General features: G+C 37.2%; 419 protein-coding genes, 4 tRNA genes, 13 pseudogenes, 1 riboswitch and 2 other annotated features (2 of these 439 only partly in view). Of the genes and pseudogenes, 107 read left to right on the plus strand and 329 right to left on the minus strand.

Going from position 1 to position 461,373, the window contains the following annotated elements:
* From SCSC_RS03995 to SCSC_RS04060, 14 genes are all read left to right on the plus strand, one after another.
* On the plus strand, positions 1 to 336 hold the 3' portion of the coding sequence (locus SCSC_RS03995) for a DUF805 domain-containing protein (RefSeq protein WP_006269494.1). It extends 153 nt beyond the left edge of the window; the window shows 336 of its 489 coding nt (coding positions 154–489); its start codon lies off the left edge, out of view; the stop codon is at positions 334 to 336.
* Between the two features lie 21 nt (positions 337 to 357).
* On the plus strand, positions 358 to 567 hold the full coding sequence (locus SCSC_RS04000; protein WP_022524619.1) for a hypothetical protein: 210 nt from the start codon (positions 358 to 360) through the stop codon (positions 565 to 567).
* A gap of 444 nt (positions 568 to 1,011) precedes the next feature.
* Positions 1,012 to 1,998, plus strand: a complete 987-nt coding sequence (locus SCSC_RS04005) for a Gfo/Idh/MocA family protein (RefSeq protein WP_006269544.1) — start codon at positions 1,012 to 1,014, stop codon at positions 1,996 to 1,998.
* Positions 1,999 to 2,022: 24 nt separating this feature from the next.
* Entirely contained in the window at positions 2,023 to 2,676 is a 654-nt protein-coding gene (locus SCSC_RS04010) for a uracil-DNA glycosylase (protein ID WP_006269516.1), read from the plus strand.
* An 8-nt stretch (positions 2,677 to 2,684) separates the two neighbouring features.
* On the plus strand, positions 2,685 to 3,155 hold the full coding sequence (locus SCSC_RS04015; protein ID WP_006269550.1) for an NUDIX hydrolase: 471 nt from the start codon (positions 2,685 to 2,687) through the stop codon (positions 3,153 to 3,155).
* 11 nt (positions 3,156 to 3,166) lie between these two features.
* The gene (locus tag SCSC_RS04020) at positions 3,167 to 4,441 is read left to right on the plus strand and encodes a dihydroorotase (RefSeq protein WP_006269592.1); all 1,275 of its coding nucleotides are present in this window, start codon (positions 3,167 to 3,169) and stop codon (positions 4,439 to 4,441) included.
* 267 nt (positions 4,442 to 4,708) lie between these two features.
* Positions 4,709 to 5,902 (plus strand): methionine adenosyltransferase, encoded by a 1,194-nt coding sequence (gene metK, locus SCSC_RS04025; protein WP_003069208.1) that lies wholly within the window; start codon positions 4,709 to 4,711, stop codon positions 5,900 to 5,902.
* 357 nt (positions 5,903 to 6,259) lie between these two features.
* Entirely contained in the window at positions 6,260 to 7,519 is a 1,260-nt protein-coding gene (gene murA / locus SCSC_RS04030; protein ID WP_003042302.1) for a UDP-N-acetylglucosamine 1-carboxyvinyltransferase, read from the plus strand.
* 76 nt (positions 7,520 to 7,595) lie between these two features.
* Complete coding sequence (locus SCSC_RS04035) at positions 7,596 to 8,147, plus strand: GNAT family N-acetyltransferase (RefSeq protein ID WP_003069207.1); 552 nt, start codon at positions 7,596 to 7,598, stop codon at positions 8,145 to 8,147.
* Positions 8,140 to 9,417 carry a CBS-HotDog domain-containing transcription factor SpxR gene (gene spxR, locus SCSC_RS04040; protein WP_003069205.1) on the plus strand — a complete coding sequence of 426 codons (1,278 nt, stop codon included), beginning with the start codon at positions 8,140 to 8,142 and terminating at the stop codon, positions 9,415 to 9,417. Before SCSC_RS04035 ends, spxR begins: the two co-directional genes overlap by 8 nt.
* A gap of 24 nt (positions 9,418 to 9,441) precedes the next feature.
* Positions 9,442 to 10,299: a methionyl aminopeptidase gene (locus tag SCSC_RS04045; protein WP_003034526.1), complete on the plus strand. Its 858-nt coding sequence runs from the start codon at positions 9,442 to 9,444 to the stop codon at positions 10,297 to 10,299.
* A 51-nt stretch (positions 10,300 to 10,350) separates the two neighbouring features.
* Positions 10,351 to 11,253, plus strand: coding sequence for a YihY/virulence factor BrkB family protein (locus tag SCSC_RS04050; protein ID WP_003034397.1), 903 nt, complete (start codon positions 10,351 to 10,353; stop codon positions 11,251 to 11,253).
* An 87-nt stretch (positions 11,254 to 11,340) separates the two neighbouring features.
* Entirely contained in the window at positions 11,341 to 11,802 is a 462-nt protein-coding gene (locus SCSC_RS04055) for a MarR family winged helix-turn-helix transcriptional regulator (RefSeq protein WP_006269510.1), read from the plus strand.
* On the plus strand, positions 11,802 to 12,509 hold the full coding sequence (locus SCSC_RS04060; protein WP_022524617.1) for a B3/B4 domain-containing protein: 708 nt from the start codon (positions 11,802 to 11,804) through the stop codon (positions 12,507 to 12,509). Before SCSC_RS04055 ends, SCSC_RS04060 begins: the two co-directional genes overlap by 1 nt.
* Before the next feature lie 68 nt (positions 12,510 to 12,577).
* On the opposite strand, the gene SCSC_RS04065 is transcribed toward SCSC_RS04060, so the two are convergent.
* The gene (locus SCSC_RS04065) at positions 12,578 to 13,021 is read right to left on the minus strand and encodes a GtrA family protein (RefSeq protein WP_003034433.1); all 444 of its coding nucleotides are present in this window, start codon (positions 13,019 to 13,021) and stop codon (positions 12,578 to 12,580) included.
* 28 nt (positions 13,022 to 13,049) lie between these two features.
* A riboswitch (PreQ1 riboswitch) is annotated at positions 13,050 to 13,159 on the plus strand.
* On the opposite strand from SCSC_RS04065, the gene SCSC_RS04070 reads away from it, so the two are divergent.
* Positions 13,157 to 13,666, plus strand: coding sequence for a QueT transporter family protein (locus tag SCSC_RS04070; protein ID WP_006269477.1), 510 nt, complete (start codon positions 13,157 to 13,159; stop codon positions 13,664 to 13,666). Its footprint overlaps the riboswitch before it by 3 nt.
* 55 nt (positions 13,667 to 13,721) lie before the next feature.
* Here SCSC_RS04070 and SCSC_RS04075 read toward each other — a convergent pair whose 3' ends face one another.
* Both SCSC_RS04075 and SCSC_RS04080 read right to left on the minus strand, forming a co-directional pair.
* Entirely contained in the window at positions 13,722 to 14,771 is a 1,050-nt protein-coding gene (locus SCSC_RS04075; RefSeq protein ID WP_003029822.1) for a PTS sugar transporter subunit IIC, read from the minus strand.
* 24 nt (positions 14,772 to 14,795) lie between these two features.
* Positions 14,796 to 15,743 carry a 2-dehydropantoate 2-reductase gene (locus SCSC_RS04080; protein ID WP_003069195.1) on the minus strand — a complete coding sequence of 316 codons (948 nt, stop codon included), beginning with the start codon at positions 15,741 to 15,743 and terminating at the stop codon, positions 14,796 to 14,798.
* A 316-nt stretch (positions 15,744 to 16,059) separates the two neighbouring features.
* Between SCSC_RS04080 and ligA the strand changes: the two genes are divergently transcribed.
* The 5 genes from ligA to kphA all read left to right on the plus strand — a co-directional run bounded on the left by ligA (position 16,060) and on the right by kphA (position 21,947).
* Complete coding sequence (gene ligA / locus SCSC_RS04085; protein WP_022524662.1) at positions 16,060 to 18,018, plus strand: NAD-dependent DNA ligase LigA; 1,959 nt, start codon at positions 16,060 to 16,062, stop codon at positions 18,016 to 18,018.
* Positions 18,019 to 18,026: 8 nt separating this feature from the next.
* On the plus strand, positions 18,027 to 18,998 hold the full coding sequence (locus SCSC_RS04090; RefSeq protein WP_006269514.1) for a diacylglycerol kinase family lipid kinase: 972 nt from the start codon (positions 18,027 to 18,029) through the stop codon (positions 18,996 to 18,998).
* Positions 18,999 to 21,299, plus strand: a complete 2,301-nt coding sequence (pulA, locus tag SCSC_RS04095) for a type I pullulanase (RefSeq protein WP_006269531.1) — start codon at positions 18,999 to 19,001, stop codon at positions 21,297 to 21,299. It abuts the gene before it with no gap.
* Positions 21,300 to 21,415: 116 nt separating this feature from the next.
* Positions 21,416 to 21,688 carry a 30S ribosomal protein S16 gene (gene rpsP / locus SCSC_RS04100; protein ID WP_006269499.1) on the plus strand — a complete coding sequence of 91 codons (273 nt, stop codon included), beginning with the start codon at positions 21,416 to 21,418 and terminating at the stop codon, positions 21,686 to 21,688.
* Between the two features lie 19 nt (positions 21,689 to 21,707).
* Positions 21,708 to 21,947: an RNA-binding protein KphA gene (kphA, locus tag SCSC_RS04105; protein WP_003001620.1), complete on the plus strand. Its 240-nt coding sequence runs from the start codon at positions 21,708 to 21,710 to the stop codon at positions 21,945 to 21,947.
* A gap of 59 nt (positions 21,948 to 22,006) precedes the next feature.
* Here kphA and SCSC_RS04110 read toward each other — a convergent pair whose 3' ends face one another.
* Together SCSC_RS04110 and SCSC_RS04115 are read right to left on the minus strand one after the other, a co-directional pair.
* Positions 22,007 to 22,516: a transcription repressor NadR gene (locus SCSC_RS04110; protein WP_006269552.1), complete on the minus strand. Its 510-nt coding sequence runs from the start codon at positions 22,514 to 22,516 to the stop codon at positions 22,007 to 22,009.
* Positions 22,517 to 22,554: 38 nt separating this feature from the next.
* On the minus strand, positions 22,555 to 23,079 hold the full coding sequence (locus SCSC_RS04115; RefSeq protein ID WP_003034468.1) for an ECF transporter S component: 525 nt from the start codon (positions 23,077 to 23,079) through the stop codon (positions 22,555 to 22,557).
* A 140-nt stretch (positions 23,080 to 23,219) separates the two neighbouring features.
* Here SCSC_RS04115 and SCSC_RS04120 point away from each other — a divergent pair, with 140 nt between their 5' ends.
* From SCSC_RS04120 to SCSC_RS04140, 5 genes are all read left to right on the plus strand, one after another.
* On the plus strand, positions 23,220 to 24,083 hold the full coding sequence (locus SCSC_RS04120) for a GNAT family N-acetyltransferase (protein ID WP_006269519.1): 864 nt from the start codon (positions 23,220 to 23,222) through the stop codon (positions 24,081 to 24,083).
* Positions 24,084 to 24,138: 55 nt separating this feature from the next.
* Positions 24,139 to 24,771: a copper homeostasis protein CutC gene (locus SCSC_RS04125; protein ID WP_006269549.1), complete on the plus strand. Its 633-nt coding sequence runs from the start codon at positions 24,139 to 24,141 to the stop codon at positions 24,769 to 24,771.
* A 12-nt stretch (positions 24,772 to 24,783) separates the two neighbouring features.
* Positions 24,784 to 25,455: an MmcQ/YjbR family DNA-binding protein gene (locus SCSC_RS04130; protein WP_003069177.1), complete on the plus strand. Its 672-nt coding sequence runs from the start codon at positions 24,784 to 24,786 to the stop codon at positions 25,453 to 25,455.
* Between the two features lie 95 nt (positions 25,456 to 25,550).
* Positions 25,551 to 27,293, plus strand: coding sequence for an ABC transporter ATP-binding protein (locus SCSC_RS04135; protein ID WP_006269492.1), 1,743 nt, complete (start codon positions 25,551 to 25,553; stop codon positions 27,291 to 27,293).
* The gene (locus SCSC_RS04140; RefSeq protein WP_006269561.1) at positions 27,293 to 29,035 is read left to right on the plus strand and encodes an ABC transporter ATP-binding protein; all 1,743 of its coding nucleotides are present in this window, start codon (positions 27,293 to 27,295) and stop codon (positions 29,033 to 29,035) included. The genes SCSC_RS04135 and SCSC_RS04140 overlap by 1 nt, the downstream gene beginning before the upstream one ends.
* Positions 29,036 to 29,065: 30 nt before the next feature.
* Here SCSC_RS04140 and SCSC_RS04145 read toward each other — a convergent pair whose 3' ends face one another.
* Positions 29,066 to 30,337: an aminotransferase-like domain-containing protein gene (locus tag SCSC_RS04145; RefSeq protein WP_006269545.1), complete on the minus strand. Its 1,272-nt coding sequence runs from the start codon at positions 30,335 to 30,337 to the stop codon at positions 29,066 to 29,068.
* Between the two features lie 236 nt (positions 30,338 to 30,573).
* On the opposite strand from SCSC_RS04145, the gene SCSC_RS04150 reads away from it, so the two are divergent.
* The 3 genes from SCSC_RS04150 to rpsU all read left to right on the plus strand — a co-directional run bounded on the left by SCSC_RS04150 (position 30,574) and on the right by rpsU (position 33,819).
* Entirely contained in the window at positions 30,574 to 32,877 is a 2,304-nt protein-coding gene (locus SCSC_RS04150) for a CAP domain-containing protein (RefSeq protein ID WP_006269528.1), read from the plus strand.
* Between the two features lie 265 nt (positions 32,878 to 33,142).
* The gene (locus tag SCSC_RS04155) at positions 33,143 to 33,481 is read left to right on the plus strand and encodes an ATP cone domain-containing protein (protein WP_003069168.1); all 339 of its coding nucleotides are present in this window, start codon (positions 33,143 to 33,145) and stop codon (positions 33,479 to 33,481) included.
* 161 nt (positions 33,482 to 33,642) lie between these two features.
* A complete protein-coding gene (gene rpsU / locus SCSC_RS04160) occupies positions 33,643 to 33,819 on the plus strand; it encodes a 30S ribosomal protein S21 (RefSeq protein ID WP_000048054.1) in 177 nt (58 codons plus the stop codon).
* A 113-nt stretch (positions 33,820 to 33,932) separates the two neighbouring features.
* Here the strand turns inward: rpsU and mscL are convergent, their stop codons facing one another.
* On the minus strand, positions 33,933 to 34,310 hold the full coding sequence (gene mscL / locus SCSC_RS04165; protein WP_006269480.1) for a large conductance mechanosensitive channel protein MscL: 378 nt from the start codon (positions 34,308 to 34,310) through the stop codon (positions 33,933 to 33,935).
* Positions 34,311 to 34,464: 154 nt separating this feature from the next.
* Here mscL and dnaG point away from each other — a divergent pair, with 154 nt between their 5' ends.
* The 9 genes from dnaG to SCSC_RS04210 all read left to right on the plus strand — a co-directional run bounded on the left by dnaG (position 34,465) and on the right by SCSC_RS04210 (position 44,249).
* Positions 34,465 to 36,240 (plus strand): DNA primase, encoded by a 1,776-nt coding sequence (gene dnaG / locus SCSC_RS04170; protein WP_006269558.1) that lies wholly within the window; start codon positions 34,465 to 34,467, stop codon positions 36,238 to 36,240.
* 2 nt (positions 36,241 to 36,242) lie between these two features.
* Positions 36,243 to 37,355, plus strand: coding sequence for an RNA polymerase sigma factor RpoD (rpoD, locus tag SCSC_RS04175; protein WP_003031450.1), 1,113 nt, complete (start codon positions 36,243 to 36,245; stop codon positions 37,353 to 37,355).
* 18 nt (positions 37,356 to 37,373) lie between these two features.
* Positions 37,374 to 37,703: a metal-sulfur cluster assembly factor gene (locus SCSC_RS04180; RefSeq protein ID WP_003069160.1), complete on the plus strand. Its 330-nt coding sequence runs from the start codon at positions 37,374 to 37,376 to the stop codon at positions 37,701 to 37,703.
* Positions 37,704 to 37,845: 142 nt separating this feature from the next.
* The gene (gene brnQ, locus SCSC_RS04185; protein WP_006269526.1) at positions 37,846 to 39,174 is read left to right on the plus strand and encodes a branched-chain amino acid transport system II carrier protein; all 1,329 of its coding nucleotides are present in this window, start codon (positions 37,846 to 37,848) and stop codon (positions 39,172 to 39,174) included.
* A gap of 140 nt (positions 39,175 to 39,314) precedes the next feature.
* Positions 39,315 to 40,025: a thiol-disulfide oxidoreductase-associated membrane protein CcdA2 gene (gene ccdA2, locus SCSC_RS04190; RefSeq protein ID WP_003069152.1), complete on the plus strand. Its 711-nt coding sequence runs from the start codon at positions 39,315 to 39,317 to the stop codon at positions 40,023 to 40,025.
* A 16-nt stretch (positions 40,026 to 40,041) separates the two neighbouring features.
* Positions 40,042 to 40,626, plus strand: a complete 585-nt coding sequence (locus SCSC_RS04195) for a redoxin family protein (RefSeq protein ID WP_006269481.1) — start codon at positions 40,042 to 40,044, stop codon at positions 40,624 to 40,626.
* A gap of 12 nt (positions 40,627 to 40,638) precedes the next feature.
* Entirely contained in the window at positions 40,639 to 41,748 is a 1,110-nt protein-coding gene (gene msrB, locus SCSC_RS04200) for a peptide-methionine (R)-S-oxide reductase MsrB (RefSeq protein ID WP_006269564.1), read from the plus strand.
* A 57-nt stretch (positions 41,749 to 41,805) separates the two neighbouring features.
* On the plus strand, positions 41,806 to 42,540 hold the full coding sequence (locus tag SCSC_RS04205) for a response regulator transcription factor (protein ID WP_006269551.1): 735 nt from the start codon (positions 41,806 to 41,808) through the stop codon (positions 42,538 to 42,540).
* Positions 42,537 to 44,249: a cache domain-containing sensor histidine kinase gene (locus SCSC_RS04210; RefSeq protein WP_006269559.1), complete on the plus strand. Its 1,713-nt coding sequence runs from the start codon at positions 42,537 to 42,539 to the stop codon at positions 44,247 to 44,249. The genes SCSC_RS04205 and SCSC_RS04210 overlap by 4 nt, the downstream gene beginning before the upstream one ends.
* A 27-nt stretch (positions 44,250 to 44,276) precedes the next feature.
* Here SCSC_RS04210 and SCSC_RS04215 read toward each other — a convergent pair whose 3' ends face one another.
* From SCSC_RS04215 to SCSC_RS04225, 3 genes are read right to left on the minus strand one after another with little or no spacing between them, the layout of a single operon-like run.
* The gene (locus SCSC_RS04215) at positions 44,277 to 45,056 is read right to left on the minus strand and encodes an ABC transporter permease (RefSeq protein ID WP_006269586.1); all 780 of its coding nucleotides are present in this window, start codon (positions 45,054 to 45,056) and stop codon (positions 44,277 to 44,279) included.
* Positions 45,057 to 45,058: 2 nt separating this feature from the next.
* Positions 45,059 to 45,838, minus strand: a complete 780-nt coding sequence (locus SCSC_RS04220; RefSeq protein WP_006269473.1) for an ABC transporter permease — start codon at positions 45,836 to 45,838, stop codon at positions 45,059 to 45,061.
* Positions 45,831 to 46,814 (minus strand): ABC transporter ATP-binding protein, encoded by a 984-nt coding sequence (locus SCSC_RS04225; RefSeq protein WP_006269571.1) that lies wholly within the window; start codon positions 46,812 to 46,814, stop codon positions 45,831 to 45,833. Before SCSC_RS04225 ends, SCSC_RS04220 begins: the two co-directional genes overlap by 8 nt.
* A gap of 544 nt (positions 46,815 to 47,358) precedes the next feature.
* Here SCSC_RS04225 and nox point away from each other — a divergent pair.
* From nox to SCSC_RS04245, 4 genes are all read left to right on the plus strand, one after another.
* Entirely contained in the window at positions 47,359 to 48,732 is a 1,374-nt protein-coding gene (gene nox, locus SCSC_RS04230; protein WP_006269524.1) for a H2O-forming NADH oxidase, read from the plus strand.
* Positions 48,733 to 48,878: 146 nt separating this feature from the next.
* Positions 48,879 to 50,435: a ClC family H(+)/Cl(-) exchange transporter gene (locus SCSC_RS04235; RefSeq protein ID WP_006269587.1), complete on the plus strand. Its 1,557-nt coding sequence runs from the start codon at positions 48,879 to 48,881 to the stop codon at positions 50,433 to 50,435.
* A gap of 184 nt (positions 50,436 to 50,619) precedes the next feature.
* Complete coding sequence (gene guaC / locus SCSC_RS04240) at positions 50,620 to 51,603, plus strand: GMP reductase (protein WP_115342914.1); 984 nt, start codon at positions 50,620 to 50,622, stop codon at positions 51,601 to 51,603.
* Positions 51,604 to 51,784: 181 nt separating this feature from the next.
* A complete protein-coding gene (locus tag SCSC_RS04245; RefSeq protein WP_006269498.1) occupies positions 51,785 to 53,122 on the plus strand; it encodes an MATE family efflux transporter in 1,338 nt (445 codons plus the stop codon).
* 75 nt (positions 53,123 to 53,197) lie between these two features.
* Here the strand turns inward: SCSC_RS04245 and SCSC_RS04250 are convergent, their stop codons facing one another.
* Positions 53,198 to 53,398 (minus strand): 4-oxalocrotonate tautomerase, encoded by a 201-nt coding sequence (locus tag SCSC_RS04250; protein ID WP_255313457.1) that lies wholly within the window; start codon positions 53,396 to 53,398, stop codon positions 53,198 to 53,200.
* Positions 53,399 to 53,501: 103 nt separating this feature from the next.
* Here SCSC_RS04250 and SCSC_RS04255 point away from each other — a divergent pair, with 103 nt between their 5' ends.
* From SCSC_RS04255 to SCSC_RS04290, 8 genes are all read left to right on the plus strand, one after another.
* Positions 53,502 to 54,107, plus strand: coding sequence for a thymidine kinase (locus SCSC_RS04255; RefSeq protein ID WP_006267725.1), 606 nt, complete (start codon positions 53,502 to 53,504; stop codon positions 54,105 to 54,107).
* Positions 54,104 to 55,183, plus strand: a complete 1,080-nt coding sequence (prfA, locus tag SCSC_RS04260; RefSeq protein ID WP_006269585.1) for a peptide chain release factor 1 — start codon at positions 54,104 to 54,106, stop codon at positions 55,181 to 55,183. The genes SCSC_RS04255 and prfA overlap by 4 nt, the downstream gene beginning before the upstream one ends.
* Positions 55,183 to 56,013: a peptide chain release factor N(5)-glutamine methyltransferase gene (gene prmC, locus SCSC_RS04265; RefSeq protein ID WP_006269589.1), complete on the plus strand. Its 831-nt coding sequence runs from the start codon at positions 55,183 to 55,185 to the stop codon at positions 56,011 to 56,013. The genes prfA and prmC overlap by 1 nt, the downstream gene beginning before the upstream one ends.
* A complete protein-coding gene (locus tag SCSC_RS04270; protein WP_006269485.1) occupies positions 56,006 to 56,608 on the plus strand; it encodes an L-threonylcarbamoyladenylate synthase in 603 nt (200 codons plus the stop codon). Before prmC ends, SCSC_RS04270 begins: the two co-directional genes overlap by 8 nt.
* Positions 56,609 to 56,644: 36 nt before the next feature.
* The gene (gene glyA, locus SCSC_RS04275) at positions 56,645 to 57,901 is read left to right on the plus strand and encodes a serine hydroxymethyltransferase (protein WP_006269534.1); all 1,257 of its coding nucleotides are present in this window, start codon (positions 56,645 to 56,647) and stop codon (positions 57,899 to 57,901) included.
* Between the two features lies 1 nt (position 57,902).
* Positions 57,903 to 58,877, plus strand: a complete 975-nt coding sequence (locus SCSC_RS04280) for a nucleoid-associated protein (RefSeq protein WP_006269542.1) — start codon at positions 57,903 to 57,905, stop codon at positions 58,875 to 58,877.
* Positions 58,877 to 59,479 carry a lysozyme family protein gene (locus SCSC_RS04285; protein ID WP_006269474.1) on the plus strand — a complete coding sequence of 201 codons (603 nt, stop codon included), beginning with the start codon at positions 58,877 to 58,879 and terminating at the stop codon, positions 59,477 to 59,479. The genes SCSC_RS04280 and SCSC_RS04285 overlap by 1 nt, the downstream gene beginning before the upstream one ends.
* A 111-nt stretch (positions 59,480 to 59,590) precedes the next feature.
* Complete coding sequence (locus tag SCSC_RS04290; RefSeq protein ID WP_006269538.1) at positions 59,591 to 60,436, plus strand: alpha/beta hydrolase; 846 nt, start codon at positions 59,591 to 59,593, stop codon at positions 60,434 to 60,436.
* 56 nt (positions 60,437 to 60,492) lie between these two features.
* Here SCSC_RS04290 and guaA read toward each other — a convergent pair whose 3' ends face one another.
* Positions 60,493 to 62,052 (minus strand): glutamine-hydrolyzing GMP synthase, encoded by a 1,560-nt coding sequence (guaA, locus tag SCSC_RS04295; protein ID WP_006269476.1) that lies wholly within the window; start codon positions 62,050 to 62,052, stop codon positions 60,493 to 60,495.
* 141 nt (positions 62,053 to 62,193) lie between these two features.
* Here guaA and SCSC_RS04300 point away from each other — a divergent pair, with 141 nt between their 5' ends.
* From SCSC_RS04300 to xerS, 4 genes are all read left to right on the plus strand, one after another.
* Entirely contained in the window at positions 62,194 to 62,892 is a 699-nt protein-coding gene (locus tag SCSC_RS04300; RefSeq protein ID WP_006269535.1) for a GntR family transcriptional regulator, read from the plus strand.
* A gap of 118 nt (positions 62,893 to 63,010) precedes the next feature.
* On the plus strand, positions 63,011 to 63,343 hold the full coding sequence (locus tag SCSC_RS04305) for a putative DNA-binding protein (protein ID WP_003069097.1): 333 nt from the start codon (positions 63,011 to 63,013) through the stop codon (positions 63,341 to 63,343).
* A 60-nt stretch (positions 63,344 to 63,403) separates the two neighbouring features.
* The gene (gene ffh / locus SCSC_RS04310; protein WP_006269548.1) at positions 63,404 to 64,978 is read left to right on the plus strand and encodes a signal recognition particle protein; all 1,575 of its coding nucleotides are present in this window, start codon (positions 63,404 to 63,406) and stop codon (positions 64,976 to 64,978) included.
* A gap of 195 nt (positions 64,979 to 65,173) precedes the next feature.
* A complete protein-coding gene (gene xerS / locus SCSC_RS04315) occupies positions 65,174 to 66,244 on the plus strand; it encodes a tyrosine recombinase XerS (protein ID WP_003069090.1) in 1,071 nt (356 codons plus the stop codon).
* Between the two features lie 61 nt (positions 66,245 to 66,305).
* On the opposite strand, the gene ucpA is transcribed toward xerS, so the two are convergent.
* The 26 genes and pseudogenes from ucpA to fadE all read right to left on the minus strand — a co-directional run bounded on the left by ucpA (position 66,306) and on the right by fadE (position 93,126).
* Positions 66,306 to 67,103 carry an SDR family oxidoreductase UcpA gene (gene ucpA, locus SCSC_RS04320; RefSeq protein ID WP_006269588.1) on the minus strand — a complete coding sequence of 266 codons (798 nt, stop codon included), beginning with the start codon at positions 67,101 to 67,103 and terminating at the stop codon, positions 66,306 to 66,308.
* A 352-nt stretch (positions 67,104 to 67,455) separates the two neighbouring features.
* Positions 67,456 to 68,445 (minus strand): lipoate--protein ligase, encoded by a 990-nt coding sequence (gene lplA, locus SCSC_RS04325; RefSeq protein WP_006269515.1) that lies wholly within the window; start codon positions 68,443 to 68,445, stop codon positions 67,456 to 67,458.
* Between the two features lie 14 nt (positions 68,446 to 68,459).
* Complete coding sequence (gene lpdA, locus SCSC_RS04330; RefSeq protein WP_006269569.1) at positions 68,460 to 70,163, minus strand: dihydrolipoyl dehydrogenase; 1,704 nt, start codon at positions 70,161 to 70,163, stop codon at positions 68,460 to 68,462.
* A 31-nt stretch (positions 70,164 to 70,194) separates the two neighbouring features.
* A complete protein-coding gene (locus SCSC_RS04335; RefSeq protein ID WP_006269553.1) occupies positions 70,195 to 71,238 on the minus strand; it encodes a dihydrolipoamide acetyltransferase in 1,044 nt (347 codons plus the stop codon).
* A gap of 155 nt (positions 71,239 to 71,393) precedes the next feature.
* A complete protein-coding gene (locus SCSC_RS04340; RefSeq protein ID WP_006269486.1) occupies positions 71,394 to 72,386 on the minus strand; it encodes an alpha-ketoacid dehydrogenase subunit beta in 993 nt (330 codons plus the stop codon).
* Between the two features lie 20 nt (positions 72,387 to 72,406).
* Complete coding sequence (locus SCSC_RS04345; protein ID WP_115342915.1) at positions 72,407 to 73,375, minus strand: thiamine pyrophosphate-dependent dehydrogenase E1 component subunit alpha; 969 nt, start codon at positions 73,373 to 73,375, stop codon at positions 72,407 to 72,409.
* Between the two features lie 161 nt (positions 73,376 to 73,536).
* On the minus strand, positions 73,537 to 74,697 hold the full coding sequence (locus SCSC_RS04350; RefSeq protein ID WP_006269479.1) for an ATP-grasp domain-containing protein: 1,161 nt from the start codon (positions 74,695 to 74,697) through the stop codon (positions 73,537 to 73,539).
* A gap of 19 nt (positions 74,698 to 74,716) precedes the next feature.
* A complete protein-coding gene (locus tag SCSC_RS04355; protein ID WP_006269493.1) occupies positions 74,717 to 75,457 on the minus strand; it encodes an esterase family protein in 741 nt (246 codons plus the stop codon).
* A gap of 34 nt (positions 75,458 to 75,491) precedes the next feature.
* A complete protein-coding gene (locus SCSC_RS04360; RefSeq protein WP_006269503.1) occupies positions 75,492 to 76,316 on the minus strand; it encodes an alpha/beta hydrolase in 825 nt (274 codons plus the stop codon).
* A gap of 131 nt (positions 76,317 to 76,447) precedes the next feature.
* Positions 76,448 to 77,782 (minus strand): methylenetetrahydrofolate--tRNA-(uracil(54)-C(5))-methyltransferase (FADH(2)-oxidizing) TrmFO, encoded by a 1,335-nt coding sequence (gene trmFO / locus SCSC_RS04365; protein ID WP_006269568.1) that lies wholly within the window; start codon positions 77,780 to 77,782, stop codon positions 76,448 to 76,450.
* Positions 77,783 to 77,916: 134 nt separating this feature from the next.
* Entirely contained in the window at positions 77,917 to 78,414 is a 498-nt protein-coding gene (locus SCSC_RS04370; protein WP_003069067.1) for a phosphoribosylanthranilate isomerase, read from the minus strand.
* A gap of 61 nt (positions 78,415 to 78,475) precedes the next feature.
* Complete coding sequence (gene topA, locus SCSC_RS04375; protein WP_100207678.1) at positions 78,476 to 80,569, minus strand: type I DNA topoisomerase; 2,094 nt, start codon at positions 80,567 to 80,569, stop codon at positions 78,476 to 78,478.
* Positions 80,570 to 80,654: 85 nt separating this feature from the next.
* The gene (gene dprA / locus SCSC_RS04380) at positions 80,655 to 81,497 is read right to left on the minus strand and encodes a DNA-processing protein DprA (protein WP_006269575.1); all 843 of its coding nucleotides are present in this window, start codon (positions 81,495 to 81,497) and stop codon (positions 80,655 to 80,657) included.
* A gap of 82 nt (positions 81,498 to 81,579) precedes the next feature.
* The gene (locus tag SCSC_RS04385) at positions 81,580 to 82,137 is read right to left on the minus strand and encodes a sugar O-acetyltransferase (protein WP_006269506.1); all 558 of its coding nucleotides are present in this window, start codon (positions 82,135 to 82,137) and stop codon (positions 81,580 to 81,582) included.
* Between the two features lie 65 nt (positions 82,138 to 82,202).
* A pseudogene (locus tag SCSC_RS04390) lies at positions 82,203 to 82,416 on the minus strand (CAT RNA binding domain-containing protein); the annotation flags it as partial.
* Positions 82,413 to 83,195 carry a ribonuclease HII gene (locus tag SCSC_RS04395; RefSeq protein ID WP_006269488.1) on the minus strand — a complete coding sequence of 261 codons (783 nt, stop codon included), beginning with the start codon at positions 83,193 to 83,195 and terminating at the stop codon, positions 82,413 to 82,415. The gene SCSC_RS04395 and the pseudogene SCSC_RS04390, both read right to left, overlap by 4 nt.
* Positions 83,182 to 84,033, minus strand: a complete 852-nt coding sequence (ylqF, locus tag SCSC_RS04400) for a ribosome biogenesis GTPase YlqF (RefSeq protein WP_006269502.1) — start codon at positions 84,031 to 84,033, stop codon at positions 83,182 to 83,184. Before ylqF ends, SCSC_RS04395 begins: the two co-directional genes overlap by 14 nt.
* A 119-nt stretch (positions 84,034 to 84,152) precedes the next feature.
* Positions 84,153 to 85,070 carry an MBL fold metallo-hydrolase gene (locus tag SCSC_RS04405; RefSeq protein ID WP_006269577.1) on the minus strand — a complete coding sequence of 306 codons (918 nt, stop codon included), beginning with the start codon at positions 85,068 to 85,070 and terminating at the stop codon, positions 84,153 to 84,155.
* Positions 85,071 to 85,073: 3 nt separating this feature from the next.
* Positions 85,074 to 86,186 carry an acyl-CoA dehydrogenase family protein gene (locus SCSC_RS04410; protein WP_006269540.1) on the minus strand — a complete coding sequence of 371 codons (1,113 nt, stop codon included), beginning with the start codon at positions 86,184 to 86,186 and terminating at the stop codon, positions 85,074 to 85,076.
* A gap of 22 nt (positions 86,187 to 86,208) precedes the next feature.
* A complete protein-coding gene (locus SCSC_RS04415; protein WP_006269593.1) occupies positions 86,209 to 87,117 on the minus strand; it encodes a LysR family transcriptional regulator in 909 nt (302 codons plus the stop codon).
* A 190-nt stretch (positions 87,118 to 87,307) separates the two neighbouring features.
* Positions 87,308 to 87,961, minus strand: a complete 654-nt coding sequence (locus SCSC_RS04420) for a 3-oxoacid CoA-transferase subunit B (RefSeq protein WP_003069053.1) — start codon at positions 87,959 to 87,961, stop codon at positions 87,308 to 87,310.
* Between the two features lies 1 nt (position 87,962).
* Complete coding sequence (locus tag SCSC_RS04425) at positions 87,963 to 88,685, minus strand: CoA transferase subunit A (RefSeq protein WP_003069052.1); 723 nt, start codon at positions 88,683 to 88,685, stop codon at positions 87,963 to 87,965.
* A gap of 17 nt (positions 88,686 to 88,702) precedes the next feature.
* Complete coding sequence (locus tag SCSC_RS04430; RefSeq protein WP_006269504.1) at positions 88,703 to 89,482, minus strand: enoyl-CoA hydratase/isomerase family protein; 780 nt, start codon at positions 89,480 to 89,482, stop codon at positions 88,703 to 88,705.
* A gap of 299 nt (positions 89,483 to 89,781) precedes the next feature.
* Positions 89,782 to 90,960 (minus strand): acetyl-CoA C-acetyltransferase, encoded by a 1,179-nt coding sequence (locus tag SCSC_RS04435; protein ID WP_003069049.1) that lies wholly within the window; start codon positions 90,958 to 90,960, stop codon positions 89,782 to 89,784.
* 17 nt (positions 90,961 to 90,977) lie between these two features.
* A complete protein-coding gene (locus SCSC_RS04440) occupies positions 90,978 to 91,826 on the minus strand; it encodes a 3-hydroxybutyryl-CoA dehydrogenase (protein ID WP_006269489.1) in 849 nt (282 codons plus the stop codon).
* Between the two features lie 91 nt (positions 91,827 to 91,917).
* Entirely contained in the window at positions 91,918 to 93,126 is a 1,209-nt protein-coding gene (gene fadE / locus SCSC_RS04445) for an acyl-CoA dehydrogenase FadE (RefSeq protein ID WP_006269555.1), read from the minus strand.
* Between the two features lie 346 nt (positions 93,127 to 93,472).
* Here fadE and SCSC_RS04450 point away from each other — a divergent pair, with 346 nt between their 5' ends.
* Positions 93,473 to 94,789 (plus strand): FAD-containing oxidoreductase, encoded by a 1,317-nt coding sequence (locus SCSC_RS04450; protein WP_006269582.1) that lies wholly within the window; start codon positions 93,473 to 93,475, stop codon positions 94,787 to 94,789.
* A 195-nt stretch (positions 94,790 to 94,984) separates the two neighbouring features.
* Here the strand turns inward: SCSC_RS04450 and SCSC_RS04455 are convergent, their stop codons facing one another.
* Both SCSC_RS04455 and gyrA read right to left on the minus strand, forming a co-directional pair.
* A complete protein-coding gene (locus SCSC_RS04455; protein WP_006269590.1) occupies positions 94,985 to 95,728 on the minus strand; it encodes a class A sortase in 744 nt (247 codons plus the stop codon).
* Between the two features lie 23 nt (positions 95,729 to 95,751).
* Positions 95,752 to 98,196, minus strand: coding sequence for a DNA gyrase subunit A (gyrA, locus tag SCSC_RS04460; RefSeq protein ID WP_006269557.1), 2,445 nt, complete (start codon positions 98,194 to 98,196; stop codon positions 95,752 to 95,754).
* Between the two features lie 199 nt (positions 98,197 to 98,395).
* Here gyrA and SCSC_RS04465 point away from each other — a divergent pair, with 199 nt between their 5' ends.
* Complete coding sequence (locus tag SCSC_RS04465) at positions 98,396 to 99,379, plus strand: L-lactate dehydrogenase (protein ID WP_003069027.1); 984 nt, start codon at positions 98,396 to 98,398, stop codon at positions 99,377 to 99,379.
* 237 nt (positions 99,380 to 99,616) lie between these two features.
* Here SCSC_RS04465 and SCSC_RS04470 read toward each other — a convergent pair whose 3' ends face one another.
* From SCSC_RS04470 to parE, 12 genes and pseudogenes are all read right to left on the minus strand, one after another.
* A complete protein-coding gene (locus SCSC_RS04470) occupies positions 99,617 to 100,024 on the minus strand; it encodes an NUDIX hydrolase (protein ID WP_003069025.1) in 408 nt (135 codons plus the stop codon).
* Between the two features lie 65 nt (positions 100,025 to 100,089).
* Positions 100,090 to 100,161 (minus strand) — tRNA-Arg (locus tag SCSC_RS04475).
* Between the two features lie 82 nt (positions 100,162 to 100,243).
* Positions 100,244 to 101,443: a 30S ribosomal protein S1 gene (rpsA, locus tag SCSC_RS04480; RefSeq protein ID WP_006269521.1), complete on the minus strand. Its 1,200-nt coding sequence runs from the start codon at positions 101,441 to 101,443 to the stop codon at positions 100,244 to 100,246.
* Positions 101,444 to 101,605: 162 nt separating this feature from the next.
* Positions 101,606 to 101,677 (minus strand) — tRNA-Gln (locus SCSC_RS04485).
* A 41-nt stretch (positions 101,678 to 101,718) separates the two neighbouring features.
* A tRNA-Tyr gene (locus SCSC_RS04490) sits at positions 101,719 to 101,799 on the minus strand.
* Between the two features lie 52 nt (positions 101,800 to 101,851).
* On the minus strand, positions 101,852 to 102,082 hold the full coding sequence (locus SCSC_RS04495) for a DUF2969 domain-containing protein (protein ID WP_003024423.1): 231 nt from the start codon (positions 102,080 to 102,082) through the stop codon (positions 101,852 to 101,854).
* A 103-nt stretch (positions 102,083 to 102,185) separates the two neighbouring features.
* Positions 102,186 to 103,208: pseudogene (locus tag SCSC_RS04500) on the minus strand (branched-chain amino acid aminotransferase); the annotation flags it as partial.
* Positions 103,209 to 103,345: 137 nt separating this feature from the next.
* Entirely contained in the window at positions 103,346 to 105,802 is a 2,457-nt protein-coding gene (gene parC / locus SCSC_RS04505) for a DNA topoisomerase IV subunit A (protein WP_037565548.1), read from the minus strand.
* A gap of 212 nt (positions 105,803 to 106,014) precedes the next feature.
* Positions 106,015 to 106,836, minus strand: coding sequence for an aminoglycoside 6-adenylyltransferase (locus SCSC_RS04510; protein WP_006269482.1), 822 nt, complete (start codon positions 106,834 to 106,836; stop codon positions 106,015 to 106,017).
* Positions 106,837 to 106,855: 19 nt separating this feature from the next.
* The gene (locus tag SCSC_RS04515) at positions 106,856 to 107,590 is read right to left on the minus strand and encodes a DUF6261 family protein (RefSeq protein WP_006269556.1); all 735 of its coding nucleotides are present in this window, start codon (positions 107,588 to 107,590) and stop codon (positions 106,856 to 106,858) included.
* A 194-nt stretch (positions 107,591 to 107,784) separates the two neighbouring features.
* The gene (locus SCSC_RS04520; protein ID WP_006269475.1) at positions 107,785 to 108,612 is read right to left on the minus strand and encodes a hypothetical protein; all 828 of its coding nucleotides are present in this window, start codon (positions 108,610 to 108,612) and stop codon (positions 107,785 to 107,787) included.
* A gap of 9 nt (positions 108,613 to 108,621) precedes the next feature.
* Positions 108,622 to 110,565, minus strand: coding sequence for a DNA topoisomerase IV subunit B (gene parE, locus SCSC_RS04525; protein ID WP_006269547.1), 1,944 nt, complete (start codon positions 110,563 to 110,565; stop codon positions 108,622 to 108,624).
* A gap of 181 nt (positions 110,566 to 110,746) precedes the next feature.
* Here parE and plsY point away from each other — a divergent pair, with 181 nt between their 5' ends.
* The gene (gene plsY / locus SCSC_RS04530) at positions 110,747 to 111,394 is read left to right on the plus strand and encodes a glycerol-3-phosphate 1-O-acyltransferase PlsY (RefSeq protein ID WP_006269574.1); all 648 of its coding nucleotides are present in this window, start codon (positions 110,747 to 110,749) and stop codon (positions 111,392 to 111,394) included.
* 494 nt (positions 111,395 to 111,888) lie between these two features.
* Here the strand turns inward: plsY and SCSC_RS04535 are convergent, their stop codons facing one another.
* From SCSC_RS04535 to SCSC_RS04545, 3 genes are read right to left on the minus strand one after another with little or no spacing between them, the layout of a single operon-like run.
* A complete protein-coding gene (locus tag SCSC_RS04535; protein ID WP_003068994.1) occupies positions 111,889 to 112,506 on the minus strand; it encodes a hypothetical protein in 618 nt (205 codons plus the stop codon).
* A gap of 47 nt (positions 112,507 to 112,553) precedes the next feature.
* On the minus strand, positions 112,554 to 113,021 hold the full coding sequence (locus SCSC_RS04540; RefSeq protein ID WP_006267890.1) for a deoxycytidylate deaminase: 468 nt from the start codon (positions 113,019 to 113,021) through the stop codon (positions 112,554 to 112,556).
* Positions 113,022 to 113,037: 16 nt separating this feature from the next.
* Positions 113,038 to 113,622 (minus strand): TetR/AcrR family transcriptional regulator, encoded by a 585-nt coding sequence (locus SCSC_RS04545; protein ID WP_003068989.1) that lies wholly within the window; start codon positions 113,620 to 113,622, stop codon positions 113,038 to 113,040.
* A gap of 134 nt (positions 113,623 to 113,756) precedes the next feature.
* Here SCSC_RS04545 and SCSC_RS04550 point away from each other — a divergent pair, with 134 nt between their 5' ends.
* The gene (locus tag SCSC_RS04550; protein ID WP_006269543.1) at positions 113,757 to 114,602 is read left to right on the plus strand and encodes a DegV family protein; all 846 of its coding nucleotides are present in this window, start codon (positions 113,757 to 113,759) and stop codon (positions 114,600 to 114,602) included.
* 270 nt (positions 114,603 to 114,872) lie between these two features.
* Here the strand turns inward: SCSC_RS04550 and SCSC_RS04555 are convergent, their stop codons facing one another.
* The 5 genes and pseudogenes from SCSC_RS04555 to eno all read right to left on the minus strand — a co-directional run bounded on the left by SCSC_RS04555 (position 114,873) and on the right by eno (position 119,579).
* The gene (locus SCSC_RS04555) at positions 114,873 to 115,805 is read right to left on the minus strand and encodes an IS30 family transposase (protein WP_115342916.1); all 933 of its coding nucleotides are present in this window, start codon (positions 115,803 to 115,805) and stop codon (positions 114,873 to 114,875) included.
* A gap of 90 nt (positions 115,806 to 115,895) precedes the next feature.
* Positions 115,896 to 116,627 (minus strand): DUF3307 domain-containing protein, encoded by a 732-nt coding sequence (locus SCSC_RS04560; RefSeq protein ID WP_006269369.1) that lies wholly within the window; start codon positions 116,625 to 116,627, stop codon positions 115,896 to 115,898.
* On the minus strand, positions 116,620 to 117,297 hold the full coding sequence (locus tag SCSC_RS04565) for a SatD family protein (RefSeq protein WP_022524577.1): 678 nt from the start codon (positions 117,295 to 117,297) through the stop codon (positions 116,620 to 116,622). The genes SCSC_RS04560 and SCSC_RS04565 overlap by 8 nt, the downstream gene beginning before the upstream one ends.
* A 151-nt stretch (positions 117,298 to 117,448) precedes the next feature.
* Positions 117,449 to 118,197 (minus strand): annotated as a pseudogene (locus SCSC_RS04570) (NAD-dependent protein deacylase).
* A gap of 77 nt (positions 118,198 to 118,274) precedes the next feature.
* Positions 118,275 to 119,579, minus strand: coding sequence for a surface-displayed alpha-enolase (eno, locus tag SCSC_RS04575; protein WP_006269397.1), 1,305 nt, complete (start codon positions 119,577 to 119,579; stop codon positions 118,275 to 118,277).
* A gap of 174 nt (positions 119,580 to 119,753) precedes the next feature.
* On the opposite strand from eno, the gene SCSC_RS04580 reads away from it, so the two are divergent.
* Both SCSC_RS04580 and SCSC_RS04585 read left to right on the plus strand, forming a co-directional pair.
* Positions 119,754 to 120,206, plus strand: a complete 453-nt coding sequence (locus SCSC_RS04580; RefSeq protein WP_006269378.1) for a DUF1694 domain-containing protein — start codon at positions 119,754 to 119,756, stop codon at positions 120,204 to 120,206.
* An 11-nt stretch (positions 120,207 to 120,217) separates the two neighbouring features.
* Positions 120,218 to 120,541, plus strand: a pseudogene (locus tag SCSC_RS04585) (nuclear transport factor 2-like protein).
* 55 nt (positions 120,542 to 120,596) lie between these two features.
* On the opposite strand, the gene SCSC_RS04590 reads toward SCSC_RS04585, so the two are convergent.
* From SCSC_RS04590 to SCSC_RS04615, 6 genes and pseudogenes are all read right to left on the minus strand, one after another.
* On the minus strand, positions 120,597 to 121,346 hold the full coding sequence (locus SCSC_RS04590) for a PHP domain-containing protein (RefSeq protein WP_006269398.1): 750 nt from the start codon (positions 121,344 to 121,346) through the stop codon (positions 120,597 to 120,599).
* Between the two features lie 213 nt (positions 121,347 to 121,559).
* Positions 121,560 to 122,753, minus strand: a complete 1,194-nt coding sequence (locus tag SCSC_RS04595; protein WP_232565270.1) for an MFS transporter — start codon at positions 122,751 to 122,753, stop codon at positions 121,560 to 121,562.
* A gap of 115 nt (positions 122,754 to 122,868) precedes the next feature.
* A complete protein-coding gene (gene asnS / locus SCSC_RS04600; protein ID WP_006269416.1) occupies positions 122,869 to 124,215 on the minus strand; it encodes an asparagine--tRNA ligase in 1,347 nt (448 codons plus the stop codon).
* A gap of 78 nt (positions 124,216 to 124,293) precedes the next feature.
* Positions 124,294 to 124,610 (minus strand): annotated as a pseudogene (locus SCSC_RS04605) (VOC family protein).
* 2 nt (positions 124,611 to 124,612) lie between these two features.
* Positions 124,613 to 125,791, minus strand: a complete 1,179-nt coding sequence (locus SCSC_RS04610; protein ID WP_006269371.1) for a pyridoxal phosphate-dependent aminotransferase — start codon at positions 125,789 to 125,791, stop codon at positions 124,613 to 124,615.
* Positions 125,788 to 126,276 (minus strand): cell wall elongation regulator TseB-like domain-containing protein, encoded by a 489-nt coding sequence (locus tag SCSC_RS04615; RefSeq protein WP_006269373.1) that lies wholly within the window; start codon positions 126,274 to 126,276, stop codon positions 125,788 to 125,790. Before SCSC_RS04615 ends, SCSC_RS04610 begins: the two co-directional genes overlap by 4 nt.
* An 84-nt stretch (positions 126,277 to 126,360) precedes the next feature.
* On the opposite strand from SCSC_RS04615, the gene SCSC_RS04620 reads away from it, so the two are divergent.
* Together SCSC_RS04620 and SCSC_RS04625 are read left to right on the plus strand one after the other, a co-directional pair.
* On the plus strand, positions 126,361 to 126,807 hold the full coding sequence (locus tag SCSC_RS04620; protein WP_006269391.1) for a MarR family winged helix-turn-helix transcriptional regulator: 447 nt from the start codon (positions 126,361 to 126,363) through the stop codon (positions 126,805 to 126,807).
* Between the two features lie 66 nt (positions 126,808 to 126,873).
* Entirely contained in the window at positions 126,874 to 127,425 is a 552-nt protein-coding gene (locus SCSC_RS04625; protein WP_006269408.1) for an NADPH-dependent FMN reductase, read from the plus strand.
* Positions 127,426 to 127,456: 31 nt separating this feature from the next.
* Here SCSC_RS04625 and yaaA read toward each other — a convergent pair whose 3' ends face one another.
* Positions 127,457 to 128,200, minus strand: a complete 744-nt coding sequence (gene yaaA, locus SCSC_RS04630) for a peroxide stress protein YaaA (protein WP_006269374.1) — start codon at positions 128,198 to 128,200, stop codon at positions 127,457 to 127,459.
* Between the two features lie 113 nt (positions 128,201 to 128,313).
* Between yaaA and SCSC_RS04635 the strand changes: the two genes are divergently transcribed.
* Both SCSC_RS04635 and trhA read left to right on the plus strand, forming a co-directional pair.
* Positions 128,314 to 128,772 (plus strand): DUF1836 domain-containing protein, encoded by a 459-nt coding sequence (locus SCSC_RS04635; protein ID WP_006267836.1) that lies wholly within the window; start codon positions 128,314 to 128,316, stop codon positions 128,770 to 128,772.
* Complete coding sequence (gene trhA / locus SCSC_RS04640; RefSeq protein WP_003068940.1) at positions 128,756 to 129,403, plus strand: PAQR family membrane homeostasis protein TrhA; 648 nt, start codon at positions 128,756 to 128,758, stop codon at positions 129,401 to 129,403. The genes SCSC_RS04635 and trhA overlap by 17 nt, the downstream gene beginning before the upstream one ends.
* 110 nt (positions 129,404 to 129,513) lie before the next feature.
* Here the strand turns inward: trhA and SCSC_RS04645 are convergent, their stop codons facing one another.
* The 8 genes from SCSC_RS04645 to SCSC_RS04680 form a co-directional block, all read right to left on the minus strand.
* Positions 129,514 to 130,470, minus strand: coding sequence for an ABC transporter permease (locus SCSC_RS04645; RefSeq protein ID WP_003068938.1), 957 nt, complete (start codon positions 130,468 to 130,470; stop codon positions 129,514 to 129,516).
* A 1-nt stretch (position 130,471) separates the two neighbouring features.
* Entirely contained in the window at positions 130,472 to 131,536 is a 1,065-nt protein-coding gene (locus SCSC_RS04650; RefSeq protein WP_006269380.1) for an ABC transporter permease, read from the minus strand.
* Positions 131,529 to 133,064 carry an ABC transporter ATP-binding protein gene (locus SCSC_RS04655; RefSeq protein WP_006269415.1) on the minus strand — a complete coding sequence of 512 codons (1,536 nt, stop codon included), beginning with the start codon at positions 133,062 to 133,064 and terminating at the stop codon, positions 131,529 to 131,531. The genes SCSC_RS04650 and SCSC_RS04655 overlap by 8 nt, the downstream gene beginning before the upstream one ends.
* Positions 133,065 to 133,194: 130 nt before the next feature.
* Positions 133,195 to 134,253, minus strand: a complete 1,059-nt coding sequence (locus SCSC_RS04660; protein ID WP_006269420.1) for a BMP family lipoprotein — start codon at positions 134,251 to 134,253, stop codon at positions 133,195 to 133,197.
* 72 nt (positions 134,254 to 134,325) lie between these two features.
* Entirely contained in the window at positions 134,326 to 134,715 is a 390-nt protein-coding gene (locus tag SCSC_RS04665; protein WP_006269381.1) for a cytidine deaminase, read from the minus strand.
* On the minus strand, positions 134,702 to 135,364 hold the full coding sequence (gene deoC, locus SCSC_RS04670) for a deoxyribose-phosphate aldolase (protein WP_006267712.1): 663 nt from the start codon (positions 135,362 to 135,364) through the stop codon (positions 134,702 to 134,704). Before deoC ends, SCSC_RS04665 begins: the two co-directional genes overlap by 14 nt.
* An 18-nt stretch (positions 135,365 to 135,382) precedes the next feature.
* Positions 135,383 to 136,660: a pyrimidine-nucleoside phosphorylase gene (locus SCSC_RS04675; RefSeq protein ID WP_006269411.1), complete on the minus strand. Its 1,278-nt coding sequence runs from the start codon at positions 136,658 to 136,660 to the stop codon at positions 135,383 to 135,385.
* Complete coding sequence (locus SCSC_RS04680; protein ID WP_003068923.1) at positions 136,657 to 137,250, minus strand: class I SAM-dependent methyltransferase; 594 nt, start codon at positions 137,248 to 137,250, stop codon at positions 136,657 to 136,659. Before SCSC_RS04680 ends, SCSC_RS04675 begins: the two co-directional genes overlap by 4 nt.
* Before the next feature lie 95 nt (positions 137,251 to 137,345).
* Here SCSC_RS04680 and coaA point away from each other — a divergent pair, with 95 nt between their 5' ends.
* The 3 genes from coaA to SCSC_RS04695 all read left to right on the plus strand — a co-directional run bounded on the left by coaA (position 137,346) and on the right by SCSC_RS04695 (position 139,145).
* Positions 137,346 to 138,266 (plus strand): type I pantothenate kinase, encoded by a 921-nt coding sequence (gene coaA / locus SCSC_RS04685; RefSeq protein WP_006269389.1) that lies wholly within the window; start codon positions 137,346 to 137,348, stop codon positions 138,264 to 138,266.
* A gap of 68 nt (positions 138,267 to 138,334) precedes the next feature.
* Positions 138,335 to 138,571, plus strand: a complete 237-nt coding sequence (rpsT, locus tag SCSC_RS04690) for a 30S ribosomal protein S20 (RefSeq protein ID WP_006269392.1) — start codon at positions 138,335 to 138,337, stop codon at positions 138,569 to 138,571.
* 64 nt (positions 138,572 to 138,635) lie between these two features.
* Positions 138,636 to 139,145, plus strand: coding sequence for a DNA topology modulation protein (locus tag SCSC_RS04695; RefSeq protein ID WP_037565509.1), 510 nt, complete (start codon positions 138,636 to 138,638; stop codon positions 139,143 to 139,145).
* Between the two features lie 25 nt (positions 139,146 to 139,170).
* Here the strand turns inward: SCSC_RS04695 and SCSC_RS04700 are convergent, their stop codons facing one another.
* Entirely contained in the window at positions 139,171 to 140,799 is a 1,629-nt protein-coding gene (locus tag SCSC_RS04700) for a M20/M25/M40 family metallo-hydrolase (protein ID WP_006269388.1), read from the minus strand.
* Between the two features lie 177 nt (positions 140,800 to 140,976).
* Here SCSC_RS04700 and SCSC_RS04705 point away from each other — a divergent pair, with 177 nt between their 5' ends.
* A complete protein-coding gene (locus SCSC_RS04705; protein WP_006269401.1) occupies positions 140,977 to 142,425 on the plus strand; it encodes an alpha-amylase in 1,449 nt (482 codons plus the stop codon).
* Positions 142,426 to 142,895: 470 nt separating this feature from the next.
* Here SCSC_RS04705 and SCSC_RS04710 read toward each other — a convergent pair whose 3' ends face one another.
* The 25 genes from SCSC_RS04710 to uvrB all read right to left on the minus strand — a co-directional run bounded on the left by SCSC_RS04710 (position 142,896) and on the right by uvrB (position 167,692).
* A complete protein-coding gene (locus tag SCSC_RS04710) occupies positions 142,896 to 144,242 on the minus strand; it encodes a sensor histidine kinase (RefSeq protein ID WP_006269417.1) in 1,347 nt (448 codons plus the stop codon).
* Positions 144,232 to 144,906 carry a response regulator transcription factor gene (locus SCSC_RS04715; protein ID WP_003068917.1) on the minus strand — a complete coding sequence of 225 codons (675 nt, stop codon included), beginning with the start codon at positions 144,904 to 144,906 and terminating at the stop codon, positions 144,232 to 144,234. The genes SCSC_RS04710 and SCSC_RS04715 overlap by 11 nt, the downstream gene beginning before the upstream one ends.
* A 263-nt stretch (positions 144,907 to 145,169) precedes the next feature.
* Positions 145,170 to 145,613 carry a hypothetical protein gene (locus tag SCSC_RS04720; RefSeq protein ID WP_006269399.1) on the minus strand — a complete coding sequence of 148 codons (444 nt, stop codon included), beginning with the start codon at positions 145,611 to 145,613 and terminating at the stop codon, positions 145,170 to 145,172.
* Between the two features lie 327 nt (positions 145,614 to 145,940).
* Positions 145,941 to 146,699 (minus strand): alpha/beta hydrolase, encoded by a 759-nt coding sequence (locus SCSC_RS04725; RefSeq protein ID WP_006269377.1) that lies wholly within the window; start codon positions 146,697 to 146,699, stop codon positions 145,941 to 145,943.
* A 133-nt stretch (positions 146,700 to 146,832) separates the two neighbouring features.
* Positions 146,833 to 146,904: transfer RNA gene (locus SCSC_RS04730), tRNA-Arg, on the minus strand.
* Between the two features lie 39 nt (positions 146,905 to 146,943).
* Positions 146,944 to 147,291 carry a 50S ribosomal protein L19 gene (gene rplS / locus SCSC_RS04735; protein ID WP_003024326.1) on the minus strand — a complete coding sequence of 116 codons (348 nt, stop codon included), beginning with the start codon at positions 147,289 to 147,291 and terminating at the stop codon, positions 146,944 to 146,946.
* A gap of 149 nt (positions 147,292 to 147,440) precedes the next feature.
* Entirely contained in the window at positions 147,441 to 148,400 is a 960-nt protein-coding gene (locus SCSC_RS04740; protein WP_006269422.1) for an ROK family glucokinase, read from the minus strand.
* A 95-nt stretch (positions 148,401 to 148,495) separates the two neighbouring features.
* Positions 148,496 to 151,675, minus strand: a complete 3,180-nt coding sequence (gene carB / locus SCSC_RS04745) for a carbamoyl-phosphate synthase large subunit (RefSeq protein WP_006269412.1) — start codon at positions 151,673 to 151,675, stop codon at positions 148,496 to 148,498.
* A gap of 179 nt (positions 151,676 to 151,854) precedes the next feature.
* Complete coding sequence (locus tag SCSC_RS04750; RefSeq protein WP_006269370.1) at positions 151,855 to 152,943, minus strand: carbamoyl phosphate synthase small subunit; 1,089 nt, start codon at positions 152,941 to 152,943, stop codon at positions 151,855 to 151,857.
* Positions 152,944 to 152,981: 38 nt separating this feature from the next.
* Positions 152,982 to 153,905, minus strand: a complete 924-nt coding sequence (locus SCSC_RS04755; protein WP_003068909.1) for an aspartate carbamoyltransferase catalytic subunit — start codon at positions 153,903 to 153,905, stop codon at positions 152,982 to 152,984.
* 61 nt (positions 153,906 to 153,966) lie between these two features.
* A complete protein-coding gene (locus SCSC_RS04760; protein WP_006269390.1) occupies positions 153,967 to 155,235 on the minus strand; it encodes a uracil-xanthine permease family protein in 1,269 nt (422 codons plus the stop codon).
* A gap of 4 nt (positions 155,236 to 155,239) precedes the next feature.
* Positions 155,240 to 155,761: a bifunctional pyr operon transcriptional regulator/uracil phosphoribosyltransferase PyrR gene (gene pyrR, locus SCSC_RS04765; RefSeq protein ID WP_003072874.1), complete on the minus strand. Its 522-nt coding sequence runs from the start codon at positions 155,759 to 155,761 to the stop codon at positions 155,240 to 155,242.
* A gap of 272 nt (positions 155,762 to 156,033) precedes the next feature.
* Entirely contained in the window at positions 156,034 to 156,945 is a 912-nt protein-coding gene (gene whiA, locus SCSC_RS04770; protein WP_006269423.1) for a DNA-binding protein WhiA, read from the minus strand.
* A complete protein-coding gene (locus tag SCSC_RS04775) occupies positions 156,942 to 157,919 on the minus strand; it encodes a YvcK family protein (RefSeq protein ID WP_003068902.1) in 978 nt (325 codons plus the stop codon). Before SCSC_RS04775 ends, whiA begins: the two co-directional genes overlap by 4 nt.
* Positions 157,916 to 158,806 carry an RNase adapter RapZ gene (gene rapZ, locus SCSC_RS04780; protein ID WP_003068901.1) on the minus strand — a complete coding sequence of 297 codons (891 nt, stop codon included), beginning with the start codon at positions 158,804 to 158,806 and terminating at the stop codon, positions 157,916 to 157,918. The genes SCSC_RS04775 and rapZ overlap by 4 nt, the downstream gene beginning before the upstream one ends.
* Before the next feature lie 154 nt (positions 158,807 to 158,960).
* Positions 158,961 to 159,383 carry a nucleoside-diphosphate kinase gene (ndk, locus tag SCSC_RS04785; RefSeq protein WP_003068898.1) on the minus strand — a complete coding sequence of 141 codons (423 nt, stop codon included), beginning with the start codon at positions 159,381 to 159,383 and terminating at the stop codon, positions 158,961 to 158,963.
* Between the two features lie 77 nt (positions 159,384 to 159,460).
* Positions 159,461 to 160,411, minus strand: coding sequence for a CPBP family intramembrane glutamic endopeptidase (locus SCSC_RS04790; RefSeq protein WP_006269379.1), 951 nt, complete (start codon positions 160,409 to 160,411; stop codon positions 159,461 to 159,463).
* Positions 160,411 to 161,049, minus strand: coding sequence for a TIGR01906 family membrane protein (locus SCSC_RS04795; protein WP_006269404.1), 639 nt, complete (start codon positions 161,047 to 161,049; stop codon positions 160,411 to 160,413). Before SCSC_RS04795 ends, SCSC_RS04790 begins: the two co-directional genes overlap by 1 nt.
* Complete coding sequence (locus tag SCSC_RS04800; protein WP_006269396.1) at positions 161,039 to 161,812, minus strand: TIGR01457 family HAD-type hydrolase; 774 nt, start codon at positions 161,810 to 161,812, stop codon at positions 161,039 to 161,041. Before SCSC_RS04800 ends, SCSC_RS04795 begins: the two co-directional genes overlap by 11 nt.
* Positions 161,813 to 161,905: 93 nt before the next feature.
* Positions 161,906 to 162,532: an NUDIX hydrolase N-terminal domain-containing protein gene (locus tag SCSC_RS04805; RefSeq protein ID WP_003068892.1), complete on the minus strand. Its 627-nt coding sequence runs from the start codon at positions 162,530 to 162,532 to the stop codon at positions 161,906 to 161,908.
* Positions 162,519 to 163,259, minus strand: a complete 741-nt coding sequence (locus tag SCSC_RS04810; RefSeq protein ID WP_003068891.1) for an acyl-[acyl-carrier-protein] thioesterase — start codon at positions 163,257 to 163,259, stop codon at positions 162,519 to 162,521. The genes SCSC_RS04805 and SCSC_RS04810 overlap by 14 nt, the downstream gene beginning before the upstream one ends.
* Positions 163,260 to 163,262: 3 nt before the next feature.
* Complete coding sequence (gene hemW / locus SCSC_RS04815) at positions 163,263 to 164,393, minus strand: radical SAM family heme chaperone HemW (RefSeq protein WP_006269387.1); 1,131 nt, start codon at positions 164,391 to 164,393, stop codon at positions 163,263 to 163,265.
* A 202-nt stretch (positions 164,394 to 164,595) separates the two neighbouring features.
* A complete protein-coding gene (locus SCSC_RS04820) occupies positions 164,596 to 165,147 on the minus strand; it encodes a DUF1697 domain-containing protein (protein WP_006269424.1) in 552 nt (183 codons plus the stop codon).
* A gap of 36 nt (positions 165,148 to 165,183) precedes the next feature.
* Positions 165,184 to 165,681, minus strand: a complete 498-nt coding sequence (locus SCSC_RS04825) for a GNAT family N-acetyltransferase (RefSeq protein ID WP_006269385.1) — start codon at positions 165,679 to 165,681, stop codon at positions 165,184 to 165,186.
* Between the two features lie 22 nt (positions 165,682 to 165,703).
* A complete protein-coding gene (uvrB, locus tag SCSC_RS04830) occupies positions 165,704 to 167,692 on the minus strand; it encodes an excinuclease ABC subunit UvrB (protein WP_006269418.1) in 1,989 nt (662 codons plus the stop codon).
* 193 nt (positions 167,693 to 167,885) lie between these two features.
* Here uvrB and SCSC_RS04835 point away from each other — a divergent pair, with 193 nt between their 5' ends.
* The 3 genes from SCSC_RS04835 (at position 167,886) to SCSC_RS04845 (ending at position 172,713) form a co-directional block, all read left to right on the plus strand.
* Positions 167,886 to 170,063 (plus strand): ABC transporter substrate-binding protein/permease, encoded by a 2,178-nt coding sequence (locus SCSC_RS04835; RefSeq protein ID WP_006269406.1) that lies wholly within the window; start codon positions 167,886 to 167,888, stop codon positions 170,061 to 170,063.
* Positions 170,063 to 170,803 carry an amino acid ABC transporter ATP-binding protein gene (locus SCSC_RS04840; RefSeq protein WP_006269402.1) on the plus strand — a complete coding sequence of 247 codons (741 nt, stop codon included), beginning with the start codon at positions 170,063 to 170,065 and terminating at the stop codon, positions 170,801 to 170,803. Before SCSC_RS04835 ends, SCSC_RS04840 begins: the two co-directional genes overlap by 1 nt.
* Before the next feature lie 374 nt (positions 170,804 to 171,177).
* The gene (locus SCSC_RS04845) at positions 171,178 to 172,713 is read left to right on the plus strand and encodes an ATP-binding cassette domain-containing protein (protein WP_006269421.1); all 1,536 of its coding nucleotides are present in this window, start codon (positions 171,178 to 171,180) and stop codon (positions 172,711 to 172,713) included.
* Between the two features lie 118 nt (positions 172,714 to 172,831).
* Here the strand turns inward: SCSC_RS04845 and SCSC_RS04850 are convergent, their stop codons facing one another.
* The 12 genes from SCSC_RS04850 to SCSC_RS04905 form a co-directional block, all read right to left on the minus strand.
* Complete coding sequence (locus tag SCSC_RS04850) at positions 172,832 to 174,580, minus strand: ABC transporter ATP-binding protein (protein WP_006269410.1); 1,749 nt, start codon at positions 174,578 to 174,580, stop codon at positions 172,832 to 172,834.
* On the minus strand, positions 174,561 to 176,306 hold the full coding sequence (locus tag SCSC_RS04855) for an ABC transporter ATP-binding protein (RefSeq protein WP_006269393.1): 1,746 nt from the start codon (positions 176,304 to 176,306) through the stop codon (positions 174,561 to 174,563). Before SCSC_RS04855 ends, SCSC_RS04850 begins: the two co-directional genes overlap by 20 nt.
* Before the next feature lie 213 nt (positions 176,307 to 176,519).
* Positions 176,520 to 177,317, minus strand: coding sequence for a formate/nitrite transporter family protein (locus tag SCSC_RS04860; protein WP_006269368.1), 798 nt, complete (start codon positions 177,315 to 177,317; stop codon positions 176,520 to 176,522).
* Between the two features lie 175 nt (positions 177,318 to 177,492).
* On the minus strand, positions 177,493 to 178,200 hold the full coding sequence (locus SCSC_RS04865; RefSeq protein WP_003068871.1) for a glucosaminidase domain-containing protein: 708 nt from the start codon (positions 178,198 to 178,200) through the stop codon (positions 177,493 to 177,495).
* A 324-nt stretch (positions 178,201 to 178,524) separates the two neighbouring features.
* On the minus strand, positions 178,525 to 179,112 hold the full coding sequence (gene yihA / locus SCSC_RS04870) for a ribosome biogenesis GTP-binding protein YihA/YsxC (protein ID WP_006269383.1): 588 nt from the start codon (positions 179,110 to 179,112) through the stop codon (positions 178,525 to 178,527).
* A 12-nt stretch (positions 179,113 to 179,124) separates the two neighbouring features.
* Entirely contained in the window at positions 179,125 to 180,357 is a 1,233-nt protein-coding gene (gene clpX / locus SCSC_RS04875) for an ATP-dependent Clp protease ATP-binding subunit ClpX (RefSeq protein ID WP_003068865.1), read from the minus strand.
* 53 nt (positions 180,358 to 180,410) lie between these two features.
* Positions 180,411 to 180,584 carry a hypothetical protein gene (locus SCSC_RS04880; protein WP_003024903.1) on the minus strand — a complete coding sequence of 58 codons (174 nt, stop codon included), beginning with the start codon at positions 180,582 to 180,584 and terminating at the stop codon, positions 180,411 to 180,413.
* Entirely contained in the window at positions 180,584 to 181,096 is a 513-nt protein-coding gene (locus SCSC_RS04885; protein WP_003068862.1) for a dihydrofolate reductase, read from the minus strand. Before SCSC_RS04885 ends, SCSC_RS04880 begins: the two co-directional genes overlap by 1 nt.
* Before the next feature lie 285 nt (positions 181,097 to 181,381).
* On the minus strand, positions 181,382 to 182,221 hold the full coding sequence (locus SCSC_RS04890; RefSeq protein WP_003068859.1) for a thymidylate synthase: 840 nt from the start codon (positions 182,219 to 182,221) through the stop codon (positions 181,382 to 181,384).
* A gap of 85 nt (positions 182,222 to 182,306) precedes the next feature.
* Positions 182,307 to 183,524 carry a chloride channel protein gene (locus SCSC_RS04895; protein WP_006269384.1) on the minus strand — a complete coding sequence of 406 codons (1,218 nt, stop codon included), beginning with the start codon at positions 183,522 to 183,524 and terminating at the stop codon, positions 182,307 to 182,309.
* 15 nt (positions 183,525 to 183,539) lie between these two features.
* Entirely contained in the window at positions 183,540 to 183,803 is a 264-nt protein-coding gene (locus tag SCSC_RS04900) for a chorismate mutase (RefSeq protein WP_006267865.1), read from the minus strand.
* Between the two features lie 38 nt (positions 183,804 to 183,841).
* Positions 183,842 to 184,684 (minus strand): hypothetical protein, encoded by an 843-nt coding sequence (locus tag SCSC_RS04905; protein ID WP_006269382.1) that lies wholly within the window; start codon positions 184,682 to 184,684, stop codon positions 183,842 to 183,844.
* Between the two features lie 307 nt (positions 184,685 to 184,991).
* Here SCSC_RS04905 and SCSC_RS04910 point away from each other — a divergent pair, with 307 nt between their 5' ends.
* Positions 184,992 to 186,506, plus strand: coding sequence for a helix-turn-helix domain-containing protein (locus SCSC_RS04910; protein WP_003068847.1), 1,515 nt, complete (start codon positions 184,992 to 184,994; stop codon positions 186,504 to 186,506).
* 171 nt (positions 186,507 to 186,677) lie between these two features.
* Here SCSC_RS04910 and SCSC_RS04915 read toward each other — a convergent pair whose 3' ends face one another.
* The 7 genes from SCSC_RS04915 to SCSC_RS04945 form a co-directional block, all read right to left on the minus strand.
* Positions 186,678 to 187,313: a Pr6Pr family membrane protein gene (locus tag SCSC_RS04915; RefSeq protein ID WP_006269395.1), complete on the minus strand. Its 636-nt coding sequence runs from the start codon at positions 187,311 to 187,313 to the stop codon at positions 186,678 to 186,680.
* A gap of 8 nt (positions 187,314 to 187,321) precedes the next feature.
* Positions 187,322 to 187,660 carry a zinc ribbon domain-containing protein YjdM gene (locus SCSC_RS04920; protein WP_006269403.1) on the minus strand — a complete coding sequence of 113 codons (339 nt, stop codon included), beginning with the start codon at positions 187,658 to 187,660 and terminating at the stop codon, positions 187,322 to 187,324.
* 139 nt (positions 187,661 to 187,799) lie between these two features.
* Positions 187,800 to 188,696 carry an RluA family pseudouridine synthase gene (locus SCSC_RS04925; protein WP_006269400.1) on the minus strand — a complete coding sequence of 299 codons (897 nt, stop codon included), beginning with the start codon at positions 188,694 to 188,696 and terminating at the stop codon, positions 187,800 to 187,802.
* Positions 188,686 to 189,147, minus strand: coding sequence for a signal peptidase II (lspA, locus tag SCSC_RS04930; protein WP_006269376.1), 462 nt, complete (start codon positions 189,145 to 189,147; stop codon positions 188,686 to 188,688). The genes SCSC_RS04925 and lspA overlap by 11 nt, the downstream gene beginning before the upstream one ends.
* Positions 189,144 to 190,052 (minus strand): LysR family transcriptional regulator, encoded by a 909-nt coding sequence (locus SCSC_RS04935; protein WP_006269372.1) that lies wholly within the window; start codon positions 190,050 to 190,052, stop codon positions 189,144 to 189,146. The genes lspA and SCSC_RS04935 overlap by 4 nt, the downstream gene beginning before the upstream one ends.
* 136 nt (positions 190,053 to 190,188) lie before the next feature.
* A complete protein-coding gene (locus tag SCSC_RS04940) occupies positions 190,189 to 191,058 on the minus strand; it encodes a GNAT family N-acetyltransferase (protein WP_236587535.1) in 870 nt (289 codons plus the stop codon).
* Positions 191,059 to 191,994, minus strand: a complete 936-nt coding sequence (locus SCSC_RS04945) for an IS30 family transposase (protein WP_006269888.1) — start codon at positions 191,992 to 191,994, stop codon at positions 191,059 to 191,061.
* Between the two features lie 216 nt (positions 191,995 to 192,210).
* On the opposite strand from SCSC_RS04945, the gene SCSC_RS04950 reads away from it, so the two are divergent.
* A complete protein-coding gene (locus tag SCSC_RS04950) occupies positions 192,211 to 192,468 on the plus strand; it encodes a metal-sensitive transcriptional regulator (RefSeq protein ID WP_003068825.1) in 258 nt (85 codons plus the stop codon).
* A 435-nt stretch (positions 192,469 to 192,903) separates the two neighbouring features.
* Positions 192,904 to 193,392: a prolyl-tRNA synthetase associated domain-containing protein gene (locus tag SCSC_RS04955; protein ID WP_006269905.1), complete on the plus strand. Its 489-nt coding sequence runs from the start codon at positions 192,904 to 192,906 to the stop codon at positions 193,390 to 193,392.
* A 135-nt stretch (positions 193,393 to 193,527) separates the two neighbouring features.
* Here SCSC_RS04955 and SCSC_RS04960 read toward each other — a convergent pair whose 3' ends face one another.
* The 12 genes from SCSC_RS04960 to SCSC_RS05015 form a co-directional block, all read right to left on the minus strand.
* Positions 193,528 to 193,824, minus strand: coding sequence for a rhodanese-like domain-containing protein (locus tag SCSC_RS04960; RefSeq protein WP_003024965.1), 297 nt, complete (start codon positions 193,822 to 193,824; stop codon positions 193,528 to 193,530).
* Complete coding sequence (locus SCSC_RS04965) at positions 193,814 to 195,469, minus strand: FAD-dependent oxidoreductase (protein WP_003024967.1); 1,656 nt, start codon at positions 195,467 to 195,469, stop codon at positions 193,814 to 193,816. The genes SCSC_RS04960 and SCSC_RS04965 overlap by 11 nt, the downstream gene beginning before the upstream one ends.
* 22 nt (positions 195,470 to 195,491) lie before the next feature.
* The gene (locus SCSC_RS04970) at positions 195,492 to 195,797 is read right to left on the minus strand and encodes a rhodanese-like domain-containing protein (protein WP_006269897.1); all 306 of its coding nucleotides are present in this window, start codon (positions 195,795 to 195,797) and stop codon (positions 195,492 to 195,494) included.
* Between the two features lie 192 nt (positions 195,798 to 195,989).
* Positions 195,990 to 198,884 (minus strand): GbpC/Spa domain-containing protein, encoded by a 2,895-nt coding sequence (locus tag SCSC_RS04975; RefSeq protein WP_006269906.1) that lies wholly within the window; start codon positions 198,882 to 198,884, stop codon positions 195,990 to 195,992.
* A 348-nt stretch (positions 198,885 to 199,232) separates the two neighbouring features.
* Complete coding sequence (gene rpmA, locus SCSC_RS04980; RefSeq protein WP_003024983.1) at positions 199,233 to 199,526, minus strand: 50S ribosomal protein L27; 294 nt, start codon at positions 199,524 to 199,526, stop codon at positions 199,233 to 199,235.
* 17 nt (positions 199,527 to 199,543) lie between these two features.
* Positions 199,544 to 199,888 (minus strand): ribosomal-processing cysteine protease Prp, encoded by a 345-nt coding sequence (locus SCSC_RS04985; RefSeq protein WP_003040403.1) that lies wholly within the window; start codon positions 199,886 to 199,888, stop codon positions 199,544 to 199,546.
* 16 nt (positions 199,889 to 199,904) lie between these two features.
* Positions 199,905 to 200,219, minus strand: coding sequence for a 50S ribosomal protein L21 (rplU, locus tag SCSC_RS04990; protein WP_003035040.1), 315 nt, complete (start codon positions 200,217 to 200,219; stop codon positions 199,905 to 199,907).
* A gap of 34 nt (positions 200,220 to 200,253) precedes the next feature.
* Positions 200,254 to 200,325 (minus strand) — a sequence feature (ribosomal protein L21 leader region).
* A gap of 125 nt (positions 200,326 to 200,450) precedes the next feature.
* On the minus strand, positions 200,451 to 201,665 hold the full coding sequence (gene thiI, locus SCSC_RS04995) for a tRNA uracil 4-sulfurtransferase ThiI (protein WP_006269896.1): 1,215 nt from the start codon (positions 201,663 to 201,665) through the stop codon (positions 200,451 to 200,453).
* A 3-nt stretch (positions 201,666 to 201,668) separates the two neighbouring features.
* Entirely contained in the window at positions 201,669 to 202,811 is a 1,143-nt protein-coding gene (locus SCSC_RS05000; RefSeq protein ID WP_006269895.1) for a cysteine desulfurase family protein, read from the minus strand.
* Between the two features lie 123 nt (positions 202,812 to 202,934).
* Positions 202,935 to 204,857 carry a fructose-bisphosphatase class III gene (locus SCSC_RS05005; RefSeq protein ID WP_006269894.1) on the minus strand — a complete coding sequence of 641 codons (1,923 nt, stop codon included), beginning with the start codon at positions 204,855 to 204,857 and terminating at the stop codon, positions 202,935 to 202,937.
* Positions 204,858 to 204,888: 31 nt separating this feature from the next.
* The gene (locus tag SCSC_RS05010) at positions 204,889 to 205,713 is read right to left on the minus strand and encodes a pyruvate, water dikinase regulatory protein (RefSeq protein ID WP_003068798.1); all 825 of its coding nucleotides are present in this window, start codon (positions 205,711 to 205,713) and stop codon (positions 204,889 to 204,891) included.
* Positions 205,714 to 205,726: 13 nt separating this feature from the next.
* The gene (locus tag SCSC_RS05015; protein WP_006269891.1) at positions 205,727 to 206,356 is read right to left on the minus strand and encodes a CBS domain-containing protein; all 630 of its coding nucleotides are present in this window, start codon (positions 206,354 to 206,356) and stop codon (positions 205,727 to 205,729) included.
* 181 nt (positions 206,357 to 206,537) lie between these two features.
* Here SCSC_RS05015 and ppdK point away from each other — a divergent pair, with 181 nt between their 5' ends.
* The gene (gene ppdK / locus SCSC_RS05020) at positions 206,538 to 209,147 is read left to right on the plus strand and encodes a pyruvate, phosphate dikinase (RefSeq protein WP_006269892.1); all 2,610 of its coding nucleotides are present in this window, start codon (positions 206,538 to 206,540) and stop codon (positions 209,145 to 209,147) included.
* Positions 209,148 to 209,348: 201 nt separating this feature from the next.
* Positions 209,349 to 209,771, plus strand: coding sequence for a DUF6556 family protein (locus tag SCSC_RS05025; RefSeq protein ID WP_006269904.1), 423 nt, complete (start codon positions 209,349 to 209,351; stop codon positions 209,769 to 209,771).
* A gap of 406 nt (positions 209,772 to 210,177) precedes the next feature.
* On the opposite strand, the gene SCSC_RS05030 is transcribed toward SCSC_RS05025, so the two are convergent.
* The 6 genes from SCSC_RS05030 to SCSC_RS05055 all read right to left on the minus strand — a co-directional run bounded on the left by SCSC_RS05030 (position 210,178) and on the right by SCSC_RS05055 (position 215,835).
* The gene (locus SCSC_RS05030; RefSeq protein ID WP_006269903.1) at positions 210,178 to 211,248 is read right to left on the minus strand and encodes an ABC transporter substrate-binding protein; all 1,071 of its coding nucleotides are present in this window, start codon (positions 211,246 to 211,248) and stop codon (positions 210,178 to 210,180) included.
* The gene (locus SCSC_RS05035; protein WP_006269893.1) at positions 211,245 to 212,018 is read right to left on the minus strand and encodes an ABC transporter permease; all 774 of its coding nucleotides are present in this window, start codon (positions 212,016 to 212,018) and stop codon (positions 211,245 to 211,247) included. Before SCSC_RS05035 ends, SCSC_RS05030 begins: the two co-directional genes overlap by 4 nt.
* Positions 212,015 to 212,821, minus strand: coding sequence for an ABC transporter permease (locus SCSC_RS05040; RefSeq protein WP_006269900.1), 807 nt, complete (start codon positions 212,819 to 212,821; stop codon positions 212,015 to 212,017). The genes SCSC_RS05035 and SCSC_RS05040 overlap by 4 nt, the downstream gene beginning before the upstream one ends.
* Positions 212,802 to 213,959, minus strand: coding sequence for an ABC transporter ATP-binding protein (locus SCSC_RS05045; RefSeq protein WP_006269898.1), 1,158 nt, complete (start codon positions 213,957 to 213,959; stop codon positions 212,802 to 212,804). Before SCSC_RS05045 ends, SCSC_RS05040 begins: the two co-directional genes overlap by 20 nt.
* A gap of 96 nt (positions 213,960 to 214,055) precedes the next feature.
* On the minus strand, positions 214,056 to 214,958 hold the full coding sequence (murB, locus tag SCSC_RS05050; RefSeq protein ID WP_006269901.1) for a UDP-N-acetylmuramate dehydrogenase: 903 nt from the start codon (positions 214,956 to 214,958) through the stop codon (positions 214,056 to 214,058).
* 247 nt (positions 214,959 to 215,205) lie between these two features.
* Positions 215,206 to 215,835: a hypothetical protein gene (locus tag SCSC_RS05055; protein WP_006269899.1), complete on the minus strand. Its 630-nt coding sequence runs from the start codon at positions 215,833 to 215,835 to the stop codon at positions 215,206 to 215,208.
* A gap of 196 nt (positions 215,836 to 216,031) precedes the next feature.
* Between SCSC_RS05055 and SCSC_RS05060 the strand changes: the two genes are divergently transcribed.
* Positions 216,032 to 217,558, plus strand: coding sequence for an IS1182 family transposase (locus SCSC_RS05060; protein ID WP_115342907.1), 1,527 nt, complete (start codon positions 216,032 to 216,034; stop codon positions 217,556 to 217,558).
* A gap of 166 nt (positions 217,559 to 217,724) precedes the next feature.
* Here the strand turns inward: SCSC_RS05060 and lepA are convergent, their stop codons facing one another.
* Positions 217,725 to 219,548: a translation elongation factor 4 gene (lepA, locus tag SCSC_RS05065; RefSeq protein ID WP_006270703.1), complete on the minus strand. Its 1,824-nt coding sequence runs from the start codon at positions 219,546 to 219,548 to the stop codon at positions 217,725 to 217,727.
* 136 nt (positions 219,549 to 219,684) lie between these two features.
* Between lepA and SCSC_RS05070 the strand changes: the two genes are divergently transcribed.
* Positions 219,685 to 220,500 (plus strand): Cof-type HAD-IIB family hydrolase, encoded by an 816-nt coding sequence (locus SCSC_RS05070; protein ID WP_006270695.1) that lies wholly within the window; start codon positions 219,685 to 219,687, stop codon positions 220,498 to 220,500.
* A gap of 136 nt (positions 220,501 to 220,636) precedes the next feature.
* On the plus strand, positions 220,637 to 221,860 hold the full coding sequence (pepT, locus tag SCSC_RS05075; RefSeq protein WP_006270704.1) for a peptidase T: 1,224 nt from the start codon (positions 220,637 to 220,639) through the stop codon (positions 221,858 to 221,860).
* 53 nt (positions 221,861 to 221,913) lie between these two features.
* Here the strand turns inward: pepT and SCSC_RS05080 are convergent, their stop codons facing one another.
* Together SCSC_RS05080 and udk are read right to left on the minus strand one after the other, a co-directional pair.
* Positions 221,914 to 222,594: a YoaK family protein gene (locus SCSC_RS05080; RefSeq protein ID WP_006270713.1), complete on the minus strand. Its 681-nt coding sequence runs from the start codon at positions 222,592 to 222,594 to the stop codon at positions 221,914 to 221,916.
* Between the two features lie 39 nt (positions 222,595 to 222,633).
* Entirely contained in the window at positions 222,634 to 223,269 is a 636-nt protein-coding gene (udk, locus tag SCSC_RS05085; protein ID WP_003068781.1) for a uridine kinase, read from the minus strand.
* A gap of 104 nt (positions 223,270 to 223,373) precedes the next feature.
* On the opposite strand from udk, the gene SCSC_RS05090 reads away from it, so the two are divergent.
* Positions 223,374 to 224,363, plus strand: a complete 990-nt coding sequence (locus SCSC_RS05090) for a Gfo/Idh/MocA family protein (RefSeq protein ID WP_006270683.1) — start codon at positions 223,374 to 223,376, stop codon at positions 224,361 to 224,363.
* Positions 224,350 to 225,435, plus strand: coding sequence for a DEAD/DEAH box helicase (locus SCSC_RS05095; protein WP_006270671.1), 1,086 nt, complete (start codon positions 224,350 to 224,352; stop codon positions 225,433 to 225,435). Before SCSC_RS05090 ends, SCSC_RS05095 begins: the two co-directional genes overlap by 14 nt.
* 474 nt (positions 225,436 to 225,909) lie before the next feature.
* On the opposite strand, the gene rplT is transcribed toward SCSC_RS05095, so the two are convergent.
* The 5 genes from rplT to SCSC_RS05120 form a co-directional block, all read right to left on the minus strand.
* Positions 225,910 to 226,269 (minus strand): 50S ribosomal protein L20, encoded by a 360-nt coding sequence (rplT, locus tag SCSC_RS05100; protein ID WP_000124830.1) that lies wholly within the window; start codon positions 226,267 to 226,269, stop codon positions 225,910 to 225,912.
* 46 nt (positions 226,270 to 226,315) lie between these two features.
* On the minus strand, positions 226,316 to 226,516 hold the full coding sequence (gene rpmI, locus SCSC_RS05105; RefSeq protein WP_003025048.1) for a 50S ribosomal protein L35: 201 nt from the start codon (positions 226,514 to 226,516) through the stop codon (positions 226,316 to 226,318).
* A gap of 33 nt (positions 226,517 to 226,549) precedes the next feature.
* Positions 226,550 to 227,080 (minus strand): translation initiation factor IF-3, encoded by a 531-nt coding sequence (gene infC, locus SCSC_RS05110; RefSeq protein WP_003025051.1) that lies wholly within the window; start codon positions 227,078 to 227,080, stop codon positions 226,550 to 226,552.
* A 15-nt stretch (positions 227,081 to 227,095) separates the two neighbouring features.
* Positions 227,096 to 227,225, minus strand: a sequence feature (ribosomal protein L20 leader region).
* A 26-nt stretch (positions 227,226 to 227,251) separates the two neighbouring features.
* On the minus strand, positions 227,252 to 227,929 hold the full coding sequence (cmk, locus tag SCSC_RS05115; protein ID WP_006270676.1) for a (d)CMP kinase: 678 nt from the start codon (positions 227,927 to 227,929) through the stop codon (positions 227,252 to 227,254).
* 9 nt (positions 227,930 to 227,938) lie between these two features.
* Positions 227,939 to 228,391, minus strand: a complete 453-nt coding sequence (locus tag SCSC_RS05120; RefSeq protein ID WP_006270719.1) for an SAG1386/EF1546 family surface-associated protein — start codon at positions 228,389 to 228,391, stop codon at positions 227,939 to 227,941.
* Between the two features lie 45 nt (positions 228,392 to 228,436).
* Here SCSC_RS05120 and SCSC_RS05125 point away from each other — a divergent pair, with 45 nt between their 5' ends.
* On the plus strand, positions 228,437 to 228,634 hold the full coding sequence (locus tag SCSC_RS05125) for a ferredoxin (RefSeq protein WP_006270679.1): 198 nt from the start codon (positions 228,437 to 228,439) through the stop codon (positions 228,632 to 228,634).
* Here the strand turns inward: SCSC_RS05125 and SCSC_RS05130 are convergent.
* From SCSC_RS05130 to cdaA, 6 genes are all read right to left on the minus strand, one after another.
* Positions 228,621 to 229,115: an EbsA family protein gene (locus SCSC_RS05130; RefSeq protein ID WP_006270717.1), complete on the minus strand. Its 495-nt coding sequence runs from the start codon at positions 229,113 to 229,115 to the stop codon at positions 228,621 to 228,623. The two genes, SCSC_RS05125 and SCSC_RS05130, sit on opposite strands and share 14 nt — an antisense overlap.
* A 187-nt stretch (positions 229,116 to 229,302) precedes the next feature.
* Positions 229,303 to 230,415 carry a glycerate kinase gene (locus tag SCSC_RS05135; protein WP_006270677.1) on the minus strand — a complete coding sequence of 371 codons (1,113 nt, stop codon included), beginning with the start codon at positions 230,413 to 230,415 and terminating at the stop codon, positions 229,303 to 229,305.
* 3 nt (positions 230,416 to 230,418) lie between these two features.
* Positions 230,419 to 231,069 (minus strand): phosphoserine phosphatase SerB, encoded by a 651-nt coding sequence (serB, locus tag SCSC_RS05140; RefSeq protein ID WP_006270668.1) that lies wholly within the window; start codon positions 231,067 to 231,069, stop codon positions 230,419 to 230,421.
* 106 nt (positions 231,070 to 231,175) lie between these two features.
* On the minus strand, positions 231,176 to 232,528 hold the full coding sequence (gene glmM / locus SCSC_RS05145; RefSeq protein ID WP_006270661.1) for a phosphoglucosamine mutase: 1,353 nt from the start codon (positions 232,526 to 232,528) through the stop codon (positions 231,176 to 231,178).
* Between the two features lie 24 nt (positions 232,529 to 232,552).
* Positions 232,553 to 233,281, minus strand: a complete 729-nt coding sequence (locus SCSC_RS05150) for a CdaR family protein (RefSeq protein WP_006270688.1) — start codon at positions 233,279 to 233,281, stop codon at positions 232,553 to 232,555.
* Positions 233,268 to 234,125, minus strand: coding sequence for a diadenylate cyclase CdaA (cdaA, locus tag SCSC_RS05155; RefSeq protein WP_003068760.1), 858 nt, complete (start codon positions 234,123 to 234,125; stop codon positions 233,268 to 233,270). Before cdaA ends, SCSC_RS05150 begins: the two co-directional genes overlap by 14 nt.
* A 106-nt stretch (positions 234,126 to 234,231) precedes the next feature.
* Here cdaA and murT point away from each other — a divergent pair, with 106 nt between their 5' ends.
* From murT to SCSC_RS05170, 3 genes are read left to right on the plus strand one after another with little or no spacing between them, the layout of a single operon-like run.
* Positions 234,232 to 235,575 (plus strand): lipid II isoglutaminyl synthase subunit MurT, encoded by a 1,344-nt coding sequence (gene murT / locus SCSC_RS05160; RefSeq protein WP_006270708.1) that lies wholly within the window; start codon positions 234,232 to 234,234, stop codon positions 235,573 to 235,575.
* Positions 235,575 to 236,360 carry a lipid II isoglutaminyl synthase subunit GatD gene (gene gatD / locus SCSC_RS05165; protein ID WP_006270691.1) on the plus strand — a complete coding sequence of 262 codons (786 nt, stop codon included), beginning with the start codon at positions 235,575 to 235,577 and terminating at the stop codon, positions 236,358 to 236,360. Before murT ends, gatD begins: the two co-directional genes overlap by 1 nt.
* A 17-nt stretch (positions 236,361 to 236,377) precedes the next feature.
* Positions 236,378 to 236,635, plus strand: coding sequence for a LapA family protein (locus SCSC_RS05170; RefSeq protein WP_006267878.1), 258 nt, complete (start codon positions 236,378 to 236,380; stop codon positions 236,633 to 236,635).
* Between the two features lie 17 nt (positions 236,636 to 236,652).
* Here the strand turns inward: SCSC_RS05170 and SCSC_RS05175 are convergent.
* The 8 genes and pseudogenes from SCSC_RS05175 to SCSC_RS05210 form a co-directional block, all read right to left on the minus strand.
* Positions 236,653 to 236,829 (minus strand): annotated as a pseudogene (locus SCSC_RS05175) (MFS transporter); the annotation flags it as partial.
* 493 nt (positions 236,830 to 237,322) lie between these two features.
* Entirely contained in the window at positions 237,323 to 239,218 is a 1,896-nt protein-coding gene (locus SCSC_RS05180) for an ABC-F family ATP-binding cassette domain-containing protein (RefSeq protein ID WP_006270706.1), read from the minus strand.
* Positions 239,219 to 239,291: 73 nt separating this feature from the next.
* A complete protein-coding gene (locus SCSC_RS05185) occupies positions 239,292 to 239,657 on the minus strand; it encodes a hypothetical protein (protein WP_006270699.1) in 366 nt (121 codons plus the stop codon).
* 1 nt (position 239,658) lies between these two features.
* Positions 239,659 to 240,363 (minus strand): matrixin family metalloprotease, encoded by a 705-nt coding sequence (locus SCSC_RS05190; RefSeq protein WP_006270701.1) that lies wholly within the window; start codon positions 240,361 to 240,363, stop codon positions 239,659 to 239,661.
* A gap of 144 nt (positions 240,364 to 240,507) precedes the next feature.
* Positions 240,508 to 241,299 carry an alpha/beta hydrolase gene (locus SCSC_RS05195; protein WP_006270685.1) on the minus strand — a complete coding sequence of 264 codons (792 nt, stop codon included), beginning with the start codon at positions 241,297 to 241,299 and terminating at the stop codon, positions 240,508 to 240,510.
* Positions 241,300 to 241,394: 95 nt separating this feature from the next.
* Positions 241,395 to 243,056, minus strand: coding sequence for a ribonuclease J (locus tag SCSC_RS05200; protein ID WP_006270681.1), 1,662 nt, complete (start codon positions 243,054 to 243,056; stop codon positions 241,395 to 241,397).
* Between the two features lie 697 nt (positions 243,057 to 243,753).
* The gene (locus SCSC_RS05205; RefSeq protein WP_006270660.1) at positions 243,754 to 245,040 is read right to left on the minus strand and encodes a peptidase U32 family protein; all 1,287 of its coding nucleotides are present in this window, start codon (positions 245,038 to 245,040) and stop codon (positions 243,754 to 243,756) included.
* 128 nt (positions 245,041 to 245,168) lie between these two features.
* Positions 245,169 to 246,098 carry a peptidase U32 family protein gene (locus SCSC_RS05210; protein WP_037566276.1) on the minus strand — a complete coding sequence of 310 codons (930 nt, stop codon included), beginning with the start codon at positions 246,096 to 246,098 and terminating at the stop codon, positions 245,169 to 245,171.
* Between the two features lie 138 nt (positions 246,099 to 246,236).
* On the opposite strand from SCSC_RS05210, the gene SCSC_RS05215 reads away from it, so the two are divergent.
* Positions 246,237 to 246,524 carry a DUF3270 domain-containing protein gene (locus SCSC_RS05215; RefSeq protein WP_006270666.1) on the plus strand — a complete coding sequence of 96 codons (288 nt, stop codon included), beginning with the start codon at positions 246,237 to 246,239 and terminating at the stop codon, positions 246,522 to 246,524.
* Positions 246,525 to 246,613: 89 nt separating this feature from the next.
* Here the strand turns inward: SCSC_RS05215 and SCSC_RS05220 are convergent, their stop codons facing one another.
* The 8 genes from SCSC_RS05220 to SCSC_RS05255 form a co-directional block, all read right to left on the minus strand.
* On the minus strand, positions 246,614 to 247,087 hold the full coding sequence (locus SCSC_RS05220) for a YtxH domain-containing protein (RefSeq protein WP_006270707.1): 474 nt from the start codon (positions 247,085 to 247,087) through the stop codon (positions 246,614 to 246,616).
* A gap of 15 nt (positions 247,088 to 247,102) precedes the next feature.
* A complete protein-coding gene (locus tag SCSC_RS05225; RefSeq protein WP_006270690.1) occupies positions 247,103 to 247,486 on the minus strand; it encodes a DUF948 domain-containing protein in 384 nt (127 codons plus the stop codon).
* A 17-nt stretch (positions 247,487 to 247,503) separates the two neighbouring features.
* Positions 247,504 to 248,277 carry a prolipoprotein diacylglyceryl transferase gene (lgt, locus tag SCSC_RS05230; RefSeq protein WP_006270687.1) on the minus strand — a complete coding sequence of 258 codons (774 nt, stop codon included), beginning with the start codon at positions 248,275 to 248,277 and terminating at the stop codon, positions 247,504 to 247,506.
* Complete coding sequence (hprK, locus tag SCSC_RS05235) at positions 248,270 to 249,202, minus strand: HPr(Ser) kinase/phosphatase (protein ID WP_006270696.1); 933 nt, start codon at positions 249,200 to 249,202, stop codon at positions 248,270 to 248,272. Before hprK ends, lgt begins: the two co-directional genes overlap by 8 nt.
* A gap of 110 nt (positions 249,203 to 249,312) precedes the next feature.
* A complete protein-coding gene (locus SCSC_RS05240; RefSeq protein WP_022524549.1) occupies positions 249,313 to 249,834 on the minus strand; it encodes an NUDIX hydrolase in 522 nt (173 codons plus the stop codon).
* 49 nt (positions 249,835 to 249,883) lie between these two features.
* The gene (locus SCSC_RS05245) at positions 249,884 to 250,156 is read right to left on the minus strand and encodes a PspC domain-containing protein (RefSeq protein ID WP_037566279.1); all 273 of its coding nucleotides are present in this window, start codon (positions 250,154 to 250,156) and stop codon (positions 249,884 to 249,886) included.
* Between the two features lie 104 nt (positions 250,157 to 250,260).
* Positions 250,261 to 250,710 (minus strand): SprT family protein, encoded by a 450-nt coding sequence (locus tag SCSC_RS05250; protein ID WP_006270655.1) that lies wholly within the window; start codon positions 250,708 to 250,710, stop codon positions 250,261 to 250,263.
* Positions 250,697 to 252,826, minus strand: a complete 2,130-nt coding sequence (locus tag SCSC_RS05255; protein WP_006270724.1) for a Tex family protein — start codon at positions 252,824 to 252,826, stop codon at positions 250,697 to 250,699. Before SCSC_RS05255 ends, SCSC_RS05250 begins: the two co-directional genes overlap by 14 nt.
* Before the next feature lie 119 nt (positions 252,827 to 252,945).
* Here SCSC_RS05255 and SCSC_RS05260 point away from each other — a divergent pair, with 119 nt between their 5' ends.
* From SCSC_RS05260 to zwf, 5 genes are all read left to right on the plus strand, one after another.
* Positions 252,946 to 253,086, plus strand: coding sequence for an SPJ_0845 family protein (locus SCSC_RS05260; protein WP_006270662.1), 141 nt, complete (start codon positions 252,946 to 252,948; stop codon positions 253,084 to 253,086).
* Positions 253,083 to 253,988 (plus strand): permease, encoded by a 906-nt coding sequence (locus SCSC_RS05265; RefSeq protein WP_003025126.1) that lies wholly within the window; start codon positions 253,083 to 253,085, stop codon positions 253,986 to 253,988. Before SCSC_RS05260 ends, SCSC_RS05265 begins: the two co-directional genes overlap by 4 nt.
* A complete protein-coding gene (locus SCSC_RS05270; RefSeq protein ID WP_006268763.1) occupies positions 253,985 to 254,800 on the plus strand; it encodes a TIGR03943 family putative permease subunit in 816 nt (271 codons plus the stop codon). The genes SCSC_RS05265 and SCSC_RS05270 overlap by 4 nt, the downstream gene beginning before the upstream one ends.
* Before the next feature lie 114 nt (positions 254,801 to 254,914).
* Positions 254,915 to 256,279 (plus strand): MFS transporter, encoded by a 1,365-nt coding sequence (locus SCSC_RS05275; protein ID WP_006270697.1) that lies wholly within the window; start codon positions 254,915 to 254,917, stop codon positions 256,277 to 256,279.
* 47 nt (positions 256,280 to 256,326) lie between these two features.
* A complete protein-coding gene (gene zwf, locus SCSC_RS05280) occupies positions 256,327 to 257,814 on the plus strand; it encodes a glucose-6-phosphate dehydrogenase (protein WP_006270712.1) in 1,488 nt (495 codons plus the stop codon).
* A gap of 52 nt (positions 257,815 to 257,866) precedes the next feature.
* Here the strand turns inward: zwf and ftsY are convergent, their stop codons facing one another.
* The 13 genes and pseudogenes from ftsY to ccpA all read right to left on the minus strand — a co-directional run bounded on the left by ftsY (position 257,867) and on the right by ccpA (position 272,612).
* Positions 257,867 to 259,366 carry a signal recognition particle-docking protein FtsY gene (gene ftsY / locus SCSC_RS05285; RefSeq protein ID WP_006270664.1) on the minus strand — a complete coding sequence of 500 codons (1,500 nt, stop codon included), beginning with the start codon at positions 259,364 to 259,366 and terminating at the stop codon, positions 257,867 to 257,869.
* Positions 259,367 to 259,378: 12 nt separating this feature from the next.
* Positions 259,379 to 260,191, minus strand: coding sequence for a Cof-type HAD-IIB family hydrolase (locus SCSC_RS05290; protein ID WP_006270725.1), 813 nt, complete (start codon positions 260,189 to 260,191; stop codon positions 259,379 to 259,381).
* Positions 260,191 to 260,985, minus strand: a complete 795-nt coding sequence (locus SCSC_RS05295; RefSeq protein ID WP_006270673.1) for a Cof-type HAD-IIB family hydrolase — start codon at positions 260,983 to 260,985, stop codon at positions 260,191 to 260,193. The genes SCSC_RS05290 and SCSC_RS05295 overlap by 1 nt, the downstream gene beginning before the upstream one ends.
* Position 260,986: 1 nt before the next feature.
* Positions 260,987 to 264,520 carry a chromosome segregation protein SMC gene (smc, locus tag SCSC_RS05300; RefSeq protein ID WP_006270675.1) on the minus strand — a complete coding sequence of 1,178 codons (3,534 nt, stop codon included), beginning with the start codon at positions 264,518 to 264,520 and terminating at the stop codon, positions 260,987 to 260,989.
* The gene (rnc, locus tag SCSC_RS05305) at positions 264,511 to 265,209 is read right to left on the minus strand and encodes a ribonuclease III (RefSeq protein WP_006270710.1); all 699 of its coding nucleotides are present in this window, start codon (positions 265,207 to 265,209) and stop codon (positions 264,511 to 264,513) included. Before rnc ends, smc begins: the two co-directional genes overlap by 10 nt.
* Positions 265,210 to 265,344: 135 nt before the next feature.
* A pseudogene (locus tag SCSC_RS05310) lies at positions 265,345 to 265,658 on the minus strand (DUF454 family protein).
* 33 nt (positions 265,659 to 265,691) lie between these two features.
* Positions 265,692 to 266,495, minus strand: a complete 804-nt coding sequence (locus tag SCSC_RS05315; RefSeq protein WP_006270665.1) for an MBL fold metallo-hydrolase — start codon at positions 266,493 to 266,495, stop codon at positions 265,692 to 265,694.
* A gap of 1 nt (position 266,496) precedes the next feature.
* Positions 266,497 to 267,849, minus strand: coding sequence for a cell wall metabolism sensor histidine kinase VicK (gene vicK, locus SCSC_RS05320; protein WP_006270686.1), 1,353 nt, complete (start codon positions 267,847 to 267,849; stop codon positions 266,497 to 266,499).
* Positions 267,842 to 268,543: a response regulator YycF gene (gene yycF / locus SCSC_RS05325; protein ID WP_003035055.1), complete on the minus strand. Its 702-nt coding sequence runs from the start codon at positions 268,541 to 268,543 to the stop codon at positions 267,842 to 267,844. Before yycF ends, vicK begins: the two co-directional genes overlap by 8 nt.
* 300 nt (positions 268,544 to 268,843) lie before the next feature.
* Positions 268,844 to 269,176, minus strand: coding sequence for a hypothetical protein (locus SCSC_RS05330; RefSeq protein WP_006268722.1), 333 nt, complete (start codon positions 269,174 to 269,176; stop codon positions 268,844 to 268,846).
* Between the two features lie 26 nt (positions 269,177 to 269,202).
* Positions 269,203 to 270,516, minus strand: a complete 1,314-nt coding sequence (locus SCSC_RS05335) for a glycosyltransferase family 4 protein (protein ID WP_006268747.1) — start codon at positions 270,514 to 270,516, stop codon at positions 269,203 to 269,205.
* 1 nt (position 270,517) lies between these two features.
* The gene (locus SCSC_RS05340) at positions 270,518 to 271,516 is read right to left on the minus strand and encodes an LTA glycolipid anchor biosynthesis glycosyltransferase, IagA/BgsA family (RefSeq protein ID WP_003068685.1); all 999 of its coding nucleotides are present in this window, start codon (positions 271,514 to 271,516) and stop codon (positions 270,518 to 270,520) included.
* 91 nt (positions 271,517 to 271,607) lie between these two features.
* Entirely contained in the window at positions 271,608 to 272,612 is a 1,005-nt protein-coding gene (gene ccpA, locus SCSC_RS05345) for a catabolite control protein A (RefSeq protein ID WP_006270669.1), read from the minus strand.
* Positions 272,613 to 272,876: 264 nt separating this feature from the next.
* Here ccpA and SCSC_RS05350 point away from each other — a divergent pair, with 264 nt between their 5' ends.
* Entirely contained in the window at positions 272,877 to 273,959 is a 1,083-nt protein-coding gene (locus SCSC_RS05350; RefSeq protein ID WP_006270659.1) for a M24 family metallopeptidase, read from the plus strand.
* A gap of 522 nt (positions 273,960 to 274,481) precedes the next feature.
* On the opposite strand, the gene SCSC_RS05355 is transcribed toward SCSC_RS05350, so the two are convergent.
* The 29 genes from SCSC_RS05355 to SCSC_RS09425 all read right to left on the minus strand — a co-directional run bounded on the left by SCSC_RS05355 (position 274,482) and on the right by SCSC_RS09425 (position 306,136).
* Positions 274,482 to 275,063, minus strand: coding sequence for a class I SAM-dependent methyltransferase (locus tag SCSC_RS05355; protein WP_006270715.1), 582 nt, complete (start codon positions 275,061 to 275,063; stop codon positions 274,482 to 274,484).
* Between the two features lie 258 nt (positions 275,064 to 275,321).
* Positions 275,322 to 276,341: a UDP-glucose 4-epimerase GalE gene (galE, locus tag SCSC_RS05360; RefSeq protein WP_006270663.1), complete on the minus strand. Its 1,020-nt coding sequence runs from the start codon at positions 276,339 to 276,341 to the stop codon at positions 275,322 to 275,324.
* A gap of 34 nt (positions 276,342 to 276,375) precedes the next feature.
* On the minus strand, positions 276,376 to 277,422 hold the full coding sequence (rfbB, locus tag SCSC_RS05365) for a dTDP-glucose 4,6-dehydratase (RefSeq protein WP_006270678.1): 1,047 nt from the start codon (positions 277,420 to 277,422) through the stop codon (positions 276,376 to 276,378).
* 31 nt (positions 277,423 to 277,453) lie between these two features.
* On the minus strand, positions 277,454 to 278,047 hold the full coding sequence (locus SCSC_RS05370) for a dTDP-4-dehydrorhamnose 3,5-epimerase family protein (protein ID WP_006270667.1): 594 nt from the start codon (positions 278,045 to 278,047) through the stop codon (positions 277,454 to 277,456).
* Positions 278,048 to 278,050: 3 nt separating this feature from the next.
* Positions 278,051 to 278,920: a glucose-1-phosphate thymidylyltransferase RfbA gene (rfbA, locus tag SCSC_RS05375; RefSeq protein WP_006268635.1), complete on the minus strand. Its 870-nt coding sequence runs from the start codon at positions 278,918 to 278,920 to the stop codon at positions 278,051 to 278,053.
* Positions 278,921 to 279,062: 142 nt separating this feature from the next.
* A complete protein-coding gene (locus SCSC_RS05380; RefSeq protein ID WP_006270651.1) occupies positions 279,063 to 279,533 on the minus strand; it encodes an 8-oxo-dGTP diphosphatase in 471 nt (156 codons plus the stop codon).
* Positions 279,534 to 280,631, minus strand: a complete 1,098-nt coding sequence (locus SCSC_RS05385; protein WP_006270698.1) for an NAD(P)/FAD-dependent oxidoreductase — start codon at positions 280,629 to 280,631, stop codon at positions 279,534 to 279,536.
* Between the two features lie 12 nt (positions 280,632 to 280,643).
* Positions 280,644 to 281,441 carry a Nif3-like dinuclear metal center hexameric protein gene (locus SCSC_RS05390; protein ID WP_006270711.1) on the minus strand — a complete coding sequence of 266 codons (798 nt, stop codon included), beginning with the start codon at positions 281,439 to 281,441 and terminating at the stop codon, positions 280,644 to 280,646.
* Entirely contained in the window at positions 281,428 to 282,117 is a 690-nt protein-coding gene (locus tag SCSC_RS05395) for a tRNA (adenine(22)-N(1))-methyltransferase (RefSeq protein WP_006270709.1), read from the minus strand. Before SCSC_RS05395 ends, SCSC_RS05390 begins: the two co-directional genes overlap by 14 nt.
* Before the next feature lie 342 nt (positions 282,118 to 282,459).
* Positions 282,460 to 284,925, minus strand: a complete 2,466-nt coding sequence (locus SCSC_RS05400) for an LTA synthase family protein (RefSeq protein WP_006270674.1) — start codon at positions 284,923 to 284,925, stop codon at positions 282,460 to 282,462.
* Positions 284,925 to 286,592 (minus strand): rhamnan synthesis F family protein, encoded by a 1,668-nt coding sequence (locus SCSC_RS05405; protein WP_006270682.1) that lies wholly within the window; start codon positions 286,590 to 286,592, stop codon positions 284,925 to 284,927. The genes SCSC_RS05400 and SCSC_RS05405 overlap by 1 nt, the downstream gene beginning before the upstream one ends.
* Positions 286,593 to 286,606: 14 nt before the next feature.
* Positions 286,607 to 287,809 carry an ABC transporter ATP-binding protein gene (locus SCSC_RS05410; protein WP_006270670.1) on the minus strand — a complete coding sequence of 401 codons (1,203 nt, stop codon included), beginning with the start codon at positions 287,807 to 287,809 and terminating at the stop codon, positions 286,607 to 286,609.
* Positions 287,809 to 288,615, minus strand: a complete 807-nt coding sequence (locus SCSC_RS05415; RefSeq protein ID WP_006270692.1) for an ABC transporter permease — start codon at positions 288,613 to 288,615, stop codon at positions 287,809 to 287,811. The genes SCSC_RS05410 and SCSC_RS05415 overlap by 1 nt, the downstream gene beginning before the upstream one ends.
* 2 nt (positions 288,616 to 288,617) lie before the next feature.
* A complete protein-coding gene (locus SCSC_RS05420; RefSeq protein ID WP_006270702.1) occupies positions 288,618 to 289,553 on the minus strand; it encodes a glycosyltransferase family 2 protein in 936 nt (311 codons plus the stop codon).
* Entirely contained in the window at positions 289,550 to 290,698 is a 1,149-nt protein-coding gene (gene cps2T / locus SCSC_RS05425; protein WP_006270705.1) for a beta 1-4 rhamnosyltransferase Cps2T, read from the minus strand. Before cps2T ends, SCSC_RS05420 begins: the two co-directional genes overlap by 4 nt.
* A gap of 188 nt (positions 290,699 to 290,886) precedes the next feature.
* The gene (locus SCSC_RS05430; RefSeq protein WP_006270680.1) at positions 290,887 to 292,131 is read right to left on the minus strand and encodes a glycosyltransferase family 4 protein; all 1,245 of its coding nucleotides are present in this window, start codon (positions 292,129 to 292,131) and stop codon (positions 290,887 to 290,889) included.
* A gap of 3 nt (positions 292,132 to 292,134) precedes the next feature.
* On the minus strand, positions 292,135 to 293,442 hold the full coding sequence (locus tag SCSC_RS05435; protein WP_037566263.1) for a DUF2142 domain-containing protein: 1,308 nt from the start codon (positions 293,440 to 293,442) through the stop codon (positions 292,135 to 292,137).
* Positions 293,414 to 296,401: a rhamnan synthesis F family protein gene (locus SCSC_RS05440; protein WP_006270684.1), complete on the minus strand. Its 2,988-nt coding sequence runs from the start codon at positions 296,399 to 296,401 to the stop codon at positions 293,414 to 293,416. Before SCSC_RS05440 ends, SCSC_RS05435 begins: the two co-directional genes overlap by 29 nt.
* 23 nt (positions 296,402 to 296,424) lie before the next feature.
* The gene (locus tag SCSC_RS05445; protein ID WP_006270716.1) at positions 296,425 to 297,207 is read right to left on the minus strand and encodes a glycosyltransferase family 2 protein; all 783 of its coding nucleotides are present in this window, start codon (positions 297,205 to 297,207) and stop codon (positions 296,425 to 296,427) included.
* Entirely contained in the window at positions 297,197 to 297,556 is a 360-nt protein-coding gene (locus tag SCSC_RS05450; RefSeq protein WP_006270722.1) for a DUF2304 domain-containing protein, read from the minus strand. The genes SCSC_RS05445 and SCSC_RS05450 overlap by 11 nt, the downstream gene beginning before the upstream one ends.
* A complete protein-coding gene (locus SCSC_RS05455; protein WP_006270700.1) occupies positions 297,556 to 298,272 on the minus strand; it encodes a glycosyltransferase family 2 protein in 717 nt (238 codons plus the stop codon). The genes SCSC_RS05450 and SCSC_RS05455 overlap by 1 nt, the downstream gene beginning before the upstream one ends.
* Complete coding sequence (locus tag SCSC_RS05460; RefSeq protein WP_006270694.1) at positions 298,269 to 299,240, minus strand: glycosyltransferase family 2 protein; 972 nt, start codon at positions 299,238 to 299,240, stop codon at positions 298,269 to 298,271. The genes SCSC_RS05455 and SCSC_RS05460 overlap by 4 nt, the downstream gene beginning before the upstream one ends.
* A gap of 26 nt (positions 299,241 to 299,266) precedes the next feature.
* Entirely contained in the window at positions 299,267 to 300,214 is a 948-nt protein-coding gene (locus SCSC_RS05465; RefSeq protein WP_006270721.1) for a glycosyltransferase family 2 protein, read from the minus strand.
* A 6-nt stretch (positions 300,215 to 300,220) separates the two neighbouring features.
* Positions 300,221 to 301,495, minus strand: coding sequence for a lipopolysaccharide biosynthesis protein (locus SCSC_RS05470; protein WP_037566280.1), 1,275 nt, complete (start codon positions 301,493 to 301,495; stop codon positions 300,221 to 300,223).
* Positions 301,496 to 301,566: 71 nt separating this feature from the next.
* Positions 301,567 to 302,421, minus strand: coding sequence for a dTDP-4-dehydrorhamnose reductase (gene rfbD, locus SCSC_RS05475; protein WP_006270689.1), 855 nt, complete (start codon positions 302,419 to 302,421; stop codon positions 301,567 to 301,569).
* Positions 302,422 to 302,541: 120 nt separating this feature from the next.
* Positions 302,542 to 303,753, minus strand: a complete 1,212-nt coding sequence (locus SCSC_RS05480; RefSeq protein WP_006270654.1) for a hypothetical protein — start codon at positions 303,751 to 303,753, stop codon at positions 302,542 to 302,544.
* Positions 303,754 to 303,795: 42 nt separating this feature from the next.
* The gene (locus SCSC_RS05485) at positions 303,796 to 304,725 is read right to left on the minus strand and encodes a glycosyltransferase family 2 protein (protein WP_037566268.1); all 930 of its coding nucleotides are present in this window, start codon (positions 304,723 to 304,725) and stop codon (positions 303,796 to 303,798) included.
* A 347-nt stretch (positions 304,726 to 305,072) separates the two neighbouring features.
* Positions 305,073 to 305,558, minus strand: coding sequence for a thioesterase family protein (locus SCSC_RS05490; RefSeq protein ID WP_003068625.1), 486 nt, complete (start codon positions 305,556 to 305,558; stop codon positions 305,073 to 305,075).
* Positions 305,559 to 306,013: 455 nt separating this feature from the next.
* Positions 306,014 to 306,136 (minus strand): hypothetical protein, encoded by a 123-nt coding sequence (locus tag SCSC_RS09425; protein WP_006270720.1) that lies wholly within the window; start codon positions 306,134 to 306,136, stop codon positions 306,014 to 306,016.
* 389 nt (positions 306,137 to 306,525) lie between these two features.
* Here SCSC_RS09425 and SCSC_RS05495 point away from each other — a divergent pair, with 389 nt between their 5' ends.
* On the plus strand, positions 306,526 to 307,446 hold the full coding sequence (locus SCSC_RS05495) for an IS30 family transposase (protein WP_022524552.1): 921 nt from the start codon (positions 306,526 to 306,528) through the stop codon (positions 307,444 to 307,446).
* Positions 307,447 to 307,521: 75 nt separating this feature from the next.
* Positions 307,522 to 307,740, plus strand: a complete 219-nt coding sequence (locus SCSC_RS05500; protein WP_236587540.1) for a hypothetical protein — start codon at positions 307,522 to 307,524, stop codon at positions 307,738 to 307,740.
* A 40-nt stretch (positions 307,741 to 307,780) separates the two neighbouring features.
* Here the strand turns inward: SCSC_RS05500 and SCSC_RS05505 are convergent, their stop codons facing one another.
* From SCSC_RS05505 to SCSC_RS09470, 12 genes and pseudogenes are all read right to left on the minus strand, one after another.
* Positions 307,781 to 309,157 (minus strand): DNA cytosine methyltransferase, encoded by a 1,377-nt coding sequence (locus SCSC_RS05505; protein WP_006270446.1) that lies wholly within the window; start codon positions 309,155 to 309,157, stop codon positions 307,781 to 307,783.
* A gap of 76 nt (positions 309,158 to 309,233) precedes the next feature.
* Positions 309,234 to 309,698, minus strand: a complete 465-nt coding sequence (locus tag SCSC_RS05510; RefSeq protein ID WP_006270426.1) for a hypothetical protein — start codon at positions 309,696 to 309,698, stop codon at positions 309,234 to 309,236.
* A gap of 201 nt (positions 309,699 to 309,899) precedes the next feature.
* Positions 309,900 to 311,582 carry a recombinase family protein gene (locus tag SCSC_RS05515; RefSeq protein ID WP_006270433.1) on the minus strand — a complete coding sequence of 561 codons (1,683 nt, stop codon included), beginning with the start codon at positions 311,580 to 311,582 and terminating at the stop codon, positions 309,900 to 309,902.
* Between the two features lie 83 nt (positions 311,583 to 311,665).
* Positions 311,666 to 311,833 (minus strand): hypothetical protein, encoded by a 168-nt coding sequence (locus tag SCSC_RS05520; protein ID WP_006270451.1) that lies wholly within the window; start codon positions 311,831 to 311,833, stop codon positions 311,666 to 311,668.
* Between the two features lie 489 nt (positions 311,834 to 312,322).
* Positions 312,323 to 312,733, minus strand: coding sequence for a sigma-70 RNA polymerase sigma factor region 4 domain-containing protein (locus tag SCSC_RS05525; protein WP_006270427.1), 411 nt, complete (start codon positions 312,731 to 312,733; stop codon positions 312,323 to 312,325).
* A gap of 232 nt (positions 312,734 to 312,965) precedes the next feature.
* A complete protein-coding gene (locus SCSC_RS05530) occupies positions 312,966 to 314,714 on the minus strand; it encodes an ABC transporter ATP-binding protein (protein WP_006270455.1) in 1,749 nt (582 codons plus the stop codon).
* Positions 314,714 to 316,483, minus strand: coding sequence for an ABC transporter ATP-binding protein (locus tag SCSC_RS05535; protein WP_006270438.1), 1,770 nt, complete (start codon positions 316,481 to 316,483; stop codon positions 314,714 to 314,716). The genes SCSC_RS05530 and SCSC_RS05535 overlap by 1 nt, the downstream gene beginning before the upstream one ends.
* Before the next feature lie 96 nt (positions 316,484 to 316,579).
* The gene (locus tag SCSC_RS05540) at positions 316,580 to 317,536 is read right to left on the minus strand and encodes a helix-turn-helix domain-containing protein (RefSeq protein WP_006270430.1); all 957 of its coding nucleotides are present in this window, start codon (positions 317,534 to 317,536) and stop codon (positions 316,580 to 316,582) included.
* A gap of 2 nt (positions 317,537 to 317,538) precedes the next feature.
* The gene (locus SCSC_RS05545; RefSeq protein ID WP_006270441.1) at positions 317,539 to 319,011 is read right to left on the minus strand and encodes an ABC transporter ATP-binding protein; all 1,473 of its coding nucleotides are present in this window, start codon (positions 319,009 to 319,011) and stop codon (positions 317,539 to 317,541) included.
* A gap of 9 nt (positions 319,012 to 319,020) precedes the next feature.
* The gene (locus SCSC_RS05550) at positions 319,021 to 319,737 is read right to left on the minus strand and encodes an energy-coupling factor transporter transmembrane component T (RefSeq protein ID WP_006270439.1); all 717 of its coding nucleotides are present in this window, start codon (positions 319,735 to 319,737) and stop codon (positions 319,021 to 319,023) included.
* Positions 319,737 to 320,174: pseudogene (locus SCSC_RS05555) on the minus strand (MptD family putative ECF transporter S component); the annotation flags it as partial. The gene SCSC_RS05550 and the pseudogene SCSC_RS05555, both read right to left, overlap by 1 nt.
* Positions 320,146 to 320,343 (minus strand): MptD family putative ECF transporter S component, encoded by a 198-nt coding sequence (locus SCSC_RS09470; protein WP_306302101.1) that lies wholly within the window; start codon positions 320,341 to 320,343, stop codon positions 320,146 to 320,148. The pseudogene SCSC_RS05555 and the gene SCSC_RS09470, both read right to left, overlap by 29 nt.
* Positions 320,344 to 320,692: 349 nt before the next feature.
* On the opposite strand from SCSC_RS09470, the gene SCSC_RS05560 reads away from it, so the two are divergent.
* Positions 320,693 to 321,043: a plasmid mobilization protein gene (locus SCSC_RS05560; protein ID WP_006270454.1), complete on the plus strand. Its 351-nt coding sequence runs from the start codon at positions 320,693 to 320,695 to the stop codon at positions 321,041 to 321,043.
* A 5-nt stretch (positions 321,044 to 321,048) separates the two neighbouring features.
* Positions 321,049 to 322,380 (plus strand): relaxase/mobilization nuclease domain-containing protein, encoded by a 1,332-nt coding sequence (locus SCSC_RS05565; RefSeq protein ID WP_006270436.1) that lies wholly within the window; start codon positions 321,049 to 321,051, stop codon positions 322,378 to 322,380.
* 24 nt (positions 322,381 to 322,404) lie between these two features.
* On the opposite strand, the gene SCSC_RS05570 is transcribed toward SCSC_RS05565, so the two are convergent.
* The 29 genes and pseudogenes from SCSC_RS05570 to SCSC_RS05710 form a co-directional block, all read right to left on the minus strand.
* Positions 322,405 to 323,142: a TatD family hydrolase gene (locus SCSC_RS05570; RefSeq protein ID WP_006270449.1), complete on the minus strand. Its 738-nt coding sequence runs from the start codon at positions 323,140 to 323,142 to the stop codon at positions 322,405 to 322,407.
* Positions 323,135 to 324,421 carry a Qat anti-phage system QueC-like protein QatC gene (qatC, locus tag SCSC_RS05575; RefSeq protein ID WP_006270448.1) on the minus strand — a complete coding sequence of 429 codons (1,287 nt, stop codon included), beginning with the start codon at positions 324,419 to 324,421 and terminating at the stop codon, positions 323,135 to 323,137. The genes SCSC_RS05570 and qatC overlap by 8 nt, the downstream gene beginning before the upstream one ends.
* Before the next feature lie 2 nt (positions 324,422 to 324,423).
* The gene (locus tag SCSC_RS05580; RefSeq protein WP_006270445.1) at positions 324,424 to 325,209 is read right to left on the minus strand and encodes a Qat anti-phage system associated protein QatB; all 786 of its coding nucleotides are present in this window, start codon (positions 325,207 to 325,209) and stop codon (positions 324,424 to 324,426) included.
* A 10-nt stretch (positions 325,210 to 325,219) separates the two neighbouring features.
* Complete coding sequence (locus SCSC_RS05585; RefSeq protein ID WP_006270453.1) at positions 325,220 to 327,040, minus strand: KAP family P-loop NTPase fold protein; 1,821 nt, start codon at positions 327,038 to 327,040, stop codon at positions 325,220 to 325,222.
* Between the two features lie 4 nt (positions 327,041 to 327,044).
* Positions 327,045 to 327,254 (minus strand): helix-turn-helix domain-containing protein, encoded by a 210-nt coding sequence (locus tag SCSC_RS05590; protein WP_006270432.1) that lies wholly within the window; start codon positions 327,252 to 327,254, stop codon positions 327,045 to 327,047.
* Positions 327,255 to 327,394: 140 nt separating this feature from the next.
* Positions 327,395 to 328,054: a hypothetical protein gene (locus SCSC_RS05595; RefSeq protein WP_006270421.1), complete on the minus strand. Its 660-nt coding sequence runs from the start codon at positions 328,052 to 328,054 to the stop codon at positions 327,395 to 327,397.
* 42 nt (positions 328,055 to 328,096) lie between these two features.
* Positions 328,097 to 336,817 (minus strand): helicase-like domain-containing protein, encoded by an 8,721-nt coding sequence (locus SCSC_RS05600; protein WP_006270425.1) that lies wholly within the window; start codon positions 336,815 to 336,817, stop codon positions 328,097 to 328,099.
* A 69-nt stretch (positions 336,818 to 336,886) separates the two neighbouring features.
* The gene (locus SCSC_RS05605) at positions 336,887 to 337,894 is read right to left on the minus strand and encodes a nucleotidyl transferase AbiEii/AbiGii toxin family protein (RefSeq protein ID WP_006270429.1); all 1,008 of its coding nucleotides are present in this window, start codon (positions 337,892 to 337,894) and stop codon (positions 336,887 to 336,889) included.
* Positions 337,887 to 338,492: a DUF6088 family protein gene (locus tag SCSC_RS05610; RefSeq protein WP_000612353.1), complete on the minus strand. Its 606-nt coding sequence runs from the start codon at positions 338,490 to 338,492 to the stop codon at positions 337,887 to 337,889. The genes SCSC_RS05605 and SCSC_RS05610 overlap by 8 nt, the downstream gene beginning before the upstream one ends.
* 88 nt (positions 338,493 to 338,580) lie before the next feature.
* Positions 338,581 to 340,284, minus strand: coding sequence for a DNA topoisomerase 3 (locus tag SCSC_RS05615; RefSeq protein ID WP_006270428.1), 1,704 nt, complete (start codon positions 340,282 to 340,284; stop codon positions 338,581 to 338,583).
* A gap of 87 nt (positions 340,285 to 340,371) precedes the next feature.
* Entirely contained in the window at positions 340,372 to 343,428 is a 3,057-nt protein-coding gene (locus SCSC_RS05620; protein ID WP_006270423.1) for a VaFE repeat-containing surface-anchored protein, read from the minus strand.
* 96 nt (positions 343,429 to 343,524) lie between these two features.
* Positions 343,525 to 345,054, minus strand: a complete 1,530-nt coding sequence (locus SCSC_RS05625) for a CD1107 family mobile element protein (protein WP_006270456.1) — start codon at positions 345,052 to 345,054, stop codon at positions 343,525 to 343,527.
* Positions 345,029 to 345,268, minus strand: coding sequence for a hypothetical protein (locus tag SCSC_RS05630; protein WP_006270422.1), 240 nt, complete (start codon positions 345,266 to 345,268; stop codon positions 345,029 to 345,031). The genes SCSC_RS05625 and SCSC_RS05630 overlap by 26 nt, the downstream gene beginning before the upstream one ends.
* Positions 345,269 to 345,280: 12 nt before the next feature.
* Positions 345,281 to 347,413: a CHAP domain-containing protein gene (locus tag SCSC_RS05635; protein WP_006270452.1), complete on the minus strand. Its 2,133-nt coding sequence runs from the start codon at positions 347,411 to 347,413 to the stop codon at positions 345,281 to 345,283.
* Positions 347,414 to 347,416: 3 nt separating this feature from the next.
* Positions 347,417 to 349,846 carry a VirB4-like conjugal transfer ATPase, CD1110 family gene (locus tag SCSC_RS05640; protein WP_006270443.1) on the minus strand — a complete coding sequence of 810 codons (2,430 nt, stop codon included), beginning with the start codon at positions 349,844 to 349,846 and terminating at the stop codon, positions 347,417 to 347,419.
* Positions 349,758 to 350,147, minus strand: coding sequence for a PrgI family protein (locus tag SCSC_RS05645; RefSeq protein WP_022524555.1), 390 nt, complete (start codon positions 350,145 to 350,147; stop codon positions 349,758 to 349,760). Before SCSC_RS05645 ends, SCSC_RS05640 begins: the two co-directional genes overlap by 89 nt.
* A 3-nt stretch (positions 350,148 to 350,150) precedes the next feature.
* Positions 350,151 to 350,414, minus strand: coding sequence for a hypothetical protein (locus SCSC_RS05650; RefSeq protein WP_006270447.1), 264 nt, complete (start codon positions 350,412 to 350,414; stop codon positions 350,151 to 350,153).
* 17 nt (positions 350,415 to 350,431) lie between these two features.
* Entirely contained in the window at positions 350,432 to 351,295 is an 864-nt protein-coding gene (locus SCSC_RS05655; protein ID WP_000466908.1) for a VirB6/TrbL-like conjugal transfer protein, CD1112 family, read from the minus strand.
* Between the two features lie 19 nt (positions 351,296 to 351,314).
* Positions 351,315 to 351,530 carry a Maff2 family mobile element protein gene (locus SCSC_RS05660; protein WP_000863833.1) on the minus strand — a complete coding sequence of 72 codons (216 nt, stop codon included), beginning with the start codon at positions 351,528 to 351,530 and terminating at the stop codon, positions 351,315 to 351,317.
* 3 nt (positions 351,531 to 351,533) lie between these two features.
* Positions 351,534 to 351,845 carry a hypothetical protein gene (locus SCSC_RS05665; protein WP_006270424.1) on the minus strand — a complete coding sequence of 104 codons (312 nt, stop codon included), beginning with the start codon at positions 351,843 to 351,845 and terminating at the stop codon, positions 351,534 to 351,536.
* A gap of 163 nt (positions 351,846 to 352,008) precedes the next feature.
* Complete coding sequence (locus tag SCSC_RS05670; protein ID WP_006270444.1) at positions 352,009 to 353,793, minus strand: VirD4-like conjugal transfer protein, CD1115 family; 1,785 nt, start codon at positions 353,791 to 353,793, stop codon at positions 352,009 to 352,011.
* Positions 353,790 to 354,275, minus strand: coding sequence for a PcfB family protein (locus SCSC_RS05675; RefSeq protein ID WP_006270437.1), 486 nt, complete (start codon positions 354,273 to 354,275; stop codon positions 353,790 to 353,792). Before SCSC_RS05675 ends, SCSC_RS05670 begins: the two co-directional genes overlap by 4 nt.
* Positions 354,272 to 355,123: an ATP-binding protein gene (locus tag SCSC_RS05680; RefSeq protein WP_006270434.1), complete on the minus strand. Its 852-nt coding sequence runs from the start codon at positions 355,121 to 355,123 to the stop codon at positions 354,272 to 354,274. Before SCSC_RS05680 ends, SCSC_RS05675 begins: the two co-directional genes overlap by 4 nt.
* A pseudogene (locus SCSC_RS05685) lies at positions 355,120 to 355,877 on the minus strand (replication initiator protein A). Before SCSC_RS05685 ends, SCSC_RS05680 begins: the two are co-directional and overlap by 4 nt.
* A gap of 86 nt (positions 355,878 to 355,963) precedes the next feature.
* A complete protein-coding gene (locus SCSC_RS05690) occupies positions 355,964 to 356,245 on the minus strand; it encodes a CD1845 family protein (protein ID WP_115342918.1) in 282 nt (93 codons plus the stop codon).
* Between the two features lie 405 nt (positions 356,246 to 356,650).
* Positions 356,651 to 357,733 carry an acyltransferase family protein gene (locus tag SCSC_RS05695; RefSeq protein ID WP_115342919.1) on the minus strand — a complete coding sequence of 361 codons (1,083 nt, stop codon included), beginning with the start codon at positions 357,731 to 357,733 and terminating at the stop codon, positions 356,651 to 356,653.
* Positions 357,734 to 357,746: 13 nt separating this feature from the next.
* Positions 357,747 to 359,690: an alkyl/aryl-sulfatase gene (locus SCSC_RS05700; RefSeq protein WP_006270015.1), complete on the minus strand. Its 1,944-nt coding sequence runs from the start codon at positions 359,688 to 359,690 to the stop codon at positions 357,747 to 357,749.
* Between the two features lie 61 nt (positions 359,691 to 359,751).
* Positions 359,752 to 361,077: a DUF1254 domain-containing protein gene (locus SCSC_RS05705; protein ID WP_006270017.1), complete on the minus strand. Its 1,326-nt coding sequence runs from the start codon at positions 361,075 to 361,077 to the stop codon at positions 359,752 to 359,754.
* A 23-nt stretch (positions 361,078 to 361,100) separates the two neighbouring features.
* A complete protein-coding gene (locus tag SCSC_RS05710) occupies positions 361,101 to 361,739 on the minus strand; it encodes a TetR/AcrR family transcriptional regulator (RefSeq protein ID WP_006270012.1) in 639 nt (212 codons plus the stop codon).
* 337 nt (positions 361,740 to 362,076) lie between these two features.
* Here SCSC_RS05710 and SCSC_RS05715 point away from each other — a divergent pair, with 337 nt between their 5' ends.
* Positions 362,077 to 362,709 carry a hypothetical protein gene (locus SCSC_RS05715; RefSeq protein WP_006270010.1) on the plus strand — a complete coding sequence of 211 codons (633 nt, stop codon included), beginning with the start codon at positions 362,077 to 362,079 and terminating at the stop codon, positions 362,707 to 362,709.
* Between the two features lie 437 nt (positions 362,710 to 363,146).
* Here SCSC_RS05715 and SCSC_RS05720 read toward each other — a convergent pair.
* The 12 genes and pseudogenes from SCSC_RS05720 to SCSC_RS05780 all read right to left on the minus strand — a co-directional run.
* Positions 363,147 to 363,464, minus strand: a pseudogene (locus SCSC_RS05720) (23S rRNA (uracil(1939)-C(5))-methyltransferase RlmD); the annotation flags it as partial.
* Entirely contained in the window at positions 363,415 to 365,217 is a 1,803-nt protein-coding gene (locus SCSC_RS05725; protein WP_006269674.1) for a recombinase family protein, read from the minus strand. The pseudogene SCSC_RS05720 and the gene SCSC_RS05725, both read right to left, overlap by 50 nt.
* A gap of 64 nt (positions 365,218 to 365,281) precedes the next feature.
* Entirely contained in the window at positions 365,282 to 365,425 is a 144-nt protein-coding gene (locus SCSC_RS05730; RefSeq protein WP_002989497.1) for an SHOCT domain-containing protein, read from the minus strand.
* Positions 365,426 to 365,881: 456 nt separating this feature from the next.
* Entirely contained in the window at positions 365,882 to 366,292 is a 411-nt protein-coding gene (locus SCSC_RS05735; RefSeq protein ID WP_002989494.1) for a sigma-70 RNA polymerase sigma factor region 4 domain-containing protein, read from the minus strand.
* A gap of 343 nt (positions 366,293 to 366,635) precedes the next feature.
* On the minus strand, positions 366,636 to 367,994 hold the full coding sequence (locus SCSC_RS05740; RefSeq protein WP_002989491.1) for an MATE family efflux transporter: 1,359 nt from the start codon (positions 367,992 to 367,994) through the stop codon (positions 366,636 to 366,638).
* A gap of 35 nt (positions 367,995 to 368,029) precedes the next feature.
* Positions 368,030 to 369,763 (minus strand): ABC transporter ATP-binding protein, encoded by a 1,734-nt coding sequence (locus tag SCSC_RS05745; RefSeq protein WP_006269672.1) that lies wholly within the window; start codon positions 369,761 to 369,763, stop codon positions 368,030 to 368,032.
* The gene (locus SCSC_RS05750; protein ID WP_002989485.1) at positions 369,757 to 371,502 is read right to left on the minus strand and encodes an ABC transporter ATP-binding protein; all 1,746 of its coding nucleotides are present in this window, start codon (positions 371,500 to 371,502) and stop codon (positions 369,757 to 369,759) included. Before SCSC_RS05750 ends, SCSC_RS05745 begins: the two co-directional genes overlap by 7 nt.
* A 33-nt stretch (positions 371,503 to 371,535) precedes the next feature.
* Positions 371,536 to 372,330 (minus strand): ATP-binding cassette domain-containing protein, encoded by a 795-nt coding sequence (locus SCSC_RS05755; RefSeq protein WP_002989482.1) that lies wholly within the window; start codon positions 372,328 to 372,330, stop codon positions 371,536 to 371,538.
* A gap of 228 nt (positions 372,331 to 372,558) precedes the next feature.
* Positions 372,559 to 373,776 (minus strand): tyrosine-type recombinase/integrase, encoded by a 1,218-nt coding sequence (locus SCSC_RS05760; RefSeq protein ID WP_001291561.1) that lies wholly within the window; start codon positions 373,774 to 373,776, stop codon positions 372,559 to 372,561.
* A gap of 81 nt (positions 373,777 to 373,857) precedes the next feature.
* Positions 373,858 to 374,061, minus strand: coding sequence for an excisionase (locus SCSC_RS05765; protein WP_000814511.1), 204 nt, complete (start codon positions 374,059 to 374,061; stop codon positions 373,858 to 373,860).
* Positions 374,062 to 374,521: 460 nt separating this feature from the next.
* Positions 374,522 to 374,752 (minus strand): helix-turn-helix domain-containing protein, encoded by a 231-nt coding sequence (locus tag SCSC_RS05775; RefSeq protein ID WP_022524489.1) that lies wholly within the window; start codon positions 374,750 to 374,752, stop codon positions 374,522 to 374,524.
* Positions 374,749 to 375,171, minus strand: coding sequence for a sigma-70 family RNA polymerase sigma factor (locus SCSC_RS05780; RefSeq protein ID WP_000804885.1), 423 nt, complete (start codon positions 375,169 to 375,171; stop codon positions 374,749 to 374,751). Before SCSC_RS05780 ends, SCSC_RS05775 begins: the two co-directional genes overlap by 4 nt.
* A gap of 504 nt (positions 375,172 to 375,675) precedes the next feature.
* Between SCSC_RS05780 and SCSC_RS05785 the strand changes: the two genes are divergently transcribed.
* A complete protein-coding gene (locus SCSC_RS05785) occupies positions 375,676 to 376,029 on the plus strand; it encodes a helix-turn-helix transcriptional regulator (RefSeq protein WP_001227347.1) in 354 nt (117 codons plus the stop codon).
* A 59-nt stretch (positions 376,030 to 376,088) separates the two neighbouring features.
* On the opposite strand, the gene SCSC_RS05790 is transcribed toward SCSC_RS05785, so the two are convergent.
* The 18 genes and pseudogenes from SCSC_RS05790 to SCSC_RS05880 form a co-directional block, all read right to left on the minus strand.
* Complete coding sequence (locus SCSC_RS05790; protein WP_000336323.1) at positions 376,089 to 376,256, minus strand: cysteine-rich KTR domain-containing protein; 168 nt, start codon at positions 376,254 to 376,256, stop codon at positions 376,089 to 376,091.
* A gap of 118 nt (positions 376,257 to 376,374) precedes the next feature.
* Entirely contained in the window at positions 376,375 to 378,294 is a 1,920-nt protein-coding gene (tet(M), locus tag SCSC_RS05795) for a tetracycline resistance ribosomal protection protein Tet(M) (RefSeq protein ID WP_002989474.1), read from the minus strand.
* Between the two features lie 15 nt (positions 378,295 to 378,309).
* Positions 378,310 to 378,357, minus strand: a pseudogene (locus tag SCSC_RS09520) (hypothetical protein); the annotation flags it as partial.
* Positions 378,358 to 378,670: 313 nt separating this feature from the next.
* On the minus strand, positions 378,671 to 379,603 hold the full coding sequence (locus SCSC_RS05805; protein WP_001224318.1) for a conjugal transfer protein: 933 nt from the start codon (positions 379,601 to 379,603) through the stop codon (positions 378,671 to 378,673).
* Positions 379,600 to 380,601 carry a bifunctional lytic transglycosylase/C40 family peptidase gene (locus SCSC_RS05810; RefSeq protein ID WP_000769868.1) on the minus strand — a complete coding sequence of 334 codons (1,002 nt, stop codon included), beginning with the start codon at positions 380,599 to 380,601 and terminating at the stop codon, positions 379,600 to 379,602. The genes SCSC_RS05805 and SCSC_RS05810 overlap by 4 nt, the downstream gene beginning before the upstream one ends.
* Positions 380,598 to 382,775 (minus strand): CD3337/EF1877 family mobilome membrane protein, encoded by a 2,178-nt coding sequence (locus SCSC_RS05815; RefSeq protein WP_000804748.1) that lies wholly within the window; start codon positions 382,773 to 382,775, stop codon positions 380,598 to 380,600. The genes SCSC_RS05810 and SCSC_RS05815 overlap by 4 nt, the downstream gene beginning before the upstream one ends.
* Positions 382,776 to 382,777: 2 nt before the next feature.
* The gene (gene tcpF, locus SCSC_RS05820) at positions 382,778 to 385,225 is read right to left on the minus strand and encodes a conjugal transfer ATPase TcpF (protein WP_000331160.1); all 2,448 of its coding nucleotides are present in this window, start codon (positions 385,223 to 385,225) and stop codon (positions 382,778 to 382,780) included.
* Positions 385,209 to 385,601, minus strand: a complete 393-nt coding sequence (locus tag SCSC_RS05825; protein ID WP_000723888.1) for a conjugal transfer protein — start codon at positions 385,599 to 385,601, stop codon at positions 385,209 to 385,211. The genes tcpF and SCSC_RS05825 overlap by 17 nt, the downstream gene beginning before the upstream one ends.
* An 88-nt stretch (positions 385,602 to 385,689) precedes the next feature.
* Positions 385,690 to 386,187, minus strand: coding sequence for an antirestriction protein ArdA (locus SCSC_RS05830; RefSeq protein ID WP_000342539.1), 498 nt, complete (start codon positions 386,185 to 386,187; stop codon positions 385,690 to 385,692).
* Positions 386,188 to 386,303: 116 nt separating this feature from the next.
* On the minus strand, positions 386,304 to 386,525 hold the full coding sequence (locus tag SCSC_RS05835) for a hypothetical protein (RefSeq protein ID WP_001009056.1): 222 nt from the start codon (positions 386,523 to 386,525) through the stop codon (positions 386,304 to 386,306).
* Positions 386,526 to 386,567: 42 nt separating this feature from the next.
* On the minus strand, positions 386,568 to 387,773 hold the full coding sequence (gene mobT / locus SCSC_RS05840) for a MobT family relaxase (protein ID WP_000398284.1): 1,206 nt from the start codon (positions 387,771 to 387,773) through the stop codon (positions 386,568 to 386,570).
* Between the two features lie 177 nt (positions 387,774 to 387,950).
* Entirely contained in the window at positions 387,951 to 389,336 is a 1,386-nt protein-coding gene (locus tag SCSC_RS05850; RefSeq protein ID WP_000813488.1) for an FtsK/SpoIIIE domain-containing protein, read from the minus strand.
* A gap of 28 nt (positions 389,337 to 389,364) precedes the next feature.
* Entirely contained in the window at positions 389,365 to 389,751 is a 387-nt protein-coding gene (locus SCSC_RS05855; protein WP_000985015.1) for a YdcP family protein, read from the minus strand.
* A gap of 15 nt (positions 389,752 to 389,766) precedes the next feature.
* Entirely contained in the window at positions 389,767 to 390,081 is a 315-nt protein-coding gene (locus tag SCSC_RS05860) for a YdcP family protein (RefSeq protein ID WP_000420682.1), read from the minus strand.
* Between the two features lie 323 nt (positions 390,082 to 390,404).
* Complete coding sequence (locus SCSC_RS05865; RefSeq protein ID WP_002989380.1) at positions 390,405 to 390,971, minus strand: ABC transporter ATP-binding protein; 567 nt, start codon at positions 390,969 to 390,971, stop codon at positions 390,405 to 390,407.
* The gene (locus SCSC_RS05870; RefSeq protein ID WP_002989377.1) at positions 390,964 to 391,665 is read right to left on the minus strand and encodes an energy-coupling factor transporter transmembrane component T; all 702 of its coding nucleotides are present in this window, start codon (positions 391,663 to 391,665) and stop codon (positions 390,964 to 390,966) included. Before SCSC_RS05870 ends, SCSC_RS05865 begins: the two co-directional genes overlap by 8 nt.
* A gap of 20 nt (positions 391,666 to 391,685) precedes the next feature.
* The gene (locus tag SCSC_RS05875) at positions 391,686 to 392,273 is read right to left on the minus strand and encodes an MptD family putative ECF transporter S component (protein ID WP_002989374.1); all 588 of its coding nucleotides are present in this window, start codon (positions 392,271 to 392,273) and stop codon (positions 391,686 to 391,688) included.
* A gap of 11 nt (positions 392,274 to 392,284) precedes the next feature.
* On the minus strand, positions 392,285 to 392,875 hold the full coding sequence (locus tag SCSC_RS05880; protein ID WP_002989371.1) for a TetR/AcrR family transcriptional regulator: 591 nt from the start codon (positions 392,873 to 392,875) through the stop codon (positions 392,285 to 392,287).
* Positions 392,876 to 393,214: 339 nt separating this feature from the next.
* Between SCSC_RS05880 and SCSC_RS05885 the strand changes: the two genes are divergently transcribed.
* Positions 393,215 to 393,565 carry a plasmid mobilization protein gene (locus SCSC_RS05885; RefSeq protein WP_002989369.1) on the plus strand — a complete coding sequence of 117 codons (351 nt, stop codon included), beginning with the start codon at positions 393,215 to 393,217 and terminating at the stop codon, positions 393,563 to 393,565.
* Positions 393,566 to 393,570: 5 nt separating this feature from the next.
* Positions 393,571 to 394,902, plus strand: coding sequence for a relaxase/mobilization nuclease domain-containing protein (locus tag SCSC_RS05890; RefSeq protein ID WP_006269600.1), 1,332 nt, complete (start codon positions 393,571 to 393,573; stop codon positions 394,900 to 394,902).
* Positions 394,903 to 394,975: 73 nt separating this feature from the next.
* Here the strand turns inward: SCSC_RS05890 and SCSC_RS05895 are convergent, their stop codons facing one another.
* The 36 genes and pseudogenes from SCSC_RS05895 to SCSC_RS06065 all read right to left on the minus strand — a co-directional run bounded on the left by SCSC_RS05895 (position 394,976) and on the right by SCSC_RS06065 (position 437,390).
* Positions 394,976 to 395,635, minus strand: coding sequence for a hypothetical protein (locus SCSC_RS05895; RefSeq protein WP_002989364.1), 660 nt, complete (start codon positions 395,633 to 395,635; stop codon positions 394,976 to 394,978).
* A 42-nt stretch (positions 395,636 to 395,677) separates the two neighbouring features.
* A pseudogene (locus tag SCSC_RS05900) lies at positions 395,678 to 397,180 on the minus strand (helicase-related protein); the annotation flags it as partial.
* A 118-nt stretch (positions 397,181 to 397,298) separates the two neighbouring features.
* Positions 397,299 to 398,933, minus strand: a complete 1,635-nt coding sequence (gene ltrA, locus SCSC_RS05905) for a group II intron reverse transcriptase/maturase (protein ID WP_006269687.1) — start codon at positions 398,931 to 398,933, stop codon at positions 397,299 to 397,301.
* Positions 398,934 to 399,200: 267 nt separating this feature from the next.
* Positions 399,201 to 399,329, minus strand: coding sequence for a hypothetical protein (locus SCSC_RS09435; RefSeq protein WP_255313455.1), 129 nt, complete (start codon positions 399,327 to 399,329; stop codon positions 399,201 to 399,203).
* 218 nt (positions 399,330 to 399,547) lie between these two features.
* A pseudogene (locus SCSC_RS05910) lies at positions 399,548 to 406,801 on the minus strand (Eco57I restriction-modification methylase domain-containing protein); the annotation flags it as partial.
* Between the two features lie 86 nt (positions 406,802 to 406,887).
* Positions 406,888 to 408,315, minus strand: coding sequence for an AlbA family DNA-binding domain-containing protein (locus SCSC_RS05915; RefSeq protein WP_006269676.1), 1,428 nt, complete (start codon positions 408,313 to 408,315; stop codon positions 406,888 to 406,890).
* Positions 408,316 to 408,334: 19 nt separating this feature from the next.
* Positions 408,335 to 408,514 carry an AbrB/MazE/SpoVT family DNA-binding domain-containing protein gene (locus SCSC_RS05920; protein ID WP_000655431.1) on the minus strand — a complete coding sequence of 60 codons (180 nt, stop codon included), beginning with the start codon at positions 408,512 to 408,514 and terminating at the stop codon, positions 408,335 to 408,337.
* A gap of 83 nt (positions 408,515 to 408,597) precedes the next feature.
* Complete coding sequence (locus SCSC_RS05925; RefSeq protein WP_002989354.1) at positions 408,598 to 410,304, minus strand: DNA topoisomerase 3; 1,707 nt, start codon at positions 410,302 to 410,304, stop codon at positions 408,598 to 408,600.
* Positions 410,305 to 410,401: 97 nt separating this feature from the next.
* Complete coding sequence (locus tag SCSC_RS05930) at positions 410,402 to 412,588, minus strand: CD1107 family mobile element protein (protein WP_002989351.1); 2,187 nt, start codon at positions 412,586 to 412,588, stop codon at positions 410,402 to 410,404.
* Positions 412,566 to 412,802 (minus strand): hypothetical protein, encoded by a 237-nt coding sequence (locus SCSC_RS05935; protein ID WP_000711923.1) that lies wholly within the window; start codon positions 412,800 to 412,802, stop codon positions 412,566 to 412,568. Before SCSC_RS05935 ends, SCSC_RS05930 begins: the two co-directional genes overlap by 23 nt.
* A gap of 12 nt (positions 412,803 to 412,814) precedes the next feature.
* Positions 412,815 to 414,947 carry a CHAP domain-containing protein gene (locus tag SCSC_RS05940; RefSeq protein ID WP_006269601.1) on the minus strand — a complete coding sequence of 711 codons (2,133 nt, stop codon included), beginning with the start codon at positions 414,945 to 414,947 and terminating at the stop codon, positions 412,815 to 412,817.
* Between the two features lie 4 nt (positions 414,948 to 414,951).
* Positions 414,952 to 417,381 carry a VirB4-like conjugal transfer ATPase, CD1110 family gene (locus tag SCSC_RS05945; RefSeq protein WP_006269596.1) on the minus strand — a complete coding sequence of 810 codons (2,430 nt, stop codon included), beginning with the start codon at positions 417,379 to 417,381 and terminating at the stop codon, positions 414,952 to 414,954.
* Positions 417,293 to 417,682 carry a PrgI family protein gene (locus tag SCSC_RS05950; RefSeq protein ID WP_000332198.1) on the minus strand — a complete coding sequence of 130 codons (390 nt, stop codon included), beginning with the start codon at positions 417,680 to 417,682 and terminating at the stop codon, positions 417,293 to 417,295. Before SCSC_RS05950 ends, SCSC_RS05945 begins: the two co-directional genes overlap by 89 nt.
* Before the next feature lie 3 nt (positions 417,683 to 417,685).
* Positions 417,686 to 417,949, minus strand: a complete 264-nt coding sequence (locus SCSC_RS05955; RefSeq protein WP_002989333.1) for a hypothetical protein — start codon at positions 417,947 to 417,949, stop codon at positions 417,686 to 417,688.
* 17 nt (positions 417,950 to 417,966) lie between these two features.
* On the minus strand, positions 417,967 to 418,830 hold the full coding sequence (locus tag SCSC_RS05960; protein WP_000466901.1) for a VirB6/TrbL-like conjugal transfer protein, CD1112 family: 864 nt from the start codon (positions 418,828 to 418,830) through the stop codon (positions 417,967 to 417,969).
* 19 nt (positions 418,831 to 418,849) lie between these two features.
* The gene (locus SCSC_RS05965; protein WP_000394208.1) at positions 418,850 to 419,065 is read right to left on the minus strand and encodes a Maff2 family mobile element protein; all 216 of its coding nucleotides are present in this window, start codon (positions 419,063 to 419,065) and stop codon (positions 418,850 to 418,852) included.
* Positions 419,066 to 419,068: 3 nt separating this feature from the next.
* Complete coding sequence (locus SCSC_RS05970) at positions 419,069 to 419,380, minus strand: single-stranded DNA-binding protein (RefSeq protein WP_000807042.1); 312 nt, start codon at positions 419,378 to 419,380, stop codon at positions 419,069 to 419,071.
* A 165-nt stretch (positions 419,381 to 419,545) separates the two neighbouring features.
* Positions 419,546 to 421,330, minus strand: coding sequence for a VirD4-like conjugal transfer protein, CD1115 family (locus SCSC_RS05975; protein WP_002989328.1), 1,785 nt, complete (start codon positions 421,328 to 421,330; stop codon positions 419,546 to 419,548).
* The gene (locus SCSC_RS05980; RefSeq protein WP_002989326.1) at positions 421,327 to 421,812 is read right to left on the minus strand and encodes a PcfB family protein; all 486 of its coding nucleotides are present in this window, start codon (positions 421,810 to 421,812) and stop codon (positions 421,327 to 421,329) included. The genes SCSC_RS05975 and SCSC_RS05980 overlap by 4 nt, the downstream gene beginning before the upstream one ends.
* The gene (locus SCSC_RS05985; RefSeq protein WP_002989323.1) at positions 421,809 to 422,660 is read right to left on the minus strand and encodes an ATP-binding protein; all 852 of its coding nucleotides are present in this window, start codon (positions 422,658 to 422,660) and stop codon (positions 421,809 to 421,811) included. The genes SCSC_RS05980 and SCSC_RS05985 overlap by 4 nt, the downstream gene beginning before the upstream one ends.
* Positions 422,657 to 423,427, minus strand: a complete 771-nt coding sequence (locus tag SCSC_RS05990; protein WP_002989320.1) for a replication initiator protein A — start codon at positions 423,425 to 423,427, stop codon at positions 422,657 to 422,659. The genes SCSC_RS05985 and SCSC_RS05990 overlap by 4 nt, the downstream gene beginning before the upstream one ends.
* A gap of 90 nt (positions 423,428 to 423,517) precedes the next feature.
* Positions 423,518 to 423,799 (minus strand): CD1845 family protein, encoded by a 282-nt coding sequence (locus tag SCSC_RS05995; RefSeq protein ID WP_001267198.1) that lies wholly within the window; start codon positions 423,797 to 423,799, stop codon positions 423,518 to 423,520.
* 164 nt (positions 423,800 to 423,963) lie between these two features.
* A complete protein-coding gene (gene rlmD, locus SCSC_RS06000; protein WP_022524495.1) occupies positions 423,964 to 425,322 on the minus strand; it encodes a 23S rRNA (uracil(1939)-C(5))-methyltransferase RlmD in 1,359 nt (452 codons plus the stop codon).
* Between the two features lie 73 nt (positions 425,323 to 425,395).
* On the minus strand, positions 425,396 to 426,730 hold the full coding sequence (locus SCSC_RS06005) for an LCP family protein (RefSeq protein WP_006269688.1): 1,335 nt from the start codon (positions 426,728 to 426,730) through the stop codon (positions 425,396 to 425,398).
* Between the two features lie 12 nt (positions 426,731 to 426,742).
* Entirely contained in the window at positions 426,743 to 427,576 is an 834-nt protein-coding gene (pheA, locus tag SCSC_RS06010; protein ID WP_003068585.1) for a prephenate dehydratase, read from the minus strand.
* Positions 427,573 to 428,049, minus strand: coding sequence for a shikimate kinase (locus tag SCSC_RS06015; RefSeq protein ID WP_003068583.1), 477 nt, complete (start codon positions 428,047 to 428,049; stop codon positions 427,573 to 427,575). Before SCSC_RS06015 ends, pheA begins: the two co-directional genes overlap by 4 nt.
* Positions 428,042 to 429,325, minus strand: a complete 1,284-nt coding sequence (aroA, locus tag SCSC_RS06020; protein WP_006268480.1) for a 3-phosphoshikimate 1-carboxyvinyltransferase — start codon at positions 429,323 to 429,325, stop codon at positions 428,042 to 428,044. The genes SCSC_RS06015 and aroA overlap by 8 nt, the downstream gene beginning before the upstream one ends.
* Positions 429,326 to 429,750: 425 nt before the next feature.
* Positions 429,751 to 430,089, minus strand: coding sequence for a YlbF/YmcA family competence regulator (locus SCSC_RS06025; protein WP_003073067.1), 339 nt, complete (start codon positions 430,087 to 430,089; stop codon positions 429,751 to 429,753).
* Positions 430,090 to 430,100: 11 nt separating this feature from the next.
* On the minus strand, positions 430,101 to 431,207 hold the full coding sequence (locus SCSC_RS06030; protein WP_006269693.1) for a prephenate dehydrogenase: 1,107 nt from the start codon (positions 431,205 to 431,207) through the stop codon (positions 430,101 to 430,103).
* Between the two features lie 10 nt (positions 431,208 to 431,217).
* Positions 431,218 to 431,598, minus strand: coding sequence for a DUF1634 domain-containing protein (locus tag SCSC_RS06035; protein WP_003068576.1), 381 nt, complete (start codon positions 431,596 to 431,598; stop codon positions 431,218 to 431,220).
* Entirely contained in the window at positions 431,595 to 432,431 is an 837-nt protein-coding gene (locus SCSC_RS06040; RefSeq protein ID WP_006269624.1) for a sulfite exporter TauE/SafE family protein, read from the minus strand. Before SCSC_RS06040 ends, SCSC_RS06035 begins: the two co-directional genes overlap by 4 nt.
* The gene (aroC, locus tag SCSC_RS06045; protein ID WP_006269609.1) at positions 432,431 to 433,597 is read right to left on the minus strand and encodes a chorismate synthase; all 1,167 of its coding nucleotides are present in this window, start codon (positions 433,595 to 433,597) and stop codon (positions 432,431 to 432,433) included. The genes SCSC_RS06040 and aroC overlap by 1 nt, the downstream gene beginning before the upstream one ends.
* 33 nt (positions 433,598 to 433,630) lie before the next feature.
* On the minus strand, positions 433,631 to 434,698 hold the full coding sequence (gene aroB / locus SCSC_RS06050) for a 3-dehydroquinate synthase (RefSeq protein ID WP_003068568.1): 1,068 nt from the start codon (positions 434,696 to 434,698) through the stop codon (positions 433,631 to 433,633).
* A gap of 10 nt (positions 434,699 to 434,708) precedes the next feature.
* Positions 434,709 to 435,563 (minus strand): shikimate dehydrogenase, encoded by an 855-nt coding sequence (locus tag SCSC_RS06055; protein ID WP_006269679.1) that lies wholly within the window; start codon positions 435,561 to 435,563, stop codon positions 434,709 to 434,711.
* Positions 435,553 to 436,230 carry a type I 3-dehydroquinate dehydratase gene (gene aroD / locus SCSC_RS06060; protein WP_006269671.1) on the minus strand — a complete coding sequence of 226 codons (678 nt, stop codon included), beginning with the start codon at positions 436,228 to 436,230 and terminating at the stop codon, positions 435,553 to 435,555. Before aroD ends, SCSC_RS06055 begins: the two co-directional genes overlap by 11 nt.
* Positions 436,227 to 437,390: a class I SAM-dependent rRNA methyltransferase gene (locus SCSC_RS06065; protein WP_006269646.1), complete on the minus strand. Its 1,164-nt coding sequence runs from the start codon at positions 437,388 to 437,390 to the stop codon at positions 436,227 to 436,229. Before SCSC_RS06065 ends, aroD begins: the two co-directional genes overlap by 4 nt.
* 245 nt (positions 437,391 to 437,635) lie before the next feature.
* Here SCSC_RS06065 and SCSC_RS06070 point away from each other — a divergent pair, with 245 nt between their 5' ends.
* On the plus strand, positions 437,636 to 439,807 hold the full coding sequence (locus SCSC_RS06070; protein WP_020997944.1) for an LTA synthase family protein: 2,172 nt from the start codon (positions 437,636 to 437,638) through the stop codon (positions 439,805 to 439,807).
* A 61-nt stretch (positions 439,808 to 439,868) separates the two neighbouring features.
* Here SCSC_RS06070 and SCSC_RS06075 read toward each other — a convergent pair whose 3' ends face one another.
* From SCSC_RS06075 to rpiA, 4 genes are all read right to left on the minus strand, one after another.
* The gene (locus SCSC_RS06075) at positions 439,869 to 440,624 is read right to left on the minus strand and encodes a hypothetical protein (RefSeq protein WP_006269655.1); all 756 of its coding nucleotides are present in this window, start codon (positions 440,622 to 440,624) and stop codon (positions 439,869 to 439,871) included.
* A complete protein-coding gene (deoD, locus tag SCSC_RS06080) occupies positions 440,624 to 441,334 on the minus strand; it encodes a purine-nucleoside phosphorylase (RefSeq protein WP_006269621.1) in 711 nt (236 codons plus the stop codon). The genes SCSC_RS06075 and deoD overlap by 1 nt, the downstream gene beginning before the upstream one ends.
* A gap of 185 nt (positions 441,335 to 441,519) precedes the next feature.
* Positions 441,520 to 442,329 carry a purine-nucleoside phosphorylase gene (locus SCSC_RS06085; RefSeq protein WP_006269683.1) on the minus strand — a complete coding sequence of 270 codons (810 nt, stop codon included), beginning with the start codon at positions 442,327 to 442,329 and terminating at the stop codon, positions 441,520 to 441,522.
* 222 nt (positions 442,330 to 442,551) lie between these two features.
* Complete coding sequence (gene rpiA / locus SCSC_RS06090; RefSeq protein ID WP_003068551.1) at positions 442,552 to 443,235, minus strand: ribose-5-phosphate isomerase RpiA; 684 nt, start codon at positions 443,233 to 443,235, stop codon at positions 442,552 to 442,554.
* Positions 443,236 to 443,582: 347 nt separating this feature from the next.
* Between rpiA and mnmE the strand changes: the two genes are divergently transcribed.
* The 3 genes from mnmE (at position 443,583) to SCSC_RS09525 (ending at position 445,535) form a co-directional block, all read left to right on the plus strand.
* Complete coding sequence (gene mnmE / locus SCSC_RS06095) at positions 443,583 to 444,956, plus strand: tRNA uridine-5-carboxymethylaminomethyl(34) synthesis GTPase MnmE (protein ID WP_006269661.1); 1,374 nt, start codon at positions 443,583 to 443,585, stop codon at positions 444,954 to 444,956.
* Positions 444,957 to 445,130: 174 nt separating this feature from the next.
* On the plus strand, positions 445,131 to 445,340 hold the full coding sequence (locus SCSC_RS06100; RefSeq protein ID WP_425329025.1) for a transposase: 210 nt from the start codon (positions 445,131 to 445,133) through the stop codon (positions 445,338 to 445,340).
* 36 nt (positions 445,341 to 445,376) lie between these two features.
* Positions 445,377 to 445,535 carry a helix-turn-helix domain-containing protein gene (locus SCSC_RS09525; protein WP_022524501.1) on the plus strand — a complete coding sequence of 53 codons (159 nt, stop codon included), beginning with the start codon at positions 445,377 to 445,379 and terminating at the stop codon, positions 445,533 to 445,535.
* 17 nt (positions 445,536 to 445,552) lie between these two features.
* Here SCSC_RS09525 and SCSC_RS06105 read toward each other — a convergent pair whose 3' ends face one another.
* The 8 genes from SCSC_RS06105 to ftsW all read right to left on the minus strand — a co-directional run bounded on the left by SCSC_RS06105 (position 445,553) and on the right by ftsW (position 458,241).
* Complete coding sequence (locus tag SCSC_RS06105; RefSeq protein WP_006269648.1) at positions 445,553 to 446,404, minus strand: CPBP family intramembrane glutamic endopeptidase; 852 nt, start codon at positions 446,402 to 446,404, stop codon at positions 445,553 to 445,555.
* 165 nt (positions 446,405 to 446,569) lie between these two features.
* Positions 446,570 to 450,322, minus strand: a complete 3,753-nt coding sequence (locus SCSC_RS06110; protein WP_006269680.1) for a GBS Bsp-like repeat-containing protein — start codon at positions 450,320 to 450,322, stop codon at positions 446,570 to 446,572.
* A 66-nt stretch (positions 450,323 to 450,388) separates the two neighbouring features.
* The gene (gene tpiA / locus SCSC_RS06115; protein WP_006268363.1) at positions 450,389 to 451,147 is read right to left on the minus strand and encodes a triose-phosphate isomerase; all 759 of its coding nucleotides are present in this window, start codon (positions 451,145 to 451,147) and stop codon (positions 450,389 to 450,391) included.
* Between the two features lie 156 nt (positions 451,148 to 451,303).
* On the minus strand, positions 451,304 to 452,500 hold the full coding sequence (gene tuf / locus SCSC_RS06120) for an elongation factor Tu (protein ID WP_003023932.1): 1,197 nt from the start codon (positions 452,498 to 452,500) through the stop codon (positions 451,304 to 451,306).
* Positions 452,501 to 452,623: 123 nt separating this feature from the next.
* Positions 452,624 to 453,688 carry an anti sigma factor C-terminal domain-containing protein gene (locus SCSC_RS06125; RefSeq protein ID WP_003068539.1) on the minus strand — a complete coding sequence of 355 codons (1,065 nt, stop codon included), beginning with the start codon at positions 453,686 to 453,688 and terminating at the stop codon, positions 452,624 to 452,626.
* Positions 453,675 to 454,145, minus strand: coding sequence for an RNA polymerase sigma factor (locus SCSC_RS06130; RefSeq protein WP_003073113.1), 471 nt, complete (start codon positions 454,143 to 454,145; stop codon positions 453,675 to 453,677). The genes SCSC_RS06125 and SCSC_RS06130 overlap by 14 nt, the downstream gene beginning before the upstream one ends.
* Before the next feature lie 125 nt (positions 454,146 to 454,270).
* On the minus strand, positions 454,271 to 456,970 hold the full coding sequence (ppc, locus tag SCSC_RS06135) for a phosphoenolpyruvate carboxylase (RefSeq protein ID WP_006269685.1): 2,700 nt from the start codon (positions 456,968 to 456,970) through the stop codon (positions 454,271 to 454,273).
* Between the two features lie 38 nt (positions 456,971 to 457,008).
* Entirely contained in the window at positions 457,009 to 458,241 is a 1,233-nt protein-coding gene (gene ftsW / locus SCSC_RS06140) for a cell division peptidoglycan polymerase FtsW (RefSeq protein WP_006269675.1), read from the minus strand.
* 299 nt (positions 458,242 to 458,540) lie between these two features.
* Between ftsW and SCSC_RS06145 the strand changes: the two genes are divergently transcribed.
* The 4 genes from SCSC_RS06145 to SCSC_RS06160 form a co-directional block, all read left to right on the plus strand.
* Positions 458,541 to 459,380 carry a glycoside hydrolase family 25 protein gene (locus tag SCSC_RS06145; RefSeq protein WP_006269642.1) on the plus strand — a complete coding sequence of 280 codons (840 nt, stop codon included), beginning with the start codon at positions 458,541 to 458,543 and terminating at the stop codon, positions 459,378 to 459,380.
* 126 nt (positions 459,381 to 459,506) lie between these two features.
* Positions 459,507 to 460,349, plus strand: coding sequence for a DUF368 domain-containing protein (locus SCSC_RS06150; RefSeq protein WP_006269690.1), 843 nt, complete (start codon positions 459,507 to 459,509; stop codon positions 460,347 to 460,349).
* Positions 460,349 to 460,825, plus strand: coding sequence for an aminoacyl-tRNA deacylase (locus SCSC_RS06155; RefSeq protein WP_003068525.1), 477 nt, complete (start codon positions 460,349 to 460,351; stop codon positions 460,823 to 460,825). Before SCSC_RS06150 ends, SCSC_RS06155 begins: the two co-directional genes overlap by 1 nt.
* 24 nt (positions 460,826 to 460,849) lie before the next feature.
* On the plus strand, positions 460,850 to 461,373 hold the 5' portion of the coding sequence (locus SCSC_RS06160; RefSeq protein WP_006268068.1) for a histidine phosphatase family protein. 118 nt of this gene lie beyond the right edge of the window; only the first 524 of its 642 coding nucleotides appear in the window; its start codon is at positions 460,850 to 460,852; the stop codon falls past the right edge of the window.

Here is a 461,373-nt window from a genome sequence, read left to right on the forward strand (position 1 = left end):
AACATTGTGCAACAAGCAGTTTACTATCGGGAAGAACTTGGTGAATTTGATCCAAGTGTTTTTATAGCTAGCTTAGGTTCTACATTTATTATCATTATTTTATTGAGTATTTTCTGGATAGCAACTTTAGTTCCAAATTTAGCAATTATTGTGCGTCGCTTGCGCGATGCTGGCTATCATTGGGCATTCATCTTTTTATATGTAGCTCCTGTACTTTTGATGTGGGTTCCACTTTTAAATATCTTAGCTGTTTTAGCTATGCTACCATGTTCTATCGCTTTGATTATCTTACTTTGTATGCCGACTAAAGAAGCGCAAACATCTACTGTTGATTAAGGACAATTTACGACACAACAAATGCAATCTCAACAACCTGTTCAAACGCAACAATTTACTCAACCGCAAGAATCAGCACAATCTCAAGCGATGAAAACAGAAGTAACATCAGTTCAACAAGAAACGAAAGTGACAGAAATAACTGATCAAGCTATTCAATCGGAAGAGGAAACTTTAGCCTCAGCTATCACGGAAAATGAACAATTTAAAAAAGATGAACTCGGCCAATAGACGACATTTTACAGTTAAATAATTACATATAAAGAAAAGCCCATTGAATGGGCTTTTTAAGTTTACAATATTAAATAAGGATAGCAACTAGTTTTTATTAGGATCGTTATGAAAATCAATTATGAGGCAAATTATTGCAATAGCAAAAATAAATAATATGATTCCGATGATGATTTTTATCATCATATTTGAAAAGTAAAATAAGGCAATAAACAAGAGTAAAAATAAAATAAACCAAGACCACATAAGGTTGCTCCTTTTTCAGTTTATTATAACATAAAGAAATGCTCTGATTTTATGCGATTGTTTATATAGAAAAGTATGTGTGTCCTTACAGTTTGATTTTAGAAGATTTTGATACAGGTAATATCTCTACATAAAAAGTCAGCTAAATGAAGGAAAATTTGGTATGATAAGATTAATCATGTAGCTAGGAGAAAGACTATGGAAAACAAAGTACGTTACAATTGGGCAACTTTAGGTACAGGTGTGATTGCTAATGAATTGGCACAAGCTTTGGAGAAATTGGGAGGGAAGCTTTATTCGGTTGCTAATCGAACATATCAAAAAGGCTTGGAGTTTGCACAAAAATACGGTATTGAAAAAGTCTACGACCAGATAGATGACGTATTTAGTGACGAAAATGTGGATATTATTTACATTTCCACGCCACACAATACGCATATTGATTTTTTACGAAAAGCACTAAAAAATGGAAAACATGTTCTATGCGAGAAGTCTATTACACTTAATTCTGAAGAATTAGAAGAAGCTATCTTCCTAGCGGAACAGCATCATGTTGTTTTAGCTGAAGCTATGACCATTTATCATATGCCGATTTATCGTCAATTAAGTAAAGTAATTTCTAGCGGGCGATTAGGCGACTTAAAAGTGATTCAAATGAACTTTGGTAGTTATAAAGAATATGATATGACAAATCGTTTCTTTAATCGTCAGCTTGCAGGCGGAGCCCTTTTAGATATTGGTGTATATGCCTTATCATTTGTTCGCTGGTTTATGACATCTCGACCCAATCAAATTCTTTCACAAGTGAAATTTGCACCAACGGGCGTTGATGAGCAGGCGGGGATTCTTCTGACGAATGCTGAAGGAGAAATGGCAACTTTGACCTTGAGTCTCCACGCTAAACAGCCTAAGCGAGGAACAATTGCTTATGATAAAGGCTATATTGAAATATATGAATATCCTCGAGGACAAAAGGCGGTTATTACCTATACGGAAGACGGGCATCAAGAAATCATTGAAGCTGGAAAGACGAGTGATGCTTTAATGTATGAAATTCTTGATATGGAAGAAGCAGTAGCTGGTGACAAAGATGAGATGTACTTGCATTATAGTCGTGATGTCATGAAAATCATGACAGATTTACGAAAAGAATGGGGAATGACCTATCCTGAGGAAGAAAAGTAATTGAGTATAGAAGAGGAGAAAACAATGGAACACTCAGCTTGGCATAGTTTGATTAAGCAACAATTGCCTGATGGTTATTTTGGTAAAATTAATTATTTTTTAAATCAGGTTTATTCATCAGGCACAATCTATCCACCGCGTGAAAAAGTATTTAATGCGATACAAACGACTGATTTAGTAGATGTAAAGGTGGTAATTTTAGGGCAGGATCCTTATCATGGTCCGCGTCAAGCACAGGGGTTGAGTTTCTCAGTACCAGATGATATTCCAGCGCCACCTTCTCTTCAAAATATTTTGAAAGAGTTGGCAGATGACATTGGAATGAAAGAATCTCATGATTTGACATCTTGGGCGCGTCAAGGAGTACTGTTGCTAAATGCGAGTTTGACTGTTCCTGCTGGTCAAGCAAATGGGCATGCTGGTCAAATTTGGGAACCGTTTACGGATGCCGTTATTAAGGTTGTCAATGAAAAAGATACACCTGTTGTTTTTATTCTCTGGGGTTCTTATGCACGCAAGAAAAAAGCATTGATTACCAATCCAAAACATCTCATTTTGGAATCTCCTCATCCGAGTCCTTTATCGGCTCATCGAGGTTTTTTTGGAAGTAGACCTTTTTCTAAGACAAATGAATTTTTAAAAAATCAAGGATTAGAACCCGTTGACTGGTTAGTTTAGGAGGAGAAATGGTTAAATTAGCAACGATTTGTTACATTGACAATGGAAAAGAAATTTTACTACTTCATCGCAATAAAAAGCCTAATGATATTCATGCTGGCAAGTGGATTGGTGTTGGTGGTAAATTAGAAAAAGGTGAAACACCGCAAGAGTGTGCGGTGCGAGAAATCTTTGAAGAGACGGGATTACAAGTAAATAAGCCAGTACTAAAAGGTATTATCACTTTTCCGGATTTCACGCCTCACCATGACTGGTACACTTATGTATTTAAAGTGACAGAATTTACAGGTGAGCTGATTGACTGCGACGAAGGTACTTTGGAATGGGTACCTTATGAACAAGTTCTATCTAGACCGACTTGGGAGGGAGATCACATCTTTGTATCGTGGCTTTTAGAAAATAAACCGTTTTTCTCGGCCAAATTTTCTTACAAAGGAGAGACGTTAGTGGAGAGCCATGTTGATTTTTATGAAGATTAAGGAGAAAATTTATGTTGTTAATTAAAAATGGTCGACTCATGGATCCTAAATCTGGTTTAAATCAGATTTGTGATATCTTGATGAAGGATAAAAGAATTCTTCAAATTGGTCAAGATTTGAAAGTAGAAAATGCTCAGGTAATTGATGCGACTGGATTGGTGGTAGCACCAGGATTGATTGATATCCATGTTCATTTTCGTGAGCCTGGTCAGACACATAAGGAAGACATTCATACAGGTGCTTTAGCAGCGGCAGAGGGCGGATTTACAACGGTTGTCATGATGGCAAATACCACTCCGACGATTTCAACAGTAGAGACACTAAAGGAAGTATTAGCATCTGCCGATCGTGAAAAAATTCATATTAAAGCTGTTGCAACTATTACAAAGAATTTTGATGGACAACATTTGACAGATTTTAAAGGGCTTTTAGCAGCGGGAGCTATTGGTTTTTCAGATGACGGAATTCCATTAAAAAGTACGAAAATGGTACGCGAAGCTTTAGAAGAAGCTGACAAACATGGTGCATTTATTTGTCTTCATGAAGAGGATCCAGAACTGAACGGTATACTCGGTTTCAATGAGCAGATTGCCAAAGAACATTTTGGATTCTGCGGTGCGACAGGTGTTGCTGAATATAGTATGATTGCGCGTGACGTCATGATTGCTCATGCAACCAATACTCATATTCATATTCAGCATTTATCAAAAGCAGAAAGCGTGAAAGTCGTGGAATTTGCTCAGCGATTGGGCACTCATGTGACAGCAGAAGCAGCACCCCAGCATTTTTCTAAAACAGAAGAGCTATTGTTGCTCAGAGGTAGCAATGCTAAGATGAATCCACCCCTTCGTTTGGAATCAGATCGTTTAGCTGTCATTGAAGGGCTTAAATCAGGAGTGATTTCGGTTATTGCGACAGACCATGCACCTCACCATGTCGATGAAAAAAATGTAAAAGATATCACCCAAGCACCGTCTGGTATGACAGGTTTAGAGACATCGCTTTCACTTGGCTTGACGTATTTGGTAGACGCAGGTCATTTGACCCTCATGCAGTTGCTGGAAAAAATGACGATTAACCCCGCACAGCTTTATGGTTTTGACGCGGGTTATCTTGCTGAGAACGGTCCAGCCGATCTCACGATTTTTGATGCAAATGCCGAACGCATGATAACAGAAGATTTCGCCTCAAAATCAATTAATTCGCCATTTATTGGCGAAAAATTGAAAGGTGTTGTTTGTTATACTATCTGTGATGGACAAATCGTGTATGAAGGTAAATCGTGATAAGAACATAAGGTTGGAAATATTTTTCAACCTTTTTATATTCTTAATTTCTTCTAATTTTTATCAAATTGTCTGTTTATTTTAATAAAAAATGATACAATAGAGAAGTTAAAAGAGTCCCGAAAAGGTAGTCAAAGGTTAAATATTGACCGTAGAGACTAGTGCTTTGTAACTTTTTAACGTAAGTCTGTTTACAGATTTTCAAGTAACTTCCTAGCAATAATAGAATTTCTAGGGACAATATTTCATTAAAAGGGGGACATGAATATGTCAGAGCGTAAACTTTTCACGTCTGAATCTGTATCTGAAGGACATCCAGATAAGATTGCAGACCAAATTTCAGATGCTATTTTAGATGCTATTTTGGAGCAGGATCCAGAAGCTCATGTAGCTGCTGAGACAGCTGTCTATACAGGTTCCGTCCATGTTTTTGGAGAAATCTCTACAAATGCTTATGTGGATATTAACCGCATAGTTCGTGATACGATTGCAGAGATTGGCTACACAAATGCTGAATATGGTTTTTCTGCAGAAACGGTTGGAGTGCATCCGTCGCTTGTTGAGCAGTCGTCAGACATTGCTCAAGGGGTGAATGAGGCCTTAGAAATTCGTGGGAATGTTGATCAAGATCCACTTGATTTGATTGGCGCTGGAGATCAAGGTCTTATGTTTGGCTTTGCCGTAGATGAAACGCCTGAACTAATGCCACTGCCTATTTCTTTAAGTCATAAATTAGTCCGTCGTTTAGCAGAGCTTCGCAAATCTGGAGAAATTTCCTATCTTCGTCCGGATGCAAAATCTCAGGTAACGGTTGAATACGATGAAAACGACCAAGCAGTCCGTGTTGATACTGTAGTTATTTCCACTCAACATGACCCAGAAGTAAGCAATGAGCAGATTCATCAAGATGTAATTGAAAAGGTCATTAAAGAAGTTGTTCCAGCAGAATATTTAGATGAAGAAAGCAAGTTTTTCATCAATCCAACTGGTCGCTTTGTTATTGGTGGTCCTCAAGGAGATTCCGGTTTAACTGGACGTAAGATTATCGTTGATACTTATGGCGGGTATGCACGCCACGGAGGAGGAGCTTTCTCTGGTAAAGACGCTACAAAGGTCGATCGTTCCGCTTCCTATGCTGCTCGTTACATTGCCAAAAATATTGTCGCTGCTGGCTTGGCCAAGAAAGCTGAAGTCCAGCTAGCCTATGCTATTGGGGTCGCACATCCAGTATCAGTTCGCATTGATACTTTTGGTACAGGTGTAGTTTCAGAAAGCAATCTTCAAGAAGCGGTTCGACAAATCTTTGACCTTCGTCCAGCTGGTATTATTCAAATGCTTGATTTGAAACGCCCAATTTACCGTCAGACTGCTGCCTATGGGCACATGGGACGTACGGATATTGACTTGCCGTGGGAAAAACTTGATAAAGTAGATGCTTTAAAAGCAGTTGTTGCAAAATAAAGAAGAAGTTAGGATACAAGTCTCTTGTTTATAAATTTTTTATGTGGCATTTTACAATCAGTCGCAGTTGCAATCTGACTTAAAACGTATTTATTTGTGCCGATTATATTAGTGTTATCTGCAAACTCCAGCAGTTCCCTAGATTGTCGGATCTAGTTATCATTTTGAGGAGCGGGACAAAATTGATTTTTGTCCCGCTCTTTTTAGAATGCCACCAAAATAAAAGAGTTTTGTAATCGTTATATAACAAGAATGACAAGTTAAAAGAGATTTCTTTAAAAGGATAGGATTTTCACAGAAACTGTGTTATAATAAAGTGCAGTATATTTGATTATAAATTCCTTGAAAGAGCTAAAAATGAAAAAAATTGTAATTAATGGTGGTCGCCCCTTAAAGGGAGAGGTGACCATTAGCGGTGCTAAAAATAGCGTGGTTGCTTTAATTCCAGCGATAATTTTATCTGATGAAATTGTAACATTGGATTGTGTGCCAGATATTTCCGATGTTGTGAGTTTGATTGACATCATGGAAGCTATGGGAGCAAGCGTTGAGCGTCAAGACGATACGCTGAAAATTGATCCTCGTGGGATAAAAAATATGCCTATGCCTTATGGTAAAATCAATAGCTTGCGTGCTTCTTATTACTTTTATGGTAGTTTGCTTGGACGCTATGGCGAAGCAACAGTTGGCTTGCCTGGTGGCTGTGATTTGGGGCCTCGACCGATTGATTTGCATATCAAAGCTTTTGAAGCTATGGGGGCTACTATGACCTATGAGGGAAATTCCATGAACCTTTCGACAGGTGGCGAGCGGCTTCATGGAGCTAGTATTTACATGGATACAGTAAGTGTCGGAGCGACTATTAATACCATGCTTGCAGCGGTAAAGGCAAAAGGGCGTACTGTTATTGAAAATGCGGCTCGTGAGCCTGAAATCATTGATGTAGCGACACTTTTAAATAATATGGGAGCCCACATCCGAGGGGCTGGTACTGACATTATTATCATTGAAGGTGTTGATAAGCTCCATGGAACTCGTCACCAAGTTATTCCGGATCGAATTGAAGCAGGAACTTATATCTCAATGGCAGCGGCAATTGGTGAAGGAGTGCAAATCAATAATGTCCTTTATGAACACTTAGAGAGCTTTATTGCGAAATTAGAAGAAATGGGAGTCCGCATGACTGTTTCTGAAGATAGCGTGTATGTCGAAAAGCAGCATAATTTGAAAGCAATCAACATTAAGACTGCTCCTTATCCAGGCTTTGCTACAGACTTGCAACAGCCTATTACGCCGCTTTTATTAACGGCTAAGGGACGTGGTTTGATTATTGATACGATTTATGAAAAGCGAGTAAATCATGTCGCTGAATTAGCAAAAATGACCGGTAAGATTTCAACAAGTGCCAATCATATTGCTTATGAAGGACCTAATCAATTGCAAGGGGCAGTCGTCAAAGCAACTGATTTGCGAGCAGGAGCAGCTCTTGTAATCGCAGGATTGCTAGCTCACGGAAAAACTGAGATTACAAATGTAGAATTTATTTTGCGTGGCTATTCAAATATTATTGAAAAGTTGACTAATTTAGGAGCAGATATTCAGCTGGTTGAAGAATAACTTTGAATAGTGTTGGCATGATGAAGTGGGATAGCTCAGTTGGTACGCCAGCTGAGCTTTATCTTCGAGGTAAGGTATGAATTTGTGGACAAAATTGGCAGAATTTGCCTTTATAGAAACAGAACATTTAGTATTGCGTCCCTTTTCCTTTATGGATAGTGAAGATTTTTATAAAATTGCCTCCAATCCTGAAAATCTACATTTCATTTTTCCTGCACAGGCTAATTTGCAAGAAAGTCAACATGTATTGGCTAATTATTTCATGAAATATCCTCTTGGAATTTGGGCGATCTGTGATAAAGATTCTGGGCAAATGATTGGTTCTGTTAAATTTGAAAAAATGGATGAAATCAGAGGCGAAGCAGAATTAGGTTATTTTCTTCACCAAGCTTATTGGGGACGCGGTTTGATGACTGAATGTGTCAAAAATATTATTTATCTTTCTTTTACACAATTTGGGTTTAAGAAGTTACGAATTGTCACTCATCTGGAAAATAAAGCTAGTCAACGAGTTGCTCAAAAGTCTGGTTTTCGGTTTGGTCGTCAATTTAGGGGAAGCGATCGTTATACACGTAAAATGCAGGATTATTTAGAGTTTTGCTATGAAAAAGGAGACTTTCATGAGTAAGCATCAAGAAATTATCACTTATTTAGAAGAATTACCAGTAGGAAAGCGTGTCAGTGTACGCAGTATCTCTAATTTTTTAGGAGTAAGTGAGGGAACTGCTTACCGTGCAATTAAAGAAGCAGAAAACCGTGGATTGGTTGAAACGCGTCCTCGTAGTGGCACGATTCGTGTAAAATCTCCTAGGGTGGAGCTAGAACATTTAACATATAAGGAAATTGCAGAAATTACAGGTTCTGAAGTCTTGGCTGGTCAGGATGGACTTGAAAAGGAATTCAGTAAATTCTCAATCGGAGCAATGACCGAAAAGAATCTCTTACGCTACTTAACGGAAGGAGGTCTCTTGATTATTGGAGACCGCACCCGTATTCAGTTATTAGCCTTGAAGCATGAAAATGCTGTGTTAGTGACAGGTGGTTTGGAAGTAAGCCGCGATGTTTTAAAATTAGCGAATCGCTTAAGCATTCCTGTTCTAAGATCACAACATGATACCTTTACAGTTGCGACAATCATCAATCGTGCATTGTCTAATATGCAGATTAAAACAGATATTTTAACAGTGGAGCAAGTGTATCGGGGGAGTCATGAATATGGATTCTTGAAAGATACTGATACCGTTCGTGGTTTTATGGATTTGGTCCGGAAAAATCGCAACAGTCGTTTTCCTGTCGTTAATCAGCACAATATGGTAGTTGGTGTGGTAACAATGCGTGATGCTAGCGATAAATCACCTCACACTATTTTGGATAAAGTGATGACGAAAAATATCTATGCCGTCACTTTAAATACTAGTATTGCCAATGTTAGTCAGCGTATGATTACAGAAGATTTTGAAATGGTGCCAGTTATTCGCAACGATCAAACTCTGCTTGGAGTCATCACGCGTCGTGATGTCATGGAAAAAATGAGTCGCGACCAAGTCTCCAGCCTGCCCACTTTCAGCGATCAAGTCTCTCAAAAACTGCGTCACATTAATGATGAATTTACTTTTGTTGTAGAACCCTTTATGTTAGAAAATAACGGTGTCTTATCTAATGGTATTTTGACAGAAATTTTAACGACAGCAACGCATCAGTATGTGACATCTGGCAAGAAAAATATTGTCATTGAGCAAATGACAATTTATTTCTTGCAAGCTGTTCAGATTGATGAAAGTTTGACACTTCGTCCAAGAATAGTTCGACAAACAAGGCATTCTGCCATTTTAGATTACGATATTTATTTAAAACTTCAATTGGTTGCAAAAGCGACCATTACAGTAAAGATAAACTAATACCTCAGATATTAAGGAGAAAGAATGATAACTTTAAAATCACAACGTGAAATTGATTTAATGGAAAAAAGCGGCGCATTTCTCGCCAGTATTCATATTGGTTTAAGGGATTTGATTAAGCCGGGCATTGACATGTGGGAAATTGAAGAATATGTCCGCAGACGTTGTAAGGAGGATAATGCTCTTCCGCTTCAGATTGGTGTGGAAGGCAGCATCATGGATTACCCTTATGCCACTTGCTGCTCATTGAATGATGAAGTGGCACATGCTTTTCCACGTCACAAAAAATTAGTTGAAGGTGACTTAATCAAAGTAGATATGGTCGTTGGCTTGGTTGATAAAGCTGAGTTAGATGTTTCTAAACTTGATTTCAATAATGTGGAACAAATGAAACACTATACGGAAAATTTCCGTGGAGGTGTGGCGGATTCTTGCTGGGCTTATGCAGTTGGTCAAGTGAGTGAAGAAGTACAACAATTGATGGAGGTTACAAAAGAATGCCTTTATCGTGGAATTGAAGCTGCTCAAGTTGGCAATCGGATTGGTGACATTGGTGCAGCGATTCAAGAATATGCGGAAAGTCATGGTTATGGTGTTGTTCGTGACTTAGTAGGACATGGTGTTGGACCAACTATGCACGAAGAGCCAATGGTGCCTCATTACGGACGTGCTGGACGTGGTTTACGTCTTCGTGAAGGAATGGTCTTGACAATTGAGCCGATGATTTCAACAGGCACTTGGGAGATTGACACAGATTTTGAGACGGGGTGGGCTCATAAAACGCTGGACGGTGGACTTTCTTGTCAATACGAACATCAATTTGTGATTACCAAAGATGGTCCTGTTATCTTGACCAGTCAAGGGGAAGAAGGAACGTATTAAAACTAGAAGTAGAATTAGGGGCTTTTTGCTCCTTCTTCTATAGGGGATGAGATGAAGAAGTTGGTTTCTAGGATCGGACATAATCCATTTTTACAAGCTTTTTTTAAATTTTATCAGGCATCTGAGATTGATTTGACCAGCATTGCAGTGGCTTATTATTTGTTGATTTCAATTTTTCCATTGCTGTTAATTGTTGTGAATATATTGCCTTATTTTCAAATTCCAATAGCAGAATTTTTAGAAGCGATAGAAGATGTTCTGCCAGAGTCACTTTATGAAGTGATTGCAAAGGTCATTCGTAATGTATTAACCCAACCGTCTTCTGGATTGTTGAGCTTCTCCATTCTTTCGGCTTTATGGGCTTTTTCACAATCAATGTCTTTCTTGCAAAAAGCTTTTAATAAAGCTTATGGTGTCGCCAAAGATAGAGGACTCATTTCGCACAGATTGTTTAGTATAGTGATGAGTTTAGGATTACAGTTGCTCTTTGCTCTTTCTCTTTTGCTGACAATGTTTGGGCGAATGTCTCTTCGTCTGCTCCATAGTTTTTGGGGATTTGATAACCAGCTTTATACTAGTCTACAAAAGATGACGCAGCCAACCATTTACACTTTACTTTTTCTTTCTTTATTGATGTTGTATTACTTTTTACCTAATGTCAAAATCAAGAAAATTCGCTATGTACTACCAGGAACGGTTTTTGTAGTTCTTACAATTGGTGTATTGCTAAATTTGTTTTCCGTTTATTTGGACACTTATGTAAATCACTTAATGGATGTTCGATTTTTCAGTTCCATTTTTGTTGTGGTAGTGATGATTTGGTTTACTCTCATTGCTCAAATACTTATTATTGGCGCGATTCTAAATGCAAGTTATCAAAGTTGTCACGAAAGTTCATTTGAAACAAGGCATAAACAATTGACCACACGACTCATTCAAAAAACAAAAAAATGAAAAAAGAAGATAAAACTTCTTTTTTTTAATATTATTTTATTGCATTTACAACAAAAATAGTTTATAATAATTGGCGAAGGAGGGAATATGACTATTTTGCGGGAAATTGGAATTATTGCTCGAGCGCTGGATTCGATTGCGAATATTGAATTTCGTGATATTGATTTGGCACGTGGACAGTATTTGTATTTAGTCCGAATTGCTGAAAATCCAGGGATTATTCAGGAAGAGTTATCTGAACTTTTAAAAGTAGATCGTTCAACGGTTGCCCGTTCTGTGAAGAAATTGGAGAAAAAAGGATTTTTAGAACAGAAGTTAGCACCTGATAACCGAAAAAACAAAGAATGGTTTGTTACAAAAAAAGGCGCGGCTCTCTATCCATTTATTTTAGCTGAAAATCAATATTCTGAGCAAACTTCATTGCAGGGTTTTTCGATAGCAGAAGCAAAGCAGTTGGAGGAAATGTTGATTCGAGTTCGCGAAAATATCACAGGTGATTGGGATTCAGTAAAAAAAGGACAAAAAAGAAATTACGAAAGAGGTAGATGATGAAAGTTACAGTTGAAAATGAATTTTGGGAGTTATTTCCTCAAGCACAAATTAGTATTATGGTAGCTAAAGGATTGGATAATAGTGTTGATGAAAGTAAGGACCTTTATTTTAAATCCCTGTTAGACAAGGGAAGCAAACGAGCAGAAGATTTTATTTCTGATGAACCATTTACGCAAAATGAGGTTATTCAGGAATGGCGGCAGGCTTTTACCAAATTTAAAACTAAAAAAGGAGCCCGTTCTTCCATTGAAGCACTTTTAAAAAGAGTGAGTCAAGGTCGTGAGTTCAATCCAATCAATCCATTGGTGGATATTTATAATAGTGTTTCACTTTCTTATGCTGTGCCTTGTGGTGGTGAAGATATTGACAAAATTGAGGGAGGACTACATTTAGCTAAAGCGCAAGGTGGAGAACCTTTCTTTCCGCTTGGAGCAGAGACGGATGCACCAGCTCTTCCAGAAGAAATCATCTACCATGATGATGAAGGAGCTGTTTGTCGTTGTCTCAACTGGCGCGAAGCTAAGCGAACTATGCTGACAGAAGAAACCAGAAATGCAGTGCTAGTTATTGAAGCTGTCAATGAAGAACAAGCAAAACGTGCACAAGCTGCTATGCAAGAATTGCAATATTTAGTAGAAGATTATTTTGGTGTAAAAGGAGAAATCACTCACTTGACAATGGAGCGTCCAAGTGTAGAAATTTAAGAATAAAAAAGAGCTTCAAAGCTCTTTGGGATTAAAAACAAGCCACCATTTTGAGCAGATTTGTTTTTTTATTTTTTTGATTTATTTTTAAATACGAAAATTTTGCTAAAAACATAATTGAGCACAATAATAATAATTTGAGCAAGCAAAGTTTCAATAGTGTTGACCGTTTTAATGTCATTGTGGACAAATTGACCAATAATAGCAGGAAAAGTAGTAACGAAAACGAGTGTGAGTCCCATATCCAATAAAAAGGTAGAGAGTCGCGCAACAACAAACTTGATAAAACGAGAGAACCAACCCTTTCTTTCTTGTTTAAAAACAATCGTATCGTTTGTTACAAAAGCAAAGAGGATACCAGCGATATTTCCTAAGGCGGTCGCCAATAGTTCGTTGTTACTCAATGCATAATAGAGTATGCGTGTGATGATAGCAACAATCGTGGTAGCCAATCCAAAAAACAGGTAAGATAAAATTTCATTGTCAAAGAAAGATTTTATACATTTTTTCATACGTTCAGTCTATCATAATTTCTAAAATTGTGCTATACTTGAAAAGCTGTATTAATGTTCTCAATGCAGCCCTTGGCGCTTAGTTTCCTTTCGCCAAGCATATTATACGCGGTTATAGCCGCCAAAGGAGAAAACATGGAAAAATTTACTATTCGCGATATGGCTCAGATTGCTCTCGTTGCTGCGATTTATGTCGCTCTAACAATGACACCGCCCCTGAATGCTATTAGCTATGGTGCCTACCAATTTCGGATTTCTGAGATGATGAACTTTATGGCTTTTTATAAACCCAAGTACATCATTGGGGTCACACTGGGCTGTATGATTGCTAATTTGTTTAGTTTTGGAATCGTTGATGTCTTTGTTGGTGGCGGATCAACCTTGGTCTTTTTGAGCTTGGGTGTGTATTTCTTTAGAAAATACATGAACGAATATTTGTTTAACGGATTGATCAATAAAGCTTTCTTTTATTTTGCGATTTTCTTTTCATTTTCAATGATTACAATTGCTGCAGAGTTATATTTTGTTGCGAAAGCCCCGTTTCTTTTTACATGGTTTACAACGGCAATTGGAGAGTTTGTTTCACTCATTATTGGTGGAATTTTAATGGACAAGCTAAATAAGCGGATTGACTTGGGGAAATAAATGCTTTGAATAGCAGACTAATAAAAAATCTGTCGAAGATTCGACAGATTTTTTATTAGTCTTGGAATTTAAATACAACAGAAGAGTCATATAGTTTCAAGATTTTTTCAAAAACAATTTTACTTGCAAGGGCTGCAAGAATTGGAACAATGAGCCATACAACGACTGCTAAAGCTATATTTAATCCTGCATCAATAGAGGCTAATGGTCCAACCAAACCTACGAGGCCAAAACCTGCTGACTGAGCTGTTCCACTGACTGAGAAAAGAGCTACCGGGATAGCGGATATAACGGCTGTTGTCAAACACGGAACTAAAATAATTGGATATTTAAAGACATTCGGCATCATCAATTTCATAGCTCCCAAAGCAATAGCTAAAGTCACCCCTGAATTATTCACTTTCCAAGAGTGAACAACTAAAGCAACGGCTGTAGCTGCCACGCCCATTGCTGAAGCTCCGGCTGAAATTCCATTTAATTGAATGGCTAAACCAATGGCAACGGTTGAGATTGGAGAAATGATAATAAAGGCAAATGAACAACAAATTAAAATAGACATCAATAGCGGTTGTAAGTGTGTAAATTCATTGATAACCACTCCAATGCCAGTTGTAATTTGTTTAACAAATGGCAAGAGCAGTAAGCCAATCAAGGCTGCACCTACCCCGACGACAATTGGCATAGCTACCACAGCTGTTGAACCAAATCGATCTTTGATTAACATAAGCATGCCAACTGCGATAGCTGCTGTTAACATGGTGTTAATTAGGTCTCCTGTGCCAGCTCCGACATATTTTCCAAGTTCAGTATTGAAAGTGACGACACCTGAAGCTACAAAAGCAGCTCCTGCAGTGACCATCATCTGCATGGGTTTAAATCCAAATTGCAAAGCGATTAACCCACCGATAATCAATGGTGTAGCTAATTGGAAGATAACAGCGATATGAATAATGGTCTGTGCAATTGGCACGGTGCTGAAATATTTTAAAATAGCTGATAAAACAGCGTTTGGAATTAAACCAATAATAACTCCTAATGCCGTTCCCGACAATACTTTATTGACAAAAATTTTTGCCGTCATCTTTTCTTGTGCTTGTGTTTCCATCTAATTTCCCTTTCTGTTTCCAAACTATTTAGCGCCTAATATTTGTTCTTTGCAGTGAACCAATTCTGTCAAGAAGGAGCAATATGGAGTTTGTATACCATACTTTTGACCTTTTCGTACGACAGCTCCGTTGATATAATCAATTTCTGTCAGACGATTATGCTCGTTCAAATCTTGATACATTGATGGGTGATGTAATCCGATTGTATCTCGATTGTAGCAATTTTTTTCGATGTAATCTACAGTTTCCTCAACATTCAAATCGACATTTTCATATTTTGCAACCGCCGCAAATTCGCTGACAATGCGCTCAACAATTGTATGGGCGGGAGTGGTGTCACCGAAATCTGCCATATTAGAAAGTAAAATAGTGCATAAACCATTCATTGTCCCGTTTACACAGGCTTTTTTATAAATGGCGTGCAAGATATTTTCAGAATACTGTGCGTTCAATCCAGCAGAATTTAAGATTTCTACAATGTGATCAGCTGCTTGTTTCGCTTTTGAATCTGAAACGAGATTCTTCAGTGCAACAGTTCCGTTTCCGAATAACTTCACTCGACCTGGTCCTTCCATACCTGCTGTCCACATAGTATTTCCGATCATGATATGCTCTTTTGGAACATATTTTTCAATGATTTCTTCATGTCCAATTCCATTCAATAAACAAAGAACATTTGTGTGCTCTTTTATCAATGGCTGAATGTCTGTTAGCATTGCTTCTAACTGCATTGCTTTAGTAAATAGAATGATTAAATCACTGGACAAAGTTGGTTCTACTTCGTTTTGAAGATAAATTGGCAATTTCGCAACAAGCTCCTCGCCATTAAAATTAGCCTGCAAGCCATTTTTTTGGATAGCTTTTACATGGTCTGCCCAACCATCTACTAAAATGACCTTATGACCCGCTTGATGCAACATGAGACCAAACCGGCTACCCATTGCACCTGCACCTGCAATTGTAATATTCACAATAAGATTCCTCCTCTATATTGTTTGGATTATTTCTTTATTAAAAGAAAATGACCTATATATATTTTACTTCTTTTATCTTTTTTTATCAATTAAATTTTGAATTTATAATTTTTGAAGTTGTAGGCTGGCTCTAGCTTTTTAACCAAAAAATTCATTAAATTATTTGTAAAAATACAGCAGATTTTAGCTAGTAAATACTTATAATATTTAGACATCATTGTTTTTACGCTGTTTTATTTGATATGTCTAAATTTTTTATGATATTAACAGTAATAATCCTGTAGAATCGTATGTTTTATGATAAAATAGAAATATGAAAGACAGAATGTTAGAACTGGTGAATCTACTAAATCAATATGCGCATGAATATTATACAACTGATAATCCAAGCGTATCGGATAGTGAATATGATAGGTTATATCATGAATTGTTAGATTTAGAACAGCAATACCCAGAGCTCGTTCAGGCTGATAGCCCAACTCATCGTGTGGGTGGTAAGGTTTTAGAAGGGTTTGAAAAATACCAACATCAGTATCCGCTATATAGTTTGCAGGATGCTTTTTCACGTGAAGAGTTAGAGGCATTTGATGTACGGATTCGCAAAGATTTTCCAAAGGTGAGTTATCTGTGTGAGTTAAAAATTGATGGTCTCTCTATTTCTCTTATGTATGAAAATGGTATTTTGGTTGCAGGAGCCACTCGGGGAGATGGCTCCGTCGGAGAAAATATCACAGAAAATTTAAAAAGGGTGAAAGATATTCCGCTAACTTTGCCAACTGCTGTAAATTTGACAGTTCGTGGTGAATGTTACATGCCACGTAGTTCTTTTGACGCAGTGAATCAACTGCGTCAAGAAAATGGAGAGCCAGAATTTGCAAATCCGAGAAATGCAGCGGCAGGAACGCTGCGTCAGTTGGATACTGCAATTGTTGCCAAGCGAAATCTAGCAACTTTTCTTTATCAAGAAGCCAGTCCAACAGATGTGTCAACTCAAGAAGCTGTTTTAAATAAGTTATCTAAAAATGGATTTAGCGTAAATGAACGGCATATTTTGGCATATTCGATGGATGAAGTATGGCGATTTATAGAGCAAATCAATCACGAACGTGCGCAATTGCCTTATGATATTGACGGTGTTGTCATCAAGGTAAATGATTTATCTGTTCAAGAAGAGCTCGGTTTTACCGTAAAAGCTCCTAAATGGGCGATTGCTTATAAATTTCCGGCGGAAGAAAAAGAAGCACAGCTTTTATCGGTTGATTGGACGGTTGGGCGAACTGGAGTGGTTACACCGACCGCTAATCTTACACCTGTGAAATTAGCAGGGACAACCGTCAGTCGAGCAACTCTGCACAATGTCGATTACATTGCTGAAAAAGATATTCGTAAAGACGATACAGTTATCGTTTATAAGGCGGGTGATATCATTCCAGCTGTTTTGCGAGTGGTTGAAAACAGGCGCCAATCAGAAGAGCAACTAGAGATTCCAACGAACTGTCCAAGTTGCAACAGCGAGCTGATTCACTTTGAAGATGAGGTGGCTTTGCGCTGTATCAATCCGCGCTGTCCTGCACAAATTAAGGAGGGGTTGATTCATTTCGCGAGCCGTGATGCCATGAATATCACAGGGCTTGGACCAGCAGTGGTGGAGAAATTATTTGCTCAGGAATTGGTGAAAGATGTGGCTGGCATTTACCACTTGACTGTCGAAGATTTGTTGCAATTGGAGAATATTAAGGAAAAATCAGCTAACAAGTTGTACTCTGCTATTCAAGCTTCTAAAGAAAATTCAGCAGAGAAATTACTATTTGGGCTGGGCATTCGCCATGTTGGAAGCAAAGCGAGTCAGATTTTGTTAGAGCATTTTCATGATTTGGAACAATTAGCAAAAGCAGAAAGAGAAGAAATTGTTGCACTGGATAGTCTAGGAATGGTGATTGCTGAAAGTTTGACTAGTTATTTTGCTCAGGAAGGATCGCAGATTCTACTGAGAGAATTGAAAGAAGCAGGGCTTAATCTAGCTTACTTAGGTGAAAAAGTTGCAGCAAACGCAGTTCTTTCTGGATTGACCGTTGTCTTAACAGGAAAATTAGAACGATTGAATCGTTCAGAAGCAAAAGTAAAATTAGAAAGTTTAGGTGCAAAGGTGACGAGCTCTGTTTCTAAAAAAACGAGTTTAGTCGTTGCTGGAGCAGATGCAGGAAGTAAATTAATAAAAGCTCAAGAGTTAGGCATTGACATTCGTGATGAATCTTGGCTTGAGAGCTTGTAGAGGTTTGTATGGAAACAGCTAGAAAAAGAGCACGATTGATTTATAATCCGACCTCTGGTCAGGAAATTATTAAAAAAAATATCGCAGAAGTTTTAGACGTTTTAGAAGATGTGGGTTATGAAACAAGTGCTTATCAGACAACACCCGCTCCTTTATCAGCTCAAAATGAAGCAGAGAGAGCGGCTAAAGCAGGATTTGATTTAATTGTGGCAGCTGGTGGCGATGGAACAATTAACGAAGTGGTTAATGGCGTGGCACCGTTGGAAAACCGTCCTAAGTTGGCGTTTATTCCTACTGGTACAACCAATGATTATGCGCGTGCTCTCAAAATTCCAATGGGAGATCCAGTAGCAGCTGCTCGGATTATTGAAAAAGATCAAACCATAAAAATGGATATTGGTCAGGCTTATGGGAAAAAATATTTCATCAATATCGCTGCGGCAGGGACTTTGACAGAATTAACATATAGTGTTCCAAGTGAAGTAAAATCGCGCCTTGGTTATCTTGCTTATGTAGCCAAGGGAGCGGAAATGCTGCCAAAATCTAAATTACGTAAAGTACATATTGAGCACGACCACGGTGTATTTGAAGGCAAGGTCTCTTTAATCTTTGTTGCCTTAACCAATTCAATCGGTGGTTTTGAAAAATTAGCGCCAGATACGGTGTTAGATGATGGAAATTTCACCTTGATTTTAGTGAAAACTGCTCGCTTATTTGATATGCTGGGCTTAATGATTCAAGCCATCAATGGCGGACAGCATGTGACTGATGCGAATGTAGAATATTTAAAAACAAGTAAATTAAAATTAGAAGTTTTAGATAAAAAAGCACCATTTATGTTGAATTTGGATGGTGAATATGGTGGAGACACTCCTGTTGAGTTAGAAGTTCTTCATAACCATTTAGAATTTTTTGCAAATATTGATGAGATTAGCGATAGCGCTTTGTCATTAGAAAATAAAAATAATCAGGAGAATTAGATGTTAGACTATCGTGTCTTAATTCATTACCACAATCAGTTAGACAATTATGCTGCTTACAATATGTGGAAGTGGCAAATGAATCAATGGGGAGAGGAGGCTTCTTTTTTTCAGAGAGATGACTTTGGCATTCAAGGGAATTTATCGTATAAGAGTAATCAGGCTTTGGGATATGTACATGTCATTGTAAAAACAATCGATTGGTCTCACCAGTCGGTTGATTATTCCATTCAGTTATTACCTCCTCATCTGGTGACGGAAATTTGGATTATTGAAGGAGACAGTCAAGTTTATTATTCCCGACAAGCTGCTATGACTAGTCCGTATTATGCAAAGCAAGATCCTCATGCTTTTGATATGGCATTAGATAGCAAACGTTTTGATCAGCATTGGGGCTATCAAGGTTGGCTAGGTTGTCGGTATGATGGTAAAAAAGCTGAATTTAAACTTTGGGCACCAACTGCAAAAAAAGTTCAATTAGTGGTGTATAAGAATGGTAGTAACCACTCGAAAATCTGGAAAGTTTATGACTTACAAAGAGGGAAAATTTTTTCAAAAGATCATTCTGAAAATACAATCGGAATTTGGTCTCGAGTGATTTCAGATGATCTAGCAGATAGAGCTTATCAGTATCAATTAGAGTTTGAACATCACAAAACATTGACGCGTGACCCATACGCCGAAGCAACAACTGAAGACGGGAAACGCTCTGTCATTTTGTCACCTACAGAGCGAAATCCAAAACATTTTCAAGTGAAACAAGGCCAACAAGCGACTTGGCGTTTGGATAATCCTTGTCAGGCAGTTATTTATGAAATGCATGTGCGAGATTTGACAAAGTCTAGTAGTTCTGGTGTATCTAAAAAATACCGAGGTACCTTTTTAGGTGCTTGTCAAAAAGGAACTAAAAATCGATCTGGTCAAGCGACGGGATTTGATTATATCCAATCTTTAGGTATCAATGTTGTACAATTGCAGCCAATCTCTGATCGACACAAAGAGTATGATTGGCATGGAAATGTGACCTACAATTGGGGGTATGATCCACAAAATTACAATGCTCCAGAAACGAGTTTTTCAACAAATCCAACAAAGCCATCTCAAGGCATGCGGGACTTAAAAACAATGATTCAAGCCTATCACGATGCAGACATTTCCGTGGTAATAGACGTTGTCTACAACCATATTTATTCTACCTATGATTCTCCTTTTCAAGCCACAATGCCCGATTATTATTATCGAATGAATCCAGATGGCTCTTTCCAAAACGGAACAGGTGTAGGGAGCGAGACAGCTAGTGAGCACGAGATGTTTCGGAAATATATGATTGATTCGCTCCTTTATTGGGTAAAAGAGTATAATATTGACGGTTTTCGTTTTGATTTGATGGGAATTCATGACATTGAAACCATGCGTCAGATTCGAGAAGCGTTAGATGAGATTGATCCGAGAATCCTGACTTATGGAGAAGGATGGGACATGGGAACAGGATTGCTTCCTCTTGATAAAGCTAAGAAAGATAATGCTTTTGAATTATCAAATATCGGATTTTTCAATGATACTGAACGTGATGCGATTAAAGGAGCAGAGGTCTACGGTGGCTTAAAAGCTGGTTTTGTCAGTGGAGAGGCAACAGAGGCTATTATTGCGAAAGCAATATTAGGAAGCAATGAGTTAGGGACTTATCTGACGCCAAACCAAGTTGTGAACTATGTAGAAGCGCATGATAATTATAATTTGCATGACTTGTTAGTGGAACTACACCCAGATGATGATGACTTGACTCGTACTAAACGGATTGAATTAGCGACTGCGATGAATCTGCTGTTGCAAGGTATGAGTTTTATGGAACTAGGACAGGAATTTTCACGTAGCAAGCTAATAGCAACTGGAGAAAATGGTCAAACTATTCAGGAAGATCATGAGCGTGCTATGAATAGTTATAACGCTCCTGACACTGTCAATCAGGTGGATTGGGATTTGATAGCTGATCACCAAGAAAGTATTGACTACATCAAAAAGATTATCCATTTAAAAACTATGACAAAAGAATTTTCTTATCAACATTACGAAGACATTTACCAGCACGTCTTTGTGCACTCAGCTCATTCAGGAAGTGGGATTGTTATTTTTGAGGTAAAAGATGAGAAATATTATCTCGTTATTTTCAATGCAAGTGGTCAAAGTTACAACATTGAAGATATTGGCAATTTGAGACTTGTAGCTGGAAATAGTCGTCAAGTTAGTGATTCTTTTGTTGAAGATTTGACAGCGACAGTCTTTGAAGTTGTAGAGTGGTAAATTTAAAGATGTCAAGTTTTTTTCTTGACACCTATTCTTACTTGTGATATGATAGAGTACGTTGGTAATAGCTTTGCTATACCTAAAAATAAAAAGAGAAAAGAGATATTTTAAAAATGGCAGTAAAAATCCGTTTGACTCGTATGGGTTCTAAGAAAAAACCTTTCTACCGTATCAACGTTGCAGACTCACGTTCACCACGTGATGGACGTTTCATTGAAACAATCGGAACTTATAATCCACTTGTTGCTGAAAACCAAGTGACCTTGAAAGAAGATCGTGTTCTTGACTGGTTGTCGAAAGGTGCTCAACCTTCTGATACAGTTCGCAACATCCTTTCAAAAGAAGGCGTATTGAAGAAATTCCACGATTCAAAATACTCTAAATAATAGAAGTGCAGGTTGATATATGGACACGATTGAAAATCTCATTATTGCGATAGTGAAACCTTTGATTTCACAGCCAGATGCCTTAACTATCAAGATTGAAGATACACCTGAGTTTTTAGAGTATCATCTTGATCTTGATCCAAGTGATGTTGGACGTGTAATCGGTCGTAAAGGTCGCACAATTTCTGCGATAAGAACGATTGTTTACTCTGTTCCAACCGAAGATAAAAAAGTTAGAATTGTTATTGATGAAAAATAAAATAGAGCCACTCGGGCTCTATTTTTGGAAATCTATACTTAAAATGACTTGTGTATGTTTTACATTAGAAAACCTAAGTTTTCTAATGCTTTTTCGATATAATCTAAATCTTGCTGCGAATCGGCTTCAACCAAATGATAATGAATGCCATCTGTCAATTCAGATAAACCTCGAAAATTACTTTCATGAATTTGTTGGATAAAATGTTGGACATCTCTGCGACAAGTTAATTTCAGATACGTTTGGATTTCCCCATAAACGGGATGCTCCACCATAATATTTTGGACTCGTCCGCCATTGTCTACGATTGCTAACAATTCTGTTTCGATATCTTCAATTGTGTGCTTGACTTTAAAAAGCTGGTGGTAATATTTAACAGTATCGTTCATTTTGTAAATATAACCCCGATTTGTGCTAATAATAGGAGCACCATCAGCTCGAAGAACGGCAATATCTTGAACAATAATTTGGCGCGTAACATTGAATTTTTCTGCTAGAATTTGACCATTTAAAGGAGTTTCCGCATTTTTTAAAAGTTGTAATAAATCAGTTCTTCTTTTTTTTATCATAAATTCATTGTAGAATAAATCCGTTAAATATTCAAGGTTTAACGGATTTTTTGTAGAGTCTTATAAATAAATTGTGCAATGATAAAGTCAACGATGCTATGAATAATTGTTCCAACACCTACGAGAATGAAGAGAAGGTAAAACATATTTTCTGGAAAAGAAGTAGAGGCGTAAAAGATGAGACAAGCAAGAACTTCAGCAATCGCGTGAACGAAAGCAAGAATAATATTTAGTATCCAAGTTTGAATTGGTTTATCTAAAGTTTTAGGATATTTTCTAAGGTAAAGAGCACCTAACAATCCGAAGAAGAGATGAGATAAGGCACGAAGAACAATAACAATAGGATAACCAGCTGCTAAGAATCCAAAGGTGGAACCTAGAATAACGACTAAAGTCATCAAAGGAGAGATAAACATGGCTAAAAAGATAGGGACATGGCTTGCTAACGTATAAGAAGCGGGTGGAATAATAATTTTTACAGGCATAATCATAGGAATGACAATAGCTAGCGCTGTCAAAAGAGCTGTGAGAGTTATAAATTGGTTTTTTGTTTTTGGTTTCATAATCCCCTCCATTTACTGTATACACATAAGTATATTTTACTGTTTTTACAGATAATGTCAAGAGAAATTTCGATAAAGTAAACAAAATTCTTAAATAGTAGGTACTATGTTTGTTAGAATATTAATAAGAGGAGAAAACTATGATAGATATGTTGGAACAGCCAGAGTATATTGCTATTCATTCTTCCTTACGTTTGCGAAAGTATGATGGACAAGCTCATCTAGCTTTTTCTTGGTATCAGAATCCTGATGTAATCCGTTTGATTGATGGTAGTAGAGAGCCTTATACACTTCAGCGAATCAAGAAAATGTATGACTATCTTACTCAGCATGGAGAAGTGTATTTTATTGAGATTCTGATAAATGAAAATTGGATGCCAATTGGTGATGTAAGTTTTTGGCAAGAGGATATGCCTATTGTTATTGGTAACTCAGATTATCGTGGTCATGGAATCGGGAAGACCGTTGTTCAAGCATTAATTGAACGTGGACGTCAGCTGGGCTATGAACGTTTGTATGTTCGAGAAATTTATGATTACAATACTGCTTCTAAAAAGATGTTTGAATCGGTAGGATTTTATCCCATAGAAAAGACTAAAAAAGGACATCGCTATGCTTTGGATTTACTGCTTCCTTTATCAGCTATTCAACCAAGTCAATTTTATCTTTCAGAAGAGAAACTAAAGCAGGTTCAGACATGGTTTGATACAAAGAACATAAGTAGTTTAAAACCCTTGCCAATTAAGCGCTTCCAAGACAAAATCTTTTTTACTGATGGACACAGTAGAGCATTTATAGCTTATCAAGCTGGTTTTGAAGAGATTCCAGTTTATGCAGAAAAAGACGATTTGAATTGGGAGTTCTATTCCTATTGTCTTCAAGTTTGTGACAAAATAGGTATTGCTACAATAAAAGATTTAGAAAATCGGATTTTGTCTGTGTCGGATTACAAGAAAAATTGGTTAGATTGGTGTCAACGAGTCGCAAAGAAGTTTGAGGAATAAATAAAGATTGTGTTATAATGGTCAAGAAAACTGTTTCATATAGAAGAGGTCAAAAATGATTTATGAATTTTGTGCAGAAAACGTGACTGATTTGGAAAAAGCCATGCAAACAGGTGCTCGGAGGGTTGAGCTTTGTGATAATCTGGCGGTGGGTGGAACGACGCCTAGCTATGGTGTCATAAAAGCAGCTGTAGAGTTAGTGAGTCCTTATCATACAACTGTTATAACGATGATTCGTCCACGTGGAGGAGATTTTGTATACAATGATTTAGAAATGAAAATCATGTTAGAGGATATTCAAATGGCTCGCAAAGCTGGTACACATGGTGTAGTGTTTGGTGCATTGACAGTTGCTAATGAAATTGATTATCTAAAAATGGAAAAGTTGGTAGAAGCTGCTCAAGGATTAGAAATCGTCTTTCACATGGCTTTTGATGCTATTCCAAAGGAACAGCAGTTCAGTACAATAGATTGGTTAATCGAACATGGTGTGAGTAGAATCTTAACTCATGGAGGAGTAGCTACAGAGCCGATTCAAAATCATTTTCTCTGGTTAAATACTTTGATAAAGCATGCAGCTGGTCGAATTGAAATTTTACCAGGAGGTGGTATTACGGTTAATAATCGTGATGAAATTATCGCAAATCTTGGCGTGAACCAACTTCATGGCACCAAAATTGTATTTTAGAAAGTAAAAATCATGTTAGACTTATTTGAGAAATACCAAGCAAATCCAGAAAAATTACAAGCCTTTGGTTTTGAAAAAAGAGGAGTAGAGTTTGTTTATTCTCAGGAAATAATGAAGGGCGACTTTTTATTACAACTAAAATTACAGGGTGAGAAGCTGGACTACCAAGTGCTTGATCAAGAAACAGGCGATGAATACGTGCAGGTCAAAATGGAGCAGATGATGGGTGAATTTGTCGGACAGGTTCGTGAAGCTTGTCAAGAGATTTTCCTGATGATTCGAGCTAACTGTTTTGACGAAGTTGGCTTTCTTTATAAACAGAGTAGCCGTTTGCAAGATTATGTTGCAAAAACCTATGATGGAAAGCTAGAATACCTCTGGGAAAAGTCTTCCAGGAAGAGTTCTACCAAAGCTGGAGTTTTCCGTCATCAGGACAGTAAAAAATGGTATGGGGCCTTTCTGACTACAGATTGGTCTAAGTTTGAAGCAGATCGAAGTGGTATTATTGAGATACTTAATATTAAGAATGAACATGTGGTAGAGCTAATTCAGAGAAAGGGGATCTACCCAGCCTTTCACATGAACAAAAAATATTGGCTTAGCCTGCCCTTGGATGATACTTTAACAGATATAGAACTTTTTGCTCTTTTGGACGAAAGTTTTACATTAACCAAAAAGAAATGAGAAACACAGTTAGCTTGCACTGACTGTGTTTTATTTTTACGAGTGATTGTACAAAATAGTGTATAATGGTAATCAGCAATAATTGAGGAGAGAATATGAATCTTATCAGAAAATTAGGTTGGTTTTTCAAGCTAGAGAGAAAGCGGTATATAATTGGAATTCTAGCCTTGTCTTTGGTTAGTGTTTTTAATTTAATCCCCCCTAGAGTAATTGGTGTGGTAGTTGACCGTATTGCTAGTCGAAATCTAACATCAAACCAATTAGTTTTAAATCTTTCGGTTTTGCTTGCTTCAGCTTTTATCATGTATGGACTGCGTTATCTTTGGCGGCTATATATTTTTGGTACAGCAAATCATTTGGGAAGACTGTTGCGTTCTCGGCTTTTTGAGCATTTTACTAAAATGTCTCCGTCTTTTTATCAAAAATATCGAACAGGAGACTTGATGGCGCATGCAACAAATGATATTAATGCAGTTGTGAGCGTGGCAGGTGGAGGCGTTATGTCGGCAGTAGATGCCACTATCACAGCTCTGGTAACGCTGTTGACTATGTTTTTTGTTTTAGACTGGCGCCTGACTTTGATTGCCACTTTACCATTGCCATTTCTTTCTTGGGGAACGAGTCTAATTGGGCGAAAAAATCATGAGAGTTTTAAGGCAGCCCAAGAAGCTTTTTCTGATTTGAACAATAAGGTGCAGGAAAGTGTTTCGGGAATTAAAGTGACTAAATCATTTGGCTATCAAACAGCAGAAAGTCAATCTTTTGCAAAAATAAATCAGGATGTCTATGAAAAAAATATTCTAGCTGCAAAATACAATTCTCTCTTTGATCCTATGGTGTTGATTTTCATCGGCTTATCTTATGCTTTAACCTTGATTTTTGGTGGACTGTTCATCTCTAGAGGACAATTTACAGTTGGAGAATTAGTAACATTTATCACTTATCTGGATATGTTAGTGTGGCCTTTGCAGGCAATGGGTTATCTTTTTAATATTAGCCAGAGGGGGGCAGTTTCTTATGAGCGGATTGAGCGACTACTAGTAGAAAATACTGATGTTAAAGAGGTAAAAAATCCCGTTTCCCCTATCCAAAACGGTCGTTTGGTCTATAACATTAAATGTTTTTCTTATGAGGAAACAGCAACTTTGTCCAATATTCATTTTTCATTAGAAAAAGGGCAAACGCTAGGAATCGTCGGACAAACAGGTTCTGGTAAGACAACACTTTTGCGCTTACTGATGAGAGAACAAGATATTCAGGAAGGTGATATTTATCTGAATGATCATGATATTCGAGAGTATAGATTAAAGGATTTGCGGAGTTTGATTGGTTATGTACCGCAGGAGCAGGTTCTTTTTGCAATGTCAATTATAGATAATATTCGATTTGCAAATCCAAGTCTATCAGATGATGAAGTGATTCAAAGTAGTAAGCTGTGTGGTCTTTATGAAGATATTGTTGCCATGCCAGCAGGTTTTCATACGATTGTTGGTGAGAGAGGTGTGTCTCTTTCAGGGGGACAAAAGCAACGTTTAGCAATAAGTCGAGCACTTGTTCTTAAACCAGATATTTTAATATTGGACGACTCTTTATCTGCTGTTGATGCTAAAACAGAACGCTTGATTTTGAAAAACCTCAAAACAGAAAGAGACGACAAAACAACTATTATTACCGCCCACAGACTGTCAGCAGTTGTTCATGCTGATTTGATTTTAGTGATGGAAAATGGACGAATTAAAGAACGGGGTACTCACCAAGAATTATTAACTCAAAATGGTTGGTATGCACAAACTTATCATAAACAACAATTGGCAGAAAATCTAAAGGAGGATCAATAATGAGAAAACAAGTAACCTTTTATCGCCTTCTAACTTATATGTGGCGTTATAAATGGATTAGCATTTTGGCGCTCGTTTTCATCTTTGCGACAACCTTGGTAACGACAACTTTGCCACTTTTAGCTCGCTATTTCATTGACCATTTTATTAGTCGTTATCAGATTATGATAGGTTTTTATGTTCTGATTATGTACTATGCTCTTTTTCTTTTGCGAGTGTTTTTTACTTTCTTGGGACAATATTCTTTTGCGCGTGTGGCACATAGCATTGTACGTGATTTGCGTCAGGAAAGTTTTGAAAATATTGAACATTTAGGGATGGTCTATTTTGATCAGACCCCAGCAGGAGCGATTGTCTCCCGTTTGACAAATGATACACAAGCGGTTGCAGATATGTTTAGTAGTATTTTTTCAAGTTTTTTAAGCTCTATTTTTATTCTTGTTGTAACATTGGTGACGATGTTTAGCTTGAATTGGCGATTGACAGGTCTTATTGTACTCTTTTTACCAGTCATATTAGGTTCCATTTTGCTTTATCAACGCTTATCTCATCGTCTCCTCAAGCTTGTCAGAAGTAAACTAAGCGATTTGAATGTTAAACTTTCTGAAAGTATTGAGGGAATGCGTATTATTCAGGCATTTGGTCAGGAAAATCGATTAATAAAGGAATTTGAAACTATTAACGGTGAGCATTTGGATTATACAGTTCGCTATCTTAATATTAATAGCCTTTTTCTGCGGCCAGCCATGTCTTTGTTGAAAATTTTAGCTTATGCGGTCATTTTAGCTTATTTTGGTTTTACTTGGCAAATTGCAGGAGTAACAGCCGGAGTTATGTATGCCTTTGTCCAATATATCAATCAGCTTTTTAATCCTTTGATTGATTTGATGCAGAATTATTCTGTTTTGCAAACATCTATGGTAGCTGCAGACCGCGTTTTTGAAATCATGGACTGTAAAGATTATGAACCTAAGCAAACCAATTTACGGCTAGAGATTACAGATGGAAAGATTGAATTTCGGCATGTTTCCTTTTCATATGATGGCAAGCATGATATTCTTAAGGATATCTCATTTTCAGTCAAACAAGGGGAGACAATTGCTTTTGTCGGTGCAACGGGCTCAGGCAAGTCTTCTATCATCAATCTCTTTCTGCATTTTTATGAATTTGAAAGAGGAGAAATTTTAATTGATAATCAAAACATTAAGGATTACGGCCAAGCTGAACTGCGTCGCAATGTTGGATTAGTTCTTCAAGACCCATTCCTTTATCATGGTACCATTGCTTCTAATATCAAAATGTATCAAGAAAATCTAGGACGAGAAGAGATTATAGAAGCTGCTAAATTTGTTGACGCGCACGACTTTATCAGTCGGCTACCTGCAAACTACGATAGCCCGGTGACAGAGAGAGGGGCGACTTTTTCGAGTGGTCAAAGACAATTGCTAGCTTTCGCTAGAACAATTGCAAGCAAACCTAAAATCTTAATTTTGGATGAAGCAACCGCCAATATTGATTCAGAGACTGAGGAACTGATTCAGGCTTCGCTGAGAAAAATGCGTCAAGGACGAACGACTATTGCCATCGCTCACCGCCTGTCCACTATTCAGGATGCTAACTGTATTTATGTGATGGAGCAAGGACGAATTATCGAATCAGGCACTCACGAGGAACTCTTAACTCTCAACGGTACTTATTATAAAATGTACCAACTTCAAGCAGGTATGATGGGAGAGGAGTGATTTCTTAGAAAAAAGGAGCTTCGGCTCCTTTTATAAATATTTATTTAAATGTTGTAAGGTTTTTTCTAGATTTTCATATCTAATTTTTGCGTATTGATAAGGACAATCGTGTATATAGCTTGCTTCAAAAAAATCCAATGGTAGATTGCTATGTTTGAGGGTGCTGACAGATTTAAGTCCACGTAGATCCAGTAAGATAGCATCTCTATTTAGAAAGTAGGGAAGTTTGAGTTGATTTTCACTTAAAAGTTTTTTAGCTCTCATTACTTCTTTTTCTTGTTTATTGAGAAGAAAAAGACGATTTTTCTCAAACATAAGATTATCAATGTAAAGAGATAAGGCTTTTTGCATGATGAGATTGCTATCGTAGTCTACTGCTTTCTTATAAGCAATGAAAGCCGATTGAATATCCGATGGCAATAGTAGAGCTGCTATTCGTAAGGCGGGAAAAAGACTGGCAGAAAAAGATTTGATATAGATGACATGCTGGCTATCATCCAAGTAATGGAAAGTCAGTTCGCACTTGCTGTCAAAGTCAGCCAAATAATCATCTTCTACGATATAAACATCATAAAGCTGAGCAAGACGAATGATTTCCTCTTTTTCTTTTCGGTTGTAAGAATGTCCTAAGGGGTAGTGAAAGCGTGGAATGGTATAGAAAAACTTGATATGACCCGTTCGGAAAATCCACTCTAACTTTTTTAGATTGATTCCTTCTGGAGTCCGTTCAATCGTTTGATAAGGAAGTTTTTGGGCAGTTAGCAAATCGTTTATTCGATGATAAGTCGGCTGCTCAACTAAAATTTCATGTTTTTCGTTTGGAAAGACAATTTGCGACAGAATATAAAGAGCTTGCTGGGTACCAGAGGTTAGAACCAGTTTGTCGGCAGATGTGTAAACAGCTGAATCGAGAAGCAGTTGCTGAACCGACTGACGCAAGTCCTCCAACCCTTCCTGCTGTGAATAGTAGTTAAAAAGATAATTTTCTCGTCCAATCAGTGTTTCATTGAGACAAATTCGAAAATCTTCATAAATTTGGTGGCGGTCATCCCTGACAGATAATTCCATATCTTGCTGATCTTCCAGACTATTTTCTAAGACATAGTAGCCACTCTTGGGAACAGCATAGATGTATTTTTGATATTTTAATTCCATTAGTGCCTTCTGGGCTGTATCTTTGCTGCAATGATACTTATCTGCTAACTTACGAATAGAAGGAATCTTCTGCCCCTTGAGCAATTTCCCATTTTGAATATCTTGACGAATCCGATCTACGATACATTGATATTTAGATTTTGGCATCTTAACTGTCCCCGTACAGAAGAAATTTTCTTTATTGTAGCGTATTTTGAAATCTTTTACAATCAGGAAATGATAGTTTGTGTTGTATAAGATTGTCCTGTGGATTACTCTCCACTAAATAATCAGTGTAAAAGAAATTTAATGAAATAGTTATCTGCGTAATACATTAGTGGAATTGTAATTTGGGTTGAAATGGTTTATAATAAAAAATAGCAAGTATATTAGGAGGTCCTCTAATGGAGAGAAAACTAAAAAAGTCAGTCGTTGCGACCGGTTTAGCTGCAACAACAATTATTTCGGGTAGTTTATCACATCAAGTAAGCGCCGAAGAAGTAAAACCACAATCTACTGAACCAAAGACATCTGAAAAAATTACCAAACCAGTTACAGAATCTGACGTTCAATCAGCAAAATTGGAAGCAAATGCTGCGAAAGTTCAGAAAGATACACAACAGAAAGTTGTAGATAAAGTAAAAGAGGATGTAAATACTTCAAAGGAAGCGGTCGTAAATAGACAGAAAGCCGTAGCAGATGCAGAAACAGAAAAAAATGCAGCAACTTCAGAAGTGATTGAAGCTGCAAAAGAAAAAGTAAAAACAGCAGAGGACACCGTTGTAACAGAGGAGAAGAAGGTTCAAGAAGCAAAGTGTTCGGAAGAAAAGGCAAAAGAAGCTGTTAAAAATCAAGAAAATATTGTAGCGGGGCAGCAATCACTTGTTGATGTTGCACAACGTGAATTAGACACAGCTAAAGCTCCAGTTGCCAATGAGGAACACGATCTTAACCGCGCAAAAGAAGAAGAAAAACAAGCGGAAAAGAATTTGGCAGAAAAGCAAAAAAATCTTGCTACAGTGAAAGAAGAAATCGCTAATCTTCCTAAAGAAATCAATGCAGCTACTGAACAAGTCAAGCAAAGTGAGCAAAAAGTTGCAGAAAATCAAGCGGCTATTGATCAAAAAGCTGCTGAAGTAACCCGCGCTGAACAATCAGTTGCTAATAGAAGAAATGTTGACTTGAGTAAAGCAGCCTATGGTGAATTTTTGCAACATGCTAAAACAAATGGAGCCAACCAAGCGATTCGTAATGCAGCTGCTGAAGCTCTAGCGACTTATGAAAGAGCTAAACATGAAGACGGTATTACAGTTGGTTCTGATTCAACAAGTCCAGCAACTTTAGAAAATAATTTAAAAGCGATTGAATTGGTTAGGGCAATCAATGCTTACCGTAGACAAGCTGGATTAAAAGAACTGTTGATTGATCCTTACAAGAATCCAGCCAGCCAAGTCCAAACTCTTTATTTTAGAAGAGCAAATTGGCATATGGGCAAATATTTTGGCAATGAAAACGTGGCCATTAATAGCTCTGTAAGAGGAGCGGTTGACTATTGGTATAAAGAAAAAGCCTTATATATGGCTGAGGCAGCTAAGTATGGGCTAACAACAAATGAGCGAGACATTGATTCCAATAAAATTTATACTACTCTTTACAAGCGAGGTCAGCTTGATTTCTTCTACAAAGTTGGTCACTATCTTCAAATGATGGATAAAAACTTTAATTCGATTTCAGCAGCATATTATAGTAATCCAAATCCATATAATAATTTATATGAAGTTGGTTTCCACACAGCATCTAATGAACGCTTCAATAACGGTACTCTTCTTAGCGCAGATGCTTATGAGCAAGCAATCCGTAATTTTGCTGGTGCTGCAAAAGCCGCAAATGCACAAGCGACAGCAGCCAAGAATCAATTAGGTGTGTTGCGAGCTCAAAGAACGGGTTATGTATCTACTTTAAATATCCAAAAGGCAAAATTAGCAGACCTTCAAAAATTAGCTGCGAATCGTTCGGCTGCTCTTGCTACTGCGAATGCTGGAGTGATTACAGCCGAAGCAGCTTTGACAAAAGCGAAACAAAATGTTGTGACAAAAGAAGCAGCTTTGAAGCGTGCAACTGCAGCTATTGCATCCAAGTTGGCGCCAAAACAAGCAGCGTTAGCAAAAGAACAAGGATTACTGGAAACCGCTAAAAATAAGTTAGCAGAACTAAAGAAAGCCTTAATTACAGCAGAATTGAATGTTGCTAAAGCAAAAGATGCTTTGCAAACTAGTCAAACTGCACTAAAAGTAGCACAAGATAACTTGGTAAAATTACAAAATGCACCACAAGCACTTGAAGCAGCTCAAAAGGCTTTTCAAGCTGCACAAGCTGATTATGCTGCTAAGGTTAAAATGTTAAATGAGGAAGAAACAAAACTGGCTATTTCTCGTTCAATTTATACCAAGTTACAAGAAAACTACGAACAATTGCAAAGTCAACTTCCTACGAAGGCTCAAAAAGAAACAGGTGTAGAAGTACAAAGATTACACTTATCTAGAACTTACCAACCAAAACCATTGCTAGTTAGACAACAACAAAATAGCAGTCAAAAAGTTCTGCCTGCTACTGGTACCAAAACCAATCAGGTTGCTGCATTAGGACTGCTACTTGGTTTGGGAACTTTATCCAGTGCTCGCCGTCGTAAAAGAAATAACGAAGATTAAATAGCTGAAGATTTTAGAAAAGTCTAATCTTTTGACCCAAAGACAAACAACTCTATTTTTAAGTGTTTGTCTTTTTTAGATTGAGAGATTAAAAACTAACATTGAAGAATGAAAATGTTTGTAAATAAAATCAGGCTTGAGAAAGCGTAATTTTCATCTACTAAACTTCTCAAAATATCTATCGTTTTGAGAATTAGTGAAAAAATAGTATAATATTTTTACTGTACTAAGTACACGAAACTAACTAATTTTAAAGGAGTTTCTCATGCAAGTCATCAAACGTAATGGAGAAGTTACTGATTTTAATCCAGATAAAATTTATCAAGCTATTCTGAAAGCAGCACAAACAGTCTATGTCTTGACAGATGATCTACGTCAAAATTTAGCACTTGTAACCAAAAAGGTAGTGCTAGATTTGGAAGAAGCGAGGGTTGAGCGAGCTACTATTAGTATGATCCAATCTATGGTAGAAAATCGTCTGTTAGGTGCTGGTTATATTACGATTGCTGAGCATTACATTTCCTATCGCTTGCAACGTGATTTAGATCGGAATGGCTATGGCGATCATATCGCAGTTCATTTGCATTTTGAACAAATCCGATAAATTTGTAGCCTAGATTACAGAATGAGGTAGTTATCAGATGCTCAATCAATTTTTTCATTTTCTCCCAAAAACAGACACATTCCACATTCTCATGGGACTTGACAAGTGTATTTCAATATGATAAAATTTAAAGGATTTTAAGCTTGAAGGGAGTGAAAAAAATGTCAAAAACAGTAGTACGTAAGAATGAATCCCTTGACGATGCTCTTCGTCGTTTTAAACGTGCGGTTACTAAAGCTGGTACTCTTCAAGAAACACGCAAACGTGAATTCTATGAAAAACCTTCTGTAAAACGCAAACGCAAATCAGAAGCAGCTCGTAAACGTAAAAAATTCTAATATTAGAAAAAGCAGGATTGAAATCCTGTTTTTTTGTTTCTATTTCAAAAGAAAAGAGTCTGAGATAAAAATTTTCTCAAACTCCTACAATGTTTTATTTTTCTCCCAAATCTCTATTTCTTTTCGAGCAAGGCTTTGATTTCTTGAAGAACTTCTAATTCAGTTGGTCCTGCGGATTCTTCTACAGTATCTTCTTTTTTAGTAAGGTTTTGTGCTTTTTCAACAGACTTAACGATGAAGAAGAGGACTGTTCCAATGACGAGGAAATTGATAATAGCACTCAAGAAGCTGCCGTATGCAATTCCATTCCATTTTAGACCAGCAATTTGTTCTACACCAGCAGCTTTTATAGCTGGATTGAGAAACAAAGGAGTAATAACGTCTTCAATCAATGATTTGACGATGGCTCCAAAAGCATTAGCGATGACGACACCGACCGCTAGGTCAATCACGTTACCGCGAAGAAGAAAGTTTTTTAATTCCTTTAACATTTTCTTTTTCCTTTCAAAATACTAAACTATATTATATCTAAAAAAAGGGGAAAGTCAATAAAATGTCTAAAAAATATAGTGAATATTTTACTTTTTGGTAAATTTATTATAAAATGTAAGTTGTTATTCTATGATAAATTGGGGGTGTTGTCTATTGATTGATAAAGAAATCATTTCTGATATTAAAAATAGCGTCAATATCGTCGAAATCATAGGAGAAGTCGTTGCTCTAACAAAGGCCGGAAGGAATTATCTGGGGCTTTGTCCTTTTCATGGGGAAAAAACTCCATCATTCAATGTAGTAGAAGAAAAACAATTTTATCACTGTTTTGGCTGTGGGAAGTCAGGTGATGTCTTTAAATTTATTGAAGATTATCGCGGCGTTTCTTTTATGGACGCTATACAAATTGTTGCCGATCGTGCAGGGTTTCCGTTAGAAATAGAGCATAGTAGAACAGAACAGTCAACTCATACTAATCCTCATCAAGCACTTTATGACATTCACACGGAAGCTGCAAGGTTTTATCATGCAGTATTGATGACAACAAAGATAGGAGAAGAAGCACGTTCTTATCTTTATGAGCGTGGCTTGACAGATGAGGTGATAAAGCATTTTCAAATCGGCTTAGCGCCTAATGAAAACAACTATCTTTATAGAAGTGTTAGTGGGAAATTTGACGAACACGTCATTATGAATTCAGGTTTATTTAACTTGGCTGATAATAATCTGGTTTATGATGCTTTTCAAAATCGGATTATGTTTCCGTTGACAAATGATACAGGGCAAGTTATTGCTTTTTCGGGTCGTGTTTGGCAGGCTAATGATATAGAGCAGAAAGTTGCTAAATATAAAAATAGCCGCAGCACACCAATTTTCAATAAAAGTTATGAGTTGTATCATCTAGACAAAGCTAAAGCGACTATCAAGAGAAGTCATGAAGTTTACTTAATGGAAGGCTTTATGGATGTTATTGCAGCTTATCGCGCTGGAATTGAAAATGCTGTGGCTTCTATGGGGACAGCTTTGACGCATGAGCATGTAGAGCATCTTCGTAAGTTCACAAAGAAAGTCATTTTAACATACGATGGTGATAAAGCGGGACAGGCAGCAACACAAAAAGCACTGGATGAATTACATAATTTGTCAGTTGAAATTGTTAGGATTCCCGATAATATGGATCCAGATGAGTTTATCAAAAAAAATTCTGCTGACGATTTACAAAATTTACTTATCAAAACACGAATTAGTGATATAGAATTTCTTTTAAACTATCTGAAGCCAGATAATGTAGAAAACTTGCAAGCTCAGCTAGAATTTGTGGAGCGAATGTCGCCTTTGATTGCACAAGTCAAGTCGATTACTGCACAGAATTCATATATTTATATGTTAGCTGAGCTGTTACCTGATTTTGACTATCAGCAGGTGGAGCAAGCTGTTAATAATCATCGCCTGGTCAATAGAAAAGAACAGCAACAGCAAGTTCGTCAGCAGGTGACACGATTTGATATTCCAATAACGAAGCAAGTATCGCGATTGATTAAAGCTGAAAGTCATCTCTTGCAACGTATGATTGAGAATCCTGTCATCTTAAATGATTATCGTTTAAGAGAAGATTTTCATTTTGCAACAGCAGAATTGCAAACTTTGTATAATATTTTAAAAACGAATGGTGAAGTTACGCCACAAGATTTATCTGAACAAAATGACTCAGTACAGCAATCCTGGTATCGGGTTTTAGAAGAGAATCTGCCCAAAGAGGTATCTGAGCAGGAGCTAGTCGAAGTGGAACAGACTCGAGATAAAGAATTGCTTCGAAAAGAAAATCAATTGATTGGCAAAAAAGTTCGTGAAGCATCTCACAATGGTGATGCAGATACGGCATTAACAGAGTTAGAGCGATTTATTGCTCAAAAAAGGAGAATGGAGTAAGAATGGCTACAAAACAAAAAGAAGTAACAACTTTTGATGTTCAAGTTGCAGAATTTATTCGCAACCATAAAAAAACTGGTACAGCAACCGATGATGAGATCAATGATCAATTAGTCATTCCATTTACTTTAAATGCTGATGGTATTGAGGATCTTCTTCAACGAATTCAGGACGCAGGGATTGCTATTACGGATAAAGAGGGCAACCCAAGTGAACGGGTCTTAAATACAGAGGAAGAAGAAGCTGAATTAACAGATGAGGAGTTGCTTGGTAGCAATTCTGCTAAAGTAAACGACCCTGTCCGTATGTATTTAAAGGAAATTGGTGTTGTTCCGCTGTTGACCAATGAAGAAGAGCAAGAATTAGCTGTTCTCGTGGAACAAGGCGATTTAGAAGCCAAGCAACGTTTGGCGGAAGCTAATTTGCGGTTGGTCGTTTCCATCGCTAAGCGCTATGTTGGGCGTGGCATGCAGTTTCTTGACTTGATTCAAGAAGGAAATATGGGATTGATGAAAGCTGTTGATAAGTTTGACTATACTAAAGGTTTCAAATTTTCAACATATGCTACTTGGTGGATTCGTCAAGCGATTACTCGTGCGATTGCCGATCAAGCTCGTACAATTCGAATTCCGGTTCATATGGTCGAAACAATCAATAAATTAGTACGGGAACAACGCAATCTTTTGCAGGAATTGGGGCAAGATCCAACGCCAGAGCAAATTGCAGAGCGGATGGACATGACGCCTGATAAAGTCCGTGAAATTTTGAAGATTGCACAAGAACCTGTTTCTCTTGAAACACCAATTGGAGAGGAAGATGATAGTCATTTGGGTGATTTCATTGAGGATGAGGTTATTGAAAATCCAGTTGATTATACAACGCGTATCGTTTTGCGTGAGCAATTAGATGAAGTTCTTGATACATTAACAGACCGTGAAGAAAATGTGCTGCGTCTGCGTTTTGGGCTAGATGATGGGAAAATGCGTACACTGGAAGATGTTGGAAAAGTATTTAACGTAACTCGTGAACGGATTCGACAAATTGAGGCTAAAGCCCTGCGCAAATTGCGTCATCCAAGTCGTAGCAAACCGCTTCGTGACTTTATTGAGGATTAGTAGATAAAAGGAGACACCATGACATACACAAATGAACAAATTGATGATATTAAAAATCGTATCTTGGAAAGTTTGGAACAAGTTATTGATCCTGAATTAGGAATTGATATTGTTAATCTTGGTTTGGTCTATGAAATTCGTTTCAATGACGAAAATGGTGAAACGCAGATTGATATGACTTTAACTACTATGGGATGTCCGTTGGCTGATTTCTTGACTGATCAAATCCGTGACGTGATGACCGATGTGCCAGAAGTTAGCAAAGTAGACGTGAGATTAGTATGGTATCCGGCATGGACTGTAGATAAAATGAGTCGCTATGCACGTATTGCTTTAGGAATTAAATAAAGCAAAAAAAGCAGTGCAATCTATTTTGTTGTGCTGCTTTTAATTTTAATCTAAATATTCAGAATTCATAAAATATTTAAAATTATATCGGAGTTTTTTGAATTATAAAAAATGAATCTATCAAAATTTTTAAGGAGATAAGATGATAAAAAAAGGAGCATTAACAGGATTACTCTTGTTCGGAATATTTTTCGGCGCAGGTAATTTAATTTTTCCGCCAACTTTAGGAGCCATGTCAGGTAAGAATTTTTGGCCAGCAATTTCTGGATTTGTACTTTCGGGAGTTGGAATTGCTATTTTGACATTGATTATTGGTGCATTAAATCCAAAAGGTTATGTTTATGAGATTTCTAAAAAGATTTCTCCGTGGTTTGCAACGAGTTACTTAGTGGCTCTTTATTTAGCAATTGGTCCTTTTTTTGCCATACCACGGACAGCAACTACCTCCTATGAAGTTGGGATTGCACCATTGCTTCCGAGTAATATGACTGGTTTGGGACTCATTATTTTTACAATTTTATATTTTGTATCTGCTTATCTGATTTCATTAAATCCTTCTAAAATTTTGGATCGGATTGGTCGTATTTTGACCCCTGTCTTTGCCATCTTGATTATCATTTTAATCATTTTAGGAGTCATTAAATATGGGGCTACCGTACCACAAATAGCTAGTGCAGAATACGCAAAGGCAGCTTTTGGATCCGGCTTTCTTGAAGGGTATAATACGCTTGACGCACTTGCTTCTGTTGCCTTTAGTGTTATTGCTGTCCAAACATTGAACCAACTTGGTTTTGCCAATAAAAAAGAATATATTTCGACTATTTGGATTGTTGGAGTGGTTGTGGCACTTGGGTTTAGTGCGTTGTATATTGGATTGGCTTTCTTAGGGAATCATTTCCCAATTCCTGCTGATGTAATGGCGTCTGATGCCAATAAAGGGGTCTATGTCTTGTCCCGAGCTACACAGGCTATTTTTGGACCAACAGCGCAAATTTTCCTTGCTGTAATGGTGATAGTGACTTGTTTTACCACAACGGTCGGTTTGATTGTCTCAACATCTGAATTTTTCAATAAAACGTTTCCTGCGATTGCTTACAAAACTTATGCGACAGTCTTTACATTGATTGGATTTGCAATTGCAAATCTTGGCTTGGAAACAATTATTCAGTATTCTGTGCCAGTTTTACAAATTCTTTATCCAATTACTATTGCAATCGTAATGATTGTGATGGTCAATAAATTTGTTGCCTTATCTAAAGTAGGGATGCAATTGACAGTAGCCGTTGTGACAGCTATCGCCTTTGCAAGTATTATTGGACAACAATTTAAATTAACTGCTCTTATAAGTATAATCAACACCCTACCGCTTGCCCAAGCATCTATTCCTTGGCTAATACCAACAGTTATTGGAATTATAGTCTCTTTGTTTTTACCAAACAAGCAAAAAAGCGATACTTTTGAAATGGAATAATCTCAAGAAGTCTATCACGAAAGTGGTAGATTTTTTTATGACCATATTAAATTCAAGTTTTTTCAAATCGTCGTCTCTATTTTTTTTTGCTCATCACATATATACTAGCTATATAAAGAAAATTAGTAAGGAGAAAAGGTATGGCATCAACCGTATTTTCAATTTCTGTATTTTTGGCCGGTATCTTATCTTTCTTCTCGCCGTGTATTTTACCTCTCTTACCGGTGTATGTTGGAATTTTGTTAGATACAGACGAGCCGAGGACAGTGACTGTTTTGGGAAAGAAAATCTCTTGGTATGGCATTGTAAAAACACTATTTTTCATTGCTGGTTTATCAGTTGTATTTCTAATTCTTGGATATGGAGCAGGATTTTTAGGAAAAATCTTGAACGCTGATTGGTTTCGTTATGTACTGGGGGCTATTGTCATTCTACTTGGTATTCATCAAATGGAGTTGATAAATTTCAAGGTATTACAACGACAAAAAAGTCTCCAATTAAAGCAAAATAAGAATAGGAATGATTTTTACAATGCTTTCTTATTAGGTGTAACTTTTAGTTTTGGTTGGACACCTTGTGTTGGCCCAGTCCTTAGTTCAGTATTAGCTATTGCTGCTTCTGGTGGAAATGGAGCTTGGCAAGGTGGATTGCTCATGTTGGTTTATACCCTAGGATTAGCTATCCCATTTCTTATTTTAGCTTTTGCTTCTTCAATTGTATTGCGCCATTTTGGGAAAATTAAACCTTATATGAGCACATTGAAGAAGATTGGAGGGGCTCTCATTATTTTAATGGGAATCTTACTCATGCTAGGAAATTTCAACGTTCTGGCTTCAATATTTGGTGGATAAAAAAGGAGGAAATCCCATGAAAAAATCAATGTTAGTTGTTACGAGTTTGTTATGTGCTACCTTTTTAGGTGCATGTGCAAATCAAAAAACAAATTCTTCAGCAAATGATACAAATAAAACTGAACAAGGACAAGTAGCTAACAAGAACAATGAGGTTACTGCTACAAAAGCAAATCAAGGAGAAGCTGTTCCTGATTTTAATCTAAAAGGAGTCGATGGCAAGACTTATAAACTATCAGATTTTAAAGGAAAGAAAGTTTATTTGAAATTCTGGGCATCATGGTGCTCAATCTGTCTATCCACGCTGAAACACACGGATGAATTGGCGAAAGAAAATGGCAAAGACTACGTTATTTTATCAGTCGTTTCTCCAGGTCATAAGGGTGAAAAATCAGAAGCAGATTTCAAAAAGTGGTATTCAAAACTAGATTATAAAAACTTACCTGTTTTGATTGATTCAAGCGGAAAATTACTAGAGCAATATGGAGTTCGTTCTTATCCAACAGCCGCATTTATTGATAGTAATGGAAAATTAGTTAAAACTCGTCCAGGTTTTATCAAAAAGTCTGAAATTGAATCAACTCTGAAAAGTATCAAATAGGAGGTAATGACAATGGATCACAAAATGAAATTGCTTTTACTCCTCGGATCCATTTTACTTATCCTTGGTACAATTGTTTTAGGTGGGCGTTTTATGACAACGAAGTCTTCTATTGACAAAATAAAAGAAGCGTCCGTTAGCCAAACGACACCCGTCAACAACAAGAAACCTGATTTGAAAAATGCTAATTTAAAACATATTTATCTTGCAGGTGGCTGTTTCTGGGGGGTGGAAGAATATTTCTCTCGTGTAAATGGTGTAGTAGACGCAGTTTCTGGCTATGCGAACGGAAATAGCGAAACAACGAATTATGAACTAATCTCACAAACTAAACACGCTGAAACGGTTCATGTGACTTATGATGCCAATAAAATTTCTTTAAGAGAAATCTTGCTGCATTACTTTAGAATTATCGATCCAACCAGCAAAAATAAACAAGGAAATGACCGTGGCGTACAATATCGCACAGGAGTATATTACAAAGATCAAGCTGATGTTGAAACGATTAACAAGGTTTTTGAAGAACAAAGCAAAAAATTTAAAACAACTTTGGCGGTTGAAAAAGAGCCGCTCAAACATTTTATCAAAGCTGAAGAATACCATCAAGATTATTTGAAGAAAAATCCAAACGGATATTGTCATATCAATGTTAAACAGGCTGCCTATCCAGTCATTGATGCTTCTAAATATAAAAAACCGTCAGATGCTGAAATTAAGAAAAAACTGACAGAGGAAGAGTATGCAGTGACTCAAAAAGATGATACAGAGCGCGCTTTTTCAAATCGTTATTGGGATAAATTTGATGCAGGAATCTATGTCGATGTTGTAACAGGTGAGCCATTATTCTCATCAAAAGATAAATTTGAATCAGGCTGTGGCTGGCCAAGCTTTACACGTCCGATTAGCCCGGATGTCGCAAACTATAAAGAAGACCATAGCTTTAATATGACTCGGACAGAAGTTCGAAGTCGCGTTGGAAATTCCCATCTGGGGCATGTTTTTACAGATGGTCCTAAAGATAAAGGTGGACTTCGTTATTGTATTAATAGCTTGTCTATCAAGTTTATTCCTAAAGACCAAATGGAAAGCAAAGGTTATGGATATTTATTGAACTATGTCTAACAGCATTTTAAGAAAAAATTTGCTATAATGAGTTTAGTAAATGGTAGGAGCGCGCTCGTGTATTCAATTATGATTGTAGAAGATGAATACCTTGTTCGACAAGGTATTTCGTCTTTAGTAGACTTTAAAAAATTTAACATGCAAGTGATAGGTGAGGCTGAAAATGGTTTAGAGGCTTGGGAAAAGATTCAAGCAGAATGCCCAGATATTATCCTGACTGATATTAATATGCCTCAGATGAATGGTATTAAATTAGCCCAATTAGCAAGAGAACAGTATCCGCAATTACATATTATTTTTCTGACGGGGTATGACGATTTTGATTATGCTCTTTCGGCTGTTAAATTGGGTGCAGATGATTATTTGCTGAAGCCATTTTCGAGAGAAGATGTTGAAGCTATGTTGATAAAAGTAAAAGAAAAATTGGATAAGGAAAAGAAACAGCAACAAGTGCATGAGTTAGTGGAGAAAGCAGAGTTTTCGGACTTGGAGCAAGCGATTCATGACCGATTAGCTGACACAGAATTATCCTTGAAATCTTTATCATTTCAATTGGGCTTCAATTCTTCCTATTTAAGTGTATTGATTAAAAAAGAGCTAGGCTTGCCATTCCAAGATTATTTAATTCAGGAACGAATGAAGCGAGCTAAATTACTATTGCTGACGACGGATTTAAAAGTGTATGAAATAGCAGAGCAAGTTGGATTTGAGGATATGAATTATTTTTCTCAACGCTTTAAGCAAATCGTTGGAGTGACACCTCGGCAATTTAAAAAAGGAGACAGTAAATGAAACGTTATTCGCTGCTGATTCAGTTAGTGATTTATGTTTTTGTGATGATATTAGTTCTTTTAGGAATTGTTGGAGGGTTGTACTATCAAACTAGCTCGGCGGCTATTCGACAAACGACGGAGCAAACGACGCGTAATACCATTCAACAAAGTGGACAATTTATCACTTCTTATTTACAAAAGCTAAAAGAAACTACCAGCAGTTTAGCTGAAAGCGATAAAGTAAAAGCGTATGCTCAAAAGCCCGATGCGGATAATGCTGAACAGCTTCGTCAGTTGATGGGAATGATTTTAAAGACAGATTCAGATTTGGTATCCGCTGTTTTGGTAACAAAAAATGGCAATCTCATCTCAACTGATCCCAATTTAACAGTGAAAACATCTAATGATATGATGCAAGAACGTTGGTATCAGGATGCCATTCACAAAGGGACTATGCCTGTCTTAACACCAGCGCGCAAAACTGTTGATAAGGTAGAAGCTGCTGAAAAATGGGTTGTGTCCATTACACAAGAGGTAGTGGATAAAGATGGGAAAAATCTAGGAGTTGTTCGACTTGATATTGGTTACAAGACGTTGGAAGCCTATCTAGATCGCCTGCAACTGGGGAAAGACGGTTTTACCTTCATTGTGAATGACAAACATGATTTTGTCTATCATCCAAAGAAAACAGTTTATTCATCCGCTACTGAAATGCGTGCGATGGCGCCCTATATTGCTGCAAAAAATGGTTATGTAAAATCAAAGCAGGCCTACGTATCTCAGTACAAAATTCCACATAGTGACTGGACCTTGATTGGTGTGTCTTCTATGGAGCAACTGCATGCTGTGCAAAAACAAATTCTTTGGTCTTTTATCGGAACAGGATTATTAGCTTTAGGTATTTGTCTTATTGGCATTTGGTTTATCTTGCGTTTATGGATTAAGCCCTTGCATGAGTTGCAAGAGACCATTTTAGCTATCGGATCTGGGAATGCGCACTTGCGAGCTGTTGAAAAAGGATCCCCTGAGTTGATTGATTTGGCCAAGCAGTTTAATACAATGCTCAATCAGATTGACAAATTGATGATGGCTGTCAAAGAAGAAGAGCAAAATGTCAGAAAGTATGAATTACAGGCACTTTCCAGTCAAATTAACCCTCATTTTTTGTACAATACATTAGATACCATTGTTTGGATGGCAGAATTTAACGATAGCAAACGTGTTGTAGAAGTCACAAAATCACTGGCTAAGTATTTCCGTTTGGCACTTAATCAAGGTCATGAACAAATTTCTCTCAAGGATGAAATTGATCATGTTCGACAATATTTGTTCATTCAAAAACAGCGGTATGGAGAGAAATTACAGTATGAAATTGAAGAGTTAAGTGCTTATGATAATTATCAGATTCCAAAATTAATTTTGCAGCCTTTGGTTGAAAATGCGATTTATCATGGTATCAAGGAAATGAATCGTCAAGGGATGATTCGAGTTAGTGTTTATGAAAATAGTCATCAACTAATTCTTTCCATTTACGATAATGGCCGAGGATTTGTCACTCATGATACAGCTGATACCCTCCTGATGCACCTAGGTGGTGTCGGTTTGAAGAATGTTAATCAGCGTTTACAATTACAATTTGGTAAATCCTATCACATGGAAATTAAATCTGAAGAAAATACTTATACGGAGATTCGTCTCTATTTTCCAAAGACAAATAAAACCAACTGATGAAAGATTTCAGTTGGTTTTTAATATTTAATTCCCAACACTGGAGAATTTTTTCATGCCGTATTTGAATAGAGCATAGTTGATAGTAAAAATAACAAGTAGGACTAAAGGAAGTAGCAAACCAATCCAGCTTAGATTTAAAAAATAAAGAGCTGGAAAAAAAGAAGTAAAAGCATAAGGAAATACAAAAATTAGTATCAATTGGATAAAGGTTGGGTAAATTTTGATAGGGTATTGTGCCATTTGATTGAGGGAGAAAATCCCCATTGTGATAGGGAAAGATTCGACAATCCAAAAAGCAAGAGCAGTAGGTCCTAATTGAATAGCAGCATAGAGTAAACCAATACAAATACAGATAAAGACAAAGAGAAGTAGATGAAAAATGTTCCAGTGCAGTCCGAGTAAATGATAGGCTTGATAAGTTGCAATAGCTCCCATCAGTGTTGTGCCAAATCCTTGTAGCTGCACGCGTTCACAAATTAGCTGAAAAAGAGGATTGATGGGCATGATAAGCAGGCGTTCAAACTCACCTTTGCGAATATAGCGGCTTCCAAACATCCAAAGATTGTCAAAGAAAATCAGGTGAATTGAACGTCCGATAGTTGCCATTCCATAAATAAATAGCATTTGTCCATAGTTGAATCCAGCAATTTCCTTGATATTTGCAAATAATACATTTAAAAAGATTAAATAAACAATCTGTTCAATCAAAGAAGAAATAAGTCCAATAAAGAAGTCCATCCTATAAGACATACTAGCAATCAAGTAAGCTTTGAGGTTATAAAAATAAATGCTGATGTATTTCATCTTCAACCTCCTAAAATAACTAAACGACGTTTAGCTTGATACCAAAGAAAAGTAATGAAAGCTGAAAGTATCGGAATCCAAGCCAATTGAATCCAGAAGAGTTCAAAATTAACCTGTCTTTTCAAAAGGATATTGACCGGAAAATTAACAGCAAAGCTATAAGGTAATAGTTTCAAAATGTTTGCAATATTTTCTGGATAAAAACTTAGTGGCAAAAGCGCTCCTGAAGCGAGTGAAAAAAGCCCGTTTCTGAGAATCAAAATTCCCCAAGTATTTGCCGTGAAGAAGGCTGTTAAGCTAAATCCTAAATCTAACAGGAGGATGATAAACATTCCTAATAAACTAGAAAATAGGAAAAGCAATCCTGTCTGCCAATTTGGAAGATAAAGCTGTCCTTGAAGCAAAGGGATAACTAATAAAATTGGAATGAATTTGACAATTTCAACGATTTTGACAGCAAAGTCTTGGAAAAAGAGAGAAGTAATGAGGGAATAAGGATAGAGTAGCTCGCCAGTAATATTCCCATCAACAATCATTATAGACAAATCCCGTCCAATGCTGAAACTATTTAGATTTCCCAGTAGATTTGCAAAGATAATATAGGTTGTGAACGTTTCTAAAGTATAACCATTGACTTGAGATTGGGTGAAAAAAATGGTTTTCCAAACGAAAATAGAGACCAGCACTTGTATGAAAGTACGAATCAGGGTCGCGACAAAGAAAGATTTATATTGAAGTTGCGTAATAAGAGCTAATCGTGTGATATGAATATATTTACTCATCAAGCCCCTCCTCATAAATTTGTTTGACGATATTTTCAATTGTCAATTCTTTGATAGCTAGGTCTTCGATTGAATAATGCTCAAAAATCTGATTGATAACTTGGGCATTAGTATAAATATCCGTCTGATAATGAATATTGAAATGATAAGAGTCAATTTTCTCAAAACGAAAACCATTGATTTGGAACAGCTCTTCTATTGGCGTTTGCGTTTTGAAAGAAATGGTTTTAATTGTTGAAAACTTTTCTCTTAATTGCGTCAGACTTCCGTCATAAACCTTTTTGCCCTTATCAATAATGAAAATTCGTTCGCAGAGCGACTCAATATCCTGCATATCATGAGACGTAATGAGGAAAGTTGTCTGATACTCTTTATTCATAAAGCGAATGAAAGAGCGGATGGTTTCTTTTACACTGGCATCAAGACCGATTGTAGGTTCATCCAAGAAAACAACGGCAGGTTGATGAATGAATATAGCAGCAAATTCGCAGCGAACTCGTTGCCCGAGCGAAAGATTACGAACAGGCTGGTGAATAAAATCTCCTAGCTGCAACAGCTCAATTAATTGCTCCAAGCGTTCCTCAAAAACTTTATCAGGAACGTCATAGATCTTCGCATGTAAAATAAAAGATTCCAGCACAGGGATATCCCAACGTAAATGTGATTTTTGTCCGAACAAAACGCCAATTTGCTTATTGACTGCTGTGCGATGTTTCTGTGGGGTAAGTCCATTAATTTTAACACTGCCTCGATCTGGATAAAGAACACCCGTCAGCATTTTTATAGTCGTGGATTTTCCGCTTCCATTCGAACCGATATAACCAATAATTTCACCTTTTTGAACCGTTAATGAAATATTCTGTACAGCATGAATTTGTTTTTTCTTAGGGCGAAAAAAGGCTTTGATAGAACCTTTAAGACCTAATTCTTTCTCGACAATACTATATGTCTTATATAATTGATTTGCTTCAATCATCATTATCTCCTTGTGGCAGAAAACGTTTGCGTATATTCATTATTATAGCAAGTTCACGAAATCTGCGCAAGTGAGTCTTATGGAATAATCTTTTGCACAGAAAAAAGGATGAGACAAGATTTCTCAACCTTTTCTTTAGATCAATGACTGGAAACAGCAGAAGTAGCATCTCCTTCACCTGCACCGTCACTGTGGCTACCTGCATCCGAAGCGCCAGAAGTAGTGTCGACACTGGCTTGACCACCTACAAGACGTCATCAATACCTTTTATTATATCTTTATTGTAACAGATAAATAGTACTTTCATAAAGTTTTTCTAAATAATTTTATGATAATGACAAAGGAACTATCTACCTCAAACAGAATAATACCGTCTGGAGGGAGCTTACATACATTGAGATTAGAAATGAAATCATTCATGAAAAGTTCTATTAAATTGATAAGAAATGTAATATTTTTCAGTTTTATGAACAAATATATTGTAAACGTTCACACGAGATGTTATAATAAGTCTGTAAATTAAAATTAAGGTAGGAATTGCTCTATGAGTAAAATTGTCGTTATCGGTGCCAATCATGCCGGCACAGCTTGTATCAATACGATGCTTGACAACTTTGGAAATGAAAATGAAATTGTTGTGTTTGATCAAAATTCAAATATTTCATTTTTAGGATGTGGAATGGCACTTTGGATTGGAAAACAAATTGATGGTCCAGAAGGTTTGTTCTATTCAGATAAAGAAAAGCTTGAAGCTAAAGGTGCTAAAGTTTATATGGAAAGTCCTGTTTTGTCCGTTGATTACGACAAAAAAGAAGTGACTGCACTTGTAAATGGGCAAAAGCATGTAGAATCTTATGAAAAATTGATTTTTGCAACAGGTTCACAACCAATTATTCCAGCAATAAAAGGCGTAGAAATTGTTGAAGGTAATCGCGAATTTAAAGCAACTCTTGAAAATATTCAATTTGTAAAATTGTATCAAAATTCTGCCGAAGTGATTGAAAAGCTGAAAAACAACGAAGGTATTAATCGTGTTGCTGTTGTGGGAGCTGGTTACATTGGTGTTGAACTGGCAGAAGCTTTCGAACGTCTCGGAAAAGAAGTGACCTTGATTGATGTGGCAGACACTTGTCTTGCTGGTTACTACGATCGTGAATTGTCTGACTTGATGAGTAAAAACTTGGCAGATCATGGCATTAAACTTGCCTATGGTCAAACTGTGCAAGCGGTTGAAGGTGAAGGCAAAGTTGAACGGATTGTAACGGATAAAGAAACGTTTGATGTTGACATGGTCATTATGGCTGTTGGCTTCCGTCCAAACACGGCTCTTGGCGCTGGCAAAATTAAGCTTTTCCATAACGGTGCTTTCCTTGTTGATAAAAAACAAGAAACAAGCATTCCAGGAGTTTATGCAGTTGGTGACTGTGCAACGATTTATGACAATGCTCTAGATGATATGAGTTATATCGCCCTTGCTTCAAATGCTGTTCGTTCAGGTATTGTCGGAGCTTACAACGCTACTGGTCATGAGTTAGAAGGCATTGGTGTGCAAGGTTCAAACGGTATCAACATTTACGACCTTAAAATGGTTTCAACTGGTTTGACCTTAGAAAAAGCAAAAGCTGCTGGTTACAATGCCGTCGAAACTGGCTTTAACGACCTTCAAAAGCCAGAATTTATCAAACACGATAACTATGAAGTAGCTATTCGTATCGTATTTGATAAAGATACACGTGTTATCCTTGGAGCACAAATGGCTTCGCACGAAGATATTTCAATGGGCATTCATCTCTTCTCACTCGCAATCCAAGAAAAAGTGACCATTGATAAATTGGCATTGACAGATATTTTCTTCCTGCCACACTTTAACAAGCCTTATAACTACATTACAATGGCAGCTTTGACAGCTGAAAAATAAGGATAAGATATTGAGTTTACAAACCAGTTTCGTATGAGGCTGGTTTGATTTTTTATCTAGATTTCATTCTCCAAAACAATTTCCGCAAGCAATAAAAAATGAAAAATTATGCTAAAATAGAAAGAGAACATATTCGGGAGGCAATGATGTCTGTTCAGACAGAAAAAGGAGTATCAAATACTAAGAAAGAATTCGCATTTACATCTAGTTCAATCATTCTGCAAGTTTCAAGAGGAATTTTAGTCGGAATCATCGTGGGTGCAATTGTTGGTTCTTTTCGTTTTTTGATTGAAAAAGGATTTCATATTGTTCAACATTTCTATCAACAAGGCCATGGCAATACCATTTGGTTTGTTTTCATTCTGCTGTTTTATGCTTGTGTCATTTGGATTAGTGCAAAATTAACGCTTTCAGAAAAGAATATTAAAGGTTCTGGAATTCCGCAAGTAGAAGCGGAATTGAAAGGACTGATGAGCTTGTCATGGTGGAGCGTCCTCTGGAAAAAGTATATTCTTGGGGTTTTAGCCATTGCAAGCGGCTTGATGTTAGGGCGTGAAGGTCCAAGTATTCAGCTTGGAGCAATGGGAGGAAAGGGGATTGCCAAATATCTTCATTTAAGCCCTGTGGAAGAACGTTCTTTGATTGCGAGCGGAGCAGCAGCAGGCTTAGCAGCGGCTTTTAATGCTCCGATTGCAGGGTTACTATTTGTTATTGAGGAAGTCTATCATCATTTTTCGCGTTTCTTTTGGGTCTCGTCTTTGGCGGCAAGTTTGACGGCGAATTTTGTTTCACTCATGATTTTTGGGCTGACTCCTGTATTAAATATACCTGATAATATTCCTCTGATGGGACTAGGGCAATATTGGCTGTATCTGTTGTTGGGAGTTTTTCTTGGTTTTTTTGGATTTTTATATGAAAAAGTCGTCTTAGCTATGCCTCGTATTTACGATGCGCTCGGAAAACATCTTCACCTTTCTTTGCAATACTATCCCATTATAGCTTTCACTTTCATTCTTCCAATAGGGTATATCTTTCCGCAGCTTTTAGGCGGTGGCAATCAGCTGGTTCTTTCTTTGACCAGTCAGCATTATTTGCTGCTGACATTGGTGATGTTTTTCATCATCCGCTTTATTTGGAGTATGCTCAGCTACGGCAGCGGGCTGCCTGGTGGTATTTTTCTACCTATTTTAGCTCTTGGCTCTCTTTTGGGAGCGATTGCTGGTGTTGTTTGTGTACAATTAGGCTTTGCAACACAAGAGCAATTTCCTATTTTTATTATTTTAGGCATGAGCGGCTACTTTGGTGCAATTTCTAAAGCTCCGTTGACAGCAATCATTTTGGTGACCGAGATGGTTGGAGATATACGGAATCTTATGCCTCTTGGTTTAGTAACTTTAGTGGCCTATGTTGTAATGGATTTATTGGGCGGAGCACCTGTGTATGAAGCTATGTTAGAGCGAATGCTTCCAGATAGTGTAGCAGATGACGGAGAGACAACACTTATCGAAATTCCTGTCTCTGAAAAAATAGCCGGCAAGCAAGTTCACGAATTAGAACTTCCAAGAGATCTTTTGATTACCATGCAGCATCATAATGGAAAGAATCAAACAGTGAATGGCAGCACGCGTCTTTATCTAGGAGATATGATTTATGTAGTTGTGAAGAAATCAGATATTGGTCGGATGAAGGATTTATTACTATAAAAGAAGAGGGTATTTTTTCCTCGCAAAATAAGAATTTTGCATTTAATTCCGAACGAAAAATATCGCTTTGTGTTAATTTATTTTAATTTCTGTACTTTATGTTATAATACTAAAGGAAACGTCAGGAAAGGCGTAGCGATGCGAAAGCATAGGTAGGTCAATTTAATTATAAGGAGTCCTTTTTATGCTAAATGAATTTCCTATCTTTGACTACGAAGATGTTCAATTGATTCCTAATAAATGTGTCATCAAAAGCCGCTCAGAAGCAGACACGACAGTTACTTTTGGAAATCATACTTTTAAACTTCCTGTTGTCCCAGCCAATATGCAGACCATTCTTGATGAAGATGTAGCAGAAAAATTGGCTAAAAGTGGGTATTTTTATATCATGCATCGTTTTGATGAAGCGGGGCGCATTCCGTTTATTAAACGCATGCATGAACAAGGATTAATCGCTTCCATTTCAGTTGGTGTGAAAGATTATGAATACGATTTCGTTAGTCAGCTGAAAGCAGACGCCCCTGAATATATCACGATTGATATTGCACATGGGCACTCAGACAGTGTGATTGACATGATTCAACACATTAAAAAGGAATTGCCAACTACTTTTGTGATTGCAGGAAATGTTGGAACGCCAGAAGCAGTGCGTGAGTTGGAAAATGCAGGTGCCGATGCGACCAAGGTCGGTATTGGTCCAGGAAAAGTCTGCATTACGAAAGTTAAAACAGGGTTTGGAACAGGTGGTTGGCAGTTAGCAGCTCTTCGTTGGTGTGCGAAAGCCGCTCGAAAGCCAGTTATTGCAGATGGTGGTATTCGTACGCATGGCGATATTGCTAAGTCTATCCGCTTTGGGGCTACAATGGTAATGATTGGCTCCTTGTTTGCAGGTCATGTTGAGAGTCCTGGAAAAACAGTCGAAGTAGACAGTGAACAATTCAAAGAATATTATGGATCGGCTTCTGAATACCAAAAAGGAGCTTATAAAAATGTTGAAGGAAAGAAAATTCTTTTACCGGTTAAAGGGCGTTTAGCTGATACGTTGGTTGAAATGGAGCAAGATTTGCAAAGTGCCATTTCCTATGCTGGCGGAAAGAATTTAGCTGGTCTCAAACATGTGGATTATGTCATTGTAAAAAATTCCATTTGGAATGGTGATGCGCATTGATAATAGAAACACTATCTGTTTATATTCCAATTCGATGTAATAGTTCTTGATTTTATGAGAAGAGATAAGTTAGTCAAGAACAGAAACAAGATAAGACTAGGAGGATTTTCTCCTAGCCTTTTTGACTATTCCAATTGCTTATAGTATAGTTAAGAGAGAAAGAACTATTTGAGGAGATTTTATGTACCAAACTCGCAATTTAAAAGAACGAATGATATTATTCGTCTCAATTTTTTTGCCAATTTTGATTTATCAACTTGCCAATTTTTCAGCCTCTTTTGTGGACACAACAATGACGGGACATTACCATACTTTACATCTAGCTGGAGTTTCAATGGCAACTAGTTTATGGAATCCTTTCTTTACTTTTCTGACCGGCATTGTCTCAGCTTTGGTTCCAATTATTGGGCATCATTTAGGACAAAATCGAGAAGAAAAAGTCGCTTCTGATTTTTATCAGTTTATTTATTTATCTCTTGGCTTGTCTCTTCTCTTGTTCGGCCTCGTTTTTTTAGGTGGACCGCTGGTTTTGTCCAACATGAACTTAGAACCTTTAGTAGCAAAAGTTGCTATACATTATCTCTGGTATTTAGCGTTTGGAATTATCCCATTACTTTTATTTAGTGTTGTTCGCTCTATATTAGATGCTTTAGGTTTGACAAGACTATCTATGTATCTAATGTTACTTCTGTTGCCATTGAATGCTAGCTTTAACTATATTCTAATTTATGGTGCTTTTGGATTTCCGGAAATGGGTGGAGCAGGAGCAGGGTTAGGCACTTCATTGGCCTACTGGGTACTGCTAATTCTTTCAATAGTCGTTGCAAAAAGACACTCTAAAATCAAAAAATATCAATTATGGAAAATTCGTCCTTTAGACAAAAAAGGGTTGCTGGAAGGTATGCGCCTAGGTTTTCCTATTGGAGGGACCGTTTTTGCAGAAGTTGTGATATTTTCAGTTGTCGGTTTACTCATGGCAAAATTTTCTTCATTAGTCATTGCCAGTCACCAATCTGCTATTAATTTTTCAAATCTTATGTATGCTTTCCCCATGAGTATTTCTAATGCAATGGCGATTATCGTATCTTACGAAATTGGTGCTCAACGACTGGATGTTGTGAGAAAATATTGTACTCTTGGGAGAGTGACCGCACTGGGATTTGCTATGTTCACACTGATATTTTTATATCTTTTTCGTCATCAAGTCGCTTCATTGTATGGAACGAACAAAGAATTCATTCGTCTGACATCGGTTTTCTTAACTTATAGTTTGTTTTTTCAATTAGCAGATACTTTCGCAGCGCCTCTTCAAGGAATTTTACGCGGTTATAAGGATACAAAAGTTCCATTTTATTTGGGATTGATTGGTTATTGGGGGGTGGCGTTACCAGTTGGACTACTATTAGATCATATCACAAATTTAGGTCCCTTTGCTTATTGGTTTGGCTTAATTGTCAGTCTGGTTGTTAGTGGCATTTTATATCAACTCCGACTTAACCATATTCAAAAAAGAAATTAGGTTATATACCACACATGCATTCTTACTATTTTGAAACAAAAAGAATCTCAGATTTTTATCCAAGATTCTTTTTTGTTATTTTGTACGCATTTCTCCTTGTGGGAAATAACTTCCTTCTGGCATATCATTAATAATGACATGAACAGCAGATTGTGGTGCGCCAGTATTTTTCACGACAGCAGCAGTAATTTCTTTTGCAAGAGCTTTCTTTTGCTCTAAAGTGCGTCCTTCAAACAAATCAATTCTAACAAATGGCATGTTATATCTCCTTTTTATCTTTGATATTTTTATTTTATCACAAATTAGGTTTTAAAGCGTGTCAGAATATGGTAAAATAAGAAGTATTAAAAATTGGAGAATTTGAAACGAATTAAAGAAAATGGCTCAATTGTATTATAAATATGGCACGATGAATTCGGGCAAGACCATTGAAATTTTAAAAGTGGCACACAATTACGAAGAACAGGGCAAAGGTGTTGTTATCATGACGAGTGCACTTGATACACGTGATGGTTTCGGTGTTGTTTCTAGTCGTATCGGCATGAAACGAAAAGCAATGGCAATAGCAGAAGATACTGATATTTTCCGCTTCATTCAAGAAATGCCTGAAAAGCCTTATTGCGTATTGATTGATGAAGCTCAGTTTCTTTCTCGTCATCATGTCTATGATTTGGCAAGAGTAGTTGATGAATTAAATGTACCAGTTATGGCTTTTGGTTTGAAAAATGATTTTCGCAATGAGTTGTTTGAAGGCTCCAAATATCTCCTGCTTCTAGCAGATAAAATTGATGAGATTAAAACGATTTGTCAATTTTGCTCAAAAAAGGCAACTATGGTATTAAGAACAACAAATGGTCAGCCAGTTTATGAAGGTGAGCAGATTCAAATCGGTGGGAATGAAACATACATTCCTGTCTGTCGGAAACATTATTTTCAGCCAGAAATAGAGGAAATGAGAATCGAAGGAGAGAATAGCAAACGATGAATATTTATGAACAACTACAAGCCGTTGAGGATCGTTATGAAGAGTTGGGCGAACTTCTGAGTGATCCAGATGTTGTCAGTGACACCAAGCGTTTTATGGAATTTTCCAAAGAAGAAGCAAGCATGCGCGATACGGTAACAACTTATCGTGAATATAAAAGGGTTCTTCAAAATATTACAGATGCGGAAGAAATGATTAAAGATGCTACTGGCGACGCTGATTTGGAAGAAATGGCAAAGCAAGAACTCAAAGATGCGAAAACTGAAAAAGAAGAATATGAGGAAAAATTAAAAATTCTTCTTTTGCCAAAAGATCCAAATGATGACAAAAACATTATCTTAGAAATCCGTGGAGCAGCAGGAGGTGACGAGGCTTCACTCTTTGCCGGCGACCTTCTGACAATGTATCAAAAATATGCGGAATCGCAAGGGTGGAAATTTGAGGTTATGGAAGCCTCTATGAATGGAGTAGGTGGCTTTAAAGAAGTAGTAGCTATGGTTTCGGGTCAATCTGTTTATTCCAAATTAAAATACGAATCAGGCGCTCACCGTGTACAGCGTGTCCCAGTGACAGAAAGCCAAGGACGAGTTCACACTTCGACAGCAACAGTTTTAGTCATGCCTGAAATCGAAGAAGTGGAATATGATATTGATCCAAAAGATCTTCGGATTGATATTTATCATGCTTCTGGTGCTGGTGGTCAGAATGTCAATAAAGTTGCAACGGCCGTTCGGATCGTTCACTTGCCAACAAATATCAAAGTTGAAATGCAGGAAGAACGGACCCAGCAAAAGAATCGTGACAAAGCTATGAAGATTATCCGTGCACGCGTAGCTGACCATTTTGCGCAAATCGCACAAGACGAGCAAGATGCCGAGCGAAAATCGACCATCGGGACTGGGGATCGCTCAGAACGGATTCGTACCTATAATTTCCCACAAAATCGTGTGACAGACCACCGTATTGGTTTGACACTGCAAAAATTAGATACGATTTTAGCTGGAAAATTAGATGAAATCGTAGATGCCTTGGTATTGTATGATCAAACGCAAAAATTAGAAGAACTGAATAAATAATGAAATTAGCTCAAATTCTTGCTGAAATGGAAATCGAGCTTGAAGCAATTGGCGAAGAAGCTGAAAGCCTCTCCTTTACTTTTCGAGTTCTGAGAAACTTATCTTTCACCAAGTTTGTGTTGAAAATGCAAGCAGAAGCAACCGCAGATGATATAGAATTGCTGAAAGAAATTCAATCTCAATTATTAGTTCATAGGCCTGCTCAATACATTATTGGGAGTGCAGAATTTCATGGTCATTCGTTCAAAGTAGATGAACGAGTGTTGATTCCCCGTCCAGAAACAGAAGAATTAGTTGACCTTATCTTGTCTGAAAATCCTAATACTAATATAAAGGTTTTAGATATTGGAACTGGTAGCGGAGCAATTGCTTTATCTTTGGCTATTGATCGTGATAATTGGCAAGTTACAGCTTCCGACATTTCCTCAAATGCTCTGGAATTAGCGCAAGAAAATGCGGAAGTTATTGATGTAGCGATTGATTTTGTTCAGTCTGATTGCTTTCAAGAAATTACAGGAAAGTATGATATTATTGTATCCAACCCACCTTATATTTCAGAGACGGATAGAGAGGAAGTGGGGCTAAATGTCCTTACTTCAGAACCCCATCTTGCTCTTTTTGCCGTGGAAGACGGCTATGCCGTTTATCGAAAAATTGCTGAGAACGCCCAAAAACATTTAACAGAAAAAGGAAAAATCTATCTCGAAATTGGCTACAAACAAGGGGAATATGTAAAAAAGCTATTTGAGTCTGCATTTCCCAAAATGAGAATTCGTGTCTTGCAAGATCAATTCGGAAAAGATAGAATGGTAGTGGTAGATCGTGGATAAAATTGAAGAAACGTTGAGTAGCGGAGGAGCAGTCGTATTGCCAACAGAAACGGTATATGGTTTATTTTGTAAGGCATTGGACGAGCAGGCTGTCAATCATGTCTATGATTTAAAAGATAGACCTCGCAACAAAGCTTTGAATTTAAATGTTTCAAGTTTAGAAGATATTTATCAATTTTCCAAACATCAGCCTCAGTATCTAGAAAGGCTTTACCGATCTTTTCTACCCGGTCCTTTAACTATTATTTTACAAGCTAATGAACAAGTTCCAACTTGGGTAAATTCAGGTATGAAAACAATTGGTTTTCGTGTTCCTAGTCATCCTAAAACCTTGGACTTGATTAGAAAATTCGGACCTCTCATTGGTCCGTCTGCAAATTTATCTGGAAAGAGTAGTGGAGTAAACTTTCAGCAAATTATGATAGAGTTCAACCATGAAGTTCTTGGTATAGAAGATGATACTTTTCTAACAGGCCAGGATTCAACTATTTTGGATTTATCTGGGGAAGCAGCACATATTCTACGCCAAGGGTCTGTTACTCGTGCAGAAATCCTTGCTAAAATTCCAGAAATCGGCTTTCAAAACATGAACTAGTAGGTTTTGAACCATTTTGATCGAAGGGAGACTCTTATGATTTTTGACCATAAAGACTATAAAGAATATGACGGCGAGCTCTGGGAAGCTATTACTGCAGAAGAAAAACGTCAGCAAAACAATATTGAATTAATAGCTTCAGAAAATGTTGTTTCAAAAGCGGTTATGGCAGCACAAGGCTCTATTTTAACCAACAAATATGCAGAAGGTTATCCAGGTCATCGTTATTATGGTGGTACAAATGTTGTAGATGTGATTGAAACGTTAGCGATTGAACGTGCCAAGAAAATATTTGGAGCACGATTCGCCAATGTTCAACCCCACTCAGGCAGTCAGGCGAATTGTGCGGCTTATATGGCCTTAATTGAGCCGGGTGATACAGTAATGGGAATGGATCTTGCAGCAGGCGGACATTTGACACATGGCGCAGCTGTTAGCTTCTCTGGGAAAACCTATAACTTTGTGCCTTATAATGTCGATCCTGAAACGGAACTTTTAGATTTTGATGCTATTTTGGCGCAGGCTAAAGAAGTCAAACCTAAATTGATTGTTGCAGGTGCTTCTGCCTATTCACATATTATTGATTTTGCTAAATTCCGTGAAATTGCAGATACTGTCGGAGCCAAACTCATGGTAGACATGGCTCATATTGCCGGTTTAGTTGCTGCTGGTTTGCATCCAAGTCCAGTACCGTATGCACATATTACGACAACTACCACTCATAAAACCCTTCGAGGACCTCGTGGCGGCTTAATTTTGACCAACGATGAAGAATTGGCGAAAAAGATTAATTCCGCAATCTTCCCAGGAATTCAAGGAGGACCGCTAGAGCATGTCGTAGCAGCTAAAGCAGCTGCTTTCAAAGAAGTATTGGATTCAGATTTCAAAGTTTATGCTCAGCAGATTTTAGATAATGCTAAGGCAATGGTTCAAGTATTCCAACAACATGGTAATTTCCGTGTCATTTCAGGCGGTACGGAGAATCATCTTTTCCTTGTGGATGTGACCAAAGTCGTTGAAAATGGAAAAGTCGCTCAGAACCTTTTGGATGATGTCCATATCACTCTCAACAAAAACTCTATCCCTTATGAAACCTTATCTCCATTTAAAACAAGTGGCATTCGGATCGGAACTGCAGCTATTGCAGCTCGTGGCTTTGGGGTAGCTGAAAGTACTAAAGTAGCAGAATTGATCATCAAAACTTTAGAAAATGCAGAGAATGAAGCTGTTTTACAGCAGGTTCGTGCAGAAGTTAAAGAATTGACCGATGCCTTTCCACTATATGAGGACTGAAATGGACATTTACGTAAAAAAAGCTATTATTCATCAATTTAGTCCATCAGACACCGACCTTCTTTTAGCAGATAAATATCTTAATATTACTCCAAAAATTGAAGAATATCTTCGCAAGAAGATTGAACGTGTCTATTCAGATGAGGCCAAAACAGGTATTTTTACCGAAGATAATGTCTTTTTATCACATATGACAAAAGACCTTTTAGAAACTTCTATAACGATTGCCAATCTCTGGAAAGAGGAGTTTTCGGTGAGCGAAAATCAGAAAACCAATGATTTGATTTTTGTTCAATTTGACAAGGAAGGAGTAGAGCATCTTGCTTTTTTGCGCATTGCTCTGCGGGAAACCCTCACCCACTTAGGTGGAGAAGTAGATAATCCTATCAAGATTACCCAGAACAACTTGCCGGGATTTGGTACAGGCGCTGATGAAGCCTTGGTCATCAATCTTCAATCGCGTAAATACCATTTGATTGAAAAACGGATTAAATACAATGGTGCTTTTCTCAATTATTTTTCTGATAATCTATTACAAGTCCATCCTGAAATTTCTCCCAAGAAATCTATTAAAGCCTTAGAAAAAACGGCTCAAAAAGTTGCAGAAAGTTTTAATCAGGATGATTTTCAATTTCAATCCAAGGTTAAATCATCTATTTTCAAAAATTTAGAAGAAAATGATGAATTATCACCAGAAAAATTAGCAGATGACTTGTTCGATAACAATCTTACAGCTCGCTTGACTTTCATTGATCAAGTTAAGGAAGTCATTCCAGAAACTATTAAATTCGATGAAATTGATAGTAGCCGTCAGAAGAAAAAATTTGAAAATCAAAAGCTCTCTCTTTCAAATGGGATTGAACTCATTGTCCCCAATAACATCTATCAAGATGCAGAATCTGTAGAATTCATACAAAACGATAATGGAACCTATTCCATTCTCATCAAAAACATAGAAGATATCCAAAGTAAATAATGTTTAAAATTTTTAGAAAACTGATTTTTCTTATCCTTTTAATCCTTGTCTGTTATAAGTTTATCCAAGTTCATCATGATGTTAAGCAGGTGATGAACTACCGTAGCTTAGTGCGAGAAGTACTAGATGAGCAGGATACTGTAGCCAATGAAGAACTTGTCCTTGCTATGATTTATACTGAAACAAAAGGAAAGGTTTCTGATGTCATGCAATCTAGCGAGAGTGCGACAGGTCAGAAAAACTCTATTTTAGATAATAAAGAAAGCATTCGCCAAGGTGTTCAAACGTTATCCACTAATTTAAATGTAGCTCAAGAAAAGAAAGTAGATGTTTGGACCGCTGTACAAGCCTATAACTTTGGTCGAGCTTACATTGATTACATTGCAAAACACGGTGGAGAAAATACTATTGATTTAGCAAAAAAATACTCTAAAGATGTTGTCGCACCAAGTTTAGGAAACGTAACTGGAAAGACATATGCTTATTACCATCCCATTGCACTCTTACATGGTTCTAAACTCTATATCAATGGAGGAAATTTCTATTACTCTCGTCAAGTTCGGATGAATATGTATATCATGAAAGTGATGAATTGGTTTTAATGTACTAAACTTAGTGGTCTGAGGCTACTAAGTTTTTTCAATCAGATAAATTGTTATTTATATTGTTCCATGCTATACTTAAATAAATATCTTATAGAAAGAGACGGTGGAATGATGAAGAAAATAGTTCTAATTACAGGGATTTTAACGATTTTAATCGCTATATCTGCTGTATTTTTTTATCGTGTCAATGCTGAAGGAAAACTAAATAAACAAAAGTATATACAATCGACTACACCAACGCTTTTCTTTCATGGTTATGGAAGCAGTGCTAATGCCGAACGACACATGACAAATGCTGCTAAGAAAGCTGGAGTGACCAATACTATCATTCGCGCAAATGTAGATAGAAACGGTCAAGTGACTTTGAAAGGAAAAATCCCTAAAGGAGCTATTAATCCGATCGTAGAAGTGAACTATGAGGATAACCGCAATCCAAATAAGGTCAGCCAATATGCAAAAGCAGTGGTTACTAAACTGCAGCAAACCTATGGCTTTAAGAAAATGAATATGGTTGGTCATTCTCTTGGAAATATGTCCATTCTCTATTACCTTTTAGAATATGGACAAGATGAAAGTTTGCCACAGTTACAAAAGCAAGTCAATATCGCAAATTTCGCAGCTGGTTTACAGGTGATGGGAGTTTCTTCTGATTTAAAAGTTGATGAAAAAACTGGTAAGCCAAATCAAACAAGTGCGATTTTTCAAAAATTATTAGGTTTACGCGAAATTTTTCCTCAAAAACAAATTGATGTTTTGAATATCTACGGGGATTACAAAAACGGGTCAGATGGCTCCGTTTTAAATGCAGCATCTCGTGCTTTAAAATATCTCGTAGCGGATAATGCCAAATCATATCAAGAAAAGAAGATTACCGGCGCTTTGGCTCAGCATAGCAAATTACACGAAAACCCAGAAGTAGATAAAATACTGATTCAATTTTTGTGGGGAAAATAAAGTAACAAATTAAAAAAGCTAAACTTTAAGAAATAAGAAGTTTAGCTTTTCTGTTTCTATTCCCACTCAACCGTTGCTGGTGGCTTGCTGGTAATATCGTAGACAATACGATTAACATGATCTACTTCATTGACGATACGAACGGAGATTTTTTGCAATACTTCCCAAGGAATTTTAGCAAAATCTGCAGTCATTCCGTCAATAGAAGTAATAGCACGAATTGCAATAGTGTAGTCATAAGTTCGACCATCTCCCATGACACCTACCGAACGAACACCAGTATTCACAGTGAAGTATTGCCAAATATCACGATCGAGTCCAGCTTTCACGATTTCTTCGCGAAGAATGGCATCAGATTCACGAACAGTTGTGAGTTTTTCTTCGGTAATCTCGCCCATAATACGAATGGCAAGTCCTGGACCTGGGAATGGCTGACGCCAAACAATTTCATCTGGCATACCAAGTTCTGTACCAAGCGCACGAACTTCGTCTTTATAAAGTGTATTGAGAGGTTCAATCAGTTTGAACTGCATGTCTTCGGGAAGTCCACCGACGTTGTGGTGCGATTTGATTGTTTGGGCAGTATCAGTACCAGATTCAATCACATCTGTGTATAGTGTTCCTTGTGCGAGGAATTTTACATCTTTTAACTTGCTAGCTTCATCGTCAAAAACATAAACAAACTCATTACCAATGATTTTACGCTTTTGTTCTGGATCAGATACACCAGCTAATTTATCAAGGAAACGCTTGGCAGCATCTGCTTTGATGATATTCAGACCAAATTTCCCGCCAAGAGAATCCATAACTTGCTCCGCCTCTCCCTTACGGAGCAATCCATGATCTACAAAGATGCAGATAAGCTGGTCTCCGATAGCTTTTTGAAGGAGAACACCAACAACTGATGAATCGACACCACCCGATAGACCAAGAAGAACGCGTTTATCTCCAACAGTTTTTCGAATTTGCTTAATTTGCATATCAATAAAATTATCCATTGACCAATCACCTTTAGCGCCACAAATATCAAGAGCAAAGTTGCGAAGAATATCGTAGCCAAACTCAGAATGACGAACTTCAGGGTGGAATTGGATGCCATAGATTTTCTTGGATGTATTTTCAATAGCTGCAAATGGACAATCGGCAGAAGTTCCGGTTCGTACAAACCCTTGAGGAATTTCTGTAACAGCGTCTCCATGACTCATAAGAACAATTTGTTGTTCAGGAGTGCTTGCAAACAGTTGCGAATCCGTATGAATGAGTTCTGACTGACCGTACTCACGATTTCCAGCGTTTCCTGCGGGTACAACTTTTCCACCTAATTTGTGAGTTAAAAGCTGCATTCCATAACAAATTCCTAAAATCGGAATGCCCAATTCCAAAATTTCAGGGTCAAGATCAAATGAACCTTCTTCATAAACAGAATTTGGCCCACCAGACAGGATAATTCCGACTGGATTTATTTCACGAACTTCAGCAGCTGTAATTTTATTACTTTTTAGTTCAGAAAAAACACCAATCTCGCGTATACGGCGTGAGATGAGCTGATTATATTGACTGCCATAGTCCAATACAATGATTCTTTCAACATCTTGCAATTCAGTTGTAATTGTCATTTCTTCCCTTTCTCAAATGAAATTTCTTTGTTTATTCTAACACAAAATAGAGACTTTTTCCAATCTCATTGAGTGAGAATTGACTTTTATTTCAATTGATAATACAATAAAAAGAGGAAATTTGTCTTGAAAGAGGTTACTATGCTTCCAGCTTATATGAAAATTCACGATCAAATAAAAAAAGAAATCGACGAAGAAATTTGGAAAATCGGACAACGCTTGCCAAGTGAGCGTGATTTAGCCGAACAATTTGAGGTTAGCCGCATGACACTTCGTCAGGCCATCACTCTTTTAGTAGAAGAAGGAGTACTGGAACGTCGTATGGGAAGTGGTACATTTGTAGCTAGTACACGGGTTCAGGAAAAGATGCGTGGCACAACTAGCTTTACTGAAATTATCAAAGCCCAAGGAAAGACACCTTCGAGTCAGCTTATTTCTTATCGTCGAACATTACCAAGTAAAGAAGAAGTCGAAAAATTAGAAATCGAAAAGACTGAAAACGTCATTCGTATGGAACGAGTACGATATGCTAATCACATTCCTGTAGTTTATGAAGTCGCTTCAATTCCAGAAAAATTTATTAAAAATTTTAACAAAGAAGAAATTACTAGGCATTTTTTCCAAACATTACAAAAACACGGCTATAAAATTGGGAAATCCCAACAAACCATTTATGCACGTCTTGCCAAAGAAAGGATTGCGCATTACCTGGAAATTCCTAAAGGTCATGCGATTCTTGGTTTGACACAGATTTCTTATTTTGACAATGGAACGGCTTTTGAATATGTCAAAAGTCAATATGTCGGCGAACGATTTGAATTTTATTTAGAAAACAATTAATTTATATTACCTAATTTAAGATATGTAAACACTGTCGCTGATGTGGGAGTGTTTTTAGTTAGGTAAATCTCTTCGCTAGTAGTAGAGTTTTACTGTATTTTTTGGTATAATAAATCTTATGGAAATTGAAAAAACCAATCGAATGAATGCTCTATTTGAATTTTATGCAGCACTTCTAACAGATAAACAAATGAATTATATTGAACTTTATTATGCAGATGATTACAGTCTCGCTGAGATTGCTGAAGAGTTTCAAGTTAGCCGTCAAGCTGTTTATGATAACATCAAACGGACTGAGAAGATTTTAGAAGACTATGAAATGAAACTTCACATGTATTCAGATTATATCGTTAGAAGTCAAATTTTCGATCAAATAATAGAGAAATATGCTGACGATACCTATTTGCAAAAGCAAATTGCAACCTTATCTAGTATTGACAATCGAGAATAGTGAATTGTCAGTAAAAAAATACGCACAAATCAATATCATTAACTAGGAGAAATACATTTTATGGCATTTGAAAGTTTAACCGAACGTTTACAAAACGTCTTTAAAAATCTACGAAGAAAAGGAAAAATTTCAGAGAGTGATGTCCAAGAAGCGACCAAAGAAATTCGTATGGCACTCTTGGAAGCCGATGTAGCTTTACCAGTTGTCAAAGACTTTATCAAAAAAGTTCGCGAGCGCGCTGTCGGACACGAAGTTATTGATACGTTAAATCCTGCTCAACAAATTATCAAGATTGTTGACGAAGAATTGACCACTGTATTGGGTTCTGATACAGCAGAAATTATCAAATCCCCTAAAATTCCGACCATTATCATGATGGTCGGTCTCCAAGGGGCTGGTAAAACTACATTTGCAGGAAAATTAGCCAATAAACTTAAGAAAGAAGAAGCTGCTCGGCCTTTGATGATTGCTGCTGATATTTATCGTCCGGCAGCCATTGACCAGCTCAAAACTCTTGGTCAGCAAATTGATGTACCAGTATTTTCGTTAGGAACAGAAGTACCAGCAGTCGAGATTGTCCGTCAAGGTCTGGAGCAGGCCAAGGCTAATCACAATGACTATGTGCTGATTGATACAGCTGGTCGTCTGCAAATCGATGAGAAACTCATGAATGAGCTGCGTGATGTCAAAGTACTTGCTCAACCAAATGAAATTCTCTTGGTTGTCGATGCCATGATTGGGCAAGAAGCTGCCAATGTAGCTCGTGAATTTAATGCTCAGTTAGAAGTAACTGGGGTTATTCTGACTAAGATTGATGGCGATACACGTGGTGGTGCCGCTTTATCCGTCCGCCAAATTACTGGTAAACCGATTAAGTTTACTGGTACTGGGGAAAAAATTACAGACATTGAAACTTTCCACCCAGATCGAATGTCTAGTCGGATTTTAGGCATGGGAGACATGCTGACTCTGATTGAAAAAGCCTCTCAAGAATACGATGAGCAAAAATCACTTGAGATGGCTGAAAAAATGCGAGAAAATACCTTTGATTTTAATGATTTCATTGACCAACTAGATCAGGTTCAAAATATGGGTTCAATGGAGGATCTACTAAAGATGATTCCTGGTATGGCCAATAATCCTGCCATGAAGAATTTTAAGGTAGATGAAAATGAAATTGCTCGCAAACGTGCCATTGTATCATCCATGACACCAGCTGAACGAGAAAATCCCAATCTTCTCAACCCAAGTCGCCGCCGTCGGATTGCTGCAGGTTCTGGTAATAGCTTCGTCGAAGTTAATAAATTTATCAAGGACTTTAATCAGGCTAAATCTGTCATGCAGGGTGTCATGTCTGGTGATATGAATAAGATGATGAAGCAAATGGGACTAAACCCCAACAATATGCCTAAGAACATGCCTGGCGGAGGAGGAATACCAGATATGACAGCTCTAGAAGGTATGATGGGGCAAGGTGGCATGCCAGATATGTCAAGTTTAGGAGGGGCCGGCATGCCGGATATGAGCCAAATGTTTGGTGGTGGACTTAAAGGAAAAATTGGTGAATTTGCAACTAAACAAGCTATGAAACGCATGGCAAATAAAATGAAAAAAGCAAAGAAAAAGCGGAAATAATCAAATATAAAAAATAAGCCGTTCAATAAATCGCGCACCGGCTTATTTTTTATATATTCTAGCAACAATTTTGGAATGATTGTTTTCTATGCAATCCCCCTAATATCTTTCCGAAAAACTATAATTTTCTTGAAAAAAATATAGAGCTATGCTATACTTCTTATAGAGAATAAAATAAAATAATGGAGATCCTTTATGAAGCGTGAACTACTTTTAGAAAGAATTGAAAAACTAAAGACTATTCTACCCTGGTATGTTTTGGAATATTATCAATCTAAATTAACTGTTCCATACAGTTTTACAACCTTATATGAATATCTTAAAGAATACAATCGTTTTTTTCAGTGGATTTTAGACTCTGGAATTGCTGATGTCTCACAAATTGCAGAAATTCCTTTATCGGTGTTGGAAAATATGACTAAAAAAGATATGGAATCATTTATCCTTTACCTACGGGAACGACCGTTGCTTAATGCTAATACCACGCAAAATGGAGTATCTCAAACAACTATTAACCGCACTCTTTCAGCTCTCTCTAGCCTTTATAAATATTTAACTGAAGAGGTGGAAAATGAGAATGGAGAGCCTTATTTTTATCGTAATGTTATGAAAAAAGTGTCCACTAAGAAAAAGAAAGAAACTTTAGCTGCACGAGCTGAAAATATTAAACAAAAGCTCTTTTTAGGCACGGAAACTGAACAATTTTTGAATTATATTGATGAAGAATATCCTAAAAGTTTATCTAATCGCGCCCTCTCCTCTTTCGACAAAAATAAAGAGCGAGATTTGGCAATTATAGCATTGCTTCTTGCATCTGGTATTCGCCTATCCGAGGCGGTCAATCTTGATTTGAAGGACCTTAACCTAAAAATGATGGTCATTGAAGTGACTCGTAAGGGCGGAAAAAGAGATTCTGTCAATGTTGCAGCTTTTGCCAAACCCTACTTGGAAGCCTATCTTGAGATTCGGGCCAAACGCTATAAAGCTGAAAAATCAGACACTGCCCTATTTTTGACAGAATATAGAGGTGTTCCTAACCGGATTGATGCTTCTAGTGTAGAAAAGATGGTTGCTAAGTATTCTGAAGATTTCAAAGTTCGAGTGACACCTCACAAACTCCGCCATACGCTGGCTACTCGACTTTATGATGCTACTAAATCTCAAGTTTTGGTCAGTCATCAGCTAGGACATGCCAGTACTCAAGTTACAGACCTCTACACCCATATTGTTAATGACGAACAAAAAAATGCATTGGATAATTTATAAAATAAAAAGTTTGCATAATTTAAGGTATGCAAACTTTTTATTTGAATTGAGCTAAATGCTGCTAGTTTGTGCCCATGCTCATAGTTTCTGGTAGGGTACTACCGCCGTCAATGACAATTTGAGATCCTGTAAGATAGGAGGATTCGTCACTACCTAAAAAGGCAAAGAGTTCCCCTACTTCTTGCGGTTTAGCTAATCTTTTCATTGGGACAGCGGCCGCAATATCTTGAATAGGAACTTCTGGATGTTCTGGGTTGGATTCCAGGGCCATTTTTTCGACCATCGGTGTCCGAGCATAGCCTAGCTGGCTGCAGTTAACTCGGATATTGCGATCGGCATATTCTACTGCCAAGGCCTTGGTTAAGCCGACCAGAGCTGCCTTGGTCATCGCATAAGCTGCTTCTCCAGCATCAGCAACAAAATCGCCTGTCACAGATGATGCGATGACGATAGCGCCTGCTCTCTGTTTCAACATGGGCTTGATGGTTGCCTGACAAGTGTTCCAAACGCCCTTGATATTGACATTAATATGTTGATCCCGTATCTGGTCTGTCATTTCTTCAAAGGGCGCCAGCTTGCAGATACCAGCATTACAGCAGGCAATATCAAGATGCCCAAAGGCTTGGATAGTCTGAGAGACGGCCGCTTCCAAATCTTCTAGACGACTGACATCACCGATATAGCTGATAATATCTATTTGGTAGCTGTCACGAAGTTCTTGAGCAGTTGCTTCTACTTGAGGGTCTTGATCGAAAAGGCAGAGCTTGGCGCCATATTTGGCATAGACTGAGGCAATGCCCTGACCCAGACCGACAGCAGCTCCAGTAATCAAAGCAACTTTTCCATCTAATTTAGCCATAGTAACCATCCTTTCTAAAACGAAGAAGTTTGACAGATTTTTGTGACATTTTATGATATATTTCTAACTTTAGTCTAGTACTTTTCTAGTTGCTTGTCAATATAATAATGAAGGAAAACCTCGCATTTGCTATGATGTTTCGTCCTCTTTATAAAAATTCTATCCAATAATTTCTGTAGGGTTCGATAATAAGGAACTTGCTCCAAAGCGGATATTCTCCAAGCGATTATTGGCTGTGGTGTATCCCAGAAGCATCTGAACATCCTGATAACCAGCTTCTTCAAACAATAGAGAAAACATCCTTAGTTAAATAAACGTAAGGATGTTTTCTCTATTGTTATAGTCTTGTGATTTAGCCGACCACTGCTTCTGTAATTTCTTCTTGGCTAATTCCAGCGAAATAGCGAGAAATATCCAGGTTTTCAAGAGCATTTAAAACATCTTCTCTTTCATATTTAACACCCTTGAGGACTTCTTCTACTGCTGCTACATCTTCGATTCCAAAGAAATCTCCGTAAATTTTGATGTTTTCGATTTTTGACTGAACAACATTGGCAAAGATTTCGACTTTACCACTAGTAAACTTGGTACCACGACGAACATTGTATGCTGGCGATTTGCCATAGTTCCAATCCCAAGTAGCAAATTTAGTTTCCTTGATATGGTTGATTTCAGCTAGTTCATCATTAGAAAAGGCATATTCTGTCATTTCTGGATGTTCTTTCTTCATATAGTCTAGCAGGAGGTCGCGAAATTGCTCGACAGTAATTTTTTCAGGCAATTCATCAACGATATTGGTTACACGAGCTCGAACAGATTTGACTCCTTTGGACTCAAACTTATCTTTGGAAACTTTTAAGGCATTCGCTAAGACGGATAATTCTACGTCAAAAAGCAGGCAGCCGTGGTGCATAATTCGACCATTGATGTAGGCTTGTGCATTGCCACAGAATTTTTTCCCGTCAATTTCCAGATCGTTGCGTCCTGTAAATTCTGCTTTTACACCTAATTCTTCCAAAGTCTTGATGACTGGGATAGAGAAACTCTTAAAATCAAAGGCTTTGTTTTCAGATTCTTTGGAAATGATGGTATAGTTGAGATTGTTATAGTCATGATAAACAGCTCCACCTCCACTGATACGACGAACAACCTCAATGCCATGCTCTCGGACATAGTCACGATTGATTTCTTCAATAGTATTCTGATGACGTCCGACAATGATAGAGGGTTTATTGATCCAAAGCAAGAAAATCATATCTTCATCAAGGAGATGCTTGAAAGCATATTCCTCAAGTGCGATATTAAAAGCTGTATCATTACTGTTGTTAATAATGTATTTCATCTCAATAGTGCCTTTTATTTTTTCTTTGGAGCATGAATAGCCATGCCGAGTACGTCTGCAAATGCTTCGTACATAACTTCTGAGAATGTCGGATGACCGTGAATGGTCTTGAGCATCTCTTCCACCGTGATTTCCATTTCGATGATAGTAGAGGCTTCATTGATTAACTCGGCTGCAGCGGGACCGATGATGTGAACACCGAGAACTTCTCCGTATTTCTTATCAGCAATTACTTTGACAAATCCTTGAGCAGCATCAGATGCAATTGCTCGTCCGTTTGCTGCGAAGTTGAATTCGCCGATAGCTATATCATATTTTTCTCGAGCTTGTTCTTCTGTCAGACCGACTGCCGCAACTTCTGGCAAAGTGTAGATGGCTGCTGGAGTTAGATTTAATTTAGCAACTACGTGATTGCCTTTGAGAGCATTCTCTGCAGCTACTTCTCCCATACGAAAGGCTGCATGCGCCAACATCTTGGTACCGTTAATATCTCCAGGCGCGTAAATTCCTGAAACAGAAGTTTCCATATATTCATTGACCTTGATACGACCTCGGTCTAGTTCAAAGTCAACCTCGCCAATTCCCTCCAAATCAGGCACTCGTCCGATAGAAAGCAAAGCTTTATCAGCTATGATATCTTCCTTTCCTGCAACTTTGATGCGGAGCTTGCCATTTTCTTCGACAATTTCTTCCAACTTGGTCTTTGTCAAAATGGTCATGCCCTTGCGGTCAAGAATGAGTCGAAGGTTTTTAGAGACTTCTGCATCCATAGCTGGAACAATCCGATTCATCATTTCAACAACCGTCACCTTGCTACCAAAGGTCATGAAAGCCTGTCCTAGCTCAATACCAACAACGCCACCACCGATGATTACTAAACTTTCTGGAACTTCCTTCATATCCAGAATATCATCGCTAGTCATAACAAGTGATGATTCCATGCCTGGAACGTTAATCTTGCTGACTTTTGATCCACCAGCTAAGATAATCTTCTTGGTCTCAAGAAGTTCAGCACCATTCACCAAGACATTCTTATCTTTGGTAATGGTACCAATTCCTTTGTAAACATCAACGCCGTAGCTGCGAAGCAGACCTGCAACGCCTCCGACAAGTGTATTGACAACCTTGTTTTTGGTTTCCAAAACTTTATCCATATTGACAGTAAAGTTTGGATTTTCAATGATAATACCACGGTTTGCTGCATGGGCTAGACTTTCAATAATTTCCGCATTGTGAAGATAGGTCTTAGTCGGGATACAGCCACGGTTGAGGCAGGTTCCACCTAGTTCAGATTTTTCAACAAGGGCAATCTTGCCTCCTAATTGAGCTGCTTTAATCGCTGCCACATAGCCAGCTGGTCCGCCACCAATAACCACAATATCATAAGCATCATCACTCTTATTATCATCGTTAGAAGTTGTGGTTGCAGTTGGTGTTGAACTAGCATCTGAAGCAGCCACAGTAGTCGGAATATTTTCTCCTTCTTCGCCCAGATAACCGATAACTTCCGTTACAGGAACAGTCTCACCGTCTCCTTTCAAGATAGCAATCAAGTAGCCATCTTCCTCTGCTTCTAACTCCATGCTGACTTTATCTGTCATGATTTCCAGAAGGATTTCTCCTTCTTTTACAAATTCGCCAACTTTTTTATTCCATTGAACAATCTGTCCTTCTGTCATATCAACGCCGGCTTTTGGCATAATTACTTCTAAGGCCATGTTTTTATTTTCCTCTCATTTAAACTTTCTCTTATACCAACATTGAAATTGGGTCTTCAATCAGTTCTTTTAGGTCTTTCATGAATTTAGCACCTGCCATACCGTCCACGACTCGGTGGTCAATGGTTAATCCAAGACTCATAATTGGTCGAATCACAATTTCTCCGTTTACTACGACTGGTTTTTCAATGGTTGAGCTAACTCCCAAAATCGCAGAGTTAGGCTGATTGATAATCGGGCCAAAGGATTGGACACCAAACATGCCCAGATTGCTGATGGTGAAGGTAGAATTTTGCAGCTCGCTCGGTGCCAGCTTGCCATCCAGGGTCCGGCCGATGATATCCTTGAAGGCCACAACTAGCTCAGACAGACTCATCTTCTCAGCGTTGTAGACTACAGGTGTCATGAGACCATTATCCATACCGACAGCCATGGCCAGATTGACATAGTTGTGGGTGATGATGGTCTTGCCGTCCTCGGTCAGGGAGGAATTGAGATAAGGGTGCTTCATCAGGGTCTTAACCACAGCCAACGACAGCAAATCTGTGACCGTCACCTTCTTGCCGGTCGCTTCCATGATTGGATCTATAACCTTCTTGCGTAGGGCCAGCATTTCCGTCATATCCACATCATAGTTGAGGGTAAAGGTCGGCGCCGTCAGATAGGAATCCACCATCCGTTGGGCGATAACCTTGCGCATCGGTGTCATTGGAATACGCTCAATCTCACCGTAAGGCGTGATATTATCTGGTACTTCTTCAACCTTTTCAATAACAGCCGGCGACTTGATGCTGTCACTTTCGACATTTTCAGGCAGGAAGGCCAGGACATCCTTCTTCATAATCTTGCCGCGGTGCCCAGTTCCCTGAATCTCATTCCAGGCGATATTGTGCTCCTCGGCAATGCGCTTGGCCAGCGGTGAAATCCGAACCGCATGGGTATCTTGATAGGTTTCCACGTCTTCCTTGTGGACGCGACCGTTTGAGCCTGAACCGGAAACATCGTAAAGATTGATTCCCAGATCGTCTGCCAGCTTTCTAGCTGCAGGGGTCGCTCTTAATTTTTTGTCATCCATGATCTCTCTCATTCTTAAATAATTCATTGGTCGAGGCAACATTTGCCCTTATTTTTGTTTTTATTCTAGTAATATTAGCAAAAATCAGATTTTTATTCTCAGTTATTTATACATAATTTAAATTACGTAAATGTTAATCATTGTTTATCTACACCTTACTCTTTATGATAAGTCTTACGGATAGTGTCTTTGATGGATTCTACTGTCGGAATCATGGCATTTTCAAGATTTTGAGCATAAGGCATCGGCACGTCTTCTCCAGCACAGCGACGAATCGGTGCATCCAGATAGTCAAAGGCTTCAGACTCAGATATAATAGCCGAAATTTCTCCGATATAGCCGCTGGTCTTATGGGCATCGTTGACCAGAACGACTTTTCCTGTTTTTTTAACTGAGTTAATAATAATATCTTTATCAAGTGGTACCAAGGTACGAGGATCGACTACTTCTACTGAAATGCCTTCTTCTGTCAATTCTTCAGCTGCTTGCATAACTCTGCGGAGCATTTTTCCATAAGTCACAACTGTTACGTCCATTCCTTCTTTTTTGATGTCACCAACACCGAGAGGGATTGTATAATCAGGGTCAAGTGGAACTTCGCCTTTTTGGTTGAATTCTGATTTATACTCAAGGATAATAACAGGATTGTTGTCGCGAATTGAAGATTTCAACAATCCCTTCATATCTGCGGGAGTTCCAGGTGCTACGACTTTGAGACCGGGAATATGGGTAAACCAAGATTCTAAAGATTGCGAGTGTTGAGCAGCTGATCCGACACCATTTCCAGCTGCGCAACGAATTGTTAGCGGAACTTGTCCTTTACCACCAAACATATAACGTGTTTTAGCAGCCTGGTTGACAATCGCATCCATGGCAATGACAGAAAAGTCCATGAAAGTCATATCTACAATAGGACGAAGGCCTGTCATGGCAGCTCCTGCTGCAGCTCCTGAAATAGCTGCTTCAGAAATTGGACAATCACGTACTCGTTCTGGACCGAATTCTTCTAACATTCCGACGGATGTTCCGAAATCTCCTCCGAAAATGCCGACATCTTCTCCCATTAACAACACATTTTCATCAAGACGCATTTCCTCAGACATGGCAAGGATAATGGTGTCACGGAAAGACATTGTTTTTGTTTCCATTATTGTTCAATCTCCTCTCTTTAATCTGCATAAATATCTTCAAAAGCTGATTCAAGCGGTGGGAATGGACTTTCTGCCGCGAATTTTACAGATGCTTCTACTGCTTCTTTAACCTCTGCTTGAATAGCCTCTAACTCTTCATCGCTTGCAATCTGATTTGCGAGTAAATATTTACGAAGATTTTCGATTGGATCTTTTTTCTTCCATTCTTCTACTTCTTCACGAGTACGGTATTTACCTGGGTCAGAAGATGAATGTCCCAACCAACGATAGGTCACACTCTCAATTAAGACAGGTCCTTTACCACTGCGAACATGCTCTACAGCTTTTTGGAAACCTTCATAGACATCCAAAACATTATTGCCATCTTCGATGAACATACCTGGAACGCCATAAGCTGCGCTGCGCTCGTGAATATGCTCTATATTGGTCATTTTCTTAATATCCGCAGAAATACCATAGCCATTATTGATACAATAGAAAATCACTGGCAAATTCCAAATAGAGGCCATATTAACCGCTTCATGAAAAACACCTTCGTTCGTTGCTCCGTCACCAAAGAAACAGACAACGATCTTTCCTGTATGATGCATTTGCTGAGTAAGGGCTGCACCGACTGCGATTCCTATACCTCCGCCAACAATACCATTTGCTCCTAAATTTCCAGCATCCAAATCAGCAATGTGCATGGAGCCACCTTTTCCTTTGCAGGTTCCATTGTATTTGCCCATGATTTCTGCCATCATGCCATTCAGGTCAATTCCTTTAGCAATCGCCTGACCATGCCCACGATGGTTAGATGTAATCAAATCATCAGGATTGAGGGCCAACATAGCTCCAACGCTTGCTGCTTCTTCTCCAACTGAAAAGTGAGTCATACCTGGAACTTTCCCCTTTTTCACGAGTTGAGCAATTTTTAGGTCCATCCGACGAATTTCTTCCATCTTCCGAAACATCTCTAACAAGAGATTTTTATCTAACATTGCCATATTTTTTACCTTTCTAAACTTGGTTTCTACAATCACATTCTAACCAATCCTAAAAAAACTGTCAAAATTTATGCTTGCAGAATTTCACAAAGAAAAATCAGCTAACCTTGCTGGCAAGCTGATTTGAATTGACAAAATAAAAATTTCACAAATAGATTTTTCTACTTTTTTCCAAAATCTTCTATCATTTGATTGATTTCTGAACGATTTGGTGTTGTTAAGATATAATGAATATCTCCTTGTAAATCAGCAAAAGCCTGTGGCATAATTTTTACTGCTTTTAACTTATCACCGTATTTTTCACGCAACTCTTCTTCTGAATATACATAATTTGAGGTTGAACGACGAGCAGTCACCAAGCCATATTGTGTTTCTACTTGAGACTGTGGGAAAGGTTCACCGTTTACAACAGCTGCATATCCACGATAAAGGTCAATGGAATGAGCAAAGTTATACAAATCAATAGTGAAAGCGCCCGCTGGACGATTATTGTATTCTATGGCGATATAATCATCTCCATTATGGAAAAATTCAATATGGAAGAAACGTTCTTTCATGCCGAACGTTTTAATGATAGCTTCCCCATATTGACGTAATTTAGGATCCATATCTTTTATAATATAGTATGAGTTTTCGTAATGATTTAATATTAAATCTAAAGGAGTATAAGCATAGTCGAAAGTTGTTGAAAACACAATATTTCCCTTTGAATCTAGTAGCCCGTCAAATGTACAAATTTGTCCAGAATCAACAAATTTTTCAAAGAAATAAACGGTTTGCTTATCCCATTCTTGCCTAAACTGTTCAACATCTTCACTGCTTTCAAGTTTATAAGTTCCCGCTGCGCCAACTCCATTATCTGGTTTCACAATCAATGGAAGACCAATTTTACTTACCGCCATGTCAACTGCCTGCAAGGTTTTTACAATTTGACCAGGAACGACAGGAACTCCGGCCTTTTTAAAAAGTTTCTTCATTTCAGATTTGAATTTTGTCTTTTTCAAGTCTTTTGGTTTTGGTCCTACAACATTGAACTGTTCACGCAATTTTGCATCTTGATCTAACCAATATTCATTGTGTGACTCAATGCGGTCAATTGGTCCGTGCTTGTAAAAAAGGAAGGCTACAGCACGTTTCACTTCATCAAGATTTTCTAAATTTTCCACACGAAAATATTCTGTTAAAGCATTTTTCAACGGTTGATCTAGTTGATCATAAGGTTCCTGCCCGATGCCCAAAACAGTAATTCCTTTATTTGCAAGTTCAACAGTAAATTGTTGAAAATTTTGCGGATAATAAGGTGAAATAACGATATAGTTCATAATAGTGTTTCCTTTCTAATCATAGGTTTAATTGATTGAGAAAATAAGGCATTTGCTTGCGCCACCAAATCCAGTCATGCGAAACATCATATCCCCATTCAGCAAACCATGCCGGAATGTTCTTATGTTCAAAGGCTTCTTTTAAGGTGTAGAAAGAAGGTAGTCCGTCCTGTTCCCATGCACCAAGTCCTGTACAGACAATAATATCAGCATTGCGACAGCGATCAATAAACCAGCCATCATTTTGATTCCAAATATAATCTGCCGGTGAATTTTGATAAATTATTTCATCCTCTAAACAATCACCAACAAAATAGCGCGCATCATAAACTCCGCTCAGTGCAATGACTTTATTGAAGACATCGGGGTGCTGGAGAAAGAAATTAACAGCGTGATAGGCTCCCATGGAACAACCTGTCGTCATCATTGGATCAAACCAACCTGTTTTATGCTTGATAAAAGGAATGGCTTCCTCAATGACATAGCGCTCATAGGCTCGGTGCATTTCTGCTCGGTCGTGAGGAGATTTCCAATCAGCCAGCCAGCTTTCACTATCTACACTACTCAAAGTGAAAAATTGGATTTTTCCTGTTTCGATAAACCATGAGCAAGCCTCAATCATACTAAAATCTGCATATTCATTATGACTGCCTCCTGATGAAGCAAAAACGATTACAGGCATTCCAGCGTGTCCATAACGATTCACACACATTTCACGGCTTAAATTACCGCTCCAATGACTTAAAAATTCAACATGCATATAAATTCTCTTCTCATATTCTTAATTGATTTATTTACCATTTTTCACTAAAGAAGCGAAGGCAATCAGGTAAATGCTCAGCCCAAGCCATTTCATTGTGTTCTGCACCGGCTTGGATATAAAACAATAGATTTTCCAAATCTAAACCACCTGCAATTAACTGACGAAAGTAGGTTAATGACGAATCAATATAAGCTTGCTTGATATTGCCAGCCATCAAGGTTTTATCTGTATCATCTGCTTCTTCTGTTCCAACATAAATATAAATATGCTGATCTGCTAATAAGTTATGACGTTCTATATAACGATTGAATGCTTCTTGGTGCAGCCAGTTCGCAGATGAGAAAACCCCCAAGCAACCGATTTGCTCTTGGTATTCAATTCCCATAAACTGCGTAATATTTCCACCCAAAGAAGAACCAACCATGCCCGTGTGTGCTCGGTCTGACTTAGTACGATAATGCTCGTCAACAAAGGGTTTGACAACTTCCATGACAAACTCAGCATACTCTGTCCCTTTGCCTCCAAATTCTATACCTGGAATAGTTGACTCTTGGTATTTCCAAGCAGAATACTCATTCATTCGATTAAAACCGTCGTTGTCAATAGCTACCACAATCATTTTTTCAATGTCCGGATTTCGCTTAATTGTTGGAATAATCTTCCAAGAATGACCGCTAAAAGACTCCTTACTATAAAGGACATTTTGACCGTCATGAAAATAAACTACAGGATAAGATTTCTTAGTATTTTGCTCATAATTTCTAGGAAGGAGCACCCGAACACGACGCTTTTGTTTAGTATAAGGTACTTCTAATTCATGTGTTCTAACTTCAAGGTAAAAATAGGAATGGTTCATTATCAGAAAACTTTCTATTTTCAAAATTTTTATCTATTATATCATAAAATATGCAAAAAAGTTAGGAATTCCTAACTTTTTTAATACTTTTACAACTTATCGTCATTATTTCCATTTTTTCAGAAAGAAAATTAGAGATTTTGATAGCTTTCGATAGCTTGTAGAGCTCGTTTTGCTATTTTTTCATAGCGTTCTTTCTTGTCTCGAATTCGAGGACCGTCCAATTCTTTGATAATTCCAAAGTTGATATTCATCGGCTGGAAATGTTTGCTGTCAGCGTGCGTGATATAATGAGGTAAGCTTCCAATAGCAGTTGTTTCTGGAAAGATCACAGCTTCTGCTCTATTGAAAAGACGAACTGCATTGATACTAGCTACGAGTCCAGATGCAGCGGATTCCACATATCCCTCTACACCAGTCATCTGACCCGCAAAGAAGATATTCTGTTGTTTTTTAGACTGAAAAGTTTGAGTCAGAAGATTCGGTGAATCCATGTAAGAATTACGGTGCATCACGCCATAGCGAACAAACTCTGCATTTTCCAAACCTGGAATCATCCGAAAAACGCGCTTCTGTTCGCCCCATTTAAGATGTGTCTGAAATCCAACGATATTATAAAGGCTCCCAGCTGCATTGTCTTGACGAAGCTGAACGACTGCGTATGGCGTCTTAAATTCTCCATCACGAGGACCTTGATAGTCATCTGGGTATTCCAAGCCGACCGGTTTCATAGGACCGTAGAGCATGGTTTTTATCCCTCTCTTAGCCATCACCTCAATCGGCATGCAGCCTTCAAAATATTTTTCTTTTTCAAAAGCATTGAGAGGCGCTTCCTCAGCATTGATTAAAGCATCGTGAAAAGCTATAAATTCACTTTTAGTCATGGGAGCATTTAGATAAGCAGCTTCTCCCTTGTCATAGCGAGACTTGAGATAAACTTTTTCCATATCAATCGTATTGACATCTACAATTGGTGCTGCAGCATCATAAAAGTAAAATCCAATTCCACCATTTAGCGCATGGATTTTTTTGGCAAGTGCATCACTTGTCAAAGGACCTGTCGCAATAACAGTAATCGTATCGTCAGGGATTTCTGTTATTTCCTCACGAATAACCTCAATGAAAGGATGATTATTTAGCTCATCGGTGACTGATTTTGAAAAGCTCTCTCTATCAACCGCTAACGCTCCTCCGGCCGGTACACGCGTAGCTTCTGCTGCTCGCATAATGATTGAATCCAAACGGCGCATTTCTTCTTTTAGCAGACCAACTGCGTTTGTCAGTGAATCTCCCCGCAGAGAATTAGAACAGACTAGTTCTGCAAAATCACTAGTCTTATGCTGAGGAGTGGATTTCATTCCGCGCATTTCGTACAGTTTAACAGGAATACCGCGTTTAGCAATCTGATAAGCTGCTTCGCTGCCAGCCAGACCAGCTCCTATGACATTGATGTAAGATTGAGACATACAACGAATACCTCTTTGGGAGGGTTACTCCCACAAATCTTTCTAATTATTCTTTATCATTATAACAAAAAAAGCCTCTACTGACGAGTGAGACTTTCTAGAGAAAATTAATAAAAAAATGATTGGTCATGTATCTATTTCTTTAACATTTTTTCCAGATAAGCAATTTTAACAAAATCCTTATCATTATTTTGGTCATTTCGATAGGAATCTTGCGAAGATGCTGTGTAAATCCTAAGATATTGTTCAGCATCAGGAAGAAAATAAATTACCCCTGCTGTTTCATGTTTTACCAATTCATCTAAAGGAATCCCAGCAAAGTTTTCCAAAGTATTCATGCTACCAAACTCAACCGATAGATTTCCTTTTTGAAATTCGTGCTCGTGCAAATCTACTAATTGGTAGCCAAGCCGGTTCATAATCGTTTCAATCTTTTTAAAATCATAAATTCGTACCTCATCAGGTGCGTCCCATCCCCTAGGATCTCCTGGAACATGGATATCAATATCTCGTGCTTGCCAGTCTTGACCAGTTACCTGTTCAAGACCTAGCGAGCCCATAAGAAAAGGAATAATTCCGATTTTATTTAATTCCTCGGAAATTTTTAAAAACTCATGAAACTTCTCTTTCATATAATCTCCTTTTGTGGATGCGAAAATTATTTGCATAAGTTAAATTATGTAAAATATTGAATTATTTTACTTTTTCTTCTTCGTAATCCCCGTTGCTGCAGACAACTTGTTTGCCACCACCGCGAACTTTCTTTTCTACAAGATACTGACCGCATTTCGGACAAGAGCGACCAACCGGTTTATCCCAAGAGGTGAAGTCACAATCTGGATAGCGATTGCAACCATAAAAAAGCCGATTGCGCTTGGTTTTGCGCTCAATGATTTGTCCTTGATGACATTTAGGACACTCTACGCCTATTTCTTTGACAATTGCTTGGGTGTGACGACAATCGGGGAAGTTGCTACAAGCATAGAATTTACCATAACGTCCTAACTTGATAACCATAGGACTTCCACAAACTTCACAATCAAAACCAGCCGGTTCGTCTTTAATTTGAATTTTCTCCATTTCAGTTTCTGCTTTAGAAACTTCTTTTTCAAATGGTTTATAAAATTCGTCAATGACCTTTTTCCACTGCTCTTTTCCGACTTCTACATCATCCAATTTGGCTTCCATATCAGCGGTAAACTTCACATTGACAATATCTGGGAAGAATTCAACAATCAATGAATTCACAATTTCTCCCAATTCGGTTGGTTCAAAGCGTTTGGAAACTAATTTTACATAGTAGCGTTTTTGAATAGTTTCAATCGTTGGTGCATAAGTTGATGGACGCCCAACGCCATTCTCCTCCAAGGTCTTAATTAAAGTTGCTTCTGAATAACGTGCTGGTGGTTGAGTAAAATGCTGCTCAGGATTGGTGTTGATACACTTAACCAAATCACCTTTTTTCATGTCTGGCAGCATTTTGTTTTTATCAGAGTCGTTATAAATAGCTAGATAACCATCAAATTTAACCTGACTACCATTTGCAGCAAATTGAACACCATTTTGCTCTAACTTCACACTCATCGTGTCAAATACCGCAGCAGTCATTTGACTCGCCACGAAACGATTCCAAATCAACGTATACAATTTCAATTGATCTTTATCTAGATATTTTGCGATATTGTCAGGTGTATTAAATACACTTGACGGACGAATCGCTTCATGAGCATCTTGTGCGCCAGAAGTATTTCGGACTCTACTGCCATGTTTAGAATATTTTTCGCCAAAACGATCTGTAATGAAAGTTGCAGCTTCGTTTTGAGCTACTGGGCTAATACGAGTAGAATCTGTACGCATATAGGTAATCAAACCTTGCACACCAGAACCGATATTGATTCCTTCGTAGAGTTGTTGAGCGACCATCATAGTTTTGCGAGTTCGGAAATTGATTTTATTAGCAGCGTCTTGCTGCATAGATGATGTAGTATAAGGTAACGGAGCATGACGCTTGCGTTCCTTTTTCTCAACACTTTCCACGGTAAATTCATCATTCTTGATTTGAGAAAGAACATTTTTGACATCATCGTTGATAGCAAGTTTCATTTTCTTGCCATTTATACCATAAAAGCTTGCTTGAAATTGCCGAGCACCTTTCTTGAACGTTCCATCAATCGTCCAATATTCTTCTGGCTTAAAAGCATTAATTTCGTTTTCACGATCAATGATGAGCTTCAAAGCAACAGATTGCACACGTCCAGCAGATAATCCTTTTTTGACCTTTTTCCAGAGAATTGGAGAGATAGAGTACCCCACAATACGGTCAAGGACACGACGCGCTTGTTGAGCATCTACCAAATCCATGTCAATCTGGCGCGGTTCTTTAAAAGCATTTTTTACTGCATCTTTCGTGATTTCGTTGAAAACAACACGATTTTTATCTGTCTCGTCTAGATTTAAGATATGAGCCAAATGCCAAGAAATAGCTTCTCCTTCACGGTCCGGGTCACTTGCAAGATAAACTTGTTTAGCCTTTTTAGCTTCTTTTTTCAAATCATTGATAAGAGGCCCTTTCCCGCGAATATTGATATATTCTGGCTCATAGTTGTTTTCAAAATCAACGGACATCGTAGACTTTTTCAAATCTCGAATATGACCTACGCTGGCTAAAACCTTGTAGTTCCGTCCTAAATATTTTTCAATTGTTTTTGCCTTAGCTGGCGACTCTACAATCACCAGATTTTTTTTAGCTGTTATTTTTTTCTTTGTTTTTGTTGCCAATCTAAACACCTTCTAAAAGTAATAAACCTCATAGAGTTTAAACTATTTTTTTCAAGATGTCAACTAGTAGCATTCTCTTATAGGAGAACTTGTTTTAAAATTGGAATTCAGAAAGTACGTCAGCCCCTGATGCGATGCATTTTGCTCCTTCCTGAATCAAATGATGACAGCCATCACTTCTTCCATCTAAAATTGACCCTGGAATAGCAAATACATCTCGCCCTTCTTCCATTGCTCGCTCACAAGTAATAAGGCTGCCTGAGCGCATTTTGGCTTCAGCAACAATAACCCCTCTACACAATCCTGCTATAATCCGATTACGCTCTGGAAAATGAAATTTTAATGGCTCTGCTTCAGGACCATATTCACTAAGTACTAGATGATGTTCTCCCAAATACGATTGGAGTTTTTTATTCGCCCTTGGATAAAAAACGTCTAGACCCGTTCCGATAACTGCAATTGTTCGACCACCATTTTGCAATGCTGCCATGTGAGCTGAGGTATCAATTCCGCGTGCTAAACCACTCACGATAACCAATTCATTGTTTAGCTCTTTAATAATCTTTTGAACGGATTGACTGCCTACTCGGCTACTATTCCGACTTCCTACAACAGCTACTTTAGGTAATTTTAGTAAATCCAAATTACCTTTATAAAAAAGAAGAACGGGTGGATTATAAATTTCACTCAAATCCCAAGGATATACATCTTCCAAGATAGAAAAAGATGGGAATTTCTCAAATTCTTGACGTAATAAATCATCATCTAATTGTAAATATTTTTCAATAAAAAGAGCAGGATTACGACATTCGGAGACAACTGCCATATCTTTGACTGACAATTCTTTTTCGCGAATTTCTGCGTATTCCAATACATTGATGACTTGTTGGTTGGTCAAACCAGCTGTTTTTAGTTTATAAATATCAAAATTATCCATTTTATCATTCCTTTTACTTTCATTAATATCTTTCAAAGATACTATTCGTAAAAGAAATGAAAAAACGAGAAATTCCCGTTTTTTACATTTTATCTAATTCTTTAATAATCCGAGCTGGGTTTCCTGCTAAAACAACATTATCACCATAAGATTTAGTGACAACTGATCCCGCACCAACGACAACATTGTTACCTAATGTTACTCCTGGTAAAATCGTTACACCACCACCTGCCCAGAAATTATCCCCAATAGTTATCGGTGCACCATACTCTACACCTGATATGCGTTCTTGTGCATCTAAGGGATGGATAGGAGTCAGAAGTTGACAATTCGGCCCAAACAATGCATTTTTTCCAATTGTAATCGGGCAGACATCAAGCATGGTCATGTTCCAATTAGAGTAGAAATTCTCACCTAAATGTATATTGATACCATAATCGCAAACAAAATTTGGCTTCATAGAAATACTTTCACCAGTAGAACCAAGCCATTCTTTTACTAAATCACTTCTTCTTTTGTCATCTCGTTCTGCGTTAAATGTGTATTGAAATTTGCGAGAACGAGATACAAGCTTGCGTAATTCTGGATCTTGAGGATTGTATAATTGTCCCGCTATCATTTTTTCATATTCAGTTTCCATTGATTTTCCTTTTCATTCTTGATAAATAAATGGTTAAATACATTTGTTCATCTATGCGCATAACTAATTTCATCAGCCATTTCAATGATATTAGAAGGCAATTCCAATAACAGGTCACGCTTGTTTTTCTGATAAAACATATTTTTTCTCAATTAGGTTGTCCTGAATGTCATCTCCCGCCTTACAACCAAAGGCTAACCCACGTCCCATTAGAACTACTTCTTGGTGATTTTCTTCAGAAATGACTACATTATTGTTTAAAACCTTGCTAATAATCATTTTTGATCCTCTGCCTTTTTAATCATAGATTTAATTGGTTCAAAGGTTTTCCGGTGGATAGGAGTAATTCCTCTACGTTTCAATCCTTCTAAATGATGCTGAGTTCCATAACCAACATTGTGTGCAAAGTCATAACCTGGATAAGTTAAGTCATAATCTGTCATCATGCGATCCCTAGTCACTTTTGCTACGATTGAAGCAGCCGCAATGGAGAGTGAATTAGCATCTCCTTTGATGATAGATGTCTGTGGTATTTGAAGATCTAGCTTCATGGCATCAATCAGAAGATGTTGTGGAGTAATTTTAAGATTTCTAACTGCTTCTATCATAGCCAACTTCGTTGCTTCATAGATATTCACTTCATCAATAACTTGATTATCCTTGATACCAATACCAATTGCAACCGCTTGCTTTAGCACTTCTTGATAGATTGTTTCATGTTTTTTCTTAGAAATTTTCTTGCTATCGTTGAGACCTTTTATTTTAGAGTCTTTAGGTAAAATAACTGCCGCAGCCACAACAGGACCGGCCAAAGGACCACGACCAACTTCATCAATGCCGGCAATCCATTCTATACCCTGTGCATAAAAATCTTTTTCATAGCATAGCATTTTTTCCAATCGAGCGTCTTCTTCATACTCGTCTTGAATTGCTTTGCGACGCTTAACAACCAATTTCTTTACCCCAGTCCGCTCATCATGAGCCAGCGCTTTAAAAAATGGATCATCCAAACCAGTAACTTGTTCCAACTGTTTCTGAATTTCTTTAATCGTTGCCATTCAAGTCTCCCAGCATATCCAATGTATATCGCCCTACTTTTCCGTCACGAATCTCTTTGATAAAAAGCTGATAAAACCGGTCATAATTATCGCGAAATCCTAATTTCTGTGTCATATCCATAATTATTTCCGGTGCTTCTTCTTTCAAGTCTATTTGCTTGAACCGTTCTCGAAGCTCTTTTGGATAATGTTCTTTAAAATAATTGATTCCGAAAATAGTAACTTCATCCATTGGGAGCAAATCGTCTTTAATTGCTCCTGTTAAAGCGAGTTTTAAAGCTACTTTTTCATCCTCAAACTTAGGCCAGAGAATCCCTGGAGTATCTAAAATTTCCAAGTCCTTATTAGACTTGAGCCACTGCTGCCCCTTGGTAACACCTGGTTTATTTCCAGTCACAGCGATTTTTTTCCCAGCTAAACGGTTCATCAGGGTTGATTTACCAGCGTTCGGGATGCCGATAATCATAGTCCGCAATGTTTCAATTTGGATCCCACGTTCTTTTTGCCGAGCAATTTTTTCTTTCATTAATGACTTAGCTGCTTCTGTGACTTTTTTAACAGTTGATTGTTCTTTAGAATTGATTGCCAAGGTCTTGATACCTTGACTTTCAAAATATCTTCGCCACTCTTTCGTCACATCAGAATCAGCTAAATCCGCCTTATTTAAAATAAGAAGCTTGGGCTTATCACTCACGATTTTAGTTAGCATAGGATTTTGACTAGATAATGGCAAACGCGCATCTACTAAAATTGTCACAAAATCCACAAATTTGATATTTTCTTGTACTTGTCTCCGAGCTTTTGACATGTGTCCTGGAAACCATTGAATTGTTACCATGAAAACCCTCTTTCTTACAGTATTCTAACATTTTCATTATATCAGAATTTTAAATAATCCGCATTGATAAATAGAGTCATAAAAAAAGCCTTTCAAAAATAAAAGGCGATTTTTAAATTTTAATGATATAAAGCAGGTTTTCTATCTTGCTTATCGGTAAATAGAAGTCTTGGTTCACGAATCCGCTTTACATAATCAACAATTTCTTTTCCTTCATGGTCAAATTCTGCAACAGCAAAAAATTGATCATGATAAAAGAAAAATTTATAATGATTTTCAAATGCTTCCTTGAGCCATTTTTCTTTTGCAATAATAGAACGCATAGGATAGTCATCTACAGCAGCAACCCAAACAGGCTTACGATGCGCGTGGGTTAAGAGCAAATCTGCCATATGGATCATCGTTTCCTTTCCCTGTTTCAGTAAAATAATACTATGACCATTGCTATGCCCGCCAGTATGAACTAGTTGAATTTCTGGAATGATATTTAAATATTCAGTGAATGTCTCGACTTGATGCTGAATCGGCTCCCAATTTTCTCTGAGATAGGTTCCTCGCGTTCGATTGTTTGGATTCATCATTTCATACCATTCAATATCATTGACAAAAATCTTAGCCTTGGGAAAGGTTGAAACCAATTGATTGTTTTCATCTAATTTCGTTAAACCGCCAGAGTGATCGTGGTGCATGTGAGTCATCAACACATGAGAAATATCTTTTGGTGTCAACCCTAAGGTTTCTAAGCTTTCCTCAATTCTGCTTTCGGATAAAATTCCTAGATTTCGTCTCTGTTTATCCGAAAGTTTAGCAGTATTAAAACTTGCATCAATTAAATAGTTTTTGTCCTTGTATTGAATCAATATGGGATCTGTCAATTCAACCATCATATTTTCTTTAGTTGTTGGATAATAGCGTGACCAAACAACTTTTGGTACAGGGCCAAAGAGAGTGCCTGCATCCGTCATTTTATCAGCACCACGTAACCAAATTAGTTTCATGTCTCCAAATTGATATTCTTGTAGAGTGAGTTTTGCCATTTCTTACTCCTTTAGCCATCTTTCAGCAATTTCTCGTCTAATAGAATTTCCAGACCTACCATAATTTTCAATAATCTCAGCATCCTTTAAGTAACGTCTGATATTAATTTTATCAAATTTTTGAAAAGGCCCGATAAGTCTAATAATTTCATCGGATATTTCAATTGCAACTTTAGTTGTGTATAATTTTATGCGAGAAACAAATTTTGCGTCTTCTTCTATCTGACTAGGATAGGAGTCAAAATAAGCTTCTGCCGAGCATAGTTTATTATACAAATCAGCAAACTTATGTTGGTGAACCTCGACATCAATCAAGCGCTTACCAAATTCTCTTTTCACTTTTGCAAATTCAAGTCCTTTCTTAAAAGCTCCCTCAGCAATCCCTAACGCAATAGCACTTAAACCAAGTTGCATATTCTTGATAATGTTAGCAAATTGTACATCTCCAAGCAATTCACCTCCCAGTAAAGCATGTTTTGGGAGTAAGACATTTTCTAAAGTAACTGAACTCAAAGGGAGACCGATTAACCCTGGCTTTTCAATTTGTTCACCAATCAGAACATCTGAATCATTCGGATCGACAATAAAGAGTCCGTACGTCTCTTCCTTACTTTGTTCTTTTACTTTTGCCAAAATTAATAATATATCTGCAACACTGCTATTAGAAATCATGGCTTTTTTCCCTGATAGATACCAGCCCTGCTCAGTTTTTGTTGCATAGGTTTCTAGGTCTTCCAGTCCATTTAAGTGCTTATATTCACAAAATCCCAGCCCTGCTATGCAGTTGCCTTTCAGTAATTTTTCAAGATATAACTCCTTTTGCTCTGCTGTCCCAAAATTTAAAATAGAATAGATGCCATAGCAGCCTTGGGTTAATAAAATAGCTGAAAGAGCAGCAAATTCATTAGCAATTTTTCGGATAAATGTGATGAAATCAGAGCTCAATGTATGATTTTTTTCAGATAAAATGGGCGAAAATATCTTCATATCATTCGCTAAATTATCCCATATCTCTCTTGGGAAATCATTTGACTCATCATATTCTCTTACATAGTTTCTAATTGCTGTATTTACATATGAATCAAGCATTGTTGCTGTAGTGCTATTTTTTGACATTGATTCTCTCCTTTATTAAGTATCAAGGCTCTGAAATAGGCTGATAATAATCTTTTAAAAGTTCTTCATAAACATATGCTTCAACTTCGTTATAATTTGTTTTATAAGGTCTGCAGAACCAAATATTAAATGGTATCGGATCTTTAAAACGGACAACTTTAAATTTATCTTTATCTACAAAGTACTCTACTGGACGAGGTAAAATAGCAATCATATCGTTCTCATACGTGGACTCTGTTAAAAAGTCCCACGTTGATGATAAATAGGTAAAATTCGTTTTTATTTTTTTGTTTTTTAATTTCTCTGTTATCAATTCATAAGTGGTAAATGATTTATTAAAGGTTGCCAAATCATAAGCAGCGATGTCTTTCCATTCTAAAAATTCTTTATCCGCTAAAGGATGATTTTTGTCCATGTAAGCCGCATATTCATCGACTTGGATAATATATTGCTCATATTTTTTTGTATCCAAACTAGTTGGTTCAATCAATAAAACAAAATTCAAATCGCCTTCGATAAATTTTTGACGTAAATCCTTGCTTCCACCTTCTACAACTTGAATATTGATGTGTGGATTATCCTTTAAAAATTTGGGGAGCACACTGGCAAAGTAAACGCGTAAAATCAAAGAAGGAATACCTAAACTAATGGTACCTTTTTGTTTCTGGGCTTCTCTATGAATCATGGACTGCATTTCTTCGTAACGATTAACAATTTCAGTTGCAAAACGATAAATTTTCCCACCAGCTTCTGTCAGACTTTCTAGCCTTCCGTTTCTACGATTAAAAAGCTGAAGTCCTTCAGCGGTTTCGAAATTTGTGACAAATTGACTCAAAGCAGATTGACTAATATGAATTTTTTTAGCAGCAATTGAAAGATTACATCCACATTCAACGATATTAATAAAATACGTCATTTGAATAATATCCATGTTCGTCGTCTCCTATCTTCAATATTTTTGTGATGTAATTTGTCAAGAATAAAATAGCAACCAATCATTTTGAATACAGATGATTAGTTGCTAATAGTTCGATTAAAAACTTATCATCGATAAAGTTCTTTATAAGCATATAGTAACACATTTTATAGCAAACAGTAGTTCTATTTGCTTGATATTTTAACTAGATAGACATTGTTTTTAAATCTTCCGACACAATTACGTCACCAGCTGTTTTTTCAAGGACTTCTTCCAGAGTGACGCCGGGTGCTAATTCTTTTAGCAGGAATTTACCATCTTGAAAGCCAAATACCGCTAGTTCTGTGATGACTAAATCCAAAACTCCTTTAGCTGATAGAGGCAATGTGCACTCTTTCAGCAATTTTGACTGTCCATCAACAGTTGTATGTTGGATGGCAGCGATAACTTTTTTAGCACCAACGAGAAGATCCATAGCCCCTCCCATTCCTGGCGCGAATTTGTCAGGAATAATCCAGTTTGCAATACTGCCATCTTGGCTGACTTCTAGCGCTCCTAAAACTGTCGCATCAACATGACCTCCACGAATAATAGCGAAAGAAGTTTGAAGATCAAATAAAGACGCTCCTGGTAAAAGAGTAATGGGGGCTCCACCAGAGTTGGCCAGATTCGCATTGTAGTTTTCTTTTGTCGGTGTCTCACCAAAACGAAGTGCCCCATTTTCTGCTTGAAGAATCACATTCACACCTTCAGGAATGTAATCAGCAGAAGCGTTCGGAATCCCAAAACCAAGGTTGATGACATCTCCATCCTTAAATTCAAGTGCGATACGTCTTGCAATAATTTCTTTTGGTTTCATATTACACTACCCCTGCAAATTTTTTTGTCTCCGTCCAGAGGTCCCCCATCATTTCATGATGTTCTTCAGCAGTCAAACTTTTAACAACATAATCTACAAGGATTCCTGGAATGTATATATCGTTGGGATCGATTTCACCAACTTCAACAATGTCATTAGTTTCGACAATGACTGTATCAGCTGCAAGCGCTAGCTGCAATGAAATATTTTTAGTTGTACCGTCAATATATAAATTACCATATTTGTCTGACTTGGTAGCTTTAATCAAAGCAACATCGATTTTCAAAGGATCATAAACCAGATATTCTCTGCCATTACGGACTACTTTTTCATAGTCATTTTCCAAAATAGTACCTACACCAGTAGGAGTCAAGACAGCTCCTAAACCGGCTCCAGCAGCGTGAAGTCGTTCCACCACAGTTCCCATTGGTGTGAACTCAACTTCCATATCACCGCTAAAATATTCATGTTGCACTGCTGCAGAAGTTCCCACATGAGCAGCGATGTATTTTTTTACTTGGTGGTTTTCGCATAAACGACCAACACCAACTTCTTTACCGGGTTGTGAAGTCACCACCGATACTATTGTTAAGTTTTGTTGATTTTGTCGAATCAGCTCTTCAATGAGTTCAAATGGTTCACCTACCCCAAGAAAGCCTGAGATGCCAACCATATCGCCAGATTTAATCTTAGAAATTGCTTCTGGTAATGTTACAATGTGCATACCACTACCTCCACCTACTATTTGCGATTAAAAACAGCTTTGCGCTTTTCTACAAAAGCATGCATCCCTTCTACTTTATCCTCTGTAGAGAACAACAATGCTTCTGCTTCAGTTTCGAGCCTAATAGCATTTTTAAGTGGAAGTTCTGAGCCAACCTGAATAACATGTTTAGCTTTCTCTACTGCTAACGGTGCATTCTTCATAATTGCAGCAGCCAATTCTTCAGCTGAAGTTAACAGTTCTTCAGCTGAAACCAACTTGTTAAGAATTCCTAGTTCGTAGGCTTCTTGACCTTTCACTGTACGAGCAGTGAAAATCAATTCTTTCGTACGGCTTGTTCCAATCAAACGAGACATACGTTGAGTACCAGCGAATCCCGGAATAATGCCCAAGCCAACTTCTGGAAAGCCAACAACTGTCTTTTCAAATCCAATACGGATATCTGTCGAAAGTGCTAATTCCATTCCTCCTCCAAGTGCATACCCATTGAGCACTGCAATTGTTGGTTGACGTAAGTCAGAAAGTCGAGTAAAAGTATTGTTTGCAAATGTCATATATTCAAAAGCTTGAATTGGCGACATCACGTCCATTTCTTTAATATCAGCTCCAGCTACAAATGCCTTTTCTCCTACCCCTGTTACAATCACAACACGGATTTCTTCACTTTGTTCAACTTGATCAAGAACATCATTCAGATCAGTTAATACTTGAGAACTCAAAGCATTTAATGCTTCAGGACGATTAATCGTAATGTAGCCGATGCTGTTTTTTACTTCTAGTAAAACAGTTTTACTCATTTTAATGCTCCTACTTATAAAATTTGAAATATTAAGTACAGTGTCAACAAATACTTGAACCCAAAATGTAAGAGCTTACAATGCTATGATATCCCATTTTTCCATTCTCGTCTACTTAATCTTAATTTATAACTCTATAAGTTTAACTTATAGAGTTATAAAAAATACTAAGACTTTTTGATTTTCAAAATAAAAAAACAAATTCTACTAAGAATCATTTAACATAAACGTCTTAGATGGAATTTGTTTTACAGAGTAAAAAAATCAAATGGTAAATTAAATTTAGTAGGTAATTATTTTTAACGTTCTACAATAACTGCTGTGCCCATTCCTCCTCCGATACAAAGAGTTGCAAGACCACGTTTAGCATCGCGTTTTTCCATTTCATGCAACAAAGTAACTAGAATACGGCAGCCTGATGCTCCAATTGGATGACCAAGTGCAATGGCACCACCGTTTACGTTTACTTTTTCCGGATCAAGATTTAACTCCTTACCAACAGCACATGCTTGCGATGCAAATGCTTCATTGGATTCAATCAAATCAAGATCTTCAGTTGTAAAGCCACCTTTTTCAAGTGCTTTACGAGAAGCATAAATTGGTCCGCAACCCATGATTTTCGGATCTAATCCTGCACTTGCATAGGATTTTATGGTTGCTAAAACAGGAATGCCTAGCTCTTTCGCTTTTTCTGAACTCATGACAACAACTGCTGCCGCTCCATCGTTGATACCAGAAGCATTACCAGCTGTGACCGTTCCGCCTTCTTTAAAGACAGGGCGTAATTTAGCCAAACCTTCTAGTGAGGCATCTTTTCTTGGAAATTCATCCGTATCAAAAACAATTGGCTCACCTTTTCTCTGTGGAATAATCACTGGAACGATTTCTTCTTTGAAACGTCCAGCTTCAATAGCTGCCACAGCACGTTGTTGTGACTGAACAGCAAAAGCATCTTGGACTTCACGAGAAATATCATACTGTTCAGCAACATTTTCAGCTGTGATTCCCATATGGAAATCACCAAAAGCGTCAGTCAGACCGTCGCGTAACATAGTGTCAATCACTTTTGTATCTCCCATACGAGAGCCCCAACGCTGACCTTGAAGAACGTATGGTGCCTGACTCATATTTTCTGCACCACCTGCTACAATAATATCTGCATCTCCACATAAAATTGCTTGGGCAGCTAATTGAACTGTTTTCAGTCCTGAACCACATACCTTATTCACTGTAAAGGCTGGAGAAGAGACTGGAATACCCGCATTGACACTCATTTGACGTGCTACATTTTGCCCTAGTCCTGCTGCCAACACATTTCCCATAATCACTTCATCAATTTGTTCTGCTTTCAAATGTGCTCGTTCAATCGCACTTTTAATAACCAAACTTCCCAAATCAACAGCTGAAATATTTTTCAAACTTCCACCAAAAGAACCTAATGGTGTACGAACTGCTGATACAATCACTGCTTCTTTCATTTCTTGCTCCTTATATCTTAATATTTAAAGAAACCTTCCTTTGTCTTACGACCCAGTTTACCAGCTTCAACCATTTTTTTCAACAATGGAGCAGGACGATATTTTGGATCACCAAATCCATTATTCAATACACCCATAATAGCTAAGCAAACATCCAAACCAATCAAATCAGCTAAAGCCAATGGTCCAATAGGATGGTTAGCACCGAGTTTCATAGCTTCATCAATTTCTTCAGCTGTTGCAACCCCTTCTCCGAGAATGAAAATCGCTTCATTAATCATCGGAATCAACACACGGTTCACCACAAAACCATAAGAATCTTTAACACCAACTGCTGTTTTACCGATTTTTTCAGTTAATTCACGAACAGCTTTAACGACTTCTTCTGACGTTTGAAGTGCTTTGATTACTTCGACCAATTTCATAACAGGAGCAGGATTAAAGAAGTGCATTCCAATGACTCGTTCTTGATGTACTGTTGCTGCAGCAATATCTGTGATAGACAAAGATGAGGTATTTGAAGCTAAAATAGTTTCTGGAGATGTCAATTCATCTAATTGTTTAAAAATACTCAACTTAATATCTCTATTTTCAGTAGCTGCTTCAATAACTAACTGAACATTTTTAGCATCCTCATATGAAGTTGATGGAATCAGCTTACTCAAAATACTATTTTTATCATCTTCTGAAAGACGACCTTTTTCAACGGAGCGTGTTAGTTGCTTAGTGATATTTCCGATGCCTCTTTCAACGAATTCTTCTTTAATATCATTCAAATACACCGTAAAGCCTGATTGCGCAAAAACTTGAGCAATACCACTTCCCATTTGACCTGATCCAATGATCATTACGTTTGAAATATTCAATTTTTTCTCCTATCTAGTACGTTACAAAATTTAAAGCGAAAGAATAGGAACGATTGAATGATATACACCCCTCAATCGCTCCTTTTCGTCATTATACAAATGCACCTAAGCCAGTGATTTCACGACCAACAATCAAAGCGTTGACTTCATGAGAACCTTCATAAGTGTAAACTGCCTCAGCGTCTGCAAAGAAGCGTGCAACGTCTGTTTCAAGAGTAATTCCATCGCCTCCACATGTTTCACGAGCAAGAGCCACCGTTTCACGCATGACAAGTGAATTGTGCATTTTAGCAAGAGCAGAATTTAACATCAATTCATTACCCGCTTCTTGCATTTCAGCGATACGAACTGAATAAGCGATTGCTGCCACAGCGTTTGCTTGCATTCTAGCCAATTTTTCTTGAATAATTTGGAATTTAGCAATAGGACGTTTGAATTGTTGACGATTTGTAGCGTATTTCAAGGCTGCATTAAATGATCCGCAAGTTATCCCCATAGCGATATGAGCCACATCAGCACGAGTAAATGTAAGAATACGAGCTACATCTGCAAATCCATTGATATTTACTAAACGGTCTGAATCTGGAACTTCAACATTTGTCATGGTAATATGACCATTTCGAACACACCGAAGTGCAATTTTATGTTGGATGACTTCTACATCGTAACCAGGAGCTCCCTTACGAACGATAAAGCATTTAACCTTACCATCCGCAACATCGCGAGCAAATACTGGGATAATATCTGCTGTATCTGAACCACCAATCCAACGTTTTTCACCATTAAGAATCCATTTATCTCCAACACGTTCAGCAGTTGTTGCGAGTCCACCTGCAATGTCTGAACCCGAAAGTGGCTCTGTCAAAGCAAAACATCCTTGCCAATCAAATGCTGCTAATTTAGGAAGAAATTCTTTTTGTTGGCGTTCATCACCACCGAGCAAGATTGTATTATAGCAAAGTCCGCCATGAACAGTATAGAATGTAGCCATTGATGTATCAAAACGAGCCAATTCCAAGTAAAGGAATGCGATATAAAGTTCTGATGGTTTGTAGCTGCCTTCACGTCCCTCAAACAATTTAGGATTGTTCATAATTTGTGCACCCTTGGCAACTGTGTAAAATTGTTCAAATGGAAAATCAGGTTTTTCCCAATGTTCATTGATAACAGGACGAAGATGTTTTTCAATCAAACGACGAGTTTCTTGCAAAACTTCTGCTTCTCCTAATGTCAAACCATCTGCATAATGGAAAAGATCTTCAGGATATAGTTCACGTAAAATTTCTTCTTTGGTTGCCATAGTATGGACTCCTTTGTAATAGTATGATAAGAGCGCTTTCATTTTAAGGCTCAGTATTTGTTGACGCTTTCATTTTATATCGAACACGCTATAATGTCTACTTAAGATAAATTAAACTTCCCATAAGCTAGTGTTATACATGCTGATTTTAGTGGATTTTCAAAGGTTAAAATCTAAATTTTCCAAATAAAAAAATTTTCAGATTCTAAAAATTTCTTTATAAAATTCAAGAATTTTATAAAGATTTTTTCCACTACATGTAGCGGCCAGATCAATTTTACGGAGCAAAATACAGGCAATTTCAGAATAGATGTGCTACAATATTTGTAAAAAACGGAGGAAAATCATGTTAATATATGATCTAATTGTCATTGGTTTTGGTAAAGCTGGAAAAACATTAGCAGCCAAAATGGCAATGCAAGGAAAAAAGGTTGCTTTGATTGAACGCAGTAAAGCTATGTACGGCGGAACTTGCATCAATATCGCTTGTATTCCAACCAAAACCTTACTAGTAGCTGCAGAAAAAGGATTATCTTTTGAAGAAGTAATGACTGAGAAAAATGCGGTTACTAGCAGACTCAATGGGAAAAATTACGCAACTATTAGTGGTGCTGGAGTCGATATTATTGATGCAGAAGCTCATTTTCTATCCAATAAGGTAATTGAAATTGTCTCAGGTAACCAAAAACAAGAATTAACAGCTGAAAATATCGTCATCAATACAGGTGCTATCTCTAACATTCTACCAATCCCAGGACTTACTACATCAAAAAATGTTTATGATTCAACAGGTATTCAAAACCTTGATAGACTACCTAAAAGTCTTGGAATTCTTGGCGGTGGGAATATCGGTCTTGAATTTGCTGGTTTGTTCAATAAATTAGGAAGCAAGGTCACTGTTCTTGATGCTGCCGATACCTTTCTACCACGTGTAGAACCTTCTATCGCTGCCATGGCCAAACAATACATGGAAGAAGATGGCATTGAAATTCTTCAAAATGTCTTTACTCAAGAAGTTAAAAATGATGGTGACGAGGTGATTGTCGTTACTAAAAATAAAAGTTTTCATTTTGATGCGTTGCTTTATGCTACCGGTCGCAAGCCAAATATTGAACCATTAAAGCTAGAAAATACAGATATTCAAATAACAGATCGTGGTGCTATCCAAGTTGATAAGCATTGTCAAACTAGTGTTTCTGGCGTTTTTGCTGTTGGAGATGTCAACGGTGGATTGCAATTCACCTATGTCTCATTAGATGATTTCCGTATAGTTTTTAGTTATTTAGCAGGTGACGGCTCATACACACTTGATGATCGTAAAAATGTACCGACTACCATGTTCATCGCTCCACCACTCGCTCAAATTGGTCTAACTGAAGCACAAGCTAAAGAACAAGGATTGCCTTATGCAACTAAAGAAATTCCAGTTTCAGCTATGCCACGTGGACATGTCAATGCTGACCTCAGAGGAGCATTCAAAGCAGTTGTAAACACAGAAACTAAAGAAATTCTTGGCGCTACTATCTTCTCACAAGGAGCTCAAGAAATTATTAACATTCTAACTGTAGCTATGGACAACAACATACCATATACTTATTTCACAAAACAAATCTTTACTCATCCAACCCTAGCTGAAAACCTTAACGACTTGTTTGCGATTTAGTGATGGTAATTGAGTTGTCATCAAAATTTAACACGAGTCGTTTTACTTTCAGCTAACGAAAAAGGTTAAGCAAAAACTTCCTGAATAATGAAAAAAGCTTAAAATCAACGTTTTTAATAACTTGATTTTAAGCTTTTCTATTGTTAGCTACTTAATTTTGACTAAAAACGGAATCTTTGCCCAGCTTCTTTTATTTTATAGTTGCATTTGATTATATGTTTTACTAAATGCATTCAAAATTTCTTTTGGAGCATCCTCGTAAGAAGTTTCTCCTTCTAGTGTTCCTTTAACAATCGTTCGCGAAGTAGCTGCAGCATCTTCGCAAGTCACTAGCGTTACCTCATTGACTCCTTCACGATCATTAATCACATCTACTCTGTCAGGTGAAACATTTTCAACAGAAGTAATGGAATAAGTATATATCTTCTCTTTATCTGTTAGGTAAATCTTCATTCCGGCTTTTGCACGATCTAACGGAGAAAATAGCATATTACTTGCACCTGTAATTCCAAACACATGGTGACTCGCCAATGCATAATTCCCTTTCCCCATTTGTTGCGTTTCTTTCATAGTACCTGCACCATAATAAAGCCCTACATTATCCAAGCCTTTAAAGATTGGTAGATTCATTGAAAGTTCTGGGATAGCAATTCCTCCAATAACTGGTAATTGCTGAGCTCGCCATTGAGCATTAATCACATCTTCAGTTGACAATGATTTTACTTTGTCAAAGTTAAAGCTGGTTTTGGCTTTTTTATTTTTATTAATCTTATCTTTTGAAACATTGCTCACTTGATACCTATTGGTATGCCAGACCATAATCATATTACGAATAGAAGAGTTGAAAATAAGTGCAAGCGCTACAATAATTAGCAATGTCGCAACAATATTAATCAGAATATTTTTTCTTTTATTATGTTTTTTTCTTCTTGATGACATAACATTTCCTTTTATCTAGTTTATTATTCATCCACTTCTTTTTCATTTTCTGCTTCAACACTTGTAAAAGTAACAATTTGCGCTCCCTTATCTAGTCGCATTACTTTAACACCCAAAGTTGCACGTCCTGTTTGAGAAATGTTAGCAACATTTGTTCGGATAATGACACCTGTATTTGTGATAATCATTAAATCTTCATCACCGTTCACGGCCATAAGCCCCGCTAATGGACCGTTCTTTTCAGTGATATTCGCTGTTTTCATCCCTTTTCCGCCACGTCCTTTCGTAGCGTATTCACTAGCCAAAGTTCGCTTACCATAACCTTTTTCAGTAATGACTAACACTTCTTGATTATCCGAAATAACGCTAGCTCCCACAACATGATCATCTGGGCGCAAATTTACACCACGTACACCAGTTGCAGCTCGTCCCATGTTGCGAACCTGATTTTCATTAAATCGTACAGCATAGCCCATTTTTGTTCCGATAATGATGTCTGTTTGCCCATCTGTCAGAAAGACATTGATTAGCTCATCTTCATCTTTTAAATTCAAAGCTTTTAGCCCATTTTGACGAATGTTAGCAAATTCTGTTACGCTAGTTCGTTTTACCACACCATAGCGCGTGGTGAAGAAAAGGTAAGAATGATCATTATGTTCAGCTTGAACATTGATGATTGTCTGAATTGTTTCACCTTCGTCCAATTTCAACAAATTGACAATTGGAAGTCCTTTAGCTGTACGACCATATTCAGGAATTTCATAACCTTTCAAACGATAAACACGGCCTTTATTGGTGAAGAAGAGCAAGCGTTCATGTGTACTAGTAGAAACTAATTCACGAACAAAGTCATCATCCTTAACACCTGTCCCTTGAACCCCTCGACCACCACGTTTTTGAGCTGTAAATTCATCTTGATTTAGCCGTTTGATGTAACCTTTATTGGAAAGCGTGATTAAAACATCAGCCTCTTCAATTAAATCTTCATCTTCAAGAGATAAAACTTCCCCGACCATTAGTTCCGTACGGCGCTTATCAGAAAATTTACGTTTGACTTCTTCCAACTCTTCTTTGATAATCGCAACAACTCGTTCTGGTTTTGCCAATATATCTGTCAAATCCGCAATTAATTTCATTAAATCATCGTATTCAGACTGAATCTTATCGCGCTCCAATCCTGTCAAACGACGAAGACGCATATCCAGAATTGCTTGACTTTGACGTTCGGACAATTCATACTGCGACATCAATTCTGCTTGTGCTTCCGCATCAGTTTCACTATTTCGGATGATGCGAATCACTTCATCGATATGATCAAGAGCAATTAGTAAACCGGCTAAAATATGTGCACGAGCTTCTGCCTTTTCCTTATCAAAAATCGTCCGACGAGTTACCACTTCTTTTTGATGTTCAATATAAGCAAGCAGAATTTCACGCAAGGAGAGAATTTTAGGAACTCCATTTTGAATCGCTAGCATATTGAAACTGAAATTCGTCTGCATTTGCGTGAGTTTAAATAAGTTATTTAAAATAACATGCGCACTTGCATCACGCTTCACTTCAATGATAAAGCGAACACCTTCTCGGTTAGATTCATCACGGACTGCCGTAATTCCATCAATCCGTTTTTCTTGAACAAGCCGGACAATATGTTCATGGACTTTTGTCTTGTTGACCATATACGGAAATTCGGTAACAACAATCCGTTCTCGACCAGATTTAGTTTCTTCGATTTCTGTCCGAGCACGTAAAACGATAGAACCTTTTCCAGTTTCATAAGCATGGTGAATTCCTGACCTTCCCATGACTAAAGCTCCCGTTGGAAAATCTGGACCAGGCAATACTTCCATAAGATCGCGCGTTGTCACATCTGGATTGTCCATGACTAATTTTACAGCATCGATGGTTTCACCAAGATTATGGGGAGGAATATTGGTAGCCATCCCCACAGCAATCCCAGTTGCTCCATTAACCAATAAATTAGGAAAACGTGACGGTAAGACTAATGGCTCACGTTCGCTGCTATCATAGTTATCCGCAAAATCAACTGTATTTTTGTTAATATCGCGCAACATCTCAAGCGAAATTTTACTCATACGAGCTTCTGTATACCGTTGTGCTGCGGGACCATCTCCATCCATAGAACCAAAGTTTCCGTGACCATCAACCAGCATATGACGGTAAGACCACCATTGCGCCATCCGCACCATCGCTTCATAGATAGAGGAATCTCCGTGTGGGTGATATTTACCCATAACATCACCCGTAATACGAGCAGATTTCTTATGCGGTTTATCAGGGGTAACACCTAGTTCATTCATTCCATACAATATTCTTCGATGAACAGGCTTTAAACCATCTCGAACATCAGGAAGGGCACGAGCCACAATGACACTCATGGCGTAATCGATAAAACTCGTCTTCATTTCGCTCGTTAAGTTCACATTGACTAAATTATTATCCTGCATTAAAAAATGCCTCTCTTCAATTTATATGACCATATCATTATAACATAAATCATGATTTTTTTCAGTAAACACCCCTTATCATAAAAACGTTTACATAAGATGATATGTATTATATCCGTGACAAAATGTTACAAAAGTGATAGAATGAAGTTGTAAAGGGAAAATGTTCCCCAATAAAATAAAGGAGATGTTTAGCAAAATGACTCTTACTAAACAACATAAAAAAGTCATCCTTGTCGGTGACGGTGCTGTAGGTTCTTCTTACGCATTTGCTCTTGTCAACCAAGGTATCGCTCAAGAACTTGGTATCGTTGATATTTTCAAGGAAAAGACAGAAGGAGATGCTGAAGACCTTAGCCACGCCCTTGCCTTCACTTCACCTAAGAAAATCTATTCAGCAGAATATGCTGATGCGCACGATGCAGATCTTGTTGTTTTGACTGCTGGTGCACCACAAAAACCGGGTGAAACTCGTCTTCAATTGGTTGAAAAAAACCTCCGCATCAACAAAGATGTTGTTACCAAAATTGTTGAGTCAGGATTTAATGGTATTTTCCTTGTGGCTGCTAACCCAGTTGATATCTTGACTTACTCAACTTGGAAATTCTCTGGATTCCCTAAAGAACGTGTCATTGGTTCAGGTACTTCTCTTGACTCAGCACGTTTCCGTCAAGCGCTTGCTGAAAAATTGGATGTAGATGCTCGCTCTGTCCATGCTTACATCATGGGAGAACATGGTGATTCAGAATTCGCTGTTTGGTCACATGCTAACGTTGCAGGTGTCAACCTTGAAAATTATCTTCAAGACGTAGAAAACTTCAATGCTGCTGAATTGGTTGACTTATTTGAAGGCGTTCGTGATGCTGCATACTCAATTATCAATAAAAAAGGTGCAACATTCTATGGTATCGCAGTTGCCTTAGCTCGTATTACAAAAGCTATCCTTGATGACGAAAATTCAGTTCTTCCACTTTCGGTATTCCAAGAAGGTCAATATCCTGGTGTTACAGATTGCTACATTGGACAACCAGCTATTGTTGGCGCACATGGTATCGTACGTCCAGTAAATATCCCGTTGAATGATGCTGAAAAACAAAAAATGCAAGCTTCTGCTAAACAATTGAAAGATATCATCAATGATGCTTTCTCTAAAGAAGAATTTGCTTCAGTAGCTAAAAACTAAAGAATTTCCTTTCTTACTCCTTGTTTTATCAAGGAGTTTTTTCATTTTAAAACAGGAATAAAATTTGAACTTTTTTAGTTTGCGGTTTTAGCTTCGTTACCTAACATTCCTTTAGAATCTTGAAGTATGAATGAAAAAAATTGTTCTTTCGAGTTTGAAAAGCGAATGTTATTGGAACTGTTTCATAAGTCCTATCTATTCTTTCAACTATATTAATAGCTTTTACTACTTTATAACTTATTTGAATAGATCGTTTAAATATGGAACAATTGTTTCTTCTTTCATATCCGATAAGGTCTGAATCCAGCGAAATGCTGTATGCTCTTCCGGATCAAGTTTTATCTCTCTATTATATTCTAGCAATTTCGCCTTATACACTAGACGCGTAAAAACGATGCCTTTTGTATCATCGTAACAGCTATCCTCATGAAGTATCTCACTTAATTGTATCTTTTGGTTGACTTCTTCCATCGCTTCTCGTACAGCACCTTCTCGCGGCAATTCGTCTTCTTCCACACTACCTCCTGGAATATCCCAATATTCTGGATACATGTTTGGAGAACCACGTTTTATTTTACTTCGTTTAATAAGCAAATATTTTCCATCTTTTTCAATTAGAGCATGAGCAATCAATTTTATAGGCATTCGCAATCTCCTTTGTAGAAATAAAAAATCTTGCATAAAACAAGACTTTCAAGTAATAAACACAATCCACCCTGAGAGAATCGAACTCCCATCTCAAGAACCGGAATCTTACGTGATATCCATTACACTAAGGGTGGCAACTATTTTATTATATAAAAATTTTATAAAAATAACAAGTAAAAAAGGACTGAAATGATAAATTCCAATCCTTTTATTTGATTATAATTCAATATCACCAAATAAGTCAGCCATTGAAAATCCAGTTTGAGTTTCTGGAAGTTCAAAGTCACGTTTTTCTTGACGTTTTTGACGACGAGGACGTGATTGACGTTTTTCTTTTTGGTCATCTTCTTGTGCTGGACGTTCTTCAAGAGCCTTGATAGAAAGTGATACACGTTCTGCATCAGCGTTTACATCAAGAACTTTCACGGTTACTTCCTGACCGACTTTAAGCACATCTTTGGGATTTTCAACACGTTTATGTGAAATTTGTGAAATATGGACAAGTCCATCAATACCTGGTAATACTTCTACAAAAGCACCGAAATCTGTTAAACGTTTAACTGTACCTTCGATAACATCACCGGCAGCAAGTTTTTGTTCGACACCGTCCCATGGTCCAGGGGTTGTAGCTTTAAGAGAAAGCGATACACGACCTTCTTCTTCATTCAAATCAAGAACTTTTACTTCGATTTCATCGCCAACTGATACAACAGATTTTGGTGAAACATTGCGCTCATGTGACAATTCAGTTAAATGAACAAGTCCGTCAACACCACCAAGATCAATAAAAGCGCCAAAGCTTGTGATACGTGCAACTTTCCCAATCACGATGTCACCAACAGCCAATTTACCAAACACTTCAGCACGTGCTGCTGCTGCTTGAGCTTCTACAACTTCACGACGTGAAAGGATAAAGCGATTTTCTTTTGGATCCACTTCTTTAATTTTTGCTTCAAATTCTTGACCTACAAAACGTTCAGTGTTACGAACGAAACGAGTATCTAGCATTGAAGCAGGAATAAATCCACGAAGTCCTTCAAATTCTACCGAAAGTCCGCCTTTAACAGCACGAGTCCCTTTTACAGTAACAACTTCTTCTTCACGTCCAACCAACTTGTCCCATGCCTTGCGAGCTTCTAAACGTTTTTTAGATACTAGGTAAGTAACTGTATCCGTATCTTTACCCACTACTTGACGAAGAACAAGCAATTCAAGTGTTTCACCTGGTTTTACAAGGTCGTTAATGTCAGCATCACGATCGTTTGTCAATTCACGAAGGGTCAAAACACCTTCCACACCAGTTCCAGCGATTGCAACATTAGCTTGGTTCGCATCAACAGTCAATACTTCAGCAGTAACGACGTCGCCTGGCTCAACTTGGCTAACACTATTTAGCAAATCTTCAAATTCATTCATCTAAAAAAATCCTCCAACAATCAAGCATTTCTCGCTTGACATACTTATAATATTTTTCCTAAGCACCGCAATGACATTGAACTATCTTTAACGTTTCTCACCCTATAAAGAAATAAAATACCCTAAGATATTTTACCATTTATCTGATATATTACCTAAGAACTGGGGTAGCTGGATTCGAACCAACGCATGAGGGAGTCAAAGTCCCTTGCCTTACCGCTTGGCTATACCCCAAAAAAGAACGTGGTCATACCATTAAAAATTAAGTACGCTCATGGAGAGGGAGGGATTCGAACCCCCGAACCCGAAGGAGCGGATTTACAGTCCGCCGCGTTTAGCCTCTTCGCTACCTCTCCTGTATAATCAACAGTATTCATTATACCATTGATGAAAAGAAAATACAAGCATTTATTTACTCAAATTATAGGTTTCAATCAATTTTTCCACAGCATTTTCAAGTTTTTTATAAAAACTATCAACATTTTCATTTTTTATGATAGCAAATTGCCCGTTAAACTCAGCAATTTGACCAATGACTTTTTTTCCAATTGATAGAACATAACCTTCGTACTGGTCAGTTCCTACTTTGACTTGGCTATCTGCCAATTGGATTTCAATCTTTTTATCTTTTTTACTCATCATATACCTCTTTCAAGTCTCTATTTTACAAAAAAATAGGAAAACTAGCAAGTGATATGTGACAATAAAAGCTACCTCAACCGAGAGATAGCTTCAAACATTTTTAAACTTTTACGATCCAGCCTTCTGGTGCTTTAACATCGCCAAATTGGATACCGGTTAATTCATCATAAAGTTTTCGAGTAACAGGTCCAACTTCTGTTTCACTATAAAAAACATGAAACTCATCACCGTGCTGAACACCACCAATTGGAGAGATAACCGCTGCTGTGCCGCAAGCCCCTGCTTCGACAAATTTATCTAGATCATCTATGAAAATATCCTCCTCAATAGCTTTCATGCCCAAACGATGCTCTGCTAAGTATAGAAGAGAGTATTTTGTGATAGAAGGCAGGATAGATGGGCTAAGTGGTGTGATAAATTCATTATCTACGGTAATACCAAAGAAATTGGCAGAACCCACCTCTTCAATTTTGGTATGAGTTGCAGGATCTAAATAGATTACATCTGAAAATCCGTTTGTTTTCGCATATTGACCAGGAACAAAACTTCCTGCATAGTTTCCCCCTACCTTAGCTGCACCTGTTCCATGTGGAGCCGCACGATCGTATTCCTCTTGAATGAGAAAATTAGTTGGTTGCAAGCCTCCTTTAAAGTAATTTCCAACAGGCATAGCAAATACAGTAAAAATGTATTCATCGGCTGGTTTTACGCCAATGATGTCACCGATACCTAGCAACAGCGGACGAATATAAAGAGTCCCTCCTGTTCCATACGGTGGAACGTATTCTTCATTTGCACGAACAACCTGCTTAACTGCATCAACAAACATATCAGTCGGAACTTGTGGCATTAAGAGCCGGTCTGAGGTACGTTGTAGACGTTTTGCATTTTGATCCGGGCGAAATAGTTGAACGCTACCATCTTTTGTGCGATATGCTTTCATTCCTTCAAAAGCCTGTTGTCCATAATGAAGGCAGGGAGAAGATTCAGACATATGCAAAGTAGCATCTTCAGTTAATTCTCCTTTTTCCCATTGACCGTTTTTATAATAAGCGAGATAACGATAAGGTAATTTCATATAGGAAAAGCCTAGGTTTCCCCAATCAAGATTTACTGACATAACATTCTCCTTTTTGAACTTATGTTTTTAATTTTACACTATTTTTAGATATTTTCAATGGCTTTTTGCAAAATTCTGAAAATTTTTTAATTTCAGTTTATAACGACAATAAAAAATCAGCCACTTGGACTGATTTTCAATTATTTAAGATTCGCAGAAAACACTTCTTCATCAGAAATGGTATCTGAGATAAAACTACCATTGCTGGTTCTTTCAGATAAACCAAGATCAGCTAGATTCACCTCGTAAGTCGTTCCTTTGCTGGATACAATAGAAAGGATCTGCTCTTCTTCTGCTGCTGGATTGTCTGAACTGAAGAGATCTAGTTCTGCAGGCTGCTCCCCAAAGACAGAACCTGCTTGAAAGACACGATGTGGCTTGGACTTCAGATCGCGCAACACTTGCAAGCCACGATTCGCTCGACTAGTCACAGGAATGTCTGCAACTGCCATTCGCTTGAGCGCTCCTCTCTGAGTCAAGATATAAAGTGAATCAGTATTGGCAATAAAAGCAGTAGCTAGGACATCATCTTTTTTGAGATTGATAGCTTTGACACCCGCTGCCTTGGCACCCACAATTGGTACTTCTTCGATATTGAACCGAAGAGCATAACCGTTCTTAGTCACTAACATGACATCGTCCAGCTTGATTGGAGAGAGGGTGATAATTTGATCGTCTTCATTTTTTAGTTTAGCAAACTTGATAGACTTGGACTTATAGGTTCGCCAAGGACTAAATTCTCTTCGCTCTACGCGCTTGATTTGCCCTAGTTTTGTTACCGCAAAATAAGTTCCTTCGTCAAAATTATCAACCAATTCTGTATAGATGACTTCTTCATTCGTCTCAAAATTAGTAATAGTCTGACTGAGGTGTTCCCCGATTTCTTTCCAGCGAATGTCTGCCAGTTCATGAATCGGTCGATAGATGACATTGCCAAGGTTGGTAAAAATCAAAAGATGCTGAGTAGTTTTCGCCGAGCTGACAAAAACCAGACGATCATCATCCCGCTTACCGACCTCATCAACTGTTGATGAATTGAAAGAGCGCGGACTAGTGCGTTTGAGGTAACCGCCACGAGTGACGCTAACAAAAGTTTCTTCTTCCACAATCAGACTTGCTGTATCAATCTCGATGGCATTTGCCGTATCTTGCAATTCACTAAGACGAGGATTACCAAATTTCTTTTTGACATCGCGGAGCTCACGCTTCATGAGGTTATACATGGTGCGCTCATCGCCGATAATAGCAGAAAGCATCGCAATTTTATCGCGCAGTTCTGCTTCTTCCTCCTCCAGAACGACTACGTCAGTATTGGTTAAGCGATAAAGTTGGAGGGTGACAATGGCTTCAGCCTGCTCCTCGGTAAAATCATAGCTGACTTTGAGATTTTCCTTCGCATCTGATTTATTTTCCGATGCACGAATGAGCGCAATCACTTCATCCAAGATAGAAATCACTCGAATCAAACCTTCTACGATATGCAAGCGCTTCTCAGCCTTGGTCTTGTCAAAACGGCTGCGAGCCAGAATAATCTCCTTGCGGTGAGCAATGTAGCTGGTCAAGATTGGTACAATTCCTACCAAACGTGGCGTGAAATGATCAATGGCCACCATGTTGAAATTGTAATTAACTTGCAAATCAGTGTACTTGAAAAGATAGTTGAGAATCAGCTCGGTATTGGCATCCTTTTTCAGCTCAATGGCAATACGAAGCCCATCGCGGTCAGACTCATCCCGCACTTCTGCAATACCAGCTACCTTGCTATTGACCCGCACATCGTCAATTTTCTTGACCAAGACCGCCTTGTTAATCTCATAGGGAATCTCTGTCACAACGATCTGCTCTTTGCCACCTTTGAGCTTTTCAATTTCCGTCCGAGAACGCACGACGACGCGACCCTTTCCAGTCTCATAGGCTTTCTTAATCTCATCTCGCCCTTGTACAATGGCTCCCGTTGGGAAGTCAGGACCTGGCAGAAATTCCATGAGTTTGTCCACCTTGGCTTTGGGATGATCAATCATGTAGACCACTGCATCGATGACTTCAGCCAGATTGTGAGGCGGAATGTCTGTCGCATAACCAGCAGAAATTCCCGTCGCACCATTAACCAAAAGATTTGGAAAAGTAGCAGGCAATACAGTTGGTTCTTTCTCCGTATCGTCAAAGTTCCAAGCAAAAGGTACGGTGTCCTTTTCGATGTCTTGCAAAAGGTAGCCGGCAATCTCAGACAAGCGAGCCTCAGTGTACCGCATAGCGGCTGGCGGATCACCGTCCATAGAACCATTATTTCCGTGCATTTCCACTAAAATCTCGCGGTTCTTCCAATCCTGAGACATGCGGACCATGGCGTCGTAAATGGAGCTGTCACCATGCGGGTGAAAATTCCCCATAATGTTTCCGACAGACTTTGCAGACTTGCGGTAGCCCTTGTCAAAGGTATTGCCGTCCTTATTCATAGAATAAAGAATACGACGCTGCACGGGCTTCAGTCCGTCACGAATGTCGGGCAAAGCCCGCTCCTGAATGATATATTTGGAGTAGCGCCCAAAACGCTCTCCCATAATGTCTTCTAAAGACATGTTTTGAATATTAGACATAAGATACAAAGGGACGTTTCGGCTTGCCGAAAATTTCTGTAGAAAAATAGGAAATCAATGCAGGGTTCGATGAACTCCAACCGATTTATCTTTTTTTCTAAGTCTTAGTCCCGTGTTCAGTTGCTATACAACCAAACTATCCTTTCTGTAATTTTCTTTTTTAATGCTTCCTGATGTAAGAGGCATCTCTTATGAATGAGCAAAGTGGATTATCACTTTCTTAGATTCAGTTTTTCTTTAGTGTACTGAATCATTTTTTCTGCAGTTTCTTTATCATAAGGAAAACCAGTCTTGAGAGAGAAAGCCTGAGCTTCTCTGTGGAAAAATTGCTGCGTAGACAGTAAAGACTGGATGAGGCATTCTTTGCTGGAAAAATCAAGCAAAGCGGCAAATTCTTCCTCCTTCTCAGCGTGCAAATACTGAAACAGATACTTATAGTTTTTGCCGACATCAATGACTCCTCTATCCGCTGCCACTTGCCAAGCCAATAATTTCAGCAATTCTTTCTGACAGATACCATAGAGATGATCCACCGCATACACAAATTGCTGACGCTGAATACCCTTGACAACATAGGCTAAAACCCACCAGAATTCATTGCACGATTTTGCAAAATCATCTGCACTCGCTGGTTTTGTCCAATAACGTTTGGGAGTAGGTGTATAGGGCTGAAAGAGTCCCTTAGGGTCATCCAGCACTGTGAAATCTGCTTCGCTATCCACCCATTCTTTGATGTGTTTCTTGGGGCAGAGAGTCAGATCTATCCGATTGCCATCTTCAAAGAGCATCAGATAGAGACGGCGATGATTAAGTACGTTATGCTGCTCGATGATGCGCTTGCCAAACGCTTCCAACCAAGCAAGGTCGGTTACCATAGCAGCCAAATCATCCACAATGTAGACCACATCATAATCTTGAAACTCGTCCTTTGGAGCATTCGGATTTGCCCGCGAGCCAGATAGAGCGACTGCATCCGCTTGTATGACTTTTGCAATTTGTAAAATCAAATCCAACATTTCACTTTCAGTTCTCATGGAGGTACCTACCTTTTTGCTAGATCGCTTCTTTCGCTTTCTTAACCGCTTTGCGTTTTTTGTAGCGGCTGCGAATAGTATTGAGGTGATCGCGAAGATCCGCATAGTGGCTTCTTTCTGGGTAGGCATAGGTCATAATAGCGGTAAAATCCAGCAGGAAATCGTAGATTTCTTGTAGCTGCATGCGGAGTTGTTTGCTTTGGCTAGGCACTTTGCCTTTCAATTCGGTCAAGCGCTCCTTGTATGCTTCTTCAAATTGCTTTTGCGCAGTCACCAAGCTTTCCACATGAGCTTCCAAGTGCAGTTTTGCCAGCGCCGTTTGATAGGTTGATTTCTTCAACTCTTGGAGCAGGTGGTTGATGCCCTCTGTCTCTTTTTCATAGTTGGCAGCCGCAATCCCTGCGTAATTTTTTAGCAAGCCCGCCAAGGTGTCATAGGCTTCTTTGGTCGCAGTCTCCTTGACCCGTGAAAATGCCCGCACCAAAGCAGTCAGCGTCCCCAAAGCATCGTCTCGCTCGCGGTCGGCTTGGTCTAAACTAGTCACCAAGCGACTAGCTTTCGTCTGATGAAGCCCCTCCTGAAACTTAGCCAAATGCTGGCTCATCTCTTCCAGTTTACTCGTATAAATACTTTCAACCTTATGCGCCTTGTTAAAAGCAGCAATTGCCTCTTTCGACTCGGTCATGAGCTGGGAAAATTCATTGTTTTCCAAATTGCGCACGGTTAAACTAATGACTCCGTATTCTTTTGTCATAAACTCCTCTTTCTTCGTGTATGTTTTAGTTTTTTGCTTCAAAATCGCTCAGAACACATGCAAATGTTCGTCTTTTGCTCTAAAAATTCAAATCACACATGTGTGATTTGGTTTTTTACTCCTAGACAAGAAATTCTTCATGTGAAATTTCTTGTTTTAAGGGTGGGGAAGGCGATTTCTTGTGGGGGATTAACTTATCCATTTCTCAAAGTTTTCAATTTCGATAAAATTCTAGCTTCATCTAAGCTAAGAATAACAAATAAAGTTGAAGCATAAATATCATCATACCACTGTTCTAATTCTTCTTCTGTAATTTCCAGATGATATTGCTTACTATTATTATGTCTCAATCCTAGATTATTATACATATTGAAGAGCTGTTCAACCGCAATAATTTTCTTATTATTATTTACTTTCATAACTTCTTTTAACTCTTCAGAATCATTTAATTCATCTCTAAATGGTTCAAGATAAGTAGCCAAAGAAATAAGTATCTCTTTCTTACGCTCAATATTACCTTTATTGGCAAAATGATTATATTCTAAAACCTTTATTGCATCTTGAATACTTGTTTCTGATACAATTTGAGAAACTTCTGAGGCATAAACATTCTTTTCAACAATAATTCGGTTTCCGTTATCTAAGGTAATCAATTCATGATTTGACAACTCTAAAAATCTATTGATATTATCAAATATGACTTGAATGAATTCACACTCTTCTGTTGTAAACTTTTCTAAAAGACTATAAAAAATATCAACTAATAACTCAGAAAAAACAAATAATTCCTCGGTGGCATCATAGAAGTTTGCACTAATAACTTCTATGATTTGTGAATAACTGGTAAATGTTGAACGATTAGGATAATCTAAAAAATTCTTAGAAATAGCACTATTTATAGTTGTATAATAGACATGTCCAAAATTCTTCTCCATTTCAAGTAAATCTATTAAATTTTTCGATTCTCTATCTGGATCAAACTCCATCTGATTCAAAATTTCAAAATAATTTTGTCTAGCCATTTCCCTCTCCTAAAACACTCCACTCTCCTCCAGCGTAAACTTGACATTATCTTCAATCCATTTACGGCGGGGCGGGACTTTGTCTCCCATGAGGACATTGACGCGGCGTTCGGCACGGGCAAGGTCTTCGATAGTGACACGGATAAGGGTACGATTTTCAGGATTCATGGTGGTTTCCCAGAGTTGGTCGGCGTTCATTTCCCCCAGACCTTTGTAGCGCTGCAGCGTGGCACCTTTGCCAAATTTCTTGCGCAAATCTTCTAACTCACCGTCTGTCCAAGCATATTCGACAACTTCATTTTTGCCTTTGCCTTTAGACATCTTATAAAGCGGCGGCAGAGCGATATAGACATGACCTGCTTCAACCAGCGGACGCATATAGCGGTAAAAGAAGGTCAACAAGAGCGTCTGGATATGGGCTCCGTCCGTATCAGCATCGGTCATGATGATAATCTTGTCATAGTTGGCGTCTTCTAGAGAGAAGTCCGAGCCAACACCTGCACCAATGGTGTAAATCATGGTGTTAATTTCTTCATTTTTGAGAATATCTGCCATTTTGGCTTTTGCAGTATTGATAACCTTACCGCGGAGAGGCAGAATCGCCTGAAACTTGCGGTCACGACCCTGTTTGGCAGACCCACCCGCAGAATCTCCTTCGACCAGATAGAGTTCGTTTTTAGCTGGATTTTTGGATTGGGCTGGCGTTAATTTCCCAGACAGCAATCCCTTGTCTTTCTTGTTTTTCTTGCCATTCCGGCTTTCATCTCTCGCCTTGCGGGCTGCCTCGCGTGCATCTCTTGCCTTGATTGCCTTGCGGATCAGATTAGACGCCAATTCGCCATTTTCCAGCAAGAAGAAGGTCAATTTGTCAGACACAATCGAATCCACTGCAGGTCGAGCCAGTGAGCTTCCTAACTTGTCCTTAGTCTGTCCCTCAAACTGCAAATGCTCTTCCGGCACTAAGATCGAAAGGACAGCTGCTAGACCCTCACGATAGTCAGAGCCTTCCAGATTTTTATCCTTTTCTTTCAGCAAACCGGTCTTTCTCGCATAGTCATTCATGACCTTGGTAATGGCTGACTTGAGCCCCGTCTCGTGCGTTCCGCCGTCCTTGGTGCGGACGTTATTGACAAAAGAAAGGATATTATCAGAATAACCATCATTGTACTGGAGAGCCACCTCTACCTGAAAACCGCCCTCTTCTCCTTCGAAATAAAGAACTGGTGTCAATGTTTCCTTATCTTCATTCAGATAACTGACAAAATCTTGCACCCCATTTTCATAATGAAAATCAACAGACTCGCCCGTTCGCTCATCTGTCAGAGAAAGGTGAACGTTTTTGAGCAAAAAGGCCGATTCATTAAGCCGCTCTGCGATTGTATTATATTTAAAATCAATCGTTGAGAAAATCGTGTCATCTGGCATGAAAGTCACTTTCGTACCAGATTTGGACTTAGCTGCTGTTCCAATTTTCTTCAAAGTTGTTGCTGGCTTTCCACCATTTTCAAAACGTTGTTTATAAATTGTACCGTCACGTGTGATTTCAACTTCTAACCAACTAGACAGCGCATTGACCACAGAAGAACCAACCCCGTGTAAGCCTCCCGATGTCTTGTAACCGCCCTGACCGAATTTTCCGCCTGCATGCAGTACCGTAAAAATAACCTCAACAGTTGGGATTCCCATAGCGTGCATACCGACTGGCATTCCCCGACCGTGGTCTGCTACAGTCAAACTCCCGTCTTTATGAATGGTCACGTCAATCTTATCACCAAAGCCAGACAGAGCCTCGTCAACTGCATTGTCAACAATTTCCCAGACCAAATGGTGAAGCCCAGTTGCATCTGTTGATCCGATATACATACCAGGACGTTTACGAACCGCGTCCAATCCTTCTAATACTTGAATGGCATCATCATTGTAATTGTTAATATTGATTTCCTTTTTTGCCACAAGGAACCTCCTGAATCATTCATCCTTTCTATCTTACAAGTTTTTAGCAAATTTTGCAAAGATTTTTAGAAATAGTGTATTCTTTCTGCTTCTCACCACCATTTTTTCAGCCTAGACAAATTTTATAAAATATTTCTGGTCGTTCAACTATCAAAATCAAAATTCATGGTATAATAAAAGCATGATAAAGATAGTTTTTACATTGATAGCAGCTTATTTGATTGGTTCAATCCCTGCCGGGCTTTGGATTGGACAAGTATTTTACAAGAAAAATCTCCGCGAATACGGCAGCGGAAATACAGGGACGACCAATACCTTTCGTGTCCTTGGAAAAAAAGCAGGCATCATCACCTTTATTTTTGACTTTTTTAAAGGGACATTTGCGACACTATTGCCATTTTTCCTTCATATCAACGGTATTTCTCCTCTCGTTTTTGGACTTTTAGCCGTTCTTGGGCATACCTTCCCCATTTTTGCTGAATTTAAAGGCGGTAAAGCCGTGGCAACCAGTGCAGGTGTCATTCTGGGCTTCTCACCGACTTTCTTCACTTATTTAGCTGTCATCTTTTTCAGCTGCTTGTATCTGACTAGTATGATTTCCTTTTCAAGTGTGACAGCTGCTGCCTCCGCTATTCTGGGAGCCTTAATTTTCCCACTATTTGGCTTTCTTTTACCACGTTATGATGTACTCTTTACCGTAATTGTACTCGCATTAGCGCTCATCATTATCGTCCGACACAAAGATAATATCCAGCGAATTCGGATGAAACAAGAAAACCTCATTCCCTTCGGATTGAATATCACAAAACAACAACCCAAACAGAAATAAAGGGAACTCTATATAGCGGTTTACGCCAACTGCAATAAGCAGCATTTTAAAACAAGATTTTTGTAAATTTGATAATAATAATTTATTTCTGTGTAAACAAGTATGTAATTTTAAAAATAAAAACGGAAGAAGTAATATTCTTCCATTTTTATTTAGCCTTGACTTTATTGATTTCTGAAATTGAATCTTTAAACGTAACACCTTGAATATTATGTGAGTGTCTTTTTTGTAGTTTCTGGCGATGTCATATCAATAACCACAAATTCATCACCTTCAAGATTCTTGTCTTTATCAACAATCGTAGAAACTTGGAAAAGACATGCGCCATTGACATAATGCACTAAGACTTTGATTATATTATATAAGATTTTTTGATAAACTAAAACCTTATTTAGTAAATTTCAGTTCATCGTTCGTTAAAATGGATATAAAAATACTCTAATTTTTATATTAGAATTCCTTTATTTTACAAACATTATGAAATTTTCATCTTATTACTTTATCTGTGCCATCAAACCCTTCAGCTCTGTCGCTCCAACGCCATCACCTGCTTTTTCAAAACACGCCAGTGCTTTTTGTGCATGAAGCTTAGCTCTTTTTATATCTCTCTTAGCTAACATTACCTCAGCCAAGGCGCGATAAGCACAAGCATGGTTGACTAAATCATCTGTCTGCAATGCTAAATTTAGTGTTTCTTGCAAAAGCTCTTCTGCAAGATGAATATTTTCAAGTTTGAACTGTAAATATCCTTGTTCGTATAAATTGACTGATTTCTTTAGGACATCATCAGGGAAATGCTCTGTAATAATTGTAGCTTCTGTCATTATCAAATCATAAGCCTTTTGAAAATGTTCTTCTTCTCGTTCGACCATAGCTAGTTGATGTAAGCCTATGTGCTGTTCTTCTAGGTTCTTTTCAGACACAGCTTGAGCATAATAGTCTTTTAAAAATTGACGGGCTAACGCAAAATCTTTTTCTTCTAAAGCAATATATGCTTTTAAATTCAGTGTACTATAATTGTCTTGTTCTATTTGATAAACTAATTGCTTCGCAAGATGATATTGCCCATCAAACAATGCTTGCCAGGCTTTTTGAAGTTGTTCTTCTGTCATATTTTCTTTCCTTGTATTCATAGAAAACAAATGTTACACTCTAAAAGTTATATTAAATCAATCTCCGAAATTGCTTCTTTTACTTTTTCAATTGGCAAATGTACTAGCTCGACTTTCTTTTCGCTATATAAATAACGCGCATAATCATCCATACGGTATTGATTGATATACACCACTCGCTTGCAACCAACTTGTAAAAGCTGCTTAGTACAATTGAGGCAAGGGAAATGCGTGACATAAACAGTAAAACCTTTCGGGATTCCACGCTCTGCACCTTGTAAAATCGCATTCACTTCTGCATGTAAGGTTCTCACACAATGCCCATCAACCATCAAACATTCATGATCAATACAGTGCTCCGTTCCTGAAACAGAACCATTATATCCTGTTGAAATAACTTTGTTCTCCTTTACAATAACCGCTCCTACACTTGCTCGCTTGCAGGTTGAGCGATTAGCAATCAAGAGAGCTTGCGCTGCAAAATATTCATCCCAAGCCAATCTTTTTTTAACCATGTTACACCTCATTGTCTTATTCATCGCTCGATTTACCATTCTTTCGCTGCGGAAAAAGCGGAAGTCCGAGCGATGCAATCTTCTCTGCTGGAACCCTCATACCGTCTTTTATCCATTTAATCAAAACAGAAACCACCGCCGAACTCCAAAAAGAATTCATGTACGTTGAAGCCTCTTTTCTGGAATAATTTTGTTGCTCTAACATATCAAACACAGCACTTGTCAACAGTTTTTCTAAATTGTAGTCTATCGCTAGACTAACAATTCGAGCTTCTTTTTTGACTTCTTTAAACAAGAACAGCCACACTTGATAAAGCTCGGTTCTCATATTGAATTGTTCCAATTTATCGGTAATCTTTTGTACTGTTCGTTGGAAAATCTCTTGTAAAATTTCTTCTTTTGAATCATAATTTCGATAAAAAGCTGCTCGCGAGACACCCGCTCTCTCTACTAATTCAGAAATGGTAATTTTGGTCAACTCTTTCTTTTCTAACAATTGCAATAGCGAGATTTCTAAGGATTCTTTTGTAATTCGGTTAGATTCCCGATTTGATATTTTTAGATTTTCTAAAGATTTTTTCGATATTTTACGTTCCGACATAACATTTTCTTTCTACATGTAACAACCGACTGTAAAGGCTTTCTAAAGCGGTGTTTTCATGATATAATTGTAAAAAAAGGCAAACCTTTTGTCAATGTCTAATTAAGGGATCATCCCACTAAAGGAGAAATTGAATGACTTGGAAAATTGTAGCTGATTCAGGCTGTGATTATAGAACTATCGAAAACCTTGCTGTTGACACCTTATTTGAAAGTGTTCCTCTGACCATTCAAGTGGGCAATGAAATCTTTATAGATAATGCACAACTCAATATTGATGATATGATGAAAAAAATGTATGCCACTTCTTCTGCTTCAAAATCAGCCTGCCCTAGTCCAGATGACTACATGAAGGCTTTTGATGGCGCTTCAAATATTTTTGTGGTTACTATTACAGGAACCTTATCAGGAAGTCACAATAGCGCGCAAGTTGCTAAAAAACTCTATCTCGAAGAACACCCCGATGTGAATATTCATATTATTGATACTCTTTCTGCAGGCGGCGAGAATGACTTGATTATCAAAAAACTGAATTTTCTTATTGGTCAAGGTTTGAGTTATGAAGAAGTCGTGACAGAAATTACAGCCTATCAAACCAAGACAAAATTACTTTTCGTTCTTGCCAAAGTTGACAATCTCGTTAAAAATGGTCGACTAAGCAAATTAGTCGGAGCCGTTGTAGGATTACTTAACATCCGTATGGTAGGCGAAGCTAGCCAAGACGGGAAGTTAGAGTTACTTCAAAAGGCACGTGGTGCAAAAAAATCACTCATTGCAGCTTTTGATGAACTCATAAAAGCGGGCTATGCAGGTGGGCAAATCATTATTGCTCATCGAAATAATCTTAAGTTTTGCCAGCAATTTTCCGAAATGGTGCGAGAAAAATTTCCTCAAGCTGTTATTGAAGTTATTCCAACTTCTGGCCTGTGCAGTTTTTACGCCGAAGAAAATGGTCTCCTCATAGGTTATGAAATTCAATAATGTAACAAAAGGAATTAGACAGGTGACTATGAAACGAATATAATCTGAGAAGATTACGTATACGACGGAATAAAATTGAAAATTTTTAGCTCCTAGTTTCACTCCTGCAAAGGTTGAACCGTCTGAACGGATTAGCTCAGTAACCTCTATTACAAATACTTTGAGCAATAAACCACTGCGTCCTTGGTTTATTGCATCATATACTTTGAAACTGGGAATTTTCGTCCCAGTTTTTTTATAAGATAAATTGCAAAAAAAAGTGCAACAAATCTAAAATTCATCCATAAGAGCCTCAAATGCTGTTTTGTAACCTAAGCATTTTCTTGGACGGTGATTTATAGCAAGTAAAGCATTTACTAACGATTCATCAGTAATGTCGGTTAGATTAGTCCTCTTAGGAAAATATTCTCTAAGCAATCCATTTGAATTTTCATTACTTCCTCTTTGCCAAGATGAATAAGCGTCCGCAAAGTAAAAGTCTATTCCTAAAGCTTCCACTTGAGGATAACAAGCAAATTCTTTTCCTCTGTCTGATGTAAATGTTTTTAAAAAGTTCTTAGGAAAAATCTTCTGAAGTGTTTCTATGACTGAAAACATTGACCTAGCTGATCGGTCAGGTATTTTAAATGCCAGATAAAAACGTGTTTTTCGCTCTACAAATGTAGCCAAGCATCCTTTGCTTTTCCCTCTGGAAGAAACCATGGTATCTAATTCCCAATGACCGAAACTTTGCCTCCTCTTCACTTCTTTAGGTCGTTTGGAAATAGGTTTACCAATAATGAATTTCCCTCTCGTCTCATGGGGTTCACGTATTTTACCTTTTCGTCTTAACGTCTCTACACTAACTTCGAGTTGGCCATTATATATCCAATTATAAATCGTTTTAAACGATACGATTGGCTTATTTTCGTACTGATAACGCCCAAGAATCTGCTCGGGTGACCAGGATGCTTTTAAATGACGTTCTATATCTTTCTTCATCAGTGAAGTACATGCAGTTTTCCTTCCCTTAAGTCTAGATAATTCCTCATATTGCCTTTGTGCTTCTTCGGCAGAATATTTATTTGGACACCGTTTGATTTCTCGGCTAATTGATGAACGGTGAAAACCTAACTTAGTTGCAATATAGGACTGATTAAAACCTGCTTCAAGATATGCTTCTATCTTTAGCCGATCAATTATGGTAATATGTAAGTAGCTCATAGGATCTCCTCGTGTCTGTTTGTGTGCTTACTTACAGTTTACACGATTTGAGAACCTATGGGTTTTTGTTGCACTATATTTTACAATTTATCATAAATAAAGCAAACTAAAAACAATGAGCACACTAATCATGCTAAAAAGTGAGCCAATGAGGTAATATTCCGCAAAGGACTGGCTTTCAGAAATTTTATTATAGCGAGCAATTGACTTGGCGGTAAAAACTAAACCAATCGAGGCAAATTGTCCAAATACGAGGGACAAAGCCATAATATAACGCTCTAAAATCCCAATCATCGCACCTGCACCTGCTATGGTATCTTGATCATTTCCATTTGACTGATATTTGCTAAAGAAAAACTTAAATAAAATATTAACAGGTTTTCCAACGATAGCCAAAAGTAGAAACATCTGAGCTACTAGAACACTATTTTTAAGCCAAAGTGGATAGGTTTTACTCGCCAATACGGTATAAAATAGGAAAATGCAAATGAGATGAAGTAGTTGGTCAACGATAAAAGCTTGTTTGGTACATTTCTTTTTCTCTATAAAAATATTGAGCTTGTACTTCAAAAAGTCAATAACTACATGACTAAGCCAAACCGCAGCAAAATATAGGCTATTTTTGGGGAAAAAGACACTCAAAATCAGTAATGGAAGAAAAACGATGATCAAATGTAATATTAAATATGGGAATTTCCGACTTTTTAAGTCGGCTATTTTTTGACTCTGCCATTGAAAATCAGCTAAAACATGAGCTATCAACGTTAATAATAAGATTGGATTTTGCAGGAAGAAATCTGAAAACCCCCACAACTTAGACATACCTACTCTCCTCCTTTGCTATCTCTTTTAATATCTGATTCATAGCAACTCGTTTATTTCTGAGATAAATTTTTAGACCACTTGCCTTGATACGTTTATTAAAAGCACTTGGAGTAATACCGAGCAATCTTGCTATTTCTTTATGCGAAAATGTTTCATCGTATATATTTTCAGCCAGTAATTGTTTGAGTACATCATATTGAACTTCTGTCCACTTAGACTGAATAAAAGAACACGCAGCTAACATAGCATTGACAGTCCAACTAACTTCTTCATTTGCCAAAAAAACTGAAATGTGATTGATGCCATAATCATTCTTATCGTGGATATGGTTAATGGCTTCTCTCGCCAACCAATATGCAGGACCATCAGAACCTATACTTTGTTCTTTATTGATCTCTGTAATCATATCTCCAACACCAATACCGAATCGAATTTCATAAGGAGCAAATGCAACAGAAAGCTGATCTATGATTTGAAATATATAAGAATTTGGTGAAAATAAGGCTTGAAATTCATCTCCAGTTGTGACTGTAAAGGGAGAAACTAAATAATTTTGATATTGCTGATTCAACTCTTTCATCAATTGTAATAAGTGCTGTTGCACCTGTGCTCGATCTTGTATTTTTTTTGATTCAATAATATCGCCAATAAGAGCAATGTACATCATTTTCTCACCTCTTTTTATCTATTATAACGGAAATTTTTAAAAATTTCCATTACAAAGGACATTTTATAAAATTTCCGTTATAAAGGACATTTTTAAAATTTTACTTTTTTAAAAAATACAGTTAAATGCCATACATTCACTGATTTTCGAATTAATTATCCGTTAATTTCCATACCTTACTTAGCACTTCTCCAATCTTGCCCTTGATGACTAAATCAGCTTGATTATCTTGTACCGTATTACTTTTATTGATAAGGACTAGCTGCCGTCCTTGAAAATAATGAACTAAATTCGCCGCTGGATAAACAACTAGCGAGGTTCCACCAATGATGAGTAAATCAGCTCGACTAATAGCTTGAATAGCTTGAGAAAAGACGTCCATATTTAGCGATTCCTCATAAAGAGTCACATCTGGCTTAACTATGTAACCGCAAGTCTCACAATAAGGAATGGTTCCAGATAATCTCAAAAAATCCTCTAAGTCATAAAAACGATGACAGTTGGTGCAATAATTTCGGTCAACACTACCATGAATTTTCAATACATTTTTGCTTCCCGCTATCTCATCTCGTGTAAACTATCAATATTTTGCGTGACAATCGCTTTTAATTTCCCTGTCTTTTCTAGATGAACTAAATAATCATGGGCTACATTTGGTCTGGCATCCGGATAAATGAGATATTTTTTGTAAAAGTCAAAAAACTGTTCTGGATAGCGTTCAAACATCGTATGGGAAACTAGTTGCTCTGCTGTAAAATGCTGGTTTAACTCAATATTGTAAATACCATTTGAGCTGCGAAAATCCGGAATACCAGATTCAGTTGAAACGCCTGCACCACCAAAGAATACAATATTTTGACTACTTTGAATAATATAAGCCAGTTCTTCAATTTTATCCATATTATCCTCCTAAAATTTATCGATACAATAAAGAAAAAATCGACTAGTTTCACTAGCCGATTCGTATTCTAACTGAATTATTTTGACAAGTTATAGAAAGATTTCAAACCACGATATTCAGCTACTTGACCAAGTTGGTCTTCAATGCGAAGCAATTGGTTGTATTTAGCGATACGGTCTGTACGTGAAAGTGAACCAGTCTTGATTTGTCCTGCGTTAGTTGCGACTGCGATGTCAGCAATTGTTGAATCTTCAGTTTCACCTGAACGGTGTGATACAACAGCAGTGTAACCAGCTTCTTTCGCCATTTCGATAGCGTCAAATGTTTCAGTAAGAGTACCGATTTGGTTAACTTTGATAAGGATTGAGTTAGCACAAGCTTCGTTGATACCTTTTTCAAGATAAGAAGTATTTGTTACGAAGAAGTCGTCACCAACAAGTTGCACTTTCTTACCAAGACGTTCAGTAAGTTTCTTCCATCCATCCCAATCGTTTTCATCCATACCATCTTCGATAGTGATGATTGGGTATTTGTTTACTAATTCTTCAAGGTAGTCAATTTGTTCATCAGCTGTACGAACTGCAGCTCCTTCACCTTCGAATTTAGTATAATCATAAACTTTACGTTCTTTGTCGTAGAATTCTGATGATGCACAGTCAAAACCAAGGAATACATCTTTACCAGGAACATAACCAGCAGCTTCAATGGCAGCAAGGATTGTTTCTACACCGTCTTCAGTTCCATCAAAACGAGGAGCAAATCCACCTTCGTCACCAACAGCTGTTTCAAGACCACGAGATTTAAGGATTTTCTTAAGAGCGTGGAAAATTTCAGCACCCCAACGAAGAGCTTCTTTGAATGTAGGTGCACCAGCAGGTACAATCATGAATTCTTGGAAGGCGATTGGAGCATCTGAGTGAGAACCACCGTTGATGATGTTCATCATTGGAGTTGGAAGAACTTTAGTATTGAATCCACCAAGGTAGCTGTAAAGTGGGATTTCAAGGTAATCAGCAGCAGCACGTGCCACAGCGATAGATACACCAAGGATTGCGTTTGCACCCAATTTACCTTTATTTGGAGTACCATCAAGTGCAATCATTGCACGGTCAATAGCTTGTTGATCGCGAACGTCATAACCAATAACTGCTTCAGCAATAATATTGTTTACGTTGTCAACAGCTTTTTGTGTACCAAGACCACCGTAACGAGATTTGTCACCATCACGAAGTTCAACTGCTTCGTGTTCACCAGTAGAAGCTCCAGATGGAACCATACCACGTCCGAAAGCACCTGATTCAGTATAAACCTCTACTTCAAGTGTTGGGTTACCGCGTGAGTCTAGGACTTCGCGAGCGTAAACATCAGTAATAATTGACATTTTTTACTCTCCTTTGAGTTATTTTATTTACATTCCTATCATACCTTAAAAATCGGTTTTTTTCAAGGAAAAATCGTGTCTTTCTATGAAATTTACGATAATTTTCTGTGTAAGCGTTTTATATTTCCGAATGTTTCTTGGATAAATTTCAAAAAAGTATGTTATACTAACTTTATGACAGATATAAACAAAGCAATAATCGAAAAAGCTCAAGGGGGATTAAAATTAAATCCTGATGAGCAAAGAAAATTTTTAGAAACATTTGAAGAACGGGTCATAGCAGAATGTAGCATTGATGAGGCTAATAGTGCTCCTATCTACGATCACTTTAAAGAAATGTTGCAAAAGATTATCTTGGACTATCAGCCTGTAACTGTGAAAATATCTCCTGCGGTCACCAGTCAATATCAAATTTTTTACTTAAAAATAGCAAAAGATCTCGGTTGCAAAGCAACAATCGTGTCTAGTAACTGCAAAAATTCTCCATTTGGATTGGTTATTCATAGCGATCATCCAGTAGAGATTACCGAAAAAGAAATCCTTATCCAATTTTCTGAACTTTTCCAATCAGATTTATCCCAACAAGCAGAAAAGAAACTTTCTTTTTGGAAAAGGTTGTTTCATTAAGGAAGTCGCTAATGACAAATTTAGAAACATTAACCTTGTTCTTTCAAGCGGAAAATCAAAGAGATTAGAAAACTTACCAAAAATTTTTACATACTAAAATCATCTGGGAATTGCATGAGCAAAAGGTTTCTATTATTCATGGAGTAGAAGATTACCTTTATAAGATTCAGCAAGCCTATCGTCATAACACTGTTCAATTTTCCCGTTTACATACTTTTTCAACAGATGAAAATCAGATTGTTACTATTCTCAAAAATGATTTCGGTCAACTATCCTGTGATATTTTTGAATTTGAAAATGGTTTAATTGTCAGAGAATATAAATATTTGCTATGATCATTTTTGAGAAACAAACGTATAAGGCTAGGGAATAATATCCTAGCCTTATTTTTTATAACAACTCTGCTTCGCCTATACCAAATGCCGTCAGGATTTGCTTGATTTGGTCGAAATTCAAGCGAAAATGTTCTAACGTATGGGCGTCAGAGCCAACAGAATACTTTGTTCCGCCCAATTCTTTCACCAAAGATAGAGCATAGATATAAATATCTTCGTGATTATAGAGATACATAGACTTGCAATTCAGTTCAAAAGCCAAGTTGTGCTCTATCATTTTCTGAAAAAGGGCACGAAGTTGAGGTTCAAAGTTTTTTAGTTCTTCAACTGTCACATTAAACTTGCGAAAACCATAGTCAAAATGAGCCAAAACATGAGCCGGAATACTTTCAATGGCTTCTTCTAATTCTTTTAAATAATCTGGAATCCATTGCATTTTTTCCAATTGCAAAACAGGAGCTTCTAAGTAATCGAATTTCCCATTGTGATGAACAGATAAAAGTTTCAAATCATAATCTTTATCTTCTAAAAAAGCCAAAGTATCTTTCTTACGTGGTCCATAATAGCCTATTTCAATTCCTTTTTTGATTCGATTTCCATATTTCTTATTGAGAAAAGCTATTTTTCTAGAATAAGACTTATAATCAGGAATATCATCGTGAGGAGAGCCTGCATTATACGGATAGGGATTAGATAAATCCAGATGTTCAGTCGTCACAATTTCTCCATCATAATGTTCCAAGTAATCTCTAAAATCAGTATCTGAATCGTAAGAAAAGTAAGTATGAAGATGATTGTCACGCATAATATTTTTCCTCCTATCGTTCCATTAAATTATACCGGAAACTTAAAAAATATCGTTTCTAGTTCCATTATCTCTTTCTATGGTCTATGAATAGTAATACCGTCATTTACAATTCCTTACCACAAAGATTGATTAAGTAACAAACCAATCTGTCCATGAAATTTAGCTCATAAAACTTATATTTTATCAATAAATATAGCCTAAGGTAAAAAATTAATTTTCGATTGTTTTCAGCTGTTTACGAATCCTTTGTAAAACGATAATTAAAGGTAGTACTAACACTATCAGTACCGTTCCCAAACCAATAAAAGTCGAATTGAAGCCAAAACTGTCAATCAGCCAACCAACAATCGGAAAAATGATAATCATGCTTAAACTGAACATCATTGAAGTAACGCTTAACATGGTCGCTCTGACTGAGTTTGGTAAATACTGTTGCAAATCATTGTAAAAAATCGGTTGATACATGGCATACAAAGCATTTGTCGCTAAATAAACAAGGATATACATAAATGGAGTTTCCAAAAACGACAGAATATAAGCTCCCCCTGTTAAACTGACAACTACTGGAAAAATCCGAAAAGAATGCCATGTTTTCCCAATCTTACTGGCGATAGAAACTGCCAAAATATTTAAGACGCTGCCAATTAACATAACTGTCGAAATTTGCCATCCAGCTAAATCTGGTAATTGTTTTTGATAGTAAAAATAAAACATACACATCATTGTTCCAACGAATTGGAAAATCATCATCCACGCAAAAAGACTCGGACTACTTTTCATTTCTTCTTTTACCGTCAGGATTATTTTCTTCATCGTAACCACTTTATCTGTTTGCCTTTTCATATCTGGTTCCTTTATTAACCAAATCAAGATTAAAACAACAATCGAAACTGCAATCATAATATAATAAGTGACATACAAATATCCATGTACAAACAATCCAGCTAATACTGTTCCTAAAGAAATCGCTGCTTCTGAAACACCTGATATCAAGCTTGATAGTTTCAAATAACAATCTTTTAAGTCCGCTTCTACTGCAGAATCATATAAAAGTGCAGAGCTCGTTCCTGAATCAAAATTATAGGACAAAGCATTGAAAATCATTGCCAGAGCATAAATCCAAAAGTTTCCCTGCCCTATCAACATCAAAATAGATGACAAAATACTTGTTAAACGGCTGATATACAGATTAGCCTTATAAGAAAACCTGTCTGCTAACATACCTGACGGAATTTCAAAAATGATCCCAGTTGCATGAAAAATACTCTCTAACAGACCAATTTGCAGTAAAGACATCCTGTTTTGGCTGAGAAATAAAATCCAAAAACTTGTAATACCTAAAAATCCTAGAAACTCCACTCCAGCCATGAGAGGAATATTTCTTTTGTAACTTCTCCTAAACATAAACATATTTTTTCCTTGAATAAGAACAAACTGAACATTTCGTCTCATTTTCTTACTTAGTCGTTTTCCATATATTTTATTTCTAAAAAAACGCCAACAGGCGTTTTTACATTTCTTAAGGTTCAATTCTGTGAAGCATGCGTGGAAACGGAATGGCTTCACGAATGTGTTTCGTTCCTGCAACAAATGTCACCATTCTCTCCAAACCAAGTCCAAATCCAGCATGAGGAACCGAACCATATTTACGCAAATCAAGGTAAAAGGCATAATCATCAGGATTGAGACCGTTTTCCTTAATCTTCATTAGTAGTTTTTCATAATTTTCTTCACGGGCTGAACCACCAATAATTTCACCATAACCTTCTGGCGCCAAAAGGTCTGCACAAAGCACGCGGTCCTCATTTTCAGGCACAGGCTTCATGTAGAAAGCCTTAAAACTAGCAGGGTAGTTCACAACGAAAGTTGGAAGACCGAAATAGTTTGAAATCCACGTTTCATGTGGTGACCCAAAATCATCTCCACGTTCGATGTGTTCATACTCTGCATCTTCATCATTTTCATGTTCTTGCAAAAGGTCAATTACTTCATCGTAAGAAATGCGTTTGAATGGTTCAGTTGCATATTTTTTAAGCAAATCTGTATCGCGTTCCAACATTTCAAGTGCATGTGGTGCACGATCCAAAACCCCTTGAATCAGAGCCTTCACATAAGCCTCTTGAAGATCAAGCGATTCTTCATGTGTAACAAATGGATATTCTGCATCCATCATCCAGAATTCTGTCAAATGGCGACGTGTTTTGGATTTTTCAGCACGGAAAACCGGACCAAAGTCAAATACACGACCAAGTGCCATAGCACCAGCTTCTAAGTAAAGCTGTCCAGATTGACTTAAAAAGGCAGGAGTTCCAAAATAATCTGTTTCAAAAAGCTCTGTTGAATCTTCCGCTGCATTCCCTGATAAAATCGGACTATCAAATTTGATAAAGCCGTTCCGGTCAAAGAACTCATAGGAAGCATAGATAATCGCGTTGCGAATCTGCATAATTGCCATTTGCTTGCGCGACCGAAGCCATAAATGACGGTGATCCATCAAAAAGTCTGTTCCGTGTTCTTTCGGTGTAATTGGGTAATCAACCGATGTAGCAATAATTTCAAGGTCAGTAACATCAAGTTCATAACCAAATTTTGAACGTTCATCTTCTTTGACAATACCAGTCACATAGACTGAAGTCTCTTGACTGATATGCTTAATTGTATTGAATTTTTCAAGCCCAGCTTCTTCACCAAATTTTTCAAGAAAGTTCGGTTTAAAAGCTACACCTTGGAAAAAGGCAGAGCCATCACGCAATTGGAGAAAGGCAATCTTTCCTTTTCCTGATTTGTTGGCAACCCAAGCACCGATAGTGACTTCTTCACCAATATGCTTTGGGACGTCAATAATGCTTACTAATTCTCTAGACATTCATTCATTTCTCTTTTCTTTTATTTTTTTATGATAAACAGTCTCAATATTGTTTCCATCTGGATTAATGATATAAGCTTAAGCTGCATAATAGCCAGGATGATAGTGGCTACGTTCACCAGGAGCACCATTATCCTTGCCACCAGCCGCCAAGGCTGCTTGATAGAAGTTATCAATTTCCTGAGGATTTTGAGCACTGAAGACAAAATGCTCAAGCTCTTGCTGACCAATATTCAACCAAAAATCACCTCTAGGACCGTGTTCCTAGGCTCAGCAAAACTTACTACTTGAGGAATGTCAAAGGTAAGCTTGTAGCCCAAAGGCGCTAGGGCTTCCTGATAAAAGAGTTTGCTAGCTTCTACATCCTTTCCTTTGATACCAAAATGAGCAATCATTTTTATTTCTCCATGAAAGTTTTAATGCGATGAACGGCCTCTTTCAAGGTATCCATATCCGTCGCATAGCTGAGACGAACATTTTCTGGTGCTCCAAATCCAGCTCCTGTGACCAATGCAACACCTACTTCTTCTAGGATAGCTGTTGTAAACTCTGTTACATCTGTATAGCCTTTCATTTCCATTGCTTTTTTAACATTTGGAAAAAGGTAAAAAGCTCCCTGAGGTTTTACAACATCAAATCCTGGTACTTCGGAAAGCAAAGGGTAAATGGTATTAAGACGTTCTTCAAAGGCTTGTCGCATGATTTCAACAGTATCTTGAGGACCAGTTAAAGCTTCAATAGCAGCATACTGTGTTGCAGTCGTAGGATTTGAAGTTGTTTGTCCAGCAATCTTGCTCATGGCTGCAATAATCTCAGGATCTCCAACAGCATAACCAAGCCGCCAGCCTGTCATTGAATACGACTTAGACACACCATTGATCACAATTGTTTGCCTGCGGATCGCTTCAGATAGACTCGAAATTGGTGTGAATTCATTTCCATTGTAAACCAAACGACCATAAATATCATCTGCCAAAATGAGAATGTCGTGCTCTACAGCCCAATTACCTATCGCCAACAACTCCTTAGCTGTATAAATCATTCCCGTTGGATTGGAAGGAGAATTGAGCACCAAAACTTTCGTTTTCTCTGTCCGTGCAGCCTCTAATTGCTCAACAGTCACTTTGAAATGATTTGCTTCTGTCGCTTGAACAAAAACTGGTATCCCTTCTGCCATCTTAATCTGATCACCATAACTAACCCAACACGGTGTCGGAATAATTGCCTCGTCGCCCGGATTGATGACACTCATAAAAAAAGTATAAAGGGAGAACTTTGCCCCCGTCGCAACAGTCACTTGATTTGATTTAATCGTATAACCATAGTATTTTGCAAAATACGCTACAATTGCTTCCTTTAATTCAGGCAGACCACTAGTAACTGTATAAAAGCTAGCTTTACCGTCTTTTATTGCAGAGACAGCTGCATTTTGGATATTCTTCGGAGTTGGAAAATCTGGCTCTCCCAAAGTCAGCGAAAGGATATTGCGCCCTTGTGTTTTTAAAGCTTTTGCACGCGCTGCTGCTGCTAGTGTCACGCTCTCTTCCATATTTAAAACGCGATTTGATAATATCATAGTCCCTCCTTACTGAGTAACCTTCCAGTTTCAAATTCAACATTGTAATAAGTTGTTCCAGATTTGATTTCCCAAATTGGTTGCTCTTTGATATAGCCAAATGTTACTTTATCAATTTGTTTGGCCCCATTATCTTTAGCGATTTTTTCTGCTTTCTCTTGACTAATTCCTTTAGACAACTCATAAGTATAGATTTTATCACTATCAGCTTCTATCAAAACAGCAAGCTGTGTCTTTTTGCGATTCTTCCCCAAAAGACTATAATAACTCTTTTTGCCATTATAGATAGCAAAGCGATCCACTTTATCCAAATCTGCGTATTGGCGAGCGATTTTACTAGCCGTTTCCTTAGCGGATTGATAAGGAATCATCGATAGATTTAAAATGTAAAGAAAAGAAAAAGTGAGAACAGCTAAAACTATCACGCTTCCGATAATATATTGCCATATAACGAAAATTTTATCATTTTTTCTTCTATTTTTCACTCGTCTATTATACTATAAATAAGGATTTTTTTCTATCTTTTTCTAAAAATTGATTTTATTACTACTTATTGGTAAAATACAGATATGGATAAACTAACAAAACTTTTACAAGAAAATCGTCTTGATTTAAAAACAATGATTGTTTTAAATAAAGCAATTCGTACAATTCGACATTTTGAAAACCAAGCAGCAAAACAACATAACCTTACTCCCACTCAATTTTCCGTCTTAGAAACTCTTTATAGCAAAGGAAACTTACGCATTCAAGACTTAATTGATAAAATGCTTGCTACATCTGGAAATATGACCGTTGTTATTAAAAATATGATACGAAATGGCTGGATTTTTCGGACCTGTGACCCATCTGATCGACGTTCATTTTTAGTCGGATTGACCCCAGAAGGGCGTAGCAAAATTGAAGCAGTGCTTCCAGATCATATTCAAAATATCCAGCAAGGACTCAGCGTTTTAACAGGGGAAGAGAAAGAAGATTTAATTCAGATTCTAAAAAAATTTAAAAATTTGAGCTAGTTTCTTGCTAACTAGTAATATTTGTTGTAACATGAACAGGTACAAAAGAAAAGGAGAGTGACTTATATGTCTAAAAAAGTACTATTTATTGTCGGGTCTTTTCGTCAAGGCTCATTCAACCATCAATTAGCTGCTCAAGCTGAAAATATCCTTACTGACAAAGCTGAAGTTTCTTATCTTGATTTCAAAGATATTCCATTTTTCAACCAAGATATTGAAAGCCCAGCTCCTGCCGCTGTTGCCAAAGCTCGTGAAGAAATTCTTTCCGCTGACGCTATCTGGATTTTCTCCCCAACTTATAACTGGTCTATTCCAGGTGTTGTTAAGAATCTTCTGGATTGGTTATCACGTGCTCTTGATCTTTCAGATCCTACTGGACCTTCTGCTCTCAACGAAAAGCTTGTAACAGTTTCTTCTGTAGCAAATGGAACTTCTCCAGATGAAGTTTTCAAACATTATCGTAGCCTCCTTCCATTTATTCGCATGAATGTCGTTGAACCATTTACTGGTGTTGCTGTGAATCCAGAAGCTTGGGGAACAGGTCAACTCACAGTTTCTGAAGAAAAACAAGCTGAACTCGCAGCCCAAGCTGAAGCTTTATTAGCAGCAATTAACTAAAAAGAATCCAAAACGGAATGATACGTTTACGTCATTCCGTTTTTTGCTTATTTTCCTTGACAAAAACATAAGTATCTATAGTAGATAAATCTTCTCGAAAAGCAAAGTCTGCAAATTGTAATTGCTTGATTTCCTCTTTCGTTGTTATTTGATTTTCAATTAAAGCAGTTAAAAATTGCCCCCGAGCCTTCTTAGAAATAGTTGAGTGAACTTTCAAACTTCCTTCTCTATCTTCTAAAAATTTAAACCGAAGCATCTTATCACGCACAGATTTGGAAAACACCGTCTCAAACTCACTTGATAACAGAGACAAAATCATTTCCTCACCTGAAATAGCTGCATCATAATCATTGCGCCAATAATTTTTCAAGCTTTTGCCAGAAATAGCACATTTCACTAAAAAATCCAATCGATGAGGTGAAATCAACGCCATAGCTGGCATAATACCATATAGACTAGAGGTAATGAGCAAATGATTGTCTATATATCTCAACTCTTTCTCCATTAAATCACTTCTTTTGATATTTCGATACATGAGACCATCAAATAAATGCAAAGCTGGGTAAGTAAGAGCTTGCTCATTTTTTAATTGTTGCAGATGAAGATGCTCCTCTTCTGCCCGCTCCAGGTTAACATGATAAAGCTTCGCTAACTCTTCAATAGAATACTGTGACAGGCTAGCTACAATTGTTTTTGTTTGCTCTGAAAGAAAATACTTGCCATGCGGTTTAAGGCTAAGATTCATTTCCTTTGCAGTTGGAATTAAAATTTTCATAATCTTATTGTATCAAAAGTTATTTTGCAGAACAAATGATTTTTCTCTTGACACAAGACATTTATCATTATATAATCTAGTTATTAAGACTAGATTATAAAGAGGTGGATATTTTGAAAATCACACAATTCCCAACTTGGGAGGAATTACCTGACTTAGATCTCTATCTTGACCAAGTTCTTCTCTATGTGAATGGTGTAAACGAACAGGCATTTCGTGGTACAGATAAATCTTTAACCGCTGCTATGGTTAATAACTATGTCAAACACGCTCACATTCCAAAACCAATTAAGAAGAAATATAATCGTATCCAGATTGCTCGATTGATTGTATTGACAACTTTGAAGCCTGTCTTTCCTATACCAGATATTATCAAAACGATTCAGCTTCTAGTAAACGAAAAGGATTCTGCTACTCTCTACAATGAATTTGTCTACTGTATGCGAGAGGAAAAAACAGATAATACTGCACCTGCTATTGAAGCAGCCTGTCAAACTGTAAAATTATTTCATCAAACGAAAGATCTTGCTTTATCCTTAGAAAGGAGGACAAAAGATGAACCAAACCCTTAAACTTAGCAAGCAGCTGAGTTTTGGTGAAGAAATCGCCAATGCCGTTACTCATGCTATTGGTGCTATCATCATGCTAATTTTACTTCCGATTTCTGCTATTTACAGCTATGAAGAACATGGTATGCTTGCTGCCGTCGGAGTTTCAATTTTTGTCATCAGTTTATTTCTGATGTTTCTTTCTTCAACCATTTACCATTCTATGAGCTATGGTTCTACACACAAGTATATCTTGCGAATCATTGATCATTCGATGATTTATATCGCTATCGCTGGAAGCTATACCCCCGTTGTATTGTCTCTTATGAATAACTGGTTAGGTTACCTTATCATTGGCATTCAATGGGGAACCACCATTTTTGGTATTTTATATAAAATATTTGCTAAAAAAGTTAATGAAAAATTCAGTTTGGCACTGTATCTTATTATGGGATGGTTAGTGATTCTTATCGTTCCCCAAATCATTGGGCAAACAGGACCAGTCTTCTGGGGACTGATGCTGGCTGGAGGACTCTGCTATACTGTTGGTGCAGGATTTTATGCTAAGAAAAAGCCATATTTCCATATGATTTGGCATCTCTTCATCCTAGCAGCATCTGCTCTTCAGTATCTTGCAATTGTATATTTTATGTAAGTAACTTTAAAGACAATTATTCTTTTAGAAAGTTTTTCCAAGCAGAATAATTGTTTTTTTATAAAAAGAGCCAGGCTACTTTGAAAAGTAACTTGGCTTTTTGCAATAAATTATTTTGATTTGATATAATTAACACCATCTGCTTTTGGTGCAACAGCTTTTCCGAAGAAAGCTGCTAATACGACAATAGTTAGTACATACGGTGCAATTTGCAAATAAACTGCTGGTACATGTGATAGGAATGGCAATTGACTTCCGATAACAGCTAAACTTTGTGACAGTCCAAAGAAGAGACTTGAAAACATAGCTCCAATTGGGTTCCATTTACCAAAAATCATAGCAGCCAGTGAGATAAAGCCTGGTCCGATAATCGTTGTTGCAGCAAAGTTTACTGAGATAGATTGAGCATAAATCGCACCGCCAACACCGCCAAGGAAACCTGAAATCATCACACCATAATAACGCATGAGATAAACATTGATTCCCAATGTATCAGCCGCTTGTGGGTGTTCCCCTACAGAACGTAAACGCAGCCCAAATCTCGTCTTAAACATAATGAACCAAGCTAGAAAGGCAAATGCTACTGCAATATACCCCATTAGACTGGTATGTTTGAAGAAAATATCTCCAATGACAGGAATATCTGATAATAGCGGAAAGTTAAATTTGCCAAATGATACTTGAATATTATTAGTTTGTCCTTTGTTATAGAAAGCTTTTACCAAGAAAATTGCTAAGGCAGGTGCCATCAAATTGAGCACTGTACCACTAACAACATGATCGGCTCGGAAATTAATCGTTGCAACAGCATGGATAAGAGAGAAAATCAATCCCACAATACCGCCAACCAAAAGTGCCAGCCACGGAGTTAAATTTCCAAAAGTATTGACAAAGGTAAGGTTAAAGACAACTCCTGAAAAAGCCCCCATTACCATAATACCTTCGAGTCCGACATTGACAATTCCTGCATGCTCAGAATAAGCTCCACCAATACTTGTAAAAATCAAAGGTGCTGCATAAATCAGCATAGAGGAAACTAATAGACTTAACATCGTTACAAAATTCATCTTATTTTCCTCCCTTGACTTTTGCTTGTTTTCTTGGTTTGATAAAGTGTTCAATGATATAATGAATACTTACGAAGAAAATAATAGACGCTGTTACAATATTTACCAACTCAGCCGGAATCGTTGCGGTATTCATACCTGGAGCACCGACTTGGAGCACTGCAAATAAGAAGGCTGCAAATGGAATACCAATTGGTGAATTGCTAGCTAATAAACTAACGGCCATACCATTAAATCCAACAGCAAGAGAACTTCCTTGTACATAGATGTTTTGGAATGTTCCTAGTCCTTCGACAACACCTCCGACACCAGCAAGCGCGCCTGAGATAATCATTGAAAGAATAATCGTTCTTTTAGCAGACATCCCTGCATACTCACTCGCATTTGGGTTTAGTCCGACAGAGCGGATTTCAAAGCCAAGTGTTGTTTTTTTCAACATAAACCAGATAAGAACAACTGCAATGATTGCAAAGAAGATTCCGATGTTCATCCGTGAATTGTTTGTCAACGCTCGCAACCACTCTGTTTGATAGGTTGCATTTGCTCCAACTTTAATACTTGAATCAATACTTTGCATGACACTCTTGGGGAAACTATGAATCATTGCATTTCCAACATAAAGAACAATGTAGTTCATCATGATCGTTACAATAACTTCACTCGTTCCTAAGTAAGCACGAAGAATACCAGGAATTGCTCCAATAATCCCACCGGCTACTGCTGCAATAACAACTGTCGCAAGAATCATAATCGGACGTGGAAGGTTCGGAAACGAAAGTGCAAACCACCCACTTAAAATCCAACCTGCTAAGGCTTGTCCTGGTAAACCGACATTAAAGAAACCAGCTCGGCTTGCCACTGCAAATCCAAGAGCAATTAAAATAAGTGGACCCATTGCACGGAAAATTTCTCCAATATTGCGAACGGTACCAAAGGCTGCTTTGAACAATTCTTCGTAGCCCCAAATAGCATCATATCCAAAAATCCACATGACAATGGCACCTAGCAAAATCCCAAGAACAACGGAAATCAAAGGCACTGCAATTTGCTGTGTTTTCTTAGTCATTTGAATCTCCCTTCTTAATTTCACCACCAGCCATCAAGATACCTAACTCTTGCTTATTGGTTTCAGCAGGGGTTACAATGCCTTGAATTTTACCATCATGGATAACAGCAATACGATCTGAAACATTCAAAATTTCATCCAATTCAAAGCTGACAACAAGTACAGCTTTCCCCTTGTCGCGTTCTTCAATCAAACGTTTGTGAATATATTCAATCGCTCCAACATCAAGTCCACGAGTTGGTTGACTAACGATTAAAAGATCTGGATTACGATCGATTTCACGAGCAATAATCGCTTTTTGCTGATTTCCTCCTGAAAGTGCAGATGCTGGAACAGTTTCACTTGCAGCACGAACATCAAATTCCTCCATTAATTTGCGTGCATAAGAAGTGATATTATTATAATTTAAGATACCATTTTTGCTTAATGGCTCCTTGTAATAAGTTTGCAAAGCCATATTTTCAGACAGCATCATCTCCAGTACTAAGCCATCACGATGCCGATCTTCAGGAACGTGGCTGACTTGCATTTCGGTAATCTTCCTTGGAGATAGACCAACGACTTCTTCGCCTTTTATAGTAATACTTCCTGATTTTACTTTCCGAAGGCCTGTGATTGCTTGAATTAGCTCACTTTGTCCATTTCCATCAATCCCAGCAATTCCGACAATTTCACCAGCTCGCACATCCAAAGACAAATTTTTAACAGCAGGCACACCACGATTTTCATTAACGATCAAATCTTTAATGGATAGAATAACTTCCTTAGGGTCTGATGCTATTTTTTCTGTCGTAAAGGATACCGAACGCCCAACCATCATTTCAGCAAGATCTTTATTCGTTGCTCCACCAATCTCAACAGTTTGAATACTTTTACCACGACGGATAACGGTGACACGATCTGAAACAGCACGAATTTCATCCAATTTGTGCGTAATCAAAATGATGGATTTTCCTTCCTTAACTAGATTTTTCATGATATGCTCTAGTTCTTCAATTTCTGAAGGAGTTAATACTGCGGTTGGTTCGTCAAAAATCAGGATATCAGCGCCACGATACAAGGTCTTTAAGATTTCAACACGCTGTTGCGCACCAACTGAAATATCTTCGACTTTTGCTGTAGGATCTACAGCAAGACCATATTTTTCAGATAGCTCCGTGATATCTTTAATTGCTTTCCTAATGTCTAAAACACCATTTTTCGTCGTTTCACTCCCCAAAATAATGTTTTCAGCAACCGTAAAAGCCTCTACCAACATAAAATGTTGGTGAACCATTCCGATTCCTAAAGATGCTGATTTTGATGGAGAATCGATTGTTACTGACTTTCCATTCACAGTAATCTCACCACTTGTTGGCTCAAGCAAGCCCGCCAACATATTCATCAGAGTGGACTTCCCCGCTCCATTTTCTCCTAAAAGTGCATGAATTTCACCACGTCTTAGATTAAGGTTAATTTTGTCATTTGCGACAAATTCACCAAAAATCTTGGTTATTTCATGCATTTCAATGACATTTTCATGTGCCATATGATTAAATTCCTTTCAGAAATTATTTTATTTCAGTAAAACTCACTAAAAGATTAGCCAGCTTTACTGAGACAAAAGCTGTCTCAATCTCAAAAAAGCGACCCACGAAGGTCGCTTCTTGAGTGTCAGATTACTTATCTGTAGGAACTTTAATACTTCCATCAAGGATTTTTGCTTTTGCATCTTCTACTGCTTTTTTAGCTTCAGCAGACAAATTCTTAGTTGTTAAATCTACACCTTTATCTTTCAAACCATAAGTTGTAGTTTTACCTCCAGGGAACTTCCCTTTTGCTGTTTTGTTAGCAATATCTTTTACAGTACCACCAACTTGTTTCAGAGTAGAAGCTAAAACAAAATTAGATTCTTTGCCATCTTTAGATTTGTATTTACCTTCTTCGTTTTGGTCACGGTCAACACCAATAACCCAAACTTTTTCAGATTCATTTCTAGTTTCATTGATGGATTTTGCTTCGTTGAATACACCTGCACCAGTACCACCGGCTACCTGGTAAACAATATCTGCACCAGCTGCATATTGAGCAGCTGCAATGGTTTTACCTTTTGCTGCATCACTAAAGCTTTCCGCATATTTCACATCAATCTTAATAGATGGATCAACAGATTTCACACCTGCTTCAAAACCTTTTTCAAAGCGAGTCAAAACAGCACCTTTAATACCACCAACAAAGCCAATTTTCTTGGTTTTAGTTGTTTTTGCTGCAGCCACACCTGCAAGGTAAGCAGCTTCATTATCAGCAAATAAAGCAGAAGCTACGTTCTTATGACCTTTAATCTCATCATCAATGATAACATAGTTCGTATCAGAATGATCCTTTGCTGCTGCTTCTACAGCGTTACGAAGAGCAAAACCAATACCAAAGACCAACTTGTAATTACCAGAAGCTGCCTGCTCAAGGTTAGTAGCATATTCTGATTCATTAGTAGATTGAAAATAAGTGAAGCCATGGTCTTTTGTCAAACCATTTTCTTTACCCCAAGCTTGCAAACCTTCCCAAGCTGATTGGTTAAACGATTTATCATCTACACCACCTGTATCTGTTACAATTGCAGCTTTCAAATCTGTCTTTGCATCTTTATTGCTTGATTTAGATGCACGGTTACCACATGCAGCAAGTCCGATTGCTGCGACAGCTACTAGACCAAGGCCTAGCCATTGTTTCTTGTTCATCTCTGAACCTCCTAAATAAGATGTGCAACAAAGTTGCAAAATTAACTTTGGTCAAATGACCATTTTTACCAACTACTCCAAGTTAGTAAAAGAATACGGAAGTAATTCCCTGACCGTCATCACGACCGTCGATTTATCTTTGGCAACAAGTGTTACCTTTAAATTCTGCGGAAAAAATTCTGCCATTACTTGACGACAAGCTCCACACGGAGAAACGGGCTTTTGAGTTTCACCATAAACGATTAATTCCTCAAACTCCGTAACACCTTCTGAAATAGCCTTAAATATGGCTGTCCGCTCACCGCAGTTCGTCAGACCAAAACTAGCATTTTCAATGTTTACACCTGTAAAAATCTGATCATTTTTAGCTACTAGTACAGCGCCAATCGGAAAATGAGAATAAGGAACGTAAGCTTTTTTACTTGTCTCAATCGCTAGATCAATCAACTCAGTAGTCGCCACTAGCTTTTTCTCCTTTCATAATGGCTACACCAGAAGAAGCTCCGATACGCGTTGCGCCTGCTTCAATAAATGCAACTGCATCTTCATACGAACGAGCCCCACCTGAAGCTTTAACACCCATATCTGGACCCACTGTCTTTCTCATCAATGCTACATCATGAACAGTAGCTCCACCTGTTGAAAATCCAGTTGAAGTTTTTACAAAGTCTGCACCAGCTTTTTGGGCTAACTGACACGCTACAACTTTTTCTTCATCAGTTAACAAACAAGTTTCGATAATTACTTTTACAAGTGTGTCACCGCTTGCTTCCACAACAGCAGCAATATCTTCTTCTACCAACACCAGATTTTGAGATTTCAAAGCACCAATATTGATAACCATGTCTACTTCGTCTGCTCCGTTCTTAATGGCATCTTTTGCCTCAAAAGCTTTTACAGCAGGTGTATTTGCACCCAAAGGGAAACCAATAACAGTACAAACCTTAACATCTGTATCTCGTAATCCTTCTGCTGCAAAACTGACCCATGTTGGATTAACACAAACACTTGCAAAATCATATTCTCTTGCTTCTTCAATCAATTTTTCAATTTGCTCTTGGTGAGCATCTGGCTTTAAAAGCGTATGATCTATATATTTATTTAACTTCATTTTCGGTTCTCCTGTAAGTTAAGCGATTACTTCAATAATCTCTTGAACTTTTTTCGGCTCATTACTCATTTTAACATTTTTTTTGAATTCTGTAACTAGTTCTTGTGAAATTTTTTCATTTGCATAAATTTTTGCGACAATTTCATCGATTTTGACCGGTTCTCCGACTTTCTTTTCAAAAACAATTCCTGTTTCAAAGTCTAATGCATCAGATTTCACAGCTCGACCTGCGCCCAGCCGCATAGCAAATAAACCAAACTCCATTGCTGGCAATTCAGAAATATAACCCGCTTCATCTGCAGTCACTTCTACAACGTATTTTGCTGATGAAGGGCGGTACAAATCTTCTAAATCGCCACCTTGTGCAACAACCATGGCTTCAAATTTTTGCAGTGCCGATCCATCAAATAGATGTTCCCGCACTTCTTTTACAGTTTTTTCAACATTTGCTAAGCCAAGCATGATTTGGCCTAATTCACAAATAAATTCTGTTACATCTTCTCGTCCTTTTCCTTGCAGGATATCCAAAGCTTCAAGGATTTCCAAACGATTACCAATGCTAGTTCCCAGAGGTTGGCTCATATCAGTAATAACTGCTGTCGTCCTACGCCCAACTGCTTTTCCTAAATCAACCATAGTACGAGCTAGAGCACGCGCATCTTCTAGATTTTTCATAAATGCACCCTCGCCAACTGTCACGTCTAACAAAATGCTATCCGCACCAGCTGCAATTTTCTTGCTCATAACAGAACTTGCAATCAGAGGGATCGTATCGACGGTCGCCGTCACATCACGCAAAGCATAAAGTAACTTATCAGCTTTCACCAACTGATTTGACTGACCAATAACGGACAATCCGATATCCTGCACTTGTTTAATAAATTCTTCTTGGCTGCGCTCAATCTGAAATCCTTTAATGGATTCTAGTTTATCAAGTGTTCCTCCTGTATGACCGAGTCCACGACCACTCATTTTAGCAACAGGCACGCCAAAACTAGCCACCAATGGTACTAACACCAGTGTCACTTTGTCACCTACACCTCCGGTCGAATGTTTATCAACCTTGATTCCAGAAATAGCTGACAAATCAATTTGCTGACCTGTGCCTACCATGGTCATCGTCAAATCAGAAATCTCGCGAGTACTCATGCCTTTAAAATATACTGCCATTGCAAAAGCCGACATCTGATAATCGGGCACGGTTCCGGCAACATATCCTTCGATTAACCACTTAATTTCATCGCTGGTTAATTCTAAGCCATCCCGCTTTTTCTGAATAACATCAACTGTTCTCATATTTCCTTCCTACTTCTAAGGATATAATATCCCTTATCTTTTTTTAAAATTTCGCAATTTCCAAATACTTCTTCCATCTTAGCTTTTGCACTTGGCGCTCCCTGTTTTTTTTGAATAACAATCGTCAAGTCGCCTCCGTCTAGTAAGTGCGCATGGCTTCCTGCAATCACCTCATGAACAATCTGTTTCCCAGCTCGAATCGGTGGATTGCTGATAATATGATGAAATCTCCCTTCTACATTTTGATAAATATTAGATTGAAAAATCGTAGCTAGAACTTGATTACGATCAGCATTTTGGCGAGCTAAATCAAGAGCACGCTGATTTATATCAACAAGGGTCGCCTTGACTTCTTTAGCCTTGACTAAAGTAAGTCCTAATGTTCCATAGCCACAACCAACATCTAATACGCTTTCTTGCTTATGAAAATCAAGACACTTTAAAAGCGTTTGACTTCCATAATCAATCATTTTCTTACTAAAGACGCCGGCGTCAGTCAAGAAAGTCATATTTTGCCCCAGAAGTTGAACGTTCAGTTCGTGAATATCATGTTCTGCATCTGGATTTTCTGCGAAATACATTTTAGTCATAAAACTATTTTAACATAAAGACCTTTTATTTGTAAACCGTTTACAATTTGTTTAAAATTATGATATACTAATGGTCATATTAATAGGAGTCCTCTATGAATAACGAATTTATCCATTTTGAAAAAATTAGTCGAAAAACTTGGCAAAACTTACATCGCAAAACAACTCCGCCTTTAACACAAAAAGAGCTAAATTCCATCAAAAGTTTCAATGATAAGATTAGCCTTCAAGATGTAACAGATGTTTATCTTCCCTTGACCAATCTCATCCAAATTTATAAGCGCTCAAAAGAAGATTTAGCATTTTCAAAAGGTATTTTTTTACAGAAAGCTATCAAACGCCAACCGTTTATTATCGGTGTCTCTGGCAGCGTTGCTGTTGGAAAATCTACTACCAGTCGGCTCTTGCAAATCCTTTTATCTAGAACATTTTCAAATGCTACTGTTGAATTGGTGACGACGGACGGATTTCTTTATCCAAATGCTCACTTGCAGGAGCAAAATCTTCTCAAGCGCAAAGGCTTTCCAGAAAGCTATAATATGGGGCTCTTGCTTGACTTTTTGGACAATATCAAAAATGGAAAGGATTATCAAATTCCTGTTTATTCTCATGAAATTTATGATATTGTTCCAGACGAAAAACAGTATGTTACAGCCGCAGATTTTGTCATCGTTGAAGGTATCAATGTTTTTCAAAATCCACAAAATGAACGTCTCTACATGACGGATTTCTTTGATTTTTCGATTTACGTGGATGCAGAAGTTGAAAATATCGAAACTTGGTATCTGGATCGTTTTAAAAAATTGCTCACTTTAGCAAAAGAAGAGCCAACTAACTATTATCATCCTTTCACTTCTCAGCCAGAAAACAAAGTTATGGAATTCGCTCAAAATGTCTGGAAGTCGATTAACCTTGTGAATTTGCAAGATTATATCGAACCCACACGCAACCGAGCCGAAATTATTCTTCATAAAACAGCAAATCATGAAATTGATGAAATTTATCTTAAAAAATAAAAAGGCTTGTCAAATTTCAACTTTTCATATATAATTAGATAGTTAGTATATCATTGGAGGTGAAAACATTGGCAAATATTAAATCAGCTATCAAACGCGCTGAATTAAACGTTAAACAAAACGAAAAAAACTCAGCTCAAAAATCAGCTATGCGTTCTGCAATTAAAGCATTTGAAGCAAATCCTTCTGAAGAACTTTTCCGCGCTGCAAGCTCAGCTATCGATAAAGCAGAAACTAAAGGTTTGATTCATAAAAACAAAGCGAGCCGCGATAAAGCACGTCTTGCTACAAAACTTGCAAAATAATCTGCATAACGTAAAAAAGAGCTCAGTGGAGCTTTTTTTGTTGCTGAAAACAGAAAGGCTAGATATGAAAATTACAATCATTGGTTATTCTGGATCGGGAAAATCTACTTTAACGACCAAATTAGCCCAGTATTACTCTATTCCCAAATTGCATTTAGACACACTGCAGTTTCTACCCAATTGGGAAATGAGTGACCGCAGCTGGATGCAAGAGCAAGTTAAAGGATTTTTAGAAGCCAAAGAAAACTGGGTGATAGACGGAAACTACAGCTCCTGCTGCTATGAAGAGAGAATGAAACAAGCAGACCGAATTATTTTTTTAAATTTCTCACGTTGGAGTTGTCTTTTACGGGCTGCAAAGTGTTATTCCAAGAACAGAGGTAAGGTCAGAGACAGTATGGCACAAGACTGTCCTGAAAAGTTTGACTGGGAATTTATCCGCTGGATCTTACATGACGGACGAACTGCTAACATTCGGAAACGATATGAGAAACTTCAAAAAATGTATCCCTACAAATTTATAGTTCTTCATAACCAAAAAGAACTAGATAACTTTTTAGCGCAATTTTCATAAACATCAAAAGCTATATTCAGCTCAGTTATGAATATAGCTCTTGTTTTTTAATACTGTCAATATGTTCTAGCAAATATAACAGAAATTGAGGAATCGTTTCCAACATATCCTTTTCATAGACGCGTTCCGTCAACTGATGTAAATCTTTTCCCCAAGGTCCTAGATTGATGCCAGGAACATTGATGTCCTGAATTTTCTCAAAATCAATCGAATATAAATGTTCAGGGACAGCCATACTATCGATAATTTTCTGATGTTCTTCAACAGATTTTTCTAAAGCACAGTAACTAATATCGCAAATTCCCATAAAGAACTCTTCTACTGTTAGACGAGCAGCCGCCGTATCAGCTAAGTATCTACTATAAAGTGCAATGAGTTTTTCAATATCAACCACACTATTTTTCAGATGCCGGCAATTCATAGAAGGATAATAAGGTGGTGCAATGGTCAGCACCACAAATGCTTCCTTTTTATCATAGAAATCTAACACCTTTTGAACAGTTTCAATGGTTATTTCTTGATAGCTTAAGCCCGCTTGAAATGCTTTATGAGCAGATCGGGTTACCTTGTGCATAAATTCTTCAAATCCAGACTTCTTTTGACATAACTGGATTAACCCATCATAAGTCAGTACACGAGGTTTTGTGACTTTTTTATACTCTTTATAAACCACCTGCAAAGTCTGATAGCGCTCATAAAATTCATCAACAGCTTCTTGACAAAGATGTTGAATTGTCATCATCAGCTCTTTCGGACTTTTATCTAAATAAAGAATGTTAAAATAGCCTGCTGCCCTGAGAACAGTTGATACATCATAATTTTCCTTCAAATCACGCATATAAGACCATGAGGGCAAAGGAGCCCGCTCTCCATCAATCAAATCCGACAAGAGCGGATTAAGATCAATTTTTTCTACTACTTTTGCTAGAAGCGAAACAGCATTGATACCCTTGAGAGGCTCTTTCATGTGGGAAAGAATACCCTGCGTAACCATGACAGGCATCATTTTCCCAACTGTTCCAACATGCAACACTTTTTCCTGAGCTGAATTGCTTTCAAATGGTTCTGAATCAATAGCCAAGATATAATTTAAATGAAATTTCTTCTTCAAATCAGAGAGCAAACCTACCGCAGCTCGCATTCCTTGAGAATAGGATTCCTCATCTCCAACTGATAAATAAAGAAGATTCACTTTCCCTTCTGCTTTGCTCGCATATTCTGCGACTACTCCCAATTGCAAAGCCAATGCAGCTTTCATATCACATGATCCACGACCAAATTGCCATTCGTTAGAAATTATATCTTCTAACACATCCTGACCCAGTGCAGAACTTGCTAAAGCCTTTTTCAAAGCCATATTATCAAAGGCAATTTCCTTTAAATTGCCAAAATCCTCAATATCAACTGTATCATGGTGATGAAACAAAATCACTGTATCTGCACAATGACGTTTTACTAAAGCCCAATTCACACTGCGATGAAAAAAATCATTCGGAATCTGATATGTGCCAAAGTAATCCGAATGCTCCTGAAAATACGGCAGACTGCCAATATATTGATTGAGAAAATTTTCAATATTTCTTTCCAAATCCGTATGCGTAAAACTTTCAATCACCATGCTCTTGTCAAAAATATCTTGAATCCTATTTTTCATCAATGGCTCCTTCAACTTTTTAATAAAAATAGCTCACTAGCTTTATTATATACCTTCAAAATAACAGTTTCAATCCATTTTATCGTTTCTGATTCTATAAAATTTACGCAAACGTTTGCGTCAAAAGAGTTATTTTGATAAAATAATAGCCATCAAGATAAGAAAGAAGTATCTCGTATGGAAAATCAAACATTGATGCAATATTTTGAATGGTATCTACCAAATGACGGACAACATTGGAATCGCTTAGCAAAAGATGCCCCACATCTAGCCTCTAAAGGGATTCGCAAGGTTTGGATGCCACCAGCTTTTAAAGCTACTAGTTCCAACGATGTTGGTTACGGTATCTATGACCTATTTGATTTAGGCGAGTTTGACCAAAAAGGAACGATTCGAACAAAGTACGGCTTAAAAGAAGAATATTTGAAAGCTATTAAGTCGCTCAAAGAAAATGGAATCGAGCCTATTGCAGATATCGTTTTAAATCACAAAGCAGCAGCAGATTACAAAGAGCGATTTACTGTTATTGAAGTTGACCCAAACGATCGTACAGTTGCACTCTCTGAACCTTTTGAAATTAAAGGTTGGACTAAATTCACGTTCCCAGGTCGCCACAAAAAATATAATGATTTTGAGTGGCATTGGTATCACTTTACTGGGACTGATTATGATGCTCAACGGAATAAATCAGGGATTTATCTCATTCAAGGAGACAACAAAGGGTGGGCAGATGATGACTTAGTTGATAACGAAAATGGCAATTTTGATTATCTCATGTATGCTGACCTTGATTTTAAGCACCCAGAAGTCATTCAAAACCTTTATGATTGGGCAGATTGGTTTATCGAAACGACTGGCATTCATGGCTTTAGGTTAGACGCTATTAAGCATATCGACTCTTTCTTTATGAGAAATTTTATCCGTGATATTATGGCGAAGTATGGAGAAGATTTCTATGTCTTTGGAGAGTTTTGGAATGGTGATGAAACTGCAAATAACGATTATTTAGGAAGCATTGACTATCGTTTTGATTTAGTTGATGTCAAGCTTCATCATAATCTATTTGATGCTAGTCGCGCTGGAGTGGACTATGATTTGAGAAATATTTTTGAACAAACACTCGTCAAAAATCATCCTGAATCGGCTGTTACTTTTGTCGATAATCACGACACACAACGTGGACAAGCACTGGAATCAACTGTTGAAGAATGGTTTAAGCCTGCTGCTTATGCTCTCATTTTATTGCGTAAAGCAGGTCTACCTTGCGTTTTCTATGGAGACTACTATGGTATCAACAGCGAATTCGCTCAAGCCAGCTTCCAAACAGTTCTTGATAAATTATTAGATATTCGTCTCAACTTAGCCTATGGCGAACAGACGGATTATTTTGACGACGAGCATTGCATTGCTTGGACCCGTTCAGGCAAAGACAATGGACAGCCAATTGCTGTTATTTTGACAAATGATCAAGCTAATTCAAAACGCATGTATATTGGTGAAAATTGGGCTGGTAAGGAGTTTAAAGATTACTTAGGAAACAACTCTTCAGCCGTGATAATCGAGGAAGACGGCTGGGCAGATTTCCCAGTTGTAGAAAAATCAGTTAGCGTCTGGTCTGCGCAATAAAATAAGGAACACAGAGAGAGCTAAACCCAAATTCGCTCTCTCTGTCGATCGGGGCGACGAAGTAAACCGAAAGTTGAGACCCCCGTCCGCCCGGCTGACAGCATAAACTAAAACTTAGGCGGCTCGTCCGCCCAGTCGACATAATAAACCGAAACTTAGACAACTCGTCCGCCCAGCTGACGGAATAAACTGAAACTTAGTCAGCTCGTCCGCCCAGCTGACAGAATAAATTAAAACTCAGGCAACTCGTCTGCCGGGCTGACGGAATAAACTGAAATTTACTTGCTTCGTCTGCCGGGCATATGAAAGCAAGAAAGAACGATGTTGACATTCTCATTCAACTATGCTTTTAAACAAGAAAAAAACACGACCAAATCAAGATTAGCTAACAACTCGTCTTGACTTGGTCGCGTTTTATTATCATCTTTCGGAATAACTTTCTTTACAGGTACACCGAAAGTATCCTAAATCTATTTTTTCTTTTTATTATCCGTTCGAATCGCAATCTTCACCTCAAAAATAGTTCCTTTAGGATTATTGTCTTTCACTGCAATGGTTCCTTTAAGAGCTTCTGTGATTTGCTTTGCAAGCGACAACCCTAAACCAAAACCACCTGTCTGCCGAGTCCGTGCTTTATCAACACGATAAAAACGATCAAAAATCTTTTTCTTATCTGCCGTACTAATCCCCGGACCATTATCCGAAACCTTCAAAAACAAATTTCGATCATTTGCAGAAATTGTCAATTCAATCACACCATCTTCATCTGTATATTTCAGGGCATTATCAAACAAGATAGTCATCAATTGCTTCAGTAAGGTTTTATCCGTTTTAATTACGCGGTGAATCCTATTGTCAAATCGGAAAATTTTCCCATTCTCTGCGGCAACCATTTCATAGTTGGTGAAAGTTGTATTAAAGAAATTTGGCTCGATATCGCCAATTTCTGGTTTAATCCCGTCGTCACGCCGTGCTAGATTGAGTAAGTTTGTCGTCAACATTTTCATATTTCGCACTTCATCCAAACTAGAAGCAATGCTTTCACTGGCTTCCATAATAGTAGCTTCTGGCTTTCTAAACAAAGTCTCCAAACGATTTTGCAACACAGCTAGAGGTGTACGCAACTCATGACTAGCGTTTTCGACAAAACTTTTTTGCTTTTGAATGCTTTCTAAAAGAGGTTTAACACTGACCCGTGCAAGATAAACACTAGCAATCAAGGAAATTCCCCAGAAACTAATCATCACCACCACAATCAACTGTTCATGATTTTGACTAGTTTGTTCCAATTGACTGATATTGATAAAAACCGCTGCGTATTTGACATTGGTCTCCAAATTAGGCAGTTTTACCTCAAATAAAATCATTCGATAGGTTTCTTCTCGACCATAATTGCTTTTTACTTGAATCTGACGAATGTGGTCTAATTGCTTCCTATTAAAGGAAAGTTTATTGAACCCTAAGAAATTATTGCTTGTAATAATCGGCTTATAATTCTTATCAAATAAAATAACTTCTGTGTTGGCACTAACATTTGGTTTATCTGTCAACTCTTTGTCAGCTGTTCCACTTTTAGGCTCTCCATTTTCTGACTTTTGATCTAGCCCTACTTTTCGAGCAAGTGCTAAATTAATCACAGAAGCCGAATCTTGACTCAAGCTTTTTAAATTGTTATCTACCGTTGTATAAAGGCTTGAGCGCATAACTTGAATGATAATCAAGGTCATAGCTGAGAAAATGAGAGTAAAAATACCAAAATTGCGAATGAAATAAGAAAAATCATCCGCATACCATGCTTTTTTTAGTTTATTCAGCATCTTTTAAAATATATCCGACGCTGCGAAGTGTTTGAAGATTATTCGCAAAGGTCGTCCCTTTCAATTTTTTCCGAATTTTTGAGACATAAACTTCTACAACTGAAATGGTTGTATCACTATCAAACCCCCATAAGCGATCGAAAATCTGCGTCTTCGGTAGAATAACATTTTGATTCTGCAAAAAATATACTAATAAATCAAATTCTTTTCCGAGTAACTCTACTTCATTTCCATCTACAAGTGTAGTGTTCGTTGACAAATTAATGGTTACATCGCCATAAGAAAGAGTATTTTCATTAAACTTGCCCGATCGTTTCAAAAGAGCTTGAATCCGCATTTTTAACTCTTCCAAATAAAATGGTTTGGTCAAATAATCGTCGGCTCCCAGCTCAAAGCCATGTCCTTTATCATTCAAACTCTCTTTAGCTGTCATAATCAATACCGGTGTTGTAACACCTTTTTCACGTAATCCCTTCAATACTTGAAAACCGTCTTTTTCCGGTAACATCAAATCAAGTAAGATAAGATCGTACACACCACTTTCGGCTTCGTACAATCCTTCCTCACCATCAAAAACTTGCATGACATCTGCAAAATCATCCAAAAAATCAAATACTGAGTTAGATAAACCAAGGTCATCTTCTACTAATAGAATCTTAATCATACGCTTTTCCTTCTAAAAATATGAGTTTAGGGCAAATATCCCTCAATCAAAAATTCGTTATGTACTAAACGGCGCAATAGCCGAGCATTTAAGCAGCATCCTGATTCTTTCAGAATAGAATAAGAACTAAAAATTTTAAAATCCCACTTCTTTCCATTCTCTTAATTATGAACCAAGCACTATTTTCACATTTTCGTGTTAAAACTCAATCTACTGACTTTCTGCTATTCTGATTCTATTATAGCATGACTTTCTCTAAAATATTAAGAATTTGTTGTATTTGAGTCATTATTTTCTGTCGTACTACTATTCTTGTCTGATTTAGTCGAACCATCAGCATTTGATGGAGCTTTTTTCTTTGAGTTATTATTATTTCCTGATCCATTTTGACTATTACTATTATCATTTTGGTCACCGTTTTGTTGGGAAGGTCTTCCATTGGGATCACCTTGGTTATTTTCACTTTGTCCACCCGGAGGTATTCCCGGGCCACCTTGGTTTCCTTGTTGGTTTTTTTGCGCCTGAGTTGTCGTACTTGTCTGTACTTTAGTTTGCTGATTAAGTGCATTTGTCGCCAATGAGCCAATACCTAGCCCACCAAGAAGACCGACAGCAAGTGATCCGCTTGCTACAACAGTCATCCACCATTTCGTACTTTTTTCCACTATGATCATCTTCTCTTTTCTACTTGTATTCTCTTGTTTCATTCTTGTCAAATTCCTTCTTTCTATTTTTAAGCATTCAGAGACTGTGTTACAAAGAACATTGCAATGATTCAGCTCCTCTTTATGATAAAGCGTATCAAATCAATATACTTAACTTTGAATTTTTATCTCCTCATACTCTTTCTTTTGAATGTACCTATCATATCCATTTTTTCTTAAAAGTGACTGAATTTTTTCTTAAATAAACCTAAAACTAAAGAAAGAAAATAGTGAAACAATACAGAAATAATAGAAATAAAAAAACTAAATCCGATAAATACGAATTAGTTTAGAAACGATTTTATTGAACCCCGGTTAGAAAAGTGAAAACTATGTCTCTTTTTTGTCAAAAAGCCGGTTAGTATCTATTTTATCTTTGAGTAATGCTGCTATTTCTTTTGGTTTTTCTGTATATAAGGAATGACCACAACCAGGCACTTCTAGAATGTCTATAAAATCCGGAATATTTTTCAAAGCATTCTGTTTCCAGATAGGCGTACTTTGATTTACTCTTGGAATAAACAATATCACATTTCTATTCTGTAAAAGAGATAGTTTCCCTGTAGTTTGTCGTCTAATAGTTAACAAACGAGTGAGAAGTATTTCAGACAAGTTCAAATGCCAATACCTTTGTACCTCATCAAATACAAAACTTTTTTTAACTGCTCTCTCTATATTTTCTGACCACACAGTGGCATTTTGCTTTTCTGCTATAATAGCTCCTTCTAAATTTCTATAAGTATTCGTTTGAAGATAATTCAAAGCATCTTCTATTTCTACATTTAAAGGGCAAATCTTGTCCATATCAATATATCCACCATCTAGTAAGACGAGATGCATAATATTATCATAAACACTTGTTAAATAAACTGCTAAATCTGCTCCCAAAGAGTGGGCAATTAACAGAATATCATCTTCCATATTAACTTGTGCTACAAACCAGTCCTTCAAAGCCTGTAATGAAGTTAATCGTTCTTTCAACTTAGAATCATACATATCCAGATAAACAACTGGAAAATGCAAAGAGTCGAAAAAGTCTTGAGGATAGAAACGATTGCATCCTAAACCACCAATAAAATAAGCTTTCATATTTTCCTCCTTTCTCTCACTGCTATAGAAACAAAACTTACTTTAGCTTTTATTTGTTTCGCTTTCAAAATATACAAATTTGGCCAAACATAACAAAAGCTCTTTAGTAACAAGAGCTTTCAGCATATTACGATGTCCCCTGCCGGAATCGAACCAGCAACTACTCCTTAGGAGGGAGTTGTTATATCCATTGAACTAAGGGGACTAGAGAAAAACTCTGCCGACAGACAGAGTTATTTCTACATTAACGGCGAATTTCTTTAATACGCGCAGCTTTACCTTGTAATGCACGAAGGTAATACAATTTCGCACGACGTACTTTACCGTAACGCACTACTTCAATCTTTTCAACACGTGGTGTGTGAAGTGGGAAGATACGTTCAACACCTACACCGTTAGAGATTTTACGAACAGTATAGTTTTCTGAAATACCTGCACCCTTACGAGCGATAACCACACCCTCGAAAATTTGGATACGTTCGCGGTTTCCTTCGACAACTTTCGCATGAACACGAACAGTATCACCAGGACGGAACGCAGGAATATCAGTACGAAGTTGACCTTCAGTCAAACTTTGGATTAATGGATTCATTTTTCTTCTCCTATCTTACTAATCTTACGATTCAAGACCACAGCGGATTAGTCGTTTTCTAGTGCTTCCATTACGCACTAACTAATATCATAACAAATTTTATAAAAATTGTAAATGCCTTGTTTGAATTATTTTTCTTTTTGGAAGGGTTATTGAAGAACTAAAGAAGCCGCTCCAATGACACCTGCATCATTTCCAAGCGTTGCAAGTGCCAGCTTTGTCGAAGTACGCACTTGTGGGAAAGAATTTTCTTCATAAACCTTACGAACACCGTCTAGTAAAAATTCTCCTGCAGCAGAGACACCACCACCAATAACAATCGTTGATGGATTTAAGATTGATCCAATGTTTGCACAGGCAATACCAAGGTAACGAGAAAAATTTCGATAAACAATGAGAGCTAATTCGTCTCCAGATTTAGCTAAGTCAAAGACTATTTTTGCATTAACATCTTCGCCGTTATCAATCAGTTTTTTTAGCTCTGCATCACCAGCATATTCATCAGCATAGCGACGCGTTAAATTAACAATACCTGTTGCAGAAGCTACTGTTTCTAAACAACCTTTCTTGCCACAAGTACAAAGGATTGGTTGATCAAAATCAACTGTAATATGGCCCAATTCTCCTCCTGCTCCAGCTACACCATGCAGTAGTTTACCTTCCGCGACAATACCACCACCGACACCTGTTCCAAGAGTCATAAACACAACATCAGGCTGATTTTCACCAGCACCTTTCCAGCGTTCGCCAAGGGCAGCTACATTTGCGTCATTATCAATAAAGAAAGGAATACCAGTTGCTTTCTCAATTTTTTCTTTTACAGGTTGTAAAGTTTTCCAATTGAGATTATAAGCCCCAATAACCATCCCTTTTTCACGATCCACAACACCAGGTGAACCCATGCCAATTCCAATGAAATCTTCTACCCCAAGTCCCAATAGTCGCAAGCGATGATTGATAGATTCAATCATATCATCAACAATATGACTACCTTCATCTAAAATGTTTGTCTTAATAGACCATTTTTCTTGAACTTCTCCCTCTTGGGTCAGAATCGCAAACTTCACCGACGTACCACCTAGGTCAATCCCAATAATTTTTTTAGACATGCTACTCTCCTCTAATAACTATTTTCATTTTCATTATAACAGATTTTTCAAGAATTGAAAAGGTTTGCATAAAACTTAATATATCTTAACCCAGTCTAAATCGCTTCTGTCATGAAGCTACGGCTTTCTAAAACTTGAAGCATGGCATTGGCTGTATCAAGCGCAGTAAAAAGTGGGATTCCATGTTCAATGGCAGAATGACGAATAGCCTGGCCATGTTCATCTGCCGTTCGCTTTGTTCCGACCGTATTGATAATTGCCTGAACCTTGCCTTTGCAAATAAAGGCTGGAATATCATTATGATCATCTGTACCAATTTTTTCAACTAATTGCGCTTGAATACCATTTTCTTTAAAGAATTTAGCGGTACCTTTCGTGGCTAAAATACTGTAACCAATATTTGAGAAGCGACGTGCTAACGCTAATGCTTCTTCTTTAGTATCATCAGCAATGGTAAAAATGACATTACCGAAAGCAGGAAGGTGGAAATAAGATGCTTCAAAAGCTTTATAAAGCGCTTTTTCAAGAGTTGAATCAGTCCCCATGACTTCGCCTGTAGATTTCATCTCAGGTCCTAAAAGACTGTCAACCTTAGCTAACTTGGTGAAGGAAAAGACTGGAGCTTTAACATGAACAGTTTGACTTTCTGGATAAAGGCCATCCTTATAGCTAAGTTCAGCCAGACTGCTTCCTAAAATCAATTTAGTAGCAATTTGTGCCATTGGTATATCTGTCACTTTAGATAAAAATGGTACTGTTCGACTGGCACGCGGATTAACTTCAATAACATAAACGGTTTCGTCTTTGATGACAAACTGAATATTCATTATCCCGATACAGTTTAGTCCGATAGCCAAGCGTTTTGTATAATCTGCAATGGTTGCCTGAACTTCTTTTGAAAGAGTTTGCGGTGGATAGACAGCCATAGAATCTCCTGAGTGGACACCGGCACGCTCAATATGTTCCATAATGCCGGGAATAAGAACGTCCTTACCGTCAGAAATGGCATCTACCTCACATTCACTGCCGACTAAATAAGAATCAACCAATACAGGATGATCCGGACTGGCCTTTACAGCTGTTCGCATGTAAGAGCGTAAATCGTTTTCATTTTCAACAATTTCCATAGCACGTCCCCCAAGAACGTAAGATGGGCGAACAAGCACTGGAAAACCAATTTTACGAGCCGAAGCGACCGCTTCTTCTTCATTTGTTGCTGTTTGTCCCGGCGGTTGAGGAATATTTAAATCCTTTAAAACCTGCTCGAAAAGATCACGGTCTTCTGCACGGTCAAGATCAGCTACTTGCGTACCCAGAATTGTCACACCAGCATGCGATAATGGTTCTGCCAAATTGATAGCTGTTTGTCCGCCAAACTGAACAATGACACCTTTAGGTTGCTCCAACTCAATTACATTCATAACATCTTCAAAAGTTAGCGGTTCAAAATAAAGTTTATCAGAAACTGAAAAATCTGTTGAAACGGTCTCAGGATTGGAATTCATGATAATAGCTTCATAACCTGCGTTTTGAATGGCTTTGACAGAATGAACTGTCGCATAATCAAATTCAACTCCCTGTCCGATACGAATCGGACCTGAACCCAAAACAATGACGGATTCTTTTCCTGATTTGATGGACTCATTTTCCCATTCGTAAGTCGAGTAGAAATACGGTGTTGCAGATTCAAATTCAGCCGCACAAGTATCAACCATCTTATAAACCGGAATTATCTTGTTGTCAAGACGAAGCTTGCGAACAGCATCTGCTGTCATCTGCCAGATATCAGCAATTTTTCGATCAGCAAAACCATTGTGCTTAGCTTCTTTGAGAATAGCAATATCACCAACCTTGGCTGCTAATTCTGTTTCAATTTCAAAGATATGCAAGAGCTTATCAAGAAAGAAAAGATCAATTTTTGTTAAATCCGACAGTTCCTCAATGGAATATCCACGACGAATGGCTTCAGAAAGATAGAAAAGACGGTCATCTTGTGCTTTGACAATTTTTGCAACCAAATCATCATCACTGACATCAGCAAGTTCAGCCATTTCATTATGATAAACACCAATTTCCAGTGAACGGCAAGCTTTGAGAAGACTTTCTTCAATATTACGCCCAATAGCCATGACTTCACCAGTCGACTTCATCTGTGTTCCAAGACGACGTTCACCATGTTCAAATTTATCAAATGGAAAACGTGGAATCTTAGCCACTACATAGTCCAAAGCTGGTTCAAACATGGCATAAGTTGTCCCCGTAACTGGATTAATCATCTCATCCAGAGTTAAACCAACAGCGATTTTTGCAGCTAATTTAGCGATAGGGTAGCCAGTTGCTTTAGAAGCTAGAGCTGATGAACGTGAGACACGTGGATTAACCTCAATGACATAGTATTTAAAGCTATGCGGATCCAGAGCCAGCTGTACATTACAACCACCTTCAATCTTAAGGGCACGAATAATTTTTAAACTAGCATCACGCAGCATTTGATTTTCGATATCTGAAAGTGTCTGCGTTGGCGCAAAAACGATAGAATCCCCTGTATGAATACCAACTGGATCAAAATTTTCCATGTTACAGACAACTAGAGCATTATCTGCACTGTCTCTCATAACTTCATATTCGATTTCCTTAAAGCCAGCAATAGAACGCTCAATCAGACATTGCGTTACAGGTGACAGTTTGAGACCATTTTCAGCAATTTCACGAAGTTCTTTCTCATCTGCACACATACCGCCGCCTGTGCCGCCAAGCGTAAATGCCGGACGAACAATGACTGGATAGCCAATCTTAGCAGCAAATGCAACAGCTTCGTCAACGCTATTAACAATATCAGATTCTGGAATGGGCTGTTCTAAATCTTCCATCAATTGCTTGAAAAGATCGCGATCTTCGGCCTGATCAATAGCAGACAGCTTGGTTCCTAAAAGTTCAACTCCTAACTCATCTAGAATACCCTCTTTAGATAATTCCATCGCCATATTGAGCCCCGTCTGTCCACCAAGAGTTGGCAGTATGGCATCGGGACGTTCTTTTCTTAAAATTCGGGTTACAAATTCAATAGTAATCGGTTCAATATAGACCTTATCTGCAATTTCTTTATCTGTCATGATTGTTGCTGGGTTTGAATTGACCAGAACGACACTATAACCTTCTTCTTTTAAAGCAAGACAGGCTTGGGTTCCTGCATAATCAAATTCAGCAGCCTGTCCAATGATAATGGGACCAGAGCCAATCACCATAATTTTTTTAATATCTGTACGTTTAGGCATTTATAAGATATTAAGGGCGTTAAGCGGATATAGCAAAAATAGGAAACTAGCCGACGACGCTCGCGTCTAGGATGTACTTATCTTTTTTGCAAAGTCCGCATCCCGTATTCGGTTAAGCAAATACGAGAACTTGCCCTTCTCCTTTCTCTATTTGTCAACTTTCAGTATAACATCGAGTGTCACTTACCACTTTGTTTCAATTGAAAGGCAGCAATCATGTCCATAAATTCATCAAAGAGATAGCTGGCATCATGTGGACCTGGTGCAGCATCAGGGTGAAATTGTACTGAAAAAGCAGGGAAAAAGCGATGCCGTACCCCTTCAATAGACTTGTCATTAATCTCCTCATGCGTAACCATCAACTCGTTTGGAAAATTCTCCCTACTAACAGCATAACCATGATTTTGACTGGTAAAATCAATCCGCCCTGTCGCAATCTCTCTGACAGCATGATTAAAACCACGATGACCGAATTTCATTTTATAGGTTTGAGCGCCATTTGCTTTACTAAAAAGTTGATGTCCCATACAGATACCAAAAAGAGGAATTTTTCCTTGAATCCCTCGAATCATTTCTAGCACTTGCGGTACATCATCTGGATTACCTGGACCGTTGGATAACATGACACCGTCAGGGTGAAGGTGAAGAATATCTGCTGCACTTGTATCATAGGGAACAACTGTCACATTACAATTGCGTGCCGCCAATTCACGAAGAATCGAATGTTTCAATCCAAAATCAACTAACACAATACTAGGACCTGAACCCGGTGCTGGATACGATGTTTTCGTTGAAACTTGTTTGATATTATCAGTCGGCAAAACAGTAGCCTTCAACTGATCTTGAAGATGCACCATTTGGTCGCCAACATTAGCCAATGTTGCCTTCATCGTCCCATGTTGCCGAATGATTTTCGTCAATGCCCGCGTATCAATACTAGCAATTCCTGGAATTTTCTTGACCTTTAAAAACTCGTCTAGGGTCATCTGATTGCGCCAATTGCTTGCCCTTCGTGCCCACTCATAAACAACCACCCCTTTACAAGTAGGAGTGATCGATTCGTAGTCATCACGGTTAATTCCATAATTTCCGATTAACGGGTAGGTAAAGGTCAAAATTTGCCCATTGTATGATTGATCTGTAATAGATTCTTGATAACCGGTCATACCTGTATTAAAGACGATTTCTCCGGTCACATCCATATCAGCCCCGAATGCCTCTCCTTCAAATACTGTCCCATCTTCCAGAATTAACAAGCGTTTTTCCATTTTCCCCTCCGTTTGTTCTTACAGCAATACCTTAGTGTCTATTGCTCTTTTCGTCCATTTAAAACAGACTCAATAATTGCCATACGGACAAATACACCATTTGTCATTTGCTCTACAATCCGCGATTTTGGAGCTTCTACCAGATGATCTGCAATTTCAACATCGCGATTGACTGGAGCTGGATGCATGATGATGGCTGTATCCTTCAGTCTGTCATATCGTTCCTGAGTTAAGCCGTGCAATCTATGATAATTTTCTTTTGAAAAGAGTGAATCGTCATCATGACGCTCGTGCTGCACGCGCAGAAGCATTAAGACATCCACTTGGTCAACGACTTCATCAAGTGTGACAAATTGCCCATAATCTGCAAATTCTTCACTTCTCCATACCTCTGGACCTGCAAAATAAAGTTCTGCACCCAGACGCTTCAAGATTTGCATATTTGACTTGGCCACGCGCGAGTGATCTAAGTCGCCTGCAATCGCAATCTTCAAGCCGTCAAAATGCCCAAACTCTTGATAAATGGTCATCAAATCTAGCAAACTTTGACTCGGATGTTGTCCAGAGCCATCACCACCATTGACAATTGCAGTTGTAATCGTTGGACTTTCAATCAATTCCTTGTAGTAATCCACTTCTGGATGCCGAATGACGCAAACATCTACTCCCAGGGCCGACATGGTTAATATCGTATCATACAAGGTTTCACCTTTATTGATGGAGCTCGTTTTTGAATCAAAATCAAGCAAATTACATCCCAGCTTCAATTCAGCCATTTCAAAAGCTTTGTGAGTTCGTGTAGATGGTTCAAAGAAAAGATTAGAAATAGTATGTCGTTCATCAAAATGAGCTTTCGCTCCATTTTTAAATTCAATTCCGCGTTTAATCAAACTCAATACTTCCTCATTCGTAAGAGTTTCCATTGATACAACATTTTTAAGAGCGATTTGATTGGATGACATGATGTGATTTCTCCTTTTATTAGATACGAGATATTTCTTTTAATAAAGTTAGGTGTCTAAACTAATTTTTAGGTTCCGGCAGAATAAGATAGAGCACAGTTCCAAGAACTGTTGATAAAGCAACTCCCGAAATTTGCAGACCTGAAAGTTGAAGCGTTAAGCCGCCAATTCCTGCAACTAAAATTACACTGGCAATTAACAGGTTTTTCTTATTATCAAAGTCTGTTTGTTTTTCAATTAAAATTTTCAAACCACTAGAAGCGATGACTCCAAAGAGCGCAATAGAAATACCGCCTAGAACTGGAGTTGGAATAGATTGTAAGAGTGCCGATACTTTTCCGACAAAACTCATCACAATCGCAAGTACTGCTGCGCCTGCAATAACATAAACGCTATAGATTTTATTTAAAGCCATCACACCAATATTTTCACCATAACTAGTCACTGGTGGTGCACCAAAAATCCCAGCTATCACTTGTGCAAGACCGTCTCCAGCAAGAGTTTTATCCAATCCCGGGTCTTTAAAGAAATCTTTTTCGGTCAAACTATTCAGTACCATGACATGACCAAAATGCTCTGTCATAGTCACAAATGCAATTGGCGCCATTGTTAAAATTGCACTTGGATAGAATTTAACGCTATAATCTAAGAAGGGAAGATGCATAGGTGGGACATGAAACCATGAAGCTTGAGAAACTTTTGTAAAGGAAATGATGTCTTCTCCTGTTACCGCTCCAAGAACGAGCGCAAAGACATATCCTACAATCAAGCCCAACAGCACTGGAATAATTCCTACAATCTTTTTACCATAAATATTGAAAAGAATGACTGCAAAGAGAGTAACAATCCCAATAATGAAATAAGTTAAATTATATTTACCATCTTTTAACATGACATCGTTTACCGCTGTGCTGGCCAGACTTAGTCCAATAACCATAATGATTGGTCCTACAACAACTGGCGGCAAAATTTTATCAATCCAAGCGTTTCCAGCAAATTTTACAGTGAGAGCGACAATGAAATAAACCAGACCACCAGTAATAGCTCCTTGAGCGACAGCAGCGATACCGTCTGTTTTCATCAACATTTGCATGGCTGCAATATAAGCAAAGCTAGAACCCATATAAGCTGGTACTTTGTATTTAGTAACTGTTAAATGCGCTAATGTTCCAAGACCACTTGAAAACAAGGCAACTGCTGGGTCAATTCCAACCAGAATTGGAACCAAAACCGTCGCTCCAAACATCGCAAACAAATGCTGAAATGACAATCCTACAAGTAGACCTGGCTTTGGCATATCATGAACATCGTATTTTACATTTTGACTCATTTTCTTATAACCCCTCCGCAATCAAGACACGGTCTTGACCATCCTGTTCTATCATTTCCACAATAATTTCTTCTGTTCGACTAGTTGGAATGTTTTTGCCCACATAATCTGCTCGAATCGGCAATTCACGGTGTCCGCGGTCTACTAAAACAGCCAGGCTAACACGTGACGGACGTCCCAAACTAACTAAATTATCAATAGCGGCACGAATGGTGCGTCCTGTATAGAGCACATCATCCACCAAGATAACTTCATGATCTGTAATATCAACCGGAACGTGTGTCGTATCTTCTTCCACCTTAAAGTCATCACGGAATGGTTTAGTATCCAACTCACCGATAGGTACATTGACCTTTTCAAGCTGTGCCAACCGTTCCTGAATCCGTTGGGCAATGTAAACCCCCCTGGTCTTAATACCAATCAAGACAATCTTGTCTAGCTCTTTGTTGCGTTCGATGATTTCATAAGTAATGCGTGTAATAGCACGTTTCATTGTCAAACCATCAACAACTTCTTTCGTTTTCATAGAAAGCCTCCTTAAAAATAGAAAAAGTCTCCTTCACAAGGAGACTTCAGAAAATCTAGGCAAGCACAAAGAAACTACCAACAGCCTCACCGTGCGACACCATCTTATACTTTGACTCCTTGTCTGCCTCACGGGACAGATTTAAAGGATTATTTAATTTTTATAACTATATCACATTTTTTGAAAATATTCAAGAGAAAACTGTAAAGTTTTCACGGAAATCCCTAAATTGATTCTACATATAACACAAAAACCGTACTTCTTTGTATTTCCTACAATTCATTTGCAATTTTATTGATTTTTCTCAAACGATGATTGACACCACTTTTCGTCAGAGGCTTACTAAGGCTATCTGCCAATTGCTGAATAGAATAATCGGGGTGGTTGACACGCAGATAAGCGACTTCCTGTAAATCAACAGGCAAACTTTCTAAACCAACTGTATCAATAATCTTGCCAATATTGTGAATGGTCTTCATACTAGCCGTCACTGTTCGAGCGATATTAGCCGTTTCTGCATTGTTTGTCCGATTCAGGTCATTTCTAGCTTCTCGCAAAAGTTTGACCGACTCAAATTCAGTCATTGCTTTCATAGCACCAGTCACAATCAAAAAGTCCATAATATCTTCAGCTCGTTGCAGATAGGTCACCGCTCCTTTTTTACGCTCAATTATTTTTGCATCCAACAAAAATTTTCGCATTAAGGTTGCTAACCCTTCGGCATGATCAGAATAAACCGACAAGATTTCCAACTGATATTTTCCTGACTCTGGATCGCGCATACTGCCACTTGACAGAAAAGCCCCACGCAAATAAGCTCGGCTAGCTTCATCATCTGATAAAATAGCTTGATCAATACCTGCTTCAATTCCAAAAAAAGAGTCTGCCAAGTGCAAATCAGCTAAAATTTGTTCCACACTTTCATTTAAAAAAACAGTGTAAACACGATTTTTCCGAAGATTTGTTTTTTGATGATGGCGAATATCAGACTTAACGTGATAAAAAGCTGCCAATAATTCATAAATATGGCGAGCAATTTTTGCATTCTCTGTTGTAACGGATAATGTCAAACCTTGATTAGCAATTCCTAAGCTCCCTGACATTTTAATAATTGCAGATAATTCCGTTTTGTCTTGCCTACCTAGACCAAGCAATTCTTCTTTCACTTTAATAGTAAAACTCATTTACGCACCTGTATGATCTTCATCAGTTCATCTACCACAGACTTACCGTCATGAAAGGCTCCGCCATTTTCCAAGCGAAGAAAATTAGACGAAATGACACGAGGAACTTGTTTTTTCAGGCCTTGAAAATCATGTTCAACTTGCACTAAATATTCATCAAATTTATTAGAATTCATATATTCTTGAGGAACTTGCTCAATGTTCACTAAAACCGTGTCAATAAATGCTTTCCCAAGATGACGATGCAAAACAGCCACGTGGTCACTATCTGTGAAATGCTCGGTTTCACCACGCTGCGTCATAATATTACAAACATAAGCAATCTCTGCTTGGGTTTCCAAGAGCGCTTGCCCAATTTCTTCTATCACCATATTGGGTAAGATAGAGGTAAACAATGATCCCGGTCCTAAAACTACCATATCACTTTCTAAAATTGTCTGCACCACTTTGCGACTAGCAGTTGGTTTTTGAGCATTATAGGTGTTGGTGACATAAACTCGTTCAATCATACCTTGGTGTTCTGCCAAATGACTTTCTCCAGCCACCTCACTTCCATCAGTAAACACAGCATGAAGCGTTAAAGGTGTATCACAAGACGGATAAATCTTGCCAGTTGTGTGGAAAAACTTGGTCAACAGCTGCATAGCATTATAAGTAGAACCCTGCATTTCTGAAATTCCGGCAATAATCAAGTTTCCCAGAGGATGTCCAGCTAAAGCACCGTCTTCTTCTGCAAAGCGATATTGAAAGACTTTTTCATAAAAACGAGGCATATCCGACAAAGCCACCAAAACATTTCGTAAATCACCTGGTGGTGTTAATTGCTGAATGTTTTTCCGTAATTCACCTGAACTTCCTCCGTCATCAGCGACTGTTACAATGGCTGCAATATCTACATCTTTCTTACGCAAACTGTCTAAAATCACAGAAATTCCTGTACCACCACCGATAACAGCAATTTTAGGTTTTCTCATGAACGGTTTACCGTTTCCTTTCTACGGTCTTTATCTCGATGAGACGAATGAACAGTCCAATCATTAGCCAAATCATCGGCTAAACGTTGGGCAAAAGCGACACTTCTGTGTTGACCACCTGTACAACCGACAGCAATTGTCAAAACAGACTTTCCTTCTTTTTTGTAACCCGGCAAAATAGGCTTGATAAGTGCCACTAAATGTTGATAAAATTCTTCTGACTCCGTATGATTCATGACATAATCATAAACTGCTTTATCAAGCCCTGTTTGATTGCGGAGTTCTGGTTGGTAATAAGGATTTGGTAAAAAACGCACATCAAAAACAAGATCCGCGTCTAACGGGATACCGTATTTAAAGCCGAAACTTACCACTTCAACGCGAAATGATTGGAGTTTTGTTGAGTCCGAGAAATGCTCAGAAATTGTTTTACGTAATGCACGTGGTGTTAAGTCAGTCGTATCTACCACATTTTGGCTCATGTTTTTTAATGGTGCAAGTAATTCCCGCTCTAATTTTATCCCGTCTAAAATACGCCCATCTGCCGCTAAAGGATGGCTACGTCGTGTTTCCTTGTAACGAGCGACCAATTCTGTGTCTGCTGCATCTAGAAATAAAATTTTAAAATCAAGTCCATCGTTATTTTCAATTTCATCTAAAACTTGTTGAATTTCTGAAAAGAAAGAACGACTGCGCATATCCACAACCATGGCAATTTTGTCATTGTCTTGCGTTGTTTCAACCAACTGCAAAAATTTAGGAACCAGCGTAGGAGGCATATTATCAATCGTAAAATAGCCCAAATCTTCAAAAGACTGGATGGCTACAGTCTTTCCTGCCCCACTCATTCCTGTCACAATTACTAAATGAATTTTTTTATCTGACATATCTCCTCCTTGATACAACAATCAATTTCAATATCCTAAAGTATCGTTAATTCTTTTTTATTATAACATACCAGACGTGAAACTTATAATAAAAAAGAGAGAATAACAGCGATTAATGTAGTTCTTCTCTCAATTCACATTTATATTTATTGCTTCATTCTTCATCGAACCAAAGGGCAATTTCTCGTTTGGCTGATGCTTCAGAATCTGAACCATGGACAACATTTTGAATCGTTGCACCATTCTCAGCTGCTTGCGCAAAATCCCCACGAATCGTCCCTGGTAGAGCTTCTTCTGGACGAGTAGCACCCATCATGTGACGCCAACCTGAAATCACTTGATTTCCTGATAAAATACCAATAATCAAAGGCCCACTTGTCATATACTCACGAATTGCGGGGTAAAACTCTTTTGTTAATAGAGCTTCATAATGCTGATCAATTATATGGTTTGGAACATTCGTTCTCATTTCTAATCGTTCAATTTTATAACCACGTCGTTCCACGCGCTTCAGTACTTCTCCAACCAAGCCACGTTTTACACCGTCTGGTTTTATAATAAAAAATGTTTGTTCCATGATTGACACGCTCCTCTTTTATTACCTTTATTTTATCATAAATGAAAGAAAGTTGAAAGTCCTTTCAAAACTCTCTTTTATAAATGCCTTATCAATGTCAACGACGTTAGACACATAAAAAATACGAAGAGCCAAAACCAGACCGAGCGGAAAGCTTGCCGATATGTTCCTGGATATGCACGATTTCTCCGTACATACCTTTTTATATCTGTTTTATTTTTAAATAGGAAAATGACTGCGATGCTTGCACCAATTAGCAGGATAAACAAATACAAGGCACCTCCTACATCGTCTGGCAAAAAAGAATAGAGATAAGTTAATCCTTCTCCGATAACTAAATTGTTAAAAATATGAAAAATCATTGCCCAGAAAATAGAATACTCCAAGGTCACATAAGAGAAGATCATTCCAACAAAAGTTGCAAAAACGAACTGCGGGAGATTACCATGAAACAAACCAAATAAGAGTGAAGACATCAGAATTGCAAAGATTTTTCCATATTTTTCAAACGTTCTTAAACCTGCCCCACGGAAAATCAATTCTTCTGAAACAGGTCCAAAAAAGCTTGCATACAAAAACATAGAAACACTATCTGAACCTGCCGAAGCTGATTCGACAGCTTTAAGCATAGTAAAACCAAATAAATTAAAGATTGTTTCAAAAATCTGATTAAACAGTACAAAACCTAATTGACCTAGAAGCAAGAAAGATAAGACTATCCCAAACGTTTTTGAAGTCATGGCTCTTTTCTGTGTTTGTAAATCAGACTTAAATAATTTTCCATCCCGATACAGCCAAAAGATAAATACTCCTGCACAAACAGCAATTAGATAATAGCTGCCATCGCGTGACATAAAACTTTCCGTTGCTTTTTGGATTCTCTCAAGATTTCCGGGATAACGAATCGCTTGAAATAAGGTTACAATCGTTTGATAAATCAGACTAATCATTGCCATTACGGCCACATATAGTAGACATAAAGCAGAGAATAAACCAATATCTTTTCTTACTTGCTGATTTGTTTGCATCAGTTTCCTTTCTTTTTCAAATAACTTTTTTTACTCCAGCTATAGAGTAATAATGCGAATCCTTCATAAAAGGCAAAAAATAATAGAAAAGTATGGCGGAAAAATTCTTCCGGTAAAATCCAAATCACTGGATCTTTCACAGGATCAAAGAGCCAAGTATTGTCTCCGACAAATAAAATCTTATGAAAGAGAGTAAAAAACGCATCAAATCCGATCTCAAATGCGATAGCTCCAACAATAATTGGCAGGCAAACAATACTCAAAACGGCCTTTGAAAAAACAGATAAATAACCTTTTTTAATTATATGTTTTACAAACAAATAAACTATTGGTAAGGTTGCTAGGAAAACAATCTGAACCAGATGAAAAAGATATTTCACAGTTTGGAAATGATGCAATCCTGCTGCTGATGAGTGAAAATCGGGCATTGAGAGTTTTTGCTGGAATGGATTGGTTAGGTAATTCATCAAAATATTAAAATTGTACTGAATCGTTGTAGATTTGAGATAAACTTTATTTTCTAAGTGTAACCAAGAAATTTCCAAAGGATAAAACAACCAAGTGAGATAAATCGTCAATAAAATCGTAGCTGCTAAAAGACAGAGCATGCTCAACCAAAAGATCAGTTTAGTGCGCATCAAAATCCCACTCCGCTAAGCTAGAAAGTACATAATCTGGTTGGATTGGTAAGTCTGCTACCTCTTCTGGACGAGTAAAACCAGTTGTCACCAAAAGTGTAGGAATACCGTTATCAATCCCAGCTCGAATATCCGTAAGATAGTTATCCCCAACCATTATCACTTCTTTATGTGGCAATCCAAGACGTTCAACAGCTTTTTCCATAATAATAGCATTCGGCTTATCTATATAAACAGGTTTTACGCGAGTTGCTGCTTCAATTAAAGTGATAATTGAGCCCGCGCCAGGCATGAGACCACGCTCTGTCGGAATATTAAGGTCAGGGTTGGTTCCTACAAAATGGGCTCCCTTTTGGATAGCTAAAGTAGCAATCGATAATTTTTCATAATCTACTTCCCAATCCAAACCAACAACTACATAATCCGGATTGTCGGTGTCTTCGATATAACCAGCTTCTGAAATAGCATTTTTAAGTCCAGCCTCGCCGATAACATAGACTTTCTTTCCTATATTTTTATCATTTAAATAATCAATCGTTGCCAAAGTTGCTGTATAAATCGTTTCAATAGGTGTTTTAACATTGAATTGTTCCGCCAACATAGCCTGAACAGTCTCAGGTGTACGTGTTGTATTATTCGTCACAAATAAATATGGAATGTTGCGCCGTTGCAACTCATGTACAAAAGCTTCACCCGCAGGAATACGTTCTTTTCCTTTATAAATTGTTCCGTCTAAATCAATTAAATAGCCTTTATAAGTCACTCATTTTCTCCTCTAATTTAAAAGCTTAAATACTCCTCTAATCTATATAAATTGAAAATAGTTTTCTATTTCAACTTTTAAATCTATACTTTATTAATCAAATCGAGTTTCCCAGTTATTGGATGCCTGCGCCTCAAAACACATTGCAATTTGTTGAGTAGTCGTTTTAGATTCAGATAATGCTGGCAACGCATCTAAAGCAAAATAACCACAGGCTATCGTCTCAGCATTTGCTCTAAACTCCCCACCTAAGCTCGTACACAAAACAAATATTTTGATAATGTGATGTACTGAGGTAGAGTTTCCTGGATTATTTTTATGTTTATCTAAAACAGCAATCAGTTTGTCTGCCTGAACTTCTAAACCTGCCTCTTCTCTTACTTCTTTTATTGTATTGTCCTTTACAGACTGATCCACATCACACCATCCGCCCGGCAAAGCCCATAGTCCATTTTTTTCTTGAACGAGCAAAATCGTATTGTCTTTAAAAATTGCTGCCCGTGTATCCAATTTCGGTGTTTGATAGCCCGTTTCATTACAAAACAGATCTTTTACTTTTTCAAGTGGCATACCAGAAGGAGTGACTAGCATTTCAGCTGCAATCTGACGAATCTCCTGAAATCGCTCAATATCAAATTCATCCTTGCTATAGGCTAATCCATTTTGTGCTAAAGTTTGCAGACGAGTTGCCCATTCTAACCATTTACTATCTTCTGTCATCACAACTTCTCCATATTATACTTGCCTGGGCATTGATATCACCATCGCTAGAAATCTGATGATTACTCTCCAAGCCCTCCAAATCATAGCTAGAGGTAATTTGTCCGCCAGGTCGTACCTCCTTGACATACTTAAGATGAATTTTTCTAGGAATATGTTTCATGAGAAAATCTGCACCCATAACCTCAAAAATCCAGTCCAAATACTTACTGTTATTAACATGGCCGTTCATATCTAAATCGTAAAAACGGACATGGTAATCTTTGCTAATTGGTTCTTTCAAATCTGGATACTTCGGTCCACGAATCAATTTTTTAGAAAACTCTGCTTCATAAGGTGCAACAATCTTTGGCTCTACTGCATGCACTTTTCTACTATCTCTATCCATAAGGACAAAAGTAGCCAACATATTAATAATAGCATTTCCCGCTTCATCATAAATAGTAAACCGACGATAACAGAATAAACGATTATATGACAAAGCTTCTGTTTCAATCGTCATTTCTTCCCCAAATTTAGGCAGCCGTACTACATCAATATCATAATCCGTGATAATCCAGACTAGATTATATTTTTCCAGCATAGCTTTATCACTAATCCCCAAATCAATGGACTGCAGCCCTGATACCTGTAAGGATAGCAAAATGACATCAGGTAGTTTGATATGACCGTTCATATCTGCCATATCAAAAGGAATTTTCATTTTCATTTGATAAGTTAAACCCATAATTTACTCCAATATAAATTTCTCTGCGACTGTATCGCCCAAAAAAAGACCTTTTTTGGTCATACGGACAATGTCCCTGTCAGGTACTAAGAGCCCTTGCTCTGTCAGTTCTGTTACAACATGACCGTACTGCCGATCAAAAGAAACACCAAATTTTTCCTCAAAGCGTTGTTTAGAAATACCCGACTTCTTGCGCAATCCCAAAAACATTTCTTCTTCCATCATCTCTTGCTTGCTAAGATGTTCCTCACTCACACGGGCATTACCTTTTTCGACCGCCTCTAAGTAATGACGGATAGGACCATGATTCTTGTAGCGAACCCCATTGACATAGCCAGAAGCCCCAGCTCCGATACCAAAATATTCCGCATTGTCCCAGTACATAAGATTATGTCGACTCTCAAAACCTGGTTTAGAAAAATTGGAAATCTCATAATGCTCAAAACCAACTTTTTCTAACTCCTCAATGATGTATTCAAACATCTCTGCTTCCAAATCTTCTTTAGGCAGAGGGAGTTTTCCACGTCGCATCCGATTCATAAAAACCGTGTGATTTTCTAAAATTAAGCTGTAAAGACTCATGTGAGGAATATCTAGCGCAATAGCTTTGGCTACATTTTCTCGTACATTATCCATAGTTTGCTTGGGCAGCGCATAGATCAGATCAATCGAGATATTGTCAAATCCAGCCAGCTTCAGATTGGCGATGTTTTCATAGATATCTTTTTCTAAATGACTGCGACCAATTTGCTTGAGCATGCGATCGTCAAAAGTCTGAACACCTAAAGATACCCTATTCACAGGTGAAACCTTTAAAACAGCAATCTTATCCGGATCCAAATCCCCTGGATTGGCTTCAATAGTCAGTTCTTCTAACAATGACAAATCCAGCTTTTTCGTCAGCTCTGCTAACAAAAACTCCAGCTGCTTCGCTGAAAGAGCTGTCGGTGTCCCACCGCCGATATAAAGTGTCTGTAAATGCTTTATATTATAAGAAGTATATTCTTGAAGCAAGTGCTCTAAGTAGGCGTCAACTGGCTGATTTTTGATAAAAACCTTAGAAAAGTCACAATAATAACAAATTTGAGTACAAAATGGAATGTGTACATAGGCAGAAGTTGGTTTGGTATACATAGCATTTATTATAGCATAATTTTAGTATATAGATGTTTTAAAGTTCATACTAAAATGCATAGGTCTCTTATCGATATATTCTTGCTCAACAACGAAAATACCATAAGTGTTAAAAACGTTCAACTTAATTCGCTACTTCAACTTGAACTTTTTCCAAATAATAAATTTGTTAGCAAAAAGAAGACCAAAATCTATCAATTATTCATTTTTGAATTGTACCTACCAACTCCACTATCTTCTGGAAAGTCTTGCCGTTTCGGATGGTTAGTTGCTTGTAAAAATTGGATTTGAGCAGTTTTTTATGATAGTTGGACTTGAGATAGTTCGCTTGGTCAGCATTACTATAAAAGAAAGCCGTCTGCCCAAAATGCAGCTGCTCCTTGTCATTTGCCCAACTGCCTGCCAGCTCTTGAACACTCTCCCTGTCTGTCTCCGGCAAATAAAAGAGAACATCTCGCCGAAAGGCTGTTTCATCCTGCCACCAAGCAGGAAGATTGGCTGTTTCTTTTTGAAGCATGGCAGAGCTGACAAGGACAAAAGGCAGGGGAAAATCGTAAGACCGACTGAAATAAGCCGACAAGATCTCCCGAATCCTCTCCTCCTGCTCCTCGCTATCAAAGAAAAGATTGCCGCTGTTGATGTAGGAAACTGGATTTTCAAAGCCCAACCCAGCCAAATCTTTCTTCAAATCAGCCATAACGACCTTGTTTTTACCGCCGACATTGATGCCGCGGAGTAAAAGTGCATAACGCATGTGGTGCTCCTTACAAATATATCTATTATTTCCAAACTAACTCTTAGAATTTCTCAAGTAGATCATTCGTTTTTCTTTCACGGCTTTTCCTAGGTCAACGCTCTTTTCCTCACCGTCAAAAACAAAACCCATTTTTTCATAAAAAGCGATAGCACGTTTGTTATCTTCTAAAACCCATAATAAAATCTCTTGATAACCATCCAAGGCAGCAAAAGCAGCCTGTATGAGCTGCCGTCCTACACCCTTGCCATAATAATCTTTTAAGACATACAAGGCGAAAATTTCACCCGCTATCGTAGCTGAATCTCGAAAATCACCGTAGCTAACAAAGCCAACCACTTTAGCATCATTCAAGGCAATCAAGGTATTTCCGGGATACTTTTGACTATAAAATCGGCACTTATCTAAAGTCATCTGCTCTTGAAATTCCGCAGGTAAAATCTCATCATAAGCTTCACGCCATGTCTGCCAATGAACTCTGGACTTCCCTTCTATCTCCTCAGCTGTTTCCATTGCTTTGATAGTGATGTCCATTTGCTTTCCTCCTTGAAATCCCTCAGTCCATCGCCTTTATCTCTAAAATCATATCGCGAATCTGTGCAGCCAGTTCGAAGTCGAGAAGTCCTGCAGCTTCTTGCATTTGTCCCTCTAGTTTCTTAATCATATCTTTACGTTCCTGTTTATTAAGACTTTCAATTTCAACGACTTCTTCTTTGTCTGGCAGGACAGATTTGGTTACACTGATCAGGTCACGAATTTCTTTCTGGATTGTTTGCGGTACAATACCATGTTCTTCATTATAAGCCATCTGAATTTGACGGCGGCGAGCAGTCTCGTCCATAGCCTTCTGCATGGAGTCAGTCACCGTGTCCGCATACATGATGACATGACCCTCACTGTTGCGGGCAGCCCGACCAATGGTTTGGATCAAACCACGCTCATTTCGTAAGAAACCTTCTTTGTCTGCATCAAGGATAGCAACCAGACTGACCTCTGGTACATCAATTCCCTCGCGCAGCAGATTGATCCCGACCAGGACATCAAAGACACCCAGGCGCAAGTCACGGATAATCTCAGTCCGCTCCAATGTCTTGATATCCGAGTGCATGTACTTGACTTTAACTCCCATTTCTTTAAAGTAATCTGTCAAATCTTCTGCCATCTTTTTAGTCAACGTTGTGATAAACGTTCGCTCATTCTTTTCAACACGCGCATTGATTTCACCTAAAAGATCATCTATTTGTCCCATAGTCGGACGCACTTCGACTGCTGGATCCAGAAGCCCAGTTGGTCGAATAATTTGCTCAATTACTGTATCCGTTTGTTCTCGCTCATAGTCACCCGGTGTCGCAGATACATAGACAATCTGATGAACATGACTTTCAAACTCTTCCCGACGCAGCGGACGATTGTCCAAGGCAGACGGCAGACGGAAACCATAATTGACCAGCATTTCCTTCCGCGAGCGGTCACCATTGTACATCCCTTTAATCTGCCCCATCGTCATATGACTTTCATCAATCATGATGAGAAAATCATCTGGGAAGAAATCAAGCAAGGTATAAGGTGGCTCACCTTCGCTGCGCCCATCCATGTGACGAGAATAGTTCTCAACACCGTTGGTATAGCCCATCTCACGGAGCATCTCAATATCATACTCCGTACGCTGTTTCAATCGTTGGGCTTCCAAGAGCTTTCCTTCCTTTTCAAAGATAGCCAGCTGTTGCTCCAGCTCGGCCTGAATCTTGGCAATGGCAATCTCCATATTTTCGTCATTTGTCATAAAGTGAGTAGCTGGGAAAATTGCTAAATGATCCACTTCACCCAAAACTTGTCCTGTCAAGGCTTCGACCTCACGAATCCGGTCAATCTCATCTCCGAAAAACTCCACCCGAAAGGCATGCTCGTCACGAGAAGCTGGAAAAATCTCCACCACATCACCTCGGACTCGGAATTTCCCCCGCTGAAAGTCAATATCATTACGCTCAAACTGGATATCTACCAGATCATTGAGCAGCTTATCGCGGGAAATCTCTAGTCCAGGACGCAGACTTACCACGCTGTCGGAGTATTCCTTAGGCGATCCCAGACCATAGATACAAGAGACCGAAGCCACGACAATTACGTCATTGCGCTCCAATAGGGCAGAAGTTGCTGAGTGACGGAGCTTGTCAATCTCGTCATTGACCGAGCTATCCTTTTCGATATAAGTATCGCTGGAAGGCACATAGGCTTCCGGCTGGTAGTAATCATAGTAGGAAACGAAGTATTCCACTGCGTTATTAGGGAAGAATTCCTTGAACTCACCATAAAGCTGGCCGGCCAGCGTTTTATTATGGGCAATAACCAGAGTCGGCTTGTTGACTCGAGAAATCACCTGACTCATGGTATAGGTCTTCCCTGTTCCTGTCGCTCCCATGAGAATTTGAGCTTTTTCACCGCCTTCAATATTATCCGCTAATTGCTCAATGGCTTGTGGTTGATCGCCTGAAGGCTCATACTTGGAGATCAATTTAAATTTATTGTCTGTAATTCTGTTTATCATATAACACCTCTTTCTACTATTTTAACACAAGTATCATCATTTCAAATTTCTGAGCTTATTACTTTATATTTTATCTCTTAGATATACAAATCGAAAATTTACATGTCATAAAATCTAACATAAAAACGAAAAATATTTGCCTTTTGAAGATATTTTTGATATAATTTAAAAATATTATTTAAAGGAGAGACTCATGAAGAAAAAAATCATAGCTTTTTTGTTAGCTTTACTACCACTATTTGCTACAACTAATATCCATGCGGATGCAATCAAAGTAGTATCTGATACAGCCTATGCACCTTTTGAGTTTAAAGATTCCGATCAAACTTACAAAGGTATTGACGTAGATATTATCAATAAAGTCGCTGAACTAAAAAGTTGGAACATCAATATGACTTTCCCTGGATTTGATGCAGCGGTCAATGCTGTTCAATCTGGTCAAGCAGATGCTATCATGGCTGGAATGACAAAAACCAAAGACCGTGAAAAAGCCTTCACCATGTCTGATACTTATTATGATACAAAAGTTGTCATCGCAACGACTAAAACAAATACAATTAGTAGTTATTCACAATTAAAAGGAAAAACTGTTGGGGTTAAAAACGGAACTGCTTCTCAACGTTTTTTGGAAAAAATCAAAGACAAATATAAATTTAATCTTAAAACTTTTGATACGACTGATTTGACTTATAATAGTTTGAACTCTGGTTCAATTGATGCTATGATGGATGATCAGCCTGTTATTGAATATGCTATCAAGCAAGGCCAAAACTTAAAAATTTCTATGAAGGGGGAAGCTGTTGGTAGCTTTGCGTTTGGTGTCAAAAAAGGAAGCAAGTATGAATATCTAGTAACGGAATTCAATGAAGCGCTTGCTCAAATGAAAAAAGATGGTTCTCTTGATAAAATCATCTCAAAATGGACAGGATCTACAAAGGCAACTAGTTCCACTCCAGAAACTACTACTCCTGCTGGCAAAAAAGCAACTCCTGTCAAAGCAAAATATACCATTGCTAGCGACTCTTCCTTTGCACCATTCGTTTTCCAAGATAGTAATAACAAATATACTGGGATTGACATGGATTTGATAAATGCTATCGCCAAAGACCAAGGTTTCACGATCGAAATCACAAATCCTGGTTTTGACGCCGCTTTAAATGCTGTACAATCTGGACAAGCCGATGGAATGATTGCAGGGATGTCTGTAACAGATGCTCGTAAAGAGACCTTTGATTTCTCAGAACCATATTATACTGCAAACGCTATCCTTGCCGTCAAAGAATCAAGTACAATTGCTTCTTATAAAGACTTGAAAGGTAAAACAATCGGTGTTAAAAACGGAACTGCTTCACAAACTTTCTTAACAAAAAATCAAAGTAAATATGATTACAAAATCAAAACATTCTCTGATGCTTCTTCTATGTATGACAGTCTAAACTCTGGTTCTGTGGATGCCGTTATGGATGACGAACCTGTTGTTAAATACTCCATTAGCCAAGGCCAAAAACTGAAAACACCAATCAAAGGAACTCCTATTGGAGACACTGCTTTTGCCGTAAAAAAGGGTAGTAATCCTGAATTGATCCAAATGTTTAATAATGGCTTAGCAAATATCAAGAAAAATGGTCAGTATCAAAAAATTCTTGATAAGTATTTAAAGAAATCAAACTCAAATACTAGCTCTTCAGACAATACAGTTGATGAAACAACCATTTGGGGGCTCCTCCAAAATAACTACAAGCAATTGTTAAGTGGTCTTGGAATTACTTTGGCACTCGCACTTCTGTCATTTGCAATCGCTATGGTCATCGGAATCATCTTTGGGATGTTTAGTGTAAGTCCTGTTAAAGCACTCCGCATTATCTCAGAAGTCTTCGTAGATGTTATTCGTGGGATCCCACTTATGATTCTAGCAGCCTTTATCTTCTGGGGCATCCCAAACCTTATTGAATCAATGACAGGCCATCAAAACCCAATTAATGATTTTGTAGCTGGTACGATTGCTCTTTCACTCAATGCTGGAGCTTACATTGCAGAAATCGTTCGTGGTGGGATTCAAGCTGTTCCAGCTGGACAAATGGAAGCCAGTCGCAGTCTTGGTATTTCTTATTCCAAGACAATGAGAAAGATTATTCTGCCACAAGCAACAAAAATCATGTTACCAAATTTCGTCAATCAATTTGTGATTGCTTTGAAAGATACAACAATTGTTTCCGCCATTGGTCTTGTCGAACTTTTCCAAACAGGTAAAATCATCATTGCTCGTAACTACCAAAGTTTCAAAATGTATGCTATCCTAGCAGTTTTTTATCTGATTATCATTACTCTTTTGACTAGACTTGCAAAACGCTTAGAAAAGAGGATTAAATAATGGCTAAGTTAAAAATTGATGTCAACGATTTACATAAATACTATGGGGAAAATGAAGTCCTAAAAGGAATCACAACCAAATTCTATGAAGGGGATGTCGTTTGTATCATTGGGCCTTCAGGTTCAGGAAAATCAACTTTTCTACGTAGCTTGAACCTATTGGAAGAAGTTACAAGTGGATCGATTACCGTAGATGGTTTCAATCTCACCGACAAAAACACAGATGTTGACCTCGTTCGTGAAAATATTGGTATGGTTTTCCAACACTTCAACCTCTTTCCTCACATGACAGTTTTGGGCAATATCACTTTTGCGCCCGTTGAGCATAAACGAATGACACAAGCTGAAGCAGATAAACTTGGTATGGAATTATTAGAAAAAGTCGGTCTCTCTGATAAAGCTGATGCCATGCCAGATAGCCTCTCAGGTGGACAAAAACAACGTGTCGCAATTGCACGGGGACTTGCTATGAATCCTGATATTATGCTCTTTGACGAACCTACTTCTGCTCTTGATCCCGAAATGGTTGGAGATGTTCTCAATGTTATGAAAGAATTGGCCAAGCAAGGCATGACTATGATTATCGTAACTCATGAAATGGGGTTCGCTCGCCAAGTAGCAAACCGTGTTATCTTTACGGCTGACGGAGAGTTTTTAGAAGACGGTAAACCCGATCAAATTTTTGATAATCCACAGCACACACGTCTAAAGGACTTCTTAGATAAAGTCTTGAATGTGTAATAACACTCCATCCCGAAAATTGTTTCGGGATTTTTTATATTCCTATTAATTTATTCCCGATTGAAAACTTAACTCAGGTCTCTTTTGACATTAAATCACTTTTTTGTTATATTAAAATCAATGAAATTCGGAGGTAAGGAGCTTATGTACAAAAAATCTATTGCTTAAAGGAAACTTTATCTAGTAGATTTTTTGTTGTGCTCTTGCTCATTTTCAAAGAAGACATTTTTACTTCTCAAGGCTAAATATATCCATCGCAAACTACTTGCTTTGCAATATTTGTTAGCAACCCAAAAGCAAAAACAGCTCTACTAGGTAAATAGGGCTGTTTTTCTTAGCTCTAAAATGACAATGAACATCATAAGGAGACATATATGCTACAAATTAGACATTTAACCATTACACATTTAAAAGACTTCAAAAACATGGTTAGTGATTTATCACTCACTGTTAATACAAGTGATAAAATTGCCATTATTGGAGAAGAAGGAAATGGAAAATCTACTCTTCTCAAACTACTCATGAATGACGCACTTGTTTCAGACTATGTTAGTTATACAGGAGAGATTCAAAAAAGCTATAATCGTTATGCTTATTTGCCGCAAACTTTACCTGAAAATGAAAGAAAATTCTCTCTCAACGACTATTTTTTTGGAGATTTGGAAGTAGACCTAGATTACAACAAACTTTATCGCTTCGCTCAAGAATTAAAGTTTGACAGTCAACGTTTTACTAGCCAGCAAACCTTAGCCTCTTTATCTGGTGGCGAACTATTAAAAATTCAACTTTTAAAAATCCTCTCTACTGATTGGGACCTTCTCTTTTTAGATGAGCCTTCTAATGATTTAGATCTAGATACTCTGATATGGCTAGAAAATTTTCTCCAAAATACACCTCGAACAGTTATCTTCGTTTCCCATGATGAAAGTCTTTTGAGCCATGTAGCGACAAAAATCATTCATTTGGAATTGATTAAGAAAAAACAGGAAGCTCGGACAACTGTGAGGAATCTGGATTATGAGAATTATAGCCAAGAGAGACAGGAGACATTTAAAAAGCAAACAAAAGATGCAAAAAAAGAACGAGAAGAATATCAAAAAGCAATGGCAAAACACCAGCGAGTCAAACAAAGTGTGGAGCATGTCTTGCGTCATACTCATGACAGCACAGCTGGTAGATTACTAGCCAAAAAAATGAAAAATATTCTCTCACAAGAAAAACGTTTTAATCGAGAAGCCACTAAAATGACAGAGTTACCAACACAAGCAGATGCTATCATTCTGGAATTTCCTACCATTTCCCCTCTCCCATCGACAAAAAGAGTACTTACTATCCAACAGATGTGTTTAAAGATAGAAGAGCATATCTTAGTACGAAATATTAACTTTGAACTTTTGGGACAGGAGAAGATTGGGATTATTGGTAAAAATGGTATCGGTAAATCTACTTTTCTCAAAGAACTGCGACATCTACTGAAAGAAAAGAGAAGCATTACACTAGGATATATGCCTCAAAACTATCATGATATTTTAAACGAAGCCGATTCTCCAATAGATTTTCTAACATCTACAGGAGAGGCTATTGAGCGAGAAAAAATCCTCACACACCTAGCCAGTCTACAATTCACACGCAATGAAGTACATCATCCCATTTCTCAACTGTCTGGTGGACAAAAGGCCAAATTGCTGCTGCTAAAAATGGTATTAGATCAGGCAAATGTCTTGTTATTAGATGAGCCAACACGTAACTTTTCTCCTACTTCGCAGCCACAAATTCGAAAACTTTTTACAAGCTATACCGGAGCTTTTATTACTGTTTCTCATGACCGTACTTTTCTAAAAGAAGTCTGTCAGAAAATCTACTACCTGACTGAAACTGGACTAGAGCAAGTAAGGAAAGAACAATTATAAGTTTTGAAAACTATATGACAGTTTACCTTAAAAACAAGATGTGAGAAAATGTGATAACGACCCTTTGAATTTGTCTCAAATAGTATATCATTCTCTAAGTTTTTTCCATTTATTAATCTTAAATAACTAAACTTTCCTGCGCTGTCTGCATTTGATAATACATACCTTTCGCTTGCATCAACTCCTGATGACTGCCATGTTCGACAATATCACCATCAACCAAAACCAAGATGATATCTGCATTTTGAATAGTAGACAGACGATGAGCAATGATAAAACTGGTTCTTCCTACCATTAGCTTATTAAAAGCTTTTTGAATAAGCGCTTCGGTTCGTGTATCAATGGATGAAGTTGCTTCGTCTAAAATCAGGATTTTAGGAACCGCTAGAAAAACACGCGCAATGGTCAATAGCTGGCGTTGTCCTTGTGACAAAGAATCTCCTGCATCTGCTAGATAAGTATCATAGCCATGCGGCAATTGCTGAATAAAGAAATGAGCATTGGCAGCTTTAGCTGCTTCAATTACTTCTTCTCGGCTGGCCTCTGGTCGCCCAAAAGCAATATTATCATGGATCGTGGTCTTTTTCAGCCACGTTTCTTGTAACACCATGCCAAACTGCCGGCGGAAGGACACTCGAGTATAATTTGTAATATCTCGATCGTCTAGCTTTATCTTGCCCGCATCCACATTATAAAAACGCATGAGGAGATTGATTAAAGTGGATTTTCCAGCACCAGTTGGTCCGACAATAGCAACTTTGCTTCCTGCTGGAACGGTCATGTTTAAATCGTGAATCAAAGGTTTATCTTTTTCATAACCAAAACGGACGTGCTCAAAACGAATCGCACCCCGTACTGCTTCACTCGTGAGTTCTTCTTTTCCAGTTTCTACAACTTCTTTTTCATCTAAAATCATGTACAAGCGCTCTGCACAAGCAAGGGCGCTTTGTAATTCAGCCATAACAGACGAAATATCGTTGAATGGCTTGGTGTATTGGTTGACATAATTTAAGAATGTCACTAATTGTCCAACTGTGAAACTAGAGCCGTTAATGATACGAACCGCACCAAATCCAACAACAATAGCATAAATAAGAGCATTCACGAAGCGAGTCGCTGGATTGACAGTAGAGGAATAGAAAATCGCTTTCTGAGAATAGTTCGCATAGCTTTCATTCCCCTTTGTAAAGCTCGCAATGAACTGCTCTTGGGCATTAAAACTTTGAATCAAACTTTCTTGAGAGAGACTTTCTTCAATGAGCTGTGTCTGAAGCCCTCGTGCCGTCGTTTGTTTTTGAAACAGCTTGTAGCTTTTACGGGCTATAAAACGTGCAATCAGCATAGATAAGGGAGTTAAAAGCAAGACTAACATCATCATGAAAAAGTCAATCCTTGCCATTGTCACAATCGTTACAAGAATAGTTAACACGCCTACAAAAAACTGATTGAAAACCATGAGCAGACCATTATTTAACTGCTCCACATCCGTCGTCAAGCGACTCACTAAATCACCACTCCCTTGACAATCAAGATAAGCTAAGGGAAGTCGATGAATTTTTTGAATAACTGCGTCCCGAAGTTTCTGACTATAACTATAAATCAACTGATTATAGATTAAAGGATTGAGCCATTGAATCGCTGTATTGGCAACAATCACCATCCCCATTTTCGAGAGAATTGGCAGCAAATGCTGACTTGCATCGGAAAGTAAAACACTATCAACTGCATTTCCAATCAAAATCGGCAAATAAATGGTCAAGGCAACCTGAACAATCGTTCCAATTGTAGCTAGTAGGAAAAGCCAGCGCTGCTGCAATAAATCACTTGCAAGGCATTTTAAACTACTTTTAGAATACCTCATTTTCATGCTTTTCCTCCTTACTATGTTGTGAGAGATGAATTTCTCGATAAATAGCGCTCGTTTGAAGCAAATCTTCATGTGCACCAAGAGCGACCTGATGACCTTTATCCAAGACAAGTATCTGATCAGCTGCACACAAGCTATTGGTTCGCTGTGAAATTAAAATCAAACTCGTGTTCTTTAACTGCTCTTTGATAGCTTGCAATAGTTTAGCTTCTGTTAAATAATCAAGTGCCGAAGTGGAATCATCCAGCACCAGAAAAGGTGCTTTTTGTATTAGAGCTCGCGCAATCGTCAGCCGTTGACGTTGACCACCAGAAAAATTTCGACCAAATGCTTCTACTCCAGCATCTAGCTGACCTTCTTTTTCCCGTACAAAGTCACTAGCTTGCGCAATATCAAGAGCCCACCAAAGCTGTTCATCACTCATATCACCATCCAATCCCAAAGATAAATTTGAGCGAATGGTTCCTCGAAATAATTCTGCCTTTTGTGGTACTAAACTTATCCAAGAACGCCATTCTTTCAGATTTCGAGGACTTCGATTATTTTTAAAAATAGCCAACTGGCCTGCATCTGCCTCATACAAATGTGCCAACAGCTGCACTAAAGTTGATTTCCCTGCTCCTGTTCCTCCAATCACTCCCAAAGTCTGACCAGATAGTAAATCAAACGAAATATTTTCTAATGCTGGACGAGCGGCTTGTGGATAGGTAAACGTAACATTTTGAGCAGAAATAGATTGATCACCCACAGAGTAAACAATCGGTAACTCTGCCAGAACATCTTCTCCCTCCTGTTCGAAAACTTCTTGAATTCGTCCAGCGCTGATGTAACTTTGGTTCAAAGAAGTAATGAGCATCGCCAATTTCAATAGTTCTATCAAAATTTGCAAAAGGTAATTGACCAAAGCAACTAATTTCCCTTGCGTTAGTAAACCATGTCCAATCGCTAGATTTCCATACCAAATAACTATAACCAGAGTACTATTCACTACGAAAAAGGTCAACGGACTAATCAAGCTAGACAATATTCCTGTTTTTATCTGCCAAGTCTTATAATTTTCATTGATATTTTGAAATTCCTGAATTTCTTTAGTTGTTTGTCCAAAAGCACGGATAACACGCACACCTTGTAATTGTTGACGTGTCATACTGACAATATTATCTGTAATCCGACGAATATTAGCATAAAGCGGGTTGACGAAACGTGACATGATGTAGATAATAGCGGTTAAGACTACAACCATCAGCAAAAACCACAGCGTAATACTTGGGCTGATCAAAAATGCCATGATGATCGAGCCAAAAACAATAATCGGCGCACGTAAAAACAGACGAAGAAATTGATTAATACCAGTCTGAATTTGATAAGTATCACTTGTCAAACGAGTAACCAAACTAGATGCTGTCAGGTTATCTCGCTGAGCTTTTGGCAAACGCATGATTTTTTGATATAAATCTTTGGTCAATTGACGTGTAAATCCTACCGCTGCTCTTGAGGAATAATATTGGGCAATAATTGCCACCCCAGCACCAAACGATGCTAGGACAACCAATAAAAAGACCATGATATAAAGATGTGTACTATCTTTTTCAGGGATTATTTGGTCAACAATTGTCGCAATCAAAATTGGCACCAGTAATTCAAAACTGGCTTCTAACAATTTAAAAAGCGGTCCTAACAGGGATTCCCTCACATAACCTTTAAAATATTTCAATAAATCTTTCATGAAATCTCTTTTCTCATCTAAAACTAGTTCTATTTTATCATAATCTACCTTGCTCTGCGATTTGTTGGCGGATACAGTCAAATTGCATGCCTTTTATTATGGCAACAGATTTTAATTCTTTCTTTTTTTGAAGCAAATAAAAAGAAGAGAAACGTTTCCATCCTCTTCTTCTACTTTTTTGAACACATTTTTATATGCACGAACGGTCTATTTTCAATCTACATAAGTAGTTTCGTCTTTATTTAAAAAAGCATAGGACAAACCAATCAAAAGCCCTCCACCAATCCAATTAGCTAAAAAAGTAACGCTAAAATGCCTTAAAATATTTAAAAGATTAAAAACCTCTATTTGCCCAGCAATTTTATTAAAAGCTACTAAAGAAAATGATGCAAAATTAGCTGCCAAGTGCTCATTGGTTAAAAAAACAAACATATAAATGGCAGAAATCACAATCAGAATTTTTGCAGTTGAATTTTTCAACAACAAATAAGATAGAATTGCAATATTAACAAAAATATTGGCAACAATCCCTTCAAAAATGACGAGCTGATTAGGACGAGACAATTTATGCTCTGCTATCCCAGCTAGAAAACTCTTTGATGTGAGATGAGTAAATTCACTAGTTTGATTAAAGATAAAACCAATAAAAAGAGCGCCTGCTAAATTAAAAAATGTACAATATAGTAAAATGAGCAAAGCTTTTTTCCAATTTATCTTCTTCAAAAAGGTTCCCGCCGTTAAATACATCATATTTGAAGTAGTTAATTCAGCATTTAAAAAGAGAATGTAAACTAATCCCCAAGCAAAAATAAACGGAAAAACAAAACGTCCAGTCCCAGAAGCAAATCCATTCATTAGGTCTGCTACAATAACTCCCGCCGCTGTACTCAATGTTAAAAATGCCCCTGCAAACATCGAACGAATTGCATACTTCGCTTTGCTCCTGTTAAATAATTCTTCCTTTTTGTGACACGCATATTCAATTTTTGAAATAAATAACGATTCTGACATTCTCATCTCCCCTTGTTTTTTGTCATAAAAACGATGTGTTCATTATATCACAAACTTTTAGTTATGGGAAACGTTTTCTTTATAGATCCATAAAAATAGACGAATAAACTAATTTCATCACCGAACAAAAAAGATTAGGATAAAAATCCCAATCTCTCTCATCTAATTACAAATATTATCGACGACGATTCGCCCAAGCAACATCCAAATTTAACACTTCCTGTGTTGTATATTGTTGACGATAAGGATTGTAGACCTTGTTAGATGCTGTAGCGCTAGTTGTTTGCGTACCTGGTACATCGTATTGTGTCAAATTATACTGTTGAATCAAATTATTTAGCTTGACGTTATAGCTTGTATCCGTCGCATAAATCCCTGTCAAAGCTGCTGTCGCATTCATATAACTGGTCGTATTACTCTTCCAAGCATAGGTATAGCGACTATGCTTTAAAATTGCTACATAGTCTTGCAAAGATTCAAAATAACTCGGATACGATCTAAACTCTGCATTGATCTTATAAGTATTTCCTTTCCCATCATCTTCTAGCGTAGGCATTGTAGCAGATTGACCAGCGTATTGACCTTTAATTCCAAATAAATTGTGATGAGGGGCAGCTGATAAAGCAGAACGTCCAGAATTGCTTTCCAAAATGGCCTGTGCAATCATAACGGAAGCATATAAATCGTTTGCTTGACCCAATTGACGAGCAGTTTCACCAATTTGTGAAATAAACACTTCTGTTTGGGTCAAGGGACGTTGGTAAGCCTCATCATTGGCACTAGCTGGGCGAATTTGCTTGGATAAAACTGCACTAACTAATAAAGTAACAGCCACCAAAACCAGAACTGTTAAAACTCTTTTTTTCAATTTTTTCTTTCTCATAGTTCATTTCTCCAGTATAATATATGTTTGATTATAACATAAAATCCTCGTTACTTAGTTACAATTTGGTGACAGATTCATTATAAAGGCGATAGAACAGAACTAAAAATTTTTACTTTTTCGTTCGTAGTTCCAGTTCCGCGAAAATGATTAGAAACTTTTTGAAGTCTAAAAGACAAACAAAGTTGAGACTTGCTTCGCAAGTCCTATCTGCAACCTCAAAGCAGTGCGTTGAGCAATCAGCTACCGTATCACGTGTCAAAAGATATTTCTAACGAAAAAGCAAGACCGGGATTTTTTGTCCCAGCCTCTTTTCTTTCATTCCTAAATTTTTTCCAAAATCGCATCCCAAGCCGCATCTAAACCATCTTTGTTTACAGATGAAAAAATAAGAAAATCATCATTTTTATCAAAATCTAACCTTTTTTTAATGACCGATTCATGCTTGTTCCATCTACTGCGTGGAATTTTGTCTGCTTTTGTAGCTACAACGATGACGGGTATCTCATAGTATTTTAGAAATTCATACATTTGCACATCATCTGCACTTGGCTCATGCCGAAAATCCACTAAACTTACAACTGCTCTGAGATTTTCCCTAGTCGTCAGATACTCCTCAATCATTCTACCCCACTTAGCTCGCTCTGTCTTAGAAACCTTGGAATAGCCATAGCCTGGGACATCCACAAATCGAAGTTGATTGTCAATGTTGAAGAAATTCAGCAGCTGCGTTTTCCCTGGCTTACCAGAAGTTCGCGCTAAGTTTTTTCGATTTAATAATGTATTGATAAAAGAAGATTTTCCAACATTGGATCGCCCAGCAAGAGCAATTTCAGGAATCTCATCCTGAGGATAATGAGATTTGTTGGCTGCACTCAACAAAATTTCCGCATTGTGCGTATTAATTTCCATACAACACCTCGCTTAAGCTGTTTCTAAAATCGGTTTATCTGTTCCATCAACTGCTTCCTTGGTAATCCGCACTAACTTCACATTTTCTTGACTTGGTACTTCAAACATGACATCCATCATGGTTTCTTCGATAATCGAGCGCAAGCCACGAGCGCCTGTCTTGCGTTCAATAGCTTTGTTAGCAATCTCTTGGAGAGCATCATCATCAAACTCTAATGTAACATCGTCATAAGAAAGAAGCGTTTGATATTGTTTCACTAAAGCATTCTTAGGCTCACGGAGAATTCGCACCAAATCATCAACAGTCAAAGGCTCAAGCGCTGCAAACACAGGCAAACGACCAATCAATTCAGGAATAAGCCCAAATTTTTGAATATCTTCGGAAATAATTTCTTGCATATAAGAACTATTTTCATCAATAGCTTTGTTATTTTGACCAAAACCAATGATCTTTTCACCTAGACGTTGTTTGACGATTTCTTCGATTCCGTCAAAAGCACCGCCAACGATAAAAAGAATATTCTTGGTATCCACTTGAATCATTTCTTGCTGTGGATGTTTGCGACCGCCTTGAGGAGGTACACTAGCTACAGTCCCTTCAATGATTTTAAGCAAAGCTTGCTGAACGCCTTCACCAGACACATCACGAGTAATAGAGACGTTTTCGCTTTTCTTTGCAATTTTGTCAATCTCATCTACATAGATAATGCCACGTTCTGCACGCTCAATATTAAAATCTGCAGCTTGCAAGAGTTTTAAGAGAATGTTTTCAACATCTTCCCCGACATAGCCAGCTTCCGTCAAAGCTGTCGCATCTGCAATCGCAAAGGGAACATTTAGACTTTTCGCTAAAGTTTGAGCAAGAAAAGTCTTACCTGAACCGGTTGGACCAATCATAAGAATATTGGATTTTTGTAATTCGACATCATCCTCTTCTTCACGATTATCGTGAAAATTGATACGTTTATAGTGATTGTATACAGCAACAGCCAGCGCTCGCTTTGCACGATCTTGCCCTATTACATAGTGATTTAAAATGTTAAGCAATTCTTGTGGTTTTGGTACTTCCGACAAGTCTGCCAAGACTTCTTCTGCTAATTCTTCTCTAATAATTTCTTGTGCTAATTCCACACATTCGTTACAAATAAATGCATTGTTTCCTGCAATAATTTTTTGAACTTCTTCTTGACTTTTACCACAAAAAGAACAATAAACCATCATTTCGCTCGTACGATTTGTAGGCATCTTTCACTCCAATCTATTCATTACAATTTCTTTTTCGTTCGTTTAGTTGTTTATTATTTAAATAAGGTCATATAAAAAGCATGAATACTATTCACCAAATTTGTAAAAGCATTCAGCCAAAAGAGAACTGATAATCCATACCGCTTTTTACGAAAAGCCTGTGTAGCCGCCATGACACAAACGACACACAAAAGAGCCGTAAAAAATCCGAAAATACTACGTTCCATTACGACTCCTTTCTCTGGAAGGTTGTTACAGTAAAATCATACTCATTCTTTTCGTCTTTGGCATAAAATTGACGAGAACACTCCTGAAATTTCGTCATATCAAACTCTTTCGGGAAATAGGTATCTCCTTGTAAACTAGCATGAATACGTGTCATAACTAACTCATCAATGAAAGGCCCAAATGCAGAAAAAATTTGACCGCCACCAATAATATAAAGCTCTTTTTCCTGCATCTCATACCATTTTAGAACAGAAGTGACATCGTGAAAGATCAATACATGCTCATTGTCTACTTGATACGACTTATCTCTTGTCAAAATAATCGTAGTACGATTAGGCAACACTCTACGATTCATCCCGTCAAATGTCACCCGACCCATTAAAATAACCTGTCCAGTTGTTGTTTCTTTAAAATGCTTAAGGTCAGCTGGTAAATGCCAAGGCAATCTATTGTTTCGCCCAATCAAGCCATCCTCATCTTGTGCCCAAATAGCTACAATTTTCTTCGTCATTCCCTCATCCTTTGAATTGATAGTTCTATTTTATCAAATTTCAGTAAAAAAGGCTGATTTTAACTATCAAATCACCAGACAATTTATATTTGCCTTTGGAAAATAGTTAAATAAGCCTCTTCGTTTATTAGTTTTTGAAAAAACATAATAAGTCTGGTGAAACTCAGCTTTCTGTGAATTCTTTTTATTTACATTCTGGGAGGCGATTGGAATTGCATAGGAAGCAAAACCAATTTGTATCAAAATAATAAACTTTTTTACATTCAGAGAAATTTTGTTTCATTATCAAATTGCTAAATCAAATTTCAACTGTGGCTTAACAGGGTCATAATTAATTAATTCAAAATCGTCTGCTTTAATATCAAAAAAGTTGGTTCCATCTGGAACATTCAATATCAAGCGAGGTGCACAATCCGTTGGTTCACGCCGGAGCAATTCTTCTGCTTGCTCGAATTGATTATCATAAATATGTAAATTATTGACAAAATAAAAGAATTTGCCAACTTTCCACCCAAAATGCTTAGCAATCATCATTTGCAATGCGACATACTGCATGGCATTGATATGGTGAGCTACCAACATATCATTTGAACGCTGTGTCAGAGTTGCATCTAGGTAGATTTCACCATCTACACGTCGGACATCAAACATGGTCTGAAAAGCACAAGGCAATAATCCTTCTGTTTCTTCAAAAGCTTCATAGTCCCAAAGTGAGATAATATTTCGACGATTCCAAGGATTCGTCTCCAGCTGTTTTAAAATTTTATTGATAATATCATGTTTTTTAACAACAGCACCATATCGCTCACCAATAGTGCGAGTAGTTCCTACTTCCCAATCATTCCAATAATGAACGTTGTATTTGTTTTCTAAAACTTCTAAGCTATTGGATTGATCTTGATAAATCCAGAGGACTTCTTTAATCGCTGATTTGATAGCAATCGGACGAAGCGTTGTGATAGGGAATTCTCCCTTGCTCAGATCGTACTCAGCAAAAGAACCAGTGATATACTTAGAATTAGCAACTTTCCCGTTTTTATAGCGCGGACGTGCATTTTCAGAAAAAACACCTTCATGTAAAATTTTTCGAATATTTTCTTTAAAAATGGAATCTACTTTTGTCATGACTTTCCTTTTCTAATCTTGCTTTTTCTAGTATAACACAAAATAAAAATCTCCTACAAGTTAAAACCTCATAGAAGATTATTTTTCAATATCGAATTTTTTGGGCTCCATAAATCGAATGTTGTCGGTGAAGACTAAATGCCACGACACAGACTATGAAAAAATATGGAAAATTGCTAAAACCAAACACCTCACAACCAATCAGAATCGGTCCCAAGAAAGTAGAGGTAGCACTTCCGAAAACTGCAGCATAGCCTAGCGCCGCAACCAAGCTAACTGGAAGACCAAATAAACCTGCCAGTAGAACGCCTAGACTTGCCCCAATGGCAAAAAGCGGTGTCACTTCTCCACCTTGAAAACCTGCTGATAAAGTCAAAACTGTTAGAAGTAATTTAAAGAACCAATCATATAAATAAATAGATTGTCCAGCAAAACTAGCCGTAATTAAATTTGTTCCAAGCCCTGAGTATCGACCTTTATCCAACAATAAAAAGACAATACTTAAGACAATTCCCATCACCACGATTCGTTTGTAGGGATTTGGAAAAATAGTTGCCGCTTTCTTTTTACTCCACAAGAGAGCATAAGCAAATACATTGCCACAAAGTCCAAATAAAACTCCAAGGAGCACTAATTTAATAACAAGTATTGGAGATAATCCCAAATGAGCAGAAATTGGTTGCATAAATTTTTCAAGACCTAACGCATGTGATGTCCAAGTAGAAACGAGAGAGGCTATCATGGCAGGATACAAAGCAGTCAGCTGCAAGTTTCCTACAACCAAGACTTCCATCGCAAACAAAACTGCCGCTAATGGCGTTTGAAACAATCCAGCAAAACCAGCAGCCATTCCTGTAACTAAAAATACTTTTGAAGTATTAGGAGTAGAAAAGTTCTTGCAAAACCAGTGAGAGACTGTGGCACCTAATTGTACTGCTACTCCTTCTCGACCGGCCGATCCACCAGAAAGATGCGTCAACCAAGTCGTCACTATAACAAGAGGGATTAAGCGCTTGGGAATGTGATTTTCTACACCATGCCCAACTTCAAAAATCAAGGTCATTCCTTTGCTACTTTTCCCACCATATTTCTGATAGAGAAATACAATCACTAATCCTGCAAAAGCTAAAAAAGGAATCAAATAAAGGGAATGCAAAGTGCGGACTTCACTTAAAAATATAAGCGTTCGCCCAAATATCGTATCAATAGTTCCAATTACTAGTCCCATAAGAATGGACAATACCGTAATAGCTATCACTTGATTTCCGATATTGACCCACTTTAACCTATGAATTTTTTTCATTTTATCATTCCTATATTAGATATGCCGCTCTTGATAAGCACGTGAATGTTTTAAAATATCTGAAAAAGTCTGCACAAGGGTATCTTCATACTGTTTTTCCTGCACACTATTTGCAACTTTCTCTAAAATAATTTGCTCACGCTGAGTATCCAATACTGCTTTCCCAGTCTGACGTTTGTAGAGAGCTACTTGGCTCACTAACGCCATTCTTTTTTCTAACAAGGTAATTAAGTCTACATCTATTTGATCAATTTCTTTTCTAATTTCTGCTAAATCCAAAGCTGCCTCCTAATTACTTTCTATCTTATCAAAATCTTTTACAATATGCTAGTGGTCGTCCTATCTCTACCATCTAGCTCAAGCACTTTTTCATATACCTTATCATTCCATTTTACCAGTCCATCGTTTTGATAATCTAAATAATGAATCCTGTTTTTTAAATAATTTGGAATAATACCTTCAAATTCCTTTTTATTTTGACTTGCAATAATGCAGACACAAAGACTGAGATCTAACAATACCTCATCTTTCACTTTTGCTGCATGATAACCATCAAATACATAGCCCTTTTGATTCACAATAGTTTCATACCGGAAATGAAAGCTAACACCAGGTATGAAAGCTTCTTCCAGATCGACTTCCGTGGGATTTCTTTCTAGCAATCGTTCCATTGCTAACCTATAACCAGATGTCGTATTAGACCACCCAAACATGACATAGTCAAAATAATCCGCTGGATCACCTGCTGCATTTCGTTTATCGTTCACAAGCTGTTTGCCAATCAAACCAAAAGCCTTCGTAGCAGACAGTAATTTCCCAGTTTTTAATATCTTTTTAGCAGTTTCTACAGTACAAGTATGGCTGAGATAATCTGACGTCACACATTCACCATATACATTAAAGGTTCCAGCTTCTTTTCTGTCACGCGGGGTAAACGGATATATTACTTTACTATTATCCAAATACTGACAGACTAGGCTTTGTAGAACAGGATTTTCACACTCTATTTGAGTCTTCCTATTGTACATTTTTTCATATGCCACGAACTTGGCAATTTTTTCCAATTCCCATTTGTTAATTTCAGGATAATCTACTAAGGCTAAATGGTAAATCCCCTGCCATTGAAGACTAAAATCATTTTTACAAATTTTTAATTTCATAGAATACCTTTTCACATTTATAATTGCTATGCTTATTATACATCTATATACTAAAAAATTGATAAGATATTTGATTCAATGATTGAAAAACTCATTTTATATCGTAAAATACTAAAATAGAATATGTGTAAATTTTTTCTCAATTGAATGCAAAAATACTTACTTAAAATGAGACAAACCTACTAAAATAGCGCCCTTTTAACCTCAATGACTCCAAACGATACTCATAACGCCCCTTTTCTTTAAAATCTTAGTTGACAAGCCCTTTCCTTGTATGGTAATTTTAAAAAACAGAGGAGAATCGTTTATGTTAGATAAATATTTGGAAGAATCAATTTTAAATAAAGCAACCATTTTACAAATCATTCTAGAATTTCAAACGATTGATATTGAGCAACTAGCACAACTCACTGAATTTAGTGAAAAAATCATCTATCAACATCTAGCAGAATTGAAAGAGGAATTCAATGATTTATTTTATCTGAAAGTTTTTGCGAACACAGTTCACTTAGACCTGATTACAAAAATCAATCCTTCCATCTGTTTTCATCGGATTTATCAAAGTTCAACCTTTCTCCACCTTTTGCGCTACTTCTTACAAGAAGAAAAAGAGAGTTTCATTTGCTTTATCCAAAAAGAGTACATATCCCGTGCAACTGGCTATCGAATACGTGATAAGTGTTTGGACTTTTTGAAAGAAGTTGGGTTATCTTTAGACAGATACCAAGTCATTGGACCAGAATACCGTATTCGTTTCCTTATCGCTTTGCTGGAATATAAATTTGGCATTCATCTGTATGAAATTAAAGAAAAAGAGTTAAAACTCGTTTATCAATGGATTCGTTCTTCCAATGCCCACATCTCACAAGAAGCCTTCGAAGCAGCTACAGAAGAAAGTCGATTCTTTTCTATTCTCGTGGTGCTAATGTGGAAACGAAAGAATTTTCCTATGGTTCTACCTGCCTCACAAGAGCTAGAAAAACTAAAAACGCTCCTTGTCTATCCAAAACTGATAACCTTAACCAAGAAAATTTTGGAACCTGCCCTACAAGTGATGTTTACACCGACAGACTACGATTATCTATTTTTAGCCTATTGTACTACCCCTAATCCTTTCTCTAGAGACAAATGGTTGGAACACGATCGCGATACAGCTCTTGATATTATCATGAAACAAGGAATGTTACTGCCGCTCATTCAAAAATTTCGCTTATTATTTGGAGATGAGCTGATCAATTCTCAACCATTTAGGATTGTCATGCTCTTCTTTATGAAGCCTTTTATCTGCAATTTACAAAGTTTGGTTCCCAATTCTTACATTTTCCAATATGACCACCGCGGATTGTTTGACCCCCTCTATCTCCTCTTGAGCCCACTTGTCAAAGAATGGATGAAAGAGGTGGGATTGACAGGTGAAGTATACAAGTACCACATTTATCATGTGACCATTCAACTAAGGGAGTTGATTTATGCCAATATGGCACCTATTTCTTTGTATATTTTTGCAAGTAATAATGCCGACGTAACGACTTTAAAGAATGCTTTTTCAAGAAATATTCCTCCTTCTATTACTCGGATTGTGGTAATTGACTTTTTGAATAGTTCGCTCCATTTACAGGATCACGAAGAAACAAATATAATTGTAGCAGACCAACATATTTCAACTTATATCAAGAGCTTATTTCCAGATAAGGAACACATTCTTATCAATTTCTCGATGAATTTTTATGATATTCATTACCAGCATATCTATGAAGCTATTTATAAGTTGAGAAAAGAACGCTATCAGGAATATATCAATGGGTTGAAAAAGTTACTTTAATCATCATTAGATGGAAACAGAGTAATGGTGTTTACTTTATGAACTGTCCTCAACAAAATGAAGAGCTTAATTTTTCAGCGCCAGTAGTAATTAAAGCAAGAAAAAACCTGAAGAAAACGTTCAAAAAAAGTTTTTTTCAGGCAAGTAGACAAATTTTGCTGTTTCAAGTATTTAAGAAGACCCTTTCCTATGTGAGGATAGGGACATAACTCCGTAAAGCAGAAAGCTCGCAAGCAAATAACCAATAAAAATTTTGATTGACCACTGTAAGACATAAGACCAGCCATATTTTGGGATATTTAGAAAGAAGTAAGCAAATGGACTGTCTTTAGCACCTGGAATAGGCCACTTGAGAACCAAACCATTAAACAGGGCAAAAGCCATGTAAAGTAGAGGCACACTAGTCCAAGCAATGGGATCAAACCAGCGATATTGCAAACGTTTATCAAAAAGCACAGTATCCGCTAAAAACCATAACGGTACAATGTAATGACATAGGAAATTTTCCAGTCGATAAAAATCAGTCGCTAACGGAGCAAGCAGAACATGATAGATGACACAGGTAATCATGATACACATAGTGACACCGCCTTTAATCCGAAATAGTGTCTTCGTTTGCCAGCGACTTTCAGAACGCGCCATTAGATACAGCAAATAAGCTGTGAAAGCTGTTACGATAATGTTGGACAAAACAGTATAATACATAAGCATGCCAAGACCGCCATGCTTTGTAATTTCAAGATATACTCCCACAAACCCTAAGATAAACAATATCATGCGGCTATAAAAAATTACATTTCGTTTCATTACTGACCTCAGATTTTCTTAACAAATTCTGACTTAAGTTTCATCGCACCAAAACCATCAATCTTGCAATCAATATTATGGTCGCCTTCTACAATCCGAATATTTTTCACGCGCGTTCCTTGTTTCAAATCCTTTGGAGCACCCTTGACTTTTAAATCCTTGATGAGAGTAACAGTATCTCCGTCCACAAGTTGATTGCCATTTGCATCAATCGCTTTGATGCCATCATCTTCTTCATCGACTTCAGCCGGATTCCACTCATAAGCACACTCTGGACAAACTAATAGTAACCCATCTTCGTAAACATATTCTGACTGGCATTTTGGACAATTTGGTAATTGATTCATCTTCTCTCCTTGCTAATACTTAGAATTTATGACGCCTTCCCATTTTACTATAAAATAAAAAATTTGACAAATAAGAGAAAATGACTAATTTTTAAAAGAAATCTACTATCATGAGTTTACATATTTTCTTACTCTAATCTCATTTCAGTCCTTTTCTCAATGTAGCTAATGTTTCTTGGAAAACGATCGGCACTTCTGCTGTAAATTCCATGACTTCTGCCGTCTTAGGATGAGTAAATCCAAGCGTTCTGGCATGTAAAAATTGACCGTGCCCTTTTAGCGTTTTACGTGGTCCATATACTTCATCACCTGCCACTGGGTGACCAATATAAGCCATGTGCACACGAATTTGATGTGTACGACCTGTTTCCAGTTGCAACTCCACCAGCGTATAATTGCCAAAACGTTCTAAAACATGGAAACGTGTAACAGCTGACTTTCCTTTTGCCGTTACAGCTTGTTTTTTTCTATCTTTTTCATTGCGTCCAATCGGTGCTTCAATAACGCCTCTGTCATTCGGCAGATTACCATGCACAATAGCCCAATACTTCCGCAGGGATTTTTTATCTTTTAATTCATCAGCCAGCTTGATATGCGCATCATCGTTCTTGGCAATCATCAACAATCCTGATGTATCTTTGTCAATCCGATGGACAATTCCAGGGCGCAAAACACCATTGATACCGGACAAATCCTTGATGTGGTACATCAGCGCATTGACCAGTGTTCCACTCGTATGCCCTGCACTTGGATGCACCACCATACCTTGAGCCTTGTTCACCACTGCGACATCTTCATCCTGATAAACAATATCCAGTGGCAGATCTTCTGCAACGTATTCCATCGCTTCAGGTTCGGGCAATTCGTAAGTAATCACATCACCTGCCTTGACAGCATATTTTGCTTTCTTGACTTGCCCGTTGACTAAGATTTGCCCATTTTTGATTTGTTCATTGGCATGGCTGCGGGATAATGGTGTCAAATCAGCAAGCGCCTTGTCCAACCGTACACCGCCAATCTCTACTTTAACTTGCATTGCCCTCTTCCTTTAACATCATCACTATCAGTACAAGCACACCAATCGTCAGATAACTATCCGCAACATTAAAAATTGCAAAATTGATAAAATCAAGCTGAAACATATCCACAACAAAACCTTGGCGCATGCGGTCAATAAAATTTCCAATTCCACCTGCAATAATTAAACTCAAAGCAGACAGCAGCCAGACAGAACCTTTGATGTGCTTGCTCAAATACCAGATAGCAGCGCCAATCACCACTAAAGTAATTACCGCAAACAACCATTGCTGGTTCTCCAGAATTGAAAATGCCGCTCCTGTATTTCGCAAATAAGTCAAACTCAAAATCTTTGGAAGGAAGGGTTTTACTTCACCTAATTGAATGTTTTTGACAATTTCAAATTTTACCCATTGATCCAAAGCAATTAAGGCTACAATCACAATTGGCACCATCACTTTTCGTTTCATTTTTTACCTCTTTTTGCAAAATATTTTTCCATAACAGCAACAAAAGCTGCACCAATTGGTGAAAGCTCTACTTCTTCACGTTTAACATAAACCATGCGATTTTCCAAGTTGTCTTGTAATCGAATCACCGTAATGCCGTTTACGCTATTACTATCCAAAAATCCAGATCCTGTTGCATAAGCATCTGTCCGCTCTAAAATACCATTCAAAGTGGCACGATCAGTTACATTAAACATCTGAGAACTGGCACTAGTATCCACAAAATTCTCTGAATAATAGAGATATTCATCCTTTTCCTGCGTAAAACGAACTGTCGGCAGATCTGCCAAATCTTCCATAGTAAGCTCCTCTTTCCCAGCTAAGGGGTGATCTGCCCGTAGATAGATATGCGTCTGAAAAGGAATCAAATCTATCACTTCTAGTCCCAATTTATCAATCCGCTGCATCATTCCTTTAGTATTTTGATTGTTCAGATAGATAATGCCAATCTCACTGTGCCCCTGCGCCACTTCATCTAAAATCTGCACTGTTGTGGATTCAAAAATTCGGAAATTCTTATCTTTTGGATAGCGTTTAGCAAATTCCGTTATCAGAGGCGGTAAGAAATCATAGTGCTGGCTAGCAATGGAAAATTCTGCTTTTTCTTCCTCTGGATTGGCGTATTGATTTTGAAATACATCAAATCCCTTGACCAATTCTTGGGCTTTTTCGTAAAATTCCATCCCTCGACGTGTCAGAAATGTGCCACTGCTCGTTCTATGAAATATTTTAAAGCCCAACTCTTTTTCTAAATCTCGAACTGCAATGGACAAGCTCGGCTGGCTGACATACATTTTCTCAGCTGCTTCACGAAAAGTGCCACTGTTGGCAATCGCTACAACATAACGCAGTTGTTGAATATTCATGCTTTTATCCTCTTTTAAATGTTTTATCATTATACCATAAATCAAGGCATAACTAAACCGTCATACACTAAGGATTCAATAAAGGCGTTCTCCTACTTTCCCTAGAATAACATTCTTGACACATGTTTGCCTCCTCTTACTTACCGACATAGACAACTTCTGTCATCACTTGAAACCCTAATCGTTGGTAAAGTTTGTAAGCACCTGTATTTTCCTTGTCTACTACAATTTGGAAATTTAAATCATTCCGCTCATACATGTCATTCATTATTGCCGACATAAGATAAGAGCCTAGTCCTTGTCCCTGTAGCTCTTTTTTCACTGCTAGACCAAAGAAGAAATTGAAATCTGTGCTCATATCAACAGAGCAAGATGCAATAATTTTCCCATCTTTTTTCAATACAAACAAAAGAGTGTTATTATCTAAGATAGCTTCACGTGCATAAGTGCGGCTGCTTTCTAAAGGATTTCCAAACGCTTCTGCTTGGAAAGTTGCAATCTCTTCGACCAAGTCCAAATCTGCCAAAACAACTTCTAAACCCGCTCTCTTTTCTAAAGCAAATTGTCTGCGCGGCTGCTCCAGCCACAACTCAGCATCTGTTATGTGAAATTGAAAATGCTCTAAAAAATTCGGGTGTTTGGTCAAAAAAGCTGTTTCTGTCACATAGTCAACTTCGGATAAATTGTATTGTGTCGCTACATTTGCAAATTCGCTTAGCAAGGTACGAGCAATTCCTTTGCGCCGATAAGCAGGTATCACATAGAGCGAAACTTCAGCTTCTTTCGGTTCATCAGCATAAACGAATAAATAACCTACTAACTTAGCGGCTTCATAGGCTAAGAAAAAAGCAGGCATATCTTTATCTACGTTGTAAGTCGTATCAAGATAGGGGGTACGATAAGTTCCATCTAGCTGATGACAATCTCTCGTAATTGCTAACAGTTGTTGGCGTTCTTTTTCTGTTACATTATTTCTTTTGATAAATTGCAAGAATAAGTGCAACATTTACTCTAACTCATCCACTAGAGCTTCATAAGCCGTTCTGTAAGCTAAACATTTTCGTGGTCGGTGATTGATATCATATAAGGCCTTGTTCAAAGCCTCATCAGAGATAGCAGCTAAATCTGTTTTCTTTGGGAAATATTCTCTTAGTAAGCCATTTGCGTTTTCATTACTTCCTCTCTGCCAAGATGAATAGGCGTCCGCAAAGAAAAAGGAAATTCCTAAATTCTCTACTAGAGGATAGCAGGCGAACTCTTTTCCCCTGTCTGAAGTGAAGGTTTTAAGAGTCTCTTTTGGAAATAGCCTACAAAGTTGTTCGATGGCTGAAAACATGGCTTTGGCTGTTCTATCTGGTATCTTGAAAGCTAAGTAAAAACGAGTTTTTCGCTCTAGAAAAGTCGCTAAACACCCCTTGCTTTTGCCTCTGGAAGACACTACAGTATCAAGCTCCCAGTGGCCAAAAGTTTCACGATTCCGAACCTCTTTAGGACGTTTGGCAATCGGCGTGCCAATCCTAAATGTCCCACGTGTTTCTTTGGGTTGTCGAGTTCTTCCTTTACGACGGAGGACGCTTAAATCCAGATCAATCAAACCAGCATAGAGCCAGTTATAGATGGTTTTAAAAGCTACCATTGGCTTTTGTTCAAGCTGATAGCGCCCACAAATCTGTTCAGGCGACCAGGAGGATTTTAAACCGTTCTCAATTTCCTTTTTCAACTTTGGTGTTAAACAAGACTTCCGACCTTTTTGCTTAGCCCTGTGGTCGTACTGTTCCTGTGCTAAGACTGCGGAATAACCATTTTGACATCGTCTTAACTCTCTTGAAATGGTAGACTTATGGACGCCAAGTTTACTTGCAATTTGGCAAGGTTTTAAACCTAATTCCAAGTAGGTTTCTATCTTTATTCGGTCGGTTATGGTAAGATGGGAGTAGCTCATAGTTTTTCCTCGGGTTCTGTTTGTGTGGTTACTTACAGTTTACACCAATGAAACGCTATGAGTTTTTTGGTTGAACTATATTTTACAATTTATCTTTTTAAAATATTCATCACTTTTCTCCTTAACTCTTTCATTATACCACAAAGAAAAAGCGGCTACTTTGACAAAGGAGACTATTCAAGATATAATGTAAAAAAATACACAGAGGACAAGAACATGACAAACTCAAAGCTTATTACGCGACTAAAACGCTCCGAGGGACAATTACGTGGCATTCAAAAAATGATAGAGGAAGAACGCGATTGTGCAGACGTTATCACCCAATTAACCGCTGTTCGCTCTAGTGTCGAGCGTGTCATTGAGTTGATGATTACCGAAAATCTCACCGAATGCCTCAACCATCCTTTGGACGATCCTAAAGCTCAAAAAGAGCGGCTAGAAAAAGCTGTCCAATACTTTATCAAACGAAAATAATCTCAGTAGTTTTCTTCGCTTGCTGAGGTTTTTTTATTGACGTTGCACAGTAAAAGCGTTATTCTAACTATCACTTCTTTTTTTAAAAATAGAATTGATCTATTGAGCACAGGGAGCGTCCGCCCGGCTGATGGACGAAACTCGTTTCTAGGTAGACTGTCCGCCCGGCGGAAAAAGTCAACTTGTTGTCAGGCAACGTTTCAGCCCGGCTGACAGAATAAACTGATTTCTAGGGAAGCCGTCTGCCCGGCGGACAGGGCAAATCTGTTTTTAGGCAAGTCGTCAGCCTGGCTGATGAACGAAACTCGTTTTCAGACAAGTTATCGACCAAGTTGATGAAGTGAACTGCTTTTGGTGCAGATTGTCGCCCATTGAAAAATACACCTCACTATTGTATAATAAAAGTAATAAAACAACCCAAAGGAGGCAAGTAAAATGGACTTATACACAAAAGTGGAAGAAACCCTAAACAAACTAAACATTCCATTTGAAATCGTAGAGCACGAACCAGCGCTTACAACCGAGCAAGCCGACAGCTTCATCAAAGGCATCGAGGGTGTCCGCACCAAAACCATGTTTCTTACTAATAAAAAGAAGACTGCCTACTATTTACTCATTATGGACGACAAAAAACGCTTGGACATGGACTTGTTTAAAGAACTGGTCGGAGCCAATAAAATCCGCATGGCATCATCTGATAGTCTATTTGAAAAAATGATGTTGCCAGCAGGTGTTGTTTCTCCTTTTGGATTGTTAAACAATGTAGACAAAGATATTCAAGTCTATTTTGACAAAGAAATCATGTCGGAAAAACGAATGAGTTTTCACCCCAATACCAATGAAAAAACACTCTTTTTAGACACAACGGACTTACTCAAATTCCTAGAAGCTATTGGTTATGAGCCACATATTATTGAGTTATAGGTTAGGCAAAAACTCAATTTCTAGTCAAAATGAAGCAATGAACAAGAAAAAGCTTAAAATCAACGTTTTTGATAACTTGATTTTAAGCTTTTTACTATTTTTGGAAGGTTTTTATTCAGTTCCTTTTCTCTTTCCTTATTCCACCTCGCCATGCCAGAAATTCATGCCCCCAGCTACATTGGTTACATCAAATCCTTGCGCACTTAAAAACTGACACGCAGCCGCAGAACGTGCGCCAGATTGGCAGATGACATAGTATTTCTCCTGCTGGCTGAGTTGTTTGTAGCCCGTCTCAAAAGTGCTTAATGGCAGATTTTTTGCCGTCGGCACGTGTCCCATTTGAAACTCATAATCTTCTCGCACATCAAGAATGGATAAGATTTCTGTCTGATATTTTTTATAAAATTCAGGCATGCTGATGCTAGTTTCCATATTCTACCCCCTCTGGTTTTACCATTTTGTACAAGGCAAAGGCGCCGTCTAGATTTTGAACAGAAAATCCTGCTTGTTTGAGAATGCGCTCGGCAATATAGCTACGAAGTCCACTATGACAGCTCACGATATAATCCTGCGACTTGTCTAACTCTCCTAAACGCTCACGCAATTCATTTAAAGGAATGTGAACCGTATCCACTTTCAAACGACCTTGTTGAAGCTCACTGGCCGTCCGCACATCTAGGAACTTCTTACCGGCAGCTAGTTCATCTTCCAATTCATACCACTGGATATTGTCGCTCAAACCTTCTACCAAGTTTAAGGCTGCATATCCCAGCATATTGACCGGATCTTTAGCAGAGCCAAACGGTGGCGCATAGGTAAATTCCAACTCTGGCAAATCAAAAATGGTTAGATTACCTTTAATAGCCGTTGCCAAAATATCAATCCGCTTATCAACGCCTTTTTTCCCAACACCTTGTGCACCGTAAATTTTGCCACTTGTTGGCTCAAAGAGGAGTTTCAAGGTCACATCAGTCGCACCCGGATAGTAGCCAGCATGATCCTTACCACTGACATGAATAACTTGATAAGGCAGGCCATTCATACGAAGAATGCGCTCGCTCAGCCCTGTTGAAGCTGCCGTCATGTCAAATGCCCGAACAATAGCTGTACCAATGCTGCCTTTATTCTTTCGAGCTACTCCAGCAATCACATCCGCAACTTGGCGACCTTGACGATTAGCAGGCGAAGCCAATGAAATCAGTGCATCTTCTCCTGTAACTTCTTGCTTGACAACAATCGCATCGCCGACCGCATAAATATCAGGTTGACTGGTTTCATAACGCTCATTGACTAAGATACCGCCACGCAATCCCAGCTCAATACCTGCTACCTGTGCTAAAGCATTCTCTGGTTGCACCCCGACAGATAAAATGGTCACATCAGAAGCAATTTTTTGCCCATTCTCCAGCACAATGACCTTTCCCTTGTCCTCAAACCGCGTAGCAGACTGAGAAGTAACTACTTGAATGCCGTTTTTCAACAATTCAGCCTGAACAAAAGCAGCCATTTCTTCATCAAGCGGTGGCAAAACATGCGGTGCTTTCTCAACAATTGTCACATTCAAACCACGCTTGCGAAGATTTTCTGCCATTTCAAGTCCAATGAATCCAGCCCCAATCACCACAGCTTCTTTTGGTTCTTTCTCCAAAGCTAACATAATCTCATCTAGGTCAGGAACATTACGTAAAGTATAGGTATTTTCAGCTGTTTCCAAACCTTCAATTGGAGGCACAAAAGGCTTTGCCCCCGGCGATAAAATCAACTTATCGTAACTCTCTGTAAATTCCTTTCCGTCATGCCGAACCGTCACCATATGTTGATCTGGTGAGATAGCCGTCACTTCATGGAAAGGTCTCACATCTAAACGAAAGCGTGCCTTTAAACTCTCAGGCGTTTGCACTAACAAGTCTTCCCGCTCAGCAATTTCTCCAGAAACATAGTAAGGCAGACCACAGTTTGCAAAGGAAACGAATGGCCCCTTTTCAAAAATAATAATCTCAGCGTCTTCTTTTAGCCGTCTTAAACGCGTCGCTGCAGACATTCCACCTGCAACTCCACCAACAATGATAATTTTCATTCAACTTCCTCCTTTATCACTTTTAAACAACTTTTCCGGTCCAAGCACTCATACCGCCTTGAACATTGACAACATCGTAGCCTTTTTTCTTTAGCTTTTTGGCTGCCATTTTGCTCCGCACACCGGAATGGCAAATGACATACAGTGTTTCATTTGTTGCTGGCGTGTATCTTGAGATTTCATTGAGTGGGACATTCTTCGCACCCTGAATATGACCATTTCGATATTCAGACGGTGTTCGTACATCTAGCAGTTGAATTTTCTTTTTTAATTTTTGTTCCAATTCACTTGTAGAAATACTATCTATTTTCGTAAATAAGTGAAACATAAGCACCTCCATTTATACCCTTATGGGGTATATTAAACCATGAAGCCTTTCTTTTGTCAAGCATATTGTTTCAATCTTTTAACAAAAAAAGGAAGCTTCACAAATCAACTATGCCAAGTTGCTTGTAAAGCTTATCCTTTCTATCGAATGATTCAACCTTTAGTTTACTTTTATATGTTTATAAAAGGTTCATCAATCCTCTTTTTTACAACGACCAACTAAACCTAAAGCTGATAAAAGTAAACTTACGCCCGTCAGCTTTGCAAGCATTGGACCAACTTGAGAATCACCTGTGCTTGGCAAGATTTCTGTTTTCGTTGGAGTTGCTTTTGTAGGAGTCGTTGGTACAACTGTCGGAGTCGTTGGCTTGTCCGGCGTTGACGGAACTACTGGAGGAGTTGGTTTATCTGAAGTTACTGGGATCGCAGTATAATAAACATCTTTAACCATATCCTCTTGAGTGACTGTTTCTGCCGAAACAGTTGCCACATCTACTGTGTAGCCTGGAATGACTGGAGATGGAACAGCGTCATAGGTTGCCTTGTCAGCTACCCAATCCGTAGTCTTCACAGCATCTCCCGTTACCTTATCTTTCGTCACCGTCCGTGTCCACGTTGCTGTTTGTACATTATTAGCTGGCGTTTGACTACCTGCTCCATGATAACGAACTATCAAACTCACTTTCTGGGTTTCTTGGATATCAGTTGTGCCATGCTTCAAGTGAACCGTCACATTTTGATCATGACTGCTATCAAGATCGAACTTAGCTGGAAGCTGCTCTTTTGAAACCAATTCATAGCCTTGGGCCAGATAACCTGATACAACCGTATCGTATTTCCTTTGCGCTGCTGCTGGAAGAGCTGCATCCGACTCACCAGTCGTTAATTCCACTTGGTTTTCTAAAGTCGTACCAGTTGTGTCATCAATAACTGTATAAGTCACTTTTTGTTTATTTAACCCCAACACTTCCTTATAAACGTACGTCACTTGGGTCGTCCCTTCAATGACCTTCCCTTTTTCGTTGCTTGGAAGTTGGGAAGCCACTAATCGATAGGTCTTCCCGTCAGAAGTGACTATCGTCGTTTTGCGATGTTCTTCCGTATCATAAGGCGTATTGGTGGAGGCTCCGGAAAGGGCTGTGACATCGTCTTGCAGCTGGTGACCGGACTCATCTTGGTAATGAACCGTCACATTTCCCAACACTTCCTTATAAACGTACGTCACTTGGGTCGTCCCTTCAATGACCTTCCCTTTTTCGTTGCTTGGAAGTTGGGAAGCCACTAATCGATAGGTCTTCCCGTCAGAAGTGACTATCGTCGTTTTGCGATGTTCTTCCGTATTGTAATCGGTATCAATAGAAGCATTAGAAGTATCTTCAACACTCTCTTTAATCGTTTCGCCAGCTTGATTTCTATAATTTACGATAACATTTCCAGTCACTTCAACGTAAGAATTATATACATTGGTTATTCCTAATTTTACTGTACCTGTTATATTATCAGATGACGATACATATTTATAAACTTTACCATTGAATGTTATTCGGTCTTCATGCGTTCCTGTATAACTTTCACCTATAAGTGTGCCTTTAGGTTTGACAGTTTGTGTTTCTGTCAACTTAGTAGTTGTACCTTGAATATAATTGTCAAGTAATACAGTCCCTGCTTTATTATAGCTAAAGAATTTATAACTTAAATTAGGCTTAGTCAAAACAAATGGTGAAGGTAACTTACTTGTAATAGCTAACCAATACCCTTTATCAAACTCTGAATCCCTACGCATAGTAAAAGAGATGACATCACCACTTCCTGATACACCAGCGATACTAGTCTTATAAAAATTAGGGTCACTAAAACTATCTGGAATATTTTGTGTCGGACTACTTGCAGCTAAACGGTTATCGGACTGTTTTTCAACAAAGGATCCCGTTATTTTTACTGGTTTGAAGTTATAATCTGTTATCCCTTCCTCATGCTTCTTTCCATTAAGTATTGTTTTTGACAAACTTGTTAGGGACAATATAGCTGGATTCTCTTGCTTGAATTGAATGATGTTACCATCCTCATCATAAAAACGAATTTTTACTTCATATCTAGAAGGTGCTGTTAAATTATAAAAAGTATAAATTCCTTTTGTTGGATCTTTTTCCGCAAAACCGATGATACCTGTTCCACTATTTAAATTTGTTACTTCATACACGACTTTAGCAATTTTTTTACCATTATAGCTTGAATTTTGTAAATTTGTGTAAGTAGCTGTTATAGTCTGACCTTTGTCAATCTTTGGAATAACAAAATTTCCTGATAAAGTCGTTTTGTATGCAGCAACTGGATTATTAGCAAACGTCCTGCCACTGCTCACATATTCTTCATATGAATATGCTTTAGGTGTATCTTGCTGACCAAATTCAGTTGTACCTGTAATTGATAAATGAGCATTAGGCTCACTTTCAAATTTTAATCCTTGAGTTACAACTTTACTAAGATATCCTGGCTTAGTTGTATTGGCCTGCGCTACTGCAAGATCGTTTTTGTATTTCTCTATCGCTTCTTTGATACGTTTTGCTTGTTCTTTTTCACGCGCATTAGCTTCTGCTTCTAGAGTAGCGACTTCTGCTTCAGTATTCGCAGTTCCAATATTTTCTGTCGCCTCTTGCTTTGCTTCAATCCCATTATTCTTGGCTTCTGTTACAGCGTCTTTTAATTCTTGATTTTCAACTGTTACATTTGGATTTTGATTTTCTGTCTGTGCAGTAGATAGCATTGCTTGAGAGGCGGCTGCAGTAGGTGCTGTTGCAGCTGCTCTACTAGTTGAACTCATAGTAGTAGCTGAATCAGCCTTTGTAGTTGTCAGAGTAGTATTATCTTCTTGTCTAGCCATTTGTGATTGTACAACAAGACTTGTATCTGACGCTTCAGCTATAGGTATAGGTGCTGTTGTTTTAGGACTTTCAATATCATCAGCCGCCACACTCTTGTGTAAACTAAACATTGCGATTATTCCAAATATAATAACACCAACAGTCCCATAAATTTTATTTTTACGAATTGAGCCATGACCTTGAAGTTCATTATTTTTTCTAAACATGCTAGTATCCTTTTTATAAATTATTTATCTTATCTATTCCTGAAGGTATAACTATATATGGAAATAGAAGAATTTCATTACTAATTACAACTATATTATTACTTGTAATCACGTTAAAGATGTCATTATACATTATACTTTGATAGCTGGAATAATTCAACTAATATGATACTAAAATACATAAAAAACACATGTAAAATGTACTTAAAATAAAGATAGCTGCAAAGTTGTTCACAGCTATCTTATAATGAGATGAAGATTGTTCGTTTTATCTACATTTCTTTTGTTGTTTTCAAATTATCATTTTCAAAAGAAAGACCCGTACCATGAGGTAGGGACTTTCAATTCTTATTTCGCAATTGGGTAAACAGAAACTTGTTTTTTATCGCGACCTTTGCGTTCAAAGCGTACAACGCCTTCAACTTTTGCAAACAAAGTGTCATCTCCACCACGTCCAACGTTGATACCTGGATAAATGTGAGTACCGCGTTGACGATAAAGAATTGATCCACCAGTTACAGTTTGTCCGTCAGCCGCTTTAGCTCCAAGACGTTTTGCTTGTGAATCGCGTCCGTTAGATGTAGAACCTCCACCTTTTTTATGGGCGAAAAGTTGCAGATTAGCAAGATTCATTTTCAACATAATGTTTTTCCTCCGTGTTAGTTTTCTGTGATAACTCTTGTCTGGACGAACTCAGCTGAGTCCTCCGATAGGTTTGCCATACCCAAGAAGAATGATTCAAAGAAAAGTTGAGTCATTTCTCTTTGGTGAGGTGGAATATCCGTAGGAATCTCTACTCGTAAAAATCCACCTTCTTCTTCGTTTAATTCTAAGATTGGTTCATAGCCTGCGAATTTTTCAATCGAATTGATGAAATTTATGGCAAGCGTAGAAACCGACGCACACACGACATCAAAGCCGTATTCGCCACTTTCGGCGTGTCCAGTAATTTCTGCACTCCTCAGCTCACCATCCTCGGCTCGTTCAAAGACTGCTTGTATCATGTGCTCTCCTTAAAAATTAAGCGTTGATTGCATTGATGACAACCTTAGTATATGGTTGACGGTGACCTTGTTTACGATGGCTACCTTTTTTAGGTTTGTACTTGTAAGTAACAACCTTCTTTTGTTTTCCTTGTTTTTCAACAGTTCCAACAACAGTAGCTCCAGAAACAAGCGGAGTTCCGACAACAGTGTTTTCACCACCAACAAGAACAACTTCGTCAAATGTTACATCTTGACCAGCTTCAACGTCTAATTTTTCAACGTAGATTGCTTGACCAACTTCAACTTTAACTTGTTTGCCGCCAGTTTTAATGATTGCGTATGTGCTCATTATGCACCTCCTATGAATTTTACGGGTTCCCCCTAATTTTGTGAAGACTCGCCTAGCATCGTGGGACGAACCACTTATGACGATGTTCGAGCGGTTGCACAGGCTGTGCATAGTCAACTCTCTAAGTATAGCATTTCTAGAATTATTTGACAAGTATTTTTTATCAAAAGACTAACTGAGTAGCTTTTAGTAATTTCCCAGAATAACTTCCAATCTCAAAATCCGTTCTTATTACAACAATCCTTCAATCATCTCATCCACTTCGTCTGTTTCTGCTTCTGGTGTGATTTCAGTAATGATGATATCAGCAACAGCACGTTCCACTAATCCTTCCACATCCATACGTGTTTCGTATTGCTCTGCATTTTTTATCTTTGGATTGGTTTTCGGACGATCTGGGGCAAAAATGGTACAGCAATCTTCAAAGGGCTGAATTGAGATATTAAAGGTATCAATCTTTTCAGCAATGTCAATGATTTCCAGCTTATCCATAGTCACAACTGGGCGAATAATTGGAGTGTTAGTGACAGCATTGATTGCTTGCATGCTTTCTAGCGTTTGGCTAGCAACTTGACCAAGGCTTTCTCCGTTGATGATAACGAGCCCACCACGTTCTTCACGAATGCGATCTGTAATGCGCATCATAAAGCGTCGAGTTAGGGTCATCAGATAAGCTTCTGGTGCTTTCGCTTTAATTTCTTCTTGAATTTCTGTAAATGGCACTTCAATAAATTGAATATTGCCACCAAATTTGGTTAATTTGCGCGTCAAATCTTGCGCCTTTTTGAGAGCACCGGGACTTGTATAAGGGGGGCTAGCAAAGTGCACCGCTTCAATATCCACCCCGCGTTTTAGAGCTAGATAGCCTGCAACGGGTGAATCAATCCCGCCTGACATCATCAGCATACCTTTTCCAGATGTTCCGACAGGAAGACCGCCTGCTCCACGAATCGTTTCATAGGACAGATAGGCTGCTTCTTCGCGGATTTCTACTTGCAGTGTAATATCTGGTGCTTTCATCTTGACTTGAACATGTGGAATCGCATCAAAGACTGCATTTCCCAAGGTCTGGTTCAATTCACGACTATCCAATTCAAAATTGTGGTCACTGCGTTTGCTGGCAATCTTGAAAGTCATCCCCTCTTTATAAATCTTTTTCATAATTGTCTGCACCGCTTCAACTAAAGCTGGTACTGATTTTTCAATCTTATAAGACGGAGAGAAATTTTGAATCCCAAAAATCTGTTTGAGCGATTCTGCAACTGGTTGATAAGCCGTTCCATGAAGATAGACATGTGCACGATCTCGGTCTGCTTTCACATGCACATCTGGGTAGATAGAGAGGACTGCTTGCATATTGCGTTTCAATTTGTTAATAAAACGCATGCGATTTTTTCCTTTAGTTGAAAGCTCGCCGTAGCGAACCATAATTTCTGAATATTGCATTGCTTACCTTACTTTTCTAGTTTTTTCATAAATGAGTTTAAACGTTGTCAGGAATTGCTCCATCTGACTCATATCATTATCGACATCCAGACTAATTCGCACAGCCGTTTGAGCTAAGGATTTGTCAACACCCATGGCTATCAAAGTTCCAGCTGGTTTGCCAGCTTTAGAGGAACAAGCACTCGTAGTAGAGATATAAATGTCATACTCTTCAAAAGCATGAACCACTACTTCACCTCGTACGCCTTTAATCCCAAAAGTCAGGATATGGGGCGCAAACTCTTCTATTCCTGAAAAAATCGTCACATCAGGGTATTTCGCTAGCTCTTCTAAGATAACCTCTTTCATCTTGGTCGTTCGTGTGATGAAGACTTCCAAATTTTCCATAGACATGCGCAAGGCTTTTGCAGTTGCTGCAATGCCCGCCAAATTTTCAGTTGTAGAACGCTTGTCTGATTCTTGACCGCCACCATTCAACAGCGGACTGATTTTCTTACCAGACTTGATATAGACAAAACCAACACCTCGTAAACCATGAAATTTATGGCTAGAAAACGTCGCAAGGTCCACGCGATCAGTTAAATAATTTTCCGTTGGAATCTTGGCTATGGCTTGAACCGCATCCACATGAAAAGAAACTGTTGGCCTATCCACTAAAAGCTTTGAAATAGCTTTAATCGGCTGAACAGAACCGATTTCATTGTTGATAGCCATGACAGAAACTAGAGTAGTATCTGGTCGGATAAGGTCTGCTAATTTTTCAACCTCTACAAAACCTTTGTTATCGATAGGTGCAAAGTCTATTTCAAATCCTTGCTCTTTCAGCCAGAGTGCGGATTCTTTCACTGCTGGATGCTCAATAGCAGATACAATGAGATGCTTGCCATAGCGTGCTTTTTCAAAAGCCACACCCTTGATAACCCAATTATCTCCTTCTGTCCCTCCAGACGTAAAAAAAATCTCCTGAGAAGATTTACCTAAAAGACCTGCAATCTGCTTGCGTGATGCATCTAACAAGCGCGTTGCTTGACTACCCAAACTATGAAGACTGGAAGGGTTCCCCCAGATTTTTGAAGCAACTTCTGTATAAGTAGCCAAAGCCTCTGGGTAAGGCTTTGTAGTTGCCGAATTATCTAAATAAATCATCTTAAACCTCTATATTTCAATACCCTTATTGTAACATGAAAAAGAAATAGGAACAACAGAGAAAGTCGTAAATAAAAGCTCTCTAAGCGGAAAACTTAGAGAGATGACAACTATATTATTTTCTTAATAGTCATAAAATTCATGTAAAAGAACAGATAATTCCTGTTGCTGCTCAATGAGAATTTTTCCGATTGTCGTTGATTTTATCAAGGTTCGTTCGCGAACGTGCTCAATTACTCTCTTCAAGGAAGATAAATCTAAAGCTTCCTCAATCATTTTTTGGACGTTTTGGAAAGGTTGATGCGTCACAATTTGGAAACCATAAGAATTATTAAGCAAGGAATAGCCAGCAATTCCTGTTTTCTTTTGATAAGCTTCGCACAAACCACCATCAATAACGAACAGCATTCCTTCACCTCGAATCGGCGATTCTCCCTTCAGCGTTTTCACAGGTGTATGCCCATTTACAATCCTAGAATGTTCTGAAAAAAGCCCAAATTCTTCTAAAATTAACTTGCATATATTGGCAGAATTCCGATAAGAAAAATAAGGATTTTCTTTTTCAACGTGCGTCTGTTTATCCTCGATAAAATAACGTTCTAGAGTTGTCATTTTGTCTTTACCAAACAAAGGAGACAACTTCCCATTCCAACAGTACCAGATAAGATCAGTTGAGAAATCGTTCTGAATTTCTGGATTTTTAGAACTTTCTCGAATATGGTATTCAAAAAAGTCGAGCAATTCTTTACCAGCATAGCGGATTTGATTGATTTGCAAAGGTTGAAAGTCTCCTGATGTCTCTAGAGGGATACAGCCATGAAACAGGAGATGATTGTTATAAATCTTATACATGGAACCCTTGTTCATCAAAAAAGAAATCTGGTTCTTGAGCTGAATAGAATGCTGGAATGAATCCAGCAAAGTAGCAACCACTTCTTCTTCCACATCCGTTAATTCCTCTGGCTTTTGGGGATTAATCGTTTGAAAACAAGTATTAGCTAAGAAATGCTTCTTCTCTTCTATCATGACACTCTCTTCCCAGTAATCAATCTTATCCAGAGTAAGGTGTTGAGACATATTAAATTCTGGTCGTCTTTTGATGAGCTGATTTTCCAATTTAAACTGGATAATCGCTAAAGCTTGGTGAATCTTCTCCAACTGAAGAATTTCCTCAGGAGAATAATCGTCACTTCTTTTTCCTAACTTAGGTTTGAATTTTGCATTTTCCGAATAAGTCTTTTCAGCAAAGAGGACGAGTGGTCTTAGATTAAGACCATAAGCACGCTCAATATCGTAAAGATACCCGTACCTAGCAGCTATTCGTAAGAGAATGAGTAGACATTCTTTTGAGCCGAAGAAAGCCCCCATCCAGATAATGTCGTGGTTGCCCCACTGAATATCAACAGAATGATAAGCCATGAGTTCATTCATTACTTTATCCGCTGCTGCTCCGCGATCAAAAATATCACCAACTATGTGAAGATGATCAATGATTAATTGCCGAATGACCGTTGATAATGCCGAAATAAATTGACTTGCTTCACCTAAATCAATCAAATAGTTCTGAATCGTTTCAAAATAAATATTGCTATCCGGCAGATTTCTATCAGTGTAAAGCAATTCCTCAATAATGTAAGCATATTGTGGCGGCAAGGCTTTCCTTACTTTAGAGCGTGTGTATTTGGCTGCTACAAAAGCTAGCAAAGTCAACAGATTTTGAATGATTTCTCCATACCAACTTTTATCTTTCAAAGGATAAAGGAACCCATCGCTCAAAACTTCCTGAGGATACGCAATTAGTAAGGTCAGCTTGTCTTTTTCCTCTTTTGATAATTTCTCTCCAAAGCAATCATTGATTTTTTCGTTCAGGTTTCCTGCACAGGTTCTCAAGATATAGTCAAAAGCCTCAAACTCACCATGAATATCACTAAGGTACAACTCGGTTCCCTTTGGTAAATTTAAAATGGCTTCCAGATTGATTAACTCTGTGATGACCTTTTGCTTAGAATCAAACTCTTTTAATAGAATTCGTTTGTATTGCTCCATTCGTTCACCTCATTTCAATACAATACTATATTTAATACTTATTTGAAGACAGAGATTTCAAATGTTCTTCAATAATGCAAGCCGTTTCTTCAATAGATTTATCGGTAATATTGATGATATAAGCCTGATGCTTTTGAAAAACTTTCTTGGAATAATCTAGTTCTTCATAAATTTTTTCTACATCTGTATAGCTTGTAGCTTGTGTCAAACCGAGCGCATCCAAGCGATTGCTTCTCACTTTAGCCAATTTATCCGGATCACAGACCAACCCAATCATTCTTCTTTTATCTACTTTATCTAAAACTTGTGGTAGTGGAACTTCAGGGATCAAGGGAAGATTTGATACTTTATAACCTTTATTAGCTAAATAGATACTGAGTGGAGTCTTGGAAGTTCGAGAAACTCCCAGAATCACAAGGTCTGACTCCAAAAATCCTTGCGGGTTCTTGCCGTCATCATATTTAACAGCAAATTCAATCGCAGATATTTTGTTGAAATATTCCGTATCCAAACGATGTAGAACACCTGGAACTTCAATAGGTTGAGTATCCGTTTTTTCCTTGATGATTTCAAAGAATGGATTCATCAAATCTAGATAGGATAAATGATTGACTCTACTAAATTCTCTAGCTGCTGCTGCTAAATGGCTATCTACCAAAGTGCTGATAACAACTGCATCATCTTTGATAGCATCTTGCAAAATATCTAACAATTCAGATTCCTTATTAATAAATGGGAATCGATAACTATTATTGAAAATCAAATCTGGATATTGAGCCATGACGGCTGATAATAATTTTTGGGATGTTCCTCCCAAAGAATCAGAAATAGTATAAATAGTAATCTCTTTTTTCATGAAAACTCCTTTTTTAGCGATTTACTTCAGCATTTCTTGCTTCTTGGATAATAAAGTTCAGCAAAGCCGACTTAGTAATTGTTCCTATAATGTGAGGTTCATTTTGCTCCTCCACAACAGGCAATGAATCAATGGCGAAGTCCTGCAAAAGTGCAGCTGCTTCAAGAATATTCAAATCCTTATGACAAGTCTTAATATGTGGCATTCTGGTCATGCAAACGGCTACTGGGGTCACATCAATATTGGCATTGAGGGCAGCCCTTAACAAATCCTTTCGTGATAAAATGCCTAGCAGCTGCTTCTTTTCATCTATCACATAGAGAACATCTGCATCATACATAAATAATGTGATAATAGCATCTTGAATAAAAGAATCATGTGTTACTAATACGGGGGAGGTCATCACATCCTCTACTTTCTTCTGAAAAGTATCAAAGAAAAAGAGAGTTTCCAAATCTGAACCAGAATAAGTGTAGCCAACTTTCGGGCTTGCTTTTAAAATCCCTACTAAGGTTAGAAAGGATAGATCTGAGCGTAAGGTCGCCCTAGATACATCTAACAGCTCTGATATTTTTTCCCCACTGACTGGCTGATCCTTTTTCACAATTTCTACAATTTCTTTTTGTCGCTTTGTTAATTTCAACTGTTACTCCTTTTAAAAACTTCAATCTTTAATAATCATCATTATGTGTCATATTATAACAAATAAATTCTGATTGTCAATGATTTATGACTGATTCTTTTCTGTTGACAAATATATATGCTATATATTACAATGTATCTGTCGTTTAATATGACGCATATTTAATCAATCGGAGGCAAAAATGGATAAATGGATTTATTTTTTTGATGAAGGACGTGCTAGTGATAAAGCCTTATTAGGTGGTAAAGGGGCTAATTTGGCAGAAATGACTCATTTAGGGCTCCCAGTGCCAGAAGGCTTTACCATTACAACTCAAAGTTGTCTACGTTATTTAGAAACTCCTTCTTTTTTTGAATCTATTTTAAAAGAGGAAGTTTTGAAAGCGATTACGAACTTAGAAAGCAAGACAAATAAATTTTTTATGGGCAATGAGTCCTCGCTACTGCTAGTTTCCGTTCGTAGCGGTGCAAAAATTTCTATGCCTGGTATGATGGACACCATTCTCAATCTTGGTTTAAATGACTTACGTGTTCAGACTTTAGCGGACGTAACAAATGCTAATTTCGCTTATAATTGCTATCGCCGTTTGTTGCAGATGTTTGCAGATGTCGTCTACGGCATTCCAAAAGAGGAATTTGATCGATGCTTAGAAAAAACCGAAAAGCAATTGAATAAAACAATCAATGATTTTTCAAAAGAAGAGCACCAATCACTTATCCAACGATATAAAGAAATTTATCAAGAGCACTACCAAAATTTCCCACAGAGTCCCAAAGAGCAACTCTACGCTGCTATCAAGGCTGTGTTCAAATCATGGAACAATCCACGCGCTAAAGTTTACCGCGAATTGAATCAAATTCCTCACGATTTAGGAACGGCTGTCAATGTTCAAAGCATGGTGTTTGGAAATAGCGACCAAAAAAGCGGCACAGGCGTTGTTTTCACAAGAAATCCTGCCACTGGTGAACATCATCTGTTTGGGGAATTTCTACTCAATGCTCAAGGGGAAGATGTCGTAGCTGGTATTCGAACTCCAGAACCGATTGACTCTCTTAAACGAATCTTACCACAGGCCTATGAAAACTTTTGTAACTATGCCAAGATTCTTGAAAAACATTACAAAGATATGCAGGATATTGAATTTACCATTGAAAAGGAGAAATTGTACATCCTGCAAACTCGAAATGGGAAGCGTACTGCTAAAGCAAGCTTAAAAATCGCTTTGGATCTAGTCGATGAAAAAATGATTTCAAAAGAAGAAGCTCTCCTACGAGTCAGTCCTTCTGCTATTAACCAACTGATTCACCCTATTTTTGAAGAATCTGCTTTGAAATCAGCTCATTATTTGACTCAAGGACTTCCTGCTAGTCCAGGCGCAGCAACAGGAGAAATTGTCTTTACCGCCGAGCGGGCTAAAGAACTTCATGCACTAGGAAAAAACGTTATTTTGGTTCGCCAAGAAACTTCTCCCGAGGATATTGAAGGAATGGTGGTCAGTCAAGCAATTGTGACTAGTCATGGCGGAATGACTTCTCATGCTGCCGTTGTAGCACGTGGCATGGGCACTTGTTGTGTCGCAGGATGTGGCGAATTGTCTATCAATGAATACGATAAAACAATTGTATGCGACAAAGTGACTCTAAGAGAGGGAGACATCCTTTCTGTAGATGGCACTTCCGGCAAGCTCTACACGGGCAATATTCCAACTACTATGATTGACAATAACGACGAATTACAGTTGTTCCTTTCTTGGGCAGACGAAGTGGCTCAACTGAGCGTTCGTGCAAATGCAGAAACGATTCAAGACTTAAAAACAGCCATGCAATTTGGTGCTAAAGGAATTGGCCTTGCTCGTACAGAGCACATGTTCTTTGGTGAAAAACGAATTTTAGAAATGCGGAGATTGATTTTATCAAACGACGAAGTAGAAACAAATTCCGCTTTAAAGAAACTCTTGGCTTTCCAAGAAGAGGATTTCTATCAAATGTTTCAAACAATTCAGGATAAGCCGATGATTGTCCGTTTATTGGATCCGCCTATGCATGAATTTTTACCAAAAAATAAACCAGAAATTGAGCAGTTGGCTGAAAAACTACAAATCTCTGCTGAGACATTAACACAGAAAATTGCCTCCCTGCAAGAAACAAATCCAATGTTAGGACATCGTGGTTGTCGTTTAGGAATTACACAGCCTCAAATTTATAAAATGCAGGTAGAAGCTATTTTTAACAGTGCCATTAGACTGGCAAAAGAAGGCATGGTCATTAAGCCAGAAATCATGATTCCGCTGATTGCTGAAAAATCAGAACTCGTTTATCTCAAAAAGCTACTGGTTGAGTACATTGGAACTATCTTCAACAAGCATCATATTGAACCTTTCCCTTATGAAATTGGCACCATGATTGAACTGCCGCGCGCCTGCTTTATTGCAGACCAACTGGCTGAAGAAGCAGATTTCTTTAGTTTCGGTACCAATGACTTAACGCAAATGACCTATGGCTTTTCTCGTGATGATATTGGAAAATTTATCCAGCATTACAAAGACAAAGAAATTATGTCGTTTGACCCTTTCCAAACTATTGACCAGACTGGAGTTGGGGAACTCATGAAAATAGCCATTTCAAAGGCTCTCCAAGTGAATCCCAATCTTCCAATTGGAGTTTGTGGTGAAGTCGGAGGAGATCCTACTTCTATTCCTTTCTTCCAAGACATTGGCATTACTTATGTTTCTTGCTCCCCTTATCGTGTCCCTGCTGCACGATTAGCTGTTGCACAAGCAAATCTTTCCTAGTCCTTCCTTATAATCACACCAGCTCTTTTCATCTGTCAACAAGGGCAGACAAGAATTGAGCTGATTTTTTAGTCCTTATAGTAGAAAACCACATTCTCTTTCGATTAATTTACATGAAATTTTCAATGTTTTAAATTTTTTTAAGACAATTTTAAACAAAGAGGGTATAATGAAGATGAGAAAAGAGATTATCAACTGACAATGGAAAATTATTCTCGAAAAAATAAAACTTCAACTACTAAAGAAGAAAAAACACCTACTCGTCATCATATCAAAAAAGGTCTCTCAGCTTTTCAGAAGACCCTTGCTACGATTGGGAGTATCCTTGGGATTATCACTGCAACGATTACCATCATGACTTTCATGAATAACAATAAATCTGATAACAAAACAAAAACTAGTCAGACGACACAAACAACCATTATCAAAGAAATTCAGAAAGAAACAACGACTGAGGCCCCTAGCTCTAACAACACAACTGCTACTAGTCAAGGCGAAACAGAAACAAGTAGCGCTAGCTCTAACACTACGCAGTCTAGCAATACATCAAGCGATACTAGCTCTAGCCAAACAAGTAACGACAGTGCTGATAAGGATACAACATCATCAAGCTCTAGCAATTAAAAAATAACGGAAGCAAGACTACTCATCAGACCAATGTCCGATAGTTGTTCAACTTCCGTTTTTTATATCTAATTTTATACTCAATGAAAATCACAAAACAAACTAAGACAAGTCGTAGATAAATCGAAAGTTCCCGTAGAGCTTTTGAGATTGGAGATGAAACGTCCGTGAGGATGTGTCAACAGTACAGCTTTGAGTAGCGGATAGAACTTGCGAAGTAAGTATCAAGACGATTCGCTTGTCTATCTCGAAAGAGTACTTCTGACGAAAACTTCGTTTTTTATCGCCACCTTTCACAATTCCCTAGATTGTTAAGAAAGCACTCACTGCATTCACTTTATCTGCAACCTTTCATAGTTCTCGGGCTGTCAAAGCTAACGAAGTTTGAAAAGATTTTTACAGAGTATCATTTCCGATACATTTTCACCTGAAGATATAAATCATTGTAAATTCCCAGCCATTTCGCCCCTAATTGCTGATAGACTTCCAAATGCTTCATCGTTTCTTCATCTGGATAAAAGGCTCTATCTTCCTGCACTTCTTTAGGAAGCATTGCTTTGGCTAGTACATTCGGGGTAGAATAACCAACATACAAGGCATTTTTATAGGCATTTTCAGGTTTTAACATAAAGTTAATGAATTGATAGGCAGCCTTTTTATTTTTGACCGTCTTAGGAATGACAATATTATCAAACCAAAGATTGCTAGCTTCTGGCGGTACGACATAACGCAATTTCGGATTTTTATCCAGCATCTGCCGCGCCTCTCCAGAGAAACTAACACCAATAGCAGCATTATTTTGAATCATATAGCCTTTCATCTCATCAGCAACAATAGCTTTGATGTTTGGTGTTAACGTATAGAGCTTATCAACCGCCTCTTGCAATTGCTTGGTATTCTTTGAATTTAAGCTATATCCTAATGCATTCAATCCAACGCCCATTACTTCACGCGCTCCATCAATCATCATGATAGAGTTTTTATACTCAGGTCGCCACAAGTCACTCCAATGCTTAGGTGCTGTTTTGACCAATTCCGTGTTGTAAACAATGCCTAGCGTTCCCCAAAAGTATGGAATAGAGTATTGATTGCGGGGATCAAATGATTGATTTAAAAATCGTTTTCCAATATTTTCTAAGCCTTTAATCTGAGAATGATCCAACTTTTCTAGTAAGTGTTCCGACATCATTTTTGAAATCATGTATTCACTGGGAATAGCAATATCATAGGTTGTCCCGCCCTGCTTAATCTTCGTGTACATGGATTCGTTAGAATCAAAGGTTTCATATTGAACTTGGATACCGGTTTCTTTTGTAAATTTCGTCAATAATTCTGGATCAATGTAATCTCCCCAATTATAGATGACTAATTTGTCACCAGAACCGATTTTTGTCCGACTTTCAATGTGATGGCTCAAGCCCCAGAGGATAAGGATAATAGCAACAATGCCCATTAAAAATGAATAAAGCTTTTTCATGCCGCATCCTCCTTCTCACGAGAAATAAAATAATAACCAATCACCAAAAGAATACTGAAAAGAAATACCAAAGCAGAGAGAGCATTGATTTCTAGAGAAATTCCTTGACGAGCACGCGAGTAAATCTCAACCGACAAGGTTGAAAAACCATTTCCTGTCACAAAGAACGTCACAGCAAAGTCATCTAGAGAGTAGGTGAAAGCCATAAAGTAACCGGCAATGATAGCTGGTGTCAGATAAGGCAGCATGATTTCCTTGAGCATCTGAACTTGGCTTGCTCCTAAATCATAGGCCGCCTTAATCATGTCATCATTCATCTCTTTTAACCGTGGCAATATCATCAAGACTACGATAGGAATTGAAAAAGCAATATGACTGGCTAAGACTGATAGAAAACCTAATTGAAATTTGATAGTTGTAAAAAGAATTAAGAAACTAGCCCCAATCATGACATCTGGCGCTACCATAAGGATATTATTAACCGATAAAAAGGCATCTTGGTATTTCTTTTTAGCTTGATAAATATAAATGGCACCAAACGTTCCGATTGCTGTTGCAATCAAAGAAGATAGAAATGCTAAGAAAAAGGTCTGCGCTAAAATGAGCATCAAGCGAGTATCACTGAACATATTTTGAAAATGCGTCAGACTAAAGCCTGTAAACTTGTTCATATCATCGCCAGCATTGAACGCATAGCCAATCAAATAAAAAATCGGCAAATAAAGAATTAAGAAGATGACTGTTAAATAAATACTAGCAGTTTTTTTCATCGCTCTCCCCCTTCTTTCGTTGCCCACATGATAACGAGCATGGCTACAATCAAGACAACACCAATGGTTGAGCCCATTCCCCAATTTTGTGTAGTCAGAAAATGCTGCTCAATGGCTGTACCTAGCGTAATAACGCGATTGCCACCGATCAAACGCGTCAGCATAAAAAGACTGAGACTAGGGATAAAGACTGACTGCACACCACTTCTCACGCCATTCATAGATAGAGGGAAAACAACACGACGGAAAGTTTCCCAACGATTGGCACCAAGGTCATAGCTGGCATTGATCAGATTTTGATCCATGTCCTCTAAAACATTAAAAATCGGCAATATCATAAAGGGCAGCTCAATATAACTGGCTACAAAAATAAAAGAGAAATCTGTAAACAGGATTTGCTGAGGACCAATCCCGATAAAACTTAAAAACTGATTGACCGAACCATTTTGTCCAAAAATCCCGATAAAAGCGTAAGCTTTGAGAAGTAGATTGACCCATGTTGGCAAAATAATGAGCATCAACCAAAGCTGTCTATGCTTTAATTGTGTCAATAAAAATGCAGTTGGATAACTGATTACTAAAGTGACAACTGTGATAATCCCCGCATATAAAACAGAGTTTAAACTCATTTTGAGATAAGTCAGATTTTGCGAAGCGAAGTAAGTCTTATAATTTTCAAGAGTAAAGTGACCTTCGATATTGAAAAACGACTGCCAAACAATCATGGCAACAGGCGCTAATACAAACAATAGAACCCAAAGAATATAAGGAGCAACAAAAAGATTAGAGGTTGTTTTCTTCATCGCGCTCCTCCTCAATAGCATTGATTAAGCCTGCTTCCTGCTCTTCCATTTCGACATATTCTTCAATCCGAGCATCAAACTCTTCCTCTGTTTCATTAAGCCGCATGATATGAATATCTTCTGGTTCAAACTGCAGTCCGATCTCTTCTCCGACAATGGCCTTGCGAGTCGAATGAATCATCCATTCATTGCCCAATTCATCATAAGCGATAATCTCATAATGCACGCCACGGAAAAGCTGCGTATCAACCTTAACTTGCAGTTTTCCTTCTTCCGGAAGTGTAATCCGCAAATCTTCTGGACGAATGACGACTTCCACCTGCTCATTAGGACGCATTCCTCCGTCGACAGCTTCAAATCGCTTGCCATTAAATTCAACCAAATAGTCCTCAATCATCTTTCCTGGAAGAATATTAGATTCGCCGATAAAGGTCGCTACAAAGTGATTAATAGGTTCGTCATATATATCAACAGGTGTTCCCGACTGGACAATCTCTCCCTCATTCATAACAAAAATCCAGTCACTCATGGCCAGAGCTTCTTCTTGGTCGTGGGTGACAAAGACAAAAGTAATCCCTAGACGCTGCTGCAATTCACGTAATTCATACTGCATGTCTGTTCGCAACTTCAAATCCAGTGCAGATAAAGGCTCATCCAGCAAAACAACCCGCGGTTCATTGACAATAGCACGCGCAATAGCCACTCGTTGGCGTTGTCCACCGGACAATTTGCGAATAGAGCGTTTCTCAAAACCATCCAAACGCACCATTTTCAGGACTTCTGCAACTCGTCGCTCTATTTCCTGTTTTTCAACTTTACGCAAACGCAACGGAAATGCCACATTTTCAAAAACAGTCATGTGCGGAAAAAGGGCATAGGACTGAAACACCGTATGCACATCACGTTTGTTGGTTGGAATATCGTTGATTCGGACGCCGTCAAGAAAAACATCACCGCTGGACGCATCCAACAAGCCAGCGATGATATTTAGAATGGTTGATTTTCCTGATCCAGAAGCACCTAAAAGAGTGTAAAACTTCCCTTCTTCTAATTCAAAATTGATGTCTTTTAAGACGACTGTATTATTATCTTCAAAAACTTTTGATACGTTTTTAAATTCAATTATTGGTTTGTTCAATTGCCATAAATTCCTTCTTTTTCATAGATTGACAAATTAAAGTCTTGTCCTGACTGATTTTCTTGGAGAATGTCATCGAAAAATACCAAGATATTATCACTTCTCGCCAATAATTCGGACTTCTCTTTCCAAAGTCACACCTGAATGAGCTTTGACTGTCTCAATCACATGTGCAATCAAATTTTCATAATCAGCTGCTGTTCCATTATCAACATTGACCATAAAACCTGCATGCTTTGTCGAAACTTCTACCCCACCAATGCGGTGCCCTTTTAAATTTGCTTCACTAATCAATTGCCCTGCGAAATGCCCCACCGGACGTTTAAAAACAGAGCCACAAGAAGGATACTCTAAAGGCTGCTTCAATTGACGAAGGTGGGTCAAACGTTCCATTTCTTGACGAATCACACGGTGCATTCCTGGTGCTAAGGCAAACTTGGCAGAGATTACCACATCGCCTGTCTGTTGAACGTAAGAACGGCGATAGCCAAATTTCATGTCTTGAGCACTGATATTTTTGATTTCTCCATCTCGTGTCAGCACCTTACAAGAAAGTAAAATATGCGAAATTTCACCACCATAAGCACCAGCATTCATAAAGACAGCTCCGCCAATACTCCCTGGAATCCCGCAAGCAAACTCAAAACCTGTCAGACTGTGATAAAGCGCAACATGGGTCGTCTCAATCAGATTGGCACCTGCTTCTGCTTCAATGGTGTAGCCGTCTACTGCAACACCGTTTAACTTATCAAACATAATAACAAAACCGCGAATACCACCGTCGCGAACGATGATATTGCTAGCATTCCCTAGTACCATCCAAGGAATCTGCTCCCGATTAGCAAATTTCACCACTCGTGCTAATTCATAACGATTTCGCGGAAAAACCAGATAATCGGCAGCTCCACCTACTTTTGTGTAAGTATATTGTTTTAAAGGTTCATCAAAACGGATATCAATTCCGTTCAATTCAGATTTTAACGTTTCTAAAGTTGACATTTTCATTTCTCTCTTAAACAAAATTCAATCTATTATATCAAATTTAGGGCACATTTACGATAGAATAAAGAAAAATATTTCCCTTACAAATCCGAAAAATGCTTGTACGATCTTATTCGTGATTTATATGAGCTACGAAAAAAGAGCGGGGAAGCTGTCATTGCATAGAAACCAACTTCTTCTCACTCTTTTCAATTTAAGTTTGAATATCACATTCTCTCAGTTCTTAAAGTTCTCTTTAAACTTTCTATTTACGTAAACTCCATGTCTTTTCAATATAAGGAGGAAGCTTTATTAGAGTTTCTCGATTGCCTTCAAGTGCAATAAGATAAACTTTCTCGTCCTTTTTGAAAATCCAACTAACCAGATACTGCCCTGATTTCATGATAACATTTACTTGATAGGCTTCGTTACCTGCAACCGCTCCTTTTGAGCCCCAAACCCTATTTACATTTTTATTGTTTTGCCAATTATAATAAATACGATTGGCAATTGTCTGAGCTGTAAACTCTTCTCTTTCTTGAATCTTAGCTTTTTCTTTCGTGTAAGCATTCATAGTTACAATATTGTAGCCAGAACCATCCGTATACTGAATACTGTCACCACCATCGACATCCCTAAATTTCAACCAATTTTTTGGAATGTCAATATAGCCATAATCATCCGAGCCTACACGTTGTGTTTCTTCCGTCTTCACATCGTTTTTCTTAGTAGCTGACGAACTCAAACTACCATTTGCTTTTTCTGATACTTTGCTTGAAGACGAAATTTGGCTTGATGATTTTGATTTGCTGTTTCCACTTGAATTACATGCTCCAAGACCAACACTAACTAAAATGACTAAAAATAAAAGAGGATATTTCTTTTTATGATTCATAACGACATCTCCTCCTTGCTTTATTTTAGCATATTTTTTAGTAGCAGGAAAGCGTTATTTGTATTATTTAAAATGAGTCTGGGACAATAGTCCCTTTGCTACAAAAAAAGCAACGGATTTGCCGTTGCTTTTTGCATGGTTGCGATAGTCTTGGTAAAATAGAATTGCCCAATAAACCATTTAGAAAGGCTATCCCATGCATATTCACTATAACACAAATCAAACAACTTTACCACTAGAAATCAGTTCTTTCTTGCCACAAGACCATCTCGTCTTTACTATTGAAAAAGTGGTGAATGCCTTGGAGGATCGTCACTTCCACACGTTCTATCATAACTTTGGTCGCCCGTCTTATCACCCTAAAATGCTTTTAGCCGCTCTACTATTTGCCTACTCGCAAGGGATTTTCTCTGGACGAAAAATCGAAAAAATGATGATTGAAAATCTGGCTATGCAGTACCTAACAGGACAGTTGGTTGTCAGCTACCGCACTATCAATCGATTTCGAGTCGCTAAAGGGATGGAAGACCTCATTCGTGATCTTTTCATTGACCTCAATCTTCGTTTAAAAATGGAAGAGTTAGTGACCTTAGATTGTCTGTTTATTGACGGGACTAAGATTGAAGCCAACGCTAACAAGTATAGTTTCGTGTGGAAAAAGGCCACAGACAAGTTTTCCGTCAAACTTCAAGAACAGATACAGGTCTATTTTCAAGAAGAAATCACTCCCCTTATCCATCAGGCCATTAGGCTGGACGAAGAAGAACCGATTGCTTCAGAGCAGTTGATTGAATTCGCTCAAGTCCTCGAAGAAGAATTGGAAAAACTGAACCAAGACATTGAGGAGACACCCGTTAAAGGAAAGGATGAACGTAAAACTCAACGTCGGAAACTCAAGAAAGTCCTGCGTAAAGTCAAGGATGATTTTTCAGTACGTGCTGAAAAATATGAAGGCTACCAAGAGACATTTGAAGGGCGTAACAGCTTTTCCAAAACAGATACAGATGCCACTTTTATGCGGATGAAAGAAGACCACATGAAGAATGGTCAACTCAAGGCTGCTTACAATCTTCAAATCGCTACTGAAAATCAATTTGTTCTTCATTATGATGTCTTCTCAAATCCGACAGATACCAAGACTCTCCTGCCATTCCTTGAAACTTATCCACATGACTTGAAGACCGTTGTCGCAGATGCCGGCTATGGAAGTGAAGAGAACCTCCTTCGTTTAGATGAAAATGAGGTGAACCATCTGATTAAATATGCCATGTTTGATCAGGAACAGAAGAAAGGGTATAAACAGTCGGCTAGAAACTTAGCGAATTGGTACTATGATGACAAGGAGGATAGCTACACTCATCCTGATGGCTGGTGCTATCGTTTTCATCATATCAAACATCAGAAAACACAGACGGACTTTCAACAGGAAATCAAGGTTTACTACGCTGATGAACCTAAATCAGCCCCTCAAAAGGGACTATATATCAACGAACGTTATCAACACTTAAAAGCTAAAGAATGCCAAGCGCTTTTCTCTCCCGAAGGTAGACAGATTTTCAATCAACGTAAGATTGATGTGGAACCTGTCTTTGGGCAGATAAAGGCTTATTTGGGTTACAAGAGATGTAACCTAAGAGGCAAGCGTCAGGTGAAAATTGACATGGGTTTAGTGCTCATGGCCAATAATCTCCTTAAATACAATAAGAGAACGACTCAAACTTAAAAAGCTAGAGTTCCATAATTGGGAATCTCTAGCTTTTTTGTGACTGAGAACTATTTTGTCTCAGACTCTGAAAGACTCAAACTACCACTGTTCTCTTCATTTCTTACACAGCCAACTTTAAATCCGAAAACTTTTGTATCAGCTTCTTACGCACTTTGTTAAAAAATTATTCATCATCCATGCTGAGAACGCTGAGGAAGGCTTCTTGTGGAACTTCGACAGATCCGATAGCTTTCATCCGTTTTTTACCGGCTTTTTGTTTTTCTAGGAGTTTGCGCTTCCGGGAAACGTCACCACCATAACACTTAGCCAAGACATTTTTACGCAGAGCCTTGATGTCTGTCCGAGCCACGATTTTCTGTCCGATAGCGGCTTGAATTGGCACTTCAAATTGCTGGCGTGGGATAATTTTCTTTAATTTTTCGACAATCAATTTCCCACGTTCATAAGCAAATTCCTTGTGAACAATAAAGCTGAGAGCATCAACCTTGTCACCATTGAGGAGAATATCCATCTTGACAAGATTAGACTTGCGATATTCTGAAATTTCATAGTCAAAACTAGCATAGCCACGAGTAGAGGACTTGAGCTTGTCAAAGAAGTCAAAGACGATTTCCGCCAGCGGGATTTGATAGATGACATTGACCCGATTTTCATCAATATAGTCCATAGTAACAAAATCACCACGCTTGCGCTGAGCTAATTCCATCACCGCTCCAACAAACTCCTGCGGCACCATAATCTGCGCCTTGACATAAGGCTCTTCAATGGAATCAATCTTAGTCGGATCCGGAAACTCGCTCGGATTGGACACATCAAGCGAGGCACCATCTGTCATATTGACCTTATAAATAACAGAAGGTGCTGTCATAATCAGATCAATATTAAACTCGCGCTCCAAGCGCTCCTGAATGACATCCATGTGCAGCAAGCCTAAAAAACCACAACGGAAACCAAAACCTAGTGCTTGAGATGTCTCTGGTTCAAACTGCAAACTGGCATCATTTAGCTGAAGCTTTTCCAGAGCCTCACGTAAGTCATTGTACTTATTGGACTCAATTGGGTAGAGACCGGCAAAAACCATCGGGTTCATCTGCTTGTAGCCATGAAGCGGTTCATCTGCTGAATAATCCGCCAAAGTCACTGTGTCACCAACCCGAGTATCTTGAACAGTCTTAATAGAAGCTGCAATATAACCAACATCCCCTGTTGCAAGAAAATCTCGTCCAACAGCTTTTGGAGTAAAAATACCCACTTCAGTTACATCAAAAGTCTTGCCATTACTCATCAACTGAATGGTATCTCCTGGCTTGACCACACCGTCCATAACCCGTACTTGCAGGATTACCCCACGATAGGCATCGTAAACCGAATCAAAAATGAGAGCCTTGAGCGGCGCTGCCACATTGCCTGTCGGTGCAGGAACTTTCTCCACGATTTGCTCCAAGATTTCTTCAATCCCAATACCAGCTTTAGCCGAAGCCAACACAGCTTCGCTTGCATCCAAACCAATGACATCTTCAATCTCTGTTCGAACTCGCTCTGGATCAGCAGCTGGAAGGTCAATTTTATTGATAACTGGTAAGATTTCCAAATCATTATCTAAGGCAAGATAAACATTGGCTAAAGTTTGTGCTTCAATACCTTGTGCTGCATCGACCACCAGAATAGCCCCTTCACAGGCTGCCAATGACCGTGATACCTCATAAGTAAAGTCCACGTGTCCCGGCGTGTCAATCAAGTGGAAGATATAGGTCTCCCCGTCCTTGGCGGTATAATTGAGCTCGATAGCATTGAGCTTGATGGTGATACCGCGCTCCCGCTCCAAGTCCATGCTGTCCAAGAGTTGAGCCTGCATTTCTCGGCTGGATACAGTATCCGTTGCTTCCAAAATTCGATCTGCCAAGGTTGACTTACCGTGGTCAATGTGAGCAATGATGGAGAAATTCCGAATCCGCTCCTGCCGCTTTTTTAATTCATCTACATTCATTTTTCTCTTCCTTTTCGGGTATTCTATTTATTATAACATAAGAAAGGTGACTTTTACCAGTCTTGAAAAGGCATGCCATATTCCGTTTCATTTGTGCTATAATAAAAATAAATACATTTACAGAAACGAGAATGCTATGATTAAACTAATCGCATTAGACATGGACGGTACGCTTTTAAATAGTCAAAAAGAAATTCCCCAAGCACATATTCAAGCCATTCATCAAGCTGTCGAACATGGAGTAAAGCTGGTTCTTTGTACAGGCCGCCCTCTAGTCGGAGTGAAACCTTATTATGAACAATTAGGACTGAGTGGAGATAATGAATATGTCATTATCAATAACGGCTGCTCCACTCATCAAACAAAGGATTGGAAGCTTGTTGATTGGAAAGAGCTAAGTTCGGAGGATATGCTTTATCTGGATAGAATCGCCAAGCAAACTCCTGCCCAACTAACTCTTTTTGACGAAGAACGCTATTTAGTAGTTGACGAAGAGCCAACCGACCTAGTCACCTATGACGCTAGCCTTGTCTTTACAACCCCAACAGAAATCAGTCTCGAAGAAGCTATCAGCGGTAAAAATATTATATTTCAAGCTATGTTTTTAGCCCAGCCTGATGAGTTAGATACCTTTGAAAAACAATTTGGTCCGCAGATTTCTCAACGTTTCAGCGGTGTTCGCTCACAACCGGTCATTTACGAAGCCATGCCAAAGGGCACTACTAAAGCAACAGCTCTTAAGCAATTAGCTCAACATTTAGAGATTAAACCTCAAGAAATTATGGCACTTGGTGATGCTAACAACGACATTGAAATGATCCAATTTGCAGGTCTTGGCGTGGCTATGGGCAATTCTAGCGACTATGTTAAAAAACTAGCCAATTATGTGACAGATACCAATGATGAGAACGGTGTCGCCACAGCTATTGAAAAATTTATTTTTAATAACTGATAGAATGAATCATGAGCTTCCTTTCAAGTTCATGATTTTTATTAAAATATATTGTCATCCGACTTTCATTATTCGTACATAGCCTTCCCTCCCAAAATATGATACACTAGTTACATCTATGCAAAAAGGAGAGCTTATGAAATACCCTAATCTTTTAAACCGTTTTCTGACTTATGTTAAAGTCAATACACGCTCAGACGAGACCTCCACTACTACTCCTAGCACCCAGAGTCAGGTGGACTTTGCGACTAATATCCTTATCCCTGAGATGAAGCGGGTCGGCTTGGAAAATGTCTACTACTTACCTAACGGCTACGCCATCGGTACTCTTCCTGCAAATGACCCAAGTTTCACGCGCAAAATCGGTCTCATTTCTCACATGGACACCGCAGATTTCAACGCAGAAGGTGTCAATCCACAAATTATTGAAAATTATAATGGTGAAGTGATTCCGCTTGGGCAGTCTGGTTTTAATCTTGACCCTGCTGATTTTGCTAGTTTGAAAAAATACAAAGGACAAACCTTAATTACAACCGATGGAACGACTCTTCTTGGATCTGATGATAAATCAGGTATTGCTGAAATTATGACAGCAATTGAATATCTAGCAGGTCACCCAGAAATCAAACACGGCGAAATTCGAGTTGGTTTTGGTCCAGATGAAGAAATTGGTATCGGAGCTGACAAGTTTGATGCGATAGATTTCGATGTAGATTTCGCTTATACGGTTGACGGTGGACCTCTCGGAGAACTTCAATTTGAAACTTTCTCTGCAGCTAGTGCAGAAATCACTTTCCAAGGACGCAATGTCCATCCCGGAACAGCAAAAGGACAAATGATCAATGCTCTGCAATTAGCTATTGACTTTCATAATCAATTACCAAATAGTGACCGCCCTGAACTAACAGATGGCTACGAAGGCTTCTATCATCTTATGAATGTAGAAGGAACTGTTGAGGAAGCAAAAGCAAGTTATATCATTCGTGACTTTGATGCAGTAACCTTTGAAAAACGCAAAGAACTCATGCGCTCCATTACTAATAAGATGAATGAAAAACATGGTGAACGGGTTCATTTAGAACTGAAAGATCAATACTACAATATGCGCCAAGTCATTGAAAAAGACATGACACCTATCAATATTGCAAAGGCTGTTATGGAAAAACTTGACATCAAACCGATTATCGATCCTATTCGTGGCGGAACAGACGGCTCAAAGATTTCCTTTATGGGTATTCCGACACCAAATATCTTTGCCGGCGGCGAAAACATGCATGGACGCTTTGAATACGTCAGTCTGCAAACAATGGAACGTGCCGTTGATACTATTATTGGTATTGTTTCCTACAGAGACGAGTAGCTCCCAGTCAAATAGAAAAAACTTTAGCTCTCATTATGTAGAGCTAAAGTTTTTTATCTTCTGCGAATGTATTGCACCATTCTAAAGTTCAAAAATGCTAGCAAAATAATAGCCACGAGCCAGATTGTTTTCAACAAATAAAATTGTATCAAATAAGTAGAAATAATCGCTCCTATCACAAAACTTCCTAATAAAGCCACGAAGAAAATGCCTTCCGTTAAGCAAGTTTTTTCTTTTGTACGCACATAAGTACCAAAAGCTACCATTGTTTTTTTGATATTGCCCGTCATAAAGGAATTATTGTAGACAATGCCATCCACTTCACCAAAAGCCGTTGCCACCAACCCCATACAAAAACCAATCGGCGGAACAATGAAAAGATTAGACACGGTTGCTGGTAGAAATCCTGTAAGCCCACAAAACAAAATCAGTGGGAGAATGCTGGACAAGCGCCATAAAGAATTTTCAAAGCTATTTTTGAAAATGGTTAACACAAAAATGCCTAACATAAAAGCCAGCATCGTTGCCAACTTCACTTCTATTTCTCCTGTCTCATGATGAATCAACTCAACTGACAAGAACACAACGTTTCCTGTTTGACCCGCAACCAATGTCCCGCCTCTTTCAATAAATGTATAAGCGTCAATAAATCCCGCACAAAAAGTCAGCAGACAGGCAAAAAATTTCGAGCGCGAATGAAACTTCCTTTTCCTTTTTATACTTTTTATCATCATTATCTAAAAAGTCTAGCACTTCCTCACTAGACTTCCTTTCTATGACTCTCTTGCTTCCTGCAAGATTTTTTCAATTTTCGTTGTAATCAGATCAATCGCCACTGTGTTAGAAGCTCCTTCTGGAATAATTACATCCGCATAGCGCTTGGTAGGCTCGATAAATTGATGATACATAGGCTTTACCACACCTAAATATTGCTCAATGACACTATCTAAACTACGACCACGTTCATCCATATCTCGCTTAATCCTGCGAATGATCCGAACATCATCATCTGTATCCACAAAAATCTTAATGTCCATTAAATCACGTAAGCGTTTGTCCTCTAAAACCAGAATCCCTTCTACAATGAAGACATCTTGCGGATCTTGACGATACGTTCTATCACTACGCGTATGAGCTGTATAATCATAAGTCGGAATATCTACTGGACGCCCTGCCAACAACTCCTTGATTTGCGCAATCATCAAATCTGTATCAAAAGCAAAAGGATGGTCATAGTTGGTTTTGATTCGTTCTTCAAATGTCAAATGAGATTGGTCCTTATAATAAGAATCATGCTCAATCATAGCAATCTTTTCATTTGGAAAATTTGATAGAATAGCTCTCGAAACACTCGTCTTACCACCACCAGATCCACCAGTCACGCCAATAATAATCGGTCTATTTTGCATTATTCACTCCATTTTTTATCATCTTATCTATTTTACAACAAATCATGATATAATGAAAGAGGTAAATCAAAATAAATGACAAAATAAAAAATAAGGAGAAAACGATGTTAAAACTCGGAACGATTGGAACTGGAGACATTGTTCACCAATTTGTCAAGGCTGCTCATTCGACAAAAGACTATCAACTGACTGCGGTATATTCACGGACGATACATGCTGCTCAAGCATTTGCCAGTTATTACAAAAATGTAGATTGCTACACAGATATGGCTAATTTTTTAACTAATGATATAGACATTGTCTATATTGCAAGCCCTAATTCTCTGCATTTCCCACAAGCAAAAGCTGCTATTTCAGCAAGCAAACATGTAATTGTAGAAAAACCTGCTGTCTCACGCCCAGAAGAATGGGCTGAATTGGTAACATTAGCTCAAGAACAGCATGTATACATTTTTGAAGCAGCTCGTAACTATCATGAGCAATCATTTGATGTCATTTCAGATTTTCTCAAAAACAAAACGATTCTTGGGGCACATTTCACCTATGCGAAGTATTCTTCCAAAATGCCAGCTCTGTTAGCTGGACAAGAGCCAAACGTCTTTTCTGCTAAGTTTTCAGGCGGTGCTCTAATGGACTTAGGCATTTATCCTGTCTATGCAGCCATACGACTTTTTGGAGCACCAGAAAATGCCTATTACACCGCTCAGCAATTACCAAGTACTGTCGATCTAAATGGAGTAGGAAGCTTAATCTATCCAGAATTTCAAGTGACTATCCAAACCGGAAAAAATATCAATAGTTTTTTCCCTGCTGAAATTTATACAACAGACGGTACACTGACCTTAAATTCGATTGAATTCATTACTTCGGCTGTTTTTCAAGATTTAAATAAAGAGAAAAAGACTCTTGAAATTGTGCGCTCTTCTCACACCATGGCAGAAGAAGCCAAACGATTCGCTCAAGTATTGAGCGGTGAGATAAAACAAGAAATTTACCAAAACTGGCTAGACGCTGCTGCTGCCGTGCATAAAACTCTGTTTAGCATGCGACAAGATGCTGGTATTAGATTTGAGGCTGATCATGACAACAACTAATTTCCCTCAAAGTTGGCAAGACCAACTTACCAAACTTGGCTTTGAGTATTTAACTCCCATTCAAGAACAACTCTTTCAACCTATTACAGAGGGTGAAAATGTCCTTGGAATAAGCCCTACCGGAACTGGAAAAACACTTGCCTACCTTTTTCCTAGTCTTCTAAAACTAAAGCCTAAGAAATCCCAGCAATTACTTATCTTGGCTCCCAATACTGAGCTAGCTGGACAAATTTTCGACGTCACCAAAACATGGGCTGAACTACTTGGCTTAACAGCTCAGCTCTTTCTATCTGGCTCCAGCCAAAAACGACAAATTGAACGGTTAAAAAAAGGCCCTGAAATTCTCATCGGGACGCCAGGACGCATTTTTGAACTGATTAAACTAAAAAAAATCAAAATGATGACTGTCGATACAATCATTCTGGATGAATTTGATCAATTGCTTAGTGATTCACAATATCACTTTGTTGACAAAATTATTCACTATGTACCTCGTGAACATCAATTGATTTATATGAGTGCTACTGCTAAATTTGAGCAGGATAAAATTGTTGAAAATACAATCCAAATCAAAACAGAAAATCAACAACTTGATAATATTCGTCATTTTTATATGCAAGTTAAACAGCGCGACAAAGTTGAATGCTTGCGAAAGCTAGCTCAAGTTTCAGAATTTCGTGCGCTTATCTTTTTCAATGCCCTCTCGGACTTAGGAAGTGCTGAGGAAAAGTTGCAATACCGTCATATTCAGGCTGTGTCCTTGGCTAGTGATATCAACATAAAATTCCGCAAGATTATCTTGGAGCAATTTAAAGACAACGAACTTACACTCTTACTCGCCACTGACTTGGTAGCTAGAGGAATTGACATTGATTCTCTTGAGTACGTCATCAACTATGATCTACCTCGCGATCTTGAAACCTATACACACCGTGCTGGACGAACTGGACGAATGGGCAAAAAAGGATCTGTCATTACATTCATCAGCCACCCAGAAGAATTAAAAACACTTAAAAAATATGCTCACATCCAAGAAATTATCTTAAAAGATCGTGAACTCTATGTGAAATAGAAAACTGGTTTAGAACTAAAAAATATTAAATCTTTTAGTTCATTTGAACTGCACCCCAAAAGTTAGACATAAAAAATTAACTTTTGGGGTGCAGTGTTCATTATCCCAGTTTTTTATTATTTATAACATTAAAATACTTGAAAATTTTTAAATCAATCTACAATACTTATCAATGTTTTTAATAAATCACATCCTGTTTTTCCATTATCTAAACTCTCCTGCCAATCTCTTATCTGTTTTCGTTATCAGAATAGGTGACTAATACTTTTGACAATGTTACTCCTTGACGGCACTTAAACGAATCTACTGTTTATTAATTTCTTCATTGTCTTTCCTTTCATAAGACCATCATGATTTTTTATTGCTCAATCTTTGGTTGATTCCATATATTATTTTTTCTCCATTATCAAATCTAATTTCCACACCACAACACTATATTAAAAAGCTGGGATAAATATCTCAGCTTTTTAATTATTATTTACCTAACTTTGCTTTAGCTGCATCTGCAAGCGCTGTGAAAGCTGCTGCATCGTTAACTGCTAAATCAGCCAACATTTTACGGTTTACTTCGATTTCAGCCAATTTCAAACCATGCATCAATTGTGAATATGAAAGTCCGTTGAGACGAGCTGCCGCATTGATACGTGTAATCCACAATTTACGGAAATCGCGTTTCTTTTGACGACGGTCACGGTATGCATAGTAGTAAGAGTTCATTACTTGTTCTTTTGCTGTGCGGAACAAGATATGTTTTGCACCATAGTAACCTTTAGCTAATTTTAAAATACGTTTACGACGTTTGCGTGATACAACGCCACCTTTAACACGTGCCATTTATATTTCCTCCAATATTTCCTAGAATAATCTACTGCAAAATCTCTTATTTAAGACCTGTCAGCATTGCTTTGATACGTTTGAAATCTCCTGAATGCACCATTGCTGCTTTACGAAGATGACGACGTTGTTTTTTAGTTTTTCCGTGGAAACGGTGAGAAGTGTAAGCACGGAAACGTTTCAAGCCACCAGAACCTGTACGTTTGAAACGTTTAGCTGATGCGCGGTGTGTTTTTTGTTTTGGCATGATATTTTTCTCCTTTTTTTAACTTCTAACAGATTACTTTTTGTCAGGGATTGGTGCTAACTGCATGAACATTTGACGTCCATCCATCTTAGCTCTTTGTTCAATAATCGCAATATCCTGCGTTGCTTGAGCAAAGTCGGCTAATACTTTCGCTCCGATTTCTTTGTGAGTAATCATCCGCCCTTTAAAGCGAATAGAAACCTTCACTTTATTTCCTTTTTCAAGGAACTTGCGTGCATTACGAAGTTTTGTATCAAAGTCACCTTTGTCAATAGTTGGACTAAGACGAACTTCTTTCACAGTAACAACACTTTGTTTTTTGCGTTGCTCTTTTTGTTTTTTCTGATACTCAAACTTGAACTTTCCATAGTCCATAATTTTTGCAACAGGCGGTTTAGCTTGTGGTTGAATCAGAACAAGATCCACATTTGCATCGTCAGCAATCGCTTGCGCTTCGCTAAGTGGTTTAATGCCCAATTGCTCACCATCAAGACCGATCAAACGAACTTCACGTACACGAATTTCATCATTGATGAATAAGTCTTGTTTTGCTATGGTTTTCACCTCTTTTTTATTTTTAGAGAAAAACAAGAGCGGACTTGCTAACGCAAGTCCGCTCTACATGATAGTATTTCATTCCTGAAACTTAATCCGTAGAGCCAGACAACGTTAGTCGCAAGGCGAGAAGTTCTCACTTCTGCTTTTCTCAACTTTTATATAATATCAAGTTTTGGATTATTTGTCAAGGATTTTTTTAGCTTTTTCTTCGATAAAATTCACAACTTCCACAATTCCGACACCCGTCGTATCAAAATGAATAGCATCATCTGCCGGTTTTAAAGGAGAAACTGAACGGTGACTGTCCTTATAATCACGATCTGAAATTTCTTTTTGGAGGGTTTCCAAATCAGTTGGAATACCTTTTTCAAGATTTTCTTTATAACGGCGTTGAGCTCTTTCCTCAACTGAGGCTACAAGAAAAATTTTTAACTCTGCATGAGGCAAAACAACTGTTCCAATGTCACGCCCATCCATAACAATACCACCTTGAGTAGCAATTTCTCGTTGTAAATCAACCAACTTTTCTCGTACTTCTGGAATTGCAGACACCCAAGAAACATTGTTAGTTACTTCATTTTCTCGAATCGGATGCGTCACATCTACATCTCCAACAAAAACGAGTTGCTCTCCATCTTTACCACGTCCAAAACTAACAGGATAAGTATCTAATAGCGCAACAATTTCAGACCACTTTTCCGCCGATAAATCATTTTGTAAAGCTAAGTAAGTCGCTGCACGATACATCGCACCTGTATCCAAGTAAGTGTAATCGAAATCTTTTGCAATAATTTTTGCAACTGTTGACTTTCCACTTGAAGCTGGTCCATCAATAGCAATTTGAATCTGTTTCATTCGGCACTCCTATCGAATTTTTACTACATCACCTGGATTAGCGTACCACGCACCTGTTGTCATGTGAGATGGATTTAAACGCTCTAATTCCGCAATTGAAATCCCCGCACGCGCGGCAATGGCAGCTTCTCCTTCTCCAGCCTGAACGGTAATCGTTCCTTCAGATGATTGCGGCTGACTGCTATCACTTGCTGCTTTAGAAGAAGCGGGAGCACTAGAACTTTCACTTGATTTACTAGTAGTTTTTGCAGCATTATAAAAGCCCTCCGTTGCTGCCTTCTTACTACTTCCACCAGTAGATAAATAAATCATCATTCCTACCATTACAATCGCTATAACGAAAAAAATAACAGCTAAAATCGTCAACACACGATTAGCTACTACACCGTTCGTTTTTTTGCTTCTCGCCAATTCTTTTTCTCCCTTGTCATAAATATCTTCTTCCCATGGTTCCTTTGCCATGACTTCCTCCTTGTATTTTTTCCAAATTCCGATTACAATATGAGTATGAAAGTTACACTCATTCCTGAACGATGCATTGCTTGTGGTCTTTGTCAAACCTATTCTGACCTATTTGATTACCATGATAATGGCATTGTCAAATTTTATCAAGATGATGAGCTTCTGGAAAAGGAAGTTCCCGAAACACCTGATATTATTGAAGCGATCAAAAACTGTCCTACAAAAGCTCTTATGAAAGAGTAGTCTTTTTAGGTTGAGCATAATATAGTTCAAAATAGTCTACATGGGTTAAATTATCCACTAATTCAACTTCCCCTTTAAAATGGTCATTCAAAGCCAAAGCATTTACAAAATACTTCTTAGGCCACTTGCGCATACAAAACGTACGGCCTTTTTCTTTGCCATCAAAGAAGAGAGTAATAGAGGTCTTTGTTACCTCTATCTTACGAATCGTTGAAATTTCTATCTTTGAAGGTGTAAATGGATTTGCTGTAGTAATCCTTAAAATCCCGTCGTCATATATCGTAAAATATCGATGTATGCCAATTCCCAACAATACCATGAACAAAAAGAAAGAGAAAAGGACTAAAAACGGAACTTCTGAACTCTCAAATAAAAATGCAAAACCTATAAAAATCGGAATGACCGATAAAGACCAATAGATGATTAGAAGAGAAAGATCTGGTTGCCAATGATAACGCAACTGACCAAAAATCTTTATCATGCTTGCACCTCCTCTTCTACTAGTTTATCATAAAAAAAAGAAAAATGGGAGTGAGATTGGATAACAAAGAAAAAAATTAGGAAATCAAGATATCGTTCTATACAAACCTCTACTTTTGCAATAATTTTTATACTTTTCAAGCAAGTCATCTGCATCATCTTTCCGATTTTCAGAAAAAAATTAAATATCATATTTTCATTCTCAATAAATTTCCGATATTTTGTGCTGTTCGGACGAGGTTTTCTTCTGCCCTATCTAAAGTAATAATTAAAGGTTCGACTTGAGAAATGATTGGAAAAGCAGCCTGAATATTCTCTACTGGGAAATCCGGTAAATCATTCCTTAGACTACCACAAATAGCAATTACAGGAATATTGATTGGCGTTCTCCTTGCTACTCCAATAGGGGCTTTACCTGACAGACTTTGCTGATCCATTCGACCTTCACCCACAATCACTAAATCAGCCTTTTTGACACGATTATCAAAATCGAGCAAGTTGAGACAAGTATCAATTCCTGATACAATTTTTCCATGTGCAAATGTCACCAGCCCTGCGGCCATACCTCCTCCAGCACCGGCACCAGCCAATGAAAAGATTGTTGGATTCGCCTGTTTATAAAACGTTGCCATAGCTTGATCTACTTGAGAAAATAACAAATCAGGCAAGCCTTTTTGACCTCCAAAAACGTATGTAGCTCCGTTTTCACCACAGAGAGGATTCATAACATCTGTCAGAATCTGAATATCCAAATTTCCTAAAATTTCAGGAACTTTATCCGCTGAAATGCGAGCCACACGGTCTAAAGACGAACCCTTTGCTTGGAGCAAGTGATTATCCTTATCAAAAAATTTATAGCCCAATCCAGCTGCCATTCCAATTCCACCATCATTGGTAGCCGAACCACCTACGCCAATATAAATTTGCCTCACACCTTCTTTGGCGAGATACAAAATTAACTCTCCTAATCCTCTGGTATCAAGAGTCAAAGGGTTTCTTTTTTCTGACGGGATATTCGCCAACCCAACCAAATCAGCCATTTCAAAGAGAGCTATATCGCCTTTTTGAGCATATTTCATCGTAACCGGCTCGCCGAATGGTCCGGTTACTGTCCTTTCATATTCGGATAATTTCATTGAGGCGGCTAAAGCAGCAACTGTTCCTTCACCACCATCTCCAATGGGTAGCAAGTCAAATGTTGCTTCCGGGAGCGCCTTGGAAAAACCTGCTTTTATAGCCTCTGCAACGCTTTGAGCTGATAAACTTTCTTTAAAAGAGTCCGGTGCAATTAAAATATGCATGACCTAGTCCTCACTTTCTATCTTTTCTAAAAGGCTTACAACTTGATATAAGTCAGCTTGATCGATTTGATAAGGTGCTTGCTCTCTCACAATAGGCTTGGCATTAAAAGCAATCCCAATTCCTGCTGTTAATATCATTGGAAGGTCATTAGCACCATCTCCTACAGCAATGGTTTGAGCAAGAGTCAAGTTGTTTTCCTCTGCCCATTGCTTTAGCATTGCTTTTTTGACTTCTTTTGTGACAACTGTCCCTAAAACCCTACCTGTCAGCTGGCCATCTTTTACTTCCAAGTGATTAGCTTTTACATAATCTATGTCCAACTTCGCTGCTAATTCATCTACTATTTCATGAAATCCACCTGATACAATACCAACCTTATAACCACGCTGATGCATTTCTTCTATCAACTGTCGAGCCCCTTTAGTAAAATGAATTTTCTTAGAAACTTGTTTAAAAATGGCCTCAGGGAGTCCTTTAAGCAGGGTCACACGCTCTAGCAGAGCCGCTTCAAAATCATATTTTCCTTGCATGGCACATTTTGTAATAGCTGCAACCTGCTCACCAACTCCTACTTCAGCCCCTAGTAAATCAATTACTTCTTCTTTCACCAAAGTACTATCCACATCCATTACCAATAATCCTGTGGCTCTCATATTATTCCCTCATACATTTTTGAATATATAAAAATTTGCTTGACAAAACAAACTACAATATAAAGTAAAAAATCTCTGCCTATATAATAAACAGAGATTTTTTACTTTATTCAATACCAATTTCAGCGCGTACAATATCTGCAATTGTATTAACGTAATAATCGACTTCCTCATGACTTGGTGCTTCCGCCATGACTCGTAAAAGAGGCTCTGTTCCGCTTGGACGAACAAGAATGCGACCATTTCCAGCCATTTCTTCTTCCATTTTTTCAATCACAGCTTTAATAGCAGGAACTTCCACGGCCTTGTCCTTCATAGTATTTTCAACACGGATATTAACCAATTTTTGCGGATAAATAGTCACTTCTGAAGCTAATTCAGATAAAGTTTTACCTGTTTCTCTCATTACTTTTGTCAATTGAACGGCTGTCAGCTGACCGTCACCCGTCGTATTATAATCCATGATAATGACATGCCCTGATTGCTCACCACCAAGATTGTAACCCGATTTGCGCATTTCTTCTACGACATAACGGTCACCAACAGCTGTAATCACTTTATTAATACCTTCACGATCCAAAGCTTTATGGAAACCTAGGTTTGACATAACAGTTGTTACGATTGTATTTTGGGCTAGTAAACCTTTTCCAGAGAGATATTTCCCAATGATGTACATGATTTTATCACCATCAACAATCTCACCATTTTCATCTACCGCAATCAAGCGATCACTATCTCCATCAAATGCCAAACCAAGTGCTGAGCCTGATTCACGAACTGTTTCTTGCAATTTTTCAGGATGTGTAGAACCTACATTTAAATTGATATTCAACCCATCTGGATTTTCTCCGATGACTGTCAATCTAGCTCCCAAATCGGCAAACACCTGGCGAGCACTTGTTGAAGCGGCACCGTTCGCTGTATCCAGAGCAACTTTCATTCCGTCTAAATCAAGACCAGTCGATACGAGATACTGCTGATATTTGCGTAGCCCTTCTGGATAATCCATCAGGGTCCCTAATCCTTCCGCACTTGGACGTGGTAAATTGTCTTCTTTAGCATCAAGAAGTGCTTCAATTTCTAACTCGCGATCATCATCTAGCTTATAACCATCTCCGCCGAAAAATTTAATACCGTTGTCAAGTGCAGGATTATGGCTAGCTGAAATCATGACCCCAGCACTTGCTTTTTCTGACTTCACCAGATAAGCCACACCTGGTGTTGCGATAACCCCAAGCTTGTAAACACGGATTCCAACCGATAAAAGTCCTGCTATTAATGCACTTTCCAGCATTTCTCCTGAAATACGTGTGTCACGTCCTACAAAGACGCGCGGCACATCTTTCTCATGTTGGCTCAATACATAGCCACCAAATCGCCCTAATTTAAACGCCAATTCTGGCGTTAATTCCACATTTGCTTCTCCACGAACTCCGTCCGTTCCGAAATATTTTCCCATTTTTTTAAAATCCTTTCAATACTTTTATTTGGATGAGCTCGTCGAACTTGAAGACGAGCTTGATGATTTTACTGTAATTTTTATCGTTGTCTCATAAGGGGTAATCACACTCGGCAATACTGTTCCGCTAGCATCAACCGCTTGCAAAGGCACAGTTCCGGTATAATTGTTCGAAATTTTTTCACTTGTGGGAAGAGCTGCTTCTACATGATCAACTTTTTCTAAAGTATCTTCATCACTTGTGACTGTTACTTTATTATCAGCAATACTTACCCGATCAACCGTTGAACCATCTGCCAACTGAGCAGAACTAATCGTTGTTTTAACTTCAAATGTTTTACTTGCCTTCTTACCGATCTTCACCGTAATCTTAGCCGGTGTAACAGTCGCAGTCAACCCACTTGGTAAATTTTTAATAGCTAAAGGTACCTCTCTTGTTCCTTCCGTAGCTTTTGTTAAATCCGCTACAACTTTAAACTTTCGAGTACTTTCTTGCATCTCACTAGCAAGTGTCACACGATTGGAACCCGTTAACACTACTGATACTTCGGACGCAAAACCACTAATAAAATACTTTTCACTATTGTATTTAATATCAATTGGGACACTAGGCAAGGCATTCGTGTACGTTTCAGACGTAGTTTGTCTAGCACTTGAGTTATTTTGGTAATTTGTCGTTGTTGCATAAATAAATAAAACAGCAGCAAAAAAGATGGAAGAAACGATATACCAAATCTGCTTACGATTTTTCATGTTTCCAACCTCCTAGCACACGATTTTTAAATGGTGATTTTGGTTGTTCATCTGAAATCAGCACTTTCCGCAATTCTGCTTCAAATTCTTCTAAGGTCAGATCGTGTTTAAAAACTCCGTTATGTGTGATTGAAATACCTCCCGTTTCCTCCGAAACTACAAAAGTAAGGGCATCTGACACTTCTGAAAGACCGATTGCAGCACGGTGGCGCGTTCCAAATTCCTTAGAAATTCCTGTGTTTTCTGTAAGCGGAAGATAAGCACAAGAAACGGCTATTTTATTATCTCTTACAATAACAGCTCCGTCATGCAACGGTGTATTCGGAATGAAAATATTGATTAACAACTCACCTGACACATCAGCATCCAAAGGAATCCCTGTTGCGATATATTCTTGTAAGGTTCTGCTTCCTTGGATAGCAACGAGAGCCCCAATTTTCCGAGGACTCATATAATTCACTGCTTTGACAAATGCCTGCACCATTTTTTCCTCTGAGCTAATCGGTGCTGTCGAAAACAAATCTGTTGCACGCCCCAGCCTTTCCAGACCTGTACGAATCTCAGGTGTAAAAATCACAACAGCCGCAATAACTCCATAGGTAATGACTTGATTGATTAACCAAGAAACCGTTGTTAAACCAATTGCATTGGCAAGAATCTGAGCCAGTACAAAAATCAAAACCCCTCGAACGAGAATCATAATCTTAGTGCCAGCGATTGCTTTTGTAAAATAAAATAAAATCCAAGCAACCAGTGCAATATCGATGATATTGATGACAATACTCCAAGGACTAGAAAATAAACTAGACCAATATTGGAGATTGGACAATTGCTGAAAATTCATTTCCAGTGTCCTCTCTTTCTCAACCTAAAAACATTCTTAATTATTATATCACTTTTCAAGATATTTTTCTGTAACCTTCTTTACTTTTTATGATAAAATATTTCTTATGAAGATAAATACATTATTTGGCAAACTTGCAGGGAAATCCTCCCACTTTGTTTTAAGTAAATTGGGGCGCGGATCGACCTTACCCGGAAAGCTTGCTCTAAAATTTGACAACGACATTTTAAATACACTAGCTCGTGATTACGAAGTGGTGGTGATTACAGGGACAAATGGTAAAACTCTGACCACTGCTCTTACAGTTGGAATCCTCAAAGAGGCTTTTGGCGAGGTTGTGACCAATCCCAGCGGAGCCAATATGATTAGTGGAATTGCGACAACTTTCTTGACTGCAAAAAAAGGGAAATCTGGCAAAAATATCGCTGTGCTGGAAATTGATGAAGCTAGCCTCTCCCACATCTGTGATTATATCAGACCGAGCCTTTTCGTCTTTACCAATATTTTCCGTGACCAGATGGACCGCTATGGTGAGATCTACACGACCTACCAGATGATTCTGGATGCAGCGGCCAAGGTACCTGAAGCTACTGTACTGATGAATGGTGATAGCCCACTCTTTAACTCGGTCAGCTTGAAAAATCCTGTCCGCTACTATGGATTTGACACCAAAAAAGGGCAAGCTGAGTTAGCTCATTATAATACCGAGGGCATCCTCTGTCCCACGTGTCAGCATATTTTAAAATACAAGCTCAATACTTATGCCAATCTAGGCGATTATATTTGCGAGCACTGCGATTTTAAACGTCCTGAATTAGACTATAAACTGACCCAATTGACTAGCCTCCAACACAACAGTTCAGAATTTGTCATTGACGGTCAAAGTTACCACATCAACATTGGTGGTCTTTACAATATCTACAACGCTTTAGCTGCAGTTTCTGTTGCTCAGTTCTTTGGAGTTGAATCGGCTACTACCAAGGCTGGTTTTGACAAAAGTAGAGCCGTTTTCGGACGTCAGGAAACTTTCAAAATTGGCGACAAAGAATGCACGCTAGTTCTGATTAAAAATCCCGTTGGAACTACGCAAGCTCTAGAAATGATCAAGCTTGCTCCTTATTCATTCAGTTTGTCAGTTCTCCTCAACGCCAACTACGCAGACGGCATTGATACTAGCTGGATTTGGGACGCTGATTTTGAGAAAATTTTAGACATGGATATCTCGCATATCATTGCTGGTGGTGTTCGTCATTCTGAAATTGCTCGGCGCTTGCGAGTTACTGGTTATGATGCCAAGCGAATCAATGAAGTAGCTAGTTTGAGTCAAGTCTTTGAAGAAATTAAACATCAAAAAACCAGACATGCCTATATCTTAGCAACCTACACCGCCATGTTAGAATTTCGTGAATTACTTGCTTCTCATCAGGTTGTCAGAAAGGAGATGAACTAATGGTTTATACATCCCTTACTTCTCCCGAAAATCGGGATTATACTTATTATTTAAAAATTGCCCATCTCTATGGCAATCTCATGAATACCTATGGTGATAATGGTAATATTCTCATGCTCAAATATGTAGCTGAAAAGCTAGGCGCTCGCGTTCAGATTGATATTGTATCACTTGAAGATGAGTTTGATAATGATTACTATGATTTGGCATTTTTCGGCGGAGGGCAAGATTACGAGCAGACCATTGTGGCACGAGACCTGCCAACAAAAAAAGAGAGTTTGGAAGAATTTATCAATCATGACGGCGTGGTGTTAGCTATCTGTGGTGGCTTTCAGCTTCTAGGGCAATATTACATCGAAGCTTCTGGTCGGCGGATTGAGGGACTTGGAATTATGGGCCATTATACTCTCAATCAAAAAAATAACCGCTACATCGGCGACATTAAGATTCATAACGAAGAATTCAATGAGACCTACTACGGCTTTGAAAATCACCAAGGACGGACCTTCCTCTCCGATGATGAAAAACCACTGGGCAAAGTCGTCTATGGAAATGGCAACAATCAAGAAGACGGCAATGAGGGCGTCCACTATAAGAATGTCTTTGGCTCCTACTTCCACGGTCCCATCTTGTCCCGCAATGCGAACTTGGCCTACCGTCTGGTGACCACCGCTCTGAAAAACAAATATGGCTCAGATATTGAACTAGCCGCTTATGAAGATATCCTAGCCCAAGAAATCCCAGAAGAATATGGAGATGTCAAAAGCAAGGCAGAGTTTGAATAGATAATAGGAGAATCACTATGAAAGAAAAATTACACTATATCCTGCTTTTAATTACCATTTTATTGGTGGCCAGTATTTCCTTGGCCAATATGCAGAGTGTCAATGTTAGCTTTATCCTATTTAGCTTCAAACTGCCCTTAATCATCTTGATTTTGGTCTCAGTGCTCCTAGGCTCTGTCACGACCTTTCTCATCAGCATGCTAAAAAACTTCTCGCTGAAGAAAGAGCTTAAGAAAACCAAAGAAGCACTTAAAAATTCCCATACAGAAAACTAGGCTGGAATCACTCCAGCCTAGTTTTTTTGTATTCTCTTTTGACAGATATAGGAAAGAAAAGCCAGTCCCATCACACCCAGACCAATCAAAAGAAAGGAAAGGGTGTGGACACTCGGCAGGAGAATCATCAGAAAAGTCGCAGGAGGCATGAAAAGAATTGCCAGCGTGTAGATCGTTGAGAAAACTCGGCCAACCGCTCTTTCAAAACTACCTTCCAGCCCCTTTGTTCGGATTCTACTTTCGGACGAGCCTCATTTCGTCAAAATCTTATCGGCTGAAAATCGGAAAAGGCAAATTCCACAAAAAGAACTCGTCCGAAAATAGAAAGTTCGGGATTTGCTCTCAGACTAACCGTCCGAAAATCTGACAGAGTCATTTTGCTCCAAAATAGCTTTTCAGAAAATCTGACGGGCTGACTTTTCTTTAAAAGAACCTAGTTTGCATGAAGAATGCTTTCTTTTCCTCGAAAAAATCTCAGAACATATGTAAAAGTTCGCCTTTTGCTCTCAGGGAAACAATTCTTCATGAAGGATTTATCTTTTTGTCACAGAATCAGAGATTTCACATATAAAAATTCGGGTTTTGCTCTTTTAGGACTGATTTCACATGTGAAATTAAGTATTTTGATCTCTGGGAAGCTCATTTCTCACAGAAACTAGGCATTCTTACACAGGTTCTTTTTCCTTCTCACACCTTCTCCGCCAGTTCTTCCCATTCTAGCATGGCTTCTTCTTGGGCGGCGGTCAACTGGTCGATTTGCTGCTGGCTCTCCATGAGTTCACTGGCATCATTAGTAGCCTGCATAGCTTCCTGAAGCTGACTGATCTGACTATCCAAGTCCTCGATTTGCGCTTCCAATTGCTCTAGGCGACGGGCCAGCCGGCGCTGTTCTTTCTGGTTTTCCTTTTGGAGCTGATAGTCATTGGCAGGGGCAGGTTTGTCAGGACTAGCCTGCTCTGACTCCTCACGCAAGGCTTCCTGCTCTGCCTTTTTCTCCAGATAGTAGTCATAATCACCCAGATAAAGGGTGGAGCCTGTCTCAGAAAGCTCGATGATCTGGGTGGCCACGCGATTGATAAAGTAACGGTCGTGGCTGACAAAGAGTAGGGTGCCGTCAAAGTCAATCAGGGCATTTTCCAGCACTTCCTTGCTGTCAATGTCCAGGTGGTTGGTCGGCTCGTCTAGGATGAGGAAGTTGTTGTTTTCCATTGACAACTTTGCTAGAATCAGCCGCGCCCGCTCTCCACCCGATAGCATGCCGATCGACTTCTTGACATCATCACCCGAGAAGAGGAAAGCGCCTAAGCGATTGCGAATCTCGACCTCTGGCGTCAGCTTGAAGTCATTCCATAGCTCATCGAGAACCGTATTGCTGGGAGTCAGTTTGCTCTGAGTCTGGTCATAGTAGCCCACTTCCACATTAGCCCCCAACTGCTCCTTGCCTCTGATGAAGGGCACTTGACCGATTAGTGATTTAATCAAGGTCGTCTTCCCAATCCCATTTGGCCCGACAATAGCTACCGCATTGAACTTGCGAATGTCAAGGTTAATCGGCTCTGACAGGACTTCCTTTCCGTAGCCAATAGCTGCGTCTTCCAAGGTCAGCACAACATTGCCCGAAACCTTATCAGATCTGAAGGTCATATTAGCCGAGCGGCCGCCGGTTTCTGGTCTGTCCAAACGCTCCATCTTTTCCAGCTGCTTACGGCGAGACTGAGCCCGCTTGGTAGTAGAGGCCCGAACTAGATTGCGATTGACAAAGTCCTCTAGCGCAGCAATTTCTTTCTGTTGCTTTTCGTAATTCTTAGCTTCAGTGGCTAACTTCTGCTCCTTTTGGACCACAAAACTGGAGTAATTGCCTACATAGCGATCCAAGGAATGCTTGGTCAAATCCAGCATGATAGTCGCAACCTTGTCTAGGAAATAGCGGTCATGACTAACGATGATCAAGGCACCGCTGTAGTTGATTAAGTAATTCTCCAACCAGGCAATGGTTTCGATATCCAAGTGGTTGGTCGGCTCGTCCAAGACCAGCAGTTCTGGCTTCTCCAACAGCATCTTAGCCAGAGCCAGACGGGTGTTCTGCCCGCCTGACAGCTCAGAAATCTTCATCTGCCACATGGACTGGTCAAACTTGAAGCCATTCAAAATAGCTCGAATATCAGCTTCATAGGTAAAACCACCCTTTTGTCGAAATTCCTCTGACAGCTGGTCATACTGGGTCATGAGAGCCGTCAGCTCTTCCCCTGACAATTCTCCCATTTGCAGCTCCATCTGCCGCAACCTCTTCTCTTGCTGACGCAGACTATCAAAGACCAGCAGCATCTCGTCGTAGATAGTATTCTCCGACTCAAAGCGGCTGTCCTGAGCCAGATAGGACAGGGAAAGATCTCGTTTTTTATTAATCTGACCAGAAGTAGGCTCTTCCTCGCCCACCAAAATCTTGAGCAGGGTTGACTTCCCAGCTCCATTTTTACCAACGAGGGCAATCCGATCACCCTCATCCACCTGCAGGTTAATATTGTTAAAAAGAAGCTCCCCTGCAAAAGAGCGTTCAATCTTATTTGCTTGTAAAATAATCATAAACCTATTATAGCAAATTCATGGCTCAACTACCATTCTAGAAAATAAAAATACGGTCAAGATAAACCGCATTTCATCTAAAAGTATGTAAAATTTCTTGATTTTGTATCACGAGGTAAACACCTAATAGAACAATCAAAGCAAAAAGTACTAATTTGATGATTCCTTTTACAAAACGAATCACCCAAAGGATCATCATAGAACCAATCAACCACATAACGGCTGAATGATTGAAAAAGCCTTGAACTGCCTGACTGTTTTCGCCAAAAAAACTTTGGATAGGAGCTGGAATATGTTCTCGCCATGCAGCTGTCACTCCAATACGATTTGCAATATCAGAGCCACTTTTCCATAACCATGCAAAAATACTAGAATTAAAGAGAAACAAAAAAACTTGCTCTGGGAAATATCTAATGACTTTAAATATATTTTTTAACATTTTATGATTGATACAACTCCTTTACTGTTTGAACGTCCACTGCTTGAATACTATAAAATGAACCAGAGGATTGCATGACAGATTTTTCTTCATTGTGTTCTAATCCAATCGCATGTCCCAATTCATGTTCTGCTGTGTTTACGATTCGCTCATAAGAGTAGCCATATTGACTGTTTAATAGATAATAACGATTTAGTCGAACAGTTACATTTGTAAAACGCTTGGTCAGCAAATTGGTTTTGGATTCTGCTTCGCCTGCCGCACTGACAGTGCTATTATTCATCTCTGTAGCTACAATATTGGCTTGATTTTTATCAGTTACAATCTGGAAAGTAAAGGCACCCGTTTGATTCCAAGCACGAATAGCTTCCTGATAAGCTGAGCGAAATGTTTCGTCTTGTGTCTCTATATAAACCGTAGCGCTTGCTTTATCCCACCGAACACCAGATGCCTGATGAACATGATCGTCCGATAACCGCTTGGTTAGGTCTTTCACATTTTGCCTGACACCTAGCTGACTATCTTGTCCACTTACGTATCGATAAATTTGGTTCACATCTTGCTGAAGCCCTGTCGCAAAATTGCTTTTAGAAGGACTCACGATATACAAGCTTCCTACAAAAAGAAGTGCTGTCGATGCAACTGTGTAAACCAATCGCCAGAGCAGTCGAAATAACCTTGAAATCAATCGAAACAAAAATCTCATACTCTCCTCCTAATCTAAAAGATAAAAAGTAAGTATAATGAGATTCACTTAAAAAATTCTTAAAATAAACGGTTGTAAAAGAAATGACAAATCTCTAAAAATCATTCCCTGTTAGATATAAGAACCAAAGATACCACCACACACTTAGGATAGGCGTTCCTCTACTTCAAAACCAATTGGCAACCATTTAAGAAATTCTTCTAACTGCTTTTCCCAATAATACCACTCGTGTTTCCCTGGAGCATGATGATACGTAATATCTAAACCACACTCGCGTAATTTTTTGACGGCTATTTCATTTGCTTGATAGAGAAAATCTTGCTCTCCACACCAAGTATAGAATTTAGTTCTTTTATCTGACTTCTTTGCCATCGTTGTTAAGAAATGCTTCTCAACACCAGCTGCTTTCAAATCACCAAACACACCTTGCCAATAGCTGAGGTTCCCACCAGGTAATTCTTCCATATCTATATCATCAAGGCCTATCCCGATTGCCCCAGAAAATGACCCCGCATAAGAGAATCGATCCGTCATCAAAGCAATTTTATAAGCCCCGTAACCTCCCATAGATAAGCCAGCAATAAATGTTTTTTCACGTTTCCGGCTCATATTTGGAAAGAACCGTTGCATGATTTCAGGTAATTCTTTTGCTAATGCATCGTAATAGTTCAAACCATAAGCAGTATTAATGTACCAGGCAAGATCTGTTGACGGCATAATGACAATTAAATTTGTATGGCGCAATAAACGCTCAATATTGGTCCGCTTTCGCCACGAATTTTCATTGCCGCCCATTCCATGCAAAAGGTAAAGAACGGGAATATCAGTGTCTGTCACCTGATTAGGAGCTACTGCATCTGCATCAGGATAGATGACATTGACACGACGCTCCATTTCTAGTACTGTTGAGTGATACTCTATTTCAAAAAATGCCATTTTATCTCCTTTTCCTATAAATGTAAGAAAGGGGCTGGAACATGTGTCCTGACCCCATTATTTTTTGCTATATAAAATGTACTAATTTAGCCAGCTTAACGTACTTCCATTACAACGGGTAAAATGGCTGGACGACGTTTGGTTTGCTCAAAGAGGTATTTCGCAAGACTGTCACGTACAGCCCCCTTCAATTCACCCCAGTCAAAATTATCTTTCGCAAGGTAATCTTCAACTGTATTATTGATTAAATCAGCACTTTCACGTAAAATATCACGACTTTTCTTGACATAAACAAATCCACGCGTGTGAACTTTTGCTTTTGAAATAATCTTCTTGTCACGACGGTTCACTGTAATAGCTACGATAAAGATACCATCTTCAGACAGAACTTTGCGGTCACGAAGAACGATATTCCCTACATCACCAATCGCATTTCCGTCAATCATGACATCGCCAGCAGGGACTGCACCAGCAAGCAAGAAATCTCCTTTTTCATATTCCATAATGCTACCGCGTTTTGGAATAAAAATGTTTTCTGGCAGCATTCCAACAGCCATTGCAGCTTTAGCATGCGCTGCTAATTCACGATATTCTCCTTGAATTGGGAACAAGAATTTTGGTTGCAAGAGATTTAACATCAGTTGCAAATCGCGCTCATTTCCATGACCAGACACCCGCAAATCTTGCGTAATCAATTTAACAACACCACCAGCTTGATAAATCATATTTTCTACGCGCGCTACCAAGGCCTCTTTTGCGATAGACGGTGTTGTAACAATGTAAATCAAATCACCTTCTTTGATTTCTACATAGCGGTGACGACCAATAGACATTTTGCGCAAGCCATTGATAGGCTCACCCATTCGACCAGTTTCCAAAATGATCAATTCATGATCTTCAAATTTAGACATTTCTTTAGGTTTAATCAGCAAACGCTCATCTACAAGCGATAATTTCTTCAAGCGAATAGCCGTCCGAACGATATTTTCAATGTCAAACCCAGTCAGCACAACACGACGACCTGTCTTAGCAGCGGCTTCAAAAACCTGTTGAATACGCGAGAGATTACTTGCAACTGCTGCAACTATGACGCGTCCATTCCAATCACCAATCGTATCGGTGATTTCTTTGCCGACTTCACTTTCACTTGCCACTTGAATACTACTATCTGCATTTGCAGAATCACTAAGAAGAGCTAGAACGCCTTCTCGACCAATTTCTGCTAAACGCGCAAAATCTGTTGCATAAGACTGACTAGCCGTTTGGTCAAACTTAAAATCACCCGTATAAACAATATTTCCTTCAGACGTTTTTAAGACAATCCCTAGACTCTCTGGAATGGAGTGCGTTGTTTTAAAGAAAGATACAATGGTACCTCCAAAGTCAATCTCTGTATCTTCATCAATCACATGAAAATCATTGAATTTTTTAACCGTATCATTTCCTTTGACAAATAGCTTAGCCAGTTCAATCGTTAATTCCGATCCAAACACAGGTACCTTTGTTTCCGCCAACAAATAAGGCAGAGCACCAATCGCATCTGCATGTCCGTGTGTCAAAAAGACCCCTGCAATGCGGTCCTTATTTTCAAATAAATAGTCCATATTTGGAATGACAAAGTCCACACCAAGCTGTTCATTTTCCGGATACTTTAGTCCGACATCAAGGATAAAAATAGATTCATCCACTTCAGCGATGTAAAGATTTTTTCCATTTTCACGTACACCGCCCAAAGCAATCAATTTAATATTGCTCATTGATTCTCCTTTTCATATTTTTCTTACTAACGGCCCTTGGCTTCCCAAGTCGAATTACAGTTTTGCAAATATTTTGCATATTTTATTTATTATACTACTTTTCATGATTTTTTTCAAAGAGGAGAACATACAAAAAAGCTCCTAGTTACTGTATTTCTACAGAAAGCTAGGAGCCGTCTCTATTTGCTAATAAGTGATAGATAGACTTTCAGAAAATAACTTTCTGAAAAGAGATTCTTATGATGATTCCATCGTTATTTTATTAAAGAATGATTTTCTTGTCCACAATATATCAAAAACAAGTTTATTCATCTAAAACAATAGTGGTTTTTTACCAAAGCGTGAAAATCATTAAAAAGCTTTTATCGACTACATCAAATAATATTCTTCTTTATTCTTTCACTGCGTTCTCGATACGCGATGCAGTTCTACAAACCACTACATGCTATCTTCAGAAATATTATCAAATACCTCCAATTAAGAAAAACAATTAGCAAATAGAAACTAATACATCATAAACGATTTAAAATATGAACGTTCTGATACCCATTGGAATCAGTCCTTTCTTATCTTTCTTTAATTATATTGTACACCTTCTTTTTTGAAAAAGCAAGCGTTTACATTAAGATTTTTAAAATATTTTTTACAAATGAAAAGAGGTAGAAATATAATTCCAACCTCTTTTTCAAAGTGAATTTTATGCCCGAACCGTGACACTTGTTCCGTCCTCTTTGTAAAGATTTATCAGCCCCTCCTTACGACTACGTACCATGTCTCCTGGATAAACTGGATGTGGCAAGGAAATCGTCAATAGTTCCATCGGATTAGGAGCTCGATCAATTTTATTTCCATCTGAATCGTGTAAATCTGTAATTACTGCATCAAAATGCCGGAAACCAGGACCATAAAATTCGACTAGGTCACCCTCGTTGATGACATTTCGTTGTCGAATAGTCGCTGTTTGTGTGGTAGAGTCATAAGCCACTACTTCTGCTACAAATTTATATTGCGGAATTTTACGACGTGCTCCAAAAAGCTGTTCATTTTCAGTTGGCGTATGATAATAAAATCCTGTCGCCAATTCACGCTGCGCCACTTTCCACATCTCATCGACCAAGTCTTGCTTGATTGCTTCAAACTTTTCTGGACTTTCAAGATAAGCATCAACTGCAGCTTTATAACAATTTGAAACAGTGGATACATAGTGAATAGACTTCATACGCCCTTCAATTTTCAGACTATCCACACCATTTTTAATCATATCAGGAATATGATCAATCATGGACATATCGACAGCCGACATGGAAAATTCTTCTGGAATTTCACCTTTTAAACTCTTGCGCTCTTGTCCAAACGGCATATCATACAAATCATATTTCCAACGGCAAGACTGAGAACAGCCCCCACGATTGGCGTCGCGCATGCTCATGTGATTTGACAAGGTACAACGTCCTGAGTAAGAAATGCACATAGCTCCATGAACAAAAGCTTCAATCTCAACATCAGTATGCTTGCGGATTTCTGCTAATTCTTCCATGGAAACTTCACGTGCCAAAACCACACGCGTTAAACCTAAATCTTTCCAAAATTCTAGCGTTTCATAGTTTGTCGCGCTAGCTTGTGTTGACAAGTGCACTTCCAAACCTGGCGCTTCTGTGCAAGCAATGGCAATCAAAGCTGGGTCTGACACGATAACGGCAGAAATTCCAATATCACGTAAAGTGCGGAACCATTCTCCAGCTCCTTCTTCATTTCCTTCATGTGTTACCATGTTCGCAGCTACATAGACTTTAGCGCCATACTCGCGAGCAAATTGAACGCCCTCTTCCATTTCTTCAAATGTAAAGTTTCCTGCACGACTACGCAAACCATAGGCTTGTCCGCCAATATAAACAGCATCCGCTCCATAACGAATGGCAACTTTCAGTTTTTCCAACGTTCCAGCAGGCGCCAGAACTTCTGGTCTTTTCAAAGTTTTTGTCATATTCTCTCTTTTCTAAATTCTAGTACTTAGCTTTTTCACTTTATAGTAAAAAGGGCTTGAAATCAAGCTAAAGGTGATAGATTGTGAAAGACAAACAAGCAATCACAACTCGCAACCACCTGTCTTCTTTATTTCACCTGATCTGGATCATACTCATAAAATCCTGTATCTAGAAAACGATTCTCGGGGTGCAATTGATGAACTTGCTCATCTAATAGGAAAGCCTGATCATGTGTCAATTGATTGGTTTCAATCAATTCACGCGCTTGCACAAAGAGTTTGGCAATTTCAACAAAATTGTGTCCCGGTGTATAAATCCCTTCAAGCTTCCAATGTGTGAAGCCATATTCTACCAATTCTCCAAGTTTCGTCATCATATCCAAATCATTATTCGCAAAAATATGCGTCCCATGATTGTCCTCAAAAATAGAATAATGGCTATTCGGATCACTCGGCTCTGCCAAGAATAAGTCACGCTCACGACTCTTTTCGTCATCAATATGAGTGAAATTGTAATAATTCTGCAAAAGCGGTCGCTTAGAATGATGAATGACGCTAGCACCATAGACTAGTATCTCAACAGGAATTTCTAACACTTCCTGCATTTTAAACAATTCTGCCGATGGAATTTCCCGTGCTAAAACCGCCTCAGAAGCGCCTGCTTTCTGTCCCCAGAAGTTCACCTGACGACTGCTGGCAACCATAGTCGAGGCATCATAAATCGTCTTAAACGGATAACCGTCACGTTTTAACACATAAAACACACCAGCATCTCCCACAGTAATATAATCTGCCTGAATATCCACTAAAAAATCAAGAAAAGGCTTGATATGATTCATCATTTCCTGATGCATTAACGCATTGACAGCTACTGTCAGCTTTTTACCAGCTTTATGAACCAAATCTGCAATCTGGTGTAATTCCTCATAAGAAAAAGCATGGGGTAGACGAAGTCCATACTCTTTTTCACCAACATATATGCGATCTATACCTACTTCTAAAAGCTCTTTTACTTGTTCAATACTCTCAGCAGTTGCTGTAATGATTATCTTTTCCATGTTAAAATTATACCACATTTTTGATTTCACTTCTATTTTTTAAATTGAAAAGCATTTTTAGCCGTTTTGTAATCGTTATGTAATATTTATCTAATTGAAATCATGGTAAAATAAGAGAGTACTGTAAGGAGAGAGAACATGACCGCAAGAAAATATCAGTCCTATCAAGAGGACTACACTTATCTAGAACAAGAACAATATCCCCTTTATCAAGATTATATTCCTAAAGCAAAAACGAATCCAAACCTGAAAGAATTGTTGTTTTTCGTGAATATTGCGACATTCTGTATCTTGACAGCTTTGTTTAGCTTTTTGTTTTTGTCAATTAAAGTAAATACATTTCTAGCCTTTACTTTAGCAATCGCTGTTAGCTTAGTGTGTATCAAAGTGCAGCAAGCATTTATTCGTCGAAAAAGAAATAAATAGTTTTGGGATTGAAGTGCCTGCTTTTTCAAAGGCACTGTTTTTATTGTGATGCAAATCGATTCAGTTAAACAGATAAAAAAATTGAGGTATTAATCCTCAATTTTTTTATCTTCGTTTTCCATTTCTGTTTCCTCAGTTTCTGTCAAATCAATGACAATGTCCTCAGGAGAATCTTCTTTTTCTGCTGATTCTGGAGCTGTTTTTTTTAATTCTTCTGGTGAAATCCCTTCTGGCGCCATTTTTTCTCGCCATTCTTGAAATTTCTCTTGTGAAAATTCAACTACTTGTGTCGTCGCTTCTTTAACAGAGCCAAGAATTGTTTCACCTGTAATTTCTCCACTCTCAACCTTTTCTTTAGCTTGATTGACTGCTTCTACAGCCTGATTAGAGAAATGATTGGCTTTTTGTACTACTTGATCTTTAACATTCTCTGGATTTTCTTTGACTTCATTCATGAAATCTGAAACCTTAGCCGTCACTTCTTTTCCTTTTTTACTAGTGAGAAATACTGCTGCAGCTGCTCCAGAGAGTGTTCCTAAAAGGATTGATGAAAATTTACCCATAATAAACCTTCTTTCTTATTTTTTAAATAGTTTTGTAATCATCCGTAAGACCGATAAAGTTGCGCCAGCTTTTACACTATTTTTACCTGCTGTAGCAGCTTTTTTACTCAAATGACGAGCAGAATCATTTAAATCTGAAACTGACTCTGACAAATCTGCAACTGCAGTGAAAAGTGGATTAATTGTTGTCATTTTCCCGTTAATATCATCTGCTAAAACATTCACTTTGGTTAACAATTCATTTGTCTGATAGAGTGTCACATTGACATCCGTTGTCAATACCTGAATTGTTTTTTCTGTTTCATCAACGACAGTTGAGATTTTCCTGACTAAGAAAATCGTATAAACAATCAAAGCAATCAAAGCAAGGGCCACTAAACTATAAGCAATTTCAAGCATCTTTTTCTCCTAACTTTTTAATAATAAGGGGTATCTACTTTTTTTCTTTGGTAAATGATAAGAATAATTCCTGCGACCACTAGAACAGCAGACAACCATTGTGACACACGCAAGCCCGCAAACATGAGACTATCTGTTCGCATACCTTCAATCACCATGCGACCTATTCCATACCAAATAAGATAAAATCCAGTCATTTCTCCACGTTTGAGGAAATTTTTCTTTCTTCTCGCAACCATCACTAAAGCAAATCCTAACAAATTCCAAACCGACTCATAAAGGAAAGTTGGTTGCCGATAATGCCCATCAATATACATTTGGTTGCGCATAAAACTTGGCAAGTAATCCAAACGTTTAACAATCGCTCCGTAAGCCTCTTGATTGAAGAAATTGCCCCATCGCCCAAGACTTTGAGCAATCATTACACCTGGAACAGCAATATCTAAAAAGTCTAGTGTGTTAATGAATTTTTGTTGGGAGAAGAAATATAAGACAATCGCTCCAGTAATTAAACCACCATAAATAGCAATTCCCCCGTGCCAAATAGCAAAAATCTCAGCAGGATTTTTAGCATAATAGTTCCAGTCAAAAATGACATAGTAAATGCGAGCCCCAACGATCGACAGAGGAAATGCAACAAGAATAAAATCAAGAATGTCATCTGGAATAATCTTTTTCCTTGGTGCTTCTTTCATAGCTAGATAGACAGCTAAAATCAAACCTGTCACAATACAAATCGCATACCAACGAATACTAAAAGGCCCTATCTTAAATGCAATTGGATTAATCATGAGCCACCTCATTTTTACTAATAAGATTGGTTAAGCGTTCCTCAAATGTCTTCGTTGCATCAAAGCCCATTTCTTTTGCGCGGTAATTCATCGCTGCCGATTCAATCACTACCGAAATATTGCGACCCGTTTTCACAGGAATGCGGATTCTTGGAATAGCCACACCTGATACTTCAAACTCCTCACCATTGTTTCCCAAACGATCAAATGTTTTATTGACATCATAATTTTCCAGATAAACAGCCAACTGAACCTGGGATGAATCTTTTACAGCACTTGCCCCGTAAAGGCTCATAACATCAATAATCCCGACACCACGAATCTCAAGTAAATGGCGCAAAATTTCAGCTGGCTCACCCCAGAGAGTCATTTCATCTTTGGCATAGATGTCTACTCGATCATCAGCCACCAGGCGATGACCGCGTTTGACCAATTCCAAGCCAGTTTCACTTTTCCCGATTCCACTATCTCCTTGAATCAAAACACCCATGCCATAAATATCCATTAGAACGCCATGAATACTGGTTCGTTCAGCCAAACGTGAATCTAGATAGCTAGAAATTTCACCTGACAAACGACTTGTCGGTGTATGACTGCTGAGAACAACAATTTTGTTTTCCTTCGCAGCCTTCAACATCTCATCAGGTACTTTCAGATCACGCGCCACAATCATAACAGTGTCTCGTTCAAACATTTTCCGTAAAACTTGATAGCGATTGTGAGAGGTCATCTTCATCAAGTAAGACCATTCTTTCATTCCCATTAGCTGGATACGTTCTGGTGTGTAATAGTCAAAATAGCCTGTCATTTCAAGTCCAGGACGAGAAATATCAGATGTTGTAATCTCTTTTTCCAACATCTTCTCATCACCATAAACCACATTTAATCTGACTTTATTTAATAGATCTTTGATCCTTACAGCCATATTTTTCCCCTTTGATAATTTCTTTATCTATTATAGCAAATTTTCAGACTAAAAGAGAGTTTCATCTTTGATTTTGCAAAGAAAATGGATTCGAATATCTGTAGTACCCATCAGTCCTCTGACTGAATCATTTGTTCTACAATTTGTTTTTGATTTTGAAATACAGGATATCGCTCCATAAAAGATCGAAGCTCACTAGACTTCAACCAGATGTGACCATCCGTTTCACTCTCTTGATACCTCACCGTTTTCTCTGCCACGACGGCCTCATAAAAATCAAAATGACAGCGATCATTAGATGACGTCACTTGCTCAATCAGTTGTAGTTCTATAGGAATTAGACCAGTTTCTTCCCGCAATTCACGATAGGCTGCGGTCATGCTATCTTCACCAGCCAGCACACTTCCTCCTGCACCAAACTCATAATAGTTAGGATGAATCTCTTTTTTAGGACTGCGGTGCATTAAGAGAAATTCCCCATCTATATGACGAACAAAGACATTGACACAAAGATGGTACTTCCCTTCCGGAATCTCTTCTCCTCTGAGCAATTTATATCCAACTTTTTCCCGATACTCATCGTAAGCATCCCAATATTCCATCTCTTCTCCTTCAAAAATAAGAGAGTCCATTGCATGAACTCCTTTTTGCATCTATAAACAAACTCTTATTCTATTATAATCACCAAAACCAACTATCTTCTTCTTTGATAGCTTCTGCTTCTTTGCGCTTACGAGGTCCTGTTCCATACATTTCTTCTTCCACATCTTCCTTGTAAGGCATCACAGCTGCTAAGATGATATAGATGATAATCCCTAAGCCAAAGTTAAAGATAGTAAATAAAACGAATAAAAAGCGAACGAGACCAACATCCAAACCAAATTTGTCAGACAAACCAGCCAAGACTCCTGATACAGCGCTATTTCGGCGTAATTTATAAAATTTTGTTTTCATCATCATTTAGCCTCTTTCATTGATACTAAATCTAGTGTAGCACATTTTAGTCATCACGCCATCCGTCCCTAGGCGGATTTCTTATTATTTCTCCAAAATAGTCATTAAGACTGCAACTGTCTGACAAAAATGAGTTTTCCTTGGCAACTGCCACAGCAATACTGCTCAGTATTGATCCGTCTTTTTCTATGGTACTGTGCATGACAATGCAGGCATTGGTAAATAAGAATTTTTGCAGTTGGTTGTCTTGATAAAGTTGGTGCGTAGCGCAAACCGTTCACAGCTTTCAATAATTGCTTAAAATCTCGATCCTTATGTCGATAGCCTTTCTTTTCAAAATAAAGATGATAGTGACAAAGTTCATGACGAACAATTTTTCGGAAGGTTTCTAAGCCAAACTGTTCATAGATTTTAGGGTTAAAATCGAGATGACCGTCTTTTGGAAAAAAGCGTCCGCCCGTTGAGAGGAGACGCTTGTTCCAATCAGCTTCATGATGAAATTCCTTGCCAAAATCTTCCAAAGAAACTTGTCTAATATAGTTAGTTAGATTCACGCGGTGCCACCAAGGAAAGATTGACCTTTTCTCTTTCTATATCCAATTTATCTACCCAAACGGTTACCAAGTCACCGACAGAGACAACTTGACTTGGATGTTTGACATAGCTGTTGCTGAGCTTCGAAATATGAATCAAGCCGTCTTCATGAATACCAATATCCACAAAAGCACCAAAATCAACGACATTACGTACAACACCTTCTAATTTTTGTCCAATTTGTAAATCTCTTATATCAAGAACATCTTGACGAAGAACCGGTGCATCAAACGAATCGCGTAAATCTCGACCTGGCTTGAGTAAGTCTGCAATGATGTCTTTAAGTGTTGCTTCCCCTATTCCCAAGTCGGTAACTACCTTGGCTACATCCAATGACTGTAATTTTTCCTGACCATCTTGATTCAAGTCTTTAATTGCTAGCATTTGGAATAATTTCTCAACAGCTGGATAACTCTCTGGGTGAACACTTGTATTGTCTAAAATATTGTCACTTTCGGGAATCCGTAAGAAACCTGCTGCCTGTTCAAATGCTTTAGCACCCAAGCGAGGCACTTTTTTAATATCTTCACGCGAATGAATCATACCTTCTTCTTCACGATATTTGACAATATTTTCAGAAATCGTTTTGTTCAATCCTGCTACATGAGAGAGAAGAGAGGGACTTGCAGTATTGATATTAACGCCAACCTGATTGACAACGGTATCTACAACAAAATCCAAGCTTTCAGATAATTTCTTCTGACTAACATCATGCTGGTATTGCCCAACACCGATTGATTTCGGATCAATTTTAACCAACTCTGCAAGCGGATCCTGCAAACGTCGGGCAATCGAGATAGCCGAGCGTTTCTCAACGGTCAAATCAGGAAATTCATGCCGCGCCAATTCGCTAGCTGAATAAACAGATGCACCACTTTCATTTACAATAACATAGCTGACATTGGGATGAGTTTTCAGCACTTCAGCAACAAATGCTTCACTTTCTCGACTGGCTGTTCCATTTCCAATAGCGATAATTTCAACGCCAAATTGTTCAATCAAGTCTGACAGTTCTCGCTTAGAAGCTTCAATTTGTGCTGCTTTTGCTGGCGGAACAGGATAGATAACCTGAGTTGTCAGCATTTTTCCAGTTGCATCTACGACTGCTAGCTTAGCTCCTGTCCGGAAAGCTGGGTCAAAACCGAGTACTACGCGCCCTTTGAGTGGCGCAATCAAGAGCAGATTTCGCAGATTATCTGAAAAAAGCTGAATCGCTCCGTCTTCTGCAGTTTCGGTCAATTCTGCCCTAATCCGACGTTCCATAGCTGGAATGATTTTCTTTTTCACTGCTTGTTGGATTGCTTCATGAATGTAGTTATTTTTAATCTTAAACCGCAATTCAAAAAAGCGGATGATTTTTTCTACATTATGTTCAAAACCAACTTTAAGAACACCTAGCTTTTCACCCCGATTTAAAGCTAAGGTCCGATAACCTTGCATATCCGCAATTTTTTCAGAAAAATCATAATAAATTTGAAATACTTGCTTTTCGTCCAAATTTGCATCTTTCAAAGTTGAAACAATGCTTGAATTTTTCAGTATTTCATGATAGGTCCATGCACGCAGTTGTACATCTTCTGAAATGGCTTCCACTAAAATATCTACAGCTCCAGCTAGAGCTGCTTCTGCTGTCGGAAATGTTTCGTTAGTTAAGGCAGTTGCTTCCTCTTGAAGAGTGGCAGCATTTTGTAATATGAGTCGTGCCAAAGGAAAAAGTCCTGCTTCACGTGCAATCGTAGCTTTTGTCCGACGCTTTTCTTTGTAAGGAAGATAAAGTTCTTCCACATCAGCCAACTTTTCAGCTGCTTCAATGGCCGCACGCAATTTGTCCGTCAGCTTTCCTTGTTCTTCAATCTTTGCCAGCACCGTTGCCTTACGCTCTCTGAGGTTCGTCAGACTTTTATCCAAATCAAGAATAGCCTTAATCTCTACCTCATCCAAATTCCCCGTCATCTCTTTCCGATAACGAGCAATAAAAGGAATGGTATTGCCTTCAGCTGTCAATTCAAGAACTTTTTCAACTTGTTTTTGACTAACATTTAAACTTTGTGCGATTTCAATAATATTTGTTTCCATAAAAAATATTATATCATATTCCAAACTTTATTACATAGGGGAAAATAATTCACACAACTTTATTTCACCATAATCTTCAAAATGATAGTATAATAGTAAAAAAGAAAAAGGAGGCTGCTATGGCTATTAAATTTACGCGTTCAGATGATTTAGATAAAATGTTTGAAGAATTTGCAACGTTACCTAAAATCGAAAAAATAGAATTTCCTGATGAAAAAGAAAAAAAGATTAAAAAAGAACAAAAGGCTAAAAAGTTATGAGTTTTTTTAATCAACTACCACCTAGCGTTTTGCAAGCTGGTGCGATTTTCCTCTCCATTATTATTGAAGCACTACCTTTTGTGCTGATTGGGAGTATTATTTCAGGTTTTATAGAGGTTTATATCACACCAGACAAAGTTTATCGCTATCTGCCTAAAAATAAATGGTGTCGAATTTTCTTTGGTACTTTTATTGGCTTCATTTTCCCTTCTTGCGAATGTGGAATTGTCCCTATTATCAATCGCTTTTTGGAAAAGAAAGTACCGAGTTACACAGCTGTACCTTTTATGGTGACAGCACCTGTTATCAATCCCATTGTTCTTTTTGCGACTTACTCTGCTTTCGGGAATTCCTTTAAAATGGCTTTGCTCAGAGCTCTTGGCTCTATTGTTGTAGCAATTGTTCTAGGAATTTTCTTTGGCTTTCTCAACACAGCAACTATTCAAAAAGAGAATCGAGTCATTCAGCATGAACACGACTTCTCCCATTTAAGTCAGCCAAAGAAAGTATTTCAAGTGTTTGTGCAGTCTATTGACGAATTTTTTGATACAGGTCGTTACTTAGTCTTTGGTTGTCTCTTTGCCAGTATTGTCCAAGTCTATGTGCCTACACGCATCCTGACTTCCATTAGTGCAACACCGCTTATGGCTATTTTGCTATTGATGCTGCTTGCATTTCTTCTCTCACTTTGCAGTGAAGCAGATGCCTTTATCGGAAGTTCGCTCATTTCTAGTTTTGGCTTAGCACCAGTTCTCGCTTTCCTCGTCATTGGACCAATGCTAGATGTGAAAAATATCCTCATGATGAAAAATTACCTCAAAGGACGATTCATCTGGCAATTTATTGGAATTGTTAGTTTAGTTGTCGTCATTTATTCTTGGCTTGTGGGGGTAGTGCTATGATTCGTTTTCTAATTTTAGCTGGTTATTTTGAAATTACCATGTATTTGCAACTTTCTGGCAAGCTCAATCAATACATCAATATGCATTTTTCTTATTTGGCATATATTTCAATGGTTCTTTCTTTCGTGCTAGCCATTGTCCAGCTCATTGTCTGGATGAAAAAAATGAAAGTACACAGCCATCTGACGAGTCGTTCGGCAAAATTTGCTAGTATTGCTTTTCTTGTTGTACCACTTATCGTTGCTCTCTTCTTTCCAACGGTCAATTTGGACTCTACAACCGTTTCTGCTAAGGGCTACCATTTTCCTCTAGCTGATGGTAGTTCAAAGAGCATTCAGGCTGATGAAGGTACTACCAATCAATACCTGAAGCCTGATACCAGTACCTATTTTACTAAAAGTGCTTACGAGAAGGAAATGCGGGCAGCTGCAAAAAAATATCTGAAAAAAGATACCATCTCTGTTACGAATGAAAATTATATGGAGGTCATGGAAGTTCTTTATGATTATCCAGATGAATTTGCTGGAAAACGACTAGAATTTACCGGTTTCGTCTATAATGATCCAAGCGATGCTAAAAGTCAATTTTTGTTCCGCTTTGGCATTATTCATTGTATCGCCGATTCAGGGGTTTATGGACTTCTGACAACTGGAAATACTGAGCATTTCGAAAATAACACCTGGATAAGAGCGAGCGGGAAAATTACGATTCGCTACCACAAACAGCTAGGCCAAAGTTTACCAATGCTTGAAATAGATAGTTTCAAGAAAGTTGAAAAACCTAGCAATCCTTATGTCTATCGTGTCTTTTAACCCACATTGAATAAACAAAAGAAGACCTGAGAACTATTTCTCTAGGTCTCCTATTATGCTCTTTTGTGAGCAATTATGATAAAATAAGAGAGATTTATAATTTTAGGAGATACTATGTCAGAACACAACCAACCTGTTTCAAGAAAAACCTTGCTATCCATTTTTGCCACAGCACTAATTGCTTTTGCTGGAATTCTTTCTGAAACCAGTATGAATGTCACTTTTCCGCATCTTATGAAAGTGTTTCATACAGACCTTGGCACATTGCAATGGATTACGACAGGCTACTTGCTTGCTGTTTCCATTACGATTACACTCGGAGCCACACTAGCACACAACTGGTCTGAACGAAAAATTCTCTTCACCAGCCTAGTTACTTTTACGTTCGGAAATGGTGTGGCGATGCTTGCTCCTAATTTTGCCCTACTAATGCTAGGGCGGATTCTACAAGGCGCTGCCACTGGAATAGCCATACCGTTAATGTTTAACTTGATTGTAGAACGGATTCCACGCAGTCAAATTGGCTTTTATATGGGGCTGACTGGGCTAGTGATCAGCCTAGCACCTGCAATTGGTCCAACTTACGGCGGCTTTATGATTGGCTTGTTTGATTGGCACATGATTTACACATTCATCATGCCAGTTTCGATCATCTCGTTCATTCTAGGATTTTTCTTTTTAGAAAATACCCCCAATAAACAAAAACGTCCTTTTGAGTGGATTTCTTTCTTGCTTCTTACACTTTCACTGACTTTTTCTATTATGATGATTTCTAGCTTAGAAGAAGGTAGTTTTAATTGGAGCTTCGTCATCATCTTTTTATTATCACTTCTACTTTTCATTTGGAGAAGTTTAACAGTGGAACATCCTTTTTTAGATATTCGTATTTTGAAAAATCCAGCTATTTTACTTGGAATCATTCCGTTCTTCCTTTACCAATTTTCAAATTTATCAGCCAATTTTCTGATTCCTAATTTCTTAGTTTTAGTAAAACACGAAGCTACCTCTGCTGCTGGTTTTGCACTGCTGCCCGGAACAATGTTGGGAGCTTTCTCAGCACCTTTTTTAGGAAAATTGTATGATAACAAAGGAGCAAAACTTTCCCTATATGGTGGGAATCTTCTCTTTTTCTTAGCTATTTCCGTTTTTGCATTCTTTACGGAATCCTTAACGCTACCACTGATTATTCTTACTTATATTTTCTTTACAATCGGGCGTAATATGGCATTCAATAACACTATGGCTCTATCTGTCTCACAAATTAGCCGTGAGAAATCACCAGATGCTACAGCACTCTTTCAAACGGCTCAAACATTTGCCGGTGCTTTGGGAACAGCTATCGCTGCTATGATCGTTAATCAATCTCCTAATACAACGACCGGTGTGCATCTTGTCTTTCTACTCCTGTTCTTCCTTGTTATCCTTATTTTTTATCTCTTTTACTCTTTATTTCGAGCTATCAAAACTCGGAAATTTTAATCAATTTATGATAAAATAAATAAAATATTAGAAAACAGGTGTTCAAAATGTCTTCAAAAGTGATTATTACAATTTTTGGTGCCAGTGGAGATTTGGCAAAAAGAAAACTTTATCCTTCTCTTTTTAGATTGTATAGATCTGGTAATTTGTCTAAACATTTTGCAGTTATCGGAACTGCTCGCAGACCTTGGAGCAAGGAATATTTTGAATCTGTCGTGGTTGAGTCTATTACAGACCTCGCAGACAGCCCTGAGCAAGCGCAAGACTTTGCTAGCCATTTCTATTACCAAAGTCACGATGTCCAAGATACCGAGCATTATATTGAATTAAGAAAACTACAAAATCATCTCAATGAGCACTATCAAGCAGAACACAATAAATTGTTCTTTTTATCTATGGCTCCTCAGTTTTTTGGGACGATTGCCAAACATCTCAAATCCGAGCAAATTGTAGACGGGAAAGGATTTGAACGCTTAATTGTAGAAAAACCTTTCGGCACAGATCTTGCCTCTGCTAGCAAACTAAACGATGATTTGTTAGCAACATTTGACGAAGAGCAGATTTTCCGTATTGACCATTATCTCGGCAAGGAAATGATTCAAAGTATTTTTGCCATTCGCTTTGCTAATCTTCTTTTTGAAAATGTCTGGAATCGTGATTATATTGACAATGTACAGATTACCTTTGCGGAAAAGTTAGGCGTGGAAGAGCGCGGTGGCTATTACGATCATTCAGGTGCCCTGCGTGATATGGTGCAAAATCATACGCTTCAACTCCTGTCTTTACTTGCTATGGATAAGCCCAAAGCATTTACTAAAGATGACATTCGGGCTGAAAAAATTAAGGTTTTCAAGCACTTGCACAAATCTACCGATAATGACCTGAAAAAACTTTTCATTCGTGGTCAGTACACTTCTGGAAAAGTGGACGGAAAAAAATATATTTCCTATCGCAGTGAACCAAATGTTGAGCCAGAATCTACCACTGAAACCTTTGTTTCTGGTGCGTTCTTTGTGGACAGCGATCGTTTCCGTGGTGTGCCATTCTTCTTTCGTACTGGAAAACGTCTCACTGCCAAAGGAACCCATGTCAACATTGTTTTCAAACAAATAGAATCTATTTTCGGCTCCTCGCTTCAACCAAATGTACTGACGATTTACATTCAGCCGACTGAAGGATTTTCACTTAGCATGAATGGCAAAGAAGTAGGCGAGCAATTTAACTTAGCTCCGCTGACACTTGATTATCGTACAGATGCAACCGCTTCTGGCGCATCACCAGAACCTTATGAGAAGCTCATCTACGATGTGCTAAACAATGACTCAACCAATTTCAGCCATTGGGACGAAGTACGTTCTAGCTGGGAATTGATTGATCGTATTGAATCCCTGTGGGCAAACAACGAAGTCCCTCTTCATCAATACAAATCAGGTACTATGGGACCCAAAGCTAGCTTTGATCTCCTTAACCAATTTGAAGCTCATTGGAATTGGCAACCAGACGAAACCTATCGCAAAGAAGGACGATTGGGTTAAAGTAAATATACGCAAAAGACTTGCAAAATGAATGAATTGCAAGTCTTTTTTCTTATACCAATCCTTCCAAGAGCCCTTTCATAAAGTTTTCAGAGTTAAATACTCCAATATCGTCAATTTTTTCTCCGAATCCAATCAGTTTAACTGGAATATCAAGTTCTTGGCGGATTGCAAGAACGACACCACCACGCGCAGTTCCATCAATTTTTGTCAAAACAATCCCCGTTACTGGCGTAATCTTTGAAAATTCCTTCGCCTGAACAAGGGCATTTTGTCCCGTCGAAGCGTCCAGAGCTAAGAAAGTTTCATGCGGCGCAACAGGATCTACCCGTTTAATAATTCGTCCAATTTTTTCCAACTCTGCCATGAGATTATCTTTGTTTTGCAAACGTCCAGCTGTATCAATCATGAGAATATCTACATTTTCAGCCTTTGCTTGCTCCATGCCATCATAAACAACGCTGGCTGGATCACTCTTTTCTGGACCTGTCACAACAGGAACATCTACTCGACGCCCCCATTCTACCAGTTGAGCAACAGCTCCTGCACGGAAAGTGTCTGCTGCAACTAACATAACTTTTTTGCCAGCTTGTTTATATTTATAAGCCAATTTCCCGATGGAAGTGGTCTTTCCAACTCCATTCACACCTACAAAAAGCATAACTGTCAGACTGTCTTGTAAATTAATTTTTTCGTTAAATTGACCGTCTTTTTCATAGATGTCTACTAACTTTTCGATGATGACCCGACGAAGGGCATCTGGTTTTTTAGCATTTTCAAGGCGAGCTTCTTGACGTAATTCCTCAGTCAGATTGGAGGCAACTTGCACCCCAACATCACTCGTAATCAAGAGTTCTTCTAACTCTTCAAAAAATTCCTCATCTACAGAACGGAAAGCTGCAAAAAAAGCATTAAGGCGGGCTCCAAATCCTGTCCGCGTCTTTTTGAGACTGCGGTCATACTTTTCCTGAACCGTTTCTTCCTGAATAGATGAATTTGCATCAACTGCTTCATTAGTTGATGTTAGGCTAGAAAAGTTTTCCGAGATTGTTTCTGCACTTGCTGCATTCGCTTCGTCCAGTTGCCTCATTTTTTCTTGTTCTGCTTGTAGTCGTCTAGCTTCCACTAAACGAGCCTGTAAATCAGCAGCACCTGCTTGCTGGGTTAGAGTCTGAGAAAAAGATTTTTCTTTGTTTACGGGTTGTGAATCTGCCATTTCACTTTGCAAGGCATGGCTTTCTGGAACTTGTGAATCTCTTTCATCTGACTCTATCCTTGCTTCTGTCTCGGCCATATCCGAGTCTATTTCTTCTACTTTTTCTTGAATGGTTTCAAGACGCGTTTTATCCTCAGCAAGCCGTTCTTTTAGTTCTGTCTGGAGCTTTTGTTCATCTAGATTCTCAGATCGCGCATTCTCTACAGAATCCTTTTCTGCTATTTCTAGATTCTTTCCTTGATTATCCTCTGGTACTGTTGGTACAGCTTCTTCAAGAATATTTTCAACTGGTTTTTCTTCTTTTTGGCGACCAAAAAGGCGATTAAATAACCCCATCAGATTCCTCCTTTATTTCAGTACATATTTTTCTATAGCCCAAGCAACAGCATCTTCATCATTCGTCATCGGCGTCACTACATTGGCGACTTCTTTGACTGCTGCTACTGCATTTTGCATAGCTACACCAAGCCCTGCCCATTTTATCATAGACAGGTCATTTGCTTCATCTCCGCAGGTCATGACTTGACTTTGTTCAATTCCTAAATGAGCAATCAATTTTTCTAAGCCATTTGCCTTATGAACATTCTTCGGAGACCATTCTAACAGCATATCGCGCGACTTAAAAATTTCATATTTGTCAAATAAATCGGACGAAAGCTGAGCGATGCCACGATCAAGCGGATCTGGTGCATAAGCTGTTACACATTTATTATAAGTCTGTTGGCTAGATAAGTCTGCAAATGAAACCGACTCAAATGTTAAAGCAGGATTGCAAGTTTGGTAAAGCGATTCATGGTCTGACTGGATTTGGTAGACAGTTCCTTCGCAAATCGCATCTAGTGGCAAGCCTAACTTTTCTGTTTCCTCAAAAATACGAGCCACATCGTCATAGGCAAAAACTGTTTTATCAAGAATTTCACCTGTATTGCGTTGCACCAAACCACCATTAAAAGTAACGGTGTATTCGTCCTCTTGATTGGCTACGCCCAGTTCGTTTAAGAAAAGCTCCATTGCTTTTAGAGGGCGACCGGTCGTCAAAACAATCTTGATTCCCTGCTCTTGAGCCATCTTAAGAGCTGCCAAATTTCGCTCTGAAATGTTTTTCTCAGAAGTCAGTAAAGTTCCGTCTAAATCCAAGGCAATCAATTTTATATCTGCCATTATAAGCCCTCCATATACGTCATCACTGAATGTGCCGCATGATGCCCAATGACCTCTTTGGCTACTTCCAAAATCTCTGGACGAGCATTTTCAGGGGCAATGGGATAACCTGCTACTTGCATCATGTGTAGATCATTCAGATTGTCACCAAATGTCATGACCTGATCCATCTCAAGATTTAATTTTTTTGCCAATTCGACAATGGCAACGCCCTTGTCCACATAGTCTAGGACAATATCAATTGACTTATAGCCTGTTGTCATGGCTTTGACACCAGGAACGTGTTGATTAACCCAAGCTTCACCAGCAGCAACTGTTTCTTCAGAAAAGTTGGTGGTAAATTTGAAAATTTCATCTGTAATATCCTCCAAGCGAGCAACTTTTTGGATATTTTCATTATAATGAGTGCTGAAAGCTAAATAAGCTGGATCAACTGTCTCCAAGACATAACAACCTTTTTTCCCTGTCAGAAGCAATTCATTGATATTGATATATGGAGATGTTTTTAATTTCTCAAAAGCTGATAGATAAAAATCCTTAGACATTGTTGCTTCATAAAGATCTTTTCCACGAAATTCTACCAAACTACCATTCTCAGCAATGAAGATAATCTCATCTTGCACATCCTCAAATAGCTTTTCTAATGACAGCAAACCGCGTCCACTGGCTACTGCAAAATAGATACTTTTTTCTTTAAAACGAAGCAATAAGTTCTTAAGTCGAACCATGTCAAACTGACCTTTGTCATCTAAAAAGGTGCCATCCATATCTGTTGCAACTAATTTTATATTCATTTTACATACTTTCTAAATCTTTTAATTTAACGGAAACAATCTTTGATACACCGGACTCTTGCATGGTTACCCCATAGATAGAGTCTGCTGCGGACATCGTTCCTTTACGGTGTGTTACCACAATAAACTGGCTGTCCTTGTCAAAGCGATTAAGATAGTCGCCAAAACGTTTGACATTAGCTTCGTCAAGTGCAGCTTCCACCTCGTCCAAAATGACAAATGGTATCGTCTTGACACGAATAATGGAGAAGAGTAATGCTAAGGCTGATAGCGCCTTTTCTCCTCCGCTCATCAGATTGAGTGATTGGATTTTTTTGCCGGGCGGTTGAACCGAAATTTCTACCCCCGCAGTCAACAGGTCGCCTTCGGTCAAAATCAAGTCCGCTGAACCGCCGCCAAACATCTGTCTGAAAGTCACTTTGAAGCTCTCACGAATTGCTTCAAAGGTTGATTTGAAGCGTTCTTTTACTTCGTCATTCATTTCTTCGATGGTTTCCAAAAGTAGATTTTTCGCAGAAAGTACGTCATCTCTTTGAGTATTGAGGAAATGCAGGCGTTGACTGACTTCTTCAAATTGCTCTACCGCATCAAGATTGACTGGGCCTAGTGCCCGAATAGCCTTTTCTAAGTCCTTGACCTTAGTTTCAGAAACAGCTAGATTTTCTAGTGGGTGAGCCTGTTTGCTAGCTTCATCAAAAGACATTTGATAATCATCTGTCAAATTCGTCAGAAGACGACGAAGGACGTCTGCAACCTTATCTTTTTCAGCTTCTGTTTTGGCTTGTTTGCGAATTAAATCTTCATTTTGGTGGCGCACTTGTTCCAAATGACTCGTAATGTCTTCGGTTTGACCTTCCAAATCGTCCAACTCAAACTGATGACGAATGCTTGCTTGACTCAAAGCTGTCTTTTCTTGCATTGCCTTTGCTAACTGCTCTTCTAAGATAGCAATATCTACTTTTGCAATCGTCTCTTCCGTTTGCTCCATCAAGAATTGTAAAGTTGAAATCTCTTTATCCAATTCAGCTTGTTCATGAGATAAACGGGTGAGATCTGCCTGAACATAACGCTGATGACCTGTCACTTCCGTACGAGCCAAACGAAGCTCAGATAAGCGTGCTGTTAATTTATCTAGACGCGCTTGAACAGCGTCTTTATCTGACTTAATCTGTTCAATTTCTGTTTCTGTTTCTGTTTTTTCCTGCTCAATCTCTGCAAGACGCCTGATTAGTGTTTCTTTTTGTTCTGCCATGTCAGGAAGCACCTCGCGAGATAGCTCGCGTTCTTGCAAAGTCAGAAGCTCAGATAAGTCTTCAACTTGTTTGTGTGTTTGCTCATAGGCAAATTGAGCCTTTTGTTCGGCTAACCGTGCTTCCTCACCATCTGTTTTTATTTCTTCCAAAAGATTCGTGGATTGAATTGACAGCGTGTGCAAATCTTCCACTCTCTTCTCTTGTTCTGCTAAGATCACATTCTTCTCAGAAAGTTCCTTTTGCAAAGCTTCCAGCTCCGGCTTGATGAAAATCGTATTGTTATTCCGATGAGCGCCACCCGCATAAGAACCACCTGTTCGCAACTCTGTTCCATCCAGCGTAACAATTCGTACTTGATAACGAACTTTGCGAGCAGCTGCTCTGGCATTTTCTACCGTATCAAAAATCGCTGTCGTTCCCAGCAAGTTTTGGAAAATATGCTCTAAACTCATATCATAACGCACCAAAGATGAAGCTAGACCAAGAAAACCAGTACTCTTTTCAATGATCGCTCGATGATGATCTGGCAAATGGCGTGCTTTAATCGTTGTTAATGGCAAAAAAGTCGCCCGTCCTGTTCGTTTGCGTTTTAAAAATTCAATCGCTTGTGTTGCTGCCTGCTCATCTTCAACGATGATATGCTGGCTACTTGCTCCAAGCGCAATTTCAAGTGCCGTTTGATAATGTGGGTCAAAGCGCAATTTCTCGCTGACAGCCCCAATAATTCCACCTAATCGATCTGCTTCTTGCAGCACACTTTTTACCCCAGCATAGAAATGACTGTGATTTTTTAAAATAGCTTCTAAACTACCAATGCGTGCCTTTTTATTCTTTACATCATCCATCATATCAAACATTGCTGCTTGATTTTGCTGATACTCTTCTTTCACACTTTGAACTCGCTTAAGCTGTTCCTGGTAATCTACCAACAACTGTTGAACCGACTGTCGAGCTGTTTCCAAATCTTCTAGCTGGTTCTGTTCGTTTGCTTGTGTGTTTTTTAAATTTTCTTGTAACTTGGCAAACTCTGCTTGCTTGCTTTCAGATAATTGCAATTCATTGGCTAAACGGCTTTCCAAAGCAGTTAAGTCATTTGACAAGTCTGCTTCTTCTTGCATCAATTGAACAAATTTACCGCGTAATTTTTCAATCATCTGATCGGGATTATCCGAAAAAGTCTCAATTTCAGCTTCCAATTTATGAATAGCCTGTTGATTTTGCTCTAATTCTTTCGAAAAATCGATCAGTTGCTCATTTTTTTCCTGCCATTCTTTTTGAGCCACAGCTCGTTTTTCTTCTAGTCCCTGTAAACGTTCTTCAGTTTCTTTCCGACTGCTAGCAGCTTGACTAGACTCCAATTTTGAAACTTCAATTTGACGTTCTAAATCACTGATTAAACGTGTTAATTCCAATAGACTTGCTTGATCATCTGCCATTTGTTTTTGCAAAGCATGTCGTTTTTCTTTTAGAAGAGCATTTTCTTGCTCCAGCTGATCTCGCTTATTGTAATAAGCAGATAAATCCTGCTGAATGCCTGCTAGCTGTCCCTCCGTCGTATTCAGCCGCATTTTATTTTCGACAATCTGGGCAATCAATACATCCAAATAAAGAGTTCGCCGTTCTTCGTCTAATTTCAAAAATTGCTTAGCTACCGTAGCTTGCTTTTCAAGCGGCTTTACTTGACTATCTAGCTCAAAAATAATGTCTTCCAAACGATCCAAATTATCCTGTGTTTGAGTTAGCTTGCTTTCGGTTTCCTTACGGCGGGTCTTATATTTCAACACTCCAGCTGCTTCTTCAAAAATAGCACGGCGCTCTTCTGGCTTACTGTTGAAAATCTCTTCTACCTTTCCTTGAGAGATAATAGAAAAACTATCTCGTCCAAGTCCAGTATCCATAAACAAGTCATGAATATCTCGCAAGCGCACTTTTTTGCCATCAATTTTATATTCACTGTCTCCACTGCGATAAATATGGCGTTCTACACGAATCTCATCTGCAGCCTGCTGGATGAAACGATCTTTATTATCCAATACGACCACAACCGAAGCATAATTTAACGGCTTTCTGCTCTCCGTACCCGCAAAAATGACATCTGGCATTTTGCCACCACGAAGGCTTTTAACACTAGATTCTCCCAGCGCCCAACGCAGGCTTTCTGTGATATTAGACTTTCCTGATCCATTTGGCCCAACGACAGCAGTCACTCCTGGGTCAAAAACAACTTTAGTCTTATCTGCAAAAGATTTGAAACCTTGAATTTCAATTTCTTTTAAATACATGAATAATTTTCCTTTTCAAACGCATTTTTTGCAGCTTCCTGCTCTGCTAATTTCTTAGAGCGACCTTGCCCTTGCCCAACCACTCTGCCATCTACTGACACAGATACATCAAATTCTTTAGCATGAGCTGGACCAGACTCAGAGATAACTTGATAGACAATATCAACATCACCATTGACTTGGAGCAGTTCTTGTAGCTTGGTCTTGTAATCAATCACCTGCTCAAAGTCTCCTACTTCCACCTTTGGAATCATGATTTGATAAAGGAATTTCTTAACGGCTTCCACATCCTTATCTAACAGAAGGGCACCTAAAAAGGCCTCAAATAAATCGCCGAGAATGGTATCACGATTGCGACCACCTGATTTTTCTTCGCCACGACCCAATTTGATAAATTGATCAAACTGACAATCTCGACTAAAGCCAGCTAAACTTTCTTCACGCACAATCGTCGAGCGGAGTTTTGATAAGTCTCCTTCTGGTTTCTTCGGATATTTTTTATACAGATATTCTGAAATCAATAATTGCAGAACAGCGTCTCCTAAAAATTCCAAGCGCTCATTATGTGAAATGTTTAAGAGGCGGTGCTCGTTAGCATAGCTAGTATGAGTAAAAGCTGTTTCCAACAACCTCTCATTTTGGAAGACAATTCCAAATTGCTTACTCAAAACTTTATGTAAATCTCTCATTTTTTCTCCTTTCAAGAAGAACTTTTTTCTTTTAAAACGAAAACAAATTCTCTATTATTATATCAAAAAAATCCTTGATACTCCAACGATACCAAGAATTTGATAGCAAAAGTTCACTAGAGATGAAATGAATTTTCATTCCTTATCTGGAATAACTTTGAATAAATAGTAAGTTATAAAAAGAGTGAGTCCCACCAAAGCAAGTTTGACTCAAATAATTAGTGCAAATAGGATTGGAATTCCCATTAGAATATAAATAAAAATGAGAATTCTTTTTTCCGCGCATAAGCAATAACTCCTGTTTCACGAAAGTCTGCTACATAGATTTGATACAACTTAGTGTGGTACAACCATTGTTCAAACCGCTTAGAACTGCGTGAAAAACAAACAACAGACAACAGTAAAAGGAGAGCTTCAACAAGAGCAGCCCCCAAAGCAGTGAAAGCAATGAAATGATTAAATAAAAATTCACATTGACTCTCCTAAATATCAGTCAATGGAGTTGCCGTATCTGGTGAGGTATCATAAATGTGAAAATCATGCTCAACTGCCAAATCAGCCTGTGCCAATTGATTGACCATTGTAATATGAGCCAATTCTTTAGTATTATTTTCCTTGCTGAGATGTCCTAGATAGATTTTCTTTGTCCGTATCCCTAGAGCGCGAATCATAGTTTCAGCACCATCATCATTCGACAAATGTCCTTGATCAGACAAAATTCGCTGCTTTAAACTCCAAGGATAAGTACCACTGCGCAGGGTTTCAATATCATGATTGGATTCAATCAAATAGCCATCTGCATTTTCAATGATTCCTGCCATCCGATCGCTGACATAACCAGTATCCGTCAGCAAAACAAAACTTTTGTCATCTTTCATCAATCGATAGAATTGTGGTGCAACCGCATCATGACTGACCCCAAAACTTTCAATATCAATATCACCAAATGTTTTCGTTTTTCCCATTTCAAAAATATGCTTCTGACTGACATCAATCTTTCCAAGTGCTGTTTCCATAGCATTCCAAGTATCTTGATTAGCATAAATATCTAAATGATATTTCCGTGCTAAAACACCCACACCATGAATATGGTCTTTATGTTCATGCGTCACCAAAATAGCATCCAAATCCTCTGGCTTACGATCAATTTCACTCAGCAAACTGGTAATTTTCTTTCCAGATAAGCCGGCGTCAATCAGCAACTTCTTCTTTGGGGTTTCTAAATAGAAACAATTGCCAGTAGAACCTGACGCTAAAATACTGTACTTAAATCCCTTCTCGTTCATGCTACCCTTCTAATTCATCTTCTTCCCAATCATCATCTTTGACAGCTTCTTTATCATAAGGCAGGACAATAGTAAAGGTTGAGCCTTTGCCATACTCGCTCTTTGCCCAGATAAATCCGTGATGTTGCTTAATAATTTCCTTAGCAATAGCTAAACCTAATCCGGATCCACCTTGTGCACGACTTCTTGCTTTGTCTACACGATAGAAGCGGTCAAAAATTTTCGGTAAATCTTTTTTGGGAATTCCTAAGCCCTCATCTGATATAGACAAAATCATTTGGGTCTCGGTTGTTTTCATACCCACTGTGATCTTACCGCCGTCAGGAGAATATTTAATAGCATTATTGATGATATTATCAATAACCTGTGTCATCTTATCCGTATCAATTTCAACCCAGATGGAGTTAATGGGGTAATCACGAATGATTTCATATTTTTTATCATCATTCTGACTTCTGATTTTGTCAAAACGATTTAAAATAAACGTGATAAAAGCTGTAAAATTCGTCAGCTCAATATCCAAATGACTGGTAGCATTGTCAATACGTGACAAACTCAGCAAGTCTGAAACCATTCGCATCATCCGATTGGTTTCATCTAACGAAACCTTAATAAAATCTGGTGCGACTGGTTCTGACAAGGCACCTTCATCTAATGCTTCCAGATAAGACTTGACACTGGTCAAGGGAGTACGCAATTCATGACTAACATTGGAAACAAATAGTCTCCGCTCACGCTCCTCTTTCTCCTGCTCCGTTGTATCGTGCAGCACAGCAACCAGCCCTGAAATAAAGCCTGACTCTCGACGAATCAAGGCAAATCGGACACGTAAACTTAAAAACTCTCCATTTTCATCCTGCGAATCAATGGTCAACACTGGAACTTTCGTAATCAAGTCTCGTAAATCATATTCGTCTTCAACATCCAACAATTTTAAGATATTCATCTTTCGTGCTTCAGATTCTTTGACTCCCAATTGCTTGGTCGCCATATCATTAATCATAATAATCTGCCCACGACGATTGGTCGCAAGAACGCCATCTGTCATATAGGACAAAATACTAGACAAGCGTTTGGTTTCTTGCTCTAAATTTTCATGCGTTAGGCGAATTACCTCAGATAAGTCATTGATACTATTTGTAATATCAGTAATTTCCGGACCACCTTGCATATCTAAAACTTCTGAATAATCTCCCGCGATTAAATCCTTCACCTTTTGATTCAATCGGCGAATACGAATATTATCACGTCTGTTTTCCAAGGAGAGCAGCGTAATGACCAAAATAAATCCTAAAATAAGTAAGACAAAAACAAAATCCCTTGATACAACAAATTGTCTAATATTATCAATCATTGTTTCTCATATAATATCCAACACCGCGCCGTGTTAAAATATACTCTGGTCGGCTAGGAATATCCTCAATCTTCTCTCTCAAACGGCGAATTGTCACATCAACAGTCCGAACATCTCCAAAATAATCATATCCCCACACCGTTTCTAGTAGATGTTCACGCGTCATTACTTGCCCGATATGCGTGGCCAAATGGTGTAGCAATTCAAACTCACGGTGTGTTAAATCCAATTCTTCACCATGCTTTTTCACGACAAAAGCATCGGTCAAAATCTGCAAATCTCCAATCACAATTTCTGTCGGAGCAGCTTCTGCTTCTTGATTTTCAATTGTCAAATCTGTGCGACGCAAAATAGCTTTGACACGCGCCTGTAACTCACGATTAGAAAACGGCTTTGTCATATAGTCATCTGCTCCGATTTCGAGACCAATGACTTTATCAAATTCACTGTCTTTGGCAGAAAGAACGATGATGGGAACATTGCTCGTTTTCCGAATCGTTCGCGCCACCTCTAAGCCGTCCAGTTCAGGCAACATCAAGTCCAAAATCAAAATATCTGGACGTTCTGCTTCAAACATCTCTAATGCTTCACGACCATTGAAGGCTGTCACTACTTCATAACCTTCTTTTACCATGTTAAATTTTATAATATCTGAGATTGGTTTCTCATCATCTACAACTAATATTTTTTTCATTTTATTCACCTTTTTCTATCTTTTCATTATACCAAAATTTCCTTAAAATTTACCAATTCAACCCATAAAACAGTATTTCTTTACTTTACAATTTTAGAACAAATATGTTAAAAATATAACACATTCTCTTCGATAGGGCGTTCTTTTGAATATCAAAAAAGGTCAAGACAAAAGTCTTAGACCATTCATTAAATTTTTATGAAAAGATTCCAAGACACGCTGCAATGATCTTAACTTTTCACTGCTACTGTAGTAACTTCCTAAAGGAGCAAATGTCCAACTGCTTAGTGATCATTTATCTCACTTTCTCCAGCGAAATACTCCATAACCCAGCAGCGTCCCCACTAATAAACATATAAAATAAGCCACATGATATAGTAAAATCCATTCACCAAAGGTCAAAATAGTCACAAAAAACATCAACGTCGCTAAAAGCACGAAACGACGAGAAAAACCGTACAAACCTGCATAAATAGCTGCCACAAAGAATGTTGCCAGTGGTGAATAAACAAGAAGATTATTCACCACCAAACTCTTTCGTAACAATTCGTCCATCGGTATCATCTGAACAATGCCATCAAATAATAAATAGAAAAAGAGTAATATAGCTAAGAAAGGAAGAGCACGCCGCATTTTCTTACCTCACTGGTCTAGAAGTTTTATTTTAGGTATTTCTGTATATTTTTGATTTGTCGTTTTGAGGCTTTAAATATTCGCGCTGAACCGTTTACAGGAAGAGCAATTGCTTTTTGTGGCAAATGCATAACTGATTGTGCCAACCTCCTGCTGGCTGAAACTTCTGGATACAAGTCATTGTTGAAATCTTTTGAAATGGTCAAATCTAGATAAAATTCATAGACACGACGTCCAAAGTTTTCAGCAGAGATTTCGTATAATTTTGCAGCAAAATTCTTTTCATCTAAATCCGGTGTTGCAATAACAGCTTCCAAAATTGCTCCCGCCAAATCACGTTCTTCATAATAAAGCGTTCCAAACATTTTATTGTTGATAACATTGTCTAGATAAGGATTACCATGAGCAATAATCGGAGTGCCACTGGCTAGACTTTCTAAATAAGTCAAACCCTGCGTCTCACTAGTTGAAGCTGAAATAAAGAAGTCCGCCGCTTTATAATACAAGGCTGTCTCACTGGGTGCAATCATACCTGTAAAAATAACTACATCTATAATGTTCAACCGTTTGGCTTGTGCTTTTAAGTCAGACAAATAAGGTCCATCTCCTGCCACTACCAATTTCACATCTGGATTTTCTTCCAAAACAGCCGGCAGAGCAGCTAAAATTGCCTGAATATTCTTTTCATAAGAAACACGCGACAGACTGAGAAGCATGGTTTCATCTTTAGCAATCCCTAATTTGTCTCGCAAATCTGCAATATTTTCAGAAGTAATTTCTGGACGTTCAAATTTAGCCAACTCAATTCCAGTTGGAATAACACGTTTTTCTACTTTTACTTTGTATTTCATGAGCAAGTCATAAACAATTTCGCTCGGACAAATCACACCATCCAAATCACTCATAAATCCGCGAACAATGTATTTGACCATGCTAGGACGAATAACCATGCCTTTAGCAATATAGCGTACATAATCCTCATACTGTGTATGATAAGTATGAACAACTGGAATTCGCAACTCTTTCGCAATCCAAACACCTAATAGACCCAAAGAAAATTCAGTCTGAGTATGAATAATATCCAATTGATATTGACGTGCAATTTCTAAGGCTGTTGAAAAACCACGATAGGCAATCCGACGATCTTTAAAAGCAAAAAATGGCACACTCGGAATTCGAATAATTTGCCAATCTTCATAGCGATTGACATCCTTATCTGTCGTTGTAAAGATAAAAACAGTATGTCCAAGCTTTTCTAATTCTGTTTTCAAAGTACGAATACTCGTTGCCACTCCAGAAACTTGAGGAAAATAGGTATCCGTAAAAAGACCAATTCGCATGCTACATCTCCAATACTTCTTGATAAGCATCCACAAGTTTATAAGCCACATCATCAATTGAACGACTCTGCGCCACCTTATAGCCAGCTTCTCGCTTATCTACTTTACCATCCAAAATCTTTTGGATAGAGTCTACAAATTCATCTACATTATGCCCCAATTCAGCTGATTGCTCATCAATCCAGCCCTCATATACGGGAATATCTCGCAAAACCACGTGTTGATGACTAGCCAACGCTTCCAACACAACGATTCCTTCCGTCTCTTCATAGCTAGGGAAAAAGAAGAGACTACTGCCGCTCATAGCTCCTTCAAAAACAGCCCCCTTGAAATAACCTGGAAATTCAACATTTTTAGGATGATTAAACAGTACAAGATTTCTGATTTTCCGTGGAATAATCCACTTATTAATGCTTCCCAGCCAAATAAAGCGAACATCTGGCATTCTGCGTGCTACTTCTACAAAGTCTTCTATCCCTTTGCGTCTGAAATAAAGCCCTGCACAGACAACTACCTTACCACCTTCTTGAATATTAAAATGCTTTCTAAATACCATCTCTTTATGAGGATCTTTTTTATATTTATTGAGATCAATCCCATTAGAAACAGCCACAATTGGTGTTGTCACGCCATAAGCCTGGATTAACTTTTTGGAATACTCCGACGGTGTAATGATAAAATCTGCCATTTGATACATATGTGCTAGATACTTACCAAAAGCAGAAGCAAAAAGATTCGACCCAATAAATGAATTGCGAAAATCCTCCTTAGTCGAATGCCCATGCATAATCACTTTTTTTCCTTGCTTTTTAGCTTTATGCAAAAGTCGCAAACTCCTAGGTCCATAGGTATTGATATGCACCACATCATAATCTCCCGAAGGGTCTGTCGTGTAGGGAATCCCAGCTAAGTCTAGAGCTTTCATCTGATGTTGCAAAGCTCGACCAATACCCGACTTTTCCAAAACGGCCTTGCCTTCTAAATAAAGTAATACTTTCATGTCTTCTATTATACCCAAAAGATAGAAAAAATTAAACCAAGAAGGTCAATGCATTATAAAAGCAAAAGAAAAAGACCTTGCGGTCTCTCCCTTACTTCCTTGTTGAACGGCGCTCAATAAGACCATGAGCTAACACCACTTCACGTTCTTCCAACTCTTCCTTGTGCATAATCTTAGTCAACATGCGCATACTAATCGCACCAAGATCGTACAAAGGTTGTCCAATTGTCGTCAAATTCGGACGAGTAAAACGTGCTACCTGCGAATCATCACTAGTAATGATTTCAAAATCTTCTGGTATATTTACATCTTTGTCTGATAAGCCATTTAACAATCCAGCTGCCAGTTCATCGCCAGTCACAAAGGCCGCTGTCGCTTTAGAAGCAATGACACGCTCTGCCAATTGATAGCCATCCTCATAGCTGTATTTAGACTCAAAGACAAGCCCTTCACTATAAGAAAGTTTTGCTTTTTTCAACGCTTCTTTGTAACCAATCAAACGAATCTTACCATTTATATCATCTACCAAAGGTCCACTCACAAAAGCAATTTTTTTATTGTTTTTAGTGAGGCGCTCTACTGCATCCATAGTTGCTTGTTTGTAATCAATATTAACACTTGGCAATTGATGTTCCACGTCAACCGTTCCTGCAAGTACAACCGGCGTCCTTGAACGAGAAAACTCAGAACGAATCTTTTCTGTTAGATGATATCCCATAAAGATAATGCCGTCCACTTGTTTTGAGAACAAGGTATTGACAACAGAAACTTCCTTGTCATCATCCTCATCACTATTTGCCAAAACAATATTATACTTATACATCTCTGCGATGTCATCAATTCCTTTCGCAAGCGTTGCAAAATAACTGCTTGTAATGTTTGGAATGACAACTCCTACTGTTGTCGTTTTCTTACTGGCAAGTCCACGAGCAACTGCATTTGGTCGATAGTCAAGGCGATCAATGACTTCCAAGACTTTTTTTCTTGTATTTTCCTTTACATTTTTATTGCCGTTTACTACACGGCTAACGGTCGCCATTGAAACTCCCGCTTCACGGGCGACATCATAAATCGTTACAGTATCGTCTGTGTTCATAAATTATCCTTTCTATTATTGAAAATATCGTTTTCACATTCCTACCAAAATCATTTTATCACTTATTGGAAACACTTTCAAGCATTTTGATAACTTTTTGAAAAATCTTGTTCTTTCGGTAACTTTTTAGCAATTTTATCCATTATTTTACAAGAAAAATTTACTTAATTGATAAAATCTCTGAAGTATTAAAAAAGTTATCATTCTACCCTTGCTTTTTGCTCTATTTTTTGCAAAAATAGAGCATAGAAAGAAGGTAATAGAATGACAAAAATAAATCAAATTATTTCTTATCTGGAAACAGAAAAAGCAGACGTTGCTGTCGTTTCTGATCCTGTCACGATCAATTATTTAACAGGATTTTATAGCGACCCTCATGAACGCCAAATGTTTCTTTTTATTTTCACAAATCATGAACCGCTGCTCTTTGTTCCTGCTCTTGAGGTAGAACGAGCTAGTGCGATTGTTAATTTTAAGGTTGTCGGTTATGTTGACTCGGAGAACCCTTGGAAAAAAATCAAAGCAGCCTTGCCAGCGGGCAGTTTCCGAAACATTGCTGTTGAATTTGATAACTTGATTTTGACCAAATACAATGGATTACACACCGTTTTCGAACAAGCTGAATTTACCAATTTAACGCCTTACATCAATCGTATGCGCCTCATCAAATCAGCAGATGAAATCAAGAAAATGTTTGTCGCAGGAGAATACGCGGATAAAGCTGTCAGCATTGGTTTTGATACTATTTCTCTCGATAAGACAGAAACAGATATCATTGCTCAAATTGATTTCGGTATCAAACAACTTGGCTATGAGATGAGTTTTGAAACGATGGTTTTGACAGGCAATAATGCTGCTAATCCGCATGGCATTCCAGGTGCTAACAAAGTAGAAAACAATGCACTTCTTCTGTTTGACTTGGGTTGTATGGTCAACGGTTATGCCAGCGATATGACACGGACAGTTGCTGTTGGGAAACCAGATCAATTTAAAAAGGAGATTTACAATCTAACACTTGAAGCTCAACGGGCTGCTCTAGACTTTATCAAACCAGGTGTAACCGCTCATGAAGTCGATCGTGCTGCTCGCACGGTCATTGAAAAAGCCGGTTATGGAGAATATTTCAATCATCGTTTGGGGCATGGTATTGGTATGAGTGTTCACGAATTTCCATCTATTATGGAAGGTAACGACATGGTTATCGAAGAAGGCATGTGCTTCTCTGTCGAACCAGGAATTTACATTCCAGAAAAAGTCGGTGTCCGTATCGAAGACTGTGGTCATGTCACAAAAAATGGCTTTGAAGTCTTTACAAGCACAAGCAAAGATTTACTCTATTTTGATTAAATGCTAAAATTAGGCTTGGTATAATAAAGTAACTACAAATTAAGTGGAAACTCAGAAATATTTTACCACGAAAAATGTTCAATAAAGCTTGCAATCTAACGGTTATTGACCTTATCTTAGAAGAAGTTTGACCTGTACAAACACCCTTGGGTGTTCATCCGACCAGCTTATATCGTTAAGCTCAAGAATATAAGAAATATAGAGAAAGTGCGTTCCCAAATTATGGGAGCGCACTTTGTTCTGCTCAATATGAAATTAAATAACTTGAAAACTCAAAAAATAAAGATGTACTATTCTAGTAGAATGCTTCCAGTTTAATGAAAAAGTGTCAGTCTGATATGCGTCGAAAAAATCTTGTGACAATACCTTCATAAACCCATAAATCCTTTATATATTGATACTTATTATAATATAAACAACTGATAGGGGCAGTAACTACTGTAAAATCCGAGAATATTTTTCATACTGAACTTATAAAGTAAAAGAAAATCAAAGTCTACAAAAAAAGATTTTTGTTCAATTCTATATTTTTTGTGCTAGTGTCAAGAAAAGCTCCACATAATTTCCTAAAAAGAGTTTATCTGCACTATAAATAATCTGAGATTGGACTGATGAGAAACCGCTTTGAGACAGTTTTCCTTCCAAATCAGCAAGATGAAAACCATGATGATTTGTATCTGTTTTGACAAAATCAGCAATAAAAAGTTGTCCGTCATCAGCAAGATGATTTCTAAACACATTCAACGTTTCTTCAATATTTGACATATGATGAAGAACACGACTGACTAAAATGATGTCAAACAATTGATTTAATGGAGTTGACAGTAAATCCTGCTGCAATAAATGAACGTTATTAATGGCTTGCTTCTTTACTTTTAGATGAGCCTGCTCAAGCATTTTGTCAGAAATATCAACAAGCATGACTGACTTGGATTGAGTTGCCAATGGCAGGCTCACCAATCCGGTACCACCGCCAAAATCTAAAATATGCTTGTCAGAAAAATCTACAACTTGCTTTTCCAACTCTTGACGAATGAGATCGGCAATAAATCTATTTTGGGGAGAATCAAATGATTCTGCTTTACGATTAAAATTATGTTCCATACTTTTAGTTTAACAGAAAGTAAGTCATTCTTCCAGAAAAATGCTTAACTGGTTTTCTAATTTCTTAGTAAATTCATTTTGAAATTACTATCAGCTTATCATTCATACAAGCTTCCTAAAAAAATAGCAAGCTCTTTCCCAAATCTCAAAGCAATAGGTTGAGCAATCAACTACTATGCGTCAGGCTTATTTCTATTAAAAAGCGAGGTTGAGAAACTATTATCCCAACCTCGCTTACTAGTTGAAATATCCTTTTATTTAGTCATCAAACCCATTTGGATGTTTGCTTTGCCAATGCCAAGCGTCTTGGCACATACGCGTAATATCAAATTGTGCTTCCCAACCTAATTCCTCTTTTGCTTTTGTAGAGTCGGCATAACAAATGGCAATATCGCCAGGACGACGGTCAACAATTTTATAAGGAATTGGCTTACCTACTGCTTTTTCCATATTCTGAATGATTTCTAATACAGAATATCCTTTACCAGTTCCAAGATTGTAGATATTCATTCCTGCATCTCCTTCAAGTTTTGAAAGAGCTGCGACATGTCCTTTTGCTAAATCCACCACGTGAATATAATCACGCACACCGGTACCGTCAACTGTTGGATAGTCATTACCAAATACTTGAACTTCTTTTAATTTTCCAACTGCAACCTGTGTCACGTATGGCAAAAGATTATTTGGAATGCCATTTGGGTTTTCGCCCAGATCACCGCTTTCATGCGCACCAATTGGGTTGAAGTAACGAAGCAAAACAATATTCCAGTTTGAATCAGCTTTGTAAATATCTGTCAGCATTTCCTCAATCATTAGTTTTGTACGTCCGTAAGGATTCGTGACTGAAAGCGGGAAATCTTCCAAGATTGGAACAGTCTGCGGATCACCATAAACTGTTGCAGAAGAGCTAAAAATAATATTTTTGCACTTAACTTCTTCCATGACACGCAACAATGTCAATGTTCCTGTAATGTTGTTTTCGTAATATGTTAGCGGAATCTGTGTTGATTCACCGACTGCTTTCAAGGCTGCAAAATGAATAACTCCTGTCGGTTGTTCGTCTTTAAAAATTTCAAGTAAAGCCTTCTTGTCACGAATGTCTACTTGGTAAAATGGAACTTTTTGACCAACAATTCGTTCTACAACTTCTACACTTTTTTTACTGCTGTTCACTAGATTATCAACAATAACAACTTCGTGTCCAGCATTAACTAACTCAATAACGGTGTGAGTTCCGATAAATCCCGCTCCACCTGTTACTAAAATTTTATGTTTCATGATTCTCCTTTAAAGACAAAGCTTCAATACTAGTTTATTTCAACACTTTTTGAGTCTTAGCATAGTTAGCTTCGACAGCTTCTTTTTCAGCTTTCCACCAATCTTGGTGGTCTGTATACCATTTTATAGTTTCTTTCAAACCAGCTTCAAAGTTAGTAAATTCAGGTTTCCAGCCAAGTTCATTACGCAACTTACTAGCATCAATCGCATAGCGAAGGTCGTGACCAGCACGGTCTGTCACATGATCATAAGCATCAGCAGGCTGTCCCATTTCTTTGAGAATGAGCTCTAGCACTTCTTTGTTGTTCTTCTCACCATTTGCACCGATTAAGTAGGTTTCACCGATACGGCCTTTTGTCAAAATAGTCCAAACCCCTGATGAGTGATCATTCGTGTGAATCCAGTCACGAACATTCTTTCCTTCCCCATAAAGTTTTGGACGAATGCCTGAAAGGATATTGGTAATCTGACGCGGAATGAATTTTTCGATGTGTTGATATGGTCCGTAGTTGTTTGAACAGTTAGAGATGGTGGCCTTAACACCGAAAGAGCGCACCCAAGCCTTGACAATCAAATCAGAAGCTGCCTTAGTTGAAGAATAAGGTGAGCTTGGATTGTATTTCGTTTCTGGTGTGAATTTTTCACCCAGTCCTTCACCGTGACCTGGAAGATCTTCACGAAGAGGAAGGTCTCCGTAAACTTCGTCAGTCGACACATGGTGGAAACGAATGTCGTATTTACGAGCTGCTTCAAGAAGCGTATAAGTTCCAACAAAGTTCGTATCGATAAATGGACGAGGATCATTTAGCGAATTGTCATTATGGCTTTCTGCCGCATAGTGAACAATGGCATCCGCATTCTTAGCTACTTGATCAACAATCTCTGCATCTGCAATGTCTCCCACAACTAACTCCACGCGATCACCTAGAATTTCTTCAATGTTAGCTCGATTACCAGCATAAGTTAGCTTATCCAGAACCGTGATATGCACATCTGGAAAGTTATTATAGACATAATGGACAAAGTTAGAGCCGATGAATCCTGCTCCACCTGTCACTACAATATTTTTATATTCAGTCATGAAAAGATTTTCTCCTATTTTTCTGAGGGCATTATAACATATCTTTGGTCAAAGGTTTAACATCCTTAAGCATTGGATGATTCTTATCTGCTTCAGATACTTCTGCTTGGTCAAGATTTTCCCATTCAATCCCAAGAGCAGGGTCAGCATAGTTGACAAAAGCATACTTAGGTTTCAATTCCAATGCCCAGTAATCATTGACCAAATAACTATAAGAAACCGTATCTGACAATACTTGGAAGCCATTTGCTACACCGCGAGGCACAAAAATTCCTTTGCTGGCATCAATGACCGTTTGGTAGGTATTTCCGAATGTTTCCCCTTCACGCAAATCAACCCAAGAACCGAGAACTTTTCCGCCATCTGCGACAGAAATGTACTTGTCCCAGGGTTCTGCATGGAGTCCACGGAGCACATTTTTGCGGGAAAAGCTGACATTGTTTTGAAGCTTACCTTCTGCAAAAAAGCTTTCTGGAAAACCAAGGGGCACCATTTTTTCTTTTTGAAAGTTTTCCTTGAACCAGCCACGATTGTCTCCATGAACTGGAATATCAAATTCCAGCATGCCAGGAATGGCTTTAATCTTACGAGCTGCTAATTTTTTTTCAAAAAATTGTTCAAACATGTTTTATTCTTCTCCAATCAAGCGCAATAAGTAATGACCGTATTCGTTCTTTTTAAGTGATTGTGCCAAATCATGCACTTGTTCTTTGGTAATATAACCCATGCGGTAAGCAATTTCTTCTAAGTTTGCTACTTGCACATTTTGCATACGTTGGACGGTTTCAATGTATTGAGCAGCTTCTAACAAGCTCTCGTGTGTGCCGGTATCCAACCAAGCAAAACCACGTCCCATAAGCTCAACAGACAAATCACCGCGGTCTAAGTAAGCCTTATTGACATCAGTGATTTCCAGCTCTCCACGTGGGCTAGGTTTGATATTTTTTGCAATTTCTACAACATCGTTATCATAGAAATAAAGTCCTGTAACTGCGTAGTTAGAACGGGGTTGTTCTGGTTTTTCTTCGATAGAGATCGCATTCATATTTTCATCAAATTCAACCACACCGAAACGCTCTGGATCTTTCACTTGATAACCAAAAACAGTAGCTCCCTTTCCTTTAGAAGCAGCTTTTTGCAACATTTTGCTAAGGCCTGGACCATGATAAATATTATCACCTAAAATCAAAGCCACATGGTCATCGCCGATAAAGTCAGCACCGATAATAAAGGCTTGCGCCAAGCCATCTGGACTTGGTTGCTCAGCATAAGAAAGTCTGATACCAAACTCCGAGCCATCGCCCAACAAATCCTCAAAGCGAGGGAGATCTGTCGGTGTTGAGATAATCAAGATGTCCTTGATACCAGCCAGCATGAGGGTTGATAGCGGATAATAAATCATGGGTTTATCATAAACCGGCATGAGTTGTTTAGATGCAGCTCTAGTCAAAGGATACAAACGTGTACCAGAGCCGCCTGCAAGAATAATACCTTTCATAATGAGTTTCCTCTCTTAATGTATTCTCTTTATTTTACCATTTTTGAAAGCGGATGTCACTTTTTACTTAAAAACTAAAATTTAAAAGCACACTCCTGTAAGAGTTTCTTAGATTTACATTTAACCTAAAATCATTGCTAACTCAGTCATACAATATCGTCTTGGTTTCTTTGATACAATGATTTTCTTCATCCCAATAGTGAATACGCTCAAAGGATCCTTTACGCCAGTATAAAGGAAGCCTATCCCTGATATCATCCTGCATAGATATTGAATCCAGTTCATCAATTGACCACCATTTTGGCTGACCTTCTCGTGATTTTGTTAGTAGTTCTCCTTCAAAATTCTCACATAGAAAATCATAATAGACATAACGCTCTGCTTTTGTCGGATTGGTAAAACCTGAAATGCCTTTAAGCTGTAAATTCAAAGCTATCAATCCTGTTTCCTCTTTCAACTCTCGCACAGCTGCTTCAAAAAAAGATTCTGGAAACTCAACTTTCCCACCTGGTTGAATCCAGCCTTTAAAATCATCATGCTGGCGGTTAAGCAAAAGAACTTTGTCCCCTTTTTTCACACAAATATTAACCCAATTTAAAATTTTTTCTGTCATCTATTTCTCTGTCTTAATGTATCTTTCAATAGGATAATCCGCTGGATTTAAGCTACCGCTTTTTCCCTGAACCATCTGAGCTAAATGATAACCGATGAGAGGACCTGTCGTCAAACCAGAAGAGCCTAAACCACTGGCTGCAAATACTTGCGAAAGATCTGGCACCTGACCAAAAAAGGGAGAAAAGTCACTGGTATAGGCTCGAATTCCGACCCGTTCGCTCATTCTGTTTGCTTGAGACAAGCTAGGAAAATAGTAAAAAGCTTCCTGTTCCATTTTATCCAGCAAGTCTTGATCCACTCTTAAATCATAGCCCATTTCATTTTCGTGAGTAGCGCCCATACTGATTTTGCCATTTTGAAAAGGAATAATATCTAGCTCTCCTTCTGGCATGACCACTGGATAATCATTTGTCACCAGACCAGTCTGATAATCTCGTAATTGACCTTTTTGTGGACGAATATCCACTTGATAACCTAGTGGTTTCAACAGCTTAGGCAACCACGCTCCTGTTGCTAATATAACTTGATCAAAACAAGAACGATTAACCCAGCAAGTATCATTTCGAATATCCAAATTTACTTTCTTTTGGATTAGGTTTGCACCACTAGCCGCAAGCAGAATCTGAGTCAATAAAGAACCTTCCACGCGTGCTCCTCCAGAAGCATAGAGCAGCCGGTCAAAACCCTGAAGCCCCGGAAAGTACTCCGTTGCTTCCGCTCGTGAAAATAACTGCAAGTTGCCAATTAGTTGCGACTCATGCCGCCGTTGGTCTGCTAACTCATAGAGCGTCTCCAGACTCTTCTCTTTTTTCTTCAACAAAAAGACGCCAGTTTGCTGATAAAACTTCGTTGCAAAACCGTCCTTCTGTAAATCAGCTATCAAATCCAGATAAAAATCTGCTCCCAGTCGTGCCATACGATACCACGCTTTATTACGCCGTTTGGAAAACCATGGGCTGATAATACCAGCTGCTGCCTTGGTTGCCTGACCTATTCCATGATCAAAAATGGTCACCTGAAAGATAGAATTTTTCGATAGATAATAAGCAGCAGTCGATCCGACAATCCCTGCTCCGATAATCGCTACTTTTTTCATACAATTTCCTACTTAGATATGTTTAAAAGGATTTGTAGAAACCTGACTGGCTAAAAATTCAACTTCCCAGCCCTCTTTTACTTTCCAGTCTTGAAACTTTTTAACTAATTTTTCCACAAAGAGCACTTCTATATGGTGGCCCGGATCCAATGCTAAAAGACCATCACTTAACATATCTTGTGCTGTATGGTAGTAAATATCGCCCGTAATATAAACTTGTGCTCCCTTAGCAAATGCCTCTTTGTACAAGGATTGACCACTGCCACCACAGATCGCTACTTTCTCAATCGTTCTCTCCAGATCCACAACCGAATAAGTCACCAAACGCAGGCTATCCAAATCAAAAACTTCCTTAACCTTGATTGCAAATTCTCCAAAAGTCTGAGGCACGATCTTGCCAATACGCCCAATACCGTATCCGGGAGCTGTTTCGCTAAGATAATCCGTATCGGTGATTTCCAGTAGATCACAGAACCAGTCATTAAGACCATCATCTACAATATCAATATTGGTATGGCTGACATAAACTGCAATATCATGCTTAATCAGATCGATGTAAATTTGATTCTGAGATCGCTCCGCCACCAAATCTTTAATAGGACGAAAAATTGGAGCATGCTTAACCAAAATCAAATCCACTCCCTTTTCAATCGCCTCTGCAACTGTCTGCTCGCGGATATCCAATGCCACCAGCACCCGCTTAACTTCCTTATTCAGAGTTCCAATTTGCAATCCTCGAACATCTCCCTCCTCGGATAAGTCCTGAGGGCAGTACGCTTCATAACGATTAATAAAATCACTCGCCAGCATGGAGTACCTCCTTGATTTGCTTGATTTTTTGGGACATAGCTGAGCGTTCCGCTAGATTTTTCTCTGGAATTTTAGCCAGTGCTTTTTCCAACTTATCTGCTTCCCAGCGCCATCTATCTCGAAAAATTGTCGATTGTTCTCTCATCAGATAAGGTCCAAAGCGTTCTTGATCAACATTCAACACTTGCTTCCCCTGCTCAGCTATTATGATTTCGTAGAATTTCCCATTTTCTTCCACAAGAGTCTCCTCAATAATTTGAAAATCATGACCACACAACCACCTGCGAAGTTCATCTTCCCGATTGTTAGGCTGAAGAATCAGACGCTTAACAGATGCCAATTTCGCACTGCCATTAGCTAAAATATCTGCTATCAATCGTCCTCCCATCCCTGCAATGATAATAACGTCAATCTGATCTTTTTCATCAAAAGCTGCCAGACCATTTGCCAAGCGGACAGAAATTTTATCGGACAATTCATTGTCCGACACATTGGCAACTGCAGATTGATAAGGCCCATCAACAACTTCGCCAGCAATAGCCGACACAATTCGTCTCTGCTGCATTAAATAAATAGGCAAATAAGCATGATCACTCCCTACATCCAAAATTTTAGTACCCTGTGGAACAAAACTAGCCACTTTCCCCAATCGCTTTGAGATATTCTTTACTTGCATAACAACTCATTTCTAACATAATTGTTTTATTTTAGTATATCATTTTTAAAGAACTAAAAAAAGAGCTTACCCCAAGGAATCAATCATTCATTTGTCAAGCCAAACGGAAGAAACTTTGTGATTATGTCCACCTTGCAGTACAGAGAAAACACCTATTCAAATTAGAGATTGTCTGAATTCATATAACTATGACAGACCATAAAAAATTAAAGACTTGACCTCTATATGCATAGGAGTCAAGTCTTATTAACTAGTATAATTTTCGTCCATTTTAGATGGAGATTGATAATGGTTGGCTTTTTCCAACTAATGATGTAATTCCAAAACCACATATTACAACTTTTATTCACTATGTACTTTGAAAAAATTCTTTGACAAATAGCCTTTACCAGCCACCATATCATACTGAATTAGTTTTAGGTCTTTTGCAATTTGCTGCCCTTCTACATCTAAATCTTTTTTATCAACACTAGCCTTATGCAAAACTTCTGTTAATAAAGCATAATAAGGGGACACTTTTGAATTCGTCTGTTCTAAAAGCAGAGCTGTGAAATCACTCGAATTTACAACAGGATAGTTTAACTTAGGAGTCTCGTAATTACTCCAGACAAAATAATCTGTTAAATATTGACTATCTGGGTTATTTTTGAAAGCTGACTGTGGATAAAGCCCTGGTAAATGATCTCCATAAAAAACAACCGTAACTTTCTTATTGATTTTCGAAAGCCGATCAAGAAAATCTTTTGTGGCGGTATCTGTGTGGTGCAGCATCCTCACATAATTGGATAAAGTCTGATTATCAGCATCAGAAAAGCCTGCATAATTGGCAGAAATAGTCACAGGATTAGGTTCTGTCCAAGGCATATGATTCTGCATAGTCATAACAGAAAAGAATTGACTTTGATTTTCTTTTAGATTATTTAAAATCTGCTCATATGTTGTTTTGTCACTATAATTTCCACTAATCTGATCACCTTTCAATCCCTTCGTTCCATAATGGATAAATTTATTAAACCCTAGATTATTATAGATAATATTTCTAGAATAGTTGCTTGGTGAAGCTAAGTGGATAACTGTACGATTCTTTCGATTATAAAAATCACTGATTGATGGAAATTTGTTCATTCCGGGCACTACTTCTGTATAGATAACGGAAGTGGATGGAGACAAATTATAAAAAGGTAAACCGGTCAATGTCTGAAATTCCATATTGGCAGTACCGCCGCCATAGCCATCTGATTTCATTAAGCCACTTGTAGTTTGATTTTTAATTTCTTGAATATTGGGAATTGGATTTCCTGACATTGTAACCCCTTCAACACGAGCAGGATCAGAAAAACTTTCACTCAGGAGATAGATTACTGTCTGGTTTTCAATTTTCTCAATTCTGGATTGATTATAATTTGCAGCAATATGCTTATATTTTTCCTCCAAATTTTTAATTGTTTTTTTGGAATATTGTTTAGGACGTGTCATAGTAACGTCTGACAACTGCGCAAACCACACAAATGTCAATGAACGGATTTGCGAATTAACAGTATTTCCAAACCATGTTAAATCGTGATAATTATTTAAGATAGAGACAACTGGAATATTTTCAGTAATTTTCCCATCCTTTTTAGAAGAAAACACCTGAAACAGCCCTAAGTAAAAAACAATTGGCAATATAAGCAAAACCATACGATATTTTGTGCTTAGAACCATCTTATTTGGTAGAATCTTTTTTCTAAAAATCCAATAAAGAAATCCGAGAAGCAACAAAGCCAGAATAACATAAATAATATAATGACCATTAAGAAAATCAAGTAATATTTTTGGATTTCGCAGCCATACAAGATCACTTGGCAAAATGGGTTCCTGACGGTATTGAAATTTTAAAGCACTGGCAACAGAACCTCCTATTCCCACTATTAAAATGAAAATAGTCGGTAAAAGAAATCGGTTAAAAACTACATACAGCCAAATGAAAGTTATAAAAAAGACAATAATTTGAAACAAACTGGCGCCAGCAAATAAGCGAAGGTCTAAAACCGATATATCCCCTCTAATACTATTTTGTATTGTATAGTTAAATATCATGGCAAAAACGGCGCTAAATAGAACAGTAACGGAAAAACTGTTTTTATTTTTGTAGAGATCTCTCATTCCTTTTACTGCTAAAAAACTAAGCACAGAACCAATCGCAAATATCAAGAATATTAGACTAGTGAGCGAAAAAACAAATAATTCATTTATCTGGAGTTTCTCTTCATAAAATTTACTTAAAAATCCTGTCTTTGTAATAACATTCAAAAATTTATTATCAGAAAAGACAAGGGATAACAAGAATTGAGCTAAAAGTAAATCTTCTATCCTGTTTGAATTGCTTTCATCAATGTGTAATCCTTCAAAAGTAGTCCATCTCTTTAATTTAAAAACCAATTTATACAGAACAACCATGACGGTAATCACAAATAAAACTGGTAAAAAATATAGCTGTAAAAAATGATTTTGAAATATTTTTTCAACTTTAAATGACGGATCATTAACATTTCTAGTCACTTGCAGTAAATAAGAAAAACTAGTGTATAAAAAATAAATAATAATAGCCCAACTTATCAGTTTCTTATATAACAAATTAGAAATAAGAAAACTAATACCAAATAATAAAAGACTAGATAGTAAAATTTCTACTCCTAAAAAGGGATAAGTCATTATATTAGTATGACTCCTTAATGCCATACTAATATTTACAATAGTCACATCAAGCATCAAAAAGCTAATCAGAATAAAACTAATTTGCTCAAAATTTTTTCGTAAAAATTTCATTATACTTCCTTACCAATGAATCGAGCAAGTCGTTTTACAATGCTTTTTCTATCTTTTAAAGTTTCTTGCTGTTTCACTAATTGATTATTTAAATATTGCAAATCTAATAAAGATGGATATGACTGTGATAATGGCATGATTTGAAAATCATAATTTTTGTCCCAAACAACATACACCAGTAAATTTTCTAAAATAGTTGATTTCTCCTGAAGCGAATAACAACTCAAGTTCTCCAAACGCATTTTAAAGAAAGGCTCTAAGGCTTCATACTTAAACCACATAAAGCCACCGTAGACTCTCGTCAGAGTTGCTGTATCAGTAAATGTAAATGATTTGCGACAAGATAATGTTTTCCAGATTTTCCCCATCTCTTCTTTAAGAGGCTCCTGATAAAACAAACCATTTCGGACTATGCTTGGAAGGTCAGGTAGGATAAGACCCAAACCAGAACAATGTTTCAAAGCATGGAGACTATTGCTGGAATTTTCAATCATCATATCCAATAATTCGCTTCGCATCCACTCATCCAAATCAACCGTTTCAGTGACCAAAGTATGGGTAGAGAGATGGCCAATATATTGGTATGCTTTTAATTGTTCAGCTTGAGCAAACATGGCTAATAAAGGGTGCTGCTCTTGCGTTAATACTATTTGACTTTTGCCAGAAATCCCATTTACATAACAACTGAGTTGCTTAGCTATCTTTTGATCGGGTGTTGTTAGTAAATACTCAAATTGAGGAAATAAATTCACAAATTTAGGGATAAATTGCTCAAAAATTGCCAAATTTGTCACATGAATATGTAGTACAACATCTTTAGGAATAGAAGTTGCTTCCTTAGACTCTCTAAGAAGCTTCCCTTTTAAAAGATAAGGAGCATCTGGAAAAAAATATTCACGCATATGCTCAATGATCAACGAAACAGGATAAGAAGAAGTTGCTTTTATCTTCTCTAAAAGATAGGCAACCAAAAATGGATTGCCATCAATCGCTTTTACTTTTAAAAAGGGAACTTTCTTTTCAAGAATAGTTTGTGGTTTATAATAAGAAAAGTCAGGATGCACCAGCTCTCCTGCTTCTTCTCGGCGAGTATCATAGAATGTCTGATAATGAAAGCCTTCTTTTTGAAAACACATCGTAAACTGTGTCTCGTATTGATCTATAACACTCTGAACATCTGTAAATTCTTTTATTTGTGACCAAAACCTTTGAAAAACCTCTGTTCCAAGCATAGACTGTTTAAACGATACAAAATAACTTTGTAAGTGCTCTTTAAAATATTTTGTCTTTCGGAAATTCGTCATTCCCCAGAAATCAACTACCTGATTTGCCTCCATATCTTCATATATTTTTTGCAAATCCCATAGGGGGCCAAAACAAGTATCATTCATAATGGTGAGAGAATCATAGCCTTGTATTTTGTCAAAGCCAATGAACTGCATCCCATCACGCCAAGCTGCAAAATCAAATCCGGTATTGTCTCGTTCAATCACGATATCAATATTTAATTCTTTTTGCAACTTAGTCTTGTCATCTTTTTCTAAAGGGCTATTTGAAATAAAGACAACCGTAGAAAATAACGGTTTTATCTGTTTTAATTGGTAAAATACATGACCACTCACTTGATATAGTTTGTTAAAATGAGTATACAGTAGTATTCGCTCCATAGAATCACCTTATTCTATTGTGAAATTATCCAACTTCCATTCCGCTGAATCAAGCCAGTCGCAGAGTCTTTTGCTGATATGTCATCATCAGAAATATCGTTACGATTGATAAGGATAATGGGAGTATTCTTTGAATTGGCAAAAGCAAGGATTTGATCATGATGGTCTCGGACTGATACTTGTAATTTAAGCTTGATATCATTTACTTCAGCAAGTGAACAAGTATATACAAATCTCTTCTCGCCTTTTCCGTTTGTCATATCATCAAAAGAATTATCATTGTAAATCCAAATACTGCGGTCAATATCAGTCAAAGAAAAAGCGATATAAGTCGGAATATCTTGTTTTACCTGATACGAAATTTCAAATTTGATTTCTTGATTCGGAGTTATCTGTGCAGGAGTCAAGAGTTCAACCTTTAAATCAGAGATAGCTTCATGCTCTGCAGTAAAGTCGTCATTTAAGGCTTTTTTCTGGCTGGCATTATCAAGACTATACTGGTTTGCAACATCATCTGGTGCACCAACCACTTTGATTAGCCCGTCTTCAATCAAAACTGCTTTATTGCAATATTTTTTCACTGCATTCATGTCATGGGTTACTAGGATAGTGGTTTTTCCAGATTTTTTGCGTTCCATAAAATAATCATTGCACTTGCGTTGAAAAGCTTCATCACCCACTGCTAACACTTCATCAAGAATGAGAATATCTCCCTGGGCTTTAATAGCAACCGAAAAGGCTAAACGGACTTGCATTCCGCTAGAATAATTCTTCAGTTTCTGATTCATGAATTCTTCAAGTTCTGCAAATTCAACAATATCATCATACATAGTGTCTATCTCTTCGGTAGAAAATCCAAGCATAGCACCATTCATATAGACATTTTCTCTACCTGTTAGCTCAGGATTGAAACCAACTCCTAGCTCAATAAAGGAAACTAGCTTCCCATCAATAGTCACTGTTCCCTTCTCAGGAACATAAATCTCTGAAATAATTTTCAAAAGCGTCGACTTACCAGAACCATTTCGACCAACAATCCCAAAGAAATCACCTTTTTCAACTTCAAAGGAAATATCTTTTAACACATGTTGCTCTTTATAACCCTTGATTCCTTTAAAACGATTGACCAAACTAGTCCTTAAACTTTGAGTTGCTTCTGTTGGCAAACGAAAAAATTTACTAACATGATCAATTTTTACTGCAATATTATTTGACATTATAAAATCTCCGCAAACCTATTAGCATTTTTATTAAAAATATATAGACCAAAGACAAAAATTAAAACTGGTAGCGTATATGGAAACGCTGCAATCCAAGGGGTGTTAATCAAATCCCAACCTCTCATACTTCCAGAATAAACCACAAAATGTCGCAAATCTTGAATAATCTGTGCCAAAGGATTGAGCATCATCAATTTAGCGATAGTTACTTGTCCACGCTGAAGAATAAATGTTAAAGAGTAAATAATAGGCGTTGCGTACATACCAGCCTGCAATACAACTTCCCAAATCGGACCAATATCCCTATATTTAACAAATAGAGTAGACAATGCCAAAGAAACTCCTGTAGCCATTAAAATCAATTCCACAAACAAAGGAATAATAATCAACCAACCTGCATTTATAGAAACTCCATTAATCAAAGCAAATACAAAGACTACTAAAATATTTATTGCATAGTTGATGGCTGCACCGGCAATGGCTGAAAAAACGATAATTGATTTGGAGAAATTTAATTTTCTCAGCAAATCTCCACGTGAAACAATCGATAGCATTCCCATATTGGTAGCTTCTGTAAAGAAACTCCAAGTTACCATCCCTAGCAACAATCCTACTGCATAATGGGGAGTTCCATCGTCAAATTTCAAAAATCGAACAAATACTAAATACATAATTGTAAATAGCATAAAAGGTTTCAAAATAGACCATAGATGGCCAATTAAACTTCCTTGATACCGTAATTTAAAATCCGTTTTAATCATCTCGCGTAAGAGAATCATATTTTTTCGACTAAATAAGTCCATCATTACTCCTTATAAGCAAATTTTGTAAGGATTAGAGTGGTAAAAACCAAAGTATGGAAGGTGCGATTTTTTCGGAAACCATATTTCCGTAGACGCTTATATCGTTCTGTCAAAGGTACTTCCATAATCGTTACAAAATTTTCTACAATTTCTTTATCAGCAGGGCTCAATGGTAACCCCAATAAGTTTTTTGCTTGTTTTTGACTCGCTTGGATGAGATTCCAATATTTTGCAAAGAGAATATGCGGGCGAATCCAGTTTTTCATTCTTTTTCTAAGTGTGCGTGCTCCCAAGACATTACTAGAGTGTTGGCGATACAACTCTCCCTGCTTATCAATATAAACCAGCTTGCCAAAAGCTGTAGCTAGTAGAGCTAGATACCAGTCGTGCATGAGTAAGTCATACTCCTCCTGCCCAGTCCATAAGTCAGCCAGAGCTTGATTAATCATCGAAACGCCGCCAGTCACAGTATTTTCTGTTAATTCTTGGAGCAATTCTGTATTTGCATGATCCGATTGTGTTTGAATCATACTTTCATGAACAACATTGAGTTCTTGATCTACTACTTTTAAATCCATATAAACAAGTAAAGGTAGCGTATTATCATATTTTTCTGCTTCTTTCAGCTGCAGCTCAATTTTTTCAGGCAACCAAACGTCATCCTGATCGCTAAATAGATAGAAATCTGACGTTTGATATTTCAAAAGATGAAAGAAACTTTTAATAACCCCAACATTCTCGACACTATCAGGATTCACAAAACGAATGCGATTATCTTTTTGACAAAAATCTTGAATAATCTCACGCGTCCTGTCTTTAGATCCGTCATCTCGAATTAACAGCTGCCAGTCTGTATAGGTCTGCTGCCTAATGCTCTCAATTTGTTCTGCTAAAAATCGCTCACCATTGTAGGTGGACATGAGAATCGTCACTTTCATGATAAAAATAATTCCTCGTATTCACCCACAATTTTTTCCCAGGTGTAGTTTTCTTTCATATTTTCTTTGGCAGCTTGCCCTAATTGGGAGAAATCGGCTTTCATATCTACTTGGTCAATCAATTCTACTAAAGATGCATCTGCTTTCTGCCAATAGAAAGCAGTTCCCTTTGCAACTTGACGATTAAAATCGACATCTAAAACCAAGTTCAAATCCGTTTGCGCCAACGCCTCCAACAAGCCAGGATTGGTTCCACCGACCTCATGACCATGAATATAAGCAAAAGCTTGATTGCGAATATACTTCAATAAATCTTGATCATAAATGGTTCCAACAAACTTAATTCGCTCATCTTGGTCAAAATTTGTTTTTTGTCGTAGTTCTTCAAAATAAGCATTACCTTGATGATTGCAGACAATCAGTAAATCTCGTTGCGTCTGTGACTTCATAAACTCACGAATGATACTTTCATAGTTATTTTCTGGAACAAAACGACCAACAATCAAATAATAATTTTTTTCTTTACTCTGCCAGTGATTAAAAAAATCACGCACTTTTGTAGTCTGATCTGTCAAAGAAGATAAATTTAAATCTGTTCCATAAGCGATAAAAGTCGTTTTAGACCAAGGATAGATCTTGTTGATGTACATTTCAATTCCTTGATTATCTGAAATTACCAAATCTGCATGTTTAGTCATCAACTTTTCAGAATACTTGAGATAAGCTTGAACTGGTTTTGCCCACTTTGCACGCTTCCATTCCAGACCATCTGGATTGATGTAAAATATACCACCGGCATGGTGAATTTTTCGAGCAAAAGGTGCAATAAAAGCTCCGACTGTATTTCCTAAAATATAAAAAACCGGTTGAACTATTTCTTGCTCTTTCACTAACTTCAAAGCGTAGTTGATTGCCATCATATCATAGGCAATAACACGAGCTGGACCAAATTTTGGTGCTTGAATCGTAAAACAATCTACGCCTTTGTAGTCAAAATGATGATAGGCTTCTTTATCTGACAAGCAAGCCACATGATACTGAATCTGTGATGAAACCTGGTGTCCAACCAAATTTTCTACAAAAGTTTCAAATCCACCATATTTTGCAGGAAGACCACGACTTCCAATAATGAATACATGCTGCATGATTTTCCTCACTTCAAGATTTTACAATCCATACTATTATACCACTTTATGAACAGTTTGTGTAATACAATAAATAAAAAGGCGGTTAAAACAGCCAATAGTCTGAACTAGAATGCTGATTTATCCGTCTTTTTCTGATGCGATACAAAAAACTCAAACAGAATGATTTTATCATCCTGACTCCTCTACTATTTTAGGATTGAACATAATTTTTTCTTTAATTTTTTCAAAAAAGAACTTGTAGGATAAGCAGAAACAGATGACTCAAATAAAAATTTCAGGTGATACAAGGAATTTCCATCAGTAAATGTCAGGTTTTCAATCCGGTCCAATATCTCATGATAAACTTCCTGAACAGTATAAAGGCTGCGAATCTTTTCTAGATTAGCTAAAGAATTTTCTTTTAACTGTTCAAATGAAGCCAAAGCTTCTTTTATTCGCTCAGTGAGAATTTCCACATTTCCCGATGGATATAACTGTCCTTCTTCAAAAATTTCATAAGCCGACAAATGACCCAAATTATCCGAGATAATGGCTGGAATTCCGTTCATGATAGCTTCAATATAAACCAAACCAAAAGTTTCCATAGCTGAAGGGAAGACAGCAAGATCCGCTGCTGTCACTTCTTCCCAAGGCTGGTCTCTATGACCTAAAAAATGAATATTTTTAAGATCCTTTTCTGCTATGTAAGCCTCGCATTTTTTCTTATATTCTTCATCCCAAGCACCAATAAAAATCAACTCTGGACTAGGATGAGGTAACTTACTATAAGCTTTAATCAATTCTAATTGGTTTTTCCGTTCAGTTAAGCGACCAATGGACACAATGCGACGTTGTGCTGCGTCTTTTCCCTTAATTCCAGTAGAAACAATTTGTGTAAAAGGCGCAAAAGATAAGATACCCTGCTTGGGTAGCAATTCTTTCAGCTGCTTTTGTAGAGCGCCTCTTACAGCAAAAATTTCCTGTGAGTAATCAGTTATGAAAGTTAATTTTTCTTTATAATAGCCAAACTCTCCATTAGGAAATTCATGAATCAGCCAAAAATGCGGAATATTCTCACAGGCTGCTGCAACTGCTCCTTGAAACATATTAACTGTATTCGTAATGACTAATTCAATTTGTTTGTCTGTAATGATTTTCCTAAGTGCAGCAATATTTTCCTGATAGGATATAACTCTTTCGTTATGAGTTCCTGGTAAACCACCTGGTGCATCTTCCCACCACCACTTAACAGATGGCAAAGCTAGTGTTTCGATACCTTTTTTAGCAAGTTTTGCTATATAATCCTGCTGAACTGACACATGGTAGTCGGGAATAGCGTTGATGACGGTATGGCCCGTTTGCACTAGATATTCCATCAAATGAACAATTGATATTTCTGCACCATTGTCTAGTGTTCCCGTTGGGGAAATAAATAATATAGTTTTTTTCATAACTTATCCTAATAAATTCCAATAAAATGGTACCATTAAATACAGAGAAATCAAGAAGTTAACAATCAAGGTACCAACCATTAGTCTATTAACTTTTTCTTCTTTTATCTCCAATACACCAAGATTTGCGACTGTTGGTAGTAGCAAAATGAGAAAAGGCGTGAAATAGCGACCTTGAGCCCCTACTGACACTGGTGCATTTTTACCAAGGACAATCGGTGTCCACTGTAGATACATAATAGAGATAACAGCAATAACCTGCACTACAAAAAGATAACAAGATATAACAGTGTAGCTCCGACTCATAAGATCCTTTTGGGATTGCAAGAAAATGATGATAAGTACTGCAACATCAATAAAAATTAACCAAAGCGGTAATTGGATGGTGAAATTTCCCAAGAATCCAAATATCCCAATCGTCAAAATTGTATTCAAATCACCATTTAGACGCTGTTTAAAGAGAGTATTTAGCAAAACCCGACCGTAATGCATTAATCCGCCTTGATTGCGAAAAGCCAGATGAAGTGCTAAGAAAAATGCAATAAATCCCAATATATAGAAAACATAGCGATAACGATCAACAAAATTTTTTGTTGCTAAAAAATCTCTATTTAGAGCTGATAAAAAACCTTCAAATTCAAAATCAATAAACGGCAATAGTCCCAGCAAAAGTAAATTATTAGGCTTGGTTATAAAGAGTCCAATTGAAATAAAGAACAATTCAAGCAAATTCTTATTTGTAAATTTCTTTTTATAAGCAATATTAGTGAAAAAGCCAATTACCAGCATAATCTCCAAGTAGTTCATCACATCATAAGATAGTGAAGCAGCTTGCTGAACCATAATAGGCAAAAGGGAAATAAAAAGCAGAGCTTTCTTACCATATTTAAAATACTTAATAAGAAAGTAAATTCCTATAATGTAAGCCAAAGCATTAAAAAGACGTCCCATCATGACAATTACACCAACAGAGGGATAAAGGAAACTTCCAAGAGTCATTCCAATTAACTGAGGAAGAAAAGAGAGGGATTTTAGAGTGAATCTAAAAGAAAATGTTTCTTTTGATAAAGCAATTTTTTTAGTAAATAATTGTTTGTAGTCCTTAGGAGAAACATCTGGTGTAGCAGGAATCTTCTCCATCCATTTATAAGTTTCGGATGTGGGTTTATGAAAAACTTCCCAAGTCATGCGAGCATGATTACTTTCATCAGGTACACGATTGATTGGCTGGACAATCATAAACGTCAGGATAAAAATACTCGCTAATATCAAGAAGATTGTTTCAACTTTTATTGTTTTTATTCTTTTCAAAATATGTCACCATTTCATCTTTGTTATCTAAACTGCAATTTTCTAAAACAAAATGATAGGCATTTTCTGCCAATTTCTGCCGCAGTTCAGCTGAAAAAATCAAGCTGTCTAGCTTCTCGTTCCATTCGTCCTCTTTGGCTAAAAGCCCCGTCTGACCATCTATCACCATATCTGCAAAAGCACCTATATCACTAGCAATTGTAGGAACTTTAACCATTGCTGCTTCTAACCATTTGATCTCAGATTTAGCACGATTGAAAATTGAATCTACCAGAGGTGCCAAATTAATGTCTACCTGACTAATCAACTGTGGTAAAGTCTTCCAATCAACATAATCATGAACAATAATCTGTTGCTCATACACTTTCATATCTGTCGGAATATCTAGATGTCCTACAATATGAAGTTCGATAAACGGATACGCTTCTAGCAACTTTTTAAGAGCCGGCTTTATCAATTCAAAGTTCTCGTTATGACTAATTGACCCTGAGAAATAGCCAATCTTAACTTGTTGGCTTTGCTGATTGTAATCCTTGATAAAACATGAGCTAACTTCCATCAATTCACTCGAAGCTAAATTTCTATTTAACAAAACTATATCCTGATACTTGAGTAATTCTTCTTTCAGTTGATTGGTTGAAGTAATGGCTCCATCACAAGCCGCCAACATCTTTCCATAATTTCTAACTCCGGCATCATAATTGCCTTTTTCTTTTTCAGACAAGCCCTGTGTATAACTTAATTGATCTGTGTAAACTGTATCAAACACCAAGTCATCAATGTCAAAATATACTGGCTTATTTTCACTCTTAGCCAAATCACATAGAAGCTGTAATTGGATAGACCAAGAAGCACGATAAATAATGATATGGCTAGCATATTGAGCTTGCGAAACCTGAAACTCAGAGGCATTTACTACCTTAACAGCAAAACCGTTTTTTCTAAGCTGTTCAGCCTTATTCAAAACACGATAGCGGGTACATTGAGGAATGATATTTTCTACTCCATCAATGATTAAGATGTACTGATTTCTTGGAATTTCTTTGAATTTCTTAATTATATTTTCAAGAATGTCGACAGGGTAATCTGTCTTCTCTTGAATATACTCTAACAAATCACCTATTTCAGATTCTCTTTCCAATCCTTGCCATAGAAACTGCTGATCGTCATAATTTCGTAAAGCAGTGTATTTAACTAGAGGACTTCCAGCTTCTAACATTTTTAAGGGGTGAATATACATAGCTGAATCTTTATTTTCATGAACGAGTGCATCATAACGATAGCCCAGGTCTGCAAAATGTTTGGTAAAAATTGTTTCATGTTTTCCAATAGCCTCATCACGCGAATCAGTATCGGTCAATTGTTCCCAATAATTATAGAAAGCTTCTGACCGAAGTAGCAAAGGCTCAATGACAAGAAAATATGATTGTAAATGTTCAGGGATATAACCGTACTTATTAAATCCTGTAATATCTTCTTGTGTTTCTCCATAAGAAATGCCCCAGAAATCAAGATTTTTTTCAATCATAGATTGAAAGACTGCTGTTAAATCTCTCATTGGACCAATATTAGTATCATTCACTAGCATTAACTGAGAATATTGTTGCAACTTATCCTTTCCAAGAGACAAAATTCCCTCACGAAAAGCTGCTGTATCATAACCAATATTATCTCTTGTTAACACTTGACCATATTTCTCTAAAATTTTTATATCTTCTGCAAGCACCCCCCCATTCACTACAATTAAAGTCTCATCAGCTAAAACCGCTAATTTCTCTAAAAAGAGGATTTTATATTGCTGTAAACGTCTTTCAGATTCAAAAATAACATAAATGAGTACTTTTTTTCCATTTAAATTTGCAATCTGCTTACGTTGAGAATTGCGCAATAGTTGATAATAATATGTCTTAGGAGATTTTGCTTTTCTTTTCAGTCGAATTAGCTGCTGTTTCATCAGACTAAGAACACCTTTTATGTTTCTAGGGTTCCGAATAATCTGCCCTATATATTTTAGAGGTGTAATCATTGCATTTCCTAAACGATAAGAAATAGAGTGCCGAATCTCAAACTGTTCTTCAATCGCTTCATCTCGCTGATGTTTAATCTTTTTGACACTTATTTTCAAAGTTTCGATAGTTCCTTTTGAAGTGCTTAATTCTCCTTTTAATTCAGAAACATAGTCAGCTACCTTGGCAGTATGCTGGATTAAATCATCCAGCCGTCCTTCTAGAGTAAAGATGTTATCACTCAGAGCCTGATAAACTTCCTGAGGTATTTTATCTAGATATTTTTTTAAAACATAAAGATAAACATCAAAATGGTACTTGGTAGAATTTCTCTGAGATATAGAGTTTTCAAGAACACGATAATTTAATTTCGTATCCTGAACATAGATTGGAACTGCTTGCTTATTGATAATCAAATTAAGCAAAAAATCATAATCCTCTAGCTTCTTATAGTTGAGCTCCACATCATAAACTACACCTTGAGCTACTTCTGTTCGAACCAAAGAACAACTATCAATATAGCTTCTCTCTAAAAAAGAAGACAAATCAAAAGGATGACTTTTTAAATAAATTTTGTGTCTATCTGGGTCATATAAATCACTATATGCAATATCTGCTTTTTCCAAACAAAGTTTCTGATAAAGTTTTTCAATATAATTCTCATCTAGAAAATTATCGCTATCCACAAAGAGGAAAAATGTCCCCTGAATCAGGGATAGCCCTTTATTACGTGTTTTAACTACCCCCATATTCTCATGGCTTTTAAATTGTGTTGGAAAAGGAGAATCTCTCAGAGTTTCTTGGATAATCTGAGCAGACTTATCTGTAGAACCATCATTAAAAACAAACAGTTCAATATTCCTGTAGTTCTGCTTAAAAATGCTGCGCAGGCATTGCTCAATATAGTCTTCATGGTTGTAGCATGTCACAACGACAGATATTAAATCTTTCATACACTTTCCTTATCATATCAAGTCTAGTCATTAGAATTAGAATCTTGACTTTTTATATAGGCACGATTAATCAGCTTGGCTATCCATTTAGGCCAAAAGAGCTGATACATATATAAATCTTCTTTGGTTCGAGTATTGTCTGAAATGGTTTTGGTCGTCTCTGACTCCTCATGAATCCGGTGACACATAAGTTTTTCAGAGATAAAAGCAAATCGTCCCTTATATTCACTAATCTTATACCAGGCATACCAATCTAGACTGACCCGCATCTTTTCATCAAAGCGAAACTCCTTGATCCGAGCCAGATTATAGGTAACGGCCGGGCATGAGATAGGATTTCCTAAAGCTAATACTCGATTTCTCCAGAAATGGCTAGCTGGCATTATATTCAATACTTTGAGCATAAATGTCTTGATTTTTAGATTCTTATTAGCTAAAATTTTGACACCATTTTTTTCTTCAAAGTAATCTGTATAAGCAATTAAAACATCTTTAGATTGCTCTATTTTTTGCAGCACAGCTTCTAGGTAAGTTGGCTCATAATAGTCATCTTGATGAGCAATAGTTGCATACTGGCTATTGACGAATGAAAGTGCATTGTTCCAATCTTTACCAATCCCTCCACCCTCTTTAGTATAAAAAGGAATCTCGTATGTTTGGCAAAGTTGCCTGATGGAATCAAGAGGGGTCGAACTATAGCAAATAATCTTCGATCTTATTGTCTGAGCCCTCAGAGATAAAATACAAGCTTCTAAAAACTCACTTTCCCCATAAGCACAAATCACCCAAGTATGGTTATTTTTCATCTTTCTCGCTTTCTAATTCAGAAATTTTTTGCTTTGTAATTGATAATTCTTGCACCAACTGCTTGATCTGCTCCTTTTGTTTAGAAATAGCAATTGTATGAAGAAATACGATAATTAACAAGAAAAAAACTGCCAGAGAAAGCAAAAAATTTGAGGTCAATTCAAAACCTAAAAGTTGAGCAAAATAAACTGGAATGAAATCAAAAATTGAAATAATAATCAATACTAAACCAATCACAATCCACATAAAGGCTTGCTCAAACAATATGTTATTCCTATTGATATTTCTAAACACAAAATATAAAAATAAAACAGAAGCAACCAGCATAGCAATAGACAAAATAGACATTATTCACTCTCTTTCATAAAAGCAGCAATCAAAATAGATGAACAAACTTCAATCATATACCGAATTGATTTGATAGGCGTTATGGAAGAAACTCCGCCAGAACGCTCAAACATATTTGCCGGAGCTTCTACTACTCTATATTTTCGTTTTAAAATATGAACGATAGACTCTGGTTCTGGATATTTAATAGGATAGCGCATCGCAAACTGTCGAATAATCTTATGATTGCCCAAGCGATAACCAGATGTGGTATCTAAAATTCTTTTTCCAGTTGTACATTTAATAAAAGCAGAAATAATCGTAATACCAAATCGACGCATAAAAGTCGTCTGAAATTCCGAAGCCTTGTCACCGATAAAACGAGAGCCAACAACTAAATCCGCCTGCTGACGACGAATAGGCTCCAACAAAGCATCCAGCGACTCAATATCATGCTGACCATCTCCGTCAAACTGTACGGCCACATCGTAATTCTTCTCAAGGGCATACTTGTATCCTGTCTGAACAGCACCACCAATCCCCAAATTCATAACCAAATGAACGGCATTCAGATCATGGCTATCCAAAATCTCTTTGGTTCTGTCAACCGAACCATCATTGATAACCACATAGTCTAAGTCAAAATCAACTTTCTTCCGATATTCTATAATGCTCAGAACCGTATTTAAAATACTTTCCTCCTCATTATAAGCAGGAATTATCATTAAAACTTTCAATTATCTTTCTTCCCTTTACAATAAATTTTAGCAAATAATGGAATTAACCTTAACTTTTCCAAACTCAAAAAAACAATCAGAGAAAGTCTAGTTTGAAACCTTTCTCCCTGAACCCTTTTAGATAATGGAGAGATAGTACTGATAAGTTCATTCTCTTTTAACCATTTTTTAATCCTAATATACTGATGAATAAACTCCTGATCTGATGAGGATCTCCCTGAAAAAAGTAAGTACCAAACGTAATACCTTTTCAAGTAATATACTACTAACTCAGATGGCTGACCCAACTCTAATATTTTTGCAAAAAGAACTAAAATATCAATTTCAGGAGAAAAACCTCTCTGAGAAGTGTTAGAAATACTCTGACTATTGTAATACCAATTATATCCTTTATAGTCCAACAATCCTATTTTATCTGTTGTCTTATAGGCAGTTAGATTAAAAATAATATCTTCTCCTATACCATAGTCAAAAAATTCTAGATTGTTTTTTCTCAAGAACTCAGTCCGGTAAATTTTGGCCCAAGGAGCCATTATAATATATTTGGACCACTCTGATTGTTGTATGTCTTGACTAAAGATAATTTGGTTATCCTGATTAACGCGCTTGTAGCCACCAATAACTAAGTCTAGCCTTTTCTCATGGATAGCCTGATAAAAAGTTTCAATGCAATCACTATCAACAAAATCATCATTATCCATGAACATAATATATTCTCCTTCAGCTAGAAGAATTCCTTTATTTCTAGTTACTGCCACTCCTTCGTTTTGTTTATCAATTACTCTTATAAAACTATACTTCACTTCATAGTCTTTTAAAATATTTAAAGAGTTATCTTTCGAACCATCGTTTAGAAAAATAATTTCAAAATTCTTAAATGATTGATTCAAAAGAGAATCTACACAGCGTTTAATTCCATCTTGTGCATTATAAACTGGAACAATAACTGAAATAGCTGGTTTAGACATATTTTCCCTTTCGTAACTAGACTAATCTATTTATAAAACTTCAATAAAACAGGAAATAGTTTTATCGAAAACTTTATCCCAAATAACTTGGCTACTAGGCCTGTTAATTTAAATGCTCGATTCTCTATATAATTTGCATACTTTAGCAAATACTTATACTGGTAAAGCAATTCCTTAATTTCAAAATTATTAATGTATTGATTTACATAAGGTAATATAGAGATATATGAGATTGTAAAATAGATATTTAAAGCTTTTTGAATTTCAACTGAATAGTTTTTCAAGTCAGAAAGTCCCATCCTGATTCCTTCGAGAGTATCTTGAACATTTTTTTCTTTCACAACATTAGTTAAACTTCCTTCGCGGTTCTGTCGATACATATATTGAGTACTATTAAGAATTGAAAATTTCTTTGTCATTTTTAAGATCTGGGAACAATATAAACTATCCTCAGACACCATTCCCTCTGGAAATTTTAAGCCATTTTGAAACAACTTTTTCGACACACACTTATTCCAATTTGGACCATTAAATATTCCAAAGCAAGTAGCTTTTAAAATATTTTCTTCAAACATAGATATAGGAAAACCTAAAATTTTATCATCATAAAAATAACTGTAGCCAAAAACGATAACATCATTGATGTAATCTATAGTCATTTCATCAAGTTGACTCAAAAAGTGTTGATCACTCCAAAAGTCATCGCCATCTAAAAATAATAAATAATCCCCACGAGCATACTCAATACCAGTATTTCTTGCTTTTGAAGCTCCACCATTTATTTGATTAAAAATCCTTACTTTATTGGGATTCTCTACAGACAATTTATCAGCGACTACTGCAGTAGTGTCAGTTGACCCATCATTTATGATTAAAATTTCATAATCTTTAAATTCTTGAATTAAGACACTCTTAACACATTTTTCTAAATAATCCGCCACATTATAGGCAGGTATAATAATTGAAAATTTCATAAGTTCTTATTTTTTCCTTCTCAAAAAAGTATATGGATTGGTCATAAAATAAATAATTAGCGAGACACTCAACCAAGCAATCATAGAGATAAGGAAAGACAAGGAAGCCCCAAAGATTCCGTATTGGGATACCAGCGGCTCAGCTGAAAAAATGGATACAAGATAACCTGCTAAAAATGAGATAACTAAATAATGATGTTTTCTAAAAACAGTTAAAATATTATCACATACTGTAGAAAACGTACTAGCAATACCACCTAACAAAAGTATAAAGAAACTAATTTGATATTGATTTAGCTTGGTTCCATAAACAATATTTAAAACAGGGATAGCAGCAATCGCTCCAGCTAAACAAATCAAAACACTTGTTACCCACAAAATCTTAAACAAGTTATTTTTATATGTAATAAAATGAGAAATTTTTTTCTCTTCCTTGAAAATTGCTAGTTGTGTAATCATGGGGCGTAAAAAAACAATCATTAGATTCATCGCAAAAATTGGAGTGAATAAAATACTAAAATCTCTCTGCACTCCCGCTTCAATCAATCCTTTGTTAAAAATATCGTTTAATGCATACTTGGGTTGGTTATAGATTGAAACTAATAAAAAAGCATTTATAAATAAAGGTAAACAGTCCTTTAAAATACTATAAATATCTTTTAGCTTTACTGTAGCGATATTAATACGATGAAACAACTTAGATTTTGGAAAATCAAAAAAAAGAACTACTGTGAAAGAGGCGAGCGTTTGAAACACAACAGATAAAAGAAGATTTTTAGAAAACAATAACAAAAAAGCAAATGTTATAGTTGAAATTATATTTCTAAAAAATAATGATTGACCGGCTATATCTAATCGTTCTTTCTGTTGGAACAAGCCTTGAAATACATCCGAAAGCGCCTCGCTAACTCTAAAAAATGATACCCAAAATATAATCCAAAAATTTGCATGAGTAGAAGAATTTAAAATTAAATATCCTAATAAAATTAGTATCATTAAAATATTAGTTAAAACTCTAGTAGTCAAATAGGCATCAAATGAATATTTTTCTTTAATATCTGTCGCTTGAAAATCCCTAACCTGAAACCCTGCAACAATAACTAGTAAATTCGCAATTGCATAAGCAAAGCTATATAAATCAGCCGACTCACTAGATAAAGTACGAGTAACTAGAAATAATAAAATAACAGATACAGCTGCTGAAGATAGACTCCCCAGAATATTCCAAAAGAAAATTTTTTGCGGCGACACCACTTTCAATATAATCAAACTCTCTTTCAATATAAATAAACCTTTATCCAATTATACCATAATTTCCCTTTAAAAAAGCAACCACAAGGTTGCTTCTATGCTTATTTTTTCACTTCCTGCTTGTAAAACTCTTTCAAGGCATCCTGCCAAGTCGGAATGACAAAGCCTGTTGCCTTGGCCTTGGTCAAACTCATAGTTGAGTTGAAAGGCCGCTTAGCCTTGGCTGGGAATTTGCTGGAATCAACCGGTTGTACTTCCACATCTGTGTCTTTGAGAATTTCTACTGCAAAGTCATACCAAGTCGTGTCTTCGGCAGCATCATTTGACAGATGATAATAACCAAATTCTTTTTGATTTTCTGCTAAGTAAGTCATAAATTCAGCCAACGTTCGCGTCCAAGTTGGACGACCATGCTGATCATTAACAACCGTCAGGGTTTTATGTGTTTTGGCTAAATTCTGCATGGTAAAAACGAAGTTCTTTCCATAATTTCCAAAGACCCAAGCTGTGCGGATAATGTAGAAACGGCTAGAATATTTTTCAACCAACTCCTCTCCCATACGCTTCGTGCGACCATATTCTGTTTGAGGATCTGGTCGATCATCTACTTCCCATTCTTGCCCAACTGGCTTATCTCCAGCAAAGACATAGTCTGTAGAGATGCAAACAAGTGTTGCTCCATGCTTTTCTGCTGCTTTAGCAACATTCTCAGTTCCTGTAACATTGATTGCATAGTCCAATTCTTTTCCTTCATCTTCCGCCGCATCAACTGCTGTATAGGCAGCACAGTGATAGACTAGACTTGGCTTCACTTCGGAAAAGACCTTCTCAACCATTTCGGCATTGGTAATATCCATTTCTGCCACGTCAACTGCCACATACTCTTCGTTGCGTTCATCTAAAAGATAACGAAGTTCTGTCCCAAGTTGTCCATTAGCACCTGTAATTAAAATCATTTGACATTCCTTTCTGAATAATAAACATTCAATGAACTTAATTATACCAAAAAAAGCAGAAAAAATCTGCTTAAATATACTTATCTATTTATCTTTCTTAAGAGACAAGAATCGATAGCATTAGACTTTCTTTTGATTAGTGCACTGAATATATAAGTCACACAATAACTTACAGGTGATGATAAACAAACTAATCATAAAGGGTAAAAATGTTCTGGTATTTGAAGCATATAAAGTCGGTGATAATGATATCAGCATGCGACTAGCAAAACCTATTACAAATAAATAAATGAGCCAGACTCTTTCTCTCATATCTGGAATAACTAACCACATGGAATAAAGAATCATCAATAACAATATACCATAAAAAGCAACTGCTCCTAAGTAAGTAATATTAAAAGAAAACGTTCCTGATTCTCTGGCTACTTTACTAATACCTGATAGCGTTCCAAATAGATTGTTCCATCCAAATTTTTGTGAAAAAATATTGAATAAGACAAAACCACTCAAAGAGATCGCTATAATATTTTTCTTGTGAACTGAATAAATAAGCAAGACTATTAAAAATAATATAACAAACGAAAATGAAATAGATAACATCTTATCACCTGTTTCAAGAAAACCTAATCCTACTTTTTGGAAAATATTTAAATTTGGAAAATTAGGAAACCAAGTGACAACTTCTTTTGCAAATCGAACTCCATTTCCTGGCGATAGTTTTGCAGATAAAATTCCTAGAACAGAAAGTAGAAAATAGATGCCATTCGTCATTCGATTAGCTTTTTTAGAGACGAACAACTCAAAACCAAGCCACAAGAAGGCATAAACCGCTAATTGTTCTTGCATCACTGCAAAAGAAAAGAATATGACGCACACTACTCTCATCCAATTTTTCTTGGAATGCTTTTGAAAAAGTGAAAAAATCAATAACGAAGCCGGAAATAAGTAATTTATATAAGTTGGAATAGAGCCTGCGCTTAAAAATTCAGTTGCCGGAAAGAAAATGAAAATCAGTAAGGCAGGAAGCCAAGGCAAAGTAGGAACCAATTTTACGGTTCCTATCAACAAAAGAATAGTCGCACAAAAAGCTGCAAGTATAAAGAATTTTTCATGAACTGAAAAAAAGAGTGTCGCAGATTCAATTAGCAATCTACTGCTCCAAGTCAAATAGCGATCCAATCCAAACAGAAAGTAATCAAATTTAAATTCTTTGGCGTATTTTAAAAATGCAATTTGGTCTCCTACAGGAGTAATTTTGTTGTTCATATAAAATTGAATTGCATAAAAAAATGCGGATAAAAATAGAATCGCCTTAGTCTTTTTTGCTTTCATAATATCTCCTTTTTAATAAATCCATGATAGGGAAAATGAGCATCATCTTTTACTCCTCTCCTTAATTACATAAATTGGTCGCTTCTTTGTTTCCATGAATATTTTACCTATATATTTACCTAAAATACCAATCGTCAATAATTGGAAACCACCTAGAAAGAGAATAATTGAAATCATCGAAGGCCAGCCAGACGTAGGATCCCCAAAAATCAAGGTACGAATAATGACAATAATGATAAGGAAAAATGCCAATAAGCAGGCAACAACCCCTCCCACAAAAGCTATTGTCAATGGAGCATCTGAAAAATTGATAATTCCTTCTAAGGAATAATTAAACAACTGCCAAAAATTCCAGCTCGTCTGACCTGCTACGCGCTCAACGTTTTTGTATTCTAAATATTCTGTCTTAAAACCTACCCAAGCAAAAATCCCTTTGGAAAAACGATTATACTCAGAAACCTCTAAAACGGCATCCACCATCTGTCTGCGCATAAGACGAAAATCACGCGCTCCATCTACCATCTCAACCTGGCTAATTTTATTAATCAATTTATAAAACATCTTCGCAAAAAAACTACGAATCAGAGGTTCTCCCTCGCGTGTTGTACGACGCGTTCCTACGCAATCCAATTCAGCATTTTCATCTAGCATATTTTTCATTTGAATCAATAATGCAGGTGGATCTTGCAAATCCGCATCCATAACAGTTACATAATCGCCCATTGCATGCTGCAAACCAGCATAAAGAGCTGCTTCTTTCCCAAAATTTCGCGAAAAAGAGAGATAACGAACACTATTATTTTTCTGACTGAGCTCTCGTAAAATAGATAAAGTTCTATCTTTTGAGCCGTCATTGACAAATATATATTCAAAATGATCATTTATCTGAGATTTAATTTTTTCCATTTCCGCATAAAACAACGGAAGCGACTCTTCCTCGTTAAAACAAGGGATAATGATTGAGATTGTCATTTTTCGCCCTTTCTTAAGATTTACCTTATTAAAATTAAAACCCATAACAATCGCATTATACTACATCTACGCTCCATTTTCTACTATTTCCATAAAAGAAACAAGAAATTCTCAATTCTATAAATCAAGATACTTTTATTTTATACCAAAAATTCCGCATTAAAAAAACAAATTTTACATAGACTAAATGCTGGTTAAATATTTTTGCGATGAAATCCATCGTTTCTAAAGCTTTATTGTCATTTCTTCATCGTTTTAACTGAGATGTTTACTATTAATTTAATATTAAAGAGATTTTTTAAATAATCAAAATAATCCCTTGGTGTAATGAACCAAGGGAAAATCCGTTACATATTATCTTTCACTGCTACTGCTACCATTTTTGCTTTGGCACGTACCTGATCCGCTACTATCATCTCCATTGTCACAATGACTTTTCTTTCACCCAATTCTTCAAGTCGAGAGACAACCGTAATTTCCTCATCAATAGGTGTTGGACTTTTATAATCTACTTCCAATCGAGCGGTAATAAATCGTCCAATCACCGTTTTTTCTGTCAAATCTAACCCCTTATTTTGATGGGCAAACCAAGCTGCTGAAGCGGTACCGTGACAATCAAAAATCATGGCAATCATGCCACCAAATAGATTAGCTGGAACACCACCAGTATACTGGCGAGCTGGTGTTATCTTACTAATACAGCTTGTTCCATCAAGACTAGGATAAGTTTTTAAATGCAAGCCTGACTCATTCTTAGGACCACATCCCCAACAATGTTGGAATCGATTGCCATAAGTATCTTGAATGGCAATGTTTTTTGTTTCTAAAGTCATTTAATCTCCTTTTTAAATTGAATTTTTAAACGCTTTCAAAGCTATTATATCAATCTTTTTATGAAGAGTAAATACGAAATAGATTCAAAATATTTTAATCGTTCGTCTAAGCAAAATTTATAGAAAAGTGGCGTGAGAAATGCTCAGCTTGAAAATATTCAGTTCGTTTAGTCTGAATGAGAGTGCTAAAAATTTAGACTTGACAAAGAGGAGAATGTTTCCTATATATGCTTGACGATTATCTATGCTGAGAAATAAAATTGATTGATTTGCCCTTGGAATTCAACAGATTTAAATCAGGTAAATGTTACACCTACTCAAAAATACTTTTTATTCATTTAAATATCTTTCTAAGATATCTGTTTTCTGTTTTTGAATTTCTACAATCTTACTTTCTTCAATCACAATCAAATCTTCTAATTTTTCTATTTGTTTTATTGCTTCATTCTGATGTTCTATATTACAATTTTTGCTAAGAAGAGATTGACGAGTTTATCGAAGGCATTTTCACGTCCGCCAACATTATACTTACGAAGAATTGTTGCAAATTGATTATATTTTTTTTTGAACTTCATCATGTGCGATTTCTTTTAAATCAGCAATTGAATATTTCGCTTGTTCAATTTCAAAAGGCTTAATGTTAGCTTCTAATACTCCATTTGTAACATAATCTTGTTGATAGATATCACGCTAAATTTCGAATTTGTCATTTCCTCCTTTAGCATCATTATATGATTTTGGATTATCCAGAGTTGAAAGAAAATCGGTATTATCAATCAAATGAATTGCATGATACATCCGTTTAATCTCACCAGCTTCAATTTGAGAAGCATGTAAAACTAGAGCTCTTGCCTTATTTTCTTGTTTTTCATATGATAAATTGCAAAATATAGTGCAACAAAAAACCCATAGGTTCTCAAATCGTGTAAACTGTAAGTAAGCACACAAACAGACACGAGGAGATCCTATGAGCTACTTACATATTACCATAATTGATCGGCTAAAGATAGAAGCATATCTTGAAGCAGGTTTTAATCAGTCCTATATTGCAACTAAGTTAGATTTTCACCGTTCATCAATTAGCCGAGAAATCAAACAGTGTCCAAATAAATATTCTGCCGAAGAAGCACAAAGGCAATATGAGGAATTATCTAGACTTAAGGGAAGGAAAACTGCATGTACTTCACTGATGAAGAAAGATATAGAACGTCATTTAACACCCGAGCAGATTCATGGGCGTTATCAGTACGAAAATAAGCCAATCGTATCGTTTAAAACGATTTATAATTGGATATATAATGGCCAACTCGAAGTTAGTGTAGAGACGTTAAGACGAAAAGGTAAAATACGTGAACCCCATGAGACTAGAGGGAAATTCATTATTGGTAAACCTATTTCCAAACGACCTAAAGAAGTGAAGAGGAGGCAAAGTTTCGGTCATTGGGAATTAGATACCATGGTTTCTTCCAGAGGGAAAAGCAAAGGATGCTTGGCTACATTTGTAGAGCGAAAAACACGTTTTTATCTGGCATTTAAAATACCTGACCGATCAGCTAGGTCAATGTTTTCAGTCATAGAAACACTTCAGAAGATTTTTCCTAAGAACTTTTTAAAAACATTTACATCAGACAGAGGAAAAGAATTTGCTTGTTATCCTCAAGTGGAAGCTTTAGGAATAGACTTTTACTTTGCGGACGCTTATTCATCTTGGAAAAGAGGAAGTAATGAAAATTCAAATGGATTGCTTAGAGAATATTTTCCTAAGAGGACTAATCTAACCGACATTACTGATGAATCGTTAGTAAATGCTTTACTTGCTATAAATCACCGTCCAAGAAAATGCTTAGGTTACAAAACAGCATTTGAGGCTCTTATGGATGAATTTTAGATTTGTTGCACTTTTTTTTGCAATTTATCTCAAATAAAAAACAAATCCAACACAGAGAACAGTTCTTCAAGTGCAATAAGAACTGGCACTACTATCGAAAAATGGTATAGACTCGGTACTAGAACTGTTGGTGGTCAAAAACTTCCAGCATATAAATGGGATTCCCTTAATTCCATTATTAACGCACATATTACAACTGGTATTGCTGCTAACTGTAATATGAACGAAGAATCTTACCAGGATTTTTTGCGTACTACCGCATCTCAAAATACAGATATTATTTCTGATAAATAATTTACAACGGGCAACTGTTAATATACAGCTGCCCGTTGTTTTAATTTTGTGCTTTCTCTAATTCTTTTTTCATAAAATTCGTCCAGGAGATCTCATCCGTATTCTTATATCTTGAATACGAAAAACCAGTATTTTCATAGTGTTTTCCCTGCATATCATCAAGAATCGTTTTTGCAATTGCCTCTCCCAACTTTATTGGTACTGCATTACCTATTTGCTTATATTGGTCAAGAATTGCTCCGCAAATTTTCCAATCTTGTGGAAACTCCTGAATGCAAGCATATTCTTCAACACTTAAAGGTCTATCCTCTGTAGGATGTGCCAAATCGGTTGCCGGCATCGTTGGATTCGTTACAAGGGTAGGTGATGGTTTTGAGTATGATAATCTTCTTAAGAATCCGGTCTTTCCCCCACCAAGATAGAATGATTTACCCATTGCTTCCTTTTGCATCTCTAAAGGAAGGTCTTTCCAATACTGTCCTTCTTTTAGCATCCTATAATACTTCAATCTTTTTTCCGGAAATTCAATGTAGTGTTTTTCCACATCTTCAGGAAGATTATCAAATGCATCTCTTAATGTTCTCCATTTTTTTAGGCCATCTGTTCCATCTTCATTGTGTGTTGGTTGTAAATAGCTTACCTTTTCGTCACCAAGTTTGCCAATAATCACTACTCGTTCTCTAATTTGAGGAGCACCGAAATATGCAGCATTATACAAGTTGAATGATACCGAGTAACCCATTTCCTTTAACCTATCAAGGATTATCATCATTGCGCCACCCTTGATTGGTTCCTCCAAATCACCGTATTTAAATGGAGTGGATAATAGCCCTCGTACATTTTCGATTACAACATATGTTGGCTTGATTTCTGAAATAATGCTTAGATATTTCAAAAATACATTTCCTCGTTCATCATCAAAAGCTTTTCTATTTCCAGCTGTACTAAACGCTTGACAAGGTGGATCCCCAAAAATAATATCTACCTTTCTGCCTTCCGGGACCTTAGCCATCTTTAGAATTTCCTCAGAGCTGAATTTCGTAATATCTCCAATTAAGCCGATGTCTGGATTATTTTTTTCTATTGTCATCCTGCATGCTTTATTAAATTCACATGCTAGTAAAGCTTCAATTCCGCCATTTTTCATTCCAACATCTAATCCCATAGCACCCGAGAAAAAACTCAAGGCAACTATTGGCGGAATATCATCATTAAGTCTTTCATGGTCATCTGGCTCTATAACAACATCATATTCGTCTAAATATTTCTTCAGATCATCTTCTGATGTAAGCCACTGGCTTCCTACTCTTTCTGCTTTTAGATGTTCGTTTTTAATTAACGTTCTAACCGACTGAGCAGTTACTTTCAACCTCTTAGAAACTTCTGTAACTGTTAATAAATTCGTTGTATCTATCAATGGTATTTCCTCTTTTCTAATTCGCAAATTTTTATAGACCCATTATATCATATTGCTTTCATTAAACCAAGATAGCCTAATGGGTACAAATCAAATCTGCCGGAATATTCACAAATGAATGCTTTATGACATCCCCGGTTGGCACGAGATTAGTCTCAAGATACTTTAGTAAGTCTGACTCCTCTATGTAATAATACATTTGAGGAACAACAAACCCAGGAAGTTCCTCTCGTAGTTGTTCCAATGGTATTGCATTCGTCATTTGAAATTCAGTAATTTCCATAGCAACAGTATGTTTATTAATGTAATTCTCAATTTTTGTCACAGCAGCCTGGTCATATGAATACTTTTCCTTCCACGATTCTATTTTAACTTTATTTTCCAATCGCATAATGCCTACTATTGATTTAACCGGTGTGCTTACATACAAATATGCTTTTACAGGTTCATCTGGAAAAACTCTCCTATGTTCATAAATTTTTTCTCCCGATTTTACTCGATCAAAGACATCTGCTTTAAAACTTAAAAGCATAACTCTCATTTAATCCCACTCCTTCCATCAACTCAACCTTATCCAAAATAATCCTATCAACTCAACTATACCTATTTTCAACCTATCAACTCGACCACATTTCTAAACTTAATTATTACTTCTACACAACAAAAAAAATCCGAGCATCCAGGCAACCCAAAAGGAGTACAAGAATGCTCGGAAACGCCTTATTTCAAGCTTTTTTAATATTTAATTGTGTTTTCTTGACAGCAAAACTACCGTCTCAACATGCTCATCATTGTCCAAACCTATATTTAAATCTTCATCGATGATAGGAAGTTTAAAAGTAATTGATTTTAGCCATTGCCCATTCGGTTGCTTTTCTTCGTAAATTTGAATTTCAGAAATCAAAGTTGTAATTAACTGTCTACGCTCTACATCATTCATTACCTTGTAAAGTTTATCAAAATAGATCAAAATCTTATATATGTTATCTCCTGTAAGTTTCTCAGCTTCAATAGTTTGTTTCTTTGCTTTCGCATCAATTAACAATGATTCTAAGTCTTCAATCTTATCATACATACGATAAAGTCTATCGTCTAAGTCCTGTTTTCTTCGTTTGTAGTGCTTATCATCAGCATCTAAATTATCTATTTCCTCAATTAGCTTAAATTTCGTAGAATGGCTCTTCATCAATTCTTTCTGGTAATTATCTATCTCTTTTTCTATTTCAGAGGTATCTACCTTCATGTTAATTTTTTCTTGCATCATAGAAGCAAATTTGGGATTGCTTACTATCTTTATAATTACCTCAGCAACTGCATCATCTAACAATTCTTCTCTGATTTGTTTATTGTAAGTACATTTATGACCTCTTATCATATGCCTATGTTTACAGCCATAGTAATAAAAATCTTTATACTTTGTACCATCTTTCTTTTTCTTGATACACTTGTTTCCAAACATTCCCACTCCACATATCGGACATTTTACAATTCCTGAAAGCAGATGTGTGCGTGTATCTTTCCCTTTATTCACATGCTCATATTTCTTTGCTTGAGATTTTAACTTAACTTGAGCTGCTTGCCATAGTTCATCAGAAATTATAGCTTCATGAATACCTTCAGCTATTAAATATTCATCTTGTTCAACTTGCTTATATTCATTTCTTGTTCCATGAACTTTTTCTAAAGTTCTTCTTCCAAAGGCTATTTTCCCGTTATATACAGGGTTTTTTAATATCTTTCTTATAAGACCTGCGTCGAACAATGGATTTTTCCCATTTTGTCTTGGAATTTTTCTTATACCATGATTTTCTAAGTATTTAGAAAGTCCATTGGCTCCAATGGTTGTATTTACATACTGATCAAAAATAGTTCGTATCGCAATTGCTTCTTCCTCATTGATTATCAATTTCCCATCAATAAGTTGATAACCATAAGGAGCAAAACCTCCATTCCATTTGCCCTCTCTTGCCTTTTGAATACGCCCTTCCATTGTTTGAACACGAATATTTTCTCTTTCAATTTCAGCCACAGCTGATAAAACTGAAATCATCAATTTACCTGCATCTTTGGATGAATCAATCCCATCCTCAACACAAATCAAATTGACTCCAAAATCTTGCATTGTTTGTAGAGTTGATAAAACATCAGCAGCATTTCTTGCAAATCTTGACAGCTTAAACACAAGAACAAAAGATACTCCATCCTTTCCGGATTTTATATCTTCCATCATGCGAGTAAACTGTATTCTTCCCTCAATAGATTTTCCAGACTTGCCCGCATCTTCATATTCTCCTACAATTTCATAATCATTATAAAGGGCGAACGCCTTCATTCTTGATTTTTGTGCCTCTAAAGAATAGCCATCTATCTGTATTGATGTAGATACTCTTGTGTAGAGGTATACTTTTGTTTTTTCTTTTGACATAGCATTAACCTCAATATATTTTTCTATATCTTTATAGTTTCCGAAAAAGTTTGGACTTGTATTTCAAGTATATTATAGCACTTTTATTCGTTTTTCTCAATCTGCTTTTTTGCTATGTCAAAAATATCTTCATTTTCAATGTTATTATTTACTGGCATTGGATCTGGCAGATTATCCAAATCTAAAACACCAGCATACTTTGTAATAAGATTTGCTATCAAATCAGCCAATCCATTCCAGTCTTTATCCACAGACATCCCCCTTTCTTCAAACTCTTATATAATCAATATATAACTTTCTCATTTAACTAAGTTTCATGACATTGACGGGTGCTTTGGATCAGCAACATTGGAATCTCACCACCGCCCCTGTTAAGATGAGCCGGCTTTCACTAAAGAAGTATCATTATCATTACTCAGGTCATAGCTCACAAAGTATCCTTGTTCTTTGCTTTAAGAAAATTTATTTATCGCTCGTTTCCTTATATCCTTATCTTTGACAGTATTCATTTAAACCGAATTTTTTCAGCAGGAAAGTCTTGGCGTAAATTTCTTACGCTCACTAAGTAATTAAAAGTCCCGTCATGGTCTATTCAGTTGTCAAAGAACAAATATTTGAAAGGGATTTTCTTTACATCTTCCTGTTTGCATAAATAGGCTATATCTCTTATCAAAGTAAAGGAGGTCAAACTCCCCTTCACTTTACATAAGGAAAATTTGACCTCTTTGGTTACCGAAGTTTTAAAGTTCTTCGATAAATTTTTTCAGTTTTTCAAGAATTTTGTTTCTTCTTTTGATTAAAGCTGGATGTGTAATACTTTTGAGCTTTGCTACTGAACGAATCGTTTCATCATTGAAATACAAGCGTTCAATAATATCTCTTTCTTCTGCATTGAGCCTTGATGTAGCACTTCTGACTGCTTCAATCATCATTTGTGTTTCCACAATCTTTTCTACATCAACACTTTCATCAACAATATTATCTATAAAATGTCCGTCATGATCCAACGATGAAAAAAAGAGCAAGTGGTTTTTCTTGTCCACCTGCTCTAAATACTTTTCGTGTTCTTTTTCTCGCCAGTAGACTTTATATATCTGCTCGCTGACTTTAACCCTTTGTCCGTTGACATAAAGGTAATATTCTTTTGGCATTTTATTTCCTCCATTTCTTTTTTGTCTGCGTTTTAAGACAAAAAAAGGAGGACTCCTGCACATAGGCATAAGAAGTCCTCTGTAATGAAAGAATTTGATTGTTTTTTCAATATATAAATATAGATATAAAAATGGAATATATGATAAATTACAAATCCCAAAAACAATTCTTTGATCTACATACTATTTCTAAAAATTGTAACGCTATCATAACTCCTCCTAATCATTTAATTCATTTAATGCACCATCCTTCTGCACTTTCTTTAATATCAATAAATCTTTTGTAAGTACCATCCTGAGCAACTAATTCTCTATGAGTGCCTTGCTGAACCACTCTGCCGTTATCAATAACTAATATTTGATCTGAGTCTTGTATTGTTGCTAACCTATGAGCAATTACAATGACCGTTTTACCTTTCGTTAGAGAGCTTATTGCTTTTTGAATCAAATGCTCATTTTCAGGATCAATACTTGCTGTTGCTTCATCAAGAATTACAATAGGTGCGTCCTTTAGAATAGCTCTTGCTATTGAAATACGCTGTTTTTCACCTCCAGATAATGTTGCTCCCGCATCTCCTATAATAGTGTCATATCCATTAGGTAATTTTGAAATAAAGTCATGACAATGTGCTTTTTTTGATGCTTCTATAATTTCTTCATCATTTGCACTCGGATTACCGAATAATATATTATTTTTTATACTATCATTAAATAAATATACTTTTTGAAATACCATTGATATGTTCTTTAATAAACTATCACAGGTTATATCTTTTATATTATGACCTCCAATAGTGATTGACCCACTATTTACATCATAAAATCGTGCTATCAAATTACAAATAGTTGTCTTTCCACTACCAGATGGACCTACAATAGCAGTCGTACTACCTTCGTAAATGTCAAAAGATATATTATTTAATATCTGCTTTTTATCATACGAAAAACAAACATCAGAAAATTTTATATCATAATGATTTAAATCAACCTCTTTACCATTCTCATCTATAATCTCCGCATTTTCTATCTTGGACAATTTATCTAATGTTTTATTCACAACTTCTATAACATGAATTGCGTTACTCAAAGGCTCTATTTGACTAAACATCACAAATGAAAACATATCCATCATTACCATTATGTCAAAATCCATTTTACCAACATATGTTAAATACGCACTTACTGCCACTATTCCAATAGATGCCGCTTTAAGAATAAATTGATGCAAGCAATTATACGGACAGTTTTCTATTTCAATTCTAATATTGAGATCCTTATGATTTTTATATGCTGTTTCAATCCCTTTAATTGATACTCCTTCTTGTTTAAATGCTTTTATTGTTTGCATACCCCTTAAAAACTCAATTGTATTTTCCACGATGTCATCTTGAGCTTTCTGATGCAAACTCGCATTTCTATCACTAATTTTAGCTGCAATATATAAGAATATCGCAGATAAAACTACTCCAACCAACGAAACAACTCCTGCTAATGGGCAATAAAATAGCAAAAACAAGATCATCACGAAAACTGTAATATATCCATTAACAACAGTATTAATCATATTCATAGATAACATTTCAATAAAAGAAAGGTCTGTTGTAACTGCAGAAGAAATTTCGCCCATATTATTGCTATTAAAGAATCCAAGAGAAACTCGCTTCAAAATATTTCCTAATCGAATACGCTGCTTTGCAGTAGCTTCACAACCTACACTTTCTTGTGAACACGCCCTTAAATAAGAAAATACAAATCTCCCACCTACCACAATAATCATTAAAATGCTTATATATAATATCTGCTTATAATCAATTTGTTGAACACCATTGTAATCATTCCAAATTAATTTCAATCCGTATGCAGCAAGAATTATTGGCATTGATGTGAAAATACTATTTATAAAAGCATATACAAACCCTATATAGATACGCTTTTTAAAATTTCCAGTCCAATTTATAAGCCTTTTTATCATTCTGAACATTACAACTCCTCCTTCCCGTTTGAATTTGCAGACCAATTTTTTGCCCCAATATGTGCAAGCCACATATTTTTATAAAGATTATTAGTATCTAATAATTCCTCATGCTTTCCATCCGCCTGAATTTCTCCACTATTTATGACAAAAATTCTGTCTGCATTTTTAATAGTAGAAAGCCTATGAGCTATTACCAACAATAGCTTTCCTTTCGATAATGCACCTAAAGATTGTTGTAACTTGCTTTCATTCTCAGGATCTGTAAATGCAGTAGCTTCATCCAATATAACAATTGGAGAATTTTTTAAAATCATTCTTGCGATAGAAATCCTCTGTTTTTCTCCACCAGATAATTTATTTCCTGCATTTCCCACAATTGTGTCATATCCGTCTTCTAATGTTTGAATAAATTCATCGCAGCAAGCTAATTTTGCTGCTTGGAAAACTTCATCATCTGTTGCTTCCGGATTCCCTAATCTAATATTTTCTTTAACAGAACAGTTAAATAGATATGTGTCTTGTGTAACAAAGCTGATTAATTCATTTAACTTTGAAATAGGTATATCTTTAATATCCTTTCCACCAATATAAATATTTCCTTCTGTGGTATCCCAAAATCTTGCTATTAATCTCGCTATTGTCGTTTTTCCACTACCAGATGGTCCAACTAAAGCTATGAATTGTTTGTTTTCAAAGATACAATTTATTTTAGATAACACTTTGTTCGCCATATTTCCATCATATGAGAAAGAAACATTTTGAAGTTTGATATTATAGTCTGTTATTTCAGTATCTTGTTTTGAATTACTCAATACTGGTATTTGAAGTAATTTATCTACATCATGTAAAGCATATTCTATTGCTTTTGCTTCATTTATATAATTAGTAAAATTCATCATAGGTCCCACTACTCCCAATGATAAAATTAAAGAAATAACTAAATTCTGTGGGGAGATTTCTCCGTTCAAATAGAGTATCAATCCTACTGGTAACACACCCAAAAATGTAGATGGAAGTACTGCGTTACCAAAATTCATATATTTCCAAACACCCTTATACCACGCCAGTGTTGAGTCTCTGAAGGTTTCTATAGCTTCTACAAATCGTTTATATGAATTGGTTGATTGATTAAAAGCCTTAATTACTTCAATACCTTCTACATATTCAACAATTACTCCGTTAACATAATTGCTTGTTTCCATGTATTTTGCATATTCCTCATTAAAATTTCTCATCATAAGCATATACGCTGTTCCTGCAATTGGGACTGTAATTAACATGGAAATCGCCATTCTCCAATCTATAAACACCAAATAAGCAAACACACTTATAGAAAGAGTTATATTCGATATACATTCAGGAATCACATGGGCTAATGGCAACTCAATTGTTTCTACTCTATCAACTATTACACTTTTTAGTTTTCCGACAGATTCCCCTAATACATATCCTAAAGGAGCATCAATTAACTTTTTAGCCAAACTCAGCCTTATGTTTTCAAGTATTTTATATGCAGAAAAATGAGACAATGTTGTTGAAATACCATGAAATAAATATCTAACTCCATATCCCAAAACAGCTATAATACAGTAATATAAAATTTGATTTAAGATTATATTTTTATTTACAAACAAAGTAATAATCTTGTATATACACCAATATGGCACTATTCCAGCGGATACTCCTATAATGGCAAAAATTACCGATAAAATTATTCTCCATTTGCATTGCGATGCAAACGAAAAAGCTATTGAAATCCAACTTTTTTGTTTCATAGTTTTTAACCTCCTAAAAAAATAGAACTGTCAATTCTATTGACAATTCTATTTTAAAAAATATTCTATTTTATTTCTCCTCTAAACAGTGTGTACTCACTCTGTTTGGATAACTGTTTTTCTATATTCTGTCGGAGTTTTTCCTATAACACTCTTGAACGCTTCAGTAAATTTACTGCTATTTGTATATCCAACCTTGCCAGCAATAACGATAATAGAATCATCTGTTTTTATCAACAATGTCGAGGCTATATTCATCCTATAATTTCTAATAAATTGATAAATAGGCTCTCCATAAACTGCTTTAAAACATTTCTTTAATGTAGACAACGGAATATCATATTTTTGTGATAATTCTTCCATCGTAAAATGCTCTTCAATATTATTTGTTATAAACTCTTTAATATCTTTTACTTTTTCAATCTGCGATTTGTAAAAATATTGATTTTTATAATTCCCATTTTTATTTTCTACTACTCTCAAGAGCATCAACAGTTCAATTACTTTCAATTTTAAATAATCATATTTTAACAGTTCCGGAATTTTATAAAGTTCTTCAAAAATATGATTAATAATCACATCCTCATGTATAACAAAAGGTACATACTTTGATAAAAATGTTTCCTTAATTCTATTAATATCTATTGAAAAATTTAACAATAATGTATTCAAATTTTCATCCATTTCATCAGGAGAAAAAGTGATTGTTATCCCATGATAATGTTTTGTTGGAAAGCTACAATATCTATATTTGGAATCAAGTTTTTCAAGCAACACATCACCAGCACCTAAATACAAATATTCTCCAGATGAAACTTCCGCTTCTATCCTACCTTCAATACAATAGTGTATACTAAAAGAATTACTGTCCCTTATAACTCTATCTGGTCCTTTTTCAATATGAAAGTTATTATACATTACTGAAATTCCTGGGCAAACACTATAATATAATACAGTTCCATCTTCTCCATCAACTCCCATTTTATATGTAGAGCAAGTGTTGCTTCGAGTTAACAATTCCATACTTTCTTCAATCATTTTCGTATTTAACATTTTTAAGGACTCACTTCCTCTCTTATAAAATATTTTTTTATTTTCTTTATACCTTCTCCATCTAAAAAATAACTATCTTTAACTTTGCCATCCTCTAAGTGTAAAATATAATCACAAGAACTTAATAGCATCTCATAATCATGAGTTATCAAAAAAATAGACTTACCTCTACTTTTAAGTTTCTTTAATTCATCAGCAACCATTCTCATGTGAAATAAGTCTAATCCACTTGTAGGTTCATCAAGAATAATAAAATCCCTACTTGAAACTAACGCACTCGCTATTGCAATTCTTTGTTTTTCCCCTCCAGACAATGACATCGGATGCTTATTTTTAAGTGAATATAGATTTAATTCTTTTAGTATATTATACAACTTATTTTTATCTTTTTGTGTCATGGACAACAACATTTCATCTTCAACACTTTCAGTAAATAGTTGGTGATTAACATCTTGCATAACTAAAAAACACAATTTAAATTTCTTCTTTTTGTAGTATAATCTACCCCCATAAGAAATTACACTTTTATCATTTTTACTTATTCCACACAAGCAATCAGCAAATGTTGATTTTCCTGCACCATTATGACCAATGATGCCAATAATCCTATTTTGTGGTAACTTTATCTCTCCTATTTTTAGTATGTACCCACCTTTCTGATAACTATATATTACATCAGAAATTGTAAATTGGCTTTCACATTTAACTTCATTGCTCAAACAAAATGGAAAAGTATTTAAATCCAAAGGTCTTAATCCAGCTTTGCATTTATCTTTTTCCATGAATTTATTGAATTCTTCTTCCGTGTATTCACCATAGATATTTCCATCTTTCAAATGAATTACTCTATCTATTAAGCCTTTGAGATAATATATTCTATGTTCAGAAATTACTACTGTTTTGCCTTGTTCTTTCCATAATTTAATTAATTTTCTAAGTTCCATAGTTGCTGAAATATCTAAATTAGATGAAGGTTCATCTAATACAATTATTTCTTGCCCACTTACAAAAACACAAGAACATGCTATTTTTTGCTTTTCTCCTCCTGATAAGTTAAATATATTTCTCCCCATTAAGTTTTCAATACTTAATTCATTACTTACTTTTAGTATTCTATCTTCAATTTCTTTTTCAGGTAATCCAAAATTCTCCAAACAAAATGCCAATTCACTTGTAGTATCAATTGTGAAAAATTGAGTTTTAGGATTTTGAAATACACTTCCTACATATTTCGCTGTTTCATATAACGGGATTTTACTAACTTCAACTCCATTTATACACACAGTACCATTAAGTTCCCCATTATAATAATTGGGAATCAAGCCATTAATTAATTTAGTTAAAGTAGTCTTTCCGCTACCCGAAGTTCCGCAAACCAAAGCTATCTGACCTGACTTAATTTTTATGTTTATATTTTGAATGGAGTATTTTTTTTGTTCTGCATATCTAAATGATACATTTTTAAATTCAATCATATTTCGCTCCTAAAAAAATATAAAAACAACCCAACATAAGCTCGCAAGTAAAAGCAGAAAATAATCTATTTTTTTTAGTCCGATTTTGCAAATATTAGTTCTTTTAATCGGAGATCCTAACCCTCTTGTCAAAGCTGATGCAGATAATTCCTCACCAATTTTTGTTACAGATATTAGCAAAGGAACTAATCTATACTCAATCATTTCTATTGGACTCTTCCTTATTGTTACACCTTTTATTTTCATGGCATTTTGTATAGAAATATATTCTTCTTTTACTGTTGGAAAAAATCTAAATACTACCGAAAATGGAATAATGATTTTATATGACACTTTAAGTTTTTCCATAGCTGCGATAAATTCACTAACAGAAGTGGTACTGATTAAATAGTAACCCATAATAAATCCCGGCAATATATTTGTATATATCCCTACTGTTGCTAATACCAAAAAACTCAAAAATCCTGTCGTATAAGGTAAAACAACAAAATTTAATGCAAATATAATCAAATACAATATCAAAAATCTTATAGCTGCTTTACCTTTTTTAGAAATAAATAATGCAATAAAGGGCAGAACCATTAAAAGATGCCGCAAATAAAACATAGCACCATGACTGCTTCCAGTAGCCATGATGCTCGTTACAGTTACCATAAGAAAAATTTTTGTGCGTGGATCTATTGTAATATATGATGGTTTATATCTAACTACTGTTTCTTCTATCATTACACTATTCCTGCTTTTTTAAGATGCTTTTTTAGAATACTCTTTCCTAATAGCGAACCTAAATATGCTCCTATAAAACTAATAATAAACAGCACAGGAATAATCCAATATGGCGTATACATACGCAACGATTCTGCATATACTTTACCATACCCTTCAGCTATCTTAGCCAAATATGCTTCTCTTCCAATAAACAATCTTGCAACACATCCAACTATCCAAAAAGAAAATACGCTATATCCAATAGAAATATATTTCCATTGTTCATATTTACCTTTTTTTATTATCAAATCTCCTAAAAATCCAAAGATAATCCCAAAAGCGAGGACAACTATGCCACCACCCATTAGCATATAAAGAAGACCTAATAATATTCCTGTTATTGAAATTACACCAAACTTCTTGACCTTAACTATATAGAATATGCTTGGTATACCACAAACTAATGGGCATAAAAAAAACTAATAGTAAATTAAATATCGGAATATATCCTAACATTGAAACAGCAAATTCAATCATAAAATACACTACTGTAAAAATTCCAATATTGATCAAGTCCTTTGCTTCAAGTTTATTTTGTTTCTCCATATATCTCACCTCGTCCATATAATATTGATTAGCTGATACTAACTTTAATCATGATAGCATTTATCATTTTTTCTTTCCGCCCCAAAAAGCCCTATGTCGCTCTGAATGGTTTGCTTTTTATAAAACAAACCATTCCTAAAAGATTTATAAAAGCTACTACTTGTGATATAATCATAATAATAATTTGCTTAATGCTTGTTTTACAAACTATTCTTTTATATCTTTTGTAGCAAGCACAGTAAGTGTACGGACACTTACGGAAAATTTGATGAAGCAGCCCTTTGGGATCTGCTTCTTTTTTTATCAATTTTTGACTTGTTAGGGAGAACCCTAAGACCCCGAAATACATCTAAAGGAGGAATTACCTATGGCAAATAGAATACGAAATGAAAGACTTGAAATTAAATTGACCGAAGAAGAAAAGACTCTTTTTGAAGAGAAACGAAAACTTGCGAAGTGCAGAAATATGAGCCATTTTATCCGCAAATGCGTTTTAGAAAAGGAAATATATCAAGTAGATTTAGAACCTTTCAGAGATTTACAAGGCTTGCTTTCCAATGCTACAAACAACATCAATCAGATTGCAAAGCGAGTTAATTCAACAGGCATAATCTATAAAGAGGACATCAATGACATAAAAAAAGAGATTGAACATTTCTCAAAAGAGCTATGGCAAATTCATTCGCTGCTGCTCAACAGGACTTCGGGAGGTGATTAGTTTTTATGGCTATTACAAAAATACATCCAATAAAATCGACTCTTAATCTTGCTATCGACTACATTGTAAATGGAGATAAAACAGATGAGCAGATTTTAGTCAGCACTCATAAATGCCATCAAGAAACTGCCCATACACAATTTTTAAGGACACGAAATGATGCAGGAACAAAGGGAAATGTTCTTGCAAGGCATCTTATTCAATCCTTTTTACCGGGAGAAACTACGCCTGAAATAGCACACCAGATCGGCATGGAGCTGTGTAAAAAGATATTAAAAAATGAGTATGAATTTGTCTTATCTACTCACATAGACAAAGGACATATTCACAATCACATCATCTTCAATAATGTAAATATGGTAACGGGTAGATGCTACCAATCCAACAAGAAAAGCTATCATCAAATCAGGTATCAAAGCGATAAGCTATGCAAAGAAAACAACCTATCTGTCATTGATGAGTTTTACGAAAATTATAAGAAAAAATACAAGACTAACGGTAAATCTTGGTATGAGAATGAACAGGCAAAGCGTGGTACTTCTTGGAAAAGTAGACTTCAATTTGACATTGACAGAATGATTAAACAGTCTAAGGATTGGGACGATTTTCTAAAGACAATGGCTGATCTTGGCTATGAAATTAAGTATGGCAAACACATTGCTTTTAAACCGAAAGATAAGCCGAGATTTACAAGATCTAAAACAATCGGAGAAGATTATACTGAAGAAAGGTTAAAAGAACGCATTGCAGAAATATCGTCTATTAAAACCCCTGCCGTCAAAAAACGCATTGGCAATGTTATTGATATGAACACAAATGTTAAAGTAAAAGAAAGCAAAGGCTATGAATATTGGGCAACCAAACATAACCTTAATACAATGGCTGAGTCTGTTATCTTCCTCAGAGAACAAGGTATTAAATCCGTTAAGCAACTTGATGAGTACATCCAAAAAGCAGCCGACGAAAGGCAAAATTTACAGGATAAAATCAAGGTTATTGATAAGGAAATGCTGTTGCTTTCTGCCACTATGGAACAAGTTAATACCGTTAAAAAATACAGGGCATACTACAAGGAATATAAGGCAAATTCGTCTGATAAGTCATTTTTTGAAGAGTACAAAGCTCAGATTACCCTATATGAAAATGCCCTTTCAGAACTCAAAAAATCCTATTCCATGCTCCCAGATTCAAAGGATATTTTATCTAAACTTGATAAATTACAAGAAAAAAAGAATACCCTAATGCAAGAGTATTCTTCCTCAAAATCTATTATGAACGAACTTTACAAGATACGAAAAAATTACGGAATTTATATGGGTAAGGAGATGGAGAGATAACCATCTTTTTTACCCTTTTTACTTTTATATTGACAATATTCTATTGGAATTATATTCAATATTTTTCAATATTTCTATTAAATCACACTCTCTAACTTTAGCTATTTCAATTGCTATATCATGCAAAATAGATTCTGGGTACATGTTTTTGGTACTCTCTGTAAAAGGAGCATCCGTTTCCAATACTATTTTTGATAATGGAACATCTTTGACTATTTTTTTACCTTGGATAGTCGATATCATATCAGAATTAATGGAAATATATAAATTATCATTACCAGCCATTGCATCTAATAATCTTTTTTTACTACCCGTGTACCAATGTAAAATATATATACAGCTACTCTTTTTCAAGAAATCAAAAATAATATCATCCGCTTTCCGTGAGTGGATTGATATTATCTTTTCCCCCAACTTATTACACTCAAAAATAATCCTCTTAAATATTTCCTTTTGTTTATTTATGTGAATTTCATCTTTTATAGTTTTATCAAGCCCCACTTCACCGATAAATTTTGCTCTTTTTATATATTTCAAAAATTTTTCCATTTCATTCGGATAATCTACAACCAACTGTGGATGATAACCCAAAGAGATTATCATTGACTCTTCGCCACCAAATAAATCTTCATATCTTTTATATAGCTGTGGAAGATTTGTCATTGCGATAACGCTAAAATTATTATATTTGGCTTTTTTTAATAGATTAAAATTATCATTATATAAATCTGGATGGCAATGAAAATCTATCAACTTAATCATCTCCTATAACCTCCGAAAAAAACATTTTAATTTCGTCAATTCCTCGGCAATACATACTTGCAATTTCATTTAAATTTTCATCTATGATACCAGATTTTTGAATTTCCATAATCGCCCCGTCACTTTTAAACGTTTCTATTTTTTTTAAAAAGGCATTTTTATTTAATCTTGCTGCTTCTGTTTTTGTCAATTTAAAATCCCTTACTTCTGTTTTATCTTTAGTAAATCCTCTTAATAAAGCTGCTCTTCTTATTATACAAGGTATACATGAACCACAATGCATTGTTTTACTTTCTTTGTCATACCTACCTACGTCAGGATGAGAGCATGACATAGTTTTGGTATAGTTATTTTTTAAAAGTTCTATATTCTTACACTCAAGCACCATATCTCCCTTTGTCTTAAGTTGATAAGGGTTAATTATTGTTAAGTTTAATCCCATTTCTTTTACTAATTTTTTTAATAATTTCATATAATATGGATGTGTTGTTCTCGTACTACTACTGCCAAACCTAGCACCAGTTAAAGGAATATTTAAAGAAATAAAACCATTTTCAGGGATATACATTTGAGTATCTATATTAAATGCAGAAGCAAGTGCGATTGCATGTGAAAAAAACATAAATGAACGTGTTCGAGTAGTGTCTTCCACACCATTTTTACATGAAGCATAAAATTGTATATAATCTGAATCCTCCAATTCATATTCCGTTTTTAAACTTTGAAAAACCAAATCTTGATATTCCTTTGTTCCTTTTCCACCACCATAATGACTCACAAAAAGGACTTTATTATTTCTTTTTTCTAATAAGTCTATAGCCCCAATATATGAATCTAATCCTCCTGATAACATGCAGACTGTATCATAGGATTTTGCTCTAGCTTTTTTATATTTATTTCTTTCATAAAAATCTCTTTCATCTAATATTTCTTTTTTTCTAAATGAAAACTTCCAATCATCTCCACTTAAAAAACTAATCATAGTATGCAATAGAGTTTTTCTTTCATCCCAAAATACAACATCTGAAACAGGAATGTTGAGTTCAATACTTCTTGACCAATTATCAGGTTGTTCGGCTCTTAAAACTTTTCTGTCCATCGCAAAAACAAATATAGAAATATAAAGTAAATCTATTGCTAAACTTGAAAATTCGCTATCAAACTTCATATGTTTATCCCAAAATTGAAAGCCTACATCTGATCTACACTTTATATCAATATGCTCATCATATCCTTCTGGAAGATATTTTTTTCTATCATTACTACAGAATACCTTCATTATTATCCCTCCATTATTTTTAAACAACTTTTCACTACATCATCACACAAATCTTTCGAAAAGGTCTTATCCTTATTGCGTTTAAAAGATTCTTCCACACTAGCTTTAATATACTCCTTCATATCTTCTTCGACTCTGATCAACACATTTTGATCGTTTCCATATTTTTCAAACGAATATCCAAAATCCACAAGCATTTGTTGCCAAATTAAATCAGCAACAAAATATTGCATAAGTACAATTGATGTCGCTTGATCTACTCTATCATTATCTATATTTAATTCCATTAACTTTTCCAGGGTGTTAGCTGTAGCTGTTCTTATTGCAACATCGCTCTTTGACACAGCAGAATCTTCTACATAATTAACCAATTTTGACATAGCTTCAGGCAAAGAATAATTATTTAACGACAACCCTATATCAGCAAGAGTTTTAGATATTCCCTGTTTTGTAAATGAACCTAATATATTTCCAATCTTTAATGTAGCATTTATACTCTTGCTTGAATTTGATATTATTCTATTAGTACCGCCAGATGCTTTTATATAGTTTCTCACAATACTTCTAGGCGAGCCTACCTTACCAGCAGAAGATATGTATTTACTCATGGATGTCTTTGCTGAAGTCCAATTTATATTATTTTCTTTTTCCTGAATATTTTTATTTTCATCATTAATTTGATTAGCTGCATTACTATCATTTTCATCAGTCAATTCATCACTTGTATTAAAATCATTCGGTAATAATGCATTACCTACTTTTCCTTTAAATGAACTTGATGTTCCCATTTCAACCTCCCTAATGTTTTTTTAGTTTTAAATTGTCATTCTCCCATGTAGAAATTAATTTGTTTATTTCATCTTCATTTATAGCTTTTAATCCATCTATATGAACTATCATAGCTATATTAATACTATCAGCAGGAATCAATTTCAATTTGCTTAATACAGTTCCAAAACATTCTCTTTTATTTAATGCTATTTCCACAAGTCCTTTAATTACATTAATATTTTTCTTTGCACTTTCTGTTATAAACGCATTATATAATTCATCAACCATCAGATTACATTCAACGATAGAAATATTTTTTATTTCGGAACTTGCACGAGTAATGAGAATATCGTGTTCACCCATATAAGCATCAATTATCTTTCTTGCAGGTTCAGAAAGTTTAATGTTTGAAGAATAATTAAATACATCATTAGTGCCTCTTGATAGATAAAAGTATGGCTCTAAATTTTCCTCTTTTATACTGGGTTCTTCTTTCATCCATCGCTCAAACCATTCGTCATCCCACTTCTTTTCAAAATTACTTTTATTATTTTTTGTTTTCGATTCTTTTTTAGATACTTGCCCTTCATGTTCTTCATCATCTGTTTTGTACAGACTTAGACACATATTCAAGTTTCCTTTACCATATAATTCAATAAAGTCAGCAAATATATTTGGCTTAACATATTGAAGCATCATCATTTTCACAAGCACTTTTTCATCAATTTCTATTTTTTTTAACTTTGCGACCTTCTTCCTCATTTCAAATTCATTTAGAAAACGCTTAAATTGTCTTGGATTGCCATTTAATCCGCTATTTAATAGGTATGATATCTTTCTTGATAAACTATAAAAATTTGAAATATCATTAGAGTTGGTAAATTCTGCTACTTTAGCTGGAAGCTCAAATCTTGATGTATTTGCTCTAAATTGATTAATACAATCATTTTTTAAAGATTGAAAATCTTCCTTTGATAAAAACTTTGAACAAAATAAAAACGTTAAATACATCTCTGTTTCTGGTACTGTCATTGTAGGAATTCGTATAGGATATTGAATTATTTTTTCTAAATACTCTTTACCAATATTAATTTTATGTTCTGTTTCAAAAATACTATCAGAATACTTTTGACGAATTGCATATGCTATCTGTCTTTCATCAGCACCAAATACAAAAGCAACTTTCCCAGTAAATAAAAATAATCTCATAGCTTCAAATATTTCTAAAATAGTATCTGGTAAGCACCTATCCATTTCATCAACATAAATCACTACTCTAGAAATGTCACTGTCTTCTATCAGTTTGCCAAAGTCATTCCTAAAATTTGCTACATCATTTCTTAATGACTCATGAGATACAATTGCCTCGTATCTATTTTTTATTCCTTCAATACTTTCAACTATGTCCTCACTTGTATTCTCTGCTACTCCAACAAAATTTAATGGATTTAGTATCGATGAAATTATTGTGGAAGAATTTTTTATTAATGCAGTAGACAATTCAAAAACACTAATACTTTTTCTTAAATGTTTAAATTTATCTTTCAATGTTTCTTTATTTTTTATTCTTTCTTCTATTTGATCTAATATGCAATTAATTACAGTATTTTTAGCATCTCCATAATCCTCAAACAACCATGCATTAAAGTTTATTATCAGAGCAGCATTATCTTTCTTGCATAGTTCTTCTTGGCTGATTGACATAATGCTTGATTTTCCACTACCCCAATCACCATAAACACCTATACTCGCAGGAAGTAAACTATCATCTATCACTATCTCATTAACCAATTCCGCAATATACTCAAAATCTATATAATCTATATTTGATTCACTGTCTTTCCACATTTTATTACCTTTCCTCTATACATTCCATTATATCTTCAATATCACAATCCAAAGCATTGCAAATTCTAAGCAAAACATCCGTAGTTACATTTTGTCCGTTCTTCATTTTGTAAAATGTACTTTTACTTACTTTTGCCTTTTCCATCAATTCATTATTTGTCATATCTAAATCAATGAGTTTTTTGAACAATCTTTTATAACTAAAAAACCTCATTCTTATCCTCCGTTCAAGAAAACTATATTCATTACATTATACCATAAAATATACTTTTTTCATAAATATATTCTCTTTAATCGAACTCACACAAATAAAAAAAGAGACGGTGCAGCCCTAAGACCACACCGACCATAAATTTATCTCTCAGCTTCTTTGTTTGCTTCTTTCTTTTCCTTTGGCTTTTCCTTATCTTCAGCTTGATATTTCTTGATAGCTCCAAGTACAGATTCTTTCTTTACCTCCTGTCCTTTCATTTGTTCCTTTGCCTTTAAGAGCTTTGAAGAAAGTATCCTGACATTACTATGCTCCTTGCCGTTATCATCAATGGAAGTTCTGATTTGTCCAAAGAGCTTAACAAAATCTCCCTGCTTAAAGTCCTTTGGAATATAACTTTTTTCTCCATAAGCGGAACAATTATGATATAGCTTGTTACCTTCATCATCTTTGGATACTACGGAAAAATTCGCTACCTTGAAGGCTTCTCCGTTTTTGTTTTCTCTCTCAACAACATCTACCTTACCGACAACATTTCCAACGATATTTATAAGGTTATCTTTCTCTTCCTGAACATAAGCCAGGTCTTTTATCTGCCCCTGTTCTCTTAAATCTTCGATCATGTAGTCAAATTCCTCATGCAGCAAATTAACGGTGTCATTGTCCATATAAGCGTCATAAAGCTTGTTTAAAGCACTTTCATCATTGATACCTTTTTCCATGCTTATAATCGCCTTCACAAAGTCTTTATGGTTATCATTTACCATATCTTCAATCCTATACCTTATTGTTTTGTAATCCATGTTTTTATCTCCTTTCATGGTAAAAGGGAGCTATTCGCTCCCTTATCTTGCATATTCCTGTTCTTTTGTAGTTTGTTTCTCTTCCGTTTTGCTTTCACTTTGATAAGCTATGATCTGTCCTAAAATAGACGGTTTATCTTCCGTTCTTTGAGAAGTTTCCTCTTTTGTATGGAGATTATCTTCCACATCATAGGTTGATTCAAAGTAATCACTGTCCCTGAAATCATTGTCATATCGGTCAGGAATTCCGTCATTATCCATATCTTTGCCAAGCGGATCATAAAAGTTTCCCTCATCATCAATGTCCAGTCCGAGAGCTGCCTTTAAGTCCTCTGAGTCTATATAAGTTAAATCTTCAAAAGAGGATAACTCAATTTCTTTTTTCATATTCCTTAGAGCTTCGTTCTCTCCCTTGTTTTCATAGTCGAAGCTCTCTGTTTTGATTGGAGTATCATCAATATACTGTGTCCATATTTTAGCTTCTAAATTAAGCTCATATTGGATGCCGTGTCTTTCGTCAGGTGTATTGGTATAGGCGATGCCGATGTGCTTTAAGTCAGGATATAGAGTATCAAACTCATCATAACTATGGTTTTCTTCATATTCTCTGTTGCAAAAGTCTATGATAGCTCTTTTTACATCTTCCACAAGAGGATTGTCATTTCCCTTTTCTTCCACATCACCCATATCAAGGAGCTTATTCAGTTCTGCCAAGCGAAGCACCTTACTCTTTAATTCATCAGCTTTTTCAAACGGCTTTTCAAGTTCTTCTTTGGCATTTTCAAGCTGCTCTTTTGTGCTGATGAGCTTTTCTTCAAGCCTCTTTAATCTCTCAGGTATTTTCTCAAGAGCATTATCAAGTCTTGTGATATTACCATCTGCACTTGTTCCAAGCTCTCCTGAATGCTTTGTAGCACCATTTAAGCTAAAATTATGGGAATTGGTAAAGAAGTTATAGCTTACCTCTAAGTCCATGTTTCTATACTTTCCTATCATCTTACTTTCATTGATTTTTACTTTAGAAATCGCTTCAAGAAGTTTTTCTCCTGCTAATTTCTTATCGGTAATCTTCTCGTCTAAAATAGTAATGGAAGTAAATTTATTTTCGCCTTCTCCTTGTGGTTCTACATTTGCTATATCTTTCTTTACAGCTTCAATTAACTTTTCCGTCCTTGCGATTTCCTCCGGATAGTTTTTAGCCACCTTATCTTCTAACCTGTAACGATTCGACTTAAAGTTTGCTTCAAGCATTTTAAGTTTCGTAACCTCATTATCCAAGTCCATCTTTTCCTTAATCTTTGGGTCACCTGTTGCAAGTGCTTTTATTTCAGCATAATTTAAACTGCTTTCGTCCACATCTTCTGCAACACGAACAGGAGTTTTACTTGTCATAATCTGAGAAATGAATTTCTGCTTATTCTCTATGGTCTGCCAAAGATACGCATCAAAGGTATTCTCCGTTACATAACGATAGATATTCACTTCCTTATTCTCATTTCCCTGTCTTACAATTCTACCCGCACGCTGCTCAAGGTCGGCAGGACGCCAAGGGACATCGAGGTCATGAAGTGCAATCAACTTGTTTTGGACATTCGTACCTGCTCCCATCTTCTGAGTAGAACCGAGTAATATCCTCACATCTCCTTTTCTTACCTTTGCAAAGAGTTCATCTTTTTGTTTGTCTGAATTAGCTTCATGGATAAAGGCAATTTCTTCTTTCGGTATCCCCATTGCTACAAGTTTTTCTCTAATATCATCATATATATTAAACTCTCCATCGCCTTTTGGAGTTGACATATCGGAAAATAGAAGCTGTGTTGACCTATCTTCTTTTGTCTTATCCCAAATGGCAAACACATTTTTTACGCATACATTGACCTTACTATCAGGATTATCAGGTAGCAGAGGATTGATTAAACGCTGATCTAAAGCAAGTTTCTTTCCGTCATTAGTAATCTTCAGCATATTATCCTCATCAGGCTCAACAACTCTATTTCTGACATCATCAGCTCTTTCAGATAGGCTCTTTAGGATTTCTTTTTGTTCCTCACTTGGCAATGTTTTAATAACCTCATAGTGTGCTTCCGGTGTTGGAAGATTCAGCATATCCGCTGTTTGAATATCTGCAACTTCCTTAAACATAGACATAAGCTCCGGAAGATTATAGAACTTTGAAAATCTTGTCTTAACTCTGTACCCTGTTCCCTCCGGAGATAATTCAAAGGCAGACTGTGTTTCACCAAAGGTAGATGCCCAGCTATCAAAATGCTCTAAATTATTCTTTTTAAGACTTTCATACTGAAGATAACGCTGCATGGTATAAAGCTCTGTCATAGAGTTACTTACAGGCGTTCCTGTGGCAAATACAATACCTTTTCCACCCGTCATTTCATCCATATATCTACACTTCATAAACATATCGGAGGACTTAAAGGCTTCACTTTGACCGATACCTGCTACATTTCTCATTTTTGTGTAGAGATAGAGATTTTTGTAATTGTGTGCTTCGTCGATAAATAGCTTATCAACGCCTAATTCCTCAAAGGTAATAACATCGTCTTTCTTAAAATCGTCGTTTAACTTTTCAAGCCTTGTTTCCAGTTTTTTCTTTGTTTTTTCAAGCTGTTTTACTGTAAAGTTTTGATTTCTATCATGCTTATATTCCTCAACATAGTTGATGATTTCATCAATCTGATCCTGAATGTGTTTTTCCTGATATTCTTTACTCATCGGAATTTTTTCAAACTGAGTATGCCCGATTACAACCGCATCATATTCGCCAGTAGCAATTCTTCCTATGAACCTTTTTCTGTTTTTCGGCTCAAAGTCTTTCTTATCTGCCACCATAATATTAGCTGACGGATAAAGCTGCATAAACTCTCTGCCAATTTGACCTGTCAGGTGATTCGGTACAACAAATAAAGACTTGGAACACATCCCAAGCCTTTTAGATTCCATTGCGGAAGCCACCATTTCAAAGGTCTTTCCGCTACCAACCACATGGGCAAGAAGCGTATTTCCTCCGTAAAGGCTTCTTGCAATAGCATTTTTCTGATGAGGTCTAAGCTCTATTTTAGTATTCATCCCCTCAAAAGACAGGTTGCTTCCGTCATATTCACGATTCCTGATAGAGTTAAAACGCTCATTATACAGTTTTACAAGTCTGCTTCTTCTTTCCTGATCATTAAATATCCAGTTCTTAAATTCTTCCTTTAGAAGTTCTTGTTTCTGCCCTGCAAGAAGCGTTTCTTTTTTATTTAGCACAGAAGTTTTGGAGCCGTCAGGATTTACAATTTGGTCAAATACTTTCGTTTCTTTAAGGTTTAATGCATCTTCAATCAGCTTATAGGCACTTACTCTACTTGTACCGTAGGTCATTTCAGCAAGGTCATTTCCTCTGTCTTTGCTTTTTCCTTCAATATTCCATTCGCTTGTAAGATTTGAAAACTTAACCTTAATATCCCATCTTGCCCAGCCCGGAGTTTTCAGTGTTTCAAAGATGAATTTCTCAATATCTTTAATCGGTATCCAAGTAGCACCAAGTCTTACATTGATTTCACTTGCTTCAAGCTCCTTTGGTAAAACTTTTACAAGCTCTGCCTTTTGGTATTCTAAACGGTTCATCTCATAGCTTATCAGCTCTTTTTCTTTGCCATCTTCCGCATATCCAAGATGAGGTAGCTCTCTTTCCGTTTGTCTAAGTTTTGATAGATAACTGTCAACAATGGCGATTTTATCCCTGATATTTCCTGATAAATATTCATCTTTTGTTACATAGCCATACTTATATGAATTGCTGCCGTTTGCACAGGCGAAAGGTAAATCCCCATCTTCCAAGTTAAAGGATAGTGGTCTGTAAAAGTTCTGTTCTTCCCTGATGTTTAGGTAGATTTCTCCCCTTAATTCTTCTATCAAAGTCGATCTGTCTTTTCCTGTCAGGCTTTCCATATAGTCAAAGTCCACATAACCCTTTTCGGACATAGATAACACAAGAGCTTCTAAAGAAGTATCTACATGGTCGATAGTCTTTGCCTTTGTAATTGTTCTTTTTGAAAAAATATCTCCCTTTGCCTTAAAGTTTTCTTCTTCATCAAGGATTTCTATTGAAGATACAAGCGGGAAGTTGCTATCTTCTTTTAAGGCTCTGGTGTTAGAAAGGTTATTTACATACCCATGCTTTTTAGAAAAACTGTCATAGACTTCATTTAACTTCTCCTGAACTTTCCTTACTTCATCATCAGAAAAATCTTCCTTTTGCTTGTAGATTACATCTTTTAGAGCATCATTTAACTCAAGATAATCCTCAATCTTTTCCTTATTTTTCTCCGTTACTTCCTTCTTTACGAAAAGTGAGTTTTCTCTGTAATATACTTCATCATCAATAATGGTATAGGAGAAATTCTTGACATCATCTGTTGCAGGTATTGTGCTGATTTCATCGTCAAGTAGCTCTATTTCTTCATACTTTGCATCTTTAGAGATTTCTTCACTTGCTTTTGTAAGTAATTCCTTTAAGTTAGCATTTTCTTTTGGAAGGCAAGCTATCATATTTCCAAATCTTCCGAGTACTTCCTCCATACTTCCAAGCACCATCTCAGGATGATCCACAAAGTATTTATTGTAGGTAAGTCCGTTTTTATCTTCAGATAGATGTATCCAGTCCTCATCCCTTTCTCTAATACTATCTCTTTTCTTTAGGAAAATAATGTCCGATGTTACTTCCGTTCCGGCAAAACCCTTAAAGGTATCATTTGGAAGTCTGATAGCTCCTAAAAACTCTGTTCTTGCTGCAAGGTAGCGTCTGACACTTTCGTCCTTTTTATCCATTGTTCCGCTTGATGTAATAAAGGCGATAACACCACCATTTCTTACTTTATCAATGGATTTCGCAAAGAAGTAGTCATGAATCAAGAAGTTATTTTTGTTATACTCCCTGTCATTTACCTTATATTCTCCAAAGGGGACATTACCGATAACTGCATCAAAGAAGTTATTGGAAAAGGTAGTTTCTTCAAATCCCTTAATTTGCACTTCACTTTCAGGATATAAGAGTTTTCCAATTCGACCGCTTACTGAGTCAAGCTCTACACCGTAAAACTTCAACTTACTCATTTCATCGGGAAGATTTCCTATAAAGTTTCCAACTCCCATACTTGGCTCTAAGATATTTCCGCTCTTAAATCCCATACCTGCAAGTGTCTTATATACGCTGTCAATAACTGTTTTAGGTGTATAAAAGGCTGTTAAGGTAGATTCTCTTGCAGCTTCATATTCAGATGGTGATAGATTTTCCTTTAAGAAACTTCTTGCAGCTTCCCATTGTCCCTCTTTACTTTCATCAAACACATCAGCAAGTCCGCCCCAGCCTACATATTTCGCTAAAACTTCCTGAGCTGTACTGTCAAGCTCTCTTTGTCCACTCTCTACACGATTAAGCATGGAAATTGCTTCAAGGTTGTTATTCAGTCTCTCACTTGGAGATAACTTTTCCGGGAGCGTTTCTTCTGTGATTTTGAAGTTATGAGCATCAGCTTTCTTTATTTCTACTTCCTCAATAGTCTTTTCAGGGTTCGTATAGGTTATATTTTGAAATACCCTCTCAAGATCGCTTTCAAGATGATAAGGGATTACATCGGAGCCTGTTATCATACCGCCAAGATATTCGGTATTGTCCTTAACCGTTACTGTCTTTAGATTATTTCCCATATCATCAAAGCGTGTGATGGTATAGTTTTTGTCCTTATATTTAACTTCATCACCAACAATAAAATTCGGTCTTTCAAGGCTTATCTGCTTTAGTAAGTCCCCATTATCTTCAAAGGCTATAATCGGGATTTGACGATTTCCACTTCTTACCGGATCAAGCCATAAATCATTTCTTCCTGTGATTTGATTTTTAGCAATCTCCCTTACAGTGTATTCTTCATGGTTGAAATAGACTGTATCACCTTCTTTAACTGTAAATTCATCGGTAAGGCTTTCCTTTTCTTCATTAAGCTCTACTTCTTCTCTTTCTTTGAGGTAATCAAATAGCGTTCCTTGAACAAGTGTTGCAGCTATTCTTTCTTCTACTTCTTCAGGTGCTTCAAGCTCTGTTTCTTCTTCAAAACTAAGTTCTCCGTTAAATACCGATTGAAGCTCCTGCTCATCCATCTGCTTGACAAGCTCTGTATTTTTAAGTTCTCTAAAGGTCTTTGGAAAATCTTCTAAAATAAGCCTCTGGGCATTTAATTCTTTCAACTCTTCAATACTGAAATATCCCCATTCAGGTTCAATCCCAAGTACAAGTCCAAAGGCATCTCCACTTTCTCTATCATACTCCGTCATATACCAAGTCCAATTACTTCTAAACGGAATGATATATGCAGCATGAACCTCTTTATCTGCTAAAGCGACATCTTCCTGTGCATAAAGCTCAGGCACTCTTTCAAGCATTTCATCAGTCATTAAGTTTTCAGGATCATCTTTAGAATAATATTGTGGTTCTTTTGCTTCTTCTATCTCTGAATTACCTTCTATTTTTTCCTCAAGATAAAGATTTTTAGAAAGCAGCTCATCAATATGCTTTGCCACACTTGACCAAGTAAGAAAAACATCACTGCAATCTTTCTTCTGTAATTTAAGTCCCTTAGCATCGTGCCATTCATCACTTCCCATTGCCCCTGAAACAGCATGAGAGCTTCCACCTATGCCATACTCATCTTTTAAAAAGTTAGCTTTTTCTTGAAGCGTATGGTTTTCCTTGAAAAATTTTGTAATTCGCTCTTTTCCCTTATCTATTCCGCTTCCTCTTGACAGGGTAGCAAGAACTTCGTCATCCGTAATAAATGGCTTTACTTTAGGAAATTCTGTCAGATTGGTACTATATTCCTTTCGTGGCAGATCAAGTTCCTGTAATTTCTGATAAAGGCTATCTACCTTGTGATAATGAAATCTTAGTACACCTCTGTTTTCTTTGTAGCCTGCTAAGAACCTACTGTATTCTTTGATTGTTTCCTTTAGGTATTCAGGATTTTTTAATGCTTCAGACAATCTTTTCGTTTCTTCCGGAAAGCCACCACCTCTTTCTATAAAATCAAAATACCCATGTGCTTTTCCTTCTTCGCTTAAATCGTGATATATATACCATAGGGATTCTGAAATTCTATCTCTTTCATAATCAAGGGATTCTGAAAGTTCCACATTTGTGGCAAACTCTCCAGTTTCCAAAAGCTCATTTATTCTACTTGCTGCATCATTCCAGCTTAGAATTTGCGTATCATCTTCTCTTGCTGAAGTCCCATAAGCTAAATGAATGCCTTTATCCGAATACCAGGAAGATGCCTCTCTTTCATCAATGTAAAATCCGTTTCCACCCCCAAAGGTATCTTTGAGGTATTCTCCTAATTCTTCATTGCTCTTTCCTTTGGAAAACTCAGCAATAAGAGGAAGTCTACTTCCATCGTGGTTCCCTCCGTTAATAAGGATAGTGTCTATCTCTTTCTGATTAAGAGGAATAGTAAGCCTCATCTGTCCATAAGAATTCTCAGGTAAAGAAAAAGAAGCCTTATCAGCTTCTCTTATCTCTACTTCAATATTTTGTTTTAGATTTCTACCACTTCCTTGATGGTCATCTCTTTCAGAGCTGAGATCATTGCCCCATACTGCGGATTGTTCTCGTCCTCTATCTTCCACGCTGCCATCAATTTCGGCTTCTCCGTTCTCATAAAGTCTATCGCTTGTTTCTGAATATCCATCAGGTGTCCTGTCAGCTTCTTCTCCTTGTATAGGTCTACCAACATCTCGAAGTGGCTCTGCTCCTCGCTCTGTGATAGATAATCCAGCCTCATCACTGCGTAAGTCGGATTCGGGAATTCTTTCATGAAGTCCGCCTGTTCCTCCAAGCTGTTTAGCGTATTCTCCCTGATTTTCTCTATTATCTCGTCCGTACTCTCCATTTCGGAGAACTCGCTCGTTTTCATTTCTTTTCTGATCATCTCGTCGAAGTACATTTTCTTCTACCTCCTCAATTTCTTCTTTAATCTTATTATATCCTGCTTCTTTACCTCTTAAAACTTCTTTATTAAGCTCTTTACTTTTCTGAATGGTCGCATCAATGATATTTCCACTAATATCCGATACGATTTCACCAAGACTCATAAGAGATATACTATCAAATCTTTCAAAATTTTCTCTTAAAAGTTCACTATCCATAGTATAATCAAGCTGAAATCTTGAAGCAACTGCATAGCTTATTGAGTCCCTCACAAACTTTGTAAAAGATATTCTATCCTCATCTGCTATTCTAAGCTCATTCATAAGTCTATCTATCTTTTCATCTCCGTAAAGCCTGCTTAAAGAAAAGATATTTTCTAAGATGCTTTCACTCTCTTCGTATCCCACACTTTTTATCATTTCCTTTAAGACATCTTGATGAGCTTCCTTATCGAATCTCCAAAGATTGACTTCATTGACATCTCTGTTTCTTGAAACTGTCTGACCTATATCAAAGATGTAGTCCACTTTCTTGTATGTGCCATAGTCCTCTAAAATAGGGATACCTTTCTGCCCTCTCATAACAGTTCGGTTAAATCGTTCCCTCCAATAATCGAACTTGGCACAGGCTGTCGCTTCAGGATTTCTATCATAGATACTTAATTGACTTCTAAAGTCATATCTTTGATTGTTTCCGACAACCTTTAAGAGCTTCAGGTATTCTGCTTCACTTTGCAAAATATCCAGTTTTACAAGTTCCAAAATGTTATGAAAATCATTTATTCGCATTTTTACCTCCTTCTTTTTTACATGAAAAAGACGATAGATGTTCTCTACCGTCTATGTCCAAAATTATATTTATTTATTTTTTATAACACCATTCAACTCTTTCTCGTATTCCTTAAGAGTCTCAATGATTTTATCAAATGGTATCTTTTCTCCAAACAACATATTTTTCATGCTGTCATAGTCTTTTGAAAAAATTTCCAATCCTTCCTTTGATGGTATTAACTTTAAATTACCATTCATGATGTCATCATATTTCGCCCAATTACTTGCGTAGAATTTTTTCTTAAAGTGAATAACTATTTTTAATAGTTCGATGTTTTCAAAACTCTTTTCTCTAATATCCGTTAGTATCATTTTATAAACATCGTAAAAATGTCTTGAATATCTTGTCGGATAATTTCCATTCACTCGATTTGCTTCTCTATGAAGTATAGTAATCTTTTCAAAAAAGGTTCGTAAACTGTCTACCGCCACAACTTCTATATTTTCATCAAATACTTCTGGATACGCTTCTTCGATATAAGTTTTTATTTTTTGATTGCTTGCAGGAATTGGTTCTGCTAAGCTTCCAATTTCCAATCTTATCACTTGTAGAATCGAGCTATCTTTATGATTTTTAGGATAGTCAAAACATATTGTCTGTCTGTCAAACTCATCAATATAAAAACTATATATTTTGTGCTTTAGTATTTCTTTAAAATCATTTTGTAGAGTGGGCAGAAATTCATCACGCAGAAATACTTTTGTATCATCATTTATTTTATCGATGAATTTTAGTTGCTTGGTATTACTTCTATCTTCATAAGGTTCTATTTTTCCGTATCCTAAAACTTTCCAATCTAACGCAAGGTCTATATCTTCTGAAAATCTTTCAATCAACTTATAAACTTTAGATAGACTTGTTCCACCTTTAAAAACAATAGCATCCCTGTACTTAAACCTACTAAACAGATATTTTAAAATCACACATACCCACAAATCTTTTTCTACAATAGCTTTCGACATATTGAGTTTGTCTGCGGTGTTTTGTATAACAAGCTCTAATTCTTCGCTTGATATTTCTAATAATTTACTCATAGTTGATCTCCTGTATCTTTTCTAAAACTTCCTGTATCCAAAAAGGAAGTTTTAAAGTATCTTCTTTCAAATTTTCTTTAATTCTTTTGGCAAATACAGCAAGCTTTTTTATATCTTCTTCACTGATGTTGTCTTTGCCTAATGCCTTAATTGCCTGTATTAAAATGGACAATTCTTTGGAATAAGATGTTATGTTTCTATTTGTTGTGTGTTTAAAGATGATCTTTTTATCCCTATACAAATATTCTCTATATGCCCCATCTGAAATATAAATATACTCATTAGGAATTTGAGTGGACAATCCTGTATAGTTTAGAGCTGTATCTCCTGTGGGAGCTATTGTCCAAGAAAATTTATCTGCAAGTTTTTCAGCAACTTCACTTGCATCCGGATAGGAATATTCTTTTAAAATCTCGCTATATTTTGGTTTTATATATAATCCATCAATGAGCCTCGTAATCTGATTTTCTTCATTTAATCTATATAAGACAGATTTAATTGTGTTTTTTGTTCCAAGATTGTAGAAATCATTAATAGAAAAAATTTTCCCTTGATTTTCTGACATAATTTTTTCTATTTGATTCGTTATAGGAATCATATAAATCACCTCCTTGCACCTAAAATTATATACTTTTGGGTGCAAAAAGTCAATGCTAAAACTTTTCTAAAACTTTTCTAAAAGTTTCCTATTTGTATTGTTTTATCGTAATATTTATTTCTTCCTCAATTTTTTTCAGAAAATCTTCTTTATTTTCCTTGCCTTTTTCAATATCCGATAGCTCCATTTCCCACTTTGCGGTAGTTTCTGCTGACTTAAAGCTATCCGCTACAATCGTTACAAGGCTAATTCCTTTATGCGTGGCTATAAGATTTTTCTTATCACTTTCTACAAATCCCTTAAAGATTAAGTTTTCAATAATCCCTGCCCTTGTCGCCGGAGTACCAAGCCCCTTTCTTTCCACCTCAGCACCTTTTTCTAAGGCATCATTTCCTGCAACCTCCATCGCCTTTAAAAGTGTATCTTCAGTAAAGTGTTTCTGAGGTTGGGTGAATTTCTCTTTAATCTCTTTATTTTCTACTTCAAATACATCGCCTACTTTTACATCAGGAAGCTCTATATCTTCATTTTTCTTAGACTTGTAATCTTTAAGATATTTTGTAAAGCCGTCATCTTTAACAACCTTGCCGGCACTTGTAAACTCAAAGCCGTCAAATAAAACTACAATCTTTGTTGTATTTTCAATAAGTGGATAGCCTACACTTGCATGGAGCTTATTAGAAATAAGCCTATATACCTTTGCTTCACTCTCAGGAATATTCGATAAATCCTCACTTAGCGAGCTTACTGTCGGAATAATAGCGTGATGATCTGTAACCTTTTTAGAATCAAATACTACCTTAATACGCTCTGTATCAAAGTCATTTTTACCCAAAATGTTATTGACCGTACTTACAATCATATCCTCTGTTAAACATCTGCTGTCTGTTCTTGGATAGGTAATCAGTTTCTTTTCATACAGGCTTTGAGCATAATCAAGTGTCTGTTTAGCACTGTATCCGAAATACTTATTACACTCTCTTTGTAGCGTTGTAAGATCAAATGGCAAGTCAGGCTTTGTAATTTTCTCCTTCTGAATAATATCAGTAATTTCAATCTTATCGTCTACTAAATTGATTAGCTGTTCAGTAGCAACTTCATCATCAATTCTGTCTGTTGAAAGTGTAAATCCATTCATAGAAAGCTCTACTGTGTAATATTTTTCTTTCTGATAATTTGCTATCTCATCATCTCTTTTTACAATCATGGCAAGGGTAGGTGTCTGCACTCTGCCAACACTGTAATTTTGCTGATACAGACAAGAGTAGAGCCTACTAATATTCATTCCGACTAACCAATCCGCAATAGCTCTTGCCTGTGCCGATTCAAAGAGATTATCATAGTCTTTTCCGTCTGTTAGGTTATCAAAACCCTCTTTAATGGCACTATCTTCCATTGAAGAAATCCAAAGGCGTTTCATCTTCTTTTTACAATTCACTTGATTATATACAAGTCTAAAAATACTTTCTCCCTCACGCCCTGCATCGCAGGCATTGATAACCATATCAATCTCTTTATTATTCATCAGCTTTTTAAGGATGTTAAACTGCTTCTTGGTTGCCTTTGCTACTTCATACTTGTAGTCGCTTGGAATAATCGGTAAATCAGCCATATTCCACTTGGCGTACTTTTCATCATAAGCATTCGGATTTGCCATTTGAATTAGGTGTCCAACGCACCAGCTCACCATATATCCGTTTCCTTCATAATATCCGTCTTTCTTTTTATTTGCTCCAATAACCTTTGCAATGGAGATTGCAACACTCGGCTTTTCTGCAATAACTAACTTCATCTGTGTTTTCCTCCTGTTATAAATCAAAATAGGACGAAAAATTTTATCCTCCGCCCTGTGTCTATCTATTCATATAGTTGTTGCTATTTACTTCCTTTTATACAACCCATAAGCAATCATTCCAGCCAATGATAGACAAAGTATTCCTACATAGAAATACATATTTGATGACTCACCAGTCTTTGGAATAGAACCTTGCTTTATATTTTCTCTCGGCTTATCTTCTTTTTGTGTCGGATTTTCCTTTTTAGGTGTCTGTGGCTTTTCCTTTATGTGAACTGTTTGGTTCTTGTCGTTAATATCCTTGTGTTCTGCCACCTTTTTCCAACTTCCGTCTTCATCCTTTTCATAAAATTCCTCAAAGGCAACAAGGTTTTTACCTAGCAGCTCACTTGCATCAAAGGTAAATTTCATATTGTGAACTTCTTTGGCATCTTCGGCAGTAAATTCTTTTTCACTTTGCACTAATCTCTGATTGACCTTAAGTTCCACATTATCTTCTTTAATCATCTGAAAACCCTTTAGCTTATATGTTTTACCCTTTTCTAAGCCATCCAGTTCTACCTTGTCCTTTAAGATAAGTTCTTTTTTATTATCCAGCTCTTTTTCACCATTTTCTCCGGTCGATACGGTTCTGATAGTGATTTTCTTAGATTGTGTTTTTTCCCTTTCTTTCACTAAAATTGTCTGCTCCTCACTATTTAAATCTTTATGTTCTGCAACTTTTATCCATTCACCATTTTCTTTCTGTTCATATAATTCTTCAAAAGTTACCAAATTCTTTCCTGAAAGTTCGCTACTATCAAATTCAAAATACATTGTTTTCTTGCTGCCCGCATCTTTTGCGATAAACTCTTTCGTAGTTTCAACTCTCTTTTCATTTACAACAAGTTCTTTATGATCTTCCTTTACCATCTGCCAGCCCTTCAGCTGATATTTGATTCCTTCTTTCAAACCTTTTAACTTAACCGTGTCCACGATAATGGTTTTTTTATCTGCAAACATTGTCTTTTCACCATTTTTTCCTGTAGCTGTTGTATGAATAGACACTTCCTCCTTATATGCATCAGTAAGAGTCCCCAAATGAACTGTATGATTGTCCTTAGATACCACAACTTCAAATGCCGGAATCAATTCAAAAGCTTGATTATTTTTGCATCTCATCTCTTCGATTGTATAGGTATCATAAGGCAGGGCGCCCTTACTATCATCCGGTTCAGATATTCCGAACCAAATTCCATCTTCACTACTCTTTCCCTCATTGGTATGATTCTTGTGAGAGTTCCATTTAGATGAAGTTGAAAATTGTCCGTTACGATCCGTCAATACAATATGACTTTCTCCTGTGCTTTTACTTGTGATTTTAAAAGGAATATTTGCCAATCTCTTATGCATCTTTTCTCCTATCTTAACTCCTTCAATATCTCCACGCTTGACCTGATTATAGATAGAATGGTCCTTATCAGTTAAATCAACCATTTTTTCGTCTTCTGTAATTGAAAATTCTATTTCTTTTGCCCCGTTTGTTAAATAACCCTCAGGCGGTGTTTTTTCTGAAAGTTTATATTTCCCATGTGGAAGTAAATCTGGAGATGTAGAAGCAATTCCGTTAATATCCGTATAGATGGTCTTTACTACTTCATTCTTCTTATAAAGTTTTCCCAAAACCAGAACACTGTTTTCATTTAAAGAAATGATATTAAAAGAAGCATCCTTTAAAGCAGCACCCCCCTGTGGCTTTGTATCTCCTGTTTCCAAATCTCGTTTCTGAATCTTTATTCCGCCACGAATGACTTTATCCGATACAACCACCTGATTACTTCCCGTCAATACTGCAAAATCACCTTCTTCCATAATTTGTGCAACATAAAGTCCCTTGATTTGCTCGCCGCTATTTCCTACTTGTATATAAGAACCTTTCAATAAATAGCCATTCGGAGCTTTTGTTTCTTCAACTGTTAATGTTCCAATCGGCAAAACAATCTTCCCGTCCTGCATATAAAAACGATCGCCTGATACCTTATGTTCATCTGATAATTTTGTAATATAACGAATTGTGCCATCACTTTTCTTTTCAGAAACAGTCTTTGTAACCCATGTACAGGTTGCTTCTTTCGGAAGATTTTCTTTATTGTAAATGCCCTCATAATACTTCCATGTAAATTCTGCTCCTTCTAACAAGGCATTTCCTTGTGGGTTTGATACCTGCGTTTCCATATCTATTTTAAAAATTTCAACAGAGCAATCTGTAACTTTAGGCATATCAGAAACTTTCAAAATTACTGTTTTGCCCGTTTCAATTTTAATAGGATGGACTGCTGGATCAATTTTATATCCAGGCGGTGCAGACAGTTCTTTAATATAAGCGATTCCAATTTTCATTTCTATAATTTCCGTCTCGCCTTTTTCATTTGTTGTAAGAGTTGCGACCTGGTTGCTACAATCTTCATCTGAAAATACCCCGTATTTTGCATTGGCAAGCGAATAATTGCCATTGCCATATGTCACATCACTATTCCTGGATTTTTTTTGAAGCGTCACTTTCCCAACATTAAGTTTTGCCCAAAATTGCCCCAAATCCTGTCCCTCACCGGAATATACATATCCTCCACATTCATATCGTTCCCTATTCTCTTTCACAAATTTTTTCGCACCGATGAATACTTCCTCCTGTATATTTTTATCTATCTCATTATAGGAAGCTCTGACGTTATCACAGTTCCAGCCTAAATGCGTGCTTAATCGTTGCCAAACAACAAGCTGTCTTAAAAGATAAGCATGATTTTCACTTATTCCCCCATGGCTTTTAGTATATTGTTTTACATATTCAATGGATAACGCAATATCACTTATCTGTTCAGGACTCATACGAGTACTTGCATCTTCTCTTACTTTATATCCACTTCTAAAGTTCGTATTGATGTCAATACAATAAGCATCTTCTCCTCCAACAGTTAAATATCCTTCATTAAATGTAGAGGTAATAGACCCGTCATTCATTACTTTTTCAACCATTCCTACTCTTGTCTTTGATTCTGTCCAGTATTGCAAACCTTCCGTCGCATATACTGGATTAAATGCCATCCCCATCGTTGCTAATAACACGGCAAATAGCAATGATAGACATTTCTGAATTTTTCTCATTCTGTATATCTCCTTTCCGTTTTAACTAAAATAGGGCGAAAGATGTTACTCTCCCGCCCTGACTTTGCACCCAAAATCATATGTTTTTAGATGCGTTTATTCTTCATCTTCTACTTCATCTGCATCATTTATTTCTTCCTCGCTTTCAGCTTCAGAAAAGAAATCATCATCTTCCTCCTCTAAGGCTTCAAGTTCTTTATCTTCTTTCTTTTTCACAACTTTAAAATAGTAGCCTGCTCCTAATGCACCACCTACTACAAGAAGCAAAATAATATAGGTTCCTAAATTACTCTTTTCGTCCTTCTTCTCAGGCTTTACTTCTTCCTTAACAGGTTCTTCTTTTACTACTTCCCGTTTTGGTGTTTCTTTTTTCTCTACCATATTCAGTAAATCATCTTCGGATACTTCTGTAAGAAGCATTACATTTTCTTGTGTCTCATCATGGTTGATGATTAAATAAAAAGTCTTTCCATTTTTAGTTTGGAAGGTAATAAACTGCCTTGCATCTGCTGTATACTGATCTGTTTTTTTATTATCACTGCCATCTCCATGATGAATCGGATAGTCCTTATTTGCATTATCTTTATTTTCCGTAACGGACGCTCTTGCCTTTGATGACGATGAAGCTATTCCTTTATTAGTATTTACGCTCTTGCTTGTACCATCAATTGATGAGTCCTGACTTTTATTCGCAGGAGCTTTAGCTGTCAACTTATTGGGATAGTGAACTTCCTTTTCTTTTTCCTTTACTTCCGTTTTACTTGCATCCTTTGTAGTATTATCTGAGCTTACTTTATCAGATGAACCTTTACCAGTACTACTTATAGAAGTCTGTGGTGTTTGAGGAGAAATACCTGAACTTGACTTAATACCAGAAATTGGACTAATCGGTGTAACTGACTGCGATGTTATATGGGCTTTATTTGTTCCCGCAGCCTTTTTCTCAAGTTCTTTGACCTTTTCAGTCAGCTTATCTATTTCCTTTTTCATATCAACTGATAAGTCTTTATTTCCCTTGCCCTTTTTTACTTTTCCTTTTAGGCTCTCAATCTCATCTTCAAGGTCTTTGATTTTTTCCTTTTGCTTATCACTTAATTTGTCTTTGTCCTTAAGTTCGCAATTTAACTTATCAAGTTTATCCTGAAGCTCTTTTGCCTCTTTTTTCATTTTGGAAATATCGTCTTTAGAAAGTTCTGTCTGTGTTTCCCCATTTCCCGTCTGACTTTCTTTATCCTTGATTTTTGTCCTTTCTACCTTACGGCTAATCTCATCTTTTCCATCTCCCTTCACTTCATAAAACAGAAATTCATCAATAAATTTCATATCATCGGAAAGCTCTGGAAGATCTCCGCTATCAAGCAGCTGCCCTTTCTTAGCTTTTATCTTTTCTTCTTTAAAAATCATTTCATTCTCAAAAATGTATTTTACATTTACTTCTGCTCCTGTTTGAACAGCATTGTCACTTGTAGGTGCTTCTGTTGGACTTATAAATGTTGGAAGTAAGCCACCTTGTGCAAATACAATCCTACTACTTGCAAACATTCCAACAACTATGGCTGTAACTATAAGCAAAATCCCAAGTCCTGCTCCAAATAATTTCTTATTCTTTTTCAAATTGGTTTTCATTTATTTTCTCCTTTTTCAGTTCTGCTTTTTGTCTGTTTACCTTTGCTATCAAATCGCTGATTGTGATGTTGTTCTTTCTGCAAATGGCAATAATTTCTTCATTTTCAAGTTCTTCTTCACGAATAAACAAAGACTCCAATTCTTCATCAATCAGAGCCTTTTTATCATTTAACTTCTTTATTCTGTTTTTAACTACTGTTAGTTCTTTTTTCACATTGTTCCCTCCTTATCTATTTACATTTGGCGGAAAACCGAATCCTACGGGATGGTGCTTACAAAATGTTGCTATCCAATCATCTAAGGTAGTTACTCTTATATGACCTATGTTATCAATCACTTTCCCATCTCCTATATAAATACCGACATGACCATAAGTAAGTCCGGCTGTGCCACCACTACTACTGCTCTCAACTGCAACAAGCATCCCTACCTTTAACTTTGACCTGTCTGATGTAAAGGTATAGTTTCGGTACATATCATTAGCATTTCCTCCGATATATCCAAGTCCTGCATTCTGATAAACCTGAGATACCCACATAGCACACCAGCCTGCACCCGGAGATGGCGTAATGTATGCAGCATTAACAATCTTCTTTTGTACTTCCGTAGATGCCTCATACTCTTTTCCACCACCTACACCACCATTTGCACTGATAAGGTCACTATTACCAAAGACTTCTCCCATATTGCCTTGTGCAAGGAACAAGGCTTCATAGTGCTTTAGATTATCGGGATAGTTTGCAAAGACCTTTCGGATAATGCTGTCCATCTCTTTTTTATGAAGCGTTACGATGAGTTTTTTATACTCATAAGGTTCTTCGTGGCTTTCGGTATATTCATTGCCATCTTCATCGGTATAGGTTTCCGTAACCATCCTGTATCTGATTTCAATTTCTTCCCTATACTCAAGGTCATACATGGACTCAAATAATTCTTTTAATATGGATTCTACTTCCGATACACTCTTTACCTCTCCGCACCTTGATGTAATGTAGGATAAAAGCTCATGGACATTATGACCGATGTATTCTGTATTATTTAAGATATATTCATCATATCCGGGATAATTTTCTTTCACATGGTCAACTTCACTTTGAAGCTCACCCTCCATATCTGAAAATTTCTGATTGATTTCACTTAGGACATTTGGCTTTGATAAATAGCTTGTTGTAAGCACAGAGCTTGTAGAGTTCATAAAGCCTGTCATTCCCGTTCCTGCAAAGTTAATCACAAAAGTCCCTAAGATAATGATACCTATGAAAATAAGCATTAGTCCTTTTGCTTTTCGGATAATCATATCCTTTGAGCTTTTCAGTGTTCCGATAAGTCCCTCTTTAATTCGATCTCTAAGCCTTGACTTATTCTCACGAGAAATTACTGCCTTTGCCTGATTTTTCTTTTGAAATCTTTTATATGCACTTGCTCTTTTATACTCATCCGTCTTTTTCAGTTCCTTTTTGGCATCACGAAATTCCAACTTTGACTTACGCTTTCTGATTTTATAGTCCTTATTTGTAAGGTCATAGCCTCTTTTAGCTCCTTTCTTATCAGAATACTTCTTTATGCCATGAATGAGCTTTGAGCTTGTATCTGCTGTCTTTTCTCCTGCTTCCACTCCTTGATTTTCATCACTTCCATGAGACAAGTAATCTCTTACAGTTTCACTTCCTTTGGCAATTCCAGAAAGTGCAGATACCTTTACCATGTCTTTTTTTAGCTTTTTCTTTTGGTCTTTTGATAGGCTGCTATGAACTTTTCCGCTGACAGCATCTTTTCCCGTCTTTTTATCATCAGCCTTATTTTCCTTTAACACATCATCCTTTTTCCTTGTATAAAGGCTTTCGGTATAGTTTTTTCTCTTATAATTTTTCTTTTGAACTTTTTGGCTTTTTGAGAAGCTATTTGTATTTTCTGCTTTATTATGAAGATTATCCTCGACATCATAGGTTGACTCAAAATAGTCGCTATCCCTAAAGTCATTGTCGTATCTGTCTATAATCCCATCATTATCAAGGTCTTTTCCTAAAGGATCATAGATTTTTCCATCCTTAACCTCCGTAATATAATCTGATCTTCCCGTTTCAATTGCGGAATTTACGTCTCCCTTATCTGAAGCTCTATATTTTTCGTTTCTCTTGGATGTTCCATAAGACTTTTCATTATCAGCACTTACCTTACTTGTTTTTTCATGCACTTTATCCTGAAACCGTTCTTTCTCATGAACGATTTTACCTCTGTAATCATCGTTATGTTTTAGCTTACTTTCTTCAGGTATCGTATCTGTTTTACTATGAAACATCTCTCTTTCAAGGCTTGCCTTATGCCTTTCCTTAAAATCCTTTTTCAGCTTCTTTCCCATAGGCTACCTCACTTCTTCCGGCTTGGTAGTCATCTTCTGATATAAAATTGTATCTTTCGGAAACTTATCAAGGAAAGGCACAATGGTATTTCCAAAGAAAAGTAGTCCCTCACCTTCATTTGAATTAGTAACATATCTGAGCTGTGGAAGTGAGATTTTAAGTTTCCTTGCTAAGATTTCTCTATCTCCCGAAGCCTGATTTAGCATTAAGACAAAGTCCGTATTATCAAAGATATTTTCTATCTCCTTACTCATAAGTAGGTCTTTGACATTTTGCGTGATACCTGTCGGGATACCTCCCCATTTTCTAAACCTCTTCCATATCTCAACCGAATACGATGCTGTCTGCTCATCTTTTAACAGCAGGTGAAATTCGTCAATATAGTATCTTGTAGCCTTATTTCCCCTGTTCCTTGATACCTTGTTCCACACCTGATCCTGAATAACAAGCATACCGATTTTCTTTAGCTGACTTCCAAGCTCCTTAATATCAAAACAAAGTAGCTTCTTATTTAAATCCACATTTGACCTGTGATTAAAGACATTGAGAGAACCCGATACATAGATTTCCATCTCTGTTGCCAGCTTCTTACCGACCTTTTCTTCCTGCCCTTTTAACATATCGTATAGGTCTTGAAGTATCGGCATATTGTCAGGAGTAGGATGTTCAAAATACTTTTCATAGATTTTAGGAAGGCACCTATCTATAACGGACTTTTCTTCTGCTGTAAGACCACTACCACCTACTACAAGCTCAAGCATACTCATGATAAAGTTTGCCTTGTCTTTCAGCGGTGCATCCCCATCACCGTAGTTCATGTTTATATCAAGGGGATTCAGGTAATCCTTTGACTTACTGCTGACCTTAATGACTTCTCCCTTAAACTGCCTTACGAGGTTTCCATACTCTCCTTCCGGATCGCAGATAATCACATCATCATCTGTTACCAAAATTGCATTTGCCATTTCTCTTTTGGCACTAAAGGACTTACCACTACCCGGAGTTCCGAGGATTAGACCGTTTGGGTTCTTTAATTTCTTTCTATCCGCCATAATCAGGTTATGGCTTAGGGCATTTAGTCCATAGTACAGACTGTTACTTGAGTTGATAAAAAGCTCCTCTGTGGTAAATGGCATAAATACTGCCGTTGATGAGCTTGTCAGTCCTCTATCTATTTCAATCTTATTTACACCAAGAGGCAGCACGCTCACTAAACCTTGTTCCTGAGAATGGTCAAATCTTTTCAGCTTACAGTTATGCTTATTTGCAATGGAGCTTATTTGAGCAATTGTGTTATCGAGCTTTTGCACTGTCCTTGCAAAATTCATAAAGACGATACTTACTACAAACATTCGCTCATCTCTTGTCTGCAAGTCTTTTAAGAGGCTCTTTACATCCTCACCATAGGTAATTAAGTCCGATGGAAGAATGTCCATATCATAACCGCTTCTTACCGCCTTCTTATTTTCCTCAATCTTCATCTTATCAATATCAGTGTTTTTTCGTTTTACCATCTTAATGGCTTCCGATTGGTCGATTGCCCTAATATGAAAGGAAATATTGATGTTATCGTCAATATCCAAAAACTCGGCAAGCATACGGTCTGAAAGCTCACTTGCAAGGATTTGAAAATGACTTGTTGCTCCGATGAATTTGCCGAACTTAAAGTATCTACTCGGTGTAAAGTTAAACTCATCAGGCACAATATATGTCTTTGTGCTTTCTCTTTTCTTTAGGTCTTTGTAGGAAAATTCAAAGGTCTTATTCGGATTTAAAACATCATGAAGTATCTTTAGCCTTTCTTCTCCGTTTAGGCTTTCTGCTCTCACACCCATGCTCTTTAGATTAGATAATATATCTATCTCCAGTCTTTCAAGTTTTGATGTTGCCTGTTCTAAATTATCCGCTTCCACTGTAAAGGTTACATACTTTGATTTTTTAAGTCCGTTATTTCCCTTTACAATCTGGCTTTTAAGCATCTCTCTAAATTCAAAGCGTATATCGTCGAAACCGTCCTTTTTATCCGGTATCTGAATTGCCGACTTCATTTCTTCGTTTCGTCCGAGCTGATTGATATATGAAAACTCAATGCTGATACTTGGATCAAAAGAGTTTAGGAAGTTTGCAAACTGATTAAAAATCAAGTCCCTATCTTCATCTAAGGCAAGCTGATAGTTAATGTCCTGAAAGGCTATACTTTTACTGAAGTGCTTTTCATCAAGCTGGCATATTCCGCTTTTTAAAAGCCTTAGATAGGGAATGGTATCTTCTACCGTATATCTTTTCGGTTCTTTCTTAAAGATAAGGTCAAGGATTCCTCCCTTATCTTTTTTTGACTTGCAATTACTTTTCTTTAAGTCCCGCTTTTGACTTCTCAATGCCTTTTCGTTTTGCATGAGTTTTATTTGCTGAATTTTTCTTTTCTTGTCCAAGGTAAACCTCCTTTCTCACTCTCTTTTGCGGTTGATAAAACTTATGAAGATAAATGTACTTAAAGTATTTCTCAAATGTCAGTCCGTCTTTTTCAAATAGTGTGATGAAAAAGATAGGAAGCGTGGATACGATAAGGAATATGATAGCTATGTCATTTGGCACAAACTTCCTCATAAATAAATAGACTGGTATTCCAACCAGTCCTGCAAGTGTGAAGCCTATGAGCTGCCTTTTCGTTAGGTTAAAAGCAACCTTTGTCTTTACCTTATTTAAGTCTTTAGGGATTGGTACATATGCCATATCTTACCTCCCATCTTCTTTACCCTTTGACAGTTCCTCAAAGTGTTCATATACAGAGCCGATTTCTTCCTGAATAGTCGCAAGCTGTTCGTCTGTGTTCTTGTTATATCTTTGCTGCATTAGGTAAAAATCGTTATGGCAGCGACCAATGTCCTCTGTTTTTTCTTCCAATTCTTCCACCTTATTATGAAGCCTGATCCTATCAATTATCGCCATAATACCTGCTCCAATTACTACTGCTGTAAATATTGTTTTTCTTTTGTTCATCCTATCATTCCTTTCTTTTAGTGTGCATTTAATACGCTTTTGGCCAGTGTTCCGCTCTTTAGCATCATTAACCCCAGCAAAACCGCATAGCCAAGTATCGTCATGGTACTTGTGTGTATATCTGTTATCTTAATCGTCTTAACTAAAACTGCGTAAATTCCAAGACAAACCATTAAAAAGAGTCCTTGTAATCCAAGTGCAAATAGTCCTTTGATATAGTTTGTTCCAATCTGTCCCCACTCCTTGTTTCCCATTGTGGCAAATGGAATGGCTGAAACCGATGAGTAAACATAAATCTCAAACATTCTTCCGTAAACTACAAGCATAATCACAACGGATATTACCTGTATAGCAACCTTGATGAGTGAGGTTTCAAAGAGAATCATGACAAGTTCTCCAAGCCCCTTTTCTTTTAGGGTATCCATCATTGCCACTATCTGATCTCCGGAAACGGTGGCAGAGGTATTTATCACCCCTGCCGCCTTATTTACCATGTGCTGTGCCACATCAAAAACTGCCATTGAAAACTCAAAGGCATGGGATACTAACCATACAGCAATCCACATCTTGATGATGTACTTGAAAAATTCAAAAGTATCTGTATCGTGCATATTGTTCTTTTGCATTACCATATTGATAAGCTCGATACAAAGAACTGCTGTGATGATTAGTCCCGCTATTGGAATGATAACGGAATCGTTAATGCTTTTGATAAAGGCAAATACATCTCCGTTCCACCCCATAGGCGTTTTACCTACATCTGTTGCAACCGCACCAACTTTATCGTTGATGTCAAGAAACATGGACTCTAAGTTTGCTTGGATACCGCCCAGTAGAAGCTCCTTAAAGAATTCTTCTATCTTGTCGAATATTCCAAACATCTAAGCTCTCCTTTTCTTCTTAATTGAGTACATTGGCAAGTAGTGGAATGAGCTTAAGTCCGATAAGAACGATCCCTCCTCCAGCCATAAGCTGCTTAATACCTTGGCTCTTAGCACCGGGATTGTCATTACCATATCCTTCCATAAGATTGATAACGCCCCATGCTCCAAGTCCTGCACCTACTGCCATAACCAAAATCTTTAATACATTAACTGCCTGTGTAAAAAATGCCATAAGTTATTCCTCCTCGTTTTCTTCTTTCTTTTCAATCTTGTTATATGACTTCACTACAAAGTTTTTGTAAGTCTTTCCCTCTTTTTCACGCTTCTTAAAGTAACCAAAGATATGAATTAAATCGCCTTTTTCAAAGTCCTTTGCTTTCTCAGCTTTTTCTCCATAGGCTGCACAGTTGATGTACTCCTTTCCCTTTCCGTACTTTTTTACAAGCGTGAAGTTTGCAACTTCCACTTTCTCTCCTTCATTTTCAAAACTTGAAAAAGTTGGCTCTGCTACTAAGCAAGCATTGATGTTAATCATTTCCTGTTTCATCTTTTTGTTTTCTCCTTTTTAATTTCAATTAAAAAAGCGACTGGAGAATTTCTTTTTCAATCGCTGATACTTTTGCTATTTAGTTTTTATTTAAGTGGGACTTCTGATCCTTATCATCTTGCCTCCTGATTTTGAATAAAAAAACAGCAAATCTTTTTAAGACTTACTGCATTCTTGTAATAACCGTTTCTCTATTTAATTTTGCTTTTCCTTTTCGCTTCATATAGCTTTCTATGTCAAACAAATTCTTCTTGTCATAATCCTCAAGGAGCTTATAATTCTTGTGCTTTGTAATATCGAATTTATCCGACAAAAACGGTCTGACACCTCGAAGCTGAAAGATACATTTACCACCATCCATAACCGTTATCTCGTCCTGACTCATCAGTTCCTTACCGGTCTTTTGATAATTTAATCCAAAACTCTTTTGATTGCTTCTTGTTTCCGAAGTGTTGTAAAGATCAATAGTTTCTTTACCAAGTGTTTCCGAAAGCTCTTTTAATGTTGTCTTCTCCTTTCCGCCTAAGAATAGGGTACTATCACAGTTACCGACAATCGTATCGGCGTTATCCTTGTAGATTGCCTTTAGCTGAGATTGTGCCTGTAATATAATACTTGCCGAAATCTCTCTACTTCTGATGGTTGCAATTAACTTCTCAAACTTAGGTATTAAACCAATGTTTGCAAATTCATCAAGCAAGCATCTCACATGGACAGGTAATCGTCCGCCATATACATCATCTGCCTTATCACATAAGAGATTAAAAAGTTGTGAGTACATAATGGAAACTACAAAGTTAAAAGTATCGTCTGTATCAGAGATGATAACAAATAAGGCTGTCTTTCTATCCCCCAGTGTATCAAGCTCCAGTTCATCTTCACTCATCAAGTCCCTAAGTTCCCTAATATCAAAGGGAGCAAGCCTTGCACCACAAGAGATAAGAATAGATTTTGCCGTTTTTCCGGCAGCCAATTTGTACTTTTTATATTGCTTCACTGCAAAATGTGTAGGTTCTTTCTTCTCCAGTGCTTCAAAGAGCCTATCTATCGGATTCATGTATGTTTCATCATCTTCTCTGACCTCAGAAGCGTCTATCATATCAAGGAGTGTTGCAAAGTTCTTTTCCTCTCTTGGTGCTTCGTAGAAGATATATCCGATAAGGGCTGTATAGTAGAGCTTTTCGGCTTTGACCCAAAAATCTTCACCTGCTTTTTCTCCCTCGCCCTTGGTGTTTTCAATGATGGTTTGCACTAATTTTAGTATGTCTTTTTCACTTCTGAGATAAGCAAAGGGATTATATTTCATAGACTTTTTGAAGTTAATGGTATTTAGGATTTTTATCTCATATCCGTTATCTTCAAGCATCTTACCGCACTCAAGGACTATCGTTCCTTTAGGATCGGTTACACAATATGACGAGTGCATCTGCATAAGATTCGGTTTTACATAAAATCTCGTTTTTCCACTTCCTGATCCACCGATTACAAGCACATTTTTGTTACGAGCATATTTAGGATTAGCCGGTCTGCCATTCATGGTTAATCGTTCTGTTTGCGTAAGTAGGATATTGTTTTGAAACTTTTCATCCACATATGGCTCTATATCTTTTTTCGTTCCCCATCTTGCTGAGCCATACTCTTTCCCCTGTCTAAACTTTTTAGCATTTTTCCCTTTGGTATATACGATAATTTTGATTAAAACAGCTACTACCACGCCCATTATAATATCCGTAGGATGAAGGCTTGGAAGAAAGCTCATCGTATTAATCTCTAATATCCCTTGAAAAATTTTGTCAATAATATCGCCACCTATATAGGCTCTTACATGATGTGAAAAGATATTACCTATATAGAAAAATGCAAGATAGGGAATGTTCTGCTTTAGAAACTTTACCTTATCTTGCACCTTAAATAAGCCTTTGATGTCCTTTAATAATTTATCTATCATAGGCTCTGCTCCTTTTGTTTATTCTTGATTTTATCTTTGGAAACAGAGTTTTTAGCCATCTCCTTGAACTTCTCAATATTCCTATGAATGGACTCCTTCCTTTCCGTTTTCTTTTCTGATTCTGAAAGGGCATGCTTAAATGCTTTGTCCATAACCTTCATATCTTTAGCTTGAAAGAACACTGAGTATTTCCCACTTTCCTTATCTTTCATCACTGAAAACTTTACCCCATACCGATTAAGTTCTTTTTTCAGTTCCTTAAGTTCTGCTTCTTCAACTGGAATTTCTTCAAGCTGCCCCTTTTTAACCATATCTTTTAGCTTTACTTCATTTCCGTTAGTATTAACCAGCTTTTCAAGTCCTCCAAGTTTTTCTGCTTCTTTCATCAATTTCTTTAACAAGTTCAGAATTAGCTTTCCTGTTACTTTAGCAGCTCTAACTTCCATATTCAGTGTTTTTCTTGCTATTTCTTCATTGATCAACTTCTCTCACCTCCATTCAGCAGTCTGTCCTTATTCCGATTCAGTTTGTCCTTTTGAATAACCTTTCTAAAATCTTCTCCTACAACCATAACAGGAATACACATCCCTATGATTCTTGAGTAGATTCTTTGATACTCTACGCTATCCTTACAATTTTGGATTGTGTCGTATGAAAGGTTAGTGGTAAAGATAGTCGGTTTCTGTTTTAAATACCTGTTATTCACGATGTTATATACTTGCTCTTTGGCATAGCTTGTATCTCTTTCTATTCCTAAGTCATCCAAGATAAGAACGGAAGTATTTACAAGGGATTCAATATATGCGTTCTTGTCAAAATCAAATCCTCCCTTTTGCAGTTCATTGATAATCTGTGAAAAATTTCTTATTTTAACACCTATTCGATACTGTTCAATAAGGCTATTTGCAATGGAGCAGGCAAGATAGGTCTTTCCGCTACCTACTGAGCCATAAAAAAGGAGTCCGATATTTTCTTTTTTCATTTCCTCATAGTCTTTTACAAAGTTCTTTGCAATGATAAGGCTTTGGTTTTCTTCTCCCTGATAATTTTCAAATGTGTATGACCACTGAATAATCGAGTTAAAGCAGCTACTCTTTAATCGTTCAATCTCCATCTGCTTTTGTCTTTCTTTTTCTCTTGCCTCTCTATCTCTATCGCATTTGCAAGAAATCTTAAATATCATCTTGTTATCAAAGAACTCCATCACTTTTCCGTCTTTTCTTTCATGGCAAACTTTACAAAATGCGTGTCCGTCCTTGATATATTCTTTTTCAGGATCGTAAGAATACTCTACATCTTCTATCATTACTTTTTCTAATTCTTTCATCATAGGTGTTCTCCTTTATCATATTCTTCCCATGTCGGGATATTTGATGTTTTCACTTCTTTACTTCTTCCCTGATCTTTATAAAACCAAGAAAGTATTGTCGCTTTATGGTCTTTATAGGTCTTTCCGGTGCTTTTGATATATGCTGATAGTCTTTCAATGTAATTATCAAGCTGTGAGTTCATTATGATTTGTAAATCGGATATATCTTCAGCAGCTAAAAATACATTTTGAAATGTTCCAAGTCCGTTTACACCAAAACTATATTCTCTCTTACTATACTTACTCTTATTATTCTCTATATAGTTACGGTCAACATTTTGAACTTCAGGAAGTTCATTTTCTTTACTTCTGAGGTTAAGTTTTTTGACTTCTGTAAGTCATTTTCTTTAACCTGAAATACGCTCATAAAATCTTTGACATAAATGATGTTTGGCTTACCAAGTCCAAGCCTTACTCTTTCAATCAGTCCGATTCCTTTTTTCATGTCGAGCTCATCCAATGTTTTTATGGCTGTCGGCTTTGAGATATTTCTTCTTCTCATAATTTCTTCGACTGTGAAATAGATAAATACTCTGCCTTCCTTGTCTATCCAGTTATTCTTAAATGACATTCCTGTTCGTTTTAAAAACATGGAATAAAGGATAATTGCTTCAGCAGACAGTCCTTTAAATTCTTCTCCATCAACTAATACTTCCGGTACTTTCAGGAAATTAAATCTTTCTGCTTCCCTGTTATAGAAATAGTCAAAGTCCACCTCTTCACCCCCTCCCTTAAAAATTTGCAAAGAAAAAGACGATAGTTTTTCTCTATCGCCTTTGGTAACCATTTTTATGAAATTTTTTAGATTGATTCTATCGCTTCATTTATTCCTTTAAGAAATGCTATAACGGTTGCTCCAATCATCGGTATTCCGTATGGGCTTAACAAGAACCCCAATATTAACGCTTCAATGCCAAGTGATATATCTTTTTGCATAAATGAGCCTATTGCAGCAACTATACACATCAGCATCAAGAAATATAGAATAGCTGTTCCTATGCCAAGCAAGAATGTCAGAAATGCAGTAAGGATACTAATCAGCAAGCCGATTGGGAACAAGATTATTTTTATTATCCATCTCATTTACTTTCACCTTCTTTTAGAACAGAAGGATTTATATAATAGCTTGAAATATTTTTTGCTTTCATAAAAAGCCTCCTTTTTCAATATTTTATTACTTTTTTATGATTTTTAAAATAGGGATACAGTGCCAAAAGCTCCTATTTATCAAGCTTTTTTCTCTGTATCCCTATTATATCTCAAGCCCATTACTCTCAAACTAATTTTAGTAATATACTCTTACATCAATTCATATATCATCATTCTTTTCAAAATCTTTTTCCATACTATTTTACATTCCTTACAATTTTTAGTCTATACTATAAAAATTCAAAAATACTTTGTCCTAATATCTATGTTAATTACACTCTTGTATAAAATATTAAATATATAGTTTTAAAATCTCACAATTTTTTATACTAAAAATCTTTAAATATCTTCGAGATTTATTGTTGCCATCTGCTCATTAGGAAAAATGCCAAAGAGCTGTGGCACATATCGAGCAATAACTTTAATAAGATATCTCGAAATAAACTTCGTCAGAATCATACCTATTGGAAAAATCAATATTTTTGGAATAGCAAAAGGGATAAGTCCAAGAATCGGTAAAATCACCTGTTGTAAAAGAGGCATATGAATTACTAAAATTCCCATAGTAACACGGTTAATTCCCTCTTCGTTTTGCTCACTTATTACCGGTTCATTCTTTTCCCAATTACGGCTAATAAGAGATGAAATACTAAGTACAAGCAAACAGCCTGAAAAAGAGTTTACAAAAAACCAAATTATATTTCCATAATCTCCACTTCTTAGCAATACCATTTCAAGACTTTCTGCTCTTAACACACTTCCTGCAATAAATACAGTGACCGAAAATATAAATATTAAAACTGTACTCAGCAGATTCTTTGCTACTTTTTCAATCAGTGGCTTTATAGAATATCCTACCAACATGAAACCTGCGGCAGTAAAAGCTATATTGATACACCAAGGATAAGAAAGATTCCCAATCTTTGGAAGAAAGATACCCGCTATAAATAAAAGCACAGTAAATAACGGCAAAGTAAATCTCTTTATAGAAGCAAAACTCAAAGTAAAAACAATAACCCTCTCTGATATAATTCTAGCCATAAACATACAAGGAAAAAACCATAATATAGGAAGTGTACCAGCTCTAATTAAAGATTCATACGAACCATATAGTAACCAAATTAAGTTTTTATACGAAAAATTTGAATAAATCAATGACCATAAAAAGTAAGGAAAAACAAAGGAAAGAGCCATTCTACGCAGAAAATCGCACCATCCTTTTTTCCCTTCCTCCTTATGTGTAATAAGTTCGAGCCCACACAGCAGAAAGAAAATTGGCATATGAAAGGTAAAAATCACTCTACGAAAAAGTAAAGTTTCTCCCATTCTAGCCGTAGCTGTTGCAAGGATAATAACTAATATGGTTATGGTATTTGCAGTTTTAAGGAAGGTAACTGCATCTCTTTTTTTCTTTCTAAGCACTGTTCTTTTCACCTTATGGTTCTATTATATTAAAAGAAGTCGTTGGTGGTGCCATATATTTTAACAGACGTAATAGTACAGTTTTATCACCTGCCACAACAATCTGATCTATAACTTCTTTTTTACCAAATATAAGAGATAAGAACTGAAGACGGTTCAAACTAATTGAACAGTCCACGTTACTTTTTGATTCGCCCTTATAAACAAGAAGAATACCATCTCTTCTTATAGTAAAGAATTCTTCATTCGTATCAGTAATCTTAAGGTTAAGAGTAAATTCATCATTCTGTGCCAATATAGAATCTGTCATAATATCTATATATGAGAGCATCATTTCTGTTGTCATCCCCATCATCATTGTTTCGAGACCTTTTGCAGTTCCCTCATTGTCTGACTGATTTCCTTCAAGAAGCTCCCACGCTCCCATAAGGTATGCACAACGCCATGGACCGCACTCAGCTTGATAGCCAAGCTGTTCAAGTGCCATTGCACAAAGATTTCTTGCTTCTTGAAAATTTGGTTTAGCAAACACAATTTCCTTTGTAAGCTGAGCTACCCATTGGTACTCTCCTCGTGCAAAATCCTCTTTCGCTTTACTCAAAACTTTTTCTAAATCACCAAGATATGAAATCCATTTTTTTGCAGTATCTTCAGGGGTAAGCAGATTAAGATTGACTGGATTAGCATCATACCAACCCATATAACGTTGATAAACAGCTTTTATATTATGGCTTAGAGTACCATAATATTGACGACAATACCAGACTTTATTGAGCCTATCCGGAAGTTTTAAACTCCTTGAAATTTCAACAGGTGTCATCCCTTGATTAATACAATACAATGTTTGATTATTTATATATTGATAAACCGCAGCTGTATCTTGCATATATTCCTTTATAGTTTCTTTTCCCCAGTGTGGCCAGTTATGAGATTGAAAAACTACATCAGTCTCATCGCCAAAAAGATACTCAGCTTCAAGTATATAGTGTGCCCATGCCTCAGCATCACGTACCTGAGCACCTCTAAGAGTATAAATATTATGCATGGTTCCCGTGCAATTTTCAGCCATCCAAAGACCTTTATATTTAGGAAAATATGCATTCATTTCCACTGGAGCTTCTGTTCCCGGTGTCAAATGAAAGTTGATTTCTAAACCGTCTATAATTACAGTATCATTTCCTTTTATCTCTATTGTAGGTGCCAATAAACCGACCGTCCCTACAGATTGACCGAGTCCAATACCTATTGCCATACGATCTTTTTCTCCAGCTTTCATAGGAGAACCATATTGGTATTGAGCCCTTCGTCCCATAGCGGGCCCACAGTAAATATTTTCGCTTACAGCGTGTTTTAAGAAACCCTCAGGTGCCAATATTGGAATCTTACCGGAAGCAAGCTGCTCTTTTAAACTGAGCTTTTCATCTGCCACTTGTTCAGGTTTTATTGCACCCATAATTCCACCATAGTGATCTATGTGAGAATGACTATAAAGAATTGCCTTGATATTAATTTCCCCAAAATGCTTTTCCATAAGTTCCATAGCCGCTTTCATATTTTCTTTGCACATCAAGACGTCAAAAATTATCCAGCCATTATCTGTTTTAATGAAAGTTGCATTTGCCATGTCATAGCCACGCACTTGATATATACCATCACATACTTCAAAAAGTCCCGCATAAGCATTAAGTTGTGTATGTCTCCACAAACTTGGATTTACCGTATCAGGCGCTTCTTTATCCTTGACAAAATCAAAATTCCCAAGATCCCATGCAACTTCCCCATCATCACGCTTAATGACAAGTTTTTCAGGGGATTCAATCAATCCTCTTAATGCACATTCTTTTTCGCGTTCATCTTCAAAGTTAAGTATAGAATACCAAGTTTGATTAGCTTTAGCCGTACTCGATGTCGCACACGAGCAACAAGTCCTACCTGAAGATTTTCTTTTAATTCTCATAATATTTTTCTCCTTTCAATATGTTTTATAATATAGTATCTTATTTAAATTTGCTTGTCGCTTAGTCAATTTTTGTTATTGTAGGAGCTTCCCACGTTCCATCTATCACACTACCATCGGGTCTGTATATTCTAAGATAAAGATGAAATCCACTCTTACCTATAGGCAACCAATTTTCAATATTTTTATCTGGCTCTTCAGTTTGAAGAACCAAATCTAGAGAATTATCCTCATTTAGCTTGAAGTTACTACGATTACTTATAGCATAACGTTCAATTGGATTTGAAATCAAAAAATCGTCATCTCCGTATGCAGTTACTGACCAAAAACCATATTTCCCCACAGGAGGAAGTCCATCAGCTTTGAAATGAAGCAAGTATTTGTTTTTAGCATCAAGCTTTTCACCATCAGCATCTTCCTCTGCTTTAAGGTAAACTGCAGTATCAACAGGGTTAGCACCAAAACCTGCAATTGCAACAAGACAGCGATATTCATATTGTGTACCAAAACGGCTTATTGGTTCTCCATAAAATTTAAAACTACCATTTCTTACCATAAAATTTGTTGTTTTTTTAATCAGCTTTGGAAGAACACAAGCCTTCATTTCTTGCCAGAATCTGTTTAAGTCTACAGGTGAAAGAAAAGAACTGAAATGACGTCCTGCACCTATTCCTAAATCAGCAAACTCATCAAGCAATTTGCAGTCTTCAGAATATGCAGGATTGTCAATTAGAAGTTTATTTACCCTTTCAAAATAAGCATCAGGAGTCAGTTTCATTGCAAGAGCAATTGGAACCCCTTCTTTATCTGGATCACAGGTACCATTGGGCATTTCACCATTATCAAGCCAAACAGATAAAGTTTTTGCTTCCATTTCATTTTGTAATTTATATATGTTCACTGTATCTTCAGTACCATAACAGATTGTCCTTCCAATAAGCCATCCGATAGAAGTAGGAACCTCTATTCTTTTCATGCCATCAGGAATTTCTCCATTAAAATTAGGTCCTGTAAGTATATAAATTCTCTCTTCATCCGTATCTCCACCGGTTCCTAAGATTGCTATGGTATTTGACCACGCATCCATAATCTGAAACATCAGATATCTATCAGTTCGAGGCTTTTTAATTACAAGTGCATCGTCCTTTAATTCAAAAAAAATCTGTGAATACAGCGTATCTACATTTGGTGTAACAACTTGTCTGAACTCCGATGTCGCAAGATCTTTTGCATGAAGAAATTGATTGACGGGAGACTTTGATTTAACAGGCTTTACTGTATTTGTACTTACTTCTTTAGTGATGTCCATCAGAACAAGCGGAAAAGAAAAAATAAATGCCCGCTCTATAAGAGATTTTTCCCTTTTAATTTTCATATCTTTTTCCATTTTAAATTCCTCCTTCAACTCCATTATTTTTTTCGACTGAATTCATGCATAAGCATATTCTTAAGTAAAACAAGCTCATTATCCGACTCGATGTCCTTTTCATAAGCAAGTCCCACTGCGTATCTTGTAATAGCAGCAAGCATAAGATGCATGATAGATAAAAACATTGAATTTTCACTCACTTCCGTGCATAACGTTTTATCATTCTTGCCTTTAACATAAGTTTTATGAAAGCGCATTGCGAGTTGGTCAACCATTTCATTATATGAATTCAAAGCTCTTTTGGAAATTGCTTCATTTCTTATATAAATGTTAAAAAACTGATTGAAACAAAGCAGTTTTTTATGGTTTTTATATAATTCGAGGAATGAATCAAGAAAAAATTCAAGTTCTTCCGCTGCAGTCGTATTGTCCTCATTTCTAATAGGCATATAATCTCTTATGAAATTGCTCCACACATGAGTTCCGACAGCAACAACAAGCTCAGACTTAGTTCGATAATATCTGTATAGAGTTGCAATTCCTATACCAGCTTCATCTGCAACATTTTCCATAGAAACTTTGTCTATACTCATTTTGGAAAACATACTGAAACCCGCATCAAGTATTCTCCTATCGGTTTCTTCTTTTTGCAAAGCATCCTGCTTATGATCAAATCCCATACTTTTCCTCCTTTTCATATTAAAAATAACTTTGTTTTACTGGTGATAGATGTTATATCATTACTGATGATAAATATTATATCATAAGTAAAATAGAATTGCAAGAAGAATTATACTATTTTTTTATCAATATTTTTAAATAATTATTTACATTTTGGCAATATAAAAACAGAGTTAAAATCTAACTCTGTTTTAAAAATTTTTATATAAATTTAAAATCTAAGTTGGCAAATTGTAAATTACTGATGTAGGAACAAAAAAGAAATATGGTGCTGTAAAGATTGCCATATATAGTGCTAATTTTTTCTTGTCTTTTGCTTCTATAAAGAGATTTACTTTGCCGTTATTTACTGTGCTTTTATTTATAGCGGGTATCTTTCTTCCAAAGATTGGGAATCTTTCTTATCCTTGGTGTATCAATATAGCTTTTACTGCCGCAGGTTTCATGTTGGTAGGATATTCTATAAAGCCACTGATTGAAAAAGTAGCAAAGAATCTGCTGAGTACAGTTTTAATATTTATATTTTCGGTCACTGTATTTATTGCAGGAAGTGTGTTAAGAGCAGAAAGTCTTGAAATGGTATTGCTAAGAAGTGGAGATTATGGAAATATAATTTGGTTTTTTGTAAACTCTTTTTCAGGCTGTTTGCTTGTACTTAGTATTTCATCTCTTATTAGCCGTAATTGGGAAAAGAATGAACCGGTAATAAGTGAGCAAAACGAAGAGGGAATTAACCGTGTTACTATGGGAATTTTAGTAATTCATATGCCTCTTTTACAACAGGTGATTTTACCGATTCTTGGACTTATCCCTTTTGCTATTCCAAAAATATTGATTTTTCCAATAGGTATGATTCTGACGAAGTTTATTTCGAGATATCTTATTAAAGTTATTGCTCGATATGTGCCACAGCTCTTTGGCATTTTTCCTAATGAGCAGATGGCAACAATAAATCTCGAAGATATTTAAAGATTTTTAGTATAAAAAATTGTGAGATTTTAAAACTATATATTTAATATTTTATACAAGAGTGTAATTAACATAGATATTAGGACAAAGTATTTTTGAATTTTTATAGTATAGACTAAAAATTGTAAGGAATGTAAAATAGTATGGAAAAAGATTTTGAAAAGAATGATGATATATGAATTGATGTAAGAGTATATTACTAAAATTAGTTTGAGAGTAATGGGCTTGAGATATAATAGGGATACAGAGAAAAAAGCTTGATAAATAGGAGCTTTTGGCACTGTATCCCTATTTTAAAAATCATAAAAAAGTAATAAAATATTGAAAAAGGAGGCTTTTTATGAAAGCAAAAAATATTTCAAGCTATTATATAAATCCTTCTGTTCTAAAAGAAGGTGAAAGTAAATGAGATGGATAATAAATACCCTCCATTTCTATTAAATCATTTTAAAATGCCTTAAAGCATCCATGATAGCTTCCTCTTTTTCCGGTGTGCATTGTGGAATAACTTGTTTCTCTTTTTTTGATTTATTATAATGCTCCCTTAATTCAATACCACATTTCCTTTTAATCTGAGCAATATAGAGTGTCGAAACCTTTAAATTTAATTTTTCTAATATATATTCTTTGATTTGTGCATAAGTAGCCTTGCTTTCAGCACCTGTCAAATCAAGCTCATCCAGCTTAATTTCAACATCTATATGCTTATCGACATCGAGTTTGGACAATAGCGCTACCGTCTCCACATGTGTTGTCCATAGGATAGGAACACAAATTATTAACCTCGTCGCTTGATTGAGGATACAATTTACTGTCAGCTTTCTCATTGACTTCCTTAGCATTTTTTCTTCTGCTCTTAAATAATCTCCCGTCCTGAGAATCTTTTTTCCCGGTCTTGTATATGATAGTAATCATTGCAGGATCAATTTCGCCTTCATCGTTAGTTCCACCAATGATGATTTTATCCACTATACTTTCAAATACAGCTCTATCAAATTCCTCAAGATATTTATTGGATTCAAGTAATTTTTTAAATCCCTCAAGCCTTTTCTTCAATGCTTTTTCATCGGTAAGTGTTACCTCTAAAGTCCTCTTTTCTGCAAGTAGTTTCTCTTTACTAATAGCTATTTCATTATACTTGTCCTGATATATATCCATGCTGATTGACTCATTCAGTCTTAACTCAACAAGATCCTTTTCTTTCTTTAGTATCTTATCAAGTTGATTTGTTATCTTCTTCAGGTCTTTAGCTAAACTGTTGTCTTTCAATTCTTCTTCCACAGTTTTAAGGAATTCATTGGTAATTTCCACATTATTATGGCATACCTGACGATAGCTTTCCATAAATGCTTTTTCTATTGCTTCTTCTTCAATCCCTTTACTATGTGGACAATACTTCTTTCCGTTTTTAGTGGCATTGACACACTGCCATATAACTTTTGTATATTCTGAACTCGAATGCCAATTTCTTCTTGAAAGATTATGACCGCAAAATCCACATTCAAGCATACTGCTAAAAGCATATTTTCTTGAATACTTTTCTCTTTTACCACCATTATTGGCAACAGTATTTCTGTTTTTTGACCTTCTTAATCTAATACCTTGAGCTTTTTCAAAATCTTCTTCTGAAATGATTGGCTCGTGATGGTTTTCTATATAAAACTTATCCTGTTCTCCGAAATTATCCAATCTTCTCTTTGAAATAGGATCAACCGTATAGGTCTTTCCCATCATAAGATCCCCTTTATATTTTTCGTTTTTTATGATTCCTAAAACAGTTGTTTCAGTCCATCTTTTATTTCCTCTTGGCGATAAATATCCTTGTTCTTCCAGTTCTCTGGAAATTACCATACCGCCAACACCTTCAATGTATCTTCTAAAAATATATCTTACAATCTCAGCTTCTTTTTCATTGATAGAAATGCTTTTAGTTTCCGGATCATAGTCATAGCCTAAACACCCTTGAAAGCCGACCATTTCTCCTCTTTCCATCTTCATTCTCAAACCTTTTTTGACATTGGCTGAAATGTTCTCTACTTCCTGTTGAGCAACTGAACTTAAAATTGTTAAAAGCAACTCACCGTCCATTGTTAAGGTGTTTATGTTTTCTTCTTCAAAAAAAACTGCAACATTAAATTCTTTCAGCTTTCTTACATACTTTAAGGTATCTAATGTATTTCTCGCAAATCTTGATATAGACTTTGTAATTATCATATCTATATCGCCATTCATACAGTCATTTATCAACCTTTGAAAGTCAATTCTTCGATCAACCTGTGTTCCTGTTATCGCTTCGTCAGCATATATTCCGGCAAGAGTCCACTCGTTATTCTTCTGTATAAATTCTGTGTAGTGTTCTACCTGAGAATTATAGCTGTTAATCTGATCTTCGGTATCCGTACTAACTCTGCAATAAGCTGCCACTCTCTTTATTGAGCGTTCAACACAGCCTGATGCAGTTCTTTTCAGTGTGGTATCACCTTTAATAACTTTTACTTCTTTCTTCACTGCATCCGCCTCCTTTTTTGTATCTTTCTATGCAGTCTTATTATACCACACTTGCAAAACATTATTAATATAATTCTGTTGAAATGTTGTACTTTTTCATCAGTTTTAACTTTATCTTCCTGTATTCAATATCATTTAGTAAATGTTTGGACAGCAAGATAGATAGCATAGATAATTGGAGGCTATATTTTAGTAATTCGTTATTCATTCTAAACCCTCCTCGTTAAAAATCATTTTTAAGTTTTATGACATTGGTAGGTGCTTGGCAGCAACATAGGAATCTCACCTCCGCCCCTTATTAAGACGAGCCGGCTTAAACTATTGAAGTATCATTATCACTACTTGTATCACCGAACAGATTGCCACCTCTGTTTTTTATGTATTCTTATTTATCGCTCGCTTTCTTATATCCTTGGCTAACCAGTATTCATAAAACCGAAAACTTTCAGCAGAAAGGTCATGGCGTAAGTCATAATTCTCCACAAGTAGATAAAGTCCTACCTTGGTCTATTCAGTTGTCAAAGATCAATATTTGAAAGGGATTGTTTTCTTTACATTTTCCTATTTGCCATAAGCAGGCTATCTCTTATTCAAGAAAGTAAAGGAGGTCAAACTCCCCTTCACTTTACATAAGGAAAATTTGACCCCTTTGGTTACCGAATTTCTAAAGTTCTTCGATGAATTTTTTCAGCTTTTCAAGAATTTTGTTTCTTCTTTTGATTAAAGCCGGATGTGTAATACTTTTGAGCTTTGCCACTGAGCGAACCGTTTCATCATTGAAATACAAGCGTTCAATAATATCTCTTTCTTCAGCATTAAGCCTTGATATAGCATTTCTAACTGCTTCAATCATCATCTGTGTTTCAACAATCTTTTCTACATCAACACTTTCATCAACAATATTATCTACAAAGTGTCCGTCATGATCCAATGATGAAAAAAAGAGCAAGTGGTTTTTTCTGTCCACCTGCTCCAAATACTTTTCGTGTTCTCGTTCTCGCCAGTAGACTTTGTATATCTGCTCGCTGACTTTAACCCTTTGTCCGTTGACATAAAGGTAATATTCTTTTGGCATATATGTTTCCTCCATTCTTTTTTTGTCTGCTTGTTTTCAGGCAAAAAAAGGAGGACTCCTGCATCTTGGCATGAGAAGTCCTCTAAAACGAAAGAAACTTGTTCTTTTATAAACACTATTTAATTTTTCAATATAATTTGTAGATTCATTATCTTCTATAAAGCAAACCGAAAAAAGGGAAGAAAATGTTCTTACTATTTTTTATTATTGAATATAAAGATTTCTTCATAATTTCCTCCCTCATTCTTATATCGAACTAATATTCATATATCCTTATATCTAACTAATATTCATATATCAAACCTTTCTAATAGTTTATTTTCACCTTTGGATAATAAGATACTTAACAATTTATCGCTTCTTCTTTTCCAATTTTTCTAAGTCTGCTAAGCATTAAAAACAAGCCGAGCAAAATCATACTAAAATCTACAATAGGTTCAGCCCACCAAACTGCTAATCCTCCAAATACCTTTGGCAATAGCAATATCGCCGGAATAAATAAAATCAGTTGTCTAAGCATTACAATCATGCTTGCTTTTTTCCCATCTCCAATAGATTGGAAAAATGTAAGAGTCATAATCATAATTCCATACAGGATAAAGGTAGAATAGAACAATTTAAAGTTCATAACTCCAGCTTCAATTATTTCACTTCTCACATTAAACAATGACAATAATTTTTCGGAGAAAAACATGGATGGTATCCAAGAAATAGCAGCAAGTATTGTTGCCCCATACATGAAAATCTTCATAGTATCTTTTACTCTTTGATATTGTTTTGCTCCAAAATTGGCTCCTATAACAGGCTGTAACCCTTGACTCATTCCCCACAATGGAATAAATGAGAACATATAAAGTCTCATTGTTGCAGACATTAGAATTCCCCAATTATCTCCACCATAAGCGAAAGCCTGTTTGAACAAAAATGTTTGTTGTACTGCAAATAAAATTTGCATCATCATAGCCGAACTTCCTATACTAAACATTTCACTGTAGATTGCCTTGCTCTTTTGAATTTTATGGATACCAACAAAAGCACTTTTCTTTGAAAAATAGTGAAATGTTAATATCGCCTGTACAATTTGAGATATTACAGTTGCAATGGCTGCACCTTCAATTGCATACTCTCCCATCAACTTCATAAAAATAGGATCTAAAATAATATTTAATAAAGCACCTACTCCCATAATCATCATAGATTGCTTCAATGCACCTTCACCACGCATTGTCATATTGCCTGCTTGAGCAAAATTCACAAATATTGAACCAAAGAAAACTACTCTTAAATATCTAACTCCCAGTTCTTTAATATTTCCTTTTGCTCCTACCAAATCCAGAAAATTAGGTGCAAATACCAAGCCTAATACTGTGATTACTATAGAGAATAAAATTACCCAATAACAAAAATTTCCAAATATTTTATCCGTTGTTTCTTTATCTCCCTTTCCAATAGCCCTTGACAAAATCGACGCACTACCAACTCCAATAAGTGCTGATATACCACCATTTATTATTGTTAAAGACATCGATATACTAATGGCAGACATAGCATAATCCCCTATAATCCACCCAGCAAATATTCCATCCATAAATGGATAAAGTCCTATAACAACCATTCCTATAATTCCTGGAATAGCTAATTGAAACAATAAATCTTTAGGACTTTTTGTTAAAAGTTGTGTTTTCATATCTTGTTTTCCCATATGACTTCCTCCTATTGTTTTTAATATTTTTCAGCTTATGATAACTGCCACTTGGTTGCTACTTGTCTTGCTTCAACAAAATTTCTGTAAATACCATCTGTTTGAATTAGTTCTTCGTGTGTTCCTTTTTGCATTATCTTTCCATTAGCCAATACAAGAATTTGATTTGCATTTTTTATAGTTTTTAGCCTATGTGCAATCATAATCACAGTTTTATTTCTCGTAAGTTCCTCCATTGCAAGCTGTAATTTATCCTCATTTTCAGGATCAACATTTGCTGTGGCTTCATCAAAAATAATAATTGGGGCATTTTTTATCATAGCTCTTGCTATTGAAATTCTTTGTTTTTCACCACCTGATAAACTTGCACCACCTTCTCCTATAACAGTTTGGTATTGTTCAGGAAGGTTCATAATAAAATCATGACAGCAAGCCTTTTTAGCAGCATCTACTACTTCTTCATGGGTAGCATTAGGCTTAGCAAACTTTATATTATTTTCTATAGTATCTTGGAACAAATACACATTTTGGAAAACCATACTGATTTGTTTCATCAATGACTCTAAGGAATATTCCTTTATATTATGTCCTCCTATACTAATCTTCCCGTTATCTATATCCCAAAACCTTGCAATCAAGTTACAAAATGTGGTTTTTCCAGCTCCTGAAGGTCCGACTATTGCAGTCATTTGGTTTTGTGGTATATCAACAGATATATCATCAAGAATTTTCTTTCCTGAATATGCAAATTCTACATTTTCAAAAGAAATATTAAAATTAGCAGGTTTTATATCTTTTCCTTCAATATCCATTTGTGGAAATTCTTCTAATTTCTTGGTTTGTTCAATAGAGCCACTAACAACCCTAAGGGCAGTTGTCGCACTTCCTGCCAATTTAATTTGTGAAAAAGCAAGAAATGAAATTATGATTGTCATAACTGTATTCAGAAACGAAAGTTCTCCTCTTTGGTAGAAGAAAATACCTGCACCTATGATTAAAATGCTGAACAAATCTAAAAGAATATTTTGAACAATCGTGTAAGGTGTAAACAACTTTTCACAATCAAGATTTGTTTTTCTGGTATTTTCAATAGCACCTCTAACTTTCTCATCACCTTTACCGGTTAAATTAAAGGATTTTATAACAGACATTCCTCCAATCTGTTCTAAAACAGTATCTACTAATTTTGCTGAAGCCATTTGTCGTTTAGGAAGAACCTCTCTTGACTTCTTTTCCATTTTTGACAAAATAACCAAATATAATAGACTTCCGACAGTTACAATAAAACCTATTCTCCATTCAAATATTAAAATCATCAAAGTAAAGATTATAGTATTTATAAATCCCGACAAGGTATTTACCATAACCATCGCAGCCGTATTTTCCACATCTTCTAAAACGGTTGTAGAAATACCAACGACTTCTCCCCCATTGTTTCCATTAAAAAATCCCATAGGAATTTTTTTGAACATTTCCCCTATTGAAATTCTTTTATTTGCAACCATAAAATAGCTTGCATGGCATTGTTGTAACTGTGAATAATAATTTGCAATACTTCTGCCTACTATGCTTACAACAAGAAGTATCAAAGCAATCCACGCAGGTGTCATACTCATATCTTTTTCAGAAACAGCTTTAACTATAAAATAAATTGCACTGATTTGAAGCATGTGAAAAATTGCAAACAAGAAACTTACCCATATAGAATGGTATATATTTTTCTTCTCATCACCTGAGAAATCTAAAATTTTTTTTAAAGCACTTAGCATTTTATTTCACCATCCTTTACTCCAATATGAGCATTCCACATTTTTTTATATAGCTCACAATCTTCCATTAACTCGTTATGTTTACCATGTGAAATAAGCTCTCCATTCTCAACAAAAAAGATTTGTTGAACATCTGTTATTGTTGATAACCTGTGTGCAATAACGATAACAGTTTTATTTTGTATCAATTTTGATAGAGCTTCTTTGATAATCACCTCATTCTCCGGATCAATATATGAAGTTGCTTCATCCAATATCACTATCGGGGATTTTTTAAGCATTGCTCTTGCTATTGAGATTCTTTGTCTTTCTCCTCCGGAAATATGGCTACCACTGCTTCCGACAACTGTGTCATAGCCTTTTTCCATATTCATAATAAAATCATGGCAGCCTGACTTCTTTGCAATATTTTCAACTTCTTTATCACTTGCACTTGGATTTCCCATTCGTATGTTTTCCCTAATGCTTTCATTAAAAAGGAAATTGTCTTGAGAAACAAATGCTACTAAGCTATATAACTGTTTAAGAGGAATCTCTTGGAGATTATATCCACCAATTTTTATGCTTCCTGTATTTATGTCCCAATATCCTGCTATCAGTTTTGCCAAAGTTGACTTTCCACTACCGCTCGGTCCAACAAAAGCTATCGTTGTCCCTTCTTCTATGTTTAACGACACTCCATGAAGAATTTCCTTTCCTTCTTCATATCCAAACTTCACATCTTGCAGAGCAATATCATATTTGTTTATTTTCACATCAACATTGGAATGAATTTGCTCTTTTCCTTCTAAAATTGAATTAATAGAATTTGCAATAGTTCCTATCTTTGCAAGACCATCAACAAAATTCATCGTTTCAAGTAAAGGTCCTGCAATTCCTAACGACAAAATAATAACTACTATAAATGTTTCTATACTCAAACTTCCATTGATGTAAAAATACCAGCCAACCGGAAGGATTGTTATCATTGTAGTAGGCGATATATTTTTTGATAAAGACACAGGAAGTTGACAGCTTCTCATCCATTCATAGAAATACTTTGCATTTGCAATAACCTTATCTTTATATTTTGCATATGACCTTTTATCCTGATTGAAGGTTTTGATCACTTCTATTCCGTTAACATACTCCACAATTGCCGAGTTCATTTCACGACTAACTTTTACAGATCCTTCATACTGAGCAGCGTAGTTTTTCATCACAAGTCCCATGAAAAACATTCCTAAAGGAATAGAAACTAATGACAATAACGCCATTCTCCAGTCAAGAAATAACAAATATATGAATATACTCAAAGAGCCTAATATATTGGATGTCATTTCAGGTAATAAGTGTGCAAGAGGTTTCTCCATACTTTCGACCTGATCGACTATAATTTGCTTTAAATTACCGCTTGGAATATTTATTATTTCTCCCAATGGCATCTTTGGAAGTTTATCAAGCATTCTTAAACGAATATCTTTTAGTACACTAAAAGTCGCTTTATGAGATACTGATAATGCTAAAGAATATAAAATTGATTTCAAAGCATATGATAGCAAGCCTATGCCAAGCCACATAAGATAAACCTTGCTGTCTTCAATTCCATTCACTAAATAAACTAAAATGCGACTTGCCGCAATGTATGGAACAATCCCCGCTAAAACACCAATACTCGCTATAAATACTGATGTCTTTAATTTTGGATGTTCATCATGTGCAAGCTCCCACAATATTGCAGTAGGACTTTTTTCTTTCATTTCAACACCTCCATAGTTCTATCTATTTACATTTCATTTCAAAAATTCATATATTGCACCATCGCATTGTTTTATAAATTCAAAATCATGCGTGATTATAATAATAGTTTTTCCTTGCTCTACCATTTGATTTAAAAATCCAATCAAAATATCCATTTGCATTTTGCAAAGTCCACTCGTTGGCTCATCAAACACTATGATTGGTTTTTGACTTACCATAGACATAGCAAGCAACAATCTCTGTTTTTCACCACCTGATAACGAACTTGGGTGCATTTCTTTTTTATTAAATAAATGTACCTTTCTTAAGGCTTCATTTTTCAAATTATCCTGTTTTGTAACTGTTCCAATTTCCTGCCATACAGATTCTGTGAAAAGTTGATAATTAACATCTTGCATGACTGCAAAGATATTCTCGTACCGTTTTTTGAGCTTTTCTCCCTTATAAAAAACTTCTCCCTTGCCTTTTATAGTTCCCATAAGTAAATTGATAAAAGTACTTTTCCCAACACCGTTTTGTCCAATAATGAAATTTATCCCGGTATTAAAAGAAACACTAAAATCAAAAATTGTATTCTTATCGTATGTTTTTTTGAAATGTAGACATGTTATTGATTCATTAACAAAGTTTGATGGAGTATTTTTTTGTAACATATCTACTTTTTCATATTGTCTATTTAAGAAATCACTCTTAAAAATTTCATTGAAATTTCTTAAATTATGTTTTTCTGAAACTCTTACAAAGAAATCATCACTAAAATATTCTTTCGTGTATTCTTTAAAAGTTTTATTTTCTATTACACACAGCTTGTCTACAATGTCTTTCAAATAAAATAATCTATGCTCGACAATGATTATGATTTTATTTCTTTTTTTTAATATAAACAAAGTATAAATTTCTAATTATCTTTTTATATTTTCTTAAATGCTCGTAAAGCCTTATTCTATGTGCTTTCGAGTATTTTTACTGTAGGAAGATACTTCACGTTTCTTTGCATATTTCCTCATGTCTTAGCTGTCAGAAGTGGTAAATAAGTAGTAAATTCATTTGTACTACTAAGCAACAAGACGCTCCTGTTGCTTCTCTTTATTCAAGCGTTTCATTTCTGCCATTGCAGAATCGAATGTTGCATGTGCGTAATAGTTCAGCGTCATGGCTATATTAGCATGTCCCATAATGTACTGTAATGCCTTTGGATTCATTCCTGCATTTGCATAGTTGGTACAGAATGTATGTCGCAAACTATGTGGAGTGATGTGTGGCAATTTATCCTCGTTATACTTATTGTATTTCTTAACAAGACCTTTCATCATGCCGTTGTAATCACTTGCCACTTTTGGATAGTTCTTTCTATTAAGAAAGAGAAAATCACTATATCCATCAATCTCAACACGCTTATCATTCTTTCGATTCGCTAACACTCGCTTAAATGCTTGATAGGCTTCTTCAACCATAGGAACTTGACGTTCGCCACTTTTGGTCTTTGGTGTTTCAATGTAGTACCCAATTTCAGTATCTCTCAATAGCTGATGGTCTATATTGACAAGACGATTCTCAAAATCTAAATCTGGAAGTGTCAAACCACCAAACTCTGAAATACGAAGACCTGTTTTTAAGAGTATCAGAATTTCATCATAATTTTTGCTGTAGGTTTTATCAGCTTTTGCAAAGGCTAACAGTTTTTCTTCCTGTTCTTCTGTTAGTACGGTCTTAGGGACAGTATCATCATCAAGAACTGCTTTCAGTTGAAAGTCAAATGGATTCTTCCGAACACAATCATCTTGTATAGCAATATAGAATGAAGCCTTTAAAGAACGTTTGTAGTTATTGATGGTTTGATAAGCATAACCATTTTCACTCATTCTAATAGCCCATTCTTTAGCGTCTGATGGCTTAATACTGTCAATACTTCTTACACCTAACTTGTCTTTCTTCAAAATATCCATAAGATATTTGCGTCCAGTTTCAGTGTTTTTTCTAACCTTTGGTCTTTGAGCGTTCTGTTTTGCGTAAAGCTGGCAGAGTGTCATTTTCTTTCCTACAACATCAATACCATCATGAATGTCTTTCTGTAACTCTGCGATTTTCTCTCTAAGTGAGATACAATCACGCTTTCCTGCTGGTACTCGGTCTGTAGCCACAAGTTTCCACGAGTAAACAAATTGCGGTTCTCCAAATGAATCTATATATTTGTATAAGTATCTTCCGTCTTTTCGTTGGCTCTCTCCAGTCTTTAAGATTCGACCTTTATTGTCACGTCTTTTTTCTGACATGGCATTTGCTCCTTTCCTTTATGGAAAGAGCCTTGATACGACTTAATACTATTTTATCATATACAAGACCCTTTGGCGACGCTAGATTGCGTCCAATGTATCTATAATTTTTTCAAATTGTTTTCGTTTAATCTGAATACGATTGCCATTCATAATCAGCCAATTTGCATTTTTATTTTCCTCTGCCAAGCGTCGTAGCTTGTTTTCGCCAATACGAAAATATTTTGACGCTTCTTCAATGGTTAGGGTATAACGTTCCCAAATAGGAATGTCAGTCTGCTTCATAAAATCCTCCTTTCCAAATCACTTATTTGGATTTCATAAAAGTTGTTTTACCAGCAATCGAACAGCTTTAGCAAAGCTCACGGGAGTTCCACCCCTGCATGGTTCTCATGTAGCCATACTCATTGCCTGCGACGGTTTTATCACGCTCGGACTATTGACTGTATGGGAGTATCATTATCACGATAAGAATGTCGTTGCAGGCAATCCTGCTAAAGATTGCTTCTCGGATCACTAACATGAATCGCTCGCTATCTTTATAAGATAGGTCATGGCGGTTAGTTCCGTTGGCTCTTTTCTTATCGAAACGTATTCGATTACTTTTATTCAGTTTTCAAAGAACAATGGCTCGTTAGCCTATCAAAACACATTGAAAGCTCAATATGCTTTGGTGGAATAACAAACCTCCCTGTTCGGGAAGCGTGGAATGGTTTAGCACGCTTCCACGAAAGGAGAGAGGATATTACTTAATTTCAAATGACAAAATCTTTGTAATCAGTCTGGTTTCCATTCTTCCACGTAAGACTTCATCAACGACCATACTTTGATTGCCATATTCATCTTTCATAAGTCGTAGGGAACGCTTCGTTATGTACCCTCTGTAATGATGTAGAATCTGGTTAATCGCTTCGGTATCGGCATCTGTTGCCTTTACAATGAGAGGAAAGGGAATCATAGGATATTGTGTTTTCATTCTTCAAATTCCTCCATAAACTTTTTAATTAAGGCTAGTCCACTGGTTCTATGCCGATAGACAGTAGAACGGTTCAATTTCAACAGGTCTGCAATTTCTGAATCGCTCATGTCCATAAAGTAAAACAGCAGTAGAATTTCACGTTTCTTGTCTGGCAACTCACGTAATGCTTCACTCAACAAATCATTTTCAACGCCTACTGATAACCCATTGAGTGTAAAAATCTGAAAGTCAGTTGAATAGTTATCTGTTGTCGCAAACTGGCTAACAAGATAATCGCCAACATCCGAAAAGGACACCTCACGCTTTGCAATCCTTGAAAGATAAAGCATATAATTCTTTCGCTCGTCTTCCATAGCACGTTTACAGATATAGTCAAACTGATTTTCTATTGTGGTCTGAAAAGAAGATGGTTTCATGTTTCTCACCCCCTTTCTGTCTAGGAAAGGAAGTGAGCCTTGCTCGTTTATCTCCTTTCACTCTTAGTCCCAATGTGAAAGGGGGATTTGTTGCATTACTGATAAATAAACTTTGTAAAAAAGTTCTGAATAGCCAAAAAAGCATATAAACAGATTTATTTCTCTGTTTACATGCTTCTGTTATTCTATCTATATGATTTATAAAACCACATTGGTGGACGTACTTATCTATTGCAGATAGACGACTTTTTTTGACAAGAACCCAATGTAAGGAAATTTATTGTATATGATGTACTTCATGGCGACGTTGACCTCCAACAAACCGCCATTTGGAAGTAATATACAATATTTTAACAGCGTAAATAGCACTACCATATAACGGTTTTTTTTATTGGCGTTTAGTAGTGCTTTTTATTAAATATAAACCTATAAACCATATAACACGTTTTTCTATACCTGTTTTTAATTCAGTAGGAACAATAAAATGTATAGAGGTGGTCTACTATGCGTAAAAAAGAAGATAAATATGATTTTAGAGCCTTTGGTTTAGCCATTAAAGAAGCTCGATTGAAACGAGGTTTAACTCGTGAACAAGTGGGAGCATTGATTGAAATTGACCCACGGTACTTAACTAATATTGAAAATAAAGGGCAACACCCCAGCATACAAGTTCTTTATGACCTTGTATCGTTACTTCATGTTTCCGTTGATGAATTTTTCTTACCTGCTAATAACTTGGTAAAAAGCACCCGACGATTACAGATAGAGAAATACATGGATAGCTTTACAGACAAAGAACTATCCTTAATGGAATCTTTAGCCAGCGGTATCAACGAAGCAAGAAACATCGAAGACTAATTAAAAGAATCCATACATAACGGAAAGAGCCGATAAAATGAGATTGTATTAATCTCATTTTATCGGCTCTGCGTCTTTGCGTCTGGCTCTGTAATCACAGTTACTTTGAACTGCTTTATTTCAATTAAATTTTCTTGTCTGCATTTCGGACAATAGAGGGGGAATTTTTTTAATTCAGTATCTTCCCTTATCTTTAATCGTGTTTTATTTCCACATACAGGACACAATATCCACTTGTAGTTTATAATAACTATCTCCTCCTTTACACTTTAATTCAAATCTTTATTAAAAAATATTTCATCTTATTTAACAAGAAACCATATTTATATAACAACATAAAATACACTAAGTTATTTTATTGAACATATATCGTACTTTATCTATCCGACTATTTGGACGACGGGGCTGGCAAACAGGTTCACCGGTAGTAACATGGTACCCTTTTAACTCTGTTAAACAAACACTACGTCCATTTGTAAAGAAAGTTAAATCACTACGATATTCTTGAATACACCGAGCAGGGATTTCTCCACTAAGAATGACCTCATTATTTTTCAATTGAGTGTCTACGATGTTCGCACAATATTTAGGAGCATCGTTGTATGCTCGTGAAAGATATTCCTGTGGCGCATAAATTTTAAAACTAAGATATGGCTCTAACAATTCTGTTCCAGCTTTTTTTAAGACTTGTTCCAATACAATAGGAGCAAGCATCCGAAAATCTGCTGGGGTACTAACAGGGCTATAGTATAAGCCATACTTAAAACAGATTTTACAGTCCGTCACATTCCAACCATACAATCCTTGTTCACAGCCATAGCGTATCCCCTCCATAACTGCATTTTGAAACGATTGATTTAAGTATCCAAGAGAAACCGAGCTCTCATACTGCATTCCACTTCCCAACGGAAGCGGTGATACAGATAAACCAATGGAAGCCCAGAAAGGATTTGGCGGCACTTCGATGTGAATGGTATATTCTGCATTTTTTAACGGTCTCTCCATATAAATGACTGTAGGCTCTTTTAGTTCTATCTCCACATGATACTTTTCTTGCAACAGTGCACTAATCACTTCCATTTGTACTTTCCCTAAGAAAGAAAGTATAATTTCATGTGTCGTAGAATCCACGTAATATCGTAGAAGCGGATCACTATCTGAGATTTCCAAAAGGGCATCAAGCAACATTTCTCTCTGTTCAGGTTTACTCGGTTCAACAGTTGTTTGTAGTAGAGGGTGCGGATTTTCAATCTTTTTTCTCTGTGGCAATAGTTTTGTATCTCCAAGAACACTATTTAACTTCAAAAACTCATTTTGCAAAATAACAATTTCTCCAGAATAAGCTCTATCAATCTTACATAATTCACCATTTATTGAAGTATACATTTCTGTAACTTTTATTTTTTCTTTTTCTGATACTCTAACCGAATCTCGTAAATGTAGTACTCCACTATAAAGGCGTATATATGCAAGACGTTGTCTTTTTTTTGTATATTCAATTTTGAAAACATTTCCGCAAAGTTCAGACGGACCTCGATGTGTTGATGAATAAAATTTATTAGTAATAACTTCTATAAGGTTATCAATCCCTATATTACTTTTTGCACTTCCATGATAAAGAGGGAACAGAGAACAATTCTGAAATCTTATGCTTTCCTCTTGTTCGAGTTCCAATGCTTCTAATGATTTACCGGACATATATTTCTCTAAAAGGTAATCGTTTCCCTCTATTACCGTATCCCATTGTTCAGATTCGGTAAAGTTCGTCACACACATATTAGGATACAGTTCTACCTTCTGTTTGATTACAATTTCGGCAGAAAGTTTCTCTTTAATATCCTGATAAACCGTTGATAAATCAATTCCATTTTGGTCAATCTTATTGATAAAAAAGATTGTGGGAATCCCCATTTTCCTAAGTGCATGAAATAATATACGAGTTTGTGCTTGTACGCCATCTTTTGCAGAAATCAGTAGAATTGCCCCATCTAAAACTGATAATGAACGATATACTTCTGCTAAGAAATCCATATGTCCTGGCGTGTCTATGATGTTCACCTTCGTATTTTCCCACTGAAAAGAGGTTATTCCTGTCTGAATTGTAATTCCTCTCTGACGTTCTAAAAGCGTATTATCCGTCCTCGTTGTACCTTTGTCCACGCTTCCTAATTCTGTAATCGCTCCACTGTTATATAATAAGCTTTCTGTTAAGGTAGTTTTTCCTGCATCAACATGAGCTAAAACTCCAATATTAATAATTTTCATGTGATTTTCCTCCATTCAAAAACCCAAAAGGGCATAAAAATCCCAGTGATAAATACTTTTATCACTGGGATTTTTATGCATAACCATAGGCATACAAAGCATACAGATATTCTCCGGATACTTTAGAATCACATGATAAAGGTATTCTTAAACTGGGTACAAAAAACTAAGCCCTCCTAAAAAAGGACATCCAATTATTTGTTCCCACTATCAAATTGACAGTTTATTTAAGAATACCTTGCCGCATATTTATTAACTCCTTTTAAATAGATACTTAAATAATAGCACGTAAGAGCATATTTGTAAAGGAATCTCCAATTTTTTATCAAAGAGAGTACGTGATTACAAAATAGCTGTAATAATGTACCAATATTTGTTATTCTATAATCTTCCAATTACTCCCGTTCTTTTCAAGTACCAAATCAAATTGAGATACCTGCGTTGCTTTGGTCTGCTGGTCGATATACTCCACTGTCAGCGATACCGTGACTTGATTATCCTTACGATTGTGAATAGGATTTACCAGTTCTTGAAAGATGTACTCTTTTCCGATTGGTTTTAATATCCCGTCATTCACATAGTAGGAAAGTTCACTGGCTGTCGCTGTAGGATAGAGCTTGAAGAACGTCGTTAAAAACTCATTGATTTCATTGGTTGTAATGGAATCAACCGTCCCCTCACTTTCAATGGCTTTTGGTTTATAACTTGATTTCTTAGGTATGTTGGTAATGGTCGGATTCTTAACCAGTACCATATTTCCAGAACCATCTACATAGACACTCACTATATAAGCAGAGTGGACGGTCTTTGTATTTTCTCCCTCTGTAATGAGCTGGTCTACACTGTAGGTTACATTAAACTCATTGTCGCCAGTTGGCTCTACCGTCCATATCTGAAATCCTCTTACAGAAGACGATACAGGAATATCTTTGCGTACTGTATCAACATTGAGAGCTTGAAGTTCATCTGTCAGATAGCCTTTTAGACTTTCCATTCGATTATCAATGGACTTATCGGATTGCTCCCATGAATAGTAGACTTTCGCAAAGTTCTCTACAAAATTTTCTACATGATGAGTATCAACGTATTCCTTTTCTATGATAGTTGTTTCGTGAATAGTATGAGTATCTATAGCTGTAAAGTGCTTGAATATCGCAAAGCTGAAACTAAGCCCTAAAAGTACCCACAAGGCAATCACAACCTTTTTATGAGGATTGACCTTATAGACACGAGGTTTCTTTTCCTTTGGTATCTGTTTTTCTTTATTCTGATTTTTTCTAAATTTCATCATTAAATCTTCCTTTCTCATTGTTTGATTCGTCCTGCTCCCACTAAATGCTGTTGCCAGTAGGGGCTTGTTAAGTCGGCATAACCGATTGGGTCGCCTGCATGAAACATACGGTTATTGCCAAGGTATATCCCAACATGAGTAATATAAGAGCCAGCGTTATAGGTAGAATGAAAGAAAACCAAATCGCCAGCTTGTGCTTCCGATAGTGGGATATGCTGGGTCACATCATATTGCTGTTGTGCGGTTCGTGGTAAGTTAATTCCAGCTTTTCCATACGTCCATTGTGTCAGTCCGCTACAATCAAAAGAAGTAGTCGGGGAAGCTCCACCGTAAACGTATCGCCAGCCCTCATATTTCAGTGCTTCGTCCATGATGGCTTGTACCGTATCATCATCAAACTCTGTTGTGACAAGATACTGCGTTACCAGTTGCACATAAAACATATTGCCATAGTTGTATCGCCAGCCCCCATTGATAGGTATGGCTATGGGATTGGGGTAAGACACTTTTTCGCCACCTGAATACTCTTTTGAGAAACTTTGAGCCAGTTCAAAGGTATATTTATTTCCACGATTAGCCACATACCCTAAGAAACCACCACCATAATTGTAGGACTGGATAACCGATTCTAAATCTACACTGAGCCTTTCGCTACTGGCTAATAATTCACTGAAATACTTCACACCTTGCTTAATGGATTCTTCTGTACTCAATGAATTAGGTGGAAGACCGAGGGATTCCGAGGACTGCATAACATCTTCCGCAGTACCGCCCGATTCCACCTGTATAATCGCAAGAAGTATGTTGACATATTCTTCAACGCCATATTCTTTGGCATATTTTTCTACCATAGGCTTATGAGCCAGCACTTCTGCGGAAACATTCACACCTCCATAATGAATATTGGAAATTCCGCTGTCCTGTTCATCTGAAAATAAAATGGCAACAAACAGAAGCAGTGAGAAGACCATCAAGAATAATCCAGAACCACCAATCACTAAAGTTTTCAACTTCATGGTTTCTTACCGACTTTCTTAATGGTGGCGGTTTTGATTGGTGGTCTACTTCTTGTATTTTGTAGTGGTACTCTTTGAACAGTAGACGGACGTTCTTTTGTGATTGGACGTTGTGAAGTTCTATCTGCTGTAGTGGTTGAAGTTGCTGGCTTTTGAACGGTTTTTTCTTGAACGGTATTGCCTTGGCGTTCCACTTTTGGACTTGAAAAATCGGACTTAACTGCTGGACGCTCTTGTTTGGCTTGTTGAGATTCCTTATATGAAGTCTGAATATTAGACTGTTTTGAGGTCTGTTCATCATGATATTGTTCTTGTCTTGTAGTCGGTCTTTCATGAACAGAAGAAGCAGGCTGTTTTTTCTGTTTGACCTGTTCCATTTCAGAGCGACGCTTCGCAATGGTTTTTCGCCTTTGTTCCTGCTGTTCCTTGCGTCCACTGGCTCTGTCCGCTTTGGTTTGAGAAATACTACTGGTTAAATCACGGACATTCTCTTTTACTTTGGATTTTCCTTGATATACTGCATATCTTGCATTGGTCGGCAAATCTTTAACCTGTTCTTTCAAACCACTAGCAGTGTCTACCATTCTGTCTTTGGTATCAGCTACTGTACCGATGGTTTGACCGATACGTTTTCCAAGTGTTGATTTTTCCTTTCCGTCTGGTCGGGAGTGATCTGCTTGTGTCCTTGCAGAACTCCCCGAACCCGACTGTCCTTTTTTACCTGTAACAATGGCAGACCCAGCCCCTAGAGTAGTCATGGAACGTCCAAGTTTCCGCTGTAGACGGTGCATGTGAGCGTGCATAAGCATACGAGGTTTTCTCATCACACGACTTCCCACACTTTGAGAATCGTTACTCTGTAGAGAAAACATACTCATTAAATCGCCCAGCTTGAAGTAGATTCCTGCAAAGGTCACAATCTGTAGAAAAGCAATCAAAAAGAACGGATAACCAGCCGATAAGGTATAGAGCATGGTTGAAATACTAAATGCTGTCGTAATAATCAATGTGATTCCAGCTCGTGTCAAAATGGTATTAAAGAGCTTTGTTATGGCTCGTTTTGACATACCATCAAATGATGGAATCATGCTTAAAATAAAGCTCACAGGCAGAAACATAGCATAGATGATAAAAAGTACCTGCGAGAAAATCATGATTCCTGTTAATAGGAATACAAATATGGAAATCCCAATATTGAAGACAAATAGGAAGAAGACTGTACCTAAACGGTTAATGGTCTTTGTAATGGTTAGATTGGTATTGCTTCTGTCTTCAATTTCTTCCGCAACAATTTTTTCTCTATCTTCGCCATTGTTGGAATCTGGGCTGGTGGAGAGCAGGCTTTCCACACGGTCAATACCGATACTTTCAATGTCTGAACTGTTGTATTGAAGCAGTAGCCACGGTTGCTGAACCTGTATGGAAAACAGGCTATCTCTGATTAAGTCCACGCTGTCCTTGCCTTGACTATCGGAATGGGGCATGACAATCTTCGTGCCAAGTGATAAACTGGCATTACTGATGTCTGATGAAAAGTCATTGATTTTTTTAATGTAGTCGGGAGCGTAGGCAATAAAGGAAGCCGATAGGATAAACACCAGCACAAAATTCATAATGGCATGAATTGCCTTTGTGGTTTCTCTCTTTATCAGTCCCGTATAGGCAACATAAACCCCAAGAACCAAAATCAAGAGTAAGAGGAATCCAACATAGAAACCCTCTGTTGAAAATCCGTTTGCACTCACACCAGCTAAGGTCTGCATATTCTTACCAATGGAATCTGCTGTAGCGGAAATGAAGTCTAAGGAATAGGCTTCCTGTACTAAGTAACCTGTCGCATTGGAAACATACAAACTGATTGTCCAAATAAAATTGGTAATGGCATATAGTCCATACATGACCTGTTTTCCAATCCCGTCCGACCAGTTCCACGGAAGCCAGCCCCAGCTATTATCCACATAAAAATCCAGTTGATAGTTTTCAAGTGGGTATCGGCTGTATTCATTTGCCACATTGACCGTATCATCTACCAAGCCCGCAGCTTGAACCACCGTTCCCAGCATGGCTAAAAGAAAAATGGCAATCACAAGTGTGAAAGCCACTGTCATTGCCACTTTACCTAGACGTTTCAGCGTCCAGTTTGATTTTATTCTGTTTACTATTGATGGTTTCACATTTACACCTCTTTTCGCACAGGTGGTCTGGTATCAAAGGCATGGAGCAGTTCTTCAAATACAGGGTGGAACTGTATCACACCGACACGACCATATAAATCACTGATAAGGCATTGCCCGTTTTCCAAATCACGCAATCGCTTCTGATTGTTTTCGTCCTCTGGGTCTACACCAAAAAAGGCTAAGGTCTTTTTAATCTCGTTAAGGTCAGTGGAACGAAATGCAAATTTTAAGCCGAGGTTATTTTTCAGTTTTTCATCTAAGAGGTCGTCTGTATTTTGGGTCACGAAATATACCCCAGCGTTCATAGCACGACCAGCCCGAACCAGCTTCATAGATAGTGTTTTTCCTTGTGCTACCTGTAAAAAGCTCCATGCTTCGTCTAAATCTACAATCTTGAAAATGCTTCGGTCTGTATGGATAAAGTCTAAAGCAAAGGTACTAATGACAATCAGCATAGCAACGGATAAAAGCTCCATAGTGGTATATTCCTCAAAGGAAGTTTCCTTGTCGGGAAGTACCAAGTCCGCAACCTGTATAATGTTCAGTTGTTTTTCTAAGCTGATAGACTGCTCCACATAACCATTACTGAATAATAAATGTGCAAAGTCATAGTCTGTAAAACTTTCGATATGGTCGGCTATACTGGTACTTAGTGGCGTATTCTCAACCCGTAATTCCTCAATCACTTTCATCAACCCTCGTACTTCACTATTGGTTACTGCACGAATGGCTTTTCTAAGGATTGGGAAGCGTTCCCCATCACGAGAGGAAATCCCCGTAAGGAATGTCAGAATATCAATAGCCAGTGATTCAGAATCTTTGGGATTTTTCATAATCACATAAGGGTCAAGTAAGCCTTTGTTTTTCTCATCAGAAGTCAGAGTGACGATATTGATTTCATGGGAAATCTCTGGCAAGGTTTCTTTCCATCTGCCACGTTCTGCTTTTGGGTCTACAATCACTGCTTGTGCCCCATAAAGCACCGCATAATAGACGATAAGGTTATTCGCAAAGGATTTACCACCACCCAGCGAACCAACAAAAGCCGACGCTAACGCATTGGTTACTGAACCCTTAACCCCTTGACTGGCAAGAGCAGGTTTCAGATAGACATTGCGTCCAGTATCTAAGCTGTAGCCAACATAAATCCCCTCATTTTCCCCCAGCATTTGAGTAGCACCAAAACCTAAACCAGCGAGGAAATCAGAGGTCACGTATTGAATATAATCATTCATATAACGCTTGCTGGCAGGTAAAAATTCTTCATGTAAGCCGAGCATATCCCCAAATGGTCGTACCAGTTTTACGCTTAAATCGTCATAAAAATCTTTCACTTCATTACAACGACGTTTGAGTTCGTCAAGATCATTTGCTGATACCCTTACCACATAAGACAGCTTGTACATAGATTCCTTGCTTTGGTCTAAATTGGTTTCCAGCTCATTCACACTTTCCAGAGCTTCCGCCACATTGGAGCTGGTTTCATTATCACTTTGCCAAGCGTGGTTATCCAAGTCTTTCAGTTCTTTCTTTTTATTGCGGACAGTAGATAGGGCTTTACGATTCGCTACAATTTCCACATTCATTGACGTATCAATCGGGAATGTAAATTGCTGTTGCTGGTAGTAGAAGATTTCAGAGGACGGGAAGTCCAGTTCTCCGACAATGCTGTTAATGGTAAAGTAAGCTACATAGACGGTTTCATCTTCCTGCTGGATTTTCAAATATCGCTGTTTTTCTTCCACCAAACAGCGAGTAGGCTTAATCAAGTCATAGTATTTAATCAGCGTTTCATTATCCAGCTTTTTCTTTGATAGATGGTACTCATACTCTTCATAGGCAGTGCCTGTCTGTCCGTAAAGGTGTTCAATCAGATAGCCGAAGTCGTCCTTATCTAACCTGCGGATTTTGAAACGACGAGAGATTTTATTTTCTAAGAGCTTTTCCATCTTCTGAAAACGCAGGATTTCATCATTACTCATACTAACAAAATCGCCCATCAGCTTATGGTTCACATCATAGACAAAATCAGACAAAGCATTTTTTGCTTCAACGGTAAGACTTTTCATAGAAAACTCCTGATCGTTGAGAAGCAACTTAAAGCCGATAAAGAAACGGTAGTTCACTTGATTTTCGCCAATCATGGATATTAAAGCGTCTGTCTGTTGGTCGATTTTGTCATAGGCAACCGCTTTGAGCTTGCCAGTGACTTCATTTTTGGAACGCTCTTGTGCAGAACGTATGCTGGATTCTGTACTGATTTGTAAAGCATGAATTTTGCCATCACGATTTTGTGCGATAAGCTGTCTGAAAGAATCATGCACTTGTATTTTCTGTTCTGGACTTAGAAATGAGTAATTGTAAGGAACAAGCTCATAGTAAGCATAACATTCCCCGTCTTTATTCCAGACGAGATTGTTTTCAATGTATTTAATTGGATATGCCATAAAATTCACTCCTAACTGCTGTAATGGCTTCTTGTGGCTGGTTTCTGCCAAGCGTTACTTTTTTTCCTGCATAGGTCAGCTTTGGTCGCAGTGCATAAGCAATGACAGACTTCAAAAATCCATAAGGCTTTTTACCATCAAAAGTTTTTGTAGACATAAACCATGTGAAAGCCACAGGAATCCCAAAGTATTTGAGAAATGCTCCCTCTATCATGGAAAGAGGGGGCAAGTTGCCAAGTATCATCACTGCAAAGAGTGACACGACAAACCATGTCATTTGCGTAAAGGTTATGGGAAACGGAAGTCTAAAATCATTGATAGAATACAGTACCTTTTCCACAGACCAGATACTGGTATAGCTTCGTATTTTCTTCATGTAATCAATCCTTTCATAAAAAATAGGGGTAGCTGATTGAGCCACCCCGTAAAATAGAAAATCTGCCAGTAGTAATGTACCGACAGATTTAATAGACGATTTCAAAAATCCCATGATTGGTTGAGATAAACGTTCCTGAAAGGTCTAAATCCCGACCATAGGCTTGATAATCAATATAGTTTTGAAGACTAGCTGGTACTTCGCCTAAAGCACCCGTTTCTTCAATGTAGTAGCGTGCCACGTCATACATATCATCACAATCGGAATGAATGATAATATCCTCTTGATGTTCGCTTAGTTCTTCAATGCTTGAAAAATGAGTGAGCAGAGCAGATAGCTCCGATTGTAATTCTTCGGGTAATTCCGATACCATTTCCCATAGTCGATTGAGTTCGCCAATGGAAGTGTATTCGTCAACCGTAAAGGGTAACTCGTAGTCATGAATGGCGTATTCCTCATATTCATCATTCAAGCCGATTTTCTCTTTGACTTCCTCAAAGTCAATGGGAAAGGTAAACCACGCACCGACCAATTCGCCCTCATTGTATTTGCCTAAATTCGCAATATAGACTTGCATATCGTCCATATATTCACGTCCTTTCTTTGTAGAGATTCAAAAATCCCTACCGCACTTCGTTTGGTGTACCATTCCTTTGCGGAACATAAGAAAACCACTTATATTCCACAAAAGAACGGTTTTATTTAAGCACCAATAATGCGATTGAATAGCTCTAGTAAAATGTCTTTTACTCCAGCAGCGTTGAAGACTAAGCCAACCGCAATAATCGCAATAATTAAAAAGCCAATCAGTTTGCTAAACTCACGCTTGAAGCCAAGATACAAGCCAATCACAACGATTGCTAAAAGCACCAGTGATTGAGCGTTTGATAGAAACCAGTTATAAAGGTTTTGTCCAAAATTCATAAAAATGTTCTCCTCTCTATATTCAATGAATTTGTATTTGAGTTATTTTTTTGTTGTTATCACGTCCTGTTCTTTTACTGACTGTTGCTTCAAAATCTGCTTGTGTCGGTCTGTCAGTTTCGCATGGTCGAGAATGTCTTTTACAACCTGCGTCTGGTTGATTTCATCAAGTTTAATCGCAACCTTTAAGGTCGGGGCAACTTGATGAGATAGCCAGTTCAGCGTCCTTTGGAAGGAGTAAGGCTCTGGTTTTGTGGTTAGTTTTAATCGTTCACGATTGTTCCCAATAAACCAAGCCCATTCTTCATTCAGTTTCCAATCAGAACGAGGTTTGGAATCGTCTTTATCTACAAAACGGATATACCGATTGATAATTTTAAAGGCGGTATGCTCTGGATTGTCATAGACGAGTAAATCACGGACTGCATAATAGGCACGCTCATTTTTCAATCGAATCTCAAAACGGTTTTTTACTTCTGCGTCTTCAATGGGAATATCATTTTTCTTGTACTGCTCGTAGTCCTTTTCATAGATACAGAAATAAACTTCACTTTGTAATGAACCGATATAGAGGGTGTTTCCCATACATTCCTTTTCCTCTTTGCGTACCAGTTCGCCACTGCGATAGCTTTTAAAACTGCGGAAGACGGAGATACATTCTTCCTGTTGGCACTTTTCAGTGAGTACAGGGATATTTAAAATCCCTGTCTTATCGTTAATGGCAAGGTCAAGGCGTTTCATCACACCGCCAGCCACCAAAACGTCCATAAAGAACTCATACCAGCTTCTTTGTTGTGCCAGAAGATAGCTTTCAAATTGTCTGCACCCACGACCTTTCAATTCCACCAGAACTCCTTTGTCCAGTTCATGGGAGCAAAGGACGAATATGTCGCCTAAAGCATAATGCTCTGAATAAGAATAGAAACCATAGTCCTCATGAAGAAAATAGGACAGTTTCAGTTGTAAGATGTTTTCGACCACCTGCTGTACGTCTGTTGTCGGAAAGCGAATTCTTACATAATCAAACAGCATTTCAAGGGGAGCGTCGGGATTGAAGCGTTCCAGAGCTTCCCAAAGGGACTGCTGTAAATCCTCTGATGGCTTGACTTTTCCTGTTTCAATATCGCTTAGATACTGCCTTGTAATACCAGTCGCAACAGCTAAACGGTTTTGAGATAGTCCATAAGCCAAGCGTTTTTCTTTTAAATGCTGTAACCAAGTTTGTTCATTCAGTAAAAATCCCTCCAATCAAAAAGGCGTATGTCAACTTTTAAAGCCCATTTGACATACGCTGAAATTTTGTAAATCCCTTGTAACCAAAGGATTTTCTAATGTTTTTTTGACTGTTTCCTGTCGATTTGTACCCCCCTGTTAGATACGGGGGGTTAAGTGCTGGCGTGGCTATTGCCACACCAGCCAGCAAGATCAGTCCACACCTGCGACTTCCGCTTCGCACGTCGCCTGCGTGGACTGTCTGCTGTTGGATAACTTTTTAATTTCCTCCAAGAAATCATATCCTTTTGGTACAAGGGGAGTATAAAACTCTGATATGACACTTGTTCCTACATCAACATAGCCACGACCTTTGATTCGCTTTAAGAAGAAATCCTTTTGTACGTCACTGCCAAACATCATGCCATAGCCCATTTCAGACATACGACCTAAAGCCACTCTGAAATTAAACTGATCACGGATTCCGTCGCCTAAATATTTTGCGTCTGGACGTTGACAAGCCAGTATTAGAAAGAAGCCAGCTTGACGACCTAACATGACAATCTGTTTCAGCTTATTCATAACTGCGGTGTTTTCTTTTGTTCCCAGCATTTCCATGAAAGCGACGTATTCATCAAAGATTAAGAAGTGTGCCGGGAGACCTAAGTAAGCATAATTTTTGCCAGTCTTATAGTTCTTCATCTGCTTCATTTCCTCACTACGTTTCATCATTTCTTCATAGAATGTTTCAATGCAAGAAAGCAAGTCTTCTTTTCTATAGTAGACATTTGCCATCACAGAACCTAAGTCCGCAAGATCAGCATTTTTCGGGTCAAGAATATACAGTTTTGAATCTGTATGAAGCAAGGCTTCAATCAGTGTCAGTATAAAGTAAGTTTTACCGCCACCTGTACCACCAGCAATCAACATATGAGGGAGCTTATCATATTCCCACCATACGTTTTTCATTAAGCGAAGTTTACCATCTTTAGCTTCTACTTCATCAATAGAAATACGACTGGCTATGGTGTCATAGAGCAAAGTATATTCCACATAGGAATCCTTTAACTCTTTATCCGTCAGCTCACAGTACAAGCCACTCTCTAATTTCTTTTCCAAGTGTAAGAGTTGGTCTTGATATTTTCCCAGCGTGATTTCCACCCGTATCTGTATCAAGCCATTTTTAAGTCGATAATACATTTTAGGGAAGTAGGTTATCTTTTCCTTTGTACGACCAGCACTATCTTTAAAGAAACCCTCTGTTTTGACCTGTTCAGATTCATACCACTTGTTTTCAAGTATCATCTTTGCCAGTTTTTGACGGTGGTAAAGTTGTTTAACCGTATCATAGCGAACCCGTTTGAATACAAACGCTACCAGCAAGCAGATAAGAATTGCGACACTGAAACTGATAATTAAATAGGGAATGTCAATCTTATCTGCTTGTGATAGGTTAAAATCCTGCCAGTTGATCTGCTGGATTGTCTTCACATGAAACAGTCCGACAACCAGCAGGAAAACAGGCAGGAGTGACGCTATCGTAAAATGAAAGACTAAATCTTTACCAGATGGGCGAATCCTTTTACCACGCTGTTTCATGCGAAAAAGTCTCCTTTCTACCTAGCGACTATTTGTCTTGTGTCGGTTCTTTCTTTGCTTGTGGTTGAGCTTTGAATGAACTAGAATCCTTTGTCAGCACAATATCGTCTGCCTTGATATACCAGTCAACATCTGCTCCTTGATAGGTGGCAGTAGCAACGGTGTCCGCAATGGGATTGATAAGTTCCACCCGTGCGTTATAATCAAACTCTTTCAAAGGCACGCTGGCAGGAATACTTACTTGAATCATGCGTCCTTGTCCTTTGGATTTTAAGTCATAGGTACGTTCCTTGATTTCATCTGAAACCGACCCGTCTTCATTTTGGATTCTCACTTCACGACGTAGAGCAGAGAATTTCAATTCTCCAAAAGTCGTGTCTTTATCTAATACAATGCCATTTGCTAATCTCATCATTTTTCCTCTCTTTCTTTATTCTTTTATCATGTCGTCAGCATGTAAAAGGTAATTTGTAAAACCACGAGTGCCGATTTTGTAGCCCTCTGCGGTAATACGTGGATTGACTAACTTCACACGTTCCTCAAAGCCGAAATGTTTTTCGCCAGCTTCAGCAGGAAGCACCACCACAATATCATCTGCTCTTTGAACATCAGAATAGAGATTATAGCTTCTTGATAAGACAGTTAGCCGTCCGTTGATTCTTCGCTGAACGACTTTATCCTCGCCAGCAAATTCTAAATTGCCGAATGTTTTTTCCATGTTGGGAATCACAAATTTAAGTTCCATATTTTTACCTATCCTTTCTTTTTTATTGGCTGAATGAATGTTTGATGGTCTTAAAGAGTGGGGAACGACCTTTTGATTCTTGATTTTTTGTTTTCATAAGTTCACTTCCTTTCAAAATCGGGTAAAAAAATAGACACCTCATTTTTTGAAGTGTCTACCTATTAAATATTCAAATTTTATTGGAAGTATCTTTATATCTTCACTTTTCAAGGATAAATCGTCGTATCAAAGCTCATTCATAAGTAGTAAATTAGTAGTAAATTGAGTGGTTTTGACCTTGATAAAGTGTGATAAGTCCAGTTTTTATGCGGATAACTAGATTTTTATGCTATTTTTAGCTCAATAATAGCTCTTTTTAAGTTCTTAATTGATTCATAATCCAAAGATGAAGATGGTTCATCTAAAAGAATAATTTCATTTTCTGAAATTCCACTAGCAGTTATAGCAATTAACTGCTTCTCTCCACCGGACAGTTCAAAAATATTCTTGTCTAACAAATCTTTACTACCTAAAACATCTGAATAATAGTGTATTTTATCTAAAATTAAATTTCTTTCTATACATCTATTTTCTAATTGAAAAGCCAATTCATCTGTGGAATTGATACAATAAAACTGTGTTTTAGGATTTTGAAACACTGTAGATATAAACTTGGATCGTTCTAATATACTCATCCCTAATAAAGATTTGTCCTTGTATAAAACATCTCCTTTTACATCTCCACAATCATATTCGGGAATAATGCCGTTTATTACTTTTAACAAACTACTTTTCCCCGTACCTGAGTGTCCCGTTATAACAGTTACCTCTCCGGGTTTGAAATTTAGATTTACATTTTCTAATATGCTTTCTCCATCAAACTTTAATACTAAATTTTGTAAACTAAGCATACTTACCCCTTATATATAAATAGATTGCCCATACCATTATCACAAAAAATATGCAATCAATGCCACCAATGCGTGATTCACTAATACTTGTTCGCTTTTGATTAACAGCTAACCCTTTTGTCATTGCGGATACTGTTAAATCATCTGCCGTCTTAGACAAACACATCAATAGTGGCACTAATCTATATTCAAATAATAGAATTGGATTTTTTATTAACTTTTTAAGCGTTAGTCCTCTCAAACGCATGGCTTTTTTTATCTGGCTATAATCAATCCTTGCGGCATAAAAGAAACGAACCATCACAGTCAATGGTATTGCTATTTCATCGGGACATTTCATTTTTTTCAATGAATAAATACTTTCCCCTACATTTGATGTGAGTATGGTATATTTCCCCATTAAAAATGCGGGAAGTATTTTCTTAACAACCATTACTAATATCAGTAAAATCGCTACCAAGGGACTGTATTCTAATTTCATTAAAAATCTATCAGCACCATAAACGAACACAAGAGTAGCCATCCCAATAATAGCTACTCTTGTATGTTTTGTATTTATTAAAAGCACTATCGGAATTACGGATATTATAAGGGCTTGCAAGAAATACTTTACTTGAATATTGCCTAAAACCATCACATATGAAAGAACTATTGTCATAAAAAGTTTTGTACGAAAATCAAGTTTGATTGTCATCCTTAACTCCTTATGAATCCTTATTTTTCCATACCAGCCTTTTTAAAATGTTTTTTTAGGAAAGCCATACCTATACTACAACCAATATATGCTCCTATAATTCCACCTATTGCCATTACGACAATAATCCAATTCGGCATTACACTAAGCATCTTATCAATAAATTCTTGTTTATATCCTCGCTCTAACATCTGCTTGACATATTCATTTCTTGATATAAAAATTGGCAACCAATTTCCTAATGTGCAAAGTGGAGCAACAGAAAATGCTAATCTTGCCTTATTAACATCCGTATATTCTCCTGATTTCAAAATAACTTCAGCAATAATACCAGCAATAACAGCGGTCAATAATGCCCAAGGTCCATGTCCCATAGCAACATATACTAATGCAATAAGTAATGATTGAATAAACACCATTCCTCTTTTTTTAATCTTTGTGGAATACAGCATATTTACAGGTCCTACTAAAACTCCCTGTGCAAATGGAACAACCGGCATTAAAACTGGAACCATTCCTAAAAATGATCCAATCATCATAAATACAAAACCTAATACAGAAAATAATCCTATGTTGATTAAATCCTTTACTTCTAATCGTTTACTCATTTTAAACCTCCCTATCTCTTGTCAATATCAACAATGTAATTTACCATTGTTTCTTTTATATATTTTTTATGTTGTGAAAAAGAATTTCTTGCACAGAGAACTTCAGAACTTAATATCATCGCATTGATATAATTCACTAAAAAACCGTCACCAAATATATCTGCCTTAATTCCAAGCTGCTTGGCGATTAAACTTAGCTCATTAGTCGTATTAAGTTTCAATTCTTGATACAATTTTTCCAAATCCTGATTATATTTTTTTGCTTGTAAAAGGAGTGTATACAATCTCATCAATTCTGTATCAGCCAGCGACTTATCAACCAAAATATCACCCATTTGCTGATATTTATCTTTTCCTCGATTGTTTTTTAAATACTCATTTATCAAGTTGTTTCTATAATCATTACCATCAAGCATTAAGTCTTTAAACATTTCGTTTGTATTACCATAATGATGATAGACACCTCCTCTACTCATTCCTACCTCTGTGATAACATCTTCCATTGTTGTAAGTTGAAACCCTTTATTTAGAAAGCATTTCTTTGCAGCTTCTCGAATCTCTTTTTTTCTAATTTGTCCAACTTTTTGTTTTTCTTCTTTCAAAACAAAGACCTCATTTCATATCGTAATAAAAACCGACACTACTGTCGAATTTTATTTTATCATAAATGATAGTTAATGTCAACTAACTTTTAAGTTTGAATAACAATCTTCTTTATAGCTTTGACTTTCAGCAAATTTTATTGTAAAATTATCTAAAAGTTAATAGATGCTTAATGCTTGCTATCTAATTCATTCTTTTGTAGCAAGCACAGTAAGTGTACGGACACTTACGAAAAAATTGATGAAGCAGCCCTTTGGGATCTGCTTCTTTTTTTATCAATTTTTAACTTGTTAGGGTGTACCCTAAGACCCGAAATACATTCAAAGGAGGATTTACCTATGGCAAATAGAATGCGAAATGAAAGACTTGAAATTAAATTAACTGAAGAAGAAAAGGCTCTTTTTGAGGAGAAAAGAAAACTTGCGAAATGCAAAAATATGAGCCATTTCATTCGCAAGTGCGTTTTAGAAAAGGAAATATATCAAGTGGATTTAGAGCCATTTAGAGATTTACAGGGCTTGCTTTCCAACGCTACAAACAACATAAATCAGATTGCAAAGCGTGTAAATTCGACCGGCATAATCTACAAAGATGATATAAACGATATGAAAAAGCAGATTGAACATTTCTCAAAAGAGTTGTGGCAGATACATTCACTGCTTCTTAACAGAACTTCTGGAGGTGATTAAATTTTATGGCTATTACAAAAATACATCCCATAAAATCAACCCTTAATCTTGCCATTTCATATATTGTTAATGGAGAAAAAACAGACGAGCAAATCTTAGTAAGCACTCATAAATGCCATCAGGAAACTGCTCATACCCAATTTTTAAGAACACGAAATGATGCAGGAACAAACGGAACTGTTCTTGCCAGACACCTTATTCAATCCTTTTTACCGGGAGAAACAAGTCCTGAAATTGCACATCAAATCGGTCTTGAACTATGTAAAAAGATATTAAAGGATGAGTACGAATTTGTCTTATCTACCCATATAGATAAAGGGCATATCCACAATCATATCATCTTCAATAATGTAAATATGGTAACTGGCAAGTGCTATCAATCCAACAAGAAAAGCTACCACCAAATCAGGTATCAAAGCGATAAACTATGCAAGGATAATAACCTTTCTGTGATTGATGAGTTCTACGAGAGCTATAAGAGAAAGTACAAAACAAATGGCAAGTCATGGTATGAAAATGAACAGGCAAAGCGTGGCAGTTCTTGGAAGAGCAAGCTTCAATTTGACATTGATCGTTTGATAAAACAGTCTAAAGATTGGGAAGAATTTCTAAAGAAAATGGCGGAACTTGATTATGAAATAAAGCATGGAAAACATATAGCCTTTAAGCCAAAAGATAAGCAGAAATTTACAAGGGCTAAGACGATTGGTGAGGATTATACCGAAGAAAGATTAAGAGAGCGTATTACAGAAAATCAATCAATTAAAGCCCCACCTGTCAAAAAACGCATTGGAAATGTCATCAATATGAATACCAATGCCAAAGTGAAAGAGAGCAAAGGCTATGAATATTGGGCAACAAAACATAACTTAAATACAATGGCTGAGTCAGTTGTTTTCATCAGAGAACATGGCATTAAATCCGTTAAGCAGCTTGATGAATGCATCAAGAAAAGTGCTGAAGAAAGACAGAACTTACAAGATAAAATCAAAAAAATTGACAAGGATATGCAACTACTTTCTGATACGATGGAACAAGTTCATACTGTTAAAAAGTATCGAGCCTACTACAAGGAATATAAAGCAAATCCTTCTGATAAGGCATTTTTTGAGGAGCATAAGTCTGAAATCACACGCTACGAAACAGATCTTGCAAAACTCAAAAAATCCTATTCAAAGCTGCCTGATTCAAAAGATATTTTAGATAAACTTGATAAATTGCAAGAAAAAAAGAATACCCTAATGCAAGAGTATTCTTCTACAAAATCTACTATGGACGAGCTTTATCAAATACGAAAGAACTATGGGATTTACATGGGCAAGGAGATGGAGAGATAATTTTTTCTCTCCTCTTTTTTCAAGACAAATAAAAAACAGTCGGTGCAGCCCTAAGACCACACCGACCGTAAATTTATCTCTCAGCTTCTTTGTTTGCTTCTTTCTTTTCTTTTGGCTTTTCCTTATCTTCCGCCTGATATTTCTTGATAGCTCCAAGTACAGATTCTTTCTTTTCTTCTTGTCCTTTCATTTGTTCCTTTGCCTTTAGTAGCTTTGAAGAAAGTATCCTGATGTTGCTATGCTCCTTGCCGTTATCATCAATGGATGTTCTGATTTGTCCAAAGAGCTTAACAAAATCTCCCTGCTTAAAGTCCTTTGGAATATCGCTTTTTTCTCCGTATGCCGAACAATTATGATATACCTTATTCCCTTCATCGTCTTTGGATACTACGGAGAAATTCGCTACCTTAAAGGCTTCTCCGTTTTTATTTTCCCTTTCAACTACATCGACCTCTCCAACGATATTTCCTACAATATTTACAAGGTTATCCTTTTCTTCCTGAACATAAGGCAGGTCTTTTATCTGCCCCTGTTCTCTTAAATCCTCAATCATATAGTCAAATTCCTCATGCAGCAAATTAAGGCTGTCATTGTCCATATAAGCGTCATAGAGCTTATCTAAAGCACTTTCATTGTTGATACCTTTTTCTAGGCTTATAATCGCCTTTACAAAGTCCTTGTGGTTATCATTTACCATATCTTCTATTTGATTTCTCATTGTTTTGTAATCCATGTTTTTATCTCCTTTCATGGCAAAAGGGAGGTTACCCTCCCCTTATCTTAAAAATTCCTGTTCTTTTGTTTTTTGCTTTTCTTCAGTTTTGCTTTCATTTTGATAAGCTCTTATCTGTCCTAAAATAGATGGCTTATCCTCAGATTTTTGTGCGGTTTCTTCTTTGCTATGAAGATTGTCCTCCACATCATAAGTTGACTCAAAATAATCACTGTCCTTAAAGTCATTGTCATATCTGTCAGGAATACCGTCATTATCGAGGTCTTTGGAAAGCGGATCATAGAAGTTGCCTTCATCATCAATTTCAAGCCCTGTTGCTGCTTTTAAATCTTCAGAATCAACATAGACTAAATCACTAAAAGAGGACATTTCCATTTCATTTTTCATATTCCTTAGAGCTTCATTTTCTCCTTTACTCTCGTAATCAAAGCTCTCTGTTTTGATAGGAGTATCATCAATGTACTGTGTCCAAGTTTTCTCCTCTAAGTTCAGTTCATACTGAATCCCATGCCTTTCATCTGGTGTATTGGTATAGGCGATCCCGATATGCTTTAAGTCAGGATACAAGGTATTAAATTCATCATAGCTGTGATTTTCTTCGTACTCTCTGTTACAGAAGTCAATGATTGCCCTTTTTACATCTTCTACAAGTGGATTGTCATTTCTCTTTTCTTCCACTTCTCCCATATCAAGGAGCTTATTCAGTTCTGCAAGTCTTAATACCTTAGTTTTCAGCTCATCAGCTTTTTCAAAAGGCTTTTTGAGTTCTTCTTTGGCATTTTCAAGTTGTTCCTTTGTGCTGATAAGTTTTTCTTCAAGCCTATTTAATTTCTCAGGCATTTTCTCAAGAGCGTTATCAAGTCTTGTAATGTTACCGTCCACACTTGTTCCAAGCTCTCCTGAATGCTTTGCAGCACCGTTTAAGCTAAAGTTATGCTCATTGGTAAAGAAGTTATAGCTTACCTCTAAATCCATATTTCTATACCTTCCTATAACCTTGCTTTCATTGATTTTAACCTTTGAAATTGCTTCAAGCAGTCTTTCTCCGGCTAATTTCTTATCGGTAATCTTTTCTCCTGCAATAGTAATAGAAGTAAACTTTTCCTCACCTTCCGCTTTAGGTTCTACACTTGCTATATCTTTCTTAACAGCTTCTATGAGCTTTTCCGTTCTTGCGATTTCTTCAGGATAGTTTTTCGCCACTTTATCCTCTAATCTGTAACGGTTAGACTTATAGTTTGCTTCAAGCATTTTAAGTTTTGTAACCTCGTTGTCCAAATCCATCTTCTCTTTAATCTTTGGATCACCCGTTGCAAGAGCTTTAATCTCTGCATAGTTAAGAGAGCTTTCGTCCACATCTTCCGCAACACGAACAGGAGTCTTTGAAGTCATAATCTGAGAAATGAATTTCTGCTTATTCTCTATCGTCTGCCATAAGTAGCTGTCAAATGTATTCTCTGTAACATAACGATAGATATTTACTTTCTCATTTTCGTTTCCCTGTCTTACAATTCTCCCTGCTCTTTGCTCTAAGTCAGCAGGTCTGTCGAGTAGGTCAGGGATATTACTATCCCTTTCCCCTCTAAGAACCGTGCATGAGAGTTTCCCCTCACACGGCTCAAGCAATTCAAAACATATGCCAATACAGATGTCGGCTAGTCAACTAACGATTTTCTTTGTAGCATTTATCATGCACTAGATAACGGGCTATTTGCCCATTTTCTCTTTGTTCTCGTACATTCCATTGAGTGTCAGCAGTTATCTTTTTATTGCAAAGTGGACATTTATGTTCTTGCTTGTTCCACATATACAGGAGTGATTTCCTTCCTTTTAGTGACAAGAGCATTTTATAAGTCATTCTTTCTTCGAAGTACGATTTCCATTCTATATCAAATGGATTCGCTTCACTTTTTATTTTCTTGTGTCTGATGATTTTTGTATCAAACATAAATTTTAGTGGAAATATATCTACTTTTCCATTCTTGATTGACTTTACTAAGAATGTCCAACGTCTAGTCTTATAGAAATGAAAATACTTATTAGCAATCCAACGTTTCCCTTTTTTAGGGTGTCGCCTTTTCGCCCATTGCCATAGCTTTTGGAAAATTTGGTTGTCTACTTTTTGAAATGTCTTTGATGAAGCTCCACATCTATAGTAGTTTGCCCAACCGATTATTTTAGGGTTTAACAGCCTTATTAGAGTTTCTTGTTTGCAAGACTTATTGCTATCGATTACATATCTAATGCTATCTAAGAACTTCTTTACACTCTTTTTAGACGGCTGTGTAAGTAGTACACCTTTAAATTTCCTGATATTAAATCCAAGAAAATCAAATCCATCATCAATATGTGTAATTAAAGTCTTTTCTTCTGATAATTCTAATCCTCGCTCACTTAAAAACTCGACTAGCATTGGTTTGATGTCTTCCAATGTCGCTTTTGTTCTACCTGTGATTATGAAGTCATCAGCATAACGCACCATATTAACCATTGGAGAGTATTTCTCATATTTTCGATTTACTCTCTTGTTTTTAGTAGCTAATAATTCACCAAGTCCATCTAATGTCATGTTAGCAAGTGTTGGTGAAATAATTCCACCTTGCATTGTTCCCTCATCAGTTGCGAACAATTCTCCTTTAAAGATAACTCCACATTTCAACCATTTCTTTAATATTTTGGTATCCATAGGAATATTATTGAGTAACCATTCATGACTAATGTGGTCAAAACAACCTTTTATATCGCCCTCTAATACCCATTTTGGAGAGTTTTGGCGACATAAGATTGTATGACATTGTTGTATTGCATCTTGTGGGCATCTTTCTTTCCTAAATCCATAAGAGTGAAAGTCTGCCGTCATTTCTGCAATTGGCTCAAGTGCTAATAGATATAGTGCTTGCATTGCTCTATCTTTCATTGTAGGTATCCCAAGCGGGCGTAATTTCCCATTCGCTTTTTTAATAAATACTCTGCGTAAGGGCTGTGGCTTGTATCCTTTTCTTTTTAAACTTAAAATAGCCTCATACTTTGCTTTGTCCGTAGACCATAATACTTTGTCTACTCCTGCTGTTTTCTTACCTTCGTTAGTTGTCACTCTTTTTACTGCGATTGCTTTTGCAGCAAAAGAGTGTGTCAGTGTCCATTGCAAGGATTTTACCTTGCCGTGTCTACCTTCTTTTCTAGCCTTTACAATACGTTCTTGTAGTTTTTTAACCTGTGCTTCGCATTTTTTCCAGTCAATGGATTTCCATGCAAATTCACGGTCAGTAGTTGCACACGTCTTTTTATTAACGTTCATTTGCTTTACTCCTTTCAAAAATTCTATAAGCTTCTTGTAAAGAATTACCTTACGTAGAAGTCTGCACCCTTTCGGGTTAGGGTAAATTTTGAACCCCTATTCATTTCATTACAAAATGACATTCGCTTTTTCTACAATCCTATACCTGCACCTCTATCGGTATTTCTTACGAAATACTTTCCTAAATTCTTAGGAGAGATACAGGCTTACCTTGTTCCACATAGATAACAAGAGTAGGTTAGGCTCTGTCTCATTCGCCGACGGTACTTAATATCCGTGTAATCCTACCATGGAGAGAATTAACTGACCGCTTCCCATTTTGGGCTGGAGCCTATCAGCAACTTTGGCTCGTTGGACATTACGACGTTTAAATGACAGTTCACTTATATTAGCCATACTACTCAAGCCTAGCTCCCTAACCGCATTGTTGCTAGCAGATTCGCCTTAGCCTCATGGCTTCGACTTTACCACTTTCGTGGAGGGCTACATTGTCATACCAGCTTCCAAACATTATCATTGCTGATAAAGCAGGTGGTATTAGGCTACCTCTAACGGAATAGAGGGTTTAATCTTCATTTAGTTAAACAATTATCTATGCGACTTTCAAGTCACACCCATGGTACGTCTAAATCATGCATTGCAATTAGTTTATTTTGCACATTTGTACCAGCACCCATCTTCTGTGTCGAACCCATTAAGATACGAACTTCGCCTTTTCTTACCTTTGCAAAGAGTTCATCTTTTTGCTTATCGGAATTCGCTTCATGGATAAAGGCGATTTCTTCTTTCGGTATTCCCATAGATACGAGCTTTTCTCTAATATCATCATAGATGTTAAATTCTCCATCTCCTTTTGGAGTAGACATATCGGAAAAAAGTAGCTGTGTTGACCTGTTTTCTTTTGTCTTATCCCAAATAGCAAATACATTTTTCACGCATACATTGACCTTGCTATCAGGATTATCAGGAAGAAGTGGATTGATTAAACGCTGATCTAAGGCAAGTTTCTTACCATCGTTGGTAATCTTAAGCATATTATCAACATCTGGCTCTACAACCCTATTTCTGACATCATCTGCTCTTTCAGAGAGGCTCTTTAGAATTTCCTTTTGTTCCTCACTTGGCTCTGTCTTAATAACCTCGTAGTTAGCTTCAGGTGTAGGAAGATTAAGCATATCTGCCGTCTGAATATCAGCAACTTCCTTAAACATAGACATAAGCTCAGGCAAGTTATAGAACTTTGAAAATCTCGTTTTCACCCTATATCCTGTACCTTCAGGCGATAATTCAAAGGAGGATTGTGTTTCTCCAAAAGTGGAAGCCCAAGAGTCAAAATGCTCCAGATTATTTTTCTTTAAGCTCTCATACTGAAGATAACGCTGCATGGTATAAAGCTCGGTCATTGAGTTACTTACAGGCGTTCCTGTGGCAAAGACCACGCCTTTGCCGCCTGTCATTTCGTCCATATATCTGCATTTCATAAACATATCGGAGGACTTAAAGGCTTCTGACTGCCCTATACCTGCAACATTTCTCATTTTGGTATAGAGATAAAGGTTTTTAAAGCCATGTGCTTCGTCAACAAAGAGCTTATCAACTCCCAGCTCCTCAAAGGTAATCACATCGTCTTTCTTAAAATCATCATTTAATTTTTCAAGCCTTGTTTCCAGTTTTTTCTTTGTCTTTTCAAGCTGTTTTACGGTAAAGTTCTGATTTCTATCATGCTTGTATTCTTCTACATAGTTTACGATTTCATCAATCTGATCTTGAATATGCTTTTCCTGATATTCCTTACTCATCGGGATTTTTTCAAACTGCGTATGTCCGATAACAACCGCATCATATTCCCCTGTGGCAATCTTACCAATAAATCTCTTTCTGTTTTTCGGCTCAAAATCTTTCTTATCAGCCACCATAATGTTAGCCGATGGATATAGCTGCATAAACTCACGCCCGATTTGCCCTGTTAAATGATTTGGTACAACAAACAAGGACTTACTGCACATTCCAAGCCTTTTACTCTCCATTGCGGAAGCTACCATTTCAAAGGTCTTTCCACTTCCTACTACATGGGCAAGCAAGGTATTTCCTCCATAAAGGCTTCTTGCTATGGCATTTCTTTGATGAGGTCTTAAGTCAATCTCTGTATTCATTCCCTCAAAAGAGAGATTGCTTCCGTCATATTCTCTGTTGCGGATTGAGTTAAAACGCTCATTATACAGTTTTACAAGACGGTTTCTTCTTTCCTGATCGTTAAATATCCAGTTCTTAAATTCTTCTTTTAATAACTCCTGCTTTTGTCCTGCAAGCATGGTTTCTTTTTTATTTAAGACAGAAGTTTTAGAGCCATCCGGATTTACAATCTGGTCAAATACCTTTGTTTCTTTTAGGTTTAAGGCATCTTCAATCAGCTTATAGGCATTAACTCTATTTGTACCAAAGGTCATTTCTGCAAGGTCATTTCCTCTGTCCTTGCTTTTTCCTTCTACATTCCATTCGCTTGTAAGGTTGGAAAATTTTACCTTAATATCCCATTTGGCATATCCCGGAGTTTTTAGCGTTTCAAAAATAAATTTCTCAATATCTTTAATAGGTATCCAAGTTGCACCAAGACGCACATTGATTTCACTTGCTTCCAATTCCTTTGGAAGAACTTTTGTAAGCTCTGTTTTTTGATATTCCAAACGGTTCATTTCATAGCTTATCAGCTCTTTTTCTTTGCCATTTTCTTCATAGCCAAGATGAGGAAGTTCTCTTTCCGTTTGTCTTAGCTTTGATAAGTAGCTGTCTACTATGACAATCTTATCCCTGATATTTCCACTCAAATATTCATCTTTTGTTACATAGCCATATTTATATGAATTACTGCCATTAGCACAGGCAAAAGGTAAATCGCCATCTTCTAAGTTAAAGGAAAGTGGTCTGTAAAAGTTTTGTTCTTCTCTGATGTTTAGATAGATTTCCCCTCGAAGCTCCTCAATTAAAGTTGGTCTGTCTTTTCCGGTAAGACTTCCCATATAGTCAAAGTCCACATATCCTTTTTCAGATACCGATAAAACAAGAGCTTCTAAAGAGGTATCCACATGGTCTATGATTTTGGCTTTTGTAATGGTTCTTTTGGAGAAAATATCTCCCTTTGCCTTGAAATTTTCTTCTTCATCAAGGATTTCTATGGAGGAAACAAGCGGGAAGTTGCTATCCTCTTTTAAGGCTCTGGTATTGCTTAGGTTATTGACAAAGCCATGCTTTTTAGAAAAGTTGTCATATACTTCATTTAGTTTTTCCTGTGAAGCCTTGATTTCTTCTTCGTTAAAATCTTCTTTCTGCTTGTAAATCACATCTTTTAAGGCAGCATTCAGCTCAAGGTAATCCTTGATTTTTTCTTTATTCTTGTCTGATACTTCCTTTTTGATAAAAAGTGAGTTTTCTCTGTAATAGACTTCATCGTCAATCAAGGTATAAGAGAAGTTCTTTACATCATCGGTTGCAGGGATAGAAGTTATTTCATCATCAAGTAGCTCTATTTCTTCATACTTGGCTTCTTTTGAAATTCTTTCTCCTGCAATCTCGATACGCTCCTTTAATGAAGCCATGTTTATCTCTGTACCTAAATAAGCTATCGGCTCACAAGTGAGTGTTTTCCCAAACCTTCCGCTAACTTCACGCATAGAACCAAGCACCTGCTCAGGATGATCGACAAAGTATTTGTTATATGAAAGTCCATTTTCATCTTCCGCAAGGTGTATCCAATCTTCATCTCGCTCTAATACACTATCTCTTTTCTTTAAGAAGATAATATCCGAAGTTACTTCTGTGCCGGCAACACCCTTAAAGGTATCGTTTGGAAGTCTGATTGCTCCTATAAATTCGGTTCTTGCTGCAAGATATCTTCTTACACTTTCGTCTTTTTTATCCATTGTTCCTGAAGATGTAATAAAGGCGATAACACCGCCGTTTCTTACCTTATCAATGGACTTGGCAAAGAAATAATCGTGGATAAGAAAGTTATTACGATTGTATTCCCTGTCATTTACCTTATACTCTCCAAATGGAACATTTCCGATTGCTACATCGAAGAAGTTATTGGAAAATCCCGTTTCTTCAAGTCCCTTTACCTGTATATCACTTTCAGGGTATAGCAGCTTTCCAATACGACCGCTTACCGAATCAAGCTCTACTCCATAAAACTTTGACTGATTCATTTCATCAGGTAAATTACCGATAAAGTTCCCGATACCCATTGACGGTTCAAGGATATTTCCCTGTTTAAATCCCATACCTGAAAGCGTCTTATATACGCCATCTATAACGGTTTTCGGTGTGTAAAAGCTCGTTAAGGTTGATTCTCTTGCAGCTTCATATTCTGATGACGATAGATTTTCCTTTAAGAAGGCTCTTGCCTCTTTCCACTGTCCATCCTTACTTTCATCAAAGACATCAGCAAGTCCACCCCAACCAACATATTTCGCTAAAACTTCCTGAGCTGTAATATCAAGCTCTCGTTCTCCACTTTCCACCCTGTTGAGCATAGAGATTGCTTCAAGGTTATTGTTTAACCTCTCACTTGGAAATAACTTTGAAGGAAGCGTTTCTTCTGTAATCTTGAAATTGTGAGCCTGATTTTTCTTTATCTCTGCTTCCTCAAAAGTCTTTTCAGGTTTCGCATAAGTCAAATTTTCAAAGATTTTACCAATCTCACTTTCCTTACGATAAGGAATAACATCGGAGCCTGTAATCATGCCTCCAAGATATTCGGTATTATCCTTAATCGTTACTGTCTTTAGGTTATTTCCCATATCATCAAATCTTGTGATGGTATAGTCTTTTCCCTTATATTTCACTTCATCACCTATGATAAAGTCAGGTCTTTCAAGACTTACTTGTCTTAATAAATCCTCATTATCAGTAAAGGCTACAATCGGTATTTGATGATTACCTTGCCTTGCAGGATCAAGCCACAAATCATTTCTTCCTGTGATTGGATTTTTGGAAATCTCTCTTACTTTGTACTCCTCATGATTAAAATAGACGGTATCATCTTCTTTAACTGCAAACTCATCTGAAGATCTGTCCTCTTTTTCATTAAGCTCTACTTCTTCTTTTTCCTTTAGATAATCTAATAAGGTAGCCTGAAAAGGTTCTGCCTGTATGCTTTCTTCTACTTCTTCAGGTGCTTCAAGGTCTGCAATATTCTCCTCAAAGCTAAGTTCTCCGTTAAATACATTGTGAAGCTCCTGCTCATCCATCTGCTTTTTAAGCTCACTGTCTCTAAGTTCTCTAAAGGTCTTTGGAAAATCCTCTAAAATGAGCCTTTGTGCATTTAGTTCCTTTAGCTCTTCAAGATTAAAATATCCCCATTCAGGCTCTATTCCAAGCACAAGTCCAAAAGCGTCTTTACTTTCCCTGTCATATTCCGTCATATACCAAGTCCAGTTACTTCTAAATGGAATGATATATGCTGCATGAACCTGTTTATCCGCTAAAGCTACATCCTCTTGTGCATAAAGTTCAGGAACTTTCTCAAGCATTTCATCAGTCATTAGATTATATGGATCGCCTTTAGAGTAATAACTTGGCTCTTTTTGTTCTTCTATCGCTGTCTTGCTTTCAATTTTATTCTCTTCAAGATAAATATTTTTAGAAAGCAGCTCATCTATATGCTTTGCTACATTTGACCATGTAAGAAAAACATCGTTACAATGATTCTTCTGTAATTTCAGTCCCTTTGCATCATGCCATTCATCACTTCCCTTTGCTCCTGAAACAGCATGAGAACCTCCACCGATTCCATACTCATCTTTTAAGAAATTCGCTTTTTCCTGCAAGGTATGATTTTCTTTGAAAAACTTAATAATTCGCTCTTTTCCTCTATCAAAGCCGCTTCCTCTTGAAATCGTAGCAAGGACTTCATCTTCTGTAATAAAGCCTTGTACCTTTGGAGGTTCGATAAGGTTAGAAGTATATTCCTTTCTTGTAAGTTCAAGCTCCTGCAATTTTTGATAAAGGCTATCTACCTTGTGATAATGAAACCTTAGTACATCTCTATTTTCTTTGTATCCTGCTAAAAAACGGCTGTACTCGGAAATAACATTTTTTAGATAGTCAGGATTTTTAAGAGCTTCCGATAACTGTCTTGTTTCTTTAGGAAACTCACCTCCTCTTTCCATAAAGTCAAAATATCCCTGTGCTTTCCCTTCTTCACTTAAATCGTGATATAAATACCATAAGGATTCTGAAACTCTATCTCTTTCATAGTCATGTGCTTCCAAAAGCTCTACATTTGTGGCAAACTCTCCATTTTCCAAAAGCTCATTGATTCTTCTTACAGCATCACTCCAGCTTAAAATTTGCGTCATATCTTCTCTTGCAGAAGTTCCATAAGCTAAATGAATACCTTTATCCGAATACCAGGAAGATACTTCTGCTCCATTAAGAAATAAACCGTTTCCGCCTCTAAAGGTATCTTTAAGGTATTCTCCTAATTCTTCTACTGTTTTCCCTTTGGAAAATTCAGCAATGATAGGAAGTCTTTCGCCCTCATGGTTTCCACCGTTTACAAGAATACTGTCAATATCATTTTGTGTAAGAGGTATTGTAAGTTTAATCTGTCCTGATCTGTTTTCGGGTAAAGAAAAAGAAGCCTTGTCAGCTTCTCTTATCTCTTTATCCGTATTTTCTTTTAGATTTCCACTATTTCCTTGATTGTCATCTCTTTGAGGGCTGAAATCATCGCTTTGTACTGCGGATGGCTCTCGTCCTCTATCTCCCAAGCTGCCATCAGTTTCGGCTTCTCTGCTCTCATAAATTCTATTGCTTGTTTCTGCGTATCCATCAGATGCCCTATCAGTTTCTTCTCCTTGTATAGATCCACTAACATCTCGAAGTTGCTCTGCTCCTCGCTGTTTGAAAGATAATCCAGTCTCATCACTGCGTATGTCGGATTCGGATATTCCCTCATAAAGTCCATCTCTTCCTCCAACTGATTCAGTGTATTCTCTTTGATTTTCTCTATTATCTCGTCCGTACTCTCCATTTCGGAAAATTCGCTCGTTTTCACTAATTCTTTCCTGATCATCTCGTCGAAGTACATTTTCTTCTACCTCCTCTAATTTTTCTTTTATTTTATTATATCCTGCTTCTTTACCTCTTAAAACTTCTTTTTGAAGCTCTAATTCTTTGCTTTTTTGAATGGTTGCATCAATGACTGTTCCGCTAATATCCGATACAGTTTCTCCAAGGCTCATAAGAGAAATGCTGTCAAGCATTGCAAAGTTTTCCTTTAACAGCTCCTTATCCATTGGATAGTCTAACTTAAATCTTGAAGCTACTGCATAACTTACCGAGTCCCTTGCAAACTTGGTAAAGGATATTCTGTCCTCATCAGATATTCTAAGTTCATTCATCAAGCTATCTATTTTTTCATCTCCGTAAAGCCTACTTAAAGAAAAGATATTTTCTAAGGTGCTTTCACTTTCTTCATAGCCTTCAGCTTTTATCATTTCTTTTAATACATCTCTATGAGCTTCTTTATCAAATCTCCAAAGATTTACCTCATTGACATCTCTGTTTTTGGAAACTGTCTGACTAATATCAAAGATATAGTCCACCTTTTTGTATGTGCCATAGTCCTCTAAAATGGGAATACCCTTTTGACCTCGCATGACAGTTCGGTTAAAGTGTTCTCTCCAGTAGTCAAACTTGGCACAAGCTGTCGCTTCAGGATTTTTATCATAAATACTTAACTGACTTCTAAAATCGTACTTCTGATTGTTCCCGACAACTTTTAAGAGCTTCAGATACTCTGCTTCACTCTGCAGAACATCTTGTTTTATCAGCTCCAAAATGTTATGAAAATCATTTATTCGCATGTTTACCTCCTTCTTTTTTTACAAACAAAAAAGGCGGTTAGATTTTACTCTAATCACCTTTAAATTCTGTGTGCTACAACTTACTGCTATTCATTCAGTTCCCAATGACCATTACTTCCACTTCCTACATATTGTAGATTATCCATTTCTTTAATGGTTCTTTCTATAGTCTTTACACTAACTCCAGCTTCATCTGCAATTGCTTTTCTTGTAATCTTGTTGTTTCCTCTTATTTTTTCTTTTATAAACTCTGCAAGAGCTATCTTATCGTGAGCGACATCCTGAGCGACACTGTGAGCGACATCCTGAGCGACACCGCTTCCTCCAACTTTTTGAGTCGCTATTTTCTTCAAAGGAATAATCGTTCTAAATATATCTCCCTCCTCAAACAGAGGATCAACACCTGAATATAGCCTTGTATATTTATAGGTGTTTCTCATACCTGAACCAAGCTCATCAGCAAGTCCTATTTCTCTAAATACTTTTGAAATAGCCGGATTTTTAGGAAAAGGTTCAAACTTTTGTAAATCCAATGCTCCCATGCCATGAGCTAAGTTACTGTTTTCAATCATAATCTTCTCATCGTCAATAATCATTTTTGCAGGGAAACCACTTGAATAATCTCTGTGAGCCAATGTATTAGAAACAATTTCTCTAAGTATTCTATCCCTTGCATTGACATTTACAATTCCGTCTAAGACAAATAAGTCATTCAAATGCTTCTGTCCAAACGCAATAAGCCTATCGTAGCTATCAATCAGATTTGTTATGACAACATCTCTATCGTCATACCTATCCTTGTTTTCAACTCTAAATATTGCATCAGTTTTATGCTGTGGGAGAACTGACATAATAGAGTTGTCTTTTCCAAATAACAAAATTGCCGCTAATGTAATGCCCTCATGCTTTGTTTCAGGATCTGTCAGAATGAGATTTGCACTTCGGAGCAGTTCCTCATAACTCATATTTTCCCAGACATGATTTTTATTTCTTGCTACTGCCATTCTCTTGGCTTTATCAATAACATCAGTATCAAGAAATTCTATATCGAGGTTTGGATACACCTTATTCACAAAATAGCTTCCCTGTTTCCTCGCATATAGCTTATAAACAAGTTCTGCATGGTCTGTGATATTGATGTCTCCTTCATAAGACCTGTCCCATATTCTTCCGTTATGCCTGCATACCTGATAACCTTCAGGTACTCGGATATAAATCACTTTTTTACTGTCAAGCTCAAATACTTCCGGTAATAAATAAAGTGGTGGGTACATCTTCTGCGAATTGTTGATAGATGTTGTAAATTCTTTAATAATCTTGTCAACTTTATCTTCACTAACACCAACAATATCTCTTTTATCATTTACACCAAGTAAAATATGTCCTCCATTTCTATTGTTGAAAGAGCATACTGTATCAAAGACATCTTTGGTTAGAGCATTCCTCGATTCTTTAAATTCAACATCTATCTTTTCTCCATTTTGAATTAACTTTTTTATTTCATCTATAGTCATCTTTGTTGTTTCACCACCTTTATTTATCAATGTTTTCTTCAATAAAAGTCTTGGAGTTTTGAATTTGCACTTTATCTTTATTGACTACAAAAGTAACATAATCTCCATTTTGTAAGTCCAAAAGTTCTCTTATCCTTTTTGGAATAGTAACCTGCCCTTTTGACATAACTTTTGCAGTATCCATAAATGTATCTTTCATACCTGTTTCCTTTCTCCCTACTTTTCCTACAAAAGATTATATCATTTTTAGGGCATTTTTTCCACCTTGAAATTAGTGGCATCTTACTTGGTATAAGTGGAAACCACTTCTTTTATCTCATTTTCAATCGCTTCTAAAAAGTTTTCCTCTGAAGATTGCCCCTGTGCAATATCCGATAACTCCATTTCCCACTTTGCTGTTGTTTCTGCTGATTTAAAAGTATCGGCTACAATCGTTACAAGGCTGATTCCCTTATGTGTAGCAATAAGGTTCTTTTTATCTCTTTCTACAAATCCCTTGAAAATCAGATTTTCAATAATCCCTGCTCTTGTTGCAGGTGTTCCAAGTCCTTTTCGCTCAACTTCTACACCTTTTTCCAATGCGTCATTTCCTGCAAGCTCCATCGCCTTTAGGAGAAGATCTTCCGTAAAATGCTTAGCTGGTTGAGTGTATTTTTCTTTTATCTCTTTATCTTTAATATCAAGACTATAACCAATCTTTACATCCGGAAGCACTGTATCTTCATTTTTCTTTTTCGCATATTCGTTTAGGTATTTGGTAAAGCCATCATCTACAATCACCTTTCCACTACTTGTAAATTCAAATCCATCAAATTCAGCCACAATCTTCGTTGTATTCTCAATTAAAGGATAGCCTACACTTGCATGTAGCTTATTTAAAATAAGTTCATATACCTTCAATTCACTTTCCGGAAGAGAAGTTAAGTTCTCATTCATACTGCTTGCTGTCGGTATAATCGCATGATGGTCTGTAACCTTTTTAGAATTAAATACCGTCTTGATACGCTCTGTGTCAAAATCATTCTTTCCTAAAATGTTATTAACCGTACTTACAATCATATCTTCCGTAAGGCATCTGCTGTCTGTTCTTGGATAGGTAATCAGTTTCTTTTCGTAAAGACTTTGAGCATAATCAAGTGTCTGCTTAGCTGAGTATCCAAAATATTTATTGCACTCTCTTTGAAGCGTCGTCAGGTCAAATGGCAGCTCAGGCTTTGTTATCTTTTCCTTTTGAATAACATCGGTAATTTCTATCTTATCGCCTACTAAATTTAAGAGCTGTTCCGCTGTTATTTCATCATCAATTCTATCTGTTGATAGTGTAAAGCCATTAAGGCTTAATTCCACTGTAAAATATTTTTCTTTCTTGAAATTGGCTATCTCACCATCTCTTTTTACAATCATTGCAAGGGTAGGTGTCTGCACTCTGCCCACACTGTAATTTTGCTTGTATAGACACGAATACAGTCTGCTTAAATTCATTCCCACAAGCCAATCTGCTATTGCTCTTGCTTGTGCAGACTCAAATAGATTATCGTAAGAACTTCCATCTTTTAGGTTATCAAAGCCCTCTTTTATGGCACTATCTTCCATTGATGAAATCCAAAGACGCTTCATTCTCTTTTTACAATTTGCCTGATTATATACAAGCCTGAAGATGGCTTCTCCTTCACGCCCTGCATCGCAGGCATTTATCACGATGTCTATATCCTTATCATTCATCAGCTTTTTAAGAATCGTAAATTGTTTCTTTGTAGACTTTGCAATCTCATACTTATATTCCTTTGGAATAATCGGTAAATCCGCCATATTCCACTTAGCATACTTTTCATCATAGCTTTCCGGATTTGCCATTTTAATTAAATGTCCAACACACCAGCTTACCTTATATCCGTTTCCTTCATAATATCCGTCTTTCTTCTTTGTTGCTCCGATCACTTTTGCAATAGAAATTGCAACACTTGGCTTTTCAGCAATTACTAAATTCATCTATTTTTTCCTCCTGTTTTTCAAAATAATAGGGCGGAAGATGTTACTCTCCCGCCCTGTCTTTTGCACCAAATATTGTATAGTTTTGGGTGCAAATTTATTCCAATTCATCTTCTTTATCTTCTGTTTCTGTTTCATCTACTTCATTTTCACTTTCTTCTGCCTCTGAAAAGAAATCATCATCTTCCTCCTCAAAGCCTTCAAGCTCCTTATCTTCTTTTTTCTTAACGACCTTGAAATAATATCCTGCACCTAATGCTCCTGCTACTACAAGAATGAGAATTAAGTAGGTTCCCATATTGCTGCTTTCTTCTTTTTTTACTGGCTTAGGTTCTTCTTTTTCAGGTTCTTCCTTTGTAATTTCCTGTTTTGGAGCTTCTTTCTTTTCAACCATATTAAGAAGATCATCTTCGGATACTTCTGTTAGGAGCATGACATTTTCGCTATCCTCATCGTGATTGATGATTAAATGAAAGGTCTTGCCATTCTTAGTAGTAAAGGTAACAAACTGTCTTGCATCCGCTGAATACATATCCGTTTCTTTATTATCTTTACTGTCATTATGGTGTATTGGATAATCCTTGTTCGCATTATCCTTATTTTCCGTAACAGTTCCTCTTGCCTTTGATGGTGCTGACGCAACTCCTTTATTGGTATTTACATTCTTACTTGAACCATCCATAGAGGAATCCTGACTGCTGTTATTGGCAGGCTGTTTCGGTGTCAGCTTATTGGGATAACGAACTTCTTTTTCTTTGTCATTATTCTTACCAATATTTGTGTCCTTTGTAATCTTTCCTGTATTATCCTGTGATGATGAGCCTTTACCCGTATCACTTACAGATGTTTGAGGAAAGTTTCCTGTTCCTGTTTTCATTCCGGAGATAGGGCTGATTGGTGTTACAGTAGGATTATGCGTAACTGTAGCCTTGCCAACCTCATTCGTCTTTTTCTCAAGCTCCTTAATTTTCTCAGTTAGCTTCTCAATCTCCTTTTTAATATCCGCCGATAAATCCTTATCGTCTTTGCCCTTTTCAAGTTTTTCCTTCAGCTTATCTATTTTTTCCTCAAGGTCTTTGATTTTCTCCTTTTGCTTGTCGCTTAATTTATCCTTGTCCTTAATCTCCTGATTTAGCTTATCAAGTTTTTCCTGAAGTTCCTTAGATTCCTTTTCCATTTTGGAAATGTCATCTTTGCTAAGCTCTGTTTGAATTCCCTTATCTTCAGTTTTTGGCTTTTCTGTCTGCGTCTGAGCATTACTTTCTAACTTCTTTACAATTCGGATAATACTATCGCTTCCATCACCTTTTACTGTGTAGCTTACAAAATCGTCATTAAAACTCATATTATCCGGAAGCATTTCAAGATCAGACGCATCAATCATCTGATTTTTGTCAAAGGAAGCTGAATACTCCTTATATACATTTCCGTCCTGATATTGATATTTGATCTTTACTTCACTTTTTGTCTGACTTTCCTCATCCTTAGTATCCTTATTGTCTGTTTGAGCTGACGCATTCGCTACCCTCTTATATAAATCCTCTAAAGGTAATTCAAGGTAGGGTACACCAGTATGAAATCTATTCCATGTTTCAATAATCAGCTTGTCCTTAACAATCTTAATTTCTTTTACATTGTTGATATTGGGATTTGCTTCTTTTACTCTGCCAATAATAGAATTCTTTGTTTCCTCTTTAAACTCTCCCTCATAGTCAACAGTTACTTTCTCAATATTTCTATTTAACTGTAGAACAGGGCAGGTATAGACAATGACATTTGCTTTCTTTCCTTTTACGGTTCGTTCTTCTGCATTTTCTGTAATATCTCCAATATAGTAATTATCCTTATCTCTTGGAGAAACGATACTTGTAAAAGCACCTGTCCCTATATTATGAATTCGATAATATGGATAGGGTTTCTTTGTCATATATCTTAGATCATCTAACTGATTTACCTTGTCCATATTCTCATTGGTAAAGGTTTCATTATACTTATCGACAACTACACCGCCCTTTTCTTCAAAGGATTTTGATAAGGAAAATTTAAAGTTCAATGGCTGACCTTCCTTATTTCCTTTTCCGAGATGATAAAATCCTCTAAAGGTGTCATCTGAAGTATGATCCTCAAATTTCAGTTCATAATATGTTTCATATTTTTCAGGCGGTTCATTTGATGCAAATACTGTCTTTGCACCAACTTTTAACACCCCTAAAACTCCACCCATTAGCAGGGTAAAAGCTACAACAATGGCTGTAATTCTTTTATTTTTCAAACTGGTTTTCATTTGTTTTCTCCTTTTTCACTTCTGCTTTTTCTCTGTTTACTTTTGCCATTAAATCACTGATTGTAATGTTGTTCTTTCTGCAAATGGCAATAATTTCTTCGTTTTCAAGTTCTTCCTCACGAATGAACAAAGGCTCCAATTCTTCATCAATCAGAGCCTTTTTATCTTTTAATTTCTTTATTCTGTTTTTTACTGCTGTAAGTTCTTTTTTCAAATTGTGTCCTCCTTATCTGTTTACATTTGGCGGAAAGCCGAAGCCTACTGGATGATGCTGACAAAAAGATGCTATCCAATCATCTAAAGTTGTTACTCTGATTCGACCGATATTATCTATTACTTTGCCATCGCCTATATAAATGCCTACATGACCATAAGTAAGTCCTGCTGTACTTCCGCTGCTACTACTTTCCACCGCAACAAGCATTCCCACCTTGAGTTTTGATTTGTCCGATGTAAAGGTGTAGTTTCGATACATATCACAGGCATTTCCGCCAATATATCCAAGTCCTGCATTTTGATAGACCTGTGATACCCACATGGCACACCAGCCTGCCCCCGGAGATGGCGTAATGTATGCAGCATTTACAATCTTCTTTTGAACTTCCGTAGAAGCCTCATACTCTTTTCCGCCTCCGATACCTCCATTGGAAGCAATAAGGTCGCTATTACCAAAGGCTTCTCCCATATTGCCTTGAGCAAGGAATAGGGCTTCATAGTGCTTCAGATTGTCAGGATAGTTTGCAAAAACCTTTCTGATAATGCTATCCATCTCTTTTTTATGAAGCGTTACAATCAGTTTCTTGTACTCGTAAGGTTCTTCATGGCTTTCGGTATATTCATTTCCATCTTCATCGGTATAAGTTTCTGTAACTGTCCTATATCTGATTTCCACTTCTTCCTTATACTCAAGGTCATACATGGACTTAAAAAGCTCATTTAATACGGAGCTTACTTCCGATGCATTCTTTACTTCCCCGCACCTTGATGTAATGTAGGATAAAAGCTCGTGGACATTATGACCGATGTACTCTGTGTTATTTAGGATGTACTCATCATATCCGGGATAATTTTCTTCTACATTGTCAACCTCACTTTGAAGCTCCTTTTCCATCTCCGAAAAATTCTCATTGATTTCACTTAGGACATTTGGCTTTGACAAATAGCTTGTTGTAAGAACAGAACTTGTGGAGTTCATAAAGCCTGTCATTCCTGTTCCTGCAAAGTTGATAAAGAAAGTTCCCAAAATAATAAGACCTATGAAAATAATCATAAGTCCCTTCGCTTTTCTTAATATAACTTCCTTTGAACTTTTAAGACTTCCTATAAGCCCTTCCTTAATGCGATCTCTAAGCCTTGACTTATTCTTCCTTTTAATGGAATCTTTCATCTGCTTTCGCTTCTGAAATCGCTTAAAGTTATTTGCTTTTTGATACTCCTGTGTCTTTTTCAGCTCCTCTTTGGCATCTCGAAACTCAAGTTTGGATTTTCTCTTTCTGATTTTATAGTCCTTATTCGTAAGGTCATATCCTTTTTTTGCTTTTTTCTTATCCGAGTAGTTCTTAATGCCATGAATGAGCTTTGAGCTTGTATCTGCTGTCTTCTCTCCTGCCTCTACCCCTTGATTTTCATCGCTTCCATGAGATAGGTAATCTCTTACGGTTTCACTTCCTTTAGCAAGTCCTGATAAAGCGGACACTTTAGAAGTCTTATTCTTAAAGGCTCTTTCCTGTTCTTTAGAAAGCCTGTTTTTCTTTTCTCTATCAAGAATGGCTTCTTTTCCGCTTTTTTTACTATCCGCCTTTTCCTCTTTGGCTTCTTTATCCTTTTTTCTGGTATAGAGCTTATCAGAATAGTTTTTTCTCTTATAATTTTTCTTTTGAGCTTTTTGGCTTTTTGAAAAGCCTTTTGTATCTTCTACTTTATGTTGCAGATTATCCTCTACATCATAGGTTGACTCAAAATAGTCGCTGTCCCTAAAGTCATTGTCATATCTGTCTATGATTCCGTCATTGTCGAGGTCTTTTCCTAAAGGATCATAGATTTTTCCATCCTTAACCTCAGTATCATAATCCGCTTTCCCGATTTCTTCCTGACTTACACTTCCTGTTTCAGGACTTCTATACCTTGCATTTCTTTTAGAAGTTTTTCCGTTTAATTCAGTTTCTGCACTTCTCTTACTGACCTTTTCATGAACCTTATCTTGAAATCTGTCTTTGTCATGGACGATTTTCCCTCTGTAATCATCGTTATGCTTTAGCTTATTTTCTTCAGGCTCTATGCTGCTATTACTTTGCAGCCTTTCCTTTTCAATCCTTGCCCTTTGCCTTTCCTTAAAGTCCTTTTTCAGTTTCTTTCCCATAAGCCTACCTCACTTCTTCAGGCTTGGTTGTCATTTTCTGATAAAGGATTGTGTCTTTCGGGAATTTATCAAGGAAAGGGACAATGGTATTTCCAAAGAACAAAAGTCCTTCTCCTGCATTGGAATTGGTTACATATTTTAGCTGTGGCTGTGAGATTTTAAGTTTCCTTGCTAAAATCTCTCTATCTCCTGAAGCCTGATTAAGCATTAAAACAAAGTCCGTATTATCAAAGATATTTTCAATTTCCTTGCTCATAAGTAAGTCTTTGACATTTTGTGTAATGCCTGTCGGGATTCCTCCCCACTTACGAAATCTTTTCCAAATTTCTACGGAATAGGAAGCTGTCTGCTCATCTTTTAACAATAAGTGAAACTCGTCGATATAGTACCTTGTAGCCTTATTTCCTCTGTTTTGCGATACCTTATTCCACACCTGATCCTGAATAACAAGCATTCCGATTTTTTTAAGCTGTGAGCCTAACTCCTTAATATCAAAACAAAGTAGCTGCTTATTTAAGTCCACATTGGACTGATGGTTAAATACATTTAAGGATCCTGTTACATAAATCTCCATTTCCGTTGCCAGCTTTTTACCGACTTTTTCTTCCTGATTTTTGAGCATATCATACAGGTTTTGAAGAATCGGCATATTACAAGGCTTTGGATTTTCAAAATACTTTTCATAAATCTTAGGAAGGCATCTGTCTATAACCGACTTTTCTTCTGCTGTAAGACCACTACCGCCAACTACTAATTCAAGCATCGACATAATGAAGTTTGCTTTATCTTTCAGTGGTGCGTCCCCATCGCCATAGTTCATATTTATATCTAAAGGATTAAGGTAGTCTTTTGACTTACTGCTGACCTTTATTACTTCTCCTTTAAACTGACGAACAAGGTTTCCGTACTCGCCTTCCGGATCGCAGATAATAACGTCATCATCCGTTGTAAGAATGGCATTTGCCATTTCTCTTTTTGCACTAAAGGATTTACCACTTCCCGGAGTTCCGAGAATTAAACCGTTCGGGTTTTTCAATTTCTTTCTATCAGCCATAATCAGGTTATGGCTTAGGGCATTTAGTCCATAATACAAACTGTTCGCCGAATTTATGAAAAGCTCCTCTGTGGTAAAAGGCATAAATACTGCCGTAGATGATGAGGTTAGTCCTCTGTCAATTTCAATCTTATTTACCCCAAGTGGAAGTACACTGATTAAGCCCTGCTCCTGTGAGTGATCAAGTCTTTTTAACTTGCAATTATGCTTATTGGCAATGGAGCTGATTTGAGAAATGGTATTGTCCAGCCTTTGAATTGTCCTTGCAAAGTTCATAAAGATGATGGTTACGACAAACATACGCTCATCTCTTGTCTGAAGGTCTTTTAAGAGGCTTTTTACATCTTCCCCATAGGTGATTAAATCACTTGGAAGAATGTCCATATCATAACCGCTTCTTACAGCCTTTTTATTCTCCTCAATCTTCATCTTGTCAATATCGGTATTTTTTCTTTTTACCATCTTGATGGCTTCCGACTGTTCGATTGCCTTGATATGAAAAGAGATATTGATGTTATCGTCTATATCCAAAAACTCTGCAAGCATACGGTCTGAAAGCTCACTTGCAAGGATTTGAAAATGACTTGCTGCTCCGATAAATTTCCCAAACTTAAAATACCTTGACGGTGTAAAGTTAAATTCATCAGGAGCAATATATGTCTTTGTGCTTTCTTTCTTCTTTAAGTCCTTATATGAAAATTCAAAGGTCTTATTGGGATTTAAAACATCATGAAGTATCTTCAGCCTTTCTTCTCCGTTTAGACTTTCTGCTCTTACTCCCATACTTTTAAGACTTGATAATATATCTATCTCCAGTCTTTCAAGTTTTGATGTTGCCTGCTCTAAATTATCCGCTTCCACTGTAAAGGTTACATACTTTGATTTTTTCAGTCCGTTATTTCCCTTTACAATCTGGCTTTTCAGCATTTCTCTAAACTCAAGGCGAATATCGTCAAAACCGTCCTTTTTATCCGGTATTTGAATGGCTGATTTCATTTCTTCATTTCTGCCAAGCTGATTAATATATGAAAACTCTATGCTGACACTTGGATCAAAGGAATTAAGAAAATTTGCAAACTGATTAAAAATCAAATCTCTATCTTCTTCTAAGGCAAGCTGATAGTTTATATCCTCAAAGGCAATACTCTTATTAAAATGCTTTTCATCAATCTGACATATCCCGCTTTTTAAGAGTCTAAGATAGGGAATGGTATCTTCAACAGTGTATCTTTTCGGTTCTTTCCTAAAGATAAGGTCAAGTAATCCGCCCCTATCTTTTTTAGACTTTCCCTTATTTTGCTTTAAGTCCTGTTTTTGACTTCTTAACTTCTTTTGGTTTTGTTCTAACTTTAGCTGCTGAATTTTTCTTTTGTCTTTCAAGATAAACCTCCTTTCTCACTCTTTTTTGTGGCTGATAAAATTTGTGAAGGTAAATATACTTAAAATATTTCTCAAAGCTAAGTCCGTCCTTTTCAAAAAGAGTTATGAAAAATATAGGGAGAGTGGACACAATGAGAAAGATGACTGCTATATCATTTGGAACGACCTTTCGCATAAATAAATAGATTGGTATTCCAATAAGTCCTGCAATCGTAAAACCTATAAGCTGTCTTTTCGTCAAATTGAATGCAACCTTTGTTTTTACCTTCTTTAAGTCTTTTGGGATAGGTACATACGCCATAACTTACCTCCCATCTTCTTTTCCCTTTGAAAGCTCCTCTATATGCTCATATACGGAGCCGATTTCTTCCTGAATACTTGCAATCTGTTCATCTGTACTTCTGTTATATCTTTCCTGCATTAGACAAAAATCATTGTGGCAGCGACCGATGTCTTTTGTTCTTTCTTCCAAATCATTCTCTTTGATGTGAAGCCTGATTCTATCCATCACTGCCAAAATACCTGTTCCAACTGCTACCGCTATCAATACTGTTTTTCTTTTGTTCATCATATCTATCCTTTCTTTTAGTGTGCATTTAATACGCTTTTGGCCAGTGTTCCGCTCTTTAGCATCATTAACCCCAGCAAAACCGCATATCCAAGTATCGTAAAGGTACTTGTGTGTATATCTGTTATTTGTATTGTCTTAACTAATACTGCGTATATTCCAAGACAAACCATTAAAAAGAGTCCTTGTAATCCTATGGCAAATAAGCCTTTGATATAGTTTGTTCCGATTTGTCCCCACTCTTTGTTTCCCATTGTGGCAAAAGGAATGGCTGAAACGGATGAGTAAACATAAATCTCAAACATTCTGCCGTATACCACAAGCATAATCACAATGGAAATGACCTGTATTGCCACCTTTATGAGCGAGGTTTCAAAGAGTATCATGACAAGCTCTCCAAGACCTTTATCTTTTAAGCCTTCTACCATCGTTACAATCTGATCTCCAGAGATAACGGCAGAGGTGTTAATTACCCCTGCCGCTTTATTTACCATGTGCTGTGCCACATCAAAGACTGCCATAGAAAACTGAAAAGCATGGGACACTAACCATACGGCAATCCACATCTTTATGATGTATTTGAAAAATTCAAAGGTATCCGTATCGTGCATATTGTTCTTTTGCATAACCATATTGATAAGCTCGATACAAAGGACTGCCGTTATGATTAGCCCTGCAATGGGGATAATGACAGAGTCGTTAATGCTTTTGATAAAACTAAAAACCTGTCCATTCCACCCCATCGGTGTCTTTCCCACATCCGTTGCAATCGCACCAACTTTATCGTTGATGTCAAGAAACATGGACTCTAAGTTTGCTTGGATACCGCCCAGTAGAAGATCTTTGAAAAACTCCTCTATCTTGTCGAATATCCCAAACATTTAATTTCTCCTTTTCTTCTTACTTGAGTACATTTGCAAGAAGCGGAATCAGCTTTAATCCGATAAGGACAATACCGCCTCCTGCCATAAGCTGCTTAATGCCCTGAGATTTTGCACCCGGATTGTCATTACCATAACCTTCCATCAGGTTAATAACGCCCCATGCTCCAAGTCCTGCACCTACTGCCATAACTAAAATCTTTAATACATTTACTGCCTGTGTAAAAAATTCCATAATTTATTCCTCCTCGTTTTCTTCTTTCTTTTCAATTTTGTTGTATGACTTCACAACAAAGTTTTTGTAAGTCTTTCCATCTTTTTCACGCTTCTTAAAGTATCCAAAGATATGGATCAAATCACCTTTTTCAAAGGCTTTTGCTGTTTCTGACTTTTCACCATAGGCTGCACAATTGATATATTCCTTGCCTTTCCCATACTTTTTTACAAGCGTAAAGTTTACAACTTCAACCGTTTCTCCCTCTTTGTCAAAACTTGAAAAAGTTGGTTCTGCCAATAAGTTGGCATTGATGTTAATCATTTCTTGCTTCATTAAAAATTTCTCCTTTTCTTTTCAATAAAAAAAGCGATCGGAGTTTTTCTTTTCCAATCGCTGATACTCTTGCTATTTAGTTTTCCTTAGTGGGACTTCTTATCCTTACCATCTTTCCTCCTGATTTTGAGTAATAAAAAAGCAGCAAATCTATGTTCTTTAGACTTACTGCACTCTTGTAATAACCGTTTCTCTATTTAATTTTGCTTTCCCTTTTCTCTTGATATATTCCTCAATATCAAAGGCATTTTTCTTATTAAAATCTTCAAGTAACTTGTAATTCTTATGCTTTGTAATATCAAATTTATCTGATAAAAACGGTCTTACACCTCTAAGCTGAAAGATACATTTACTGCCATCCATAACCGTTATCTCATCTTGACTCATCAGCTCTTTTCCTGTCTTTTGGTAATTGAGTCCATAACTATTAGCATTGGAGCGTGTTTCAGAAGTGTTATATAGATCTATCGTTTCCTTTCCAAGCGTTTCTGATAGCTCTTTTAATGTGGTCTTTTCCTTTCCACCTAAAAACAATGTACTATCACAGTTGCCCACGATTGTGTCAGCATTATCCTTATATATCGCCTTTAACTGAGATTGTGCTTGCAAAATAATGCTTGCAGATATTTCTCTTGAACGGATTGTCGCTATTAACTTCTCAAACTTTGGAATTAAGCCGATATTTGCAAACTCATCAAGAAGGCATCTTACATGAACAGGTAATCTTCCTCCATACTCATCATCTGCCTTATCACAAAGTAGATTAAATAACTGTGAGTACATGATAGATACCACAAAGTTAAAAGTATCATCTGTATCAGATATAATGACAAAAAGTGCTGTCTTTCTATCTCCAAGAGTATCAAGCTCAAGTTCATCTTCTTTCATCAAGTCCCTAAGTTCCTGAATATCAAAAGGAGCAAGTCTTGCACCACATGAAATAAGAATAGACTTCGCCGTTTTTCCAGCAGCAAGTTTGTATTTCTTATATTGCTTTACCGCAAAGTGCGTAGGCTCTTTCTTTTCCAATGCTTCAAATAGTCTATCAATGGGATTCATATATGTTTCATCATCTTCCCTGACTTCTGAAGCATCTATCATATCCAGTAGTGTCGCAAAGTTCTTTTCTTCTCTTGGAGCTTCATAAAAAATATAACCTATCAAAGCCGTATAGTAGAGTTTCTCGGCTTTCACCCAAAAATCCTCACCTGCCTTTTCCCCTTCACCCTTAGTGTTTGCAATGATTGTCTGCACTAATTTGAGGATGTCTTTTTCACTTCTGAGATAGGCAAAGGGATTGTACTTCATACTCTTTTTGAAGTTGATGGTATTTAAGATTTTTATCTCATAGCCATTATCTTCAAGCATCTTGCCACACTCAATGACTATCGTTCCTTTAGGATCTGTAACACAATATGACGAGTGCATTTGCATTAGGTTTGGCTTTACATAAAATCTCGTCTTTCCGGAGCCAGAACCACCAATAACAAGTACATTCTTATTTCTTGCATACTTTGGATTTGCCGGTCTGCCATTCATGGTTAATCGCTCTGTTTGAGTAAGCAAGATATTGTTTTGGAACTTTTCATCCACATACGGCTCTATATCTTTTCTCGTTCCCCATCGGGCTGAACCATACTCTTTCCCCTGTCTGAACTTTTTTGCATTTTTACCTTTGGTATAGACAATAAATTTAATTAAAACTGCCACTCCCACGCCCATTAAAATATCTATTGGATGAATGCTCGGAATAAAGCTCATGGTATTAAGCTCTAATATTCCTTGAAATATTTTATCTATTACATCGCCACCTGTATAGGCTCTTACATGGTGAGAGAAGATGTTTCCAACATAGAAAAATGCAAGATAGGGAATATTCTGCTTGAAAAACTTTGACTTATCTTGCACCTTAAATAAGCCTTTGATGTCTTTTAGTATCTTATCTATCATAGGCTCTGCTCCTTTTGTTTATTCTTGACTTTATCTTTAGAAAGAGCGTTCTTTGCCATTTCCTTGAACTTCTCAATATTCTTGTGGATAGATTCTTTTCTTTCCGTTTTCTTTTCTGATTCCGAAAGAGCGTGTTTAAAGGCTTTATCCATGACTTTCATGTCTTTTGCCTGAAAGAATACGGAGTATTTACCGCTTTCTTTATCTTTCATCACCGAAAACTTTACCCCATACCGATTAAGTTCCTTTTTCAGTTCCTTCAGCTCTGCTTCTTCTACCGGAATTTCTTCAAGCTGTCCCTTTTTAACCATATCTTTTAGCTTTACTTCATTTCCGTTAGCATTAACCAGCTTTTCCAGTCCTCCAAGTTTTTCAGCCTCTTTCATCAGTTTCTTTAATAAGTTCAGAATTAGCTTTCCTGTTACTTTAGCAGCTTTCACTTCCATGTTAAGCGTTTTTCTTGCGATTTCTTCATTGATCAAGTTCTCTCACCTCCAGTCAGTAATCTTTCTTTATTCCTCTTTAATTTTTCTTCCTGAATAACTTTCCTGTAATCTTCTCCGAGTACCATCACAGGAATACACATCTCGATAATTCTTGAGTAAATTCTTTGGTATTCCACACTCTCCGTACAGTTTTCAATTTGGCTGTATGAAAGATTTGTGGTAAAGATTGTTGGCTTATGCTTTAAGTACCTGTTATTGACAATGTTATATACCTGCTCTTTGGCATAGCTTGTATCTCTTTCAATTCCTAAATCATCTAAGATGAGAACGGAAGTGTTTACAAGGGATTCGATATATGCGTTTTTATCAATGTCAAATCCTCCTTTTTGCAGTTCGTTGATTATCTGTGAAAAGTTTCTAATCTTAACGCTTATCTGATACTGTTCAATCAGTGCATTGGCAATAGAGCAGGCAAGATAGGTCTTTCCGCTTCCAACTGTTCCATAGAACAGAAGTCCGATATTTTCCTTTTTCATCAATTCATAATCTTTTACAAAATTCTTTGCGATGATAAGACTCTGATTTTCTTTTCCCTGATAGTTTTCAAAGGTATATGACCACTGAATAATAGATGTGAAGCAGATACTTTTTAATCTCTCGATTTCAAGCTGCTTTTGTCTTTCTTTTTCTTTTGCTTCTCTATCTCTATCGCATTTACAAGCTGTCTTAAATATCATCTGCTTTCCGAAAAATTCTAATGCTTTTCCATCTTTTCTTTCATGGCACACTTTACAGTAGGCGTGTCCGTCTTTGATGTATTCTTTTTCAGGATTGAAGCTGTATTCCACATCTTCTATCATCACTTTTTCTAATTCTTTAATCATAAATGTACTCCCTTGTTATATTCCTCCCATGTAGGGATATTGGTTTTTTTCTTACTTCCCTGATCTTTATAAAACCAAGAAAGGATTGTTGCTTTATGGTCTTTATATGTCTTTCCGGTACTTTGAAGATAGGTTGATAGTCTTTCAATGTAGTTATCAAGCTCTCCTGCCATTATTATTTGTAATTCTCCTATGTCTTCGTCCTTTAAAAAGACATTTTGAAATGTTCCAAGTCCGCTTTTCCCAAAACTATATTCTCTCTTACTATACTTACTCTTATTATTCTCTATATAGTTAGAGTCAACATTTTGAACTTCCTGAAGTTCATTTTCTTTACTTCTGAGGTTAAAATCTCTTACTTCTGAAGTTAAGTTTTTTGACTTCTGAAAGTCATTTTCTTTTACCGCTATTATGCTCATAAAATCTTTAACATAAATGACATTCGGCTTACCAAGTCCAAGCCTTACTCTTTCAATCAGTCCTATTCCTTTTTTGCTGTCTAACTCGTCCAATGTTTTTATGGCAGTAGGCTTTGAGATATTTCTTCTTCTCATAATTTCTTCAACAGTAAAATAGATAAATACTCTGCCTTCCTTGTCCACCCAGTTATTCTTAAAGGACATTCCTGTGCGTTTCAAAAGCATGGAGTATAGAATAATGGCTTCAGCAGACAGTCCCTTAAATTCTTCTCCGTCTACTAATATTTCAGGCACTTTCAGAAAGTTAAATCGCTCTGCTTCTCTGTTATAGAAATAGTCAAAGTCCATGCAAGATCACCTCCCTCCTTAAAAATTTGCAAAGAAAAAGACGATAGTTTTTTCATCTATCGCCTTTGGTAACCATTTTTATGAAATTTTTTAGATTGATTTTATTGCCTCATTGATACCTTGTAAAAAAGCTATAACAGTTGCACCAACCATCGGTATTCCGTATGGACTAACTAAGAATCCAATAATCAATGCTTCTATTCCGATGGTAACTTCTTTTTGCAGAAAAGATGCAATTGCTCCAAATATACAAAACATCATCAGCAAATATAGTAGGGCTGTTCCGATACCAAGTAGAAATGTCAGAAATGCTGTGAGGATACTTAACACCAAGCTAATTGGGAATAAGATTATTTTTATTATCCATCTCATAATTTCTTATTCCTCACTTTCAAAAACATTCTTTGTATCTCCACACACCATATCAATGCAAACATTCACATCCATATAATTTTTTAAGACTTTTTTTCGTCCTCCCTCTCCGTCTTCTACAAATACATAATGCTTGTAAAACTGCTTAAAATGCAGTATTTTCACTATTTCACTCTTTGTATCAACGCTATGCACTCCACATGATGCGTTTGAGGAAATAAGTCAACCGGCTGGACTTTCTTCAGTTTATAACCCAGTTCTTGGTAGAGCTTGATGTCACGCGCCATGGTTGCTGGGTTGCAGGATATGTAGATAATTTTCTTTGGTTCCATACTAACACTGGATTCGATGAAGCTTTCTGTCAAGCCTTTTCGTGGTGGATCAACCAGAATAACGTCTGGTTTAATGCCTTGCTTACTCCAGTTAGCCATAGCATTTTCTGCTGAATCACAAACATAATGGGTATTAGTAATGCCGTTGATTTCCGCATTCTTTTGGCTATTTTCGACAGCTTCTGGAATCACTTCTACACCATAGACCTGCTTGACCTGCTTAGCGACTGACAGACCGATAGTCCCGATGCCTGAGTAAGCGTCAAGCACCACATCATCTGCTGCCAGCTCGGAAAAGTCAATAGCTGTCTGATAAAGTTTTTCTGCCATCTCAGTATTAACTTGGTAAAAGGCTGGCGCAGCAATCTGGAAGTCATTATTCAGCATGCGGTCTGTGATATAGTCTCGACCGTGAAGCGTTTGCCAGTCTTTTCCAAAAATAGTATTGGTATTCTGATCATTGATATTCTGCATGATGGACTCGATAGCTGGAAAGGCCTCTACCAAACGCTCAATCAGCTGCTCCACTCGGAAAATCTTGGACCTGGTTGTCACCAAAATCACCATGATTTCACCAGAATAATGGCCACGGCGAACAACTAGATTGCGAATGAGACCAGTCTTTTCCTGCTCATCGTAAGGTTTAAGGTCAAAGCGACGGAGCAAGTCACGTGTAAAGAGGATAACTTGGTCAATGACTGGATCCTGAATATAGAAATCTTCAATCGGCAGGAGGTCATGGGAATTTTTGCGGAAAAATCCTGTTTCCAGCTGGCCATTGACACGGCGGACAGGCACTTGAGCCTTATTGCGGTAGCCCAGCGGCTGCTCCATACCAAGTGTCGGCGACACTTCAACATTGGACAAACCAGCAATCTTATAGAGACTGTCTTTGACTTGCTTGCGTTTGAAGGCCAGCTGGGATGGATAGCTCAGATGTCCCAAGTCCGCAATTCCCGTACGCAGATAAGCCATATCAAGATTCTCATTACGCTGGTCTGAAGTGCGAAGAAACTCCTCTACTTTACCAAAGCCGATTTTTTTATTGACCTTGAGAACCCGCATAAGGATTTTTTCACTTGGTAAGGCATTTTCTACAAAGAAAACCAACCCTTCTGCCTTAGCTATTCCTGCACCATCATGACTCAAATCTACAATTTCAACTTCTATCACATCATTCTTTTTTAACATATTTTCTCTTTCTATCTGCTCTGCCATTTCCCAAAAAAAGAAAGCGACAAAATTATCACTTTCTATTATATCATTATCTGAGTCCAAGTTTTGCTAATTTAGTCTTATAAGCTTCAAAATCAACAAGCAATCCTTGACCACCATACATATCATAAGCATCTATCCAATCACCATTTTTAGGAATAGTCATCTTTTCAACACCATTACGAGCATTGGTAAGAGAAGATAAGCCATGTGTTAGTAAAAAGCTATAGGGAATATTTGTCGAAGTTAACGCAAAGACTTTTCCAAGTGCTTCAGATCCTGTAAACAGTTTCGTTGGGTCTTTTATTTGCTGAATAATCGCACTCATCACCTCTTGCTGGCGACGTGTACGTCCAAAATCTCCCTCATCATCTTTACGGAAACGCGCATAATTCAAAAGCGTACGACCGTCCATTCGTTGTTTGCCAACCTTAATCGTCTGCTCTGGAACCACGCCGTCTTTCATATTAAGATCATCCGGCACCTGAACTTCACTCACTTTTTCGCCATTGATAGTTGAAAAGTTCGCATTCATTTCAACACCATTTGGAAAAAGTGTATCAATCGCTGTTGCAAAGGTCGAAAAATCAACCAAGGCATAATATTTAATGTCAATATCAAAGTTATCTTTTAACACTTGGCGTACTAATTCAGCGCCTTGATTCTTATTTTGCTCTCCAATGGCATACGCTACATTTAACTTTTGATCATAACCCGATCCTTGGCTGACTTCATCAATGTGAACGAGCGTGTCCCTCATGAAACTGACGAGTTTCATTTTTTTATTTTTTCCACCGACATTTAAGACCATGATCGAATCTGTCCGCGTTTCAGAAGAAGATTGCCCAATTCGTCCATCTGTACCCAAAATAAGTATATTCACGCCGTCTTTTGTATCTTTCCCATGAAAAATCTCTGTTTGAGCAGCTTTTGCATTTGGATTGCTTTTAGAGGTGTTCAAACCTTTTATAAACATAAAAAGCATCCCTCCAATAATCAACACCACAAAAAGTGCTAACCAACCTAGAATCCGCTTCACACGTAATTTTCTATGTCGTTTTTCCTTTTTAGGCTTGGGCAGATTTTCTACATTTTCGGTTGTATAGTTTGGTATGCGCTCAATTTTAGATCGTTTACTACGGCGACTTCTTTCTGGATATTGAGGTAATCCTTGTTCAGTATAGCCAAAATTCTCAGGAACCTGTTGGTCAGAAAAGTTACTTCTCACTGCTCGAGCTGGCTCTATTGTTTGTTTTCCTTCTTGCTTGCTAAGAAGATATTGATACTCTTTTTTCTCACGTTCATTTAAATAATGGATATTTTTGTAAAGATAGTCCAGTCTCAACTGCTCATGGTGGCTGAGATTATCAGATTTTTTACCCATGATTTCTCCAATCTACTTTTCTGAAATGGTATAAACAGTATAATTTCCTAAAATTTTATAAGTAATACCAATTGTTTCTAACTCTTTTATCGCAAATGATACCAAATTCGCTTTTTCATTATTGATATCCACAATGAAAAAATATTCTCCCAAGGCTGTCTTCAATGGACGGCTTTCAATCTTTGTCAAATCAATTCCCCGCCATGCAAAAGTTGCAAGGGCTTTGTATAAAGCACCAGGTAGATTATCTGGCAAAGTTAAAGCGAGCGTCATTTTCTTTTCCTTCGGATACAATGGCAAATCCGAGATTGACTGTCCAAGCAACCAAAAACGAGTGAAATTCTCATCCATTTCTTGAATATCCTCTGCAATAATCTGCAAATCATATTCACTGGCTGCAGTTTTAGGAGCAATGGCTGCATAATTTTCTTCAGGATGTTGAGCCACAAAACGGGCTGCATAAGCTGTGCTAGCTGTTATTTCGATTTTAGCTTGTGGATAATGCTGACGGATATATTTTTTGCCTTGCGCAATTGCCTGCGGATGAGAAAAGATTTTTTCTACTGGCTTATCAGTTGCTGTGACCAATAGCTGTTGTTGTATCGGTTGCACAACTTCCGCCACAGCATAAATGGCAGCCTGATGAAAAAGATAATCCAATGTTTCATGGACACTGCCTTCAATTGAATTTTCAACCGGCACCACAGAATAATCTACTTCACCTGTCTCATAAGCCTTTACAACTTCTGTGATATTTTCAAAAGCAACTAAAGTATCTGCTGGAAAGGCTTCTTGTGCCACATGATGAGAAAAAGACCCTTTCGGACCTAAAAATCCAATTTTCATTGCAACACCTCCACAATTTGTTTCGGTGTCAAAGTAGTCACATCAATAACTTTTGTAGCTACTTCTTCATACCAAGCCTGACGTTGATTAAAAAGACTTTTTAAATCAGCTTTGCTATTGTTCAAATAAAGCGGGCGCTGGTGTTTCTGATCTTCTTCAAGGCGCTGGTAAAGTGTCTCAAAATCCGTTTTCAAATAAATGTTTTCAGGATTTTGTTTTAATAACTTGCGATTTTGAATACTGCTTACGATTCCGCCACCGGTTGAGATGACTTGTTCTGACTGCAGCAATTCTTTTAATAATTCACTTTCTCTTTGTCGAAAAGCTTCTTCACCATACCGCTCAAAATATTCTTTAATCGGCATCTCTAGTTTTTCTGACAAAAACTCATCCATATCAATAAAATTCTCATCTAACAAGCTAGCAATTGTTGATTTTCCAGCCCCCATGAAACCAATCAAAATTTTAGGCATGAAGTAAATCCTCCAAATCATGAAAGAAATTCGGATAACTCGTATTGATAGCTTCGGCTCGTTCCAGTTCTACTTGATCGTCGTTTACCAAAAGAGCTGCAATAGCTGCCATCATACCAATTCGATGATCGCCAAATGTATTCACTTTAGCACCATGAAGAGGGCTTTTCCCTTTGATGATCATGCCATCCTCTGTCGGAGTAATATCGGCTCCCATGCTATTTAGTGTATCTGCCACAACTTGAATACGGTCTGTTTCTTTTACTTTTAGTTCCTCTGCATCACGAATCACCGTTTGCCCCTTAGCTTGAGTAGCTAAAAGTGCAATGATGGGCAATTCATCAATCAAGCGTGGGATAATTTCTCCACTAATTTCTATGCCAACTAATTCAGATGTTTCCACCGTCATAGTTGCAGACTTAGCAATATTGTCTACATCCGCCACACTTAACTTCCCACCCATTGCTTGAATGACATCCAAAATACCAGTCCGCGTTTCATTGATTCCAACATTTTTCAAAATAATCTTAGAATTTGGAACAATAAGTCCTGCCACCAACCAGAAAGCTGCACTAGAAATATCTCCTGGTATTACAACATTCTGTCCTATAAACTCTTGTCCACCCTGAATACGAATTTCCTTATCATTGATAAAAATCTGACCACCAAACTGCTCAATCATATCTTCTGTATGGTTGCGGGTCATCTCTTTTTCGAGAATGACGGATTCACCTCGAGCTTGCAAAGCAGCAAATATCAAAGCAGACTTAACCTGAGCAGAAGCTACAGGTAATGTATAATGAATTGGTTGTAAGGTCTTATTTCCATGAATCGTAAGCGGCGGCAGGTCACGATTGGTTTGCCCAGCGATTTGGACTCCCATTTGACGGAGAGGAATTGTTACACGATCCATAGGACGTTTCGATAAACTATCATCGCCAACCATTGTTGCTGCAAAATCCTGTCCAGCTAGTACGCCCGAAATCAAGCGCATGGAGGTACCAGAATTTCCCATGTTCAGTGTGTTTGTCGGGGCTTTAAGGCCAGCAAAGCCCACCCCGTGAATCGTTACTACATTGCCATCATCGTCAATCTGAACACCTAAATCGCGAAAGACTTGCATGGTGGATAGAACATCTTCCCCTCGCAAAATATCATGAATCGTTGTGACTCCTTTAGCTAAACTACCAAATATAATTGAGCGATGACTAATAGACTTATCCCCTGGCACATGAATGCACCCTGCTAACCCACTTGCCTTTGTTCGTAATTGCATAGAAAACCTCATACCTGATCCTTTTTACATATTGTACCATAAAAAAAGGAGGGAAACAAAAGTGAGTGGGAGAAGACTTCATTTCTTCAGATTCTACTTGCCCTCAACCTCTTAAGACAATAAACTTTCTAAAAATTTTTGCTCGATGAATGGTGCAGAACGAGTTAAGTTGAACTTGTTCCAGACAGAATTCCCTCACATCCTACAATGGCTGGATACCTCAAATAGGTATCTCATGGTTGATAATATATTGAAAATTTGTCCAGTAGATATAATTCATTATACTCAGAAATCATTAAAAAACAAGCATTTTCCAAAAACATGCAGAAAATTCACATATTTCTGGAAGACACTTGTTTTACAAAGTTTCTTCTTATCCAAAAAAGCTGATTCAAAATTTGAATCAGCCAACCTGTGTATATTTTTTATTTTAGCAATTCTTGAACTGGATCAAAAATGATACGTTCAATGTCCGCCAAGTAAATAGATAATTGCTGTTGTTTGTTGAAAAATTCAGTCAGAGCAGGATTTACTTGAATTTTTTCCCCAAAGGATTTCATCTTATCTTGTACTTCTTGCGTGGGCATTTGACCTGATTGTGCCATCGCTTGCAATTCTTGTTGAAAAGCTAGATAATCCTTTAAAAGAGCTTTCGCTTCACTATCAGCATCTACTGCTTTTTTACTTTCGACAACAGCTTTGTACTCAGGAAGGTCACGCAGAGTACGGCTAAGTTCATTTGCTAAATCATAAATATTTGACATAGTCTTCCTCCTTAATCTAAAAAGACTGGATAATGTGTCTTTTCTCTTATTATTTTAGCAGATTTTTCCAAATCTTCACGATTTTTAAAGGTGATTTGGAGAATTCCGTTAATGTCTTCACGATTTTCTTCGTTGATGTGAATGTTAACAATGGACGTTCCTCTTAGAAGTTCTAGGATACCTAAAATAGCATCTTCTTCATCAGGAACATTGATGAAAATGTCATAAAAGCTATCCACACCAGCTCGTTTATGAATTTCCATAGCTTTTCGGACTTGCCGCCCATGTTGAAAAAATTTCCAAATTAGATCTTCATTTTTATTCTGAATAGCACTTGAAATGATATCTAATCGCTTCTTAAAATCCTCTATTCTCTCTAAAATAGCATCTGGATTGGTCAACAAAATCGAAGTCCACATGCTTGGCTCACTCTCTGCAATCCGTGTCATATCACGAAAGCCTCCAGCAGCGAAATGTTGTGTCATTTCGTGCTGTTGAGTATATGCAGCTGCCTGATCCATAAGGCTCGAAGCTAGAATATGCGGAAAATGACTAATTTGGCTAGTTACATCATCATGCTCTTTGGCATCAATCTCGATAAACCGAGCATGCAAACCCGATAAGAGATCTTTCATTTCCTCTATCGTGCCATCTTTCGTCAAATGAGACGGAGTAAAAATATAATAGGCATTTTCAAACAGATTCACATCTGCTGCACGAGCCCCCGTTTTATGACTACCTGCCATAGGATGCGCACCTACAAATCGGATATCTTTCTCCCTTAGAGCTTCTTCAGCAGCAGTTACAATTTCAGCTTTGGTAGAGCCTACATCTGAGATAATAACAGCTTTTTTTAAATCTAAAGTGGCTAATTGTCGGATAAACTCAATGGTTTGCTTGATAGGGATAGCAAGAATAATCACATCTGCCAGAGGAGCAAATTCAGCAAACTGGTTGGTCACTTTATCCACTAAGCCTTTTTCAAGGGCGATCTTTCTTGACTCTTTTCCACGATTATAGCCTAATATGATATAGTTTGGATGACCACGTCGAATTCCAAGTGCGATTGATGATCCAATCAAACCAAGACCTGCAATGTAAATAACTTTCTTTTCCATGCTCACTCCTTTACTTTGGTTCAATGATAAACCCTAGAACAATCGACACCAAAATAATAATCATAACAATCGCTGTGAAAATCATATACATTTTATCTTTTGTTTTCAAAAAAATGATAAATGTCGAAATCACTCGAAAAATTGGTGTCAAAATAAGCATAAAAGATCCTAGTAACATAAACGTTACTGCATCAAAAATGGAATGGCTCTTCACGTAGTCAACTGGATTAAACTGTTCTAAATTTCCTAAAGAAATCACCTGCTGCCCACTAAAAAAGTAAAAAATCAGACCAAGGAACATAAAAAGAAGGGACAGTAAAATTCCTATGCGAAGAATTTTCCCCATTACCAAATCCAGCTGCTCTTTTTCTTCTCGCATCTTATCTGTCATTTCATACCTCGTATAAACATTTGCATACCAAGAGCTAACAAAGCAACAAGAAAAATCCACCGCAAAACTTTTACAGGCACATATGGCATGATGCGGCTTCCGATAAAAGAGCCGACTAGAACACCTAAGGCGATTGGTGTCACTAATACCGGATTGATTTGTCCTACAAAAAGATAAAAGATGGCTGAAGCAGTTCCTGTAACTCCCATCATAAAATTAGCGGTTGCTGAACTAGCTTTTAAAGGCATTTTCATCACCGTATCCATAGCCAAGACTTTAAAGGCACCTGCACCAATGCCTAAGAGAGCCGACATAACGCCTGCAAAAAACATAACAACGGAACCACCTGAAACATTAGCTACTTGGTATTTAATCGTCCGATTTAAGCCTTTATCAAAATATTCCCCACTGAGATTTAGTTTTTCAGCAATAGCATCATTTTGACTAGGTAAATGCTCTTCTTTTTTAGAACGAATTTTCTGGTACATATTAAATGCTTGAAAGAGCATAAGAGCTCCATAAAGTAAAAAAAGAAACTGTGAATCTATTATCACTGATAACACCGCACCTACAAAGGCGCCTAAAGTTGTAAAAATTTCTAAAAACATAGCAATCCGTAGATTGAGCATATCATCTTTAAGATAAGCAATAGCAGAGCCTGAACTAGTTGCTAAAACTGCAATAATAGAGGCTCCCACCGCATACTTAATATCTACTTCAAATAAGAGAGTGAGTACAGGCGTGATAACAATTCCGCCTCCAAGTCCTAATAAAGCCCCCAAAATCCCCGCAAACAGTCCTACGAGTAACATGGTACAAATATAAGTAAGCATTAAAAACCTTTCACATAATCACGGTATTGTTGAACTGCTTCTTTTAATTCGTCTAGGTTATCCGAAGAAAATTTCTCCAAGATCTCCGTTGCAAGTACTGTTGCAACAACAGCTTCCATTACTACACCAGCAGCTGGCAAAGCAGTTGGATCACTCCGTTCTACTGTTGCCTTGTAAGGTTTGTGTGTTTCAATATCAACACTCATAAGTGGTTTATAGAGAGTTGGTATCGGCTTCATCACTCCGCGTACTATGATAGGCTCCCCGTTAGTCATGCCACCCTCAAAACCACCAAGATTATTGGTACGACGAGTAAAGCCATCCTCTTTAGACCAGAGTATTTCATCCATAACCTGACTGCCCTTAAGCCGCCCTGCTTCAAAACCAACCCCAAATTCCACACCTTTAAATGCATTAATAGAAACTACTCCTTGAGCAATTTTAGCATCTAATTTCCTATCCCACTGAACATAAGAACCTAGTCCAACTGGCACACCACCAACAATGGTTTCAACAATTCCGCCAATAGTATCGCCATCTTTCTTTATCTGATCAATATAGGCTCTGATTTCCTCTTCCCGTTCTGGGTTGACAATCGAAACTTCTGATTGACGAGCTCGCTTCTTGATTTCAGCAACAGTCAAATTTTCCGGAATTTCAACATCAATACCGCCAAAACTTACAATATGACTGGCTACTTCAACTCCAATTTCTTCTAAGAGTCGCTTAGCAACAGCTCCTACTGCAACCCGCATGGTCGTTTCACGTGCAGAAGATCGCTCCAAAGAATTGCGCAAGTCATCAAAACGGTACTTCATACCTCCAACCAGATCTGCATGACCCGGGCGTGGCTTGGTAATCTTACGCAGTTCTTTTTTTTTATCGTTCACATCTGCCACATCCATAATGTCCAACCATTTTTGATGATCCAGATTCGTCACATTGAGTGTAATCGGCCCGCCCATGGTTCGCCCGTGACGAACACCGGAAGTAATTTCCACTTTATCACTCTCTATCTTCATGCGAGCTCCACGACCGTATCCGCCCTGACGGCGTTTGAGTTCTAAATTGATGTAATCTGTCGTAAGAGGAAGTCCAGCTGGTACTCCCTCAATGATAGCTGTTAAACGCGGCCCATGTGACTCCCCAGCAGTTAAATATCTCATTTAGTTACCTCGTATTTTATATACACTAAGCTATTATTTTTCTAAATAATCCTTCATTTCTTCTAAAGGAATCTGATAAATAGTTGCCGTGCCCAATTTTGGAACAAGAACCAATTTAATCATCTTTCCTCTAGCTTTCTTATCATGAAGTAAAGCTTGATAGAGTTCTTCCTGACGCCAAGGTTGGTAATCAGTCGGGAGACCAAACTTACAACACATCTTCTCAATCTCTGTGGTTATTCCCTTAGGCATTAGTTTTTCTTTTTCTGCCACGCGCGCAACCTGGACCATTCCAATAGAAACAGCTTCTCCATGCATGACTTTTCCATAACCTGCAGTCGCTTCTACTGCATGACCAATAGTATGCCCAAAATTTAGATAAAGACGCACTCCATTATCAAGTTCATCTTCTACTACTAATTTTCGTTTGACATTGCAAGAATGATAGATGATACTTTCTGCGTGCTCTAAAATAGACTCTGGACTACCGTCCATATCAGCCAGTTCCTTCCACAACTCTACATCTTCAATCAAACCATACTTGATAACTTCTCCCATACCTTCAATCAGCTCCCGTTGTCCCAAAGTTTTTAAAACATCTGGATCAATCAGAACTCCATCTGGCTGAGTAAAAGTTCCCACCATGTTCTTTGCCCACGGTGTATTGACACCCGTTTTCCCACCGATTGAAGAATCTACTTGAGCAGTCAAACTAGTCGGTATCTGTACAAAATGAACACCCCGCATATAAGTTGAAGCTGCAAAACCAGCTAAATCACCAACCACGCCACCTCCTAAGGCTACAATACCATCGCTACGGGTCAATCCAACTTTTGCTAAAAATTCATAAACGTTAGTAACTGTTGTTAAATTTTTACTGGCTTCACCTTCCAGAAAATTAAACACAAATACTTCAAAACCTGCAAGCTCTAAACTACGTTTGACTGTTTCGGCATATAGACTTGCCACATGATTATCAGTGATAACAACAAGCTTTTGAGCTGACCACAAACTTGCCAGCCATTCTCCAGCCTTTGCTAAAATCCCCTTTTCAATGATAATATCGTAAGGATGATTGGGGAGGTTCACATTTAATTTCATAGGCAACTCCTTAATTGTACTTCTGTTCCAATGCCTGCCAAATTTCCTTAGTTGGCATATCTTTTCCTGTCCACAATTTAAATGCTTCTGCGGCTTGATACAGTAGCATACCTAAACCATTAACGACTTGCACATTTTGTTTTTTTGCCCATTTTAAAAATGGTGTTTCAAATGGCTGATAAATCACATCCGCCACAAGGAGTGATTTTGATAAACGAATAGTGCTAGGTACGGGGGATGTCTTTTCGTCCATCCCTAGACTGGTCCCATTGACCAACAAAGCGGAAGCATTAAGCTTTTCTTGCAATAATTCTCTTTGTTCTAATGGTAACACTGAAATTTTCGTGCTAGCTGCCTGCTGAATTTGTTTCATTTGCTGTAAAACACGCTCAAAAGAAGTTTTCCTCGTAAACACAAAAATCTCATCAGCACCTTCTAAAACAGCTTGTACAATAATGGCTGTTGCAGCTCCACCAGACCCAAGTATAAGCATTTTTTTGCCTTTGATGACAAAAGATGGCAAGCTCATAAAAAATCCCTTACCATCTGTATTATAACCAATTAATTTCCCGTTTTGATTTACGACAGTATTCACTGCCCCTATCATCTGTGCAGCCGGTGTGAGCTCATCTAAAAAAGGAATCACAGCTTGTTTATAGGGCATGGACAAATTAATTCCAAACATATTATAGCGGCGAATATTTTCAACAGTCGTTTTCAAGTCATCTTCTGAAATTTCCCAAGCTAGATAAACTCCATTAACGCCCGCTTGCTCAAATGCTGCATTATGAATAAAAGGAGAAATACTATGTTTGATTGGATTGGCAACAACTGCCGCTAAACGAGTATAGCCGTCAATTTTCATTCAAAATCTCCTGAATTTGTTTCATATTAGCAAGAGAAATTTGCCCTAGAGCACTAGACTCATCTAAACTAGCAAAAGACCAGCTTGAGCCTGTCAAATCCGTTGTTATTCGTGAAATTTTTCCAATTTGTCCCATAGAAATCGTCACAAAATCCTGATCTGGATTCAATGTTTTAAAGCCACGCGTATAGTTCATCAAATCCAGTACATCTTGCTCACTATGCGCCATAACAGAAACTTTTACTACTTTTGGAGTCAAACTGGTCAATTCGGATAAAATTTCCATCATATTTTCAGGCGTTTCTTCAAAATTGTGATAACTCAAAACAAGATTTGGAAAATCCAACATTTCCTCAAATCTATCTTTATGAGAAAAATATTCAAAATCAATATAATCAGGTTGATATATTGTTGAAACTTCCTTAATGATAGAAATATATTCATCATCCGTTAATTCAATCTTTCCACCCTCCCCAATTGTTCTCAGAGTGAAAATCAATTCACGACCAGCAAATTTTTCAAAAATAGCAGGCGCAACAGTCAGAATATCATCTTTTGCTAAAAAATCAGCGCGCCATTCAATAATATCCGCGTCATTATAGCGCAAACTATCAATATTTTGCGCTTCTTCTAAATTTTTAGGCATCACTGATACGACTAATTTCATTTGTCCACCTTAATGGTAAATACCTTGAGGTAATTACTTCTTTCATCTTTCTTATTATAAGTAAAATCTGCTGGCAAACCGTATTCTTTCAGATAACGGTGCTTGCTTCCTGCAAAACCTTTTTCAATTTCTTTTTTAAACTTACTACGTGAAATATTTGCGGCATTCGTACTAGCAATAATCATTCCGTGAGGATTTAAAATTTCTAAAGACTGAGCAATCAACTTATGATAGTCCTTAGCCACTGAAAAAGTTTGTTTTTTATTTCTTGCAAAACTCGGCGGGTCTAAAACAATCACATCATAGGTCAGACCATGTCGCTTTGCATATTTAAAGTAGTCAAACGCATCCATCACAAAAAATGTATGATGACTCAGATCCAAACCATTCTCTTTAAAATGTGCTTCAGATAGCTCACGACTCCGTTTTGCTAAATCGACAGAGGTCGTCTGACTTGCTCCTCCCATGGCTGCCGCAACCGAAAAAGCTGCCGTGTAAGAAAACATATTTAATAGAGACTTGCCAGTTGCTAGACCATTTGTCAGGCTACCACGAACCTCATGCTGGTCAAGGAAAATTCCTGTCATCAAGCCATCGTTTAGAAAGACTTGATACCGAACACCATTTTCCAAAATTGGGAAAAATGTTGGTGCTTCTTGCCCATAAACATGAGCGGATTCAACATTCAACCCTTTGAAACGAATTTTCTCATACGCTCCTGCAACTTCTGGGAAAACGTGTTGAAACGCTTGAACAACGGTCTCTTTCATTTCGTAAACAAAGAGATTATACCAAGAAAAGACAGCATAATCTTGATACAAATCTATTGTAAAACCGCCAAATCCATCTCCTTCTTGGTTAAAAAGACGGTAAGCTGTCGTCTCTTCAGATTGTTGATAAACTTGTCGTTTTTCTTTAGCATATTGGAATAGCTGACAGAAAAACGAGACATCTAAAGTTACTTTCTTATGTGAAATAAACCACCCAATCCCTTTGTTTTGCTCCGATAAGTATCCGATGCCTATAAATTGTCCTTTTGTATTTGCCAATTCTACGGCTTGATCATGAAAAGGAAGAGAAGGGAAATCTTGTTTTTCTAAAACAAATTGTCCTTTTTTTATCTTTTTTTCGGTGTAAGAAGGAATCGTAAGCTGTTTCATAAACTCTATTATATCAAATGTTATGAATTTTCTCAAAAAAATGTACTGCTTATTACAAAATGATTGCAAGAAAATGGTGATTTGTAAAACTTCTATTTATTTTCAGTATATAAAAGTTCTACTCTGTTTTTTATCTGATAAAAGCAAATGCGACATTTTAAATTACCTACTTAAAACGAAAATATGTTATACTTAATAGTGAAAATTTTAGGAAATAAGACAAGGAAGTACAATTTGTGAAAAATATGACTAGGAAGATACTCAACTTCATGAGTACAAGACTAGGTTTTGTCTTGACCTTACTGACTCTTTATTGGCTTAAAACCATGTGGGCCTATTCTGTTGATTTTAATCTTGATATTCAAGGTGCATATCAAGTCTTTCTCGCTATGATCAATCCTATCCCATTAGGGTTGTTATTAATTGGGCTAGCGCTTTACATTAAGAAAACCAAGATTTTTTATATTCTAGCCTTTTCTCTTTACACTTTATTGTTTGTCTGGCTCATTTCAAACTCCATCTATTATCGAGAGTTTAGTGATTTTGTCACTGTCAATACTATGCTGGCTTCAAGCAGTGTTTCTGCTGGTCTAGGAGAAGCTGCGCTTGAATTATTTAGAGTGAGTGATTTGATTTACATCATTGATTTTCCAATTTTAGGTTTTCTTTTTTATAAAAAATGGATTCGATTGGATGACCGTTCTTTTAATAAGCGAGCTAGCTTTGCCATTACCGCACTATCTAGTATGCTCTTTTCTGCCAACCTCTTTTTGGCAGAAATTGACCGACCTGAATTGTTAACGCGCGGTTTTTCAAATTACTATGTTGTCCGTGCATTGGGCTTACCTGCTTTTCTTGGGTATAGCGCCAATCAAACATACAGTGCCAATAAAGAACGCTCCAAAGCAAGTGCAAATGATTTGAAGCCTGTTGAAGAATATGTCAAGTCACACTATGCGGAGCCAAATAAAGAATATTATGGTATTGCTAAAGGAAGAAATGTCATCTACCTTCACTTAGAAAGTTTCCAACAATTCCTGATTGATTATAAATTGAAATCTGAGGGTAAAGAATATGAAGTAACACCTTTCCTTAACTCACTTTACCATTCAAATTCAACTTTATCCTTCTCCAATATCTTTAATCAAGTCAAAGCTGGGAAGACTTCTGATGCCGAAACCATGTTAGAAACTGGATTATTTGGACTCAATCAAGGTTCTTACATGGTAAACTATGGTGGAACAAACACGCAGCAAGCTGCTCCATACATCCTTTCAAAAAACGGTTATAATTCTAGTGCTGTTTTCCATGGAAATGCTGGTAGCTTCTGGAATCGAAATACCACCTACAAACAATGGGGATATAATTATTTCTTTGATGCAGCTTATTTCTCCAAACAAAATAAGACCAACTCTTTCCAATATGGTCTGAATGATAAGATTATGTTCAAAGATTCCATTAAATATCTTGAACATTTGCAACAACCTTTCTATGCAAAATATATCACCGTTTCTAATCACTATCCTTACACTACTAGTTTGATTGGTGATGAGACTGGCTTCCCGCTTGCGACAACAAAAGATGAAACCATTAACGGCTATTTTGCAACAGCAAATTATCTGGATTCTGCGGTTAAATCATTCTTTGATTATTTGAAAGCGTCTGGACTTTATGAAAATTCCATCATCGTACTGTACGGAGATCACTACGGTATTTCAAATTCTCGCAATCCATCACTTGCACCACTACTTGGCAAAAACTCTGAAACTTGGTCTAGTTATGATAACGCTATGCTCCAAAGAGTTCCTTACATGGTAGTGATTCCTGGAATGACAAAAGGAAAAATTGTCAATACTTACGGAGGACAGATTGACCTCTTACCTACTTTGGAACATTTGCTCGGTATTGACTCCAAACAATACTTACAAGTTGGACAAGACTTATTGTCACCCAAACATCAACAAACTGTTGCCTTTCGTTCATCAAATTATTTCGTGACTCCTAAGTATACAAGCTACAGTGGACGTACTTACTATACTGAAACAGGGCAAGAAATTACCAATCCTGATGAAACAACCAAAGCGGAACTTGAAAAAATTCGCAACACAACTAATGAACAGTTGAAGATGAGTGACTTGATTCAAACAGGAGACTTGCTTCGCTTCTACAAAGGAAATAATTTAGGAAAAGTGAATCCTAAAGACTATTCTTACACTAATTCACTTAAATCATTATTGTCCATTGAGAAGAAAAAAGACACCGAATCTACAAGTCTTTATAGCAAACGCGGTGGAAATTCAACTGTTGATTTGTTCAATTCACCAAGTTATCGAGCTCTTCATCCGGAACAATTTGAATCAACCAGTAGTAACAGTTCTTCCTCATCGACAGAAGAATCAAGCTCTTCATCTAAATAATTAAAAATCCCATACAAGAAATTTAATGGCTTGTATGGGATTTTATAATGGAATGAAACATTTAATCAAGAAACGTTTTGATGACTTGATTAACACGATCAAAATAAAACTGCTCTTTATCATAAGTGATACCGGTTGCTTGTGCTAGCAAAATCAATATTTCCATAAAAAATTGAGAAGAAAACCCGGTAGTGGAGTACAATTCTTCTTCATCAAAATGCTTAATCAAATGTGCCAAAGGATTTCGAACAGATTTCTCCAACTTTCGCAACTCTTTGACCATTATTTTGACTTGCTCTGACAAATCCAGTAGCAAAATCAAGCTAGCCAGACTAGAAGAATGAACTGGACTTTCAGCATGGAAAGTACTCAAAATAGGATGAGCTGTGTTTTTCATCTTTTCAAAATTCCAACGATCGTAACTCGCTTCTCGAGAATTATGAATATAAGATTCAATATCAGGAATTTCCAGCTTAATCAAACGCATAAAAATCCGATAAATAGCTGGACTAACGGCACGAATAAAATCAATCACTTGTTCATTTTTAAGCTTCGCTTCTAAATCATAGAGATAATTTGCTAATTGCTCATCTTCCTCAGACTCATGACAAAAAAGTTGAAAATCATTTCTAATTTCCAACTGACATTCCATAGCAGGGCGGATATTTAACTCTCTCCGTTCTGCCATAATATACAAAAGTTCAATTAGCTTTGATCCTGCATCGTTCAATCTTTGAGCTAATTTATAGGCATGAGCATAATCATAGCGAGAAATAGCATACACTATCTCTTCTTTTAGATCTAAATTTCCAAGCATCACTCTGAAATAATCGTTTCTAAGCCGACTTTCATCATATCTGTGAAAGTCGTTTGTCGTTCTTCTGCTGTTGTATCTTCATCTGGATTCACCAAGCTATCTGAAATAGTCATAATACCGAGTGCTTCAACATTATATTGAGCAGCTAAATAATAAAGAGCTGCCGCTTCCATTTCCACAGCCAGAACTCCCATTTTACCAAGTTCAATATTTTTTTCACCATAGTTTGAGTAGAAAACATCTGATGATAAGACACTTCCAACGTGCGTAGTCATACCAAAATCCTTGGCAAGGTGATAAGCCTTATCTAAAAGACGAAAACTTGCAATTTGCGGAAAGTCATATTGAGGCCAATCATTACGAATGATATTTGAGTTTGTCGCTGCTGCTTGCGCTAATACCAATTCACGTACATGAACGTCTTTATTCAACGAACCAGCCGTTCCTACACGAATTAAACGTTTCACGCCATAGTTAACAATCAACTCATGAGCATAGATCGAAATAGACGGAATTCCCATTCCAGTTCCCATAACACTAACACGATGCCCCTTATAAGTCCCTGTATAGCCAAACATGTTGCGAACTTCATTAAAACATACAGCATCTTCTAAAAAGTTTTCGGCAATAAATTTAGCACGAAGTGGGTCTCCAGGTAGTAAAATTTTATCAGCGATTTCGCCTGGTTTTGCTGCAATATGGATTGACATAATTAAGATACCAAACCCGTAAAAAACCCAAACTGAAAAGTACAAGCGCTAAAAAACTTTTCTTAGGAGCTTATTCATCCCAGAAAGGATTGCGTACAGGTTTTATTCCTTTCGTTTTAATTGATTATAGAAAAGCGAAAATAAAGCAAGCTCCACTCTCCTTTTCTTCTAAATTTTAGTTATTTTTACAATTCTGCAAGGATTGCTTTTACAAGTCCTTTGAAGTCTTCTTTGATTCGTTCAGTCACTTCCACCACTTCTCCATGGTTTAGCTCGCTTTGAAAACCAGCTGCAAAGTTTGTAATAGCAGAAATCCCCAATACTTTCAAGCCTGAGTGGGCTGCCACAATTACTTCTGGAACAGTTGACATACCGACAGCGCTAGCTCCTAAGGTTTGGAAAGCGCGGATTTCAGCTGGCGTTTCATAGGTTGGACCGGTAACACCCAGATAAACTCCTTCTTTCAAGTCAACACCTAATTTTTCGGCTACAGCATGCGCTTTTTCACGATAAACTTTTGTATAAGCATCAGACATATCTGGGAAGCGTGGTCCAAATTCGTCCAAATTCGCTCCAATTAAAGGATTTTGTCCAGTTAAATTGATATGATCTGAAATAGCCATTAAAGTGCCAGGACCATATTCAACCCCTCCGGCAGCATTTGTGACAATGACACCTTCACAGCCTAGTGCTCTCATCACACGAACAGGGAATGTCACCACTTCCATCGGATTTCCTTCATAAAAATGGAATCGTCCTTGCAAAGCTAATACTTTCCGGCCTGCTAAATCACCATAGACCAATTTACCGGCATGCCCCACTACTGTTGAGCGACCCCAATTGGGAATATCCGCATAGTCAATACTGACAGCATTTTCAATCTCACCAGCTAATTCTCCCAAACCAGATCCGAGAATTAAGCCAAATGCTGGTACAGTAATTCCTTTGTCTTTTAAAAACTGTGCTGTTTCGTTAATTTTATCCATTAAATTCATATCATTTCTCCTCACTCTTATCATTTATTTCCCTTTTAGCATTTTGTCTGTAAGGGTAGTGAAATATTAAGCTATTTGTGACATTTGTTAGAACAACTTATTTATATACTCTAACATTTTTACTTTCATAAAAATCAGCATTTAATGTAGTACCAATTCAGTCTGAATCCATGACAACAACATGAAGATAGTTCCATGTGACATAAAATTTTACTCTCCTTTTTATTTTGCTTTAGTTGATTTTAAAATTTGCACGCCATTTTTTCCAGCAACAATGACCATATCCACCATTTGATTAAAGAGTCCATGTTCCACAACACCGACTACATGATCTAATTCTCGCCCAAATTCAACTGGATTTTCAATCACACCTAAGTCAAGATCGATGATAAAATTCTGCATATCAGTGACATAGCGCTTGCCATCTTTTTCACGAAATGATGGTTTGTAGCCTGCATGTTCAAAGCGACGAAAAAGCTGTTCTGCACCATATTGCACCACTTCTACCGGTAATTTGAACGCACCTAATTCATGAACCATTTTACTTTCATCCACTACCCAAATGTAGGTCTTTGTTGGAGTTGCAACAACCTTTTCCATAAGCAGGGCGCCACCGCCACCTTTGATACCATTAAAGTCAACGTCCACTTCATCAGCTCCGTCAACTGTCACGTCTACTTCTGCTACTTCATCAATCGCTTTCAATGGAATTCCCAAATTTCGAGCTTGTTCACTTGTCTCACTTGAAGTAGTGACAGCAGTAATATTTAACTGTTCTTCCTTGATACGGCGGCCAATTTCTTCTACAAAATAATAGGCAGTCGAACCAGTGCCTAAACCAACTACCATTCCATCTTTCACATATTCTGCAGCTTTGATTCCTGCCATTTTTTTGAGGTTTTCCATTTTTACTCCTTTAATCAATCTGCTTCTAGTATACCATGATTTAGCAACTTTAGCACAAAAAATGAAACCACTTTCTTGTAAAATTATTATTTTTTACCAAAAATTCTAAAAGCCGAATATTCCTTTTTTCTTTATGATAAAATGTTAAAAATCCTTAATTTTTTTCTATTATAATTTGATATTTCAAATGAATGACCGAATAATCTTTTTTATTTAGTTTATCTTGTTGAAAAAATGATGAAGAGCTCTCTTGACTAAAAATAGCATGTGAAAATCTTGCGACAAGCATTGTTTTGCGTTACAATGAATAGAGAGTACATTTGAATACATTATATAAGGAATAAATGATGATTACCAAAGAATTTGATACGATTGCTGCTATCTCGACTCCTCTTGGTGAAGGAGCTATCGGCATTGTTAGACTAAGTGGAACAGAGAGCTTTGCGATTGCCCAAAAAATCTTCAAAGGAAAAGATTTAAGCAAGGTTGCCAGCCACACACTTAACTACGGTCACATTATAGACCCTCATTCAAACCAAGTGCTAGATGAGGTCATGATTGGAGCGATGCGTTCTCCCAAAACATTCACACGCGAAGATGTGATTGAGATTAACACTCACGGAGGGATTGCTGTGACTAACGGAATCCTTCAATTAGCTATTCGAGAAGGAGCCAGAATGGCAGATCCTGGTGAATTTACCAAGCGAGCCTTTCTCAATGGACGTGTAGATTTGACACAAGCTGAAGCGATCATGGACATTATCAGAGCAAAAACGGATAAAGCTATGAATATTGCCGTCAAGCAATTAGATGGGTCTCTATCCGATCTCATCAATAATATACGTCAAGAAATACTTAACACGCTGGCTCAAGTTGAAGTCAATATTGACTATCCAGAATATGATGATGTTGAGGAAATGACGGCCAAACTTCTGTGTGAAAAAACGGCTGACTTTGAAGAACTTTTAACTCAACTTTTAAAAACAGCACGCCGAGGTAAGATTCTACGTGAAGGAATTTCTACCGCTATTATCGGCCGCCCTAATGTTGGCAAATCTAGCCTACTCAACAATCTTTTATGTGAGGATAAGGCTATTGTGACAGATATAGCTGGTACCACTCGTGACGTCATTGAAGAATATGTCAACATTAATGGCGTGCCATTAAAATTGATCGATACTGCCGGTATCCGTGATACAGATGATATTGTCGAACAAATCGGAGTAGAGCGATCCAAAAAAGCTCTCAAAGATGCTGATCTTGTACTTCTTGTGCTAAATGCAAACGAGCCCTTAACAGAACAAGACCATAAACTTTTAGAAATCAGCCAAAACACCAATCGTATCTTGCTACTGAATAAGACAGACTTGGACGAAAAGATTGAAACTACTCAACTCCCAGATGATTTTATCAAGATTTCGGCTCTTCAAAATCAAAATATTGATAAAATTGAAGAACGAATCAATCAACTTTTCTTTGAAAATGCTGGCATTGCAGAACAAGACGCTACTTATCTCTCGAACTCTCGTCATATCTCTCTAATCGAAAAGGCCATCGAAAGTCTTCATGCTGTTAATGAGGGACTAGATTTGGGAATGCCGGTAGACTTAGTTCAAGTCGATCTAACTCAGACGTGGAGAATCCTCGGCGAAATCACAGGGGATGCAGCTCCTGATGAACTCATTACTCAGCTTTTCAGCCAATTTTGCTTGGGAAAATAACAAAAGATAAATTCAGTTGAAAACAATCAAACTCTATGATTTTTTCTGTAGAAGTCATAGAGTTTTTTATTGTGTTCATAAAAAAGTCCCATAAGACCTATAATGAAAAGCGACAAAACCATCATTAGAAAGGCTCTTATGGAACAATTAAATTTTATCACAACCTTACTCGGAATGAAAGACCCTAATATTACTATTTTGGATTATCTAGATGCTGGTACACATAAAGAAATCATCGCTAAGCTAGAAGCTACTAACAACCTTATCAAGGTTATCAAGCGCAACGCTTTTGACTTCCGAAACTTTGAAAACTTTAAAACTAGAATTCTCATCGCTTTAAATATCAAAAAGGAGAGAACCAATTTGGTCCTCTCCAGGTTGTAACTTTTCGTCACCCACTACAGTTGACAAAGAGCCTATTTGTGTAAGGCTTCGATTGCCTCCGGAAAAGACATAACAACAGCTTATGCAGAATGTGGCTTTGGCAACTATTCCGGTTTTTACCGTACATTTAGAAAAGAATTTGAGATGTCACCCAATGAATTTAAGAACTCCTCAGAGAAAATAAAATCCCGATAAGTGGCAGTTTATGTGTATTATCCCGGTACAGCCTTTGGTTTGCGTATAATTTTAACCCAGTAAATCACTATCAGCAAAATAGATATAACAGTCACGGGCAGTCCCGCTTCAAAGCCGTATCTGCCTCCGTTCAATATGGTTTGATTCATGTCCGCCTCAGTGAGAAGTACGCTTGTAGGCTGTGCAAAGCCACTCACTATAATGCCGAAAACTGGTCCCAATATGAAATTCCATCCCGAATGAAATCCGCTCACCAGCCATACATTGTCATAATAGTAGAATATAAGGCTTGCAAATGTTCCGATTAGAACGGTATTGATTAGGCTGATCGCGGAAGCACCTGAATTACTGATGTGTCCGAGTCCAAATATTATCGAATTGGAAATTATACCCGCAGCCATGCCCCACTTTACAGCAATCTGAGTAAACAACAGGCTTCTAAGCAAAAACTCTTCCATAAAGCCCTGAACTACAAATCCGGCAAGCAACATTAAGAAGACTGTTATGTTGAAGTTCTTATTGAACTGAAAGCTCACTCCGCCAAGCAGAATATTAATCCCCCACACAATTGCCAGCATAACAAGAGAGACAAGCCAGCCGGCACAATATCTGAGTAAAAACTTTTCTTTACTCATTCCCAGAGATGCAAAGCTCCTTTTACCGACCTTAACCATAAAGCCCACACAAACGGGCATTGCAGCGAAGTAGCCAGCAAGAACTCCTACGATTTGTTGACTGCCTCTGAATATAATCTGAAAAATAATCATTACAGCAATATAAAGCAGATAGCAAAGTGCAAATGTCTTAAAACCTGCTCCCTCTGACTTTTTCAATTCAAGCATTGTGCTGTTAAGCTCTAATTTTCCCATGTAAATTTACCTTTTCTTAATTATACATACTACTGCAATACAAACTAATTGACTGTACCAATATTCACAATAAAATATAGCAATCGTTATTAAATTGTTATGTTTTTATATATAGCACCACGGGTCAAAATATATATTTTTCATTCTCATCAGAATAAGTACAACCTACGCTCTGATTGTCATAAATGGTGACCCCTCTGTATTATCAGTTGGATCCAAACTCCGTACTCTAAATAAATAATCTACTGAATAATAGCCATTATTACTAGCATTATAAGGATCCATTACATAGGTCATTCCGTTGTTATAACCTTTCATGATTAATTCATGTGTGACAGGATAATTTGCAAACACACTAGTTCCTACTGCACCAAGCACATGGTGCCCCATAGCAAGTGCTTCTCGTACAGCTGCAGTTGATCCTAAAGTCTCTGTTTTTAGACCCCAATGCCGTGCTGCTAATACAATTCCGTGGCTCGTTGTTCCGTAACTTCTCTTATTAAATTCATTCGTAGAATGATAGAGATAATCGGCCACAGTCGTTGGCAAGACAGTCTGTCCTGTAATACCAGAAATTGCCATAGCGACTGTCGTTGGAACGCAGCCTGTTGCGGCAAACGTATAACCACCATAAGTTCGTCCTGCCCAACGACTATCACGTTGAGAATAATATGGCGTTTCATAGACTCTTTTGTTAACTTGAAGTTTAATCCCCCCCACACCAACTAATTGACCATCATTTTGGACATAATATAGATGGACATTGTATTCACCAGTGGAGTTTTTATGATTACTAGCATTGACAAATAATTTATAAGTTCCATCAGCTTGTTTTGTGGCTGTGTACCAACTAACATCATCTTGTCCATTGACACTAGACCAAGTTGGTAGTTTCACTTCACGAACACCATTGGGACTGAAAACATTGGATACGACAACTTCAAAAGTTCCTGTGTTGGGATTGTTGTTTTGAATAGTGATTTTTCCAGTTGGTTTCAGCTTATCTGGAGAAATTGTGACATTGGTTGATGTACCACCTACTCCAATCAATGTTCCATTATTTTGAACATAGTATAAATGAACATAATATAAACCGGTCGAATATTTATGATCACTGGCTTTGACTGTGACTTTATAGGTTCCATTGACTTGCTTTGTAGCAGTGTACCAAATAATATCATCCTGCCCATTGACACTAGACCAAATTGGAACACTAACTGCTTTCACTCCACCAGCCGGATTGGAAACTTCTGATACAATCACATCAAAGGTCCCAGTATCAGGATTATTATTGGCAATAGTAATTTTCCCTTGTGGTTTAGCAATGGAAACATTGGTTTTTGTTCCAGTCACACCCACCAATTTACCATTATTTTGGATATAATATAGATGAATATTATACTCACCAACCGAGTTTTTGTGATTACTTGCCTTAACAGTCACCTTATAAGTTCCATTGGCTTGCTTAGCTGCCGTATACCAGATAATATCATCTTGTCCATTGACACTAGACCAAATTGGTAACTTGACTTCGCGTACACCGTAAGGATTAGAAACATTGGACACGATAACATCAAAGGTTCCAGTATCAGGATTATTGTTTTGAATGGTAATTTGTCCTTGTGGCTTAGCTAAAGAAACAACTGTTTGTGTCCCTGCTACACCTACTAATTTACCATCATCTTGTACATAATAAAGATGAACATTGTATATGCCTGTTGAATATTTATGATCACTAGCTTTAACCGTTACCTTATAGGTTCCATCTGCTTGCTTTTTAGCAGTATACCAGATAATGTCATCTTGACCATCTACATTAGACCAAGTCGGTAATTTTACCTCGCGAACACCATCTGGGCTGGAAACACCTGATACAATCACATCAAAGGTTCCTGCATTCGGATTATTATTCGTAATTGTCAAAGTACCTTTAGGACGAGCCATCGAAACAGTTGTCGTTGTTCCAGTCACTCCTACTAACTGACCATCATGTTGAACATAATATAGATGAATATTATATTCACCTGTGGATCGTTTATGATCAGTTGCTTTAACAGTCACCTTATAAGTTCCATCAGCTTGTCTAGCAGCTGTATACCAAATAATATCATCCTGTCCACCATCACTAGACCAAACTGGAACACTAACTGTCTTCACTCCACCAGCTGGATTGGAAACTTCTGAAACAATCACATCAAAGGTTCCTGTTTCAGGATTATTATTAGCAATAGTAATTTTCCCTTGTGGTTTAGCAATAGAAACATTGGTTTTCGTTCCACCTACACCAATTAATTGACCATCATTTTGAACATAGTAAAGATGGATATTATACTCACCAACCGAGTTTTTGTGATTACTTGCCTTGACCGTTACCTTATAAGTTCCATCAGATTGTCTAGCAGCTGTATACCAAATAATATCATCCTGTCCATTGACACTAGACCAAATTGGCACACTGACTGTCTTCACTCCACCAGCTGGATTAGAAACACCTGATACAATCACATCAAAGGTTCCTGTATTGGGATTGTTGTTTTGAATGGTAATTGTTCCTTTGGGCTTACCAATGGATACAGTTGTTTTCGTTCCAGTCACACCAATTAATTGACCATCATTTTGAACATAGTAAAGATGGATATTATACTCACCAACCGAGTTTTTGTGATTACTTGCCTTAACCGTTACTTTATAAGTTCCATCAGATTGTCTAGCAGCTGTATACCAAATAATATCATCTTGACCATTGACACTGGACCAAATTGGCACTTTCACTTCACGAACGCCATAAGGTGCACCGACATTTGAGACAATCACATCAAAAGTTCCTGTTTCAGGATTATTATTGGCAATAGTAATCGTTCCGGATAAAGCATCTTTTGCAATAGGTGCATTACCAGTAAAACGTCCAGTATAATCCACGCTTTGATCAAACACGTGGCGGCCAGGTAGCAACTCAGCTTGCGAAGTAAACTGCCAAGCCCCTGCTTCACTATTATATTTCAATGTTTTTGCATCATCAGCACTTAATTTTGAAGTTGGATATTGCGCTACCCAGAAATTCTCTAAACCAAATCTCTCTGTTTGGATTGGTCCTTTCGTTCTGAGATTGTTTCGATCAAGCCAACTTGCACTTGTATAGTACATCAAATTGGAAAAACCCATACGCCGCATTTCATCCGCCCAAGCTTGAGTGCTTGTATTGATATTCGAAAGCATATCGGAATCTTCAATATCATTTACCATAACAGTTGATGACGGAAGATTTAATCTCCTTGCTTCCTCTGCAAAATAGCGCGCTTCTGCTCTTGCTTCTGCTTCATTAGTATAGTGAGAAAAAGCATAAGCTGAGACTTGCATACCCGCAGCTTGTGCATTTTGTGCTTGAGAAATTGCATAAGGATTTTTATAGCTCGTTCCTTCTGTTAGTTTAACAACAACGCCACTTACTCCTTTTTCAGCTAAGCGCTGATAATCTTCTTTGCTGATGTGACCATTATGACTACTGACATCTACAAAAGTTGATTTTTTCACTTGTGCATCAGTATTACTCCTAGCTGTTGCTTGATTATTTTGCGCAGCAAAAAAAGTTGATTTATTGTCTTTTTTAGTCTCATTTGCAACTACTGGATTTTCTTTCACAACTGATTTTTCTTTAGACGCTTTAGCCTCAGTTAAAGCAGTCGAAGAATCAGTTACTTCATTTTCAGATGAAGAAGATGAAGTTACTTGATTTACTGGAGATGTATGAGTAGCTTCTTTTGTTTGGAATTTAGGTGAAGAATCAGCTTCTTGTTTATTGAGCTCTACTGTTGTTTCTGAAGTAGAAGCTTTTACGGATTCAGCGGCAAAAACTTGATGCGAACTAGCTGCAATTAAAATAGCTGTGCTTGTTAAATAAAATAAACTTTTCTTTCTCACTTTTGTTCTCCATTTTAAAATCAGCCTGCTATAAAAGTCTAGCAAGCTGATCACTTTTTATAAGAATTATTTCACAAAGTCTAATAACGCAAGGAAACTTTCTGCTTCAAGTGATGCACCACCAACAAGAGCGCCATCAACATCTGGGCAAGCCATGTATTCAGCAACATTGTTAGGTTTTACTGAGCCGCCGTATTGTACACGAACTTTATCCGCTACTGCTTGGCCAAAATCTGCTGCAACTGTGTCACGAACAACTTTACACATTTTTTGTGCGTCATCTTGGCTAGCTGATTTACCAGTACCAATAGCCCAGATTGGTTCATATGCGATAACAAGTGAAGAAACTTGTTCTTCTGATAAGCCAGCAAGAGCGGCTGAAACTTGTCCACCTACGAATTCAGCAGCTTTACCTGCTTCATAAGTTTCAAGTGTTTCACCACAACAAATAATTGGAAGCATCCCATTTGCAAAGATTGCTTTTGCTTTTTTGTTGATATCTTCATCTGTCTCATGGAAGTATTCACGACGTTCTGAGTGACCAATTACAACATAATCTGTGCCCATTTCAGAAAGAACTTTGGGACTATTTTCACCAGTGAAAGCACCAGCATCTTCAAAATAGCAGTTTTCTGCGGCAATTTTAAGATCAGAACCCTTAGCAGCTGCAAGAACTGTTGACAAGTCAAGGGCTGGAGCTGCGATACCAGCTTCAACAAGTTCTGATGAAGGCAATTTAGAAGCTACTGCTTCAACAAATGCTTTAGCTTCTTCTGGATTTTTGTTCATTTTCCAGTTACCAGCGATAAATGGTTTACGTGACATTTCACATACCTCTTCTTTTTTTATTTACATCTATCATTTTACCATAATTTAATAGAGAAATAAAGACTGAGTCTAATGAAATCATAAAAAAGAAAGCCCCGCAATAGCGGAGCTCGTTTGTCTGACTTTAATTGTTCATCTGGGAACTTAACTGAATTAAGCTTCGATTTCTGTAACCATACCTGAACCTACAGTACGTCCACCTTCACGGATAGAGAATGTAGTTCCTTGTTCTACGGCAATTGGGTGGATCAACTCAACATCAATTGTTACGTTATCACCAGGCATTACCATTTCAGTACCTGCAGGAAGTTCGATTGAACCTGTAACGTCTGTAGTACGGAAGTAGAATTGAGGACGGTAGTTGTTGAAGAATGGAGTATGACGTCCACCTTCTTCTTTAGTAAGGATGTAAACTTCACCTTTGAATTTAGTGTGTGGATGAATTGAACCTGGTTTAGCAAGAACTTGTCCACGTTCGATTTCGTCACGTTGGATACCACGAAGAAGAACCCCTACGTTATCTCCAGCAAGACCTTCGTCCAATTGTTTACGGAACATTTCAACACCAGTAACAACTGCTTTTTGGATTTCGTCACGAATACCAACAATTTCAACTTCATCATTGACTTTAACAGTACCACGGTCGATACGTCCTGAAGCAACAGTACCACGTCCAGTGATTGAGAATACATCTTCGACTGGAAGAAGAAGTGGTTTGTCAGTGTCACGTTCTGGTTCTGGAATGTATTCATCAACAGTATCCATCAATTCCATGATGATGTCTTCATATTTTTCATCACCTTCAAGAGCTTTAAGAGCTGAACCTTGGATAACTGGGATTTCATCACCTGGGAAATCGTATTCTGAAAGAAGGTCACGGATTTCCATTTCAACCAATTCAAGCAATTCTTCATCGTCAACCAAGTCAACTTTGTTCATGAAGACGATAAGGTATTTAACACCTACTTGACGTGAAAGAAGGATATGTTCACGAGTTTGAGGCATTGGTCCATCAGTTGAAGCTACTACGAGGATAGCTCCGTCCATTTGAGCAGCACCAGTAATCATGTTTTTAACGTAGTCCGCGTGTCCTGGAGCATCGATGTGAGCATAGTGACGTTTAGCAGTTTCATACTCAACGTGTGCAGTGTTGATAGTGATTCCGCGTTCGCGTTCTTCTGGAGCAGCATCAATAGATGAATAATCTTTTGGTTGGTTAACTGAACTTGGAAGACGACGTGCAAGTACAGTCGTGATAGCTGCAGTTAGGGTAGTTTTACCATGGTCAACGTGTCCGATTGTACCGATGTTAACGTGTGGTTTACTACGATCGTATTTTTCTTTTGCCATTTGAGTAAAAGCCTCCAATAAAATATATTTTATAGATAGACAGTAGGCAATACAGTCTAACTTTCTTTATTATTTTATCAAATTTTCTTCAAATTGCAAGTGTTTTACGCCTTTTTTATCAATTTATTCTTTGTCCAACTTGTAGTATGGTTGATTTGGTATAGAAGCTCCAATGCTTGATGCATAAATCCACTCCTTACCTTCCAACTGTGCAAAATTTTCAGCTTTTCCTGTTAGGATAACGCCTGAGAATTCTAATTTTTCTAAGTCTTCTTTCTTAGACAAGTCTAGCTTACCAAATTTTTTCAAGTAAGTTTTAATGTCATCTGACGGAGTTACATTATTGTAGGTACTTTTTCCAATGTCAGTCGCAATATATTTTTTTAAATTAACCAAGAATCCATCTACATCTTTCATTTGGGCAAGTCTGTTACTCAGTCTCTCTCCTTCTTTGAGATTTTTAATAGCTTCTTCTGCTTCCTTTTTATGAACATATTCTTTTTTCGTTAGATAATCTGGACTCGTGCCGTATAGATTACTTGGTTGCCACCAACTTGGATCACCTGTTGAATTTGTACCAATCCAATACCAATTGGTTTTAAGATTCTTAGGAATCATTGCTCGAATTTCTTTTAAACTATATGGTTTATCAAAAGTCAGTGCTACCTCTACTAATTGATTTTGCATATCTTTTACGTAAGGAAGCTCTTTAGTTGGTTCATGGACAGATTCTCCTTTCTCCTCTTTCACATTTTTATTGTAGAATTGTGGCACTTTTTGGTTATTTTCTATTTGAATAGTTGCCCCAGATTCTGTATATCTGCCAGAATTTGCATGAAAATGGATTCCTCGATTGATATTAAAAATTCCAAAATCTGCCTTATATTCACCATAGTCGAGTGGAATTCCATAAATATCTTTAGCTTGTCTACCTTTAATACCACCATGGAGCATGTCCCCACCATTAGCAGACCAGGTATAAGTTTCAATATTAGGAAAGGCAACGCTTTCAACTAGTTGTACCTCATTGACTACCTTCCAAGCTTGGTTGCTGATGAGTTTTCCCGTAATCATACGAGCACCAATATATATTCCAAAAAATACTACCACTACTGTTGTTGACCAGAGAATAATTCGCTTTCTATTTCTCTTTTTGTTTTTCTTTGCAACGATTTCAAAAGTTTCCATGATAATATCCTTTCTTTTCCAAAACCTGTCGAAGTTTCTTTCGACTGCGCATGAGCTGAACCTTGACTTTGCTTTTAGAATAATGAAGCACTTCTGCTATTTCGCCTGTTGAGAACCCTTGAAAATAATAAAGATCCAACATGATTTTATCCCGCATTGGCAACTTTTCCACCTCCTCCATGAGAAAGTCGTAGTCTGATCCTTCAACAATCAATTGATTTCCCTTTGTAAAAAAATCTCGTCTCAGGATTTCCATATAATGCTTATCACGCCGGTATTTATCAATATAACGGCGAATAGACACACGATACATCCAAGCTCGCATTTTTTCAGCAGGGATGACAAAATCAGACTCTAGCATTTTGATAAAAACATCTTGAACAACATCTTCTGCTTGCTCTTTTGGAACGCCTGAGCCTTGCAGATAATAGACGATTTCTTTCGCAAAGGCAATCAAGACTTTTTCATAATCATCTAATTTGATATTCTCATCCCCCTTCCTTCACTAGTATAACGAATTGAAAGCGTTTCTGGTTACAAAAATATAAAAAAATCGGACTATTTCCGATTTTTTATTCTTCATCAGCCTGAATTTCTCAGTCCAGTCGCAATTCCATTGATTGTGACGTGAATCAACCTTTCTTCGTCAGGAGATAACTCCCCACGGCGTTGGCGTTTGATGAGTTCTAGCTGAATATAATTCAAGATATTAAAATAACGCATGCGGTAATCCAAACTGTCTCGCAAGTATGGATTTTCCTCTAACAGTTCATCATAATCTTCAATAGCAAGAATGACATTCTTGGTCAACTGCCACTCATCTAAGATTGTGTAATAGATTTCTTGAACTTTTTCATCTTCGCATAGTTTTGCATATTCAAAGGCGATATTCATATTCGACTTAGACAGCACCATGTCCACATTGGACAAAAGCGATTGGAAGAAAGGCCAGTTTTTATACATCTTTCTTAAGAAAGCTAGATTTTCTTTTGGATTTTCATCAATAAATTCTTTAAAGCTGGATCCAACACCATACCAACCAGGAAACATCACTCGGCTTTGGGACCATGAAAAGACCCACGGAATGGCACGCAAGCCACCTATTTCGGTAATTGTCTTACGCGCAGCTGGTCGCGACCCAATTTTAAAGCTGGAAATAGCTTTAATCGGGCTTGATTCAAAGAAATAATCGTAAAAATGCTCATTGCCAAAAACCAGGTCACGATAAATTTGATAACTCCGTTTTACTACTTGATCCATAATATATTCATAACGATTTGAAGTGTTGGTATCACTTTTTTTCTTAGTAATCATACGGTTAATCGTTGCCGAAACCAGCATTTCTAAATTGTAATAAGCAGCGTCTTTATTTCCGTATTTATTGCCAATAACTTCTCCTTGCTCTGTCAGGCGAATTCGGTCATTGATACTGCGGAGAGGTTGAGCGGTGATAGCTTCATAAGTAGGTCCACCACCACGACCGACCGTTCCACCACGACCATGAAAGAATGTAATCTTCACACCAAATTCATCTCCGATAGCGGTCAATTGCTGTTGAGCTTTATAGAGAGTCCAGCAGGATGATAAGTAACCACCGTCTTTATTGCTATCCGAATAACCAAGCATAATTTCTTGATAGTTATTATTGGAGGCGATCCATTTCTGAGCAATTGGAAGAGATAAATATTTCTTCATCGTATCATAAGAATTATCCAAATCCTCAATCGTTTCAAAGAGTGGCACGATCTGCACACGCGCAAATTCCCTATCAATAAGACCAACTTCTTTATGCATAACCGCCAGCTCTAAAAGGTCAGACACACTTGTTGCATGAGAAATAATGGTTTGCTTAATGACAGCATCCCCTAGCTTGTCTTTCAACTCACGTGCTGTCTGAAAAATTTCTAATTCTTTTTGTAAAAGATCTGATTTTTTAGCGTGTGTTGCAGAAAGAATCCGTGGATCATAGAGAAGTTCATTCAGCAGAACATGACATTTTTCGTCCTCAGAAAGCTCGCTATAATTCTCCACAATTCCTGCACTTGCTAACAACTCCGCAACGCAGGCTTCATGAACACTGGAATCTTGACGCATATCGATAGAAGCAAGGTAAAAACCAAATACTTCTACCGCTTGCAATAATTCAGTAAATTCGCCAGAAATCATTGCTTCGCTTTTATTTTCAAGAAGAGATTGTTTAATCGCTAACAAATCATGTTTAAATTCTTCAATTTTGTGGTAATGTGGCTCTGTCTTTATCTGATCAATAAAGTAAGCCTTTGTATTCTTTAATTTTGTTTGAATATAGTATAAAGCGCGACGATACAATTCTTTTTCGCGGTAAATAGAATTATCCTCTGATAAATAAGCCATTTCCTGTACCGCTTCACTGACTTTTACGATACCAGTTGACAAAGAAAACTCACGATACAGGTTAGCAACTTTTGTATCGTAATAATTCATAATCACTTCGCATTGTGTCAAAGCTGATTTTTTAAGCGTTTCAGATGTAACATACGGATTCCCATCTCGGTCGCCACCAATCCACATTCCCATTGTAATAGGGGTTGGATTTTTTAAGTCAATTCCATGTTTTTTGGCTAGACGCTTGTATTCTTCTGTTAGATTGGTCACTGCCTGTAAGAAAGAACTGTTGTAGTATTCCATCACATTAGTGATTTCATTCGTCACTTTTAATTTTTTCTCACGAATCATATCTGTGCGCATGATAATTTCTATATATCGCCGAAGATCATTATGCCATTTTTCTTCATTGAGCAAGCCCATTCGCACATCACGGTATCTACGTAACAAGACATGAATGTGATTGGTTAAATCCAACATAGTCGTCCGTTGCACTTGAGTTGGGTGAGCTGTTAAAACAGGTACAACATTTAAATGCTCTAAAATTTCAGCAGCATTTTCCTTTTCAGCAACTAAATCAATTGTTGTGGATAATTTTCCAAGATAATCTTGACCAACATTATTTTGATAGTTAATCTCAAAAGCTAAATCAACGTCTTCTGAAATATTGATCAAAAGAGGCAAGATAGAAAAATAACGTGAAATATAGGACATTTCCTTGTTCGACAGATTCTGAACAATTTCATTTAATCCTTCGTAATTTCCAACTGCTGCCAATTCTTTTAAAGCGATGATTTTTTCAAAGGTTTCAGGACTTAACATATTTTGTGTAACTTCTTCCAGTAAGTCCGTCAAAATCGTAACTTCTTCTTGGATGACTTCTTTATTATTGTAATTTTCTAATTTTTGAAGTGACATGATCTACACCTTTCAGTAAGCTTTTGCACAATCTCAAGTTAGCGAACAACTCTTAAACCGTGATTGGTTTCTTCTATTTCCCTATACAAACTTTCTCGTTTTTCATTGGCATCAATATTTAACACAAAAGCAATTGCAACAGATAATACCAACAGGCTATTTCCACCTTGTGACAAGAATGGGAAGGTCACACCAGTCGATGGAATCAAACCTGAAATTCCCCCAATATTGACAAAGGTTTGCGTCAGTAACATTCCACCAACACCAAGAGCCATCATAGAATTGAAAGGATCTTTCGCTCGTATTCCCACCAGAATGATCCGTAGAATAAGGAAAAATAAAAGAGCTAAAATCAAGCTGGCACCAATAAAGCCAAATTCTTCAATAACAATGGAAAAAACGAAATCTGTCTGTGCTTCTGGCAAATATCCGCGTTTCTCAATAGAGTTTCCCAATCCTAAGCCAAACCAACCGCCATTACTCATAGCATAATAGGAATTAGCTAGCTGGTGACCTGCACCTGACAGATCCTTAAATGGATTAAAAAAGGCACTAAATCGTTTTGCTACATACCCAAACACAGGAACCTTAGCGACTTTTTCCACACCAATGAGCCAAATACTGGTTAAAACAACTGTAGAAAGAGTGACCAGCACTCCGAGAAGAGTTGAAAACCAACGATAACCAATCCCACTAACCGTTACCATAATCATGGTCGTCAACAAAAGAATGGTCGCATTTCCTAAATCAGGCAAGGCAGCCACGATTCCGATTAGCACGATAACAAGAATGCGCCAATCGTTCAGTGCACGCGGAATCAGTTGATTTCGTGTCAAAGCCTGATAGTCATAAGTTGCGATTTCATCTTGCTGATGAGAAAAACGCAGCGCTAGGAACCAAACCAGAATGATTTTTAAATATTCAGCTGGCTGAATGCTAAAACCACCAAAACGTAACCAACCGTGTGCTCCATTGATTCGTGCACCAAGGACACGTGATAAAATTAAGAGCAAGATTTCCACAAAAATAACAATGACAATCAATCGATTGTTTTTCAAGAAATCTAACTTTATTTTATAAATTAAAGCAATAGCAAGTAAACTGATTATCCAAAAAATTCCTTGATTTAAAACAGATCTGAGAGAATTGGCTCCTACCTGTACTAGAGTAGCACTTGACGTCGAATAAACAACTATCAGTCCTAAAATAGATAAAATCAAATAAGGAATCAAAATGGAATAATTCAGTAGGTGGCGTTTATCAATTTTCATAGTTCACCTATTATTTTAAAATTTTCACCGAACATTATACCATTTTTCAGGGTAAAATAAAAGTATTTAACGAACGGCGTTTTCGAAATCCTTTTGTTATCTAGGCTAAACTTTAACTAAAAAAAGAACAAGGCTATGAAATTTACTGTCACATTTTGAGCTTGGAAAAGTATTTATACACAAATAGCTTGATCGTACTCAATAAACCGCTTTCTTTAATATTTCAATTTGATGACAAATACTTATTTTCTACTAATTTATTTTGCTTTTTATCTGACTTTACGTTAAAATAAATTTATATGAGAAAGAGGATTAAACCGCTTGTTGTCTTTGTCTTTTTTGTGAGCTTTATTACGATTATTTTAGGAGCGAAGCATTATTCAGAAAGCAAGGAAACTAAACAGCAAAAGGCTGCCATTGAGCAATCATCCACTATCACTCCAAAACAAGCTGATATTTCTGATTCTAACAAGGAAGATAAGACCTACAAACCGATTATTGACCTGTCAGGTTGGCAACTACCAAGTGATATCGATTATGATCAATTAGCGAAAAATATCTCTGGCGCCATTATACGCGTGCATAGCGGAGCACAAGCAAAAAAAGAAAATGCTGCTACACATCTAAATGGGATTGACAAGTCCTATCAACGACATATCGAAGAATTTCAAAAGCGAAATATCCCTGTCGCTGTTTACGCTTATGTTGCTGGTAGCAGTAAGAAAGAAATGCAAAAAGCTGCCGAAAGTTTTTATAAGGCTGCTTCAAAATACAAACCGACTTACTACTGGCTAGATGTTGAAGAAAAAACTATGGAGGACATGAATGCTGGCGTTGAAGCTTTTCGTGCTAAGTTAGCATCATTAGGTGCTAAAAATATTGGGATTTATGTCGGAACCTATTTTCTTGAAGAACATAGTATTTCCACCAAAAAATTTACAGCTATTTGGATTCCAACTTATGGCTACAATGACGGTTATTACAACGCAGCTCCTAAGACAGACTTGAAATACGATTTACATCAATACACATCACAAGGTTCAATTAGTGGTTTTGCACATGATGTCGATCTCAATCAACTGTCTCCTTTAAAAAATCAGAGAAAAACATTTAAAAAATTATTTGGTAATGGAAAATAATAACTCTGTAATAGTTTGAATCGAAAACTTTGCAGAGTTTTTCTTTTTTTCTCGTCCAGTTATCACTACTTTCTTGTTTCTAAATATGTTATAATGACTAACAAAGAAAAGTTTAGGGAGTAATGAATGATTTCTTGGTTAATCAGAATTTTTAAGGGAATTATCATCGCGCTAGGATTTATTCTTCCCGGGGTATCTGGTGGAGTTTTAGCCGCTATTTTGGGGATTTACGAGCGGATGATTTATTTTTTAGCGCATATAAAAGAGAATTTTCGTGAAAACATACTCTATTTTTTACCCGTTGGCATTGGAATGGTTTTAGGAATTGCACTATTTTCCCTGCCAGTTGAATATCTCTTAGAGCATTATAAAATCATTGTTTTATGGGGATTTGCAGGAGCGATTATCGGTACGATTCCAAGTTTACTAAAGGAATCTACCAGAGAATCTGATCGCGACCGAACAGATGTTATTTGGTTCGTAGCCACTTTTTTCATCTCTGGGATTTGCCTTTATTTCCTCAATAGTTTAGTCGGAACATTACCAGCAAATTTCTTGACTTTTATTTTAGCTGGTGCCCTTATCGCACTGGGAATTCTCGTTCCAGGATTAAGTCCTTCAAATTTGCTCTTGATTTTGGGTCTGTATTCCCCGATGCTAATTGGTTTTAAATCTTTAGATATTTTGGGAACCTTTTTACCAATCGGAATTGGCTGTCTCCTCGCACTTGTGATTTTTTCCAAGTCTATGCACTATGCTTTGGAAAATTATCATTCTCAAGTGTATCATTTTATCATTGGTATTGTCTTGTCTAGCACTGTTCTTATCTTGGTACCAAACCCTGGAAATAGCGAAAGTATTCATTATGCTAATACTTCTATCATCACTTTGGTTACTGCTGCCTTCTTCTTTGGTTTGGGAACTTGGCTGGGTGCTTGGATGAGCCAATTGGAGGAAAAGTATAAATAATGGCTAAAAAAACAAAAATCAAGAAAACCTTGGTTGAACAAATCTTGACGAAAGCTAAAGTCAACCACAAAGGGCTTCAAATTAATGCTTTAGAAGGAGAATTACCTGAAAAAATAGATCGTTCACAGATTTATAAGACATTAGCCCTAACAGGTGATAAAACAGGTGTTATCATTGGGATCTTGCCCATTACAGAACATCTTTCAGAAAAGAAACTAGCCAAACTATCTGGTAACAAAAAAGTAAGTATGATCCCACAGAAAGATTTGGAAAAAACAACTGGTTATATTCATGGTGCAAATAACCCTGTCGGCATTCGACAAAAGCATCATTTTCCTATTTTTATTGATTATTCAGCATTAACACGCAAGACTATTATCGTCTCAGCTGGAGAATTGGGACACAGTATTGAAATTAACGCAAAGGATTTAGCTGATTTTGTTGAAGCAGACTTTGCAGATTTAAAAGAAAACTAATATACCATTCAGAAAGGAAACTGTATGAAACTCTACTTCGTTCGACACGGAAAAACTCAATGGAATTTGGAAGGGCGATTTCAAGGAGCTAATGGTGACTCACCACTACTTGAAACTTCTATCAAAGAACTACACTTGCTTGGAAAACATCTGTCTCACATCAAATTTGATAAGATTTTTTCAAGTGATTTACCACGTGCAATGGCAACCGCACAGATTATCTGTAGTGAAAATCAATATTCATCAGTTGTTGAACCACATACAGAGCTACGCGAGTGGCAACTTGGCTCCCTAGAAGGACAAAAAATTTCCACCATTACTGCTATCTACCCACATCAAATGGAAGCCTTTCGACACAACTTAGCCAAATTCAACAACTCAATCTTTGGCGCAGAATCGGTCTACCATACAACACGACGGACAATCGGCTTTATCAAATCACAAAATAAGCATTCTTATGAAAATCTTCTTTTTGTCGGTCACGGAGCTAATCTAACTGCTTCTTTACGCTTGTTATTAGGGTATGACTTTGCTCAACTTCGTCAGCA

It is taken from the genome of Streptococcus constellatus subsp. constellatus (assembly GCF_023167545.1).
GTDB classification, from domain to species: Bacteria; Bacillota; Bacilli; order Lactobacillales; family Streptococcaceae; genus Streptococcus; species Streptococcus constellatus.

Coding starts and splice junctions, on each gene's coding strand:
- SCSC_RS04000 (WP_022524619.1), top strand. CDS start 358: ATGCAATCTCAACAACCTGTTCAAACGCAACAATTTACTCAACCGCAA.
- SCSC_RS04005 (WP_006269544.1), top strand. CDS start 1,012: ATGGAAAACAAAGTACGTTACAATTGGGCAACTTTAGGTACAGGTGTG.
- SCSC_RS04010 (WP_006269516.1), top strand. CDS start 2,023: ATGGAACACTCAGCTTGGCATAGTTTGATTAAGCAACAATTGCCTGAT.
- SCSC_RS04015 (WP_006269550.1), top strand. CDS start 2,685: ATGGTTAAATTAGCAACGATTTGTTACATTGACAATGGAAAAGAAATT.
- SCSC_RS04020 (WP_006269592.1), top strand. CDS start 3,167: ATGTTGTTAATTAAAAATGGTCGACTCATGGATCCTAAATCTGGTTTA.
- metK (WP_003069208.1), top strand. CDS start 4,709: ATGTCAGAGCGTAAACTTTTCACGTCTGAATCTGTATCTGAAGGACAT.
- murA (WP_003042302.1), top strand. CDS start 6,260: ATGAAAAAAATTGTAATTAATGGTGGTCGCCCCTTAAAGGGAGAGGTG.
- SCSC_RS04035 (WP_003069207.1), top strand. CDS start 7,596: ATGAATTTGTGGACAAAATTGGCAGAATTTGCCTTTATAGAAACAGAA.
- spxR (WP_003069205.1), top strand. CDS start 8,140: ATGAGTAAGCATCAAGAAATTATCACTTATTTAGAAGAATTACCAGTA.
- SCSC_RS04045 (WP_003034526.1), top strand. CDS start 9,442: ATGATAACTTTAAAATCACAACGTGAAATTGATTTAATGGAAAAAAGC.
- SCSC_RS04050 (WP_003034397.1), top strand. CDS start 10,351: ATGAAGAAGTTGGTTTCTAGGATCGGACATAATCCATTTTTACAAGCT.
- SCSC_RS04055 (WP_006269510.1), top strand. CDS start 11,341: ATGACTATTTTGCGGGAAATTGGAATTATTGCTCGAGCGCTGGATTCG.
- SCSC_RS04060 (WP_022524617.1), top strand. CDS start 11,802: ATGAAAGTTACAGTTGAAAATGAATTTTGGGAGTTATTTCCTCAAGCA.
- SCSC_RS04065 (WP_003034433.1), bottom strand. CDS start 13,021: ATGAAAAAATGTATAAAATCTTTCTTTGACAATGAAATTTTATCTTAC.
- SCSC_RS04070 (WP_006269477.1), top strand. CDS start 13,157: ATGGAAAAATTTACTATTCGCGATATGGCTCAGATTGCTCTCGTTGCT.
- SCSC_RS04075 (WP_003029822.1), bottom strand. CDS start 14,771: ATGGAAACACAAGCACAAGAAAAGATGACGGCAAAAATTTTTGTCAAT.
- ligA (WP_022524662.1), top strand. CDS start 16,060: ATGAAAGACAGAATGTTAGAACTGGTGAATCTACTAAATCAATATGCG.
- SCSC_RS04090 (WP_006269514.1), top strand. CDS start 18,027: ATGGAAACAGCTAGAAAAAGAGCACGATTGATTTATAATCCGACCTCT.
- pulA (WP_006269531.1), top strand. CDS start 18,999: ATGTTAGACTATCGTGTCTTAATTCATTACCACAATCAGTTAGACAAT.
- rpsP (WP_006269499.1), top strand. CDS start 21,416: ATGGCAGTAAAAATCCGTTTGACTCGTATGGGTTCTAAGAAAAAACCT.
- kphA (WP_003001620.1), top strand. CDS start 21,708: ATGGACACGATTGAAAATCTCATTATTGCGATAGTGAAACCTTTGATT.
- SCSC_RS04110 (WP_006269552.1), bottom strand. CDS start 22,516: ATGATAAAAAAAAGAAGAACTGATTTATTACAACTTTTAAAAAATGCG.
- SCSC_RS04115 (WP_003034468.1), bottom strand. CDS start 23,079: ATGAAACCAAAAACAAAAAACCAATTTATAACTCTCACAGCTCTTTTG.
- SCSC_RS04120 (WP_006269519.1), top strand. CDS start 23,220: ATGATAGATATGTTGGAACAGCCAGAGTATATTGCTATTCATTCTTCC.
- SCSC_RS04125 (WP_006269549.1), top strand. CDS start 24,139: ATGATTTATGAATTTTGTGCAGAAAACGTGACTGATTTGGAAAAAGCC.
- SCSC_RS04130 (WP_003069177.1), top strand. CDS start 24,784: ATGTTAGACTTATTTGAGAAATACCAAGCAAATCCAGAAAAATTACAA.
- SCSC_RS04135 (WP_006269492.1), top strand. CDS start 25,551: ATGAATCTTATCAGAAAATTAGGTTGGTTTTTCAAGCTAGAGAGAAAG.
- SCSC_RS04140 (WP_006269561.1), top strand. CDS start 27,293: ATGAGAAAACAAGTAACCTTTTATCGCCTTCTAACTTATATGTGGCGT.
- SCSC_RS04145 (WP_006269545.1), bottom strand. CDS start 30,337: ATGCCAAAATCTAAATATCAATGTATCGTAGATCGGATTCGTCAAGAT.
- SCSC_RS04150 (WP_006269528.1), top strand. CDS start 30,574: ATGGAGAGAAAACTAAAAAAGTCAGTCGTTGCGACCGGTTTAGCTGCA.
- SCSC_RS04155 (WP_003069168.1), top strand. CDS start 33,143: ATGCAAGTCATCAAACGTAATGGAGAAGTTACTGATTTTAATCCAGAT.
- rpsU (WP_000048054.1), top strand. CDS start 33,643: ATGTCAAAAACAGTAGTACGTAAGAATGAATCCCTTGACGATGCTCTT.
- mscL (WP_006269480.1), bottom strand. CDS start 34,310: ATGTTAAAGGAATTAAAAAACTTTCTTCTTCGCGGTAACGTGATTGAC.
- rpoD (WP_003031450.1), top strand. CDS start 36,243: ATGGCTACAAAACAAAAAGAAGTAACAACTTTTGATGTTCAAGTTGCA.
- SCSC_RS04180 (WP_003069160.1), top strand. CDS start 37,374: ATGACATACACAAATGAACAAATTGATGATATTAAAAATCGTATCTTG.
- brnQ (WP_006269526.1), top strand. CDS start 37,846: ATGATAAAAAAAGGAGCATTAACAGGATTACTCTTGTTCGGAATATTT.
- ccdA2 (WP_003069152.1), top strand. CDS start 39,315: ATGGCATCAACCGTATTTTCAATTTCTGTATTTTTGGCCGGTATCTTA.
- SCSC_RS04195 (WP_006269481.1), top strand. CDS start 40,042: ATGAAAAAATCAATGTTAGTTGTTACGAGTTTGTTATGTGCTACCTTT.
- msrB (WP_006269564.1), top strand. CDS start 40,639: ATGGATCACAAAATGAAATTGCTTTTACTCCTCGGATCCATTTTACTT.
- SCSC_RS04210 (WP_006269559.1), top strand. CDS start 42,537: ATGAAACGTTATTCGCTGCTGATTCAGTTAGTGATTTATGTTTTTGTG.
- SCSC_RS04215 (WP_006269586.1), bottom strand. CDS start 45,056: ATGAAATACATCAGCATTTATTTTTATAACCTCAAAGCTTACTTGATT.
- SCSC_RS04220 (WP_006269473.1), bottom strand. CDS start 45,838: ATGAGTAAATATATTCATATCACACGATTAGCTCTTATTACGCAACTT.
- SCSC_RS04225 (WP_006269571.1), bottom strand. CDS start 46,814: ATGATTGAAGCAAATCAATTATATAAGACATATAGTATTGTCGAGAAA.
- nox (WP_006269524.1), top strand. CDS start 47,359: ATGAGTAAAATTGTCGTTATCGGTGCCAATCATGCCGGCACAGCTTGT.
- SCSC_RS04235 (WP_006269587.1), top strand. CDS start 48,879: ATGTCTGTTCAGACAGAAAAAGGAGTATCAAATACTAAGAAAGAATTC.
- guaC (WP_115342914.1), top strand. CDS start 50,620: ATGCTAAATGAATTTCCTATCTTTGACTACGAAGATGTTCAATTGATT.
- SCSC_RS04245 (WP_006269498.1), top strand. CDS start 51,785: ATGTACCAAACTCGCAATTTAAAAGAACGAATGATATTATTCGTCTCA.
- SCSC_RS04255 (WP_006267725.1), top strand. CDS start 53,502: ATGGCTCAATTGTATTATAAATATGGCACGATGAATTCGGGCAAGACC.
- prfA (WP_006269585.1), top strand. CDS start 54,104: ATGAATATTTATGAACAACTACAAGCCGTTGAGGATCGTTATGAAGAG.
- prmC (WP_006269589.1), top strand. CDS start 55,183: ATGAAATTAGCTCAAATTCTTGCTGAAATGGAAATCGAGCTTGAAGCA.
- glyA (WP_006269534.1), top strand. CDS start 56,645: ATGATTTTTGACCATAAAGACTATAAAGAATATGACGGCGAGCTCTGG.
- SCSC_RS04280 (WP_006269542.1), top strand. CDS start 57,903: ATGGACATTTACGTAAAAAAAGCTATTATTCATCAATTTAGTCCATCA.
- SCSC_RS04285 (WP_006269474.1), top strand. CDS start 58,877: ATGTTTAAAATTTTTAGAAAACTGATTTTTCTTATCCTTTTAATCCTT.
- SCSC_RS04290 (WP_006269538.1), top strand. CDS start 59,591: ATGATGAAGAAAATAGTTCTAATTACAGGGATTTTAACGATTTTAATC.
- guaA (WP_006269476.1), bottom strand. CDS start 62,052: ATGACAATTACAACTGAATTGCAAGATGTTGAAAGAATCATTGTATTG.
- SCSC_RS04300 (WP_006269535.1), top strand. CDS start 62,194: ATGCTTCCAGCTTATATGAAAATTCACGATCAAATAAAAAAAGAAATC.
- SCSC_RS04305 (WP_003069097.1), top strand. CDS start 63,011: ATGGAAATTGAAAAAACCAATCGAATGAATGCTCTATTTGAATTTTAT.
- ffh (WP_006269548.1), top strand. CDS start 63,404: ATGGCATTTGAAAGTTTAACCGAACGTTTACAAAACGTCTTTAAAAAT.
- xerS (WP_003069090.1), top strand. CDS start 65,174: ATGAAGCGTGAACTACTTTTAGAAAGAATTGAAAAACTAAAGACTATT.
- ucpA (WP_006269588.1), bottom strand. CDS start 67,103: ATGGCTAAATTAGATGGAAAAGTTGCTTTGATTACTGGAGCTGCTGTC.
- lplA (WP_006269515.1), bottom strand. CDS start 68,445: ATGAAATACATTATTAACAACAGTAATGATACAGCTTTTAATATCGCA.
- lpdA (WP_006269569.1), bottom strand. CDS start 70,163: ATGGCCTTAGAAGTAATTATGCCAAAAGCCGGCGTTGATATGACAGAA.
- SCSC_RS04335 (WP_006269553.1), bottom strand. CDS start 71,238: ATGGATGACAAAAAATTAAGAGCGACCCCTGCAGCTAGAAAGCTGGCA.
- SCSC_RS04340 (WP_006269486.1), bottom strand. CDS start 72,386: ATGGAAACAAAAACAATGTCTTTCCGTGACACCATTATCCTTGCCATG.
- SCSC_RS04345 (WP_115342915.1), bottom strand. CDS start 73,375: ATGGCAATGTTAGATAAAAATCTCTTGTTAGAGATGTTTCGGAAGATG.
- SCSC_RS04350 (WP_006269479.1), bottom strand. CDS start 74,697: ATGAACTATATCGTTATTTCACCTTATTATCCGCAAAATTTTCAACAA.
- SCSC_RS04355 (WP_006269493.1), bottom strand. CDS start 75,457: ATGCATGTTGAATTTTTAAGTCATTGGAGCGGTAATTTAAGCCGTGAA.
- SCSC_RS04360 (WP_006269503.1), bottom strand. CDS start 76,316: ATGAACCATTCCTATTTTTACCTTGAAGTTAGAACACATGAATTAGAA.
- trmFO (WP_006269568.1), bottom strand. CDS start 77,782: ATGTCTCAATCTTACATCAATGTCATAGGAGCTGGTCTGGCTGGCAGC.
- SCSC_RS04370 (WP_003069067.1), bottom strand. CDS start 78,414: ATGAAAGAGAAGTTTCATGAGTTTTTAAAAATTTCCGAGGAATTAAAT.
- dprA (WP_006269575.1), bottom strand. CDS start 81,497: ATGGATAATTTTGATATTTATAAACTAAAAACAGCTGGTTTGACCAAC.
- SCSC_RS04385 (WP_006269506.1), bottom strand. CDS start 82,137: ATGGAAACTGAATATGAAAAAATGATAGCGGGACAATTATACAATCCT.
- SCSC_RS04395 (WP_006269488.1), bottom strand. CDS start 83,195: ATGGCAACGATTAAAGAAATTCAGAAACAGTTGGAACAAGTTACTGGT.
- ylqF (WP_006269502.1), bottom strand. CDS start 84,033: ATGGTAACAATTCAATGGTTTCCAGGACACATGTCAAAAGCTCGGAGA.
- SCSC_RS04405 (WP_006269577.1), bottom strand. CDS start 85,070: ATGGCAAAACTCACTCTACAAGAATATCAATTTGGAGACATGAAACTA.
- SCSC_RS04410 (WP_006269540.1), bottom strand. CDS start 86,186: ATGTCAAAAAATAGCACTACAGCAACAATGCTTGATTCATATGTAAAT.
- SCSC_RS04415 (WP_006269593.1), bottom strand. CDS start 87,117: ATGGATATTATTCAAATGACGTATTTTATTAATATCGTTGAATGTGGA.
- SCSC_RS04420 (WP_003069053.1), bottom strand. CDS start 87,961: ATGAAACCAAAAGAAATTATTGCAAGACGTATCGCACTTGAATTTAAG.
- SCSC_RS04425 (WP_003069052.1), bottom strand. CDS start 88,685: ATGCACATTGTAACATTACCAGAAGCAATTTCTAAGATTAAATCTGGC.
- SCSC_RS04430 (WP_006269504.1), bottom strand. CDS start 89,482: ATGAGTAAAACTGTTTTACTAGAAGTAAAAAACAGCATCGGCTACATT.
- SCSC_RS04435 (WP_003069049.1), bottom strand. CDS start 90,960: ATGAAAGAAGCAGTGATTGTATCAGCAGTTCGTACACCATTAGGTTCT.
- fadE (WP_006269555.1), bottom strand. CDS start 93,126: ATGGCAACCAAAGAAGAAATTTTACGTGAACTATATCCTGAAGATCTT.
- SCSC_RS04450 (WP_006269582.1), top strand. CDS start 93,473: ATGTTAATATATGATCTAATTGTCATTGGTTTTGGTAAAGCTGGAAAA.
- SCSC_RS04455 (WP_006269590.1), bottom strand. CDS start 95,728: ATGTCATCAAGAAGAAAAAAACATAATAAAAGAAAAAATATTCTGATT.
- gyrA (WP_006269557.1), bottom strand. CDS start 98,196: ATGCAGGATAATAATTTAGTCAATGTGAACTTAACGAGCGAAATGAAG.
- SCSC_RS04465 (WP_003069027.1), top strand. CDS start 98,396: ATGACTCTTACTAAACAACATAAAAAAGTCATCCTTGTCGGTGACGGT.
- SCSC_RS04470 (WP_003069025.1), bottom strand. CDS start 100,024: ATGCCTATAAAATTGATTGCTCATGCTCTAATTGAAAAAGATGGAAAA.
- rpsA (WP_006269521.1), bottom strand. CDS start 101,443: ATGAATGAATTTGAAGATTTGCTAAATAGTGTTAGCCAAGTTGAGCCA.
- SCSC_RS04495 (WP_003024423.1), bottom strand. CDS start 102,082: ATGAGTAAAAAAGATAAAAAGATTGAAATCCAATTGGCAGATAGCCAA.
- parC (WP_037565548.1), bottom strand. CDS start 105,802: ATGTCTAATATTCAAAACATGTCTTTAGAAGACATTATGGGAGAGCGT.
- SCSC_RS04510 (WP_006269482.1), bottom strand. CDS start 106,836: ATGAGAACTGAAAGTGAAATGTTGGATTTGATTTTACAAATTGCAAAA.
- SCSC_RS04515 (WP_006269556.1), bottom strand. CDS start 107,590: ATGACAAAAGAATACGGAGTCATTAGTTTAACCGTGCGCAATTTGGAA.
- SCSC_RS04520 (WP_006269475.1), bottom strand. CDS start 108,612: ATGGCTAGACAAAATTATTTTGAAATTTTGAATCAGATGGAGTTTGAT.
- plsY (WP_006269574.1), top strand. CDS start 110,747: ATGATAAAGATAGTTTTTACATTGATAGCAGCTTATTTGATTGGTTCA.
- SCSC_RS04535 (WP_003068994.1), bottom strand. CDS start 112,506: ATGACAGAAGAACAACTTCAAAAAGCCTGGCAAGCATTGTTTGATGGG.
- SCSC_RS04540 (WP_006267890.1), bottom strand. CDS start 113,021: ATGGTTAAAAAAAGATTGGCTTGGGATGAATATTTTGCAGCGCAAGCT.
- SCSC_RS04545 (WP_003068989.1), bottom strand. CDS start 113,622: ATGTCGGAACGTAAAATATCGAAAAAATCTTTAGAAAATCTAAAAATA.
- SCSC_RS04550 (WP_006269543.1), top strand. CDS start 113,757: ATGACTTGGAAAATTGTAGCTGATTCAGGCTGTGATTATAGAACTATC.
- SCSC_RS04555 (WP_115342916.1), bottom strand. CDS start 115,805: ATGAGCTACTTACATATTACCATAATTGATCGGCTAAAGATAGAAGCA.
- SCSC_RS04560 (WP_006269369.1), bottom strand. CDS start 116,627: ATGTCTAAGTTGTGGGGGTTTTCAGATTTCTTCCTGCAAAATCCAATC.
- SCSC_RS04565 (WP_022524577.1), bottom strand. CDS start 117,297: ATGATGTACATTGCTCTTATTGGCGATATTATTGAATCAAAAAAAATA.
- eno (WP_006269397.1), bottom strand. CDS start 119,579: ATGTCAATTATTACTGATGTTTACGCTCGCGAAGTCCTAGACTCACGC.
- SCSC_RS04580 (WP_006269378.1), top strand. CDS start 119,754: ATGACAGATATAAACAAAGCAATAATCGAAAAAGCTCAAGGGGGATTA.
- SCSC_RS04590 (WP_006269398.1), bottom strand. CDS start 121,346: ATGCGTGACAATCATCTTCATACTTACTTTTCTTACGATTCAGATACT.
- SCSC_RS04595 (WP_232565270.1), bottom strand. CDS start 122,753: ATGTTTAGGAGAAGTTACAAAAGAAATATTCCTCTCATGGCTGGAGTG.
- asnS (WP_006269416.1), bottom strand. CDS start 124,215: ATGTCTAGAGAATTAGTAAGCATTATTGACGTCCCAAAGCATATTGGT.
- SCSC_RS04610 (WP_006269371.1), bottom strand. CDS start 125,791: ATGATATTATCAAATCGCGTTTTAAATATGGAAGAGAGCGTGACACTA.
- SCSC_RS04620 (WP_006269391.1), top strand. CDS start 126,361: ATGGATAAACTAACAAAACTTTTACAAGAAAATCGTCTTGATTTAAAA.
- SCSC_RS04625 (WP_006269408.1), top strand. CDS start 126,874: ATGTCTAAAAAAGTACTATTTATTGTCGGGTCTTTTCGTCAAGGCTCA.
- yaaA (WP_006269374.1), bottom strand. CDS start 128,200: ATGAAAATTTTAATTCCAACTGCAAAGGAAATGAATCTTAGCCTTAAA.
- trhA (WP_003068940.1), top strand. CDS start 128,756: ATGAACCAAACCCTTAAACTTAGCAAGCAGCTGAGTTTTGGTGAAGAA.
- SCSC_RS04645 (WP_003068938.1), bottom strand. CDS start 130,470: ATGAATTTTGTAACGATGTTAAGTCTATTAGTTTCCTCTATGCTGATT.
- SCSC_RS04650 (WP_006269380.1), bottom strand. CDS start 131,536: ATGACTAAGAAAACACAGCAAATTGCAGTGCCTTTGATTTCCGTTGTT.
- SCSC_RS04655 (WP_006269415.1), bottom strand. CDS start 133,064: ATGGCACATGAAAATGTCATTGAAATGCATGAAATAACCAAGATTTTT.
- SCSC_RS04660 (WP_006269420.1), bottom strand. CDS start 134,253: ATGAACAAGAAACAATGGCTAGGCCTTGGTCTAGTAGCTGTCGCAGCA.
- deoC (WP_006267712.1), bottom strand. CDS start 135,364: ATGAAGTTAAATAAATATATAGATCATACGCTTTTAAAGCCAGATGCT.
- SCSC_RS04675 (WP_006269411.1), bottom strand. CDS start 136,660: ATGAGAACAGTTGATGTTATTCAGAAAAAGCGGGATGGCTTAGAATTA.
- SCSC_RS04680 (WP_003068923.1), bottom strand. CDS start 137,250: ATGACTAAAATGTATTTCGCAGAAAATCCAGATGCAGAACATGATATT.
- coaA (WP_006269389.1), top strand. CDS start 137,346: ATGAATAACGAATTTATCCATTTTGAAAAAATTAGTCGAAAAACTTGG.
- SCSC_RS04695 (WP_037565509.1), top strand. CDS start 138,636: ATGAAAATTACAATCATTGGTTATTCTGGATCGGGAAAATCTACTTTA.
- SCSC_RS04700 (WP_006269388.1), bottom strand. CDS start 140,799: ATGAAAAATAGGATTCAAGATATTTTTGACAAGAGCATGGTGATTGAA.
- SCSC_RS04705 (WP_006269401.1), top strand. CDS start 140,977: ATGGAAAATCAAACATTGATGCAATATTTTGAATGGTATCTACCAAAT.
- SCSC_RS04710 (WP_006269417.1), bottom strand. CDS start 144,242: ATGCTGAATAAACTAAAAAAAGCATGGTATGCGGATGATTTTTCTTAT.
- SCSC_RS04715 (WP_003068917.1), bottom strand. CDS start 144,906: ATGATTAAGATTCTATTAGTAGAAGATGACCTTGGTTTATCTAACTCA.
- SCSC_RS04720 (WP_006269399.1), bottom strand. CDS start 145,613: ATGAAACAAGAGAATACAAGTAGAAAAGAGAAGATGATCATAGTGGAA.
- SCSC_RS04725 (WP_006269377.1), bottom strand. CDS start 146,699: ATGAAAGCTTATTTTATTGGTGGTTTAGGATGCAATCGTTTCTATCCT.
- rplS (WP_003024326.1), bottom strand. CDS start 147,291: ATGAATCCATTAATCCAAAGTTTGACTGAAGGTCAACTTCGTACTGAT.
- SCSC_RS04740 (WP_006269422.1), bottom strand. CDS start 148,400: ATGTCTAAAAAAATTATTGGGATTGACCTAGGTGGTACGTCGGTGAAG.
- carB (WP_006269412.1), bottom strand. CDS start 151,675: ATGCCTAAACGTACAGATATTAAAAAAATTATGGTGATTGGCTCTGGT.
- SCSC_RS04750 (WP_006269370.1), bottom strand. CDS start 152,943: ATGGAAAAACGCTTGTTAATTCTGGAAGATGGGACAGTATTTGAAGGA.
- SCSC_RS04755 (WP_003068909.1), bottom strand. CDS start 153,905: ATGTCATCCAATCAAATCGCTCTTAAAAATGTTGTATCAATGGAAACT.
- SCSC_RS04760 (WP_006269390.1), bottom strand. CDS start 155,235: ATGAGTCAAAATGTAAAATACGATGTTCATGATATGCCAAAGCCAGGT.
- pyrR (WP_003072874.1), bottom strand. CDS start 155,761: ATGAAAACGAAAGAAGTTGTTGATGGTTTGACAATGAAACGTGCTATT.
- whiA (WP_006269423.1), bottom strand. CDS start 156,945: ATGAGTTTTACTATTAAAGTGAAAGAAGAATTGCTTGGTCTAGGTAGG.
- SCSC_RS04775 (WP_003068902.1), bottom strand. CDS start 157,919: ATGAGAAAACCTAAAATTGCTGTTATCGGTGGTGGTACAGGAATTTCT.
- rapZ (WP_003068901.1), bottom strand. CDS start 158,806: ATGTCAGATAAAAAAATTCATTTAGTAATTGTGACAGGAATGAGTGGG.
- ndk (WP_003068898.1), bottom strand. CDS start 159,383: ATGGAACAAACATTTTTTATTATAAAACCAGACGGTGTAAAACGTGGC.
- SCSC_RS04790 (WP_006269379.1), bottom strand. CDS start 160,411: ATGCAAACAAATCAGCAAGTAAGAAAAGATATTGGTTTATTCTCTGCT.
- SCSC_RS04795 (WP_006269404.1), bottom strand. CDS start 161,049: ATGCGCACTAAACTGATCTTTTGGTTGAGCATGCTCTGTCTTTTAGCA.
- SCSC_RS04805 (WP_003068892.1), bottom strand. CDS start 162,532: ATGACAGAAGATAGTAAATGGTTAGAATGGGCAACTCGTCTGCAAACT.
- SCSC_RS04810 (WP_003068891.1), bottom strand. CDS start 163,259: ATGGGTTTAACTTATCAAATGAAAATGAAAATTCCTTTTGATATGGCA.
- hemW (WP_006269387.1), bottom strand. CDS start 164,393: ATGTATACCAAACCAACTTCTGCCTATGTACACATTCCATTTTGTACT.
- SCSC_RS04820 (WP_006269424.1), bottom strand. CDS start 165,147: ATGCGTTATGCACTTTTACTCCGCGGCATCAATGTCGGCGGTAAAAAC.
- SCSC_RS04825 (WP_006269385.1), bottom strand. CDS start 165,681: ATGGACATCACTATCAAAGCAATGGAAACAGCTGAGGAGATAGAAGGG.
- uvrB (WP_006269418.1), bottom strand. CDS start 167,692: ATGATAAACAGAATTACAGACAATAAATTTAAATTGATCTCCAAGTAT.
- SCSC_RS04835 (WP_006269406.1), top strand. CDS start 167,886: ATGAAGAAAAAAATCATAGCTTTTTTGTTAGCTTTACTACCACTATTT.
- SCSC_RS04840 (WP_006269402.1), top strand. CDS start 170,063: ATGGCTAAGTTAAAAATTGATGTCAACGATTTACATAAATACTATGGG.
- SCSC_RS04845 (WP_006269421.1), top strand. CDS start 171,178: ATGCTACAAATTAGACATTTAACCATTACACATTTAAAAGACTTCAAA.
- SCSC_RS04850 (WP_006269410.1), bottom strand. CDS start 174,580: ATGAAAATGAGGTATTCTAAAAGTAGTTTAAAATGCCTTGCAAGTGAT.
- SCSC_RS04855 (WP_006269393.1), bottom strand. CDS start 176,306: ATGAAAGATTTATTGAAATATTTTAAAGGTTATGTGAGGGAATCCCTG.
- SCSC_RS04860 (WP_006269368.1), bottom strand. CDS start 177,317: ATGTCAGAATCGTTATTTATTTCAAAAATTGAATATGCGTGTCACAAA.
- SCSC_RS04865 (WP_003068871.1), bottom strand. CDS start 178,200: ATGAGAAAGAAAAAATTGAAAAAAAGAGTTTTAACAGTTCTGGTTTTG.
- yihA (WP_006269383.1), bottom strand. CDS start 179,112: ATGGAAATTAATACGCACAATGCGGAAATTTTGTTGAGTGCAGCCAAC.
- clpX (WP_003068865.1), bottom strand. CDS start 180,357: ATGCCTACAAATCGTACGAGCGAAATGATGGTTTATTGTTCTTTTTGT.
- SCSC_RS04880 (WP_003024903.1), bottom strand. CDS start 180,584: ATGGAACGTAGTATTTTCGGATTTTTTACGGCTCTTTTGTGTGTCGTT.
- SCSC_RS04885 (WP_003068862.1), bottom strand. CDS start 181,096: ATGACGAAGAAAATTGTAGCTATTTGGGCACAAGATGAGGATGGCTTG.
- SCSC_RS04890 (WP_003068859.1), bottom strand. CDS start 182,221: ATGACAAAAGTAGATTCCATTTTTAAAGAAAATATTCGAAAAATTTTA.
- SCSC_RS04895 (WP_006269384.1), bottom strand. CDS start 183,524: ATGAAAAAAATTCATAGGTTAAAGTGGGTCAATATCGGAAATCAAGTG.
- SCSC_RS04905 (WP_006269382.1), bottom strand. CDS start 184,684: ATGAAATTAAAAATTTGTAAAAATGATTTTAGTCTTCAATGGCAGGGG.
- SCSC_RS04910 (WP_003068847.1), top strand. CDS start 184,992: ATGTTAGATAAATATTTGGAAGAATCAATTTTAAATAAAGCAACCATT.
- SCSC_RS04915 (WP_006269395.1), bottom strand. CDS start 187,313: ATGAAACGAAATGTAATTTTTTATAGCCGCATGATATTGTTTATCTTA.
- SCSC_RS04920 (WP_006269403.1), bottom strand. CDS start 187,660: ATGAATCAATTACCAAATTGTCCAAAATGCCAGTCAGAATATGTTTAC.
- SCSC_RS04925 (WP_006269400.1), bottom strand. CDS start 188,696: ATGCAAGTTAAAGTAGAGATTGGCGGTGTACGGTTGGACAAGGCGCTT.
- lspA (WP_006269376.1), bottom strand. CDS start 189,147: ATGAAACGAAAAGTGATGGTGCCAATTGTGATTGTAGCCTTAATTGCT.
- SCSC_RS04935 (WP_006269372.1), bottom strand. CDS start 190,052: ATGAATATTCAACAACTGCGTTATGTTGTAGCGATTGCCAACAGTGGC.
- SCSC_RS04940 (WP_236587535.1), bottom strand. CDS start 191,058: ATGTTGCACTTATTCTTGCAATTTATCAAAAGAAATAATGTAACAGAA.
- SCSC_RS04945 (WP_006269888.1), bottom strand. CDS start 191,994: ATGAGCTACTCCCATCTTACCATAACCGACCGAATAAAGATAGAAACC.
- SCSC_RS04950 (WP_003068825.1), top strand. CDS start 192,211: ATGACAAACTCAAAGCTTATTACGCGACTAAAACGCTCCGAGGGACAA.
- SCSC_RS04955 (WP_006269905.1), top strand. CDS start 192,904: ATGGACTTATACACAAAAGTGGAAGAAACCCTAAACAAACTAAACATT.
- SCSC_RS04960 (WP_003024965.1), bottom strand. CDS start 193,824: ATGGAAACTAGCATCAGCATGCCTGAATTTTATAAAAAATATCAGACA.
- SCSC_RS04965 (WP_003024967.1), bottom strand. CDS start 195,469: ATGAAAATTATCATTGTTGGTGGAGTTGCAGGTGGAATGTCTGCAGCG.
- SCSC_RS04970 (WP_006269897.1), bottom strand. CDS start 195,797: ATGTTTCACTTATTTACGAAAATAGATAGTATTTCTACAAGTGAATTG.
- SCSC_RS04975 (WP_006269906.1), bottom strand. CDS start 198,884: ATGTTTAGAAAAAATAATGAACTTCAAGGTCATGGCTCAATTCGTAAA.
- rpmA (WP_003024983.1), bottom strand. CDS start 199,526: ATGTTGAAAATGAATCTTGCTAATCTGCAACTTTTCGCCCATAAAAAA.
- SCSC_RS04985 (WP_003040403.1), bottom strand. CDS start 199,888: ATGATACAAGCAGTCTTTGAACGAGCCGAGGATGGTGAGCTGAGGAGT.
- rplU (WP_003035040.1), bottom strand. CDS start 200,219: ATGAGCACATACGCAATCATTAAAACTGGCGGCAAACAAGTTAAAGTT.
- thiI (WP_006269896.1), bottom strand. CDS start 201,665: ATGCAATATTCAGAAATTATGGTTCGCTACGGCGAGCTTTCAACTAAA.
- SCSC_RS05000 (WP_006269895.1), bottom strand. CDS start 202,811: ATGATTTATTTAGATAATTCGGCAACTACAAAGCCTTACCCAGAGGCT.
- SCSC_RS05005 (WP_006269894.1), bottom strand. CDS start 204,857: ATGGAGCAATACAAACGAATTCTATTAAAAGAGTTTGATTCTAAGCAA.
- SCSC_RS05010 (WP_003068798.1), bottom strand. CDS start 205,713: ATGAAAAAAGAGATTACTATTTATACTATTTCTGATTCTTTGGGAGGA.
- ppdK (WP_006269892.1), top strand. CDS start 206,538: ATGGATAAATGGATTTATTTTTTTGATGAAGGACGTGCTAGTGATAAA.
- SCSC_RS05025 (WP_006269904.1), top strand. CDS start 209,349: ATGGAAAATTATTCTCGAAAAAATAAAACTTCAACTACTAAAGAAGAA.
- SCSC_RS05030 (WP_006269903.1), bottom strand. CDS start 211,248: ATGAAAAAGCTTTATTCATTTTTAATGGGCATTGTTGCTATTATCCTT.
- SCSC_RS05035 (WP_006269893.1), bottom strand. CDS start 212,018: ATGAAAAAAACTGCTAGTATTTATTTAACAGTCATCTTCTTAATTCTT.
- SCSC_RS05040 (WP_006269900.1), bottom strand. CDS start 212,821: ATGAAGAAAACAACCTCTAATCTTTTTGTTGCTCCTTATATTCTTTGG.
- murB (WP_006269901.1), bottom strand. CDS start 214,958: ATGTCAACTTTAGAAACGTTAAAATCTGAATTGAACGGAATTGATATC.
- SCSC_RS05055 (WP_006269899.1), bottom strand. CDS start 215,835: ATGAATCATAAAAAGAAATATCCTCTTTTATTTTTAGTCATTTTAGTT.
- SCSC_RS05060 (WP_115342907.1), top strand. CDS start 216,032: ATGCATATTCACTATAACACAAATCAAACAACTTTACCACTAGAAATC.
- lepA (WP_006270703.1), bottom strand. CDS start 219,548: ATGAATGTAGATGAATTAAAAAAGCGGCAGGAGCGGATTCGGAATTTC.
- SCSC_RS05070 (WP_006270695.1), top strand. CDS start 219,685: ATGATTAAACTAATCGCATTAGACATGGACGGTACGCTTTTAAATAGT.
- pepT (WP_006270704.1), top strand. CDS start 220,637: ATGAAATACCCTAATCTTTTAAACCGTTTTCTGACTTATGTTAAAGTC.
- SCSC_RS05080 (WP_006270713.1), bottom strand. CDS start 222,594: ATGATGATAAAAAGTATAAAAAGGAAAAGGAAGTTTCATTCGCGCTCG.
- udk (WP_003068781.1), bottom strand. CDS start 223,269: ATGCAAAATAGACCGATTATTATTGGCGTGACTGGTGGATCTGGTGGT.
- SCSC_RS05090 (WP_006270683.1), top strand. CDS start 223,374: ATGTTAAAACTCGGAACGATTGGAACTGGAGACATTGTTCACCAATTT.
- SCSC_RS05095 (WP_006270671.1), top strand. CDS start 224,350: ATGACAACAACTAATTTCCCTCAAAGTTGGCAAGACCAACTTACCAAA.
- rplT (WP_000124830.1), bottom strand. CDS start 226,269: ATGGCACGTGTTAAAGGTGGCGTTGTATCACGCAAACGTCGTAAACGT.
- rpmI (WP_003025048.1), bottom strand. CDS start 226,516: ATGCCAAAACAAAAAACACACCGCGCATCAGCTAAACGTTTCAAACGT.
- cmk (WP_006270676.1), bottom strand. CDS start 227,929: ATGAAACAGATTCAAATTGCTATTGATGGACCAGCTTCAAGTGGAAAG.
- SCSC_RS05120 (WP_006270719.1), bottom strand. CDS start 228,391: ATGGCAAAGGAACCATGGGAAGAAGATATTTATGACAAGGGAGAAAAA.
- SCSC_RS05125 (WP_006270679.1), top strand. CDS start 228,437: ATGAAAGTTACACTCATTCCTGAACGATGCATTGCTTGTGGTCTTTGT.
- SCSC_RS05130 (WP_006270717.1), bottom strand. CDS start 229,115: ATGATAAAGATTTTTGGTCAGTTGCGTTATCATTGGCAACCAGATCTT.
- SCSC_RS05135 (WP_006270677.1), bottom strand. CDS start 230,415: ATGCATATTTTAATTGCACCGGACTCTTTTAAAGAAAGTTTATCAGCT.
- serB (WP_006270668.1), bottom strand. CDS start 231,069: ATGAGAGCCACAGGATTATTGGTAATGGATGTGGATAGTACTTTGGTG.
- glmM (WP_006270661.1), bottom strand. CDS start 232,528: ATGGGAAAATATTTCGGAACGGACGGAGTTCGTGGAGAAGCAAATGTG.
- SCSC_RS05150 (WP_006270688.1), bottom strand. CDS start 233,281: ATGAAAAATCGTAAGCAGATTTGGTATATCGTTTCTTCCATCTTTTTT.
- cdaA (WP_003068760.1), bottom strand. CDS start 234,125: ATGAATTTTCAGCAATTGTCCAATCTCCAATATTGGTCTAGTTTATTT.
- murT (WP_006270708.1), top strand. CDS start 234,232: ATGAAGATAAATACATTATTTGGCAAACTTGCAGGGAAATCCTCCCAC.
- gatD (WP_006270691.1), top strand. CDS start 235,575: ATGGTTTATACATCCCTTACTTCTCCCGAAAATCGGGATTATACTTAT.
- SCSC_RS05170 (WP_006267878.1), top strand. CDS start 236,378: ATGAAAGAAAAATTACACTATATCCTGCTTTTAATTACCATTTTATTG.
- SCSC_RS05180 (WP_006270706.1), bottom strand. CDS start 239,218: ATGATTATTTTACAAGCAAATAAGATTGAACGCTCTTTTGCAGGGGAG.
- SCSC_RS05185 (WP_006270699.1), bottom strand. CDS start 239,657: ATGTTAAAAAATATATTTAAAGTCATTAGATATTTCCCAGAGCAAGTT.
- SCSC_RS05190 (WP_006270701.1), bottom strand. CDS start 240,363: ATGAGATTTTTGTTTCGATTGATTTCAAGGTTATTTCGACTGCTCTGG.
- SCSC_RS05195 (WP_006270685.1), bottom strand. CDS start 241,299: ATGGCATTTTTTGAAATAGAGTATCACTCAACAGTACTAGAAATGGAG.
- SCSC_RS05200 (WP_006270681.1), bottom strand. CDS start 243,056: ATGAGCAATATTAAATTGATTGCTTTGGGCGGTGTACGTGAAAATGGA.
- SCSC_RS05205 (WP_006270660.1), bottom strand. CDS start 245,040: ATGACAAAAACTTTGAAAAGACCAGAAGTTCTGGCGCCTGCTGGAACG.
- SCSC_RS05210 (WP_037566276.1), bottom strand. CDS start 246,098: ATGGAAAAGATAATCATTACAGCAACTGCTGAGAGTATTGAACAAGTA.
- SCSC_RS05215 (WP_006270666.1), top strand. CDS start 246,237: ATGACCGCAAGAAAATATCAGTCCTATCAAGAGGACTACACTTATCTA.
- SCSC_RS05220 (WP_006270707.1), bottom strand. CDS start 247,087: ATGGGTAAATTTTCATCAATCCTTTTAGGAACACTCTCTGGAGCAGCT.
- SCSC_RS05225 (WP_006270690.1), bottom strand. CDS start 247,486: ATGCTTGAAATTGCTTATAGTTTAGTGGCCCTTGCTTTGATTGCTTTG.
- lgt (WP_006270687.1), bottom strand. CDS start 248,277: ATGATTAATCCAATTGCATTTAAGATAGGGCCTTTTAGTATTCGTTGG.
- hprK (WP_006270696.1), bottom strand. CDS start 249,202: ATGGCTGTAAGGATCAAAGATCTATTAAATAAAGTCAGATTAAATGTG.
- SCSC_RS05240 (WP_022524549.1), bottom strand. CDS start 249,834: ATGGACTCTCTTATTTTTGAAGGAGAAGAGATGGAATATTGGGATGCT.
- SCSC_RS05245 (WP_037566279.1), bottom strand. CDS start 250,156: ATGAAAACAAAATTTTATAAATTACGCCGAAATAGCGCTGTATCAGGA.
- SCSC_RS05255 (WP_006270724.1), bottom strand. CDS start 252,826: ATGGAAACAAATATTATTGAAATCGCACAAAGTTTAAATGTTAGTCAA.
- SCSC_RS05260 (WP_006270662.1), top strand. CDS start 252,946: ATGGCTATTAAATTTACGCGTTCAGATGATTTAGATAAAATGTTTGAA.
- SCSC_RS05265 (WP_003025126.1), top strand. CDS start 253,083: ATGAGTTTTTTTAATCAACTACCACCTAGCGTTTTGCAAGCTGGTGCG.
- SCSC_RS05270 (WP_006268763.1), top strand. CDS start 253,985: ATGATTCGTTTTCTAATTTTAGCTGGTTATTTTGAAATTACCATGTAT.
- SCSC_RS05275 (WP_006270697.1), top strand. CDS start 254,915: ATGTCAGAACACAACCAACCTGTTTCAAGAAAAACCTTGCTATCCATT.
- zwf (WP_006270712.1), top strand. CDS start 256,327: ATGTCTTCAAAAGTGATTATTACAATTTTTGGTGCCAGTGGAGATTTG.
- ftsY (WP_006270664.1), bottom strand. CDS start 259,366: ATGGGGTTATTTAATCGCCTTTTTGGTCGCCAAAAAGAAGAAAAACCA.
- SCSC_RS05290 (WP_006270725.1), bottom strand. CDS start 260,191: ATGGCAGATATAAAATTGATTGCCTTGGATTTAGACGGAACTTTACTG.
- SCSC_RS05295 (WP_006270673.1), bottom strand. CDS start 260,985: ATGAATATAAAATTAGTTGCAACAGATATGGATGGCACCTTTTTAGAT.
- smc (WP_006270675.1), bottom strand. CDS start 264,520: ATGTATTTAAAAGAAATTGAAATTCAAGGTTTCAAATCTTTTGCAGAT.
- rnc (WP_006270710.1), bottom strand. CDS start 265,209: ATGAGAGATTTACATAAAGTTTTGAGTAAGCAATTTGGAATTGTCTTC.
- SCSC_RS05315 (WP_006270665.1), bottom strand. CDS start 266,495: ATGAACGAGAAGGGATTTAAGTACAGTATTTTAGCGTCAGGTTCTACT.
- vicK (WP_006270686.1), bottom strand. CDS start 267,849: ATGATTGATAATATTAGACAATTTGTTGTATCAAGGGATTTTGTTTTT.
- yycF (WP_003035055.1), bottom strand. CDS start 268,543: ATGAAAAAAATATTAGTTGTAGATGATGAGAAACCAATCTCAGATATT.
- SCSC_RS05330 (WP_006268722.1), bottom strand. CDS start 269,176: ATGCGGCGTGCTCTTCCTTTCTTAGCTATATTACTCTTTTTCTATTTA.
- SCSC_RS05335 (WP_006268747.1), bottom strand. CDS start 270,516: ATGCGAATTGGTCTTTTTACGGATACCTATTTTCCTCAAGTTTCTGGA.
- SCSC_RS05340 (WP_003068685.1), bottom strand. CDS start 271,516: ATGAAAGTATTACTTTATTTAGAAGGCAAGGCCGTTTTGGAAAAGTCG.
- ccpA (WP_006270669.1), bottom strand. CDS start 272,612: ATGAACACAGACGATACTGTAACGATTTATGATGTCGCCCGTGAAGCG.
- SCSC_RS05350 (WP_006270659.1), top strand. CDS start 272,877: ATGACAAAAATAAATCAAATTATTTCTTATCTGGAAACAGAAAAAGCA.
- SCSC_RS05355 (WP_006270715.1), bottom strand. CDS start 275,063: ATGGAACATAATTTTAATCGTAAAGCAGAATCATTTGATTCTCCCCAA.
- galE (WP_006270663.1), bottom strand. CDS start 276,341: ATGAAACATAAAATTTTAGTAACAGGTGGAGCGGGATTTATCGGAACT.
- rfbB (WP_006270678.1), bottom strand. CDS start 277,422: ATGACTGAATATAAAAATATTGTAGTGACAGGTGGAGCAGGATTCATC.
- SCSC_RS05370 (WP_006270667.1), bottom strand. CDS start 278,047: ATGTTTGAACAATTTTTTGAAAAAAAATTAGCAGCTCGTAAGATTAAA.
- rfbA (WP_006268635.1), bottom strand. CDS start 278,920: ATGAAAGGTATTATTCTTGCAGGCGGCTCTGGTACACGTTTGTATCCT.
- SCSC_RS05380 (WP_006270651.1), bottom strand. CDS start 279,533: ATGACAGAAAAAATTTTAAATTGGGTTAATATTTGTGTGAAAAAAGGG.
- SCSC_RS05385 (WP_006270698.1), bottom strand. CDS start 280,631: ATGAAAAAAGTAGCGATTATCGGAGCAGGGATTGTCGGATCGACTGCT.
- SCSC_RS05390 (WP_006270711.1), bottom strand. CDS start 281,441: ATGCTGGCGAGTGATTTTATTAATCGTTATGAAGCGTACTGCCCTCAG.
- SCSC_RS05395 (WP_006270709.1), bottom strand. CDS start 282,117: ATGCAAGTAAAGAATATCTCAAAGCGATTGGGGAAAGTGGCTAGTTTT.
- SCSC_RS05400 (WP_006270674.1), bottom strand. CDS start 284,925: ATGAAATTTTTACGAAAAAATTTTGAGCAAATTAGTTTTATTCTGATT.
- SCSC_RS05405 (WP_006270682.1), bottom strand. CDS start 286,592: ATGGAGCGAATACTACTGTATACTCATTTTAACAAACTATATCAAGTG.
- SCSC_RS05410 (WP_006270670.1), bottom strand. CDS start 287,809: ATGTCAAATAATATTGCAGTAAAAATTGATCATGTTAGTAAATTTTTT.
- SCSC_RS05415 (WP_006270692.1), bottom strand. CDS start 288,615: ATGGACTTATTTAGTCGAAAAAATATGATTCTCTTACGCGAGATGATT.
- SCSC_RS05420 (WP_006270702.1), bottom strand. CDS start 289,553: ATGAAAGTGACGATTCTCATGTCCACCTACAATGGTGAGCGATTTTTA.
- cps2T (WP_006270705.1), bottom strand. CDS start 290,698: ATGCAGCATGTATTCATTATTGGAAGTCGTGGTCTTCCTGCAAAATAT.
- SCSC_RS05430 (WP_006270680.1), bottom strand. CDS start 292,131: ATGAAAAAAACTATATTATTTATTTCCCCAACGGGAACACTAGACAAT.
- SCSC_RS05440 (WP_006270684.1), bottom strand. CDS start 296,401: ATGAAAGATTTAATATCTGTCGTTGTGACATGCTACAACCATGAAGAC.
- SCSC_RS05445 (WP_006270716.1), bottom strand. CDS start 297,207: ATGAAAAATAACCATACTTGGGTGATTTGTGCTTATGGGGAAAGTGAG.
- SCSC_RS05450 (WP_006270722.1), bottom strand. CDS start 297,556: ATGTCTATTTTGTCTATTGCTATGCTGGTTGCTTCTGTTTTATTTTTA.
- SCSC_RS05460 (WP_006270694.1), bottom strand. CDS start 299,240: ATGTCTAAACCAGCTATTTCAGTTATTGTTCCAGTTTATAATGCACAA.
- SCSC_RS05465 (WP_006270721.1), bottom strand. CDS start 300,214: ATGAAATTTTCAATTATTATACCTGCCTATAATGTGGCGGATTATTTA.
- rfbD (WP_006270689.1), bottom strand. CDS start 302,421: ATGATTTTAATTACAGGTGCTAATGGACAACTTGGGACAGAACTTCGT.
- SCSC_RS05480 (WP_006270654.1), bottom strand. CDS start 303,753: ATGAAAGCAAAAAAGACTAAGGCGATTCTATTTTTATCCGCATTTTTT.
- SCSC_RS05485 (WP_037566268.1), bottom strand. CDS start 304,725: ATGACAATCTCAATCATTATCCCTTGTTTTAACGAGGAAGAGTCGCTT.
- SCSC_RS05490 (WP_003068625.1), bottom strand. CDS start 305,558: ATGACTTTAGAAACAAAAAACATTGCCATTCAAGATACTTATGGCAAT.
- SCSC_RS09425 (WP_006270720.1), bottom strand. CDS start 306,136: ATGATGAAGTTCAAAAAAAAATATAATCAATTTGCAACAATTCTTCGT.
- SCSC_RS05495 (WP_022524552.1), top strand. CDS start 306,526: ATGAGCTACTTACATATTACCATAATTGATCGGCTAAAGATAGAAGCA.
- SCSC_RS05510 (WP_006270426.1), bottom strand. CDS start 309,698: ATGAGAGTTATGCTTTTAAGTTTTAAAGCAGATGTCTTTGATCGAGTA.
- SCSC_RS05515 (WP_006270433.1), bottom strand. CDS start 311,582: ATGTCAAAAGAAAAAACAAAAGTATACCTCTACACAAGAGTATCTACA.
- SCSC_RS05525 (WP_006270427.1), bottom strand. CDS start 312,733: ATGCCAAAAGAATATTACCTTTATGTCAACGGACAAAGGGTTAAAGTC.
- SCSC_RS05530 (WP_006270455.1), bottom strand. CDS start 314,714: ATGTTCAGAATGATAAAAAGGCTTATAAATTGGACTGGAAATTTTAAA.
- SCSC_RS05535 (WP_006270438.1), bottom strand. CDS start 316,483: ATGAAACAAAAAAGTTGGATTTCAATAGCTTTTTCGTTTGCATCGCAA.
- SCSC_RS05540 (WP_006270430.1), bottom strand. CDS start 317,536: ATGTTAAATACGAAAATGATTGAAGAAAGTATGGAATTGTTAACTCGA.
- SCSC_RS05545 (WP_006270441.1), bottom strand. CDS start 319,011: ATGATTGAATTTAAAAATGTATCATTTAGATATGCAGAACAAAAAAAA.
- SCSC_RS05550 (WP_006270439.1), bottom strand. CDS start 319,737: ATGATAGAAGAAACAGTAGTTAGATATAAACCATCATATATTACAATA.
- SCSC_RS09470 (WP_306302101.1), bottom strand. CDS start 320,343: ATGGACGAGGTGAGATATATGGAGAAACAAAATAAACTTGAAGCAAAG.
- SCSC_RS05560 (WP_006270454.1), top strand. CDS start 320,693: ATGGCAAATAGAATACGAAATGAAAGACTTGAAATTAAATTGACCGAA.
- SCSC_RS05565 (WP_006270436.1), top strand. CDS start 321,049: ATGGCTATTACAAAAATACATCCAATAAAATCGACTCTTAATCTTGCT.
- SCSC_RS05570 (WP_006270449.1), bottom strand. CDS start 323,142: ATGATTAAGTTGATAGATTTTCATTGCCATCCAGATTTATATAATGAT.
- qatC (WP_006270448.1), bottom strand. CDS start 324,421: ATGAAGGTATTCTGTAGTAATGATAGAAAAAAATATCTTCCAGAAGGA.
- SCSC_RS05580 (WP_006270445.1), bottom strand. CDS start 325,209: ATGGGAACATCAAGTTCATTTAAAGGAAAAGTAGGTAATGCATTATTA.
- SCSC_RS05585 (WP_006270453.1), bottom strand. CDS start 327,040: ATGTGGAAAGACAGTGAATCAAATATAGATTATATAGATTTTGAGTAT.
- SCSC_RS05590 (WP_006270432.1), bottom strand. CDS start 327,254: ATGAGGTTTTTTAGTTATAAAAGATTGTTCAAAAAACTCATTGATTTA.
- SCSC_RS05595 (WP_006270421.1), bottom strand. CDS start 328,054: ATGGATTACAAAACAATAAGGTATAGGATTGAAGATATGGTAAATGAT.
- SCSC_RS05600 (WP_006270425.1), bottom strand. CDS start 336,817: ATGCGAATAAATGATTTTCATAACATTTTGGAACTTGTAAAACTGGAT.
- SCSC_RS05605 (WP_006270429.1), bottom strand. CDS start 337,894: ATGAGTAAATTATTAGAAATATCAAGCGAAGAATTAGAGCTTGTTATA.
- SCSC_RS05610 (WP_000612353.1), bottom strand. CDS start 338,492: ATGATTCCTATAACGAATCAAATAGAAAAAATTATGTCAGAAAATCAA.
- SCSC_RS05615 (WP_006270428.1), bottom strand. CDS start 340,284: ATGAAGTTAGTTATTGCAGAAAAGCCGAGTGTTGCAATCTCCATTGCA.
- SCSC_RS05620 (WP_006270423.1), bottom strand. CDS start 343,428: ATGAGAAAAATTCAGAAATGTCTATCATTGCTATTTGCCGTGTTATTA.
- SCSC_RS05625 (WP_006270456.1), bottom strand. CDS start 345,054: ATGAAAACCAATTTGAAAAAGAATAAGAAATTATTTGGAGCAGGACTT.
- SCSC_RS05635 (WP_006270452.1), bottom strand. CDS start 347,413: ATGGGAAAGAAGCTGAAAAAGGATTTTAAGGAAAGGCATAAGGCAAGC.
- SCSC_RS05645 (WP_022524555.1), bottom strand. CDS start 350,147: ATGGCATATGTACCAATCCCTAAAGACTTAAATAAGGTAAAGACAAAG.
- SCSC_RS05650 (WP_006270447.1), bottom strand. CDS start 350,414: ATGAACAAAAGAAAAACAATATTTACAGCAGTAGTAATTGGAGCAGGT.
- SCSC_RS05655 (WP_000466908.1), bottom strand. CDS start 351,295: ATGTTTGGAATATTCGACAAGATAGAAGAATTCTTTAAGGAGCTTCTA.
- SCSC_RS05660 (WP_000863833.1), bottom strand. CDS start 351,530: ATGGCATTTTTTACACAGGCAGTTAATGTATTAAAGATTTTGGTTATG.
- SCSC_RS05665 (WP_006270424.1), bottom strand. CDS start 351,845: ATGAAACAGGAAATGATTAACATCAATGCTTGCTTAGTAGCAGAGCCA.
- SCSC_RS05670 (WP_006270444.1), bottom strand. CDS start 353,793: ATGATAGATAAATTATTAAAGGACATCAAAGGCTTATTTAAGGTGCAA.
- SCSC_RS05680 (WP_006270434.1), bottom strand. CDS start 355,123: ATGATGAAAGAATTAGAAAAAGTAATGATAGAAGATGTAGAGTATTCT.
- SCSC_RS05690 (WP_115342918.1), bottom strand. CDS start 356,245: ATGAGATGGATAATAAAAATAATCTTGTTCCCAATCGGCTTGCTGATT.
- SCSC_RS05700 (WP_006270015.1), bottom strand. CDS start 359,690: ATGAGAATTAAAAGAAAATCTTCAGGTAGGACTTGTTGCTCGTGTGCG.
- SCSC_RS05705 (WP_006270017.1), bottom strand. CDS start 361,077: ATGGAAAAAGATATGAAAATTAAAAGGGAAAAATCTCTTATAGAGCGG.
- SCSC_RS05710 (WP_006270012.1), bottom strand. CDS start 361,739: ATGGGATTTGATCATAAGCAGGATGCTTTGCAAAAAGAAGAAACCGAT.
- SCSC_RS05730 (WP_002989497.1), bottom strand. CDS start 365,425: ATGAATAACGAATTACTAAAATATAGCCTCCAATTATCTATGCTATCT.
- SCSC_RS05735 (WP_002989494.1), bottom strand. CDS start 366,292: ATGCCAAAAGAATATTACCTTTATGTCAACGGACAAAGGGTTAAAGTC.
- SCSC_RS05740 (WP_002989491.1), bottom strand. CDS start 367,994: ATGGGAAAACAAGATATGAAAACACAACTTTTAACAAAAAGTCCTAAA.
- SCSC_RS05745 (WP_006269672.1), bottom strand. CDS start 369,763: ATGCTAAGTGCTTTAAAAAAAATTTTAGATTTCTCAGGTGATGAGAAG.
- SCSC_RS05750 (WP_002989485.1), bottom strand. CDS start 371,502: ATGAAAGAAAAAAGTCCTACTGCAATATTGTGGGAGCTTGCACATGAT.
- SCSC_RS05760 (WP_001291561.1), bottom strand. CDS start 373,776: ATGTCAGAAAAAAGACGTGACAATAAAGGTCGAATCTTAAAGACTGGA.
- SCSC_RS05765 (WP_000814511.1), bottom strand. CDS start 374,061: ATGAAGCAGACTGACATTCCTATTTGGGAACGTTATACCCTAACCATT.
- SCSC_RS05775 (WP_022524489.1), bottom strand. CDS start 374,752: ATGAAAACACAATATCCTATGATTCCCTTTCCTCTCATTGTAAAGGCA.
- SCSC_RS05780 (WP_000804885.1), bottom strand. CDS start 375,171: ATGAAACCATCTTCTTTTCAGACCACAATAGAAAATCAGTTTGACTAT.
- SCSC_RS05785 (WP_001227347.1), top strand. CDS start 375,676: ATGCGTAAAAAAGAAGATAAATATGATTTTAGAGCCTTTGGTTTAGCC.
- SCSC_RS05805 (WP_001224318.1), bottom strand. CDS start 379,603: ATGAGAAAGGAAGATTTAATGATGAAATTTAGAAAAAATCAGAATAAA.
- SCSC_RS05810 (WP_000769868.1), bottom strand. CDS start 380,601: ATGAAGTTGAAAACTTTAGTGATTGGTGGTTCTGGATTATTCTTGATG.
- tcpF (WP_000331160.1), bottom strand. CDS start 385,225: ATGGCATATCCAATTAAATACATTGAAAACAATCTCGTCTGGAATAAA.
- SCSC_RS05825 (WP_000723888.1), bottom strand. CDS start 385,601: ATGAAGAAAATACGAAGCTATACCAGTATCTGGTCTGTGGAAAAGGTA.
- SCSC_RS05830 (WP_000342539.1), bottom strand. CDS start 386,187: ATGGACGATATGCAAGTCTATATTGCGAATTTAGGCAAATACAATGAG.
- SCSC_RS05835 (WP_001009056.1), bottom strand. CDS start 386,525: ATGAATTTTGGACAAAACCTTTATAACTGGTTTCTATCAAACGCTCAA.
- SCSC_RS05850 (WP_000813488.1), bottom strand. CDS start 389,336: ATGAAACAGCGTGGTAAAAGGATTCGCCCATCTGGTAAAGATTTAGTC.
- SCSC_RS05855 (WP_000985015.1), bottom strand. CDS start 389,751: ATGATGAGATTAGCAAATGGCATTGTATTAGATAAAGACACGACTTTT.
- SCSC_RS05860 (WP_000420682.1), bottom strand. CDS start 390,081: ATGGAACTTAAATTTGTGATTCCCAACATGGAAAAAACATTCGGCAAT.
- SCSC_RS05865 (WP_002989380.1), bottom strand. CDS start 390,971: ATGCTTAGTTTACAAAATTTAGTATTAAAGTTTGATGGAGAAAGCATA.
- SCSC_RS05870 (WP_002989377.1), bottom strand. CDS start 391,665: ATGACAATCAAACTTGATTTTCGTACAAAACTTTTTATGACAATAGTT.
- SCSC_RS05875 (WP_002989374.1), bottom strand. CDS start 392,273: ATGAGTAAACGATTAGAAGTAAAGGATTTAATCAACATAGGATTATTT.
- SCSC_RS05885 (WP_002989369.1), top strand. CDS start 393,215: ATGGCAAATAGAATGCGAAATGAAAGACTTGAAATTAAATTAACTGAA.
- SCSC_RS05890 (WP_006269600.1), top strand. CDS start 393,571: ATGGCTATTACAAAAATACATCCCATAAAATCAACCCTTAATCTTGCC.
- SCSC_RS05895 (WP_002989364.1), bottom strand. CDS start 395,635: ATGGATTACAAAACAATGAGAAATCAAATAGAAGATATGGTAAATGAT.
- ltrA (WP_006269687.1), bottom strand. CDS start 398,933: ATGAACGTTAATAAAAAGACGTGTGCAACTACTGACCGTGAATTTGCA.
- SCSC_RS09435 (WP_255313455.1), bottom strand. CDS start 399,329: ATGGCTAATATAAGTGAACTGTCATTTAAACGTCGTAATGTCCAACGA.
- SCSC_RS05915 (WP_006269676.1), bottom strand. CDS start 408,315: ATGACTATAGATGAAATAAAAAAGTTAATTCAAAATGGAGAAAAGATA.
- SCSC_RS05920 (WP_000655431.1), bottom strand. CDS start 408,514: ATGAAAGATACATTTATGGATACTGCAAAAGTTATGTCAAAAGGGCAG.
- SCSC_RS05925 (WP_002989354.1), bottom strand. CDS start 410,304: ATGAATTTAGTAATTGCTGAAAAGCCAAGTGTTGCAATTTCTATTGCA.
- SCSC_RS05930 (WP_002989351.1), bottom strand. CDS start 412,588: ATGAAAACCAGTTTGAAAAATAAAAGAATTACAGCCATTGTTGTAGCT.
- SCSC_RS05940 (WP_006269601.1), bottom strand. CDS start 414,947: ATGGGAAAGAAACTGAAAAAGGACTTTAAGGAAAGGCAAAGGGCAAGG.
- SCSC_RS05950 (WP_000332198.1), bottom strand. CDS start 417,682: ATGGCGTATGTACCTATCCCAAAAGACTTAAAGAAGGTAAAAACAAAG.
- SCSC_RS05955 (WP_002989333.1), bottom strand. CDS start 417,949: ATGAACAAAAGAAAAACAGTATTGATAGCGGTAGCAGTTGGAACAGGT.
- SCSC_RS05960 (WP_000466901.1), bottom strand. CDS start 418,830: ATGTTTGGGATATTCGACAAGATAGAGGAGTTTTTCAAAGATCTTCTA.
- SCSC_RS05965 (WP_000394208.1), bottom strand. CDS start 419,065: ATGGAATTTTTTACACAGGCAGTAAATGTATTAAAGATTTTAGTTATG.
- SCSC_RS05970 (WP_000807042.1), bottom strand. CDS start 419,380: ATGAAGCAAGAAATGATTAACATCAATGCCAACTTATTGGCAGAACCA.
- SCSC_RS05975 (WP_002989328.1), bottom strand. CDS start 421,330: ATGATAGATAAGATACTAAAAGACATCAAAGGCTTATTTAAGGTGCAA.
- SCSC_RS05985 (WP_002989323.1), bottom strand. CDS start 422,660: ATGATTAAAGAATTAGAAAAAGTGATGATAGAAGATGTGGAATACAGC.
- SCSC_RS05990 (WP_002989320.1), bottom strand. CDS start 423,427: ATGGACTTTGACTATTTCTATAACAGAGAAGCAGAGCGATTTAACTTT.
- SCSC_RS05995 (WP_001267198.1), bottom strand. CDS start 423,799: ATGAGATGGATAATAAAAATAATCTTATTCCCAATTAGCTTGGTGTTA.
- rlmD (WP_022524495.1), bottom strand. CDS start 425,322: ATGTTAAAAAAGAATGATGTGATAGAAGTTGAAATTGTAGATTTGAGT.
- SCSC_RS06005 (WP_006269688.1), bottom strand. CDS start 426,730: ATGGGTAAAAAATCTGATAATCTCAGCCACCATGAGCAGTTGAGACTG.
- pheA (WP_003068585.1), bottom strand. CDS start 427,576: ATGAAAATTGGATTTTTAGGTCCGAAAGGGTCTTTTTCTCATCATGTG.
- SCSC_RS06015 (WP_003068583.1), bottom strand. CDS start 428,049: ATGCCTAAAATTTTGATTGGTTTCATGGGGGCTGGAAAATCAACAATT.
- aroA (WP_006268480.1), bottom strand. CDS start 429,325: ATGCAATTACGAACAAAGGCAAGTGGGTTAGCAGGGTGCATTCATGTG.
- SCSC_RS06025 (WP_003073067.1), bottom strand. CDS start 430,089: ATGTCAAATATTTATGATTTAGCAAATGAACTTAGCCGTACTCTGCGT.
- SCSC_RS06030 (WP_006269693.1), bottom strand. CDS start 431,207: ATGGAAAAGAAAGTTATTTACATTGCAGGTCTTGGTTTGATTGGATCA.
- SCSC_RS06035 (WP_003068576.1), bottom strand. CDS start 431,598: ATGACAGATAAGATGCGAGAAGAAAAAGAGCAGCTGGATTTGGTAATG.
- SCSC_RS06040 (WP_006269624.1), bottom strand. CDS start 432,431: ATGCTTACTTATATTTGTACCATGTTACTCGTAGGACTGTTTGCGGGG.
- aroC (WP_006269609.1), bottom strand. CDS start 433,597: ATGAGATATTTAACTGCTGGGGAGTCACATGGGCCGCGTTTAACAGCT.
- aroB (WP_003068568.1), bottom strand. CDS start 434,698: ATGAAATTAAATGTGAACCTCCCCAATCATCCTTACGATATTATCATT.
- SCSC_RS06055 (WP_006269679.1), bottom strand. CDS start 435,563: ATGAAAATTGACGGCTATACTCGTTTAGCGGCAGTTGTTGCCAATCCA.
- aroD (WP_006269671.1), bottom strand. CDS start 436,230: ATGAAATTAGTCGTATCAGTGATGCCTAAAAATTTAGAAGAAGCGCAA.
- SCSC_RS06065 (WP_006269646.1), bottom strand. CDS start 437,390: ATGAAACAGCTTACGATTCCTTCTTACACCGAAAAAAAGATAAAAAAA.
- SCSC_RS06070 (WP_020997944.1), top strand. CDS start 437,636: ATGACTAGGAAGATACTCAACTTCATGAGTACAAGACTAGGTTTTGTC.
- SCSC_RS06075 (WP_006269655.1), bottom strand. CDS start 440,624: ATGCTTGGAAATTTAGATCTAAAAGAAGAGATAGTGTATGCTATTTCT.
- deoD (WP_006269621.1), bottom strand. CDS start 441,334: ATGTCAATCCATATTGCAGCAAAACCAGGCGAAATCGCTGATAAAATT.
- SCSC_RS06085 (WP_006269683.1), bottom strand. CDS start 442,329: ATGAATTTAATGGATAAAATTAACGAAACAGCACAGTTTTTAAAAGAC.
- rpiA (WP_003068551.1), bottom strand. CDS start 443,235: ATGGAAAACCTCAAAAAAATGGCAGGAATCAAAGCTGCAGAATATGTG.
- mnmE (WP_006269661.1), top strand. CDS start 443,583: ATGATTACCAAAGAATTTGATACGATTGCTGCTATCTCGACTCCTCTT.
- SCSC_RS06100 (WP_425329025.1), top strand. CDS start 445,131: ATGAAAGACCCTAATATTACTATTTTGGATTATCTAGATGCTGGTACA.
- SCSC_RS06105 (WP_006269648.1), bottom strand. CDS start 446,404: ATGGGAAAATTAGAGCTTAACAGCACAATGCTTGAATTGAAAAAGTCA.
- tpiA (WP_006268363.1), bottom strand. CDS start 451,147: ATGTCACGTAAACCATTTATCGCTGGTAACTGGAAAATGAACAAAAAT.
- tuf (WP_003023932.1), bottom strand. CDS start 452,500: ATGGCAAAAGAAAAATACGATCGTAGTAAACCACACGTTAACATCGGT.
- SCSC_RS06125 (WP_003068539.1), bottom strand. CDS start 453,688: ATGGAAACTTTTGAAATCGTTGCAAAGAAAAACAAAAAGAGAAATAGA.
- ppc (WP_006269685.1), bottom strand. CDS start 456,970: ATGTCACTTCAAAAATTAGAAAATTACAATAATAAAGAAGTCATCCAA.
- ftsW (WP_006269675.1), bottom strand. CDS start 458,241: ATGAAAATTGATAAACGCCACCTACTGAATTATTCCATTTTGATTCCT.
- SCSC_RS06145 (WP_006269642.1), top strand. CDS start 458,541: ATGAGAAAGAGGATTAAACCGCTTGTTGTCTTTGTCTTTTTTGTGAGC.
- SCSC_RS06150 (WP_006269690.1), top strand. CDS start 459,507: ATGATTTCTTGGTTAATCAGAATTTTTAAGGGAATTATCATCGCGCTA.
- SCSC_RS06155 (WP_003068525.1), top strand. CDS start 460,349: ATGGCTAAAAAAACAAAAATCAAGAAAACCTTGGTTGAACAAATCTTG.